The sequence below is a fragment of the Arsenophonus apicola genome, from assembly GCF_020268605.1.
Lineage (GTDB): Bacteria > Pseudomonadota > Gammaproteobacteria > Enterobacterales > Enterobacteriaceae > Arsenophonus > Arsenophonus apicola.
Genome location: NZ_CP084222.1, coordinates 1 through 461,373 on the forward strand (window position 1 = coordinate 1; position 461,373 = coordinate 461,373).

The 461,373-nt window shown below is 38.3% G+C and carries 358 protein-coding genes, 13 tRNA genes, 7 rRNA genes and 14 pseudogenes (1 of these 392 only partly in view); 229 read left to right on the top strand and 163 right to left on the bottom strand.

The genetic code is table 11. The features are described 5' to 3' along the window. The 4 genes from dnaA to gyrB are packed head-to-tail and all read left to right on the top strand — an operon-like array spanning window position 1 to window position 6,032. Entirely contained in the window at window positions 1-1,386 is a 1,386-nt protein-coding gene (gene dnaA / locus LDL57_RS00005; RefSeq protein WP_180559098.1) for a chromosomal replication initiator protein DnaA, read from the top strand. Window positions 1,387-1,390: 4 nt separating this feature from the next. Then, window positions 1,391-2,491: a DNA polymerase III subunit beta gene (gene dnaN / locus LDL57_RS00010; RefSeq protein WP_180559099.1), complete on the top strand. Its 1,101-nt coding sequence runs from the start codon at window positions 1,391-1,393 to the stop codon at window positions 2,489-2,491. A gap of 12 nt (window positions 2,492-2,503) precedes the next feature. Beyond that, entirely contained in the window at window positions 2,504-3,592 is a 1,089-nt protein-coding gene (gene recF, locus LDL57_RS00015) for a DNA replication/repair protein RecF (RefSeq protein WP_180559100.1), read from the top strand. 25 nt (window positions 3,593-3,617) lie between these two features. After that, a complete protein-coding gene (gyrB, locus tag LDL57_RS00020; protein ID WP_180559101.1) occupies window positions 3,618-6,032 on the top strand; it encodes a DNA topoisomerase (ATP-hydrolyzing) subunit B in 2,415 nt (804 codons plus the stop codon). Window positions 6,033-6,079: 47 nt separating this feature from the next. Here the strand turns inward: gyrB and asd (LDL57_RS00025) are convergent, their stop codons facing one another. The 17 genes from asd (LDL57_RS00025) to asnC all read right to left on the bottom strand — a co-directional run bounded on the left by asd (LDL57_RS00025) (window position 6,080) and on the right by asnC (window position 23,909). Next, entirely contained in the window at window positions 6,080-7,195 is a 1,116-nt protein-coding gene (gene asd, locus LDL57_RS00025; RefSeq protein ID WP_180559102.1) for an aspartate-semialdehyde dehydrogenase, read from the bottom strand. A gap of 191 nt (window positions 7,196-7,386) precedes the next feature. After that, window positions 7,387-8,682, bottom strand: coding sequence for a glycoside hydrolase family 10-like protein (locus LDL57_RS00030; RefSeq protein WP_225506678.1), 1,296 nt, complete (start codon window positions 8,680-8,682; stop codon window positions 7,387-7,389). A gap of 301 nt (window positions 8,683-8,983) precedes the next feature. Then, entirely contained in the window at window positions 8,984-10,816 is a 1,833-nt protein-coding gene (gene glmS, locus LDL57_RS00035; protein ID WP_180559104.1) for a glutamine--fructose-6-phosphate transaminase (isomerizing), read from the bottom strand. Between the two features lie 146 nt (window positions 10,817-10,962). After that, a complete protein-coding gene (gene glmU, locus LDL57_RS00040) occupies window positions 10,963-12,333 on the bottom strand; it encodes a bifunctional UDP-N-acetylglucosamine diphosphorylase/glucosamine-1-phosphate N-acetyltransferase GlmU (RefSeq protein WP_180559105.1) in 1,371 nt (456 codons plus the stop codon). A gap of 211 nt (window positions 12,334-12,544) precedes the next feature. Beyond that, complete coding sequence (locus LDL57_RS00045) at window positions 12,545-12,961, bottom strand: F0F1 ATP synthase subunit epsilon (RefSeq protein ID WP_180559106.1); 417 nt, start codon at window positions 12,959-12,961, stop codon at window positions 12,545-12,547. 21 nt (window positions 12,962-12,982) lie between these two features. Then, window positions 12,983-14,365, bottom strand: a complete 1,383-nt coding sequence (atpD, locus tag LDL57_RS00050) for a F0F1 ATP synthase subunit beta (RefSeq protein WP_180559107.1) — start codon at window positions 14,363-14,365, stop codon at window positions 12,983-12,985. Window positions 14,366-14,399: 34 nt separating this feature from the next. Further along, window positions 14,400-15,263 (bottom strand): F0F1 ATP synthase subunit gamma, encoded by an 864-nt coding sequence (gene atpG, locus LDL57_RS00055; RefSeq protein WP_180559108.1) that lies wholly within the window; start codon window positions 15,261-15,263, stop codon window positions 14,400-14,402. Window positions 15,264-15,312: 49 nt separating this feature from the next. After that, the gene (gene atpA, locus LDL57_RS00060; protein ID WP_180559109.1) at window positions 15,313-16,854 is read right to left on the bottom strand and encodes a F0F1 ATP synthase subunit alpha; all 1,542 of its coding nucleotides are present in this window, start codon (window positions 16,852-16,854) and stop codon (window positions 15,313-15,315) included. A gap of 14 nt (window positions 16,855-16,868) precedes the next feature. Further along, window positions 16,869-17,402: a F0F1 ATP synthase subunit delta gene (gene atpH / locus LDL57_RS00065; RefSeq protein WP_180559110.1), complete on the bottom strand. Its 534-nt coding sequence runs from the start codon at window positions 17,400-17,402 to the stop codon at window positions 16,869-16,871. 14 nt (window positions 17,403-17,416) lie between these two features. Then, window positions 17,417-17,887 (bottom strand): F0F1 ATP synthase subunit B, encoded by a 471-nt coding sequence (gene atpF / locus LDL57_RS00070; protein ID WP_180559111.1) that lies wholly within the window; start codon window positions 17,885-17,887, stop codon window positions 17,417-17,419. Window positions 17,888-17,946: 59 nt separating this feature from the next. After that, complete coding sequence (gene atpE / locus LDL57_RS00075) at window positions 17,947-18,186, bottom strand: F0F1 ATP synthase subunit C (protein WP_000429386.1); 240 nt, start codon at window positions 18,184-18,186, stop codon at window positions 17,947-17,949. Between the two features lie 51 nt (window positions 18,187-18,237). Further along, entirely contained in the window at window positions 18,238-19,062 is an 825-nt protein-coding gene (gene atpB, locus LDL57_RS00080; protein ID WP_180559112.1) for a F0F1 ATP synthase subunit A, read from the bottom strand. 36 nt (window positions 19,063-19,098) lie between these two features. Continuing rightward, window positions 19,099-19,473, bottom strand: coding sequence for a F0F1 ATP synthase subunit I (gene atpI / locus LDL57_RS00085; protein ID WP_180559113.1), 375 nt, complete (start codon window positions 19,471-19,473; stop codon window positions 19,099-19,101). 563 nt (window positions 19,474-20,036) lie between these two features. Further along, entirely contained in the window at window positions 20,037-20,663 is a 627-nt protein-coding gene (rsmG, locus tag LDL57_RS00090) for a 16S rRNA (guanine(527)-N(7))-methyltransferase RsmG (protein ID WP_180559114.1), read from the bottom strand. A gap of 1 nt (window position 20,664) precedes the next feature. Further along, window positions 20,665-22,554, bottom strand: coding sequence for a tRNA uridine-5-carboxymethylaminomethyl(34) synthesis enzyme MnmG (gene mnmG, locus LDL57_RS00095; protein ID WP_180559115.1), 1,890 nt, complete (start codon window positions 22,552-22,554; stop codon window positions 20,665-20,667). A 351-nt stretch (window positions 22,555-22,905) separates the two neighbouring features. Next, on the bottom strand, window positions 22,906-23,361 hold the full coding sequence (gene mioC, locus LDL57_RS00100; RefSeq protein WP_180559116.1) for an FMN-binding protein MioC: 456 nt from the start codon (window positions 23,359-23,361) through the stop codon (window positions 22,906-22,908). An 86-nt stretch (window positions 23,362-23,447) separates the two neighbouring features. Next, complete coding sequence (gene asnC, locus LDL57_RS00105; RefSeq protein ID WP_180559117.1) at window positions 23,448-23,909, bottom strand: transcriptional regulator AsnC; 462 nt, start codon at window positions 23,907-23,909, stop codon at window positions 23,448-23,450. 162 nt (window positions 23,910-24,071) lie between these two features. Between asnC and asnA the strand changes: the two genes are divergently transcribed. Continuing rightward, entirely contained in the window at window positions 24,072-25,064 is a 993-nt protein-coding gene (gene asnA, locus LDL57_RS00110; RefSeq protein WP_180559118.1) for an aspartate--ammonia ligase, read from the top strand. Here the strand turns inward: asnA and viaA are convergent, their stop codons facing one another. The 3 genes and pseudogenes from viaA to mdtD form a co-directional block, all read right to left on the bottom strand. Further along, a complete protein-coding gene (gene viaA / locus LDL57_RS00115) occupies window positions 25,065-26,513 on the bottom strand; it encodes an ATPase RavA stimulator ViaA (RefSeq protein WP_225506680.1) in 1,449 nt (482 codons plus the stop codon). 3 nt (window positions 26,514-26,516) lie between these two features. Next, window positions 26,517-28,013 carry an ATPase RavA gene (ravA, locus tag LDL57_RS00120; protein ID WP_225506682.1) on the bottom strand — a complete coding sequence of 499 codons (1,497 nt, stop codon included), beginning with the start codon at window positions 28,011-28,013 and terminating at the stop codon, window positions 26,517-26,519. Window positions 28,014-28,128: 115 nt separating this feature from the next. Then, window positions 28,129-29,526: pseudogene (mdtD, locus tag LDL57_RS00125) on the bottom strand (multidrug transporter subunit MdtD). A 634-nt stretch (window positions 29,527-30,160) separates the two neighbouring features. Between mdtD and LDL57_RS00130 the strand changes: the two are divergent. The 5 genes from LDL57_RS00130 to rrf (LDL57_RS00150) all read left to right on the top strand — a co-directional run bounded on the left by LDL57_RS00130 (window position 30,161) and on the right by rrf (LDL57_RS00150) (window position 35,867). Beyond that, a 16S ribosomal RNA gene (locus tag LDL57_RS00130) occupies window positions 30,161-31,702 on the top strand. A gap of 87 nt (window positions 31,703-31,789) precedes the next feature. After that, window positions 31,790-31,865 (top strand) — tRNA-Glu (locus LDL57_RS00135). Window positions 31,866-32,236: 371 nt separating this feature from the next. After that, window positions 32,237-35,306: ribosomal RNA gene (locus tag LDL57_RS00140) — 23S ribosomal RNA — on the top strand. Between the two features lie 180 nt (window positions 35,307-35,486). Next, window positions 35,487-35,602 (top strand): 5S ribosomal RNA (rrf, locus tag LDL57_RS00145). Between the two features lie 149 nt (window positions 35,603-35,751). Beyond that, window positions 35,752-35,867, top strand: a 5S ribosomal RNA gene (gene rrf, locus LDL57_RS00150). Together the 16S, 23S and 5S rRNA genes with 1 tRNA gene alongside form the textbook arrangement of a ribosomal RNA operon. 150 nt (window positions 35,868-36,017) lie before the next feature. Here the strand turns inward: rrf (LDL57_RS00150) and acs are convergent. Next, window positions 36,018-37,976, bottom strand: coding sequence for an acetate--CoA ligase (gene acs, locus LDL57_RS00155; protein WP_180559295.1), 1,959 nt, complete (start codon window positions 37,974-37,976; stop codon window positions 36,018-36,020). 339 nt (window positions 37,977-38,315) lie between these two features. On the opposite strand from acs, the gene sodA reads away from it, so the two are divergent. Then, window positions 38,316-38,942: a superoxide dismutase [Mn] gene (gene sodA / locus LDL57_RS00160; protein ID WP_180559296.1), complete on the top strand. Its 627-nt coding sequence runs from the start codon at window positions 38,316-38,318 to the stop codon at window positions 38,940-38,942. Between the two features lie 296 nt (window positions 38,943-39,238). On the opposite strand, the gene trpS is transcribed toward sodA, so the two are convergent. The 11 genes from trpS to pilM form a co-directional block, all read right to left on the bottom strand. After that, the gene (gene trpS / locus LDL57_RS00165) at window positions 39,239-40,282 is read right to left on the bottom strand and encodes a tryptophan--tRNA ligase (RefSeq protein ID WP_180559297.1); all 1,044 of its coding nucleotides are present in this window, start codon (window positions 40,280-40,282) and stop codon (window positions 39,239-39,241) included. Window position 40,283: 1 nt separating this feature from the next. Then, window positions 40,284-40,988 carry a phosphoglycolate phosphatase gene (locus LDL57_RS00170; RefSeq protein ID WP_180559298.1) on the bottom strand — a complete coding sequence of 235 codons (705 nt, stop codon included), beginning with the start codon at window positions 40,986-40,988 and terminating at the stop codon, window positions 40,284-40,286. Then, window positions 40,988-41,659 carry a ribulose-phosphate 3-epimerase gene (rpe, locus tag LDL57_RS00175; protein WP_180559299.1) on the bottom strand — a complete coding sequence of 224 codons (672 nt, stop codon included), beginning with the start codon at window positions 41,657-41,659 and terminating at the stop codon, window positions 40,988-40,990. The genes LDL57_RS00170 and rpe overlap by 1 nt, the downstream gene beginning before the upstream one ends. Window positions 41,660-41,686: 27 nt before the next feature. Continuing rightward, the gene (dam, locus tag LDL57_RS00180; RefSeq protein ID WP_180559300.1) at window positions 41,687-42,517 is read right to left on the bottom strand and encodes an adenine-specific DNA-methyltransferase; all 831 of its coding nucleotides are present in this window, start codon (window positions 42,515-42,517) and stop codon (window positions 41,687-41,689) included. A gap of 79 nt (window positions 42,518-42,596) precedes the next feature. After that, on the bottom strand, window positions 42,597-43,457 hold the full coding sequence (locus tag LDL57_RS00185; protein WP_180559301.1) for an SPOR domain-containing protein: 861 nt from the start codon (window positions 43,455-43,457) through the stop codon (window positions 42,597-42,599). A 125-nt stretch (window positions 43,458-43,582) separates the two neighbouring features. Beyond that, window positions 43,583-44,677, bottom strand: a complete 1,095-nt coding sequence (gene aroB / locus LDL57_RS00190; protein WP_225506684.1) for a 3-dehydroquinate synthase — start codon at window positions 44,675-44,677, stop codon at window positions 43,583-43,585. Window positions 44,678-44,731: 54 nt separating this feature from the next. Then, a complete protein-coding gene (gene aroK / locus LDL57_RS00195; RefSeq protein ID WP_026823190.1) occupies window positions 44,732-45,253 on the bottom strand; it encodes a shikimate kinase AroK in 522 nt (173 codons plus the stop codon). Window positions 45,254-45,874: 621 nt separating this feature from the next. After that, window positions 45,875-46,918, bottom strand: coding sequence for a secretin GspD/PilQ domain-containing protein (locus LDL57_RS00200; protein WP_225506694.1), 1,044 nt, complete (start codon window positions 46,916-46,918; stop codon window positions 45,875-45,877). Between the two features lie 16 nt (window positions 46,919-46,934). Then, on the bottom strand, window positions 46,935-47,459 hold the full coding sequence (locus LDL57_RS00205) for a hypothetical protein (RefSeq protein WP_180559304.1): 525 nt from the start codon (window positions 47,457-47,459) through the stop codon (window positions 46,935-46,937). Then, window positions 47,446-47,730 (bottom strand): PilN domain-containing protein, encoded by a 285-nt coding sequence (locus LDL57_RS18035; RefSeq protein ID WP_180559325.1) that lies wholly within the window; start codon window positions 47,728-47,730, stop codon window positions 47,446-47,448. The genes LDL57_RS00205 and LDL57_RS18035 overlap by 14 nt, the downstream gene beginning before the upstream one ends. A gap of 269 nt (window positions 47,731-47,999) precedes the next feature. Further along, entirely contained in the window at window positions 48,000-48,833 is an 834-nt protein-coding gene (gene pilM / locus LDL57_RS00215) for a pilus assembly protein PilM (RefSeq protein ID WP_180559305.1), read from the bottom strand. A gap of 115 nt (window positions 48,834-48,948) precedes the next feature. Here pilM and mrcA point away from each other — a divergent pair, with 115 nt between their 5' ends. Further along, the gene (mrcA, locus tag LDL57_RS00220) at window positions 48,949-51,474 is read left to right on the top strand and encodes a peptidoglycan glycosyltransferase/peptidoglycan DD-transpeptidase MrcA (RefSeq protein WP_180559306.1); all 2,526 of its coding nucleotides are present in this window, start codon (window positions 48,949-48,951) and stop codon (window positions 51,472-51,474) included. Between the two features lie 89 nt (window positions 51,475-51,563). Here mrcA and nudE read toward each other — a convergent pair whose 3' ends face one another. Continuing rightward, window positions 51,564-52,115 (bottom strand): ADP compounds hydrolase NudE, encoded by a 552-nt coding sequence (gene nudE, locus LDL57_RS00225; RefSeq protein ID WP_180559307.1) that lies wholly within the window; start codon window positions 52,113-52,115, stop codon window positions 51,564-51,566. A 349-nt stretch (window positions 52,116-52,464) separates the two neighbouring features. Between nudE and LDL57_RS00230 the strand changes: the two genes are divergently transcribed. The 4 genes from LDL57_RS00230 (at window position 52,465) to pckA (ending at window position 57,760) form a co-directional block, all read left to right on the top strand. Next, the gene (locus tag LDL57_RS00230; protein ID WP_180559308.1) at window positions 52,465-54,609 is read left to right on the top strand and encodes an IgaA/UmoB family intracellular growth attenuator; all 2,145 of its coding nucleotides are present in this window, start codon (window positions 52,465-52,467) and stop codon (window positions 54,607-54,609) included. 15 nt (window positions 54,610-54,624) lie between these two features. Continuing rightward, a complete protein-coding gene (gene hslR, locus LDL57_RS00235) occupies window positions 54,625-55,041 on the top strand; it encodes a ribosome-associated heat shock protein Hsp15 (protein ID WP_180559309.1) in 417 nt (138 codons plus the stop codon). A gap of 26 nt (window positions 55,042-55,067) precedes the next feature. Further along, window positions 55,068-55,940, top strand: coding sequence for an Hsp33 family molecular chaperone HslO (hslO, locus tag LDL57_RS00240; protein ID WP_180559326.1), 873 nt, complete (start codon window positions 55,068-55,070; stop codon window positions 55,938-55,940). A 197-nt stretch (window positions 55,941-56,137) separates the two neighbouring features. Beyond that, window positions 56,138-57,760, top strand: coding sequence for a phosphoenolpyruvate carboxykinase (ATP) (gene pckA, locus LDL57_RS00245; RefSeq protein ID WP_180559310.1), 1,623 nt, complete (start codon window positions 56,138-56,140; stop codon window positions 57,758-57,760). Window positions 57,761-58,364: 604 nt separating this feature from the next. Here the strand turns inward: pckA and LDL57_RS00250 are convergent. Then, window positions 58,365-59,558, bottom strand: a complete 1,194-nt coding sequence (locus LDL57_RS00250; RefSeq protein WP_180559311.1) for a BaiN/RdsA family NAD(P)/FAD-dependent oxidoreductase — start codon at window positions 59,556-59,558, stop codon at window positions 58,365-58,367. A gap of 290 nt (window positions 59,559-59,848) precedes the next feature. Between LDL57_RS00250 and pitA the strand changes: the two genes are divergently transcribed. Further along, window positions 59,849-61,336 (top strand): inorganic phosphate transporter PitA, encoded by a 1,488-nt coding sequence (gene pitA / locus LDL57_RS00255; protein ID WP_225506703.1) that lies wholly within the window; start codon window positions 59,849-59,851, stop codon window positions 61,334-61,336. A 101-nt stretch (window positions 61,337-61,437) separates the two neighbouring features. On the opposite strand, the gene uspB is transcribed toward pitA, so the two are convergent. After that, window positions 61,438-61,719: a universal stress protein UspB gene (uspB, locus tag LDL57_RS00260; RefSeq protein WP_233458135.1), complete on the bottom strand. Its 282-nt coding sequence runs from the start codon at window positions 61,717-61,719 to the stop codon at window positions 61,438-61,440. Between the two features lie 454 nt (window positions 61,720-62,173). Here uspB and uspA point away from each other — a divergent pair, with 454 nt between their 5' ends. Beyond that, a complete protein-coding gene (gene uspA, locus LDL57_RS00265) occupies window positions 62,174-62,605 on the top strand; it encodes a universal stress protein UspA (protein WP_180559314.1) in 432 nt (143 codons plus the stop codon). Window positions 62,606-62,860: 255 nt separating this feature from the next. Next, on the top strand, window positions 62,861-64,201 hold the full coding sequence (gdhA, locus tag LDL57_RS00270) for an NADP-specific glutamate dehydrogenase (RefSeq protein ID WP_225506715.1): 1,341 nt from the start codon (window positions 62,861-62,863) through the stop codon (window positions 64,199-64,201). A gap of 168 nt (window positions 64,202-64,369) precedes the next feature. Here the strand turns inward: gdhA and LDL57_RS00275 are convergent, their stop codons facing one another. From LDL57_RS00275 to prlC, 5 genes are all read right to left on the bottom strand, one after another. Next, window positions 64,370-65,707: an HlyD family type I secretion periplasmic adaptor subunit gene (locus LDL57_RS00275; RefSeq protein WP_180559316.1), complete on the bottom strand. Its 1,338-nt coding sequence runs from the start codon at window positions 65,705-65,707 to the stop codon at window positions 64,370-64,372. Window positions 65,708-65,757: 50 nt separating this feature from the next. Further along, window positions 65,758-67,458 (bottom strand): type I secretion system permease/ATPase, encoded by a 1,701-nt coding sequence (locus LDL57_RS00280; RefSeq protein WP_180559317.1) that lies wholly within the window; start codon window positions 67,456-67,458, stop codon window positions 65,758-65,760. A gap of 142 nt (window positions 67,459-67,600) precedes the next feature. Next, window positions 67,601-70,261, bottom strand: coding sequence for a hypothetical protein (locus LDL57_RS00285; RefSeq protein ID WP_180559318.1), 2,661 nt, complete (start codon window positions 70,259-70,261; stop codon window positions 67,601-67,603). Window positions 70,262-70,491: 230 nt separating this feature from the next. Beyond that, a complete protein-coding gene (gene rsmJ / locus LDL57_RS00290; RefSeq protein WP_259371263.1) occupies window positions 70,492-71,253 on the bottom strand; it encodes a 16S rRNA (guanine(1516)-N(2))-methyltransferase RsmJ in 762 nt (253 codons plus the stop codon). Window positions 71,254-71,259: 6 nt separating this feature from the next. Beyond that, window positions 71,260-73,302: an oligopeptidase A gene (gene prlC, locus LDL57_RS00295; RefSeq protein ID WP_180559320.1), complete on the bottom strand. Its 2,043-nt coding sequence runs from the start codon at window positions 73,300-73,302 to the stop codon at window positions 71,260-71,262. Window positions 73,303-73,498: 196 nt separating this feature from the next. On the opposite strand from prlC, the gene LDL57_RS00300 reads away from it, so the two are divergent. The 8 genes and pseudogenes from LDL57_RS00300 (at window position 73,499) to bla (ending at window position 95,631) form a co-directional block, all read left to right on the top strand. Then, window positions 73,499-73,593 (top strand) — tRNA-Sec (locus LDL57_RS00300). Between the two features lie 193 nt (window positions 73,594-73,786). Next, window positions 73,787-74,301, top strand: a pseudogene (locus LDL57_RS00305) (IS6 family transposase); the annotation flags it as partial. Window positions 74,302-74,560: 259 nt separating this feature from the next. Next, on the top strand, window positions 74,561-79,201 hold the full coding sequence (locus LDL57_RS00310; protein WP_225506717.1) for a pentapeptide repeat-containing protein: 4,641 nt from the start codon (window positions 74,561-74,563) through the stop codon (window positions 79,199-79,201). A gap of 1,152 nt (window positions 79,202-80,353) precedes the next feature. Next, complete coding sequence (locus LDL57_RS00315; RefSeq protein ID WP_225506719.1) at window positions 80,354-84,202, top strand: non-ribosomal peptide synthetase; 3,849 nt, start codon at window positions 80,354-80,356, stop codon at window positions 84,200-84,202. After that, complete coding sequence (locus LDL57_RS00320; protein ID WP_225506721.1) at window positions 84,199-88,599, top strand: amino acid adenylation domain-containing protein; 4,401 nt, start codon at window positions 84,199-84,201, stop codon at window positions 88,597-88,599. Before LDL57_RS00315 ends, LDL57_RS00320 begins: the two co-directional genes overlap by 4 nt. Window positions 88,600-88,632: 33 nt before the next feature. Continuing rightward, window positions 88,633-93,300 carry an SDR family NAD(P)-dependent oxidoreductase gene (locus LDL57_RS00325; RefSeq protein WP_225506725.1) on the top strand — a complete coding sequence of 1,556 codons (4,668 nt, stop codon included), beginning with the start codon at window positions 88,633-88,635 and terminating at the stop codon, window positions 93,298-93,300. A gap of 332 nt (window positions 93,301-93,632) precedes the next feature. Then, window positions 93,633-94,346 (top strand): 4'-phosphopantetheinyl transferase family protein, encoded by a 714-nt coding sequence (locus LDL57_RS00330; RefSeq protein WP_225506728.1) that lies wholly within the window; start codon window positions 93,633-93,635, stop codon window positions 94,344-94,346. Window positions 94,347-94,737: 391 nt separating this feature from the next. Next, complete coding sequence (bla, locus tag LDL57_RS00335) at window positions 94,738-95,631, top strand: class A beta-lactamase (protein ID WP_180559136.1); 894 nt, start codon at window positions 94,738-94,740, stop codon at window positions 95,629-95,631. A 219-nt stretch (window positions 95,632-95,850) separates the two neighbouring features. On the opposite strand, the gene LDL57_RS00340 is transcribed toward bla, so the two are convergent. Next, window positions 95,851-96,834 (bottom strand): hypothetical protein, encoded by a 984-nt coding sequence (locus tag LDL57_RS00340; protein WP_180559137.1) that lies wholly within the window; start codon window positions 96,832-96,834, stop codon window positions 95,851-95,853. Between the two features lie 975 nt (window positions 96,835-97,809). Between LDL57_RS00340 and LDL57_RS00345 the strand changes: the two genes are divergently transcribed. Both LDL57_RS00345 and LDL57_RS00350 read left to right on the top strand, forming a co-directional pair. After that, window positions 97,810-100,128 carry an MMPL family transporter gene (locus tag LDL57_RS00345; protein WP_180559138.1) on the top strand — a complete coding sequence of 773 codons (2,319 nt, stop codon included), beginning with the start codon at window positions 97,810-97,812 and terminating at the stop codon, window positions 100,126-100,128. A gap of 493 nt (window positions 100,129-100,621) precedes the next feature. Beyond that, a complete protein-coding gene (locus LDL57_RS00350; RefSeq protein ID WP_180559139.1) occupies window positions 100,622-101,731 on the top strand; it encodes an SGNH/GDSL hydrolase family protein in 1,110 nt (369 codons plus the stop codon). A gap of 592 nt (window positions 101,732-102,323) precedes the next feature. On the opposite strand, the gene LDL57_RS00355 is transcribed toward LDL57_RS00350, so the two are convergent. The 6 genes from LDL57_RS00355 to LDL57_RS00380 form a co-directional block, all read right to left on the bottom strand. Next, a complete protein-coding gene (locus tag LDL57_RS00355) occupies window positions 102,324-103,472 on the bottom strand; it encodes a BamA/TamA family outer membrane protein (protein ID WP_225506730.1) in 1,149 nt (382 codons plus the stop codon). Window positions 103,473-103,971: 499 nt separating this feature from the next. Beyond that, window positions 103,972-104,244, bottom strand: a complete 273-nt coding sequence (locus LDL57_RS00360; RefSeq protein ID WP_225506732.1) for a helix-turn-helix domain-containing protein — start codon at window positions 104,242-104,244, stop codon at window positions 103,972-103,974. 180 nt (window positions 104,245-104,424) lie between these two features. Then, on the bottom strand, window positions 104,425-105,165 hold the full coding sequence (locus LDL57_RS00365; RefSeq protein WP_180559142.1) for an outer membrane protein: 741 nt from the start codon (window positions 105,163-105,165) through the stop codon (window positions 104,425-104,427). Between the two features lie 300 nt (window positions 105,166-105,465). After that, window positions 105,466-107,778, bottom strand: coding sequence for a response regulator (locus LDL57_RS00370; protein WP_225506736.1), 2,313 nt, complete (start codon window positions 107,776-107,778; stop codon window positions 105,466-105,468). Continuing rightward, on the bottom strand, window positions 107,765-108,454 hold the full coding sequence (locus LDL57_RS00375) for a response regulator (protein WP_225506738.1): 690 nt from the start codon (window positions 108,452-108,454) through the stop codon (window positions 107,765-107,767). The genes LDL57_RS00370 and LDL57_RS00375 overlap by 14 nt, the downstream gene beginning before the upstream one ends. Window positions 108,455-109,170: 716 nt before the next feature. Further along, complete coding sequence (locus LDL57_RS00380) at window positions 109,171-109,683, bottom strand: Spy/CpxP family protein refolding chaperone (RefSeq protein ID WP_180559145.1); 513 nt, start codon at window positions 109,681-109,683, stop codon at window positions 109,171-109,173. 154 nt (window positions 109,684-109,837) lie between these two features. Between LDL57_RS00380 and cpxR the strand changes: the two genes are divergently transcribed. The 18 genes and pseudogenes from cpxR (at window position 109,838) to trmL (ending at window position 128,313) form a co-directional block, all read left to right on the top strand. Then, entirely contained in the window at window positions 109,838-110,533 is a 696-nt protein-coding gene (gene cpxR / locus LDL57_RS00385; RefSeq protein WP_180559146.1) for an envelope stress response regulator transcription factor CpxR, read from the top strand. Beyond that, the gene (cpxA, locus tag LDL57_RS00390; protein ID WP_180559147.1) at window positions 110,530-111,900 is read left to right on the top strand and encodes an envelope stress sensor histidine kinase CpxA; all 1,371 of its coding nucleotides are present in this window, start codon (window positions 110,530-110,532) and stop codon (window positions 111,898-111,900) included. Before cpxR ends, cpxA begins: the two co-directional genes overlap by 4 nt. 1,185 nt (window positions 111,901-113,085) lie before the next feature. Continuing rightward, a complete protein-coding gene (locus LDL57_RS00395) occupies window positions 113,086-113,988 on the top strand; it encodes a glycosyltransferase family 2 protein (RefSeq protein WP_180559148.1) in 903 nt (300 codons plus the stop codon). A gap of 61 nt (window positions 113,989-114,049) precedes the next feature. Further along, window positions 114,050-114,991: a KpsF/GutQ family sugar-phosphate isomerase gene (locus LDL57_RS00400; protein ID WP_180559149.1), complete on the top strand. Its 942-nt coding sequence runs from the start codon at window positions 114,050-114,052 to the stop codon at window positions 114,989-114,991. A 4-nt stretch (window positions 114,992-114,995) separates the two neighbouring features. Continuing rightward, the gene (locus LDL57_RS00405) at window positions 114,996-116,294 is read left to right on the top strand and encodes an RraA family protein (protein WP_180559150.1); all 1,299 of its coding nucleotides are present in this window, start codon (window positions 114,996-114,998) and stop codon (window positions 116,292-116,294) included. Between the two features lie 38 nt (window positions 116,295-116,332). After that, window positions 116,333-116,890 (top strand): dTDP-4-dehydrorhamnose 3,5-epimerase, encoded by a 558-nt coding sequence (gene rfbC / locus LDL57_RS00410; protein WP_180559151.1) that lies wholly within the window; start codon window positions 116,333-116,335, stop codon window positions 116,888-116,890. After that, window positions 116,887-117,705, top strand: a complete 819-nt coding sequence (locus tag LDL57_RS00415) for an NAD-dependent epimerase/dehydratase family protein (RefSeq protein WP_180559152.1) — start codon at window positions 116,887-116,889, stop codon at window positions 117,703-117,705. Before rfbC ends, LDL57_RS00415 begins: the two co-directional genes overlap by 4 nt. Window positions 117,706-117,718: 13 nt before the next feature. Next, window positions 117,719-119,149: an oligosaccharide flippase family protein gene (locus LDL57_RS00420; protein WP_180559153.1), complete on the top strand. Its 1,431-nt coding sequence runs from the start codon at window positions 117,719-117,721 to the stop codon at window positions 119,147-119,149. 252 nt (window positions 119,150-119,401) lie between these two features. Next, a complete protein-coding gene (locus tag LDL57_RS00425) occupies window positions 119,402-120,391 on the top strand; it encodes a hypothetical protein (RefSeq protein ID WP_225506743.1) in 990 nt (329 codons plus the stop codon). Between the two features lie 7 nt (window positions 120,392-120,398). Then, window positions 120,399-121,022 carry an acyltransferase gene (locus LDL57_RS00430; protein WP_180559155.1) on the top strand — a complete coding sequence of 208 codons (624 nt, stop codon included), beginning with the start codon at window positions 120,399-120,401 and terminating at the stop codon, window positions 121,020-121,022. A 19-nt stretch (window positions 121,023-121,041) separates the two neighbouring features. Next, entirely contained in the window at window positions 121,042-121,410 is a 369-nt protein-coding gene (locus LDL57_RS00435) for a hypothetical protein (protein ID WP_225506745.1), read from the top strand. Between the two features lie 15 nt (window positions 121,411-121,425). Further along, window positions 121,426-122,034, top strand: a pseudogene (locus LDL57_RS00440) (WaaS/CpsH family glycosyltransferase); the annotation flags it as partial. A 149-nt stretch (window positions 122,035-122,183) separates the two neighbouring features. Further along, complete coding sequence (locus LDL57_RS00445) at window positions 122,184-123,230, top strand: hypothetical protein (protein WP_225506749.1); 1,047 nt, start codon at window positions 122,184-122,186, stop codon at window positions 123,228-123,230. After that, on the top strand, window positions 123,208-124,257 hold the full coding sequence (locus LDL57_RS00450; protein ID WP_225506751.1) for a glycosyltransferase: 1,050 nt from the start codon (window positions 123,208-123,210) through the stop codon (window positions 124,255-124,257). The genes LDL57_RS00445 and LDL57_RS00450 overlap by 23 nt, the downstream gene beginning before the upstream one ends. Beyond that, on the top strand, window positions 124,250-124,876 hold the full coding sequence (locus LDL57_RS00455; RefSeq protein WP_180559159.1) for a haloacid dehalogenase-like hydrolase: 627 nt from the start codon (window positions 124,250-124,252) through the stop codon (window positions 124,874-124,876). The genes LDL57_RS00450 and LDL57_RS00455 overlap by 8 nt, the downstream gene beginning before the upstream one ends. Window positions 124,877-125,624: 748 nt before the next feature. Next, window positions 125,625-126,728, top strand: coding sequence for a UDP-galactopyranose mutase (gene glf, locus LDL57_RS00460; protein ID WP_180559160.1), 1,104 nt, complete (start codon window positions 125,625-125,627; stop codon window positions 126,726-126,728). A gap of 40 nt (window positions 126,729-126,768) precedes the next feature. Continuing rightward, entirely contained in the window at window positions 126,769-127,719 is a 951-nt protein-coding gene (locus LDL57_RS00465; protein WP_180559161.1) for an NAD-dependent epimerase/dehydratase family protein, read from the top strand. Between the two features lie 90 nt (window positions 127,720-127,809). Continuing rightward, window positions 127,810-128,313 (top strand): tRNA (uridine(34)/cytosine(34)/5-carboxymethylaminomethyluridine(34)-2'-O)-methyltransferase TrmL, encoded by a 504-nt coding sequence (gene trmL, locus LDL57_RS00470; protein ID WP_180559162.1) that lies wholly within the window; start codon window positions 127,810-127,812, stop codon window positions 128,311-128,313. A gap of 26 nt (window positions 128,314-128,339) precedes the next feature. Here trmL and cysE read toward each other — a convergent pair whose 3' ends face one another. The 4 genes from cysE to LDL57_RS00490 form a co-directional block, all read right to left on the bottom strand. Continuing rightward, complete coding sequence (gene cysE, locus LDL57_RS00475; protein WP_180559163.1) at window positions 128,340-129,155, bottom strand: serine O-acetyltransferase; 816 nt, start codon at window positions 129,153-129,155, stop codon at window positions 128,340-128,342. 24 nt (window positions 129,156-129,179) lie between these two features. Then, entirely contained in the window at window positions 129,180-130,202 is a 1,023-nt protein-coding gene (gpsA, locus tag LDL57_RS00480; protein ID WP_180559164.1) for an NAD(P)H-dependent glycerol-3-phosphate dehydrogenase, read from the bottom strand. Continuing rightward, a complete protein-coding gene (gene secB / locus LDL57_RS00485; protein WP_180559165.1) occupies window positions 130,202-130,678 on the bottom strand; it encodes a protein-export chaperone SecB in 477 nt (158 codons plus the stop codon). The genes gpsA and secB overlap by 1 nt, the downstream gene beginning before the upstream one ends. 72 nt (window positions 130,679-130,750) lie before the next feature. Next, window positions 130,751-131,188, bottom strand: coding sequence for a rhodanese-like domain-containing protein (locus LDL57_RS00490; protein WP_180559166.1), 438 nt, complete (start codon window positions 131,186-131,188; stop codon window positions 130,751-130,753). A 340-nt stretch (window positions 131,189-131,528) separates the two neighbouring features. Here LDL57_RS00490 and envC point away from each other — a divergent pair, with 340 nt between their 5' ends. The 5 genes from envC to rfaC all read left to right on the top strand — a co-directional run bounded on the left by envC (window position 131,529) and on the right by rfaC (window position 137,048). Beyond that, window positions 131,529-132,818 (top strand): murein hydrolase activator EnvC, encoded by a 1,290-nt coding sequence (gene envC, locus LDL57_RS00495; RefSeq protein ID WP_180559167.1) that lies wholly within the window; start codon window positions 131,529-131,531, stop codon window positions 132,816-132,818. Between the two features lie 2 nt (window positions 132,819-132,820). Then, the gene (locus LDL57_RS00500) at window positions 132,821-133,783 is read left to right on the top strand and encodes a divergent polysaccharide deacetylase family protein (RefSeq protein ID WP_225506753.1); all 963 of its coding nucleotides are present in this window, start codon (window positions 132,821-132,823) and stop codon (window positions 133,781-133,783) included. Window positions 133,784-134,071: 288 nt separating this feature from the next. After that, entirely contained in the window at window positions 134,072-135,010 is a 939-nt protein-coding gene (gene rfaD / locus LDL57_RS00505) for an ADP-glyceromanno-heptose 6-epimerase (RefSeq protein ID WP_180559168.1), read from the top strand. An 11-nt stretch (window positions 135,011-135,021) separates the two neighbouring features. Next, window positions 135,022-136,068: an ADP-heptose--LPS heptosyltransferase RfaF gene (gene rfaF / locus LDL57_RS00510; RefSeq protein ID WP_225506755.1), complete on the top strand. Its 1,047-nt coding sequence runs from the start codon at window positions 135,022-135,024 to the stop codon at window positions 136,066-136,068. Window positions 136,069-136,070: 2 nt separating this feature from the next. Further along, the gene (gene rfaC / locus LDL57_RS00515; RefSeq protein ID WP_180559170.1) at window positions 136,071-137,048 is read left to right on the top strand and encodes a lipopolysaccharide heptosyltransferase RfaC; all 978 of its coding nucleotides are present in this window, start codon (window positions 136,071-136,073) and stop codon (window positions 137,046-137,048) included. Window positions 137,049-137,202: 154 nt separating this feature from the next. On the opposite strand, the gene LDL57_RS00520 is transcribed toward rfaC, so the two are convergent. Continuing rightward, window positions 137,203-138,669 (bottom strand): ArnT family glycosyltransferase, encoded by a 1,467-nt coding sequence (locus LDL57_RS00520; protein WP_180559171.1) that lies wholly within the window; start codon window positions 138,667-138,669, stop codon window positions 137,203-137,205. Between the two features lie 191 nt (window positions 138,670-138,860). Continuing rightward, a complete protein-coding gene (waaA, locus tag LDL57_RS00525) occupies window positions 138,861-140,138 on the bottom strand; it encodes a lipid IV(A) 3-deoxy-D-manno-octulosonic acid transferase (protein ID WP_180559172.1) in 1,278 nt (425 codons plus the stop codon). A gap of 312 nt (window positions 140,139-140,450) precedes the next feature. Between waaA and coaD the strand changes: the two genes are divergently transcribed. Further along, a complete protein-coding gene (gene coaD, locus LDL57_RS00530) occupies window positions 140,451-140,933 on the top strand; it encodes a pantetheine-phosphate adenylyltransferase (protein WP_180559173.1) in 483 nt (160 codons plus the stop codon). Window positions 140,934-140,952: 19 nt separating this feature from the next. Here the strand turns inward: coaD and mutM are convergent, their stop codons facing one another. Beyond that, a complete protein-coding gene (gene mutM, locus LDL57_RS00535) occupies window positions 140,953-141,762 on the bottom strand; it encodes a bifunctional DNA-formamidopyrimidine glycosylase/DNA-(apurinic or apyrimidinic site) lyase (protein ID WP_180559174.1) in 810 nt (269 codons plus the stop codon). 87 nt (window positions 141,763-141,849) lie between these two features. On the opposite strand from mutM, the gene rfaL reads away from it, so the two are divergent. Next, a complete protein-coding gene (gene rfaL, locus LDL57_RS00540; RefSeq protein WP_225506758.1) occupies window positions 141,850-143,082 on the top strand; it encodes an O-antigen ligase RfaL in 1,233 nt (410 codons plus the stop codon). Between the two features lie 36 nt (window positions 143,083-143,118). On the opposite strand, the gene LDL57_RS00545 is transcribed toward rfaL, so the two are convergent. The 8 genes and pseudogenes from LDL57_RS00545 to radC all read right to left on the bottom strand — a co-directional run bounded on the left by LDL57_RS00545 (window position 143,119) and on the right by radC (window position 150,351). Then, complete coding sequence (locus LDL57_RS00545) at window positions 143,119-144,123, bottom strand: glycosyltransferase family 8 protein (RefSeq protein ID WP_180559176.1); 1,005 nt, start codon at window positions 144,121-144,123, stop codon at window positions 143,119-143,121. Then, window positions 144,120-145,163, bottom strand: coding sequence for a glycosyltransferase (locus LDL57_RS00550; protein ID WP_180559177.1), 1,044 nt, complete (start codon window positions 145,161-145,163; stop codon window positions 144,120-144,122). Before LDL57_RS00550 ends, LDL57_RS00545 begins: the two co-directional genes overlap by 4 nt. 50 nt (window positions 145,164-145,213) lie before the next feature. Further along, window positions 145,214-146,011 carry a lipopolysaccharide core heptose(I) kinase RfaP gene (gene rfaP, locus LDL57_RS00555; RefSeq protein WP_180559178.1) on the bottom strand — a complete coding sequence of 266 codons (798 nt, stop codon included), beginning with the start codon at window positions 146,009-146,011 and terminating at the stop codon, window positions 145,214-145,216. Next, window positions 146,004-147,128: a glycosyltransferase family 4 protein gene (locus LDL57_RS00560; protein WP_225506760.1), complete on the bottom strand. Its 1,125-nt coding sequence runs from the start codon at window positions 147,126-147,128 to the stop codon at window positions 146,004-146,006. The genes rfaP and LDL57_RS00560 overlap by 8 nt, the downstream gene beginning before the upstream one ends. 4 nt (window positions 147,129-147,132) lie before the next feature. Further along, complete coding sequence (gene rfaQ / locus LDL57_RS00565) at window positions 147,133-148,203, bottom strand: lipopolysaccharide core heptosyltransferase RfaQ (RefSeq protein WP_180559180.1); 1,071 nt, start codon at window positions 148,201-148,203, stop codon at window positions 147,133-147,135. A gap of 817 nt (window positions 148,204-149,020) precedes the next feature. Continuing rightward, a complete protein-coding gene (gene rpmG, locus LDL57_RS00570; protein ID WP_026821921.1) occupies window positions 149,021-149,188 on the bottom strand; it encodes a 50S ribosomal protein L33 in 168 nt (55 codons plus the stop codon). Window positions 149,189-149,199: 11 nt separating this feature from the next. After that, window positions 149,200-149,436 (bottom strand): 50S ribosomal protein L28, encoded by a 237-nt coding sequence (gene rpmB / locus LDL57_RS00575; protein WP_180559181.1) that lies wholly within the window; start codon window positions 149,434-149,436, stop codon window positions 149,200-149,202. A 246-nt stretch (window positions 149,437-149,682) separates the two neighbouring features. Further along, window positions 149,683-150,351 (bottom strand): annotated as a pseudogene (gene radC / locus LDL57_RS00580) (RadC family protein). 192 nt (window positions 150,352-150,543) lie between these two features. Here radC and coaBC point away from each other — a divergent pair. The 3 genes from coaBC (at window position 150,544) to slmA (ending at window position 152,905) form a co-directional block, all read left to right on the top strand. Then, the gene (coaBC, locus tag LDL57_RS00585) at window positions 150,544-151,758 is read left to right on the top strand and encodes a bifunctional phosphopantothenoylcysteine decarboxylase/phosphopantothenate--cysteine ligase CoaBC (RefSeq protein WP_180559220.1); all 1,215 of its coding nucleotides are present in this window, start codon (window positions 150,544-150,546) and stop codon (window positions 151,756-151,758) included. Continuing rightward, window positions 151,736-152,194, top strand: coding sequence for a dUTP diphosphatase (gene dut, locus LDL57_RS00590; protein ID WP_180559182.1), 459 nt, complete (start codon window positions 151,736-151,738; stop codon window positions 152,192-152,194). Before coaBC ends, dut begins: the two co-directional genes overlap by 23 nt. Window positions 152,195-152,305: 111 nt before the next feature. Continuing rightward, window positions 152,306-152,905 (top strand): nucleoid occlusion factor SlmA, encoded by a 600-nt coding sequence (gene slmA, locus LDL57_RS00595; RefSeq protein ID WP_180559183.1) that lies wholly within the window; start codon window positions 152,306-152,308, stop codon window positions 152,903-152,905. Between the two features lie 78 nt (window positions 152,906-152,983). Here slmA and pyrE read toward each other — a convergent pair whose 3' ends face one another. Next, window positions 152,984-153,640 carry an orotate phosphoribosyltransferase gene (pyrE, locus tag LDL57_RS00600; protein WP_180559184.1) on the bottom strand — a complete coding sequence of 219 codons (657 nt, stop codon included), beginning with the start codon at window positions 153,638-153,640 and terminating at the stop codon, window positions 152,984-152,986. Between the two features lie 74 nt (window positions 153,641-153,714). Further along, complete coding sequence (gene rph, locus LDL57_RS00605; protein ID WP_225506762.1) at window positions 153,715-154,428, bottom strand: ribonuclease PH; 714 nt, start codon at window positions 154,426-154,428, stop codon at window positions 153,715-153,717. Window positions 154,429-154,546: 118 nt separating this feature from the next. On the opposite strand from rph, the gene LDL57_RS00610 reads away from it, so the two are divergent. Next, entirely contained in the window at window positions 154,547-155,410 is an 864-nt protein-coding gene (locus LDL57_RS00610; RefSeq protein WP_180559186.1) for a YicC/YloC family endoribonuclease, read from the top strand. A 1,532-nt stretch (window positions 155,411-156,942) separates the two neighbouring features. Further along, the gene (locus LDL57_RS00615; RefSeq protein ID WP_225506764.1) at window positions 156,943-157,680 is read left to right on the top strand and encodes a helix-turn-helix transcriptional regulator; all 738 of its coding nucleotides are present in this window, start codon (window positions 156,943-156,945) and stop codon (window positions 157,678-157,680) included. Here the strand turns inward: LDL57_RS00615 and LDL57_RS00620 are convergent. Continuing rightward, complete coding sequence (locus tag LDL57_RS00620; RefSeq protein WP_180559188.1) at window positions 157,651-158,313, bottom strand: acyl-homoserine-lactone synthase; 663 nt, start codon at window positions 158,311-158,313, stop codon at window positions 157,651-157,653. The two genes, LDL57_RS00615 and LDL57_RS00620, sit on opposite strands and share 30 nt — an antisense overlap. Window positions 158,314-158,951: 638 nt before the next feature. Between LDL57_RS00620 and pfkA the strand changes: the two genes are divergently transcribed. After that, window positions 158,952-159,929, top strand: a complete 978-nt coding sequence (gene pfkA, locus LDL57_RS00625) for a 6-phosphofructokinase (protein ID WP_180559189.1) — start codon at window positions 158,952-158,954, stop codon at window positions 159,927-159,929. 70 nt (window positions 159,930-159,999) lie between these two features. Here the strand turns inward: pfkA and glpD are convergent, their stop codons facing one another. The 7 genes from glpD to tnpA form a co-directional block, all read right to left on the bottom strand. Beyond that, window positions 160,000-161,496 carry a glycerol-3-phosphate dehydrogenase gene (gene glpD, locus LDL57_RS00630; protein ID WP_180559190.1) on the bottom strand — a complete coding sequence of 499 codons (1,497 nt, stop codon included), beginning with the start codon at window positions 161,494-161,496 and terminating at the stop codon, window positions 160,000-160,002. Between the two features lie 258 nt (window positions 161,497-161,754). Next, window positions 161,755-162,513, bottom strand: a complete 759-nt coding sequence (locus LDL57_RS00635; RefSeq protein ID WP_180559191.1) for a DeoR/GlpR family transcriptional regulator — start codon at window positions 162,511-162,513, stop codon at window positions 161,755-161,757. Window positions 162,514-162,530: 17 nt separating this feature from the next. Next, window positions 162,531-163,385, bottom strand: a complete 855-nt coding sequence (gene glpG, locus LDL57_RS00640) for a rhomboid family intramembrane serine protease GlpG (protein WP_180559192.1) — start codon at window positions 163,383-163,385, stop codon at window positions 162,531-162,533. Between the two features lie 15 nt (window positions 163,386-163,400). After that, window positions 163,401-163,727, bottom strand: coding sequence for a thiosulfate sulfurtransferase GlpE (glpE, locus tag LDL57_RS00645; RefSeq protein ID WP_180559193.1), 327 nt, complete (start codon window positions 163,725-163,727; stop codon window positions 163,401-163,403). A gap of 94 nt (window positions 163,728-163,821) precedes the next feature. After that, window positions 163,822-164,400: a Fe-S biogenesis protein NfuA gene (gene nfuA / locus LDL57_RS00650; RefSeq protein WP_180559194.1), complete on the bottom strand. Its 579-nt coding sequence runs from the start codon at window positions 164,398-164,400 to the stop codon at window positions 163,822-163,824. A gap of 58 nt (window positions 164,401-164,458) precedes the next feature. After that, window positions 164,459-164,794: a phosphoribosyltransferase family protein gene (locus tag LDL57_RS00655; protein WP_225506771.1), complete on the bottom strand. Its 336-nt coding sequence runs from the start codon at window positions 164,792-164,794 to the stop codon at window positions 164,459-164,461. A gap of 77 nt (window positions 164,795-164,871) precedes the next feature. Continuing rightward, complete coding sequence (gene tnpA / locus LDL57_RS00660; protein WP_225505529.1) at window positions 164,872-165,276, bottom strand: IS200/IS605 family transposase; 405 nt, start codon at window positions 165,274-165,276, stop codon at window positions 164,872-164,874. A 48-nt stretch (window positions 165,277-165,324) separates the two neighbouring features. On the opposite strand from tnpA, the pseudogene LDL57_RS00665 reads away from it, so the two are divergent. Then, window positions 165,325-166,557: pseudogene (locus LDL57_RS00665) on the top strand (RNA-guided endonuclease InsQ/TnpB family protein). Here the strand turns inward: LDL57_RS00665 and LDL57_RS00670 are convergent. Continuing rightward, complete coding sequence (locus tag LDL57_RS00670) at window positions 166,510-166,956, bottom strand: hypothetical protein (RefSeq protein WP_225506773.1); 447 nt, start codon at window positions 166,954-166,956, stop codon at window positions 166,510-166,512. The pseudogene LDL57_RS00665 and the gene LDL57_RS00670 overlap by 48 nt on opposite strands. 39 nt (window positions 166,957-166,995) lie before the next feature. Here LDL57_RS00670 and bioH point away from each other — a divergent pair, with 39 nt between their 5' ends. Then, complete coding sequence (bioH, locus tag LDL57_RS00675; protein WP_180559196.1) at window positions 166,996-167,772, top strand: pimeloyl-ACP methyl ester esterase BioH; 777 nt, start codon at window positions 166,996-166,998, stop codon at window positions 167,770-167,772. Between the two features lie 69 nt (window positions 167,773-167,841). Here bioH and LDL57_RS00680 read toward each other — a convergent pair whose 3' ends face one another. From LDL57_RS00680 to LDL57_RS00695, 4 genes and pseudogenes are all read right to left on the bottom strand, one after another. Then, window positions 167,842-168,102: a FeoC-like transcriptional regulator gene (locus tag LDL57_RS00680; RefSeq protein WP_180559197.1), complete on the bottom strand. Its 261-nt coding sequence runs from the start codon at window positions 168,100-168,102 to the stop codon at window positions 167,842-167,844. A 10-nt stretch (window positions 168,103-168,112) separates the two neighbouring features. Then, window positions 168,113-170,428, bottom strand: a pseudogene (gene feoB, locus LDL57_RS00685) (Fe(2+) transporter permease subunit FeoB). 58 nt (window positions 170,429-170,486) lie between these two features. Beyond that, complete coding sequence (gene feoA, locus LDL57_RS00690) at window positions 170,487-170,723, bottom strand: ferrous iron transporter A (RefSeq protein WP_180559198.1); 237 nt, start codon at window positions 170,721-170,723, stop codon at window positions 170,487-170,489. Between the two features lie 308 nt (window positions 170,724-171,031). Next, window positions 171,032-173,353 (bottom strand): Tex family protein, encoded by a 2,322-nt coding sequence (locus tag LDL57_RS00695; RefSeq protein ID WP_180559221.1) that lies wholly within the window; start codon window positions 173,351-173,353, stop codon window positions 171,032-171,034. Between the two features lie 189 nt (window positions 173,354-173,542). On the opposite strand from LDL57_RS00695, the gene greB reads away from it, so the two are divergent. The 14 genes from greB (at window position 173,543) to hemN (ending at window position 187,395) form a co-directional block, all read left to right on the top strand. Next, window positions 173,543-174,028, top strand: a complete 486-nt coding sequence (gene greB / locus LDL57_RS00700) for a transcription elongation factor GreB (RefSeq protein WP_225507434.1) — start codon at window positions 173,543-173,545, stop codon at window positions 174,026-174,028. Between the two features lie 143 nt (window positions 174,029-174,171). Next, a complete protein-coding gene (gene ompR, locus LDL57_RS00705) occupies window positions 174,172-174,891 on the top strand; it encodes an osmolarity response regulator transcription factor OmpR (protein WP_026821896.1) in 720 nt (239 codons plus the stop codon). Further along, complete coding sequence (gene envZ, locus LDL57_RS00710; RefSeq protein WP_180559199.1) at window positions 174,888-176,213, top strand: two-component system sensor histidine kinase EnvZ; 1,326 nt, start codon at window positions 174,888-174,890, stop codon at window positions 176,211-176,213. Before ompR ends, envZ begins: the two co-directional genes overlap by 4 nt. A gap of 267 nt (window positions 176,214-176,480) precedes the next feature. After that, on the top strand, window positions 176,481-177,518 hold the full coding sequence (gene pstS / locus LDL57_RS00715) for a phosphate ABC transporter substrate-binding protein PstS (protein ID WP_180559200.1): 1,038 nt from the start codon (window positions 176,481-176,483) through the stop codon (window positions 177,516-177,518). Window positions 177,519-177,614: 96 nt separating this feature from the next. Continuing rightward, the gene (gene pstC / locus LDL57_RS00720; protein ID WP_180559201.1) at window positions 177,615-178,571 is read left to right on the top strand and encodes a phosphate ABC transporter permease PstC; all 957 of its coding nucleotides are present in this window, start codon (window positions 177,615-177,617) and stop codon (window positions 178,569-178,571) included. Between the two features lies 1 nt (window position 178,572). Then, window positions 178,573-179,457 carry a phosphate ABC transporter permease PstA gene (gene pstA, locus LDL57_RS00725; RefSeq protein ID WP_180559202.1) on the top strand — a complete coding sequence of 295 codons (885 nt, stop codon included), beginning with the start codon at window positions 178,573-178,575 and terminating at the stop codon, window positions 179,455-179,457. Window positions 179,458-179,495: 38 nt separating this feature from the next. After that, window positions 179,496-180,272, top strand: a complete 777-nt coding sequence (pstB, locus tag LDL57_RS00730) for a phosphate ABC transporter ATP-binding protein PstB (RefSeq protein ID WP_180559203.1) — start codon at window positions 179,496-179,498, stop codon at window positions 180,270-180,272. Between the two features lie 14 nt (window positions 180,273-180,286). Further along, window positions 180,287-181,006 carry a phosphate signaling complex protein PhoU gene (gene phoU, locus LDL57_RS00735; RefSeq protein ID WP_180559204.1) on the top strand — a complete coding sequence of 240 codons (720 nt, stop codon included), beginning with the start codon at window positions 180,287-180,289 and terminating at the stop codon, window positions 181,004-181,006. A gap of 159 nt (window positions 181,007-181,165) precedes the next feature. Then, on the top strand, window positions 181,166-181,990 hold the full coding sequence (locus LDL57_RS00740; RefSeq protein WP_180559205.1) for an ABC transporter substrate-binding protein: 825 nt from the start codon (window positions 181,166-181,168) through the stop codon (window positions 181,988-181,990). A 60-nt stretch (window positions 181,991-182,050) separates the two neighbouring features. Next, the gene (locus LDL57_RS00745) at window positions 182,051-182,788 is read left to right on the top strand and encodes an amino acid ABC transporter permease (protein ID WP_180559206.1); all 738 of its coding nucleotides are present in this window, start codon (window positions 182,051-182,053) and stop codon (window positions 182,786-182,788) included. Window position 182,789: 1 nt separating this feature from the next. Then, a complete protein-coding gene (locus LDL57_RS00750) occupies window positions 182,790-183,524 on the top strand; it encodes an amino acid ABC transporter permease (protein ID WP_180559207.1) in 735 nt (244 codons plus the stop codon). Between the two features lie 254 nt (window positions 183,525-183,778). Continuing rightward, the gene (locus LDL57_RS00755) at window positions 183,779-185,107 is read left to right on the top strand and encodes an NCS2 family permease (protein ID WP_180559208.1); all 1,329 of its coding nucleotides are present in this window, start codon (window positions 183,779-183,781) and stop codon (window positions 185,105-185,107) included. A gap of 213 nt (window positions 185,108-185,320) precedes the next feature. Beyond that, complete coding sequence (gene yihI / locus LDL57_RS00760; protein WP_233458130.1) at window positions 185,321-185,791, top strand: Der GTPase-activating protein YihI; 471 nt, start codon at window positions 185,321-185,323, stop codon at window positions 185,789-185,791. 230 nt (window positions 185,792-186,021) lie between these two features. Further along, entirely contained in the window at window positions 186,022-187,395 is a 1,374-nt protein-coding gene (gene hemN, locus LDL57_RS00765) for an oxygen-independent coproporphyrinogen III oxidase (protein WP_180559210.1), read from the top strand. 45 nt (window positions 187,396-187,440) lie between these two features. Here hemN and glnG read toward each other — a convergent pair whose 3' ends face one another. From glnG to argE, 4 genes are all read right to left on the bottom strand, one after another. Then, window positions 187,441-188,868, bottom strand: coding sequence for a nitrogen regulation protein NR(I) (gene glnG, locus LDL57_RS00770; protein ID WP_180559211.1), 1,428 nt, complete (start codon window positions 188,866-188,868; stop codon window positions 187,441-187,443). A 9-nt stretch (window positions 188,869-188,877) separates the two neighbouring features. Beyond that, complete coding sequence (gene glnL, locus LDL57_RS00775) at window positions 188,878-189,921, bottom strand: nitrogen regulation protein NR(II) (RefSeq protein WP_180559212.1); 1,044 nt, start codon at window positions 189,919-189,921, stop codon at window positions 188,878-188,880. 147 nt (window positions 189,922-190,068) lie between these two features. Then, complete coding sequence (glnA, locus tag LDL57_RS00780; protein ID WP_180559213.1) at window positions 190,069-191,478, bottom strand: glutamate--ammonia ligase; 1,410 nt, start codon at window positions 191,476-191,478, stop codon at window positions 190,069-190,071. A 245-nt stretch (window positions 191,479-191,723) separates the two neighbouring features. Then, entirely contained in the window at window positions 191,724-192,896 is a 1,173-nt protein-coding gene (gene argE / locus LDL57_RS00785; RefSeq protein WP_180559214.1) for an acetylornithine deacetylase, read from the bottom strand. A 623-nt stretch (window positions 192,897-193,519) separates the two neighbouring features. Between argE and oxyR the strand changes: the two genes are divergently transcribed. Further along, window positions 193,520-194,422, top strand: a complete 903-nt coding sequence (gene oxyR, locus LDL57_RS00790) for a DNA-binding transcriptional regulator OxyR (protein ID WP_180559215.1) — start codon at window positions 193,520-193,522, stop codon at window positions 194,420-194,422. Window positions 194,423-194,457: 35 nt separating this feature from the next. Here oxyR and sthA read toward each other — a convergent pair whose 3' ends face one another. Continuing rightward, window positions 194,458-195,855: a Si-specific NAD(P)(+) transhydrogenase gene (gene sthA / locus LDL57_RS00795; RefSeq protein ID WP_180559216.1), complete on the bottom strand. Its 1,398-nt coding sequence runs from the start codon at window positions 195,853-195,855 to the stop codon at window positions 194,458-194,460. 221 nt (window positions 195,856-196,076) lie between these two features. Between sthA and fabR the strand changes: the two genes are divergently transcribed. After that, window positions 196,077-196,709, top strand: a complete 633-nt coding sequence (gene fabR, locus LDL57_RS00800) for an HTH-type transcriptional repressor FabR (RefSeq protein WP_180559223.1) — start codon at window positions 196,077-196,079, stop codon at window positions 196,707-196,709. A gap of 218 nt (window positions 196,710-196,927) precedes the next feature. On the opposite strand, the gene trmA is transcribed toward fabR, so the two are convergent. Continuing rightward, window positions 196,928-198,031 (bottom strand): tRNA (uridine(54)-C5)-methyltransferase TrmA, encoded by a 1,104-nt coding sequence (trmA, locus tag LDL57_RS00805; protein ID WP_180559217.1) that lies wholly within the window; start codon window positions 198,029-198,031, stop codon window positions 196,928-196,930. Window positions 198,032-198,370: 339 nt separating this feature from the next. Between trmA and murI the strand changes: the two genes are divergently transcribed. The 7 genes from murI to LDL57_RS00840 all read left to right on the top strand — a co-directional run bounded on the left by murI (window position 198,371) and on the right by LDL57_RS00840 (window position 205,271). Then, window positions 198,371-199,210 (top strand): glutamate racemase, encoded by an 840-nt coding sequence (murI, locus tag LDL57_RS00810; RefSeq protein WP_180559218.1) that lies wholly within the window; start codon window positions 198,371-198,373, stop codon window positions 199,208-199,210. Between the two features lie 421 nt (window positions 199,211-199,631). Then, window positions 199,632-201,171 (top strand): 16S ribosomal RNA (locus LDL57_RS00815). A gap of 87 nt (window positions 201,172-201,258) precedes the next feature. Further along, a tRNA-Glu gene (locus LDL57_RS00820) sits at window positions 201,259-201,334 on the top strand. 370 nt (window positions 201,335-201,704) lie between these two features. Next, window positions 201,705-204,775 (top strand): 23S ribosomal RNA (locus tag LDL57_RS00825). A 173-nt stretch (window positions 204,776-204,948) separates the two neighbouring features. Further along, a 5S ribosomal RNA gene (gene rrf / locus LDL57_RS00830) occupies window positions 204,949-205,064 on the top strand. 47 nt (window positions 205,065-205,111) lie between these two features. Then, window positions 205,112-205,188 (top strand) — tRNA-Asp (locus LDL57_RS00835). A 7-nt stretch (window positions 205,189-205,195) separates the two neighbouring features. Then, window positions 205,196-205,271: transfer RNA gene (locus LDL57_RS00840), tRNA-Trp, on the top strand. Window positions 205,272-205,542: 271 nt separating this feature from the next. Here the strand turns inward: LDL57_RS00840 and hdfR are convergent. Beyond that, complete coding sequence (hdfR, locus tag LDL57_RS00845) at window positions 205,543-206,361, bottom strand: HTH-type transcriptional regulator HdfR (protein ID WP_180558592.1); 819 nt, start codon at window positions 206,359-206,361, stop codon at window positions 205,543-205,545. A 118-nt stretch (window positions 206,362-206,479) separates the two neighbouring features. On the opposite strand from hdfR, the gene LDL57_RS00850 reads away from it, so the two are divergent. Continuing rightward, a complete protein-coding gene (locus tag LDL57_RS00850; RefSeq protein WP_180558591.1) occupies window positions 206,480-206,818 on the top strand; it encodes a MaoP family protein in 339 nt (112 codons plus the stop codon). 42 nt (window positions 206,819-206,860) lie between these two features. Here LDL57_RS00850 and LDL57_RS00855 read toward each other — a convergent pair whose 3' ends face one another. Further along, a complete protein-coding gene (locus LDL57_RS00855; RefSeq protein ID WP_225506775.1) occupies window positions 206,861-208,387 on the bottom strand; it encodes a YifB family Mg chelatase-like AAA ATPase in 1,527 nt (508 codons plus the stop codon). A gap of 471 nt (window positions 208,388-208,858) precedes the next feature. Here LDL57_RS00855 and LDL57_RS00860 point away from each other — a divergent pair, with 471 nt between their 5' ends. The 6 genes from LDL57_RS00860 to ilvA all read left to right on the top strand — a co-directional run bounded on the left by LDL57_RS00860 (window position 208,859) and on the right by ilvA (window position 215,446). Next, window positions 208,859-208,960, top strand: coding sequence for an IlvGEDA operon leader peptide (locus LDL57_RS00860; RefSeq protein ID WP_180558589.1), 102 nt, complete (start codon window positions 208,859-208,861; stop codon window positions 208,958-208,960). A 123-nt stretch (window positions 208,961-209,083) separates the two neighbouring features. Beyond that, window positions 209,084-210,730, top strand: coding sequence for an acetolactate synthase 2 catalytic subunit (gene ilvG / locus LDL57_RS00865; protein ID WP_180558588.1), 1,647 nt, complete (start codon window positions 209,084-209,086; stop codon window positions 210,728-210,730). Then, a complete protein-coding gene (gene ilvM, locus LDL57_RS00870) occupies window positions 210,727-210,987 on the top strand; it encodes an acetolactate synthase 2 small subunit (RefSeq protein WP_180558587.1) in 261 nt (86 codons plus the stop codon). Before ilvG ends, ilvM begins: the two co-directional genes overlap by 4 nt. A gap of 9 nt (window positions 210,988-210,996) precedes the next feature. Continuing rightward, window positions 210,997-211,923 (top strand): branched-chain amino acid transaminase, encoded by a 927-nt coding sequence (locus tag LDL57_RS00875; protein WP_180558586.1) that lies wholly within the window; start codon window positions 210,997-210,999, stop codon window positions 211,921-211,923. 63 nt (window positions 211,924-211,986) lie between these two features. Further along, window positions 211,987-213,837, top strand: a complete 1,851-nt coding sequence (gene ilvD, locus LDL57_RS00880; RefSeq protein WP_180558585.1) for a dihydroxy-acid dehydratase — start codon at window positions 211,987-211,989, stop codon at window positions 213,835-213,837. A gap of 1 nt (window position 213,838) precedes the next feature. Beyond that, window positions 213,839-215,446: a threonine ammonia-lyase, biosynthetic gene (gene ilvA / locus LDL57_RS00885; protein ID WP_225506777.1), complete on the top strand. Its 1,608-nt coding sequence runs from the start codon at window positions 213,839-213,841 to the stop codon at window positions 215,444-215,446. Here ilvA and ilvY read toward each other — a convergent pair. Next, the gene (gene ilvY, locus LDL57_RS00890; protein WP_180558583.1) at window positions 215,393-216,298 is read right to left on the bottom strand and encodes an HTH-type transcriptional activator IlvY; all 906 of its coding nucleotides are present in this window, start codon (window positions 216,296-216,298) and stop codon (window positions 215,393-215,395) included. The two genes, ilvA and ilvY, sit on opposite strands and share 54 nt — an antisense overlap. A 191-nt stretch (window positions 216,299-216,489) precedes the next feature. On the opposite strand from ilvY, the gene ilvC reads away from it, so the two are divergent. Together ilvC and LDL57_RS00900 are read left to right on the top strand one after the other, a co-directional pair. Next, the gene (gene ilvC / locus LDL57_RS00895) at window positions 216,490-217,971 is read left to right on the top strand and encodes a ketol-acid reductoisomerase (protein WP_180558582.1); all 1,482 of its coding nucleotides are present in this window, start codon (window positions 216,490-216,492) and stop codon (window positions 217,969-217,971) included. A gap of 426 nt (window positions 217,972-218,397) precedes the next feature. After that, on the top strand, window positions 218,398-218,979 hold the full coding sequence (locus LDL57_RS00900) for a VOC family protein (protein WP_180558581.1): 582 nt from the start codon (window positions 218,398-218,400) through the stop codon (window positions 218,977-218,979). A gap of 461 nt (window positions 218,980-219,440) precedes the next feature. Here the strand turns inward: LDL57_RS00900 and LDL57_RS00905 are convergent, their stop codons facing one another. Beyond that, complete coding sequence (locus LDL57_RS00905; RefSeq protein WP_225506779.1) at window positions 219,441-220,589, bottom strand: hypothetical protein; 1,149 nt, start codon at window positions 220,587-220,589, stop codon at window positions 219,441-219,443. A 1,257-nt stretch (window positions 220,590-221,846) separates the two neighbouring features. On the opposite strand from LDL57_RS00905, the gene LDL57_RS00910 reads away from it, so the two are divergent. Both LDL57_RS00910 and rep read left to right on the top strand, forming a co-directional pair. Next, window positions 221,847-222,734, top strand: a complete 888-nt coding sequence (locus LDL57_RS00910; protein ID WP_225506781.1) for a metallophosphoesterase — start codon at window positions 221,847-221,849, stop codon at window positions 222,732-222,734. Window positions 222,735-223,083: 349 nt separating this feature from the next. Continuing rightward, window positions 223,084-225,102, top strand: a complete 2,019-nt coding sequence (gene rep / locus LDL57_RS00915) for a DNA helicase Rep (protein ID WP_180558578.1) — start codon at window positions 223,084-223,086, stop codon at window positions 225,100-225,102. A gap of 25 nt (window positions 225,103-225,127) precedes the next feature. Here rep and gppA read toward each other — a convergent pair whose 3' ends face one another. Then, entirely contained in the window at window positions 225,128-226,633 is a 1,506-nt protein-coding gene (gene gppA, locus LDL57_RS00920) for a guanosine-5'-triphosphate,3'-diphosphate diphosphatase (RefSeq protein ID WP_180558577.1), read from the bottom strand. Between the two features lie 8 nt (window positions 226,634-226,641). Then, on the bottom strand, window positions 226,642-227,928 hold the full coding sequence (gene rhlB, locus LDL57_RS00925; RefSeq protein WP_180558576.1) for an ATP-dependent RNA helicase RhlB: 1,287 nt from the start codon (window positions 227,926-227,928) through the stop codon (window positions 226,642-226,644). Window positions 227,929-228,049: 121 nt separating this feature from the next. On the opposite strand from rhlB, the gene trxA reads away from it, so the two are divergent. The 19 genes from trxA to LDL57_RS01020 all read left to right on the top strand — a co-directional run bounded on the left by trxA (window position 228,050) and on the right by LDL57_RS01020 (window position 245,634). After that, window positions 228,050-228,376, top strand: a complete 327-nt coding sequence (gene trxA / locus LDL57_RS00930; protein ID WP_180558575.1) for a thioredoxin TrxA — start codon at window positions 228,050-228,052, stop codon at window positions 228,374-228,376. Window positions 228,377-228,958: 582 nt separating this feature from the next. Continuing rightward, entirely contained in the window at window positions 228,959-230,218 is a 1,260-nt protein-coding gene (rho, locus tag LDL57_RS00935) for a transcription termination factor Rho (protein WP_026822640.1), read from the top strand. Between the two features lie 241 nt (window positions 230,219-230,459). Continuing rightward, the gene (wecA, locus tag LDL57_RS00940; protein ID WP_180558574.1) at window positions 230,460-231,542 is read left to right on the top strand and encodes a UDP-N-acetylglucosamine--undecaprenyl-phosphate N-acetylglucosaminephosphotransferase; all 1,083 of its coding nucleotides are present in this window, start codon (window positions 230,460-230,462) and stop codon (window positions 231,540-231,542) included. A gap of 31 nt (window positions 231,543-231,573) precedes the next feature. Further along, window positions 231,574-232,632: an ECA polysaccharide chain length modulation protein gene (wzzE, locus tag LDL57_RS00945; RefSeq protein ID WP_180558573.1), complete on the top strand. Its 1,059-nt coding sequence runs from the start codon at window positions 231,574-231,576 to the stop codon at window positions 232,630-232,632. Between the two features lie 120 nt (window positions 232,633-232,752). Continuing rightward, window positions 232,753-233,883 (top strand): non-hydrolyzing UDP-N-acetylglucosamine 2-epimerase, encoded by a 1,131-nt coding sequence (gene wecB, locus LDL57_RS00950; protein ID WP_180558572.1) that lies wholly within the window; start codon window positions 232,753-232,755, stop codon window positions 233,881-233,883. Further along, entirely contained in the window at window positions 233,880-235,148 is a 1,269-nt protein-coding gene (gene wecC / locus LDL57_RS00955) for a UDP-N-acetyl-D-mannosamine dehydrogenase (protein WP_180558571.1), read from the top strand. Before wecB ends, wecC begins: the two co-directional genes overlap by 4 nt. Next, window positions 235,139-236,212 carry a dTDP-glucose 4,6-dehydratase gene (gene rfbB, locus LDL57_RS00960; RefSeq protein WP_225506783.1) on the top strand — a complete coding sequence of 358 codons (1,074 nt, stop codon included), beginning with the start codon at window positions 235,139-235,141 and terminating at the stop codon, window positions 236,210-236,212. Before wecC ends, rfbB begins: the two co-directional genes overlap by 10 nt. A 19-nt stretch (window positions 236,213-236,231) precedes the next feature. Next, complete coding sequence (gene rfbA / locus LDL57_RS00965; protein ID WP_180558569.1) at window positions 236,232-237,107, top strand: glucose-1-phosphate thymidylyltransferase RfbA; 876 nt, start codon at window positions 236,232-236,234, stop codon at window positions 237,105-237,107. Next, the gene (gene rffC / locus LDL57_RS00970) at window positions 237,091-237,813 is read left to right on the top strand and encodes a dTDP-4-amino-4,6-dideoxy-D-galactose acyltransferase (RefSeq protein ID WP_225506785.1); all 723 of its coding nucleotides are present in this window, start codon (window positions 237,091-237,093) and stop codon (window positions 237,811-237,813) included. The genes rfbA and rffC overlap by 17 nt, the downstream gene beginning before the upstream one ends. Further along, window positions 237,800-238,930, top strand: a complete 1,131-nt coding sequence (gene rffA, locus LDL57_RS00975) for a dTDP-4-amino-4,6-dideoxygalactose transaminase (RefSeq protein WP_180558598.1) — start codon at window positions 237,800-237,802, stop codon at window positions 238,928-238,930. The genes rffC and rffA overlap by 14 nt, the downstream gene beginning before the upstream one ends. Before the next feature lies 1 nt (window position 238,931). After that, the gene (gene wzxE / locus LDL57_RS00980; protein ID WP_180558567.1) at window positions 238,932-240,182 is read left to right on the top strand and encodes a lipid III flippase WzxE; all 1,251 of its coding nucleotides are present in this window, start codon (window positions 238,932-238,934) and stop codon (window positions 240,180-240,182) included. Further along, a complete protein-coding gene (locus LDL57_RS00985; RefSeq protein WP_180558566.1) occupies window positions 240,179-241,261 on the top strand; it encodes a TDP-N-acetylfucosamine:lipid II N-acetylfucosaminyltransferase in 1,083 nt (360 codons plus the stop codon). Before wzxE ends, LDL57_RS00985 begins: the two co-directional genes overlap by 4 nt. After that, complete coding sequence (gene wzyE, locus LDL57_RS00990) at window positions 241,261-242,604, top strand: ECA oligosaccharide polymerase (RefSeq protein ID WP_180558565.1); 1,344 nt, start codon at window positions 241,261-241,263, stop codon at window positions 242,602-242,604. Before LDL57_RS00985 ends, wzyE begins: the two co-directional genes overlap by 1 nt. Window positions 242,605-242,626: 22 nt before the next feature. Further along, window positions 242,627-243,364, top strand: coding sequence for a lipopolysaccharide N-acetylmannosaminouronosyltransferase (wecG, locus tag LDL57_RS00995; protein WP_180558564.1), 738 nt, complete (start codon window positions 242,627-242,629; stop codon window positions 243,362-243,364). Window positions 243,365-243,632: 268 nt separating this feature from the next. Beyond that, window positions 243,633-245,009 carry a bifunctional threonine/serine APC transporter ThrP gene (gene thrP / locus LDL57_RS01000; RefSeq protein WP_225506794.1) on the top strand — a complete coding sequence of 459 codons (1,377 nt, stop codon included), beginning with the start codon at window positions 243,633-243,635 and terminating at the stop codon, window positions 245,007-245,009. 153 nt (window positions 245,010-245,162) lie between these two features. Continuing rightward, window positions 245,163-245,239, top strand: a tRNA-Arg gene (locus LDL57_RS01005). A 73-nt stretch (window positions 245,240-245,312) separates the two neighbouring features. After that, window positions 245,313-245,388 (top strand) — tRNA-His (locus LDL57_RS01010). 19 nt (window positions 245,389-245,407) lie between these two features. Further along, window positions 245,408-245,494 (top strand) — tRNA-Leu (locus LDL57_RS01015). Window positions 245,495-245,557: 63 nt separating this feature from the next. Beyond that, window positions 245,558-245,634, top strand: a tRNA-Pro gene (locus LDL57_RS01020). A 1,105-nt stretch (window positions 245,635-246,739) separates the two neighbouring features. Here LDL57_RS01020 and hemY read toward each other — a convergent pair. Genes hemY through hemC form a run of 4 tightly spaced genes read right to left on the bottom strand, consistent with a single transcriptional unit; the run spans window position 246,740 to window position 250,871 of the window. After that, on the bottom strand, window positions 246,740-247,933 hold the full coding sequence (gene hemY, locus LDL57_RS01025; RefSeq protein ID WP_180558562.1) for a protoheme IX biogenesis protein HemY: 1,194 nt from the start codon (window positions 247,931-247,933) through the stop codon (window positions 246,740-246,742). After that, a complete protein-coding gene (hemX, locus tag LDL57_RS01030) occupies window positions 247,930-249,174 on the bottom strand; it encodes a uroporphyrinogen-III C-methyltransferase (protein ID WP_225506795.1) in 1,245 nt (414 codons plus the stop codon). The genes hemY and hemX overlap by 4 nt, the downstream gene beginning before the upstream one ends. Before the next feature lie 21 nt (window positions 249,175-249,195). After that, window positions 249,196-249,933, bottom strand: coding sequence for a uroporphyrinogen-III synthase (gene hemD, locus LDL57_RS01035; protein WP_180558560.1), 738 nt, complete (start codon window positions 249,931-249,933; stop codon window positions 249,196-249,198). Beyond that, a complete protein-coding gene (gene hemC, locus LDL57_RS01040) occupies window positions 249,930-250,871 on the bottom strand; it encodes a hydroxymethylbilane synthase (RefSeq protein WP_180558559.1) in 942 nt (313 codons plus the stop codon). Before hemC ends, hemD begins: the two co-directional genes overlap by 4 nt. A gap of 558 nt (window positions 250,872-251,429) precedes the next feature. Between hemC and LDL57_RS01045 the strand changes: the two genes are divergently transcribed. Next, a complete protein-coding gene (locus tag LDL57_RS01045; protein WP_180558558.1) occupies window positions 251,430-253,997 on the top strand; it encodes a class I adenylate cyclase in 2,568 nt (855 codons plus the stop codon). A 32-nt stretch (window positions 253,998-254,029) separates the two neighbouring features. Here LDL57_RS01045 and cyaY read toward each other — a convergent pair whose 3' ends face one another. Next, on the bottom strand, window positions 254,030-254,353 hold the full coding sequence (gene cyaY / locus LDL57_RS01050) for an iron donor protein CyaY (RefSeq protein ID WP_180558557.1): 324 nt from the start codon (window positions 254,351-254,353) through the stop codon (window positions 254,030-254,032). An 85-nt stretch (window positions 254,354-254,438) separates the two neighbouring features. Between cyaY and lptM the strand changes: the two genes are divergently transcribed. The 7 genes from lptM (at window position 254,439) to corA (ending at window position 261,107) form a co-directional block, all read left to right on the top strand. After that, complete coding sequence (lptM, locus tag LDL57_RS01055; protein ID WP_180558556.1) at window positions 254,439-254,597, top strand: LPS translocon maturation chaperone LptM; 159 nt, start codon at window positions 254,439-254,441, stop codon at window positions 254,595-254,597. Window positions 254,598-254,663: 66 nt separating this feature from the next. Then, a complete protein-coding gene (dapF, locus tag LDL57_RS01060; protein ID WP_180558555.1) occupies window positions 254,664-255,488 on the top strand; it encodes a diaminopimelate epimerase in 825 nt (274 codons plus the stop codon). Window positions 255,489-255,516: 28 nt separating this feature from the next. Continuing rightward, a complete protein-coding gene (locus LDL57_RS01065) occupies window positions 255,517-256,221 on the top strand; it encodes a DUF484 domain-containing protein (RefSeq protein WP_180558554.1) in 705 nt (234 codons plus the stop codon). Further along, window positions 256,218-257,132, top strand: a complete 915-nt coding sequence (xerC, locus tag LDL57_RS01070; protein ID WP_225506802.1) for a tyrosine recombinase XerC — start codon at window positions 256,218-256,220, stop codon at window positions 257,130-257,132. The genes LDL57_RS01065 and xerC overlap by 4 nt, the downstream gene beginning before the upstream one ends. Further along, window positions 257,133-257,849, top strand: coding sequence for a 5-amino-6-(5-phospho-D-ribitylamino)uracil phosphatase YigB (gene yigB, locus LDL57_RS01075; protein WP_180558552.1), 717 nt, complete (start codon window positions 257,133-257,135; stop codon window positions 257,847-257,849). 64 nt (window positions 257,850-257,913) lie between these two features. After that, the gene (gene uvrD / locus LDL57_RS01080) at window positions 257,914-260,076 is read left to right on the top strand and encodes a DNA helicase II (protein WP_445661343.1); all 2,163 of its coding nucleotides are present in this window, start codon (window positions 257,914-257,916) and stop codon (window positions 260,074-260,076) included. Between the two features lie 80 nt (window positions 260,077-260,156). Further along, on the top strand, window positions 260,157-261,107 hold the full coding sequence (corA, locus tag LDL57_RS01085) for a magnesium/cobalt transporter CorA (protein ID WP_180558550.1): 951 nt from the start codon (window positions 260,157-260,159) through the stop codon (window positions 261,105-261,107). Between the two features lie 112 nt (window positions 261,108-261,219). On the opposite strand, the gene LDL57_RS01090 is transcribed toward corA, so the two are convergent. Beyond that, the gene (locus LDL57_RS01090; protein ID WP_180558549.1) at window positions 261,220-261,690 is read right to left on the bottom strand and encodes a thioesterase family protein; all 471 of its coding nucleotides are present in this window, start codon (window positions 261,688-261,690) and stop codon (window positions 261,220-261,222) included. A gap of 254 nt (window positions 261,691-261,944) precedes the next feature. Here LDL57_RS01090 and recQ point away from each other — a divergent pair, with 254 nt between their 5' ends. The 4 genes from recQ (at window position 261,945) to LDL57_RS01110 (ending at window position 266,676) form a co-directional block, all read left to right on the top strand. Continuing rightward, on the top strand, window positions 261,945-263,771 hold the full coding sequence (gene recQ / locus LDL57_RS01095; RefSeq protein WP_225506804.1) for an ATP-dependent DNA helicase RecQ: 1,827 nt from the start codon (window positions 261,945-261,947) through the stop codon (window positions 263,769-263,771). A 14-nt stretch (window positions 263,772-263,785) separates the two neighbouring features. Further along, the gene (gene pldB, locus LDL57_RS01100; RefSeq protein ID WP_180558547.1) at window positions 263,786-264,781 is read left to right on the top strand and encodes a lysophospholipase L2; all 996 of its coding nucleotides are present in this window, start codon (window positions 263,786-263,788) and stop codon (window positions 264,779-264,781) included. Between the two features lie 17 nt (window positions 264,782-264,798). Next, window positions 264,799-265,605 carry a sugar/pyridoxal phosphate phosphatase YigL gene (gene yigL / locus LDL57_RS01105; RefSeq protein ID WP_180558546.1) on the top strand — a complete coding sequence of 269 codons (807 nt, stop codon included), beginning with the start codon at window positions 264,799-264,801 and terminating at the stop codon, window positions 265,603-265,605. Between the two features lie 288 nt (window positions 265,606-265,893). Next, window positions 265,894-266,676, top strand: a complete 783-nt coding sequence (locus LDL57_RS01110) for a tetratricopeptide repeat protein (RefSeq protein ID WP_180558545.1) — start codon at window positions 265,894-265,896, stop codon at window positions 266,674-266,676. Window positions 266,677-266,816: 140 nt separating this feature from the next. Here the strand turns inward: LDL57_RS01110 and mscM are convergent, their stop codons facing one another. From mscM to rsgA, 3 genes are all read right to left on the bottom strand, one after another. After that, on the bottom strand, window positions 266,817-270,173 hold the full coding sequence (gene mscM, locus LDL57_RS01115; RefSeq protein ID WP_180558544.1) for a miniconductance mechanosensitive channel MscM: 3,357 nt from the start codon (window positions 270,171-270,173) through the stop codon (window positions 266,817-266,819). Between the two features lie 21 nt (window positions 270,174-270,194). Continuing rightward, the gene (gene asd / locus LDL57_RS01120) at window positions 270,195-271,112 is read right to left on the bottom strand and encodes an archaetidylserine decarboxylase (RefSeq protein WP_180558543.1); all 918 of its coding nucleotides are present in this window, start codon (window positions 271,110-271,112) and stop codon (window positions 270,195-270,197) included. A gap of 98 nt (window positions 271,113-271,210) precedes the next feature. Then, window positions 271,211-272,260 carry a small ribosomal subunit biogenesis GTPase RsgA gene (gene rsgA, locus LDL57_RS01125; protein ID WP_180558542.1) on the bottom strand — a complete coding sequence of 350 codons (1,050 nt, stop codon included), beginning with the start codon at window positions 272,258-272,260 and terminating at the stop codon, window positions 271,211-271,213. Window positions 272,261-272,390: 130 nt separating this feature from the next. Here rsgA and orn point away from each other — a divergent pair, with 130 nt between their 5' ends. The 14 genes from orn (at window position 272,391) to rlmB (ending at window position 288,687) form a co-directional block, all read left to right on the top strand. Further along, window positions 272,391-272,936, top strand: coding sequence for an oligoribonuclease (gene orn / locus LDL57_RS01130; protein ID WP_180558541.1), 546 nt, complete (start codon window positions 272,391-272,393; stop codon window positions 272,934-272,936). A gap of 156 nt (window positions 272,937-273,092) precedes the next feature. Then, window positions 273,093-273,168, top strand: a tRNA-Gly gene (locus tag LDL57_RS01135). 1,348 nt (window positions 273,169-274,516) lie between these two features. Beyond that, on the top strand, window positions 274,517-274,975 hold the full coding sequence (gene tsaE, locus LDL57_RS01140) for a tRNA (adenosine(37)-N6)-threonylcarbamoyltransferase complex ATPase subunit type 1 TsaE (protein WP_180558540.1): 459 nt from the start codon (window positions 274,517-274,519) through the stop codon (window positions 274,973-274,975). A 14-nt stretch (window positions 274,976-274,989) separates the two neighbouring features. Further along, complete coding sequence (gene amiB / locus LDL57_RS01145; RefSeq protein ID WP_180558539.1) at window positions 274,990-276,279, top strand: N-acetylmuramoyl-L-alanine amidase AmiB; 1,290 nt, start codon at window positions 274,990-274,992, stop codon at window positions 276,277-276,279. Window positions 276,280-276,300: 21 nt separating this feature from the next. Next, window positions 276,301-278,244 carry a DNA mismatch repair endonuclease MutL gene (gene mutL / locus LDL57_RS01150; protein ID WP_225506806.1) on the top strand — a complete coding sequence of 648 codons (1,944 nt, stop codon included), beginning with the start codon at window positions 276,301-276,303 and terminating at the stop codon, window positions 278,242-278,244. After that, window positions 278,237-279,178 (top strand): tRNA (adenosine(37)-N6)-dimethylallyltransferase MiaA, encoded by a 942-nt coding sequence (miaA, locus tag LDL57_RS01155; protein WP_180558537.1) that lies wholly within the window; start codon window positions 278,237-278,239, stop codon window positions 279,176-279,178. The genes mutL and miaA overlap by 8 nt, the downstream gene beginning before the upstream one ends. 109 nt (window positions 279,179-279,287) lie before the next feature. After that, a complete protein-coding gene (gene hfq, locus LDL57_RS01160) occupies window positions 279,288-279,584 on the top strand; it encodes an RNA chaperone Hfq (protein WP_026821863.1) in 297 nt (98 codons plus the stop codon). Window positions 279,585-279,678: 94 nt separating this feature from the next. After that, complete coding sequence (hflX, locus tag LDL57_RS01165; protein ID WP_225506815.1) at window positions 279,679-280,971, top strand: ribosome rescue GTPase HflX; 1,293 nt, start codon at window positions 279,679-279,681, stop codon at window positions 280,969-280,971. Window positions 280,972-281,056: 85 nt separating this feature from the next. Further along, complete coding sequence (gene hflK, locus LDL57_RS01170) at window positions 281,057-282,274, top strand: FtsH protease activity modulator HflK (RefSeq protein ID WP_180558536.1); 1,218 nt, start codon at window positions 281,057-281,059, stop codon at window positions 282,272-282,274. Window positions 282,275-282,276: 2 nt separating this feature from the next. Further along, window positions 282,277-283,278 carry a protease modulator HflC gene (gene hflC / locus LDL57_RS01175; protein ID WP_225506817.1) on the top strand — a complete coding sequence of 334 codons (1,002 nt, stop codon included), beginning with the start codon at window positions 282,277-282,279 and terminating at the stop codon, window positions 283,276-283,278. A gap of 172 nt (window positions 283,279-283,450) precedes the next feature. Then, a complete protein-coding gene (locus LDL57_RS01180) occupies window positions 283,451-284,749 on the top strand; it encodes an adenylosuccinate synthase (RefSeq protein WP_180558534.1) in 1,299 nt (432 codons plus the stop codon). Window positions 284,750-284,944: 195 nt separating this feature from the next. After that, complete coding sequence (gene nsrR, locus LDL57_RS01185) at window positions 284,945-285,367, top strand: nitric oxide-sensing transcriptional repressor NsrR (RefSeq protein ID WP_180558533.1); 423 nt, start codon at window positions 284,945-284,947, stop codon at window positions 285,365-285,367. Window positions 285,368-285,424: 57 nt separating this feature from the next. Further along, entirely contained in the window at window positions 285,425-287,875 is a 2,451-nt protein-coding gene (gene rnr / locus LDL57_RS01190; RefSeq protein ID WP_180558597.1) for a ribonuclease R, read from the top strand. A 74-nt stretch (window positions 287,876-287,949) separates the two neighbouring features. Then, window positions 287,950-288,687 carry a 23S rRNA (guanosine(2251)-2'-O)-methyltransferase RlmB gene (gene rlmB / locus LDL57_RS01195; protein WP_180558532.1) on the top strand — a complete coding sequence of 246 codons (738 nt, stop codon included), beginning with the start codon at window positions 287,950-287,952 and terminating at the stop codon, window positions 288,685-288,687. Window positions 288,688-288,755: 68 nt separating this feature from the next. On the opposite strand, the gene LDL57_RS01200 is transcribed toward rlmB, so the two are convergent. Next, complete coding sequence (locus tag LDL57_RS01200) at window positions 288,756-288,905, bottom strand: hypothetical protein (RefSeq protein ID WP_180558531.1); 150 nt, start codon at window positions 288,903-288,905, stop codon at window positions 288,756-288,758. On the opposite strand from LDL57_RS01200, the gene rpsF reads away from it, so the two are divergent. From rpsF to cysQ, 6 genes are all read left to right on the top strand, one after another. Continuing rightward, on the top strand, window positions 288,897-289,289 hold the full coding sequence (gene rpsF / locus LDL57_RS01205) for a 30S ribosomal protein S6 (RefSeq protein WP_180558530.1): 393 nt from the start codon (window positions 288,897-288,899) through the stop codon (window positions 289,287-289,289). The two genes, LDL57_RS01200 and rpsF, sit on opposite strands and share 9 nt — an antisense overlap. Window positions 289,290-289,297: 8 nt before the next feature. Then, a complete protein-coding gene (priB, locus tag LDL57_RS01210) occupies window positions 289,298-289,615 on the top strand; it encodes a primosomal replication protein N (protein WP_180558596.1) in 318 nt (105 codons plus the stop codon). 4 nt (window positions 289,616-289,619) lie between these two features. Then, a complete protein-coding gene (gene rpsR / locus LDL57_RS01215; protein ID WP_000135199.1) occupies window positions 289,620-289,847 on the top strand; it encodes a 30S ribosomal protein S18 in 228 nt (75 codons plus the stop codon). A 38-nt stretch (window positions 289,848-289,885) separates the two neighbouring features. Continuing rightward, a complete protein-coding gene (gene rplI / locus LDL57_RS01220) occupies window positions 289,886-290,335 on the top strand; it encodes a 50S ribosomal protein L9 (protein WP_180558528.1) in 450 nt (149 codons plus the stop codon). A gap of 398 nt (window positions 290,336-290,733) precedes the next feature. Then, window positions 290,734-291,354 carry a BamJ family beta-barrel-assembly machinery protein gene (bamJ, locus tag LDL57_RS01225; RefSeq protein WP_180558527.1) on the top strand — a complete coding sequence of 207 codons (621 nt, stop codon included), beginning with the start codon at window positions 290,734-290,736 and terminating at the stop codon, window positions 291,352-291,354. Between the two features lie 83 nt (window positions 291,355-291,437). Beyond that, window positions 291,438-292,178 carry a 3'(2'),5'-bisphosphate nucleotidase CysQ gene (cysQ, locus tag LDL57_RS01230; protein ID WP_180558526.1) on the top strand — a complete coding sequence of 247 codons (741 nt, stop codon included), beginning with the start codon at window positions 291,438-291,440 and terminating at the stop codon, window positions 292,176-292,178. Window positions 292,179-292,186: 8 nt separating this feature from the next. On the opposite strand, the gene LDL57_RS01235 is transcribed toward cysQ, so the two are convergent. Beyond that, window positions 292,187-292,750 carry a YtfJ family protein gene (locus tag LDL57_RS01235; protein ID WP_180558525.1) on the bottom strand — a complete coding sequence of 188 codons (564 nt, stop codon included), beginning with the start codon at window positions 292,748-292,750 and terminating at the stop codon, window positions 292,187-292,189. A gap of 313 nt (window positions 292,751-293,063) precedes the next feature. On the opposite strand from LDL57_RS01235, the gene LDL57_RS01240 reads away from it, so the two are divergent. The 6 genes from LDL57_RS01240 to LDL57_RS01265 all read left to right on the top strand — a co-directional run bounded on the left by LDL57_RS01240 (window position 293,064) and on the right by LDL57_RS01265 (window position 303,135). Then, the gene (locus tag LDL57_RS01240) at window positions 293,064-293,270 is read left to right on the top strand and encodes a stringent response modulator YtfK (RefSeq protein ID WP_180558524.1); all 207 of its coding nucleotides are present in this window, start codon (window positions 293,064-293,066) and stop codon (window positions 293,268-293,270) included. Window positions 293,271-293,651: 381 nt separating this feature from the next. After that, window positions 293,652-295,685 (top strand): M13 family metallopeptidase, encoded by a 2,034-nt coding sequence (locus LDL57_RS01245; RefSeq protein ID WP_225506819.1) that lies wholly within the window; start codon window positions 293,652-293,654, stop codon window positions 295,683-295,685. A 133-nt stretch (window positions 295,686-295,818) separates the two neighbouring features. Then, complete coding sequence (locus LDL57_RS01250) at window positions 295,819-296,838, top strand: carbon-nitrogen hydrolase family protein (RefSeq protein WP_180558522.1); 1,020 nt, start codon at window positions 295,819-295,821, stop codon at window positions 296,836-296,838. 431 nt (window positions 296,839-297,269) lie between these two features. Then, on the top strand, window positions 297,270-299,012 hold the full coding sequence (gene tamA / locus LDL57_RS01255; protein ID WP_304488589.1) for an autotransporter assembly complex protein TamA: 1,743 nt from the start codon (window positions 297,270-297,272) through the stop codon (window positions 299,010-299,012). Next, window positions 299,009-302,782 carry an autotransporter assembly complex protein TamB gene (tamB, locus tag LDL57_RS01260; RefSeq protein WP_225506821.1) on the top strand — a complete coding sequence of 1,258 codons (3,774 nt, stop codon included), beginning with the start codon at window positions 299,009-299,011 and terminating at the stop codon, window positions 302,780-302,782. The genes tamA and tamB overlap by 4 nt, the downstream gene beginning before the upstream one ends. A gap of 2 nt (window positions 302,783-302,784) precedes the next feature. Further along, window positions 302,785-303,135 carry a gamma-glutamylcyclotransferase family protein gene (locus LDL57_RS01265; RefSeq protein WP_180558520.1) on the top strand — a complete coding sequence of 117 codons (351 nt, stop codon included), beginning with the start codon at window positions 302,785-302,787 and terminating at the stop codon, window positions 303,133-303,135. Between the two features lie 61 nt (window positions 303,136-303,196). Here the strand turns inward: LDL57_RS01265 and ppa are convergent, their stop codons facing one another. The 3 genes from ppa to argR all read right to left on the bottom strand — a co-directional run bounded on the left by ppa (window position 303,197) and on the right by argR (window position 305,526). Next, window positions 303,197-303,727 (bottom strand): inorganic diphosphatase, encoded by a 531-nt coding sequence (gene ppa / locus LDL57_RS01270; RefSeq protein ID WP_180558519.1) that lies wholly within the window; start codon window positions 303,725-303,727, stop codon window positions 303,197-303,199. 151 nt (window positions 303,728-303,878) lie between these two features. Further along, window positions 303,879-304,886, bottom strand: a complete 1,008-nt coding sequence (gene fbp / locus LDL57_RS01275) for a class 1 fructose-bisphosphatase (protein WP_180558518.1) — start codon at window positions 304,884-304,886, stop codon at window positions 303,879-303,881. A 169-nt stretch (window positions 304,887-305,055) separates the two neighbouring features. Then, entirely contained in the window at window positions 305,056-305,526 is a 471-nt protein-coding gene (gene argR / locus LDL57_RS01280) for a transcriptional regulator ArgR (RefSeq protein WP_180558517.1), read from the bottom strand. 419 nt (window positions 305,527-305,945) lie between these two features. On the opposite strand from argR, the gene mdh reads away from it, so the two are divergent. Next, on the top strand, window positions 305,946-306,884 hold the full coding sequence (mdh, locus tag LDL57_RS01285) for a malate dehydrogenase (protein ID WP_225506823.1): 939 nt from the start codon (window positions 305,946-305,948) through the stop codon (window positions 306,882-306,884). A 58-nt stretch (window positions 306,885-306,942) separates the two neighbouring features. Here mdh and LDL57_RS01290 read toward each other — a convergent pair whose 3' ends face one another. Beyond that, entirely contained in the window at window positions 306,943-307,218 is a 276-nt protein-coding gene (locus LDL57_RS01290) for a helix-turn-helix domain-containing protein (RefSeq protein WP_026821841.1), read from the bottom strand. 568 nt (window positions 307,219-307,786) lie between these two features. Here LDL57_RS01290 and LDL57_RS01295 point away from each other — a divergent pair. Then, window positions 307,787-308,179 (top strand): DNA-binding protein, encoded by a 393-nt coding sequence (locus LDL57_RS01295; RefSeq protein ID WP_032114378.1) that lies wholly within the window; start codon window positions 307,787-307,789, stop codon window positions 308,177-308,179. 21 nt (window positions 308,180-308,200) lie between these two features. Here LDL57_RS01295 and ispB read toward each other — a convergent pair whose 3' ends face one another. Beyond that, window positions 308,201-309,172, bottom strand: coding sequence for an octaprenyl diphosphate synthase (gene ispB / locus LDL57_RS01300; RefSeq protein WP_180558514.1), 972 nt, complete (start codon window positions 309,170-309,172; stop codon window positions 308,201-308,203). A 275-nt stretch (window positions 309,173-309,447) separates the two neighbouring features. Here ispB and rplU point away from each other — a divergent pair, with 275 nt between their 5' ends. The 3 genes from rplU to cgtA all read left to right on the top strand — a co-directional run bounded on the left by rplU (window position 309,448) and on the right by cgtA (window position 311,333). Further along, window positions 309,448-309,756, top strand: a complete 309-nt coding sequence (gene rplU, locus LDL57_RS01305; RefSeq protein WP_026821838.1) for a 50S ribosomal protein L21 — start codon at window positions 309,448-309,450, stop codon at window positions 309,754-309,756. Between the two features lie 19 nt (window positions 309,757-309,775). Beyond that, window positions 309,776-310,033 (top strand): 50S ribosomal protein L27, encoded by a 258-nt coding sequence (gene rpmA, locus LDL57_RS01310; RefSeq protein ID WP_180558513.1) that lies wholly within the window; start codon window positions 309,776-309,778, stop codon window positions 310,031-310,033. 133 nt (window positions 310,034-310,166) lie between these two features. Continuing rightward, the gene (gene cgtA / locus LDL57_RS01315) at window positions 310,167-311,333 is read left to right on the top strand and encodes an Obg family GTPase CgtA (RefSeq protein ID WP_180558512.1); all 1,167 of its coding nucleotides are present in this window, start codon (window positions 310,167-310,169) and stop codon (window positions 311,331-311,333) included. Between the two features lie 50 nt (window positions 311,334-311,383). Here the strand turns inward: cgtA and dacB are convergent, their stop codons facing one another. Next, window positions 311,384-312,814 (bottom strand): serine-type D-Ala-D-Ala carboxypeptidase, encoded by a 1,431-nt coding sequence (dacB, locus tag LDL57_RS01320; RefSeq protein ID WP_310740173.1) that lies wholly within the window; start codon window positions 312,812-312,814, stop codon window positions 311,384-311,386. Between the two features lie 281 nt (window positions 312,815-313,095). Between dacB and greA the strand changes: the two genes are divergently transcribed. Continuing rightward, the gene (greA, locus tag LDL57_RS01325; RefSeq protein WP_026821834.1) at window positions 313,096-313,572 is read left to right on the top strand and encodes a transcription elongation factor GreA; all 477 of its coding nucleotides are present in this window, start codon (window positions 313,096-313,098) and stop codon (window positions 313,570-313,572) included. A 113-nt stretch (window positions 313,573-313,685) separates the two neighbouring features. On the opposite strand, the gene yhbY is transcribed toward greA, so the two are convergent. Continuing rightward, the gene (gene yhbY, locus LDL57_RS01330; protein WP_180558510.1) at window positions 313,686-313,979 is read right to left on the bottom strand and encodes a ribosome assembly RNA-binding protein YhbY; all 294 of its coding nucleotides are present in this window, start codon (window positions 313,977-313,979) and stop codon (window positions 313,686-313,688) included. Window positions 313,980-314,112: 133 nt separating this feature from the next. On the opposite strand from yhbY, the gene rlmE reads away from it, so the two are divergent. The 23 genes and pseudogenes from rlmE to LDL57_RS01440 all read left to right on the top strand — a co-directional run bounded on the left by rlmE (window position 314,113) and on the right by LDL57_RS01440 (window position 344,828). After that, window positions 314,113-314,742, top strand: a complete 630-nt coding sequence (gene rlmE, locus LDL57_RS01335; protein ID WP_180558509.1) for a 23S rRNA (uridine(2552)-2'-O)-methyltransferase RlmE — start codon at window positions 314,113-314,115, stop codon at window positions 314,740-314,742. A 59-nt stretch (window positions 314,743-314,801) separates the two neighbouring features. Then, complete coding sequence (gene ftsH / locus LDL57_RS01340) at window positions 314,802-316,748, top strand: ATP-dependent zinc metalloprotease FtsH (RefSeq protein ID WP_180558508.1); 1,947 nt, start codon at window positions 314,802-314,804, stop codon at window positions 316,746-316,748. An 84-nt stretch (window positions 316,749-316,832) separates the two neighbouring features. Then, window positions 316,833-317,681: a dihydropteroate synthase gene (gene folP / locus LDL57_RS01345; protein WP_180558507.1), complete on the top strand. Its 849-nt coding sequence runs from the start codon at window positions 316,833-316,835 to the stop codon at window positions 317,679-317,681. Next, the gene (glmM, locus tag LDL57_RS01350; protein WP_180558506.1) at window positions 317,674-319,011 is read left to right on the top strand and encodes a phosphoglucosamine mutase; all 1,338 of its coding nucleotides are present in this window, start codon (window positions 317,674-317,676) and stop codon (window positions 319,009-319,011) included. Before folP ends, glmM begins: the two co-directional genes overlap by 8 nt. A 241-nt stretch (window positions 319,012-319,252) precedes the next feature. Next, entirely contained in the window at window positions 319,253-319,591 is a 339-nt protein-coding gene (gene secG / locus LDL57_RS01355; protein WP_180558505.1) for a preprotein translocase subunit SecG, read from the top strand. A 56-nt stretch (window positions 319,592-319,647) separates the two neighbouring features. Further along, a tRNA-Leu gene (locus LDL57_RS01360) sits at window positions 319,648-319,737 on the top strand. A 59-nt stretch (window positions 319,738-319,796) separates the two neighbouring features. Further along, a tRNA-Met gene (locus LDL57_RS01365) sits at window positions 319,797-319,873 on the top strand. A 191-nt stretch (window positions 319,874-320,064) separates the two neighbouring features. Continuing rightward, window positions 320,065-320,517: a ribosome maturation factor RimP gene (gene rimP / locus LDL57_RS01370; protein ID WP_225506827.1), complete on the top strand. Its 453-nt coding sequence runs from the start codon at window positions 320,065-320,067 to the stop codon at window positions 320,515-320,517. 23 nt (window positions 320,518-320,540) lie between these two features. Further along, complete coding sequence (gene nusA / locus LDL57_RS01375) at window positions 320,541-322,055, top strand: transcription termination factor NusA (protein ID WP_180558503.1); 1,515 nt, start codon at window positions 320,541-320,543, stop codon at window positions 322,053-322,055. A gap of 21 nt (window positions 322,056-322,076) precedes the next feature. Continuing rightward, on the top strand, window positions 322,077-324,767 hold the full coding sequence (infB, locus tag LDL57_RS01380) for a translation initiation factor IF-2 (protein ID WP_225506831.1): 2,691 nt from the start codon (window positions 322,077-322,079) through the stop codon (window positions 324,765-324,767). Between the two features lie 268 nt (window positions 324,768-325,035). Continuing rightward, window positions 325,036-325,449 carry a 30S ribosome-binding factor RbfA gene (rbfA, locus tag LDL57_RS01385; RefSeq protein WP_180558501.1) on the top strand — a complete coding sequence of 138 codons (414 nt, stop codon included), beginning with the start codon at window positions 325,036-325,038 and terminating at the stop codon, window positions 325,447-325,449. Further along, window positions 325,449-326,390, top strand: a complete 942-nt coding sequence (gene truB, locus LDL57_RS01390) for a tRNA pseudouridine(55) synthase TruB (RefSeq protein ID WP_180558500.1) — start codon at window positions 325,449-325,451, stop codon at window positions 326,388-326,390. Before rbfA ends, truB begins: the two co-directional genes overlap by 1 nt. Window positions 326,391-326,510: 120 nt before the next feature. Then, window positions 326,511-326,780: a 30S ribosomal protein S15 gene (gene rpsO, locus LDL57_RS01395; protein WP_180558499.1), complete on the top strand. Its 270-nt coding sequence runs from the start codon at window positions 326,511-326,513 to the stop codon at window positions 326,778-326,780. Window positions 326,781-327,071: 291 nt separating this feature from the next. Continuing rightward, window positions 327,072-329,198 (top strand): polyribonucleotide nucleotidyltransferase, encoded by a 2,127-nt coding sequence (gene pnp, locus LDL57_RS01400; RefSeq protein ID WP_180558498.1) that lies wholly within the window; start codon window positions 327,072-327,074, stop codon window positions 329,196-329,198. Between the two features lie 122 nt (window positions 329,199-329,320). Further along, entirely contained in the window at window positions 329,321-330,199 is an 879-nt protein-coding gene (gene nlpI, locus LDL57_RS01405) for a lipoprotein NlpI (protein WP_180558497.1), read from the top strand. A 111-nt stretch (window positions 330,200-330,310) separates the two neighbouring features. Continuing rightward, entirely contained in the window at window positions 330,311-330,382 is a 72-nt protein-coding gene (gene yrbN / locus LDL57_RS18040; protein ID WP_225507436.1) for a protein YrbN, read from the top strand. Beyond that, the gene (locus tag LDL57_RS01415; protein WP_180558496.1) at window positions 330,375-332,207 is read left to right on the top strand and encodes a DEAD/DEAH family ATP-dependent RNA helicase; all 1,833 of its coding nucleotides are present in this window, start codon (window positions 330,375-330,377) and stop codon (window positions 332,205-332,207) included. Before yrbN ends, LDL57_RS01415 begins: the two co-directional genes overlap by 8 nt. Before the next feature lie 532 nt (window positions 332,208-332,739). Beyond that, window positions 332,740-334,447, top strand: a pseudogene (locus tag LDL57_RS17665) (ShlB/FhaC/HecB family hemolysin secretion/activation protein). An 11-nt stretch (window positions 334,448-334,458) separates the two neighbouring features. Continuing rightward, the gene (locus LDL57_RS01425) at window positions 334,459-342,531 is read left to right on the top strand and encodes a two-partner secretion domain-containing protein (protein WP_225506838.1); all 8,073 of its coding nucleotides are present in this window, start codon (window positions 334,459-334,461) and stop codon (window positions 342,529-342,531) included. A gap of 39 nt (window positions 342,532-342,570) precedes the next feature. Beyond that, window positions 342,571-342,702 carry a hypothetical protein gene (locus LDL57_RS17675; RefSeq protein ID WP_255653911.1) on the top strand — a complete coding sequence of 44 codons (132 nt, stop codon included), beginning with the start codon at window positions 342,571-342,573 and terminating at the stop codon, window positions 342,700-342,702. Between the two features lie 78 nt (window positions 342,703-342,780). Beyond that, on the top strand, window positions 342,781-342,978 hold the full coding sequence (locus LDL57_RS01430) for a hypothetical protein (protein ID WP_225506840.1): 198 nt from the start codon (window positions 342,781-342,783) through the stop codon (window positions 342,976-342,978). 30 nt (window positions 342,979-343,008) lie between these two features. After that, window positions 343,009-344,463, top strand: a complete 1,455-nt coding sequence (locus LDL57_RS01435; RefSeq protein ID WP_225506842.1) for a VENN motif pre-toxin domain-containing protein — start codon at window positions 343,009-343,011, stop codon at window positions 344,461-344,463. A gap of 44 nt (window positions 344,464-344,507) precedes the next feature. Then, a complete protein-coding gene (locus LDL57_RS01440) occupies window positions 344,508-344,828 on the top strand; it encodes a hypothetical protein (protein ID WP_180558495.1) in 321 nt (106 codons plus the stop codon). A 43-nt stretch (window positions 344,829-344,871) separates the two neighbouring features. Here the strand turns inward: LDL57_RS01440 and LDL57_RS01445 are convergent, their stop codons facing one another. Continuing rightward, window positions 344,872-345,027 (bottom strand): SymE family type I addiction module toxin, encoded by a 156-nt coding sequence (locus LDL57_RS01445; protein ID WP_180558494.1) that lies wholly within the window; start codon window positions 345,025-345,027, stop codon window positions 344,872-344,874. 548 nt (window positions 345,028-345,575) lie between these two features. Between LDL57_RS01445 and LDL57_RS01450 the strand changes: the two genes are divergently transcribed. The 3 genes from LDL57_RS01450 to LDL57_RS01460 are packed head-to-tail and all read left to right on the top strand — an operon-like array spanning window position 345,576 to window position 348,858. Further along, window positions 345,576-346,547: an HlyD family secretion protein gene (locus LDL57_RS01450; RefSeq protein WP_180558493.1), complete on the top strand. Its 972-nt coding sequence runs from the start codon at window positions 345,576-345,578 to the stop codon at window positions 346,545-346,547. 8 nt (window positions 346,548-346,555) lie between these two features. Further along, on the top strand, window positions 346,556-347,698 hold the full coding sequence (locus tag LDL57_RS01455; RefSeq protein ID WP_225506856.1) for an ABC transporter permease: 1,143 nt from the start codon (window positions 346,556-346,558) through the stop codon (window positions 347,696-347,698). Beyond that, on the top strand, window positions 347,695-348,858 hold the full coding sequence (locus tag LDL57_RS01460) for an ABC transporter permease (RefSeq protein ID WP_375141947.1): 1,164 nt from the start codon (window positions 347,695-347,697) through the stop codon (window positions 348,856-348,858). Before LDL57_RS01455 ends, LDL57_RS01460 begins: the two co-directional genes overlap by 4 nt. 3 nt (window positions 348,859-348,861) lie before the next feature. Here the strand turns inward: LDL57_RS01460 and LDL57_RS01465 are convergent, their stop codons facing one another. Both LDL57_RS01465 and ubiU read right to left on the bottom strand, forming a co-directional pair. Then, window positions 348,862-349,740, bottom strand: a complete 879-nt coding sequence (locus tag LDL57_RS01465) for a U32 family peptidase (RefSeq protein WP_180558492.1) — start codon at window positions 349,738-349,740, stop codon at window positions 348,862-348,864. A gap of 14 nt (window positions 349,741-349,754) precedes the next feature. Next, entirely contained in the window at window positions 349,755-350,747 is a 993-nt protein-coding gene (gene ubiU / locus LDL57_RS01470; protein ID WP_180558491.1) for a ubiquinone anaerobic biosynthesis protein UbiU, read from the bottom strand. A gap of 251 nt (window positions 350,748-350,998) precedes the next feature. On the opposite strand from ubiU, the gene ubiT reads away from it, so the two are divergent. Together ubiT and LDL57_RS01480 are read left to right on the top strand one after the other, a co-directional pair. Further along, window positions 350,999-351,517: a ubiquinone anaerobic biosynthesis accessory factor UbiT gene (ubiT, locus tag LDL57_RS01475; protein WP_180558490.1), complete on the top strand. Its 519-nt coding sequence runs from the start codon at window positions 350,999-351,001 to the stop codon at window positions 351,515-351,517. Beyond that, entirely contained in the window at window positions 351,511-352,017 is a 507-nt protein-coding gene (locus tag LDL57_RS01480) for a GNAT family N-acetyltransferase (RefSeq protein ID WP_180558489.1), read from the top strand. The genes ubiT and LDL57_RS01480 overlap by 7 nt, the downstream gene beginning before the upstream one ends. Here LDL57_RS01480 and LDL57_RS01485 read toward each other — a convergent pair. Further along, entirely contained in the window at window positions 351,982-352,299 is a 318-nt protein-coding gene (locus LDL57_RS01485) for a GIY-YIG nuclease family protein (protein ID WP_180558488.1), read from the bottom strand. The two genes, LDL57_RS01480 and LDL57_RS01485, sit on opposite strands and share 36 nt — an antisense overlap. 262 nt (window positions 352,300-352,561) lie before the next feature. Here LDL57_RS01485 and LDL57_RS01490 point away from each other — a divergent pair, with 262 nt between their 5' ends. Together LDL57_RS01490 and LDL57_RS01495 are read left to right on the top strand one after the other, a co-directional pair. After that, window positions 352,562-352,852 (top strand): YdgH/BhsA/McbA-like domain containing protein, encoded by a 291-nt coding sequence (locus LDL57_RS01490; RefSeq protein WP_225506858.1) that lies wholly within the window; start codon window positions 352,562-352,564, stop codon window positions 352,850-352,852. Between the two features lie 109 nt (window positions 352,853-352,961). Next, window positions 352,962-353,402 carry a YhbP family protein gene (locus LDL57_RS01495; RefSeq protein WP_180558486.1) on the top strand — a complete coding sequence of 147 codons (441 nt, stop codon included), beginning with the start codon at window positions 352,962-352,964 and terminating at the stop codon, window positions 353,400-353,402. On the opposite strand, the gene nrdG is transcribed toward LDL57_RS01495, so the two are convergent. The 5 genes and pseudogenes from nrdG to pyrB all read right to left on the bottom strand — a co-directional run bounded on the left by nrdG (window position 353,399) and on the right by pyrB (window position 358,244). Further along, a complete protein-coding gene (nrdG, locus tag LDL57_RS01500) occupies window positions 353,399-353,863 on the bottom strand; it encodes an anaerobic ribonucleoside-triphosphate reductase-activating protein (RefSeq protein WP_180558593.1) in 465 nt (154 codons plus the stop codon). The genes LDL57_RS01495 and nrdG overlap by 4 nt on opposite strands. A gap of 4 nt (window positions 353,864-353,867) precedes the next feature. Continuing rightward, window positions 353,868-356,005: pseudogene (gene nrdD / locus LDL57_RS01505) on the bottom strand (anaerobic ribonucleoside-triphosphate reductase). A gap of 347 nt (window positions 356,006-356,352) precedes the next feature. Continuing rightward, window positions 356,353-356,736: a RidA family protein gene (locus LDL57_RS01510; RefSeq protein ID WP_180558485.1), complete on the bottom strand. Its 384-nt coding sequence runs from the start codon at window positions 356,734-356,736 to the stop codon at window positions 356,353-356,355. Window positions 356,737-356,832: 96 nt separating this feature from the next. Continuing rightward, complete coding sequence (gene pyrI, locus LDL57_RS01515) at window positions 356,833-357,297, bottom strand: aspartate carbamoyltransferase regulatory subunit (protein WP_180558484.1); 465 nt, start codon at window positions 357,295-357,297, stop codon at window positions 356,833-356,835. A gap of 11 nt (window positions 357,298-357,308) precedes the next feature. Continuing rightward, entirely contained in the window at window positions 357,309-358,244 is a 936-nt protein-coding gene (gene pyrB / locus LDL57_RS01520) for an aspartate carbamoyltransferase (RefSeq protein ID WP_225506860.1), read from the bottom strand. 832 nt (window positions 358,245-359,076) lie between these two features. Here pyrB and rraB point away from each other — a divergent pair. Beyond that, window positions 359,077-359,484, top strand: a complete 408-nt coding sequence (rraB, locus tag LDL57_RS01525; RefSeq protein ID WP_225507440.1) for a ribonuclease E inhibitor RraB — start codon at window positions 359,077-359,079, stop codon at window positions 359,482-359,484. 129 nt (window positions 359,485-359,613) lie between these two features. On the opposite strand, the gene LDL57_RS01530 is transcribed toward rraB, so the two are convergent. The 3 genes from LDL57_RS01530 to pepA are packed head-to-tail and all read right to left on the bottom strand — an operon-like array spanning window position 359,614 to window position 364,545. Next, on the bottom strand, window positions 359,614-362,511 hold the full coding sequence (locus LDL57_RS01530; protein WP_180558481.1) for a valine--tRNA ligase: 2,898 nt from the start codon (window positions 362,509-362,511) through the stop codon (window positions 359,614-359,616). A gap of 16 nt (window positions 362,512-362,527) precedes the next feature. Then, a complete protein-coding gene (locus LDL57_RS01535; protein WP_180558480.1) occupies window positions 362,528-362,977 on the bottom strand; it encodes a DNA polymerase III subunit chi in 450 nt (149 codons plus the stop codon). Between the two features lie 59 nt (window positions 362,978-363,036). Then, window positions 363,037-364,545, bottom strand: a complete 1,509-nt coding sequence (pepA, locus tag LDL57_RS01540) for a leucyl aminopeptidase (protein WP_180558479.1) — start codon at window positions 364,543-364,545, stop codon at window positions 363,037-363,039. Between the two features lie 291 nt (window positions 364,546-364,836). On the opposite strand from pepA, the gene lptF reads away from it, so the two are divergent. Next, complete coding sequence (gene lptF, locus LDL57_RS01545) at window positions 364,837-365,934, top strand: LPS export ABC transporter permease LptF (RefSeq protein WP_180558478.1); 1,098 nt, start codon at window positions 364,837-364,839, stop codon at window positions 365,932-365,934. Beyond that, window positions 365,934-367,010 carry an LPS export ABC transporter permease LptG gene (lptG, locus tag LDL57_RS01550; RefSeq protein WP_225506862.1) on the top strand — a complete coding sequence of 359 codons (1,077 nt, stop codon included), beginning with the start codon at window positions 365,934-365,936 and terminating at the stop codon, window positions 367,008-367,010. The genes lptF and lptG overlap by 1 nt, the downstream gene beginning before the upstream one ends. Before the next feature lie 76 nt (window positions 367,011-367,086). Here lptG and ampH read toward each other — a convergent pair whose 3' ends face one another. The 20 genes and pseudogenes from ampH to LDL57_RS01650 form a co-directional block, all read right to left on the bottom strand. Then, on the bottom strand, window positions 367,087-368,379 hold the full coding sequence (gene ampH, locus LDL57_RS01555; protein WP_180558476.1) for a D-alanyl-D-alanine-carboxypeptidase/endopeptidase AmpH: 1,293 nt from the start codon (window positions 368,377-368,379) through the stop codon (window positions 367,087-367,089). Between the two features lie 283 nt (window positions 368,380-368,662). Beyond that, window positions 368,663-369,937 (bottom strand): IpaD/SipD/SspD family type III secretion system needle tip protein, encoded by a 1,275-nt coding sequence (locus LDL57_RS01560; protein WP_225506864.1) that lies wholly within the window; start codon window positions 369,935-369,937, stop codon window positions 368,663-368,665. A 42-nt stretch (window positions 369,938-369,979) separates the two neighbouring features. Continuing rightward, on the bottom strand, window positions 369,980-370,804 hold the full coding sequence (locus tag LDL57_RS01565; RefSeq protein WP_225506866.1) for a hypothetical protein: 825 nt from the start codon (window positions 370,802-370,804) through the stop codon (window positions 369,980-369,982). A gap of 13 nt (window positions 370,805-370,817) precedes the next feature. After that, the gene (locus tag LDL57_RS01570; RefSeq protein ID WP_180558473.1) at window positions 370,818-371,105 is read right to left on the bottom strand and encodes a deoxyhypusine synthase family protein; all 288 of its coding nucleotides are present in this window, start codon (window positions 371,103-371,105) and stop codon (window positions 370,818-370,820) included. Further along, a complete protein-coding gene (gene sctE, locus LDL57_RS01575) occupies window positions 371,106-371,882 on the bottom strand; it encodes a type III secretion system translocon subunit SseC family protein (RefSeq protein WP_180558472.1) in 777 nt (258 codons plus the stop codon). It lies immediately after the preceding gene. A 12-nt stretch (window positions 371,883-371,894) separates the two neighbouring features. After that, window positions 371,895-372,944 (bottom strand): hypothetical protein, encoded by a 1,050-nt coding sequence (locus tag LDL57_RS01580; RefSeq protein ID WP_180558471.1) that lies wholly within the window; start codon window positions 372,942-372,944, stop codon window positions 371,895-371,897. Between the two features lie 7 nt (window positions 372,945-372,951). Next, entirely contained in the window at window positions 372,952-373,467 is a 516-nt protein-coding gene (sicA, locus tag LDL57_RS01585) for a type III secretion system translocator chaperone SicA (protein WP_180558470.1), read from the bottom strand. Between the two features lie 82 nt (window positions 373,468-373,549). Beyond that, entirely contained in the window at window positions 373,550-374,626 is a 1,077-nt protein-coding gene (locus LDL57_RS01590) for an EscU/YscU/HrcU family type III secretion system export apparatus switch protein (protein WP_180558469.1), read from the bottom strand. Further along, entirely contained in the window at window positions 374,626-375,393 is a 768-nt protein-coding gene (gene sctT / locus LDL57_RS01595; protein WP_180558468.1) for a type III secretion system export apparatus subunit SctT, read from the bottom strand. Before sctT ends, LDL57_RS01590 begins: the two co-directional genes overlap by 1 nt. 5 nt (window positions 375,394-375,398) lie before the next feature. Beyond that, window positions 375,399-375,659 (bottom strand): type III secretion system export apparatus subunit SctS, encoded by a 261-nt coding sequence (gene sctS / locus LDL57_RS01600; protein ID WP_180558467.1) that lies wholly within the window; start codon window positions 375,657-375,659, stop codon window positions 375,399-375,401. 1 nt (window position 375,660) lies between these two features. Further along, entirely contained in the window at window positions 375,661-376,341 is a 681-nt protein-coding gene (locus LDL57_RS01605) for an EscR/YscR/HrcR family type III secretion system export apparatus protein (protein ID WP_180558466.1), read from the bottom strand. A 5-nt stretch (window positions 376,342-376,346) separates the two neighbouring features. Further along, window positions 376,347-377,243 carry a type III secretion system cytoplasmic ring protein SctQ gene (sctQ, locus tag LDL57_RS01610; RefSeq protein ID WP_180558465.1) on the bottom strand — a complete coding sequence of 299 codons (897 nt, stop codon included), beginning with the start codon at window positions 377,241-377,243 and terminating at the stop codon, window positions 376,347-376,349. Next, window positions 377,240-378,259, bottom strand: a complete 1,020-nt coding sequence (locus tag LDL57_RS01615; RefSeq protein ID WP_225506871.1) for a SpaN/EivJ family type III secretion system needle length determinant — start codon at window positions 378,257-378,259, stop codon at window positions 377,240-377,242. Before LDL57_RS01615 ends, sctQ begins: the two co-directional genes overlap by 4 nt. Next, entirely contained in the window at window positions 378,246-378,803 is a 558-nt protein-coding gene (locus LDL57_RS01620; protein WP_225506873.1) for a SpaM family type III secretion system protein, read from the bottom strand. The genes LDL57_RS01615 and LDL57_RS01620 overlap by 14 nt, the downstream gene beginning before the upstream one ends. Beyond that, window positions 378,685-379,983, bottom strand: a pseudogene (gene sctN, locus LDL57_RS01625) (type III secretion system ATPase SctN). The gene LDL57_RS01620 and the pseudogene sctN overlap by 119 nt, the downstream one beginning before the upstream one ends. A 6-nt stretch (window positions 379,984-379,989) precedes the next feature. Beyond that, entirely contained in the window at window positions 379,990-380,406 is a 417-nt protein-coding gene (locus tag LDL57_RS01630; protein WP_180558462.1) for an InvB/SpaK family type III secretion system chaperone, read from the bottom strand. A gap of 19 nt (window positions 380,407-380,425) precedes the next feature. Beyond that, a pseudogene (locus LDL57_RS01635) lies at window positions 380,426-382,474 on the bottom strand (EscV/YscV/HrcV family type III secretion system export apparatus protein). Window positions 382,475-382,496: 22 nt separating this feature from the next. Beyond that, entirely contained in the window at window positions 382,497-383,573 is a 1,077-nt protein-coding gene (gene sctW / locus LDL57_RS01640) for a type III secretion system gatekeeper subunit SctW (RefSeq protein WP_180558911.1), read from the bottom strand. 5 nt (window positions 383,574-383,578) lie between these two features. After that, a complete protein-coding gene (sctC, locus tag LDL57_RS01645) occupies window positions 383,579-385,261 on the bottom strand; it encodes a type III secretion system outer membrane ring subunit SctC (protein ID WP_180558912.1) in 1,683 nt (560 codons plus the stop codon). Further along, window positions 385,251-386,006, bottom strand: a complete 756-nt coding sequence (locus tag LDL57_RS01650; protein ID WP_180558913.1) for a helix-turn-helix domain-containing protein — start codon at window positions 386,004-386,006, stop codon at window positions 385,251-385,253. Before LDL57_RS01650 ends, sctC begins: the two co-directional genes overlap by 11 nt. A gap of 244 nt (window positions 386,007-386,250) precedes the next feature. Between LDL57_RS01650 and LDL57_RS01655 the strand changes: the two genes are divergently transcribed. The 7 genes from LDL57_RS01655 to LDL57_RS01685 all read left to right on the top strand — a co-directional run bounded on the left by LDL57_RS01655 (window position 386,251) and on the right by LDL57_RS01685 (window position 390,039). Next, a complete protein-coding gene (locus tag LDL57_RS01655) occupies window positions 386,251-387,312 on the top strand; it encodes a hypothetical protein (protein ID WP_225506875.1) in 1,062 nt (353 codons plus the stop codon). 31 nt (window positions 387,313-387,343) lie between these two features. Further along, window positions 387,344-387,583, top strand: a complete 240-nt coding sequence (locus LDL57_RS01660) for an EscF/YscF/HrpA family type III secretion system needle major subunit (RefSeq protein ID WP_180558915.1) — start codon at window positions 387,344-387,346, stop codon at window positions 387,581-387,583. Between the two features lie 6 nt (window positions 387,584-387,589). After that, window positions 387,590-387,859 carry a type III secretion system inner rod subunit SctI gene (sctI, locus tag LDL57_RS01665; protein WP_180558916.1) on the top strand — a complete coding sequence of 90 codons (270 nt, stop codon included), beginning with the start codon at window positions 387,590-387,592 and terminating at the stop codon, window positions 387,857-387,859. Window positions 387,860-387,861: 2 nt separating this feature from the next. Continuing rightward, window positions 387,862-388,599 (top strand): type III secretion system inner membrane ring lipoprotein SctJ, encoded by a 738-nt coding sequence (sctJ, locus tag LDL57_RS01670; RefSeq protein WP_180558917.1) that lies wholly within the window; start codon window positions 387,862-387,864, stop codon window positions 388,597-388,599. Window positions 388,600-388,631: 32 nt separating this feature from the next. Beyond that, window positions 388,632-389,174 carry an OrgA/MxiK family T3SS sorting platform protein gene (locus LDL57_RS01675; RefSeq protein WP_180558918.1) on the top strand — a complete coding sequence of 181 codons (543 nt, stop codon included), beginning with the start codon at window positions 388,632-388,634 and terminating at the stop codon, window positions 389,172-389,174. Beyond that, the gene (locus LDL57_RS01680) at window positions 389,155-389,856 is read left to right on the top strand and encodes a hypothetical protein (protein WP_180558919.1); all 702 of its coding nucleotides are present in this window, start codon (window positions 389,155-389,157) and stop codon (window positions 389,854-389,856) included. The genes LDL57_RS01675 and LDL57_RS01680 overlap by 20 nt, the downstream gene beginning before the upstream one ends. Window positions 389,857-389,954: 98 nt before the next feature. Beyond that, a tRNA-Leu gene (locus LDL57_RS01685) sits at window positions 389,955-390,039 on the top strand. A gap of 286 nt (window positions 390,040-390,325) precedes the next feature. On the opposite strand, the gene LDL57_RS01690 is transcribed toward LDL57_RS01685, so the two are convergent. The 3 genes and pseudogenes from LDL57_RS01690 to LDL57_RS01700 all read right to left on the bottom strand — a co-directional run bounded on the left by LDL57_RS01690 (window position 390,326) and on the right by LDL57_RS01700 (window position 396,592). Beyond that, entirely contained in the window at window positions 390,326-391,486 is a 1,161-nt protein-coding gene (locus LDL57_RS01690) for a restriction endonuclease subunit S (RefSeq protein ID WP_180558920.1), read from the bottom strand. Further along, the gene (locus LDL57_RS01695) at window positions 391,483-393,117 is read right to left on the bottom strand and encodes a class I SAM-dependent DNA methyltransferase (RefSeq protein WP_180558921.1); all 1,635 of its coding nucleotides are present in this window, start codon (window positions 393,115-393,117) and stop codon (window positions 391,483-391,485) included. Before LDL57_RS01695 ends, LDL57_RS01690 begins: the two co-directional genes overlap by 4 nt. Window positions 393,118-393,233: 116 nt before the next feature. After that, a pseudogene (locus LDL57_RS01700) lies at window positions 393,234-396,592 on the bottom strand (DEAD/DEAH box helicase family protein). Between the two features lie 97 nt (window positions 396,593-396,689). On the opposite strand from LDL57_RS01700, the gene LDL57_RS01705 reads away from it, so the two are divergent. Beyond that, window positions 396,690-396,959: a PDDEXK family nuclease gene (locus tag LDL57_RS01705; protein WP_180558922.1), complete on the top strand. Its 270-nt coding sequence runs from the start codon at window positions 396,690-396,692 to the stop codon at window positions 396,957-396,959. Between the two features lie 545 nt (window positions 396,960-397,504). On the opposite strand, the gene LDL57_RS01710 is transcribed toward LDL57_RS01705, so the two are convergent. From LDL57_RS01710 to LDL57_RS01760, 11 genes and pseudogenes are all read right to left on the bottom strand, one after another. Continuing rightward, window positions 397,505-398,308 carry a nitrilase-related carbon-nitrogen hydrolase gene (locus tag LDL57_RS01710; protein ID WP_180558923.1) on the bottom strand — a complete coding sequence of 268 codons (804 nt, stop codon included), beginning with the start codon at window positions 398,306-398,308 and terminating at the stop codon, window positions 397,505-397,507. Then, complete coding sequence (locus tag LDL57_RS01715; protein WP_180558924.1) at window positions 398,265-399,605, bottom strand: purine-cytosine permease family protein; 1,341 nt, start codon at window positions 399,603-399,605, stop codon at window positions 398,265-398,267. Before LDL57_RS01715 ends, LDL57_RS01710 begins: the two co-directional genes overlap by 44 nt. A 21-nt stretch (window positions 399,606-399,626) precedes the next feature. Further along, entirely contained in the window at window positions 399,627-400,307 is a 681-nt protein-coding gene (locus LDL57_RS01720; protein WP_180558925.1) for a helix-turn-helix transcriptional regulator, read from the bottom strand. 842 nt (window positions 400,308-401,149) lie between these two features. Continuing rightward, complete coding sequence (locus LDL57_RS01725; RefSeq protein ID WP_225506877.1) at window positions 401,150-402,073, bottom strand: restriction endonuclease; 924 nt, start codon at window positions 402,071-402,073, stop codon at window positions 401,150-401,152. A gap of 385 nt (window positions 402,074-402,458) precedes the next feature. Continuing rightward, window positions 402,459-404,378: a M10 family metallopeptidase C-terminal domain-containing protein gene (locus tag LDL57_RS01730; protein WP_180558927.1), complete on the bottom strand. Its 1,920-nt coding sequence runs from the start codon at window positions 404,376-404,378 to the stop codon at window positions 402,459-402,461. A 554-nt stretch (window positions 404,379-404,932) separates the two neighbouring features. Then, a complete protein-coding gene (locus tag LDL57_RS01735) occupies window positions 404,933-406,300 on the bottom strand; it encodes an NCS2 family permease (RefSeq protein WP_225506880.1) in 1,368 nt (455 codons plus the stop codon). A gap of 377 nt (window positions 406,301-406,677) precedes the next feature. Further along, window positions 406,678-409,548 (bottom strand): molybdopterin-dependent oxidoreductase Mo/Fe-S-binding subunit, encoded by a 2,871-nt coding sequence (locus LDL57_RS01740; protein WP_225506881.1) that lies wholly within the window; start codon window positions 409,546-409,548, stop codon window positions 406,678-406,680. Continuing rightward, on the bottom strand, window positions 409,545-410,324 hold the full coding sequence (ygfM, locus tag LDL57_RS01745; protein WP_180558930.1) for a molybdopterin-dependent oxidoreductase FAD-binding subunit: 780 nt from the start codon (window positions 410,322-410,324) through the stop codon (window positions 409,545-409,547). The genes LDL57_RS01740 and ygfM overlap by 4 nt, the downstream gene beginning before the upstream one ends. A gap of 39 nt (window positions 410,325-410,363) precedes the next feature. Continuing rightward, complete coding sequence (gene ssnA, locus LDL57_RS01750) at window positions 410,364-411,686, bottom strand: putative aminohydrolase SsnA (RefSeq protein WP_180558931.1); 1,323 nt, start codon at window positions 411,684-411,686, stop codon at window positions 410,364-410,366. Between the two features lie 2 nt (window positions 411,687-411,688). Further along, window positions 411,689-414,798 (bottom strand): annotated as a pseudogene (gene ygfK / locus LDL57_RS01755) (putative selenate reductase subunit YgfK). A 285-nt stretch (window positions 414,799-415,083) separates the two neighbouring features. Continuing rightward, window positions 415,084-415,725: an NTP transferase domain-containing protein gene (locus LDL57_RS01760; protein WP_180558932.1), complete on the bottom strand. Its 642-nt coding sequence runs from the start codon at window positions 415,723-415,725 to the stop codon at window positions 415,084-415,086. Between the two features lie 19 nt (window positions 415,726-415,744). On the opposite strand from LDL57_RS01760, the gene yqeC reads away from it, so the two are divergent. Together yqeC and yqeB are read left to right on the top strand one after the other, a co-directional pair. Continuing rightward, window positions 415,745-416,521, top strand: a complete 777-nt coding sequence (gene yqeC, locus LDL57_RS01765) for a selenium cofactor biosynthesis protein YqeC (RefSeq protein ID WP_180558933.1) — start codon at window positions 415,745-415,747, stop codon at window positions 416,519-416,521. 29 nt (window positions 416,522-416,550) lie between these two features. Further along, window positions 416,551-418,143 carry a selenium-dependent molybdenum cofactor biosynthesis protein YqeB gene (gene yqeB, locus LDL57_RS01770; RefSeq protein ID WP_180558934.1) on the top strand — a complete coding sequence of 531 codons (1,593 nt, stop codon included), beginning with the start codon at window positions 416,551-416,553 and terminating at the stop codon, window positions 418,141-418,143. A 71-nt stretch (window positions 418,144-418,214) separates the two neighbouring features. Here the strand turns inward: yqeB and arcC are convergent, their stop codons facing one another. The 5 genes and pseudogenes from arcC to ygeW form a co-directional block, all read right to left on the bottom strand. Continuing rightward, entirely contained in the window at window positions 418,215-419,147 is a 933-nt protein-coding gene (arcC, locus tag LDL57_RS01775) for a carbamate kinase (RefSeq protein WP_180558935.1), read from the bottom strand. Window positions 419,148-419,214: 67 nt separating this feature from the next. Next, complete coding sequence (hydA, locus tag LDL57_RS01780; protein ID WP_225506883.1) at window positions 419,215-420,594, bottom strand: dihydropyrimidinase; 1,380 nt, start codon at window positions 420,592-420,594, stop codon at window positions 419,215-419,217. A gap of 57 nt (window positions 420,595-420,651) precedes the next feature. Then, entirely contained in the window at window positions 420,652-421,869 is a 1,218-nt protein-coding gene (locus LDL57_RS01785) for a YgeY family selenium metabolism-linked hydrolase (protein ID WP_180558937.1), read from the bottom strand. Window positions 421,870-421,935: 66 nt separating this feature from the next. Then, window positions 421,936-423,135, bottom strand: a complete 1,200-nt coding sequence (gene dpaL, locus LDL57_RS01790) for a diaminopropionate ammonia-lyase (RefSeq protein WP_180558938.1) — start codon at window positions 423,133-423,135, stop codon at window positions 421,936-421,938. A 69-nt stretch (window positions 423,136-423,204) separates the two neighbouring features. Beyond that, window positions 423,205-424,392, bottom strand: a pseudogene (gene ygeW, locus LDL57_RS01795) (knotted carbamoyltransferase YgeW). 659 nt (window positions 424,393-425,051) lie between these two features. Between ygeW and LDL57_RS01800 the strand changes: the two are divergent. Then, window positions 425,052-426,835, top strand: a pseudogene (locus LDL57_RS01800) (sigma 54-interacting transcriptional regulator). Window positions 426,836-426,884: 49 nt separating this feature from the next. Here the strand turns inward: LDL57_RS01800 and xdhC are convergent. The 3 genes from xdhC to xdhA are packed head-to-tail and all read right to left on the bottom strand — an operon-like array spanning window position 426,885 to window position 430,520. Next, window positions 426,885-427,355 (bottom strand): xanthine dehydrogenase iron sulfur-binding subunit XdhC, encoded by a 471-nt coding sequence (gene xdhC, locus LDL57_RS01805; protein ID WP_180558939.1) that lies wholly within the window; start codon window positions 427,353-427,355, stop codon window positions 426,885-426,887. Next, window positions 427,352-428,230 carry a xanthine dehydrogenase FAD-binding subunit XdhB gene (gene xdhB / locus LDL57_RS01810; RefSeq protein WP_225506885.1) on the bottom strand — a complete coding sequence of 293 codons (879 nt, stop codon included), beginning with the start codon at window positions 428,228-428,230 and terminating at the stop codon, window positions 427,352-427,354. Before xdhB ends, xdhC begins: the two co-directional genes overlap by 4 nt. A 4-nt stretch (window positions 428,231-428,234) precedes the next feature. Continuing rightward, window positions 428,235-430,520 (bottom strand): xanthine dehydrogenase molybdenum-binding subunit XdhA, encoded by a 2,286-nt coding sequence (gene xdhA / locus LDL57_RS01815; protein ID WP_225507442.1) that lies wholly within the window; start codon window positions 430,518-430,520, stop codon window positions 428,235-428,237. A gap of 541 nt (window positions 430,521-431,061) precedes the next feature. Here xdhA and LDL57_RS01820 point away from each other — a divergent pair. The 4 genes from LDL57_RS01820 to LDL57_RS01835 are packed head-to-tail and all read left to right on the top strand — an operon-like array spanning window position 431,062 to window position 434,452. Continuing rightward, on the top strand, window positions 431,062-432,027 hold the full coding sequence (locus tag LDL57_RS01820) for a methionine ABC transporter ATP-binding protein (RefSeq protein ID WP_180558941.1): 966 nt from the start codon (window positions 431,062-431,064) through the stop codon (window positions 432,025-432,027). A 38-nt stretch (window positions 432,028-432,065) separates the two neighbouring features. Beyond that, a complete protein-coding gene (locus LDL57_RS01825) occupies window positions 432,066-432,740 on the top strand; it encodes a methionine ABC transporter permease (RefSeq protein WP_180558942.1) in 675 nt (224 codons plus the stop codon). A 36-nt stretch (window positions 432,741-432,776) separates the two neighbouring features. Continuing rightward, complete coding sequence (locus LDL57_RS01830; RefSeq protein ID WP_225506887.1) at window positions 432,777-433,619, top strand: DUF169 domain-containing protein; 843 nt, start codon at window positions 432,777-432,779, stop codon at window positions 433,617-433,619. Window positions 433,620-433,639: 20 nt separating this feature from the next. After that, window positions 433,640-434,452, top strand: coding sequence for a MetQ/NlpA family ABC transporter substrate-binding protein (locus tag LDL57_RS01835; RefSeq protein ID WP_225506889.1), 813 nt, complete (start codon window positions 433,640-433,642; stop codon window positions 434,450-434,452). A gap of 186 nt (window positions 434,453-434,638) precedes the next feature. Here LDL57_RS01835 and LDL57_RS01840 read toward each other — a convergent pair whose 3' ends face one another. Together LDL57_RS01840 and LDL57_RS01845 are read right to left on the bottom strand one after the other, a co-directional pair. Continuing rightward, entirely contained in the window at window positions 434,639-435,793 is a 1,155-nt protein-coding gene (locus LDL57_RS01840) for a hypothetical protein (protein WP_180558945.1), read from the bottom strand. Window positions 435,794-436,135: 342 nt separating this feature from the next. Continuing rightward, window positions 436,136-436,786 (bottom strand): hypothetical protein, encoded by a 651-nt coding sequence (locus LDL57_RS01845; protein WP_180558946.1) that lies wholly within the window; start codon window positions 436,784-436,786, stop codon window positions 436,136-436,138. A gap of 723 nt (window positions 436,787-437,509) precedes the next feature. Here LDL57_RS01845 and tssB point away from each other — a divergent pair. The 22 genes from tssB to LDL57_RS01945 form a co-directional block, all read left to right on the top strand. Then, the gene (gene tssB / locus LDL57_RS01850; RefSeq protein WP_180558947.1) at window positions 437,510-438,049 is read left to right on the top strand and encodes a type VI secretion system contractile sheath small subunit; all 540 of its coding nucleotides are present in this window, start codon (window positions 437,510-437,512) and stop codon (window positions 438,047-438,049) included. Between the two features lie 5 nt (window positions 438,050-438,054). Beyond that, window positions 438,055-439,536, top strand: a complete 1,482-nt coding sequence (gene tssC / locus LDL57_RS01855; protein WP_180558948.1) for a type VI secretion system contractile sheath large subunit — start codon at window positions 438,055-438,057, stop codon at window positions 439,534-439,536. 37 nt (window positions 439,537-439,573) lie between these two features. Beyond that, window positions 439,574-440,068, top strand: coding sequence for an Hcp family type VI secretion system effector (locus tag LDL57_RS01860; RefSeq protein ID WP_180558949.1), 495 nt, complete (start codon window positions 439,574-439,576; stop codon window positions 440,066-440,068). A 100-nt stretch (window positions 440,069-440,168) separates the two neighbouring features. Then, window positions 440,169-442,427, top strand: coding sequence for a type VI secretion system baseplate subunit TssF (gene tssF, locus LDL57_RS01865; RefSeq protein ID WP_180558950.1), 2,259 nt, complete (start codon window positions 440,169-440,171; stop codon window positions 442,425-442,427). Continuing rightward, window positions 442,418-443,359 carry a type VI secretion system baseplate subunit TssG gene (tssG, locus tag LDL57_RS01870; RefSeq protein WP_180558951.1) on the top strand — a complete coding sequence of 314 codons (942 nt, stop codon included), beginning with the start codon at window positions 442,418-442,420 and terminating at the stop codon, window positions 443,357-443,359. The genes tssF and tssG overlap by 10 nt, the downstream gene beginning before the upstream one ends. 11 nt (window positions 443,360-443,370) lie before the next feature. Then, complete coding sequence (locus LDL57_RS01875; RefSeq protein ID WP_225506891.1) at window positions 443,371-445,350, top strand: type VI secretion system Vgr family protein; 1,980 nt, start codon at window positions 443,371-443,373, stop codon at window positions 445,348-445,350. Window positions 445,351-445,381: 31 nt separating this feature from the next. Continuing rightward, window positions 445,382-445,966 (top strand): DUF6931 family protein, encoded by a 585-nt coding sequence (locus tag LDL57_RS01880; RefSeq protein ID WP_180558953.1) that lies wholly within the window; start codon window positions 445,382-445,384, stop codon window positions 445,964-445,966. Between the two features lie 12 nt (window positions 445,967-445,978). Further along, complete coding sequence (locus LDL57_RS01885; protein ID WP_180558954.1) at window positions 445,979-446,281, top strand: PAAR domain-containing contractile injection system baseplate protein; 303 nt, start codon at window positions 445,979-445,981, stop codon at window positions 446,279-446,281. A gap of 11 nt (window positions 446,282-446,292) precedes the next feature. After that, entirely contained in the window at window positions 446,293-447,078 is a 786-nt protein-coding gene (tssA, locus tag LDL57_RS01890) for a type VI secretion system protein TssA (protein WP_180558955.1), read from the top strand. Window positions 447,079-447,387: 309 nt separating this feature from the next. After that, complete coding sequence (locus LDL57_RS01895; RefSeq protein ID WP_180558956.1) at window positions 447,388-448,035, top strand: type VI secretion lipoprotein TssJ; 648 nt, start codon at window positions 447,388-447,390, stop codon at window positions 448,033-448,035. 32 nt (window positions 448,036-448,067) lie between these two features. Further along, entirely contained in the window at window positions 448,068-448,853 is a 786-nt protein-coding gene (gene tssK, locus LDL57_RS17680; RefSeq protein ID WP_255653912.1) for a type VI secretion system baseplate subunit TssK, read from the top strand. Window positions 448,854-448,855: 2 nt separating this feature from the next. Beyond that, window positions 448,856-449,314: a type VI secretion system baseplate subunit TssK gene (gene tssK, locus LDL57_RS17685; protein ID WP_255498977.1), complete on the top strand. Its 459-nt coding sequence runs from the start codon at window positions 448,856-448,858 to the stop codon at window positions 449,312-449,314. 26 nt (window positions 449,315-449,340) lie between these two features. Next, window positions 449,341-449,505 carry a type VI secretion system baseplate subunit TssK gene (gene tssK, locus LDL57_RS17690; RefSeq protein ID WP_255498979.1) on the top strand — a complete coding sequence of 55 codons (165 nt, stop codon included), beginning with the start codon at window positions 449,341-449,343 and terminating at the stop codon, window positions 449,503-449,505. Continuing rightward, entirely contained in the window at window positions 449,506-450,129 is a 624-nt protein-coding gene (locus LDL57_RS01905) for a DotU family type IV/VI secretion system protein (RefSeq protein WP_180558957.1), read from the top strand. It begins immediately after the preceding gene. Window positions 450,130-450,146: 17 nt separating this feature from the next. After that, the gene (locus LDL57_RS01910; RefSeq protein WP_180558958.1) at window positions 450,147-453,614 is read left to right on the top strand and encodes a type VI secretion protein IcmF/TssM N-terminal domain-containing protein; all 3,468 of its coding nucleotides are present in this window, start codon (window positions 450,147-450,149) and stop codon (window positions 453,612-453,614) included. After that, window positions 453,611-455,692 carry a type VI secretion system ATPase TssH gene (tssH, locus tag LDL57_RS01915; RefSeq protein ID WP_225506894.1) on the top strand — a complete coding sequence of 694 codons (2,082 nt, stop codon included), beginning with the start codon at window positions 453,611-453,613 and terminating at the stop codon, window positions 455,690-455,692. The genes LDL57_RS01910 and tssH overlap by 4 nt, the downstream gene beginning before the upstream one ends. Before the next feature lie 21 nt (window positions 455,693-455,713). After that, window positions 455,714-456,157: a ClpB D2-like domain containing protein gene (locus LDL57_RS01920; protein WP_225506895.1), complete on the top strand. Its 444-nt coding sequence runs from the start codon at window positions 455,714-455,716 to the stop codon at window positions 456,155-456,157. A 104-nt stretch (window positions 456,158-456,261) separates the two neighbouring features. Next, window positions 456,262-457,500: a hypothetical protein gene (locus tag LDL57_RS01925; RefSeq protein ID WP_180558959.1), complete on the top strand. Its 1,239-nt coding sequence runs from the start codon at window positions 456,262-456,264 to the stop codon at window positions 457,498-457,500. Between the two features lie 18 nt (window positions 457,501-457,518). Further along, window positions 457,519-458,145, top strand: coding sequence for a response regulator (locus LDL57_RS01930; RefSeq protein WP_180558960.1), 627 nt, complete (start codon window positions 457,519-457,521; stop codon window positions 458,143-458,145). Further along, window positions 458,142-461,021 carry a transporter substrate-binding domain-containing protein gene (locus tag LDL57_RS01935; RefSeq protein ID WP_225506898.1) on the top strand — a complete coding sequence of 960 codons (2,880 nt, stop codon included), beginning with the start codon at window positions 458,142-458,144 and terminating at the stop codon, window positions 461,019-461,021. Before LDL57_RS01930 ends, LDL57_RS01935 begins: the two co-directional genes overlap by 4 nt. A gap of 51 nt (window positions 461,022-461,072) precedes the next feature. Further along, complete coding sequence (locus LDL57_RS01940; protein ID WP_255653913.1) at window positions 461,073-461,354, top strand: response regulator; 282 nt, start codon at window positions 461,073-461,075, stop codon at window positions 461,352-461,354. After that, a protein-coding gene (locus LDL57_RS01945) for an Hpt domain-containing protein (RefSeq protein ID WP_180558962.1) crosses the window boundary here: on the top strand, window positions 461,327-461,373 show its 5' portion. It continues 418 nt past the right edge of the window; only the first 47 of its 465 coding nucleotides appear in the window; the start codon lies at window positions 461,327-461,329; its stop codon lies off the right edge, out of view. Before LDL57_RS01940 ends, LDL57_RS01945 begins: the two co-directional genes overlap by 28 nt.

Sequence of the window (461,373 nt, forward strand, 5' to 3'; positions counted from 1 at the left end):
GTGTCATTTTCACTTTGGCAGCAATGTCTTGCCCGATTGCAGGATGAGTTACCTGCCACAGAATTCAGTATGTGGATACGCCCTCTCCAGGCAGAATTGAGTGATAACACATTAGCACTCTATGCTCCTAACCGTTTCGTATTAGATTGGGTAAGAGATAAATACATCAATAATATTAATGAATTATTGAGTGATTTTTGTGGTTCTGATGTGCCTGCATTGAAATTCGAAGTGGGTAATAAACCGCAAATAACGCCAAGCGGTGCTTCAACGCATACCGCAGCAAATAAAACCATTTCGACGCCAATAAATTCAACAATACGTCCTAGTTGGGACAATACACAAGTTCAACCTGAAATCGCCTATCGTTCAAATGTGAACCCTAAGCACACATTCAATAACTTTGTCGAAGGTAAATCAAACCAACTTGCTCGTGCCGCTGCCAGCCAAGTAGCAGACAATCCTGGAGGAGCTTATAATCCACTTTTCCTTTATGGGGGTACAGGATTAGGTAAAACTCACCTGCTTCATGCAGTAGGTAATAACATCATGGCGCGCAAAGCGAATGCCAAAGTAGTTTATATGCATTCTGAGCGTTTTGTCCAAGATATGGTTAAGGCATTACAAAATAATGCTATTGAAGATTTTAAACGTTATTATCGCTCGGTAGATGCATTATTAATTGATGACATTCAATTTTTTGCTAATAAAGAGCGTTCTCAAGAAGAATTTTTTCATACCTTTAATGCTTTACTCGAAGGTAACCAGCAAATCATTCTAACTTCAGATCGCTATCCTAAAGAAATTAATGGGGTTGAAGATCGACTAAAATCTCGTTTTGGCTGGGGATTAACGGTTGCGATTGAACCACCAGAGCTGGAAACACGCGTTGCTATTTTGATGAAAAAAGCCGACGAAAATCAGATCCAATTGCCTGATGAAGTCGCTTTCTTTATTGCTAAACGTTTGCGCTCCAACGTTCGAGAGTTGGAAGGAGCATTGAATCGAGTTATTGCCAACGCTAATTTTACCGGTCGTGCAATTACCATTGATTTTGTTCGCGAAGCATTACGCGACCTACTCGCATTACAAGAAAAACTTGTCACTATCGATAATATTCAAAAAACCGTTGCTGAATATTACAAAATTAAAGTTGCCGACTTGTTATCAAAGCGCCGTTCCCGTTCTGTGGCGCGTCCGAGGCAAATGGCAATGGCATTAGCAAAAGAGCTGACAAACCATAGTTTGCCCGAAATTGGGGATGCCTTTGGTGGACGAGATCATACAACCGTGCTTCATGCTTGTCGAAAAATCGAGCAATTACGGGAAGAAAGTCACGACATCAAAGAGGATTTTTCTAACTTAATCAGAACATTATCATCCTAATGCTATGAAATTTACTATTGAACGTGAACAATTACTCAAACCACTGCAACAAGTCAGTGGTCCTCTTGGTGGGCGCCCTACATTACCTATCTTAGGTAATTTATTACTGCAAGTTAGTGAAAATATACTTTCATTAACGGGTACCGATCTAGAAGTAGAAATGGTCGCAAAGGTGACACTAACACAACCAGGTGAAAATGGTTCAATCACTGTACCTGCTCGTAAATTTTTCGATATTTGGCGTGGGTTACCCGATGGCGCAGAAATCAAGGTCTCACTTGAAGGAGATCGTCTGCTTGTACGCTCTGGCCGTAGCCGTTTTTCGCTTTCGACTCTTCCGGCCGCTGATTTTCCAAACCTGGATGATTGGCAAAGTGAAGTCGAATTTGAATTGCCTCAAACTACCTTAAAACGACTCATTGAAGCTACCCAATTTTCAATGGCACACCAAGATGTGCGCTATTATCTTAATGGCATGCTATTTGAAACTGAAGGACAAGAGTTACGCACTGTCGCTACCGATGGCCATCGTTTAGCTGTCTGTTCACTCAATATTGATAAGGATTTACCAACCCATTCAGTGATTGTTCCTCGCAAAGGGGTGGTAGAATTTATGCGATTACTGGATAGTAGCGACGAGTTACTTAAGTTACAGATTGGTAGTAACAATATTCGAGCTCGTGTGGGTGATTTTATTTTCACCTCCAAACTGGTTGATGGCCGTTTTCCTGATTATCGACGTGTTCTGCCCAAAAATCCGGATAAAACATTGACCGCAGATTGTGATAAACTAAAACAAGCATTTTCACGAGCAGCAATTTTATCTAATGAAAAATTTCGCGGTGTTCGCCTCTATATAAGTGAAAATCAACTTAGAATTACAGCAAACAATCCCGAACAGGAAGAATCCGAAGAGATTGTTGATGTTAATTATCAAAGCCCGATGATAGAAATTGGTTTTAACGTCAGTTATATCCTCGATGTATTAAATACACTAAAATGTGAGCAGGTTAATTTGTTGTTGACTGATTCAAATTCAAGCGTACAAATCGAAGATATGGCCAATAACGCAGCAGCTTATGTTGTTATGCCTATGCGTCTATAATATATAAATTCTATGATGCTTTCGCGTTTACTTATCCGCGACTTTCGTAATATTGAAAGTGCGGATCTATCATTAGCAACGGGTTTTAATTTTTTAATTGGGCCAAATGGCAGTGGAAAAACAAGTATTCTTGAAGCGATCTATACATTAGGGCACGGTAGGGCTTTCCGTAGTATTCAAGCAGCACGAGTCATTCGACATGAACAAGATAATTTTGTTTTACATGGCCGTGTTGTTCCTCTAGAACCTCAATCGCGTGAACTGACTTTGGGGCTAAGTAAAGATCGTAGCGGTGATAGTAAGGTTCGCATTGATGGTAGTGATGGGCATAAAATTGCTGAATTAGCCAAATTATTACCAATGCAATTAATAACCCCTGAAGGCTTTACCTTATTAAATGGCGGCCCTAAATATCGCCGAGCTTTTCTTGACTGGGGATGTTTCCATAATGAACCTCAGTTTTTTGCTGCCTGGTCTGATTTAAAACGGTTATTAAAGCAACGTAATGCAGCATTACGCCAAGTAACACGTTATAATGAGCTTCGTCATTGGGATTATGAACTGATCCCACTGGCACATAAAATAAGCCAATGGCGGGCCAATTATATTGCAGGTATTGCGAAAGATATTGAAAACACCTGTAAACAGTTCTTACCTGAATTTTCACTTAGCATCTCATTTCAACGAGGATGGGATAAAGAAACTGATTATTCAGATATACTAGTAAGGCAATTTGAACGTGACCGAATGCTAACCTATACCGCATTAGGGCCACACAAAGCTGACTTACGGATCCGTGCAGGAGGGATTGCTGTTGAAGATGTTCTATCCCGCGGACAGTTAAAATTACTCATGTGCGCACTAAAATTAGCACAAGGTGAATATTTCACCCAACAGAGTGGGCAACGATGCTTATATCTATTAGACGATTTTGCTTCTGAGTTAGATAAGGATCGCCGTCAATTATTAGCCGAACGGCTTAAAGCGACACAAGCTCAGGTCTTTGTTAGTGCGATTACCATCGCGCAAGTTAAAGATATGTTAGATGGAAATAGCAGGATGTTTTGCGTAAAACATGGCAAAATAGAAGTTCAACCATAGGATCAGAAATTAGCGAGAAACGTTGATGTCGAATACATATGACTCCTCAAGTATCAAGGTATTAAAAGGGCTAGACGCGGTCCGTAAGCGCCCAGGCATGTATATCGGTGATACCGATGATGGTACAGGCCTTCATCACATGGTCTTCGAGGTTGTCGACAACGCTATCGACGAAGCCTTGGCAGGATATTGTACCGATATTATTGTAACTATACATACCGATAACTCCATCTCTGTTCTCGATAATGGCCGAGGTATTCCAACCGATATTCATGAAGAAGAAGGTGTGTCTGCCGCAGAAGTCATCATGACGGTTCTCCATGCTGGAGGCAAATTTGATGATAACTCTTACAAAGTTTCGGGTGGCTTACATGGTGTCGGTGTTTCTGTCGTTAATGCCTTATCAGAAAAATTATCGTTGGTGATCCGTCGTGAAGGAAAAATCCATGAACAGACTTACCAATTAGGTGTTCCACAAGCACCTTTGACAATTTCAGGCGAAACTGATGAACGGGGAACCTATATTCGTTTTTGGCCAAGTTTGGAAACCTTTAAAACTGTTACCGAATTTGAATACGATATTTTGGCAAAACGGTTACGAGAGCTCTCTTTTCTCAATTCCGGTATATCCATTCGTTTAATCGATAAACGTGATAATAAAGAAGACCATTTTCATTATGAAGGTGGAATTAAAGCTTTTGTAGAATATTTAAGCCGGAATAAAACCCCAATTCATCCCAGCGTTTTCTATTTTTCGGCTGAAAAAGAGGGCATTAATGTAGAAATATCCATGCAATGGAATGATGGCTTCCAGGAAAATGTTTATTGCTTTACTAATAATATTCCACAACGAGATGGAGGCACCCATCTGGTTGGTTTCCGTACCGCAATGACACGTACGCTGAACAGTTATATGGATAAAGAAGGTTACCAGAAAAAAGCCAAAGTCAGTGCTACTGGTGATGATGCCCGTGAAGGTTTAATAGCTGTTGTGTCAGTTAAAGTTCCCGATCCAAAATTTTCTTCACAAACAAAAGATAAGCTAGTTTCTTCCGAAGTAAAAACCGTTGTTGAAACATTAATGAATGAGAGGCTGGTCGAATATCTATTAGAAAATCCTAATGACGCCAAAATCGTTGTTAGTAAAATTATTGACGCCGCCCGTGCCCGCGAGGCTGCCCGTAAAGCACGTGAAATGACTCGCCGTAAAGGTGCGCTTGATCTAGCGGGATTACCAGGCAAATTAGCTGACTGCCAGGAACGTGACCCGGCGTTATCGGAACTTTATTTAGTGGAGGGTGATTCTGCAGGCGGTTCTGCCAAACAGGGGCGTAATCGGAAAAATCAGGCAATTTTACCATTAAAAGGTAAAATTCTTAATGTGGAAAAAGCCCGTTTCGATAAAATGCTCTCCTCGCAGGAAGTCGCGACTTTAATAACCGCTTTAGGCTGTGGTATTGGACGCGATGAATATGATCCTGATAAATTACGTTATCATAGCATCATTATCATGACCGATGCCGATGTTGACGGCTCTCATATTCGGACATTGTTATTAACTTTCTTCTATCGTCAGATGCCAGAAATCATCGAGCGAGGCCATGTCTATATTGCACAGCCACCTTTATATAAAGTGAAAAAAGGTAAGCAAGAGCAATATATAAAAGATGATGAAGCCATGAATGAATATTTGATCTCAATCGCATTAGACAATGCCGCTCTCTATGCCAGCCCTCATGCTCCGGCATTGAAAGGCGAGCCATTGGAGAAGTTAATTATTGAATATAATGCGGCGCAGAAAATCATCAAACGATTAGAACGTGTCTATCCACTTGCTTTATTAAATAATCTTATTTATCAACCTACCTTGGTAGAAGATGATTTGAAAGATAAAGCAAAAGTAGAGGATTGGATCAACACATTAGTTAAACGTCTAACTGATAATGAAGAACATGGTAGTACTTATAGCTACCATATCAATGAAAATCATGAACACCAATTATTTGAACCGGTTTTACGTATTAGAACCCATGGCGTTGATACCGATTACAATCTAGATTCGGATTTTATTCATGGTATTGAATATACGCGCATTACTAAAATCGGTCAGCTAATAGGCGATCTGATTGAGGATGGTGCGTATGTGGAAAGAGGGGAACGTCGCCAAACTATTTCATCCTTTGAAGACGCATTGAATTGGTTATCAAAAGAATCACGCCGTGGTTTGATGGTGCAACGCTATAAGGGATTGGGTGAAATGAATCCAGAACAATTATGGGAAACAACTATGAACCCAGATACCCGCCGCATGATGCGTGTTACCGTTAAAGATGCCATCGCAACTGACCAACTATTTACCACACTAATGGGTGATGCAGTTGAGCCACGTAGAGCTTTTATTGAAGAAAACGCATTAAAAGCTGAAAATATCGACATCTAATTTTAAATAACAAAATAAAAGCCCCCTGCCTAACTTGGGGCTTTTTATTAGATAGCTTTATCTAATATTTTTAACATACGGCGTAACGGCTCTGCCGCTCCCCATAATAGCTGATCACCAACCGTAAAAGCGGATAAATATTCTGGCCCCATATTTAATTTACGCAAACGCCCGATCGGAACATTTAGGGTTCCAGTCACTGCCGCAGGAGTTAACTCTTGAATGGTTAATTCACGTTCATTAGGAACAACGTGAACCCAGTCATTATGTGCAGCCAAAATTTGCTCAACATCCACAGTAGCAACATTTTTTTTCAATTTTAAGGTTAATGCCTGGCTATGACAGCGCAATGCGCCAATACGAACACATAAACCATCGACAGGAATAACATGACTAACAGTATTTATAATTTTGTTAGTTTCAGCCTGCCCTTTCCATTCCTCACGGCTTTGACCATTCGGCAGTTGTTTATCTATCCAGGGGATCAAACTACCGGCTAATGGCGCACCAATTGCTTCTGTATTCATTTTCCCGCTACGCGTGAAATCAGTGACTTTTTTCTCGATTGATAAAATCGCCGCCGCCGGATTTTGCAATTCATTAGCAACCTGGGAATGTAACTCACCCATTTGCAGTAATAATTCACGCATATTACGCGCGCCCGCACCAGAAGCCGCCTGATAGGTTGCGACCGAAACCCATTCAATCAAGTTTTCAGCAAATAAACCAGCTAATGCCATTAACATCAAACTAACCGTACAATTACCGCCAACAAAGGTTTTTATCCCTTCATTTAAACCTCTATCAATATGTTGGCGATTCACGGGATCAAGAATAATAATGCTATCCTCTTTCATCCGTAACGAAGATGCTGCATCTATCCAATAACCTGTCCAACCGCTAGCACGTAGTTTAGAGTAAATTTGATCGGTATAGTCGCCCCCCTGACAGCTAATTATTACCTCTAATTCCTTCAGCCTATCAAGATCAAAAGCATCTTGCAGTGTTCCTTGCTGTTGACCATATTTTGGCGCCAGCTCACCATGCTGAGAGGTGGTAAAAAAAACAGGATTGATATTATCAAAATCACCTTCTTCAGCCATTCGTTGCAGCAGTACAGAACCAACCATTCCTCGCCAACCAATAAATCCAACATTTTTCATTTTTGTTATATCCAATCTGAACGTTGAAGCTCAAGTAAAGTTATCGTTATTTATAAACAATAATCGCAAATTGAAATGATTTTCGCCATTCATTAACACTAATTATTTAATAAATAAAAATCTATTTATAACTGATAAAAACAAAAACACCCCTATTAAGGGTGTTTTACTTAAAATAAAGGTAAACAACTTTACTGCGCAGATTGATGCCAACGAGTTCTAAGATATGTTACTGCCTCTTCCGTTTGCGGAGAAGACTGGAGAAGTCCCTCTCTAAATAGGATCTGGCCTTTAATTTCCGGTAATTGATCGTTAAGATCGAGCTGCCTTTTTAGTTCCGGGACACCGCCGTCAAGCGACCAATCAGGCTCCACCTGAGATGGCACGCCAACTTTATACAATGCCATTCCAATATACAATTTAGTGTTAGTCGATCTCACTACATCAGCCCACCATTTTGCGATCACATCATATCGCACAATTTCGCGGGCAAAAGGCCAGTAAATCTGTGGGGCGATATAATCTAATAAACCTTCTTTTACCCATAGTCGGGTATCAGCATAGGCTTTGTCATGAGTAGGTCCACCCGCCTTAGTATCAGAGCCTCGTGGATCATCTGAAATATTTCGCCAAACACCGCCAGGACTGATACCAAATTCAATGTTGGGTTTTAACGCACGGACTGTTGAAGAAACCTCTCGAATCAACAACAAAGTATTATTTCTTCGCCAACTGGCTTTATCTAAAAATCCCTGACCATATTGTTGAAATGTTGTATCATCATTAAGTTTGGAAGTAGGTGTTTCATAATAGAAATAATCATCAAACTGAATTCCATCAATATCATAGTTTCTAACTATTTCAGCCACAATACTGCTGATCCAATTACGAACCTCTGGTAAGCCTGGATCAAGCACAAAACGGTCGTAGGCAGTACGTATCCAATCTTTATGTAAAACATAAACACTTGCAGGTGGAGAAGAAAGCGTCTTTTGCAGTGAAGCAATAGTTTCTGGTTGCTTATCCATTGAAACGCGGTAGGGATTTAACCAAGCATGTATTTTTAAATTTCTTTTATGCGCCTCAGCAATAATAAACGCTAACGGATCATATCCTGGGTCTTTACCGACTACACCTGTAAGCATGTCAGACCAAGGGAGAATATGAGAACGATAAAGCGCTGTACCATCGGGTTTAACCTGAAAAAAAACGGTGTTAATGCCTATTTTTACTAAATTATCCAGTTTATCAGTTAGCTCTTTTTTCTGTACTTCAATTCTACGCTGATCTGAATCAAGGTTAACCGATGAAAGGGAGGGCCAATCAAGTCGAGATACGGTCGTTAACCATACACCACGTACAGGTATCTCTGCTTTAATCGTTGTTTTCTGCTCATCAGGGACTTTTTTATTGTTACAACCAACGACTAAAAACAAGCAAAATAATGAAGTAATAAACCACCCTATCCCCTTTAATCGTAATCGCATCCTTCATTCCTTATTTTGTTATCGTTCAGAGCTCGATAAATTGTGAGTATTATATAATTGATGGTATTATATTAATGACCTTATTAAATATAAAAATATTTATTTTCGGTAATCAATAATCAAAATAACGTAATAATAATATTTTAGCTTGCTATTTTTTAATCTTATAAAAAAATACGCTAGAGCAAAGCGCATTTTTCAGTATAAAATTGGTAACAAAATGTAAAAATAAAAGCTATCTCAGTCTATTATATTTAATAATTTACTGACGATAGCCTAAATACCAATATTTGAATCGAACTCACTCAACAGTCACAGATTTGGCTAAATTTCTTGGTTGATCAACATCCGTGCCTTTGATTAAGGCTACATAATAAGATAATAATTGTAGTGGAATGGTATAAAATATCGGGGCAATTAACTCTTCGACATGGGGTAATGGGATAATTTTCATATTTTCACTGTCAACAAAACCGGCATCTTTATCAGCAAAAACATAAAGAGATCCTCCTCGGGCACGAACTTCTTCTACATTAGATTTAAGCTTTTCTAGTAATTCATTATTCGGCGCAATAATAATCACGGGCATATCGGCATCAATCAAGGCTAGTGGGCCATGTTTCAACTCACCAGCTGCATAAGCTTCGGCATGAATATAAGAAATCTCTTTTAGCTTTAACGCTCCTTCAACCGCTATCGGAAATTGATCACCACGACCCAAAAAAAGAGCATGATTTTTATCAGAAAAATCTTCTGCTAAAACTTCAATTATTTTTTCTTGCGATAACATACTGTCAATACGTGCAGGTAGGGCATGTAATGCGTGCACAATATCACGCTCAAGAGCAATATTTTTATCTTTTAAGCGGCTCAGATAAGCAACCAACAATAATAAAACCGTCAATTGGGTGGTAAACGCTTTGGTGGATGCTACGCCAATTTCTGCACCAGCTTTTGTCATTAACGCAAAATCTGATTCACGAACTAAAGAAGAACCGAAAACATTACATATTGCCAACGATGCCAGATAACCAAGCTCTTTCGATAATCTTAATGCAGCTAAAGTATCGGCGGTTTCACCGGATTGAGAAAGCGTGATCAATAAACTATTTTTCCGCCGTGCCGGTTTTCGATAACGGAATTCAGAAGCAATTTCAACATCACAGGGTATACCCGCTAAAGATTCAAGCCAATAACGAGCAACCATTCCGGCATTATATGAAGTCCCACAAGCAATAATTTGAATATGTTCAACCTGAGATAATAGATTTTGGGCTTTTTTTTCTAATTCGGTAAAAATAACACTATCATGCTGATCAAAGCGACCTTCTAAGGTATTTTTTATTGCTAAAGGCTGTTCATAGATCTCTTTTTGCATATAGTGGCGATAAATTCCTTTATCACCAGCATCATACTGAACATTGGATTCTATAGATTCCCGTTCAACTTCAATGCCTTGCTGATCAAAAATTCGCACTGTTCGACGAGTCACTTCAGCAATATCACCTTCCTCCAAGTAGATAAAGCGACGTGTAACCGGCAAAAGCGCTAATTGATCAGATGCTAGAAAATTTTCACCAACACCTAAACCTATAATTAAAGGACTACCCGAACGAGCAGCCACTAGTAATCCAGGAGTACGGCTATCCATAATGACAGTACCATAAGCGCCTTTTAACTGGGGGATAACTCGCTGTACCACTTCAAGCAAAGTGCCACCTTTTTGTAATTCCCAATGGGTTAAATGTGCAATAACCTCAGTATCAGTTTCTGAAGTAAAAACATATTTTTGTTTTTTAAGTTGTTCACGCAGTTCTTGATAATTCTCAATAATTCCATTGTGAACAACCGCAATATATTCCGATGTATGCGGATGAGCATTTTTTTTGCTTGGCTGACCATGAGTGGCCCAACGAGTATGGGCAATACCTGTGCCGCCAATCACCGCATGTTTTTCCACTTCATCAGCTAGGATCTGAACTTTACCGGTTTCACGTAATCGTGTCAGATTCGCTTTATCATCAACCACGGCTAAACCGGCAGAGTCATAACCTCGATACTCCAGTCGACGAAGCCCTTCAATAAGAATTTCAGCTATATCACGTTGTGCTACTGCACCAACAATTCCACACATCGATTTTCATTCCAAAATAGAGGAGCATATTGCTCTTATGCTGTCGTAACCTGATTAATATATTCGGTTTTACCGTTCCCAAAGCCTGTGGATATTGGGTTTATTCTTTATAAAATAGATGATCAATCGTCATTATTTATTTGTGACTATTTTTTCTTTACCGGGCGTTGCCAATTGAGTATATGCCGCTGTTTAATACGACTAATAACAAGTTCATTTTCTTTAACATCGTTAGTTAAAGTCGTTCCTGCACCAATAGTTGCCCCGTTAGCAATGGTAACCGGAGCAATTAATTGCGTGTCAGAGCCAACGAAAACATTATCACCAATAGTGGTTTTAAATTTATTAGCCCCATCATAATTGCATGTTATTGTTCCTGCGCCAATATTAACATCAGCACCAATTTCAGCGTCGCCTAAATAACTTAAATGACCAGCCTTAGAGCCCTCACCTAAAGCGGCGTTTTTAACCTCAACAAAATTACCAACATGCACTTTATCTGCCAGCTTAGTTCCCGGACGTAAACGAGCAAAAGGGCCAACAGTACAGGCGGTAGATAATTCTGCCCCTTCTATAACTGAGTAAGGGCTAATAATTGAATTATCATCAATAGTACAATTTTTTAATATACAGCCGGCATGAATATGTACATTGTTACCCAGTACAACATCCCCTTCAATAATAACATTAGTATCGATAATTACATTACGCCCGTGCTTTAATGTCCCACGCAAATCAAAACGAGCAGGATCAATAATCATAACACCCGCTAATAATAATCTTTCTGCCTGTTCTTGTTGATAAATACGTTCAAGCGCTGAAAGCTGTAAACAGTTATTCACTCCTTCCATTTCACTCAATTTGATAGGATGAACAGCATTTATTTTACAACCTTCTTCATGTGCCAATGAAATGATATCGGTTACATAATATTCGTTTTGCGCATTGTTATTATTAAGCTTTTTCAGCCATCGTTTTAAATCACCACCATTAGCAACTAATATACCGGTATTAATTTCGTTAATTTTAACTTGTTCTTCTGTTGCATCTTTTTGTTCAACAATACCAATTACTTGGCCTCTTTCACGAATAATACGCCCATATCCGGTCGGTTCATTAACGATTGCCGTCAATAACCCTATTCCTCCGTCGGGCTTAGCGTCTATTAATCGTTCAAGTGTTTCTTTTGTGATCAGTGGAGAATCACCGTAAAGCATGAGGATATCTTCATTATCAGCAAAATAAGGTGCTGCTTGCTGCATTGCATGCCCGGTTCCTAATTGTTCTGCCTGTAAGATCCAATTAACAGGTTGATTAGCTAAAGCTAATTTAATTAAATCAGCACCATGACCATAAACTAAATGAATATTAACGGCCCCAAGTGATAATGACGTGTCAATAACATGCTGTATCATTGGTTTGCCAGCCAGGGGATGTAAAACTTTAGGTAAGTCAGAATACATGCGAGTACCTTTTCCCGCCGCGAGGATCACAACACTTTTTGCGTTCATAGACATAAAAACCTAATAACTCCATCAGTTAGGTAAAAGTAAAACTATTTATTGAACAAATTACTACATATTTCGTTCAAATAAAAAAGCTTACTATCTATATAAAAGAAAAGGAGCGAAACATAAATAAATTGTCTCACTCCCTGTATTTACCTAATTTTTATAAAAATAATTGTAAAGAGACAACTATTTTTTTTAATAATTACTTAGGATTATCTCATTTTTTCATCAGCTCGATGACACGTAATTTAGCAATTGCTTTCGCTAATTCAGCCGATGCTTGAGCATAATCGACATCAGCATGGGCTTTACGAATATGCTCTTCCGCTTTACGTTTAGATTCTAATGCCTTAGCTTCATCCAAATCCTTGCCACGGATTGCTGTATCAGCCAATACAATAACACCATTTGGTTGAACTTCAAGGATACCACCAGAAAGATAGATCAATTCTTCTTCATTAAACTGTTTAGTAATACGTATCATACCAGGCTTAATGGCAGTTAACAGCGGCGTATGTTGTGGATAGATCCCCAATTCCCCTTCGCTGCCTGTCACCTGAATTTTCTGGACAAGGCCGTCAAACATCTGCTTTTCAGCGCTTACCACAACCAGATGGTATGTCATTGCAGCCATATTAACCTCCCACCAGCGACATTATAAACTTTTCGCTTTTTCTACCGCTTCTTCGATAGTACCTACCATATAGAACGCTTGTTCAGGCAGATGATCATAATCACCATTCAAAATACCTTTAAAGCCATGGATAGTATCTTTTAAAGAAACAAATTTTCCCGGTGAACCGGTGAAAACTTCAGCCACAAAGAATGGCTGAGATAGGAAGCGCTGGATTTTACGAGCACGCGCAACAACCAACTTATCTTCTTCAGATAGCTCATCCATTCCCAGAATCGCAATGATATCTTTCAATTCTTGATAACGCTGTAAAATAGACTGAACACCACGTGCTACGTCATAATGCTCTTGTCCTACAACCAATGGATCAAGCTGCCGACTAGTTGAGTCCAATGGATCAACTGCAGGATAAATACCTAATGACGCAATTTGACGACTAAGAACAACCGTTGCATCCAGATGAGCAAAAGTCGTTGCTGGTGAAGGATCGGTCAAATCATCGGCAGGAACATATACTGCTTGAACAGAGGTAATAGAACCCGCTTTAGTTGATGTAATACGCTCCTGTAATACACCCATCTCTTCCGCTAAGGTAGGTTGATAACCTACTGCCGAAGGCATACGACCTAGTAAGGCCGACACTTCTGTTCCTGCTAATGTATAGCGATAGATGTTGTCGATAAATAACAATACATCCCGTCCTTCATCACGAAACTTCTCAGCAATCGTCAATCCAGTTAACGCAACACGTAGACGGTTTCCAGGTGGTTCATTCATCTGACCATAAACCAGAGAAACTTTATCCAATACATTTGAATCTGTCATTTCGTGATAGAAATCATTACCTTCACGAGTCCGCTCGCCGACACCGGCAAAAACAGAATAACCGGAATGCTCAATCGCAATATTACGAATAAGTTCCATCATATTTACTGTTTTACCAACACCTGCACCACCAAATAATCCTACTTTACCCCCTTTAGCAAATGGGCAAATAAGATCCATAACTTTGATACCGGTTTCGAGTAATTCTGTTGAATTAGATAAATCTTCATAACTGGGTGCGGCACGATGAATAGCCCAACGTTCTTCTTCACCGATATCACCTTTCATATCGATAGGATCACCTAGCACATTCATGATGCGCCCCAAGGTCGCTTTACCGACAGGCACTTCAATTGGGTGAGCTAAATCAACAACGTCTAAACCACGTCTTAAACCATCAGAAGTCCCCATCGCAATGCAACGAACAACGCCGCCACCTAATTGCTGCTGAACTTCTAAAATTAGTTTTTCTTTACCATTTATTACCTCAAGCGCGTCGTACACTTTAGGTACCGCATCTTGAGGAAATTCGACATCCACTACGGCGCCGATTACCTGGATAATCTTTCCAGTAGCCATCTTGAATCCTCTACGTAATTCGTAAATCTAACCATCAAACTGCGGCAGCTCCCGAAACTATTTCGGTAAGTTCCTGAGTAATACTGGCTTGACGAGCCTTATTGTAAACCAACTGCAACTCCTTGATCAGGTTACCACCATTATCAGTAGCAGCTTTCATTGCTACCATTCGAGCAGCCTGTTCACTAGCTAAGTTTTCAACGACGCTCTGATAAACCTGTGATTCGATATAACGACGCAGCAGGGTATCCATTAGTGTCTTAGGATCAGGTTCATATAAATAATCCCAAGATTTCTTTTTCAATGTTTCATCATCACCCGCAGGTAGAGGCAATAATTGAGTAATAGTTGGTACTTGAGTCATGGTATTAACAAATTTGTTAGTTACCACATACAACTTATCTAGACGCCCTTCATCATATGCTTCTAACATAATTTTCACGGGACCGATAAGATCGGACAGAGAAGGATCATCTCCCATTCCGGTTACCTGAGCAACGATATTACCACCAACTGAATTAAAGAATGAAACTGCTTTAGAACCAATTAATGCCAGATCAACCTGAACACCCTTATCAGTCCACATTTTCATTTCTGTCAGTAATTTTTTAAATAAATTAATATTTAAGCCACCACATAAACCACGATCAGTTGAAACAATTAAATAACCAATACGTTTAACATCACGTTCTTTAAGATAGGGATGTTTATATTCCAGATTACCTAACGCTAAGTGGCCAATTACACTGCGCATAGTTTCTGCATAAGGACGACTAGCTGCCATACGATCCTGTGTTTTGCGCATTTTGGATGCGGCAACCATCTCCATCGCTTTAGTGATCTTTTGTGTGTTCTGTACACTACCAATCTTAGAACGTATCTCTTTTGCGCCCGCCATTTCAGCTCCTCCTTATTAACCAAACGGTCTCAATAAAGGCCGAATAGAATTACCAGGATTGAGTTGCTTTAAAAGAATCGAGCAACGCATTTAACTTAGCTTTGATTTCATCGTTATATTTACCTGTCTGATCAATTTCTTTCAGCAAGATAGAATGCTCACGAGTAGCATAAGCCAGCAATGACGTCTCAAAATCACCAATTTTTGCTAGTTCAACATCTTCCAGATAACCACGTTCAGCAGCAAATAAAGATAACGCCTGCTGCGCAACTGACATTGGTGCATACTGTTTTTGTTTCAACAATTCAGTAACTTTCTGTCCGTGATTAAGTTGCTTACGGGTCGCATCATCTAAATCAGAAGCAAATTGTGAAAATGCAGCTAACTCGCGATACTGTGCCAACGCGGTACGAATGCCACCAGATAATTTTTTGATAATCTTAGTCTGAGCCGCGCCACCTACACGTGATACTGAAATTCCTGGGTTAACTGCCGGGCGAATCCCCGCATTAAACAAGTTAGACTCCAAGAAAATTTGCCCATCGGTGATTGAAATAACATTAGTGGGTACGAATGCTGAAACATCACCTGCTTGAGTTTCGATAATCGGTAATGCCGTTAATGAACCCGTTTTGCCTTTTACTTCACCATTAGTAAATTTTTCAACGTATTCAGCATTAACACGCGCAGCACGCTCGAGTAAACGAGAATGGAGATAAAAAACATCACCCGGGTAAGCTTCACGTCCAGGAGGACGCCGTAGCAATAGCGAAATTTGTCGATAAGCAACCGCTTGTTTGGAGAGATCATCATAAATAATTAATGCATCCTCGCCACGATCCCTAAAATATTCACCCATTGCACAGCCAGCGTATGGCGCAAGGTATTGTAATGCAGCAGATTCAGAAGCGGTAGCAACAGCAACTATCGTATTCTCGAGTGCACCGTGCTCTTCTAGTTTACGTACCACATTAGCAATAGTTGAGGCTTTTTGCCCAATTGCTACATAAATACATTTTATTTCTGTATCACGCTGATTAATAATGGCATCAACAGCTAATGCCGTTTTACCGGTTTGGCGATCACCAATGATTAATTCACGTTGACCACGTCCAATAGGAATCATAGCATCAACCGATTTGTATCCTGTTTGTACAGGTTGATCAACCGATTGACGATCAATAACGCCAGGTGCAATAACTTCAACGGCAGAGAACCCATCGTGCTCAACAGGCCCTTTACCATCAATAGGTTCACCCAGCGTATTAACAACTCGCCCAAGTAATCCTCTACCTACAGGTACTTCAAGAATACGACCTGTACACTTGACTTTCATACCTTCTGCTAAGTCGGCATAGGGTCCCATGACTACGGCACCAACTGAGTCACGCTCTAAATTGAGTGCAATAGCATAACGATTACCAGGTAATGCGATCATTTCACCTTGCATAACTTCAGCTAAACCGTGTATGCGGATGATCCCATCATTAACAGAAACAATTGTACCTTCATTGTGAGCTTCACTCACTACATCAAACTGAGCAATACGTTGCTTGATCAGTTCACTGATTTCGGTGGAATTCAGTTGCATATGCTCCAATCCCCTTAAGACTGCAAGACGTCAGTTAAACGCTCAATACGACCACGCACGCTACCATCAATAACCAGGTCTCCGGCGCGGATAATGACTCCTGCGATAACAGACTTATCAATTTTGCAATTCAGCTTAACTTTACGTGACAGACGTTTTTCCATCGCTGCAGAAATTTTAAATTGCTGTTTTTCATTTAGCTCAGTGGCAGAAATGACGTCAATATCAACGGTTGACACCAGAAAAGCGCGTAATTGTATGAATTGCTTCAAAACCTCTGGTAACGTACTAAGACGCCCGTTTTCAGCCATAATGCGAATTAGATTTCGAACATGTTCATCGATTTCATCACCACAAATAGTGATAAATGTTTTCGCTAATGTTTCTGGCGCTATTGAACCAGAAAGCAGCTCACCTATTTGTTGATTACGGGTTGCTTCAGCAATAAAACTGAGCATATTTTGCCATTTATCAACACACTGGTTTTCTACAGCAAAATCAAAAGCTGCTTTGGCATAGGGGCGAGCAACCGTAGTAATTTCAGACATGCCCCTTTCCTCCTTTACAGTTCGTTGACCAATTTATCAACGATGTCGCTATTAGCAGCTACATCAACGGAACGTTCAATTATTTTTTCTGCACCTGAAATAGCTAACATAGCAACTTGTTTACGTAACTCTTCACGTGCACGCTTACGCTCAGCATCAATTTCAATCTGCGCCTGAGCAACGATCTTGTTACGTTCAGTTTCAGCTTCAGCTTTAGCCTCTTCAATCATTTGAGCTCGTTGCTTATTAGCTTGATCAATAATGATTTTTGCTTCTGCTTTTGCTTTTCTCAGTCGTTCGGTCGCATCAGCTTTCGCCAAGTCCAAGTTTTTTTTCGCTCGCTCTGCAGAAGATAAACCATCAGCAATTTCTTTTTGACGTTTTTCAATCGCCGCCATGATTGGTGGCCATACATACTTCATACAAAACAAAACAAACAGGACAAATGCAATAGCCTGGCCGAGGATTGTCGCATTAAGATTCATCGCACAATACCTCTTTAAAAATTAACATATTAATGTTCTTTCCCATTTAGCTTGCATTATCAAGCAACTGCGAACATCACATATAGCCCTAGACCAACAGCAATCATCGGAATGGCATCAACTAAGCCCATAACAATAAAGAACTGCGTACGTAATAGAGGAATCAAATCTGGCTGGCGAGCAGCGCCTTCTAAGAATTTTCCTCCCAGGATGCCGATACCAATTGCAGCACCAATCGCTGCTAATCCCATCATTACAGCGGCAGCCATGTACAGCAGATCCATATTTAGGTTTTCCATGACAGTCTCCAGTTTGTTTCAGTTAAATAAATATCAATTCGTAAGTTGAAATTAATGTTCTTCTGACGCCATCGATAAATAAACGATGGTTAGAACCATAAAAATAAAGGCTTGCAACGTAATAATCAGTATATGGAAAATCGCCCAAGGTAGGTTAAGTATCCACTGTGACCACCAAGGCAACAAAGCCGCAATAAGAATGAAGATCAATTCACCTGCATACATATTACCGAATAATCGTAAACCTAAAGATACTGGTTTAGACAGCAGGCTAACACCTTCTAAAATCAAATTGACAGGAATGAAAATAGGATGATTGAATGGTTGTAAAGTTAACTCTTTCGTAAATCCACTTAATCCTTTCATTTTGATACTGTAGAAAATGATCAAGATAAATACACCAATCGCCATTGACATAGTAATGCTTACATCCGCGGTTGGAACAACACGCAATGCAGGCAATCCCAGGTAATGTTCTCCTATATAGGGAAGTAAATCGATTGGCAACAAATCCATGGTATTCATTAACAACACCCAAACAAACACCGTCAACGCTAAAGGTGCAATGACTTTGCTCTTACCATGATACATATCACGAACGGTATTATCGACAAAACCGATAACTAATTCTATTGCAGTTTGTAATTTACCAGGTACGCCACTGGTTGCATTAATGGCAATTTTTCTAAAGAGCCACAAGAAGATGATTCCAAGGACAACTGAGAAAAAAAGCGAGTCAATATTTAACGTCCAAAACGTTGGATCATTGTTGTTATGGGGATCAACTAATTTGAAGGTACGCAGGTCCAACTGAAGATTATTTAGATGGTGTCCTATGTAACTTCCCGCAGTCATCACTTCTCCTGATGCAGACATGATGTCTTTTACCCTTTTGTTGTTTAAAAATGCTCACTATCTAATTACAACTGGTGTAATGATGTGAATAATCAACATAGCTAAATAGGTCAAACCTAATGGCAAAAATTCTGCTTTAAATATACTCAAAGCAATTACCAACACAGTTATTGTTATAATAACTTTGACTCCCTCACCAATGGTAAAAAACCATGCAATGTGAATAGGAACATCTTTTTTCACTGCCTTTTGATAACGTATTAACAGCATAAACAAAGCATTAGGTAACCAACATGCGAACCCACCCGCAAAAGCAGATAAGCACCATTCTACACTATTCATGTAGAAAGCCATACTCAGGATTACAAGCGCCATTAACTGAAATAACAACAGTTTTAAAGCAATTTTACCGTTGTAGAGGGATACAGACATGACTCTTATTTTTTCTCCCAGTATTTTAAATCTTTAATTGCTGAGTGCGTATAAAACTGTCTTTGTTCAAGAGTGTCAAGAGACAAAAACCTGCAAATTATACGGCCCCTAAAAATGAATTCAATCTATAAGTAGCGAAAACGTGAACAAATATTTAAATTTTTCGATCCAACACGAAAATAAACAAATTTAAGTCAATTTAATTACTATTATTTAATTATATTAATTTTGGAAATATGATCTTTATCACATTTCAATATGGTTATTTATTTACTTAAAAAAAAATCGAATAAAAAAATTGAAAAATCAAAGATAAAAAATTATTTCTGAAATACTAATTATTTTTTTATTGAAAATAAATAGGAAAAATACATTTAGATATTTTTATGTAACTAATTAATAATGTAAGAATACAATAAATTTATCATCTCTTTCAGTTACTAATATGTAACAGAAAAGTTAACATCATTTCTTTTTAAAATTTTAATATAAAAATTACAGTAACATTTAAAAATTTATTTTTTATGACCAAAAAATGTCACTTTTTTTGATCAAAAACAATATTAATTGAACCCCAACATCACTAAATGTCGCTGTTCATCGAGGCCAGGTACATCCAATGAAATAATTTTATTTAGCTTAAAATTAGCTGGAAAAGTTGATATTTCATTTGTGGAAAGTGTTCCTTTAAGTGCATAGAATTGCCCTCCGTTTTGCTTTGGAAGATGCTGACACCAAGAAAGCATATCCTGCAATGAAGCAAATGCCCGGCTTATAATGCCATCAAATTTTTCTACCGGTTGGTATTGTTCAACTCGTTTTTGGATAGGCTCTATGTTTTTAAGCATCAATTCATGTTGTATTTGTCGTAAAAATCTGACTCGTTTTCCCAAACTATCTAACAGTGTGAAATGAGCATTCGGGCGAACAATAGCAAGTGGTATACCCGGTAATCCAGGGCCTGTTCCAACATCAATAAATCGTTTACCAACAAGATATTTATCTACAATTATGCTATCTAAAATATGACGAATAATCATTTGTTCAGGTGATCTAACTGAAGTTAAATTATATGTTTTATTCCATTTATTTAATAATTCAATATAGGCAATTAGCTGCTGTATTTGCTGATTTGTCAAAATAATATCTGTTTTATCTAATAAAGTTTTAAAATAGGTTATTAAGCTCATTTTAAGCACTCCGACGTAATAAACCTTGTTTTTTTAACCAAACTAATAATATGGATATTGCGGCTGGCGTAATACCTGATATTCGCGACGCTTGACCGATAGAACTAGGTTTATGATCATTGAGCTTGGCAATGACTTCATTAGAAAGACCAGTAATTTGCGTGTAGTCTAGATTAGTTGGTAATGCAGTATATTCATTACGGAGTTGTCTCTCTATTTCTTCTTGTTGACGAGTAATATAACCTTCATACTTTACTTGAATTTCAACTTGATTTGTGACTTGAGGATCATCAATTGCCGGTGAAAAATAGTTTAACGAAGTAAGTAGTTTGTAACTCATTTCAGGGCGCCGAAGTAAATCTTCGCCATTCGCTTCTTTTGAAAGCGGAACAGTTAACACTTCATTAAGATCACCAATTTTATCTGAATTAGGATGTAACCAAAGATTACATAGTCGTTGGCGTTCTCGTTCTATTAATTCAACTTTACGACAAAATTTTTGCCAACGGTTTTCATCGATTAAACCAAGTTCGTAGCCTTTTTCCGTTAAACGAAGATCAGCGTTGTCTTCACGCAGCATAAGACGATATTCTGCTCGTGAAGTAAACATTCTATAGGGTTCTTTAGTACCTAGTGTACAAAGATCATCAACTAAAACACCAATGTAGGCTTGATCACGACGAGGGTACCACCCTTCTTGTTCAAAAGCATAACGAGCTGCGTTAAGGCCGGCTAATAATCCTTGTGCTGCGGCTTCTTCATAGCCAGTCGTTCCATTAATCTGACCAGCAAAAAATAACCCTTTGATAAATTTACTTTCTAAAGTGGGTTTTAAATCTCGAGGATCAAAAAAATCATATTCAATAGCATATCCCGGTCGAATAATACGAGCATTTTCTAGACCTTTCATTGAATGAATAATTTGCATTTGTACATCAAAAGGTAAGCTAGTAGAAATTCCATTAGGATAAATTTCATTGCTAGATAGACCTTCTGGCTCAAGGAAGATTTGATGTGCAGAACGATCAGCAAATCGCATAACTTTATCTTCAATAGAAGGGCAGTAACGGGGACCGATTCCTTCAATAATACCTGCATACATAGGACTACGATCTAAATTATCACGGATCACCTGGTGAGTTTTTTCATTCGTATAAGTTATGTAGCAAGGTAATTGTTGTGGGTGTTGCTCCGCAGCTCCAATAAAAGAGAAAATAGGTGTAGGATCATCACCAAATTGCGGAGCTAATTGGGCAAAATCGATAGTTCTTGCATCTATTCTAGGCGGTGTACCTGTTTTAAGTCGATCTACCCGTAAAGGTAGTTCTCTTAACCTATGCGATAGATTAATAGCAGGAGGATCACCTGCTCTGCCTCCACTATAATTTTCTAATCCTATGTGGATCTTACCGTCAAGGAAGGTACCTACTGTTAGTACGACAGATTTTGCGTGAAATTTTAATCCCATTTTGGTTATCACGCCAATAATTTGATCGTTTTCTATGATCAAGTCTTCAACAGCTTGTTGAAAGATCATTAGATTATTTTGATTTTCTAGAGCACTTCTAATCGCTTGCTTATAAAGTACACGATCAGTTTGAGCTCTTGTTGCTTGCACTGCTGGTCCTTTACTTGCATTGAGCGTTCTAAATTGGATCCCCGCTTTATCAGTTGCAATAGCCATAATGCCACCTAAGGCATCAATTTCTTTAACCAGATGTCCTTTACCTATTCCGCCGATAGCTGGATTGCATGACATTTGACCCAAAGTATCAATGTTATGGGTTAGGAGTAAAGTTTGACGTCCCATACGAGCAGCAGCCATAGCTGCTTCAGTACCAGCGTGGCCTCCACCAATAATAATGACGTCAAATAGTTCTGGGTAAAACATGTATGAACCTTAGTGTTAAAAATGTCTTGGGGGATGAATTTTACTCGAGTTTTGCAAAGAGGCAAGTTATATGATCCTTGCTTAATATAAATAAGATCTTTTTATTTAAAGATCTCTTTATTAGATCTTTTATTAGGATCACGATCTTCTGTGGATAAACGTAAATAGCCTAAGAAGATCATTATGTTATTTATGATCTTTAGCTGTGAATGATAGGTGATCCTATGCCGTATAAGCTGGGATTAATATAGCTAGTTATACACAGGCATTACTGGCATTCAAGCTTATACTCTGGATAACTACGGGTTATTCCCTACTTTTTCGCAAAGTTATCCACATTTTGTTTAAGTTTTATTTATTCAAATCTGTAATATTATTTTTCCACTTTTCGATCCAAATTTCTGCGGCTTCTTCCGGCACGTCATATTCTAGAATATCAATCTCTAATAGTTCACCTACGCGTTTTGCATGATGATCCTTTAGTAGTAGATCTAATATATGGATGGCTCCACAAAAAGTATCATATTCCTTGCTGCCTATTCCAATCGCACCATAATTAATCTGGCTAAGATCTGGTTTTTCTTCGCTGATCTCTTTTGCTAGAGGTTGTATATTTTCAGGTAGTTCACCTGCTCCATGGGTAGAGCATACTATTAACCAAATACCTTTTATTGGTAGCTCTTTTAAGGATGGACCGTATGTTATTTCAGTGTCGAAACCATATTTTTCCAATATTTCAGCGACATGCTCAGCAACATATTCGGCGCTGCCCATAGTGCTACCTGTTATCAACGTTACTTTTGTCATTATGAACCTCATTTTTTAAAACAATAGCTATTGTATGCTGTGAATGAGCTGGGATCTACCTGTGGATAATATGGTTATTATATTTTTTATGGATTGATAGTACGCATTATTGGATTTTGTAAAGAGATCAAAGTTTCAGTAGATTGGATCTCATCTATTGTCTGTATCTTATTAATAAGAACGTCTTGTAACTCATCAATGGATCGACACATTACCTTAATAAATATACTATATTGTCCGGTTGTGTAGTAGACTTCGACCACTTCGTCTAATTCATCAAGTTTTTTCAGGGCCGTATGGTAATCTTTTGCGCTTTTCAAAATAATGCCAATAAAGCAACAGACATCAAAACCTAATTGCTTAACACTAATATCTACCCGCGTTCCTACAATAATCCCTGCTTGTTTCATTTTTTCGACTCGGACATGTATCGTACCAGGACTTACCGCAAATTTTTTAGCCATTTCAGCGTAAGGGATCCGTGCATTTCTCATTAGTTCATTAAGTATGTCACGATCCAGATTATCGATCTGATAATTTTCAGCCATTTTAAAACACCATTTTTAACGATTATCTATTTTTAAAGGATATATTTTAAATATTATAAATCATAATGACTTTTTTTTATTAAGTATATTGAATTTATAGCCTGATTTATTGCTTAATCTGTATAACAAAGCAAATAATGCTACAGATTATGGGGTAAGAAAATGGAAAAGTCATTCATCGAAAAACAACAACAAATTAGTTTTGTTAAATCATATTTTTCACGTTTATTAGAAAAAGAGTTAGCTTTAATTGAAGTTCAAGCACCTATCTTAAGTCGTCTCGGTGATGGGGTTCAGGATAACCTTTCTGGTCGTGAAAAAGCAGTGCAAGTTAAAGTAAAATCGATGCCAGATTCTGTTTTTGAAGTTGTACACTCATTGGCTAAATGGAAACGTAAGACGTTAGGTCGTTTTGATTTTAAACCTGGACAAGGGCTTTATACCCATATGAAAGCATTGCGTCCAGATGAAGATCGTCTGACACCGATTCATTCTGTATTTGTAGATCAGTGGGATTGGGAAAAAGTAATGCTTAAAGATGAGCGCTCTCTTGATTATTTAAAACAGACGGTAATGAAAATTTATCAAGCAATCAAGGAAACAGAAAAAGCAGTTAGCACAGAATTTGATTTAGATCCGTTCTTACCTGAGCAAATTCATTTTATTCATAGTGAAGAACTATTACAACGCTATCCTGATCTTGATGCTAAAGGAAGAGAACGTGAAATAGCTAAAGAATTAGGTGCAGTTTTTCTTATTGGTATTGGTGGCAAATTATCGCATGGCCTTGCTCACGATGTACGTGCTCCTGATTATGATGATTGGACAACACCTAACGGTGAGGGTTATGCCGGTTTAAATGGTGATATTATTGTTTGGAACCCTATTTTACAGGATGCATTTGAAATTTCTTCAATGGGGATCCGTGTTGATACAGATGCGCTTACATACCAATTAGCAATCACAGGTGATGAAGATAGAATGTCTTTTGAATGGCATCAAGCATTGATAAAAGGTCAAATGCCACAAACAATAGGTGGCGGTATTGGACAATCTCGTTTAGTAATGTTATTACTGCAGAAAAAGCATATTGGGCAAGTTCAATGTAGTGTATGGTCACCGGAAAGTCATGCAGTTATTGCGGATATGCTGTAATTATTTCCAATAGCGTGTTAATCGACTTTTTAGCCCGGTATCAAAATGCCAGATGTAATCGAAAATGTTTAGGATACCGGGTTTTCCATATTTAGATAATGTAACAGCATGAAAATGTTGTTGATTAGCTTGTTGAATTTTTATTTTTTTTACTAAATTATCAGGTAGTCGTTGAGCAATAAAATCTGAAATTACAACGACATCTGTATCTTTCCATTGCCGTTGTTGCATTTTTTCTACGCATTTGTTTAAACAAGCAGCTAAATCGGTTCCTCCACTAAATGTTTGATTAAAAAATTGTATTAATTGCTCTAATCCATCATTGTTTAATAAATCGTAATGAATAACTTCCATGGAAAATAGAATAATGTGACACTGACGGTTGTCACGCATGGCTATTTTCATTAAAGCAAGACAAAAAGCTTTAGCACAATGCTCATTAAATTTTCCCATTGAACCTGAAGTGTCAATACATACAATGAATGGCCCTTTTAGTTGTTGCTTTTCTTCATGCTTGATAGATGGATGTAATATCTTGCGTTGCTGCCAATTATCGCCTTGTAACCGGTATGTAAGTAACTGTTTTTCGACTAATTTGCGATAAAATTCAAATTCAAGTTCTTCTAATCCAAGCATAGCTAATTCACTGGGTAAAAGACGTAAAATATCATTACCGTGATTTATACCACTAATTTGCTCTGGTATTTGGTCAGGTATTTTTTCCAATAAGATTTTTGACTCTATTATTTGCTGCTTTTTTTGTTGAGATTTCAACGGATTACTTCTACCTAAAAGTTCGGCTAATTTTTCTAATTCAGCTTGTTGTTGTAAAAAATGACTATACTGAATTAACAATTGAATATTATTAGAAGATTGCGTTAAAACTCCTTTATTAATATCCCATAATTTACCAGCAGACTGATTATCTTGATTAAAAATTTCTGTCAAATTTCCGGTTAATTTCAATCGTTGCTCTAATTCAGCCAATAATTGTTCTTTTTCCTGCTCTAATAACAGTTTATTAAAAGTTGTCACTTCAATAATAAGGTTAAGACGCCAGCGTTGAATAAATAGCGATTGTCCAGCGGGATCATGAGATATTCTTTCCTGTAAATAATTGGCTTCTTGCACAAAAGTAGAGTCTATGTCCGTTAGTTTATTAATAGTTACCGGAAGATTGCCAAAAAACTTTATTGCATCAATAGCTAAATTTTGCTGATAAAGTGTAAATTCTTCGGTTAATTTAATTGGTAACAGGGTCTCTTGTAATTGACGATATAAATTTTTTTTCCATGCTAAAAGATCTTTTAATAATACAGGCTTAAGATTAGGATACTTTTCGAAAAAAAGGACTAATTGAGGTGTGGCAAGCAATGTTAAAACAATTTCTTCTATTAGCTCCATTTCATTAATGGAGAGTAACATATCAATCGTTGTGATATTTAACATAGATTATTTGCTCATCATCTGCGTTCTTAATTGAGATAATTTTTCTGTTAGAGTTAAAAAGCTTTGCTCAATAGTTGCTAGCCAATGATTTTCAATAAAAAAACAAGGTTGATGATGACTAAATAAAGATTTTTGTTGTTGAATTAAATAATTAAGTTGTTCGAGCTTTTCCAGCCATTTTTTATCTAATTTATTTTCATCTATTTTTTCGTTTAAATAAAGTGTTGATGATTTTCTACTTGCATCCAGCACTTGCAATTGATTTTTGCTATTAACTTGCGCTGAAATTAATTGAGGATAACCAATACCATTAAGTCGAGTAGAAATTTTTCCTTTATTTAATGTATCGTTGATTGAATTTTTATCTAATGTAATTGAAATAACTTTTATATTATGTAAAACAAGCGGGGTATGTAAAAATAATGTTATGTTTTTTTCATTAATTTGCTTGGATACAGAATAATGTGGAATGCGATTGAATAGACGATTTTCTTTCTTTAATTTAAAAGCGGTTTTATTATTATTAATTTGGGTTGATTGCTGCCATTCATTATGAAGATCATCTATTTTCTTAGTGATAGCTTGTTGTTGCCAACCTTCTTCTATTAATAACGTAGTAATTAATTGTGTTAATAGCTGTAAGGATTGCAAATCATGCCAAAGGCAATCTTTAAATAAAATAATATCTAAAGGTGATATTGCATCTCGCCCATTAAAAAAAGCACTAGCTTGAAGTAAATGGATAGCTTTTTTCCAACGACGATCAGAAATATAAGGTGATGGAACTAAATTATCAATTTGTTGCCTTAATTGATAAATTATTTCAAAGCAATTATCCGGTAGTTTTATTTGGCTAATTTCTACTTGCCACTCTTCGTATTCTTCATTACTTATTTGAAGTTGTTTGGGAACAATATTTACACTCTCTTCTTTTTGGCTATTTAATAATGCCCTAAAGTTCTGTTTTTTATGAACTTTATTTAGACATAAACGAATAAGCATACGATCATATAAAGCTTCAAGACTACTATCTGATTCTGGCAGTTCATTAGAAGCGGTGATAAGTAATCGCATTGGAATACTTTCTTCTTGAAAGCCATTTCTAAATTTTTTTTCGTTAATTGCCGTTAACAGCGTATTTAATATAGCAGGGCCGGCTTTCCAGATCTCGTCAAGGAAGATAATTTCGGCATTAGGTAAATAGCCTGTCGTTAAACGCTGATAACGTCCTTCTTCTTTTAATGCTTGAATAGAAAGTGGGCCGAAAATTTCTTCTGGCGTTGAAAAACGAGTCATTAGATATTCAAATGAATTAACTGTTTTAAAGGCTTGTTTTATCCGCCTGGCTATCATACTTTTAGCAATACCAGGTGGACCTAGTAGAAAAACACTTTCTCCCGATAATGCGGCTAATAAACAAAGGCGAATAGTATGCTGCCGTTCATATAAACCAGTTTCTAGGTAGTTGCTCAATTGAGCGATGCGTTCAGCTAATTGCATATACTCTTCTCCTGTCTAAAAAAATTATTGCAAATTAATTTATTGAATTTTAGTAAATTCATTAAAAAAAAATAAACCTAATTTATTTTAGGTTTGTTCTATTTACGCGAAATATTTACTGTTGAGGATCTTTTTTATTAATTAAATTTTGTCCATCTTCTTGCTGTAACAGAAGGAAAATAAATGAAGAAGATAGCGTAATTAGACCTATAGTAATAAATGTATAATGAAAATTATCAATGTGATCACCATAAGGCAGCGACTCAAAAAAGTGTAAAATTGCGGCACTACTCGCAATACCAAAACTGATAGCAAGTTGTTGGGTTACAGCTAACATACTATTACCAGAACTGGCATTGCTTTCAGTTAAATCTGCTAGAGTAAGTGTATTCATAGCTGTAAATTGTGTAGACATTACTGCACCCAGTAAAAATAAAGGAATTATCAAAACATAAATTGGCATATTAGGTTACTGCAATGAAAATTGAGTAATAATTAAACCAATAATAAATGTTATTGTAAAAAGTGTTTTTTTATAGCCATAGTTAGTTAATATTTTTGTCACAACAGATTTTGCCGATATAGAGCCTATCGCCATTGGAGCCATCATTAAACCAGCTGTAACCGCTGGGTGTCCAAATCCTACTTGTAACATTAACGGCATTAAAAACGGAATACAGCCTGTACCTAAACGGGTCATAATGTTACCAGCTATGCCGATAGAAAATGTTCTTGTACTAAATAAACTTAATGGAATAATCGAATAAGAGATTTTTTTTGCGTGCAATACATAAAGAAAAAGTAAAAAAATGCCGCCCATAATTAGAATTAATGGTGCATAATTGGTTAATTTTTTGTTATTAAAAAAATCTAAACTCACTGTTAGCATCACAATCCCTGTACCAAAAAGAATAAATCCTGTGGTATAAAAGCAGCGTTTAGGCATTTTAAAATCAGGCATATGTTTTAGTGCATATAAAATACCTAATAAACCAATAGGAATATTAATAATAAATATCCAATGCCAACTGGTATAAGTTACTAAAAAACCACCCAGTAAAGGTCCTAATATAGGCCCAACTAATCCAGGAATAGTAACAAAATTTAAAATAGGTAGTAATTCACTGCGTGGATAAGCTCGCAATAATGCTAGACGTGCAACAGGCATCATCATTGCACCGCCTATTCCTTGAATGATGCGAGAAAAAACCAAAAATTCTAATGATAATGACATTGCAGATAAGAAGGATCCTAAAGAAAATAGACTAACTGCAAAGATAAAAATTTTTCTTGTACCAAAACGATCTGCTAACCATCCACTGATAGGAATAAGGAGAGCAACAGTTAATGTATAACTTATTACAGCAGATTGCATTGCTAAAGGAGAATGATTAAGACTTTTAGCTATATCAGGCAATGCAGTATTTAAAATAGTTGCATCTAGGCTCTGCATAAAAAAGGCCATTGCGGCTATGACTGGTAGTCCAAACATATTTTGTGTTGTTTTTAACATTTAATAACCTAAAAAATAAGGTAAACAGAAATAAATCAGATTTTAAAATAGATTATCTTTTATTTATTTTAGAAAATTATAGCACTAACAGATATCTAATGAATCATTGCTTATATAGCTTTGTGCTAGGTAATTGTTTCTAAATAATTCTTATCAATAAATTTAAAATTTAAATTTAGAGCTAGCTAAAGCATAAATAAATTGTTTTTGTCGAAAAAAAGAGCAAACAGCTAAAGTTTACAAATTATTGCTTGCCTGCCGCGTAAAACTCCCTATAATGCGCCCCCACTGAGTCAGGATAGAACGAATCAATTAAAGAGGATTTTATCGACTTAGGGTAAAGAAAAGTAGAAATAACTACTTGACTTTACAGGTGAAAAGCGTAATATACGCCACCTCGCGACCTGGGTCGCACGCTCTTTAACAATTAATCAGACAATCTGTGTGGGCACTCGCAAGACATCATCAAAAACTATTTGAAGATTAAGTCTTGAAGAGTGACAAAACAGTTAATTCATATATGAACTAATAAGCAGTAACGTGATTTTGGGCCACAGCGAAGGCGTTAAAACGTCGACAAAGCGGCAAAAAGAAGCGTTACGGCCAGTAAAACATTCTTTGAGCATCAAACTTTTAATTGAAGAGTTTGATCATGGCTCAGATTGAACGCTGGCGGCAGGCCTAACACATGCAAGTCGAGCGGCAGCGGGAGAAAGCTGCTTTCTTGCCGGCGAGCGGCGGACGGGTGAAGTAAGGTATGGGGATCTGGCCGAAGGCGGGGGATAACCACTGGAAACGGTGGCTAATACCGCATAATCTCTAAGGAGCAAAGTGGGGGACCATTAGGCCTCACACCTTCGGATGAACCCATATGAGATTAGCTAGTAGGTGGGGTAAAGGCTCACCTAGGCGACGATCTCTAGCTGGTCTGAGAGGATGATCAGCCACACTGGGACTGAGACACGGCCCAGACTCCTACGGGAGGCAGCAGTGGGGAATATTGCACAATGGGCGCAAGCCTGATGCAGCCATGCCGCGTGTATGAAGAAGGCCTTCGGGTTGTAAAGTACTTTCAGTCGTGAGGAAGGTGTTAAGGTTAATATTCTTAGCAATTGACGTTAGCGACAGAAGAAGCACCGGCTAACTCCGTGCCAGCAGCCGCGGTAATACGGAGGGTGCGAGCGTTAATCGGAATTACTGGGCGTAAAGGGCACGCAGGCGGTTAATTAAGTTGGATGTGAAATCCCCGGGCTTAACCTGGGAATGGCATTCAAGACTGGTTAGCTAGAGTCTTGTAGAGGGGGGTAGAATTCCATGTGTAGCGGTGAAATGCGTAGAGATGTGGAGGAATACCGGTGGCGAAGGCGGCCCCCTGGACAGAGACTGACGCTCATGTGCGAAAGCGTGGGGAGCAAACAGGATTAGATACCCTGGTAGTCCACGCTGTAAACGATGTCGATTTGGAGGTTGTGGTCATGAACTGTGGCCTCCGGAGCTAACGCGTTAAATCGACCGCCTGGGGAGTACGGCCGCAAGGTTAAAACTCAAATGAATTGACGGGGGCCCGCACAAGCGGTGGAGCATGTGGTTTAATTCGATGCAACGCGAAGAACCTTACCTACTCTTGACATCCAGCGAAGCCTTTAGAGATAGAGGCGTGCCTTCGGGAGCGCTGAGACAGGTGCTGCATGGCTGTCGTCAGCTCGTGTTGTGAAATGTTGGGTTAAGTCCCGCAACGAGCGCAACCCTTATCCTTTGTTGCCAGCGATACGGTCGGGAACTCAAAGGAGACTGCCGGTGATAAACCGGAGGAAGGTGGGGATGACGTCAAGTCATCATGGCCCTTACGAGTAGGGCTACACACGTGCTACAATGGCGTATACAGAGAGAGGCGAGCCTGCGAGGGGAAGCGGAACTCAGAAAGTACGTCGAAGTCCGGATTGGAGTCTGCAACTCGACTCCATGAAGTCGGAATCGCTAGTAATCGCGGATCAGCATGTCGCGGTGAATACGTTCCCGGGCCTTGTACACACCGCCCGTCACACCATGGGAGTGGGTTGCAAAAGAAGTAGGTAGCTTAACCTTCGGGATGGCGCTTACCACTTTGTGATTCATGACTGGGGTGAAGTCGTAACAAGGTAACCGTAGGGGAACCTGCGGTTGGATCACCTCCTTACCGAGATAGATGGAATGTGAGTGTTCACACAGATTGTCTGATGAAGATGAGAGTAAAGCCAATCTAAGATTGACTGAAGACCTTGTAGTCCCCTTCGTCTAGAGGCCTAGGACATCGCCCTTTCACGGCGGTAACAGGGGTTCGAATCCCCTAGGGGACGCCACTTCGGTGATTAGAAAGGCCGCGCATGAACCGATGTGTGAAGCCGGTGCTTTACTTGATAATGATTAAGCCAATTCAACGAGTTGGTTTAACAATTATGCTCTTTAACAATCTGGAACAAGCTAAAAATTGAAACACACATTATTGAGAAAATAATGTGGAGAACTCTCAATACTCCAACGTGAAGTGTCATCACAGTCAGGAAGGCAGGCGTTATGAGCGAGCAGTCAGGAATTCGAGGCGGCCAGCGCGCAGCAAGCGCAGCGTACAAAAGTACGTGAGCATTGCGAGCACTACCCAACAAAGAATTACTGTACGCGCAGCCATAACCTATCAGAATGATAGTGAAATAAAGACATCTTCGGGTTGTGAGGTTAAGCGAATGAAGCGTACACGGTGGATGCCTAGGCAGTCAGAGGCGATGAAGGACGTGCTAATCTGCGAAAAGCGTCGGTAAGCTGATATGAAGCGTTATAGCCGGCGATGTCCGAATGGGGAAACCCAGTGCATTAATGCACTATCGTTTGATGAATACATAGTCAAACGAGGCGAACCGGGGGAACTGAAACATCTCAGTACCCCGAGGAAAAGAAATCAACCGAGATTCCCCCAGTAGCGGCGAGCGAACGGGGAGCAGCCCAGAGTCAGCATCGATATTAGCATCAGGAGAAGGGTCTGGAAAGGCGCGCAATAAAGGGTGATAGCCCTGCATCCGAAGATGTTAGTATGGTGAGCTCGAAGAGTAGGGCGGGACACGTGTTATCCTGTCTGAATATGGGGGGACCATCCTCCAAGGCTAAATACTCCTGACTGACCGATAGTGAACCAGTACCGTGAGGGAAAGGCGAAAAGAACCCCGGCGAGGGGAGTGAAAAAGAACCTGAAACCGTGTACGTACAAGCAGTGGGAGCCCCATCACTCAAGTGCCTCGGCAGTTGGGTGATGGCATACCATCACAATAACAGCGCAGGCTTTGCCAACAAGGTTGTTCGGTTTTTTCAAGCCGCAGCGCAGTGTACCTAAAAGTACACGAGCAGCGGAAGTTAAAAAAGCGGACAAGATTGGCCGCAAAGACAAGCGGGACATTTGAGGATGGGGTGACTGCGTACCTTTTGTATAATGGGTCAGCGACTTATATTCTGTAGCAAGGTTAACCGCATAGGGAGCCGTAGGGAAACCGAGTCTTAACTGGGCGTCAAGTTGCAGGGTATAGACCCGAAACCCGGTGATCTAGCCATGGGCAGGTTGAAGGTTGGGTAACACTAACTGGAGGACCGAACCGACTAATGTTGAAAAAATTAGCGGATGACTTGTGGCTGGGGTGAAAGGCCAATCAAACCGGGAGATAGCTGGTTCTCCCCGAAAGCTATTTAGGTAGCGCCTCGTGAACTCATCTTCGGGGTAGAGCACTGTTTCGGCTAGGGGGTCATCCCGACTTACCAACCCGATGCAAACTCCGAATACCGAAGAATGTAATCACGGGAGACACACGGCGGGTGCTAACGTCCGTCGTGAAGAGGGAAACAACCCAGACCGCCAGCTAAGGTCCCAAAGTCATGGTTAAGTGGGAAACGAAGTGGGAAGGCTTAGACAGCCAGGATGTTGGCTTAGAAGCAGCCATCATTTAAAGAAAGCGTAATAGCTCACTGGTCGAGTCGGCCTGCGCGGAAGATGTAACGGGGCTAAACCATGCACCGAAGCTGCGGCAGCGACAGCAATGTTGTTGGGTAGGGGAGCGTTCTGTAAGCCGTCGAAGGTGGACTGAGAGGTCTGCTGGAGGTATCAGAAGTGCGAATGCTGACATAAGTAACGATAAAGCGGGTGAAAACCCGCTCGCCGAAAGACCAAGGGTTCCTGTCCAACGTTAATCGGGGCAGGGTAAGTCGACCCTAAGGCGAGGCTGAAAAGCGTAGTCGATGGGAAACGGGTTAATATTCCCGTACTAAGGGTGACTGCGAAGGGGACGGAGAAGGCTAGGCTATCCGGGCGACGGTTGTCCCGGTTTAAGCGTGTAGGTGGGTTATGCCGGCAAATCCGCATGACCAAGACACTGAGGCGTGATGACGAGCCACTAAGGTGGTGAAGTAGTTGATGCCCGGCTTCCAGGAAAAGCCTCTAAGCGATAGGTAACCATTAATCGTACCCCAAACCGACACAGGTGGTTAGGTAGAGAATACTCAGGCGCTTGAGAGAACTCGGGTGAAGGAACTAGGCAAAATGGTGCCGTAACTTCGGGAGAAGGCACGCTGGCGTTAGGTGAAGTGGTTCGCCCATGGAGCTGAAGCCAGTCGCAGATACCAGCTGGCTGCAACTGTTTATTAAAAACACAGCACTGTGCAAACACGAAAGTGGACGTATACGGTGTGACGCCTGCCCGGTGCTGGAAGGTTAATTGATGGGGTAAGCCGTAAGGCGAAGCTCTTGATCGAAGCCCCAGTAAACGGCGGCCGTAACTATAACGGTCCTAAGGTAGCGAAATTCCTTGTCGGGTAAGTTCCGACCTGCACGAATGGCGTAATGATGGCCAGGCTGTCTCCACCCGAGACTCAGTGAAATTGAACTCGCTGTGAAGATGCAGTGTACCCGCGGCAAGACGGAAAGACCCCGTGAACCTTTACTATAGCTTGACACTGAACATTGAGCCTTGATGTGTAGGATAGGTGGGAGGCTTTGAAGTGTGGACGCCAGTTCGCATGGAGCCGACGTTGAAATACCACCCTTTAATGTTTGATGTTCTAACTTGGGCCCGTAATCCGGGCTGAGGACAGTGTCTGGTGGGTAGTTTGACTGGGGCGGTCTCCTCCCAAAGAGTAACGGAGGAGCACGAAGGTTGGCTAATCACGGTCGGACATCGTGAGGTTAGTGCAAAGGCATAAGCCAGCTTGACTGCGAGCGTGACGGCGCGAGCAGGTACGAAAGTAGGTCTTAGTGATCCGGTGGTTCTGAATGGAAGGGCCATCGCTCAACGGATAAAAGGTACTCCGGGGATAACAGGCTGATACCGCCCAAGAGTTCATATCGACGGCGGTGTTTGGCACCTCGATGTCGGCTCATCACATCCTGGGGCTGAAGTAGGTCCCAAGGGTATGGCTGTTCGCCATTTAAAGTGGTACGCGAGCTGGGTTTAGAACGTCGTGAGACAGTTCGGTCCCTATCTGTCGTGGGCGAAGGAAGATTGAGGGGGGCTGCTCCTAGTACGAGAGGACCGGAGTGGACGCACCACTGGTGTACAGGTTGTCATGCCAATGGCATCGCCTGGTAGCTAAGTGCGGAAGAGATAACCGCTGAAAGCATCTAAGCGGGAAACTTGCCTCAAGATGAGTCTTCCCTGACAGTAATGTCCTATAAGGGGTGTTCGAGACGAGGACGTAGATAGGCTGGGTGTGTAAGCGTAGCGATACGTTGAGCTAACCAGTACTAATGACCCGAGAGGCTTAACCTGACAACACCGAAGGTGTTTTGAGAAGAGAGAAGAGATTTTAGCTTGTTCAGAGATTGGTGCCTGTAAGCGGTTACGGCGCTAGAAGTCAACGGGCGAGATGGCCTGCGCATAGCGAGAGGCAGCCGAGATGAGCGCCCGAGGCAGTAGCGTAACGAAACAGGATAGCGAAAAAAGAATTTGTCTGGCGGTAATAGCGCGGTGGTGCCACCTGATCCCATGCCGAACTCAGAAGTGAAATGCCGTAGCGCCGATGGTAGTGTGGGGTCTCCCCATGTGAGAGTAGGGAGCTGCCAGACGTTAATTTAATGCTAATGGCTGAGGCCATTAGTGAAATAAATATGTGACAGGACAGTTTGGTTAGTCGTTGTTTATCTATAATTTTAATTATTAATTTGATGAATGCGCTATTTGAATGTTCGATAGAATATAAATAGAAAAGAATTTGCTTAGTAGCTATAGCGCGGTAGCTCCACCTGATCCCATGCCGAACTCAGAAGTGAAATGCCGTAGTGCCGATGGTAGTGTGGGGTCTCCCCATGTGAGAGTAGGGAACTGCTAAGCTTAAAATATCAAGGCCACCTATAAAGGTGGCTTTTCTATATAAATAATAAATCTATGTTAATGAATAATATATTTTATAGTTGAATTATATCTATTTTATCGACCATCTTTGTTAATATTTTTAGAGTTTATTATTGGTAATTGACTAATCTAACTAGAAATATTGATTGAATCCTTTTCTTCTAGTAATTTTTCAACAACACTAGGATCGGCTAAGGTTGATGTATCTCCTAAATTGTTTATATCACCAGTGGCAATCTTTCTTAGAATACGTCGCATAATTTTACCTGAGCGAGTTTTTGGTAAAGCATCAGTCCAATGAAGAATATCTGGTGTGGCTATTGGACCAATTTCTTTACGCACCCAATTGCGTACGTCATTATAAAGTTCTGTTGAAGGTTTTTCTCCATGATTTAATGTAATGTAGGCGTAAATTGCTTGTCCTTTAATATTATGTGGAACACCAACGACGGCAGCCTCAGCAATTTTAGGGAAGGCTACAAGTGCGGATTCGATTTCGGCTGTACCTAAACGATGGCCCGAAATATTTAAAACGTCGTCAACACGACCGGTTATCCAATAATAACCGTCTTCATCGCGGCGAGCACCGTCCCCACTGAAATACATACCTTTAAATAGTGAAAAATAGGTTTGTTCAAAGCGTTCATGGTCACCATAAATTGTTCTAGCTTGCCCTGGCCACGAATCCATGATGACAAGATTGCCTTCAGCAATACCTTCAAGTAAATTACCCAAGTTATCAATAAGCTCGGGCTTAATACCAAAAAAAGGTAATGTGGCAGATCCTGGTTTAAGTTCAGTAGCTCCCGGTAAAGGTAAAAGCATAAAACCGCCGGTTTCAGTTTGCCACCATGTATCAATAATAGGGCAATGGCTATTACCTATTTTTTTGTAGTACCATTCCCAAGCTTCTGGGTTAATAGGTTCACCGACATAGCCTAAAATTTTTAAAGAATTACGCTGGGTACCTTCAATAGCTTTATCACCTTCGGCCATCAAAGCACGTATTGCCGTTGGTGCAGTATATAAAATATTTACTTTATGTTTATCAATTACTTGGCTCATACGGTTTATACTTGGATAGTTAGGTACTCCTTCAAACATTAACGTAGTGGCGCCATTGGATAGAGGGCCATAAATTAAGTAACTATGACCTGTTATCCAACCTATATCAGCAGTACACCAATAAGTTTCTTTTGCCTGATAGTCAAAGGCGTATTTGAAAGTAAGAGAAATATAAACTAAATAGCCTCCAGTGGTGTGTAAAATGCCTTTTGGTTTACCTGTTGAACCTGAGGTATAAAGAATAAATAAAGGATCTTCTGCATTCATTTCTTCAGCAGGACAATCAGCGTTAAGCCCTTTAATAATTTCATGCCACCAGTGATCACGTTTTTGTTGCCAGTCGATTTGATTACCGGTTCGCTTAAAAACAATAACATTATTAATTGTTTTGACAGTCGGGTTTTTTAACGCTTCATCAACATTTTTTTTCAGCGGTATAGTACGATTTGCTCTTAACCCTTCATCTGCGGTAATAATAAGTTTAGCTTTACTGTCAGTAATGCGTCCTGCAATAGCTTCTGGTGAAAATCCAGCAAAGATAACAGAGTGAATAGCGCCAATGCGTGTGCATGCTAACATGGCGATAGCGGATTCAGGTATCATCGGCATATAAATGGCAACAACATCGCCTTTTTTGATGCCTAGTTTTTTTAACGCATTGGCAAATAGACAGACATCATGATGAAGTTGGCGGTAGGTTATATGATAAAATTGTGATGGGTCATCGCCTTCCCAAATGATTGCAGTTTGATCACCACGTAATTGTAAATGGCGATCTAGGCAGTTAGTACTTAAATTTAAAGTGCCGTCTTCAAACCATTGGATGTTAATGTGACCCGGGTCAAATGAAGTGTTTTTTACTTTGGTATAAGGTTTTATCCAATCAACGATTTGACCTTTTTCTCGCCAAAATGCGTCAGGATCTTCAAGTGATAATTGATAATCTTGTAAATACTGTTTTTTATTAATTAAGGTACGTGCGGCAATTTCAGTAGGAATGGGGTACTTGAATGTTGATATCATATTTTTCTTCTCCTCATTTGGGTTAATCATATGCTAAATAGCGATTAACTAACCCTATGTGTAAGAATTTGTTTTTTTTTTGTGTTAGTGATCACGTAAATGTTGCTGCTTCATTTTATTTTAATTGTTTGTTAATTAATTATTATGTTTAAATTCATTTAATTGATGTTTTTTATTGTAATTTTTATTTTGATGTAATTAATGAGTTGTTTTTTATAGATAATAAAAAACCTTAAAAAATGTATTGTTTATAATTGTTTTCAATATGATGGTAATCCTTGTAAAATAAGTATTGATTAAAACATTTATTTTATATTTCAGTAACAGGAGTTAATGAAAATGAGCTATACATTACCTTCCCTACCTTATGAATATGGGGCACTAGAGCCACATTTTGATGAAAGGACAATGAGGATCCATCATACCAAACATCACCAAACATATGTCAACAATACCAATGATGCTTTAAAAGATTTTCCTGAGCTTGCCAAACTTGATATATATGATTTAATTCAAAATTTAGATAAAGTGCCATCTGATAAGCGTACCTTTTTACGCAATAATGCAGGCGGGCATGCCAATCATAGTATGTTTTGGATTGGATTAAAAATTGGTACTGAACTAAAAGGTGAGCTGAAATCGGCAATTGAACGTGATTTTGATAGTGTAGAAAATTTTAAAGAAATCTTTGAAAAAGCGGCTGCAACTCGTTTCGGTTCTGGTTGGGCGTGGTTAGTCTTGAAATCGGATGGAAAACTGGCGGTTGTTTCGACAGCTAATCAAGATAATCCGTTAATGGGTGAGTCTATTTCCGGTGTTTCTGGTTATCCTATTTTAGGGCTTGATGTTTGGGAACATGCTTATTACCTTAAATATGAAAATCGTCGTCCTGAATATATTAAAGCTTTTTGGTCGGTTGTTAACTGGGATGAAGCTGCGAAACGTTTTGCGCAAAAAGTAAAATAACATTGACGATACCTGTTTGTTTCTTTTCAATGTTAGTGGTGCCAGATTACTTACTGGCCTACTAATATTTTTGGGATAACAATTAAAAATATAACAATAAAAATTACAAAACACTGTTAATTGTTTATATAATCAGTTGAAAAAAATAATTTCTTTTACTAAATATTGTTTCCTTGTTTGATAAATATATTAATAAAATAAAGATTTGCTCTTATTTTACTTTTCATTGTTATTAATTTTTATAAATAATTTATTCTTAGTGTCAATCTCCCACGTATTTTACGGGGAGAAGAGAGTTAATTTTTTATAGGATTAATAAAACCAATAGCATCATAAACTTTACTAAGCGTTATTTGAGCGCGAGCCTCTGCTTTGCTAGCACCTTCAGACATAATATCATTTAATAATTTTTCGTTATTACGAAATTCATCAAAACGACTTTGGATATTTATTAACATATCAGAAACAGCTTCAGCAACAGTGTTTTTAAGATCGCCATACATTTTTCCAGCAAATTGTTTTTCTATCTCCGAGGTAGATATAGCTGTTATGCCAGAAAGGATATCTATTAGATTAGAAATACCCGGTTTATTTTCTAAATCATAGTAAATTTGTGGTGGCTCGTCAGAGTCAGTGACAGCACGTTTTATCTTTTTAGCTGCTGATTTAGGATTTTCTAATAAGGTTATAACATTATTGCGATTATCGTCTGATTTTGACATCTTTTTTTGCGGTTCTTGTAGAGACATAACCCGCGCGCCTTTTTCCGGAATAAAGGGATCGGGTATAGTAAATATTTCACCATAGAGCGAATTAAAACGTTGAGCGATATCACGGCTTAATTCTAAATGTTGTTTTTGATCAATACCAACCGGGACTTGGTTTGTCTGGTAAAGTAAAATATCTGCAGCCATTAATACTGGATAATCAAATAATCCAGCATTAATATTTTCAGCATGACGGGTTGATTTGTCTTTAAATTGTGTCATGCGGCTTAATTCACCAAAATAGGTGTAACAGTTAAGGGCCCAGCTAAGTTGAGCATGTTGAGGAACATGGGATTGAACAAAAATAATACTTTTTTTAACATCGATACCGCAAGCTAGATATAAGGCTAATGTATCAAGCGTACGCTTTCTTAACTCTTTGGGATCTTGACGGACTGTAATGGCATGTTGATCAACAATACAATAAATACAGTCATATTTATCTTGCATGTGAACCCATTGACGTAATGCGCCAATATAGTTGCCGATGGTTAATTCCCCAGACGGTTGAGCCCCACTGAATACAATAGGTTTTTTGAGAGTATTAGTTGATTTTATTGGGGGTGTATTCATATTACGATTCCAGAATTTTCAAAGGTGGTAGTCCTAACGCAGGAAGTAGATCGGCAAAATTATCTAATACATAATCTGGTTTACTTAATGCGATAGATTCACCATAGTTATATCCATAAGTTAAACCCGCACAAGGACAGCCAGCCGCTTTAGCAGCTAAGATATCGTTATGAGAATCGCCGACAAATAATAATTGATTTTTATGTAGGCCAAATTTTCCCATTGTAAGATATAGTGGAGCCGGATGGGGTTTTTTCTCTTTTACGTCATTTCCCCCTAATATTAAAGAAAAATAAGAATTAATTGCTAATTTTTTTAATAAAGGGGCAATAAATGGTGTTGGTTTATTGGTGACGATTGCCATTGGAAAAGGTTGTTTGGCTAATTCTGCTAATGTTTCTTTTACTCCAGGAAAAAGCTGACTACCTGTTATGACTGTTGTTGCATAAATTTTATCAAATAGTTGATGAATATTATTTTTTATTTTTGGTGTAATTTTAATATTTGCCCAAGTTAATGCGCGTTCTATCATAATATCGACACCATTACCAACCCAAGTGGAAACAAGTTCTTTACCGGCAGCAGGTAATTGCTGATTAATTAAAGCATGATCTAAGGCATCAGCTAATCCGCCAACACTGTCGACTAATGTACCATCCAAATCAAATGCGATAGCTTGAATATCGGTTAATTTTTTTAATGTCATTAAATCGCCTCAGCTAATTTTTTACGCATAGCATCAATGACAGTTTTGTAATCTGGTTGATTAAAGATTGCAGAACCTGCGACAAAAGTGTCAGCGCCTGCATTTGCAACATTAATAATATTATTAACATTGATGCCACCATCAACTTCTAGGCGAATATTATAACCATTACTATCAATCATTTTACGAACTTGACGCAATTTATTTAGGGTTTGTGGAATAAAAGATTGCCCACCAAAACCAGGATTTACCGACATAATTAGGATCATATCTAATTTATCTATTACGTAATCTAAATAGTTCAATGGTGTTGCAGGATTAAACGCTAACCCGGCTTTACATCCGTTATCTTTAATTAATTGTAATGTGCGATCAATATGCTCGCTTGCTTCAGCGTGAAAGGTAATATAGGTTGCACCAGCTTTAGCAAAATCTGGGATCAGTCTATCTACTGGTTTTACCATCAAATGTACATCAATGGGAGCTTTAATACCATAATCGCGCAATGCTTTACATATCATTGGGCCGAAAGTTAAATTGGGGACATAATGGTTATCCATCACGTCAAAATGGACAATATCTGCTCCAGCTTTAATTACATTCTCAGTATCTTCACCTAAACATGCAAAATTTGCGGATAAAATAGAGGGGGCAATCAGAAAATCTTTCATTATTATCTCCGATTTGTTTTTTACCTTTTACTTTTTTTTATAAGTTGGATTATAGAATGCCAAAAGTTCGTCGACTTTTCTACGAGCAAGGCTATTGCGACTAATTGTTCTACGTACTTTAACAACATTTAGCTTGGCGTGATGATACCATTCTCTAGTCGCTGGTGTATCATGATTTGATATTAATACTGGTATTCCGCGTGTTGATGATAAGTGATAAGCGATTTGAGCCAGATTGTATTGTTCTTTGTTGCCAAAACTATTTGTATGATAGGCGGTAAAATTAGCTGTATCTGAAAGCGGTGTATAGGGTGGATCACAGTAAACAACAGCACTTTTATTTACTGATAGCAATGTTTCTTGATAGGTTTGGCAGATAAAAATAGCTTTTTGTGCTTTTTCAGCAAACCAATAGAGTTCATCTTCGGGAAAATAAGGTTTTTTATAACGACCAAATGGAACGTTAAATTCACCTTTTGAATTATAGCGACAAAGACCATTGTAGCAATGACGATTAAGATATAAAAATAGTTCACTACGGCGTTGAGAATTATTACATAGGTTAAATTCAGTTCGTAAACGGTAGTATTGCTCAGGCGTATTAAACTCAGAGTTAAAAAGCTTACGTGAATGCTGTACAAATGTATCAGCATGGTATTTTACGGTATTATATAAATTGATAAGATCATTATTAATGTCAGCTAGGATGTAAGCATTATAGTTGGTATTCAAAAATACTGAACCTGCCCCGACAAATGGCTCTACCAGACAATCACCTTCTGGTAGATATTTTTTAATTTCTTCTACCAGAAGATATTTACCGCCAGCCCATTTTAAAAAAGCGCGTTTTTTCTTCATGCCGCCAAATTTTATCTAAATGTTCCAGAGTTTTTGGTATATCTCTGTTTAGGACAGCATATTTGCGCCTAATAATTCTTTATTTTTGATCTTGCTTAACTTGCTGAAATTTTCTAACCCAGGGTTTTTTTTCCTGCACAGAAGTGGGCAAAGTTGAAATTGCGTTTTTTGCTTCACTGACTGAGTGGTAATTACCATGGATAAGAACATACCACGGTTGTCCATTACGTACGGTCTTATAGATTTTATAATTAGTTAAGCGATTTTTTTTAGCAAATGCTTCTAGGGAGTCTGAACGGCTAGCACTACTTAATTGTAGGGTGTAATTACTTGCTGGGGCTGATAATAAATCACCACTATGGTTTGTATGTGTTCGAACTATAGGTTTTGTTTTTGTTTCAGGATTAGTTTTAACTGGTTCAACGATTTTAGGTGGTGTAGTCGAAGGAAGTATTGTTGATGTTGAATTTTCAACCAATTGTTGCTTTGTAGTCGGCAATGTTTGGCCCTGCCGTAAAGCATCAACAACGTCACCAGGAATTTCAATACGTTTACCTTGCCCTTGGTTAGCTGGAGGCAACGTTCCTTCAGTTGGGGTATCACTAATTGAAGGCATAGTTACGTTTTGTGGTTGGTTTTGTTCTTGAGATATAGAAGACTCATTTGACAGAGTTGTTGATTTAGAAATATCAATGTTACGTTCATTATTTGTTACAGAGTTATGTTCTTTCTCATGATTAGTTGGTGCTTTAAGTGCTGAGCTAATCGCGATAATGAGTAATAATAGAACCAAAACAGCGATACCTATCATGACATGTTGCCGAGAAGCTAGATGATGTTTAGATCCTTGTTGACGTGAACGTAATACAGGCCTATCTGAAGTATCTGGCCGGAAGTTACTTTGATCTTGAGGATCTCTTTCTGGTTTAAACTCGTCCATTTCCCCTCCCTTTAAGGTGAATGACCTCATATCATGGATAAAGATGATTTTTTGTGCAGTTTGATTCTAAAATATGGATATTTATTATAGTGTCACTATAGCTATCTTGCTATCTCAATCACGGTTTAATCTGCATATAGGCATTGCTTAATTGCTTTTAAAACAATCTCATGGCTTATATTAGAGTATAATTCTGCATTACCAATAGATTTAGGTAGCACCAGATTAAGTTGATTATTAACTACTTTTTTATCTCTCATCATGTGAGGTAAATAAGCTTCAGCAGCCATTTTTGCTGGTCCTTTAGTGGGAAGATTTGCTTGCCTCAGTAAGTTTAAAATGCGTTGAGTATCATTATTATCAAATTGGCCGATTAACTCTGCAGTTTTTGCAGCCATCACGATACCTGCAGCAACTGCCTCGCCATGTAGCCAGCAACCATAGCCTAATTCAGTTTCAATAGCATGACCAAAGGTATGTCCTAAGTTCAATAATGCACGTTTTCCATTAATTTCTTTTTCATCTATGGCGATGATTTCTGCTTTTAGTTCACAGCAACGCCGGATGCAATAACTTATTGTTTTTTCGTCAAACTCAAATAGTTTACTAATGTTTTTTTCTAACCAACAAAAAAAATCATAATCTAGAATAATTCCATATTTAATAATTTCTGCTAAGCCTGAAGAGAACTGACGTGCTGGTAATGTTTTTAGACTATCTAAATCAATAATAACCGATATAGGTTGATAGAAAGCACCAATCATATTTTTACCTAACGGATGATTGACAGCTGTTTTTCCTCCAACAGATGAGTCAATTTGAGATAGAAGTGAGGTTGGTGCTTGGATAAAACGAACGCCTCTTTGGTAGCAGGCGGCAGCAAATCCTGTCAAGTCACCAATAACTCCGCCCCCAAGGGCAATAAGAGTGGTGCTTCGAGGATGATTTTTTTCCAATAAAGCAGTGAAGACGGTATCAAGAATAGCTAATGTTTTGTACTGTTCTCCATCAGGTAGAATGATCTCATCAACTTTGACGCCCATTTTTGTAAGAGTAGTTTTTACTCTTGTAGAATAAAGGGAATGTAGCGTTTTGTTCGTTACAATCATCGCGTAATCGCCACTTTTAAGCGGCAAAAATGCGTCAGGTGAGTTAAGTAAACCAAAGGCGATGCTAATAGGGTAACTCCGTTCACCAAGTGTAACTGTCAATTTTTCCATATTGATTTTACCTTTATGGCATGTCAATCAGTCATTCATGTTGATTTATTGAAATCAAGTATTTTCTAATAATCCAATGATTTGGTTAGCAACCACTTTTGCACTTTGATCGTCGGTATGAATAGTAATGTCTGCGATTTCTTCATAAAGTGGATTACGTTCATGAGCGAGTTTTTCTAAAACTTCACGAGCAGGCTGATCTACTTGCAATAAAGGTCTTTTTTTATCGCGTTGTGTTCGTGCCATTTGTTTTTCAATCGTTGTTTCAAGATAAACGACCACCCCGCGAGCAGACAAACGGTTACGTGTTTCTTTTGATTTTACCGATCCTCCCCCTGTTGCTAGGACAATTCCTTGTTTTTCTGTAAGCTCATTGATGATTTTTTCTTCACGTTCCCGAAAACCTTCTTCGCCTTCCAAATCAAATACCCAACTCACATCAGCACCAGTACGTCGTTCAATTTCTTGATCGGAATCAAAAAACTCCATACTAAGTTGCTGCGCTAGCTGGCGACCAATAGTACTTTTTCCGGCGCCCATAGGCCCAACCAGAAAGATATTACGTTTCTCTGCCATGTTTTTGGTATTACTAAGATTATTCGTTAATGATAACCCGCCCCGCCAATCAAATTAGCAACGGGACCTATAATTGAAACCTCATGAGTATTGACACCTTTTCTTGCATATAAAAGCAAAAAAATCCCAAATACATTCAGTTTTTTCTGAATTATATCGGAGGGCCTGTTTTTGGAACATAACTGATAGCAGTATTTCTTCACAGGTTTAAAATCCCAAATGTCTCGTAATACGTAATATACAGTATTACAAAGCTCAAGTATTCGTCTTTAAGTTTGTTTGCGCACTAAGTTTAACATCAATCAATTTGAAAACCACGTCGATATCTAAACGGAAAGCGTATTATTTGCTGCCGATTATGAATGATATTAAATTGGATATAAAAATTATCGCAATAGATTAGCTAAAAATGCAACTTTAATCGTACATATAAAGGTTTTATCATCGAGTGTACGCACTTACATTGTTTATTTCGCCAAATATTTAACTTTGTAAGCTAAATCTTTCTTATCGTCAAATTTATAATCCATTATTCACAATAATCGGATGATTTTTGCTCTTTTTAGCGCCTTTTAGTATGAAGTTATATTATAAAAAATAATTATTGGTTACTATATTTTATTAAATATTAATTAATTGAGGTGTTATAAATATGACTAATTCTCTGTGATAAGTTTGTTTTCCATCTTTGGTGAATAACTGGCCAAAGAAAGGAATTTCTGCTAGGTAAGGAATTTTTTGTTGTTGATTGTTTTTTTTCTGTTGGAAAATTCCACCTAAAATAAGTGTTTCTCCATGATTAATCGTAACTTGCGTTGATATTTCTTGTTTATTAATTGCAATATGTTGGTAAGTATTTGCTAGTAGAGTAGTATTGGGGCTATTTTGACTAATTTTTAGCGATAGACGAACTTTACCTCCTCGTAAAATGGTAGGCGTAACTTCCATTCCTAGTATTGCTTCTTTAAATTTTATCTGACTTTTTTTATTACTTTGAATGATATAAGGAATTTCTGTGCCTTGCTTAATGCTGGCCGATTGGTTATGAGAGGCCATCAATCTGGGGCTGGCAATGATAGATAGTTGATTTTCTTGTTCTAAAGCACTCAATTCCAGTGACAATAAGTGACTTTTAATTTTGGCAATATTGAAAGCGATATGTGGAATTGAAGATGGTGTTGGTTGATGAATATTCAGCCTGCTAATTCCGACTTGGTTCATTTTATCGGCACTGAGTTCCCAAAAGATACCTAGTTCATATAAAGCCTCTCGACTTGTATTGATAATATAGGCTGTGATTTGTACTTGTTGTTGTGGAATATCAATTTTTTTTAGCCAGGATTGAAGCCGTTCAATGTGTCTCTGAGTATCTTCAAAAATTAAGTTATTGGTCTGTTTATCGGCGAAAACTTTTCCTTTTTTGGTGAGTAAGGGGGGATTTTTTTGTGAAAGTTGAGATGCTAATAATTCTGCTTCAGCATATTGCAGGGGGTAAGTTAGATAATGTATATCACTCTTTTCTTCAGGTATTGGTAATGTATGAGTAACATTGTTTTCAATAATTTCTTCTATTTTTGGCGGGGTAAAGGGTTCTCTGGCGGCTATAGCATTAACGCTAAATAATGTTATTAAAACTACAATTAATATTAAATTAAGTAAATTCATTATGTTAGACTTTTTGTTATGGATGAGAGAATGAATTCGCAATATAAGTTATTTTTTTGGGTGTTATTTTTAGCTGATGAATAAGGAGGAGTGGATGGGTTTTTTGTAAGTTTTCGACAAAGGCAATTAATTGATAATAGCTTGTTAAAATTGTGAAATAGTAATCTACACGATTATTTTGATTTTGTTGTTGCCAATAGATGAGTTTTTCACCTGAAGTAGGTAGCGGAAAATTAAATTGAGCAGAAACCAGAGAAGATGTCGGTATTGAAGTAAGTAAGTCTGTTATTTGTTGTTTCTTTTTGTTTAGCAGAGTTTTTAATTTGTTTTTTGTTATGTTTTGTATAAGTTGTATTTTTAATATATTGATATGTTGTCTGTTGTTTTTCCGTTGTTGATTCATTTCATTAATGATTAAAGAATGTTTTGACCAATAAAAAATAAAGAAAAAGAGAAAAATTAAAAAAAGCGTTAACCATTGTGGGATAAGCTGTTTCCATAATGGCCTGTAAAACCATTCATATATTTTATTTTTTATCATATTGTTCCTCCGAACGTAGCCAGTTTGCATTTAATGTGGTTTTTTGAATATTCTGTGAGGTTAGTTGTATTGTTTCTAATTGGATTTGAGTTACTAACTTTTGCTCGGTTAATTGGCGCATGGACGATAAAATTTCATGATAATCATGGCTATTTGCTTCAATTATTAATTTATCTCCTTGGCTTGAAAGCCCTTCTAACCAACTACCTGTTGGCAGAATATTTGGAATTTGTTTTAGTAAATAAAGTTGTCGTTTGTTGTGGTTAGCGATTTAAATTAACGTATTGAGTTGTTGAGTTAATTGATCAAGTTGCTGTCGCTGTTGCTTAATGTTAGCAAGTTGTTGTTCAATGGCAGCAATTTCTATTTTTTCATTATCAAGTAAATATTGTTAATGAAGGTATTGCTGTTTATGTCTATCAAATATAAAAAACAGAATTATTAGTAAACTTGAAATTTGTATAAAAAAGAGAGATAACCAATCATAATGGCGTTGTTTAAGGCGTTTTTTCTGCCATGGCAGAAAATTGACTTGATAAATCATTTATCTACCTCACGAAGGGCTAAACCTGCGGCGATCGCAAAATTATGGAAATCTTTTGGTAACTTGATAGAGTAATATTGAAAAGAATCTAACAGAGACCAAGTGGAAAAATGATGATGCTTTATATCGTTACCGAGGTAAAAAATAGTATTAGGTTGTTGTTGGGTTTCTTTAGGTAGTAATAATACTAGTTTTTCTATAGAGTCTACCTCAGTTATCTCAAGTGGCTGGTAGTGTATTGATTGATATAAAGGGCCAGCACATATCCACTCTTGTTGTCGCCGATAAATAAGCCAAGTGTTATCAGTAATAGAGGCTTTGTGTGCTAAGTAACGAAGGGCATTAGGAGATATATCGATGACAGAAAGTGAAAAACCTACTTCATGCAATAATTCAGACCAAAAAACAATATCACTACGTCTAGTCGCACAAAGGTAAATTTGCTTTTGATAAATACGATAATCCAGAACAAGCTCACTGATATCCATAGGAAATAGGGTTTCAGCTTTACTATGGACCAGCCAGCCAATTTCTGGTTCAGTTAGTGTTATTTTTTCGGGTAAAAGGAAGTGAGATTTTAGGATTTGTAATGTCGATAAAGAGAATCTTGCATCACAATTGTTAGGTAGTTTTTTGCACCATTGTTGCAGGATATTTTTTAGCGTGGTTATACGAATATTTTGGGTTTCAGTATCTTGGGTTTTAATGATTGGTAAAGAATGTTGCCAACATTCGCGAAGTTGCCAGCCATGTCTGTGTCGAGTAGCAGCCACAAGTTGAATTTTATTATGATGTATATCAAGGCCAATCTGCCATTTGTGTAAAAGCATAGACGATTTCCCTATTGTTAATGTATAAAATTCCATATTCAAAGTATTTTCGAACATTTATACTAAGTATTCATTGTTTATAAACCACCCAATAAATCGTAAATGGGAATTTCAGGTGAAGATCGTAAAGTTTTTTCTTTTTTTTATAGTTTGTTGTCTAGTTTTGGGGGCTGGATCTATTTTTGGTTTGTACAAATATGTCGAATCAGAACTGCCTGATGTAGCAACATTAAAAGATGTTCGATTGCAAGTACCTATGCAGGTGTTAAGTGCAGAGGGTGAGTTGATCGCGCAATTTGGAGAGAAACGTCGTCTTCCATTGTCCTTAAAAGAAATTCCCCCACTAATGATAAAAGCTTTTGTTGCGACGGAAGATAGCCGATATTATGAGCATCATGGTATTGATCCTATAGGCGTTTTTCGCGCTATATCGGTCATAGCTGCTTCCGGTCATGCTTCGCAAGGGGCTAGTACAATAACGCAACAGTTAGCCAGAAATTTTTTCCTAAGCCGAGAAAAAACATTGATGCGTAAAGCTAAAGAGGTGTTTTTAGCTGTCCGGATTGAGCAATTATTGTCAAAAGATGAAATTCTGGAACTTTATTTAAATAAGATTTATTTAGGAAATCGCGCTTATGGTGTAGGTGCAGCTGCTTATGTTTATTTTGGTAAGTCTGTAAATGAATTAAGTTTAAGTGAAATTGCGATGATTGCAGGTTTACCAAAAGCACCTTCTACTTTTAATCCTCTTTATTCCTATGAACGAGCGATAAATCGTCGCAATATCGTATTATTACGGATGTTAGAAGAGGGGTATATTACTCAACAGCAATATAATGAAGCAAAGCGTGAAAAAATTATAGCCACTTATCACGCACCAAAAATTTTATTTTCAGCGCCCTATCTGGCAGGAATGGTTAGGCAAGAGCTCTATAAACGCTATGGTGAGAATGCCTATACCGATGGTTATAAAGTCTATACCACCATCTTCAGTAAAGATCAGATAGCAGCAGAGAATGCTTTGCGTAATAACTTAATTAATTATGATATTCGTCATGGTTATCGAGGAGCAGAAAAAACTCTTTGGACGCAGCGACAAACACCTTGGGCACATGAACAAATTATTGAAAAACTAAAAAAAATACCTACTTATGGGCCATTAATTCCCGCTGTAGTTATTGCGACTGATAGAAATAAAGCTGAAGTTATAATGTCAAATGGTGTTTCTGTTGAGTTGGCAATCAATGGTGTTTCTTGGGCACGTAAATATATTTCTGATGAGCGACAAGGAGTAACACCTAAAACGGTTAACGAAGTTGTTAAAGTGGGAGAATTAATTCGTATACGACAGGTTAAAGATAGTTGGTGGTTAGCGCAAATACCAGAAGCAAATTCAGCTTTTATTGCTCTCAATCCAATCGATGGCGCTATTGTTGCGTTGGTTGGCGGGTTTGATTTTGAGTTAAGTAAATTTAATCGAGTAACCCAGTCATTACGTCAAGTTGGTTCCAATATTAAACCTTTTCTTTATACCGCAGCATTAGATAAAGGATTAACGTTAGCTTCGTTATTAAATGATATGCCTATTACTCGTTGGGATGCTGGAGCTGATTCAGATTGGCGACCTAAAAATTCTCCCGACAAATATGCAGGTCCAATTAGTTTGCGGCAAGGATTAGGACAGTCGAAAAATGTTGTGATGGTACGAGCTATGCGTGCAATGGGAGTTGATTATGCGGCGGATTATCTAAAACGCTTTGGCTTTCCTGAAGAAAATATTAATCGAACAGAGTCATTGGCATTAGGTGCTCCGTCATTTACGCCTATGCAAATAGTTCGAGGTTATGCTGTTATGTCTAATGGTGGTTACCTTATCGATCCTTATTTCATTAGTCGAGTTGAAGGGCTAGAAGGTCAGATTGTGTTTGAAGCTAAGCCCAAAATCGCATGTCCTCAATGTAACGATATACCTGTTATTTATGATGATGTACCAAAAATTAAAGAAATAAATGCAGAATCTATTGAGAATATAGTTAAATCTACAACACCGACGATGAGGCTTGAACCTAGAGTAGATATTAATAGTGAAACGCCAATAACGGTTCAACAAGAAAAATATGCTCCACATGTAATTAGTACACCTTTGGCTTTTTTAATTAGTAATGCAATGATGACGAATATTTATGGAGAGCCTGGTTGGATGGGGACAGGCTGGCGTGCGAGAGATTTTAAACGTAAAGATATTGGCGGAAAGACAGGAACGACTAATAGTTCTAAAGATGCTTGGTTTTCTGGTTATGGCCCCGAGCTAGTTGCTACAGCCTGGATAGGCTTTGATGATAACAGACGCAGTTTAGGGCGTACTATTACCGGTGGCGAAGCGGGAGCAAAAAGTGCTCAACCTATCTGGAATGATTATATGAAAGTTGTTCTTGATGGAGTGATGGAAAATAAAATACAGCCCCCAGAAGGAATTATTTCTATTACTATTGATAACAAAACCGGTAAATTAGCAACGGATAATTCAGTAAGTAAAAGTTTGGAATATTTTATTGAAGGAACTGAACCTAAAACAGCAGCTATTCGAGAGGTAGGTACAATGGTTATTTCTGAAGATGGCAATAGTCAGGAACTTTTTTGAACACTTATAACTTTGTTTAATTTTTGTCGTTGAAATTAGGGTTATTAAATAGACCCTATTTCATTTAACAATATTAGGACTTAATTGAGTTAGCGAATATTTTTGAGATAACGTTGAGCATATAATAGAGCGCTAATATTTCTCGCTTCGTTAAAATCTTTAACATCAAGGAGTTCCATCATATTGTCAATTGGCCAACGAATTTGTTCTAGCGGTTCGGGTTCATCGCCCTCTAGTTTTTCCTCATAAAGATTTTGTGCAATGAATATATTCATTTTACTAGAAAAATAGGCAGGGGATATTGTTAGTTTTCCTAGCAATTCAACATGTTTTGCGCCATAACCAATTTCCTCTTTTAATTCTCTTATAGCAGCTTGAATGGCACTTTCTCCTTTATCAATAGCTCCCTTAGGAAAACCTAATTCATACTCTTCAATACCAACAGCATATTCACGAATTAAAATTAGTTCGTTATTGATAATAGGAACAATCAGTACGGCTTCATTTATTGTTGGCTGCATTCGTTCATAAAGACGCTTAACGCCATTACTAAATTCAAGATCAACAGATTGGATACGAAAAAGTCTAGATTCAGCAATATTTTTTATATCCAGAATTTTGGGTTTTTTCATTTGTTTCATATACTGTGTCCCGGACAAAATTTGTTGAATAGATTATAACTTTTTATATTAAAGACAAGGATGGACTTTTAGTTTTTTGCTGAAATCAATTGTCATTCAATCTATCTATTTAGTGATAATATATCAATAAATTTAACCAGAATTGATTATTAGGATAAGGATGTTTTAGTAATATTTTTATTAAATTACTTATTAATTGAACTACTATCTTGTTAAAATAAATAATGATAAATCGTAACTCATTGTTATTGATATTAAAAATAGAAAACTAGAATAGGAATTACCTTATTTAGAGCTACGGAAATGGTTGTTATTCTGCACAGGCATTATTCGTTACATCGGGGAAGAAATGAGCTTACCTTTTGTTATATTGGTTATTTTAATTATTTGCTTGTTTATATTAATTTTCTTTTTGTTTATGAAGGGAAAAAAAGGTAATGATGTAGATAGATTACCTTTCTTAATACATGCTAATTATCGCAAAATTACATCTGATGAATATCAGATAATTTGTGATTATCTTAAATATACCAATTCTGAACAAATCTTAATAAAGACAAAAGAGGCTACAATAAGAAAGTTATTTGATTTCCCTAAAAGAAATGCTTGGGTTTCTTCGGGCTGTAATGCAATAACACGTTTTTCTTTAATCAACGAGCAAGATAATTTATGGCGCTATTTTATTGATACTAAAGAAGTTCATTTACCCCGACAATTAGAACCTTATTTAACAACGCAAAATGTTATGGATGTTGTTGAAACTGATACCTTACCTCTTGTTATATCAGTAAATAATCATTTTTTGGCTGATTTCAAGCAAGATTTTAAAGAATTTCATTTAGCTAGAGAAATAACATTTCCACCAGTTAATGCTTTGATTCAAGAGAGTGGTCAGCAACTGGTAAAATTTATTAAGGTTAGAAAAGAGACATTGGAAGAGTATAAGCTTAATCGATCGTTTAGTTTATGGGGTGGTGGCGTTATTTGTGTTGGGCTAATTGTTTGTGCACTTTCGTTATTTGTTATTGCTATTTTTTTTCCTTGGTTAATGCTATTGGGCGGACTTACTTTTATTGTTGGAGTGTATCTCCTTTATCGACCCTATATTTTTCGTAAAAGATATCAACAAGATATTCGTTGTGTAGAGGGTAAACCTAAACGATTGGGTTTATTCGGCGAGTTTGACAAAGGTAAAAAACATAATATTTCATTGGCTGGAATTGATCTTATTTATCCATCTCATTGGGAGCCATTCCTGGAATATGAGATTGATCAAGCTATTAATATTGATATGTATGCAAACGGTTACGTTGTTCGTCAAGGACGTTACTTATCTTTACATGAAGAGGCACGTCGTTATCCATATAAAAGATATGGCAAAAATTTAATGTTGGTGATAACAAGTTTTTTTCTCATGTTACTACTTCATTTCTATGAACCGGTTCATTTACCAGCGAGGTTAATTTTTCATTGGCTTAATGGAGAAAATTATCGACATACAACAAATTATTCTGAATTGGAAGTAATGCCATTACAGATTGGAGATTATATTGCAGTTAAAGGTGTGGGTATGTGCTATGTACCTATTGATTTTATAGAGAAAGGTAATCGATTTGATTTTCTTCCTTTTGATTGTTCCGGTATCTATTGGAATAATATAAGCCCCTCTCCTATACCTGAATCTGATATAGTTGAAAAAGTATTTTCTCTTTCGACAACAGTTAAACAGCAGCTTTATTTTAATAACCTAGATCATAAAGTTAATCAGCAACTTCGACGCGAGATTATGAAATCCGGCATGAATTTGCTTGATAATTTTGCTGATATCATTTTAAAAACAAATTCATTATGCCCACTTAATAATGAATGTTTTCGTTTAAAGAGCGCTTTAGTTAATTTAAGTGATACCTACGAATGGTCGGTACTTGTTGCTCGAGCAAAAAATGGAAAATTAGCCGGTACAAATGTGATATTACGGCCAGGTGGAGCAGAAACCCTGGAAAAATTGGTTAATGAAACAACATCTTTTTATATTAATAGAGAAATAGAAAAAGCAGCAGCATTATTGAATTCACCACCAGCCAGAGGTGTATTACTTATTAGTGAAGAAGGAAAACCGTTTGTCGATCTAGTTTCGTTCCACTCTCCTGTTGTTGATTCTTATACTCCATTACAAAAATGGCAGGAGCTGCAAAAATTGTCAGATATTTTGATGCATACGCCTTTTGAAGCAGAAGGTATTATTACTAAATTATTTGTCGATGCAAAAGGTACGCGTCATATTATTTTACATAGTAAACCTAGCTCTATCTTACTTTTACGCTATATTAGTGCTTTTCTATTAAACTTGCTGTTAATGGCAACTTTTATATTGAATCTTATTCTGGTTATTACACGTAAGCGTATAAATAAATGGCGATTAAAAAGTATTCGACAATATTATGAGCATTGTTTCAATATTGTTCCTTCTTCTGACCAGCAAAAAAATATTTAACGTAATGAATCGAATATGAAAACACAATCAGAAATGGATTTGATTATCCGTTTAGATAAATGGTTATGGGCGGCACGTTTTTATAAAACTCGCGCAATTGCCCGTAAAATGATCGAGGGTGGCAAAGTTCACTATAATGGGCAGCGCAGTAAGCCAAGTAAAGTTGTTGAAAAGCATGCGATTATAAAATTAAGACAAGGAAATGATGAGCTAACTATAAAAGTATTGGCCATTAGCGATCAGCGACGGGGCGCATCGGAAGCAAGAGCGTTATATCGTGAAACACAAGACAGTATTGTTAATAGAGAAAAATTAGCATTAGCGCGGAAAACCAACTCATTAACAATGCCAAATCCAGAACGTCGTCCTGATAAGAAAGAACGACGTAACCTGATTAAATTTAAGCATACAAATTTAAATGAGTCATTTTGATGACGACTTTAGTAATGAGAGAAAATATGTCTAAATATGACCAGTTACACCGTTTTTTGTTTGAAGATGATGCTGTTCGTGGTGAGCTAGTTTCAGTTAATGAGACTTATAGAAAAATACTTTATCAACACAATTATCCGCCAGCAGTTAATTTATTATTGGGTGAATTGTTAGTTGCCACTAGTTTATTAACGGCAACTTTAAAATTTGATGGTGATATTACCCTACAAATTCAAGGAGATGGCCCTGTAAAAATGCTGGTAATAAACGGAAATAATCATCAACAAATGAGAGGTGTTGCTCGTGTTGAGGGACCCGTTACTAATCAATCATCATTAAAACAGATGATTGGTCAAGGCTATATGGTGATCACGATTACACCAACAAATGGTGAGCGTTATCAAGGTGTTGTTGCATTGGAAAGTAATACAATAGCGGAATGTTTGGATGATTATTTTAAACAATCAGAACAGTTGCAGACACGTTTATTTATTCATTCCGCTGAGATAAATGGTCAGCCTGCTGCCGGTGGAATATTATTGCAAGTACTGCCCTCTGCAGCTAGTGAAAGTCAGCATAAATTTGATCATCTGGTAAAATTAACCGCAACGATTAAGGGCGAGGAGCTATATAACTTAGAGGCAAAGGAAATTCTTCATCGTCTTTATCATGAAGAAGATGTGACTTTATTTGATCCGCAGCCAGTCACCTTTCATTGCAACTGCTCAAAAGAGCGTTGTGTAAACATTTTGCTATCTCTTCCTGATGAAGACATTGAGCATATATTACATGAACGGGGTGAAATTGATATTGAATGTGAATTTTGTGGGGCTAATTATCTGTTTAATAAGCAAGATATTGAGGACTTGAGGCGAATTAAAAAACAGCAGATCCATTGAGTCATCCGTGCTTATTTTATGCCGTAATAAAAGCTATAAACACATATTTTACTGTAACGTTGATTGTGCTCTAGATCGCATTTCTAGTTGAGAAAATAGTTTAGATGAAATTTATTGATTTTTATCGCTGTTAATTTCGAGTAAAAATTTATGATAGGTCCTAATTAAGGTTAAAATTCATTTAGGAGCATAAATTAATGAGTGCAAAAGAAAAGATTACTCCAGAAGAGATGGCTAGATATGGTATTCATCAAGTTACTGAAATCGTTTATAACCCAGGATATGAACAATTATTTGCAGAAGAAACAAAACCTTCTTTAAAAGGCTATGAACGCGGTATTGAAACTAACTTAGGCGCAGTGGCGGTTGATACCGGTATTTTTACTGGTAGATCACCCAAAGATAAATATATCGTTCGTGATAACGTTTCTATGAATACCGTTTGGTGGGCGGATCAAGGTAAAGGAAAAAATGATAACAAACCGATGACCGAGGCAGTCTGGAAATCATTAAAAGATTTGGTGACTAACCAATTGTCGGGTAAGCGTTTATTTATTATTGATGCTTTTTGCGGGGCGAATGCAGATACCCGTTTGAAGGTGCGCTTTATTACCGAAGTGGCTTGGCAGGCACATTTTGTCAAAAATATGTTTATTCGACCTACTGAACAAGAATTGATTGATTTTCAACCAGATTTTGTTGTCATGAATGGTGCAAAATGTACTAATCCCAACTGGCAGGCTCAAGGCTTAAACTCAGAAAATTTTGTGGCGTTTAATTTGACTGAGCGTATGCAACTTATTGGCGGTACTTGGTATGGCGGTGAAATGAAGAAAGGATTGTTTTCTGTCATGAATTATTTGCTGCCGTTAAAAGGAATTGCTTCGATGCATTGTTCAGCCAATGTTGGAGAAAAAGGGGATGTGGCGATTTTCTTTGGTTTGTCTGGTACAGGAAAAACAACCCTTTCTACCGATCCTAAGCGTAAATTAATTGGTGATGATGAGCACGGATGGGATGATGATGGTGTATTTAATTTTGAAGGTGGTTGTTATGCTAAGACAATAAATTTGTCTGAAGCAGCAGAACCTGATATTTATCATGCGATCAAACGTGATGCATTATTAGAAAATGTCACTGTTTTAACTGATGGTTCGGTCGATTTTAATGATGGAACAAAAACAGAAAACACCCGAGTTTCTTATCCTATTTACCATATTAATAATATTGTTAAACCAATATCTAAAGCAGGCCATGCGACGAAAGTGATTTTTCTGACAGCCGATGCTTTTGGCGTTTTGCCACCGGTATCTTGTTTGACACAGGAACAGACAGAATACCACTTTTTGTCAGGTTTTACCGCTAAATTAGCGGGTACCGAACGCGGCATCACTGAACCTACGCCTACTTTTTCAGCCTGTTTTGGGGCTGCTTTTCTGACATTACATCCTACTCAATATGCTGAAGTATTAGGTAAACGTATGAAAGCCGCTGGCGCAAAAGCATATCTGGTTAATACAGGTTGGAATGGAACCGGCAAACGTATTTCGATCAAAGATACTCGTGCAATTATTGATGCAATTTTAAATGGGGATATAGATAAAGCAGACACCATAAATTTACCTGTTTTTAATTTAGCTATACCAACCCATTTGCCGGTAGTCGATAATAATATTTTAGATCCGCGTCATACTTATGCAGATAACAGCCAATGGGAAGTTAAAGCTAAAGATTTGGCTAAGCGATTTATTAATAATTTTGAGAAATATACTGATACCCCAGTGGGTGCGGCACTTGTGAAAGCAGGTCCAAAGCTATAATTTTTTGATTAAAAGGTTACTGATAATAAAGTAAAAAGTGCATAGGATAGAATAAAATCTATGCATTTTTTATTTTATTGTGAATATGTCTTGCGGTATTAATGAATTGAAATGGGACAGCAAAAATTTTTTAAAGTTGTCTCTATGGCCTTGCTGTTACGTTATATCCGATAGTATATAAGTCAAAAAGCGGAATCTATTAAAACATCCACCTTATAATGAAATCTTTATTAATTACTCGTGATGATAAAATTAATCGGATAAAAGTTAAAATTGATAAGTGCTAAAAAAAGTGCCAGCGCTAGGCTGGCATAAGTAAACACTGGAAGCAATGTGAGCAATGTCGTCCTTTCATATGATCCCAGAAAGGTTCATCTGAAAGTGTTTTAATGATAATGGTTATCACTATCATTTGTAAAGTGATTTTTTTAATATAAATGTAAAAAATTCATTTTTAATTATTATTATCTGATAAATATAGTATATTTTTATAATAATGTGTTTTACAATCTTAAAACAATAATTTTATGGTTGAAGACAATTAATAAAAATTAAAGAGATCATTTTAGCTGATAATATTAATAAGTTAACGATAACGAAGGCGTTATGACCTTGTCAGATGCTGAGCACATGCCCAAGCTGAACTCCATGCCCATTGAAAGTTATATCCCCCTAACCAACCAGTAACATCAACAACTTCACCAATAAAGTAGAGTCCGGCTACTTTTTCTGACTCCATTGTTTTTGATGAAATACTACTCGTATCAACCCCACCGAGCGTGACTTCTGCGGTACGGTAACCTTCTGTACTATTTGGTTGTATCTGCCAGTTATGTAATCTTTCCGCAATGATGTTTATCTGCCTTTTATTAAGCTGTTTTAACGAGTTATCTGGAATTCTTTTTAATATTTGTAGTGTCTCGATAAAACGTTTAGGTAGATATCTTGCTAATAGATTTTTTAGCGATAGATTAGGATTAATGGTTAGTTCATGGGTTAAGTAGTCGATAAGATTAATATTGGGAAATAAATTAATACTTATATGCTCTCCTGGCTGCCAGTAACTTGAGATTTGCAAAATGGCTGGGCCTGATAATCCTCTATGTGTAAATAAAAGATTTTCTTGGAATGTCATTGCATTTTGTGAACTAACTTTTACTGAAATAGCAATACCGGAGAGTGTTTGTAAAACGTCAAGCAGTGCCTTATGCAATGTGAAAGGCACTAAAGCTGCTCGTGTGGGCTGGATGTTATGCCCAAATTGTTCGGCTATACGATAACCAAAAGGAGTTGCCCCTAGTTTTGGCATTGAAAGACCACCGCTAGCGACAATTAGTGCACTTGAACTAATAACTTTTTCATTAACAGAGACTACATACTTATTGTCTATTTTTTTTATCTCAGTTATTTCGCTTTGAAAGCGTAAACTAACGCCAGCGACTTTACATTCAGTTAATAGTAAATTGACGATATCTTGTGCGCTATTGTCACAAAAAAGTTGACCTAATGTTTTTTCATGATAAGGAATATGATGTTTTTGTACTAATGCAATAAAATCCCATTGAGTAAAGCGAGCTAGTGCTGACTTACAAAAATGAGGATTAGTAGAGATATAAGCAGTAGGATCAATATAAAGGTTGGTGAAATTGCATCGCCCGCCACCCGACATTAAAATCTTTCTACCCGCTTTTTTACCATTATCCAGTACTAGTACTTTTAAACCTTTTTGGCCTATATTAACTGCACAAAATAGACCAGCCGCTCCTGCACCTATAATGATTACGTCAAATTTTTCCACAAAATTTCTCTTTTATCTGAAAAGATATTTATTAATAATACAAATAACGCGTTTTTTATTAAATAGGGTAAAATATTTATTACGATCTAAATTTGAGTAGACAAATGTCAGTAAGTGCTAAAAATCTACTTATTCTTAACTTTAGTAACTTAATGAAAGTAAAGAATATTTTTGTTTTATTCGTTTTTTTTGTCAATTAAAGTCAAAAAAGATGTAGATTTTGCTTCCACCGCTAACGTTTGTCACTGATAATGCATTGAGTTCATATTCAACAAATTGGCTTAAGGTTTATGCTACATTTATTTACTGGTTTGGATTTCTACACCGGTCTGTTATTAATACTAGCGCTATTATTTGTGCTATTTTACGAAGCAATTAATGGTTTCCATGATACCGCAAATGCAGTAGCAACGGTTATTTATACTCGAGCAATGCGAGCTCAATTTGCGGTTGTTATGGCGGGTGTTTTTAATTTTTTTGGCGTTATTTTAGGTGGCTTGAGTGTTGCTTATGCCATTGTGCATCTGTTGCCAACAGATCTTCTCTTAAATGTAAGTTCTGCTCATGGTCTAGCAATGGTTTTTTCTATGCTATTGGCGGCCATTATTTGGAATTTGGGTACCTGGTATTTGGGATTACCTGCTTCCAGTTCACATACATTAATAGGCGCTATTATTGGTGTTGGTTTAACCAATGCCTTAGTGACCGATTCCTCTATAGTGGATGCATTAAATATATCAAAAGTCATTGAAATTTTTCTTTCTCTTATTCTTTCTCCAGCTATTGGTTTTGTTATAGCAGGATTGCTTATTTTCTTTTTACGCCGTTATTGGAGTGGTACGAAAAAACGTCGTCGCATTCATTTAACACCGGCTGAGCGAGAGAAGAAAGATGGTAAAAGAAAACCGCCTTTCTGGACACGTACTGCATTGATTCTATCTGCGGTTGGTGTCAGTTTTTCCCATGGTGCGAATGATGGTCAGAAGGGTATTGGTCTTATTATGCTCGTGTTAATCGGCGTGGCTCCAGCCGGGTTTGTGCTTAATATGAATGCCAGTGGTTATAATATAACTCGTACCCATGACGCAATAGTCCATTTACAACATTATTATGAAGAGCATCAGTCAGCGGTAAAACATATTGTTAATAAGTCACAACACGAGTCGGAATTGGAAATTTTAGATGAGAAATTCCATTGTGATAATTCACGTCCTATTAATGTGTTAAAACAGACATCACTGATGTTGGCCGACATTCAAAGTTATTCAGCGCTAAAGCCCGAGCAACGTAATCAAATGCGTCGATTATTAATGTGTTTATCTGATACGGCATTAGATGTAGCTAAACTACCTAAAACGTCTTCTTCCGATGCACGTTTTCTACGTAACTTGAGTAATGATTTACTTAATACTGTAGAGTATGCACCACTGTGGATTATTATTGCCGTTGCTTTAGCTCTTTCTGTGGGTACTATGATTGGTTGGCAACGTGTTGCTATAACGATCGGTGAAAAAATTGGTAAAAAAGGTATGACTTATGCACAAGGTGTTTCTGCTCAAGTTACTGCTGCAGTTTCCATTGGCGTTGCAAGTTATACTGGTATGCCTGTATCAACAACACAAGTACTATCTTCTGCGGTAGCAGGCACAATGGTTGTTGATGGGGGTGGTGTACAAGCTAAAACAATTAAAAATATATTATTGGCTTGGTTCTTTACATTGCCTATTTCTATTATACTTTCTGGTTTGTTTTATTGGATATCATTAAAACTAATATAGACATGTGAACAAAGTAAATAACAAAAAATAGTGATGATTAATTTGAGCATCACTATTTTTGTTGGTTAAATAATATATCATCTAAATGTTATTTAAGCTGATTAATATTGCCAAATGGTCCATATTAAACTTATTAAAACAATCATACTTAATCCACTAATTAACATAAATTGCTTACGAATGCGTTCACAACGTAAAATAACTTCAGGATCGTGGTGATTAATATATTGCTTAGTATTAATGTAACGAATTAGTTTTATATGCTTAGTCCATTGGCCATGGGCTGTAAAGAACCCGTTGCCATCAACAGATTGATAGAGCAAGGGATCAGATTCCCGCAGAATAAAAAGTAATACTCGAATTGAAGAAAAATACCGCATCATATTTATGATGCAGAGTATACATAATGCCCAAAACCATGCATGCATATTAAGATAATAACCTCAACAAATACAGATTTAGCCGCTGATATTGTTTATAGCAAGCATAAAAGAAAATATTTGCTTATCAGTTGCCGGTCTATTTTAATTGTAGAATAATCTAACAACTTCACAAAATGACCCTTTGTGATTATTTTTATCTGCTTAATTTTAATGACATGTATTTTTAACAAATAATTAATATCCTCAACACTATGATTTTTATGCTAAATTATGGAAAATCTAGCTGATTTGGTCTATGCTAATTATTAGTAAGGAATCTATTTTTTATAATTTAATGGGTAAAATTTTTATTAAACTAAGTTCAAGATGATATTTAAGTATCAGGTTTGACCGCTAAATATTTATCATAAAAACAGTATTCTTTTTTAAGAGCGACGTTTGAAAGGAGCTAAATATGGCTTACAAACATATTCTTGTTACCGTTGATTTATCCCCGGAAAGTAAAATTTTAGTTGATAAAGCTGTTTCCATGGCAAAACCTTATGATGCAAAAGTTTCTTTAATTCATGTTGATGTAAATTATTCTGATCTTTATACCGGATTGATTGATGTAAATCTTGGTGATATGGAGCAACGTATTACCAAGGAAACTCACCAAGCATTGACTAAACTAGCAAAAGAGGCAGATTATAAGATTGAAAAAGAATTGAGTGGTCGAGGTGATCTCGGGCAGGTTTTGGTTGATGCAATAAAAGAATATAAAGTCGATTTAGTGGTTTGTGGTCATCATCAAGATTTCTGGAGTAAGTTGATGTCCTCGGCTCGCCAACTAATAAATACTGTTCATGTTGATATGTTAATTGTGCCGTTAAAAGATAGTGATTGATAATATTTGTTAATAAATTAGTTTTTTTCAATAAAAATACTTGATTATTCAAGTGTTTTTTTGTCAATTCCGCTTTAATTTAAATTATTTATATTTTGCCGAAAAATGTGATTAAGACATAAAAAATCTCATTAAAAATAGAGATAAATTAGTGATATATTCAATAAGTAAATTCACATATAGCAGGTCATTCTGCAAAAAAACGTTAATAAGTATGAAAATATAATAATTTATTTTTAATCTAAGGAATTTTGTATGAAAGGTTGCTTATCTTTAGAAACATTCCTAACACCAATCCAGTCACGTTATGCTGATCAACCTGAGTTCTTACAAGCCGTGCGTGAAGTTTTTACTTCTTTGGCGCCATTTTTACACAATAATCCTCAATATTGTGAGCAGGGATTACTGCAAAGAATAGTCGAGCCAGAGAGGGTGATTCAGTTTCGTGTTTGTTGGGTTGATGATCAGGGAAATGTTCAAGTTAATCGAGCCTGGCGGGTACAATTTAATTCGGCAATCGGTCCTTTTAAAGGTGGAATGCGTTTTCATCCTTCAGTTAATTTATCAATTTTAAAATTTCTCGGCTTTGAACAAACTTTTAAAAACGCGTTAACCACTTTACCTATGGGCGGAGGTAAAGGGGGCTCAGATTTTGATCCTAAAGGAAAAAGCCATGCAGAAGTTATGCGTTTTTGTCAGGCATTGATAACAGAGCTTTATCGACATTTAGGTCCTTATACCGATGTTCCTGCTGGAGATATTGGCGTGGGCGGGCGAGAAGTCGGTTTTATGACAGGTATGATGAAAAAGCTGTCAAACAACACTTCCTGTGTTTTTACAGGTAAAGGCATGTCTTTTGGTGGCAGCTTAATTCGACCTGAAGCTACCGGTTATGGTTTGGTTTATTTTACTGATGCGATGTTAAAACATCATGGTTTATCGTTTGAGGGGAAACGCGTATCTGTTTCTGGAGCGGGCAATGTTGCTCAGTATGCTATTGAAAAATGTATGTCATTAGGTGCTAAGGTGGTTACTGCTTCTGATTCAAATGGCACCGTTGTTGATGAAGCGGGCTTTACACCAGAAAAACTTAAACGATTGGAAGAGATTAAAAATCAGTATGGTCGTGTTGAAGCATATGCAAAAGAGTTTGGTTTGACTTATCTTAAAGGAAAGAACCCCTGGTCGGTGCCAGTAGATATTGCTTTACCTTGCGCCACTCAGAATGAACTTGATATAGATGATGCAAAAATTTTAATTAAAAATGGTGTCAACGCGGTCGCTGAAGGTGCAAATATGCCGACGACAATTGAAGCTACGGATGCATTTCTTGAGGCGGGTGTGCTGTTTGGGCCGGGAAAAGCCGCCAATGCAGGGGGGGTAGCAACATCCGGTTTAGAAATGGCACAAAATGCGGCTCATTTGAGTTGGACCGCAGAAAAAGTGAATACGCGTTTGAAACATATTATGTTAGATATTCATCAGCATTGTGTGAAGTATGGTGGAGAAGATAAGCAGACTAATTATGTTAAAGGCGCAAATATTGCTGGTTTTGTAAAAGTCGCCGATGCGATGTTAGCACAGGGAATCCTGTAACAAATTAATAGTTATTGAGCAAATTAAAATTAATTATATAGTTCAATACCGTAAGATTTTGAATTTTATTTTGTTTATTGGACATCGCCTGCAACTATCCTTTTCAGGCGATGTTTTTAGCAAAAATTTGTCGATTATTATTTATCTATCACCTGACATTTAGCGCTATTAATCTTCATTTAAACTCATATGTAGGCGATCAAATAAAGGTTTAAATAAGTAATTTAGTAGCGATCGTTCACCGGTACGAATAAAGACCTCTACTGGCATTCCTGGTTTGATGGTTAACTGATTTAGGCGTTGACGATTTTTATCATTTACTTGAACCTGTAATAAATAATAGGGCTCGCCAGTTTGTTCATTAAGCAGCCTATCAGCAGAAATCATCGTTACATTGCCTTCCACTTTCGGCGTCGTGCTTTGATTAAATGCAGTAAATTGTAACTCTACCGGTAAACCCAATTTTACTTGATCAATTAATTGTACTGGAACCCGTGCATCAACTAACAGTGGTTGATCATCGGGAACAATCTCCATCATTTTTTGTCCGGCAACGATCACGCCGCCCTCAGTAAAAACTGACATACCAATTATAGTGCCAGCAACGGGGGCACGTATTTGAGCATTAGCCAGTATGAACTTAGCTTTAACCAGTTCGCTGTTAGTATGATTAATCTTAGTTTGTGTGTCAGCTAGTTGAGCATGAACGTCTTTTTGATATTCTTGTTGCAGTTTTTCGCTAAGCAGTTTTTGCTCTAATATTTGATGTTGTATACGGCTAATATCACCAAGTGTTTGCGCTAAATTACCATCAACTTCAGTATATTTATTTTCAGTTTCAAGTAATGTATTGCGAGCAATATAACCATTTTTTTCTAATTCCCTTAATCCTTCTAATTGTTGCAATAACATTGTAAGCTGCGTTTTTTGGCTTTTTGCTTTTTGTTGTTGGGCATATAGAATAGCGTCTAATCCGGTTATTTTTTCTTTAATACTGGCCAATTCTAATTGTAAAACTTGATATTGGTTTTCCAGCAATTGTTGATTTAATTGAAGAAGCTCGCTTACATCATGCTCTTTCATTTCATGTTGCAAAGCGGGTGAGATAATCAACCGTTTTTTGCCCTGCTGTTCTGCCAATAAACGGGCTTCTCTAACTAGTAATTCGTGGTATTGTTTTAGTTTTATACTATATTCCGAATGCACTTCAACGGTATTGAGTGTTAAAAGAATTTGTCCTGCTTGTACTTTTTCACCATTATTGACAGATAGCTGTTCGATGATCCCGCCATATTGATGTTGAATAGTTTTATGATTGCCTGCCACAATCACATTACCTGATACAGGAACTCCTTTATCTAAAGGAGCGAGTGCTGACCATAATAAAAAGCCACCAAACCCAATAGTCACTAATAACCAACCTAAGTATACAGCTCGTTTTTCATTACTGATTAAGTTGTCTGTTAAGATAGGAGATGATTTGTGATATTTACCTTGTGCTGACATATTTTTTTCCATTAATTGCTATTATTTTTTATCGGCTTAAATATTGAAAATCACGTTGTTAGTTGTGACGTTTTATGTTCATTTAATAATGTTTGTGGTGTTCCAAAACGTGGTGACATTCCGGCCTGTAAAATTAGCACATGCTCTACATATCTGATCAGAAAAGGGCGATGGGTAATTATAATAAGGGTGCAATGTTGTTTTTTAAGTTCTTCAATCGCAAGGCACAGGGCTTTATCTCCTTCGCTATCAAGATTAGAGTTAGGTTCATCAAGAATAATTAAACGAGGAAGGCCATAGATAGCACGAGCCAAAGCTAATCGCTGTTTTTGTCCGCCAGATAAGCCACGGCCATACTCACCTAATCGTGTATCGTATCCATTGGGTAAAGCTAGAATTAAGTCATGCACTCGGGCAATTTTGGCGGCAGTAATCACTTTATCTACGTCAATTTCACCAAAACGAGCAATGTTTTCTGCTATTGTTCCATCAAATAATTGTATATCTTGCGGTAAGTAACCAATGTGAGGCCCTAAAATTTCTCTATCCATTTGGTGAATATTTGCTCCATCTAGCCGAATGTACCCTAAGGTAGGTGGAAGCGCTCCAACAAGTATCCGCGCTAATGTTGATTTTCCTGCACCAGATGCACCAATAATAGCTAATGTTTGACCAGCAGAGAGTGAAAATTGGATATCAAATAACAACGGTGGATATTCAGGATCAGGGCGATAAAGAACATTTTCAACGCTTAATTTGCCAGTTGGAGTTGGTAAGGTCATCACTTGTTTACGGGGGGGGTGCTGTTTGAATAACTGATCTAAGCGTTGATAAGCCTGTTTGGCATTATTATATTGTTTGCTAACTGCAATAAGTTGATCGATGGGACTGAGTACACGTCCCACCAGAATAGAACTAGCGATCATCATACCAGCGGTCAATTCATTGTTAGTGACTAACCAGGCGGCCATGCCTAATACCAGGGATTGGAGCATTAAACGTGCCGTTTTTGACCAGGCGCTGCTGGCTGAAGTCCTTTCGCTGGCTAAATTTTGATGGGATAAAAAAGCGTGATGGTAGGTTAACCAGCAACGCCGAATATTACCTAACATGCCCATTGCCTCGATCACATCTGTGTTACGCAAGTGGTTAGAGGCTTGATTAATGGCTTTGCGTGCCATCAGATTGGCTTGCGCCAGTGGTTTATGAGTATAACGTTGATTCAGCCAAGCGAGCAGAGAAATAAAGGTTGCACCACCTAAGGCTAGATATCCTAACCAGGGATGAAGTAAAAATACCACACAGAGAAAAAAGAGAAACCAGGGAGCATCAAATAAAGCAAATAAAGCATTACCTGTTACGAATTGGCGTAATGTTGTTAGATCACTTAACGCTTGGCTGGCCTGTGAATCACTATATTTTAAGCTTTGCTCGTAAGCTGCATTGAATACCGATTGATTAACTGATAAGTCTAGACCAGTGCTAATACGTATAACAATTAGATTACGCACCCATTCGAGTATGCCAATAAATGAATAAATACAAATAACAAGAAGTGTCAACATTAATAACGTCATTTTATTATTTGACGCTAAGACACGATCATAAACTTGTAACATATAAATAGAGGGGGCGAGCATCATTATATTGATGATAGCGGTAAATATACCAATACTATAAAACGCTTTTTTATATGTTTTTATTTCATTAATTAATATGTTGGTATTTTTAGTTTTTGAATTGTCTATCATATTATTCCCATTTTTATTTTTATAAGATCCAATCCTAATACCTATTATTTAAATAATTAAAATATTGGAAAATGCTTTGCATTTTCCAATGGATTTAAAATTATTAATCGACGTTATTTTTATTAGGTTATATTATCTATTCCTATATATACATAATCTCTTCAGAATTAATCATTCCATTATCATTGTCCGTACACTCATTAATCTCATCCTGATAACCAGCATAGCCTATATTCGAATGTTGTCTATGATAAGACACATTTTCATTAGATTGATTGTTGGCTAATAGTTGATAGGAAGGGTAATAACTGGAAGGTTGTTCATTATAAAGAATTTCAGTGGTGCTTTCATAGTCTAGATTTTTATTTTTCCCAAAATTAATTTTTTTATAGTCAGTGTATCCCCGATTTGTATCGCCAATATCACCACTACCTTGTTCGAAAAGTATTGTTTCTTCAATAGTATCAACTTGCGGAGAATAAGAAGCGAGAAAATCATTGTAACTATAGTTATAATCAATAGAAAAGAAAATATCCCCTTGAAAATTATGATGATCATTCGATAACATGCCAATTTCAGTGTCATTATGGAATATTTTTACTTTAGTGAAATATTTATCATTATCAGAAATTCTTACTATTTCATTATTTTTATCTCTTGGAATTTGATAATCATTTGGATCATATTTAAGTTTAAACAGAGTACCTTCTGTATATTGTTTAAAATCTATTAATCCAATATTAAGATGCTTATTTGAATGATCTTTTTTTTCGTATTGGTGGGCAAAAATGGGATCGATAAGTCTATATTCATCGGGTATGTCAGTATATTCAGTACCCTCTTGGTCACATACAGCTAATTTATAAGCGTTATCTTTTTTTATTAGCTTAAGATAAGTTATTTCCTTTGGTAATTGATAGCGAATGTTTTTACCATGATCATGAATAAATAAATCACTTCCATCAATAAGGTTATTGTTTTGGTCTCTTAATTCTTCATTAATATAAAATCCGATAGTTTTGAAATCATAAAATGCCTTATTTTCTTTATGGAGTTCTGCTTTATGTACATCATCTTCTGTACTCGCACTGCCTTTATTATCTAATAATTCACCTTTCTTGATGGTGTGACCATGTTCTTTTTGAAAGGCTGAATATTGAGCAAATGTAGAATCCTTATGATTGTATATTTTAGTATTTTTAAGTTGTAAAACTGGAAGCTTTTCTTGATTAATATGAGTAATATTTGGACTTAGTAATTCGTTTTTGTGTAAATGCGAAAAATCAAAATAGGGATCGTTATTAACTGCTCTACCATCGATAAATGCGGCTTTATATTGTCCATCTTCATTTTCAATCGCTAGGTAAGCTTTGTTATCATAATTAACATGAAATCGTTGTAGGCCATTATGAAAAATAAACATTTCATTATTTTCTTGGCCTTCAATTTGTTTAAATACACCGCTTTCACAAAGTAATTCGCTAACTTTTTCCTCTTCATTATATAAAGATAATGCACTAGCCATACCATTACCTAGTTTTTTAACGCTGAAAATGGTATCTAAAGGTCGATTGGTTAAGTCCGTATTGGTGAGTGTATTGGCATTAATTTGTATTAATTCAGCGATTATTTCATCTATTTTTTCATCAGTAATTGGTTCATTAGAGTTTTGTTTAGCGTATTTTGATTTTACAATTTGGCGTTGATATTGATATTCACTACTTTCAGTAAAATTTTTAGTACCGTCTTTATTGGTAAATATTAATTTAAATTCATTGTTATTTTTTTTAATTAATTTTAAATGGCGATAATCACTGTCTAAATTGATATCGATATGGATATTCTTTGCGGCTGAAGAGCAACGAATGTAATTACCAAAACCCATATATTCTACAGTAGCAAATTCTCCAACCAATTCTTTAGTTGTTAAATTTTTTATATTAGCGGTGTAATAATTTACATCTTTAATTTCGCCATCTATTATTTCTTTTTTGCTAGCAATAAATTTACCTTTAGTTACTTCTAAGGCATTTATTTTTTGCATGGCATTATCAGTATTATTTTCAGTAAGCCAATCTTTAAATTTATTATTTTCTTTTTTAATCAGTTTTAAATATTGTTCTGGATTTTCATTGTGTAAAATTTTATTTAATAATTCAGGGTTCTTATCATTTAAATACATGATAATAGCATGCCCTGCTTTATAAACCATGTCATTATCATGAAAGTTATCTGAATATTTTAATTCTAAAAGCTGATTTATATTTTTTGTTTTTATTTCATATTCAGTCAGATCAATGCTATTTGATTGAGAATTAAATTTTTTATCAGATAAATGCTCAATATAATCAGCGATACCTTCTGTTAATACATTAGGCAAACTACCAGCATTAGGTATATTAATATTAGTTAAATAGTGGGTGAATTCATGTTTGAGATTAAGAATGTTGCCTTGTTGATATATATAGATAGTTGGAGGATTATTTAGGTTTTCTTTATAGAACATTCCGCCTTCAGTGCCTAAACCTTTTTCTTTACCATAATATTGGTAATCTTCTTTATTATCGAAAATATATATTTCAAGAGGCTGTTCGCTTGGATTAATATTTTCTAAATTAGCTAATATTTTAAAATTATCTACAGTTTGTTCAAGTTCTTTGATTATTTTATTTTGTTTTTTGAGGGTGAGATTTTTATAATAAAGAATAACCTTTATATTTTCTGCTATAGTTATTTCTTGTTTTGAATTGTTGGTGTCGAAATAATAATCAAATTTGTTCGGTTGTTTTATTTTATAATCCACAAATTATCTCCAATTATATTAACAAATATCCATTTAAACAATAACATTTGTTAAGCTACATTTATTTTTGTGTTATTGCAAGTTTATTTTAATGTTTATAATATTGATGTTATTTTTAAAAAAATGTGTTTTTAAAGCTGTGTGTGGTGAATATTTTTATGAAATAGTTAATAAATAGTAAGTTTCACTATTTATTAACATGCCAGGTTGTTAATTATTTTTGTTAATATTTAACAGGATGAATCAGTTGAACATGCATAAATATCAAAACGATGATTTTTAGTTTTGATCGTCGTTTGTGGCGAGATTGCTGCGAGGGGGGATGCATAATTGGGTCGTTTAACAACCACACGGCGTTTAGCTATCGTCATTGCCGGCATTAAAAGGCTATCGGCATCTTCATCATTACCAACAAGAGATTGAAAAACGCGCATTTCTTTTTTTACTAAGGCACTTTTGGGTCGATGGGGATACATAGGATCGAGATAAACCACATCTGGGGCGGGTGATAGCGTTGCTAATGCATTAATACTTGAAGCATGTAGCAATGTCATTCTTTGTCTTAACCAGCTTCCTATTTCAGCATCAGCATAACCCCGCTCTAATCCGTCATCAAGCAGTGCCGCAACAACCGCATGACGTTCATACAGCCGTACTTGACAGCCTAGGCCAGCAAGGACAAAAGCATCTCTACCAAGTCCGGCAGTCGCATCAACAATAGTGGGTAAGTAGGATTTTTTAATGCCAACCGCTTTTGCGATAGCTTCATTTCGTCCACCACCAAATTTACGCCGGTGTCTCATTGCACCTGAAACAAAATCTACATAAATGCCGCCTAATTTAGGTTCGTCTAATTTTTTTAGCTGTAAATGCGCTGGTGTGAGTACTAATGCCATTAATGCAGTCGGTGAGTGTTTAAGTTGCCATTTATCTGCAATAGACGATAAGGCGCTTTGAGAAGCGCCGGGTTCACAAATTAATTGGATATCAATTGCCATTTATTCATTAATACCATAACTCTGTAACATTGCATCTAGCTTTGGTTTTCGTCCACGGAAACGTTCAAAAAGTACCATGGGTTCCTCTGAACCACCACGACTTAAAATATTATCAAGAAATGCTAATCCAGTACTGCGATTAAAAATACCTTCTTCGCTGAATCGTGAGAATGCATCGGCGGCTAAAACGTCGGCCCATAAATAACTATAGTAACCGGCCGCATAACCACCAGCAAAAATATGGCTAAATGCATGCGGGAAACGACTCCATTCTGGAGACGGTACTACTGCAACTTGTTGTTTAACCGATTGTAAGGTTGATAAAATTTGTCCGCTTTTTTGCGGCGAATATTCTGTATGTAAACGAAAATCAAATAAGCCAAATTCTAATTGACGAAGAATAAACATTGCAGCCTGATAATTTTTGGCTGCTAACATATTATCTAACATTGATTTTGGTAATGGTTCACCAGTTTCATAATGACCTGAAATAAAAGCAAGTGCTTCCGGTTCCCAACACCAATTTTCCATAAATTGACTTGGCAGTTCGATAGCATCCCAGGGTACACCATTAATGCCAGCAACATCCGCTACTTCAATTTGGGTTAACATATGGTGTAAACCATGGCCAAATTCATGGAATAGGGTAATAACTTCATCATGGGTAAACAGCGCCGGTTTATCACCAATGGGTTTGTTAAAATTACAGGTTAGGTAAGCCACCGGTTTTTGTTCGCTACCATCGGCATGTTTTAATTTGCCTGCACAATCATTCATCCAGGCACCGCCACGTTTATGTTCTCGGGCATAGAGATCTAAATAGAAGCTACCGCATAAATCACCGCGTTCATCATATAATTCGAAGAAACGCACATCGGGATGCCATATCTCCACATCATGACGTTCTTTAGCTGTCAAACCATAAATTCTGTTAATCACCTCGAACAGACCGTTTATAACCCGTTGTTCTGGAAAATAGGCACGTAGTTGTTCATTATCAATTGAAAATTTATGCTGTTTTTGCTTTTCACTGTAATAACCCAGATCCCAGGGCTCAAGTTTTTCAATCCCGTAGTGATCCTTAGCAAATTGGGACAATTCAGCAAGCTCTTTTTCACCTTGGTGGTAAGCTCGCTGGGCAAGATCGGTAAGAAAATCTAGCACCTGTTTGGGTGATTCGGCCATTTTAGTGGCTAGCGATTTTTCAGCAAAGTTATTAAAACCAAGTAATTGAGCTAATTCGTAACGTAAGGCTAAAATTTCGTCCATAACCTCGCTATTATCCCATTTGCCAGCATTTGGCCCCTGATCAGAAGCACGGGTGTTATAGGCATGATGCATTTCTTGGCGTAGCTCACGATTATCAGCATAAGTCATAATCGGCAGATAGCTTGGCATATCCAACGTGAATAACCAGCCTTCTTCTCCTTTAGAGTTAGCTAATGCTTTTGCTGCTAACAGCGCACTTTCTGGTATACCAGCAAGCTTGTCGCTATTTTTAATCAGTTTTGTCCAACCCATTGTTGCATCTAGGACATTATTGCTAAATTTAGTTTTTAATTCGGCAATTCGAATAGCAATTTCGCCATAACGCTTCTTTTTTTCTACAGGTAAACCAATTCCGGATAACTCAAAATCACGTAACGTATTTTCAATCGATTTACGTTGTGCTTGATTGAGTTTATCAAATTCAGCACTATTTTTTAGTGACTTATAAGCTTGATAAAGGCCGGTGTGTTGCCCCATCCAGGTACTAAATTCTGATAGCATAGGTAAACAGTTATCATAAACTTGTCGTAACTCATCACTATTTTTTACTGCATGGAGGTGACTAACGGGTGACCAAGCGCGGGATAGTCGGTTGTTAGCTTCTTCTAATGGTTGGCATAAATTGTTCCAGCTAAAGGTGCTATTTTCTTTAAGTATGGTCTCAATTGTCTGTCGATAGCCATCTAATACAGTGTTTACCGCTGGGATCACATCTTGCGGTGTGATGGTGGAAAAATGGGGTAACACCGATTTTGTTAGTAAAGGATTTGTCATAATAAAAACATCCTGTGATTAATTATCCTATTTGCTAGGTACAATTAAATATATAAGAGATGTGATTAAGATATGGCCACATACGGCTGAGTTCAATATTAGGCTAGATATTTTATCTAATTTTTTGCGAGATTGTTTAAATACATAGGTTTAGAATTTCTGCAAATAGGATTATAATGGTTACCAATTTTTCCATGGAAGATCATCGTCCCCGGTGGGGTGGCTGGACTTCAAATCCAGATGGGGCCGCCAGCGGTCCTTGGCAGGTTCGACTCCTGTGGTCTTCCACCAAATGAGTCAATCTAATTCTACTAATCTCTTATTAATATATCTATTTTTAATTCAACGGATATCAACGGTTCTGTTGCGTTGAGTGTTATCAAGTAAAATGCTGTTTTTTTTTTTACCTATGTCTCTGATCTGAAATACTTTTAAATGCCTGAATTAGTCCATCAATATTATTGCTAAGTAGTATGGTCGCTGATATCTCACCTATTCACTGAACCTACATAATCGCGAAGAAATAATGGCTGAGTGCGGTATTATCGTTGACTATTCGCCTATATTGCTGGTTATCAGATTAACACCGATAGTAAATAAAGCATTTCGTCAGTATAAAGCTCCCTTAGACCGATGGTGGTGCGTCAATGAAGCTTATATCAACATCAAAGGCCAGTGGAGATATTTGGATCGGGCTGTTGCTACGTCACGGATGACTATCGATTTTCTGCTGACGGTTAAGTGGGATAGTGCTGCTGCGGTGTTTTTTTTCACAAGGTCATTCGTCATCACGGCCAATCCGAGGTAGTGACCATTGATAAAAGTGGTGCTAATACCGCAGCATTAGCTACTCTCAACACAGATAAATCTAAAGACCAAAATATTACTGTTAGGCAAAGTAAGTATTTATACAAGCGGGCAGAACAGAACCATCGAAATAACAAGCGACGTATACACTCTATGCTGTTTTTTAAGTCACTGGGGCGGGCGCAAACCTTGTTTGCAGTATCAAACTGATACTTATATTAAAAATGGGTTAGTTTCAACATTCGAAAGGGATGACTTGCCACAGGTTATCCTATTTTATTTGTTAGTTGCCTAAAAAAACAGCTCGACTTTAATTGATCGGCTGACGTTAATGCAACAAAAGCAAAATTGTTTATTCATTTATGTAATAATTGCACGCAGACAAAAACTAAACATTTAATTATAATTTTTAACATTTTGTTTTAATTAAATTCAAAAAATGGAATATAGCATGACATTTTTAATAAACTCAAACGTCCCATCATCTGCCTGGTTAGCATCTACTGCAGATTTTTCACAACGTAACAAAAGAGCGGCTGAAAATGTAGCTAATGAAGAAAAGGCAACAGATAATTTAATAAATTCAGACAGCATAATACCGCAAGATGGAGAAATGTCATCAACTTCATTGGCACATAACGCTGTCACCAAATACAAACATGCAAGTGTTGCGCTTATCAATCAATTGCATCATAAATTACCAACTGTCATAGCATTATCGCCAGACGATTTTTATCATGATGTTAACGATGAACAGGTTAGACTCTTATGTGGCCTGTTAACCGAAGAAGGCTATATCACTAGTCAACCTTGCGACATTATTTTAGTCCGTGAGTTGGTAAATCATGTCACTGATTATTTGACCCGCTTTAAAGATGATGAAGAGAAGATAGCCAAGCTCGTTAGGTTACTATTAAAACCATTAGGTGAATATGGTGCTAATCCAGGGGAAAAAATTTCTTCTGCCCGCCAGCAAGCGGTTATTGCTAATTGGTTACAATATGCAGTATTAGGTATGTCATGTGAGGCATGGATACTAGAACAAGTCAGTGACATAAAATCACAGGGGGATTCACTATTCCACCATTCCAGTTTGCAAGGTCGGTTATTCAATCAACTCAATAGTCAGAGTGAGTCTGGCAAATTGTCGCCTGAAACCTGCGCTTATTTTCAACAGCACGTCGTTAACCGTATCATGCCAACTTTTATGCCACAGGTTGAGAAGCATAAGGATGGGGAAAAACTATCCGGGGTGATGATAAATCAACCAGAATGGGGCTATTTGCATGCTGGGCTGACACTATTACAGGAGAGTGGTGCTGACATTAAGGGCATGAGTCTGGAAGAGATTAACAATAACGGTATGCTGCTGGCCGCACTTTTGCAGGAGAAGATTTTGCCAGCTGAATATAATCGATACTTTAAAATACCGGCTCTAATCCATGAGCGATTAAATAGCGAACAGACCACCACCCCAACGTTGGAAATGACCGACGTTTATGCCAATTATTTTGATTATTTAATCCAATCTGAACAAAACAATCCCTTCATTAAATTGATTAACTTATCACAAAATTGGAAGTCCCGGCCCGAACTAGCTAGTCAAAAATTAACAGCGCATAATATCCCTAGCAGTTGGTTAAATGTCTATTTGGATCAAAATAGAGAGGTTACTATTGAAAATGAACAGGGAGAAACGTTTTTATTACCTAACATAGATGAAGTTTTTGCCGAGCAGAACCAACAAATTGCTAAATTTACCGAACAGACAGACAGGATTATGCTACCCCTGGCTTTTAATTCAATCAAACAAGATGAGCAAGTCTTTATTGAACGGGCTGACATTAAACTGGTGAAGGCCGAATTTAATGCTATTGGTAGTTATCGAAGCATCCCTATGCGAGGAGCAAGGCGAGGAATGGCTGCGGGTGGATTAATAACCCGGGTGCCTGAATCAATTGATTTGCTACAGTGTAAGTTTAATGGCGAACAACGTATGTACGCATTAACCCTGGAGCAGGATGGAGGGCGTTATAGATTATATCGTGTGGATGAAGATAAACAGTCAATTCTTGGCCTATTTGGTCATGATGGTCGAGCCTATAATGATGATTATAAATTAAAAACCCATCCTATCATGCCTTTAAAAACAGCAAATGATAAAGCCGATATTCTGTTTGAAAAGTTGGCTAAGCGGCATGGTGAAAAATTAGCTGCACAACTGCAAGAGGAAGGTTATCAGGAAACCACCCGGCAAAAAGTCGAGGCTTTTTTCTTAAGTCTTATTCCCTTCTATACCATGATCACTGAGGCACAAAAGGGGAACAAAGGGAAGGCGGTTCTGGCGGGCTCACTTGATCTCTTAAGTTTTTTACCATTTATCGGCAAAGGTGCTCAAGTTGGTAGCCGGTTTAGCATCGCAATGGGAGAAGCGGCAATAAAAGGGCTACGAACCGGATTAGCACAGGCTACAATCAGACAAGCATTACGTGAAGGTGGAAAACAGTTTGTTAAGTTTGGTATTCCTCATATAGCTAATCGTTTGCCGGCTAAAACTTATATTAACTTAGGGATCACTTTTTTACGTAGTGCGGATCCGGGTTTTGAATTACTCACCTCGGGCGGCATAAGAGGAGTTAATGCGTTAAAAAATGCGGCGCGGCAACTACAACATGAAATTAAAGGATTAAACCCATTAATCAAGGCGTTGGAAAAAAAGACACAAGATTTGGCTGCTGAGTCAGTTAAATCGTTTAAGATGGAGACCGCTTATCATCCTGAATTGGGAAAAGAAGTTCAGATCGTAAATATCGGCCAGCAGCAAGGTAAAGACATTTGGGTACAAGTCAATTTGGAAAACAATACCCTTTTTGGTCGAAAATATCGGCTTAATTCAACGGGGGAGCTGGAATTAGCACCGGTATCAATCCGTGAGCGGTTGTATCAACTAAAAACCCAAGGAATGGGGGGGAAAGGAGCGAACAAAGCGGCTCAAAGATGGACTGCCGAAACGAAGCGGGTAACCGGATCGGCAACAAATGCTGAGCGACTCTATAAGCTAAAAGAATTAATTGGTAATCGGGAAGCTAACACTGTTATCAATTTAACCAATGCGGATTTGAGTAATATAAACTTTAGCAATTATTTTAATATGTTTAATGTAAAAATAGACCTCTCATCCGCTGACCTAACTGGCATTAATTTACGTAATAGTAAGCTATATCAAATTAAGCTGAAAAAAGCTAAATTGGATGTTGCTAATTTGTCACAAAGCAGTCTCATGCATTCAAATTTAACCAAAGCGTCAATGATGAGCGCTAACCTACGTGACGCTAAATTGAATGAGGCTATTCTGAGGAAGGTTGATTTAGGGTCTGCTGATCTGACAAAAGCGATCCTAGACGGTGTTGATTTGACAGAAGCTAAACTCATGAATAGCAAGCTGGCAGATGCGCGGATGATTTTCACTAAATTAAATAACGCTGATTTATATAGCGCTAATTTAAATAATGCATTACTGATTTATGCTGATCTGACGCAAGCGAATCTAACTGGCGCTAATTTGACTGCTGCGGATATGACAGCAGCGATACTCACTAAAAACAACTTAACTGGCTCTGAATTAAGAAATGCTAATTTAACTAAAGCTAAACTGAAAAAAGCTAACTTGACTAATGCGAATATGTCAGGGGCTTCGATGTTGGAGGCTGATTTAACGGAAGCTACACTGATAAATACGAACTTGTCAGGGGCTGATTTAAGTGACGCGACACTGAAAGAATTATGGATTTTGGGTGCTAATTTTACCGGTGCTAAACTAAACAATACCTCCTTTACGCTTGCCCTGCCTAAATGGACTGAAAATAACCTAAACACGGCACTTAATCATTTTGATAATAAAATTAGTCTGTTAACCACTATTGACAGCATTGATAATCAATATAGCGAATTAAAAAACAAACTGGCGCTACAATTAATCCGTTCTCTTGACAAACCTAGCCTCAATCTTACCAATGTCACATTTCCATTATTAGACATTCTTAGCAAAGAACCATTTATAATCAATCAGGATATTTCTCTATTTGTTAATAAGCTAGTAGCGAATTTAGAAAATCATGCATCACAATTTTTTTCAGCAGCTGAAACGGCTTTCCATCCTGTTTTTAAAACCAATATAAAAATAACTAAAATTGGCCAACAACAGGGTAATGACATCTGGATGCAGATAGATCCGAAAAGAGGTGCCCTTTTTGGTGAAAAATATTATCGCGATACTGAAAATAATCTGCAATTGGCGCCGGTTGAAGTACAAAAGCAATTTTTAGTTGCTCAACCACTCTCTGAAAGTCAGGGAAAAAAAGTTTTTATAGAACAAAAAGCGCTATCTAGTACTATATCTACGACAGGATCCGCTTTTTATGCGAATAAACCGTCACCTCTTGAGCAATCTTTATCTCGTGACGATCTTGATTGGATTCTAACCTCAATCCTGAGACCAGCTAAGGAATTAAATGCAAAAGGACCCTGTGGGCTTACATCAGCAGGGATTTTCACCTATTTAAATGGCGGAGGGAGAGAGTTAGCAAATACCTTTTTCCATGAGGTTATAAATAATGCCAAGCATGGAAGAGAGAGTGGCATGCTAGCATCAGACTTAATAAATAGATTAGTAAACAATGGTACAGAGGTTAACGTAGATATTTATTTGAAAAGCATTCCTGATAAACCTAGGGTTACGCATGGATATTTAGCTGCTGAATTAGGGGATATAGCGCGAGAACATCTTTTCGATATTAACGCTATTCGCGCTAAAATAGATAGTATGCCGCCTGGGGAAAGTCAAATGTTTTTTATTGATAATTCCCACGTGATTACGCTAGCACGAGACAATGATAATAAACTATGGCTATTTGATACAGCACTTAACCCCAAAATGAGCAACTTCCCAGGATTTGAAGATTTCACAGAATTTCAAGACGTCACAAAATCAGGAGAAAACTATGCTACTGATTTAGAAGCACAAGCTATTTTAGATAAGTATTTGCAACGTATACAAACCCAACCTGTAATTGTTAGCATAAAACATAAATAATTGATAATAAGTTGACATCCTCCACGTCCTTTAGGGCGTGGAGGATGTCAACTGTTTCTAGACTAGCAAAACTTAAATATTCACTAAACAAACCACTATTTTCAATCAAATTATTGCTGAGATTAACCACGATTTTATTTTTAGGAAAATCAATAAAACTAAGCGAATAACAATTCATTATCTAAATGCAATAACGCAATAACCATGCATTAACTAATAACAATTCAAAATAGTTATTCCATTAACAATTTAACCTGGTGACCAGTTTTGGATGTTTATAAAACGCCAAATACATTGGGAAATGTGAAACTATGCACAAAAATAAACAAATAAAGAAGATAACGTATTAAAACCGTTATTTGCGCTAGGTTAATGATATGTATATGAATTTTTAAAAATACTAACGATAACTGCCATTTTGTTCTGGGTTACTAATCGTGTTTCAAATTGGTAGTGAAAGTGAAAATTCTCAATTCTCAGAGGTTGTAACGCTACAACCTAAAAAAGCCGTCCACATTTAATACTTCCCCGCATAAGTGAGGTTTGAAGGTGCTTGATATCGCCGGTTGACTGAGCAAATACAAATAAATATTGAAATACCAAATCGTCTCGAGAGGTAGTTCGTGGTCACCAAACGATGGCTTAGTTTGGTGTTGTAGCGTCACTTTTCTAGATTAATTAGCCGTGTGCTGGGTGATGCCGCGCTCATTCAGCATGATGTTGACAGTGAACATGCTATGGATTGTTTAGATCTTACGCGGTCGATCAGTAGGTGAGAGCGCCACTATATCAGCAGTAAGTATAAAAAAATGTTCTGGTGTAAGCGGATAACACAAAATGTAAGTTGATGTGGTAATTGCTGAAATAACAGTCTAATGGAACATTTGTTAGCCAAAATAGAGTGTGAACTCTAAAGCGACCGTTTAAACAAACTGGATAATTTGGGCTAACCATTACAGAACCTATGACGCAATGCACTTTATTTGATTGAGCATGCATTAGATTGATAAGTGTTTTTGCGGTTAAGCAAATGTAATAACCACCGGCTGTCTACTATCAACAAAAATCTAGCAATGCAGCGGAGTTACCCTTTCTCACAAAATATAAGGAAAATAAAGACCATGACACAATGGGTTGCGACTAAGTGGGAAAATGCGTTTTATTTGTCCGATAAATCATCTGATAACGCTGAAATTTCCAATACCCTTTTTTTCAATAAAATTAACCGGTAAACTTAATCGTGAAATGTTTATGTTGGCTGTGTCCCACGCACTAAAGCAACCAAGCTTTCAGTGCACGTTTTTATGGCAAAACGAATTAATCAAACGCCAGGTAGAGGTGTCGACACAAGGTGAGTATTATGATTTTTCACAGCATCATTCACCGCAGCAGTCTGGACAAGATAATCTTAATACGCTTTACCAGCAGCGATTGGTGCCTGGCGTGACGCCACTATTTAAATGGTGCTTATGCTATCTGGGTGAAAACGATCAGCAGATGGAACATGTGTTAAATCTTGTTATTCATCATCTAATCATTGATGGCACTTCATTTCGTCAGCTTATGAGTAATGTCCAGCGTTTTTATCAATTATTAGTAGAATCTCAACCATTACCTAAATGGCCATCTCCAGCAGGTTATTTCACCAGTCAGCAGCCAGAAAATAGTTTAACTCAATCAGAGTTGGTGTTGGCGGAACAGCGTGCACGAGATTTAATCGGTCAACAGTGTCAATTAATGCTACCCCGCAATGCGAAACAAAATGAAAAGGTAAAAAGTAAAACGTTATCTTTATCTGAGTATATTGGGAAGGGTATTCAGGTTTTAGCCGACCAGCACAATGTAACTCGGCATATTATTTTGCAGGCAATATTTGTTGGTTTACTTCATCGTTTATCGAGCCAAAATGATATTGTCATGCTCTCGCCAGTGAGTATGCGCCCACTCTCTCACCGGGAAGAAGGCGGATGTTGGGTCAACACGGTCATTTTAAATCACCATTTTACCGCAGATTTGAGCTGGTCTAATCTTTTTGAACAAATTAGTTTGCAACGTAAACGCTGGAAAGAGGTAAAGCACATCCCTTTGGCAAATATTATTGGGGCGTTGCGTAAACAGAAAAAAGATTATTCACTAGAGCGGTTAAATCTGATGTTTGCTGAAACGATAGCATTAAACCATAGCTATCGTTTCAGTGATGGCGTCACTGTTTGTGAAAATTATGAATTTATCGAAAGCAGTAATGACCTACAACTAATGTATTGTCAGGCAGAAAATGGTGAAATTCATTTACGTTTAAATATTGCGCCAAGTATTAATCGGGATGGGCTATTTAATGCTTTTATGGCGCAATATCAATCAGCGTTAAATACGGTGTTGGTAAATTCTGACCAGCGTATCAGCGATTTGCAACTGCTTACGCCGAGCATGATAGCCAATATACATCAACGTAATGTTACTGCCGTAGCCTGGCCTGCCCATACGTTGGCACAACAATTTTATACTCATGTGTTAGAACAGCCGGATCATACTGCGCTTATCGATGATGTAACCGGTCAAGAGTGGAGTTATGGCCAGCTCCATCATCTTGCTACCCATATCGCGACCCATTTAAACACCATGTTTAATGATCCGCGTCAAATGATTGTGATGTTGCATATTGAACCTCTGGCGCAGTTGGTGATTGCTATTCTGGCGGTGCAGTATGCAGGCATGATTTATTACTGTATTGATCATAGTGCGCCGGAGGAGCGTAAAGCGGTGATGAAGGGCGTAGTACAGCCCGATTTATTGTTAGTTGATCAACCACAAATGTTTGCTCTGGCATTACCACAATTGGAAATTTCCCTCTTGCTAGAAGAAGCGCAGGCGTCGCTGCTTGACGCCATATCTCCCTTGAACCAGAGACCCAAAGGTTCGGTCGAAGATCTAAGTCACTTAATTTTTACCTCAGGTACCACAGGCACGCCCAAAGGCGTGGCATTATCCCACCGGTCAGTAATGAGTACCTTATATCAGCCGCTACATCTGCCAGTTTCGCAGCGTGTTCTCTATTCCGCTAATGAAACTTTTGATTGTGCAACGCTGCAGTTATGGTCAGCTTGGATCCATGGTGCGACGGTTATCACTCCAGAACGAAAAGCCATTACTGATCCACAAAGAATGCAGCAGCTGATTGTTAATTATCAACCAGACAATATTTTCTTAACGACGGGACTATTTGATAGCTACATGCAATCTGGTAAGGCCGCGCTTTTATCAACCGTTGATACGTTGATTTTCGGTGGTGATGTTGTTAACCCTACAGCGGTGCGTGCTGCCCAGCAGGCCGGGGTCAAAAATTTGTTTAATATCTATGGTCCAGCGGAAACTTGTGTTTACAGTTTTGCTTATGCTGCATATGGCGAAATCAACGGCCCTGTTCCGCTTGGCTGGGTTTCCAATAATATGCAGGTCTATATTCTTGACTCGCAACAGCAACATGTTCCTTATGGTGCGATTGGTGAACTCTATTTTGTTGGGCAAGGATTAGCGCTTGGTTACCATCAGCGGCCAGATTTAGATAAAAATGCATTTGTTGAAATAACCCTACCGGGCACTAAGGAAGAAAAAGTTAGCGCTTATCGCAGCGGCGATTACGGTTACTGGAGCGAAGAGGGATTGATTTTTGTTGGACGACGCGATGATCAGGTCAAAATCAGGGGCTACCGTGTTGAATTAAAAGAGGTGCGTCTGGTACTGGAAGACGTACCTGGTGTTATTCTCGGTGTGGTGATTGCGCCGGGAGAAGCTGGCCATCGGCAACTACATGGCTTTTATATCAGTAATGCTCCGTTGGATAGCAACCAAGTGCGTAAAGAGCTAGCTAACAAATTGCCGGAATATATGGTTCCGCGTTATCTGCAGCAAATTGAAAAAATGCCACTGACGGTGAACGGTAAATTTGATTTGCGTGCCTTAGAGGCGATGCGGGTAATTGAAAGGCCGCGCAACGACAAATTTATTGCACCTCGCAATGATATTGAGATGAAACTGTATACGCTTTTTTCGCAGCTTTTTCTGAATGTGACAATTGATATCCATAGCCATTTTTTTGAACTTGGTGGTGCATCGCTGGATGCATTAAGGCTGGTAAATCTGGTTGAAAAAGAGATTGGCCAACTGCTTTCTCTAACTGAATTAATTCGTTATCCAACTATTGAGCAACTAGCGGTTTTACTACGGACACGCGCTAGAGGTAGTCAGCCACAAAATATGCGCGCAGAAAATTTAATGACCTTTCGTGACGGCAAGCGCCACCTTATCTGTATCCATCCAGGTGGCGGTACTGCTTATTGTTATCTTAAGCTGGCTAATGCACTTAATCGTGATCTGGGTATACATGGTATTCAGGCGCAAGGTTTAAAAGAGGGAGAGTCATTTTTACCCAGTTTTGATGCGATGGCAGACCATTACCTCAGTCAAATTGAACATCTAATCAGTCAACCGCATATACTATGCGGTTGGTCATTAGGGGGGCTGATGGCGCTATTAATGGCGCGTAAGCTTCAGCAACGAGGCTTTCACCATAGCAAAATTATTATGTTCGATACCGGCTACCCTTATCCCGAGATGGTGCGCTGCATCCCCCAAATGCGATTGGATGAGTTTAAACAGAAACTATGTCGTTTTGATGGCATATTTCCAGATATTCGTGAAGAGGATATTGATCGTTATCACCGCTTATACAATCACCACCGTCTGTTACTTACCGGTATAACTGAGGTTCCTCATTTTTCTGGCCGTGCCTGGTTGATTCAGGTACGTGACAAAGAGTACACCTTTGATATTGAACGTGCTGCCGCATCCTGGCGTCAGGTTATTCCTCAGTTAGTTGCATTGCCCACTTCAGGTAATCACTGGTCGTTAATGGATCCACCCCACGTACAAAAAGTGGCGGCGATGGTGGAAGATATAATGGCCGAACATTGTCAAGAGATGGTTGAGGATGTCTGCCTATGAACATCGAAAAACCGCAGAATTTACTGGCTGCTTTTCACCATTGGCGGCAAGCAACACCTGAAGCCAATGCTTGGGTCGATGCACAGCAGTGTTTGAGCTATCGTGAACTGGATGAGAAAAGCGCTACGTTGGCCGCCAAACTGGCTGTTTTGGTTGAAAAACCTGGCGATATTATTGTCCTGCATTTGGAAAAAGGTGCCGATATGGCGATAGCCATAATGGCTGTAATAAAGCTGGGGGCAAGTTATCTCTGCGTTGAACCCAATGCACCTCAAGCTCGCTTAGAACAACTATTAGAGGATGTAGCGCCGGCGCTGGTTCTGACGGCATCTGTTGTAAATTGTGCTGTACCGCAAACCACCCGCTGTGTTCATTATAGTCAGTTGCCTGAAGCTAGTCCTATAAGTAAATTTCAAGGGTACCATTCAACACCACAGGCTTGTGCCTGCCTGTTTTATACCTCTGGTACCACTGGAAAGCCGAAAGCAGTGGCTGTTAGTCACCAAGGGATCATTCATATGGCCTGGCAGCCAGATTATGTCACTATCCTACCGGGTCAGGGGGTAGGCTCAGTTTCGACGCCCGCTTTTGATGCTTTCAGTTTTGATTTTTGGGCAGCGTTAACCAATGGGGCATATACAGTCATGCTCACGCCAGATATGCTTTGTTATCGGGGAAACGATAATGACCTCAAGCCTGCTGCTACGGTGAATGTGCTATTTATCACCACGGCATTATTCCACTCATTGATATCGGGCTCAGCCCCTTTGCTCGCTTCGATAAGTTACTTATTAGTGGGAGGAGAGGCGCTGAGACCGAAAGCTGTTCGCCAGTTTTATCGTCGGTTTATGCCAAATCCACCCCAACTGATCCAGGTTTATGGACCTACAGAATGCAGTACTTTTGCTACTGCTTGGCCAGTTCCGCAGAATTTCATTGGTGACCGACTGCCGATCGGGCAAGGGATCGGACAAACGCAGTGTTGGGTTTTGACACCGGAAGGGGAACTGGTTAGCGAGGACGAAAGTGGTGAGCTTTATCTTTCTGGGCCAGGCTTGGCTTTGGGCTATTACGCAGATGAGCAAACCACTTGTCAGAAGTTTGTCGACTGCCATTTTACTTCCACACCCGTTTGTTGTTATCGCACCGGTGACAAGGTACGCTGGAACAATCAGGGTCAACTGGAGTGGTTGGCACGCATTGATAGTCAGGTCAAAGTTCGCGGCTTTCGCGTTGATCTTAATGAGCTGGAACAGCATATTCTCTCGGCACCGGACGTTGAGGCGGCAGTCGTGTTGACGCGTGAAAATGAGGTTTCCATTGAGTTAGTGGCGTTTGTCAGTGGAAGTGCTGATCAACTGATAGATTTTCTTAAATCACGCGTTCCCGGTTGGATGCTTCCCCATGAAGTACATAGATTACCTGCTCTGCCCTTGACACAAAATGGCAAGATTGATCGCCAGGCCTTATTTCAATCCTTAACTGTGCAAAATCTGTCAAAAAAGATACAACCGGTTAGTGAGCATGACGCTGAGGCGGCACTGCGTAGTCTATTGCGCCACGATAATTTCAACTTGCAACTTTCTTTAATGGATAACGGTGGTGATTCGCTGACAGCTATAAGAATGTTATCGGCCTGGCAAGTTCCAACAGGTCAGGCGCTAGTCACTGCCGCTGAATTACTCTATACCACGCCGGTCAGTGCGGTATTAACCAGGCTGCAGCCTGTAGTTAAACAAGCAACTATTATGCTTGATAACGATATTAGTCATGAGGCCTCTAGCGAACAATTGCGTATGTGGTTTTTACAGCAGCGTGATCCCAGTCTATATGCTTATGCAACGCCTTTTCAGTTTGAATTTCAGGGCCAGATGGACGAGAAATGCCTTGAGCAGGCGCTACAAATACTGGTAGAACGCCATGGCGCTTTCCGTACCCTGCTTGAATTTGACATAAATACGCAACAGCTAATGCAACGGATTGTTCCGTACAGTGATTTCACCCTTGTGCATCAACAAGTGAGCGATGAATGCTGGTCTAACTGGGCTAAAGCGTGGTTCAGACAACCTTTTCAGTTAGGTCAAGAGGTTGCTCTGCGTGCTTGTTTACTCACCACAGATAACGATCGGCAAGTGCTGTTGCTGAATATGCATCATGCATTGATTGATGGTGAGTCGATGAATATTTTACTCCGTGAACTGAGCCAGTGTTATACGGCCTTACAGCACGACCAACAACCTGGCTTGCTTCCATTAAACTACTCACTATTACATCATTCTGCCGCATTAAAGCTTTATTATCAGCAAGATAGTTATAAGCAGAGTCTAAATTTTTGGCGGGAAAGACTGCCAGAAATACTGGCGATACGGCGGCGCTATGGTTTAATTTCCGCTGCAGATATGGCGGGTGAGCGTCAGCAACTAATGATCGATCAGCAGACAACTCAGGCCATTAAAGTGCTGGCAAAAAAACAAGGGATGACGGTAGCTGGCTTGCTGCTCAGTGTGTTGGGATGGAGTTGGGGACAGTGGCGAAAACAGAGTGCTGTCACTATTGGTTTCCCTGATGCTGGTCGTTTTTTGCCAAATAGTGAAAACATTATTGGTATGTTAGTCAATACGCTGGTATGGCATGAACAGATATTACCGGATGACACATTGGCTAGTTTCTTGGATCGTTCCGGACAAGAGTTGAAAAATATTTTTTCTCATCACACGGTTAATTATGCAGACATAACTAAACTGGCTTCCACTATGCAGGCGGAGGGACAAACCCTATTCGACCTGGTATTTGTTATGGAGAACACTGATTTTTCTTGCCTCGAATTGCCAGGCCTGAAGATAAAAGGCAGTGTACCTGACATCGGCAGTGCCAAATTTCCATTTTTGGTCTGTGTGACACCGCAGGGGATGGCAACAGAAGTGATTCTGGAGTATCAGACAGCATTATTCAATCGTGAGGAAGCCCATTTTTTTGCCAGCAAGTGGATCCGTCTGTTACAAAATTTAACCTGCGAGTCAGCTGTTATGAGCACACTTTCAACACAATTCGGCTTTCCCCCTTCATCCGCTGCCTCTGTTATTGTTAATCAGGGACAGCAACAGGCGCTCTCCTTTGATACGCTTCGAGCCTGGCTTGATCACCAGCGAAATTTAACTCCCGATACCGTAGCACTGGTTGATAATAATGGTGTGACGTTGACCTATTCCGATTTAATGGAACAGGTAGCGCGCATGGAAATATTTCTCAGTCAACAGTGGAAATTGCCCTATGGCAGCGTAGTGGCGATCCATGCTCATGCAGACCGGCACGCGATTATTGCCATTTTAGCTATGGCCAGTCGCGGTATCTGTTTTGTTGGGCTGGATGTTAACTACCCAGATAAACTGATTACCCATATTTTAACTACGGCAGGAATCGATGCAGTAATGGTGGATCAAGCCCATGCCGCTTCGCCGTTATTAACAACTAAAGCTGAATTGCCGTTAATTCCGATTGATGGTTATCTGCAAGTTAACAATCAGTCACCGTTATCGCCTGATAGAGCGGTTAATGCAGATACCTTAATGTATAAGGTATATACTTCTGGCTCCACTGGTTTGCCCAAAGAACTGGCAGCACGCCATAGTCTGATGCTGAATATTGTTCAGTGGCAAAATCGTATCGGGCTAGACAAACCAGCACGTACCTTACAATTTACTTCTCTCTCCTTTGATATTTCTCATCAGGAGATCTGCACCACTTTGTGTACTGGCGGGACACTATTGTTAGTCCCACCCGCTTTTCGGCGTGATCATCAGGCTTTACTGCGATTTATACAAACTGAGCGCGTTGAGCGCTTGTATATTCCCTATATCGTATTGCAATCATTAGCCGAGACTGCCCAGGCATTGAAAATTGAGCCAGATTGCCTTTGCGAAATAATCAGTGCGGGAGAGATGCTTTTTTGTACTGAGGCGATTAAAAATCTGTTTCGCCAATCCCCCGGTTCCCGACTTATTAATATGTATGGTACTTCAGAAACTCACGTCGTCACCAGTTATACCTTGCAGGGTGAGCCAGATAACTGGCCAACAGCAGTTCCGGTCGGCTATCCGGCAGATAATTGCGGGGTGTATATCGTTGATGAAAGCAATCAATTGTTGGATGATCAACAACAAATCGGTCAGATTGCGATTACCGGGATGCACGTATGGCCCTGTTATCAAAATAATCCCAGCGCTAATCAGCAGAAATTCTGCCTACTCTCGTGCAACGGACAGCATCAGTTAGCTTATTTGACCGGAGATATAGGCCATTATGATAGCCAGGGGCGACTCAATTATCTGGAGCGGCGCGATCATCAAGTCAAAATTAATGGTTACCGGGTGGAATGTGGTCAGTTAGAAACACTGTAGCTAGAAAGCGGCTATTTCCATTCAGTGGCAGTGATGGCGCAGCAAGGGCAGTTGCTGGCCTATTTGCGCCTTAAATCGCCACAGATTCAAGTATCAACGACCGAGTTATATCAACGATTACAGCAGTGGTTGCCAGCCGGCGCTTTAAAAATGGAATTTCGCGTGGTAGATGCACTTAGTACGACACCGAGTGGCAAAATCGACCGGGCGGGTCTAGCCAGGTTGTTATGGCACCCGCTACCAGATGATAATCTCAGTGTACAGACCACTATCAGACGGCAAGCAACAAATCAGCGATCGGTGGCAGACTGGCGCTATTTATTAAGCCAGCTAATTGAGAAAGAGTTGGGTAGAAAACCTAGTTGTGAGCAGACTAAGTTTTTTGCCCTGGGATTAACATCGTTACGACTGATAAAAATCCATGTAGCGTTGATTCAGGCTGGCGCAACTACTCTCAAACTTAACGATCTGTTTGAGCATGCGAGTATTGACCAATTGAGCTATTTTTTAGCGGGTGAAACGATGACGCCGCCTTCTATCACATCGATAGCAACTAAACCAACTAGGTTGACTGAAACTTCGGCAGACGAAAACGCCATTGCGGTGATTGGAATGGCAATCAATGTCAGTCAATGTGCTGATCTGGCAACATTTTGGCGTGCTGTCATGGATTCTCGCGAGTTGGTAGAGCGAGATAGATCATTGCTTACTATTCGCAGCGATAATGAAGAGCGTAAAGTGGCAGTACGTTCATCGCTATCAGGCATTTTCGACTTTGATCAAAATTGGTTCGGTATTTCGCCCCAAGAAGCAAAACGTATGGATCCACAACAGCGCCATTTGTTGATGAGCGTAGTACAGGCGTTAGAAAATGCCGGCTATAGTAGCAGGCAAGATCTGGCGTCGGTTGGTATAATGGCTAGTATAGGCGATGCATTTTACCAGCGCTGGTTAGAGCGGAGAGATTGCACTGAAAGTCGTAATAGCGATCCTTTTTTCTTAGGTTTATCTTATCAGAAGGATTTTGTGGCAACGAAAGTGGCTTATTACCTTGGCTTAGGTGGCCCGGCGCTAACGGTGCAAACTGGTTGTTCAAGCTCTCTGGTGGCAGTGCATCAGGCATGCAATGCATTAAACATGGGTGATGCTGAAATGATGGTAGTGGCTGGGGTAAATATTGATCCAGATGCTGTACAGGGGTATAAATGGGCGCCGGGCCATATCTTCTCTAGACAAGGTAGTACTAATCCGTTCAGCGACAATGCGGATGGCACGCTGGCGACCAATGGGTGTGGCGTTGTGATCCTTAAACCATTAGCGGCAGCTCGGCGCGACTATGATCGCATTTATGCCGTTATCACTGCTAGTGCAATTAATAATGATGGTCGCGATAAGGCGGGATATACCGCGCCTTCTGTTGCCGGGCAGGCGAAAGTGATTAGTTCGGCATTAACACGTGCCGGAATAACCGCCGATCGAATTGGTTATGTTGAAGCTCACGGTACAGCAACACCGCTAGGTGATCCGATCGAAATGGCCGCGCTTAGCCGAGCATTCTCATCAACAACCGGCAAAACAAATTTCTGCCATATTGCGTCAGTAAAAAGTCAGCTCGGTCATGCCGGTCCAGCGGCTGGTATCTTAGGGTTGATCCGGGCTGCTTTGGCACTCTATCATCAAGTATTGCCTGCTAATGTAGGCTATCAGCGTGCTAATCCATTGCTAGAAATGGATAAAACACCGTTCACAACCAGTGCCACCAGTCGCCAGTGGAAAAGTGATGCGCTACGCTACGCTGGTGTCAGTAGTTTTGGCATGGGGGGAACCAATGCGCATCTTATCTTGCGTGAACCGCGGCAAGAAGAGCGCTGTTCGCCTTCAATCAAGCAACAAGGGATCTGTTTGGCACCCTTATCAGCCGCTACGCCGCAGGCGTTACAACGACTTATCGTTCAAGTGTTGAATATCATACGTACCTCTTCGCTGGATTTATCTACCCTTTGCGCACGCTTATCACTGCATAAACCACAGACAATACGTCATCTCGGCATATGGAGCGATCTGGCTCAAGCGCAAGCAGAAATGGAAAGCTGGTTAACACAAGGACAAAACAACCCGCAGATATTAAGGCGAATTGATAGACTGCACAATAGCCAGCAACTGTCCCAGGTTCAGGCTCAGCAGTGCCGTGATTGGTTGCTGGACGAAGAAAGTAGATGGCCAGTCAGCCGGGTAAATAATCATCCTGCAAGCTGGCAGTTTTCTACCACCAATTTTAACTTTGCTCCTTTTATGTTACTTCCTGCTAGGGTTCCGGCAAAACTAGCCACTAAACAGTGGCGTTACACGCCTTGCTGGCAACGGGTAGCTCAACCTCAGATGGCGGTCGCTGATCTCTGCCTGGTGATTGGCATATTGCCCGATAATGTACAGCTGACGGCACGTCAGGTGCTGGTGTTATCTCCAGAAGAAAAACCCGACCATCTATTAAAACAGGCAGCAAACACCGCAGGAAAAGTACAAATTCTGTGGGTTTCTTCTGTTGGCGAGAGCGCTGTTGAGCTGTTGTTAAGTCTAACTCATGTCATACAGGCAGCTAGCCAGTGCCTGCCGAATCGCACGCTAGAATTGAATCGACTCACTGTCAATGCATTAAGTACGGCAGTAGGGGAAGTTGTTCTACCGGAACAGGCGATGTTAACCAGTGCACTGAATGTTATTATTCAGGAACACCCACAGATACATTGTGCACTTTTTGATTGCTCAGTTGATAGCCTTACTGTCGCTATCGGATATGGTTTGAGTCAGCATGGCATAGTACATGCGTGGCGCAGGAAGCAATGGTTAAAGCTCAGCTATCAACCGCTGGCAGAGCAACCACTACATCAGTTACCCATGCTGCTGCCATCAGGCACTTATGTTGTACTCGGTGGCAGCGGTGGCATCGGTCAGGCTTTAGTGCAGGCTATTGCCGCCATTGCACCACATAGCCAATTTGTTCTTGTTTCACGCCGAGTAAATAAAGATCCGGTCGCTTTGCAGTTAGCCGGTCAGTGTGAATACGAATCGCTCAGTTGCGATCTCACCAACATAACCGAGGTGCAATCACTAACCAACTTATTGCAAGCGCATTATAACCCTATACAGGGGATTTTACACTGTGCTGGCGTGCCAGCAGGTGCGCTTATTGCCCGTCACCAGTGTGTTGAAGATTTCTCTGTGGTTGAGGAAAAAATTCGTAGCTGCGCAGCGCTGGAGATCCTCCAGACACTAGAGCCCCGTTGGATTATCTGCTCCTCCTCTATGTCAGCTATTCATGGTGGTGTTGGGCAACTCAGTTATGCTTGTGCTAACGGCTATTTGGATGCGTGGGTCGCCGCTAAAGCCGCAAACCAACAAAATTGCCAATACCGAACGATCAACTGGGATATCTGGCAGGATGGAGGTATGTCAGTTCAGGAGCTTCCGGCTGGGCTGCGTCGCCATGATAATCTGCTACATTTGAGTAGCGGTATCACTCGTCGTGAGGGGGCTGAAATGCTCTATCAAGCCGTGAGTTCACCGCAGATCCAGCAGTTAGTATGCACAACGGGTTTTACCGAATCGCGCTGGTTTTATCAACAACATCTACCATCCCGTCCATCGGTGGTCATCAGCTCTAATTCCGCTGATAAATTTTCACTACCATTGATTAAAAAATTGTATGCGGGTCATCTTGGCCTTACAGAGAGTAACAATGATACCTCCTGGGAGAGTATGGGTGGTGACAGCATTCAGGCGCTGGAACTACTGGATGAGTTGAATAATAAATCGCCTCGTCCATTTACGCTTGCTGAATTTATGCAACTTGATACCCCTGAGGCACTTTATCGTTTTATTACTGAGGATACGGCCAAACCAACACAGCAGATCAGTAAGAAGGAAATGGCTCAGATCATTTTACTTCACCCAATTGGCGGTGATCTGTTAGCTTATCGGGAAATGTTGAAGATGCTGGATAATCGGGTCGGCGTTATTCAGATCCAAGATCCTATGCTAGCTGGGCAGATACTAGCAGAAGACACCCTGGTTGAACGAGCTGCAGTTTATTGCCGCCAAGTATTGTCACAGCTGAAAGACAACTGTCCTCTAATTATTGTGGGATGGTCATTTGGTGCGCTATTAGCTTATCAGATGATAGCTATGTCGGAACTCCAGAGCAAAAAACCGGTTTTAGTCATGATAGATCCGCTTGCTGCCAACGCGTGGCAAACGCCACCAACAGATGACTCCCAACTGCATGGGTTTGCTAAGGAACTGAATTACAAATTGCATGACATTACTCTGCCACAGGTAAAACTTTTGATGGTGGGGGAAAAGAGTGATGGATTAGACCTGTCACCCTTTACGCGAAATTATGTTGGCAATCTGCTACGAGCTTTCCGACGTAACCTCACTTGCCTGCGTAGTTTCATTCCGAGTTATTCGCCAAGAGTAATGACCTATTTGATTTATGCAAGTCAGAGCCAACAGGCGATGCAATTCTGGCGTCAACAACTTAAAACCGCCGAGTGTATTTGCATTGAAGGTAACCACTACTCAATTTTGAACAGCAACAACGGGAAACAACTATTCAGTCAACTAAATCGAATTATCGCCAATGTCATCAGTGATAGCGTTGTGACTAAGTATTCGCCTACGATCGAGCAGGCGGTAACCTAACTTCCGAGAGCTAGCCTTGCTTGCAAAACCAATCAATGTTGAAGGAAAAAGTGTAAAACAAATCTGACAACATTGATTGGTTATATAAAAGGTTCTGACCTGCGCGGCAAATAGTGCGCACTGGGTGCAGCCTTACAAATCGTATAGACAAAGGCTATAGGTTAAAAAAGTGTATTGGAAACAATATGACGCAAGCTGACCCGAAGAAAACTGTGGAGCCACATTAAACCTTTACTGGAGATGAAAAATGGCTCACTTTTAAGCGGGTATTCATAATGGCGTAATTAATTGTTTTATAGATTTTTATTTTGTTTGTTATTAGCGATAGTTAAATGCTCACTTCAATCACGACTGGCTCTGCTCCACCTTTTATTCGCTATTTTGAGGTGGGGATGGTTATCCATTTACCTTGCTTGCGTTACTATTTGGTCAATTTTGATATTCGTTGTTATCAGGACGAATTATTTGCCTATTTTGCTATTCCTTTTCCTCAATCACTAAATTCAGCGGTGGTTAAACGTCGAGCAGAATATGTAGCAGTACGATATGCAGCTAAAATACTGCTACAAACTGAAGGATGTAATAACACACCCGGTATTGGGCGGGATCGCGCACCAGCCTGGCCATCAGGATGGTGTGGTAGCCTTTCCCATACCGACGGATATGCTATCGCGCTTGTAACGTCGCAGGAAGCAGGTCTAATACCCGGCGTCGATATCGAGACATTCTCTTCGTTAACTATCAGAGAGACAGCAAATCTTTTTTCTTCTTTGGATGAACAAGTACTGCTGGTGGATAGTGGTATTGATTATGAACTTGCATTATTAATTACATTTTCTGCTAAAGAAAGTTTATTCAAAGCGCTTTACCCTGAAGTCAGACATTTCTTTGGTTTTGAAGCAGCCAGAGTTTGTAAAATAGAGGTTTTATATCAACGAATTACACTGGAATTGACCCAATCGCTCACTCAGTATCGTGCAAAAGGTAGCCAGATAGTGGGCTATTATATCTTGCGCGACAATAAGGTTATTACTTTCTTTGCCTGAAATATCTTAGGTTATCTCTCAAGATAACCACGCTTATAGCTAGGGGTAAGTAAAAGAAATTTTTTAGGCAGTACTAATGGAGAGAAGAACCCAATTAAGCGAGAACAGCAGTCGATCAAAATAATATCACCAAAATTTATTTGGTGAGGCTTTATTATTTTTAAATTGAATAACAGTAAAGTAATTGTAGATTGAAAGTGACTATAGCAAATTTATCATCCTAAATGTAACAATGCCTGTAAATATAATCATAAATGTGGAATGTAAAACTGCGTTAATAATTTTATTCAATATAAATATATCAACTAATTAATCTTTGTAATATGTTATCAATAACAATGGTGAGTTTTTGTTTGGGTTTTTACATAATTTGCGAGGATAGGATAATACTATGTTTTTCAAACATCGAATAAAATTTGTTGGGTTGGTCTTGTTTATTACGGCTGTCTGTAGTAACGCAAATGCTTATATAATTAATGACACTCAGTTGACTAACATTGTTAAGCAAGAAGAAAAAAAACTAAATTCTCGTATTGGTGTTGCTGTTATTGATACAGCGGATAATATCACTGTAAGTTATCGAGGTAATGAAAGATTCCCTCTAAACAGCACTTTTAAAGCGTTGCTATGTGGTATGTTGTTAAATCAGGTGGATGATAGAAAAATAGTATTGACGGAAAGTATTCAATTTCAGAAAGGGCAATTGGTTGCTTACTCTCCTGTAACTGAAAAATTTATCGCTCCTTTATCGATGAATTGGCAACAATTATGCAATGCTGCAATTAGTTACAGTGATAATACGGCAGCTAATCTCATTGAGAAAAAAATAGGAGGCCCAGCTAGTTTTACCCGTTTTTTACGTAGCATAGGTGATTCTATTACCCGGCTCGATCGTTTTGAACCAGAATTGAATAGTGCTATACCGGGTGATCTGCGTGATACTACAACTCCAGTGGCTATTAGCCAAACATTACAAAAATTGGTTCTTGGTGATGTGTTGCAGCCTTCATCGCGTCAGCAATTAAGACAGTGGATGGAAGATGACAAAGTCGCGAATGCGTTATTACGTTCCGTTCTGCCAGCAAAGTGGAAAATTGCTGATAAAACAGGTGCCGGAGATTATGGCTCCAGATCGATTATCAGTCTGGTTTGGCCAGAAAACCGTCAGCCGTTAATCGTTTCTATCTATATTACACAAACAAAAGCAACTCTAACCCAAAGTAATGAAGCTATTGCTCGTATTGGTAAAGCCATATTTTCCTTAACGGATATGAAAGATCAGTAACATTTTTTAAAATGCCTTGCGGGTACAAGAATTTTAGTTGTCACATATTAAATTGTTTTCCGTTGTTCATATCCTTTTTTTCAGACTAAATTTGGTTTGGTGCTTTTTCCTTTTAAAGTCATTTTTCAACTTACTAATTTGTGAACGGTATACAGCTCAAACCTATTTTTTCTGAACTATTTGTTGATTAAAAAAATTATACTCTACAGTTAATTTTACTTATTTTTCAGCCAGCCAAGGTGATTTTGTACTCCAAAAAATAATATTGGCTCCGAGATAATCTTCAGCAAATTGTACAAACTCGGCCTTGCTAAATGGCTTACCCGTCTTTTTATTTATATAGGTTAAGGTTGGTTCCTGCACTGCCATGGCAACAAGTGTTAATTTATTTTTGTATTGATTGAAGAAGGGGTATGAGTTTTTAATTTGTGCCTTACGGTTGGGGACAATATCTGGACCTCCGAGGCCAATGTTATGAGCACTGGCGAACTTGAATAATCGGCTCATATAATTTTTGTCATTGTTCCATTCGCACGGCCAGAAATTAACATATTGCACTACATGTGACTTGGTAAACACCTTTCGTGCAAAGGCGAGATTTTCTATTTCACTGGCGAAGTAATTATCACAGGAAAATCCTTTAGGTAGAGCTTTCTCATCTAAATCAATGGCAGTTTCAGGTAAGTTCACTCCATATATCTGGCCATCAAAACGCTTAGCAAGTGCAGCCAATAGCGCTTGATAACGATGACGTACGGCAGGAACCCATTGCTGTGCCACCCAACCAGAACCTACCATATTTCCCTCACCTGGATTATCAAACTGTGGTGATAGTCCACCGTTATAGGTTGGATCATTCAACAGATAATCAGGGACGTATCGGGCGTTTGGCTCGAAAAATCGATCTTGGATCTGGATAAATAATTTTTTTCTTGCTTTCTTAAGGCGTGACAGATCCTTTTCAATTTTTGAGAAGTCATATTTGTCCTTCTCGGGTTCAAGCAAACGCCAATTGTAAACAATCTGTACGCCATGAATGTCGCTACGTTCTAAAATGGCTGATACCGATTCGAAATCATCGGAACTGGTATAAATGAAGTTTTTTGGTTCTTTAGCAAAGGTTGATAGTGGCGTTGCAATAATGAGGCTAACCGCTACGATAATGATTTTTTGTCTGATTATTTTTTTGATGATAGTAAACATGATATCCACACATTCATTACTTATAAGTCAAAATCTAGCACAAACAACACGTGATGCGCTATGTTTTTAATGGGTGGCAACTGCCCTAGTTTAATGGACAGGAAGGATGATATTTTTATGAGTATTACAGCAAAGACAATGATGATTATTACTGAACAAATAGTAATTAAAACATTACTATGAAAATTTATTATGTGGTATTTAGCATGATTATAATTATATTAAATAATTAATGTCTATGATTGATTCTTGTGATCCTTATAAAACATAATCGTCATCTTTTTAATTAGGTAAAATAGCTGCAATGTAATTGTTGTAATGGACACTCTAATAGCTATTAAATGATTAATATAATTAATAAATATAAACGACAATTTTTTCCAATCACAAAAGATATACGAGTTTTTTTACTATTAGTCAGTTAACAGTAATCCTTTTTTTAGCTAATTTATTATAAAAAATATTTTTTTATAAAAATAGAGAATAATATTTTTTATTTTATATGTTAAAAATACAATTATTTTCAGCATAAATAACCAACTGTTCATTTATGGGATGGATATTTCTTTACACTGTTAATAGATTTTTGATAGGGTAATTTTACTTATTTCTATAGGATGGTGTTGTTATATGGTTACTCATTTTTTATTCAAGTGATGCAACTAAATTTACAATGTAAATTAAAATAACGTTAAAGAAATCATAGCAAGAACATTTTTATTTTAATGTCAGGGAGTGATTTTGTGAAAGTTTTTTACTATTTTTTCATCGTAATGAATACTGGTTTAGCCATATTTAAACTTAAATTTCTATTATATTTTTTCTTGATAAATAAATTATTAAATAATGTTATTCAGATTAATTATTTTAAAAATTTATTTTATCTCGATACTTTTCTTTTAGATAATAAGCAAAATTATCAGATTAATTCTGCTGTAGGGCAATATCAATAGATGCTTTTTACACTGATTAACGATGAAGCCCCCCGTTCTGCTGATTAAATTTTTGCACTGGGGTGCCGTTATCTGGCTCTTTATTTGTTTGCTATTAATAGCATTATTAGCATTGTTACCGAATGTACGATTTAGTGACGATATCTTAACCTGGTTACCGCAAAAAAATTTACACCATCCATCTCCCTCGCTTGATAATGATTTTGAGCCGCCGTTCGAACGGCAATTACTGTGGTTGATAAGTCCGGGAAAGCAACTAGATTCATCGGTTGCAGAACATTGGATAGCATTATTGCGTTTAGAACCCAGTATTGATTATGTTAAAGGCCCGATTGATACGCAACGACAGAAACAACTAGAAGCAAGGATTCTTACTCATTGCAGTGAAGATGATCAACTGCCAGCGAAGCCAGTATTACAAAATCATAATAATGCTCATGCTCAGTGGATATTTTCTCAAATTTATGACGTTTTAGTTGATCATTACAAAAATTCTACTATTGATCCTCTAATACAAATGCCTGATACGTGGCAAAAGTTAGCACAAAATACCAGTCAGTTATGTATACAAAATGGTTGGATTATAATACAAGATTATCAAGGGCAATATTGGTATCTGATTTATGGAGAGCTGGTAAATTCTTCTTTTAATATGCATAGCATCGATCAGCTAGTTACGAATTTAGAAACCAGAGCGAAGCAATTTACGATTGATTATCCGCAGGCACAAATTTTATCACGTGGTACTTTTCTATATAGTGATTATAAAAGCCAGCAGATAAAACAAGATATTTTGATCTTTGGCATTATTGCCATATTGGGAATGGGCTCACTGATATTGATTGTTTTTCGTTCACTTCTTGCATTATTACTCTGTTTTTTATCGATTGGTATTGGTGCGTTAGTTGCTACTGTTACTACGTTATACGTTTTTGGTGAATTATATTTAATTACGTTAGTAATGAATATAAGCATCATAGGACTATCGGTAGACTATTCTCTTTACTATCTTACAGAACGTATGGTTTATGGCCATGAAGCAAATCCTTGGCAAAGTCTTAGAAAAATACAAGCGACGTTATTATTAGTACTTATTACTACTGTAACTGCTTATATTATTATGATGTTTACGCCTTTTCCTGAAATCTGCCAAATGATATTTTTCGCTGCGATAAGCTTTATTGGCTCATATTTAACGGTTGTTTTGTGGTTTCCATGGTTATGTCGTGGCATACCTGTACGGGCAGTACCTGCTAAAACTTTCATTTTGCTTTGGTTTAGAGTTTGGCAACGATACAAAATGCTACGTATTGGATTACCACTTTTTGTTGGTGTAGTGTCATTAGGTGGATTGGTAATGTTTAAAAATAATAATGATGTCTCTTCGCTTCAGGTGTTGCCTTCAGTGATTTTATCTCAGGAAACAATCATAAGTTTAACCAGTAACAAGAGTGATCAAAAATGGTTTATGATTTATGGTGATAATTCTAAAGAAACATTCAAGCGGCTTAAAGCTTCTATTATGAAACTCAATATAGCGAAAAAACGTGGTTGGTTGACGAATTATCATCTTATTCCTTTTGACTCAGAACAAAATCAATATCGCGATACAGCCTTTATTGGCAATCTAATGTTGAAAGAAGACCAAGCCAATCATTATACAGGTAATGTTTTAGATAAATTAAAGATGACTTTAATGTTAAGTCAAATTGAGCAATATACTGAAAATTCCGTTAATGAAAGTTGGCGTTTGATATGGACAACTTTGCCGGATGGTAGAAATGGTATTTTAATTCCGGTAGATGGGGTCAACAATAGTGCAGCGCTTTCAGCCTTGGCTGAAGCGCTTCCAGGGGTCGAATGGATAGATAGCAAAGCGGTATTTAATGAAATATTTATCCTATATCGAATGATTATTGCGGGATTGCTATTTGCGGCACTTGGCGTGATAGCTGCCTGTATGATAGCTAAATTGGGTCTATGTCATGGGGTAATTAGTTTATTACCCTCAGTATTATCATTAGTCAGTAGCCTTGCTATGCTTGCATTTACTGGACATTGCCTAAATATTTTTTCACTATTAGCATTAGTTTTAGTACTGGGCATTGGTGTTAACTATACATTTTTTCTGACTAATGCTAATAATGAACCACTTTGCGCTTTATTTTCGATTACTCTAGCTATGATGACAACACTTTTGACTTTAAGTGTACTAATTTTTAGTAATAGCTTAACAATTAGTAGTTTTGGTATTGTTTTATGTAGTGGGATTTTTGTTGCTTATTTGTTATCACCAATGGTGATGTTTAAATGTAAAGAAAAAAATTACTATAAAATTTAGTATCTGATTTATTTGAATATTAAATTGTTTTTTATCATATGGTTACATTTAATAATTAGTAGTATTAAAAGACTGTTGACGCCAAAAGCTTTATAACCTTAACCTAATTCATCATTAGCTAAAACTGTAATAATGTTAAATTTTTGTTGACATAAATCTTTTTGCTAAGTAGATTCGAATGCCGCATTGATAATTTCATCGTTTCAGGAATTAAATTCATTTTATCCCGCTGGAAAATGTTTTTATAGTATTGATACTTCGCGGTGTAAATAAGAGATAAAGATTACGTGTTACTTAGAACGTATAAGTTTTTATTATATTTATTTTTATTAGCAGCCATGAAGTAGGCATTAATATATTTATTTCAAGAATGAAATTAAATATTGCATTTGTAGGTTATAGGGTGAAAGTTCTAAAAATTATTTAGTGTGAGATAATTGATTGTTAGAAAATATTAAATTACATATTTTCATAAAATTTTAGGGGGTAAATAATGAAATATAAACAAATGACCCATCAGGAAGCTGTGAAAAGATGTTATGAACTTACACCGCAACTGCGTGAATATGATGAATTTATGTATTTAAGTATTCGCTGGCTTCCTTACACTATGTTTTTTCACCATAAGAATTATCGATCAGCCGTGATTAATACCTATGAAATGGGCTTCCGAATGAGTAAATCATTTTCGGGCTGGGTTTCGCCAACTAATTTTCCAACCGATGAATCAGTTAACATTGTTATTGGTGGTTCGACTGCAATGGGAACCGGAGCTACTTCGGATGCATATACAATTTCTTCTATACTTTCTAAGTTAACTGGAGAAATATGGCTTAATTTTGGTGGTAGTGGATACAATTGTGTGCAGGAAGCAATTCTTTTTATGCTGAATCAGCATCGGTTTAAAAAGATAAAAAATATTATTATCTTAAGTGGTGTTAGCACACTAACCTTTGAGGGGCTTTCCGACGATTTTACCTCAGAATATGGTAAATATTATTATTCTTACGAACTGGTTCATTATATGAATAAATATAATGAAGATTTAACCTATAGAATAAATTCTAATGCATCATGCAGTAATAGTGCTGTAAAAAAGTTTATTCCAAAGCTTGCTGAAAGATTAAATAATTGGCTTGATGATCTTGCTCAAAACCCAATGGAAAAGGTATATACTGATACCTACGTAGATATTAAGGAACGTATCAATCGAGCAGTTAAAATGACTGTTCAATCAGCCGTTCAGATAAAACAGTTAGCCAAAAAGCATGATGCTAAAGTGTATTATATCCTGCAGCCACTATCTCGATGGAGTAAAGATCAGTTTCATAAAGATGAAGAGGAGATGTTTTACGCAATAAATGCTTGTGCAAACAAATTTTGGCAATTATTTGATCATTTATGTTCCTTGGACTTACATAAAAAGTATTCTTCACAGCTGGAAGCGGGTTGTCAAAAAGAAAACATACCTTATTATGATATGAATATTTTAATGAGTTTGTCGCCTAAACTTCACGATAATATTTATGTTGATCACCTTCATTTTAATAATTTAGGATATGAAGAGGTGGGAAAATTAATTTATGAAAAAATTCTTAATTAGATGATAGAAGTTTTCAGCCTTGTTTATGCCATTAAATTTTTAATAATAGAAAATAATAAATTTAGTCTATTTTATGTTAACAATTAATATATTTATATGATTTTCAATCTAGTATTAATTATAAACATCTATTTTATTAAAAGATAGAATAGATACTCCTTATATAGTGAGTTATACAACATTTTTCTTTTGGTGAAATTTTATTTTTTTGTCGATCGAATTTATTGCTCCATCTATTGTGTTGCCTTACTATGGATTTTAATAATGCTTACAGCAAATGTAAGATAGTATTAAAAAATAATTGGTAAAAAATATTGTCGGCAGAAAAGAAAATAAAGATCTTTGCTGTCGGCATAGAGAATAAAATTTGTATCATAAAATAGGGTTCAGATCATAGTGGGAAAAAATATTTTCTTAAATTTTAAACAATTCTATTGAGGGATCCAATGATTAACTTAAAAATTGGTTATTATGTTAGTTCAGATTGATCTGGCAATCGCTAGATTTGGAAATTAATTCGATTAATATTATTGGTTTCATTTTCACTTACAGGTTATCTTATCGCTACTATAAATAACAAATTTTTTGCTAATCAGAATGCCTCACCCACTTGGAAATAAAAGCCAGTGCTATTGCGACCGATACCAAAATCTATTCGAATATTCATTCTAGGTTTAAATTCAAATCGATAGCCTATACCAATAGTGGGTAACCAATGATTAGAGCCTAATTTTGATGGTGAATCACTAAGTGTTCCTGCCCCAATCCAACCAACGATACCATGGCGCCAATCTAACTTTCGACGATACTCTAATTGGGTAGTAAAAACATTATTATCACGATAACGTCCTTCATAATAACCTCTCATCTGATTTGCATTTCCTAATAAAGAGAGATGATCCCAAGGCACTGAACCTGAAGTAAAACGGGCATAATTATCAACGGCTAAAACGCTATTTTCTGATAGTGTGTAATAGGCAGAATATTGTAACTGTGTGCTTTGAAAACGATTGTCGCTAGCCAGTTCTGGAGAAAAATAGCTGTAAATAACTTCAAAAGCTTGACCATGTCGGGCGTTAGGTAAGAAATCACGGGAATCATAATTGAAGTGGGCACTAATTGCAGAACTACGTATAGAACGACCACCGACTGAATTGGCAAAATAATTTTTGCTACTCTCATCTAAATCATTAGCATTAAGTAATGAAAAATCCCAACCTAATCCTATATAAGTATTATCAATTATGCGATATAGTACTCTTGGTCTGATAGCAAATTCTTGAGATTTATATTCCACTTTGTTGTGGTCATTTTTACCGGCAGAATAACCTTTTCCCCAATAGTAAGTGGGGATGTTATTTACAGTACCGGAAATAAATAAACGCCATTGTTCGGCAGATAAAAAATTATAATTATTAAAATTTAGTCCGAAAGCGCCAGTCGCTGAGGCAAATCCACTTACACCCAATGATGAGGGTTGACTAATTTTATCATTTCTATCAATACGATATAACCCCACTAATGCCACACCAACGCCGGCACTCATTTCTGGTGTATAAAACGGGCCAGGCAATAATCCCCAATCGATAGTTTTAGTGTCATCAAAACGGTTTGCTCCACCCAACTTTTCGAGCTGATTATCTATATTTTGTCGTTCGGGAAAAATGTTGGCGTTGGCAGTCGTCGACACAATAAGTACATTGATTAAAATTAATCTTATGATGTTACGATAAAAATTCATTAAAAAAACACAGCTCCCCTGGAAAATAAAGTCATTACGGCTATTATTGCAGCCGATTTTATAAATATTATTACAATTAAATGTTGGTTTGAGTCTTACACTAGTAGTTGTAATTTGATTTATTTTACTAAATTATCTTTGATTTTATTTTTGCTTTTTGAGCTTTTTATGTAGTGTTTTTATATTGTGCCACTAAAGTTCAAAAACATAATGATGATGATATAGAGATTTTATCAGATTATCAAATATTCAAATTTAACAATGGCATGTTATTTTATATATTTAATTAAAAATAACTGATAACATTATTGATTAATAAATTTATTGTTGTAGGGAAAAATTAATTTTCAATTAATAGTGAGGCTTTATTATTGTGTTATAAATAATTTTTTTTAATTTTATTTGTCAGTATTTAATTAGCATAAATGTTACAAAATTAAAAAAGACTTTTCGATTTATTTATCATTATAACTAAATGAATGTTTATAATTTTTTATTGTTAATTAATGAAAGGGCTTAAAAAGTGATGGTGACTTATACTTTTTTGTTCGTTACAGGAATCTAAGAATTGACTAATGGTTATATCAAATATATCGCAAAAAATATAGATTTTATCAATAGTAATCAGGCTAATACCATTTTCGTAGCGTGATAATTGTTGTTGTGATATACCAAGATTAACTGATAATTCCTTTCCGGTCATTCCATTATATTTTCTGATTTTTTTAATCTTTCTACCTAATGAATAAGCTATCTCTTGGCGTCTTTTCATGAAGTGCTCCAATTAATATAGAGTTTGTTTTAATGATAATTAATCACATAAGAAAAAAACAATTATAAAAAAATATTTGGAAATCAGAAAATAAATTATCTGATTTCCAGATAAAAATTGGCAAAAAATATTATATATTAATTCAGATTAAAAAATCACTAATTAAAAAATTAAATCCAATTAGAATAGATATGTCATTCCTAACATAATGTCATGGCTATGTAATCTGGACTCCAAATTGCCTTTTATATTTATTGGACCTAGATTTGTTACGCCATTGGTTTTGGTTTTTCCGGCATTGATATAACGGTAGCTAAGATCTAAAGCCAGATTACTATTAATATCATATTTTACACCCGCACCAATACTCCAGGCAAAATTATAATTGACTTTTTTACCCGACAATAATTTAGTGTTATTGTTTCGATAATCAGCGCTAATATTCGCAGTTCGATTATTTTGCGCAACACCCACCCCAGCTAAGACATAAGGTGTAAATTGGCTACTATTCTCTAAATCATAAATTGCATTTACCATTAAAGTATTGATTTGAATTTTATCTTTCATTTCTATATCTAAGGGCTGATTTGCAATTTCTTCACCAGTTGAACCATTTTTTTTCAGATTACTTCTGGCAGTAAAATCTAATTCCACTCTGACCGGCAATTGAAACATAGGCTTAAAGTTATAACCTAAAGCAATTCCGCCTCCTAAGGCACCAGAAGGAATATCATCTAATTTTCCACTTTCATCAAAGATGTTATTACTATTTATTGCAGCAGAAATTGAACCCGCAGATTTTGTCGATTGTACAACAGAGCCACCGATTTTACCGGTAATATACAATCCTGTTTGGTCTGCTGCATTTGCCATGGTGGCAGGCAATCCCGCTATTAAAAATAAGACAAGACACTTTTTCATACAATAATTTCTCCGGTTTAATTGATATCAAAATATATTAATAATCAACTGACTAACCTTTCTAAATTAATCAGAATAAAGCCTATAAGTAGTAATCAGCAATTCAGCAATAATGGAGTGTGCTCTAATTAACTATTATTATATGGCTTATATTTCTTTATTATGTTGAGTAATTTTTTGTCACATAAAAATTACTTAACGGTAATATAAAGTTAACTTGATGGGATTTAAACAAGAGTACTCTCAAAAATAAGAGAGTAGAAAAATGAAATATGTCGTTTTAGCCAGAGCTAATCATGATTAATTAAAATCATTTTTTTTATGAGTTAAAGCTTCTAATTGAAACAGTAAGACTTTTATAAGCGCATTGTTTTTTATATCAATGCTATCTTTTTTAATTAAATTTTCAATTGAAGTTATTAAATTCGCTATGGCATGACTATTATTTTGTAGAGCTGCTCCTTTCATTCTATGTAAATAGTAGTTGATATTATTCGTATCATTCATAGTGCTAGCTAAACTTAAGTTTTTAAAATCTAGGGTTAATATTTTATAAAATAGTTCATCAATATTATTAGTATTAATATTTTCAGATAGATCTTCTATATTAGAATTTAAATAACTCCATTTAGTTAAACATGTGGCTAAGTCTTTTAAAGTTATCGGTTTTGATAAAATATCATTGCCACCATGATTAATGAATTGTTCAATATGTTGATTGCTGGTATTCGCAGAGATGGAAATTATTGGTGTAGTAACCCGATTTTGTATTTTTTCTAGATTTCTTATTGTATTACATACTTCATATCCGGTCATGTCAGGCAGAAAACTATCTAATAGTACTAAATCATAATAATTTTCTTGTTTGAATTTTTCTATTGCATCATTACCATTTAATACATACTCCCAATCACATTTTAAAATATCTAATTGCTTCGTAATAACATCAATATTATATATGTTATCATCAACAATAAGAATCGATAATCTATTTAATGGACTGATTTTTTTTATATTTATTTCTTCGTCTTTATTGATGTTTATTATTTCATTAGATTTATCAGCTGGAATAGCAATTTTTATTTCTGTACCGATATTTTTTATACTTTTAATTGAAAAATCAGCCTTCATAATCTTAGAAAATTGTTTACAGATGAATAATCCAAGACCACTACACGTTTGATTATAATTTAATTCTTTATTTGTAACTTGAAACCATGGTTGAAAGAGCTTTTTTTGTTTTTTGTCATCAATTCCTATGCCAGAGTCTTTTATTAATAAAAATAATTTATTTTTTTTATATTTAGCGGTATATAAAATGTAGCCTTGTTCTGTAAATTTTATTGCATTGGATATGATGTTTCGTAATATTTGACGTAATTTATCACAATCAATATTAATATATGTTTTTTCCGGAATAAATGATTTGTAAATTAAAGCTATTTTTTTAGACTCAGATAAAGGAGTGAATTCATTTTTTATTTCTATAAGTAATTGATTGATATCAATCGCTTTGTTTCTTAATTTTAGTTCTTTTGCTTCCAATTTAGAAGCATCTAATACATTATTAAGAAATGAGAGCAAAGCTAAGGATGAATTTATCGAAATAGTTGTAAATCTCTCCAGATCCTTATTTTTTAATTTGATTTTTAATATTTCTAGTGATGCTATAATTGCATTTAATGGTGTACGAATTTCATGACTCATCATAGAAATAAAGAGTGATTTTGATAATTCATTATTTTGAGCAGATATTTGCGCTTTTCTAATATAAAAAAGTAGTGTTAATAGGAATAAAAATATTAAAATAGCGGTAATTATTTCAAGATAATAATATTTTAATATCATATTAAATGGTGGTGCTGTGATATCTAATTCATCAATCCATTTTTTATATATTTCATCACTTCGTTTTGCAGAGATACTATTTAGCGATTTATCAATAATAGATTTTAATATGGGCATATCAGATGAAATAGCCATAGTGATATTGGTGTTTAATTCAGGAATTACACCAGAAAAATTTAAATGATTGGCATAATATTTATGAACCAAAGGCCAAAATATAAGATTTGGACCTATAACGGCATATGCATCACAGGTATCACACAGCTGATTTAAGCTTGAAATTGCATCTTCTTCTGGAATTAATATTATTTGGGGATAGTGTTCCTTTAAAAAAGCCTCATAAGGACTATTTCTTTTTACCACAACTTTCTTCCCATCTAGTTGGTGAGGTGTAAACATAGATGGTGCATCTGGTCTTGTGACGATTACTGCTGAGGTGAAGATATAGGGATAGCTTTGTAACCATTTTTTATCATGAGACGTTTTACTAATAAAATTAGCAATAATTTTTATATTTTTTTCTTTTTGATCACGATAGATAAATTTTAATCCGGTTTTTTTTTCTATTTCATTTAAATATTCGCGAGATATGCCATGATGAACATTATTATGAATATACTCTATTCGATTATTAGGAATGATAGTATAATAAATGACAGGGTTATGCTTTAACCAATCCCGTTCAATTTGATTAAATTCTGTCGCTAAAGTAGTAGTCGGTAAAATTAAATTAAAAATTAGGCTAATTAATTTAAATTTTTTCATTTTTCAATATTTCGTCTTTTATAATAAATAATTGATGATCGGCAGTTAAACCTAATTTTCTAAGTGCGGTTTGTTTTTGTCCACTTATTGTTTTTATACTGCGATTATATTTTTGGGCAATCATTGAAACAGTTAAACCATCGAGAAAACAGCGAATTACTTCTAACTCTTTTTTAGATAAATCAGCAACGGAGACATTTGATAATATAGAGTTTGATGAATTATCAGTGATACTTTCATAGTGAAACTCAAGTTTTTTTAAACTGTCAAATACCTGATTAAAATAATATTTTCCTTTATATATCGCATCTATCGCATCTATTGCATTTATTAGCTGTTGCTTTTTAGCATTTTTTTTACTTATAAAACCTTTTGCTCCACATCTGAAAATTTGTCCTGTTATGGCAAGATCTGAATAGGCAGATATAACTAATATTTTTAATTTGTTATATCTTTTATGAAGATCCTTTATCAGGGTAAGTCCATCTAAATCTTCAGGTGATAATGCATAATCCATGATTATTATATCAGGTGTATTGGCAGCTAAATATTTTTTTAAGTCATGAGAGTTTGTGTAACTATTTGATACTGAGACATGAGTTGATTCTAGTTCTTTTTCTATTCCAGATAAAATTATAGAATGATCATCTAGTACAACTACCTCTATTTTTTTCATACACATCCTTTACAATAGCTGAAGTTGGCAATAATTTTGAGATTACCATTTTTTATTGCTAAATATTTGGCAATTTATTTTTTAATTATAATAGAAAAATAACGATTATAAACAATTTAATAAAATTTTTTTAAAATATTTCAAGGAATTTGTTAAATAGATAATTCTTGACGTCAGAAAATGAATCCCACGTTAATAAGAAATTTCATTATGTTGAGACTTAAAAAATAATCAAGATGTTTCTAATTTAGTCTGTGATTTATCTTTATAGCAATATAAATTTAAATATTTTCTTTGTTGTCAAATTTTTAGCTGGATATTGATTAAACATATTGCTATAGAAGTAGAATTTATTTAGGAACTTGAAGAAATTAAGAATCGTTAAATCTATTTTATACGAAGTAAATGATTTAGTGTTATAGAACATATTTTTAAGTTATATAACAATAAAAAACTATTATGTCAAAATACAATACCTGGTTGTGTATTAATTATTTTAGGTAAGAAATAGAAAGTTATTTTGTTAGATTATTATAACTTCACTTTATTTTTTAGATAGTTATAGTGTTTTAACTATTTTATTTAATAATTAATCCTCATTTAACATAGAAAAAAGCCCTCTATAATAGAGGGCAACAAAGACAGGGATGGTGTCTATGGCAAGGAAAAACTTCAATGATTACTTGCTACTTATTGCTAAGTTTGTTACGAAATATTCAATACTTTGATCGCGATAGCTGTTTTTGATGTTGTTTCTCCAGTATCATTTTTTGATCGTGAGTTAATAATTTATAAAATTGGTGATAAATGCGTGCCATCTCAATTTGTTGTTCAACAATTTCTTGTGACAGTTTTTCTGCTGTTGCACGAAAAGCGACTTCATCAAAAATATCTGCTGTCATCAAATCATGTAAAGTTTCTCGTTCTTGTCGTGAAACTTTCTTTTTAAAGCTTTGTTGCCGCTGTGAAGCCATCAGGTCACGCATTTGCTGGCGTTGTCTTTCGCTTAAAGTAATACCTTTTATTAAAGGGACAAATATATCATAGGGATTACATAGCCTATCTCTTGTTATGTTCCGCTTAGAAATAGGATTATCATGTTTTACAGCCTGTATTTGTTCGGCAGATTTTGTTGTTGCTAAACTAACATCTGCTGCTTCGGCTAAAGCCGATGTTGAGCCAACAATAAATAGCGATGATGTAAAAGTTATCATTGCCCAGTGACGCATTAATAATTTACTCCCGCCCTCTTTGGATAAAAATGTTAATATTATACTAACTATATCCGTGTGGTTGAAAACTAGCGTCAGAGCGTGTAAAAGAACGTAAAGTCATGGCATCGCGGCGATTCTTGTCGTATTTTGCTCTTGGAGGATATGACTAATGCATAAAATCTTACTTGTTGATGATGACCGCGAACTGACTTCGCTGTTAAAAGAATTACTTGAAATGGAGGGCTTTAGTGTGATTATCGCCTATGATGGCGAACAAGCATTAACGCTTCTCGATTCAACAATTGATCTACTGTTACTTGATATCATGATGCCCCAGAAAAATGGTATCGATACATTAAAAGAGATACGTCGACAATATCAAATTCCAGTGATTATGTTAACCGCTCGCGGCAGTGATTTGGATCGTGTTCTTGGTTTAGAATTAGGAGCAGATGACTATTTACCTAAACCATTTAATGATCGTGAATTAGTTGCACGTATACGAGCCTTATTAAGGCGTTCAAATTGGAGTGAGCAAAGTCAGGATAATCTTAATTCGTCAATCTGTCAGGTAGATGGTTTACAGTTAAATCCAGGACGGCAAGAAGCGAGTTTTAATGGAAAGGTCCTTGATCTTACTGGAACAGAGTTCACTTTACTTTACTTATTAGCACAACATCTTGGTCAGGTTGTTTCCCGTGAACATCTTAGCCAAGAGGTTTTAGGTAAACGTTTAACACCATTCGATCGTGCTATTGATATGCATATTTCAAATTTGCGGCGTAAATTACCCGAAAGAACCGATGGTTTGCCTTGGTTTAAAACTTTACGTGGACGAGGATATTTGATGGTTTCAGCGACATGATAAATAGTTTGACAGCCAGAATATTTGCCATTTTTTGGTTTACGCTGGCTTTAGTATTGATGTTGGTGTTGATGGTACCCAAGCTTGATTCAAGGCAAATCACACCGCTGCTGGAGAGCGAATATCGTCAAGGTATTATGTTAGAACAGCACATAGAAGCTGAGTTAGCTGGCGACCCGATTAATGATCTTATGTGGTGGCGCCGGCTCTCTAATGCCATTCAAAAGTGGGCTCCTCCAGGTCAGCATCTTATTATGGTGACCAGTGAAGGACGGGTTATTGGCGCTATGCCCAATGAAATGCAGGTAATTCGTAATTTTATTGGGCAATCAGATAATGCAGATCATCCGAAAAAGAAAAAATATGGTCGAATCGAGATGTTAGGGCCATTTTCAATTCGCGATGGGGAAGATCATTATCAACTTTATTTGGTTCGACCTGCTAGTAGTCCACAGTCTGATTTTATAAGTTTACTTTTTGATAGACCTTTTTTGTTACTGGTTGCCACGATGTTAATTAGTGCTCCCTTGTTGTTATGGTTAGCGTGGAGTTTGGCAAAACCGGCCAGAAAATTAAAAATGGCAGCAGATGATGTTGCTAATGGTAATTTGCGTCAACATCCTGAATTGGAATCTGGGCCCCAGGAATTTTTGGCGGTAGGAAACAGTTTTAATCAGATGATTAGTGCGTTAGAGGGAATGGTCAGCGCGCAACAGCGTATGATTTCTGATATTTCCCATGAGTTACGCACCCCATTAACACGTCTACAATTAGCGACGGCATTACTACGTCGCCGGCATGGTGAGAGTAAAGAATTAGAACGGATTGAAACTGAAACCTTGCGTCTTGATGGTATGATTAATGATTTGTTGGTACTGTCACATAGTCAACATAAGAATGAAATATTGAGGCAAAATATAAAAGTTACCGATCTTTGGAATGATATTTTGGATAATGCCACTTTTGAAGCCGAACAAATGAACAAAACACTGAATGTTACGGCTCCGCCTGGTGCTTGGACGATTTATTGTAATCCTCCTGCCTTGGGCAGCGCATTAGAAAATATTGTCCGTAATGCCTTACGTTATTCCCATAACCGTATTGAAGTTGCATTTAAAGAAGAAAATCAAGGTATTTTGATCACGGTAGATGATGATGGTCCCGGAGTGTCAAAAGAAGATGGAGAAAAAATCTTTCGTCCATTCTATCGAACTGATGAAGCGCGAGATAGGCAATCTGGCGGGACTGGTTTAGGGCTAGCTATTGTTGAAACAGCGGTTTTTCACCATAAAGGCTGGGTAAAAGCCTCCGATAGCCCATTAGGTGGGTTGCGATTAAGGCTTTGGTTACCATTGCATGGGCGTTAACTGTTTTAAGTGAAAAATTGTAATAGTTAATAATGTTTTCAATAGTATTGAGCTTGTAATTAATTGAAAAATATATTAGTATAATTAATGAGTTAAGAGAAGTTCTTTACTGAAAGGCAGGCTTGTTATCGTGACTGTTAGCCATATTTTAGCTTATAAAAGTGTATATTAAATTAATTTAATGAAGAAAAACGTTAGAAAATAGCTTGAAATATAATCACTATTTCATTTTTTTGTTGGATAGATAAAAGCAACTATCTTATTCTCTTTATGTTTTATTACTTTTTATAATAAATTGATTTTATTGTTAATTTGTTATTTGATTTGCGTTAAATCATGGTTGCTTAAAAAAATGATATTATTTTTAATAATTTAAAATATTATTCTGTTAAAGCGATTTTTTCATGTTTTTTATCTTGTTTGTTTCAATATATTTCATAATGTAAGCTATTTTATCATATTAGCATTAATGGCATTTGATCATGTTATGAATTAAAATCCTGCCCTTAGTCAGTTAGCTACGCAGAGTAGATGCCGTGGCTTTTAATTATATGGTTACCTAGTTGATTATATTGAATAATTTAATTACCTATAACTTTGTGCTAGTGCTTATAATTTAGGTAATAAAAATAGCTCATTGTTAAACAGCAGAAAATTCATAGAGTGATAATTAGATTGGTTAAAAAAACCGTGATAGCTCTGGTTTGAGGTAGTGCTTGTAAATTCAATGTGGTAAACATTTAACACATATCTAACATGCCCCATTAAATCTCTTAGCATTAAATTTATGTTAGGGTGCAAAGATAGTTTAAGACAGTTAACTTGTTATCAAAAATGGTTTTGCTAAAGATAAGTAATGATAAAAATAATTTTTTAATGATGAGTAAATCAAAGTTTATCATGTCAGTAAGTGATAAAGTAAACGGTAAGAATGTAGATTGAGGCCTAAGACCACTTAGCATACTCTGTAAGACTTAGGAAATAGCAAAATCAGATAATTTTTTGATGAAAAAAGGATTGACATTCAAAAGGATATATAATCGATAAGGTTAAAGATGGTGCTCTGGGAACCAACAACTCAGTGCGGTAGCTATAATTATTTATTAAATAAATGTCAAAATGTTAAATTAAATTCTTTTTTGTTCATTAGTAAATGAATTTTATATTTTTAAAGAGAGATAAGCGGTGGATAAAAAAGTAATTGCAATTGTTGTAACTTATAATAGAAAATCTTTGTTAAATAAAGTTATCAATAGATTATTAGAACAAAGTTATGAACTACATAAAATAATTATAATAGATAATAATAGTTCAGATGGTACTAACGAAATGTTAAGTGAATTATTACTTCCTGAAAAAATTGTATACTACAATACGGGTTGTAATTTAGGTGGAGCCGGTGGTTTTTATGAGGGATTCAAAATATCCTCTAAGTATAATTATGATTATCTTTGGTTGATGGATGATGATTTTTTGCCAGATATAAATTGCTTAGAGAATATGTTAATTGATAAACCTACAGGGATTGTACAACCAATACGTTATAATTTAGACGGAACATGTGCAGAATTATCTCCATTAACTTATGATTTACGTTCCTTTTTTAAGATTAACCCCAAAGGGATTAGTGTAAAAGAATATATAAAGAAAAATGGAATATTAAGACATCCTATAAAAATTGAGGCTATTTCTTTTGAAGGACCTCTTATTTCTAAAGCTGCTATTGAAAAAGTTGGTTTACCAGAACCTCGTTTCTTTATTTTTTGCGATGATATTGAATATGCTATTAGAGCTAGAAAGAACAATATTTTTATAATTTGCAACCCTAATGCAAGAGCAATAAGATTATTAATTAATAACCAAAAAAATGATTTAACTTCTTGGAAAGGTTATTTTATGCTTCGTAATTTATTTTATTTACATACAAAGTATGGTGAAAATTTTTTTGTGAGAAAAAAAATTATTTTATTGTCTCTTGGTTATGTTTTTTATTGTTTATTAAAAGGAAACTTTAAGCAATTAAAAGTTATTTATAATGCATATAAAGATTCATTTAATTTAAGTAACAATGAAAAATTTAAGCCCTAATATAATAGTTTAATTTTTAAATGGAATCTTAGATAATTTAAAGATTCGCTAAGAGGAATATATGGATTACTTATCTCATGCAAAATTAGCTATTCATAATGAAATAGAAGGGATTAAATATGTAGAATCTAAGTTAGACGATAATTTTAATAAAATTATCGATACTATACATTTTTCGTCTGGGCGCGTAGTCATGTGTGGAATGGGAAAATCAGGACATATAGCAAAAAAAATTTTTGCTACATTGGTTAGTACAGGCACTCCAAGTTTGTTTATGCATCCTGCTGAAGCATATCATGGAGATTTAGGTATGATCAAAAAAGAAGATATATTTTTTGTAATATCTAATTCAGGTGAGACATCAGAAGTAACTCAATTATTACCCTTCATAAATAGAAATGGCAATATATTAATTTCTATGACAGGAAATTCTCAATCAACTATTGCTAAAAGTTCTACTTTTCATATTGACATAAGAATAGAACGAGAAGCTTGTCCGCTAAATTTAGCTCCAACTACATCAACAACTGCTTCTTTAGTGATTGGAGACGCAATTGCAATTGCGTTAATGCATGCGAATAATTTTAGAGTAGAAAATTTTGCACAGTATCATCCGGGGGGAGCTCTTGGTAAAAAATTGTTATCCACAGTACGTGAATATACAAATCCTGCAATTTTTGTATCTTCAAATACAACATTAATAGATATCTTAACCGAGTTATCTAGATCTTACAGTGGAACTATTCTAGTCGGAAATGAAGATAAATTATATGGAGTCATTACTGATGGTGATACTAGAAAAAAATTATTACAAGTAGATAAAAAAGAAATTTTTGATATAACAGCAAAAGAAATAATGACAATAGACCCGAAAACTACATCAGCTAATACTAAATGTAATGATGCAAATATGAAAATGGAAAGGCATGGTATAAATTCATTAGTTGTGATAGAAAATGGAAAAGTATTTGGTATATATGATAATTTGAATAGAAAAAGGTAAGTTTATGAAGATAGTTGCTTTTTTGCCAGCAAAAGGTTCAAGTTCTAGAATAGAAAGTAAAAATCTGAAACTTTTAGATGGAAAGCCACTTTTTCTACATATGTTAGAAAAGTTAGTTAATTCAAATCTTTTTCATGAAATATATTTAGATACCGAATCAGAAGATATAATTAAAGCTGCCTCTGAATTAAATTGTAAAGTTTTACATAGAGAATCAAAGCTTGCCTCTAATAAAACTGATGGTAATCGCTTATTTTTAAATGAAGTGAAACATGTAGATGCAGATATTTATGTACAAGTTCTATGTACAAGTCCTTTTATTGAAATGAGCACGATAGAAGAAGGTATAAATGTACTAAAGAAAAATAAAAAATTTGACTCGGCAGTTTTGGTTAGAGAAGAAAAATTGTATATTTGGGATAATGAAAGTCCAGTATATGATATAAATAATATACCTAATAGCAATGATTTAAAAAGTACAATTATTGAAACTATGGGGTTGTACATAATTACTAAGGAAGCAGCTTTATTAACAAAAAGAAGAATAGGAAATACTCCATATTTATTAAAAGCCTCTCCACTTGAAGCAGTAGATGTTAATTGGCCAGAAGATTTTAATTTAGCAGAGCTTATTGCAGCGGGCCGAAGGGAAAAGGATCGAAAATTATTAGGTAATATTAAGAATTGTTTGTCTAGCAGTTTGTTATCTGATTTATTGGATGATTTAGGATATCCAAATCAAGTGATTAAAGGATTATTGCCAAATATAAAACAAGCGAAATTACTTGGAAGGGCAAAACCGCTGAAATTAAGAAAATTAAAGGAAAAAGAAAATTTTGATGGAATTTATAATGCGTTAAATAGTTATAGTACTATCATACCAAATGATATTATTATTGTTGAAAATGAAGTTGATGATTATGCATATTTTGGAGAATTAAATGCTAATTTAGCCATTCGTGCAGGCGCGGCTGGAGTAATAGTTAATGGGATGACTAGAGATCACATTGAAGTTATTGCAACAGGGTTTCCTGTTTTTTCTAAAGGCTATACATGTCAAGATGTTAGAAAAAGAGCAACTACAGAATATTTTAATAAAACAATACAGCTGAATGGAATAAAAATTGAACCAGAATGTCTTGTATTTGCTGATTCTGAAGGCGTTATTATTATTCCTAAAGATATTGAAAAACAAGTAATTGAAGAAGTATATAAGAGAGCTACAAATGAAAAGAAGATTCTATCGGATATTGCTAGTGGTGTAGATATCAATAAAATAATTAATGACTACGGTTTTTTCTAAAAAATGATTTGAGTATTTATTCAAGGTATTTAGTGATAATGATTATAAAAAAATCTATTTTAGAGGGTTGTATTATTATTGAGCCTAAAGTATTTATTGATGAGCGCGGTTTTTTTTTAGAAACATTTCACAGCAAACGCTATATTGAAGCTGGTATAGAAATACCTTTTGTGCAAGATAATCGCTCTAGCTCTTCAAGGGGGGTTTTACGTGGTTTACATTTTCAAAAAAGTAAGCCCCAAGGAAAATTGGTTACGGTTACTTATGGTGAAGTGTTTGATGTAGCAGTTGATATTCGACCTGATTCAGCTACGTTTGGTCAATATGAATCTGTTATTCTAACAGAAAAGAATAAACTACAATTATATATACCTCCAGGTTTTGCACATGGATTTTGTGTTCTAACTGAGAAAGCTGATTTTCAGTATAAGTGTACAGACTATTATGATCCAACGGATGAAAGTGGAATACGTTGGGATGATCCACAATTAAATATTCCATGGCCTAAATTGAATTTAATTTTATCTGAAAAAGATAGTAACCTGCCATTTTTAAATGAAATAAAAATTGATTTAATAAATGGATGGAGAAAATGAGTTTATATACAATATTGGGTGGTTCTGGTTTTATTGGTTCTGAAGTAACAAGGCAATTACAAAAAAACGGATATAATGTATTTATACCTGAAAGAAATGATAAAGATATTTTAAAACGAGAATTAGGTATAATAATTTATTGTGTAGGTAGTGGTGATTGTGAAAATTTACCCTTTTCTGTGTTTGATGCTAATGTCAAATTATTGTCTGATATAATAATAAATGGTAAGTTTAAAAAGATAATATATTTATCTTCAACTAGATTATATATGAATAATATTACCTCTGTTGAAGAATCAGATTTTATTATTGGTCACCAAGATAATAGACGATTATTTAATTTAACAAAGCTCGTTGCAGAAGAATTATGTTTAAAAAGCTCTTATAATATTTTAATTGTTAGACCGTCAAATGTATATGGTGCAGCATTCAGTAGTCCTCTATTTTTGCCATCTATCACGAGAGATGCAATTAATAAAGGTATTGTTAATATGTATGTAAGCCCTAATTATAGTAAAGATTATGTTTCTGTCTCAGATGTAGCCAATGCTATAGTAAAATTATCCTTATTAGAAAAAACTAAATATAAAATATATAATTTGGCATATGGAAAAAATGTTTCTGCAAATGAAATAGCATCTGTTCTTATTAAGAAAACAAAATGTGAAGTTAATTGGATTTATAATCATTTTGATGAAAAATTCCCGGTAACATCCATTGATAGAATTAAATCTGAGATTAGTTATAAACCAAGATTTATATTAAAGGATTTAGAAAAAATGGTTGATGATTTTAGAGCATTTTTGAAAAAATAAGAGAGAAATATTTTTGAATACTTTTTTTTTAATGATACAGGATGGTATAAAAAAAATATTTTCTATATTTTTTCTTATATTGCTAGCCAGGATTTTAAATCAAGATGATTTTGGATATTATCAACAAATAATTTTAGTTGTAAATGTTTTTGCTATGATATTTATAGCGGGAATGCCAACAGCATTAAATTATTTTTATGCTGAATTATTAGATAAGACTAAAGGGAAACAACTTTTTCAAAGATTTTTTTTATTACAAATAATCATAATTTTATTTGGTGTTTTTATTTTATTATGTTTATCTTACTTAATATCTACTGGTTTTAAAAATACTTATATTTATGATTATTCAATATTTATATCATTGATTTTTGTTGGTTTGGTTTTACCAGAATTTTTTAGAAATTCAAGTGTAACTTTGAATAAGATGAAAGATTATACAATAATTACTTCATCCATTCAAATAATAACAATATTAATTATTTCTTTTGTTGCTATAAAAACACAAAATATCATTGATCTAATTATTATTTCTTCGATTTCATCTATTCTCTTGGTTACTATTTTACTTTTGAATAACCGAAAAAATTTTACCCCTTGGCTAATAAATTATAAAAATTTCAAATTTAATAAAAATGAGATTAGTTATATCATTGCTATGAGTTCTACTGCTTTTGTTGGTATGATTAACAGTTATACTGATCAAATTATGACATCGTTATTATTATCACCAGTTGAATACTCATTATTGAAAGTTGCTGCATTTCAGATCCCATTCATTAGTATTGTTACAGGCTCATTATTAACGGCTATGATCCCGTTAATAACAGCATACTATAAAAAGGGAAAATTTGAAAAAATACAACAAATATGGAGTAATTCAATTGAGAAGGCAACTGTTTTATTAGTTCCTATAATCATCTTTTGTTTAGTTTTTGGTAAAGAGGTCATTATTAATTTTTTTGGAATTAAGTATCAAGATTCAGTAATCGTTTTTCAAATTTATATGCTTCAATGGTTGCGTGCGGTTGTTATCTTTGGTGGTGTAATGGGCGCTATTGGCTTAGAGAAAGCGCTTTTTAAAAATACAATCACTATGATGCTGGTTAATATCGTAGTGAATTATTTCATGATCATTAAATTTGGGATAATAGGAGCTGCTATAACAACAACTTTGTTAAATTATATTGGATGTTATCCATTAATAAAGAAAATAAACGAGGTTTTACCAGATAAATTTTCTTCCTATTTCCCATTTAAGACTTATATTTTTATTTTTGTTGTTTCAATAGGCTGTTGCTTAATTTTAAGATTTAATATTAATTCTATAGATATTTTTGAACTAATTTATATTTCAATATTATATTATATGTTTATTATTATATTATGGTTAAAATATAAAAAACAAAATGTTACCATTGATAATATTAAAGGATTGTTATGAATAATAATTTTTCAAAATATAAAAAAAATAAAAAATAGTTTAAGTTATAATTATAAAAATTATCCATTATCCAGTATTATAGCAATCGATATAGCATCGATAGTTTATAAAAAAATAAAGTTTTCTTTTAAAGATTTTATAAAGATAATTAGTTATAGAAAAATAAAAGTTGAAAATCCTTCTAATCCGACAATATTTTATTCAATAGGTAATTATAAAAGAAGAGACTATTATGAAATATTAGATTATGTTATGAAAGAAAGTAATGGTAAATTAATTGATTTATCTAATTATGAATATAAATATTATATTAATTTGCACTCTATTTTTCTTTCTTTTTATATTCTTTTTATAAAAAATCGAGTTATTGATCTGAAATGGATAAATAAGCTTCATTTATTTTGTCATATGGTTTTTTGCCTTAATAATATTAAGGCGTTAGAAAAAAACCAAAAAAAATTAAATAATATAAAGAGCTTTTGTGCTTTTTGTAGTAATTTATCAGGTGAAGCAGAACTTGATTTTTTCTTTAAATCTCGCGGTATTCCAACTTTTACATTACAACATGGTTCCTATTTTTTATACTCCGCTCCGCAACCGATAGATGCTATTGCATATGAAAATTTAGTTGCAGATAAATTATTATGTTGGGGTGAATATACGAAAGAACAATTTGAAAAATACGGTATTGATAAAAGTCGTTTACTAATTGCAGGATATTCAAAGATTCATTCTCCATTAAAGATTAAAGGCTCTAATGAAAAATTAAGAATACTTGTTCTTTTTTCAAGAAAAGAATTTCATTTAAATAATAAAAAATTATTTAAATTACTCAAATTAATTGATCAAGAATATGATATTCATTATAAGTTGCATCCTTCATTAGATCGCAATGAATATAAGCGTTTAAGTGAAGGAAGTAAGATTATTGCAATGGAGAATAAAACGATATTTGAATTGCTCACGACATCTAATTATGATTGTACAATTACCTATAATAGTACTGCCTATTACGATAGTTATATTAATAATTGCATTTCACTACGTTATAAAGATCAAGATTCTGATGCTGCAATTTCTGTAATAGATGATAATAGTTTTACAAATCTGAAAGAGTTAAAAGAAAAATTACAAATGATAACTGAATTAAATAATGATGTTGAATTTTGGAATTTAGTTTCTCAGCGTCTTACTTATATACTTGGCTTTAATATTAATAATTATCATGAATTGTTGAAGTAAGGATAATATGATTAAGAAAATCGTTGTATTTTTCTGCTACCCTTTGTCTGTAAAGATGAAAATAGTTAATAACTTTTACCTTCGCTATAAATGTGCTTTATTTGGTAAATTTTTTTCTCTTAGTTGGGGAAAATGTTCGACTATTGATAAAGCTATTTTTTGTAGTTATGAGCATCTTCATATTGGCAATAATGTTACTATTGGAAAACATGCACGTATTGAAGCAATTAATAAGTGGCAACAGACTATTTTTTATCCAGAAATTATAATTGGAAATGATGTTTCAATTGGACCAAGACTAACTCTCGTTACAGGTTCTAAATTAGTTATAGGTAATGCTTGTGTAATATCATACGATGTTACAATTACTGATATTGATCATGAGTATAGGCAAATCAATGTATGTATTGCCGATCAACCCTTAATAATTAATGAAACAAAAATTGGTGATTATTGCTTTATTGGTAGTGGTAGCAAAATACTAGCAGGTACAAAACTGGGTAATCATTGTATTGTAGGTGCGAATTCGATTGTGCGTGGGCAATTCCCCGATTATTGTGTTTTGGTTGGTTCTCCGGCCAAAATAATTAAAAAATTTAATAACATTAATAAAATATGGGAAAAAGTTTAATATATTTTAAGGTATATCAATGAAATCGATATTGCTTATTATGCCTTTTTTTAATGGATATGAAAAAGAAATAAAAAGGGTAATTGAAAGTTTTGGTTTTAAAGTTAAAATAGTTAGAGATAGTTCTTTTTTAGTTAATTTATTACATATTAAATTCTTTTCAAAAAGACTATATAATTTTTATATGGATAAGATTTGGCCTTTTATATTTATTCAATGTGCAAAAGGAAAATATGATTATTTGTTTGTCATTAAAGGTGAAGAACTGACACCAAATATATGTCAAAAGTTATATCATTATTCAAATTTTCATGCAAGTATTCTTTATTTGTGGGATTCTATTGCAAATATACCTAAAGCAATAAAAATTTTGCCTTTTTTTGATTAAAAATTTACATTTGACTATTTGGATTATAATAGTGATTTATATGATATAGACTTTTTGCCTCTTTTTTATTCAACTAAGTTTGAATATAAAAAAGAGTATATTTTAACTAATAATATAGACTATGACTTTTCATTTATTGGTTCTTTTAAGCAAGAGAGAGCTGATATTTTATTAGCTCTAACGGAATTATGTAATAAAAAGGGTTATAGTTACTATTTTAAATTATATTTACCGTGGAATGAGTATTTAAGGAAAATTTTTACCAGCCCTGGATTTTATAAAAAATATAATAATTTAATTATTATAAAAAAATTTAGTTTATTAAAAGTTGCTGATATAGTTAAGAAAAGCCGAGTTATCGTTGATGTTCCAGATAAAATGCAAAGTGGTTTAACGATGAGAACTTTTGAAGCACTTGGGGCTAGAAAAAAATTATTTACGACTAATCATCAAATTTTAAAATACCATTTTTATAATGAAAATAATATTACTATTGACATAAATAAAATTAATGAAAATTTTGTTTTTACGGATTTTGAAGAAATTAAAGAAGCTGGAACTATTAGAGATATATATTCTTGGATAGGGTATTTATTATCTAAATTAACCGATAAAAAAAAATAATGTTATTATCTTTATGTATATAAAAAATAATTTTTTTGCTGATGAAAATATGTAAACAAAAACTAATAGTTAGAATTACAAACCTTTTTATTATAAGTATTTTTTTTTGTGCTTATTTATTCTGGAATATTCCTTATACTGGTAAGTGGTTGAATGAAAATGTGTTCAGAATATATAATATAAGCTATAAAATATTTCTTTATGTTATTATATTTTCATTTGTTTGTGTTAATATAATTATTAGATTAAGAAAATTTCCTGTTTCACTACTTATTTTTTCTTTTTTTACTATAATTTTATCTCTAATATTAAAACCTACTTTTATAAGTTATGTTTTGGTATTTTTGGCCGCATATTTTGTTGTTGATAATATAAAAAATAAAAAATATTCTAAATCGACTGTTAAGAAAATAGTATTTTTTAGTCTACTTTTTTGTTGTTTGCAAATGCTTTATTTTAGAAGTAGTGATGGACGTCCGGTTTTGAGTTTTATTGATCCAAATTTTTCTGCATTTTATCTGTTTCTTCTTTTTGTAATAACTAATTGTTTACAATTAAGATTATTAAATTTTATATGTATCATCCTTGGATTATTAACACTTAGCCGAGCTTTCTTGTTTGCAGTTGTTATTTTCTTAGTCCTTAAGTATCTAAAAATATTTTATAACTTGGCTAAGTCAATAAGAATACACATTCCCATAATTATCGTTTTGTTAAGTCTAATATTTGTATTTTTGGCTGGTGAAGCTTTGCGAAAATATGGAGGAAATAATGTTACTGAGTATGATGTTAATATTTCTCGATTTGTAACACTTAATGATGGCTCAAATAGGCTAAGATTTTCACTCAATGAACAATTTGTTAAAGCATTGATTAATTCAGATAAACTTAAACTAACAGGTGTTTCAAGAGAATATTATGTATCTAATTATAGCATATTATTACCTCATAATGGTTTTTTTGAGTTTGTACGTATTAATGGTTTAATTTTAGCTATAATATTTGTTTCTTCTGTATTTTTACTTATATTAAATTCTAGTTCACGATTTAGTTTTCCTTTTATAGCAAGTTATATTTTTTATATGTGTTTTCTGCCGGTCATCCCTGCAGGAATTAGCTTGTTGTTAGTTTCTATAATATATGCTGTTATTTTAAGTTTACAGAGAGAAAAATATGTTGGCTATAATTGTTCATAGCTTAGGTCGTATTGGTGGTACAGAATCAGTAGTAAAACTGTTAGCGAATTATTTTGTAAATCATAAAATTGCCGATGTTGTTGTATTGGAGACAGAAAAATCCTCATATAAAAATAGTGGTAATGATCAATTTCAGGTTATTAATCTAGCGACTGAGTTTAAAAATGAGAAAATTAATATGTTTTTCTCTATGGTTAAAGTTAAAAATTATATAAAAAAAAATAATATAAAAAATGTATATAGTACTTTTGGCAATCTAAATATTTTATCTATTTTATTATTGAAAAATGTTAATTTGATTGTCTGTGATCATACGTGTTATAAGCAATCAATGATAGGTTTTTTTGGCTATCTGCGTAAATGTTTATATCGTTATGCAGATTATGTTATTTCTCTTACAAATCGTGATTTTGAAAATTATCGTAAAGATAAGTGTAATTGTATTGTGATACCAAATCCGGTTGATAAAGGCAAAATCTCTTCTGGTAACTATATGAGAAAAGGCTTTATTGCTGTAGGACGTATTTGTTATTCAAAAAATTATGAGCGCATGGTAAATATTTGTGCTTATTTGAAGAAATTGGATAATTATTTTTTATTACGAATATTTGGTGATGGCGATAAAGAATATGTTGAAAAAATTAAAAATATTATCCAGCAATATGATCTAGAAAATAATGTTTTATTACAAAACTCAACATCTTCTATTTCTGAATGGTATGCTAAAAGTCGACTTTTACTAATGACATCCTATTATGAAGGTTTACCTATGGTGTTGATTGAAGCGCAAGCAAATGGATTGCCTTGTGTTGCTATTGATATTGAAACAGGGCCATCAGACATCATTATAAATAATGAAACAGGTTTGTTATTGAACGAGAATTTAGCTGATGATGAAATGGCGAAAAGAATATTTTCTTTTTATACAGATGTATCGGATGAAAATTTTATAAAATCAAAAAAGAATGCTGAGCAGTTTAATATAGAACATATTATTGATAAATGGATGAGTATTTTAAATGTGTAATATTATATTTATTGATTTATGTGGTACTTTAGTTAATGAAAATACAACGTTTCACTTTTTTGAGAAAAAAATTTTACCTAAAAAGAACTTATGTATAAAATTAATTTGGAAATTGAAGATAGTGCAAATTATCACCAAATTATCATTTTTATTAGGTATAAAATGGGATTTAAGTAAAAAAGCATGTCTTTTTTTTATGAAAGGGCTAAATAGAAATGATTTAGCTGTTTTATCTGATGAATTTGTTAATGAACTTAGTTGGCGTAAGGACATTTTAACAAAAATAGATTTATTGAAAAGACATGGATATTTCCCTGTTATAATTTCTGCTTCTTTGGATTTTTTGGTTAAATCTGTTAGTAAAAAAATGCATATAGATAAATATGAATCTTCATTATTACTCTATAATAATGATCGATTTTCTGGTGTATTATATCGAGATCTTCAGGGTAATAAAAAGAGTGTTATTATGTCTTATTCTTTTAGTAAATCCATTTTTTTTACCGATAATTTAGATGATAGTGATTGTATTGATTCTGTTAATTATTTTATTGCTGTAACCTCCAGAAAAAATTTAAATTTTTGGAAGAGAAATAGAGTTTTTACCCATGTTGTTTAAATTTATTTTTCCGTTAGCTCCTTTTTTTCATCTCTATGCCAAGAGTATTTACGAGAAATTAAGTTGGGTTTTATATTATTTAATACCCTATTTAGCAATTTCTTATTTATTCGATGTTAATTTATTAGCCGCTATAATATCCATATTAGCAATATACTCTGTTTATGATATAGGATATATATATAATAATGCAGAAACTATAAAAAATGAGACTAAACCAACATTAAGATACTCTTCTAATGAGCTTGTTTTTTATGAAAAAAATAAATTATTAATTTATTTCGTTAAATTTTTTTTTGCAGTTATTTTCTGCTTTTTATTATCATACTATTTTTCTTATAATTTTACATTATGGCTTTTTTGCTTAACATTAATATTAATAATATTTTTTATATATAATTCAATTAGAAGTAAAATTAATTTTTATCTGCAAATTTTTCTGACTATAAGTAGATTTTCTTTTCCTTTATTTTTATTATGTAATTTCACTTTAAATGATTTTATTTTTACTATTATGTTATTTCCATTACCTAATTTTTTTGGAAAGAACTAAAATTAAAGTAAATAATTTTCCTTATAAAATAGAAGATATTAGCAAATTTAGAACTATTTATTATTTATTTTTATTAGTTATCAGTGTTTTTATTTATAATATGCAAAAAACAGATTTATGGTTCTTAATATTATCTTCTTATTATTTTTTTTATAGATCAGTTTATTATTTTATAAGTTTTTTTAAGAGGTAAGTATGGATTATCTAATTGTTGGCAGTGGTTTATTTGGTTCTGTATTTGCCCATGAAGCAAAATTACATAATAAAAAAGTTAAAATTATTGAAAAGAGAGATCATATTTGTGGTAATGTTTATTGTGAAAATATTGAAAATATAAATGTGCATAAATATGGTGCTCATATTTTTCATACGAATAGTAAAGAAATTTGGGATTACGTTAATCAATTTGTTGAATTTAATCGGTTTACTAATTCCCCTTTAGCATTATCAAAGAATAAATTATATAATCTTCCTTTCAATATGAATACGTTTAATCAGCTATGGGGTGTGAAAACACCCCAGGAAGCCAAAAATATTATTTTATCCCAAAGTAAGGAATTTCAAGGTAAAGAGCCTCAAAACTTAGAGGAGCAAGCAATATCTTTAGTAGGTAGAGATGTCTTTGAAGCATTAATAAAGGAATATACAGAAAAACAATGGGGTAGAGATTGTAAGGAATTAGCACCATTTATTATTAAACGATTACCAGTTCGTTTTACTTTTGATAATAATTACTTTAATGATAAATACCAAGGAATACCTATTGGTGGATATAATAAGTTGATTGAAGGTTTATTAGAAGGTATCGAAATTGAAATTGGAATCGATTATTTTGAACATAAAGAAGATTTAGATAAATTAGCAAAAAAAATTGTTTACACTGGACCTATTGATAAATTTTTTGATTATAAATTTGGTAAGTTAGATTATCGTTCATTAAAATTTGAAAATGAAATTATCAATACTACTAATTTTCAAGGTAATGCAGTAATTAACTATATCGATCATAAATATCTTTTTACTAGAATTATTGAGCATAAACATTTTGAATTTGGTGATCAGGAAAAAACAGTTATTACAAAAGAGTATCCTAAAGAATTTGAAGATGGTGATGAATATTATTATCCAGTTAATGATAAAAAAAATAATAAAATTTATGCCGAGTATAAACAGTTAACTTCTAATTATAAAAATATTATTTTTGGCGGCAGGTTAGCTGAATATAAATATTATGACATGCATCAGGTTGTAGCCTCTGCACTTAAAGCAGCAAAGAAAGAGTTTCTTTTATCACAATAAATGTTATTTATATTAATATTTCTTAAGAATTGAGTATATCATGCTAACAATCTTCGGTGGTTCCGGGTTTATCGGTACCCGTCTTGCCAATCAATTATCATCACAGCACATTGATTTCAAAATTATTGATATTAATAAAAGCCAAGCGCATCCAGATAAATGGGTATTTGGTGATGTGACTAAAGCAGAAACCCTATTGGAGCCATTAAAAGACGCTTCCATTATTATTAATCTAGCGGCGCAGCATCAAGATAATGTTCATCCTATTAGCCTCTATTATGACGTGAATGTGGAAGGGGCGAAAAATGTTTGTCAGGTTGCTGAACAATTAAATATTAAACAGATTATTTTTACTTCTTCGGTGGCTGTGTATGGTTTTGTTGAACAAGAAACCGGCGAAGATGGTAAATTTCAGCCATTTAATGATTATGGTAAATCGAAGTTGGCGGCGGAGCGTGTCTATGATAGCTGGCAAGCGAAAGATAGCCAACGGACATTAGTGACTATTCGGCCGACAGTGGTTTTCGGTGAGGGTAATCGTGGTAATGTTTATAATCTATTTAGACAAATTGCTGCCGGGCGTTTTTTGATGATTGGTTCAGGTAATAATCGGAAATCGATGGCGTATGTGGAAAATGTGGCTGCCTTTTTATATTTTGTTACTAAATTAACAGCGGGTCGTCATATTTTTAATTATGTTGATAAACCTGATTTCACCATGAATCAGTTAACAGAAATTATTTGTCTGGCATTACACAAACAGAAATCTAATCTTTGTATTCCATATGCGCTGGGTCTTTTGGCAGGTTATTGTTTTGATCTGCTCGCTAAAATAACGGGTAAAAATTTTCCGGTTAGTAGTATTCGGGTGAAGAAATTCTGTGCGCGCACTCAATTCAAATCTAATACTATCGCTGAAACGGGATTTGAAGCGCCGATAACCTTGGCAAAAGGGATAGAAAATACGGTTCAGTTTGAGTTTAAAGATTAATAAAAAACTTTTTGCTTAGTTAAACGCAATTGAAAAACTTAACAGTGGCGATGACTATGTTAGAATACAGCGCTTATTGTTGAGGGCTGTATGTTAAACATCGTTTTATTTGAACCTGAAATTCCACCAAATACTGGCAATATTATTCGTCTGTGTGCTAATACCGGGTGTCAGTTACATTTAATTGAACCGTTAGGTTTTACCTGGGACGACAAACGTCTGCGTCGTGCTGGATTAGATTATCATGAGTTTGCTAATATTCAGCACCATCATGATTATTTTGCTTTTCTAACCTGTGTAGGCTTGTCTCAAGAGCATTGTCAGACACTATCTGGTAACCGCTTATTTGCTTTAACAACCAAAGGAACGCCGAGCCATAGTAGTGTGACATACCAGTCGGGGGATTATCTAATGTTCGGACCGGAGACGCGAGGTTTACCTACTTATGTTCTTGATGCACTGCCAACTAGTCAAAAGATCCGTATCCCAATGTTAGCGGATAGTCGCAGTATGAATTTGTCCAATTCCGTTGCGGTGGTGGTATTTGAAGCATGGCGCCAGTTGGATTACTCAGGTGCGTTGTTGCGTGAGTAGCTTTATTGTTCACCGGTTGGAGATGGTTAGATACCCTCACCAAAACCATGGATTGAATTGCTAAAGTTTTGATCCATATCCAGCGAAGGTTTTTTGCTGTTCGGGGTTCCAACTTTACGCGCCGGTACTCCCGCTACGGTAGTGTGCGGCGGCACAGCATGAAGCACTACCGAACTCGCGCCGATTTTGGCGCCCTTGCCAATTTCTATATTGCCTAAAATTTTTGCTCCTGCCCCGATCATCACCCCTTCACGAACTTTAGGATGCCGATCCCCTTCTGTTTTGCCAGTTCCACCGAGAGTGACCGATTGTAATATTGATACGTCATTTTCCACTACCGCTGTTTCACCGATAACGATACCGGTTGCGTGATCAAGCATAATACCGTAACCAATACGAGCAGCAGGATGAATATCAACAGCAAAAGAGACTGATATTTGGCTTTGCAGATATATTGCTAATGTCTTACGGTCTACTTTCCATAACCAATGGCCAATGCGATAAGCCTGTAAAGCATGAAAACCTTTTAAATATAATAAAGGGATTGAATATTTGTCGACGGCCGGATCACGTTGTACGATGGCTTTGAGATCACGCGCTGCATAAGCGATCATTTGTTTATCGTTTTTATAGGCATCTTGTATGATCTCTCGAACGGCAATCGCTGGCATAATCGGAGTAGCTAATTTATTGGCCAAAATATAGCTAAGTGAATCACCAAGATTGTCATGTTTAAGCAGTGTTGCATGAAAAAAACTGGCTAATATTGGCTCACAATTGGCAAAAGTTTTACCTTCTTGTTTAATTGCTATCCAAATTTCTTCAAGTTCCTGTCGTGACATATTCACACTCTGATATTTTAATAATTAAAAAGCATCTGTATCATTAATCTCATCTTTAGTTGCGCGGCTAAGTAATGTATTTGCCGCTTCAAGTACATTTTTATTGCCGTATAGAACTTGATAGATCTGCTCGGTAATTGGCATTTCTACGCCAACACGTTGCGCTAATGCATAGACTTCTTTGGTATTTAAGTAACCTTCAACTACCTGACCAATCTGTTTTTCTGCCTCTTCAGTCTGTATACCTTGGCCGAGTAGCATGCCAAAGCGGCGATTACGCGATTGATTGTCGGTACATGTCAAAACCAGGTCTCCTAAACCAGCCATTCCCATAAATGTTGAGGGTTGGGCACCCATAGCGACGCCTAAACGGCTAATTTCGGCTAATCCTCGGGTGATCAAAGCTGTGCGAGCATTGGCACCAAATCCCATACCATCGGACATACCTGCACCAATCGCGATGACGTTTTTGACCGCCCCACCTAACTGAACACCGATCATATCTGGATTTTTATAGACGCGAAAACTTTTACCACAATGGAAAAGTTGCTGTAGCTCTTCACTAAATCGCGCATTAGAGGCGGCTACCGCAATGGCTGTCGGTAAGCCGGCAGCTAATTCTTTGGCGAAGGTTGGGCCGGAAAGGACAGCGAGTGGAATTTTGTCACCTAGTATTTCGCGGGCAACGTCTTGTAACAGGCGTCCAGTACCATGTTCTAACCCTTTTGTTGCCCAAATAATGCGTGATTGTGGCGTCAAGTAAGGTTGGATATTTTGCAAAACTTGATTAAAAACATGGCTTGGGATGACGATCAATATATTGCTACTTGAGGTTATTGCTGTCTTCAAGCAAGCTTCAGGTAACAAATTGTCTGGGAATGGAACGTCAGGTAAAAATGCGTGGTTGCAGCGGTCTTGTTGTAATTTTTTAATATGCTGAGGATCATGTCCCCAAAGTAAAACGCGGTGGCCATTACGGGCAAGTGTAATGGCTAATGCGGTGCCATAAGAGCCGGCACCGATAACTGTCATCGAAACAGTGTTCATTAAGCTTCCTGATGTTTTGCCGAATTTTCAGTTTGGGCGGTATGCTGTTGTTGTAGATAGTTCATAAACAAGGCATCAAAATTAACAGGTGCTAAGTTTAGTTGAGGAAAAGTTCCACGGCTAACTAAATTGGTAATACATTCGCGCGCATAGGGAAATAAAATATTTGGACAGTAAGCGCCTAAACAATGAGCCATCTGGCTTTGTTCGATACCATCAATAGAAAATATGCCAGCTTGTTGCACTTCGCAAAGGAAAGCGGTTTCATCAGCGACGGTGGCAGTAACGGTGACGCGTAAGATAACTTCATAAACTTGCTCGGCCAATTCACTAGACGAGGTGTCTAAATCTAATTTGACTTCCGGTTGCCACTCTTGCTGAAAAATACTAGGGGCACTTGGTGTTTCAAATGAGATATCTTTGGTGTAAATTCGCTGGATTTGAAATACCATCTCTTCATGACTTTTTTCTGACATAATGTTAATTACCTTTTAAATGTCCATATGATATTGAATTGTATAAACATAATTTCTGATGTGTCCGTTGAATTACTTTTTACCGCGAGCCAGAGGTAAATTTTCGCTAGACCAGCCTGTAATTCCCTCTTTTAGAATAAAGACACGTTCAAAACCATATTGCACCAGTTGTTCAGCAGGTTTAAATGCTTCCATGCCATTTGCTGAGACAACAATAATGGGTTTTTGCTTATGTTTTTCCAATTCTCCGATATTATTGTCTTTAATTTCTGATGGAGTCAGGTTAATTGAATCAATAATGTGTCCTTTACGAAAATCGTCACGGGATCGTAAATCAATAGTGATCGCTTCTTCTTTATTAATGAGTTGTATCGCTTGGGCACGGGTGATGTTTTTTGTTTTGGCGAACAAACCCTTAAAGGTTAAAATAATCACAGCGATCAACAAAGCGATCCAGGCCAGACTGAGTATTGGATGTCGGCTAATAAATTGCATGATTTCTTGCATCATGTGGGGTAATTACTCCCGTAGTTAATAATAGATAGCTCTAGTTTGCAAAGTATACCTTTGTCGCTGCGCAATTACAGCCAATTTGCATAAATGACCAGAGTTTTTTTGCAAATAAAGTTTATATCGGTGGTATTTGCTCGCGATATCAGTTAATTGATATCACTTAAAAAGTAGCTGAATGAAAGCAATATTAATAATAACCTATAGTTATTTTGTGATTTGTTGTATAAATGAAGAAATTAAGTTTTTTCAGTATTATCCTAAAAGAAGCAGAAATGTTTACTAATTATGGTAATTGTCAATAATTTTAAGTGATATTGTTTCAGGATGCTGAACTAAGATGAACAATACCAGCCGATATGGTTTAATCCTAATCCTTTTGGCTCTACTAAAGAGAGTAGTGGTTAAGCCATTACTTTTTGTCTCGCTATTTTTTATCTGGCCATCAATTACCCTTGCCAATCCCATCAGTGACAATAAAGTAAAACTGAAAGATCTGTTATCAAATATTGCAGAAAAAGAGAGAAGTGTTAAACAGCAGCAAGCTGAGAGAAACCATTTACTCGATCAATTGAAAAGTCAGGAAAAAAGTATCGCTGCCGCTGGACGTGCATTACATGAAACACGTAAAAAACTTTCGCAGTTAGCAAAAGAACTGACGCAATTAAATGAAAATATTAGCCGTTTACAACAGCAAAAACAGATGCATGAATTATTGTTAGCTAAGCAGCTCGATGCTGCGTTTCGATTAGGCCAGCAAAAAGGGATTGAATTGTTGTTTAAAGGTGAACAAGGGCAACGAGAAGAGCGTATTTTAGCCTATTATAGCTACTTAAATGAAGCCAGAGAGCAAACGATTATTAAATTGCAGCAAACAACGACCTTACTCGCTGAGCAGAAACAACAGAAACAGCAAAAGCAATTGGCACAGAAAAAAAACTTAGCCAAACAAGATCAAGAAAAGAAAACGCTCGATTCGGCACAGGATGCTAGAAAGAAAACCCTGTTATCGTTGGAATCGACGCTAAAAGCGGATCAAAAAAGTTTGGCGGTGATGAAACGTAATGAAACACTATTGCGTAGTAAAATTGCCAAGGCTGAGCGAGACGCAAAAGTTAGGGCGGAAAGGGAAGCGAAAGAGGCTGCGCGTATTCTAGCAAAACAACGGCAGGCGCAGCAAAAAGGAACCACTTATCGTCCAACCGAAGATGAACGGGCTTTGATGGCACGTACTGGAGGTTTAGGCCGTCCTGTTGGTCAGGCTCTATGGCCAGTTCACGGCCAGATCCTGCATCACTATGGTGACAGTATCTCCGATGAATTACGCTGGAAAGGGATGGTGATCAATGCCGCTGAAGGAACAGAGGTTAAAGCCATTTCTGCCGGCCGTGTTTTACTTGCTGACTGGCTACAAGGCTATGGTTTGGTAGTGGTTATTGATCATGGTCAGGGAGATATGAGTTTATATGGTTATAACCAGAGTGCATTGGTGAATGTGGGTCAACAGGTTCGGTCAGGTCAGCCTGTTGCGTTAGTGGGTAGCAGTGGTGGACAGCAGCGCTCCTCGCTTTATTTTGAGATCCGCCGTCAAGGTAAAACCGTTAATCCACAGCCTTGGTTAGGGAGATAACCGTGCTAAAACGGATTGTTTTGATCATCATGGCGCTAATGTTACTTGTCAGTGGACAAGTCAATGCTGGAAAATTGGCCATTGTGATTGATGATATTGGTTATCGTAAAAAGGAAGATAATCAGATATTAGCTTTGCCGGTGGCAATTTCTATAGCCATTTTACCAGACTCTCCTTATGGCAGAGAAATGGCCGAAAAAGCCAATCAACAAGGGCGAGAGATTTTAATCCATATGCCCATGAAACCGATTAGCCAGCAACCTCTTGAAAAAAATACCTTAACGCCGCAAATGAGTGCCAATGAAATAGAGCAGAAGATTGTCGCTGCCATTAAGCAAGTACCATATGCTAAAGGTATGAATAATCATATGGGTAGTGCGATGATGGCTAATTTAGTGGCTATGAAAAATGTTATGCAAGTGCTCTCGCATTACGATCTCTATTTTCTCGATAGTGTGACGACAGCAAACACTAAGGTCAATGAAGCAGCTAAAATTTTTGCGCTGCCAACCATGCGTCGCAATGTTTTTTTAGATCATCTAAAAACAGAAACACAAATTCGTAAACAGTTTGCCCATGCTATTTCATTAGCCCGTAAACAGGGTAGTAGTATTGTTATTGGCCATCCTTATCCTGCTACCATTCAAGTATTACAACAAACATTATTTGAGTTACCTAGCGATATTGAGCTCGTGGCGGTTGGTAAACTACTTAACAATACGATAAAAGATAAATTAACTATTCAAACGGTTGGACAAGATCAGGAGAAAGTTCCAGCGCAACCTGTGGAATTACAGAAAGCCGTCATCGGTTACTGCAAAATATCACCAGTAACAAAAGCATTATCAGGTATTGATTTAATGATATATATTGTGGATGCTATTTATCATGATCCTGACTTAAAAAAATTATTTACTGAACAGAGGAAACCGCTGTTTAGTAAAAATATTTCATTATCTCAATAAAATAATAGCTGACAACAATGATATATGACTTTGTTAGTGTGAAAAGACGCGTCATAATACTTTTCTCTATATCTTTGATAAATAAAACTTCTATGACTCGTTCTGCGGTGATTTATTTTAATATAATAGCTAATTGAGAAACTTATTGAGGATTTTAACCGTTTTGTTAGCTCTGGTTATTTATCCTATTTGGATAAATCCTATGAGTTACTGTGGTTAACGCCGGATAAATGTTATTATCAGATCAATATAAGCAACAATGATCTCGATTGAATAGAGGTAAATCCAATGATCATAGTCACGGGTGGTGCTGGTTTTATTGGCAGCAATATTGTTAAAGCACTGAATGATATAGGACGTAGTGACATTCTGGTGGTCGATAATCTTAAAAATGGGGCTAAATTTGTCAATTTAGTCGATTTAGATATTGCAGATTATCTCGACAAAGAAGATTTTATTGCCAGTATTATGGCTGGTGATAATCTGGGTAATGTTGATGCGATTTTTCATGAAGGTGCTTGTTCATCAACCACTGAGTGGAATGGTCAGTATATGATGAATAATAACTATGAATATTCGAAAGAGTTACTTCATTACTGTATTGAACGGGATATTGCGTTTTTGTATGCTTCTTCAGCGGCGACTTATGGTGGGCGTAGTGATCATTTTATTGAAGAGCGGCAATATGAAAAGCCTTTGAATGTATATGGCTATTCCAAGTTTTTATTTGATCAATATGTCCGCAAAGTTTTACCGCAAATCACCTCACAGGTATGTGGATTCCGCTATTTTAATGTTTATGGTCCACGTGAAGGTCATAAGGGGAGTATGGCAAGCGTCGCTTTCCATTTAAATAGCCAGATTAATCAAGGGCAAAAGCCAAAACTTTTTGCGGGTAGTGAGAAATTCAAACGCGATTTTATTCATGTAAGTGATGTAGCGGCGGTTAATTTATGGTGTTGGCAAAATAAAATCTCCGGCATATTTAACTGTGGTACCGGTAAGGCTGATTCTTTTCAGGCGGTAGCCGATGCGGTAATTGCTTTTCATCAAGAAAAAAATCTTTTAGTGGAATATATTGCCTTTCCAGATAAATTAAAAGGTTGCTATCAAGCATTTACCGAAGCAGATCTCAGCAAATTACGTGCTGCAGGTTACGATAAACCGTTCAAAACCGTAGCGGAAGGGGTTGCTAATTACATGCAATGGTTAAATTGCGATGATTAAATGGAAATAGCATGAAGATATTGGTCGTTGGCCCTTCATGGGTGGGTGATATGATGATGTCGCAGAGTCTTTATCGTACTTTGAAGACCCTACACCCAGAGGCAGAAATTGATGTTATGGCACCTGATTTGTGCCGGCCACTATTAAATAAAATGCCTGAAGTCAACCAGGCCATATCGATGCCTTTGGGCCATGGTCGTTTAGCTCTTAGTGTACGTCGTCAGCTTGGTATTCATTTACGTACTCAACGTTATGATCAAGCCTATATTTTACCTAACTCTTTTAAATCTGCGCTGGTGCCCTTTTTTGCTCAAATACCAATACGGACAGGATGGCGCGGTGAGATGCGCTATTGGTTGCTGAATGATATTCGCGTATTGGATAAAGCCGCTTTTCCACAAATGGTTCAGCGTTATGTTGCTTTGGCTTATAAAAAAGATTCAGTTAACAACGCCGATGAGCTCCCTAAACCAATTTTATGGCCGCAACTTTCCGTGACAGAAACGGAAATTAGCCAGAGTAAACGCATTTTTCATATTCCAGAGCAATTACCTATTATTGGCTTTTGTCCAGGTGCAGAATTTGGGCCAGCTAAACGCTGGCCAGCTTACCATTATGCTGAGTTAGCGCAATTATTGTTTGTTGCTCACGGTTATCAAATTTTAATCTTTGGCTCACAAAAAGATCGTCGTATCGGTGAAGATATTCGACAATCGCTTTCTGTCGATTGTCGGCAACATTGTTTTAATCTGGCCGGTAAAACAACCCTTGAGCAGGCGGTTAATCTATTGGCATCTTGCCGAGCGGTAGTTAGTAATGATTCAGGTTTAATGCATATTGCAGCAGCATTAAATCGACCGCTGGTGGCGCTTTATGGGCCAAGTAGCCCTGATTTTACGCCTCCTTTATCAAATCGGGTAGAAATTATCCGTTTAATAACTGGCTATCATAAAGTTAGGAAAGGGAGCGCAGAGAGTGGTTATCATCAAAGTTTGATTGATATAAAACCTGAACGCGTGTTTACCGCATTAACTAAGTTATTGGCGGAGAGTCAGTAACAATGAAAGTGTTGATCGTTAAAACCTCGTCGATGGGTGATGTATTACATACTTTACCCGCACTGACTGATGCAGTCAGACACTATCCTGATGTCCAGTTTGATTGGGTTGTTGAAGAAAATTTTACCGAAATTCCACACTGGCATTCTGCCGTTAAGCGAGTCATTCCGGTAGCTATTCGTCGCTGGCGAAAAAACTGGTTGGCAAAATCTGTCAGGCAGCAAAGAGCAGTTTTCCGTGCTGAATTACAACAGCAAAAGTACGATGCCATAATCGATGCACAAGGATTGTTGAAAAGTGCCTTTTTGATCACACGCATAGCTCGTGGTGTAAGTCATGGTTATGATTGGAAAAGTGCTCGCGAGCCGTTAGCAAGTCTATTTTATGATTGTTGCTATCGTGTCAATAAACAACTGCACGCGGTTGAACGTATCAGACAATTATTTGCCGAGAGTTTACATTATAGTAAACCAACTATTGCTGGTGATTATGGTATTGCACCCTATTTTTCGTCACCGGTTTTGGCAAAGGAAAACGCTGCTTACATTATTTTCTTCCATGCTACCACACGTGACGAAAAGCATTGGCCGGAATCTCATTGGCGACAATTGATCACCGCTGTACAAGCGAAAGGATTAACGGTTAAATTACCGTGGGCAACGGCTCTGGAGCATCAACGTGCTCTAAGGCTTGCTGCCGGTTTTAAGCATGTAGAAGTTTTGCCCAAACTTTCATTAAACCAATTAGCTGAACAAATTGTCGCAGCCAAAGCGGTAGTCTCCGTTGATACAGGTTTAAGCCATTTAACTGCCGCACTAAGCAAAGCGAATATTACCCTCTATGGCCCGACCGATCCGGGATTAATTGGCGGTTATGGTGAAGCACAACAAGCTATTATTTCAGTTGATGGCAATATGGCAACAATTGAACCTAATGAAGTCTATCAACAATTAATATTAAAAATCGATAGTAAATGGTGAAAACGATTATTTTTTGAAAGATGAGATTTAATTAAACAAAGGTAGCTTAATCGATTAAATTGAAGCTAGCTTAAACAAAATTGTTTGGTTGAGACTAGTATTGATAAAAATGATGTGACAATGAAAATTTTTCTATTTCATTGCCACACGGTTTTTAATGATTATTTTGTTCTGGTGCAATAAATCCTAGGCACATTGATTGCGGATCAGCGCTTGGTTCTGATTGGTAAATAATGGCTTCTTTTTCAATAGTAAATTGAGGCCAATGTTTTGACATCCGAGTAAAATTTTCTTGGCTGCAATCTTTACCTTTTCGCCCTAATAGTAAAGCACCATGTTTTTTGATTGTTTCTGCCGTAATATCGCGATAATAAACATTTGGTGGCTGTGCTTCACTGGTATCCCAAGGCTGGATAGTGTGCGGCCGATCAGAAGCATAGATAATAAACCATTGATAAAGATTATCTTCGCCGCCAACATATTTTAATGGTTGGCCATATTTTTGCCGCCAGCGCTGTTGTCCTTCTGCTGTGAGTGCTTTAATGCCGATCATTTTCTGGCCAGCGCCACGAATATTATAATTTAATACCAGACAGTAACCTAAAAAGATCAGGCCGCCAATAATAATCAAGCCAAAAAATGTTTTTCGTAATGATTTCTTCGGTTGAACGGAGATAGAACCAATTAACAATGGGGCCGCAATCATCATAAATGGTTGTAGCCATTCCGTCATTCTCCCACCATCATGAAACAAAAACCAACCGAAAATTACGCCTAAAGGAAGTAACAAAATAAAGTTAACTAATTGATTAGGTTGCTCTTTGGGCCAGCTTATTTTACCGCCTAATAGATAGACAATAATGGACGCAATAATTAACGGATAGAAAACTGATAATGTGGAACTAACAACATGAAGGTTAAAGCCTTGTTCGATCTGTGAATCAACCCATTTAAAAGCAGAAAAATCATTTTCTATTAACCAAAACAAATTAGGTAAGATCAAAGCAAACCAAAGTGCAATTGCAAGATAAAAAAGTGGCTGTTGGTAACTTTTTCGCACCTTAGGCACGAAAAGGGTTAATAAAAAAGCAGTGCCAATCAGAGCCAAGGTTGAATATTTACCCATTGTCGCTAAGCCAGACACGAGTGCAAAGGCAAGCCACCATTTTGGATGATCATAGACAGCCCGTAGGAAGAAGAGCAGCACCCAGGGCCATAGCGTGACCAGAATATAGTTATCATTATAAGGGATGATATCAAAATTAATGATGCCTGATAAATTGAGTATCAATAATGCAAACCAAGCTAATTCAATTTTGTGGCTTAGGCGGTAAGCCAACTGCCATACGCCTATCATACCAATAGCGATACCAAAAAAATGAATAAAATACCAATAAAAACTGTAGGAGAGGTTTAAATAGATGGCAGGCCACATAATGACACCAACAAACCAAGGGTTTTTTGGCGAACCCCATTCGCCATTCATTCCCCAGTTAACCGCTTCAACAGCATCGTAAGGTACAGTTGGATCTAAACAATAACTTCCAAAAACCCATAAAATTGCATAAATCGACACCCACAAGTAAAGCAATATTTTTGATTTTGGGCTAAATAAAGGCATATTATTTTTTATCGTCAGTCATATAATTGGTGGGGTAAATATCCCATTTATTTGAATTAAACCAGTAACACTATAATGAAGAAAAAATAAAATACTTAGTATTTGTTAGTTATTACTGTTTAGTTAATGATCATAAGCGCTATTTCGCTATGGAATTTAGCGATATTCAATATATTAAATAATACTCGTATTTAATGGGTTACTGGTGGCAGGTAAGGTTCCAGTAGTTTTAGTAATTTTTGCAATGCCCCTTGATTGTCATGTAATACTTCTGCTGCTTGACGGCCATGGTATAGACGATAATCTTCATCCTTAAGCAAATGGGAAACAGTAAGAATTAAGGATTTACTATCATTAACCGTAATAAGTCCATCAGCTTGTTTTAGTTTGGTACAAATATCTTTGAAATTATAAGTATAAGGCCCCATTAAAACCGGCAAGGCATGTGCGGCTGCTTCTAAGGGATTATGCCCGCCCTTTTCGACTAAACTACCGCCGACGAAGGCGAGATCAGCAATACCATAGAGTAACATAAGTTCACCCATCGTATCGCCAATAATAACTTGAGTATTGCTATTGGGAACGAGATTTTCACTACGGCAAATATAGCGTAATTTAGCTTTTTGGGTTAACTCTTGAGCCTTTGCAAAGCGTTCTGGGTGGCGAGGAACAAGAATCAGTAATAAATCAGGAAATTGTTTTAATAGTTTAGTATGAGCCTGTAAAATAATTGACTCTTCTCCTTCATGAGTACTGGTAGCAATCCAAACTGGACGATGTGGAGCCCATTGTCGACGTAATGTTATGGCTTTTACAGCCAATTCAGGGGTGACAGAAATATCAAACTTTAGACTACCTGTAACATATAATTTCTTTCTTGCTAAACCCAGTTTAATAAAACGTTCGCCATCTTCTTGGTTTTGTGCTGCGATTAAAGTAATTTTTTGCAATAGCTCTTGGATAAAATAACCCAATTTTTGATAACGTGCTGCTGAACGTTCAGACAGACGGGCGTTAGCAATAATTAATGGAATTTTACGTTGTTTTAATTGCAGAATAAGATTTGGCCAAAGTTCTGTTTCCATAATAATGGTTAATTTAGGATCGGCGTGATTAAGAAAACGGCGTACAGAGCCTGCTAAATCATAAGGTAAATATACATGTTGAACATCATCACCAAATGCTGATAAAACACGTTCTGAGCCTGTTGGGGTCATAGTAGTAACGGTAATAGGTAGTGTTGGATAATGATGGCGTAATGCTCTAACTAACGGAACAGCCGCTAATGTTTCTCCTACAGAAACAGAATGTAACAATATTCCGCCGGGAATTACCTTACCATTACAAAAACCATATCGTTCACTCCAACGTTTACGATAAGCGGGGGACTTGCGACTACGCCATAATAAACGTAACCAAATAATGGGTTGAATAAGGTAAATAAGTATTTGATATAGACGTAATAACATTCTATCACATTGACCGATTGAGATTAGCACTATAGTAGCATATTGCACATAAGAAAGTGCAATGAATATCTATTTAAATAGCGTTTTTATTCATCATTAAAGATAAAAAAAATTTAAAATTTTGTTAATTAATTTAAATTAAACTAGTAATTAACTAAAAATATGATAGTAATTATCATTTATTTTCAAAAGATAATAATTTATAGCTATTCTTATCAATGGTAAAGATTTTATTTTGTCAGCATAATTGTTCAATATACTTAAATAATACGATAATATGTGTTCAGTTGCTCGTTATTAGTGAAAAACTTTATGAAAAACAAAGCAATTTACCCTGGTACTTTTGATCCTATCACTTACGGTCACTTGGATATAATAGAGCGTGCCGCCTTAATATTTGAACAGGTAATATTGGCTATCGCGGATAGTTCACGTAAAAATCCGATGTTTACCCTCGATGAGCGTATTTTGTTTGCTAAAGAACAGACAAAACATTTAGCTAATGTTGAAGTAACAGGGTTTTGTGAGCTGACGGTAAATTTTGCGCAAAAACACCAAGCTAATATTTTGATTAGAGGTGTGAGATCTATAACAGATTTTGAATATGAATGTCAGTTGGCAAATATGAATAGTCATCTTATGGCTGATCTGGAAACCATCTTTTTATTACCTTCTCCGAAGTTATCGTTTGTTTCTTCTTCTTTAATTAAAGATGTTGTCCGACATGGCGGTGATGTTTCATCTTTTTTACCAGCGCCAATAGCGAAAGCGATGTTGCAAAAAATTGAACAATAAAAAATGATTAAGCTTAAGCCTATTTTTGGCAGTTATGACAGAAAAAAGTACTACGTTGCCCTAGTTTTATTGATTCAATCAGTTGACCGCAATGTGAACAAGCTTCACCTTTTTTACCATAAACAAACAGTTGTTGAGCAAAATAACCTGGTTTTCCGTCTGACTGTAAAAAATCTTTTAATGTTGTTCCTCCCTGTTCTATTGAACGTTGAAGAATTTGCTTAATCTGGTTAACTAAATGATCTATCTCTTTTCTTGTTAGTGAATGGGCGGCTCTGGTTGGCAGAATTTTGGCAGCGAATAGCGCTTCATTGGCATAAATATTGCCAACACCAACGACGATTTTATTGTCCATTAACCAGGGTTTGATGGCGGTTTTTTTATTTTTTGCTCGTTGGTAGAGATAGTCTGCATTAAAGCTATTAGAGAGAGGTTCTGGCCCTAAATGGAAAAGTACCGGGCAATTATCCAAGTCATTCGTCCATAACCAGGCGCCAAAACGTCTGGGATCGGTATAACGCAATATTTTGCCATCGGCTAGGACCAAGTCGATATGATCGTGTTTTTCGGCTAATTGTTGTTTTGTTAAGATGCGTATACTACCTGACATACCTAGGTGAATGACTATCCAGCCATGTTGGAGTTGAATGAGTAAGTATTTAGCGCGCCGTTTAACACTTAAGACTGATTCGTTGGCGATATGTAAAATTTCTGTCGCTACCGGCCAGCGTAATTGACTATTGCGTACTATACTAAATTGTATTTTATTACCAACCAGGTAGGGCTCGATTCCACGTCGGCTGGTTTCAACTTCAGGTAGTTCTGGCATAGTTTCCTTAATATGTAACAAGTCGTTAATCTTAATACATACTACTGTATCTTGTGTTGGTTAGTCGATAGAATAGAAGGCATTAATATGTTATCTGGAGTAGAAATGAAGGTTATCCCTATAATTAATAAACGAATTAATTGCCGCTGTTATTGGAATTTAGGGATAGTATTTTTTTTTATTGCTATATATTTTCTTGATGGTGTTACACGTTATAAGCATGTCTTAGCAGGATTAATTTATCTCACCGCTATTGTCTATTTAATTAAAGATAGAAAGCGTGTTTTCAGTATATTTAAGAATAATTTATTTTTGTCTTTAGTGCTTTTTGTTATAGCAATGCTTTATTCATTAATTATCTCTAAAGATGTTAATATTTCATTAAAAGCTATTAATAAAGGTGTTATTGAAAAATTATTTATTACCGCAGTGGCTATTGCCATAGTGCTCTATCAAGAAAAACAAGAGCATATAACTAAGCTTTTGATTTTCTCTTTAATTATTTCTATTTTACCGTTAACAATAAAGGAAATTCTGCAATATATTGACGAATATCATCAGGGTATCCTGCCGTTATCAAAATTTGAACATCGATATATTTCTGATTGGTTAATCTTTATTGTACCCGCTTTACTTTCCTTTTGGTTTTATAAAGGAGTGAAAAATAAAATTTTATTTTTCTCGCTTTCGATTACTTTTGTTGCTATCACAATCGGGACATTACAGCGAGGTACTTGGTTATCTATTACGGTAATATTTATTATCTGGTGTGGAGTAAAAAAAGAGATTAAGTTACTCAGTCTTGCTGTTATTGGCCTAAGTATCTTGTTATCCTACTTGGCAATGATTAATCAAGGTCAGTTTGATAAATTATTTTACAAATTAGAGCAGACGAGTAGTAGTAGTCGTTATAGTCAAGGTACTCAGGATTCAGCCTTAGATCTTATTAAAGAGAATCCAATAAAAGGTTATGGCTATGGCGAGCAGTTATTTTATAAAATTTACAATGAAAGAGTAATTGATTATCCTGACTGGATTTTTAAACAATCGATCGGGCCTCATAATACAGTTTTATCAATTTGGTTTGCTGCTGGAATTATTGGTCTAATTGCTCTCCTCTATCTTTTTGTTTCAATTTTTATGTACTTATTTAAAGGATATCGTAATAATACGGCAAAAGATGGTTTTTTGATCCTGATGTTGATATTTATCGGTGATATGATTGTTAGAGGATTATTTGAAACGGTAAATGTTTCAAATATGGCTATTATAATAGGAATAGCATTAGCATTGAATCGTAATGAAAAATTGATAAATTAGTTAAACTAAAGCACCTATCCGTGAGGCGCTTTAAGATTATTTTTTTAGTAGTTTATATTTAATTAAGCATAAGAAACCTTGCATATATTTATGTTGTAAAAATAGATGTTTGTATTTTTCTTGCAGTTCCGTTCTCTTTTCTGCAATTTTTAGTGGTTGATCTTTCCACGGTGAGTGAATATATGAATTGTAAAAAAATTGACTGGCAGGATAATTAACACCCCAAGTATGCCAGGGTTTTGTAACACCAGTATAGTGGATAAGAGAGGTGCTATCTGTTATGGTATTTTTGTATTTGGAAAAATCGTGATAAAACAATTCATTTTTCAACGTATATATACAATTATAATCACGAGATAAATAGATATTTTGTGTCTGAAATAATATATTTAGTGCATCTTGATCAAGATATTTTAATTTACCGAAATCTGTTTTTCCTCGTACCAGTTCGAATGATTTTTTGGAAAAATCATTTTCAATCCATTTCTGTAAATTCACATAAATTACGCCGGCATTAAAATATTTGCCATTTAAATCGGCTAAATTGAGTCGAGTCGCACTTGATTGCTGCATGTTGTCAACATCGAGTACAACGGCGGCAAAAAAATCAGCTAAATTTAGCTGAAATAGTTCTTTTAGGCTGCCTTTACAGATAACATCAGCATCCAAATATAAAATAGAGTTTATATTAGTACTCAAATATTCAAAAGCGATTAACCTAAAATAGGTGGCATAAGACCAAAAGTCTGAGGTTGATAGTTGTTTTAATTCTTCAGCATCGAGCAGATAGATAATTATATTAGAATTATACTTCGCTATCATTTCTTGAAAACGTGCTAAATATTCGTTATCAATATAATCAGTAAATAGGTAAAAATTGAAATCAGTATCAGTATTATTCATTAATACGGAATTTATGGATATTGCTGCACCAAATAGAAAATTTTTATCAACGCCATAAGCAATATTAAAATTTTTATTATTTTTAGTAAGATTTTCTTTTCCTGCAATATTAAATTTTTGTTTTATAAAATGCCTCATGATAAACATAGCCCTTTAACTCTTTTAAAGAGAATTTTAAATTTTGCTAAATAATAGTGAGTATAATTCTTTAAACCTTCGTGGTATTTTCTTTGTTTGAATTTATGTTTAGCGCAATACCTTAAAAGGTGTACGCTTTCTGCTTTTAATAGCGGTTTATTTTGCCAGGGAGAGGCATTTTTTGCTTTAATAAATGGTTGTGAAAAGGGAGATATTGCCCATTCATGCCATGGTTTGGTCGGGCCAATATAGTGAATAAAAATAGTATCAATAGCAAATGCATCATGTTTAACACTTTGCAGACCATAATTTATACTGTACTGAGTATTATATTTTTTTGCCAAATAGATTACTTTATTTGTTAGCAGAATATTTAAAACATCTTGGTCAAGAAAAGAGAATTTATTTTTTAACGAATTATTTTTAAGTAACTGCATTGCTTGAGTTGAAATATCTTCTTCTGCCCAGCGATTAAGATTAATGAGTATAAATCCAGCGTTAAAATAGCCTTGTGAGATATTTGCTACCTCTAATTCGGATGCTCTTTTTTGCCACCATTTTTTATCTTTTTCTGTTACCACTGCAGCAATTTCATTATTATTGAATTGAATTTTTTGTAATTTATCTAAATTATTATTACATATAATATCTGCATCTAAGTATAAAATTTTATCTATTTTATTGGTGAAATAGTCAGCAATGATGAATCTAAAGTAGGTGGCATATGACCAGTTTCTAGTGCAGGGCAATGATTTTAAGCTCTGGTCGTCGACTAAATAAATATTTATTTCAATTTTATATTGACGCGCAAGGGTATTGAATAGCGTTGCCTGTTCATGATCAAAATAATCGGTAAATATATGGAAACAATAATTAATATTAGAATTGTACAGCGCAATTGATGCTATTGATATTCCGCAACCATATAAAAAATTTTTATCGACTCCATATGCAATATGGAATTTAGGGTGACAATCAGCATTCATATTTTGCGTTAAGCAGAGTTTTTGTTTAATAACTTTGTGCTTGTCAAAATACATGTACTATACCCATTTTTATAGAATCTTTTATAAAAACAAAACGTTTAGAGTTATAATCCTCTCCTAACGGTTCTTTCTTTTATTTTTTCTGCTTTAATATTAGCGCTGAAAATCAATTTTTGTTCATTATTTAGAATATTTCTTAAACTATCGGAAAAATAAATTTGCATAAAACGAAAAATATCTCGTTGGGTTAAGCCAATGTTAAGTGAAGAAAAATATAACCCAATCAAATCTTTATCTTCCCAACGTTTGGGTACATGCTGCCGTATTTGGGCGCGATGCAAGTCAATAATTGAAATCTTTAATTTTTTTTCATCGCCGTCAAAAGGCAAATGTAATAAAAAATGGCAAATATAGCAATCGCGATGATTGACACCACATGCATGCATTTTACGCACTATTTCAGCCATTCGAAAAATTAATGCTTTTTTAGTACTAAATTTGGGAGCTGAATTTTTCCAATTTACGCAGTACTCTTCTAAGCTAATGGTCGGAATAAGTGCTTCAGTAATAATGAATGACTTACGGTATAAAGGATTAATTCCTTTTTGGCCGAAAGCTTTACCATGCATCGTATCAATGCCTGCCTCGGTTAAACGATGGATCGCTTTCCATTCTCTATCCGCACCTAATACTGGTATTCGTAAAGAAAATAGGTTTTTTAATATTTCTTTTAACGTAGTGCCATAATGAATTTTGAGAAAATAACTCTTTGCATTAAGCGTAAAGCATAATGTCTTGCGTGTCTCTAATTGACGAAAAATTTTGCCATCTAATTTTTCTATTTCAATAAAAGGATCTTTATCTTGCCATAAGTTTTTAAAGGGTTGTTTAAGTTCAAGCATGCTGGCATTCCAAAATAATATCTGCAGCTTTTTCAGGTAAACTGTATAAGTCTTGAGTGTCAGCAAAGTGGCGTGCAGATTTTGCCCATTGATGTAATAGAGACTTATTAGCTAAGCTTGTAGCCAAAGCATTATTAAGATTTTTTTGGCTATAAGGTTCATCTATTACTATGCCACAATTTGCGTGTTTGATATAAGGCGCATAACCACAAATATCTGTTGTAATGACGGGTAAACCCGCTGCAATAGCTTCGATTAATACTATGCCGGCAGCTTCTTGGTAGGCTGGATGGATTAACATATCAGCAGCAGCCATCAATTCAGCTATATCATTACGCCCATCAAAAAATAAAACATGCTTATCTATAGCCAGTTTTTTTGCTAATCGTTGATAGCGGGTAGGTGAGTCTTGGCCTACTACCATTAACATAGTTTTATTTTTTATATTCTCAGGCAAGGAAGCTATTGATTTCAGTGTTCTGTCTACACCTTTGCGTTTAAAATCTGAACCGACTTGTAATAAAAAGAATTGATCTATAGAAATGGCATTTTTTTTACGATATATCTGTTTTGCGTCAGTAATTTGCTGGTCATATTTTCTACTAAGGTCAATGCCTGGTGGTAACAGATAAAAACGTGCGTCAGGTGTTTTGTAATGTTTTTTAAAGTCATCAACTTGATGTTGGGTCAACATTAATAATTTAGTATGACTGTTTACATCAAAGACCGCTTTTTCATAAGCGATATAATGTTGGTATCGTTTGGTCAATTTATAAAAAAAACCTTTTTCTTTTTCAACTTTTTCTGCATAACAAACATCTGCTGCATAATAAATATCTAATCCTGGCATCTTATTAAAACCAACAATAACATCAGCAGGATATTGGGTTAAATGCGTTTTAACCTGATGATAAAATGCTTCATTACGCCCATGATTTGTATGCCTTTTAACTGGGATGATGATAACGTTAATATCAGCAGGAATTTCATCATCCCATACCATTGTGTAAACACGTATTTGATGTCCGCGTTTTTGGCAAGCAGAGAGGATTTTGATGAAATCTCTTTGTAACCCACCAAAGGGGAAATATTTATATAAACAAAATGCAATTTCCATGGAATTATATCTCTATCTCAGATTTAATGGTTTGTATATCCATTGGTAACATTTTTTTTGTGGCGGCGATAATATCTTTAGCAGGAATTATTGATAGATACTTTTTATTACGATCACGCTCATGTCGCTCTGGCATTTTTTCATAATTGCCAGCCCAAATTTGAATAACATTTTTACTCCATGGTTTCCAATATTGATGATCTGTAGCACCGAATAAGCAGATAATAGGGGTTTCTAATGCTGCTGCAATATGCATTGGTGCTGAATCTACACCGATAAATAAAGCGGCATGACTAATTAGAGCGCCTAATTGTGGAAATGTAGTTTTTCCTGCAAATTCTGTAACGGGTGATTGACGACATTGTTGTGCAATATTAGCCACGCAGGTCAGATCATCTTTACTGGGGCCTGATGTTAATATGACTCGATATCCTCTAGATTGAAGATTATCAATCACCTCAGCAAATTTTTCATCATCCCAACACTTAAATTTTTGTCTAGCTGTTGGTTGGATAACAACATAGCTACTATGTACACCTAGAGAAATTAATTGGTGATTAATTTTTTCCCAATCAGTTGCTTGGTAAGCCATTGTTGTATTGGAATATAAAGTATTAAGTTGAAGAGGCTTTAGTATAGAGAGATTTTGTTCAACAACATGTTTTCCCCTTGGTTTAACAATATGTGTAAAACTTCCAGACCAATAGTTTGTGTCTCTATGCTTGAATTGATGAGAAATTTTTATCTTGGCAGGAATACATCTTACCAAAAAAGGTACAATCCATTGATCGGCTAAATTTATAATTAAATCATAATGATTTTTTCGTATTTTATTGATTAATATGATAAAATCAACTAGTTTAGCCATATTGTTATTTTTTTTGTTTTTTATGCCATAAAGTGCATGAATTTCTCTATTTTCAGACAAGATTGGTATTGTATCTTGATAGAGAAGAATATCAATTTTAGCGGTTGGATAATTTTTTTTGAGCGTGCTAATGACAGGTGTTGTCAGTAACATATCTCCATGAAATCGCATTTTAATGATCAGAATTTTTTTAAATTGTTTATCCACTTGCTGCAGTCACTCTTGAATTGTTTGTTTATAAGTTTATCTGATTTTTGACCAATGTTATCACTATAAATTCAACAAATTTGAGATAGTTAATTTCATTAGAATAATCTAAAGGGTTACTTTTTTTGTACTAGAAATAACTTTTATTTTTGAAAATTTTTAGTAGATTTGAAAAAATAATAAAAATTTGAATCTTTATAAAGTAAATAATTTTAAATATTATCAATAAGTTTAACAATAATATTACTAATTTGTAATTTGCTATCTGTTATTTTTTACTATACATAATGGTATGAGACTATTTTTTTAATAGTAATATCAGAAAATATTTTTAGTATGTTTGCATTGATAATGGTGAGAGATTATTTATAGGTAGTATAAAAGTAAGATAACCCGATGGTATAGTTTTACTATACCATAACAAAAAATTGAATGACTTTTTGTTATTCTTCAGCCATTTGTTAAAGATTTGAATAATTATGGTAATAATTTTTCAAGTTACTGATTATCTCATTTTAGAGAAAAATTTTGCATATATTCTATTATCCTGAAAAATTGTGATTTTCAGCCATCTAATAAATGTTTTTATTCAAAGAAAAATTATATGAATATATGAGCTGAAATTTAATGAATAAAATAAGAAATTTTTTTGATAATTATTTATATTCATTAATTTTTTCAATAGGTTATTTATTATATTAACGAAATTGCAGTGAAAAGAATGAAATGAAAAAATGTTAATAATATAAAATTCTCTTTTATACATTAAAGATATTATATAAAAAACCCAGCTTGCGCTGGGTTTTTTATTAAGAAGTTATTTAATTTTAGCTTCTTTATAAATCACATGCTTACGAACAACTGGATCGAATTTTTTCATTTCCAATTTTTCAGGCATAGTGCGTTTGTTCTTCGTTGTAGTATAGAAGTGGCCTGTACCTTCAGAAGAAACTAGTTTAATTTTATCGCGAATACCTTTAGCCATTTTTAAGTTCCTTAGTATTTCTCACCACGGGAGCGAAGCTCAGCAAGAACTGCGTCGATCCCTTTTTTATCGATTATACGCATGCCTTTTGCCGACACACGAAGTTTTACGAAACGTTTCTCAGACTCAACCCAGAAACGGTGAGAGTGCAGGTTTGGCAAAAAGCGGCGTTTAGTTGCATTCATTGCGTGTGAGCGGTTATTACCGCTCATCGGGCGCTTACCAGTAACTTGACAGACTCGTGACATGTCTATTTCTCCAAAAATCTAATCAGCTCGAGCTTTATATCGGGAATGACTGCCTCGTCAGACTTAGGAGCCTATCTCAGCAAATTTTCTTAATATAAAAAACAACTTAACTTCAGTAAAAACTCACTGAGATAGGCCCTTTGTGTCAAACCCGAGATCCTAAAAGGTGGCGTAGTATACGCCCTATAGCGCTTTCACTCAAGCCCAGAACTAATAAAGTTGCTATTTCTTAGTCAAAATATGGCATTAGAGTAGGCCAAGTTCGACAAATGAAAGGCATTTTTTATGGGCGATGACAAAATGGTCAAGTAATTTTATGTCTATCAAACGGCAAGCATTGGCGATTCTTTCGGTGACAATTTTATCCGCTAAACTGGGCTCCGGGTTACCCTATGGATGATTATGCGCTAGAATAATGGATACTGCATTTACTTTAACAGCTTGCCTTAAAATTTCTCTCGGATGTACCTCTACTCGATTTATGGTACCTTTAAACATTTCTTCATAGCAAATAATTTGATTTTGGTTGTTTAAGAATAATACGATAAAAATTTCTCTATCTTGTCCAAGATAAAAATCGAGTAGATATTTTTTTAAGTGCTTAGGGCTTCTCATAATACTTTGATTAATAAGTTGTTGTGTAAAAAATCGTTTAGCCACTTCACCAATCGCTTGTAATTGTGAATACTTACAAACCCCTAATCCCTTGTGCGCTGAAAATTGTTGATAATCAGCTGTTAATAGTTTATGAAGCGAACCAAATTCTTTTAGTAAGTTTTCTGCCAATATTAAAACCGGAAATCCAGGCAACCCTGTGCGAAGAAAAATGGCCAAAAGCTCTATGTCACTTAATGATGATGCCCCATAAGCTAAAAGCTTTTCTCTAGGTTGAAGTGCATAATTTATTTCTTCCATATGTTTTCCTGTCTATTTCCCAGTCGCTTTGACAGGTTACAGCATGCCAAAGTATGTGCCAAAATTTCCTAGCGTAGTTGCGTAGCGTTTTGCAAAAAAGTTTTTTGATGGATAAAAATTGATGGTATTCTCACCTAAACTTCAGCTTATGGTAATATCAGTAAACTCATCATTTGAATTTGGATAGATATGATGGCAGAACTTACAGGTAAAAATATCGTGCTTGGTGTTAGCGGTGGTATTGCCGCTTATAAAACACCGGAATTAGTTCGTCGTTTGCGTGATCATGGTGCAATTGTACGTGTGGTCATGACAAATGCCGCCAAATCTTTTATTACACCGTTAACACTACAGGCTGTTTCGGGCTATCCAGTTGCTGATGATTTATTGGATCCTGCCGCAGAGGCAGCAATGGGTCATATTGAATTAGCTAAATGGGCAGATTTAATTATTTTAGCACCTGCAACTGCAGATTTGCTTGCTCGTTTATCTGTTGGTATGGCTAATGATTTATTAACAACGGTCTGTTTAGCCTCAGAGGCAAAAATAGCTGTTGTGCCGGCAATGAATCAGCAGATGTATCTCGCTAATATTACTCAGCAAAATATTACATTACTTAAAGAGCGCCATGTTTTAGTTTGGGGCCCTGCTGAAGGCAGTCAAGCTTGTGGTGATGTTGGCCCCGGTCGAATGCTAGAGCCGTTAGCTATTGTTGAGTTAGCTGAGAATAGTTTTCAGCATAAGCAAGATATGGTAAACCTGCATTTAGCAATTACGGCGGGGCCAACCCAAGAGGAAATCGATCCCGTTCGTTTTGTTACTAATCATAGTTCGGGAAAAATGGGTTTCGCGATAGCACAAGCGGCTGCAGAACGAGGTGCTAATGTAACACTTATTAGCGGTCCAGTTAATTTATCAACGCCTGCAGGCGTTAAACGTATTAATGTTGTCAGCGCGTTGGAGATGTATAACCAAGTACATAATATAATTGATAAACAACAAATTTTTATTGGATGTGCTGCAGTGGCTGATTATCGGCCAAAAGCGTTTACAAAAGAAAAAATTAAAAAGCAGGCAGACGAAATTACTCTGACATTGGTAAAAAATCCTGATATTGTGGCAAGTGTTGGTAAATTGACTAAAAATCGTCCTTATGTTGTTGGATTTGCAGCAGAGACACAAAATGTGGAAGAATATGCTCGTAATAAGCTTATCCAAAAAAATCTGGATCTTATTTGTGCAAATGATGTTTCATTAGCCGATCATGGATTCAATTCAGAAAGCAATGCCCTGAATTTATTTTGGGAAGATAAAGAGATACATTTACCTCATAGTCATAAATTAGAGCTTGGCCACCGTTTACTCGATGAGATACTTCAACGTTATGAAGAAAAAAATAGACATTAAAATTCTTGATCCTCGTGTAGGAAATGAATTTCCTTTACCCACTTATGCGACAGAAGGATCTGCTGGATTAGATCTACGAGCTTGTTTAGATCAGGCGATACAATTAGAACCAGGTCAAACTAAGCTATTACCCACAGGATTAGCAGTACATATTGCAGATCAACAATTGGCTGCAGTAATTCTTCCTCGTTCAGGTTTAGGCCATAAGCATGGTGTTGTATTAGGAAATTTAGTCGGTTTAATCGATTCTGATTATCAAGGTGAATTGATGGTTTCGGTCTGGAATCGTGGTAATACAAGTTTTACTATTGAACCGGGTGAGCGTATAGCACAAATGGTTTTTGTGCCAGTTGTTCAAGCTGAATTTAAGCTTGTACAAGATTTTGAAACGACAAAACGTGGTAGTGGTGGTTTTGGTCATTCAGGCCGCCAATAATCTTATTATTTATAAAATATTATCAATTTTTTGATTTTTAAGCTTTATAAATGATGAAAAGCAAGGATTGCGTGGTCTGTTTTGTTGTTTTATCAGGGGTCTTGTTTAGCCATGGCAGGAAAAGAGATAGCAAAGAAGAAAAACAGGCGTGAGGAAATCTTGCAGGCGCTTGCGCAAATGTTGGAAACAAGTGATGGCAGCCAGCGCATTACCACAGCTAAGTTGGCAAGTCATGTTGGTGTATCTGAAGCAGCACTATACCGGCATTTCCCTAGTAAAGGGAAAATGTTTGATAGTCTTATTGAATTTATTGAAAATTCTTTAATTTCACGTATTAATCTGATTCTGCAAGATGAGAAAGACACCATTAGGCGTATTCGCTTGATTTTAATGTTGATACTGGGTTTTGCGGAGAAAAATCCTGGATTAACACGAATAATGACAGCACATGCGTTGATGTTTGAGCAAGTTCAATTACAAGATAGGATTAGCCAATTGTTTGAACGTATCGAAGCGCAATTTAGACAGGTTTTAAAGGAAAGAAAAATACGAGATAAGCAAAGTTTTAGTTATGATGAGAGTTTATTAGCATCTCAACTATTAGTGTTTTGTGAGGGTATGTTATCACGATTTGTACGTTCAGAGTTTCGGTATTGCCCAACTAAAGAATTTGATGCACGCTGGCCTATGATCTTGGCGCAGTTACAATAATTAATTGTACTACTCACTCCGCCTGATATTTGGGCGGAGTTTTTTTTACGCTAGTGGGTTAATAAAATTGCTAATTTTTTATTTGTTAAGAGGAGTGGTACCATAGTTTTCTCGATAAGCTTTCATCGTAGCCAAATGGGTTGACATATTCGGATTTTCACTTAAATAATCAATTAAATCATTCAAAGTAATAATAGAAAATACCTGGCATTTGAATTTCTTTTCAATTTCTTGGACGGCTGATAGATTCTTTTCACCTTTCTCCTGACGATCTAGACTTAATATAACCGCACTAAGTTTAGCTTTATGTCGCTTAATTATTTCTGCAGATTCTTTAATTGCCGTTCCTGCTGTAATAACATCGTCAACGATCACAACATTTCCTTTTAATGGACTACCGACTAATTCTCCACCTTCACCATGTTTTTTAACCTCTTTCCGATTGAAACAGTATGGCTTATCAAAGTGATAATGCTCAGATAGTGCAACCACCATTGTTGTTACGATCGGAATACCTTTATAGGCCGGACCAAAAATAATGTCACAAGCAGGATTATGATCCATAAACGCTTGGGCATAAAAATGACCTAGTGCAGCTAAATCTTTTCCTGTATTAAAGAGGCCAGCATTAAAAAAATAGGGGCTCTTGCGACCAGATTTCAACGTAAATTCACCAAATTCCAATGCTTTTTTTTTCATGGCGAGTTTAATAAATTCGCGCTGATAGCCTTTCATTAAATTTTCCTCTTTAATTTATCTTCTTTCAATTTAACAGCTATAAAAGACCGCTAGTAAGATATAATAGTTTATTATTCTAATGCTTCTTTCTGGGCGGTAAAAATGGTTTGTAAGCCATTTTTTGCTAAAGAAAGCAGCGATAACAGCTCCTCATGACTAAATGGTTCACCTTCTGCAGTACCTTGAATTTCGATCATTTTACCATTATCCATCATGACAATATTCATATCTGTTTCAGCGACAGAGTCTTCACTATATTCTAGATCACAAATAGGTTTGCCATCCACTATGCCGACAGAAACCGCTGCAACCATTGATTTAAGCGGACTTTTTTTCAATTTTCCTTCTGCGACCATTTTGTTTAATGCATCAGTTAAAGCGACACAGGCACCCGAAATTGCAGCGGTACGAGTGCCTCCATCAGCCTGAATGACATCACAATCTAGTGTAATGGTATATTCACCTAATTGCTTTAAATCAACAGCAGCTCGTAGAGAACGTGCGATAAGGCGTTGTATCTCCATGGTGCGACCGGTTTGTTTGCCTTTTGCTGCTTCGCGTATATTACGAGAATTTGTTGCTCGTGGTAACATACCGTATTCTGCTGTTATCCAACCTTGTGATTGGCCTTTTAAAAAGCGGGGAACGCCTTCTTCGATTGTGGCGTTACATAATACTTTGGTATCACCAAACTCAATCAGAACAGAACCTTCTGCATGTTTAGTATATTGACGGGTGATTTTTATAGGGCGCACCTGATCAGCCTGCCTATTCTCTGGACGCATGGTGTTATCTCCGTAGTTAAATAATGTTGGTGGCGCATTATACGTTCTTCGACATTGAATGCCTATCCTATGCTTTCACTCAAGGTTATAATCTAATTTTTATTTATAGGAACGATATATGATCCATAGTATGACCGCTTTCGCACGACGAGATATAAAAAGTGAATGGGGAAATGCGGCTTGGGAGCTGCGTTCCGTTAACCAACGTTATCTTGAAACTTATATTCGCTTGCCGGAACAATTTAGAAGCCTGGAACCTGTGATTCGCGAGCGTCTACGTGCCAGATTAACACGAGGGAAAGTAGAGTGTAGTTTACGTTTTGAACTTAGTTCACATCAGCAGAGTGAATTAGTCCTAAATGAAGAGTTAGCTAACCAATTGATTAGAACTGCGAACTGGGTAAAAAAGAGTAGTGGTGAAGGCGAAATTAATCCGTTAGAAATTCTTCGCTGGCCTGGGGTTATGTTAGCTCAGGAGCAGAATTTGGATGTTATTTGTAAACATTTACTTAAAGAATTAGAATTTGCTTTAGATGATTTTATTCTCAATCGGGAAAGCGAAGGCGAGATGCTAAAGGTAATGATTGAGCAACGGCTAGATGCTGTTAGTCAGCAAATTCAAGATGTTCGTCATCAAATGCCGGAGATTTTAAAATGGCAGCGTGAGCGCTTACAAACAAAATTAGCAGAGGCAGAAATTCAGATAGATAATAATCGATTAGAACAAGAGCTAATCATGTTAGCCCAACGTATCGATGTTGCAGAAGAACTTGATAGGATAGATGCTCATGTTAAAGAAACGCGTAATATTCTTAAAAAGCAAGAAGCTGTCGGTCGTCGGTTGGATTTTATGATGCAGGAATTTAATCGTGAAGCAAATACCTTGGCCTCTAAATCTATTAATAGCCAAGTGACTAATTCTGCTGTCGAATTAAAAGTCTTAATAGAACAAATGCGTGAGCAGATCCAAAATATTGAGTAAGTTTTCATAGTAATTAACAACAAATCACAAAGCCAGAAGATACCTTGTATTTACTGGCTTTTTTACTATCAGAATATTGAAGAAGAAATCACAATTATAGTTGACCACTACAGTTTGATTGTTAGGGAGAGTTTACAAGTAGGTTATTTTAGGAAGTCTTAACAGTATTTGAATTACACTACAGGTAAGCCATCTGCATTATCAATCGATAGCGCTAATAAATATGAGAGATTAGATGCATAATTCAACAAAATCAAATATTTGAATAAATAAAAAATTGATGAATCTGGCCTTGCATTTTGGTCGGCTAGAGAGCTTGCTAAGCAGCTAGAATATGCGGAATACGGACATTTCACGCCTGTTTTAGAATGAGTGAAAGATGCTTGTTCCCATAGTGTACACAATATTGAAGGTTATTTCGAAGATATCCTCGATATGGTCAATATTGGCTCAGCTGCACAAAGAAAATTAAATGAGGTAATACTGACTCGCTATTGCTTGAAGTCATATCTCTAATGACGTAAATAAGTGCTAAATATTTTTTGTTCCCATCACTTTTCACGACCACAATGGTCTCTAGGATCCATAATAATATGTTGAAAAACTTAGCTGATAGAAGCTGTTATGGGAGCAAAAACTGTTGATTAGTTGACACGGTAGTTACATGAGTTAGTAAGTCTTCTTGATTTCATTGGTTGAAGGGGTATTGCTTTTTATTTCTTTAATTAACTCATCTAGTTAATTAAAAAATTAGCTTAGTAAAAATATAATCAAATAATAATGCTAACCTCTTATCTAGTATTCATAATCACACTAGTTTAGTAAGTTAAGGATATTTTTTAAATTTGTTAGTGTGATGATAGAACGCACTTGTTTGCTATGATGTTGTTCTTACAAAAATATTGTTTATTAAAGACAATGTATTGAAAATTTTATCATAAGAATCGTGTATCAGAAAAATGTTACTTATTTAACGCATTTATTTTCATAAAGATTAACCCATTCATAATGTTTTAATATCGTAAAATTCTTAGATAATTTGAATATGTAGGATGTCCAACAGATAACTAAATGAAGTTTACCGCGCAATTGAGATACAAATTAAATAGATTTCTAGAATGAAATATGGCTAATTAGTCGATATGTTGATTTAATTATAAATAAATTTGTAAGCAAAAGTTTATTTCTTTGTTAAGGTTAATATATTGATATATATGAAAAAATTAAAGTTTAATGAAGGAGAGTTGAATTATTAATAGCAAATTATGATGAAAAAAAGCTATAAAGCCAGTAGAGACATTTTGCTTCTACTGACGATATGGCTTTATGATATTGAGAAATAAATTTCCCTGGTGTTGGCCAACTTGGCAGCCTGACCTTACATGAGGTCAGGTTTTTTTATTATTTTTATTTAAATCTAGTTGTGACTTTACCTTTTTTTATGCTTCGATTGTAGTTAGACTTAAGTCTAGTTTTGCACTATACTTTTATCCTTACATGGAAGTTATTATGTATTTTGGGGGAGTAAGTGGATGTCAAAGACGTTTTTTGATAATGATACGATAAATGATGTAATAAAAAACTACTTAGATAGAGAATTAGCTGTTTTTGGGAAATTTAGGTATGCGTATATTATCCTGAATAAAAGAAATCCAGCGGAAATGTTTGCGATAACAAATTATCCAGATGAGTGGGTTGAAATATATAAGGAAAGGAATTATCAACAAATCGATCCCGTCATTATCTTTGCTCTTAATCGAGTTTCTCCTTTTGAGTGGGACGAAAGTTTGCCTATTAATTCTAATATTAATTTCTCCAAAATTTTCGATATTTCGAAAGATTATAATGTTGTAAATGGCTATACTTTTGTATTACATGATTATAATAATCGCCTTGCTATGTTATCAATCGTGATGTTTAGTTCAGAAGTTGTCGAAATAAAAAAGAAGATAAAAGAGCATAAAAATGATTTGCATATGCTTCTTCTTGATGTTCATGAAAAAATCACCTCTCTGTATCGAGAGATGATTAGACAAAACTATCAGAACCCAGCAAGTGGAAAAGAGTGTTTTTCACCACGTGAAAATGAAATTTTGTATTGGGCTAGTATGGGAAAAACCTACTCTGAAATTGCAACCATACTAGGTATAAAATTGGGTACAGTAAAATTTCATATTGGCAGTGTTGTGAAAAAATTGGGCGTTATGAACGCTAAGCATGCAATAAGACTTGGTGTCGAATTACAGCTCATTAAACCTGTCTCCAAATGATGGATATATTAATGGCCATTTTTTTAAATTATTATTCACAAGGCTGTCATAATGGCTCCTTATCCTTCCAATTAACTTATTTTGATTTTTAGAATCTATGGGCAAAAGCAGCAGATACACTTTTTCGTTTTTTTCTGATAAACCTTGTTCAATGATTGAAACTTCCCAACCTGAACGTTCTACTACTTTTAACATACCATGGCTGATAATAGTAAGAATTCCATCATAATCGCCTTTTTGAGCATAATTAATCATTGCTAGACATAGTATAAAAAAGACAGGATATTTGTCGCAATTTAGTTCTTTTGTTCGGTCTTTGGCCACAAAAAAGCGGCTTGATTCAATATAATTTCCCTTAGGAAGATTAAGATGTTTGAAAAAATGTGCAAATGTGCCTGTAATCATATTAGGAAATTGCATTTCAATAAATCTGACACTACAGATAATGTTGTTATTTCTTACACCAAATAGATAGTTAGCCTTGTCATTATCATATTCATCAAACTCCATGCCATTAATACAACTGACTGCCCAGTTAAGCCGATCTTTAAATGTTTCTTTTCTTAACGTAAATAATTCTTTTGATTTTTTTTCAGTCAAAAGGTTATAGTTCACATCGAATATTTCTAACATTTTTTCTCCATTATTTCATTTACTCGCAGATCCTATATTTAAAATTACTAAAATATTTCTATCTAGCGATACTATTTTTCGATTTCCACTATGAGTAACAATGCCTATTATATTTTGCCTTCTCTGTAGTTTTTTGTACACTAGTGGTGTTATGTTTATATATGATTTTTGCGATGGAACTAACTGACTTATAAGGAATATTTTAGATGAAGTGCAAATCGGAGGTGTAAATTAATCAGACAGTTTTTAATTAAAAGTTAAAAATTTTTATAGATGAAGTTAGCTATACTAAAAAGATATAAAAAACGTTTTATTGTAAACGTTAGTTTTAAAAAAAAGATCTATATATCTGTAGTATAAAAAATTAAAGTATCTATTAAGATAACTTAATTATCAGCCACATATATATTTCATTAACATAATAATTAGAAATTTTTTTATTTAATTATTTTAATGGGAGTATTTGTAATATTTATAATAAATTTCACCTTTATCAAAGAAAGTTAATAATTAAAGCACACGGTAAAAGTTTTATCGTATAATGTAGCATGCAGAATCAATTCAGCTCGTCGCAGTCATAAGTAAAATAAATGATATGGTTTTTATACTTGTAGCAATATATTAAATCAGAGGTCACCATGAATAAAAAAGGAATAAAAAGAGTTGGCGTTTTAACCAGTGGTGGTGATGCGCCAGGGATGAATGCTGCTATTCGTAGTGTCGTAAGAATGGGACTCTCTGAAGGATTAGAAGTTTATGGTGTTTATGACGGCTATATGGGTCTTTATGAAAATCGAATAAAAGAACTCAACCGTTTTAGTGTTTCTGATATTATTAACCGCGGTGGTACTTTCTTAGGCTCTGCTCGTTTTCCTGAATTTCGTGATAGTGAGAAGGTAAGAGCTCAAGCTATTGATAATATGAGAAAACATAATATTGATGCCTTGGTGGTCATTGGTGGAGATGGTTCTTATCGCGGAGCAAAGAGGATCACTGAAGCGGGCTTCCCTTGTATTGGCGTACCTGGAACAATTGATAATGATGTTGCTGGTACTGATTATACTATTGGTTATTTTACCGCTTTGGATACCATTGTTGAGGCAATTGATCGTTTACGTGATACTTCAACTTCCCATAAACGTATTTCGATAGTTGAAATAATGGGGCGCCACTGCGGTGATTTGACTTTATCCGCGGCTATTGCTGGAGGCTGTGAGTTTGTAGTATTGCCTGAAATACCTTTTGATAAGGAAGAGTTACTGACAGAAATTAAATCTGGCTTAGCAAGAGGTAAACGTCATGCGATTGTTGCTATTACTGAACATATTTACGATGTTAATGAATTGGCAAAATATATTGAAAAAGCAACGGGGCATGAAACACGTGCAACTGTTTTAGGTCATATTCAGCGAGGCGGTAGCCCAGTAGCGAGTGATCGTGTTTTGGCATCCCGTATGGGCGCTTACTCTATTCAGCTACTTTTGCAAGGCTATGGTGGCCGCTGTGTTGGTATTCAAAATGATAAACTGGTTCATCATGATATCATAGATGCAGTCGAAAATATGCAACGTAAGTTTAAGCAGGATTGGTTAGATACGGCGAAGAAACTTTATTAACTGTTTTGCTCAGGTTGTAATCGATAAAGTTGCGATATAAGCCTCATAAATTTATGAGGCTTATATGGTATTATTGTGTAATAGTTGTATTTTTAATTAACCATTGCTTTATTCGTTGTTTTTCATCATCATTAAGCCACATACCTAATTTAGTTCTACGCAAGATGGCATCATCTAACTCTGTAACCCATTCATTTTCGACTAAATAACGTAATTCAGCTTCATATAAATTGTGCCCAAAAGCTTCACCTAGATCAGATAACGATTGTGCTTGGTTTAAAATCAAACTGCTGTTACTACCGTAAGTGCGGGCATATCGCAAGGCAATTCCTTCTGGTAACCAGGGGTAGCGTTTACGTAATAACTGAGCATAACCGTCACGATCACAACCTTCGATATCACCACCAGGTAGTGTTGCGTCTTTAGTCCATGCTTTACCGGTATTAGGGTAGTAATGAGCTAATTTATCTATAGCATGTTCGGCAAGTTTACGATATGTGGTTAATTTACCACCAAAAACAGATAATAAAGGTGCTTTTCCTTGTTCATCATGGATATCGAGTGTGTAATCACGTGTAATGGCTTGAGGCGAATCAGATTCATCATCACATAATGGACGTACCCCAGAATAAGTCCAGACAATATCTTGCTGGGTTAACTGTTTTTTGAAATGATCGTTGTAAACTTTTAGTAAGTATTTAATTTCATTATTATCAATGTGAACATCTTTTGGATCACCTTGGTATTCGACATCGGTAGTACCTATAATAGAAAACTCGTCCATCCAAGGAATAACAAAGACAATACGGTGATCTTCATTTTGTAAAATATAAGCTTGTGATCCATCGTGTACACGAGGTACAACAATATGGCTACCTTTAATTAGTCGGATACCGTAAGGTGATTTTAATTGTAACCCTTCATCAAAGAAAGATTTAACCCAAGGTCCAGTTGCGTTTACTAATCCTTTTGCTTGCCAAGTTTCTTTTTTACCCGTACGTAGGTCTTCTGCTTCCACGACCCAGAGCCCGTTCTCACGCCAGGCTCTCGTCGCTTTAGTACGAGTTCGAACTTCACCTTTATGTCTAAGAACTTCTTGTGCATTGAGGACGACTAAGCGTGCATCATCTACCCAACAATCTGAATATTCAAAACCTTTTGTTAATTCTGATTTTAAGACAGAGTTTTTACCAAATTTTAGTCCTTTACTGCCAGGTAGACTGGTACGTTTACCTAGGTGATCATAAAGGAAAAGGCCAGCACGGATCATCCAGGCAGGGCGAAGGTGAGGTTGATGAGGGAGGCGAAAACGCATAGGGAAAGCGATATGGGGAGCAAGCTTAAGCAAAACTTCACGCTCGGCAAGCGCTTCACTAACTAAACGAAATTCATAATGTTCTAAATAGCGCAATCCGCCGTGGATCAGTTTGGAACTAGCTGAAGAAGTTGCGCTAGCAAGATCTTGAGCTTCTAGTAGTAATACTGATAATCCACGACCAGCAGCATCAGCGGCAATACCAGCACCATTTATACCACCACCTAGCACTATTAAATCTTTTATTTCCATGCGTCCCCCAATGTTCGAGATTGCTCAAGTATGTTCGTTTTCGCTCACGATTTTAATCAAATTAGATTCGAAAGCCAACTATTATTAAGCGGAAAAAACCATAAAATTGATGCCACTTATTGTTTGATGGAAAAATAGACCAAAATAGCAAACTAATTTAGAGAATGAGTATTAATTTGGAGAGAATATGGGCTTATAAAGAAGTATAGCTACAGAAATAGAGCAGGAAATAAGAAAATTTCCTGCGATAAGCGAATATTAGCATATCTCAAGGGTTACATTATGATACTCAATCATTTTTTCGATGTTTGCAGGAGGAGCTTGGTCAGTAAAAAGATAATCAATCATCTCCATACTGCCTAGGTTAACCATTGCATTGCGCCCAAATTTTGAGTGATCAGTGACCAGCATAACGCAACGAGAATTTTCAATAATTGCTTTTTTTGTTCGTACTTCATGGTAGTCGAACTCAAGTAATGAACCATCCTCATCGATACCACTGATACCTAAAATACCATAGTCCAGACGGAATTGAGATATAAAATCTAGGGTTGCTTCACCAACAATCCCGCCATCACGGCTACGAACTTCTCCTCCTGCTAAAATCAAACGAAAATCCTCTTTTGGCATAAGTAGGATTGCAACATTAAGATTATTCGTAACGATCCTTAAATTTTTATGATTCAGCAACGCATAGGCGACAGCTTCTGGTGTGGTACCGATATCGATAAATAGTGTCGCCCCATTAGGGATTTGGCGCGCAACATGTTGGGCAATTCGTTCTTTTTCATTCGACCACATCATTTTGCGATCATGGTAAGCCGTATTTACAGAACTTGAAGGAAGTGCGGCACCTCCGTGATGGCGTTGAATTTTATTTTTTTCTGCCAGTTCATTGAGATCACGACGAATAGTTTGTGGGCTGACATTGAAATATTCAACTAACTTTTCAGTACTTACATAGCCTTGAATACGGGCAAGTTCGATAATAGCATCATGGCGTTGAGTTTGTTTCACAAAAACCTCAAGTATCACTAAATATATTGGTCAAGTTTTGTATTATTTGGTTTATGTCTATTATCCCATAATCCCATTAATAAACCGATAATTAACCCGGCAGTGTGTGCTGTGTTAGCTATCTTCATGCCAAAAATATCAAAGTAACCAAGAAATAACCATAAAACAGCAAATATCATTAATCCTCGTGGAATAGAAATACCTTTTGCTGGGTGACGTTCACCGGTTAACCAAACGTAACCAATTAACGAAAAAACCACGCCAGAAAGACCACCAAAAGCTGAGCCACTAAATAGCGATTGCCCCCAATTACTAAAAAGAGCTGATACAATAGTAATGACAAATAGCTTACCTGTACCTAATTGGCGTTCTACCTGACTACCTAAATACCACCACCACATTAAATTAAACAAAATATGCATCAATGAAAAGTGCAGTAAAGCAGGGGTGAATATTCGCCAGATTTCAGTGTATTGAGTATTTGATGGCCAAGCAAGATAAGCCATTACGGTGTCATTACCAGAAATTAGCATCCAAATATAAATAAAAATAGTTAAAAAGAAAACGATAATGGTAAGTGGTCCAGATTGTTTTTTTAAATAATCGAAAGTGAGATAATTACGGTAGCCAAATTTTTTATCGACATGTCCAGTTTGCCAGCTTGCCGCCTGATAACGGGAGTTAAGAGGATCTTGCATAAATAGTTTTAGTTCTTGTTGTGCTTGTTCGAACTTATTTTCGTCCTGTAACCAGAGATCAAAGAATTTCCCCTGTGGCTCAGCGCGCATTTCAATAACAATGTTTTGCATTGCCATATAATCAATAAATGCTTGTGCTAACCTAGGATTTGCTATAGAAATTAGATGGATCATAGCCTGTTATATCGCTTAAGAGAGTGAATTGATGGTGTGTGGATATTCTCTCGACCATACTTCAAAACCACCGTTTATGCTATAAACAGTTTCGAAGCCCGTATTAACCAAATATTGTGCTGCTCCTTGGCTACTATGGCCATGGTAACACATTACCATTACTGGCGTATCAAAGTCAGTTTGGCTAATAAAGTTATTTAAGGACTCATTTGTAAGATGGTAAGCGCTGGTAATATGCGCTGAATGAAAACTTTGTGGGTCGCGAATGTCGACCATGATGCTGTTACCTGTTTGCCAAAGTTTATAGGCTTGTTCAACTGTAATTAATTGAAAATTATCCATAGTAATTCTGCGCTATATTATTTTATGTTTGGAAAAAAAGATACTCTCTATACTCTTAAAGAGTATCTATCTTTAGCAAAAATGGGTAATAATTTTAATAATAAGAGTGATCACCACGTTGATGTTCGGTTAAATCTTTTACGCCTTTCAATTCGTCTGGGAACATATTTAGCAATTGCTTTTCAATACCTTCTTTTAAGGTAATATCGACCATTGAACAGCCATTACAACCTCCACCAAATTGTAGAATGGCATATCCATCATCAGTGATTTCCATTAATGATACCTTTCCTCCATGGCCGGCTAACTGTGGATTAATTTGTGATTGAATAACATATTCAACTCGTTCCATCAGCGGGGCATCGTCAGCAACTTTTCGCATTTTAGCATTAGGTGCTTTTAGAGTAAGTTGAGAGCCTAATTGATCCGTTACGAAATCAATTTCAGCCTCTTCCAGAAAAGGTGCGCTAATCTCATCAACATAGGCTGAAAGTTTATCAAATTTAAGTTCAATATCAGTTGCTTCGATAGCATCAGGTGGACAATAAGAGACCCCACATTCCGCAGAAGGTGTGCCAGGATTGATAACAAATACGCGAATTTGTGTACCAGATTCTTGATTTGCCAATAGTTTGGCAAAATGAGCTTGTGCTGCTTCAGTAATATTAATCATAGTCAATGCTCAACTTTATCATTTTAGTATGTTTATCATACGCTCTTTTCATTACTTTCTACAAGGTTCTGCATATTGCCCAGGCTTGGACTGAATTTGCGCCAGCTTTAATGAGCAATTTAGCCACTTCATTCATTGTTGTACCTGTTGTAATTACATCGTCCAGTACAGCAATATGACGATCTTGAAACGATTTTTTTATCCTAAAAGCGTTACTAAGATTTTGTGTACGTTTTTTAGCAGAAAGTTGAGTTTGTGGTAGTGTAGCACGAGTGCGAGTAATTGAATTAGTCTGATATTGGCATCCTAGCCAATAAGCTAATTGTATGGCCATTAAACTGGCTTGATTAAATCCACGTTGCCAATGTTTACCATGATGAAGTGGTATTGCCATCTTAACCTCCAAAGGGTACTCCCACCGACATAAGGTGGGAGGGGAATTTGGTCGGGCTTGAAAAGCCCGAAGAATGATCAGCCACGCTGATTTTGAATGTATTGCTTAACAACTTCCAGCGGTGCTCCCCCGCACGAACCTGCAAAGTATGATCGAGACCACAACACTGGCTTGCCGTAAGCCCCACGCAAGTCTAGAAACTCATTACGCAGACGACGAGACGTTACCGCTTTCAGCGAGTTTACTAGTACTGACAACTGCACTGTGGGCGGGTACTCGATCAGCATATGAACGTGATCGGACTCTCCGTTACTTTCCTTTAAATCAGCCCCAAAGTCGCGACACACTTCACCTGCATACTGATGAAATGCTTTGTAGTGCAAGCCACTGAGTACTTTCTTTCGGTACTTAGTCACAAAGACAAGGTGAACATGTAAAAGAAACGCTGCATGTCTTGAACGGTTGATTTTATATTTTTGCATTGAAATTAACCGGATATACGGTAAGATAGTGAGATAATTTACTACACACTGAGTAATAATGCTAATTCTAAAAGCCTACAAATTCAGACTCGAACCAACCGAAAACAGTCGCAACGTTTGCGGCAGTTGTGCGGATGCGCTCGTTTTATCTGGAATTACGGGCTAGCAGAGACGCAACGCATTATTGAATCCGGCGGTAAACTACCGTCAGCGTTTGAACTAAATCGGATGCTCACAGAATGGAAAAAAAGCCGGAACATTCCTTTTGCAAGAAGCCTACACGGATAATCTTCAGCAGAAACTCAAAGATCTGCACGGGGCATGGAAACGCTGCTTTGATAAAAAACTGGCAGCAAAAGCTCCTGTATTTAAAAGGAAAAATGACGGGCGTGATTCAGTTCGTTTTGTTAATTTTGATAAATATTGTCAGCTCGATAATGGCAGAGTGAGATTACCGTCAGGTTTGGTATGGGTAAAGTTCCGGCAGTCGCAAAAGCTGTACGGTAAGATTAAAAACGCAACCGTTAGCCAACATGCGGGACACTGGTATATATCGTTTCAGGTCGAACTGGAAATGGACATTCAGCCTCATTCGTCAGCAACAATGATTGGTTTGGATGCAGGTGTAACCAGACTCGCCACGCTGTCAGACGGCACAGTGTTTGAACCTGTAAACAGTTTTAAAACCAACCAAAAAAAGCTGGCGAAATTCCAGCGTCAGTTAAGCTGTAAAGTTAAATTCAGCAATAACTGGAAAAAACAGAAGCGAAAAATCCAACGTCTCCACTCGCATATAACCAATATCCGCAAAGACTACCTTCACAAAGTCACCAGTGAAATCAGCAAAACCACGCGATGATCGTCATTGAGGACTTAAAGGTCAGTAACATGTCGAAATCGGCAAAAGGTACACAAGAGCAGCACGGACGGAATGTCAGGGCAAAATCAGGACTTAACCGTTCGATACTGGATCAGGGTTGGTATGAAATGCGCCGTCAGCTTGAGTACAAGCAGCTATGGCGCGGTGGTCAGGTATTAGCTGTGCCTCCGGCATATACAAGTCAACGGTGTGCATGTTGTGGTCATACAGCGAAAGAAAATCGTCAATCACAAAGTAGATTCGAGTGCCTTGAGTGCGGGTATACAGAGAACGCAGATATCAACGGAGCTCGTAACATTTTAGCGGCAGGACATGCCGTGTTAGCCTGTGAAGTGAACGGTGCAGTAATGCCGTCAGCAGCAGGAACCAGGCTTCTGAGCGATCAGATAGTCTCCGACTAACGGGAATCCCCCTCCTGAGTCACGAAGTGTGAAGGTGGGGGAGGATGTCAATATGATATCTGGTTTGCGCCAGCGTTGCTGACGATATCCTTGTTGCCAATAAAGTAGGAATAAGCGCGCAAGGATAAAAGCGATTTGAGGGATTTTTCCAAATTTGTACTGCTGTATTAGCTTACTTAATGGTGGTATATAGGCAGTAATGGCAACAAGATTGTGCCAATAGGGTGGAGTTTGTAAGCAGCGACCGCAAGTAAAGGTAAATTTTTCGACGGGTAAAGCACAGCGATAACAAACTTGTTTTAGATAAGGCAAATGTTTTAAACAGTAGTGACAAATGCCATGAAAGCGATATTTTAGTGTTTGGTGGCATAGCCAACAGTATCCAGCCATTGTTAACATAATGATATCCTTTTTTATACCTATAAAGAGAGAATAACTATGTCCACACTGTTTTGGCAGCAGTCCGGTAAAGGAAAACAAGATATTGTGCTATTGCACGGATGGGGATTAAATGCAGAAATTTGGCGTACAATTGAAGTGGAATGTGGCTCCCATTTTCGTATGCATCTTGTTGACTTACCTGGCTATGGTCGTAGTAATTTTTTCCCACCGATGTCATTACAACAAATGGCAGAAGTTATTTGGCAAAAGGCGCCTAAGCAAGCTATTTGGTTAGGTTGGTCGTTAGGCGGATTAATTGCCAACATCATTGCTCTTAACCATCAAGCTGAAATCGCGGGTTTAATAACAGTGGCTTCAACACCATGTTTTAGTCAGCAAGAAAACTGGCCAGGCATTAAACCGATGGTGCTTACAGGCTTTGAACAACAATTACAGGCTAATTTTCATCGTACAGTAGAACGTTTTCTGGCATTGCAAACATTGGGCACTAAAACAGCACATGAAGATATACGTTTATTAAAAACAGTGTTACTGAAACAACCATTACCTTCCGTTGCTGTATTAAACGCAGGTTTAGAGATTTTGCGAACAACGGATCTACGGCAATCTTTATTAACGCTAAATAAGCCTTTTTTACGCATCTATGGTGATCTTGATGGTTTAGTGCCCAGAAAAGTCGTACCAATAATAGATGCATGGTTACCAAATTCGCCTTCGGTGGTAATAAAACATGCTGCCCATGCCCCGTTTATTTCTCATCCTAAGCAATTTATTCAATTGTTAGTGGATTTTTCTTGCCAATTGGAGCAGTGAATAAGAGGAGTTAAATAGAATTAAAAAAGTTATATAAGCTAAATAAAGTAAGCGATAATTTATTAAAAATTAGCGCTTACTTGCGTAAATCAGACAGAAGTTACTTGATAAATTTTTTAGGTTACACTTTTTTATTTCAGGGCATAGTTTACAACTATGACCCGTTAAACAAGATGATTGATCAATTTGTTCTAATTTTCCCATGGCGGTTAATTTATCTAACATAGCTTCAATCATAGGTAATGACGCAGAGAATTTCTGACTAATTTGGTAAGCATCCGTTCTACCATACAGTGCAACCATATCTCTAACTTGCAATAAACTGATCATCTAGCTCCTCCTAATGACATGAGCCACGTTCACGGTGGTTACATTTGTGAACATTATGATTAAGTTTAAGTGTTATGCGTTTACGTGAATGGCGTAATAATGTGATTATCAGTAGATTAAAGGCGACGAGCAAGCCAATAACCACGGCGCTATACTGTGGATGTTGTGAGAAAGTTGTTATTTGGTAGAACAAGGCAGAGACCGAATAAGCAACATTTAAGCCCCAAAGAATTGAAAACGTCATCCAGCTTCGATTTGTTTCGCGGGCAATGGCGCCTAATACAGAAATGCAAGGAACATAAAGTAGAACAAAGATTAGATAGCTATAGGCTGATAAAGTTGATCCGAATCGTGCTGCCATAGCGCCCATTGTACTGCTATCCATCTCACCATCCCCTTTACTTGCTTCAATAGGATTGGATAAGACACTTAAGCTGAATGTTTCTTTCAGGCTATCCCAAGTTTCATTAACGGCATCCTCTAATTCATCTAATAAATTAAATTGCTCGGCATCAAAAGGTGTTTGAGTAATATTTTCGGCGGTATACAGTGTATTCAATGTACCAATAACAACTTCTTTAGCTAACGCGCCTGTAATAAGCCCAACGGTTGCTTGCCAATTATCATCGTTGATACCGATAGGTTTCAGTAGCGGGGTAAGGGTTTTACTTACTGACGCTAATGCGGATTGGTTAATGTTATCAACAACTTTACCGGATAAAGAAAAACTATTAAGTGCCCCGATAATCATACTGGCAATAATAATTACTTTTCCTGCTCTTAACACAAAACCTTTCAGTCTTTGCCAGGTTTGTAACAGTAATGTTTTTAAGTGTGGTACATGGTAGACCGGTAATTCCATGATAAAAGGCGAAGATGCGCCCCGTGCAATAGTATATTTCAATAACAACCCGGTTAGGATCGCAATGACAATACCTAATAAATAAAGAGAAAAAACAATACTTGCTCCATTTTTGCCAAAAAAAGCAGCTGCAAAAACAGCAAAGATAGCTAATCTTGCGCCACAAGACATAAAAGGTGCCATCAAAATGGTGATTAATCGTTCGCGTGGAGTATCTAATGTCCGTGCTCCCATAATGGCAGGCACATTACAACCAAAACCGACTATCTAAGGAACAAAAGATTTACCAGGCAAACCTAGTGCTTGCATCAGTCTATCCATGACAAATGCCGTGCGTGCCATATAACCTGAGTCTTCCAATATAGAAAGGAATAAATACATTAAACCAATTTGGGGAACTAATGGTAATACCGTGTTAATACCGCCCCCAACCCCTTGGGCAAGGAAAACAGTCAGCCATTGTGGTAAATTAAAAGTATGACCAACCCATTGAATTCCATGAATGAAAATGGCTTCTGATCCACCTTCAAAGAGGGGTTGTAATGCACCACCGATATTGATAGCAAGTATAAACATTAAATACATGATAAAAAGAAATGTAGGCAACCCAAGCCAGCGATTAAGGACGAAATTATCAATAAATTGCGTTAAGCTATTAGGTTTTGCCGTTTCAGTATTAATGACCGCTTCGCAAAGGGTTGCAATAGTTTGATAGCGTGCATCAGCAATGATAAGTTCAGGTTCTTCAGCTTGTTGGGATTGCAAATGTGCTTTTATTTTACCTAATCTATCAGTGGAAATAGCGCTACGTTCGCGGCTATAGATATCACCTTCTAATATTTGTAGTGCTAACCAACGGCGCTGTTGATGACTGAATGTATTATGGTCGATAATTTGAGTTAATTTTTCCACTTCAGTGAGCAAAATATCGGGATAGTGGATGAGGGTTGAAATAAGATTATTGCTATGCTGATCGATCGCTTGTTTTAATTTGCTAATACCTTTTGCGCGAGTCGATACTAAGGGAATAACAGGGCAACCTAGGCGTGCCTGAAGTTCATCAATATTAATGTGAATATTTTGGTTTTCAGCAATATCCAACATGTTAAGCGCGACGAGACAAGGTACACCTAATTCAATAAGTTGTATTGTTAGATAAAGATTACGTTCGAGGTTAGCGGCATCGATAACATTGATCAGCATATCCGCTTCGCCACTCAGGATGAAATGACAAGCAATTTGTTCATCGAGTGAGGTTTGTTCTGAAATAGTTGTTAATGAATAGGTGCCAGGTAGGTCAACTAATTCAATATCATATTCCGAGGTTGCAAAGCGGCCAACCTTTCGCTCAACGGTGACACCAGCCCAATTTCCCACACGTTGGCGAGCGCCTGTTAATTGATTAAAGAGTGTCGTTTTACCGGCGTTAGGGTTGCCAATAAGGCCAATAGTTAATGATTTCATAGTTCTGGGGTCAGATGAGTAATAAGTAATAGGCTATTTAGTTAACATAAAAATATTTTTATACTACTTGGTTGCCGGCATCGTCTAAATTTAATAGTGCAAGATCTTTTTTTCTTACGATCAAGTTCATACGGCGAGTTTGGATTTGAATAGGATCACCAAGCGGCGCTATACGAATAACGTTAAAAAAAGATCCAGGTAACATGCCTAAAGAAAGTAACTTCTGGCGGTAAGCTGGATTTATTTCTGATGAAAATCCGACAATTTTGTATCGATGATTAGGAAGAATTGACATAGACACTTCCACTATAAAGCCAAAAAATAAAGATACCGTAAATAGGTACCAGACGAATAGCAAAATTAATAAGAAATATTATCATTATCACATTAATAATGATAATCATAATTATGTGCTACTCGTATTAATTTAGCGCTTTTTTTAAATGACAGCAATTGATATTGATCAATCGTTACTTTGAGAGTGAACTATTGGCAGCAAAATTAGCGTTAATTCATTATTTTTATTAAAAAAACGATTTTTTATAACAGAATAGGTAATAGCCTGATACTAGATCAAACTATTAGCTATATAAATATTGACTATTAGCGCTTTTTATTAAGTGCCGCCGCCAGCGCATCACCCATAACACTATTACCGAATAGTGTATTGCTTTGTTGGGATGTTTTGGTTGAACTGGCTGAGGGGACATTTCTGCCTGTTTGCTGCTTATTACGATGTTGTGGTGTATCTACTGTTTTCTCATCTAGGCGCATGGTCAGCGCAATTCGTTTACGGTTTAAATCAATATCAATGATTTTAACGGTGATAATATCACCTGCCTTGACTATGGAATGCGGATCTTTAATAAATTTATCAGACAAGGAGGAAATGTGTACCAGACCATCCTGGTGAACGCCAATATCGACAAACGCGCCAAAATTGGTCACATTGGTCACCGAACCTTCTAATATCATACCTACTTTGAGATCTTCCATTGTTTCAATGCCATCGACAAAGGTGGCTGTTTTAAATTCTGGTCGCGGGTCTCGTCCAGGCTTTTCTAATTGCTTTAAAATATCATTTACCGTCGGAATACCAAATTTATCAGTAGTAAACTGTTCTGGTTTGAGGTTATTGAGCACGCTAGTGTTACCCATGATCATTTTTAAGGGTTGCTTAGTGGTTAATAAAATTTTTTCTACGATTGGATAAGCTTCAGGATGAACTGTTGAGGCATCGAGAGGATTATTCCCTGCCATAATGCGTAAAAACCCCGCGCACTGCTCAAAAGCTTTTGTACCAAGACGCGTAACTTGTAATAGTTGTTTGCGGTCATTAAAGCGCCCGTGTTCGTTACGCCAATTAACAACATTTTGGGCAATTGTTTTACTTAGCCCTGCAACATGAGAAAGGAGAGCAACAGAGGCGGTATTTAGATCGACTCCGACTGCGTTTACACAATCTTCGACTACCGCTGCTAATTTTTTAGCGAGTAAAGTTTGGTTAACATCATGTTGGTATTGGCCAACACCAATTGATTTGGGATCAATTTTTACTAATTCAGCTAACGGGTCTTGTAAACGACGAGCAATAGAGACTGCACCACGTAAAGAGACATCGAGAGTGGGAAATTCTTGTGCCGCTAACTCAGAGGCTGAGTAAACTGAAGCGCCAGATTCACTAACGATCACTTTCTGTGCAGTAATATTTGGGTACTGTTTTTTAACTGCGGCGAAAAAGCGTTCCGTTTCACGCGAAGCAGTACCATTACCAATGGCCACCAAGGCAACTTTATATTTCTCACATAAGGATGCAATAGTTGCTGCAGATTTTGTTGCTTGACCGGTATGAGGATAAATCGTGTCGGTAGTAATGAGTTTGCCTGTCCCATCAACAATAGCAACTTTAACGCCCGTGCGTAAGCCAGGATCTAATCCCATGGTGGTATGCATACCGGCAGGCGCTGCCATTAAAAGGTCATGTAGATTACGTGCGAAAACATGGATCGCTTCTTCTTCTGCTTTTTCCCGTAAGGTAGCCATCAATTCTGTTTCAAGATGTAACAGAATTTTGACTCGCCATGTCCAACTGATAACAGCTCTTCGCCATTTATCTGCTGGTGCATTATTTAAATGTAAGCCAAAGTGTTGAGTAATAATTTCTTCACAATAACTTTCTTTTGGCGATGGTTCAAATTGTGGATCGGCATTAAGTGATAATTGTAAAATGCCACCGTTACGGCCACGAAACATGGCAAGCGCTCGGTGGGAAGGGATATGCGCAATAAGCTCATGGTGATCAAAATAATCGCTAAATTTTGTTCCTACTGTTTCTTTGCCTTCGATTACTTTGGCTGTTAAGTGGGCATTTTTCCACAAATAATTACGAATTTTGCTAAGTAAATTTGCATCTTCAGCGAAGCGTTCCATTAGAATATAGCGGGCACCATCAAGTGCAGCTTTAGTGTCATTAATATTTTTTTGTGGATCAATAAAGGTTTCGGCTATCTGTTCCGGTATATGTTGGGGCTCATTCCATAATCGCTCCGCCAGAGGCGCTAAGCCAGCTTCAATTGCTATTTGGCCTCGGGTACGACGTTTGGGCTTATAAGGTAAATAGAGATCTTCAAGCTCAGTTTTATTAAATGTGTTATTAATCGCTTCAGCAAGTTCAGCGGTAAGCTTTCCTTGTTCATTAATCGATTTTAGAATAGTTTGGCGGCGTTCGTTTAATTCACGTAAGTAACTTAAACGCGTTTCAAGTTTACGCAGTTGATTATCATCGAGCCCGCCTGTGACTTCTTTACGATAGCGGGCAATAAAGGGAACGGTATTTCCTTCATCGAGTAATGTAATAGCTGAAAGTACTTGCGCTGGTGTGGTGTCTAATTCATGTGCAATAATTTTGCTTAAGGATTTATTCATCATTTTAGTTTCTTCAATACTTAAATAGGACGCAATTATCTGCTTATGTGCACATTTATACGTGTTGAAAACAATAATTTCCAGTTAACATTATATTTGGATATTAGAACCTGATGTAGTCAACGAAAACTTTTTTTTGAATTATATATAGTAATTAGTTTAAATTAAGGTTAATCATACTGAGTTTTTATTGTGAAAAATAATTATATTACTCGTGAAGGCTGGAACAATCTTGAAAAAGAGTTGAAGTTTCTTTGGCGAAAGGAGCGACCAAAAGTCACCCAAGCTGTATCAGAGGCAGCGGCACTTGGTGATCGCTCAGAGAATGCGGAGTATATTTATGGTAAAAAGCGATTACGAGAAATTGATCGACGTATTCGATTTTTATCTAAACGTCTTGAAGTATTAAAGATAGTTGATCCCGATCCTCGTCAGGAAGGTAGAGTTTATTTTGGTGCTTGGGTAAAACTACAAGATGAAAATGGTGTTATTAAAGTTTTTCGCTTAGTTGGACCTGATGAATTTAATCCGATTAAAAAATGGATTTCTATTAATTCACCTGTGGCAAGGGAATTATTAGGTAAACAAATTGATGATGAAGTTACGGTGAATACGCCAAATGGTATTATTACTTACTGGATACTGGAAATTAATTATCAAGGGATTGAGTTGTAAATGATATAAAATTAAAAAGATCAATTAAATGTAAATATTAATCTGAAAAAGACTAATAGAAATTAGTTATATTATTATATGGCCTTATTTGTTATTAAGGCACTATGTATAGGGATCTTAAAAATATTTATGGAGTCAAAAAAATGCAAGAAAATTATAAAATTCTTGTTGTGGATGATGATATGCGTTTGCGCTCTTTACTGGAGCGTTATTTAACTGAACAAGGTTTTCAGGTACGTAGTACTGCTAATGCGGAGCAAATGGATCGTATTTTGACTCGTGAATCTATTCATTTGATTGTACTAGATTTGATGTTACCTGGAGAAGATGGCTTATCCATTTGCCGTCGTTTAAGAAGTCAAAATAATCCTATTCCTATTATTATGGTAACAGCAAAAGGTGAAGAGGTAGATAGGATTGTTGGATTAGAAATTGGGGCGGATGATTATATACCAAAGCCATTTAATCCTAGAGAATTATTGGCTCGTATTCGTGCCGTTTTACGACGTCAGGCAAATGAGCTGCCGGGTGCACCGGCCCAGGATGAGGCGGTAATTCGGTTTGGTAAATTCAAATTAAATCTAGGAACAAGGGAAATGTTTCAAGATGATGAGTCTATGCCATTAACTAGTGGTGAGTTTGCTGTTTTAAAAGTATTGGTCTCTTATCCACGTGAGCCTCTGTCTCGTGACAAACTGATGAGTCTTGCTCGTGGGCGTGAATATAGTGCCATGGAGCGTTCGATAGATGTGCAGATTTCACGTCTACGTCGAATGATTGAGGATGATCCTACTCACCCACGTTATATTCAAACGGTTTGGGGATTGGGTTATGTATTTGTGCCGGATGGTAGTAAAGCATGAAACGATTGCGTTTTTCCAGACGTAACACGTTTTCTCGTTCATTATTTGTTATTGTTACTTTACTGTTTGCTAGTTTAGTCACCAGCTATTTGGTTGTGCTTAATTTTGTTGTGATGCCAAGTCTTCAGCAGCTCAATAAAGTCTTAGCCTATGAAGTGCATACGTTATTAACAGAGAAAATCGAATTACAAGATGGAAATGCAATTTTGATGCCTCCATCATTTAAGAAGAAAATCTATAAGGAGTTGGGTATTAATTTTTATACCAAGTCACTTGCTATGGAGAAAGGCTTACGTTGGGCGAGACATTACGAGGAATTAAGCCAACAGATGGCGGAATATATGGGTGGCAAGGCGGATGTTCGTCTTGAAATCGCCAAAGAGCATCCTTTTTTATGGTTAAATTCTTATCTTGCCCCAAATGTATGGATACGATTGCCTTTAACTGAAATAGGACAGAATCAGTTCGCCGTTGTATTTCGTTATACCCTGGCTATTTTTTTAACCATTTTTGCTATTACATGGCTTTATATACGCTATCAAAGTAGGCCATTATTTGTGTTAGAAAATTATGCTAAGCAAATGGGAAAAGGTGTCATGGTTCCTGCAATCAAGGAAGAAGGTTCATTAGAAATACGTTATGTCATCCGCGCTTTTAATCGTATGTCATCTGGGATAAAAATGCTGGAAAATGATAGAACGATATTAATGGCAGGGGTGAGCCATGACTTGAGAACGCCGTTAACACGGATTCGGTTAGCGACAGAAATGATGAATGAAAAGGATCAATATCTCGCAGAATCAATTAACAAAGATATTGAAGAGTGTGATGCTATTATTGAGCAATTCATGGACTATATACGTACAGGTCGGGAAATGAATATGGAGTTTTGTGACTTGAACAAAGTCCTACTTGAAGCTGTTAATGCTGAGAGTAGTTTTCTGCCTAATATTGAGACACAAATTAGTTCAACACCAATTATTATTAATGCTAATGTAATTGCTATTAAACGAGCAGTAACCAATATGCTGGTTAACGCTTTTCGCTATGGCAATGGTTGGGTAAAAGTCAGTAGTGGTGTAATAAAAGATCATGCCTGGTTTCAGGTTGAGGATGATGGTGCAGGAATTAAAAAAGAGAGTATTCAACATCTTTTTCAACCTTTTGTGCAAGGCGAAAGAGCAAGAAGTAATGGCGGTACAGGATTAGGATTAGCAATTATTCGCCGAATTATTGATGCTCATGATGGTGAAATTATTATAGATAAAAGTAAACGAGGAGGATTATCTATACGGGCAACTTTACCATTAATGGAAAAATAAAAATTTAAATTTTTATTTAGCCGTAATTTAACTGAAAATTTTATCATATTTTATGAAATCATATAATTCTTTGATTTTAAAAATTTATTATATCTATTTATAAGGCTATATTTTTAAATAAATTGGTTATTAATTTAACAGTCATAAAACTATCATAAATAATACATCTTTCTGTCATCTAACTAATCTATTTTCTCCTCGTATTTTTTTAACTCGCTACAATTAACAGAGTAACTTGTTTCTCTTTCATCCCAAATAGGAGGGATTATGAAATTGATACGTTCTATCATCGTTAATGTCATAACCATAATTTCTTTGACAACAATGTCAGCTTATGCGGCAACTAGCCTAACTGGAGCTGGCGCCACATTTCCTGCACCGGTTTATGCAAAATGGGCGGATAGCTACCAAAAACAAACGGGTGATCAGATTAACTACCAGGGGATTGGTTCATCCGGTGGGATAAAACAGATTATAGCTAAAACAGTTGATTTTGGTGCCTCTGATGCGCCTTTAAATGATGAAAAACTTCATCAAGCCGATCTTATTCAATTTCCAACTGTGATTGGCGGCGTTGTTCCAACGGTCAATATTGCCGGTATTGAATCTGGACAATTGATATTAGATGGCAAAACATTGGCTAACATTTATCTAGGTGTCATTAAAAAATGGAATGACCCGAAAATTATTGAATTAAATCAGGGCTTAAAATTACCAGCACAAAATATTACCGTGGTTAGACGTGCTGATGGCTCAGGAACGACTTTTGTTTTTACTAGTTATCTTGCCAAAGTGAATGCTGATTGGAAAAATAAGATAGGTACAGGTTCTACCGTAAGGTGGCCAACTGGCATTGCTGGAAAAGGTAATGAAGGGGTTGCTGCCTTTGTTCAACGTCTACCTGGCGCAATCGGTTATGTAGAATATGCCTATGCTAAACAGAATAAATTAGCGTATACCAAATTAATTTCTGCCGATGGAGAAGCGGTTGCACCAACTGCAAATAGTTTTAGCGCCGCTGCTAAAAAGGCTGATTGGACTAAAACGTTTGCGCAAGATCTTACCAATCAAGCGGGAAAAAATGTATGGCCAATTACTTCCGCAACTTTTATCTTATTACATAAAAAACAGAAAAATATTAAGAAGGGAAAAGCCATATTAGCATTCTTTGATTGGGCATATGACAAAGGAGCTGATCAGGCTAAGGCTTTGGATTATGCGACATTGCCGAATGAAGTTGTGGCACATATTCGGGCAGCATGGAAAAGTAATATAAAGGATGCTAATGGTAATCCTATATACTGAATTGAGTGTGACATCAGCAGAAAGTAAAAATCGCGCTCTAATATAAATGAATGATTATCCCCTTATTATATAAGGGGATTAAAATGAGAAAAAATAATGGCTGAGAAATTAACGACATATAAAGCGCCGGGGAAAAAAGGTGATCTTATTTTTGGTGCTCTCGTTAAGTTAGCTGCATTAATTACACTATTAATGCTAAGTGGAATTATTATTTCTTTGATTATTGCATCGTGGCCGAGTATTGAAAAATTTGGTTTTTCTTTTCTTTGGTCAAAGGTTTGGGATGTCCCTGCTCAGGAATTTGGGGCATTAGTGACCATTTATGGCACGGTAGTAACGTCATTAATTGCCTTGATCATTGCGGTACCGGTCAGTTTTGGCATTGCGCTATTCTTAACAGAATTATCACCAAATTGGTTAAAGCGACCGCTAGGAATTGCGATTGAACTATTGGCGGCCATCCCAAGTATTGTTTATGGCATGTGGGGATTGTTTGTTTTTGCGCCGCTATTTGCCACTTATTTTCAAGAGCCTGTTGCTAACGTTTTGGCCGGAATACCAATTATAGGTGAATTATTTTCAGGCCCGGCTTTAGGTATCGGTATCTTAGCTGCCGGCGTGATCCTGGCAATTATGATTATTCCTTATATTGCTTCAGTAATGCGAGATGTTTTCGAGCAGACGCCAGTTATGATGAAAGAATCCGCTTATGGTATTGGCTGTACGACTTGGGAAGTTATCTGGCATATCGTATTGCCTTATACGCGTAATGGCGTAATAGGTGGTGTAATGTTAGGGTTAGGACGAGCTTTAGGGGAAACGATGGCAGTCACTTTCATTATTGGTAATACTTATCAGTTAGATAGTTTTTCACTTTTTATGCCAGGAAATAGCATTACTTCCACGTTGGCAAATGAGTTTGCTGAAGCTGAAAGTGGATTACATACTGCTGCATTAATGGAGTTAGGCTTAATTTTATTTGTTATCACCTTTATCGTGCTTGCATTTTCTAAATTGATGATTATGCGTTTGGCCAAAAATGAAGGGCGCTAACATGTTGACGACAGATACAACAAAAACTATCGATATTAAACAACGTCAACGCCGTCAGGCATGGCGAAGACAAAAAAATCGGATTGCACTATTGCTCTCGATGATCACAATGGCATTTGGTCTGTTTTGGTTAATTTGGATCTTATTTACAACTTTAACCAAAGGAGTAGAAGGCATGTCCTGGAATTTATTTACTGAAATGACGCCGCCGCCAAATTCTACCGGTGGGGGATTAGCCAATGCTATTGTAGGTAGTGGTTTGTTGATTTTATGGGCAACGGTGCTAGGCACACCACTTGGCATTATGGCTGGTATTTATTTAGCCGAATATGGGCGTCGTTCTTGGCTGGCGGAAATTATTCGTTTCATTAATGATATTTTGCTTTCTGCGCCATCAATTGTGGTTGGATTATTCGTTTATATGATTGTTGTTACCAGAATGCAGCATTTTTCTGGTTGGGCTGGTGTTATTGCTCTGGCATTGTTACAGATCCCAATTGTTATTCGAACCACGGAAAATATGCTAAAACTTGTGCCAGATAATTTGCGTGAGGCGGCTTATGCTTTAGGCGCACCAAAATGGAAAATGATTTTATCCATTACCTTAAAAGCGTCTGTCTCAGGAATTATTACCGGAGTATTACTTGCCATTGCGAGAATTGCCGGTGAAACAGCGCCTTTATTGTTTACTTCACTTTCTAATCAATTCTGGAGTACCGACCTCAGCGAACCGATTGCTAATCTTCCAGTAACCATATTTAAATTTGCAATGAGTCCATTTTCAGAATGGCAGCAATTAGCTTGGGCAGGTGTTTTATTGATCACTTTATGTGTATTGTTAATCAATATTTTAGCGCGTGTATTATTTGCCAAGAAAAAATATTAGTTCTTTAGTAATAGATGACAAATTTAAGAGATTAATTGATGATTAAAGTAAACGATAGGGTAGGAAGTAAAATTCAAGTTCGTGACTTGAACTTCTACTATGGTAAATTTCATGCGCTAAAAAACATTTCGTTAAATATTGCAGAGAATAAAGTCACGGCTTTTATTGGCCCTTCAGGCTGTGGTAAATCTACCCTTTTACGTACATTTAATAAGATGTATGAACTCTACACTGAACAGCATGCAGAAGGTGAAATTTTGCTGGATGGCACCAATATTTTGACCGATGAACAAGATATTGCCTTATTGCGCGCCAGAGTAGGTATGGTTTTTCAAAAACCTACGCCATTTCCGATGTCAATCTATGACAATATTGCTTTTGGAGTGCGTTTATTTGAGAAACTTTCTCGCGTTGAAATGGATGAACGTGTTCAATGGGCGTTAACTAAAGCCGCCCTTTGGGATGAAACGAAAGATAAACTTTCGCATAGTGGCTATAGTTTATCAGGCGGCCAGCAGCAGCGGTTGTGTATTGCTCGTGGTATTGCGATCCGGCCAGAAATCTTGTTATTAGATGAGCCTTGTTCAGCACTTGATCCTATCTCAACAGGACGCATTGAAGAGTTAATAAGTGAACTGAAATCTGAGTATACCGTGGTAATGGTTACTCATAATATGCAGCAGGCAGCACGTTGCTCCGACTACACAGCATTTATGTATTTAGGTGAATTGATGGAATTTAATGATACAGATACTTTGTTTACTACACCTACAGTAAAACAGACTGAAGATTATATTACTGGCCGCTACGGTTGATATAGGGTACTACCATGGATAATTTAAATTACAACAGACATATTTCCGGCCAGTTTAATGCTGAGTTGGAGCATATTCGTACTGAATTAATGAAAATGGGTGGATTGGTAGAAGAACAACTAAAAAATGCCATTGAAGCTTTACATAACCAAGATCAGGATTTGGCAAAAAAAGTGATAGAGGACGATCAAAAAGTCAATATGATGGAGGTGGCGATTGATGAGGCATGTGTGCGCATTATTGCTAAGCGGCAGCCTACTGCCAGTGATTTACGTTTAATTATGGCAATTTCGAAAACCATTGCAGAACTTGAACGGATTGGTGATGTGGCTGATAAGATTTGTGAGGTTGCATTGGAGAAGTTTTCTGAGCAACATCAATCGCTTCTTGTCAGTCTGGAAGCGCTAGGTGGACATACTATTCAAATGTTACATAATGTGTTGGATGCGTTTGCTCGGATGGATTTGGATGCAGCAATTGGGGTTTATCTGGAAGATAAAAAAGTTGATGAAGAGTATGAAGGTATTGTTCGCCAACTCATGACTTATATGATGGAAGATCCTCGCACCATACCTAGTGTATTAACAGCGCTGTTTTGCGCGCGTTCTATTGAGCGAATAGGTGATCGGTGCCAAAATATTTGTGAATTTATTTTCTATTATTCAAAAGGGCAAGATTTTCGTCACTTAGGTGGGGATTTTGTGGAAAAAATGTTGACTAAGGGTAGTCATTAACAGACCGTTTGCAGTAAATCATTCAATGATTATTTTCAGCTTATGGTTATTCTGTTTTGGAATAAATATAGACTTTTATATTATTTCCTGTTCTAACAGTGAATTGATAATTTGATTTGAATAAATATACAAAAATTGACAGTAAAGGGTAATAGTGAAATGAAATCCAATCTTATTGCAACTTTATTATCTGTCTCATTAGCCTTGGTCTCAGGGCTGGCGATAGCAGATAAATTGGAAAGTATCAAAAAATCTGGTGTGATCAGTATTGCTGTTTTTGATAGTAATCCACCTTTTGGTTTTATTGATGCTAAAACTAAAAAATTGGTGGGTTATGACATTGATATTGCTGAAGCGATTGCTAATGATTTTGGTGTTAAATTAGTATTACGTCCTACTAATCCAGCCAATCGAATACCTCTATTAACAGGAGGTAAGGTGGATCTGATTGGTGCTAACTTTACTATTACCAATGAACGCGCTAAACAAGTTGATTTTTCAATTCCTGATTTTGCCACTGGACAGAAGTTTATCGCACGTATTAAGGTATTAAAAACGGCTGATGACATTATTCCTTTACGTATCGGCGCGGATAAAGGAACAGTGCAGGAAATCACCCTACGTGAACGCTATCCTAATACTAAAGTAATATCTTACGATGATACGCCGCTTGCTTTTGCTGCATTACGAAATGGCAATGTACAAGCTATAACTCAAGATGACGCCAAACTTGTTGGTTTATTGGGGAATTTACCGGCCAAAGTGAAAGCAGATTATGAGATCTCACCTTTTAGTCTTACGCGTGAATATCAGGCATTAGCAGCCGCTAAAGGTGAAACGAATTTAATCAATGCAGTAAATAATACTTTATTAAAATTAGAAAAAAGTGGTCAGGCAGAAATAATTTATAATCGTTGGTTTGGCCCAGATACTAAAGCAGCACTACCACGTGGTGATTTTAAATTTGCACCATTAGAAAAATAAATAATATTATTTTTATAAAAATACCTAAATGAGTCCCTTTATCATAAATAGGTTATATCAATGTTTGAATACTTTTTCTCTACCCAGCTATTAGCACCCGAGTATCTTTATTGGATTTGGCAGGGCTTAGTCATTACTATTTGGATCTCGTTTTGTGCCATAGTTTTCTCATCCCTGTTAGGATTTGTTGTCGTTGCTGCTAGAGATAGCCAGGTCATTTTTTTGCGTTGGTTGGCAATGATTTATATCTCACTATTTCGTAATACCCCATTATTAATACAGCTTTTTTTTTGGTACTTCGCTGTTGGAGGAATATTACCGGAATCAGTTATGCAATGGCTAAATACACCACATCAGCTCACTATTCTCGGTATTCAGCTAGCATGGCCATCATTTGAGTTTTTGGCCGGTGTGATTGGGTTAATCCTCTACTCTACTCCTTTTATTGCTGAAGAAATAAGAGCTGGTATTTATGGTGTAAGACAAGGGCAAAAATTTGCTGCCTTAGCATTAGGTTTATCAGGCTGGCAAGCCATGCGTTATGTTGTTTTGCCCCAAGCGTTAAAAATCGCAATGCCGCCTTTGTTGGGACAGTATATGAATATCGTGAAAAATTCTTCCCTGACCATGGCAATTGGTGTTGCTGAACTTTCTTATGTTTCTCGTCAGATTGAAAGTCAAAGTTTACAAACCTTTGCAGCATTTGGCGTGGCGACAATCCTTTATATCGCCATTATTGCTGTGATGGAAGCCTGGGGACAATGGCGTCAGCAACGTCTATTAATTAAGGGACATTAGTATGAATTTTGCAGTCATTGCCGACAATTGGCGCTATCTGTTATTTGGTACATTTCCTGATGGCCCTTTAGAAGGCGCAGCATTGACACTGTTAATAAGTTTATTAGCAGGAGGTATCTCTATTTTTCTTGGTATTGCTGGTGGAATTGCATTAGCGATGTTAAAAGGTTGGTGGTCAAATTTGCTGGCAGCTGTATTAGGTTTTTTCCGTGCTATACCTGTCATCATGTTAATTTTCTGGAGTTACTTTCTATTACCTATTTTATTAGGCACGGATATTCCTGAACTGGCGACTGTAGTTTGTGCATTAGCTTTGATCGCGTCAGCTTATTTGGCACATGGAGTGAAAGCAGGTATTTTGGCTATTGGCCAAGGACAGTGGCAAGCCGGAATGTCGTTAGGTTTTACTCGTTGGGCGGTATTATGGCATATTATACTGCCGCAAGCGTTACGGATGATGATCCCCTCATTTATTAATCAATGGATTGCATTAATTAAAGATACTTCATTGGCTTATATTGTCGGAGTGGCAGAACTATCATTTTTAGCAACTCAAGTGAATAATCGAGAAATGATTTATCCAATGGAGGTTTTTCTATTTGTTGCTCTAATCTATTTTATTATGTGTTTTTCACTTGAGATGATCGCAAACCAATTCTTACTTCGTTTAGAAAAAAATCGGTCGTCACTGGCTCTATTGTCTGGCAAGCAACTAAAACAGTTGGCTTGCCTCTAATATCCACTATTTTATGTTGTGGCTCATTCAGAATAGATGAAAGCTTGGCCACCAGGGGTGATTTATTTGTTGGAGTTTCTGCTACCCTCTTTTGATTCGGCTAAGCTTTATTTTCAGAGTGATTATTGAGTTGAATACTCATTCGCATCATTATGTCAGATAATTGTTTTTCTTTTTTCTATTTTATAATTAACTAATTGAATTAGTTTTATTGTAGGATAGAGCAAAAACCCTTTTTTTATTAGGCTATGTATATGAACAAAACAGATCCGATCAGACAACAGAGTCTGCTTCAGCGCATGTTTAAATTACAAGAACATGGCACCACAGTTCGAACAGAAATCATCGCCGGATTGACGACGTTTTTGACAATGGTTTATATCGTTTTTGTTAATCCGCAAATTCTATCAATGGCAGGAATGGATATTAAAGCTGTTTTTGTCACTACCTGTCTAGTTGCGGCATTAGGTAGTATTATGATGGGGATCGTGGCCAATTTACCGGTAGCTGTGGCTCCTGCGATGGGATTAAATGCCTTTTTTGCTTTTGTCGTTGTTGGTGCTATGGGGTATTCCTGGCAAGTGGCAATGGGTGCAATCTTCTGGGGAGCTGTTGGTTTATTTCTCTTAACGCTTTTTCATATTCGTTACTGGATTATTGCGCATATCCCCTTAAGCTTACGGGTTGGTATCACTAGCGGTATTGGTTTATTTATTGCCCTGATGGGATTGAAAAATGCGGGCATTATTGTTGCTAATCCGGATACCCTAGTAGCAATTGGTAATTTTTCCCAATCTAATGTGTTATTGGGGATCTTAGGATTTTTTATCATTGCCGTGTTAGCCGCTCGTCATATTCATGCTGCAGTCCTTGTATCTATTGTGATCACCACGATTATTGGCATGATTATTGGGGATGTCCAATATAATGGTTTTTTTGCGTTACCACCTAGCATCATGACGGTTGTAGGACATGTCGATATGATTGGCTCATTAGATATTGCTTTGTCTGGTGTTATTTTCTCTTTCATGCTAATTAATCTTTTTGATTCTTCCGGAACTTTAATCGGTGTTACCGATAAAGCGGGTTTAGCTGATAAGACGGGTAAATTCCCACAGATGAAACAAGCGCTTTATGTTGATAGTTTAAGCTCAGTCGCGGGTAGCGCAATGGGAACATCTTCAGTCACCGCCTATATTGAAAGTAGTTCTGGGGTAGCGATAGGTGGACGTACAGGATTAACCGCGATTGTGGTTGGCTTGCTATTTTTATTAACCATTTTTATTTCACCGTTAGCTAGTATGGTGCCCGCATATGCGACAGCTGGCGCACTAATTTATGTTGGTGTTTTGATGACATCAAGTCTAACGCGTGTTAAGTGGCATGATTTAACCGAGTCAGTGCCCGCTTTTATCACAGCTGTTATGATGCCTTTTAGTTTTTCAATCACTGAAGGTATCGCATTAGGTTTTATTGCTTATTGTGTAATGAAAATAGGGACAGGACGCTGGCGTGAGATTGGTTCGGCAGTCGTTATTGTGGCGCTATTATTCATTGCAAAAATTATTTTGGTTGATGCTTAATAGCATTAATACATTAACTAAATAATGAATTTATTTAAATCACTTCGATAACAATTTTATCAAATTTTTTATTTATTCTAATTTTACTGTAGCTAGTATAAGTCATCTATATATCATATTATTGTGTTAAATAGAGTATTGAAAATCCGCAATGAGAGAAAATTAGTTATGTCTGGGCACAAGAAAAAACCTGCTGTAAAAGCAGCAAATAAAATGAAAAAAAATCGTGAATCGCTAAATTTAGCCAGTCGTGAACGAAAAAAACAGAAAAAAAAGCGTGGCCACGTAGCAGGTAGCCGTTATCAAAATAGAACTGACGCCCAAAATAACAATTGTTTGTTGATGGAGAAAGATCCTCGTATAGGCAGTAAGAAACCGATAGCACTAGTGATTGATGCTAAAGAAGAAAAAGATTTAAATATCACCAAGCCAAAAACAAACAAGATAGAAAAATCAATATTATCACCAGAAGAAGAGTTGGCATTATTGGAAAATGATGAACGTTTAGCCACGTTATTAACTCATCTTGAAGAAGGTAAAACATTAGCTAAAGAGGAAATGGCTTATGTGGATAAACAACTGGAGCGAATTGATTGCTTGTTGAAAATAGTTGGTATTGAGCTTGATGACGAAGAAGAAGATGATAAATCGGATGACATTATGCGGCTTTTGAAAGGGAAGTAAGCATTGTTTATTCCATAATTATTTAATCGTAAAAATGTGTGTTATTACCTTATAAAATAGTAATATTGGCTGCTGTTAAATCATAAATAACTTATCAGTCACTATTTTTGCTGAATGTATTATTTACAGCAAATTAAGATAATTTTTTTATCGCTTAAGATGGTAGTAATAAATAGAGTAATGTGAGTTTGGCTATAAGACAGGAGATAGCCATATTGAAGGATAAAAAAATGTCAGAGCAGAGTATTATTTGGGATCTTTCCCTCATTCAAAAATATAACTATGCTGGGCCTAGGTATACCTCTTATCCTACTGCGTTAGAATTTAACCACAATTATAGTGATAGTGATTTTGCTATTGCCGCTAGTCGCTATCCTGACAGACCACTGTCTCTTTATGTACATATTCCGTTTTGTCATAAGCTGTGTTATTTCTGTGGTTGTAATAAGCTGGTGACTCGCCATAAACATAAAGCAGATAACTATCTGCTGGTTTTAGAAAAAGAGATCATAAAACAAGCGAGATTATTTACCAACCGAACTGTGATCCAAATGCATTGGGGCGGGGGAACACCAACTTATTTGGATAAATCCCAGCTCAGTCAACTAATGGCAATGTTAAAATCACACTTTGATTTTGCCGCTGATGCCGAAATATCAATTGAAATTGATCCGCGAGAAATAGAATTGCATGTTATTGATCATTTGCGGTGTGAGGGTTTTAACCGCCTGAGTATGGGCGTGCAGGATTTTAATAAACAGGTACAACATTTAGTTAACCGTCAGCAGGATGAAGCGTTTATTTTTGCTTTGATGCAACGTGCACGTGAGGTGGGGTTTAACTCTACCAGTATTGATTTAATTTATGGTTTACCTAAACAGACAGCGGAAACTTTTGCTTTTACTCTAGAGCGAGTATTGGCACTTTCGCCTGATCGTTTAAGTGTCTTTAATTATGCCCATATGCCTCATCTCTTTGCTGCACAACGCAAAATTAAAACCCAGGATCTACCGACAGCAGAACAAAAACTGACTATTTTACAGCAAACGATTTTCACCTTGACACAAAATGGTTACCAATTTATTGGTATGGATCATTTTGCTAAACCTAACGACGAATTGGCTATTGCACAACGTAATGGCGTCTTGCATCGTAATTTTCAGGGCTATACTACCCAGCAAAACTGTGATCTACTGGGATTGGGCGTATCAGCAATTAGCATGTTAGGTGACCATTATGCGCAAAATCAAAAAGATTTAAGCGCTTACTATCAGGCCATTGAAAATCATCAGCATGCATTATGCAAAGGTTTATCCTTAACACAGGATGATTGTATTCGGCGTGATGTGATCAAAACTTTAATCTGTAATTTCCAGCTGGTTTATAGTGATATTGAAGATCGCTATCAAATTGATTTCAAGGATTATTTTTTTGCAGATTTACAGTTATTACAACCGATGATAGCAGATGGCTTAGTGATTGTTGGTCAAAGAGAACTACAAATTACTGCTAAAGGCCGATTACTGATCCGAAATATATGTATGTGTTTTGATATTTATTTGCGCAACCAAATGCGTCAACGTCAATTTTCACGAGTGATTTAGCAGGTTAAAGGGGATAGCATAGTTGTATATTGCAGCTCTTTTTTACTAAGACATACCAAATTCTTTCAACTTACGAGTAAGAGTATTTCTCCCCCAGCCGAGTAAACGAGCAGCCTCTTGTTTATGACCTTTGGTATAGGTTAAAGCACATTCAAGCATGGTACGTTCAATCTGCGGCAAAACTTCCTGTAGTAAATGGTGTTTATTATTTTCGAGCGCGGTTTTTGTCCAATTAGCCAACGGATCAAGCCATTTTTTGTTATTTGTCGCTAGTGTCTTTTTAGGTGAATAAAGAAATTGTTGATTTTGTTGCAAATCACTTGGCAGATCTTGCGGCAATATCTCTTGGCTGGAAGACATCACGGTAAGCCAGCGACAGACATTTTCTAACTGGCGCACATTACCTGACCAAGGTAAAGACATTAAGATGGTTTCGGTCTGTGGCGCCAAAATCTTGCTTTCCACACCAAGTTGTTGCGCTGTCTGGTGGAGGAAATGGCGGGCTAAAAGCGGAATATCTTCAGACCGTTCACGCAATGGTGGGAGAGGAATGCGGATGACATTGAGGCGATGAAAAAGATCTTCTCTAAATTTGCCTTCTTGTACTAATTGTTCGAGACATTGATGGGTTGCCGCAATAATACGGACATCAACTTTAATGGGTGTATAACCACCAACCCGATAAAATTGTCCTTCAGCCAATACGCGTAACAGGCGCGTTTGAATATCAAGTGGCATATCACCAATTTCATCGAGAAAAAGTGAACCGCCATGCGCTTGTTCGAAGCGTCCCTGTCTGACCTGACTGGCACCCGTAAAAGCGCCTTTTTCATGACCAAATAACTCAGACTCAATCAGTTCTTTAGGAATAGCCGCCATATTTAGTGCAATAAATGGCCCAGCTGCTTTAGGGCTATGACGATGAAGCGCATCCGCAATTAACTCTTTACCAGTGCCAGACTCACCATTAATAAGTACACTAATCGAGGAGCGAGATAAACGACCAATAATTCGATAAACTTCCTGCATGGCCGGTGCTTCACCAATAATTTTGCTGACACTCGCCATCGGAGAAGTATTTGATCCAGTATTCGGTTGTTGATTGCGATAATAATTAAGTGCGCGTTTAACCAACGATATCGTTTCGTCAATATCGAAAGGTTTTGGCAAGTAATCAAAAGCACCTTGTTGATAGGCATTAACTGCCGTATTGAGATCTGAATGGGCGGTCATAATAATAATCGGTAATTTAGGATGGCTTTGTTTTAGGCGTGTCAGTAGTGTTAACCCATCGTTATCTGGCATATGAATATCGGAAATTAAAACATCCGGACAGGTTTTTTCTAATGCAGCTAATACACTTTGCATATCTTCAAAGCTAGTACATTCCATGCTGGCATTGTTTAATGCTCGTTCTAGAACCCAACGAATAGCCCTATCATCATCAACGATCCACACCTTACCTTTTTGCATATCAGTTACCTAATTCTTAATAGGAAGATAAATCGAAAATTGCGTATGGCCAGGCCAACTGGAAAATTCGATCCGACCTGCGTGCTGGTCAATAATAATATTTTGCACAATTGAAAGTCCTAAACCATTGCCACCCTGACGATGGCTTACTGTGAGATAGAATAGCGTATCTTGTATCTGTGATGGAATGCCAGGACCATTATCTTCAATATCAATACGAGCGGCAAGTCGATACGTTTTTCCCTGTAATGTCGTTTGAAATGCAGTGCGAGTCCGTATAGTCAAGGTTCCGCCATTTTCTTCCATTGCTTGTATCGCGTTTTGACTTAAATTAAGTAACACTTGTTCAATTTGTTCGGGATAGTGTGGAAATTCAGGTAAACTAGGATCATAGTCTTTTATTAATTTAATATTTTTCGGTAGCGTCAGTGATATTAAGTGGTAAGTACGCTCAATTACCTGATGGATACTCTGTGTTGTTTTTGCGCCTTGGTGTTGAGGGCCAAGTAGACGATCAACTAGATTGCGTAGGCGATCGGCTTGCTCAATAATAACTTCGGTATATTCCAACTGTTCAGAATTAGAAAGGGTTTTGGCTAACAGCTGAGCTGCGCCACGTAAACCGCCTAACGGGTTTTTTATTTCATGGGCTAAAGTTCGGATTAAGTCACGTGATAGTATTTGTAATGATTGTTCTTGCTCGATACGGCGATAGTAATTGACCGGCGAAAATTCTAATAAAATAAAACAGGGTGAAATAGGCTGTGCACTGATAGTTACGATATAAGAGTGATTATTGATAACCAGAGTGGCTTCATTATCGGTAAAACTTAGATTTTTTTTTATTTTTTTCTGCATTAAATCCATATTAAGCGAACAATAATCAAAAAGTACCGGGAGCGGTGTTCCCAGCAATTTTCTTGGGCTAGCTAAAAAAAATTGGCGGCTAGCATGATTAGCGTAATGGACGATGAGTTTATGATCCAGTAATAGAATATTATGTAATAAGCAATCTAAAATATGATCGGCAATTGGTAAATTATCAATTTTCACTAAGTTCTACTCCTGCACCTTTTTAGTGCATATTAACATATTTGAGTATAAACCAGGCGTTTTTGTTCAATAATTATGCAGAAAAAACCTCATCAAAAGATGAGGTAAATGTGACACAACAAAAAATACTCAGCGGAGAATGGCTTATCAAACGCTGTAGTACATTTCGAACTCTAATGGATGAGGTGCCATCTGAATACGTTGAACATCATTTTTTAATAAGTTGATATACGAGTCTATCGTTTCATCAGTAAATACTTCACCACGTTTCAAAAATTGACGATCAACAGCCAACGCCTGTAGGGCTTCTTCCAGTGAACTGGCAACTGTTGGGATCTCTTGTGCTTCTTCCGCAGGTAAATCATATAAATTTTTATCCATCGCTTCGCCAGGATGAATTTTATTCATTATTCCATCGAGACCTGCCATTAATTGTGCTGCAAAGGCTAGATAAGGATTGGCTGCCGGATCAGGAAAACGAACTTCAATACGTGATGCTCTGGGATTGGCGACGATTGGAATGCGAATAGAAGCTGAACGGTTACGGGCAGAATAAGCCAACATTACCGGCGCTTCGAAACCAGGTACCAAACGTTTATAAGAATTGGTGGTTGGATTAGTAAATGCATTCAAAGCACGTGCATGTTTGATAATACCGCCAATATAATAAAGTGCTATTTCAGACAACCCGCCATACTTATCACCGGCAAACAAGTTGGTGCCGTTTTTTTCCAGCGACATATGACAATGCATGCCAGAGCCGTTATCACCGACGAGTGGTTTTGGCATAAATGTCGCTGTTTTGCCAAAAGAATGGGCAATATTATGTACTACATATTTGTATATTTGTGTTTCATCGGCTTTTTTAGTCATGGTATTAAAACGGGTAGCGACCTCGTTTTGACCTGCGGTGGCAACTTCATGATGGTGTGCTTCGACAATTAATCCCATTTTCTCCATGGTGGAACACATGGCGGAGCGCATATTTTGTGAAGAATCAACGGGTGGAACAGGAAAATACCCCCCTTTAACGCTTGGCCGATGTCCTTTATTACCCTCTTCATATTGTGCGCCGGAATTCCAGGCTGCTTCGATATCATCGATATGGTAATAAGCACCAGAAATATGGTTGCCAAAGCGAATATCATCAAATACAAAGAATTCAGGTTCAGGGCCAAATAAAACTTTATCAGCAATACCGCTGCTACATAAGAAATTTTCGGCGCGTTTAGAAATTGAACGTGGATCGCGTTGATAACCCTGATGGGTATTCGGTTCTAAGATATCACAGCGAATAATTAGGGTTGAATCACTAAAAAAAGGATCTAGTACTGCCGTCTCGGGATCAGGCATAAGCATCATATCTGATTCATTGATTCCTTTCCAACCGGCAATAGACGAGCCGTCAAACATTTTTCCCTCTTCGAAGAAATCTTCGTTGATTTGGTGAGCAGGAATAGTGATATGTTGCTCTTTACCTCTGGTATCGGTAAAGCGTAGATCAATATATTTAACATGCTGCTCTTTTATCATGGATAAAACATGCTCAACAGACATAAAGCTTCTCCTGATTGGATCCTGTTTTGAACGATAGCGCCAAAAAGTTTTATTAAAATTGGTTAATTATTTATTAAGCGAAAATCATGCCAAATTATTTATAACCTAGAATAAATGCTTTTTGAATGATTTATTAATAAATAATCATAAATTCAATAGTAATTTGCACTATTTAAGTGCATTTAAGGTACTTTAAAAGCACAATAATGGTGCAATCAACAAGAGGAACACTGAGATTATTTTCTTTAATTTCCTATTTGTCGGTTATTTTTTAAACAAAAATGGGATATCATTTGTGATAGTAATGCAATTGTCGGTTTAATATATTTAATTTCAATAAATTCATCAGGTTGATGCGCTTGCTCTATCGAACCAGGCCCTAATATTAATGTTGGACAGCGTGTTTGAATAAAAGGCGCTTCGGTGCAGTAATTAACGTTTTGCGCTTTCTGATTTAATAAATTTTCAATTATTTTCACCATCTTATGATTGATTGGGCATTCAAAACCTGGAATTGGAGGATGTAGTTCCTTGATAATTAAGCGATCTGGCCAACGATGCTTAATTGGTTTAAGTGCGGCCTGCAACAATTCATCCAAATTTTGTAGTGACAGACCAGGTAGTGGGCGTATATCGATGTGTAATTCACAACAGCCACAAATTCGATTCACTGCATCCCCGCCATGAATATGTCCAAAATTCATTGTTGGATAGGGAATAACAAATGCCTCGTGGTGATAATCAGTTTTTAATCTATTTCTCAGTAAGATTAACTGACTAATGGTTTCATGCATCAATTCAATTGCATTAACACCCTGCGCAGGATCACTAGAATGGCCTGATTGGCCAATAATACGAATGGCATTGGCAATATGCCCCTTATGAGCGCGAATGGGTCGCAGTGAAGTTGGCTCGCCAATAATCGCCAATTCAGGTTGAATTTCAGCAGTTGTGGCAAAATAACGCGCGCCGGCCATGGTGGTTTCTTCATCAGCAGTTGCCAAAATATAGATAGGATGCTGTAACTGATGAATATCAATATTGCGTAAGGCATCAATAATAAAAGCGAAAAATCCTTTCATATCCGCGCTGCCTAAACCATATAACTTATTGCTATATTCCGTTAATTGGAAAGGATCTTTTGTCCAGCGGCCATCATCATAAGGAACCGTATCAGTATGCCCACAGAGTAGTAATCCCCCCTCTCCTTGGCCAAAAGTAGCCAGTAAATTGAATTTATGCCGGGTTTCTGGCACAGGTTGAATGGTTATTTTTCCACCTAGCGTTGTTAGCCATTCTGCTAGTAGATTAATTAATGCTTTATTACTTTGATCGCGTCTTGCATCGACAGAACTAATTGATGGTATAGCAATTAATTGACGGTATAACTCGATAAATGTTGGGAGTTTCGCTTTCACGGCAGCCAGCCTTAATGACTAAAATTTCAATACTCATACATTTCTTTGAATAAAAATACAGTAATCAATGTTAGTTCAGTGTACAAGAATTATTAAGCAGAATATTAATGATACTAATTTTTTCTTTAATCAATAACCACCATATGGAACAGGATAAAGGAAAATTGATACTGTAAAGGAGCGTTGATTAATATTTTTTGCTCTAAAGATTTTATTTAAGGATAGAAAATATTTGCTATAACATATTAATATTTATGATAAAATAGTTATCGTAATAAGTCGATTTAAATTAAGCTATGACCACTAATTTGAGCATAAAAGTTCAGAAAAGTCTTTATCGGTGATGTCTACAATTGATGCTTAGTGAGCCTGACTATTTTGTAACTTTGAAGTTGAAGCTGTGGTTTATGGTCGTAAGTTAGTTATGCCATTTTAGCTACTTAGTAAAATCAGTCATTGGCGATAAACAACTCGCCGTGCAAGCGTTTAATTTCATCATTTTTGTCTATGAATTATAAAAATAAATTTTATTGCTGAATTTTTTCGTTGATAGGAAAATTGGATCCATTATGATGAATGGATAGGTTGATTCTATCAAATTTCTATTTAGGGAAGGAGTAGGCATGAATATTCGTGATTTGGAGTACCTTGTTGCATTAGCTGAGCATAAACATTTTCGGCGTGCTGCAGATGCCTGCCATGTTAGTCAACCAACCCTAAGCGGTCAAATTCGTAAATTAGAAGACGATTTAGGGGTTATGTTGTTAGAACGAACAAGCCGAAAGGTTCTGTTTACTCAGCAGGGATTATTGTTAGTTGAACAAGCTAGAACAGTATTGCGAGAAGTTAAGATATTGCAGGAAATGGCTTCCTTGCAAGGTGAAAGCATGTCAGGCCCTTTACACATAGGATTAATTCCTACCATCGGCCCTTATCTTTTGCCTCACATTATTCCAGAGTTACACCGTTTATTTCCTAAATTGGAAATGTATTTACATGAAGCACAAACACACCATCTGTTAGCGCAATTAAATAATGGCAAACTGGATTGTGCTATATTAGCGCAAGTGAAAGAAACCGAAGCTTTTATTGAAATTCCTCTCTATGAGGAACCTATGCGATTAGCCATTTATGAAGGGCATCCATGGTTCAATCGTAAAGAAATTGAAATGCACGAGCTTGTCGGGCAGAAATTACTTATGTTGGAAGATGGTCACTGTTTGCGTGATCAAGCGATGGGATATTGTTTTCAGGTTGGAGCCAAAGATGATACCCACTTTCGTGCCACCAGTTTGGAGACATTACGTAACATGGTGGCAGCCGGCAGTGGTATCACACTCTTGCCAGATTTATCTGTACCGAAAGAGATAAAACGTGATGGCGTCTACTATCTTGATTGTATTAACCCTGTTCCTTCACGTTCGGTTGTTTTAGTTTATCGTCCTGGTTCACCACTTAGAAGTTGTCATGAACAATTTGCTGAGGCAATACGTAAACAAATGCAGCGATACTATAGTAAAAATTAATTGTTTACTTACTACTAATATTGGGAGCTATTTGTTTAAAACAGACGGTTTAAGCCATTTAGCGCGGCAACCCGAAATGCTTCAGCCATAGTTGGATAATTGAAGGTAGTATTAACGAAATATTCAATAGTATTACCTTCACCTTTTTGCTCCATAATAGCCTGTCCAATATGAATAATTTCTGCTGCACGCTCACCAAAGCAGTGAATACCTAGAATTTTTAATGTTTCGCCATGAAATAGAATTTTTAAACTGCCTACATTCATCCCTGCTATCTGTGCTCTGGCTAAGTGTTTAAATTGAGCGCGCCCGACTTCATATGGGATTTTCATGGCAGTCAATTGTTGTTCTGTTTTACCGACAGAACTAATTTCTGGAATGGTGTAGATGCCAGTTGGAATATCCTCAATTAAATGGGTATCGCCGTGACCCGTTGTTATTGCACGGGCAGCGAGACGACCTTGATCATAAGCTGCTGAAGCTAGGCTGGGATAACCAATAACATCGCCGACCGCATAGATATTTTCATTGTGAGTACGATAGGTAGCGTCAACTTTAATCAGACCTCGATTATCAATAGGAATAGCGATATTTTCTAAATTTAGATTATCGGTATTTCCGGTACGGCCATTGGCATATAATAGACAATCGGCTTTGACCTTTTTACCTGATTTCAGATGGATAATTACGCCATCATCGGTTCCCTCGATTTTTTCATATTCTTCATTATGGCGAATAACAACCCCATTATTCCAAAAATGGTATGATAAAGCATCTGACATTTCTTGATCTAGAAACGATAGAAGGTGATCACGGGTATTAATAAGATCAACTTTTACCCCTAACCCTCTAAAAATTGAAGCATATTCACAACCAATTACCCCTGCTCCATAAATGATAACATGACGGGGTTCATGATTGAGTGTTAAAATTGAATCGCTATTGTAAATGCGTGAATGCTGAAAATCGACATCGGGGGGACAGTAAGGACGAGAGCCAGTTGCGATAATAATTTTTTCAGCATATAGCGTATCGTCGGTACCATCATTATAAAGAACTTTTACGGTATGTTCGTCAATGAAAGAGGCTTCACCAGCAAACATATTACAACCGTTTCGTTCGTAAAATCCTTGTCGCATATGTGTTTGTTGATTGATTACAGTTTCGGCTTGTTTAAGAATGTCGGAGAAAGAAGAGCGTAAAAGTCGGGACTTATCGCTATATAATGGATTTTGATTAAATTCGATAATTCTGCTGACTGCATGCCGAAGCGCTTTAGAGGGAATGGTTCCCCAGTGGGTACAACCACCGCCAATCTTATTATAACGTTCAATGACTGCAACTTTTTTCCCTTGTTTTACCAACCCCATTGCTGCACCTTCTCCCCCGGGGCCGGAACCAATAACGATAGTATCAAATTGAATCTGTGGCATTCGGTATAACCTATTATTATGTAAATACAAATAAACAACTCACTTTAACATTATCTTCTTTAATCAAGCTTAAATATAAGATTTAGGCTCTACATTTTAATAAACAAACAGAAATTCCTTATATACTAGTTAAACTTAAGGACACTGCAAATCCGTTAAATTTTGGTATAGTGGTCTAGTTGCATTATTATCGAAGAGGTATATTAATTACTGTGAGTAATATTACAGGCATTAGAGCAAAGCAGAAAGAAAAAACGCGTCGTTCTCTGGTAGAAGCGGCTTTTAGTCAATTGAGTGCTGAGCGTAGCTTTACTAGTCTCAGCTTACGTGAAGTTGCTCGAGAAGCGGGTATTGCACCGACTTCTTTTTATCGACATTTTCGTGATGTTGATGAATTAGGATTGACTATGGTTGATGAAAGCGGGCTTATGCTCCGTCAATTAATGCGTCAAGCTCGACAGCGTATTGCAAAAGGTGGCAGTGTCATTCGAACATCTGTTGCTACTTTTATGGAATTTATTGGTAATAATCCGAATGCCTTTCGGTTATTGCTGCGTGAACGTTCCGGCACATCGGCTGAGTTTCGTGCTGCCGTTGCCAGAGAAATTCAGCATTTTATTGCTGAATTGGCCGATTACCTGCAACAGGAAAGTAATATGCCTCGGTATTTTACTGAAATACAAGCAGAAGCCATGGTGACTATTGTATTTAGTGCGGGGGCAGAAGCATTAGATATTGATCAGGAAAAAAGGCAACTTTTGGAAGAGCGATTAGTATTACAACTTAGAATGATCGCTAGGGGAGCCTATTATTGGTATCGTCGTGAACAGGAAAAACATAATATCAAATTATAAATAATTTTTTGCAGTAAACTCCAAATTGCAACTATTTATTATTAATATCTCCTATATTAGCTTTTTAAATGACTTTTAATAATATTAGTGTTAGAGAAATATTATCAATATTATTTAATATTTATTCTTACAGTAAAATAATATTATCCATCGTTAATGAGTCACTTTACCGTTATGACTTATAAAACGCCATATTTTTAATGGCGTTTTTATTTCATTTAATTGTCTGTATTCTCAAGTAAAACACCACACTCAATATGGTGGGTATAAGGGAATTGATCGAATAATGCTACTCGATGAATTTTATGGGTTTTATTAAGTATATTTAGATTGTGACAAAGTGTATTAGGATTACAGGATATATAAAGAATACGTGGATATTTTTGTACTAATTCAAGCGTTTTTTCATCTAAACCACAGCGAGGTGGATCAATTAAAATAGTTTCACATTTATAACTCGTTAAATCAATATCTCCAAGGCGTTTAAACTGACGTTCACCTTGTATTGCTTGGGTGAAATCTTCTGCCGACATTCGGATAATTTTTACATTATTAATTTTATTAGCTTCAATATTATATTGAGCGGCAGCTACTGATGGTTTTGCGATCTCGGTTGCCAGTACACGATTAAAATTTTGCGCTAGTGCGATAGAAAAATTACCGTTTCCACAATAAAGCTCAAGTAAATCTCCTCTTGCGTTTTTAGTACAATCAATTGCCCATTCTAACATTTTGATATTTATTCCGGCATTGGGTTGGGTAAAACTATTTTCAATTTGCCGATAGATAATTGATTTACCTGCAATAGGTAATACCTCATCAATATGATCCTGTTCTAATATAATTTTTGTTTTTGCTGCACGTCCAATAAGCTGTATATCAAAACCTTGACTAATTAAAGCAATACGTAACTGTTTAGCTTGCTCAATCCATTCCTCATTCAATTTTTTGTGGTAAATTAATGAAACAATGATCTTATTACTTAATGTTGATAAATAATCTACTTGGAAGAGTTTATAACGTAAAAGTGGTTTAGCTTTAATTAATGGAATTAAAGCAACCATCATTTGATTAATTAATTTACAAGCGACAGGTAATTGATCAATTCTTATACGTTGTTTAGTCGTTTGATCAAACATTATATGAAATAAATCTTGTCCTTCATGCCAAAGACGAAATTCAGCGCGCATTCTATAGTGGGAAAAATCAGAACGAAAAATTTCTGGTTTAGGTGCATTAAAAGGCAGCATAATACTGTTTAAATATTTGATTTTTTCAGTTAACTGCGAGTTGTATTGGGTAATTGACAAATTATTTAGCATGTATTCAGATTCATATTGATAAAAAATTTTCTATCGTAAGATTGTAGGGAAAGAGAAATAGATGTCTAGCTTTGCTGCACGATTTATGGTTTGTAATTAAAATAGTTTTTCTAAAGCTTACTTTTCAATATTGCTACTAAGAGCCGTAAAATTTTAGGCCATCGATATTGGACAGTAATGCAAAAATAAAAATAAGTTATAATATTGTCTTAAAACAAGGGGACAGTTATTACAGCTGTACATGGATTTATTCAATCTAGTATTACTGTATAATTATTCACGACTATTTTTACTAACAATTCTCTTATCGGTATATTGTTCATTATTGTGATGAAATGAATGAAAAATGAAATAAAAAAAGTAACCTCTGCTCAATTGAAAACAGCTCGACCAACTATTCTAATTTTTGATTCTGGGGTTGGTGGGTTATCTGTTTACCGTGAAGTTAGACAGTTATTGCCAGATCTACACTATATTTATGCTTTTGATAATGATGCTTTTCCCTATGGAGAAAAGAGCGCCGAATTTATTATTGAACGTATTATCCGCTTCATCGATCAAATTCAACAAAAACACGCATTGGCAATAGCAATTATTGCTTGTAATACGGCAAGTACGGTCAGTCTGCCTGCTTTAAGAGCGCATTTTCAATTTCCAATTATAGGTGTTGTTCCCGCCATAAAACCCGCAACTAAATTAACACGTAATGGTATTATTGGATTATTAGCAACCAAGGCAACTGTTAGTGGAAACTATACTAGAGAGCTAATCGACCGATTTGCTATTGATTGTAAAGTTGAGATGATTGCTTCATCAGAATTAGTCGAATTAGCAGAAAAAAAACTTCATGGTCATATAATCTCAAAAGAAACGCTAGTACGTATTGTAAAACCGTGGTTAAAAATGAAAGAACCCCCTGACACTATTGTACTCGGTTGTACACATTTCCCTTTATTAACAGAAGAACTTAAAGAAGTGTTGTTTGATGGAACCCGACTTATTGATTCTGGCGCAGCAATTGCTAGACGAGCAGTTTGGTTAATCAATAATCATCAAAATTTGATTTTGACTAAAAATAAAAATATCGCTTATTGCACTAAAAAGGATGTTGAAGCTGAAAAACTTATCCCTGTACTGATGAATGAAGGTTTCAATCAATTAGAAAAAATTTCTATTTAAGTCGATTTGTCGAAATATAAATCAATTAGACAATTTTTTTTAAATAACGGTTGCCAGCGGCGTAAAACCGCCTATAATGCGCTCCCACTGGCCAAGAATAAATAATTAAATTCTTAGTCAGTAATTAAAAAGAAAGTAGAATAACTACTTGACTTTACAGGTGAAAAGCGTAATATACGCCACCTCGCGACCTGGGTCGCACGCTCTTTAACAATTAATCAGACAATCTGTGTGGGCACTCGCAAGACATCATCAAAAACTATTTGAAGATTAAGTCTTGAAGAGTGACAAAACAGTTAATTCATATATGAACTAATAAGCAGTAACGTGATTTTGGGCCACAGCGAAGGCGTTAAAACGTCGACAAAGTGGCAAAAAGAAGCGTTACGGCCAGTAAAACATTCTTTGAGCATCAAACTTTTAATTGAAGAGTTTGATCATGGCTCAGATTGAACGCTGGCGGCAGGCCTAACACATGCAAGTCGAGCGGCAGCGGGAGAAAGCTTGCTTTCTTGCCGGCGAGCGGCGGACGGGTGAGTAAGGTATGGGGATCTGGCCGAAGGCGGGGGATAACCACTGGAAACGGTGGCTAATACCGCATAATCTCTAAGGAGCAAAGTGGGGGACCATTAGGCCTCACACCTTCGGATGAACCCATATGAGATTAGCTAGTAGGTGGGGTAAAGGCTCACCTAGGCGACGATCTCTAGCTGGTCTGAGAGGATGATCAGCCACACTGGGACTGAGACACGGCCCAGACTCCTACGGGAGGCAGCAGTGGGGAATATTGCACAATGGGCGCAAGCCTGATGCAGCCATGCCGCGTGTATGAAGAAGGCCTTCGGGTTGTAAAGTACTTTCAGTCGTGAGGAAGGTGTTAAGGTTAATATTCTTAGCAATTGACGTTAGCGACAGAAGAAGCACCGGCTAACTCCGTGCCAGCAGCCGCGGTAATACGGAGGGTGCGAGCGTTAATCGGAATTACTGGGCGTAAAGGGCACGCAGGCGGTTAATTAAGTTGGATGTGAAATCCCCGGGCTTAACCTGGGAATGGCATTCAAGACTGGTTAGCTAGAGTCTTGTAGAGGGGTAGAATTCCATGTGTAGCGGTGAAATGCGTAGAGATGTGGAGGAATACCGGTGGCGAAGGCGGCCCCCTGGACAGAGACTGACGCTCATGTGCGAAAGCGTGGGGAGCAAACAGGATTAGATACCCTGGTAGTCCACGCTGTAAACGATGTCGATTTGGAGGTTGTGGTCATGAACTGTGGCCTCCGGAGCTAACGCGTTAAATCGACCGCCTGGGGAGTACGGCCGCAAGGTTAAAACTCAAATGAATTGACGGGGGCCCGCACAAGCGGTGGAGCATGTGGTTTAATTCGATGCAACGCGAAGAACCTTACCTACTCTTGACATCCAGCGAAGCCTTTAGAGATAGAGGCGTGCCTTCGGGAGCGCTGAGACAGGTGCTGCATGGCTGTCGTCAGCTCGTGTTGTGAAATGTTGGGTTAAGTCCCGCAACGAGGCGCAACCCTTATCCTTTGTTGCCAGCGATACGGTCGGGAACTCAAAGGAGACTGCCGGTGATAAACCGGAGGAAGGTGGGGATGACGTCAAGTCATCATGGCCCTTACGAGTAGGGCTACACACGTGCTACAATGGCGTATACAGAGAGAGGCGAGCCTGCGAGGGGAAGCGGAACTCAGAAAGTACGTCGAAGTCCGGATTGGAGTCTGCAACTCGACTCCATGAAGTCGGAATCGCTAGTAATCGCGGATCAGCATGTCGCGGTGAATACGTTCCCGGGCCTTGTACACACCGCCCGTCACACCATGGGAGTGGGTTGCAAAGAAGTAGGTAGCTTAACCTTCGGGATGGCGCTTACCACTTTGTGATTCATGACTGGGGTGAAGTCGTAACAAGGTAACCGTAGGGGAACCTGCGGTTGGATCACCTCCTTACCGAGATAGATGGAATGTGAGTGTTCACACAGATTGTCTGATGAAGATGAGAGTAAAGCCAATCTAAGATTGACTGAAGACCTTGTAGTCCCCTTCGTCTAGAGGCCTAGGACATCGCCCTTTCACGGCGGTAACAGGGGTTCGAATCCCCTAGGGGACGCCACTTCGGTGATTAGAAAGGCCGCGCATGAACCGATGTGTGAAGCCGGTGCTTTACTTGATAATGATTAAGCCAATTCAACGAGTTGGTTTAACAATTATGCTCTTTAACAATCTGGAACAAGCTAAAAATTGAAACACACATTATTGAGAAAATAATGTGGAGAACTCTCAATACTCCAACGTGAAGTGTCATCACAGTCAGGAAGGCAGGCGTTATGAGCGAGCAGTCAGGAATTCGAGGCGGCCAGCGCGCAGCAAGCGCAGCGTACAAAAGTACGTGAGCATTGCGAGCACTACCAACAAAGAATTACTGTACGCGCAGCCATAACCTATCAGAATGATAGTGAAATAAAGACATCTTCGGGTTGTGAGGTTAAGCGAATGAAGCGTACACGGTGGATGCCTAGGCAGTCAGAGGCGATGAAGGACGTGCTAATCTGCGAAAAGCGTCGGTAAGCTGATATGAAGCGTTATAGCCGGCGATGTCCGAATGGGGAAACCCAGTGCATTAATGCACTATCGTTTGATGAATACATAGTCAAACGAGGGCGAACCGGGGAACTGGAAACATCTCAGTACCCCGAGGAAAAGAAATCAACCGAGATTCCCCCAGTAGCGGCGAGCGAACGGGGAGCAGCCCAGAGTCAGCATCGATATTAGCATCAGGAGAAGGGTCTGGAAAGGCGCGCAATAAAGGGTGATAGCCCCGTATCCGAAGATGTTAGTATGGTGAGCTCGAAGAGTAGGGCGGGACACGTGTTATCCTGTCTGAATATGGGGGGACCATCCTCCAAGGCTAAATACTCCTGACTGACCGATAGTGAACCAGTACCGTGAGGGAAAGGCGAAAAGAACCCCGGCGAGGGAGTGAAAAGAACCTGAAACCGTGTACGTACAAGCAGTGGGAGCCCCATCACTCAAGTGCCTCGGCAGTTGGGTGATGGCATACCATCACAATAACAGCGCAGGCTTTGCCAACAAGGTTGTTCGGTTTTTTCAAGCCGCAGCGCAGTGTACCTAAAAGTACACGAGCAGCGGAAGTTAAAAAAGCGGACAAGATTGGCCGCAAAGACAAGCGGGACATTTGAGGATGGGGTGACTGCGTACCTTTTGTATAATGGGTCAGCGACTTATATTCTGTAGCAAGGTTAACCGCATAGGGGAGCCGTAGGGAAACCGAGTCTTAACTGGGCGTCAAGTTGCAGGGTATAGACCCGAAACCCGGTGATCTAGCCATGGGCAGGTTGAAGGTTGGGTAACACTAACTGGAGGACCGAACCGACTAATGTTGAAAAAATTAGCGGATGACTTGTGGCTGGGGTGAAAGGCCAATCAAACCGGGAGATAGCTGGTTCTCCCCGAAAGCTATTTAGGTAGCGCCTCGTGAACTCATCTTCGGGGTAGAGCACTGTTTCGGCTAGGGGTCATCCCGACTTACCAACCCGATGCAAACTCCGAATACCGAAGAATGTAATCACGGGAGACACACGGCGGGTGCTAACGTCCGTCGTGAAGAGGGAAACAACCCAGACCGCCAGCTAAGGTCCCAAAGTCATGGTTAAGTGGGAAACGAAGTGGGAAGGCTTAGACAGCCAGGATGTTGGCTTAGAAGCAGCCATCATTTAAAGAAAGCGTAATAGCTCACTGGTCGAGTCGGCCTGCGCGGAAGATGTAACGGGGCTAAACCATGCACCGAAGCTGCGGCAGCGACAGCAATGTTGTTGGGTAGGGGAGCGTTCTGTAAGCCGTCGAAGGTGGACTGAGAGGTCTGCTGGAGGTATCAGAAGTGCGAATGCTGACATAAGTAACGATAAAGCGGGTGAAAACCCGCTCGCCGAAAGACCAAGGGTTCCTGTCCAACGTTAATCGGGGCAGGGTAAGTCGACCCTAAGGCGAGGCTGAAAAGCGTAGTCGATGGGAAACGGGTTAATATTCCCGTACTAAGGGTGACTGCGAAGGGGGGACGGAGAAGGCTAGGCTATCCGGGCGACGGTTGTCCCGGTTTAAGCGTGTAGGTGGGTTATGCCGGCAAATCCGCATGACCAAGACACTGAGGCGTGATGACGAGCCACTAAGGTGGTGAAGTAGTTGATGCCCGGCTTCCAGGAAAAGCCTCTAAGCGATAGGTAACCATTAATCGTACCCCAAACCGACACAGGTGGTTAGGTAGAGAATACTCAGGCGCTTGAGAGAACTCGGGTGAAGGAACTAGGCAAAATGGTGCCGTAACTTCGGGAGAAGGCACGCTGGCGTTAGGTGAAGTGGTTCGCCCATGGAGCTGAAGCCAGTCGCAGATACCAGCTGGCTGCAACTGTTTATTAAAAACACAGCACTGTGCAAACACGAAAGTGGACGTATACGGTGTGACGCCTGCCCGGTGCTGGAAGGTTAATTGATGGGGTAAGCCGTAAGGCGAAGCTCTTGATCGAAGCCCCAGTAAACGGCGGCCGTAACTATAACGGTCCTAAGGTAGCGAAATTCCTTGTCGGGTAAGTTCCGACCTGCACGAATGGCGTAATGATGGCCAGGCTGTCTCCACCCGAGACTCAGTGAAATTGAACTCGCTGTGAAGATGCAGTGTACCCGCGGCAAGACGGAAAGACCCCGTGAACCTTTACTATAGCTTGACACTGAACATTGAGCCTTGATGTGTAGGATAGGTGGGAGGCTTTGAAGTGTGGACGCCAGTTCGCATGGAGCCGACGTTGAAATACCACCCTTTAATGTTTGATGTTCTAACTTGGGCCCGTAATCCGGGCTGAGGACAGTGTCTGGTGGGTAGTTTGACTGGGGCGGTCTCCTCCCAAAGAGTAACGGAGGAGCACGAAGGTTGGCTAATCACGGTCGGACATCGTGAGGTTAGTGCAAAGGCATAAGCCAGCTTGACTGCGAGCGTGACGGCGCGAGCAGGTACGAAAGTAGGTCTTAGTGATCCGGTGGTTCTGAATGGAAGGGCCATCGCTCAACGGATAAAAGGTACTCCGGGGATAACAGGCTGATACCGCCCAAGAGTTCATATCGACGGCGGTGTTTGGCACCTCGATGTCGGCTCATCACATCCTGGGGCTGAAGTAGGTCCCAAGGGTATGGCTGTTCGCCATTTAAAGTGGTACGCGAGCTGGGTTTAGAACGTCGTGAGACAGTTCGGTCCCTATCTGTCGTGGGCGAAGGAAGATTGAGGGGGGCTGCTCCTAGTACGAGAGGACCGGAGTGGACGCACCACTGGTGTACAGGTTGTCATGCCAATGGCATCGCCTGGTAGCTAAGTGCGGAAGAGATAACCGCTGAAAGCATCTAAGCGGGAAACTTGCCTCAAGATGAGTCTTCCCTGACAGTAATGTCCTATAAGGGGTGTTCGAGACGAGGACGTAGATAGGCTGGGTGTGTAAGCGTAGCGATACGTTGAGCTAACCAGTACTAATGACCCGAGAGGCTTAACCTGACAACACCGAAGGTGTTTTGAGAAGAGATTTTAGCTTGTTCAGAGATTGGTGCCTGTAAGCGGTTACGGCGCTAGAAGTCAACGGGCGAGATGGCCTGCGCATAGCGAGAGGCAGCCGAGATGAGCGCCCGAGGCAGTAGCGTAACGAAACAGGATAGCGAAAAAAGAATTTGTCTGGCGGTAATAGCGCGGTGGTGCCACCTGATCCCATGCCGAACTCAGAAGTGAAATGCCGTAGCGCCGATGGTAGTGTGGGGTCTCCCCATGTGAGAGTAGGGAGCTGCCAGACGTTAATTTAATGCTAATGGCTGAGGCCATTAGTGAAATAAATCGGGTGGTGCGGTAGTTCAGTTGGTTAGAATACCGGCCTGTCACGCCGGGGGTCGCGGGTTCGAGCCCCGTCCGCACCGCCACCTATTTAGGGGCGTAGTTCAATTGGTAGAGCACCGGTCTCCAAAACCGGGTGTTGGGAGTTCGAGTCTCTCCGCCCCTGCCATTTATAGCTTTATAAATAATGTTATTAAATATCAAAAAACCCAGTTTTATTGACTGGGTATTTTTCTATGGATCCCTCAAAACTATGTTTCTATTTTTAATATTCTAATTTTTATTTATTAAATTGATGGATCTTTAGTCTATCATCTTATTTTTCATAGATATTAGAGACAAAAACATTACGATCGTTTTTTGTACTTTTTGGCCATAATAAATATTTTTTATTAATAATTGGTTATATGGCTAAAAGTTTATATTTTACTTATTCATAATTAATTATTCTTAATAGGTATTTTTACTAATTTATCAATCAATGTTTCGTGTCCATTATTTTGTAACCAAATAGCATAAATTGGTTTGCTATAGACAACGGGCAATAGGGTTTCTAATTCAAGGTATTGATTAAGCCAATGAATGGGTAAAACAGCGGCGGATTTTGTTGGATATAATAGCTCCCGGGCAAGATTAGCCGATGTTGTTAGTAGTGTAGGCGAATTTTCAAGTAAAGATGAATTTTCAGTAATATTGAAATCAGCATTCCAGTCAAGTTTGATAAGATTGAATTTCGATAGCGTTAAATTTTTTTTATTTGTTATCAGTTGTAATTTTATTTCACCAATGATAGCGCTTTCAAACTCATCCATTTTTGGTGGTTCGGTTGCAATAAGTAAATCAAGTTCACGTGAATGAAGCTGTTTTACTAAAGATTGTCGCGTTGATATTCTGCATTCAAGATGAAGCTCTTTATGTTTTTGATAGATAAGTTGTATCCAATTTGTTAAGCATCCTTCCCATAGTAATATTGTTGAGCCTATTGAAAATTCTGTGTGTAATGATTGTTGAGAAATTTCTTTTTTAGCTTGTAGCCAGGTATTTATTAACGATTTTGCGTAGGGAATCAAGCGTTCGCCTGCCGCAGTTAAACGAATGTTATTGCGATGCCGGGCAAATAAAATAGTCCCTAATTGAGTTTCTAATTGACGTATTCGAAAACTGACAGCTGATTGTGTTAGGTATAACGATTCGGCTGCTCGACCAAAATGTCGAGTTTTACTAACTTCTAAAAAAGTTTTTAATAATTCAGTATCCACAACAATCTCCAAAATTTTTAATCTTAACGATTTAAATGTTTTGTTTTACAGAATGCAATAGCTAACTAATACTCCGCGCCATAATGAGTGTGACATTAGAGAGGTAGGAGTGTGTTAGATGGCAGAAAGCTTTATCACGACTAATCGTTTTTTTGATAATAAAAATTATCCTCGAGGTTTTTCTCGTCATGGTGATTTCACCATTAAAGAAGCTCAGTTGTTAGAACGTTGCGGTCAAGCTTTCAATGAACTTGATTTAGGTAAGCGTCAACCACAGACAGAAGAAGAAAAACTTTTTGTAGCTATGTGTCGCGGTGAACGCGAACCTGTGACACTAGAAGAAAAAGTATGGTCTAAGTATATGACTCGTATTAGCCGACCTAAGCGTTTTCATACCTTATCTGGAGGTAAACCACAACTAGATCCCTCAGAAGACTATACCGATACTGAAGATTAATATCATCATAGATCTAAAAAAAGGGGTTTTAGCACCCCTTTATTATGCAATTTGTTTTTGTAACTGAATAAGTAGCTTATCCATACTGCGGTAACTAATTGCTTCAATAATATCAATTTTTTCAATTTGTTGTTGCTGTTTTAAATCGGCAATAGTTCGTGAAACTTTTAATATACGATTCCAAGCTCTGATTGAGAGGCCAAGTTTATTTAATGTTGTTTCTAAAAAAAGGGCATCATTCGGCTTTAGTATACAAAAAAGTGAGGCTTCTTTGCTACTTAGTTTTGCATTAATTTTACCCGAACGTTCAATTTGTTGTTTTCTTGCTTGTATCACTCGTTGTTTTATATTGAAACTGGTTTCATTTGTTGGTGTAGAGTGACTTAATGTCCCTAGTGGTAAAAGAGGTACCTCTATAGAGAGATCAAAACGATCTAAGAATGGCCCAGATATCTTTGCTAGATAACGGAGGATCTGTTTTGGGCTAGCTCGGTTATATATACCTTTATAGTGGCCCATCGCGCTGGGATTTAAAGCGGCAATAAGCTGAATATTGGCTGGAAAATTAACTTTAGCTTTTGCACGCGAAATTATTATTTCACCAGATTCTAAGGGTTCCCTAAGGGCATCGAGTACTTTTCGTTCAAATTCAGCTAGTTCATCAAGAAATAGAATACCATTATGGGCTAAAGATATTTCCCCAGGTTTGGGTAAGCTGCCGCCACCTATTAATGCTGCCATAGAAGCACTGTGATGAGGAGCTCTAAATGGCCGTGTAGGCCATTTTTCGTTATTAAATGAAATATCACATAAACTTTTTATTGAAGCTACCTCTAGCGCTTCTTGATTGGTTAGATCAGGTAAGATAGTAATTAGGCGATTGGCAAGCATGGTCTTACCTGTGCCAGGTGGGCCAAGCAATAAAAGGTTATGTCCTCCGGCGGCTGTAATCTCTAATGCGCGCTTGGCGTGTTGTTGACCAATTATATCATTGATATCAGTTACGTTAGTCTGCTTGTGGTTGGTAATAGGTGTTTCTCGATTGTGAGGTAAAGTATTTTGATCATGTAAGAAATGACAAATAGCTAGTAGATGTTCGCAAAAATAAACACTCTCAGTTGGTAATAAATTTAATTCATTTGCGTTTTCTATAGAAGTAATCAATTTACGCTGATTTTTTAATGCTGCTTGTGCCGCGGTTATTACTCCTGTTATTCGACGAATTTGGCCAGAAAGTGCTAATTCGCCAAGGAATTCAAATTGATTTAATTTTATTGATGTAATTTGTTCCGATGCCGCTAAAATGGCGAGTGCAATAGCGAGATCATAGCGTCCGCCTTCTTTTGGCAGATCGGCAGGTGCTAAATTGATGGTTATTCTTTTAGATGGATACTGAAAACCACTATTTATTAAAGCACTTCTAACACGATCACGCGCTTCTTTTACAGCTGTTTCTGGCAATCCTACTAAGGTAAGACCAGGTAGTCCATTACTAATATGTGCCTCAACAGTTACCCGTGGGGCATGCATACCAATTGAAGCTCTGGTGTAAATAACAGCTAATGCCATATTTCCTCCCTAACATGTCCATATTTCAATTTTCTTCGTCGGTAAATTAAGGACAACTAGATTTTGATGAATATGGGAAGGTTGTTAGAGAAGTATCAGAAATTTTTACTTTTGTTGTAATTTTTTAGGACAGTGTTGTCATTATTTATAATAAAAAATCGGCTATTAATTATTTAAAGCGATCTACATTATAATCTAAGTTTAGCTGATTAAACTTAAGCTAATAATTTTACACAAAGCTAAATAATATTTATATATTGGTGTTATTTTCTATAATTTTTGAATTTTGTAATTTTTTATTTTAATTATTTTCCATAAAATGTTTAATAATCTTATTATAAAGTAAATTTATTGATTCTAATCGTTATTTTTTATTTTTTAATAAAAAAATAAAATAACTATTGTCAAATAAATGGCAACGTGTTAACACTAAATAAGTAAATAAATTATCGAGATCAAAGAACGAATATTATGTCTAACGTGTTTGTCCTAATAATTAACCTAATTATTGTGAGCGTGGTGGTGATTATCCCACCGTGCGGGGCAGCACTTGGAAGAAGAAAGGCAGAATAACTAGCCAGATTTCACAAGAACCCCGCACCGAAAGGCGCGGGGTTTTTTTTAGCTTTAAATTTGTGTTAGTTAGCGGTGAGAATTTAAAAAATAACCACATAAATTAGGGTGCGGGAGCAGATAATGAATGGAGCGCAATGGTTAGTTCAGGCATTAATTAGCCAAGGGGTTGAACAGATTTTTGGTTATCCGGGTGGGGCCATTATGCCTGTTTATGATGCTTTATATGATAGTGATTTGCAGCATCTATTATGTCGTCATGAGCAAGGTGCTGTTATGGCTGCAATTGGTTATGCCAGAGCAACGAATAAACCAGGGATCTGTATCGCAACATCTGGGCCTGGGGCAACGAATTTGATCACTGGTTTAGCTGATGCATTATTAGATTCAGTGCCTATTGTTGCCATAACAGGACAGGTTGCTTTGGAGCTTATTGGCACAGATGCCTTTCAGGAAGTTGACGTTTTAAGTCTTTCTTTAGCTTGTACAAAACACAGTTTCTTAGTGGATTCTGTTGAGATGTTGCCACAGGTGATTACTGAGGCTTTCAGTATTGCGACAACGGGGCGTCCAGGACCCGTCTTAATTGATATTCCTAAAGATATACAGTTACAAACGACCCATTTGCCGCCCTATTTTATGCCAGTTGCACAAAAATCATTTTATTCTGCCAATCAATTAGCAACTGCATGTGAAATTATGCAACAAGCGAAACAGCCTATTTTGTATGTGGGTGGTGGTGTTGGTATGTCAGGAGCGGTCGCTGAGTTGAGAGATTTTATTGCTATCACTGGATTACCCACTGTTTCTACATTAAAGGGACTAGGTGCCGTCACAGCAAATGATCCATATTATTTGGGGATGTTGGGTATGCATGGTAACAAAGCGGCAAATTTTGCAGTACAGGAATGTGATCTATTGCTGGCGGTAGGTGCAAGGTTTGATGATCGTGTGACCGGCAAATTGAATACATTTGCGCCTAATGCCAAAGTCATCCATTTAGATATAGATTGTGCTGAATTGAATAAATTGCGTCAGGCTTATGTTTGTTTACTCGGTGATGCAAAACTATTGTTACCGCAATTAGCACGTCCATTAAATATTGCATCATGGCAAGCCAAAATAAGCGCATTGAAAAGCGAGTATGAATGGAATTATAACTATATTGGGGATGTTATCAATGCCCCTACTTTGTTAAAACAAATCTCAGAACGTATGCATGCTGATACGATTGTTACAACCGATGTTGGACAACATCAGATGTGGACGGCACAGCATATGGCATTTCGAGCACCGGAAAATTTTATTACCTCTAGTGGATTAGGTTCAATGGGATTTGGCATTCCAGCCGCAATTGGCGCTCAGTTAGCTCGCCCTAATGCAGCGGTAATCTGTATTTCAGGTGATGGTTCTTTTATGATGAATATTCAGGAATTAGCTACCATAAAGCGCAAACAATTACCGATCAAAATTGTGCTTATCGATAACCAGCGTTTGGGTATGGTACGTCAGTGGCAAGAACTATTTTTTCAACAACGCTATAGTGAAACCCAGTTAACGGATAATCCAGATTTTATTGCGCTAGCTGCATCATTCAATATTGCCGGTCAGTGTATTACACACACATCAGAAATTAACGACGCACTAGATAGATTATTTAGTCATGCTGGCCCCTTTTTGCTACAGGTGTCTATTAATGAATTAGAAAATGTTTGGCCGTTGGTTCCTCCAGGTGCCAGCAATGAAAAAATGATGGAGCAACCCTTATGAGACACTATCGATTAAATATTGAAGCGCGCTTTCGGCCAGAGATTTTAGAGCGCATTTTGCGGGTAACTCGTCATCGGGGATTTCAGGTTAATGCAATAATTATGAATCAACGATCGGATGGAAATAACGTTAGCATTGAGATAACGGTTAATAGTCAACGTCCACTGAATATACTGTGTTCACAGTTAATTAAATTGGTAGATGTGTTTGATATTGAAATCAAGCAACAAGCTGTCAAACAATCAATCGTAATGTAAGGTAAAAAAATGACAAAAAAGGCAGATTATATTTGGTTCAACGGAGAAATGGTGCCCTGGGCGGAAGCAAAGATACATGTTATGTCTCACTCTTTGCATTATGGTACTTCGGTTTTTGAAGGTATTCGCTGTTATCACTCTCATCAAGGTCCAGTAATTTTTCGCCATCGTGAGCATATGCAGCGTTTACACGATTCAGCAAAAATTTATCGCATGCCTTTAAACCAAAGCGTTGATGAATTAATGGTAGCCTGTCGCGAAACCATCCGTAAAAATAAGTTAGTGAGCGGCTATATTAGACCACTCGTTTTTATTGGTGATGTTGGTATGGGCGTTAATCCACCACCAGGTTATAAAACGGATGTCATTATTGCGGCTTTTCCATGGGGAACGTATTTAGGTGAAAAAGCACTAGAACAAGGTATTGATGCAATGGTTTCGTCTTGGCATCGTGCCGCTCCCAATACCATTCCGACAGCCGCTAAAGCCGGTGGTAATTATTTATCGTCTTTACTGGTAGGTAGTGAAGCGCGTCGTCATGGCTATCAGGAAGGAATTGCGTTAGATGTTAGTGGTTATATTTCCGAAGGTGCGGGTGAGAACCTATTTGAAGTTAAAGATAAGGTACTTTTTACACCACCATTTACCTCGTCAGCACTACCCGGCATTACACGTGATGCAATTATCAAGTTAGCTACTGAATTGGGATTTGAAGTTCGTGAACAAATGTTATCACGTGAATCGTTGTATCTGGCGGATGAAATTTTTATGACCGGTACTGCTGCTGAGATTACGCCAGTTCGTAGTGTTGATGGTATTCAAGTCGGGATTGGTCACTGTGGCCCAGTAACCAAACGTATCCAGCAGGCTTTTTTTGGTTTGTTTGATGGTACGACAAAAGATAAATGGAACTGGTTAGATCCTGTCAATAGTTAGTTCAAATTGCGAGATGTTTATTGGCGTCTTATTATCGTCAATTTTTATACTAAGGGAGCAAAAATGCCAGAATATCGTTCTGCTACAACGGTCAATGGCCGTAATATGGCTGGTGCCAGGGCACTTTGGCGGGCAACTGGAATGACCGACGCTGATTTTGGCAAGCCAATTATTGCGGTTGTCAATTCATTTACGCAATTTGTCCCTGGTCATGTGCATCTACGTGATCTTGGTCAGCTAGTGGCTAAACAAATAGAAGCCGTTGGCGGTGTGGCAAAAGAGTTTAATACCATTGCGGTTGATGATGGTATTGCAATGGGGCATGGCGGTATGTTGTATTCGTTGCCGTCCCGCGAGCTTATTGCTGATTCTGTTGAATATATGGTTAATGCTCATTGTGCCGATGCGATGGTTTGTATTTCTAATTGTGACAAAATCACACCAGGTATGCTGATGGCTGCGTTGCGCTTAAATATTCCGGCTGTTTTTGTATCGGGTGGCCCGATGGAGGCAGGAAAAAGCAAACTTTCTGATCAGATTATTAAACTTGATTTGGTCGATGCCATGATCAAAAGTGCGGATCCGGCTGTAAGTGATCAAGAAAGTGAACAAATCGAACGTTCAGCTTGCCCGACTTGCGGCTCATGCTCAGGCATGTTTACTGCTAATTCAATGAACTGTTTGACCGAGGTATTAGGATTATCTTTGCCTGGCAACGGTTCTTTACTTGCGACGCATACCGATCGTAAACAGCTGTTTTTGGATGCGGGCAAACGTATTGTTAAGATCACGAAAAAATACTATGAGCAAGATGATGATAGTGTTTTACCACGCAATATTGCCACTAAAGCGGCATTTGAAAATGCGATGACACTGGATATTGCAATGGGAGGATCGACTAATACGGTATTACATTTATTAGCGGCAGCACAGGAAGCTGAGGTTGATTTTACTTTGGCGGATATTGATCGTTTATCACGCAAAGTACCACATTTGTGTAAAGTAGCACCCAGTACGGCCAAATATCATATGGAAGATGTCCATCGGGCCGGTGGGGTGATCGCTATTTTAGGTGAGTTAGATCGCGCGCAATTACTTAATCGTCAGGTAAAAAATATTTTGGGTTTGAATGTCAACCAAATGTTAGCCCAGTATGATGTCATATTGACGCAGGATGATGCAGTAAAACAGATGTATGCTGCAGGGCCGGCCGGTATTCGTACTACTCAAGCATTTTCACAAACATGTCGTTGGCCATCCTTAGATCTCGATCGTCAAACAGGATGTATTCGCAATTTAGCGCATGCCTATAGCCAGGATGGCGGATTGGCTGTTTTATTTGGTAACCTGGCAGTCGATGGCTGTATTGTCAAAACCGCAGGAGTTAATGAAAATTGCCTGACATTTCGTGGTTCAGCCAAGGTGTTTGATAGTCAAGAGGAGGCGGTAGCTGCAATATTGAACGGCAAAATTGTTGCTGGAGATGTCGTGGTAATTCGCTATGAAGGGCCAAGAGGAGGGCCAGGTATGCAGGAAATGCTTTATCCTACGTCTTATCTCAAATCAATGGGATTAGCCAGTAGTTGTGCATTAATTACTGATGGCCGTTTTTCTGGTGGTAGTTCAGGATTATCCATTGGTCATATTTCGCCAGAAGCGGCAAGTGGTGGTTTGATTGCCTTAATTGAAGATGGCGATATTATTGATATTGATATTCCCGCTCGCAGGATTGCCTTAAATATTGATAACACATTATTAGATCAACGTAGACAATCTGAATTGCAGCGTGGCGACAAAGCATGGATGCCACGCAAGCGTAAACGTAAAGTTTCATTTGCCCTACGCGCTTATGCTGCATTGGCAACAAGCGCAGATAAGGGAGCGGTGCGTGATAGAGCTAAGCTAGGAGGATAAAATGGTGATGTCTTGTTTGCAGAGTTCACCTTCAGCTGCGGATTATTTAAGCGCAGCACTAAAGGCACCCGTTTATCAAGTTGCACAAGTCACCCCATTACAGGAGATGAAAAAAATCTCTGAGCGATTTGATAATACAATTTTTGTTAAGCGTGAAGATCTGCAATTAATGCATAGTTTTAAGCTACGTGGCGCTTATAACATGATTGCTAGTTTGTCAGCCGAGCAGCGAGCGAGTGGTGTTATTACCGCTTCGGCTGGTAATCATGCACAAGGTGTTGCGTTATCTGCCAGTCGGATGGGGATCCCGGCACTAATTGTGATGCCATTAGCCACATCAGATATCAAAGTTGATGCTGTTCGATGTTTACAGGCTGAGGTGCTTTTATATGGGGCGAATTTTGATGAGGCAAAAGCAAAAGCTATCGAAATTGCGCATCAGAAGGGATACACCTATGTGCCACCTTTTGATCATCCGGCAGTCATTGCAGGTCAAGCAACGGTAGCGATGGAATTGTTACAACAAGCTCCTCACCTTGATCGTATTTTTGTGCCCGTTGGCGGCGGAGGATTGATTGCTGGTATTGCGATCCTACTCAAACAACTAATGCCTGATATTAAAATTATTGCTGTTGAGACCGAAGATGCAGCTTGCCTCAAAGCCGCTTTAGCAGCGGGTCATCCGGTAGATTTACCTACTGTGGGTTTATTTGCTGAAGGGGTAGCCGTTAAGCGTATTGGCGATGAAACTTTTCGTCTATGTCAAAAATATGTCGATGATATTATTACGGTTAATAGTGATAATATCTGTGCTGCCATTAAAGATTTATTTGAAGAGGTACGCGCTGTAGCAGAGCCAGCAGGTGCATTGGCGTTGGCAGGTTTGAAAAAATATGTTCAGCAGCATGGTATAAAAGCTGAACGTTTAGCCCATATTTTATCGGGCGCCAATATCAATTTTCATGGCTTGCGTTATGTTTCAGAACGTTGTGAATTAGGCGAACAACGAGAAGCATTGTTAGCTGTTACCATTCCTGAGCAAAAAGGCAGTTTTTTGCGCTTCTGCCAAATATTGGGTGAGCGTAGTGTGACAGAATTTAATTATCGTTATAACGACATAAATTCAAAGCAAGCGTCTATTTTTGTTGGAGTTCGATTGAGCTATGGGGTTGATGAATGTGCTGATATTGTTGCAGATTTACGACGAGCCGGTTATGGCGTAGCTGATCTTTCCCTTGATGAAATGGCCAGGCTCCATGTACGTTACATGGTGGGCGGACGTCCGTCAAAGCCACTCAATGAGCGGCTATTAAGCTTTGTCTTTCCTGAGTCTCCTGGCGCACTGCTGAAGTTTTTACTAACGTTAGGCACTTATTGGAATATTACACTTTTTCATTATCGTAGTCATGGCACTGATTATGGGCGTGTTTTGGCGGCCTTTGAACTATCTGGTTCAGAAGCCCTTTTTGAGCGTCATCTTGCTGCATTGGATTATGAGCATCGTGATGAAAGCAATAATGCCTCATTCCAATTCTTTTTAGCGCCGCCAAGTCAATTATTGACTGCGCAAAGTGGTATCAGGCAGCAATTGCCAGAATGCCCGAACTAATGGTTCATTAAGGCGTTTGTTTAAAACACAAATGCCAATATCAAAAGGTTCAACCAGTGAAATAGGATCAAGTTGCCAAATACGATCGCGTACAGATTCTGGGCTATTATCAACGACCACTTTGGGTATTAATGCAATACCGCAACCGAGTGCTACCATCGATACAATGGCCTCATGGCCGGACACGGTAGCATAAATTACTGGATTATTAATAGCATGGCGCTGAAACCAAAGCTCTATTTTTTTGCGGGTAGGTCCGTGCTCTGGCAGGATAAAAGGGATTTGTTGCCAGTTCGGTTGCGGTTGTGAAACTTGTTGCCGAATTGTGCCAGCAAGTGATGGAGCTATCAAGACGAGCGGAATTTCGCCTAATTTGTTAAATAACATATTATCAGGTAATTTTTCAGGTCTACCGGCAATCGCCAAATCGGCAACTTGTCTAGCAACGTTATTGACGGCATCCGCTGCGTCGCCAGTGGTTAATTTAATTTCGATTAAAGGATTTTCTAACCTAAAGTTATCCAGGATCTTAGGTAAATGACTATAGGCGGCAGTGACTGAGCAAAAAAGGCGTAATTCGCCGGTCAATAACGCGCTCTGTTGGTTAAGTGAGTGGCGAAGTTGCTGATATTGAAGCAGTGTTTGTTGGGCAAATTGTTTAAATTGTTTTCCTGCCTCGGTGAGGCTTACGCTTCTATTATCACGCATAAATAAAATATGACCAAAACTTTCTTCCAGGCGTTGTATTTGGCGAGATAATGTTGATGGACTGATATGCATTGCATTAGCCGTGCGTCCGAAGTGACAGCTATCAGCTAGATGTAAAAATAGCTTTAGATCGCGAATATCCATCACGCCTCCTGTGATAAAAAGTGATAAATCAATATTGCAATTTTTGCAATATGATATTTTAAATATATCAATTTACGCAATATATTTGATCACATATAGTAATCATAGCGATACTTTTTTGTTAAGTAATCTGACAATAAAATAATAGAAAATATACCATAACATACTGAAGTTATAAGGGAAATTAATCAATGGCTAATTATTTTAATACCTTAAATCTGCGCCAAAAATTATTACAATTAAGTCAATGCCGTTTTATGGCTCGTGATGAATTTGTTGATGGATCCCTTTATTTAAAAGATAAAAAAATTGTGATTGTTGGCTGTGGTGCGCAAGGTCTTAATCAGGGATTAAATATGCGCGATTCCGGACTGGATATTGCTTATGCATTGCGCAAAGAAGCTATTGATGAAAAGCGCCCTTCATGGTGTCAGGCGATAGAAAATGGTTTTACCGTGGGTAGTTATGAAACATTAATTCCACAAGCGGATTTAGTTATCAATTTAACACCGGATAAACAACACTCTGCTGTCGTGCAGGCCATTCAACCATTAATGAAGCAGGGTGCTGCATTAGGTTATTCTCATGGTTTCAATATTGTTGAAGTGGGTGAGCAGATCCGCCATGACATTACCGTTGTTATGGTTGCGCCAAAATGCCCGGGTACTGAAGTGCGTGAAGAGTATCTGCGCGGTTTTGGCGTGCCAACGCTGATTGCTGTTCATCCGGAAAATGATCCGCAAAGTGAAGGGATTAGTATTGCCAAAGCCTGGGCAGTTGCCACAGGCGGTCATCGCGCTGGTGTACTGGAGTCCTCTTTTGTGGCCGAAGTAAAATCAGATCTGATGGGTGAACAGACTATTTTATGTGGCATGCTACAAGCCGGCTCATTGTTGTGTTACGACAAAATGGTTGCAGCGGGTGTCGAACCGGGTTATGCGGGAAAATTAATACAATATGGCTGGGAAACAATCACCGAAGCATTAAAACAAGGTGGCATTACGCTCATGATGGATCGTTTATCTAATCCAGCTAAATTGCGGGCATTTGCATTATCTGAACAACTAAAAACAATTATGGCGCCATTATTTCAGCAACATATGGATGACATTATGTCCGGCAAATTTTCAGCGACCATGATGGCAGATTGGCAAAATAATGATAAAGATTTACTCACTTGGCGGGCAGAAACAAGGCAAACGGCGTTTGAAAATTATCCTGCCTATGAGGAAGAAATTTTAGAACAGGATTATTTTGACCATGGTCTTTTATTAGTCGCGATGACCAAAGCTGGCGTTGAATTAGCCTATGAGACTATGTTGCAAGCAGGTATTGTCGCAGAGTCTGCTTATTATGAATCGTTACATGAATTACCATTGATCGCGAATACTATTGCGCGTAAGCGTTTATATGAGATGAATGTCGTTATTTCCGATACTGCCGAATATGGTAATTATCTATTCGCTTTTGCAGCAATACCTTTACTGAAAGATTTTATGGCGGCTTTACAGCCAGGCGACTTAGCAAAAAGTATGCCTGTTAGTCATATTGACAATAAGCAATTGCAGGCTGTCAATGAAGCGATCCGTAATCATCCTATTGAGATCATAGGTAAAAAGCTGCGTAATTATATGATTGGCATGAAACGCATTGAAGCTGTTAGATTAAAATAGGCTATAGAGTTGGTTATATCAACTAAATAATTATGTAGTTAAGCCATTATTATTTATGAAAAGTACTTATAGTACTAGATTTAGCTATTAATAGTACTCTATATAGGTACTATTAATATAAAATTTTTTTTAATCAATAAATTAAAATAATATCACTTGATTATATTTTTATAGAAATGCTCTGAGTAAGAGCTGTATTATTTTATGTCGTATTAATTTTGTAACCAGAAGAACACATAGATGTTTTTTAGGAGTTAGTATCGTGACTTGGTGCTTTCCGCTAATTATACTGACTCTAAAGTTTTGGCTGGCTTTTCGCCACCTTAATCTGAATATTGCTAATTTTTTTGCAACCAATATCATAATTAATCTAATAGTCATTGCTATGTATACCATGGTATTTAGATATTTTGCTAAGGAGAAAGTATGATCTTTAAAGTTATTGGTTTAGGTCATATTAATGTTGTTGTGGATAATTTGCCGTCAGCGGTTGAATACTATAAAAAGCTTTTTTCAGCTAAACAGGTACAAATATTTCCCCATTTTAAAAATATTGGTTTTGCTAAATCAGCTGGATTTATGCAATCTCCTGAGGAAGTTGATGTCACAATTTCATTTTTACAAATTCCTAATACAGCAATTTATATTGAGTTAATGCAATATCATTCACCATTAGGAAAAGAAAGTAATACCGCAGAAAAATTCAGTAATGATATAGGAGGCATAGGACATATTTGTCTGAAAGTAGATAATATTGATGATGCTTATTTCCATATTAAAAATATGCCGGATACAAAATTAATTACTGATCATGAAGACTATAAGCCATATAAAATCGATAATATTACACCCGCTGAATTTCAATTTATTGACAATGAAGCGGAAAATAATCAAACAGCAAAACAGAATGTATGTGATATAGTTGGTAAAATAAGATATTTTTATTTTATAGATAAATATAGAATTCAGTGGGAGTTTGAGCTGGGTCATTCTGATATTGGTGAATAGAGATTTTTGTTTGCGTTATGTAAAAACCGCAATAAGAAATCTGTTTATTGTTTTATAAGAAAAGTAATTGACCTATGTTTTTATCCAATAGTAAAGAATATCGATAGTAGTATGGCAATTAGGACAGCAATCAAGTTATTAAATAAGTCCGATTAAAGATAAAAAAATTGGCAATGCCGTTATAAAAATAACTTTGTAGAGTAAGAGCATCGATTTATTAAAAACACTAGCGCGAGATGCACACATTTAAAACTTATGGTACTGCATAGATTTTATTGTAAAGGATAGAGACACTACACATGCGCCATAAATAACAAATTTTATCAATGGACAAACTCTCTATTCAATAAGCATATTTTACGCTTTAATTGTCTAATAATTCATACAGCGTAATAAAAATTAAAATCTTAATATTAATGCAATAAAACCGAGAATATCTATTTATTTACTGATAAACAGAGTTATTGTCCGTTAATATAAAAACCCGGCCAACGTTCATTACCATCTTTAATCGCTGAAATCGTAATGACACCACTATTACCATAATTATCAGTCACATCGACTTCAATTATTTTACCCGCGTCACTCCATTTAAGTTTACTCATGCCACTCCATGGAATGCGATGATTACAAATATCAACAGTAATATAGCCATATTTCAATGTTTGTGTCCAATGATGACGACCATCGTTTTTGCCAATGATATATTCATATTGACCATTAGCTCCTGTGACAGCAGCAAATTTACTATCATTTAGTACACCATATGCTCCTCGATTAACAAATACAAATTGCGCATCAAAATTATTCCCTCCTGTGCCGCGGATCATATCAGGTGCTGCGGGGAATCGGCATGTGGATAAATTTACATTATTTCGGCGAGGATCGCCTCTATGAAATACATAATCATTTTTATTCAGTTTAGGGTGAATAGTAAACTGTGCTTTTGAACTCTGTCCTACATGCCATGTGCCCGTTGCTGGCCAAGCAAAATTGGTTTGCTGAACTAATCCATCGGACATAATTTCTTTAAAATTATTGATGGCTGTGGGTATTTCTTTTACTTCTATATTTTCAGGTTTGCTATAATCAATAGCAGGAATAGATTTAACCTGTTTATATTTAGGGGAAACAAATACCGAGCCTGATTCTCCTCGCGGTCCATTTTTGGTGTTTGTGCCATTTTGACTAGTATCAAACTGGCCGACGCCTGGAATATAAATTCCTGCACTAATATCAAGATTACGATTAGACTCTGATGCGGAAAGATAGTATTTTACCATCTTTTCACCTGCATAAGTTTCAATTTTTGGCTCACTTAATTGGGCATTCCAGGCGACAACTTTAGCATAATCATTTTTGTTACTTGTTGCTTTCCATGGGTGGAGATTCGTATTGCCATCGGCATAATGGACTAAATAGATATTGTTGATTAACTCTTTATCAGGGATATCGAGCGGATTGTTGTTTTTATCAACAATTTTAACTTTAATATAAAATTCAACCTGATTTTTTTCATTCGCATAAATAGTCGCCCTTTGAGCGGAAGTATTGTCATAAAAACCAATATCAAGTGTATCTAAGCGCCAAAAATTATCCCATACACTCATAATTATCTCACAATAATAGAAATAGGAAATGGTGTTATTAACTACTATTGATAATGAATTAATAACTAAAGTAACTGTATCAAAAAAATAAAAAATGTTTATTTATTAAGAAGTAAAATAGATGAAAATATAAATAATAACTAAGAAATATTATTTAATTAGATGAAAAATATTATATATTAATAATAGGTAATATTATCTTAATAATTCATTTGTTATTGATTTTTTAAAATGAAAATTTATTCATTTATAATGAAATGTTTTTTAATTAACTTTAAAGTTAATGACGTTGTTTTTAAATAGCAAAGTTAAAAACAAAAAAATAATAAGGCATTAGTGAAATTAATTTATGATGTTTTTTGGAAAAATAGTAAGTGCTAGAATAGCATATTATTAATAAGAGTAGTTTCTATTAATTATAATTAAAGCGTAAATTAAGATAATTTAGTATTTATTTAATTTTTTATTCATATATGTTTAGATAAATAATAATATCACTCGTGGTGATTTTTACTAATGAAAAATTGAATGCTTATATACTAATGTGTTATAGATAATTATTATTTATAATAGTGAAATTAATAAAAAACTTATATAAATTAAAAAAATTATTTAATTTGTATATCTAAAATATAAATATGTTTATTTATATTATTTTTTATTATAGTTTTATCTAACTATATTTATATCATATTTTAAAAATATTGTTAAGTTATACTCATGGTTTAGAGTCATTATCGTGCTATAAGAATTTTTAAATTTATCTATGAATTCAATATTCATTGTTTTTTCTTTGAAAATAACCAGCTAGAGTTGTCGGGTTTTATTTTCAGAATCTGCACTATTCTAGTTTTGGTATTAATAGATTTTGCAATAGTGCCCATTTTTATTTTTTTGGCTACTTTTTAGTTACATCCGATGCGTAAAACGTATGGTATTTATAATAATGACTAAAAGTGCAACGAAAGTGATACATAAAGCGAACCGGTGTGGCTCGGTTTTAGAATTTTTGAAAAAATAAAAATTACTTAAAATAAGAAGATAAATTTTTATATAGTAAATAAAACAATTATTCATTCATGACAAAAATTATCCTGTAGTTTTGTAGTTAATTTATATTAATTTTATTGATTTTTAGAGTGATATATTTTTAATCCTCTGTAACATTATACTTTTCATAATACTATAAGGGAGATTTAAAATATGGAAAATAAAATTGAATCAATTAATTCTAGTTCTAGATACAGTATTTTTGTTATGTCAGATCCTCAAGCATGGCGTCTAGCATTAGCGGATAATGAGCCTAATAATGATAGCAATAGATGGCATGATAAATTAAGTTTGGTGCGATTGAGTATTACTATGTTGAATGTAGATCTTCTTGTTCCATTTGGCATTATTAATGGAGATCTAACAGAATATGGGCGTAGATCTCAAAGGGAAAGCTATCGTACCTTTTTTTCGCCTCAGGCGTTAACTTTTAATGTTTACGTTGGATTAGGTAATCATGATTATCAAAACAATGTTGGTGATTGTACAGAACAGGATAATGCTGATTTTAGCTACAATGCCTGTGCTAGAGGAATGGTATTTGATATGCATTCTCGAATAGAAGAGTACCGAGATTATCCTTCTTCAATTAATTTTTCATACGATAGTGGTATCTATTGGGGAAGTAAGGCTTATTCATGGGATTATGGTGATATTCATTATGTACAGTTACAGAATTATCCAACTTATCACGTAGAACTAGATCATTGGATAGAAAAAACAATTAGTGTAACCAGCTCGATGGATTGGTTAGAATCTGATCTAAAAAGCGCCAAGCAAAGAGGCAAGTCCATCGTAATAAATTTACATGATGGTACTGAGCATTTTATTCACAATAGTAGTACTGAAGAAAAAAATAGATTTAGACGTTTTATGAGTGATTATGATGTTAGAGCTGTTTTTATTGGTCATACACACCAAGTTGCCCAAGAGAACCCTTATGGGAGGCATGAATTTTTTGGCAATGTTAAAGTTTATAATAGCGGCGCATTATTTAAAGGTGATTTTCTTGTCGTTGATGTAAATGGGCGCGATTTAAAGGTCCATGTTTATAATGGTTCATCTGGTAAGGCTAATTATATAAAAACATTCTAATTGGATTAACAACCGAATCTGAATAGTAACTAGTAACTTACGCTTTAGGCTATAAACGTATCTTTGAAACTATAGTTTTTTCTATAAAAATCGCTTAGGGTATAACTTTTAGTTTTGGCTATTTCGATATTCTAATAGAATATGACACTGTTACAAAGATTGGGTTGCGGATAATCTTCACTAACGAGTTAATCGATGGTGCCCCCATAGATTTTTTAAAGATCGATATTTTACCCGTTGTATTTTTCATCATTAAATAGCGGGTTTTTTATGCCATTTTTTACTGGTTTGCTTTCTGATACAATTTTACCTTACGACAAATAATGGAAAAGTGGTCAACTAACACGCTATGCGATTAAATTACAATCAACAACAAGCAGTTGAATATGTTGACGGCCCCTGTTTAGTCTTGGCTGGAGCAGGGTCAGGTAAAACCCGGGTTATTACTAATAAAATTGCCTACTTAATTCGTCATTGTGGCTATTTACCGCGTCAGGTGGTGGCGGTCACTTTCACCAATAAAGCAGCTAGAGAAATGAAGGAGCGTGTCGGGCAAACCTTAGGGAAAAAAGAAACCAGAGGATTAATGGTTTCTACTTTTCATACCTTAGGATTGGAAATTATTAAACGGGAACATAATGCATTAGGCATAAAGGCCAATTTTTCATTATTTGATGAACACGATCAAATGGTGCTACTGAAAGAGCTAACCTTTGATTTACTGGAAGAAGATAAAGATCTATTACGACAGTTGGCGTCAATAATCTCTAACTGGAAGAGTGAGCTATTAACCGCCAGACAAGTGATGGCACAAGTAAAATCGGAACAGGAACAGCGGTTCGCTGAATGTTATCGACGTTATGAATTACATTTATCAAGTTGTAATGTGGTTGATTTTGATGACTTAATTGCTAAACCGACCCGTTTGCTGGATGAGAATGAAGAAGTACGTTCGCGTTGGCAGCAAAAGATCCGTTATCTACTAGTAGATGAATATCAAGATACCAATACCAGCCAGTATCAACTGGTTAAATTGTTGGTAGGTAAACGTGGACGTTTTACGGTTGTTGGTGATGATGATCAATCGATTTATTCCTGGCGTGGTGCCCAACCGCAAAATTTAACCTTACTAAAAACCGATTTTCCTCAGCTTAAAGTGATTAAATTAGAGCAAAATTATCGCTCTTCTGGTCGTATTCTGAAAGCAGCTAATATATTGATTGCTAATAATCCGCATGTTTTTGATAAAAAATTATTTTCTGAATTGGGTTATGGTGAAGCATTAAAAGTTATCACTGCTAACAATGAAGATCATGAGGCCGAGCGTGTGATCGGCGAATTGGTTGCTCACCATTTTATCAATAAGACTCAGTATAAAAATTATGCTATTTTATATCGCGGTAACCATCAATCACGTCTATTTGAAAAATTATTGTTACAAAATCGTATTCCTTACCGTATTTCCGGTGGAACTTCGTTTTTTTCACGTGCAGAAATTAAAGATATTTTAGCTTATTTGCGAATACTGACTAATTCTGATGATGATAGCGCTTTTCTCCGTATAGTTAATACACCTAAACGTGAAATTGGGCCGAAAACAATTCAGAAATTAGGTGAATGGGCGATTTTGCGCCAAAAAAGCCTGTTTGCAGCCAGTTTTGATGTCGGCCTTGAACAAACATTAACTGGACGCGGCTTGACGGCATTACAACATTTTACCCATTGGTTAGCTGAAATTGCTAAGCGAGCTGAACGCGAGCCACTGCTGGCGGTGAGAGATCTTCTGCATGACATTGATTACCAAAGTTGGTTATATGAAACATCAAATAGTAGCAAAGCGGCTGAAATGCGGATGAAGAATGTTAATCAATTATTTGGCTGGATGGATGAAATGATCAATGGCAATGATATTGATGAACCGATGACGTTATCGCAGGTTGTATCACGCTTTACCTTGCGGGATATGATGGAGCGTGGTGAAACAGCCGAAGATGTAGATCAAGTGCAATTAATGACTCTGCATGCCTCTAAAGGACTGGAGTTTCCTTACGTTTTTTTAGTTGGTATGGAAGAAGGTTTATTACCTCATCAAACTAGTATTGATGAAAATAATATCGATGAGGAGCGCCGGCTTGCTTATGTTGGCATAACCCGTGCTCAACGGGAGATATTTTTTACCCATTGTCGAGAGCGACGGCAATATGGTGAGCTTATTCGACCCGAAATCAGTCGCTTTTTACAAGAATTACCGCAAGATGATTTGATCTGGGAGAAAAATAAAAAAATAGTGACAGCCGAACAGCGAATGGAAAAAGGGCAGTCTGCTATTGCTGATATCAGAGCCAGATTGGGGTTAAATAAAAAATAAATTCTGCTTATTAAAAAGATTGAGATTATTGAGTTAATTCAGTTTGTTCTTCTAGTAGCAAAGGCCAATTGATATTACTTTGCCATTGGATTTCTTGTTGTAAATTTTCATAACAAAGTGGATGCTCCAATAACCATTGATGGGGTAACGTAAGGATTAAGGTTTCTTTATTTGCTCTAAGACGTAATAACGGCATGGTATTGTCACGACGTGGAAGAGTAAAAATAATCGCCAGTCTTAAAAGCCGACAAAGAAGAATAGCATGTTGGACTGGGATCGCATTTTGTTGGGTTAATTCTGTTAACTCAATCGGGCCAGTTTGGTTTTTTAGCAAAGTCGCTAACAGGCGTTTTTGTGTATGTGTATAACCTGGCATATCCAGATGGCTGATGAGATAATGGGCATGATTATTAACATGACGAGCATCAATACTTAAGCCAATTTCATGCAACGCGCTAGCGCCTTTTAATAGCTCATCAACTTGGTGATTATCACGATAAAAGCTTTTCTTTAATTGTGAATAGAAATATTCTGTTAACCTCTTTACCCGGTTAGCCTGCTCGATATCAATTTGAAAACGATGTTGAATATTAGCCAGTGTAACAGCGCGTATATTCTGTTTTGCAGGGAGATCAAGCATGTTATAGATTAACCCTTCACGCAATGCTCCGCCTGCTAATATCATATAATCGATTTTTAATTCTGCAAATATGGCAATTAAAATAGCTAAACCACTGGGAAAAACCAGCGCACGTTCTAACGTTAACCCTTTGATTTCCAATTCTTCTAATTTTCCGGAGGTGATCGCCGCTTTTTTTAATGATTGTAATTTATCTAGCGTAATACGTTCATCCATACCAGCTGCCAGCATAATTTCTTGAATAGCCTGTATTGTACCTGAAGCACCGACACAAATTTGCCAACCTTGCTTAATAAGACGGCTCGCGATAGGTTTAATAATCTTATGGGCGGCAATTTCAGCGTGGGCAAAATTTTCTTCGGTCAAATTACGATCTTTAAAATAACGTTCAAGCCAAGTAACGCAACCCATATTAAGGCTAACAAGTTGACTATGTTTAACATGGGTACCGGTAATAATTTCAGTACTGCCACCGCCGATATCTATCACTAATCGTTTATCTGAACCGCCAGAAGTATATGCTACCCCCTGATAAATCAGTTGAGCTTCTTCTTCTCCAGTAATAATCCTGATAGGATGCCCGAGAATATTTTCTCCTTGCTTAATAAAAAGGTCGGCATTTTTAGCGAGACGAAGTGTTGCCGTAGCAACAATTTGCACTTGTTCAGTAGGAATGTCTTGTAAATACTCAGAAAAAAGATGCAAACATTGCCAGCCACGATCCATTGCTTGTTGAGATAAATAATTACTTTCATCAAGGCCAGCGGCCAGTCTGACTTTACGCTTTATGCGGGCAAGAGTCTGTACATAACCAGAAATTTCTCTCACTACTAACATATGAAAGCTGTTAGAACCGAGATCAATTGCTGCGTAAAGCGATGATTTTAACATAATGTTTATTAGCTCGGACGTTTACGATTGTTGCGTGAATTATTCTGTCTGCTTTGGCTACTATTGTTTCGACGTGTGCCGTTAGTAAGCGGACGACGACGTGGTTTTGGCATCGGTAAATCTTGTAATAATGCCTCACTGTTATATTTACTGACAGGAATTTGATGCTGAATATACTCTTCAATAGCAGGTAGATTTAAAGAATACTCTTCACAAGCCAAACTAATCGAATGACCGCTTTCACCCGCTCGTCCGGTACGGCCAATACGATGAACATAATCTTCGCAATCATCAGGTAGATCGTAATTAAATACATGCGTGACAGATGGGATATGTAAACCTCTGGCGGCAACATCTGTTGCAACTAAGATATCTAAATGGCCTTGAGTAAACTGTTCAAGAATACGTAGCCGTTTTTTTTGTGCCACATCGCCAGTCAGTAAGCCAACACGGTGACCATCAGCAGCAAGATGGGCCCAGATATCTTCACAGCGATGTTTAGTATTAGCAAAAATTATACATCTTTCGGGCCACTCTTCCTCGATTAACGTTTGTAACAGACGCATTTTTTCTTCATTAGAAGGATAGAAAAGTTCTTCTTTAATGCGATGACCTGTTTTTTGTTGAGGTTCTACCTCAATATATTCCGGTTGATTCATTTGTTCAAATGCCAGTTCTTGAACACGATAAGAAAGTGTTGCGGAAAAAAGTAAATTTAAGCGTTGGGTGGCGGGTGGCATTCGACGAAATAGCCAACGAATATCTTTAATAAAACCAAGATCATACATGCGGTCAGCCTCATCAAGTACAACCACCTGAATGAGTCCTAAATGAATATGGCCTTGTTTAGCATAATCGATTAAGCGCCCGGTTGTACCGATGAGAATATCTACTCCCGATTGGAGCACATGCAGTTGTTCGTCGTAGCCATCACCACCATAAGCTAAGCCCATTTTTAAGCCTGTTATAGCGGCTAATTCTTTTGCATCAGAATATATCTGAACGGCTAATTCCCGTGTAGGAGCCATAATTAGCGCTCTCGGTTGATTAACTTGACGTTCTGTATTTGTTGGATGTGTAAGTAAATAATGAAATGTTGAGGTAAGAAAAGCCAATGTCTTACCTGTTCCTGTTTGTGCTTGCCCCGCAACATCACGGCCTTCGACAGTAAAAGGCAATGTTGACGCTTGTATCGGCGTACAATTATGAAAGCCATTTTTATTAAGGGCTTCAATAACTTTAGGGTGTAGGGCGAAGTCTATAAACTTCTTTTCTGTCAAATGTGTTTTACTCATAGTGTGTTAGAATATCAGTTAACGGTTGCTTTATGAAAGAAGATTGTTTGAAATAAAGCAAACATGGTTAAATTAATGTTAGACTGAAACGACATAAAAACTTGATCCTTGGAGTATCGCAATGAGCGGCAAAGTTATTCATCTATCTGCTGTTGATTTTGAAAAAACAATCAAAGATGCAAAAAAACCAATATTAGTTGATTTTTGGGCTGAATGGTGTGGCCCTTGTAAAATGATCGCCCCTATTTTAGACGAAATTGCTGATGAATATACAGCTAAATTGATTATTGCCAAATTGAATGTTGATGAAAGTAGTGATATAGCGGCTAAATATGCTATTCGTAGCATTCCTACTTTAATGCTTTTTAAAAATGGCGAGAAGATTGGCCAGCAAGTTGGTCTTCTGTCTAAAACTCAATTAAAAGAATTTTTAGACAAATACTTATAATTTTCCATAAAATATTAACAACAGACGTTTAGTAGGCCAATATTTTTTCTCAATTTCCTGTTTGACGTCTGCTTTTTATGCGATTCATAGCTAGACGTCTGCTTTGAAGCATGGTAACTTAGCGCCATTACTTAATATGATACGCGTTTTTATCTTAATGTGTACATATTGAATATGCTATTATGTATAGACATATTTGTTATCTCTGGATAATCTATATCCTACAATGGTTTGAATTCCATTGACTCCCATAGAGATAATTCTTTTAGACAGACATGTTCCATTTGTTATTTGCTTGGTGCTGTTGTGTAGGGCCTAAGAAGTATAAAGTGAGATTTTCTCATCAACTTTGAGATGAATTCTTATAGTCTTATTCTGTCTTTGCTGTATAAAGAGTATTATCGAAGGTAGTAAATTAACAAATTACTGCTACAACATGAATTTATATCCTAATGAAATTGATATATTCATCAAGAATCGTTAAGGTTTTTGTATTTTTATTTAAACAGGCATTTAGAGATTGCTATACTATTTATTGTTCATAGTTCAAAAAATATACCCCGAGTTTAAGAACCCACCATTATGAATCTTACCGAATTGAAAAATACGCCGGTATCTGAATTGATTACTCTTGGCGAAAGTATGGGGCTAGAGAACCTAGCCCGCATGAGGAAACAGGATATTATTTTCTCGATTTTGAAGCAACATGCTAAAAGTGGAGAAGATATTTTTGGTGATGGCGTGCTAGAAATTTTGCAGGATGGATTTGGATTCCTTCGTTCTGCTGACAGCTCTTATCTAGCCGGTCCTGACGATATTTATGTTTCTCCTAGTCAAATTCGTCGTTTTAATCTACGAACGGGAGATACCATATCAGGAAAAATTCGTCCTCCTAAGGAAGGCGAACGCTATTTTGCCCTACTAAAAGTTAATGAAGTCAATTTTGATAAACCTGAAAACGCTCGTAGTAAAATCCTGTTTGAAAACCTGACACCGCTACATGCTAATAACCGTTTACGTATGGAGCGTGGCAATGGGTCAACAGAAGATTTGACAGCTCGTGTTTTGGATTTGGCCGCCCCGATTGGGCGTGGGCAGCGTGGTTTAATTGTTGCTCCACCAAAAGCAGGTAAAACCATGTTATTGCAGAATATTGCAGCTAATATTGCCAATAACTATCCAGACTGTGTTTTGATGGTGTTGTTAATTGATGAGCGACCCGAAGAAGTGACCGAAATGCAACGCCTGGTTAAAGGTGAGGTCATTGCATCAACCTTTGATGAACCTGCATCTCGCCACGTTCAGGTTGCTGAAATGGTAATAGAGAAAGCTAAGCGTTTAGTTGAACACAAAAAAGATGTCATTATTCTTTTAGATTCGATTACGCGTCTTGCTCGTGCTTACAACACAGTGGTTCCTTCCTCTGGAAAAGTATTAACTGGTGGGGTGGATGCAAATGCACTGCATCGCCCAAAACGTTTTTTTGGTGCGGCACGTAATGTAGAAGAAGGTGGAAGCCTAACGATAATTGCTACAGCACTAGTTGATACTGGCTCTAAAATGGATGAAGTGATCTACGAAGAGTTTAAAGGCACCGGAAATATGGAGTTACATTTGTCGCGGAAAATAGCGGAAAAACGTGTTTTCCCGGCGATTGATTATAATCGTTCCGGTACGCGTAAGGAAGAATTATTAACCTTACCTGATGAGTTACAGAAAATGTGGATATTGCGCAAAATTATTCATCCTATGGGTGAAATTGATGCAATGGAATTTTTAATTAATAAATTAGCAATGACGAAGACCAATGATGAATTTTTCGATTTCATGAAACGTTCTTAAATTGCTATTTATTTAATGATTTATTGTAAAACGCCACTTTTATGTGGCGTTTTATTTTGTTCGTTTTTATTATCCAGTAGTCTCTATTCTGGTATAGATTTTGCTTATTAATAGCTGGTACAAGATGATAGAAATGTTTTGTTATTGTTACATATACGCTAACTTAAAGTACACTTATAGTCTATACATGGAAATGGATTCAGTGGATGATGTCTAAAAAAATTATAAGCGAGTAAATATTGTGCACACACTAGATTTACTAATCGATGTTTTTTGGGTTTTTTTGTTTTCGTTGATCTTTATATTTATTGCGAGAAAAATAGCAAAAAGATTTGGTCTGGTAGATGAACCTAATCATCGAAAAACACATCAGGGAGAAATTCCTTTGGTTGGTGGTATTGCGGTTTTTTTTGGTATTAGTTTAGCATTCATGATTACAAACGAATATATTCCACATAAATGGTTGTATTTGATTTGTGCTGGGATTTTAGTATTTGTTGGTGTATTAGATGATCGCTTTGATATTAGTGTTAAAATTCGAGCAACTATTCAAGCGATTGTTGCGCTTGTCATGATTTATTTTGCAGGTCTAACGTTAGATAACTTAGGCTATGTCCTTGGTCCATGGCAAATAAAATTAGGGCCTTTAAGCTATTTGACGACGTTACTTGCTGTTTGGGCAGCTGTTAATGCTTTTAACATGGTTGATGGTATTGATGGTCTGCTTGGTGGGCTTTCTTGTATTTCCTTTGCTGCGTTAGGTATTTTGCTTTATCAAAATGGCAATATGGCATTAGCTTTTTGGTGTTTTGCTGTTATTGCTGCCATTCTTCCTTATATATTCCTGAATTTAGGTTTATTGGGAAAGCGCTATAAAGTGTTTATGGGAGATGCGGGTAGTACATTAATTGGTTTCACCATTATTTGGTTGCTTTTGATGTCGACACAAGGTCAGCAACGTTCAATTAAACCAGTGACTGCCCTTTGGATTATTGCGATTCCTTTGATGGATATGATTGCCATTATGTATCGGCGCCTTCGTAAAGGAATGAGTCCTTTTTCACCCGACAGACAACATATTCATCATTTGATTATGCGTTCAGGTTTTACTTCAAGCCAAGCTTTTATCTTAATTACTTTAGCGGCCGCTATTTTAGCAGCTATAGGCATGATCGGTGAACGTTCAAATTTTATTCCTGAATGGGTGATGTTGGCATTATTTTTGCTTATATTTGCTATCTATGGCTACTGTATTAAACGTGCTTGGAAAGTGGCCCGTTTTGTGAAACGGGTTAAACGTCGGATGCAACGTATAGCGAAATGAATAAACAAATGTTTAAAGGAGTTTCATACCAGTGACAAAATCAGAAACACAACCCAAACCTAATTCTTACTCACAGTCTGTTGAATATGAATTAGATATCAGAAGGTTATTTTGTTCGCTATGGCAGGGAAAAATATGGATTATCTCTTTAGCATTTATTTTTGCGACTGTTGCATTGATCGTTTCTTACATGATGCAACAAAAATGGAGTGCTAATGCTGTCACTGATTTACCTACAGTTAATAATTTAGGAGTATATTATTCCCAACAGCAATTTTTGCGAAATTTGGATTCGCATATTAATGAAGCGCAAGATAATCAGTTACCAACCATTGCGAATCAGGTTTATCAGGAATTTACTGCTCAAGTTGGTTCTTATGATACCCGACGAGAATTTTGGTTAAATAGTGATTACTATAAAACACGCATGGAAGGAAATACTAAGGCTGATGCTGCATTACTTGATGAATTTATTGATAATATTCAATTTACTCCTCGAGATGATAACAAGATGCTCCATGATAATATAAAATTAGTGGCTGAAACGGCTGCTGAAGCGAACCAATTACTACGCGAATATATTTCTTTTGCCAATAAGCGAGCTACTTTTAATCTTAATGAGCAAATTAAAGGCGCGTGGGTAGCAAAGGAGCAATCTTTTAAAACATTAGTTAAACGTCAGGAAATGGTCGCAAAGGCCAGTTATGAACGGCGTTTAAATAACTTACAGCAATCGTTAAAAGTTGCTCAAAAGCAAGGCATTTCACGTAATAAAGTTGATGTCCCCATCGATCAACTAACTGATTCAGAAATGTTTCTATTAGGTACTTCCTTATTACAAGCACAAATTGAAACATTACAGGCTACTGGGCCTAATTATGATGAAAGCTATGATCAAAATATAGCGATGTTAGCGACATTAAATGTAGAACCGGTTCTCGAGAATAATTTTCAAACTTACCGCTATTTAAGAACGCCAGAAGATCCTGTTAAACGTGATAGTCCCCGTCGAGTGTTAATGATGGTCATTTGGGGAATGATTGGTAGCTTGAGTGGGGTAGGTATTGCATTGTTAAGACGCAAAAACTAATTATTAGCTAAACATATAACAATAGGGGACTTCAACAAACTATTAATATGTTGAAGGTAAAATCATTATTGAAGATACATCTCATTAGTAGATGAAGTTAAAATAAAAAAGAGAGCCACTGTGAAAGTGTTGACTGTGTTTGGTACTCGTCCTGAAGCCATAAAAATGGCTCCACTTGTACATGCTTTGACAAACGATAAGGCTTTTGAGTCGAAAGTTTGCGTAACTGCTCAACATAGAGAAATGTTGGATCAGGTATTGCACCTTTTTGAGATCATACCTGATTATGATTTAGATATTATGACTCCAGGCCAAGATTTAACTGATATTACTTGTCGTATTCTTGAAGGGATGAAACCCATATTGCTATCTTTTAAACCTGATGTGGTATTGGTTCATGGTGATACGGCAACCACGATGGCGACCAGTCTAGCTGCCTTTTATCAGCGTATTCTGGTTGGTCATGTTGAAGCAGGATTACGTACTGGTAACTTATATTCTCCTTGGCCAGAAGAGGCCAATCGTAAAATTGCCAGTCATTTGGCAATGTATCACTTCGCACCTACCCAGTACTCACGAAGAAATTTACGAGGCGAATCGATCCCTGATCATCGCATTTTTGTTACTGGTAACACGGTAATAGATGCATTGTTCTGGGTACGTAATAAAGTGATGAATGATGCCACAATACAGGCAAGCCTTGCTGCGCAATATCCTTTTCTTGACCAAAATAAAAAGATGCTGTTAGTTACAGGACATCGGCGGGAAAGCTTTGGTAACGGATTTGAGCGTATTTGCTATGCATTAGCTGAAATTGCCAGAAGTCATACGGATATTCAAGTTGTCTATCCGGTTCATCTCAATCCAAATGTTAGTGAACCAGTACAACGAATTTTGCAGGGTATTAATAATATAATCTTAATTGATCCACAGGATTATTTACCTTTTATTTATTTAATGAATAACGCTTATTTGATCCTGACGGATTCAGGGGGTATTCAAGAAGAAGCGCCAGCTTTAGGTAAACCTGTATTAGTAATGCGTGATACTACTGAGCGTCCCGAAGCGGTTGAAGCTGGTACGGTACGTTTAGTCGGTACACAAACAGAAAAAATTGTTCAAGCCGTAACGCAATTATTAACGGATGACGATGCTTACCAGAAAATGAGCCGTGCACATAATCCTTATGGTGATGGTAAAGCTTGCCTGCGAATTCTTGAAGCGTTGAAAACAAATCAGGTGGCATTATGAGTTTTGAAACTATTTCTGTTATTGGGTTAGGTTATATCGGTTTACCTACCGCCGCCGCATTCGCTGCTCGGCAGAAAAAAGTGATTGGGGTTGATGTTAATCAACATGCGGTTGATACAATAAATCAAGGCAAAATTCATATTGTTGAACCAGATTTAGATAAGACGGTAAAAACAGCTGTAGAAGCTGGTTATTTGAAAGCGTTTACCACACCTCAAAAAGCGGATGCGTTCTTAATTGCGGTTCCTACACCCTTTAAAGATGATCATAAGCCTGATCTCTCTTATGTTATGGCAGCGGCAGAATCAATTGCTCCGTTTTTAAAAAAAGGTGATTTAATTATTCTAGAGTCTACCTCGCCAACTGGTGCGACAGAGCAAATGGCACAGCTGCTAGCGGCTATACGTACCGATCTGACATTTCCACAGCAACAAGGTGAAGATTCTGATATTGATATTGATATTGCATATTGCCCTGAGCGTGTTTTGCCAGGTAAGGTCATGATTGAGCTGATCGAAAATGATCGTGTTATTGGTGGTATGACAATGAAGTCATCTCAACGAGCCAGTGAATTATATAAAATTTTCCTGGCAGGTGAATGCGTGCTCACTAATGCGAAAACGGCTGAAATGTGTAAATTAGTAGAAAATAGTTTTCGCGATGTGAATATTGCTTTTGCCAATGAATTGTCTTTTATTTGTGCTGAGCAAGGGATCAATGTTTGGGAACTGATTAGTTTGGCCAATCTTCACCCACGGGTCAATATTTTACAACCAGGCCCTGGTGTTGGAGGTCATTGTATTGCTGTTGATCCCTGGTTCATTGTTGCTCAGAATCCAAAGCAAGCCCGTTTGATACATAATGCTCGTTTGGTTAATGATAGTAAGCCCGTTTGGGTTGTTGAGCAGGTCAAGACAGCATTAGCGGATTGTGTAACTGAGACAGGTAAACTGGCAAATGAAATTAAAATTGCCTGTTTTGGTCTTGCTTTTAAAGCGGATATTGATGATTTACGAGAAAGTCCCGCTATGCAAATTACTAAAATAATTGCTGATTGGCATAGGGGCTGCACTTATGTAGTAGAACCCAATATTGATGAGTTACCAAAAGTACTGAATGGCCCTTGTCAATTGGTTTCTACTGAAGTTGCTATTGCTAATGCAGACATTATTTTGTTGCTGGTTGACCATCAACAATTTAAGGCGATTAATGGTGAACAAATCCCGCAAAAATGGGTGGTTGATACAAAAGGAGTTTGGCGTTGAAACGTATTTTAGTGACGGGAGGAGCTGGATTTATTGGTTCGGCAGTCGTGCGTCATATCATTGAGCATACTGACGATAGTGTGCTAGTCGTTGATAGCATGACTTATGCCGGTAATCTGGAATCCTTAGCGTCAGTGATAGAAAGCCCACGTTATTCTTTTGCCCAGATAAATATTTGTGATCGGCCGGCAATGGATAAAATTTTTCAGCAATATCAACCTGATGCTATTATGCATTTAGCAGCGGAAAGTCATGTTGATCGCTCGATTGATGGGCCAGCCGCCTTTATCGAGACTAATATTGTTGGCACTTATCTTTTATTAGAGGCTGCTCGCAATTATTGGAATCATTTAGACCAGCAGAAAAAACCGTTATTTCGTTTCCATCATATTTCTACCGACGAAGTTTATGGCGATCTGCATACAACTGCAGGGCTATTTACCGAAACAACCCCTTATGCACCGAGTAGCCCTTATTCAGCTTCAAAGGCTTCCAGTGACCATTTAGTCAGAGCCTGGCAGCGTACTTATGGCTTACCAACATTAGTGACTAATTGCTCAAATAATTATGGCCCCTATCACTTTCCTGAAAAATTAATTCCTCTGATGATATTGAATGCGATAGCCGGTAAATCATTGCCTGTTTATGGTCAAGGAGAACAGATCCGTGATTGGCTATATGTTGAAGATCATGCTCGTGCATTGCACTTAGTCATCAGTCAGGCGGATGCGGGTAAGACTTATAATATTGGCGGTTATAATGAGCGAAAAAATATCGATGTGGTAAATACTATTTGCGATCTACTGGAAGAATTACGTCCGATTAAGCCGAATGGTGTGACTCATTATCGTGATTTAATTACTTATGTCACTGATCGTCCAGGTCATGATATGCGTTATGCAATTGATGCTAGCAAGATAGAGCAAGAGTTGGGATGGAAGCCACAAGAGACCTTTGAATCGGGTATGCATAAAACCGTTGAATGGTATTTAAGTAATGAAATTTGGTGGCGTCATGTACAAGATGGTTCATATGCCGGTCAACGCTTAGGCATTGCGACATAATTGAAAACGAGGAAACGTGATGAAAGGCATTGTTTTGGCTGGTGGCTCTGGAACCCGTTTGTATCCCATTACACGCGGTGTCTCAAAACAACTATTACCTATTTATGATAAGCCGATGATTTACTATCCGCTTTCGGTCCTTATGTTGGCTGGCATCCGAGAAATATTGATTATTTCGACACCTGAAGATCTGCCTGATTATCAGCGTTTACTTGGCGATGGTGATGCTTTCGGTGTTCATTTCAATTATGCCATACAAGCTTCGCCTGACGGCTTAGCGCAGGCATTTTTGATTGGTGAAAGATTTATTGGTGATGATGCTTGTTGTTTGATATTAGGTGACAATATCTATTTTGGACAGGCTTTTAGCGGTAAATTAAAAGCTATAACGGCTCGCCTGTCAGGGGCAACCATATTTGCTTATCAAGTGATGGATCCTGAACGTTTTGGAGTGGTTGAATTTGATGAGCAATTTAAAGTGCTCTCTATTGAAGAGAAACCACAGCGACCTAAATCCAATTGGGCGGTTACTGGGCTCTACTTTTATGATAATCAACTCGTTGATTTTGCAAAACAAATTAAACCTTCGCCACGTGGTGAGCTTGAGATCACCTGTTTGAATCAAATGTATCTTGAGCGTGGTGAATTAAATGTTGAGCTACTAGGCCGCGGATTTGCCTGGTTAGATACCGGCACTCATGACAGCTTGATTGAAGCGAGTATGTTTGTCCAAACCGTTGAGAAAAGGCAGGGATTTAAGATCGCTTGCCTAGAAGAAATCGCATGGCGTAACGGCTGGTTGACTGATGAGCAGGTTAGAAAATCAGCGGAAAAACTGGCAAAAACTGGTTATGGTCAATATTTACAGGATTTGCTGCATGTCTATCCACGCTAATATTGAAATACTCAGTTGGGAAAGTGATTTTTTTAAGCGTAAAACGGCAAAGTTACATTTTGCGCCGGATGCACCGGTTGTTTCATTAGCACAATTAGCCGACTACGATATTGTGCAAGCCAAAATTGCGACCGCTAATACTGAACGGATTGACACAATGCTAGCGATGGGTTTTTGGTTGGTAGAAGGTGAAGTTGATTTTTGTCTGGATATTGCTAGTCGGATAAAAGATCACCGTTCAGAATTAGCGGTGGCGGCTGAAAAAGATATAAAATTCTTGAAAAGTATTGCAGCTACGGCTTTTTCGCATAGCCGTTTTCGCACGCCCTGGTATCGATTGGCAGATAATGCCCGTTTTTATTCTATTTGGCTTGAAAAAGCCGTTAAAGGCACTTTTGATGACGTCTGCTTGTTAGTCAAAAATGTGCAAGGAGATATTCAGGGTTTAGTCACGGTAAGAAAACTAGCCGTTGAAAAAGGGGCGAGGGTTGGTTTATTAGCCACTGCTCCAGCTCATCAGGGTAAAGGGGTTGGTAAACAATTACTAACAGCAGCATGCCAATGGTGTGAGCAGCAAGGGTTAGAGCGATTAAGGATAGCGACGCAAATCAGTAATATTGTCGCTATGCGTCTTTATACGCAAATGGGTGCACAAATTGAAAGCACCGCTTATTGGTTATATCGAGGACGACATGATCCCATTTAATAAACCACCGATTATTGGTACTGAATTAGGTTACATGCAAGAAGCCATGCACAGTGGCAAGTTATGTGGTGATGGGCACTTTACTCAGTGTTGCGAAAAGTGGCTAGAAACCCATTTTCAATGTCCGAAGGCGTTGCTAACCCCTTCTTGTACAGCAGCTTTGGAAATGGCGGCGATTTTGCTGGATATTAAACCGGGTGATGAAGTTATTATGCCAAGTTTTACCTTTGTTTCTACCGCTAATGCATTTGTACTAAGGGGAGCGACGATTGTATTTATCGATATCCGGCCTGATACCATGAATATGGATGAAAATAAAATTGAAGCGGCGATCACGGCCAAAACTCGCGCCATTGTCCCTGTTCACTATGCTGGTGTTGCATGTGAGATGGACACTATTATGGCATTGGCAGAAAAACACCATCTTTATTTGGTTGAAGATGCTGCTCAAGGTGTTATGTCGACTTATAAAGGGAAAGCACTTGGCACGCTAGGTCATATTGGTTGTTATAGTTTTCATGAAACGAAAAATTACTCTTCTGGTGGTGAGGGTGGTGCTGTATTGATTAATGATCCTTCGCTTATTGAGCGAGCAGAGATTGTACGGGAAAAAGGCACGGATCGCAGTCAGTTTTTCCGTGGCCAAGTTGATAAATATACTTGGCGAGATATTGGTTCCAGTTATTTAATGTCAGATCTACAGGCGGCTTATTTATGGGCACAATTGGAGCAGGCGGAAAAAGTTAATCGGCGCAGGTTAGATTTATGGAAAAACTATTATCAAGCACTTAAACCTTTAGCTGAAGAAGGTAAACTAGATTTACCTGTAATACCTACTGATTTGCAACAAAATGGCCATATGTTCTATATCAAACTGAAAGATATTGCACAAAGAACAGCATTTAATAAGCATATGCAAACAGTAAATATTTTGACGGTATTTCACTATGTCGCTTTACACTCCAGCCCTGCGGGTCACAAATTTGGCCGGTTTCATGGTGATGATTGTTATACAACGAAAGAAAGTGATCGTTTAGTACGTTTACCTATGTTCTATAATCTTAGCGATGAAGAACAGCGCCAGGTGATCAAGCAAATCCAATGTTTTTTTGCGTGATATGTCATTAGCTAAAGCGTCTGTATGGACAGCGATTTCAACCTTGATAAAAATTGGGACAGGGTTAGTCGTTATCAAATTATTGGCTGTTTCTTTTGGTCCTAGTGGGGTTGGTCAGGCAGGAAATTTCCGTCAATTGATTACTGTACTTGGCGTTTTATCTGGTGCAGGGATCTTCAATGGCGTGACCAAATATGTTGCTGAATATCATCAGACACCCCCAAAATTAAGTGCTGTATTAGGCACTTCATCATCCATTATTTTGGGTTTTTCAACCCTATTAGCGCTTATTTTTTTACTCTTTGGCTCATTTATCAGTCTGGCACTATTTGGTCATACTCATTATCAAATGGTTATTTGTGCCTTAGCATTGATACAAATGGGGATTGCTTATGCGAATTATTTTCTGGCTATATTAAAAGGTTATCGTGATGCGAAAGGTAATGCACTATCGATTATCGTCGGAAGCTTAGCAGGAGTGATTGCTTACTATTTTTGTTTTAGATTAAATGGTTATCAAGGGGCGCTAATAGGATTAGCTTTAGTTCCTGCATTGATTGTTGTGCCAGCAGCGATCATGATTTTACGCCATAAACAACTGAATTGGTCGTTTTTAAAACCAAATTGGAATAGGGCTATTGCTCATCACTTAACTAAATTTACCTTAATGGCGTTAATTACTTCAGTAACGTTACCGGTTGCCTATATTATGATGAGAAATTTATTGTCTGAGCGATATAGTTGGGATGAGGTGGGTATTTGGCAGGCAGTGACTAGTATTTCAGATGCTTATTTACAGTTTATTACCGCATCTTTTACCGTTTATTTATTGCCCACTTTAGCTAAATTGCAGCATAGAGATGAGATTAGCGCAGAAATTTTTAAAGCTTTGAAGTTTGTTTTACCAGCGGTAGCGATAACTAGTTTTACCGTATGGCTATTGCGAGATCTGGCAATTTGGCTGCTTTTTTCCGATAAGTTTCTCGCCATGCGCGATCTTTTTGCTTGGCAGTTGATTGGTGATGTATTGAAAGTTGGCGCTTATGTGTTCGGTTATTTAGTTATTGCTAAGGCAGCATTACGATTCTACATTTTAACGGAAGTGACGCAATTTGCGTTGTTAACGGGGTTTGCTTATTGGTTAATACCCGCTTATGGCGCTTTAGGTGCTGCTCAGGCCTATATGGCAACTTATATCGTTTATTTTATGCTTTTTAGTGGCATATTTTATCTTTACTGCAGGCGGACATGAAAACCTTAATCCATGTATTAGGCTCTGACATCCCACATCATAATCAGACTGTGTTAGCATATTTTAATGATGTTTTATCTTCGTCAATGCCTTCACGAGAAAAAAGACAGTTTATGGTCGTTAGCCTTGATCCCACGCTAGCATCACGTTATCCATGTCTTAACATTCAGCAATTTGATAATAAAAAAGCGATCGCTAAAGTTATCGCAAGGCAAGCAAAAGTTGAAAGAAATTGCCAATTCTTTTTTCATGGTCAGTTTAATGTGTCAATTTGGTTGGCATTATTATTTGGCAAGATCCGTCGACAACAATTTTTATGGCATATTTGGGGCGCTGATCTCTATGAGGACTCAACTGCATTGAAATTTAGATTATTTTATTATTTACGGCGTCTAGCATTTAAACGGGTAGGGCATGTTTTTGCTACCCGAGGTGATTTAAATTATTTTTCTCATGCAAATCCAGCAATACCAACAACTTTGCTCTATTTTCCAACCAAAATGGATCCGGCTTCAACCGTCTATGAAAAATCGATTAGCCAAACCGATAAAGTAACAATTTTGGTTGGTAACTCAGGTGATAAATCCAATCGACATATTGAAGCATTGCAGGCGATCAAAAAGCAGTTTGCTGATCAGCCAGTTGAAGTTTTTGTTCCTATGGGATATCCCGATAATAATCAAATGTATATTGGCGAAGTCGCTCAGGCAGCGGAAAAGTATTTCCCTGATGGGGAGGTGATAATTATTAAGGAAAAAATAGCTTTTAATGACTATCTGACTTTACTGCGTTGCTGTGATGTAGGTTACTTTATTTTCAAACGACAGCAGGGTATCGGCACATTGTGCTTACTCATTCAGTTCGGAATTCCTTTTATTATTAGCCGTCAAAATTACTTTTGGCAGGATCTTATCGAACAAAGTGTCCCTTTTCTATTTTATGATGATCAATTGGATGAACGACAACTGGCTGCTATTCGAGAAAAAATGACGTTAATTGTTAGAAGCCAAATAGCTTTTTTTAATCCTAATTTTATTAAAGGGTGGCAAGCTGCATTGACATCGATAGGAGAGCAGTAATGACTTTAGCGGAATTTGGTGGCCTATCGATAGTCTATTTTATCTCTCTGATATTAATTTTAGCGCTAACCTATCGAGAATTTCGGCGCGAACGTTTCAATTTCAATATCTTTTTTTCTTTACTTTATTTATTAACATTCTACTTTGGTTTCCCATTAACGGGATTACTTGTTTTTCAATTTGATGTTAGTGTGGTACCAGCTAATGCATTATTAAATGCACTGCTCTCATCTATCAGTTTTTACATTGTTTATTATATTGCGTACAAAACCCGATTGCGAAGTAGTGTCCAACAATCTCAAAAGCCATTATTCACTATGAATGGGGTAGAAACCCGGTTAACTTGTTTTTTGTTGATGTTTATTGCCATAGTAACCGTGGCGATATTTTTCTTACAAAATGGCTTTTTACTATTTCGTTTACAGTCCTATAGCCAGATTTTTTCTAGAGAAGTTTCTAGCATAGCTTTAAAGCGTTTTTTTTATTTCTTCATCCCAGCTATGTTGATTGTCTATTTTTTAAAGCCGACCCAGTATCGCTGGTTGTTTTTTCTATTCAGCACAGTTTTTTTTGGGGTACTTACTTATCTGGTTGTGGGTGGAACACGGGCTAATATTATTATTGCCTTTGCACTTTTCCTATTTATCGGCATCATCCGTGGCTGGATCAATTTATGGATGCTAACCATTGCCGGTGTTATCGGCATTATTGGCATGTTTTGGTTAGCATTGGAGCGTTATGGGTTGAATGTTCGTGGCGCGGAGGCTTTTTATACTTTTCTTTATTTAACCCGTGATACTTTTTCCCCTTGGGAAAATTTGGCACTGTTGCTAGATAACTATGACAAAATTGAATTCCAAGGATTAGCCCCGATTGTACGTGATTTTTATGTTTTTATTCCCAGTTGGCTATGGCCTGAACGACCTAATATGGTATTGAATTCAGCCAATTATTTTACCTGGCAAGTACTTAATAATCACTCTGGTTTAGCCATTTCGCCAACATTAATTGGTTCTTTAGTCGTGATGGGGGGGGTTGTTTTTATTCCTATAGGCGCGATTAGCGTTGGCTTGATTATCAAATGGTTTGATTGGCTTTATGAAAAAAGTAAGCTTGAAACCAATCGTTATAAAGCTGTTATTCTGCAAGCTTTCTGTTTTGGCGCTATTTTTAATATTATTGTTCTTGTGCGTGAGGGTGTGGACTCTTTCGTTTCACGAGTGGTGTTTTTTGGTCTGGTATTTGTGCTTTGTCTGTTTGTTGCCAAATTGGTTTATTGGTTATTTGCTAAAGCCGGTTTAATTCGCATATATATCACCAATGATTGTAAAAAAATAAGCTAAATAATAGCTACTGGAGTAATGTATGAAGCAAAAAGTGATCCCGAAATATGATATTCGAGGTCATCTTATTTGGGGTTTCCATGATATAAGCCATTTCCTCGATTATCTGTTTTCCAATCAACAGATTAAGCCTGGAACATTAGTGGCTATTAATGCAGAAAAAGTCTTAACCGCAGAGCAAGACTCAGACTTAAATGCACTACTCGCTGAAGCAGAATATCTGTATGCCGATGGGATCAGTATTGTCAGAGCGATTCGTCGTAAATACCCACAAGCAAAGGTTTCACGTATTGCGGGTGCGGATTTGTGGGAAGCCTTGATGGAAATCGCAGGTCAAAAGGCGGTACCCGTATTTCTGGTTGGTGGAAAAGCGGAAATTCTTAAACAGACCGAAAATAAACTTCGGACTCAGTGGCAGGTGAATATTGTTGGTAGCCAAGATGGTTATTTTAAACCTGAACAGCGTGAAATATTATTTAATCGCATTCAGGCGAGTGGCGCGAAAATTGTTACCGTAGCGATGGGTTCACCAAAGCAAGAAATTGTTATCCGTGATTGTCGGCAAGTTTATCCCGACGCACTTTATATGGGAATAGGTGGTACTTATGATGTTTTTACTGGACATATAAAACGCGCTCCTAAATTATGGCAACGATTAGGGTTGGAATGGTTATATCGATTGCTTGCTCAGCCGAGTCGTATTAAAAGACAAGTAAAATTATTGCGCTTTTTGGCTTATTATTATGGTGGCAAACTTTAGTCATTTATTTGTATATTATTTCTTTTGCAATGGCTCGCTTTGACAGGTAATAAATCGTAATTCGATCTGCTAGGCCTTCTTTAGAATAGGGTTTTTTAGCTTACAACAGTTTTTTCATTGTTGAGCAATTACCACTATTTTGATTACATTTATAAATTTTTATTTCGTTATTATTAAAAACATGTTTTCATTACGGCACTATTATCTGTCATTTTGACCATGAAGGTCATATGGTATTAAGTGATTATTGAAAGGGCAGGAAATTGCTATGGGGAAACCGGAACAAGGCCTCAGTCGCAGCCTTGAAGCGAGGCATATTGAACTTATTGCATTAGGTGGAACAATTGGTGTTGGTTTATTTATGGGTTCTGCCAGTACGTTAAAATGGGCAGGACCTTCTGTATTACTGGCATACATTGTTGCTGGATTATTTGTTTTTTTTATTATGCGCTCAATGGGAGAAATGTTGTTTCTTGAACCCGTTACTGGCGCCTTTGCCTCGTTTGGTTATAAATATTTGAGCCCATATTGGGGATGTTTAACGGCATGGGGTTATTGGTTCATGTGGGTCGCTGTTGGGATATCAGAGATCACAGCGATTGGTGTCTATGCGGAATTTTGGTTTCCTGAGGTGCCACAATGGGTTTTTGCGTTGATTGCGGTTGTACTTGTTGCTCTAGCTAATCTAGCCGCAGTACGTTTGTATGGTGAATTGGAATTCTGGTTTGCCATGATCAAAGTTACCACGATTGTTGTGATGATCTTAATTGGACTAGGACTGATTTTTGTTGGTATTGGCAATAATTTTGAACCTATTGGTTTAGCCAATTTGACTGAGCATGGTGGCTTTTTTGCTGGTGGTTGGCAAGGCTTTTTGTTTGCGCTTTGTATTGTAGTGGCCTCTTATCAAGGTGTTGAATTAGTTGGCATTACTGCTGGGGAAGCGAAAAATCCGCAAGTGACATTAAAAAAAGCGATTAATAATATTTTATGGCGAATCTTAATTTTTTATGTTTGTGCTATTTTTATTGTTGTAACGTTATTTCCCTGGACAGAGATTGGTCAAAACGGTAGTCCATTTGTACTAATGTTTGCCAAAGTAGGCATTGTATCGGCAGCTGCGGTGATTAATTTTGTGGTACTAACAGCGGCATTATCAGGTTGTAATAGTGGCATGTATAGTGGCGGGCGTATGATTTATGCTTTAGCGCAAAATGGACAACTACCAAAATCTTTATTGAAAGTGACAGCAAATGGTGTGCCTGCCCGGTGCATAATGCTAACAATTTTGTGTCTTATTGTTGGCTCAGGTCTCAACTATATTATCCCTGATCCACAAGCAGTTTTTGTTTATGTTTATAGTGCCAGCGTATTGCCTGGAATGATACCATGGTTTGTTATTTTGTTGAGTCAATTGCGTTTTCGGCAAGTGCATCAACAGCAATTAACCCAGCATACTTTTAAGTCGGTATTGTTTCCTTACGTGAATTATTTGACCTTGCTTTTTTTGGTGTGTGTACTTGTTGGCATGGCAATTAATCCCGATACGCGTTTATCATTAATTGTTGGCGGCGTATTTTTATTGATTGTTTCTGTGATCTATTTTTTAAATCATTTTTTCTGCCGTAAAGCGATGAAAAAATGATTAGTAATAGCCGGTTTGACTGGCTAAAAAATGATAGTAAGGTTAATTTTGTGATTGAAATGGATAAAGCATAAGCAAATAACCTTTTTATTAAAAAAATCACTGGACAGCATGCTATTAAATCCGTACTATCCTCACCCGCAACGGCGTTAAGCGCCCGTAGCTCAGCTGGATAGAGCGCTGCCCTCCGGAGGCAGAGGTCTCAGGTTCGAATCCTGTCGGGCGCGCCATTTAATGCGTGCTCTGCTACGGTGTAGTAGATTAGTGTTGTATCCAATTTATTGGATTTTTAAAGATTTTATGGTGGCTATAGCTCAGTTGGTAGAGCCCCGGATTGTGATTCCGGTTGTCGTGGGTTCGAATCCCATTAGTCACCCCATATTTGTTTTATGCAGCTTGCGAGGGTGGCGGAATTGGTAGACGCGCTAGCTTCAGGTGTTAGTATCCTTACGGATGTGGGGGTTCAAGTCCCCCCTTTCGCACCATAATATAAATAAGTTTTAAAAATTACATAAAAAACATCATTAAAATAGAGATTGTTTTATTTTCGGCGAGTAGCGCAGCCTGGTAGCGCAACTGGTTTGGGACCAGTGGGTCGGAGGTTCGAATCCTCTCTCGCCGACCAAATTTTCAAGAAACCCTGCAATTTTTGCAGGGTTTTTTCTTTGTAGCTCCTGCGTGCGACAATGGCAATCTCACAATATTTAATCCGGGTTTGTTTTTTCTCTTTTGTGCCTAGCATGGCTCATTCATGCGCGTGAAAGTCTCGTCATAAGCCGCTCACCACAAATTAAGTAAAGTGCAACTGCATGCGGGCCAAAATGTCCAGTTGTCGCTTCTCACATAACCTCAATTTTTCGAACCATCCGGTGTGAAGCTACATGCTGGGTGGTCTGGCAGGTATCGGTTAGATATCTATCTGTTCTTATGCCGACTATATCTTTATATTTAGCTAAATAAATGAGTATGGATAAATCCGTTTATACTGGTTATCTGAGAATGCCTATTTTTCCAATTTTTATAGCGAAATAATGGCATAATTGTATTTAAAATGTTGTTTTTTGTATTTATAAAAGTTTGTCGTATTTTAACAACAAACTTAACTTTTAATGTCTCAATATAGAGACATCTTATTGCATGAAAAATAAAGAAAAAATATAAATATTTCTATAGCGTCTCTAAAGAGAGACAATCTAGCACTGGTTATTGTGGGTTATGGCAATCAAAATAAGTAAAATTATTTTGTCAAAAGGCAATCAATCGTTATTTGGTGAATATTTATTCAATAATAGCAATAAAAAGAGTGTCTTTGAGTAAAAAAATGATTTTGGCATGAATTATGCCTTAGATAGAGTGTAGATGCTCATCCAGCTTCTTGTGATAGCGTTTCGCATCATAAACTATAGGATGACGCAGAGCCAATTTAATGTGCCTATTGTCCACGTTATCGATGCAATAATATCCATCACCAACCGGACGCAACGTTGAGTGAGGCACAATCCGTCTGTAGACCTGATTGTATTTTGACACCTATCTTTTGATAGGTGTTTTTTTATCTTATTAATTTTTTAACAAAGTTAAAATTTCATCCAATAGGAATTATTGAATGTGATAATTGATGCTATTTAATTTAAATAGTTTTACGTTATTAATGTCAATTTAATCGGTGAAAGTAAAAAGCCTCTGAAAGTTAGAGGCCGAGGTTAAAACAATAGAGATAGAGTTAGCCATCAACTTTCATGCTTTAATGAAAAAAGTAAGCCATGTTGGCGAATTTGTGCAGCTTCTTCAGCTTTATGTTGTTTATCTAAAGCATCAGCAAGCCAGGCAAAGTCGTGAGCATCAGGACGTTGTGCTAAAGCAGATTTAAAGTATTTTTCCGCTTCTTGCCACTCAGCATGCTGTAATGCAAGTTGACCTAAAGTACTATTTAGTAGGGGAGTGGCACCACCAGACTGTTTTATTAGATTGTGCAGGATTTTATTCATAGCTTTGCTATCGCTGATTTGTAAACGAGGAACCAGCAATAGAAGATGTTCATCATATTGCTGTTTTAATCCATCAATAATAATTTTTTCCGCTGCTTCGCTATCGTCACATTCAATAAGACGAGCAGCAACGATCGATTGTAGTACCGGATCATGACGTATTTTACGTCCTTGAGACCGCCACCAATCTTTTAGATTTTCGCTGCCACCTTCAGCCGTATATTGATTAATCAAACCTTTATAAGCGTCTTTGCGTAATTTATCGATTTCTTCTGCACTATATAACTTTTCTTTTTGCATAATGGGCAAAAGTTCAATAAGCGCTTGATAAGCCCCGCAACGCCGATAAGCTTGTTCTGCCATTCTTAAAACTTCAGGGTGGCGCGGAGCCTGATCCAGTAACTTGTCAACACCGTGACGTGCGGCATAAATTTTATTTTCGGCCAGTTGTATACGCACACGCGTAATATCAACAGGAAGTTGATGGTTACCGGCGACTTCTGCTGCGCGCTCAAGATATTGATTGGTACGATATTCATCTCCGCGCTGTTGAGCGGCTTCAGCTGCCAGTAGATAGTTAACAACCGGTTGTTCGGCATAGTCAGCATGGCGTGTCAGTAATTTTTCAACTTGTGAAAAATCACCTTCTGCTAATTTTAGTAATGCTTTTTGCGTTTGACTATGCGCTTTATGATATTTACGGCCTTTTAACCAATTATGGGTAAATGATGTCGTGCCGCGAATACGACGATAGCACCAGCCAAGAAAACAGAAGATAAATTGTAAAATAATAAAACAGATGACTAAACCGGTTACACTGGTTTCAATATCGTAGTTGTTGGTTTGGATAAGGACATAGCCTTGATGGCCTGCGACATTGGGACCAATAATGATGCCAGCAATCAGTACAATAAAAAGGATCAGTACTTTTATCATGCAGCTCTCTCCTGCGCGGTTTTATTGCTTGGCTTCACCGCCTCTTCTGTTGGTGTAGGTGGCGCTATTTTTATGTCATTATTTGTTTTCTTTTCATTAGTTGGTTGATTTTTTTGCGGTATGGGTGTTGCAGAAGAAGGGATTTGTCCTTGAATACGTTTTTGTAACGCTTTATCGAGCAATAATAAACTTTTTAATTCACTGGGAATATCCATTGTAATGGATTGTTCAATTAGCTTATCGACTTCGGTAAGGAAGGCTTTTGTTGCCGCATCGTTGGTATTGAAGTAGATCCGGATCCAAGTTGAAACTTGCTCTAAAGATTGTTTATAAATTTGCTCTTGATAGCGAGGTACCGCTTGGGCGGCAATCAGTAGCTGAGCTCGAATATTGGCGCGTAGGTAAATATCCTGATTAGGTGCAAGTAAAGGGGTCTCATGAGAATCTCTACGACGAATGGTAATAAAATTTTTACTAAAATTTTTCCAACTTTGACTAAGATTTTGTTTCCAATCAGCAATATTATTGGAAAGTTCTGTACTATCTTCATCCATGGGTTTGCCATCTGGGGCACTATCATTTATACGTAAATTATCAATATCACTGCTAAGTTGATTAAGTTTTAAAATAATTCCCTCATAATCAATTTGGCTAATGGCTGATAGCACACTAATATCACTATTAATTGTTTTTCGGATCTCAATTAAATTAGGATCATTCATTTCAGCCAGGCTTGCATCAGCACTTTTCAATAAAGCAATTGCCGTAACGGGATCATTATCATTCCAAAGTTTACGGCCGGCCATTTTGGCTAAGAAATCAGCTTGGGCCAGTAGCCAGCGTTTTACATCTGTACTTGAAAGTGTGGTGATTTGTGCTTGTAATTCTTCGATCCGCTGTTCAAGTTGCTGCTCATATTCTTTTTTATCTAACTGGGTAATACGCTGAGATTCAACCAATTGGTTAATTTGCTGTTTTTCTGTTTCTTGTTGACGTAGTAGTTCACTTATTTGTTGTTGCAGTTCACTACTTTCATTGACGACTTGTTGATGTTTAAGATTAAGATAATAATAGAAACCACCACCCAGTATGATAATAAGTACGAGAGTAATTATACTACCAAACAGACCAGAACGCTTTTGTTTATCAGAGACACCATTTTTGGCTGTAGATTGCGTTGCTGTTTTTGAGGCATTTGATGTGTTTTCATTTGCCTCATTCGGTTTATTCTGTTCCGTCATAATTAATATCTCAATATCGGTTTACATTAATGCCTGAATTAAAGCATCATTATTAGCACTTTTGGCTACTTTTACTGATTGCCATCCAAATTGGTAAGCAGTACTAGCCAAACGTTCACTGACAACAATTAAATGGCGAGAAAGCAACCAAGGTTTAACATCATCCATAATTAAGTTAAATAATAAATGCAACATTTCGCCACTGGTAACAATTATTGTACTAATATTTGCCTGTTGCCATTGTAACTGGAAAGTTTGTCGATCATATTTTATTGGTTGACGTTGATAACACTCACAATAATCAATATGGCTTCCGCGCGATTTTAATGTTGCGGCGAGTAGTTCACGTCCACCATTACCTCGCAATAACAAAGATTTTTTGCCTAGAAGTGATTGTAAACCAGGTAATTCAAGTAATGTTTCACTAGTTTCACCTTTATGAGATGAATGAATAGGCAAATTAGTTAATTGGTGAAAAGCTAATGCTGTTGAGTCCCCTATACCATAATAGGATAGCGTATCAGGCCATTTTCGTCCTGTTAAATGAAGCGCTGAATTAGCATGCCATACCGCGTTTGGTGATAGAAAAAAAACCCGATCACCGTTAGTTAGGCTGGCTAATTTACTCGGCAGAAGATTCAGTTCATTACCTGGCATAATTTCAATTAGTGGGGCATGAAAGGCCATTTTTCCTACTGACTTAATAAGCCGAACAAGTGTTTCACCGCTGGGGTTTGGTCTGGTGACCAATATACTCATCGAGAAAATGCTCCTGGGAAAATTTTGTTAAGAATTTGTTTGGCGCCATTATTGAGTAACTCTTCTGCCAGTTCAATGCTCGCTTGTTGAGCATCTTCTGGTTTAAAATATCTTTCTGCACGAATAATTTGACTTCCATCGGGCGTACCAACCAGTGCTCTAAGCCAAATTTGTTTATTTTGCCAAATAGCATAGCTACCTATTGGGAGTTGGCAGCCACCTTGCAATCGATTATTGACGGTTCGTTCTGCTTGAATACAGATAGCAGTATCATGATGATGTAACGGCGCTAGAAATTGTTGTGTGTGGTAGTCATCAAGGCGGCATTCTATACCAATAGCGCCTTGCCCAACGGCAGGTAAAGAGTGCTCAGGTGGCAGAGGCATACGTATACGTGTTTCTAAATTAAGACGTTTTAGACCAGCCACAGCGAGAATAATACCATCGTATTCACCATTGTCTAATTTACTTAGCCGTGTTCCAACATTACCACGCAGATCTTGAATAACTAAATGGGGATAAATATGACGTAGTTGGCATTGGCGTCGCAGGCTTGATGTTCCTATAATACTGCCAACTGGCAACGCATCAAGGGAATCATACTGATTGGATACAAAAGCATCACGAGGATCTCCTCGCTGGCAAATAGCTATTAATCCTAAGTTATTAGGGAAAGTAGCGGGGATATCTTTTATGGAATGAACAGCAATATCAGCCCGATTTTCTAGTAGTGCGTTTTCTAATTCTTTGACAAAAAGCCCTTTGCCACCAATTTTAGCCAGAGGGGTATCAAGTAGAATATCACCTTGAGTACTCATGGGAATAAGTTCGATCGTTAGTGTTGGATGATGTTTTTCTAGTTGTGTTTTTACGTAAATCGCTTGCCACATTGCTAATGGACTTTTCCTTGTTGCGATACGCAGTGTTTGTATTGACATGTTTTTATTTTTCTTAGGTAGTTAGATTATGAGTGAATTATAAAGGAAAGGTAGCCAGTTTTAACATTTTGGTAAGTTTTTTTCCAGTTAAAGCTGTTTGCTTAATAAATATAGCTAATGTATAGCACAGCTTGTAGACAGAAAGAAGGAGGGTTACAATAGCGGCAAAATGATTTTTTGTTATTGAATGGAAGCAAATAAATATATGTTTAATTAAAATTTTTATATTTATTTGAATATTTATTATTGAAAACAATTATAAAAAATTTAATAAGAAAATTTAACTAATTGTCTTCTTTTTTTATACAGATCATCTATTTGAAATTCTTAGAAACGAAAAAGATTTTTTATGTAAAAGAATGGAAAGCATTTAGTGTGAAAAATAAACAGTTAATGTAGAGGTAATGTACTTTACGCTTTTGGTACAAAATGTTAAATTGATCACGTTTTTAGCAACCTATTCAAAAAGCTTATCGCTGTTATTGTTCCCTAATAATAAAGGAACCAATGGCTGAGTTAAGGTTATTCATTTTTTAAAGTTTAATTCAGGCAAAACTTTTGTATCTTTATATTGAGACACTGAAGCAAAGATTGGATGCGATCAATCAATTACGACTGGAACGAGCATCATCTTCTATGAATGAAGCGTTCAAGCATGTATATGGATTGCTGCCAGTTTTATTAAATTATCATCATCCCATCTTACCTGGTTATATTGAAGGTAATGTACCTGCTGGTGTCTGTTTTTTTGCGCCTGATGCTCAACAAATTAATTGGTTAAAGCAGTTTGAGGCATATCTCTTTTGTGAACTATCCTCACAGCAAACCAATGGGGAATTACCTATTACAGGTATCTATTCCATGGGAAGTACATCATCAATCGGGCAAAGTGATATTTCTGATTTGGATATTTGGGTATGTCATCAATCATGGTTAGATCAAGAAGAAAGACAGCTTTTACAAAAGAAATGTACATTAATTGAACAATGGGCATCCTCACTTGGTATAGATGTTACTTTCTTTTTAATTGATGAAAATCGTTTTCGCCACCCTACAAGTGGTAGTCTAAGTGGCGAAGATTGCGGAACGACCCAACATATATTGCTATTGGATGAATTTTATCGTACAGCGGTTCGTATGGCTGGGAAACGTTTACTATGGATGATGGTTCCCGCAGAAGAAGAAACTAATTACGATGAATATGTTTTATTGTTGTATGCTCGAGGAGTCCTAACCCCAAATGAATGGTTAGATTTAGGTGGCTTAGGTGAATTATCGGCTGAAGAATATTTTGGTGCTAGTTTATGGCAACTGTATAAAAGTGTTGACTCACCTTATAAAGCTGTGTTGAAAAGTATTTTACTTGAAGCTTATTCCTGGGATTATCCGCGTGGTATGTTGCTAGCAATGGAATTTAAGAAACATTTACATGCAGGAGAAATTGTTTCTTATGGCTTAGATGCCTATTGTTTAATGTTACAACGAGTTACGCGTTACTTGATGGAAATCGGTGATTTTAAGCGTCTTGATTTAATTCGTCGCTGTTTTTACCTCAAAGTTTGTGAAAAATTGTCGGGTGAAAACAATAATTCTGCGAGTCGTAGTTGGCGAAGGCATGTGTTATCACAGCTTGTTACTTCATGGGAATGGAGTAAGGAGCGATTAGATATCCTCGACAAGCGTAATTATTGGAAAATAGAGCAGGTTCGAGATGCGCATAATGAGTTACTTGATACCATGATGCAAAGTTATCGTAATCTTATTCGCTTTGCTCGTCGTAATAATTTACGAGTTAGTGCAAGTCCACAAGATATTGGAGTGTTGACGCGCAAGTTGTATGCAGCCTTTGAAGTATTACCAGGCAAAGTCACTTTGGTTAATCCGCAAATTTCGCCAGATCTATCTGAAAGTCATCTCACTTTTATTTATGTTCCTGCCGGACGCGCGAATCGCAGTGGTTGGTACTTATATAATAAGGCGCCAACGATAGATTCTATCATTGGACATCAACCGTTAGAATATAACCGTTATCTTAGTAAATTAGTGGCATGGACTTACTTTAATGGTTTATTGACAGAGCAATCTCATATTTATATTCATAACGGTGGATCACAATGTGATGAAAATAAATTACATCAATTTGTTAATGATATAACCACCAATTTTCCTCTTCGTTTACTGGCACCCACACCAAAAGCTTTATATAGTCCTTGTGAAATTCGCCATTTAGCCATTATTGTTAATTTAGAGAAAGATCCGACAGCAGTTTTTTCTGATCAAATAATTCATTTTGATTTACGTAAATTAGACATATTGAGTTTTGGTGATCCTCCGCAATGCTTAGTCAGCAGTATTGATCTACTGTATCGCAACTCTTGGAATGAGGTGAGAACACTGCATTTCTCCGGTGAGCAATCTATGTTAGAAGCATTAAAAACGATTTTGGGTAAAATGCATCAAGACGCTGAGCTACCAGATGTGGTTGAAGTTTTTTGTTATAGCCAACATATGAGAGGGTTGATTGGTACACGTGTTCAACAGCTGGTTTCAGAATGTATTGAACTCCGCCTATCAAGTAGTTGTAGTGATTCAGGGCGTTTCAAGGCATTACGTATTGCAGGTCAAACCTGGGGATTATTTTTCGAGAGATTGAATGTCTCAGTGCAGAAATTGGAAAATGCCGTCGAATTTTATGGTGCAATTTCTAATAATAAATTACATGGCTTACCGATAAAATTGGATGTCAAAGAAACTTATCATTTACCGTTAGTTGTTGATGGTTATGCTAGTGAAGGGATTGTACAATTCTTTTTTGAAGATACAGAAGAAAATCATGGTTTTAATATCTATATTTTAGATGAAAAAAATCGGGTGGAAATTTATTCACATTGTGAAGGAAACAAAGAAGAACTTGTTAGGGATGTAAGCCGTTTTTACTCATCTTCCCATTATCGTTCTACCTACCGCGCTAATTTGGTCAATTTTAATTTACCGCAATTTTATCAGATAATAAAAGTAGAAGATAAAAATCAAGTCATTCCTTATTTGACTGGCTCATTTTCTAATTCACAATTCAATGAGAATGTCTGTCGTGAAGAGTCGGGCGTTAGTTTTTATATCCATTAATGATAAAGAATGATATTTGTTTATTTTAGTAGTTAGAGATCAAATAAAAATGGTTCTACGCTTTGCTCACTAATCGCATAGGCTAATATTTGGATAAAATTTTTATTGCTGCGAGCACAATACCAATTGTCTGTTTTATAGTTAAAGTGGTAACCACCAGAGCGAGTAGCTAGCCATATTTGATGGAGTGGTTCTTGGCGGTTGATAATAATTTTACTATCATTTTCGAAGGTTAGCGTCATAATACCGCTATGTATTTCGCAATCAATATCATTATTACCATCATATTGATCAATTTGTTCTTCTATTCTATCCATCAATTTATCAACCAGTTGATGAAATTCAGTGTCTGTCATCGTCAATTTCCTATTTGCTTTTCTGCGCCTAACTGCGATTATAGATTATAAAAGATAATGATTTAAGAATGCAGGCTTTAACATAATGAAAAAATTAATTTGGCTATTTGTGACATCGATATTATTAACCCTACTTTCTGCCTGTGGTTTGAAAGGACCACTCTATTTTCCAGCAAAAGCAACAGCGGAGCAAAAGACTGAAAGCACGATATCGTCTAAAGAAACAGAACATCAATCGACATAGACAGAAACACCTCGCAAATAGATGAATAAATAAAAAGATAGCCAATTGATTATGATGGAGTAGAAAATGCAATTCTCCAAAATGCATGGTTTGGGTAACGATTTTATGGTGGTAGATGCCGTCACCCAAAATGTTTATTTTTCTCCTGAGCTTATTTGTCGTTTATCAGATCGACATACAGGGATTGGATTTGATCAGCTTTTAGTGGTTGAAGCACCTTATGATCCTGATCTTGACTTTCATTATCGTATTTTTAATGCCGATGGTAGTGAAGTAGCTCAATGTGGTAATGGTGCTCGCTGTTTTGCCCGTTTTGTTCGTCTTAAAAAACTGACAAATAAACGCGATATCAAGGTAAGTACTCAATCTGGTAGATTGACATTATCGGTAGCAGAAAATGAAGATGTTTGTGTCAATATGGGAGTTCCAGAGTTTGAGCCAAATAAAGTACCTTTTAAAGCGCAAAAAGCTGAGAAAACTTATATAATTAGAACTCAACAACAAACAATATTGTGTGGAGTCGTTTCTATCGGCAACCCTCATTGTGTATTACAGGTCGAGGATATTGACACGGCTGACGTGGCTTTATTGGGACAGATACTTGAAAAACATGAACGTTTCCCTGAGCGGGCTAATATAGGATTTATGCAGGTTATTGATCATGAACACATTCGATTACGTGTATATGAGCGTGGTGTTGGAGAGACACAGGCTTGTGGAAGTGGTGCCTGTGCTGCTGTTGCTATCGGTATTCAGCAAGGTTTATTAAGAAAAAATGTCCGTGTGGATTTACCTGGTGGCATGCTAAAAATTCGTTGGAATGGATTGGGTCATCCTCTATTTATGACTGGCCCAGCGACACATGTTTATGATGGTGTTATTCATTTCTAGGTTTTGTCTGGTTAAAAGGTCTTTTATTATGGATAAAAAAGAAGCAGCATTTGATCCTCAACCGGTGCTAGATGATCAGACTGTCGTGGAATATCTGAAAAGCAATCCTCATTTTTTTATTCGCAATGCCGCTGCTGTTGAACAGATACGGGTTCCTCATCCTGTTCATCATGCGGTTTCATTAGTTGAATGGTCTATGAAGCGTCAACGAGTTTATATCCAAAATCTAGAACAAGATATGCAACTATTAGTTGAGCAGGCTCGCAATAATGAAATACTCTTTAATCGACTGTTAAAATTAGTTATTCAGCTATCAACGGCAGATGATTTTGCCGATTTTCAACAACGTTTATATGCCTGGTCAAGAAGTTTTGGTTTGAGTGGTGCTTATATTCGCTTGTTTAGTGATTGTTGGCAACTAGGTGTACCGATGGATGCACAAAAGGTTATGATTTCACGTCAAGCTTTTGAGCCTGTCCGTATTCAGCGATTTGGTGAAAAAAATCACTATCTTGGTACGTTAAATAATCCGGAAATAATGTTATTAATGCCAGATGCAGAACATGTAGGCTCGGTGGCTGTTTCTTTATTAGGACTTTATGGTAATTTAGGGATGGTGATCTTTACTAGTCGTGATATTCAACATTATCAAAAAGGTATGGGAACGACCATGCTAGACCATTTAGCCAAATTATTACCCGATTTGCTTTTGCGTTGGGTAACACGGGCATGAATGCAACACGGCAAAGCTTGCAGCAACGAATTGACGGTTTTTTACGTTACTTACATGTGGAACGGCAGCTAATCCCAGTGACGATTATTAATTATCAACGTCAGTTAGCCGTATTAGTGGATATGGCTCTAGATATGAATATCAACGATTGGACACAATTAGAGATATCACATGTTCGTATGATGGTTGCAAAGAGTCGTCGACAAGGATTGCAGGCAGCGAGTCTTGCTTTACGTCTTTCGTCATTAAGAAGTTTTTTAGATTGGTTAGTTGGGCAGGGCATAATAACCGCTAATCCAGCTAAGACAGTCAAAACGCCAAAAAATAAACGGCATTTACCTAAAAATATCGATGTAGATGAAGTTAATCAATTGCTAAATATAGATTTAGCGGATCCTCTATCCGTACGTGATAGAACCATGTTGGAAGTGATGTATGGTGCAGGATTACGTTTATCTGAGCTAGTTAATTTGAATTGCCAACATCTGGATTTACAAAGTGGTGAAGTTCGGGTTATGGGAAAAGGCAGTAAAGAGCGCAAAGTACCATTAGGACGTATAGCTGTAGAATGGTTAGTTCGTTGGCTTGAGATGCGTCAGCAATATGTTAAGCAAGACGATGCGGTTTTTATCTCAATACAAAGAGGCAAACGGATTTCCGCTCGTAATGTACAAAAGCGTTTTGCGTTATGGGGAATTCGTCAGGGGGTTAGAAGTCATATTCATCCTCACAAACTTCGTCACTCTTTTGCCACTCATATCTTGGAATCAAGCGGAGATTTGAGGGCAGTTCAAGAGTTACTAGGACATGCTAATCTATCCACTACTCAAGTTTATACTCATTTAGATTTTCAGCATTTAGCCAAGGTTTATGATGTTGCTCATCCAAGGGCAAAAAGGGAGAAACCTTGAATGCGCTTTTATCGGCAATTAGCCCCTATTGCGGCAATTACTTTTGATTTGGATGATACACTATATGATAATCGCCCCGTTATAGATAAAACTGAACAGGAGCTGTTAAATTTTATTCGTTGTTATGACCATCGCTTTAGTAAGCTTCAATGTGCCGATTTAAAAAACTATCAAACGTTAATTGTTAATCAGTATCCTGAAATTTATCATGATGTCACACAGTGGCGCTGGTTAGCAGTGAAAGCATTACTCTGTGATTATGGTTACGATCGAGCAAGATCTGCTGGTGGTGCTGACGATATAATGGCACACTTTTCTTATTGGCGTAGTCAAATCGTCATCCCCGAATTAACCCACCAAACCTTATCTACCCTAGCCGAAAAAGTCCCATTAGCGGTCATTACTAATGGCAATGCAGATCCTTATGCTTGCGGATTAGGCGATTATTTTCAATTTGTATTAAAAGCGGGGCCAGATGGACGCGCTAAGCCGTATAGTGATATGTATTATCTTGCTGCGCAGAAATTTAATATTGTATTGGATAAAATTTTGCATGTAGGAGATGATTTAACTACAGATATTCAAGGTGCTTTACAAAGTGGCATGCAAGCTTGTTGGATCAATATTAACAATAGCAACTTACAAACTGCCCATGAGTATGACATATTGCCTCATGTTGAGATAACCGGTTTGGCTTCACTCATTACGCTGATATAATCTTCTTATCTGGTTAAAAACACAGTAGTGATTTATTGACTGCTCTCTTAATTTAATGGTAACCATGAACGCCTCATATTTACTTGAAAACTTAAATGATAAGCAACGCGAAGCCGTTGCCGCACCTAGAACCAATATGCTAATACTTGCCGGCGCTGGTAGTGGTAAAACACGGGTACTAGTTCATCGAATAGCTTGGTTACTGGCGGTTGATAAGGTTTCACCTTTCTCTATTATGGCGGTGACGTTTACTAATAAAGCGGCGGCTGAGATGCGTCATCGTATTAATGCATTATTAGGTAGTGATCAAGGCGGTATGTGGGTAGGAACTTTTCATGGCCTAGCGCATCGTCTGCTGCGAGCGCACTATTTGGATGCCAATTTACCGCAAGATTTCCAAATTTTAGATAGTGATGATCAATATCGCTTATTACGTAGAATTATCAAAGCCCTCAATCTAGATGAAAGTAAGTGGCCACCACGTCAGGCTATGTGGTATATCAATGCAAAAAAAGATGAAGGCTTGCGGCCACAGCATATCGAAAGTTATGGCAATCCAACAGAAGCGACTTGGCTGCGAGTTTATCAGGCTTATCAAGAAGCCTGTGATCGGGCAGGATTAGTAGATTTTGCTGAACTTTTATTGCGTGCCCATGAGTTGTGGCTGAATAAACCGCATATACTACAACATTATCGTGATCGTTTTACCAATATTCTGGTTGATGAATTTCAAGATACTAATAGTATCCAGTATGCCTGGATACATATTTTAGCGGGTAATACCGGTAAGGTGATGATTGTGGGTGATGATGATCAGTCAATTTATGGTTGGCGTGGTGCACAAGTAGAAAATATTCAACGTTTCTTACAAGATTTTCCAGCTGCGGAAACTATCCGGCTTGAACAAAATTATCGTTCGACTAACAATATCTTGAAGTCGGCTAATGCACTGATTGCTAACAATAATAACCGGTTAGGAAAAAATCTATGGACAGAAGGGGCTGATGGTGAACCTATCTCGCTTTATTGTGGCTTTAATGAGTTAGATGAAGCGCGTTATGTTGTTAGTCGCATTAAGCAATGGCATGAGAAAGGTGGCGCTTTGAAACAGTGCGCAATTCTTTATCGTAGCAATGCCCAATCACGTGTAATTGAAGAAGCCTTGTTGCAGTCTTCAATGCCTTATCGAATTTATGGCGGCCAACGCTTTTTTGAGCGGCAAGAAATTAAAGACGCACTCTCTTATTTACGTTTGGTTGCCAATCGCAATGATGATGCATCATTTGAACGAGTGGTTAATACACCCACTCGTGGCATAGGAGAACGAACATTAGACACTGTTCGTCAGGTAGCACGCGAAAAACAACTCACGCTTTGGGAAAGTTGTGAATATTTATTAAGAGAAAAAGTTCTTGGCGGCCGGGCGGCCGGGGCGATTGAACGGTTTCTTGAGTTAATTGATGCATTGGCTAAAGAAACGATGGATATGCCATTACATGTTCAAACAGATCGTGTGATCCGCGATTCAGGCTTGCGCGCAATGTACGAACAGGAAAAAGGCGAAAAAGCGCAAGCGCGTATTGAAAACCTTGAGGAGTTAGTCACTGCTACTCGCCAATTTAGTTATCAAGAAGAAGATCAAGATCTCATGCCACTGCAAGCATTTTTGTCTCATGCTGCATTGGAATCGGGTGAAGGACAGGCGTCACTACATCAGAATGCCGTTCAGTTAATGACACTACATTCGGCAAAAGGCCTAGAGTTTCCACTAGTCTTTATTGTTGGTATGGAAGAAGGTATGTTTCCAAGCCAGATGAGTGTGGAAGAGAGTGGACGGCTGGCAGAAGAACGGCGCTTAGCTTATGTTGGATTGACACGAGCGATGGAAAAATTGACGCTGACTTATGCGGAAAGCCGTCGATTATATGGTAAAGAAGTTTACCATCGTCCTTCACGTTTTATTGCTGAATTACCCACAGAATGTATTGAAGAAGTTCGTTTACGTGCAACAGTTTCACGCCCTATTAGTCATCAACGACTTGGTACTCCTATTAATCGAAATGATAGTGGATATGCATTAGGCCAACGGGTTCGTCATCCTAAGTTTGGTGAAGGAACTATTATTAATTTGGAAGGGGATGGTGAGCGTTGCCGCTTGCAGATAGCTTTTCAGGGCGAAGGGATCAAATGGCTGGTTGCCGCTTACGCCAAATTAGAGTTGCAATAACGGAACAGATTATTGTTTGAAAGAGGAAGCATTTTGTTATTAATTAATTCTCTTTGGGGTTCTAAAGGAGGCACCATAATATGCTGCTGGCATTTAAATTAGACAACCATCGTTTGTCTCGTCTTGAACTTGATGAAGGTGAAAAACTGACAGATGCTGTATGGGTGGATTTAATGGAGCCTGATGAGAAAGAGCGGCAAACTGTGCAAACTGAATTGAAACAATTATTAGTAACCCCATCTGAACTAACCGATATTGAAGCATCGGCGCGCTTTTTTGAGGATGAAGATGGTTTACATATTCATTCATTTTTTTATTATCAAGATAGCGATGAACATGTTAGTAATTCGACGGTTGCTTTCACATTTCGTGATGGTCGCTTATATACATTACGGGAGCGTGATCTGCCGGCTTTTCGTTTGTATCGTATGCGTTCAAGAAGTCAAAAGCTGATCGATGCTAATGCTTATGAGTTATTTTTAGATTTATTTGAAACCAAAATTGAACAACTTGCTGATGTAATAGAAAATATTTATAGCGTATTAGAATCGTTAAGCCGAATTATTCTGGAAGGTAAACAAGGAGATGAACTTGATAGCGCGCTTTCTAATTTAGCAGAACAAGAAGATATTGGCTGGAAAGTGCGGTTATGTTTGATGGATAGTCAACGAGCATTAAATTTTTTGATCCGCCGTGCAAGATTGCCGGCAGGTCAGTTAGAGCAGGCAAGAGATATTTTACGTGATATTGAATCACTGTTACCCCATAATGAATCGCTATTTCAAAAAGTAAACTTCCTTATGCAAGCGGCGATGGGTTTTATTAATATTGAACAGAGTCGTATTATTAAAATTTTCTCTGTTGTTTCTGTGGTTTTTTTACCGCCAACACTGGTGGCGTCCAGTTACGGTATGAATTTTGAATTTATGCCAGAATTAGGATGGCGTTTTGGCTATCCGGCAGCAATAATATTAATGATTATCGCCGGGTTGGCACCCTATCTTTATTTTAAACGTAAGAATTGGCTCTGAATTTATCAGATGATTAAAGAAAACTTGAGTACAATGTAAGGCCAACTTGATAACTTAAACTTCATAAGGTGTTTATTTAAAATAGATTTTATGGTTTGTTAGCCTGGTTATTTTAACCCACTAAGTAAGTGGCTATGCCAGTTGCAATATGTTGATTCTCTTCATTATGTAATTCGGCTCGGGCAACGGAGATCTTATTACCGGTGCGAATGATTTTTCCACTTGCAATAAATTTTTTACCACGGCCTGGATGCAAGTAATTAATATTTAAATCGATGGTGCCAATGGTTGATAAGCGTTTTTTGAGCACTTCTTTTGAAAATGAAGTCATTCGATTTAATACATTACCAATGCAAACTAAGCCGCTAGCGACATCTAACACTGAAGCGATGACACCACCATGTAAGATCTGCTGTTCAAAGTTTCCTATCAATCCTGGTTTGTGGTTAAAAACCAATTTGATCTGGGTTTTATCAAAGGATAGCACCTCAAGACCTAATAATTGGTTGAATGGCATCTCATGAATAAATTTTGCAATGATAAGTTTCTGTGCTTCGTCTAATGTAAAGGCAGGCGTATTCATAAATATTCTCTTATTATTAGCTATTATGTTAATTACTGGTTGATACTATGCAAAGATTGACGGTTTTTCTATGATTTGTTTCATAAACTGGCAAAAATAAATGGTTAGTTAGCACGGAGTGAGCTTTTTTTTCTAACGTTTTATTTTTTTAGCGGAAACTAATGAGATGCTGTAATTCTTATCAGAGTCAGGTAGCATATATTTATTTACCGCTTTTTATCAAAATTGATTAGTCACGTTTATTAAGGATACCAGTGTCTACTGCGGAAATTATCAATATTACATCCCTGGCTCGGCAAGTATTGCAGCAGATTTTTGGTTATCAGCAATTTAGGCCAGGCCAAGAACAAATTATTAATACTATACTTACAAAGCAGGATTGTTTGGTCGTCATGCCAACCGGAGGAGGAAAATCTCTCTGTTATCAAATACCCGCTTTAATTTTACCCGGCTTAACAATAGTGGTCTCCCCCCTAATTTCATTAATGAAAGATCAAGTTGATCAGCTTTCTCAGTATGGTATTGAAGCCAGTTATCTTAATTCAAGCCAAACTGGGCAACAGCAAAAGCAGGTAATCGAGCATTGTCGTCAAGGTGAAATAAAATTACTTTATATTGCCCCAGAACGGTTGGTTATGGATAATTTTCTTGATCAATTGGCGAAATTAAATCCGGTTTTATTGGCTGTGGATGAAGCCCATTGTATTTCTCAGTGGGGACATGATTTTCGTCCTGAATATCGAGCATTAGGGCAATTGCGGCGTCGTTTTCCGCAGTTACCAGTTATTGCCTTAACAGCCACGGCGGATCAAACAACGCGTAATGATATTATTCATGGGCTTGAACTGTGTAAACCACTAGTCCATATTAGCAGCTTCGATCGACCTAATATTCGTTATACTTTAGTAGAAAAATATAGGCCTTTTGATCAGCTTTGGTTTTTTATCAAAGGACAAAAGGGTAACAGTGGTATTGTTTATTGCAATAGTCGCAGTAAAGCTGAAGAGACCGCTGAGCGATTGCATAAACGCGGCTTAAGTGCGGCGGCTTATCATGCTGGTCTTGATAATACACAACGGGTCAAAGTACAGGATGCTTTTCAAAAAGATGACTTGCAAGTGGTGGTGGCAACGGTAGCATTTGGTATGGGAATTAATAAATCTAATGTCCGTTTTGTCGTCCATTTTGATATTGCCCGTAATATAGAATCTTATTATCAAGAAACGGGCAGAGCTGGGCGTGATGGCTTAGCTGCAGAGGCAATATTATTTTATGATCCTGCTGATTTATCTTGGTTGCGTCGTTGTTTAGCGGAAAAGCCTGCCGAACAATTGCAAGAGATTGAACGTCATAAATTGAATGCTATGAGCGCTTTTGCCGAGGCGCAAACCTGTCGCCGGCTAGTATTGTTAAATTATTTTGGTGAAAATCGGCAGCAACCTTGTGGTAACTGCGATATTTGTTTAGATCCACCGAAACGGTATGATGGCCTAATTGATGCTCAGAAAGTACTTTCTTGTATTTATCGAACAGGGCAGCGTTTTGGTATCGGCTATATTGTTGACATTTTGCGCGGAGCCAATCATCAACGTATCCGTGAATTTGGCCATGATAAGTTGCCAGTTTATGGCTTAGGCAAAGAACAGAGCCATGAGCATTGGGTGAGTGTCTGTCGACAACTTATTCATATGGGGTTAGTGAGCCAAAATATTGCCCATTTTTCAGCATTACAATTAACAGAAGCAGCTCGACCGATATTGCGTGGCGAGGTGCCATTGCAACTGGCTGTTGCTAGAGTTTTATCGAAAAAAAGCCGTAATCAGCAAAATAAAAACTACCAAAGCCATTATGATAAAAAATTATTTGCTAAATTACGTCAATTGCGAAAAGTGATTGCGAATGAAGAAAATATTTTACCTTTTGTAGTTTTTAACGATGCCACTTTAATAGAGATGGCGGAGCGATTTCCTGTTCAACCGAATGAATTACTGTTGATTAATGGCGTTGGCCAAAGAAAATTAGCGCGATTTGGAGACGCATTCATGACATTAATTCGCGATCATTTGGCTGGTTTTGAATGAATTGAGGAGTAATTATGACGCCTAACATGCTAAAAGCGAGTTGGCTGACACGTGAATCTCAGTTTTTAGCTTTTACTAATGGTCCGCTTTTAGATTTTTGGAAGATGCGTGATGAAGCGGAATTTATTGGCGTCGATAATATTCCTATTCGTTATGTAAAACTTTGTTCGGCTCAGCATGATAAAGCGATTGTTATTTTGCCCGGACGTAGTGAAAGTTATGTAAAATATCCTGAAGTTGCTTATGATTTTTTTCATCTTGGTTATGATATTTTTATCATAGATCATCGTGGACAAGGCCGATCGGGCAGAATGTTGGCTGATCCTCAAAAGGGACATGTCGAAAAATTTACTGATTATATTGATGATTTTGAATCTTTTATCACTCTTGAAATCAAACCGCGCTACTATTCACGTCGTTATGCACTTTCCCATTCAATGGGAGGGGCTATTCTTGGTGGCTATCTGCTAAGAGATAGTCTAACTTTTAATGCCGCGGTTTTATGTGCTCCGATGATGGGCATTAATTTACCGGTCTCACGTTGGTTGGCAAATTTTATCATTCAATGTGCTGAAGCGAGCGCTAATACCCGTGATGATTATGCAGTATCAACAGGTAAATGGCAGCCATTACCCTATATTATTAACATATTGACCCATAGTTATGAACGTTATCGGCGTTATTTACGTTATTATGCCGATTATCCTGAATTACGTATTGGTGGTCCAACTTATCATTGGATTGGAGAAAGCCTGCAGTTTTGTACCAGCTTAATTGAAAAAGCAGGAGAAATTGAGGTTCCGCTTATGCTATTACAAGCGAGTGAAGATAAGGTTGTTAGCAATCGGGATATTCAGAAATTTTGTGTCGCTCGACAAAAAATGCAGATGGCAAGAGAGGAAAAGCTACCTTTAATTATCGAAGGGGCAGACCACGAAATATTATTTGAAAACGACGCGTTACGTGCTATGGCACTTAATGCAATTTGTGATTTTTTTGATCAACATTGATTAACCAAGGAAAAACAATGACGTATTCTGTTGTAGCTTCAGATTTAGATGGTACTTTACTATCTCCTGACCACACTTTACCGCTTTATACAAAAGAAACGTTAAAATTATTAGCAGAAAAAAATATTCATTTCATTTTTGCTACGGGTCGCCACTATATTGATGTTGATCAGATCCGTAATGGGTTAGGTATTAATGCTTATATGATCACATCTAATGGTGCTAGGGTACATAATACTAATGGCGAGCTTATTTTAAAGCATAATGTTGATCCTGATATTGTTCATGAGCTCTGTCTAATGGAGTTTGATAATCCAAATATTCTGACAAACTACTATTCTAGCAATACTTGGTTAATTAATCGGGAGAGCCCAGAACAAAAAGCATTTTTTCAAGAGTCTGTTTTTCACTATCAACTTTTTGAGCGTAATAATTTTTCGACGACTGATGTGAGCAAAGTCTATTTTACTTGTGAAGATCATCAGCAATTACTGTTATTGCAGGAACAAATAAGAAATCGTTGGGGCGATCGTGTCAACGTTAGTTTTTCATTACCCTGTTGTCTAGAGGTTATGAATGGTAGTGTTTCCAAAGGAAATGCACTAAAGCAGGTAGCTGAGTTATTAGGCTATAATTTGCGGGATTGTATCGCTTTTGGTGATGGAATGAATGATTATGAAATGTTAACGATGGCGGGGAAAGGCTGCATTATGAAAAACTCACATCAATTATTGCGAGATAATTTACCTGATATGGAAATAATTGGTTCTAATGAAGAAGAAGCCGTTTCCTATTATTTGCGTCGACTTTATAGTGGTATCTAAATATTTGCTGCACATACAAACCATGGAAATTGAGGTTACGAAAATTCACTTTAGAAAATAACAAAATAATTTATTATTAATTTGCTAAAGTGATTTCGTTTTTTAATTAAAGCAATAAGTTTATTAATAATGAATTTTTAAAATTTATTATGACTTATATTTATAGTATGGGAAATAAATTGCTTAAATCTATTTTTGATTTTTACAGTGCGAAATAAAGGGATACTAAGATTAACTATTATCTTAGTATAATTTTTGAAGCGTTAGTTATAAAAAGGAGCTGGCGATATGAGAAAATTAATTCTGGTATTTACGTTAGGAATATTGAGTTATGGTTCTTTAGTCTCTGCTGATATAACAAATACAAAATCTGATGTAATAACGCAATTACAGCAATTAGCTGAACAAGGTAGCGATAAAGCTCAGTATGAATTGGGGGAAAAATATTTTCGTGGACAAGGAATTTCTCAAGACTTCAAACAGTCTGTTATTTGGTATTTAAAATCTGCTGAATTAGGTAATGCAGATGCGCAGTTCAGGCTTGCTACCATGTATGTTAATGGTTTTGGTGTTAGGCGTGATTATGATCAAGCAATCGAATGGTACCAAAGGGCAGCAATCCAACAGCATGTTCGCGCACAAAGCAATATGGCTACTATGTATGCTCATGGATTAGGGGTAAAACGAAATTTACCGGAAGCGGCATATTGGTTTGAACAAGCATCAAAAGGTGGGTATGCATTAGCACAATTTAATTTGGGTTTAATGTATAGTATTGGCAACGGTGTGATAAAAGATTACAAAAAAGCTGTCTATTGGTTCAAGCACGCAGCTAAACAGGGGTATGCTAAAGCTCAGGATCGTTTAGGTGTCATGTATGCAGAGGGACATGGTGTTAATAAAGATAATAAAAAGGCCTATGCATGGTTAGCTACCGCAGCTTGTAATGGTAATAAAGAAAGTCAAAAATTTCATGATAAGATCGGTAAATTGTTTTCTGATAAAGAAATGAAGGCAGCAGAGGCATTAGCTGAACGTTATATTAAAAAATACCCCACCCGAATTGATTAAAAATAAATTAACAAATCACTATATCAGATCCGTTATATTCTAAAATAATATTATATTTATATTAAAAATAAATATGATATATTTTATTCAAATTTTATGCGATTTATTCCTATTATTTAACGGCAAAAGTTCATTACAGTTTACAATTCTCCGGCTTTTCTTGCCGGGTTACGCCTGGATGTATTTTTTGTTGTACTTCGTAATAGATTATTACTGGCAATATCAATTCGGGCTTGAAAGGGAGGAAATGGTAGTGTAATGCCATGCTGAGCAAAACCAATTAATATATTTTGATGAACTTCATTGCGGGCTGGCATCCTATGCCCCATTTCTGCCGCAAAGATACGTAATTCAAAGATTTGAATACCTTGTTGTAAATCAACCAGATATACCTCAGGTGCTGGGTTAGTTAAAATCATAGGTGTTTTTTCAGCGGCATCTAGTAAGATTTGACTGATCTTGGCGCTATCTACATCTGTGGGTGCAGGAATGGTTAAAACGATACGAGTGATGGTATCGGATAACGACCAGTTAATAAATTGCTCGGTAATAAATGCCTTATTAGGAACAATAATTTCTTTGCGATCCCAATCTGTCAAGGTTGTTGCCCTAGTGTTGATTTTGGTGATGCTACCCGTTAAGTCACGAATAGTGACGGTATCGCCAATACGAATTGGTTTCTCAAATAAGATCATTAAACCTGAAATGATATTAGTAAAAATTTCTTGTAGACCAAAACCTAGCCCAACGCCCATAGCAGCAATTAACCATTGCAGTTTTGACCACTCAATTCCGAGCATCGAAAATGCGACTAAGCTACCTATAAGCGCAATAGTATATTTAGTCAAAGTAGTGATTGCATAACCTGTTCCCGGAGTTAAATCAAGGTGTTGTAACAGGGCAAGCTCCAATAATGCCGGCAAATTTCTAATTAGCTGGGTAGTAATTATAATAATAAGAATAGTAATAAAGAGAGAACTGAGGGTAATAGGTTGAATAGTATCTACACCATTAACCGTAGTAGTTACATTCCAAAGCCGGACATTTTCCAGAAAAGAGAATGCTGAATGTAGTTCAGACCAAATTAAAATCAGTGAAACTAACGCTATCATGGTGAGAATAGAGCGCACTAGACCCAAAGATTGGGCACTGATTGTATCTAAGTCAATTGTACTTTCTTCAATATCGACTAAGGCTTCGCCACTACTATTAATATTACTATTATTGTCACCTTCATCCTTTGCCCGTTGAGCGAGAATATCAGCGCGCCGCTGTTTTGCTCTTTCAAACGCAATTTTACGCCGTTGGATAGACATCCAGCGGCGGATAATGTGATAAATAATTAGTAAAAAAAACCAGATTGCAACAGAGGTTTCTAGCCTGGCTAAAAGTTCTTCCGATGTTGACAGGTAACCCAATAGTGCCGCAACCGCAGAAAAAATTGGTGCGATGATCAGTAATAACCACAATATATTACTAATCGCATTCTCGCCCGAGCCGTGGCGATCTAAATAAAGAGGCACGCCAACTCGTTTGAGATTATGGGTAATCAAACTTAGCGCAATACAGAGTAATAAGAAGCATAATCTACCTAAGCTTGGGGCAAATTCACGGTCATTATAATATTCAAACGTAATCAAGGCCATCATTAACGGCACTATGACAAAAACTGATAGTTGATAATAACGCATCGCTCTTTTTACGTTTTCTTCTGACCAACCAAAATGAGAAATAAATAATCCATTTGGCAGTGCAAAAGTGGCACTAATCATAAAAACCCATAAAACCGGTGTTGTCGCTCTCACTCCAGAGCCAATAGCTGTCGCCATTGGAAATTGCCAGGCGCTTTGCAGGCCGTAACCAATCGCTGACCATAAGATAGGTAAAGGAAGTGCGATGAGAATAGACCAAAATACGGTTCGTAAGGTTAGAGCAAAGCGATCCTGGGTTACTTTACCGATACGTGTGCTCGCGCGAAGCAGAAAATTATTATAATGCTGATGAGTACTAATGCTGAAAATGACGATAGCAACAGCAGCCAGCAGGTACAGCAAACTATCCTGGCTGGCGAAGATAACTCTAATTGCTCCGCTGAGTTGAGATAGTGTATCTAACGATAGTAAGCGCGTCAGATCTTTTACTATCGTTATCGGATAGTTAAGATTTATAGGATCGGTATCCGCGATCCAGAACATATAACGATGGGTTGCATCTTTGATATCTGTTAATGCATCGGTTAATTGGGTTGCTGCAACGTTGAGCTTGGTTAATTCCAATATTTCACTGTCATAACCAGAAATTATTGAGCTTAATAATTCTTTCCGGGTTTGGATGAGTGAATCATAAATTTGCTTTTGTTCTACGGTGAAATTTTTTGTTTCGGCTTGCTTCTCTTCGTTCTCTTTATTGTTGGGGTTGAGATTTTCCAACATATCTTGGTACTTCAGGCGATCAATGCGCTTGTTGACAATTTCTCTGTCAATTTGCTGATTTTTTGGGATTTCAGGCAAATGGTACAACTGAGCGCGTAGTGCTTCACCCAAAGTAGTTGAACCGCTTAACCATTGGGCTTGCTCGCGAATGGTGCCAAGTGCTTGGCGAACGGTTAGTATATCACTGGAAGTTTGGCGTTGCCTTTGTTCAATATCATTTATTCTGTATGCTTGTTCATTAAGCCGTTGTGATAATTTACGATTTAGTTGCAATTGTTCTGTTAAAAATTGGGGAAGTTCTCCTCCTTGAGCAGCAAGCATTTCAGTGTGTTTAAGTGCCAGTTGCGCTTTCTGTTGGCGTTGAAAGTTTAGATGATTTCGCAGTTGTTGAAGCTCTTGATCGATTTGCTGATAACGTTTTTTAAAAAGCTCGATGCGTAAGCGTGCAATTTCTTGGCGATTATTGGCTGAAAGCTGTGCTATTTCTAGTTCATTGGTTTTTGACTTTCTTGCCGTAACTTCTGTTTGCGCTAAGTTATATTGTGCTTCAGCTAAAGGAGAAACCGGAACAGGCAGGGATTCTAGTCTTACAATAGAGTCAGAAAGCAGGCGGCGAGCCTCTAATAATTGTTGAGGCAAGGTTAAAAGTGAGTCGCTGATTTCACGATTTCTATCCTGTTCTTGCTGAATTTGTCTGCCTTGCTCAAGTAATTGACTACTCGCTTGCACAATACGTTGCTCAAGTTCCAGAATAGTTATATTGGTTGGTATAGTAACTGTTTTATTGCTTTCAATAAGAAACTGTTGTTGTAATTCTTTTATGATTTTGGGGAAATTATCAATGGTTTCTTGATAAGCGCGGGTTTTTTTCTCTGATTCTTGTGCCTCTGATAACCAATTGAGCGCAACTTGTAATGCCTGAATAATCTCTGCATTTTTGGCATTTTTATTTGCTTCAAGTTGTTTAATCTCTTTTTTAATCTGTATTTCATCAAGATTAATCGCTGCAAATGCAGGTATCGTGATAAATAAGAGACTAAATAGTATGCAGACTATCAGGCGCACAATAGGGTTCCTCAGATAAAATTATTCAGATCCATCTATTAAATTTTGTGGATTAGTATGTTGCCCAGTATTTGGATCAATTGATTCAGCTAATAATTCGCCAACTCGAGTTATGCTTTCTGGCTCTAGTACAGAATTAAGTTTGATATGGTTAGATTCAAACAAATTGATAACGGTTGAGCCGAGTTTGAATTTTCCCATTTCTTCGCCTTTTTTCAGATAGACTGCACCTGTCTTATCTTTTCCTGGGTAAGTCCAGCGTTTGATAATCCCTTCCCGTTCATTATTGACGCAGCCACACCAACTAGTATCTATACTTCCGACAATGGTTGCTCCTATTAAAATTTGTGCCATTTTCCCAACGCGCGTGTCAAAAATACAGATTAGACGCTCATTGCGGGCAAAAAGATTGGGCACGTTTGTTGCAGTTAGTTGGTTAACGGAAAAGAGATCACCAGGAACATAAATCATTTCAGTTAGTAAACCGTCGCAAGGCATATGGACACGATGGTAATCACGTGGAGATAAGTAAGTAGTTACAAACGTCCCATTACGAAATTTATCGGCCAATAGATGATTACCGGCTAATAATGCCTCTAAACTGTAAGAATGACCTTTAGCTTGTAAGATCTGATCATCTACAATTAAGCCTAATTGGCTTATTACACCATCAGCAGGTAGAGCAAGTTGATTGTTGCCTACAACAAGAGGGCGAATATTTTCTTTTAATGGGCGAGTAAAAAATTCATTAAAGGTAGAATAAGCTGAAAATTCGCTTTCTTTTGCTTCTGTCATATCAACTTTATAAAATTTAGCAAAAAGCTTAATCATTAACTGAGTAAATCCAGCCGCTTTTTGCTCTGCCAGCCAACCAGCTAATTGTGTTAGCCCTTGTTTTGGTAATAGATATTGTAGTTTAATCTTTATTTTTTCCAGCACATTAACCTCTAGTCTGATTCTAATGTTATTGGGTTGTAATCAAAAAAAGATAGCCATTGTACCTATGCTTTTTATGAATTCCATGGTTATATTTATAACTATTTATTATCTATAAAAGGTCTACGTGGTTTTATTTGTTCCATGCCTGCTAAAATACGATGATAGTTTTCAAAACGTGATTTTGTTATTTTTCCAGCAGTTACTGCCTCTAGCAAAGCGCATCCAGGATCATCTAAATGCTTACAATCACGAAATTTACAGTATCCCAAGTATTGCCTAAATTCGACAAACCCTTTAGTTATTTGTTCCTTTGTCAGATGCCATAAGCCAAATTCACGAATACCTGGTGAATCGATAAGATCGCCTCCTTTAGCAAAATGGTAAAGACGCGCAGTTGTTGTTGTATGCTGACCTAATCCTGAATTATCAGATACTTGGTTGATTAAAATTTTTTCTTCATTATTAGGTAGTAAGTTATTTATCAAACTAGACTTACCAACACCAGATTGCCCGACAAAAATAGATATTTTTCCTATAAGGAGCTCAATAAGTTTATCTATTCCTTCATTAGTATGGCTAGAAACCTCTAAAACTTCATAGCCAATATTATGATAAAGTTTTATTACTTTACTAATCTCTTTCCTGTTCTCTTTATCGAGCAGGTCAATTTTATTTAAAATAATAATTGGTGCAATATTAAGTGTTTCGCAGGCAACCAAATAACGATCAATAATATTTAACGATAATTGAGGTAAGATGGCTGAGACAATGATCGCTTGGTCGATATTAGCCGCGATTGGCTTGAGTCCGTCATAGTAATCGGGGCGAGTCAAGATGGATGATCGTTCATAGACTGCTTCAATGACACCGTTAACTTTTATATCAGATTGCTGATATAGCGCAGGACGCCAAATAACACGATCACCTGTGACTAATGAATGGATTGTTCGACGAATATTGCAGCGTTGAATGTCACCTTCATTTGTTTCGATATCTGCATGCTGACCAAAACGGCTAATAACTAACCCGTCTTGAGGAATGCCAAGTTGATTATCATCAATATCTTGCTGGGATTGTTTTTTTAGCTTAGTTTGATGGTTTGCATGTATTCGGCGTTGTTGGCCTTTGGTAAATTTCTTTTTAGCCACCTGACCTCACTAGTTTTATTGGTTTGTTGATTGCATTCATTATCAAAAGTTATCATAGTTGTGCTTTTAAGAAGCTATCATACACTAAGTATTGCATGCTTTCAGTTTAGAATGGAACCCAGGATATAACATGGTCAATCGAGAGAACAATTTGATTTGGATAGATTTGGAAATGACAGGATTAGATCCAGAACAGGATCGTATCATTGAGATCGCAACAATCGTCACTGATTCCAATCTAACTATTTTATCCGAAGGGCCAGTGATTGCCATTCATCAATCGGCGCAACAGTTATCTCTTATGGATGAGTGGAATGTTAAAACGCATACTGAAAGTGGGCTGATTGATAGAGTTAAATCTAGTCAATATGATGAAAAAAAAGCAGAGTTAGCCACAATAGCTTTTTTAGAAAAATGGTTACCTAGGGGCGTTTCACCTATTTGTGGTAATAGTGTTGCTCAAGACCGACGTTTTTTATTCAAATATATGCCTGAGTTGGAAAAATATTTCCACTATCGTTATTTAGATGTCAGTACCCTAAAAGAGCTGGCTCGCCGTTGGAAGCCTGATATATTGCCCGGTTTTACAAAAAGGAATACCCATCAGGCTTTAGAAGATATACGGGAATCTATTGCAGAACTAGTTTATTATCGCCAACACTTTATCAATCTTTAAGTCGAGTTATTATTATGCTGATTATGAGCGATTTGCTGTTTTAATCAGCATTTAGATTAAAAATAGATTTTTTATGGCTAAAAGTACTTGTCTGTTCGGCAATTTTTCGTATAATTCGCAACCCATGGTGATTGGTAATATTGTTGTTATAAATATGCGGGAATAGCTCAGTTGGTAGAGCACGACCTTGCCAAGGTCGGGGTCGCGAGTTCGAGTCTCGTTTCCCGCTCCAAATTCTCCTTTATCGTAATCAACTTAAAAGTCTGTGATATAATTTATTGTTTTTTTTCATATTTTTCATTCTGTCAGCTTCTTCTTCACTCAAAGTTTAGTGGCCATTTATACCTATTTTGTTGGTGAATTTTATTTTTCTGTTTTGAATTTTATTTAATTATAAGAATAAAATTTTTTGTTGCACTCTGATAAAAAGCGTCTATTTTTAAATAGGAGATTAGCTACCAAAAGAAGTCATATTCTTGTTCCATAGTCAACAATTATATAGCTAGTCGAGATAAAATTTATTTGAAAAATCGGGCACATAGGACTTGCAAATCGTATCTGCTAGGCATAGAATTCCACTCCCCCAATTTTGAAGTAGGTGTTACGGCATATACTTTATCAGTGAAGTGAACCATGTGGTGTCATTCTTGGCAGGGAAATTGTTTTAGTATTTAAAATGTATTTTAGGTGAATAGATGTTGTTATCTACATTAATCTTAGAAATTTTATGGCTAAAGCTGCTACATTTTCTTAGTTAAAATGTTTTAATAACTTATTCATTTACAATTGAATTTTGGTTATGGCACGCAGTGTCTCCTTTGCTTTGTTGCACAGAGTTATCCACAGGCAAATACATTTTTTATCGCTATCACTATTGTTGCTTTTCTTCATAAATATCATTTAACCTATTGAAAATACTGTAAAAAATATTTATATTTTTTGATGGTTGATTATATAATTATTTTTCATGGTCAATGCATTTTTATTTTATACACAAGTAAAATTGAAGTATCTAACTCTTGAAAATATTAATGTTAAAAACCAGATATTGCAGACAAGACGCTATTATTATTTTGATAATGTTTTTACTGATAACGAAAATGTTATTTTATTGATATATTTCAAGGTGTAACTATCTAAAACAATATAATATTTTTTTACTAGCGGGTATTTATTTATGTTTCGATATATAGCACCTGTTTAGTCATGTAAAAAAGCTACTCTCAATTAAATAACTTTAATTGTTTAACACAAGAAAATTTCATAATGTTATTTAATGAAGTTTTATCTACTAATTATTTAGCAACAATATTACATAAAAAACATTAACTTTTTGAAATTAATCAAAAATTTCATATGTTTGTTTTTTATATAAATTTGTTCACTTCAAATGATAGAATATTGGTAAAAGTAAGTAACTGAAAAAGATTAACTAGTTAAATCATAAACATATGATGTAAGTAATATTGCTAAAAATAACATTAAATATCGCTATAATAGTCGGTAAGTAATAGTATTTTATGATATATTTTATGAGTTAAACTATTAAATAAAAAATTACAAAAAATGGCAATATTTTTATGAAAGAACTTATATTATTGCTTGCTAATGAAAAAGCAACAATAGCTTTAGGGCATCGTTTAGCTCATCTTTGTCAGCAATCTTTTATTCTTTATTTGTATGGCGATTTGGGCGCCGGGAAAACGACTTTTAGTCGTGGTTTTTTGCAAGGTTTAGGTTACCAAGGACATGTAAAAAGTCCAACTTATACGTTAGTTGAATCGTATTTATTGGCTCCTAATCCCGTTTACCATTTTGATTTATATCGTTTAACTGATCCTGAAGAGCTTGAATTTATGGGTATTCGTGATTATTTTGATTGGCAGGCCATATGTTTAGTGGAGTGGCCAAAAAAAGGTGAAGGGATATTACCATGCGCTGATCTTGAACTCTATCTATCATATGACAATAATGCAAGACAAGCACGCTTTGTCGCGTTATCAACATATGGGGAAACGTTATTAGAAAAATTGTCGTAATAGGAATACTAATCATGATGACGACTTCGATGATTAATATAATAAAAAGATGGCAAACTCATGTATTTTTTTTATTAATGACAATGATACTACATAACAACTTATTGTTGTCTAGTGCACAGGCTGCAACTTTATCCAATATTCACGTCAATGATAATTTATCAGAAGCAAAAGTCACTTTACACTTTGCTGCAGGTAATCCAGAGTACCGTTTTTTTCCACTCCATGAACCTGAGCGTTTAGTTATCGATTTCCGTCAATCTGATCAGGTAACTGGATTGCCAATGAAGTTTATAAATAATAATTTGGTTAAAGGGGTTCGTACTAGTCAGCCTCCGAATAGTCAGTATCAACGTATTGTTATCGAACTGGCAAATGCAGTGACAGCAAGTGCGGTAGTTGAACAAATAAATCATCATTATCAAATAGTTTTTACCTTAAAGAATAGTCATGCTGGCGCATCACAGCCTCAGATATCTCAGCCAACAACTGAAGTAATCAATAAATCGTTAGCAATTAATTCACAAACTGAGAAAAAGTTAGCCAATTACTCTCCAGCCCCCTCAATATATAAAAATTTACCTAAAGGAACCCGGCAAGTTGTCGTGGCAATTGATGCTGGGCATGGTGGTAAAGATCCCGGCGCAATTGGGCAAAATGGTCATCGAGAAAAAAATATAACAATGAGTATCGCGCGTAAATTAGAGAACTATTTAAAAGCGGATCCGATGTTTAAGCCGGTGATGACTCGCAATGGCGATTATTTTATTTCTGTAGCGGGCCGTTCAGAAGTGGCACGACAAAAAGCAGCTGATATGCTCGTTTCAATTCATGCTGATGCAGCACCTAATAATCGTGCTCGAGGTGCTTCTGTTTGGGTTCTTTCCAATCGAAGAGCGAATAGTGAATTGGGTAATTGGCTTGAACAACATGAGAAGCAATCTGAATTATTAGGTGGTGCAGGTGATGCATTAGCTAATGGTGCAGATCCATATCTTAGCCAAGCTGTTTTAGATTTGCAATTTGGCAATTCCCAGCGTGTAGGTTATGCTGTCGCGGTAAAAGTACTAACAGAATTAAATAAAATTGGTAATATCCATAAATATGATCCGGAGCATGCCAGTCTTGGGGTACTTCGTTCTCCTGACATTCCATCTATTCTTGTGGAAACAGGTTTTATTAGTAATATTTCTGAAGAACGTCTTTTAGTTTCTGATGATTATCAGGAACGTTTGGCAATAGCTATTCATCAAGGATTACGTAATTATTTTATCCTGCACCCCTTACAAGCAGCGCCAAAATGATGGAATACCGCAGAGGTCATTATGTCAGCAATACAAATTCTTTCTCCTCAGTTAGCTAATCAAATTGCTGCGGGTGAAGTTGTTGAACGTCCATCATCGGTTGTGAAAGAGTTAGTCGAAAATAGTCTTGATGCTGGCGCCAGTCGTATTGATATTGAAATTGAGCGTGGTGGTGCAAAACTCATTCGTATTCATGACAATGGTAGTGGTATAGCCAAACAAGATTTAACACTAGCGTTGGAGCGACACGCTACTAGCAAAATAGCTACGTTAGAAGATCTTGCCGCTATTATGAGTATGGGGTTTAGAGGAGAAGCGCTGGCTAGTATTAGTTCTGTTTCTCGTTTAATACTAACTTCACGCGTCGAAACACAAACAGAAGCCTGGCAAGCTTATGCTGAAGGGCGTGAGATGAATGTTACGTTAAAACCGGCTGCTCACCCAATAGGAACAACAGTTGAAGTTCTTGATCTGTTTTATAATACGCCAGCTCGCCGTAAATTTTTACGTACTGAGAAAACCGAATTTAGCCATATTGATGAGGTGGTACGTAGAATCGCCTTAGCGCGTTTCGATGTTGCAATTAACTTGCACCATAATGGTAAATTAGTGCGCCAGTATCGTGCGACAAAGGGTGAAGAACAATATGAACGACGTCTGGCTGCTATTTGCGGTAGTACTTTTATGCAAAATGCGCTGCAATTATATTGGCAACATGGTGATTTAGCAATTAAAGGCTGGATCACTAATCCCTATTTAGGTAAGACTGCTGAAATTAAATATTGTTATGTTAATGGTCGCATGATGCGTGATCGATTAATTAATCATGCCATTCGCCAGGCCTATGCTGATCGTCTGCCAGAAGAGCAGCAAGCTGCTTATGTTCTTTATTTAACAATTGATCCTCATCAGGTTGATGTGAATGTTCATCCAGCCAAACAGGAAGTTCGTTTTCACCAAGCAAGATTAGTTCATGATTTTATCTATCAGGGTGTGAATACGGTATTAAGCCAACAACAAAACCAAAAACAATTTAATCAAGTCGCTGTTAGTTCAAAACAGGAAACTCATCCTGTTTTAGGATTGCAAAATCGGTTAGCTGCCGGTGAAAATTTTTTCGCCTCAAATGATTCAAAACCGCATTTAGTTGTAGAAGAGCAAAAAGCGCAAGCAATAACAGAATTAAATGCAACTAGCCAAATTTCGCCATCGGAAACGACGGCATTTTCTTGTTACAACAATGGAAAAATCGCTAAAAAAATCTATAACAAAAAACAGGGCGAGCTTTATCAGCAATTGATGCAAAATGAGCCATGTAAACAAGAAAAAATCCCACTTTTTCCAGAACGAAACCCCATAGAAACTGAAAAATTAGCAGTAAAATCGATTGTTGTTGAAAAAAATGATAGAAATTATACATTTGGTAAAATATTAACGATTTATTCTAAAAATTTCGCATTTATTGAATCATCATTTGGCATAGGTTTGTTATCATTAGCGGAAGCTGAGCGATATTTGAAACGAAGTCAATTAATTCCTACTGACCAAGGATTAAAATCTCAACCTTTACTTATACCAATAAAACTTGCATTAACAGAAAAGGAAATTGAAACTTTTTATCGAGTAAAGGTATTATTAACTACATTAGGTTTTGACATTAATATTTCTCATAACAAAGCAACAATTAGGGCTGTATCTTGTCCCTTGAGATCGCAAAATTTGGCTGAATTATTTCCAAAGCTGTTGGAATATCTTGCTCAAAATTCTTCTTGTCAGGTTAAGGAATTAGTTGTTTGGTTAGCAGATCATTTAGTAAATGAAAAGCAAGTGTGGACGGTTGCACAAGGGGTACAGTTACTAGCGGATCTTGAGCGAGTTCACCCTGAATTAGTTAAAGAACCACCGAAAACATTACTACAACTAATTGATTTTGAATCGTTGATAACGGCTTTAACCCATGAGTAAACAGATTTTTCAACCTAAACCGCAAGCGATTTTTATAATGGGACCAACGGCGTCGGGAAAGACAGCATTGGCAATGGCATTGCGTCAAAAATTACCTGTTGAAATAATTAGTGTAGATTCTGCGTTAATATATCGCGGCATGGATATAGGAACAGCGAAACCAACACTGGAAGAGCAACAAATTGCTCCACACCGATTAATTGACATTTTGGATCCTTCACAATCTTATTCTGCGGCAGATTTTCGCCGTGATGCTTTAACAGAAATGGAAAAAATTGTTGCTTCAGGTCGTATTCCCTTACTCGTTGGAGGGACTATGCTATATTTTAAAGCGTTGCTAGAGGGGTTGTCACCCTTACCCGCAGCCGATGTTACAATTCGGGCAGAAATTGAAATGCAAGCGAAGCAATCTGGTTGGAAGGCAATTCATAAACGTTTGCAAGAGGTTGATCCTATATCGGCAGCTAGAATCCATCCTAATGATCCGCAGCGCTTGTCTCGAGCCTTGGAGGTTTTCTTAGTTTCTGGAAAGAACCTGACAGAATTGACTAAAATTGTAGAGGCAGAATTACCTTATAATGTGTTACAGTTTGCGATTTCACCACAAGAACGTAAAATTCTTCATCAACGTATCGAGATGCGTTTTCTACAAATGTTGAATGCAGGTTTTGAGGATGAAGTTAGTGCTCTTTATGCTAGGGGGGATCTCCATCAGGATCTACCTGCGATTCGTTCCGTTGGTTATCGTCAGATGTGGTCATATTTGTCTGGTGAAATCAACTATGATGAAATGGTTTATCGTGGTATATGTGCAACACGTCAATTGGCTAAACGTCAAATTACATGGTTAAAAGGATGGAAAAACGTGCATAGACTTGATAGCGATGATATTAAGGGAGCTCTTAACACAATATTGCATCTTATTAGTGCATAGGTTTGCTATTTATGTACAATTGATGGTAAAGGCACAATTTTTTGAGTAGTTAATTTTTTCGAACCATAAAGGTTCTTAGTTAAAAACAACAAAATAAGGAAAATAGAGAATGGCTAAGGGGCAATCTTTGCAAGATCCGTTCCTAAACGCGTTACGTCGTGAAAGGGTTCCGGTTTCCATTTATTTGGTCAATGGCATCAAATTACAAGGTCAAATCGAATCATTTGATCAATTTGTTATTTTACTGAAAAACACAGTAAGCCAAATGGTATATAAGCATGCTATTTCTACTGTAGTACCTTCTCGTCCTGTATCTCACCATAGTAACCAAGGGGGTAATACAGGCCTAGGTAATTACAATACAGGTAATGTGGCAGTTCCACAGGATAGTGATGCGACTGAATAATTCAGTTAATTGTCTGAACAAAAAAATACAGATAAAGGGAACTTTATCTGTATTTTGCCTGTTTGGTATTTTTTAAGTCTAAGGAGTTGTGCTTTTGTTTGACAGACATGAAGGTGGGGAATTAGCTGTTCTTGTGCATGTTTTTTTCTCTAATGAAAAAGATACTGAAAACCTCATTGAATTTGAATCATTAGTCATCTCTGCGGGCATCAAGCCAGTACAGATAATCACAGGTAATCGCAAATCACCACAGGCTAAATATTTTGTTGGCGAAGGTAAAGCGGAAGAAATTGCGGCAGCGGTTAAAGTTAGTAATGCCGATGTGGTTCTTTTTGATCATACTTTAAGCCCTGCCCAGGAAAGAAATCTTGAGCGATTATGTCAGTGTCGAGTTATTGATCGTACGGGTTTAATTTTAGATATATTTGCACAGCGCGCTCGAACCCATGAAGGTAAACTACAAGTTGAATTAGCTCAGTTAAGGCATATTTCTACCCGTTTGGTCCGTGGCTGGACTCATCTTGAACGACAAAAAGGCGGGATCGGCCTGCGTGGACCTGGTGAAACTCAACTTGAAACGGATCGTCGATTGATCCGAGGTAAAATTCGGCAAATCCTTTCTCGGTTGGCTAAGGTTGAAAAACAGAGAGAGCAGGGTAGACAAGCTAGAAGTAAAGCGGGTATTCCCACCATATCATTGGTAGGTTACACTAATGCAGGTAAGTCTAGTCTGTTTAATCAAATGACAAAGTCTGAAGTGTATGCGGCAGATCAATTATTTGCGACGTTAGATCCTACATTACGGCGTATTGATATAGATGATGTTGGAGCGGTAGTGTTGGCTGATACTGTCGGTTTTATTCGTCATCTTCCTCACGATCTTGTTGCGGCATTTAAAGCAACATTGCAGGAAACACGTGAAGCCAGTTTATTATTACATGTTGTCGATGCTGCGGATAACCGTATGGAAGAAAATATCCAAGCAGTTGAAAGTGTATTAGAGGAAATTGAGGCTAATGAAATTCCAGCACTGTTAGTCATGAATAAAATTGATATGTTGAATGGATTTACCCCCCGTATTGATCGCAATGAGAATAATGTCCCTATTCGGGTCTGGCTCTCAGCCCAAACAGGTGAAGGAATTCCATTATTATTACAGGCGCTGACAGAACGTCTTTCTGGTGAAATTGCACACTATGAATTGCGTTTACCGCCAGAAGCGGGTCGTTTGCGCAGTCGGTTTTATCAACTTCAGGCAATCGAATATGAAGAAATGGATAAAGATGGCAGTATCATGCTTGAAGTGAAGCTGCCGATTGTTGACTGGCAAAGGCTTTGTAAGCAAGAACAACCTTTACTTGAGTACATTGTTAAGTCAACACATTAAATGTGGTCAATAGATTGAACAAATTAAGAGTAAATATATTTGCTCTTAGCCCTGAAAAACCAATCATAACGAATGGAGCTATAACATGGCGTGGAATCAGCCCGGTAATAACGGACAGGACCGCGACCCGTGGGGAAGCGGCAATAGCGGCAACTCCAGTGGTAATAAAGGTAATCGGAAAAAAGGAACAGTTGATCTTGATGATCTGTTCCGCAAGTTAAGTCGCAAACTTGGTGGTTTAGGTGGGAATAATAAAGGTAGAAATGGTTCGAGTAATCAAAATGGCGTCAATATAAACGGCCGTTTTATCGCTATTATTATTGCAGCAATGGTTATTATTTGGGCTGCAAGTGGTTTTTATACGATAAAAGAGAGTGATCGTGGCGTTGTTTTCCGTTTTGGTAAATATAGTCATACTGTTGAACCGGGTTTAAATTGGAAGCCGAATTTTATTGAAAAAGTCATTCCGGTTAATGTTGAAACCATACGTGAACAAGCGACTAGCGGTATGATGTTAACTTCGGATGAAAATGTTATCCAAGTTGAAATGAACGTCCAGTATCGAGTCACAGATCCGGCTCAATATTTATTTAATGTTACTAACCCGGATAACAGTTTACGTCAGGCAATAGATAGCGCAGTACGTGGAATTATCGGTCAATCAGCAATGGAACAGGTGTTGACAACGAAACGCGCCTTTATCCGTGATGAAACACAAAAAGAGTTAGAAAATACGATAAGACCTTATAATATGGGTATAACAATATTAGATGTTAACTTCCAGGCTGCTCGTCCACCGGAAGCGGTTAAAGCGGCATTTGATGATGTTATTGCAGCACGAGAAGAAGAACAGAAGACCATTCGTGAAGCGCAAGCTTATCGTAATGAAGTCCTGCCATTAGCAAAAGGTAATGCGCAGAAATTGATTGAAGAGGCAACAGCTTATAAGTCCAGTGTGGTTTTCAAGGCTGAAGGTGAAGTGGCCAGTTTTGCTAAAATGTTGCCGGAATATCGAGCAGCTCCTCAAATTACTCGTGAGCGTTTATATATTGAGACAATGGAGCGAGTGCTAGGTAATACGCGTAAGGTTATTGTTAACGACAAGAGTAATAGTATGTTAGTGTTACCGTTAGAACAAATTCTACGCAATAGCAACCAAAATAAAGTAGCAGATGTACAAAAAATAACGCCACCAAAAGTTATTCAGCAATCGGATATTTCTACTGAATCGCCTTATTCGTATAGCTATGGTACGCGGGATAATGCTCGGGGCAGTAATTCAGCTCGTGTAGGGAGACAATAATCATGCGTAAATCAGTGATTGTTATTATTGTTGCTGCATTAGTTGTGTTGTATATGTCAATTTTCACAGTTCAACAGACCGAAAGAGGCATCATTTTACGCTTTGGTAAGGTTGTACGTGATGGTGATAATAAACCTATTATTTATGAGCCAGGCTTGCATCTCAAAATACCATTTATTGAAACGGTAAAAATGTTGGATGCTCGTATTCAGACATTGGATGTTCAGGCAGATCGCTATCTGACTAGAGAAAATAAAGATTTAATGGTTGATTCTTATTTAAAATGGCGAATTACTGATTTTAGTCGTTACTATGTTGCGACCGGTGGCGGTAATCCTTATCAAGCTGAAACCTTACTGAAACGTAAATTTAGTGATCGCCTGCGTTCAGAATTTGGCCGTTTAAATGTGAAAGATATTATTACTGATTCTCGCGGGCGCTTGACTGTCGATGTACGTGATGCACTTAATAAAGGTTCAGATACTGAAGCGACAAAAGAGGCTGATCAGGCTATTGCCTCGGCAGCAGCCCGTTTTGATAAAGAGATCAAAGGTAATTCGCCAGTTGTGAATCCAAACAGTATGGCGGCATTAGGGATTGAAGTGGTTGATGTTCGTATCAAACGTATTGAATTGCCAAGTGAAGTTTCGGAAGCGATATATCAGCGTATGCGTGCTGAACGAGAGGCGGTAGCGCGTCAGCATCGTTCACAAGGTCAAGAAGAGGCAGTGAAGATCCGTGCAGCAGCAGATAAAACTGTGACTGAAACATTGGCAGAAGCGGAGCGCACTGCGTTGAGATTACGCGGTGAAGGTGATGCGATGGCGACCAAGCTATTTGCTGATGCATTTAATCAAGATCCTGATTTCTATGCTTTCATTCGTAGCTTGCGGGCATACGAGAAGAGTTTTAGTAAAAATGGTGATGATGTGATGGTATTAAGTCCAGATACAGATTTTTTCCGCTACATGCGAGCACCAACTAAACAAAGAGCGGTACAGTGATCATTTAAAAGATAAGCAAAATGATTGCCAAATGACTCTGGATAAGCCCGCATTAGGCGGGCTTTAATGTGTTAAGATTGTGATGAAAAGAGGTATTGGTATTATAAAAATTGCTGGCAGCTAATGTTTGAAATGGTAGAATTCTTTTTTAAGCAATCGAGTGAATTTTGAAATGGGTAAAAACGTTGTCGTATTAGGTACTCAGTGGGGTGACGAAGGTAAAGGCAAAATAGTCGATTTACTAACTGAACGCGCTAAGTATGTTGTTCGTTATCAAGGTGGCCATAATGCTGGTCATACGCTTGTGGTAAATGGTGAAAAAACTGTACTCCATCTTATCCCATCAGGTATTCTGCGTGAAAATGTTATAAGTGTCATTGGCAATGGTGTAGTGTTAGCACCTGATGCATTAATGGATGAAATGAAAAAGTTGGAAGCGCGTGGCGTGCCAGTGCGTGAACGTCTCAAAATTTCAGCGGCTTGTCCATTAATCTTGCCCTATCATGTTGCTTTAGATAATGCGCGTGAGAAAGCGCGCGGCGCAAAAGCGATAGGCACGACAGGCCGGGGCATTGGACCTGCATATGAAGATAAAGTTGCCCGCCGTGGAATACGTGTCGGTGATTTGTTTAATAAAAAAACATTTCCAGCCAAACTTAAAGAAATTGTTGATTACCATAATTTTCAATTAGTGAATTATTATAAAGCGCCTGCAATCGATTACCAAAAAACATTAGATGATATTATGGTTATTGCCGATATTTTGACGGCGATGACCGTTGATGTTGCTGATTTGTTATATAAAGCACATCGAAAAGGTGAATTAGTGATGTATGAAGGGGCACAGGGGACATTACTGGATATTGATCATGGTACTTATCCCTATGTGACTTCATCAAACACAACGGCGGGGGGCGTAGCTACTGGCTCTGGCTTAGGTCCGCGCTATATTGATTATGTTTTAGGCATATTGAAAGCTTATTCTACCCGTGTTGGTGGTGGTCCTTTCCCAACCGAATTATCCGATGAAACGGGCGAATACCTGCGTGAAAAAGGGCAGGAATTTGGTGCAACAACCGGTCGTTGCCGCCGTACCGGCTGGTTAGATATTGTTGCTATTAATCGAGCTGTTCAAATCAATTCGCTTTCTGGTTTCTGTTTAACTAAATTAGATGTATTAGATGGTTTAGATGAAGTGAAACTTTGTATTGCATATCGCAAACCAGATGGAACTGAATTGACAATAACACCATTAGCGGCAGAGGAATGGGAAGGTTTAGAGCCAATATATGAGACATTACCAGGCTGGAGTGAAAGTACTTTTAGGGTAAAAGAATATAATCAATTACCTAAAGCAGCAATTGATTATATTAAACGGATTGAGGAATTAACCGGCATCCCGATAGATATTATTTCCACCGGGCCTGATCGTGCTGAAACAATGATATTACAAGATCCTTTTGATGCATAATTTTACCCCTAAATACTATCGCTCAATGAGTGACGCCTGAACATTCAGGCGTTATTTTTATATCTACTAATTCATGTTACCAAAATTACTGATCAATTTTGCTTAATAGGATAAAAATTTACATAATAGATATAACTTAATAAATTAATGTAAAAAAAGTGTCCTTTCATTTTTGTTTTATAACTAGAGGTTGATGTGCAGTTAACAAGTTTTACAGATTATGGCTTAAGAGCATTGATTTATATGGGGTCATTACCTAAGGATAAAATGACTAATATTACTGAAGTCACTAATGTTTACGGTGTCTCACGTAACCATATGGTAAAAATTATTAATCAATTAAGCCGAGTTGGACTTGTTGCTGCGGTGAGAGGGAAAAATGGGGGTATTTATTTGGGCAAGCCAGCTGAACAGATCCGAATTGGAGAGGTTGTTCGTCTGTTAGAGCCCCTAGCATTAGTCAATTGCTGTAGTGATTATTGCCATATTACTTCTGCTTGTCGATTAAAACAGATATTAAATCAAGCGATTGATCATTTTTTAAGTGAATTAGATAAATATACACTGGCTGATCTAATAAAAAATAACGAGCCACTGTATAAGTTACTGTTAAAATAAACAATAGACCTAATGTATTTGTAGCTATATTAATCGATATGGTAGCGGAGGTGGATGATGGCAAAAGATCCATATAAAGACCGAGAGGCAGAGAAATATCATTCACCAATTGCAAGTCGTGAATATATCTTAGAGGTATTAGCAAAATTTACCACGCCTGTGAGTCGACAGGAAATTGCCCGAATATTAAAGTTAACCAAAGAAGAAGAGTTAGAGGCCTTGCGGCGCCGTTTACGTGCTATGGAACGTGATGGACAATTGGTATTTACTCGCCGCCAATGTTATGCCTTACCTGAACGTCTTGATTTACTCAAAGGTACTGTTATTGGCCATCGTGATGGTTTTGGTTTTTTACGTGTAGAAGGTCAAAAAGAGGATTTTTACCTTTCTTTGGAAGAAATGAAAAAAGCGCTGCATGGGGATGTTGTGCTTGTCCAACCATTGGGCAAAGATCGGCGAGGACGTACAGAGGTTCGCATTGTTCGAGTACTCGTTCCACGCAATAATCATATTGTAGGACGTTATTTTTTAGAATCTGGCATGGGATATGTAGTCCCTGATGATAGTCGTCTATCTTTTGATATTTTGATCCCTAAAGAACAGGTTAACGGTGCTAGGATGGGAAATGTGGTTGTCGTTGAGATGACAACCCGGCCAGCACGGCATACTCAGGCAGTAGGCAATATTGTCGAAGTATTAGGCGAAAGCATGGGTACTAACATGGCGGTAGAGATTGCATTAAGAACCTATGAAATTCCTTATCGTTGGCCGCCACAAGTTGAGAAACAAGTTGCTGATTTGTCGGAACAGATCCCTGCGTCGGCAAAAAAAGGGCGAGTAGATTTATGCCATCTACCTTTAGTCACGATTGATGGTGAAGATGCCCGGGATTTTGATGATGCAGTTTATTGTATGCCGAAAGAAGACGGTGGTTGGTGCTTATGGGTCGCAATTGCAGATGTTAGTTATTATGTAAGGCCACAAACGGCGTTGGATAATGAAGCGGTTAGTCGAGGAAACTCAGTCTATTTTCCATCACGGGTGATCCCCATGTTGCCTGAAATTCTTTCTAATGGATTATGTTCATTAAACCCTGAAGTCGAAAGGCTTTGCATGGTATGTGAAATACAGTTATCGCCGCAAGGACAAATTACCTCATCTAAATTCTATGAAGCGGTGATGCGTTCCCATGCCAGGTTGACTTATACCAAAGTCTGGAAAATTTTACAAGGTGATGAACAATTACGTCAACATTATCAAGATCTAGTGCCACATTTAGAACAACTTCATCAACTATATAAAGCGTTAGATAACGCGCGTGTGAAACGAGGGGCTATCTCCTTTGAATCTGAAGAAGCAAAATTTATTTTTAATGCAGAAAAACGCATTGAGCGGATAGAGCCGGTTGAACGGAATGATGCGCATAAATTAATTGAAGAATGTATGATTTTAGCAAATATCGCTGCTGCACGTTTTGTTGAGCGGAATAAAGAACCTAGCTTGTACCGTGTCCATGATAGGCCCAAACAAGAGAGCATTGTAAACTTACGAACGGTATTTAGTGAATTGGGCTTAACATTACCAGGGGGTATGAAACCACAGCCGGCTGATTATGCTAAAATCATGGACGAAGTAGCTGAACGTCCGGATCATGAATTGCTGCAAACGATGATTTTGCGTTCAATGAAACAGGCTATTTATGATCCTGAAAATAGAGGACATTTTGGCTTAGCATTGAAATCTTATGCCCATTTCACTTCACCGATTCGTCGTTATCCTGATTTAGCCCTACATCGTTCGATTAAATATCTTTTATCTTCACAACATGGAAACAATCAACATCGTTCGACGCCAACCGGTGGTTGGCATGCTGATACCCATGAAATGTTGCAATTAGGTGAGCATTGTTCAATGACAGAACGGCGGGCTGATGAAGCAACGAGAGATGTTGCTGATTGGTTGAAATGTGATTTTATGCAAGATCAAGTTGGCAATGTATTTACTGGCATTATCACCAGTGTTACAGGTTTTGGCTTTTTTGTCCGTTTAAAAGATCTTTTTATTGATGGTCTAGTGCATGTCTCTTCACTGAATAATGATTACTATCGTTACGATAATGTAGGACAACGACTTATTGGTGACTCTTCGGGCATGGTTTATCGTCTTGGTGATGAGGTTGAAATTAGTGTTGAAGCGGTACATATGGATGAACGCAAGATCGATTTCGCGTTGATATCAACTTTACGTAAGGCGAAAAATCCAGGTAAGACAGCAAAAGAAAAAGCCAAAAAGCAATTTAAAAAAGCAATTTCAACTAATAGCCAACTAAATCACAGCCAAGACAAAAATTTTGACCCCAATAGTGTATTGGTTAAACCTAATAAGAACGGCAGCAAGAACGCTAAAAAAGCAGATAAGAAAGGGAAAAAAATTTCTGATAAAAGCAAAAAAATTGCTGCAAAATTGAAAGTAAAAAAGGCACTCAAAAAAGCACAAAAAAAATCTTAGCTATTTTTATTAATGATCCTTTTCATCGGCAATGGTTGACTATCTTTAACCGTTATTAACTAATCGATAAATTTATGAGTGAAATTATTTATGGTATTCATGCAGTGCAAGCACTGCTGGAACGCGATCCTTCGCGTTTAAAACAAGTTTATGTACTCAAAGGGCGTGCAGATAAACGTTTATTGCCAATTATCCATCAACTTGAAAAGTTGGGCGTTATTATCCAGTTAGCTAATCGTCAATGGATGGATCGGCAGACAGAAAACGCTGTTCATCAGGGTATTATTGCTCAGGTAAAACCTGGACGGCAATATCAAGAAAGTGATTTAGATATTATTATTTCTCAGGTGCAATCACCCTTTTTGCTTATATTGGATGGTATTACCGATCCACATAACCTAGGTGCTTGTTTACGTAGTGCAGAAGCCGCCAGTATTGATGCGGTTATTGTGCCAAAGGATAAATCTGCTCAGCTTAATGCTACCGCTAAAAAAGTTGCCTGTGGCGCAGCAGAGAGTATGCCATTAATTCGGGTTACCAATCTTGCGCGGACATTACGTCAACTGCAGCAGCAGCATATCTGGATTGTTGGTACCGCAGGTGAAGCCGATCATACGCTATATGACAGTAAATTAACCGGCGCTATTGCATTAGTGATGGGGGCAGAAGGTGAAGGTATGCGTCGATTAACAAGGGAACATTGTGATGAGCTGATTAGTATTCCAATGGCAGGAGTGGTTTCGTCTTTAAATGTTTCTGTTGCGACGGGGGTTTGTTTATTTGAAGCAGTGCGTCAACGGCGTCGTCAGTGAAAAAAATGAGATCATTGATAATATTGCTCAGATTACAGTCCTCAATTCAATGTAGGATAGATGATGATTTAATCTAATGCTTGAGTTTTAACTAAAGGATAGGTATAGTTACGCGTCAATTTTTCAGCCGCAATTAAATAAGTTCCTTGCCTCCATGGGATGCGGTTGACCCTGACAGGAGGCTGATTAATCCGTAAGGAGCAAAACTCATGCGTCATTACGAAATCGTTTTTATGGTTCACCCGGACCAAAGCGAGCAAGTTGCAGGTATGATTGAGCGTTATAGTAGTTCTATTACCGAAGCGCAAGGTCAAATCCATCGCTTGGAAGACTGGGGTCGCCGTCAATTGGCTTATCCAATCAATAAATTGCACAAAGCACACTATGTTCTGATGAATGTTGAAGCGCCGCAAGAAGTGATTGATGAGTTAGAAACAAACTTCCGCTTCAATGATGCCGTTGTCCGCAGCATGATTATGCGTGTTAAGCATGCGGTTACTGAAGCTTCTCCAATGGTTAAAGCCAAAGACGATCGTCGCAGTCGTGATTTGGTTGATGAAGACCTGGAAGGAATTGAGGGAGCTGAGGATTCTGAAGAGTAATTTTGGTTGTGAATACTAACCGCTTGGTGCTGTCAGGCAAAATCTGTAATGCACCGATAAGAAAAGTCAGTCCAGCTGGAATTCCTCACTGTCAGTTTGTGCTCGAACATCGTTCACAGCAGCAGGAGGCCGATTTTGATCGGCAAGTATGGTGTAGAATAACTATCATCGCCAGCGGACAAAAATTACAACAGTTTACTCACAGTATAACGGTCGGTAGTCGGATCACTGTTATAGGTTTCATTAGTAGCCATCAGGGCGCTAATGGCTTGAATAAATTAGTGCTTCACGCCGAGCAGATTGAATTGATAGATTCTGGAGACTAGCCAAATGGCACGTTATTTCCGTCGTCGTAAGTTCTGCCGTTTCACAGCGGAAGGCGTTCAAGAGATTGATTATAAAGATATCGCAACGCTAAAAAACTATATCACTGAAAGTGGTAAAATTGTACCGAGTCGTATCACTGGTACTCGAGCAAAATACCAGCGTCAGCTCGCTCGTGCGATCAAGCGCGCGCGTTACCTGTCTCTGTTGCCATATACTGATCGTCATCAGTAATTGGTATGGTCCATTAACGACTTAGAGAGGATAAGGTAATGGAAATTATTCTACTGGATAAAGTAGCAAACCTGGGTAGCCTGGGTGATAAAGTTGATGTTAAAGCGGGCTATGCTCGTAACTATTTAGTTCCTCAGCAAAAAGCTGTTCCTGCAACTAAAAAGAATGTTGAATTTTTTGAAGCACGTCGTGCCGAATTAGAGGCTAAATTAGCCGACGTTTTGGACACTGCAAAAGCGCGCGCCGAGAAAATTAATTCATTAGCAACAGTAACCATCGCTTCTAAAGCTGGTGATGAAGGTAAACTGTTTGGTTCGATCGGGACTCGTGATATTGCTCAGGCAGTCACTGCTGCCGGTGCCGAGGTTGCGAAAAGCGAAGTTCGCTTACCAAATGGTGTATTACGTACTGTTGGTGAACACGAAGTTCATTTCCAAGTGCATAGTGATGTATTTGCAAAACTGAATGTGAATATTATTGCTGAATAATTGCTTTCCGATTATTAAGCACAAATAAAAACCCCAGCATTGGCTGGTGTTTTTATTTCTATTTTTGCTGTTTAAATCAGCGCTGCGATCAATTAATCGTATAAAATTAACAACTTTACTTTAGTATATCTATTTCAGTTAAAGAAATTTTAGCTGGTTGTAGATAATTTTAATTCATGCAACTGTCACTGTTAATCTATTATCATTTATAAATATTATTTTAGGAATAAAGCCTTTTTTTCAAATTAAAGGCCAATCTGTCGGTTTTTAGTATTATAAAATTAATGAATTGATATAAAATTATAATATTATTTTTAACTAAATTTATTTTATACGGTTATTTACCCGTTTATTTGTGACTGATATTCTTTATTATTATTTAATAAATAGGTGCTGTTATGACAGATCAGGCATTTGATTCAATTGAAACTCAGGCAAGTTATGGTATTGGCCTTCAAGTTGGTCAACAGCTTTTAGAATCAGGCCTGGAAGGCATTCAGCCAGAAGCTTTACTTGCGGGCTTATGTGATGCATTACATAGTAAAACGCCGGTTGTTCCCATTCAAGCTCTGCATAGAGCATTACGTGAGATCCATGAGTGCGCGGAAGCGCAACGGCGTAAATTTCAGCAAGCGGCGGCAGTAGAGGGACAACAGTTTTTGGATAACAACCAGCAACGTGAAGAAGTCAAGACGACAGAATCAGGATTACAATTTATTATATTAAAACAAGGTGAAGGACCGATCCCGGCTAAAGCAGATCGGGTTCGTGTTCATTATACTGGTCGGTTAATTGATGGTACGATTTTTGATTGCTCAAGAGAACGAGAACAACCAGCAGAATTCCCTGTTAACGGTGTTATTCCTGGCTGGATTGAAGCGTTGACATTGATGCCTATCGGATCAAAATGGGAACTTTTTATTCCGCATAATTTGGCTTATGGTGAACGTGGTGCTGGCGCCGCTATTCCGCCTTTTAGCACGTTGATTTTCGAAGTTGAATTACTCGAGATTATATAATTAAGTTTTACTTTTCATCGAATTAGTTGGTTGATAAACAAGCTAATTCGATAAATAATCTATGCCGTTTTCCGAGATATATTATGCTTGAGCAACTATGTGATTTGGCAAAAGAAGCGGGTAGAGCAATTATGACTATCTATGAAAGTGGACAACAGCTTTCTGTTAAGCATAAAAAAGATAGTTCACCGGTGACTGAAGCCGACCTCATTGCCCACCAAATTATTAAAACTGGATTGGCAAGAATAACACCGCACATTCCGTTACTCTCTGAAGAAGCTCCTCCGGCTTGGCACGAGCGTTGTCATTGGGAGTGCTATTGGTTAGTGGATCCACTTGACGGAACAAAAGAGTTTATTCAAAGGAATGGTGAATTTACCGTCAATATTGCTTTGATCAAATCTGGTTCTCCTGTTATGGGGATTATTTATGCGCCAGCAAAAAATATACTTTATGCTAGTGAGCAAGGTACAGCGTGGAAAATAGAAGAGGGTGTAAAACAATCACTTCATGTTGCTAATGGCTATCCCCCGCTGATTGTGATTAGCCGCTCTTATCAGGATAAAGAATTAATCGATTATTTAGCGCAAATGGGGCAGCATGAAGTTATGGAGATGGGTTCTTCATTAAAATTCTGCCTCATCGCTGAAGGTAAAGCACAGCTTTATCCGCGATTTGGACCCACTCATATCTGGGATACTGCTGCCGGACATGCGATCGCCCAGGCGGCAGGCGCTAAAGTGACAGATTGGTATGGTAGAACACTAAACTATTCTCTCAGAGAATCATTTATTAATCCGGGATTTAGAGTATCAATATTCTGATGGTTTAATTAATTATTTTTTAATTGTTCCTCAATCACTTTGATAACTTTGTTTGTCTCTTCAGATGTTAGTGCGCCATCTTTAGCAAATAATACGTTACCATTTTTATTTAATACGATGATAGTAGAACTCTTGGGTTTTAGCTGCCAGGTTTTTTTAACTACACCATTATTATCAACAATGATTTGAGAAAACGGGAATTCACGCTTGCTGTCTTCAATACTACTGCGGACAAAAAAACCGGTTCCAAGAATTGTATCATCAGTATTTATTATTGTCGTTGTCTGATATTTTTTCTGATCAAATTTCTTTTGTTTAATTGCCTCTATTAATGACTCATTGAGTTCTTTAGCGGAAAGACGCCCGGCAATATGTAGAATCGTTCTTACTTTGCCAACAAGTTCTTTGCTACTCCAATCTTGATAAATCAATTTACCATTTTCGTTCAACAGAAGTTCACCTCGATCGGTAACAGTTACGGTAGGCACTGGCTTATTGACTTCTAATGTAGCAGTTAATGCAGAGATAGGGAGAATTAACAAAATTACTATTGCTATGATCTTTTTTAACATAGTGCTCCTCATTAATTTTTTCTAAACTGATTATTGATGATTGTCATCGTTTATTAGCATAGTCAATCTTAAATATAATGTCTTTGCTACAGAAAGCTGCTAAAGCACATACAACAAAAGTTGTTAAGACATCAAATGAAAAATATTGTAATGATTATTCAAAGCTATTTTATCAGTTATCATGTTATGTAAAATCGTTAAATCTTATTGGAAAAGGAGAACTAAAGCTTGTCACGAGAGTCTATGACTATAAAATGTGTCATGAATCACATTTTTGTGACTTCAAGATCAACAAAGTGGAGGAAAAAGTTGAATGAAGATTTTTCACCGTTACAACCCACTGAAGATTGCGCGTTACGTCAAAATATTATTTCGTGGTCGATTGTATATCAAAGATATGGGAGTATTTGAATTTGACAAAGGAAAGATATTACCCCCTAGAATTAAAGATAAGCGGCATTTCCACATAATGAATGAAATCAATAAAGAAGTCCTTATCCTCCAGACAGAAATAGGTTAACCCGTCTGATAAATTGTGCGCCACATCCTCAGTGGCGCAAATAAAAATATCAACTCATCATGACCTAACTGGTTTTAATAAATAAGTTTTGCTATAGCTCGGATTAGCAAAAAATATTTTAACATACCTCCTCACTTTACTCGCTGCATGTTAGATTTGATGTTTACGTATGGCATTTCATTTTGTGACCGGTATTTGATAATTTGGTGTTGGCTATGCGAGCAGCGATGTTTTAATTACGATAAAGATTACAATTTTGTATAAAATTAAATTTAAGTGTACATTTTTGTTAAAAAATTGAAGTAGTATATACAACTTATCAGCTTATCAACACTAGTTGATGGAACATATCAATCTCAAAGAAGAGAAAGGTTTTCTCCTATGCAAAAAACTGTGTTAGCACTACTTATTAGTCTGTCTGCTCTGACAGGCTCTTCCTTTGTTGTTGCCAAAGGCGTTACTTACGGCGAACAAAAAATCACATTGTCTGATTACATTTCTCCGGGTAATGATTTTTATCAGTATGTTAATCAGGATTGGATAACCCATGCAGAAATCCCAGCTGGAATGTCACGAATTAATTCCTTTGTTGAGTTATATCTCAAAACAGAAAAACAGTTGCAAGCACTGATAAATAAACTTGAAGTTCAACCGCAAAGTGAGCTTAATCATAATCAACGCAATATTCGTAATCTTTATCGTAGCTATTTAAATGAAACAGCCGTTGAAAAAGCAGGTTTAACGCCGGTACAAAATGCACTTAATGCTATCAAGCAGGCAAAAACTCATGCTGACATTACTAATCTAATGGCAAAACCAGGTTATATGCCATTTATTTCCTATTGGGTAGGATTGGATGCAAAAGTACCTGATACTTACGTTCTTTATCTGGGGCAAGGCGGCTTAGGCTTACCTAATAGAAATTACTATCTGGATAACACTAAACAGATGGAGACTATCCGTCAGGATTATGTCGCTTATATTGCCACTATTTTACAATTAGCGGGAGAAAAAGAAACGCAGTTAAAGGCTAAGCAAATTTTTGCATTAGAAAAATCGTTGGCAAAAGTACATTGGACACCAGAGGCTGAACGTGACACGTTGAAAAATTATCATCCAATGTCGCTTAGTCAACTAAAAAAGTTTACGCCAGATTATCAATGGCAGGGTTTTATTCAACAATGGAAACTGTCAGATGAACAGCTAGCGAAAGTTATCGTAGAAAATGACAGTGCAGTTGAGCAATTGGCAAAAATATTGGCGCATACACCGATATCTACCCTGCAAGACTACTTATTTTTCCACTATCTGAGTAGTACAGCCAATTACTTGAATCAAGCTTTTTCTGATGCTCGATTTAATTTTTATTCAAGCCGATTAAATGGTATTAAACAGCAGCGGTCACGTAAAGAACGGGCATTAGAAGTCGTTAATAAACTACAAGGGGAGCCATTGGGGCAACTTTATGTTGCAACTTATTTTGATCCTGATGCTAAAAATAAGATCCAAAATTTGGTGAGCTATGTTAAAGGGACTTTTAAAACCCGTTTGCAAAATAATGACTGGATGGATAAACAAACCCGTCAGGAAGCACTAAAAAAACTTAACCAATTTACAGTCAAAATTGGCTACCCAGAAAAATGGCATGATTTTAGTACGTTACACTTGCAACCAGATACATTATTCGACAATTATTTGCAAGTACAAAACTGGCTCTATCAAGATAATATGAGTCGGATCGGAGAAAAAGTCAGGAAGTGGGAATGGGGGATGACGCCACAAACAATTAATGCTTACTATAATCCCGTTCAGAATGAAATTGTTTTCCCGGCTGCTATTTTGCAAGCGCCATTTTTTGATCAAAATGTTGATCCTGCTTATAACTATGGTGCCATTGGTGCGGTGATTGGGCATGAAATGGGACATGGCTTTGACGATCAAGGTCGTCTTTATGACGGAAGCGGGCAATTAAGAAACTGGTGGTCAGCAGCTTCACAACTGCATTTTGAAGAAAAAACTGCCAACCTTATTAAACAGTATAATGGGTTTAAAATTGATGGTTTAACGGTTAACGGTAAACTGACCCTAGGTGAGAATATTGGTGATCTCGGTGGGTTAAATATTGCCCTCAATGCTTATAAGCAATTTTCTAAAGAACATTATCCCAATGGTGAACCACCGATTATCGATGGAATGACGGGTTTACAACGCTTCTTTATTGCCTGGGCAAGAACTTGGCGGGAGTTAGCCAATAAAGAGTCCGAGCGTAATAAGATTATGACTGATCCCCATAGTCCGAATCCTTATCGTGCCAACGGCGTGGTACGTAATATGGATGATTGGTATACAGCCTTTAAGGTAGAAAAGGAGCATAAGCTTTATCTGGCGCCTAAAGAGAGGATCCATATCTGGTAGACTTCAATATCAGGCTCTATAGTATAGAGCCTGATAAACTTGCTGCTTTTGGGTAATAACATTAGTAAGCACTTCATTTGTATAATCGCGAACATAAATTATATGCGACATTCAACAATGAGGTGAATTAATAATGGATAAATCAATCACCGTTGCCTGTGTACAGGCAGCTCCGGTATTTATGGATTTGGCAGGAACTATCGATAAAACTATCGATTTAATAAAAGAAGCGGCAAGTAAGGGGGCGGAATTAATTGCTTTTCCGGAAAATTGGCTACCTGGCTATCCCTGGTTTCTTTGGTTGGACTCACCCGCAGCATTAACCCCACTGGTTTATCAATATTATCAAAATTCTTTAGTATTAGACAGTGATCAGGCAAAGCGTATCGCTTCGGTGGCTAGAGAGAATAATATTTGGCTGCTATTGGGTCTGAGTGAAAAAGATCATGGTACCCTTTATATGGCTCAATGGCTTATCAGTAATACGGGTGAAACGATCGGTGTGCGGCGAAAACTTAAACCGACCCATGTTGAGCGCACTCTATTTGGTGAAAGTGATGGTTCATCGCTAAAAACATTTACTACTCCGTTAGGCATAATAGGTGCGTTGTGTTGTTGGGAACACATTCAACCGTTAACGCGTTATGTTATGTATGCTCAGCATGAGCAAATTCATATTGGGTCTTGGCCTAGTTTTAGTATTTATCGCGATGCAACAGCTGCTTTGAGCCCTGAAGTTAATATCGCGCTTTCACGCGCCTATGCAGTAGAAGGGCAGTGTTTTGTTATTGCGCCATGTGCCACTGTGTCAGAGCAGATGATTGAACAGTTATGTACAGATGAGACTAAGCGGAACTTGTTAAAAGCAGGTGGTGGTTATGCGCGTATATTTGGCCCAGATGGCAGTGAGCTAACAGCACCGTTGGCAGAAAATGAGGAAGGATTACTGTTGGCTACGCTTGAACCTGCCGCAATTACCTACGCCAAAGCAATTGCTGATCCGGTCGGCCATTATTCACGTCCAGACGTGACTTGTTTACTGTTTAACCCTGCGGCTAATCGTCCGTTAACAACTAAAATGGCTTCTTATACTGTCCTAAATGATACAAAACAGATTGCATTACCAGGGAGTGAGGAAATTCAGGCTAATTAGCATATTCAGACTATTATCTGAACAGATGTAATGATGAATTCTAATATATCCACTTGATCGCATGTAGCTGTTTAAACAGTGATATAATTACCAAAATTTGTGGTTATTTGGTAATTATTTTTTCAGCCTACCCTCTATTTATATCCCTATCTAAACTTTTTATGGTAAGAAAATTTTTCCATTTCGTTTTTTCGAAAGAAAGTTGCTATTTTTAATAAGGTATTTGGTACATAAATTTTGGCTTAACGGTATAAAAATAAATAACCAATAGTGCTATTAGTTAAAAATGTTTTAGCATGCTATTCAACTACTGTTATTGAGCCAAAATCGAGAGTGAAAGATTGCATTATTTATTATTAATATCTTGTATATCTTGTTTAATTTAACCAAAATGAGTGAGTTTTTATCGTTATTTTCCATTAGGAGTTGGCGTGCCAAGATATTCTTTGCTTTGTTTTCTTTGTATGTCGATGGTAGTGCCTATTGCCAATGGTGCCAATCTTCGTTTAAAAGTTGAGGGTTTGACAGGAGAACTTGAAAAAAACGTTCGTATTCAGCTCTCAAGTATCACTCAGGATGAAATTGCCACAGATGGTCGTTTTCGCGTGAGAGTTGATAAGGCAATTCGTTTAGGGTTAAGGCCGTTAGGTTATTATGAACCCACTATTGAATTTTCTTATCAGGAATTTCAACCACCTTCTCGACCCGTTTTAACCGCGAAAGTTGATCCTGGAAAACCGGTTCATGTGGCAGATGTAAAGATAACACTAAAGGGAGCGGCCAAATATGATAAAGACTATGCGGAAATGATAGCCCGCAATACGCCCCCAAAAGGAATTATTCTTAATCATGGCGATTATGAAGATTTGAAACAGGGATTTAGTCGGCTGGCGGTTCGTAAAGGTTATTTTGATGCAGAAATGGAAAAAAGTCAGTTAGGCGTTTCATTAGCTCATCTAGCTTCTTATTGGGTATTTGATTTCAATAGTGGTGAGCGTTATCGTTTCGGCGCTATCAAATATGAAGGCGCTCAAATTCGCGAAGATTATTTAAATAATATTGTTCCCTTTAAACAGGGAGACTATTACGCTTCTGAGCAATTGGCTGAATTCAATCAACGGTTAGTCAGTACGGGTTGGTTCAATTCCGCCATTGTGACACCTGATATCAATAAAGCGCGTCAGAAAGGCACCCATATTCTGCCAATGGACGCGGTATTAACGCCACGTGCGCGAAATCATGTTGAATTAGGTGGTGGTTATTCCACTGATGTCGGCCCTCGAGTCAAGGCTACTTGGAATAAGCCCTGGATTAATTCGAGAGGACAGAGTTTTACTTCCAGCCTCAGTCTTTCGCAACCTGAACAAATTATTGATGCAAGCTATAAAATTCCACTAAAAAAGAGCCCCTTAGAACAATACTATGCCGTTCAGGCCGGTTTCAAACGTACTGACTTAAATGATACCCAGTCTGATACGACAACCCACAATTTATTAAGGAATTGGGATTATTATAAAGGTTGGCAATATGGCGTTAATTTGCGTTGGAGTCTTAGCCATTTTACCCAGGCAAATGTAACCAATACAACTATGCTTCTGTATCCTGGCGTCAGTCTCAGCCGCATGCGACAACGAGGTGGCGCCATGCCCTATTGGGGGGATAGCCAACGATATACTATTGATATTTCTAATACTACCTGGGGTTCAGATATCGATTTTATTGTATTACAAGCGCAAAATGTTTGGATAAGAACCCCCTGGAAAGGGCATCGTTTTGTTGTAAGAGGTCATCTGGGTTGGATAGAAGCTAATCGATTTGACAAAGTCCCTCCCGATCTGCGTTTTTTTGCTGGTGGTGATCGCAGTATCAGAGGTTATGGTTATCAAAAAATTTCCCCTACCAATGACCAAGGAAAATTAACCGGTGCTTCCAAATTAGCCGTCGGCTCACTGGAATATCAATATAATGTGACGGGCAACTGGTGGGGTGCCATATTTGTTGATGGTGGTGAGGCGGTCAATGATTTTAATAAGGATGATTTTAAAGTTGGCGCTGGCGTTGGTATTCGCTGGGTTTCACCAGTTGGGCCAATTAAACTGGATATTGCTGCACCGGTTGGTGATCCTGATCATAGCAAAGTACAATTTTATATTGGGTTAGGTGCTGAGCTATGAAATGGATAAAACGAATTAGTCTGGCTTTATTGTTTTTGTTATTAATATTATTAACGATAATTGGTTGGATAGTTACCACGCAATCAGGCTTACATTTTGCCCTTAATACAGCCGTGCGTTGGTTGCCAGGATTAGAAATTGCGACCATGTCCGGCGGCTGGAGTGATTTGAATTTGCAAGGAGTTCGTTATCGAACCAAGGGTATTAATGTTGATGTTGATAAATTTAATCTTTCACTCCAAGTTAACTGTTTAAAACGTTTTCAATTGTGCGTTAATAATATTTCAACTGAAGGCGTCGATGTTAAGATTGATAGCAAAGCCTTTCAATCTGCCGAAGAGCAAGCTAGCTCAAAACCCTTAACTAAATTGTCGACCCCTTATCCTATTTTGTTAAATCAGTTAACCCTCAAAAATATCAGTATCCAGCTTGATAACACCCAGGTTTTGCTGGCTGAATTAACAATGGCGGCTGATTGGCAAGCTAATCTATTAACAATTAAACCGACGACAATTAATGGATTAGCAGTTAATTTGCCAAAAACAACAATAGAAGCAAATAAAGAGACAGAAAAAACAGTAATAAAAACTACTAATGGGATAGCAGATAAATCACCTGCTGAAACATTAAAAGCCCTGTTTGCTGAGCCCTTATTGGCTAAATTACCTGAAGTCGTGTTGCCTATCGATATTAATATTGAGCAGATCCGAGGGATAAACTGGCATTTAGCTGGAGATACTAAGCTATTCGTTGCTAATTTGACATTAATAGCTAGCGTACAAAATCAGCAGATAGCTATCAAGCAATTTGATGTTGTGGCGCCTGAAGGCAAGATCACTCTCACTGGTGATGCTAATTTGGCTCAGCAGTGGCCGGTCAATATTGCTGTTCAAGCCGTATCCTATCTTAATGATCTTAAAGGGCAACAAGTTGATTTGAAATTAGAAGGGGCTTTATTACAACAGCTTAAATTAATGTTAAGTTTTACGGGGCCCATCAAGGCTAATTTGGTTGCTGAAGCAGCCCTATCACAAGCAGGATTGCCAATTCAATTAACCCTAGAAAGTCAGCAGCTTAATTGGCCACTGCAAGGTGAACCCGAATATCGTTTAAAGGATCTGCGTTTACGTTTGAATGGTAAGGTGATGAATTATGACCTCTCATTAAGAACCCAAATGGATGGACGGGATGTGCCACCGGCCTTATTAACGCTTGATGCTAAAGGGAATGAAGAACAGTTTCGTTTAACTCGTCTGCGATTGAATGCGTTGCAAGGACACACTGAATTAAGCGGAATTATTGATTGGAGTAAAGCGATAAGTTGGAATGGGTTATTAACTTTATCCAATATTAATACTGCAAAACAGTGGCCACAATGGCCAGCTAAATTACAGGGTAAAATCGTCACGACAGGCAGTTTACATGGTGGTAGCTGGCAATTAAAAATCCCTGAAATTACCTTGGATGGTAAGGTAAAAGGTAATTTATTACAAACCCGCGGACAGATAAACGGAAATGCCGCAGGTCAATGGAACATTTCCGATTTCAATATCTTACTCGGGCGCAATAAATTAGCTATTAATGGACATGTGAGTGACAAATGGCAACTAGATGGGATAATAGATGCCCCCGGTCTCGATGGTGTATTACCTGGTTTAGCGAGTGTCATTAAGGGACAATTAAAATTACGAGGTGATTTAAAGTCACCACAATTAATGGTTGATCTGGCAGCTCGTAAAGTTAAATGGCAAAAAAACTTAGCTATTGATAAAGCTATTATTCAAGGTGATATCCGTTCTGATAAACAGATCCATGGTCAGTTAACCGTTGCTATTCATCAGTTGAAACAGTCCGATTTAGTTGTGCACAATTTCAACTTAGATGCTAAAGGTAATGAACAACAGCATAGTGTTAAAATGAATATCGATGGAAAACCCATTTTTGGTCATTTAACACTGAAAGGCCGTTTTGATCGACAGAAAGCGTTATGGCAAGGCGTGTTAGATAATACTTTATTTAATTCACCGATCGGTGAATGGCAATTAAGTCGGCCAGTTGCGATTGAGTATGCTAATCAACAACAGGAAGTCACTTTGTCCCCTCATTGCTGGATAAATGCTAAAGGGCGTTTTTGTCTGTCTAAAACGGCTAAAATTGGTAAGTCCGGTAATGCAGATATTCTATTACAACAGTTTGATTTAGCACTGCTCAAACCTTTTTTGCCTGCTGAAACTCAGCTCACAGGCAGTTTTGATGGTGATGCAAAAGTGAGCTGGTATGCGGATGGCCGTTCACCACAGGCAAAAGTAAATTTGCTTGGTAATAGTGTGAAAATTAAGCAATTAATTGAAGGATCGGTGTTACCAGTTGAATTTCAAACGCTAACATTAAATGCAGATATGAGTAATGGTAAGGCGGTCTTACAGTGGTTAATACAAATTAACAATAATGGCAAATTTTCAGGCAATATACGGATTGACGATCTGCAACAAAACCGTAAATTATCAGGTAGTGTTAACATTGAAAATATTTCATTAGCATTAATTCGTCCAGTTCTAAGTAAAGGTGAAAAGTTAGATGGCGATTTGAATGCCGATTTAAGGTTAGCTGGCAATATGAAGCAGCCACTATTAAATGGTAATTTGGCACTTTCTAATGTGGCAGCAAAAGGACACTGGTTTCCATTTGATATCAATCAGGGTTTCCTCAAACTGAATTTTATGGGAACACATTCTCAATTAACCGGACGTATAAATACACCAGAAGGTTATTTAAAATTAACCGGAGAGGCGGATTGGCGTAACATTAAAGCCTGGCAAGCGAGAATTTCGGCCACCGGTAACAAACTGCGGATAACATTACCGCCAATGGTTCGTATTGATGTGGAGCCGGATATTGTTTTTGAAGCTACACCTAATTTATTAAGTCTTAATGGTAATGTAAATATTCCCTGGGCGCGTATAACAGTACAAGAATTACCGGAATCAGCAGTAGGCGTTTCATCAGATGAAGTGATGTTAGATGCAAATTTGCAGCCAATTGAGAAAAAAGGTATATCAATACCAATCTTAACCAATCTACAAATTAAAATTGGCAATGATGTTCGTCTGGACGCATTTGGTTTAAAAGCTCGATTAACAGGAATATTAAAAGTTATCCAAGATAAACAAGGATTGGGTTTAAATGGCCAGATTAATATTCCTGAAGGACGATTTCATGCATATGGACAAGATCTTATTGTCCGGAAAGGACAAATTTTATTTTCAGGCCCCGTTGATCAGCCATTCTTAAATGTAGAAGCGATCCGTAATCCGGAGAGTACCAATGATAATGTGATTGCGGGTGTCAGGGTTACCGGCTTGGCGGATAAACCAAAAGCAACGATTTTATCCGAGCCAGTTAAATCGCAGCAGGAAGCGCTGTCTTATTTACTTAGAGGTGAAGGGTTAGATAGTAGTGGCGCAGATAGTACCCATATGGCTGCTTTGCTGATTAGTATGGGAGTTTCCAAAAGTGGAAAATTATTGGGAAGTATTGGTGAAACATTTGGTGTTTCCGACTTAGCATTAGATACTCAGGGAGTTGGTGACAAATCTCAGGTTGTAGTGAGTGGAAAGATTACTAATGATTTGCAAGTTAAATATGGTGTCGGGATATTTAATTCTCTTGCTACATTAACGCTACGCTATCGTTTGATGCCAAAATTGTATCTAGAAGCTGTGTCTGGTGTTGATCAGGCACTAGATCTGCTTTATCAGTTTGAGTTTTAATTATGCGTATAATTGTTTATGGTAGTTTAAGACGTAAACAGGGAAATCATCATTGGATGACCTATGCTCAGCTATTAGGAGAGTATCGGTTGGAAGGTTATGAAATTTATGACTTAGGTCATTACCCTGCAGTAATACGTGGTAAAGGGACGATAGAATGTGAAGTTTATCGTATTACACCTTCAATTTTAACTGAGCTTGATGAATTAAAAAGGAATTCCCAGGATTATGAAAGAGAGTTGATATCGACACCTTATGGTAATGCATGGATTTATCTTTATAAACTTCCGGTAGATGGTTTACGGCGAATTGAAAGTGGTGATTGGCTAAAACGTAATGGGAAAAGCAAATAAATTTTTCTAACTAGATCCCATTTATTAATAATAAAGGGGATCTGTTAAATCTATATGATGATTATTTTTTAGCTGCGCGTTCAAAAGAAGAAAGAATTTCAGCTTTTGCCGCATCAACATTTTCCCAACCTTCCACCTTTACCCATTTGCCTTGTTCTAAATCTTTATAGTGTTCAAAGAAATGTTTAATTTGAGCACGTAATAATTCAGGTAGATCGTGAATATCCTTAATATGATCGTATTCTTTAGTCAATTTAGAATGAGGCACAGCAACTAATTTTGCATCTTCACCGGATTCATCGGTCATTTTTAAGACACCGATTGGGCGACAACGGATCACTGCTCCTGGTTGTAGCGGATAAGGTGTTGGAACTAAAACATCAACAGGATCGCCATCTAGGGAGAGAGTATGGTTGATATAACCATAATTACAGGGATAAAACATAGCAGTAGACATAAAACGATCGACAAAGATGGCGCCGGATTTTTTATCTACTTCATATTTTATCGGATCAGCATTGGCTGGAATTTCTATAATGACATAGATATCTTCAGGCAGTTCTTTCCCTGCCGGTACGTTATTTAGGCTCATAAAAAATGTCCTTTATTTAAAGCTATAAATTGAGTAGCGGTTATTATAGCCGTAAACGAAAGAAAAACTCACTATCAGATAGGATCTTATTATAAAAATAAGCTTAACAATAAAGGCCAGATTGGTTGCCTTTATTGTGTACGATAGGACGTTATTCATTAACTGAAAATTCAAGCATAAAGCTTTCGGCTTTCTCTACCATAGATTTTGTTCCAACGAAGAATGGTACACGTTGATGTAGTTGTTCTGGAACAATATCTAAAATGCGATGACTACCATCACTTGCTTTACCTCCCGCCTGTTCGGCTAAAAAGGCAATCGGATTGCATTCATATAGTAAGCGTAATTTACCTTTAGGATGGCTTGCTGTACTTGGATAAATATAAATACCACCTTTTAGTAAATTTCGATGAAAATCTGCCACCAGAGAGCCAATATAACGGGTAGTATAAGGGCGAAGTGTAGCGGGATCTTGCTCCTGGCAATATTTTATATATTTTTTTACCCCTAATGGAAATTTACTATAATTTCCTTCATTGATTGAATACATGTTGCCTTGGGTCGGGAACATCACTTTTTCGTGAGATAAACAGAAAACTCCCAGAGAAGGATCATAGGTAAAGGCATGCACACCATAACCGGTTGTATAGACCAGCATGGTTGAAGAGCCATATACAACGTAGCCGGCTGCGACTTGTTGATGGCCCGGTTGTAAAAAATCTGCTTTGGTAACAGGTTGTCCAATCGGTGTAATGCGGCGATAAATAGAGAAAATAGTTCCTACCGAAACATTTACATCAATATTTGATGAACCATCTAATGGATCCATTAATACGACATATTTGGCATTTTCTGCCCGATCACCATCAAAAATAACGATTTCGTCTTCTTCTTCAGAGGCAATGCCAGCAACCTCTCCTCGCGCTTTCAAAGCGGCTTTTAATTTTTCATTCGCGTAGAGGTCAAGTTTCATTTGAACTTCACCTTGAACATTAGAAGCACCACTTGCGCCTAAAATATCCACCAAACCGGCTTTATTAATATCGCGGTGAATGATTTTTGCACCTAATTTAATGGCTGACAATAATGCAGTAAGTTCACCAGTAGCATGAGGAAAATCATGTTGTTTTTCAACGATAAATTCGTCTAATGTTTTCATGACCAAGGTCCTGAGTCAAATTTTATAGAGGTTTTTTAAGGAACTGTAGTTCCTTATGTGCGTGCAGTTTAGCCAAATTAGGGCAAGATTAATAGTTGGATTATTTTTGTTAATCAAGATAACGATTCATTTCATATTATCGCGCTGATCAGCGCGATAACTGTGATTTTTACAACTCTTGTTCAAATAAATTCAAAATGGCTTCATAAAGTCGTTTGGTGGAAAATCCCAGAGTTGGAGTAGAAAAAATGGTATCATCGCCGGCGATACTACCTAAAATTCCTTCTGAAGTTCCTAAAGAATCTAATAAACGAGCAATCAGCTGTGCAGCCCCAGGGCTAGTACGAATAACCACAATTGATTCATTGTAATTAACATCTAATACCAAATTTTTTAGTGGGCTAGTTGTTGTAGGAACAACCAGTTCAGCGGGTAGGCAATAAACCATTTCCATTTTCGCATTACGGTTACGCACTGCGCCAAACTTAGTCAGCATTCTAGAAATTTTTGATTGGTTTATATTTTCAAAGCCTTGCTCTTGAAGTGCTATAACGATCTCACTTTGTGAACTAAATTTTTCTTCTTTGAGCAGCGCTTTAAAAGCTTTCACGAGATCTTCTTGTTTAGAAGAAGCATACATAAATCACCTTTTTCAAGACGTTAAGTAGAGCGATATTATGTATAAAGGTGAATTTTTATGCAACAAGGAGTCTAGCCATAGTGCTATGAAAATAATAAAAAAAGCAATAATAGAAATTATTTGTTAGTTATTTGTCTGTTTTGTGGAAATTGAAGATAAATTTTTGTTTAAAAAATAATGTTAATTGTAAAAATAACCTTTGTGACTCTACCTTATGCTGCTACCTAATCAATATTAAAAAAGTGCCCCTTATCGCATTAGTCGATAAGGATTTTATTTAAAATGAAAGCAAAAAATTTATCGGACTTATCTATTAACAACAATTAATCGTAATTAATAGACTGTCATATGAATAATGTATGTAATAGATTGAAAGTTTTAAGCTATTTCGAAGTGTCATCATTTAAAGGAGTATCAGCATGAAATTAGCTATTCTTGGGGCAGCAGGTGGTATTGGTCAAGCGCTTGCACTTCTTCTTAAAAACCAGCTTCCATCAGGCTCAGAGCTTTCTCTTTATGATATTGCTCCTGTGACCCCTGGTGTTGCCAAAGATTTAAGCCATATTCCAACGGATGTAAAAGTAATTGGTTTTGCTGGTGAAGATCCAACACCTGCACTTGACGGTGCTGATGTAGTATTAATTTCGGCAGGTGTTGCCAGGAAACCGGGAATGGATCGTTCAGATTTGTTTAATATAAATGCCGGTATCGTACGTAGTCTGATTGAAAAAGTTGCTCAGAGCTGTCCAAAGGCGTTAATTGGTATTATTACTAATCCGGTCAATACCACGGTTCCGATAGCAGCAGAGGTATTAAAAAAGACCGGTGTGTATGATAGAAATCGACTATTTGGTGTAACAACCTTAGATATTATCCGTTCTAACACTTTTGTTGCTGAATTAAAAGGTAAAAAACCGCAAGAAATTGAAGTGACGGTTATTGGAGGTCATTCTGGCGTAACGATTCTACCGCTACTCTCTCAAATTCCAGCAGTTAGCTTTACCGAACAGGAAGCTGAGGAGCTAACTAAACGTATCCAAAATGCGGGAACTGAAGTTGTAGAAGCAAAAGCCGGTGGTGGATCCGCAACACTTTCTATGGGACAAGCCGCTGCACGATTTGGTTTATCATTAATACACGCTTTAAATGGTAAAGAAAATATAATCGAATGTGCATATGTGGAAGGTGATGGTGAATATGCGCGTTTTTTTGCTCAGCCAATACGTTTAGGTAAAAATGGTATTGAAGAAAGATTACCTATAAATATTATGAATACCTTTGAAAAAAATAAATTGGAAAATATGTTAGAGACACTCAATAAAGATATTAAATTAGGCGAAGATTTTATTAATAAATAATATTATTAACTTAATTAAATAATAAACCGCAGATATGAGTCTGCGGTTTTTTTATAATTTATTCGTTATTTTTATTAGTAGGCTGACGAATATTTCGTTCTAATAATTCTCCTGTATTGAAATCGTAATAACGGCTAGGCCATATTTCAGAGGGATGAAGGTTTAAAAAGTTTGCAATTATCCATTCTCCTTTTGGCCAGGGCCGAGATAAAGCATTGGCTAGGGTAGAAGAGCTTAAACCTGCTTGTCTTGATATAGCTGCTAATGTTGTTCCGCGTTTTCTTAGCGCTGCAATAATATCCGCAGGATGCCAATCAGATTTCTGTGAAATCATTTTTAATCCTTTTTCTATTAAATATATTGCTGTATTAGTGGTATAAATAACAGATAGTTCTCACATGTATTTCGAACTAGAACTTGTTATTAGAAATAAAATAACATTTTTTTCTTTAATAGTTTCTTATTTTTTTCTTAAAAATCTCTTTTTTGAACTTGATTGCAAAAAATAGAGAAATTTTACAGATATTTTAAGAAATATAGTGAGGTTCTCTTCAATTTATTAGGAGTGTATATAATTAATTCTAGTTATATTAATTCAGTATAATAGAGTGAAAAAAATAAAAATCTTTAATTCATATTAATTCCTTAAAATTAATAGTTATAAAATAATTTGTCCGATATTAATAGAAAAAAAATTAGTTAATAATGATAGTAAAAAGGAGAACAATATTTGCAAGAGATAAAAAAAGAAATAACCCTGCAATTTTATTCAATGATTTTTCTATGTTTAAGAAATTTGGAGGGTTTTAAAAGAAAAAAATAATCAAGAAGGCCACCATTTTTAACAATTAGATTTGCAGAATTAGGTTATGTATTAATACCAAAAGTGATGCGAGAAAATTATGAAAAAAGAATGGTATACCGCGAAAGAACTCGCTGGATTGGTTGGTTTGCCTTCATCACCACAAGGTATCAACCTAATGGCTCGCAGGGAAGGTTGGGAGCAACGTCGAAAACGTGGAGTCCAAGGCAAAGCTGTTGAATATCATGTCAGTAGTCTGCCTGAAGATGTATTTAATGTATTATCGCTAAATGATAACTCTATTGATTATCGCGGCAAAGGAAAACGACAAGATGCTTTTTTAATTTGGGTCGAAGCTTATAAACAATTAACAAAAAAAGAGCGTGAAAAAATTATTAAATTTATTTTACGGGAAGGATTGGAAAAGTTAATTGGTTATATCAATTGTTGTGAAGCGATATTAGTGGAAGAAGATAACTCTGGAACAGGATGAGCTGTTCCAAAGAAGTTTTTGTCACGAGGGGCGTTGCACGGAAATGCAAGCCAAGCTGATCAGAGCATCCTTATAAGATGTGTCAGGTAAGATATCTAGCGTTTTAATTGCTTTATCGGCTTCCTCTCTAGCTCGGTCACGGGTATATTCAAGAGAGCCACAGCGTTTCATGGTAATTAATATAGTACTAAGTAAATGGCGCCCATTACCTTTTTCTATTGCGTTACGAATAAGTGCGGATTCTTCTGCGGTGCCTTTTTTCATTGCATGAAGTAGCGGTAATGTTAACTTTCCCTCATTTAAATCATCGCCGATATTTTTGCCAATAGTGGTACTATCCGCGTCATAATCTAGAAGATCATCAATCAGTTGGAAGGCCGTACCAAGAAAACGACCATAATCTCGTAAGGCTTGTTGCTGGGTCTCATTGGCACCAGATACAATCGCTGATGCATGTGTCGCAGCTTCAAATAGGCGTGCAGTTTTACTATATATTACTTGCATATAGATGCTTTCGGTGATGTCTGGATTATTACAATTGATTAGTTGTGAAACTTCACCTTCTGCAATGACATTTGTTGCATCAGACATCAGTTTTAAAACAGGCATTGAATCAAGTGCTGTCATCATTTGAAATGAGCGGGTATAAATAAAGTCTCCTACTAATACACTGGCGGCATTACCGAAAACAGAATTTGCTGTTTTTTTCCCGCGCCGCAAGGTTGACTCATCAACAACATCATCATGTAGTAATGTTGCGGTATGAATAAATTCAACCAATGCTGCTACATTAATGTGCTTTTCGCCTTGATAACCTAGCGCTCTTCCAACCAGAATAGCAATCATAGGCCGAATTTTTTTTCCGCCACCACTGATAATATAGTGACCTAGTTGATTAATGAGGTAGACATCTGAATTTAATTGATTCAAGATTGCTTTATTAACCGCTTCCATGTCTTTTGCGGTTAGATTGATAATTGATTCTAAATTCATTTTATAAATTCTTACATCAATTTGGTTTTACCTAAACATAATATTTAGTCATGTGATCTTGTACTGTTAATCTGTCACCGATTGTACTGTAAAATTAATTGCAAATGAACGGCTACAGAATAAATACACTTTATAAAGTAGATTTTTTATTATTAGATTGAATTCTAGGCTTGTCTTCTGATGCTTTTTTGCGTAGAATTCGCGCCCTATTGTGAATATTTATAAAACGCACTCTGAATCAAATATGCTAAGGGAGTGTGTTAAGCGGAGTTTATATGTACGCGGTTTTCCAAAGTGGTGGTAAACAACACCGAGTCAGCGAAGGCCAAACAGTTCGCCTGGAAAAGCTAGACATTGCGACAGGTGAAACTGTTGAGTTCGATCAAGTATTGATGATCGCCGACGGTGATGATATTAAAATCGGTGCGCCTGTCGTTGAAGGCATCAAAGTTAAAGCTGAAGTTATTGCGCATGGTCGCGGTGAGAAAATTAAAATTGTTAAATTTCGTCGCCGTAAACATAGCCGTAAACAACAGGGCCACCGTCAGTGGTTTACTGATGTTAAGATCACTGGTATTGCTTAAGAATTAGGAGAGCAGATTAATGGCACATAAAAAGGCTGGCGGCTCAACGCGTAATGGTCGCGATTCCGAAGCAAAACGCCTAGGTGTAAAACGTTTTGGTGGTGAATCTGTATTGGCAGGTAGCATTATTGTTCGTCAGCGTGGTACTAAATTCCATGCTGGTATTAATGTTGGTTGTGGTCGCGATCATACCCTATTTGCATTGGCTGACGGAAAAGTTAAATTTGAAATTAAAGGACCAAAAAATCGTAAATATGTCAGTATTGAAGCTGAATAAGTTTTTTTGATCTTTAAATAGAGTTTAAAAAAGCCCTGCAAATATGCGGGGCTTTTTATATTACCTTATGTAATACCATCTCTGAGTAAAACTACCATCTAGCATATAATGTCTAGTATGCGGAGAAAAGATAATGAAATTTGTTGATGAAGCCAAAATATTAGTTATAGCTGGCGATGGTGGCAATGGTTGCGTTAGCTTCCGCCGTGAAAAATATATTCCTAAGGGTGGGCCTGATGGTGGAGATGGTGGAGATGGTGGAGATGTCTATCTGTTGGCTGATGAAAATCTTAATACGTTAATTGATTATCGATTTGAAACCATCTTTCGAGCTGAACGAGGACAGAATGGTCAAAGTCGTGATTGTACAGGTAAACGTGGTCAAGATAACACCATTAAAGTGCCAGTTGGTACACGGATACGCGATTTTTCAACCAGTGAAATCGTCGGTGATATGACGCGTCACGGGCAGCGCTTAATGGTTGCAAAAGGTGGATTTCATGGTTTAGGTAATACTCGATTTAAATCATCAGTCAACCGTGCGCCTCGTCAAAAAACGATGGGAACGAAAGGAGAAACAAGAGAGTTGCTACTTGAATTGATGTTACTTGCTGATGTAGGCATGTTAGGTATGCCAAATGCAGGTAAATCGACTTTCATTCGTTCAGTTTCTGCAGCAAAACCCAAAGTTGCTGATTATCCCTTTACTACATTGGTACCGAGTTTGGGGGTAGTACGTGTGGATAGTGAGCAAAGCTTTGTTATTGCAGATATTCCTGGTTTAATTGAGGGAGCAGCAGAAGGTGCAGGTCTTGGCATTCGTTTCTTAAAGCATTTGGAACGCTGCACGATACTTCTACACCTTATTGATATTTGCCCTATTGATGGTTCTGATCCGGTTGAGAATGTCAAAATAATTGATGCCGAACTGGAAAAATATAGTGAAAAGTTAGCCCAAAAACCGCGGTGGTTAGTGTTTAACAAAGTTGATCTTTTGACTACTGAAGAGGCAAATGATCGTGCAAAAGCTATTATTGAAACTTTAAAATGGCAAGATAAGTATTATCAGATTTCTGCGGTAAATCAGCTAGGCGTTAAAGCACTTTGTTGGGATATTATGACATTTATGCAAGCCCATCCGCAAAATATATCACTAGATAATAGTAACGGATCAGATAAAGCTGAATTTATGTGGGATGATTATCATAAAGAGCAACTATTTGATAATAAAACGGATCTAGATGATGACGATTGGGATGAAGACGATGAAGAGGGAATCGACTTCATTTATAAGCGTTAATTAATACGAATTATTTTTAGCGGGTATCGAGTAGATACCCTTTTGTTTTTTTAGTTATTACGATAAAGATCTTTGTAGAGATGGCCCTCAAAACGGACAAGTGGAATACGGCGACTATTATATTGTGCTGGCGGTAAGCTATAAGCTGAAATAAACTGTACGAAAGCGATACGCTGACCACTTTGTGCAGTAATGAAGCCGACGAGATTATATACTCCTTGCAAAGCACCGGTTTTAGCTGAGACCTTACCATTAACTCCGGCATTGTCTAAGCCGCCACGATAACGTAGAGTGCCGTCATGGCCTGCTAAGGGTAACATAGCAATAAAGTTTAGTTGACCATCATGTTTAGCAATATATTGCAAAATAGACATCATAGCCGCTGGTGTAATTAAATTGTGACGAGATAGCCCTGAACCATCTACCATAATTGTATTAGCTAAGTTAATATTGGCTTTTTGTTTTAAAATCTGGCGGATAGCATCGGAGCCAGAAGACCAGGTGCCAGGGACACCATAATATTCACGGCCTATGGTTCTAAAGATCGCATCAGCTATCATATTATCAGATTTTTTTAACATTATTGTTAGCAAATGATGTAATGGCTTAGATTTTGTTGTAGCTAGGATATTTCCTGCTATGGTAGGCATATGGCGCCGTTTAATGTGCCCAGTAATCGCAATCTGGGCATTTGTCAGGCTAGTTTTTATTATGGCTCCTGCATAGCTTGCGCCATTTTGAATGGCAAATGCTAATGGTAACGGTTCAGTGCGTTGAATTAAGCAACCAGTTAGTATATAACGGTTTAGTTCTCCTGGTATAACATCTAATGCACAATAACGTGCATCAGTAGAACCTTTTGCTAGCGTAATAACTTGGCTGAACATATTAACAGGGTAAAAAGGGGCAGTATGGATATAAGCAATATCGCCAGGTTTTTGACCACTATGTAAAGTGACTGAGAAACAGTTTTTATCGATAATCGCAGCGCTTTGTGGAGCACTAAAACATTGTGTCATATCATTCCATACCCACCCAGGAGCCTTATCTTGGCCAGCGAAGGCTGATATATCAATAATTAAGTCGCCATCAATTTGCTCAATGCCTAGCTGCTTTAATTCAGCTACCATATTGCGAATTTGTTGGCGTGTTAAGGTTGGATCACCAGTGAAGCGTACAACCAAATCACCTTTTAAACGATGACCGATAATTTTTCCTTCGGTTTCGAAATAGGTGACAAATTGATAATCGCTACCTAATTGAAGTAAGGCGGCTAATGCGGTAATAATTTTTTGAGTACTTGCAGGCAGCGCCATTTGTTGGCTATGGTAATCGATCAACGGCGTATCACTCCCCACTTTTTGCGCGATAAAAGCGAGATTTGTGCCTGTGGGCAGATAATTGATATAGGTTTCAATGGGTGCTGATAGCGCCTGATTGAATATGAAAAGTAGGTTAAATAACCAATATGATCTTCCCATTTTTTTTAAAAAAGCCATAAGTGCAGTATATAAAAGTAGACATAATAGACATACTAAAGTGTAATGCAGAAAAAAGTAAACGGTGACCTAGCATTAAGTGTGCGTTAGAATGGTTAATTAAATGATAGAATAATAAAGTCGCAAATTAATAGTTAACAAGGTTTACCCCTTTTTTGTTTGCCTAGAATGTTGTTTTGTCAGAAGTGCTAATTTGCTTTAATGACAGAAAAATCAGGAAGATATTTAATTTTTATTTAGGAAAGAATCAGAGGCATTTATTAATGAAACAGATTCCAATGACGGTACGTGGCGCAGAAAAGTTGCGTAAAGAGTTAGAATTTTTAAAGAATATCCGCCGTCCTGAAATTATTGCTGCTATTGCAGAAGCACGTGAACATGGTGATTTGAAAGAAAATGCAGAATATCATGCAGCGCGTGAGCAGCAAGGGTTTTGCGAAGGGCGTATCCAAGAAATTGAGGCTAAATTGTCTCATGCGCAAGTTATTGATGTAACAAAAATGAAAAATGAGGGTCGTGTAATATTTGGTGCAACAGTCACGGTATTTAATGTAACCACAAATGAAGATCAGATTTATCGTATTGTGGGTGATGATGAAGCTGATATCAAAGAAAATCTCATTTCTGTTAATTCACCAATAGCACGAGGTTTGATCGGTAAGACTATGGATGATGTGGCAGTTATCACCACCCCTGGCGGTGAAGTTGAATATGAAATTTTGAAAGTGGAATATATTTGATTTTCATTTTATCTTAAAGCGTTATATTCTTGAGTTAATTTTAAAGTAAAAGAGGCCAATATGGCCTTTTTTACCCTGCAGTGAGATGGCATTTTTGTATAAATGTAGAAGACTTATTTAGGTAAAATAATCTTGTGTGTTTCAGAAGGACGATAGAGTATCAAGATTTTACCAATAATTTGCACATTGATAGCATCGGTTTCTCTAACAATAGCGTTTGCTATCAAATTTTTGGTCTCACGGTCTTCACTCGCTATTTTGATTTTGATAAGTTCATGATATGAAAAAGATTGTTCTATTTCAGCTAAAACACCTTCAGTTAAACCATTGTTACCTATCATTACAACAGGGTTTAGATGATGAGCAAGGCTTTTTAGATATTGTATTTGCTTTTTATTAAGAGTCATTGTTTTTTGCTTTAGTGGGATTGAAAACGGTACATTCTACCGCCATCTTTTAATTATCACCATAAATTCTATAATTTTGGTATATCGAAATGGCAAAGATAGATGTTATTTTATAAGTATAGTTGGAAAAACAATGGCTAATAAAAAGCGTTCAGCAAGCTCTAGTCGTTGGTTGCAGGAACATTTTAGTGATAAATACGTTCTTCAAGCACAAAAAAAAGGGTTTCGCTCACGCGCATGGTTTAAATTGGATGAGATCCAGCAGAGTGATAAAATATTTAAACCTGGTATGACCGTTGTTGATTTAGGTGCAGCGCCTGGCGGTTGGTCTCAATATGCAGCAAGTAAAGTTGGCCAGACGGGGCGGGTTATTGCATGTGATTTATTGCTAATGGATCCCATCGTTGGTGTTGATTTCTTGCAAGGAGATTTTCGAGATGAGCAGATATTAAAGGCATTGCTTGAACGCGTTGGAGATAAAAAAGTCCAGGTCGTTATGTCGGATATGGCTCCCAATATGAGTGGGACCCCTGCAGTCGATATTCCTCGCTCCATGTATCTGGTTGAGCTAGCGTTGGATATGTGTCGTGATGTACTGGCTTCCGGCGGAAGTTTTATTGTTAAAGTATTTCAGGGAGAAGGCTTTGATGAATATCTGAGGGAAATTCGCTCTCTATTTTTAAAAGTTAAAATTCGTAAACCAGATGCTTCGCGGTCACGTTCACGTGAAGTGTACATTGTAGCGACAGGACGCAAAATATAGTACCCTGTACGTTATTTATTTAACATAGTTGTAATGAAGAGGTTCATCCCTTGAGTGACATGGCGAAAAACCTGATTCTCTGGGTAGTCATTGCGGTAGTCCTGATGTCTCTATTCCAGAGTTTTGGTCCTAGCGATTCGAATAGTCGCAGGGTGGATTATTCTACCTTTATGAATGAGTTAACTCAGGATCAGATACGTGAAGTGCGTATTTCTGATCGTGAAATTAGTGTTAAGAAAACGGATAACAGTCGTTATACGACTTATATTCCAGTGAGAGAGGATCCAAGATTGTTGGATACCTTGCTTGAAAGACATGTCACCGTCATTGGTGAACCACCTCAAGAGCAAAGTTTCTTAGCAACTATTTTCATTTCCTGGTTCCCAATGTTATTACTGATTGGGGTTTGGATCTTTTTTATGCGTCAGATGCAAGGAGGAGGTGGCAAAGGTGCTATGTCCTTTGGTAAGAGTAAGGCTCGCATGCTGACAGAAGATCAAATTAAAACAACTTTTGCTGATGTTGCCGGTTGTGATGAAGCGAAAGAAGAAGTGGGTGAGTTAGTTGAATATTTGCGTGAACCTGGACGTTTTCAAAAATTAGGTGGTAAAATTCCTAAGGGAATTTTGATGGTAGGACCACCGGGAACAGGTAAAACCTTGTTGGCAAAAGCCATTGCTGGTGAAGCAAAGGTTCCCTTTTTTACTATCTCCGGTTCAGATTTTGTAGAAATGTTCGTTGGTGTTGGTGCTTCTCGCGTACGTGATATGTTTGAGCAAGCCAAGAAAGCAGCGCCTTGTATCATTTTTATTGACGAAATAGATGCTGTTGGCCGCCAACGTGGTGCCGGTTTGGGAGGAGGGCACGATGAACGTGAACAGACTCTTAACCAGATGCTGGTAGAGATGGATGGATTTGAAGGTAATGAAGGTATTATTGTTATTGCTGCTACCAACCGTCCCGATGTGTTAGATCCGGCATTATTGCGTCCTGGACGTTTTGATCGGCAGGTTGTTGTGGGTCTACCTGATGTACGTGGTCGTGAACAGATTTTGAAAGTTCATATGCGCCGTGTACCTTTAGATCCTAGTGTTGATGCTTCGGTATTGGCACGAGGCACCCCTGGTTTTTCTGGTGCTGATTTAGCTAATTTAGTTAATGAAGCTGCCCTTTTTGCGGCGCGCGGCAATAAGCGTGTTGTCACTATGGTGGAATTTGAAAAGGCAAAAGACAAGATCATGATGGGTGCTGAACGTCGCTCTATGGTCATGACAGAAGAACAAAAAGAATCTACTGCTTATCATGAGGCTGGTCATGCAATTATAGGCCGGATTGTTCCAGAGCATGATCCTGTTCACAAAGTGACAATTATCCCGCGTGGTCGTGCGTTAGGTGTTACATTCTTCTTGCCAGAAGGCGATCAAATTAGTGCGAGCCGGCAAAAGCTAGAAAGTCAAATTTCCACCCTTTATGGTGGTAGGTTAGCGGAAGAAATTATTTACGGTTCAGAAAAGGTATCTACTGGTGCCTCAAACGATATTAAAGTAGCAACTAATCTTGCTCGTAATATGGTGACGCAATGGGGTTTTTCTGAGAAATTAGGGCCATTGCTCTATGCAGAGGAAGAGGGTGAGGTTTTCCTAGGCCGTTCGGTTGCTAAGGCGAATCATATGTCAGACGAAACTGCGCGAGCAATTGATGAAGAGATTAAGGCAATTATTGATCGTAATTATAAACGAGCTCGTCAGATTTTGAATGATCACATGGATATCCTGCATGCGATGAAGGATGCATTAATGAAATATGAAACCATTGATGCACCTCAAATAGATGATTTAATGAATCGCCGTCCAGTTAGAGCGCCAGCTGGCTGGGATGATAATGATAGTAGTAATCCTACTGCAACATCCTCATCACAAGGCGAGCCAGAAAAGAATATTTCTGCCGCTCAGGGTGAAGATAGTGTGAATGGAAATGATAATGGTAGTAACACAGAGAATCGTTAATGCTCATCGGTTTTCTATGTGAAATGAATTAATAATTAAAACCCCAGGATAGCCTGGGGTTTTGTTTGGTTGAGTAAGGTGATTATGAAAATTACTGCCCGAAAAATAGAGCTTGATCTTAATCGTCCTATTGTTATGGGAATATTAAATGTTACTCCAGACTCTTTTTCTGATGGTGGTATATACAATCGTTACGACTATGCGCTCAAGCATGCAGCTAGTATGGTTGACCATGGTGCGGCAATTATCGATATTGGTGGTGAATCAACCCGCCCGGGTGCTAGTGAAGTGACTTTACAGCAAGAACTTGACCGGGTTATCCCAATAATTGAAGCCGTAACTGATCGTTTTGAGGTTTGGGTTTCTGTTGATACATCGAAAGCTGTTGTCATGACAGAGGCAGCCAGAGCCGGTGCGCATATTATTAATGATGTTCGGTCGTTACATGAGCCGGGTGCATTAGAAGCCGCAGCTGAAACAGGGTTACCTATCTGTATTATGCATATGTTAGGTCAACCTAAGACAATGCAACAAACACCCGTTTATAAAAATGTGGTTGCAGAAGTAAAACAGTATTTATCAGATAAAATTGACCGCTGTGAAGCGGCAGGCATTGCGAAAAATCGTTTGATTATTGATCCAGGTTTCGGTTTTGGTAAAAATTTGGCGCATAATTATCAATTATTAGCGAAATTGAATGAATTTCATGCTCTAGAAGTGCCGCTGCTAGTTGGTATGTCACGTAAATCTATGATTGGTGAATTATTAGATGTGCCACTAGAGGAACGGCTTATTGGCAGTATTGCATGCGCTGTTATCGCAGCTATGCAGGGAGCACAGATTATTCGTGCGCATGATGTAAAAGAAACTGTACAGGCTATGAATATTGTTCAAGCAACCCTTTCAGTAAAGGAAACAGATGATTATGAGTAAGCGCAAATATTTTGGCACCGATGGTATTCGTGGCAAAGTAGGAGAAAACCCAATTACCCCTGATTTTGTTTTGAAATTGGGTTGGGCAGCGGGTAAGGTTTTAGCGCGGCATGGTTCTCGTAAAATAATCATAGGTAAAGATACACGCATTTCAGGTTATATGTTGGAGTCATCTTTAGAAGCGGGTCTTGCAGCAGCTGGACTATCTGCTGCATTTACAGGTCCTATGCCGACACCAGCAATTGCTTATTTAACACGCACATACCGTGCTGAGGCGGGTATTGTCATTTCTGCTTCTCATAATCCCTATTATGATAATGGTATTAAATTCTTTTCGATTGATGGCACTAAGTTACCTGATGACGTAGAAGAAGCAATAGAAGCTGAGATGGAGAAGCCTCTTACTTGTGTAGAGTCTGCCGAATTAGGACGAGCAAGTCGTATTGTTGATGCTGCTGGGCGTTATATAGAATTTTGCAAAGGGACGTTTCCGAGTGACCAAAGTCTAAGTGGTTTAAAAATAGTTTTAGATTGTGCTAATGGTGCAACATATCATATTGCGCCGAATGTATTAACTGAGCTTGGCGCGGAAGTCATCGCAATTGGCTGTGAACCAAATGGACTGAATATTAATCAAGGCTGTGGGGCGACTGACGTCGTGCTATTGCAAAAACGTGTGGTAGCTGAAAAAGCGGATATTGGCCTTGCGTTTGATGGTGATGGTGATCGGCTAATAATGGTTGATCATCGGGGCAATAGAATTGATGGCGATCAAATTCTTTATATTATTGCTCGTGATGCACTTCGACAAGGTCAATTGCATGGTGGTGTTGTTGGCACTTTAATGAGTAATATGGGATTGGAATTAGCCTTGCAACAGTTGGATATACCTTTTATCCGGGCAAAAGTCGGCGATCGTTATGTTCTCGAAAAATTACAAGAACAAGGATGGCGGCTTGGTGCTGAAAATTCAGGTCACATTATATTGTTAGATAAAACAACAACAGGTGATGGTATTATCGCTGGTTTACAAGTTCTAAGTGCCATGATCCGTAATAATACCAGTCTTTATGATCTTTGCCGAGAGGTGAAATTGATGCCTCAAGTATTGGTAAATGTGCGTTTTTCTGGTAGCCATAATCCATTGGTTACAGAAGATGTTTTAAATGTGGTAAAACAAGTGGAAAATGACCTAGCAGGTAGAGGACGGGTTTTATTACGTAAATCAGGAACCGAGCCTTTAATTCGTATTATGGTAGAAGGTGAGAATGAAAAACAGGTTACTGCAATGGCTAATCGTATTGCCGAAGTGGTTAAGCAAGTAAAATAGATCATAATATTTTTAGAAAAAATCATATGGTTGTATAAGTATTGTGTTATTTTTTACCCGCTGACTTCAGGTAACGACTTTTGTTGTTTTTTTCTACAAATAGTACAATGAAATAAAAATAATCTTGCTTGTCAGCTAAGCTTTGGTTAGTATTCAAAACCGCTCCTTAGAGTAACGACGTAAGGAGCGAGCTGCAATAGATAGGTTTTCCCAAACTTTATTGTTAAATAGGTAGTTAGCTATGTACATAACCCTTTTGGTTATCTTTTTGTTAGTCTCAATTGTGCTGATTGCTATGGTCATGCGGCAACAAGGGAAAGGTGCTGATATGGGAGCTTCATTCGGTGCTGGCGCTTCTGCAACATTATTTGGTTCATCAGGGTCAGGTAATTTTATGACGCGGATGACGGCTATCTTTGCAACATTATTCTTTGTTATCAGTTTAATTTTAGGGAATTTAACTTCCAATAAAAGTGTGACTGGAAGCAAATGGGAAAACATTGGTGAACCGGTTAAAGTTGAGAAACCAGTTGGAGTACCTACCGCGCCTGTTGCACCAACAAGTGATATTCCTCATTAATTAAACAACAGTTTGTGTAGTGAGGCGGTTTTGGCAAAAAATTGTCTTACTGGTGTGCCGAGGTGGTGAAATTGGTATACACGCTACCTTGAGGTGGTAGTGCCTATAAAACAGGCGTACGGGTTCAAGTCCCGTCCTCGGCACCATTTTAAAAGATAACTTGCGTTTCGTATATTATCAGCGTAAAATTTGCGAAGTTTTCGAACGCGGGATGGAGCAGCTTGGTAGCTCGTCGGGCTCATAACCCGAAGGTCGTCGGTTCAAATCCGGCTCCCGCAACCACTTCTTAGCATATGATCTATTTCAGGCGTCTCGTTGAATTATTTTTCGTTTGGAAGAGTGCTGAGTCAGGGGTTAAACCTACTGGCAGTGTATAGGGTCCAGTTGCATAAAGCCCCGGGTTTCGGGGTTTTTTGTTATTTAAAACAGAATTACTGGGCTTTTAGCCCTTTTTTTATGTCTGGGGGTGGGGTTTGTCCACATTAGAGCAAAAATTAACATCGATGATTTCAGTGCCGGTAGAAGCGTTAGGTTTTGAATTTGTTGGGCTGGAGTTTATTCGAGCACGTGTTTCGACATTACGCGTTTATATTGATAATGAACATGGTGTTACTGTTGATGATTGTGCCGATGTTAGCCACCAGGTCAGTGCAGTACTGGATGTTGAAGATCCGATCTCAGTGCTCTATAACCTGGAGATATCTTCACCAGGACTTGAGCGTCCACTCTTTACTGTTGCACACTATCAGCGTTTTATTGGTAAAGAAGTGAATTTAATATTAAGAATAGCAATGCAGAACCGTCGTAAATGGCAAGGTATAATTAAAGCTGTTAATGACGAAATGATTACGGTTACTGTGGATGGCAAGGACGAAGTGTTTGCACTAAAAAACATCCAGAAAGCTAACCTGGTACCCCACTTTTAATAAAGTTCAATGAGGCAACTAGGATGAATAAAGAAATTCTGGCTGTTGTGGAAGCGGTTTCTAATGAAAAATCTCTTCCTCGCGAAAAAATCTTTGAAGCGCTTGAAACCGCATTAGCAACAGCTACTAAGAAAAAATATGAACAAGAGATTGATGTTCGCGTTAATATTGATCGTAAAACGGGAGATTTTGATACATTTCGGCGTTGGTTAGTAGTTGAAGAAGTAACGCAGCCAACACGTGAAATTACCTTAGATGCGGCAAAATTTGAAGACTCAGAGATTAAATTAGGCGATTATGTAGAGGATCAAATAGAGTCTGTTACGTTTGACCGCATTACTACTCAAACTGCAAAACAGGTTATTGTTCAAAAGGTACGTGAAGCTGAGAGAGCGATGGTTGTCGAACAATTTCGTGAGCAGCAAGGTGAAATCATTACCGGGGTAGTAAAAAAAGTAAATCGTGAAAATATTACATTAGATTTAGGAAATAATGCCGAAGCGGTAATTTTGCGGGAAGATATGTTACCACGTGAAAACTTTCGTCCAGGTGACCGTGTGCGTGGTGTATTATATGATGTACGTCCAGAAGCGCGTGGGGCTCAGCTATTTGTTAGTCGTTCTCGTCCTGAAATGTTAGTGGAATTATTTCGCATAGAAGTACCTGAAATAGGTGAAGAAATTATTGAAATTAAAGCTGCTGCCCGTGACCCAGGCTCGCGGGCAAAAATTGCCGTAAAAACGAATGATAAACGTATTGATCCAGTAGGCGCCTGTGTTGGCATGCGTGGTGCAAGGGTGCAAGCAATATCAAGTGAACTTGGTGGTGAGCGTATTGATATTGTTCTGTGGGATGATAATCCTGCACAATTTGTGATTAATGCGATGGCGCCAGCTGATGTGGCTTCTATTGTCGTTGATGAAGATAAATGTACGATGGATGTTGCCGTTGAGAGTAGTAATTTGGCTCAGGCAATTGGTCGTAATGGACAAAATGTTCGCTTAGCTTCTCAATTACTAAAAAAACATCGTGGAGATGACAGATGGGAATTAAATGTCATGACTGCAGAAGAACTTGAAGCTAAACATCAAGCAGAGGCACATGCATCTATTAATTCTTTTGTTAAGCATCTTGATATTGATGAAGAATTCGCTACTGCTCTCGTTGAAGAGGGTTTTTCTACATTAGAAGAATTAGCTTATGTACCAATCAACGAACTATTAGAAATTGAAGGTCTTGATGAGACAACGATTGAAGTTTTGCGTGAAAGAGCGAAAGCGGCGCTGACGACATTAGAATTGGCTCAAAAAGAGAGTATGGGGGATAATCAGCCAACTGAGGATCTGTTAAATCTACCAGGTATGAATCATGCTTTAGCAATGAACCTAGCTGCTCATGGTATTTGTACATTGGAAGATCTTGCCGAACAGGGGATCGACGATCTGAGAGATATTGAAGAAGGGCTGAATGATGAACAGGCTGGTGAAATTATTATGGCTGCGCGCAATATTTGCTGGTTTGGCAACGATCCAAAATAATTTGTAGCAGGAAGGAACAGAATGGCAGATGAAACTGTAAAATCATTGGCAGCAGAGATTCAAACTTCAGTTGAACGCCTGGTACAGCAGTTTGCTGATGCCGGGATAAAGAAAACTGAAAATGACGCTGTTACTCAAAATGAAAAAGAAACTTTACTTGCATACTTAAATCGTGAAGATGGGACTACAGGTAACCAGACTGGCAAATTAACACTACAGCGAAAAACTCGCAGCACTCTAAGTGTTCCGAGTACGGGCGGAAAAAGTAAATCAGTCAATATTGAAGTCCGTAAAAAGCGCACATATGTTGACCGCGATGCATTGGAAAAAACGAAAGCTGAAGAGCAAGTGAAGCATGAAGCTGAAGAGCAAGCAAAGCGCGAAGCAGAAAAAAAAGCAAAACGTGAAGCCGAAGAGAAAAAAGCGAAACGTGAAGCAGCTGAAAAAGCCAAGCGCGAAGCAGCGGAAAAAGAGAAAGTGAAACAAAGTAAAAATAATCAAAAAACGGCTAAATCGAATCAAGATTCGGCTACTTATACGGAAAAACAGCGTCGCGAAGCTGAAGCAGCAGAGCTCAAGCGGAAAGCTGAAGAAGAGATGCGACGTAAGGTAGAAGCTGAAGCTAAACGAGTTGCTGAAGAAGCTCGACGTATGGCAGAGGAAAACTCCAATAGTTGGAGTAGTGCTGATGAAGTAGAAGATAATGTAGATTATCATACCACGACTTCTCGTCATGCTCGTGAAGCAGAAGACGAAAATGATGCCCAAGAAGAAGGCCGTCGCGCCCGAAATCGAGGCGGAAAGGCTACTCGGCAGAAAAAAAATAATAAACATTCTGAGAAAGCTGATCGCGAAGAAGAGCGAGCGGTTGGTCGTACGAATAAAACTAAAGGTAAACAGAAGAAAACCAGTTCATTACAGCAAAGTTTCACAAAACCAGTTGCGGTTATTAACCGTGATGTTGTTATTGGCGAAACCATCTCGGTTGCTGAATTAGCAAATAAGATGGCAGTCAAAGGCTCCCAAGTTGTCAAGACTATGATGAAAATGGGCGCCATGGTGACCATCAATCAGGTGGTTGATCAAGAAACAGCGCAACTTGTGGCAGAAGAGATGGGGCATAAAGTCATCTTGCGTCGTGAAAATGAGTTGGAAGAAGCAATTTTAAGTGATCGTGATACTGGTGAAGCAATCGCAGAACCACGAGCACCAGTTGTAACGATCATGGGGCATGTTGACCATGGTAAAACGTCATTACTTGACTATATTCGTTCGACTAAAGTGGCATCGGGTGAAGCTGGCGGGATCACACAGCACATAGGTGCTTATCATGTTGAAACAGATAAAGGCATGATTACCTTTTTAGATACACCAGGGCATGCTGCATTTACTTCGATGCGTGCTCGTGGTGCTAAAGCAACTGATATTGTTGTTTTGGTCGTTGCAGCGGATGATGGTGTGATGCCCCAGACGATAGAAGCTATTCAGCATGCTAAGGCCGCTAATGTTCCCGTTGTTGTTGCAGTTAATAAAATTGATAAACACGAAGCTGATCCTGATCGCGTTAAAAATGAGCTATCTCAATATGGTATAGTGGCTGAAGAGTGGGGTGGTGAAAACCAATTTATCAATGTATCTGCCAAAAAAGGGACAGGTATTGATGAATTATTAGAAGCTATCTTATTGCAAGCTGAAGTATTAGAACTCAAAGCGGTTCGTACCGGCATGGCAAGTGGTGTTGTTATCGAGTCTTATTTGGATAAGGGGCGTGGTTCGGTTGCGACTATTTTAGTTCAGGAAGGCACTCTTAATAAAGGTGATATTGTCCTATGTGGTTTTGAGTATGGCCGTATTCGTGCAATGCGTAATGAATTAGGTGAAGATATTCAGTCTGCAGGGCCATCAATTCCGGTTGAAATTCTGGGCTTATCAAATGTACCTTCAGCAGGTGATGAAGCAACGGTTGTCCGTGATGAAAAGAAAGCGCGTGAGGTTGCACTTTATCGTCAAGGTAAATTCCGGGAAGTGAAATTGGCACGCCAGCAGAAGTCAAAACTAGAAAACATGTTTGCTGACATGGAAGATGGTAAGATTTCTGAGTTAAATATTGTATTAAAAACCGATGTACAAGGTAGTTGTGAAGCTATAATTGATTCGTTGCAAAAACTGTCAACTGATGAAGTGAAAGTAAAAATTATTGGTTCAGGTGTTGGTGGTATTACAGAAACGGATGTTACATTGGCTGCTGCTTCTAATGCGATTATCATTGGCTTTAATGTCCGCGCCGATGCTGCAGCAAGACGTATCGTTGAAAGTGAAAATTTAGATCTGCGCTATTACTCTGTTATTTATAGTCTTATTGATGAGATAAAACAGGCGATGAGTGGTATGTTGGCGCCTGAATATAAACAGCAAATTATCGGCTTAGCGGAAGTGCGTGATGTCTTTAAATCACCTAAATTTGGTGCAATTGCTGGTTGTATGGTTGTTGAAGGTATAATTAAGCGTAATAACCCTATCCGTGTATTACGGGATAATGTGGTTATTTATGAAGGTGAATTAGAATCATTACGTCGCTTTAAAGATGATGTTAACGAAGTTCGCAATGGTATGGAATGTGGTATTGGTGTGAATAATTACAATGATGTCCGTGTTGGTGATATGATAGAGGTATTTGAAGTCATTGAAGTGAAACGTTCTATTGATAATTAATACCTCCTTTACTGTTGCTTATTAAAAGGCCATAACATCAGTTATGGCCTTTTAACTAAAGAGTTATAGATAAGCATTCAAATAGTGCATATTGGTTATCGAAAGTTGCGGTGGCATTAATTCTTATGATGATAAATAATGTTTAACAGTTATTATTTATTTTATATAAAAATCAAATAGATATAACTATTGAATTTTATTTTTCTGATATATATATAATAATGAATGGTTATTATATTTTAGTTTTACCCTGTGAGGAGATGTCATAATGGCAAGAGAGTTTGGTCGTGCTCAGCGTGTTGCCCAGGAAATACAAAAAGAGATCGCCATTATTTTGCATCGAGAAATTAAAGATCCACGCGTTAAAATGGCTACTGTTTCAGGAGTGGAGGTTTCTCGTGATCTGGCTTATGCCAAAGTGTTCGTGACTTTTTTAAACATATCAGATCAAGAACATGAAATAGATATGGTTAAAAATGGTATCAAAGTATTGAATGGCGATATGGCGAAACATATTCGTTCTTTGCTCGGTAAAGCAATGCGTTTACGTATTGTTCCTGAATTAACTTTTTTTTATGATAACTCTTTGGTTGAAGGTATGCGTATGTCTAATTTAGTTAGCAACGTGATCCGTGATGATGAAAAGCGCCGTCATACCGCTAAAGATAAAGAGAGGAAGTAATGAGGCGTCGTCGAGGTCGCGAAGTTCACGGGGTATTGTTATTAGATAAACCGGCAGAACTTTCATCTAATGATGCTTTGCAAAAAGTACGTCGGTTATTTAATGCTAAAAAAGCAGGTCATACCGGAGCACTTGATCCTTTAGCAACCGGCATGTTACCGATTTGTCTGGGTGAGGCAACAAAATTTTCACAATTTTTACTTGATTCGGATAAACGCTATCGTGTTGTTGCTCGTTTAGGGCAGCGTACTGATACTTCAGATGCGCATGGCAAAATAATTTGTCAACGTCCGATCGAAATAACCCAGCGGCAACTTGATAAGGCATTAGATAAATTTCGTGGTAATTTAATCCAAGTACCGTCTATGTATTCTGCGCTTAAATATCAGGGTAAACCGCTTTACGAATATGCCCGTCAAGGTATTACTATTGAACGTCAAGGCCGCCCGATTACTGTTTATGATTTACAATTTGAGCGCTGGCAAGAGAATGAACTGGAATTAACCATTCATTGTTCAAAAGGGACTTATATACGGACTATTATTGATGATTTAGGTGAATTGTTGGGTTGTGGTGCTCATGTGATTTATCTAAGGCGCTTACAGGTAGCTACTTATCCTAGTGAACGTATGGTAACGTTAGAGCAATTATATACGCTTAAGCAGCAAGTGGAATTAGGAACAACTTCTCTGGAGGAACAATTAGATCCTTTATTACTACCTATCGATACAGCGGTTAGTCATTTTCCGGTAGTCAATATTTCATCGCTTGTTGCAACCTATTTTAAACAAGGGCAAGCGGTTGTTGCTAATCATCAGCTTCCCGAAGGTAATAAAGTTCGAGTAACAGAAGGTAATATCCATAAATTTATTGGTATTGCTGAGATCGATGAACAAAATAGGATCGCGCCTCGTCGTTTAGTCGTGGAAAGTGTCTGCTAGGATTTAGATGTTATCTTGCGTTATGATTGATTGAAGCGTAAAATAGGTGAGCATTTGTTCGGGAAGGCTGAATTAGAGATCGGCTTTCCTTATGTTTAATGAAAAATCTGGAGTTATTTTATGTCTCTAAGTACTGAAGCAAAAGCGCAAATTATTGCGGACTATGGTCGTGATAAAAATGATACGGGTTCTAGTGAAGTTCAAGTTGCTCTATTGACTGCACAAATCAATCATTTGCAAGATCACTTTGCAGAGCATAAGAAAGATCACCATAGCCGTCGAGGCCTGTTGCGAATGGTTGCTCAGCGTCGTAAGCAATTGAACTATCTGAAGCGTAAAGATGTTGCTCGTTATACCGGACTTATTGAGCGCTTAGGATTACGTCGCTGATTAGTTGGTTTCAAAAGAAAAGGGGCCAGAGGCCCCTTTTCTGCTAGAAAGCGTAAAAAATTTTAGAATTGGTTTACACTTACAAAATAATTTTAGGAAATAGATTTTTGCCAATTTATTTCTAAATAAAGTGAGCTTCTTTAGCTACAACCGGTTCGCGCGGCTAATGAGAATGCTGATATTCACAAGATGATTAAAAATATTCAGTATTGTCATTAGTCGTGAGGATGTAGCAAGAAGGGAAATATTGGTGTTGTTATATAAATAAACAGCTATTAAAAGGGTATTATTTTGCTTAATCCTATTGTTCGTAAATTTCAATATGGCCAGCATACCGTCACAATTGAAACGGGTATGATGGCGCGTCAAGCGACTGCTGCGGTTATGGTTAATATGGATGATACAGCCGTATTTGTCACTGTTGTTGGACAGAAAAAAGTGAAAGAAGGGCAGGATTTCTTTCCACTGACCGTTAACTATCAGGAACGATCTTATGCTGCCGGTCGAATTCCCGGTAGTTTTTTTCGTCGCGAAGGTCGTCCTGGTGAAGGTGAAACACTGATTGCCCGACTGATTGATCGTCCACTTCGTCCCTTGTTTCCAGAGGGATTTGTCAATGAGATACAAATTATTGCTACGGTTGTCTCCATTAATCCACAAGTGAATCCAGATATTGTTGCTATGATTGGCGCATCTGCTGCTTTATCTATTTCAGGTATTCCATTTAATGGTCCAATTGGTGCAGCGCGCGTTGGTTATATTGATGACCAATATGTTTTAAATCCCACCGTTGATGAATTGAAAAGCAGTCGCTTAGATTTAGTGGTAGCCGGCACGTCGAGTGCGGTACTAATGGTAGAGTCTGAAGCTGATTTATTGACGGAAGAGCAGATGCTAGGTGCGGTGGTTTTTGGTCACGAACAGCAACAAATCGTGATTGAGAATATCAATGCCTTGGCGGCCGAAACGGGTAAAGAAAAATGGGATTGGCAGCCAGAAGCGATTAATGAAGAATTACATCGCCGTATTGCTGAATTAGCTGAACAGCGGTTGGGTGATGCTTATCGTATTACTGAAAAACTAGAACGTTACACTAACGTTGATGCGATCAAAGAAGATGTTGCTAATACACTTTTGGCAGAAAATGAATCTATAGATGTTGCTGAAATAAACGACATTCTCTCCGGTTTAGAGAAAAAAGTTGTCCGTACTCGGGTGTTAAAAGGCGAACCGCGGATTGATGGTCGAGAAAAAGACATGGTACGTGCTCTTGATGTACGTACTGGCGTATTACCTCGTACCCATGGTTCAGCGTTATTTACGCGCGGAGAAACTCAGGCATTGGTCACGGCTACGCTCGGTACTGAGCGTGATGCGCAAGTTATTGATGAACTTATGGGTGAATATACCGATCGTTTCTTATTCCATTATAATTTTCCTCCTTATTCAGTGGGAGAAACGGGCATGGTCGGTTCGCCAAAACGTCGTGAAATTGGCCATGGGCGTTTGGCTAAGCGTGGTGTATTGGCGGTTATGCCGAACCAATCAGAGTTTCCCTATACTGTACGTGTGGTGTCTGAAATTACCGAATCTAATGGCTCTTCTTCTATGGCTTCCGTTTGTGGGGCATCACTAGCATTGATGGATGCCGGTGTTCCAATTAAAGCTGCAGTGGCTGGTATTGCCATGGGATTGGTGAAAGAAAACGATGATTATGTTGTGCTTTCCGATATCTTAGGTGATGAAGATCATTTAGGCGATATGGATTTTAAAGTCGCAGGTAGCCGTGAAGGTATTAGTGCTCTGCAAATGGACATCAAAATTGAGGGCATTACGCGTGAGATTATGCAAGTTGCATTAAATCAGGCAAAAGGGGCTCGTTTACACATTTTAACGGTTATGGAAGAAGCGATTAATCGTCCCCGTGAGGAAATTTCTGAGTTTGCTCCACGAATTCATACCATCCACATTAATCCTGATAAGATTAAAGATGTGATAGGAAAAGGTGGTTCTGTCATTAGAGCATTAACTGAAGAGACCGGTACTACGATTGAAATTGATGATGATGGTACGGTAAAAATTGCGGCAACTGATAGTTCTAAAGCAGAAGCGGCTATTCGCCGTATTGAAGATATTACCGCAGAAGTTGAAGTTGGTCGTGTCTATCAGGGCAAAGTCACACGTATTGTTGACTTTGGTGCTTTTGTTGCCATTGGTGGTGGCAAAGAAGGATTGGTGCATATCTCTCAGATAGCAGAAAAACGTGTTGAAAAAGTTACTGATTACTTACAGTTAGGTCAGGAAGTACCGGTTAAAGTACTGGAAATTGATCGGCAGGGTCGTATTCGCCTTAGTATTAAAGAGGCGGTTTCTACTGAAAAGCCGACTGAAACAGAAACACAAATTTCTGCAGAATAATTTGACGTAAGGCTCGGTGTCCTGTAAAAAGAGCACCTACTCAGTTTTTTGCTAACTGAGTCTCCGGTAATTGTGGGGATTGACGGGATATATTGATTAGTTTCTGTCTTTGGGAGAAGGTAATGAATTCTTTTCTGCGCTGGCTCTATACTGCTGCTATTGTTTTTATTGTCGGTTGTAGCAGCGGAAACTGGCGTAAAAATGAAGTCTTTGCTATCCCGTTGCAACCCACATTGCAACAAGAAGTAATATTGGCTCGTATGGAGCAGATCCTTGCAAGCCGGTCATTATCCGATGATGAATACGCACAGCTTTTATATGAACGCGGTGTATTGTATGATAGTCTCGGATTAAGGGCGTTAGCGCGCAATGATTTTACTATGGCGCTAGCTATACGTCCTGATATTCCGGAAGTTTTTAATTTCCTTGGAATATATTTTACACAGGCAGGCAATTTTGATGCTGCCTATGAAGCGTTTGATTCTGTTTTAGAGCTTGATCCAACTTACAATTTCGCGCGCATGAATCGAGGTATTGCACTCTATTATGGTGGAAGATATCGATTGGCGCAGGGTGATCTGCTGGCGTATTATCGACAAGATCCAAATGATCCTTTCCGCAGCTTATGGCTTTATTTAGTGGAGAAAGAGATAGAACCAAAAATGGCATTAGCCAATTTGTTATCTCGTTATAACCAAGCGGAAAAAGGGCAATGGGGCTGGAATGTAGTTGAATTCTATTTAGGCAAAATCAGTGAAAAAACATTGATGGTTCGTCTAAAAGAGAATTCAACAGATAACACTTCGCTCGCTGAGCATCTTAGTGAAACTAACTTCTATTTAGGTAAACATTACCTAAGTCTGGGGGATAATGATAGCGCTATAGCGTTATTCAAGCTTACGGTAGCTAGCAATGCACATAGCTTTGTTGAGCACCGCTATGCTCTGTTGGAACTGGCTTTGTTAGGTCAGGCACAAGACGACCTTTCAGAATCAGGCTAACAGTAGCGACGAACATATCATCACTGCTTTTTTTAAGTCTTCATCGATTGTGATGAGGGCTTGTTGTTCGTTTAATAACATAATTTGAGCCAGTTCACATTTTAAATGAAAATGACCGAAATTTTTTTCGCAGAGTTATGTAAACTGGCCGCCATAATGAATGAGGCACTTTTACATGACTAATGAGACTGAAATCTCTTTTGCTGATTTAGGTTTATCAACACCAATTCTTTCTGCACTAAATGACCTTGGTTATGAAAAACCATCGCCAATCCAGCAGCAATGTATCCCCTATTTATTAGATGGGTGTGACGTATTAGGTATGGCACAAACCGGTAGTGGTAAAACAGCAGCTTTTAGTTTACCGCTCTTACATAATATAGATATCACATTGAAAGCCCCACAAATCTTAGTGTTGGCACCAACGCGGGAGTTAGCCGTACAAGTTGCGGAAGCCATGGGTGAATTTTCCAAACACATGCGTTCAGTCAATGTGGTCGCACTCTATGGTGGGCAGCGTTACGATTCGCAGTTACGCGCACTAAGACAAGGCCCACAAATTGTAGTGGGAACACCAGGTCGCTTATTAGATCACTTGAAAAGAGGGACATTAAATTTATCCCATTTACGTGGTTTGGTTCTTGATGAAGCGGATGAAATGTTACGTATGGGGTTCATTGAAGACGTTGAAAATATCATGAGCCAGATCCCAAGCGAGCATCAAACGGCGCTGTTTTCTGCCACCATGCCGGAAGCGATCCGTCGTATTACCCGTCGCTTTATGAAATCTCCAAAAGAGATCAGCATTCAATCCAGTGTGACGACGCGCCCAGACATTACCCAAAGTTACTGGTCTGTCTATGGTATGCGTAAAAATGAAGCATTGGTTCGTTTTTTGGAAGCAGAAGATTTTGATGCGGCAATTATTTTTGTGCGCACTAAAAATGCCACATTAGAGGTTGCTGAAGCGCTTGAACGTAGTGGCTATAACAGTTCAGCGCTAAATGGCGATATGAATCAAGCGCTACGTGAGCAAACATTAGAGCGTTTAAAAGATGGTCGCCTTGATATATTAATTGCCACTGATGTTGCAGCACGTGGTCTAGATGTTGAACGTATTAGTTTAGTTGTCAATTATGACATACCAATGGATGCTGAGTCTTATGTGCATCGAATTGGTCGTACTGGTCGGGCAGGTCGAGCTGGGCGCGCTATTTTGTTTGTGGATAATCGTGAACGTCGACTATTACGTAATATAGAACGTACCATGAAGCAGCCAATTACCGAAGTTGAGTTACCCAGTGCGGCGGTTTTAAGTGAACGTCGCCAAGCTAAATTTGCTGAAAATATTCAAAAGCAACTAGAAAGTGGTGATTTAGAGAAATATCGAGCGTTACTGACTAAATTAGTTGCTAATGATGAACTGGATATGGAAACTTTAGCTTCTGCGCTATTAAAAATGGCGCAAGGGGATCGGCCGTTAATATTGCCACCTGATCCTGTGCGTCGCGCAAAACGTGAATTTAATTCGCGTGATGAGCGTCGTCGCAGTAATAGTAATGGTACTTCGGAGCGTAGTCCGCGTCGGGAGCGTCGTGATGTTGGTGATATGGAATTGTACCGTATTGAAGTTGGTCGTGATGATGGCGTAGAAGTTCGCCACATTGTCGGTGCAATTGCTAACGAAGCGGATATTAGTAGTCGTTATATTGGTAATATTAAGTTGTTTGCCTCGCACTCAACGATTGAGTTACCAAAAGGAATGCCAAATGAACTACTTAATCATTTGACACGTACACGTATTTTGAATAAGCCAATGCAAATGCAATTGTTAGGTGAAGCACAACCATTTGAACGTCGTGGTAATGGACAACGCAATGGTGGTGAATTACGTGAGCGAGGACGTCGCTTTGGTAACGAACGTCGTAGTGAGCGTGAACAGTTCCGTGGACGTAATGAAGGACATAATAACGCTGGATTACGTCGTCGTAGTAATCACAATATCTAATGTAATAAGATTAATATCTTATGTGACGCCAAAAGCTGAATTCAATTGAATTCAGCTTTTTTGTTTATTAAAACGACATCAACCAAATCAACATAATTCTAATCCCTCTTTAAAGGCTTTTTAGATAGCAACGACTGATCGGAATAGGTTGACCATTACATAATACTAATTTTGCCTGACCATTTTCAGCAAAAGTGTCGTGGTCAAAAAACAGCAGCAGCGATAGCCCGACTTTTCATGTATATCCCCCGACGATTGCAAGGTAATTGACAAAGCAGCCACTTACCAGGCAAAGGCGTTAGCATGTTTTAAATTCCGTTTTCTGAACAAATGCTTATCAGGGCGTCGTTAACGCAAAGCGTTACAATGGTAAAGGGTATTAAGAGACTTATGCTAAAAGATGTCAATTTTATCTTTATAGATGAAATTAAATATCATCTATTGATAAATATTATTTCGTTATATTATTCTTATCAACTTAACAGGATGTTAAAAATAACGTTACAATTGAATAAAGCGAATATAGGAAGCTATGAAACGGAATTTATTGAAATATCGCCTTTTTTCTCTCGTTGTTTTACCCCCTTTCGCCGCGTCAGCTTCACACCTAAAGCCTGAGAATGCAGATAGGTTGTTGCAACAGCAGGCGCAGCAGCAACAAGCTCAACAACAGCAATTGGCAGCCAGGGCACCGGATCTACATTTGTCTGTGCCGATGGTTAAAACCACATTACTGTTTCCAGATGAAAAACCGTGCTTCAGGCTTGAACAAGTCAGCGTGACAGGGCAAGCGGCGTTACCGCATTGGGTTCCCGTGCAACGTTTAGCGGATCAAGCTATCGGCCATTGTCTCGGCGTGAAGGGTATTAATTTACTTGTCACTAATATCCAAAATCGCTTAATCAGCCATGGTTGGATAACCACTCGGGTACTGGTGACAGAACAAGATTTATCCTCTGGTGTATTGAAACTGGTGGTGATGCCAGGGAAAGTACAAAAGATTCTATTGACAGAAGACTCATCAAAATACACCAACTTATATACGGCGATGCCTGCCCGTCGAGGTAATTTATTGGATTTACGTGACATGGAGCAAGGTTTAGAAAACTTGCAACGTCTATCGACCGTACAAGCTACACTGGAAATGGTGCCGGGCGATGGGCCTGGAGAAACTCAAATTGTCATCAGGCGTCAGCAATCACGTTTCTGGCATGCCAGTGCATGGATGGATAACACGGGGGCAAAAAGCACGGGCAAACACCAGGCTGGTGTGATGTTGGCGCTCAATAATCCAACATCGCTAAGTGATCTTTTCTATATTGCGGCAACGCGTGATTTAAGCTTTTCGAGCAGTAAAGACAGCACTAACTACAGCGCTCATTACTCGCTACCATTTGGTTATTGGCAGTTTGCCACCACCGTGAGTGACTATAAATATACCCAAACAATTGCCGGATCCAGTGATGATATTCAATATCGGGGTAAAAGCAAAAGCCTCAGCCTGCAATTAAGCAATGTGCTCTATCGCGATGCCACTGCCAAAACGACAGTGACGTATGATGTGAATTTACGCGAAACGCGTAACTTGATTTATGATACCGAAATTGAAAAACAAAAAACGCCGGACGACTTGGTGGAAATTGGCATTTAATCATCAGCAATATGTTGGGCAAGCGACATTAACGGCGAGTGTGAACTATCAACATGGCATACGCTGGTTTGGCGCCATGCCGGCGTTTGAAGAGTCTCGTGAGCGTGATTCAAAGGATTATGCAACGGCACTCGCTAAAGTCATGCAATTTTCAGCGTCAGCCAGTGTCCCCTTTAAGCTTGCCCGCCACTCCTTGCGCTTTGACAGCCAATATTTACGCCAAATTAGTTACACCCCACTCACCCCACAAGACCAGTTTAACATCGGTAACCGCTGGACAGTTCGCGGTTTTGATGGTGAGCGCACGTTGAGTGCGGATAGGGGTTGGACAATACGTAACAGCCTGTCTTGGGTAAGACCAATACCGGATCAGGAGCTCTATCTAGGAGCTGATTATGGTGAAATTGGAGGAAAAGGGGTTGATCTCAACCTCGGTACACACCTTGCAGGAGGCGTTATCGGTTTGCGTGGCGCGATAAGCCCTGCCAATTTGAGCTATGACTTCTCTGTTGGTATACCATTTTCTAAACCGGATGGATTTAAAACCGATCCGGCGACATTGGCTTTCTCTGTAAACTGGAATTACTAAGGCTAATTAGGATGAATAAATTATTTTATCGTTTAATTTTTAATGTCGCGCGCCAAATGGTGATGGTCGTTGCTGACATTATCACTGGTCACCGTACCGATCCGGTAAACCAAACAGAAAATTCCATCGAAAAAGCCACAAGTAGCCGTCTGCGTTGGGTCATTAAATCCATCACCACCTCATTATGGTTAACTTTCGGCATGGTGAGTTTTAATGTGCAATCCTCTACTATTCAAGCAGATGGTAATGCACCGGATAACCAGCAGCCAACGATTGTCAACAGCCAAAATGGCTTACCGCAAATCAACATCCAGACACCCAACCGTGATGGCGTTTCACGCAACCAATACCGTCAATTTGATGTTGACCATAAAGGTGCGATCCTCAATAACAGCAGTACCAATGTGAATACTCAGCTTGCTGGCATCATTCAAGGTAATGATTGGTTGGCAAAAGGGCAAGCTAAAATCATCTTGAATGAAGTCAATAGCCGTGATCCAAGCCAGCTCAATGGTTTTATTGAAGTTGCGGGTAAAAAAGCGGATGTCATTATTGCTAACCCGGCAGGGATTACCTGTAATGGCTGTGGTTTTATCAACGCCGACCAATCCTTACTATCAGCGGGTAAGACTCTGATAGAAAATGGCAAAGTTAAAGGTTTCGCAGTTGATAAAGGCAATATAAATATTGCTGGAAAAGGTTATAACGGCAATGATATTAACTACACCGCCTTAATTGCTCGCTCAGTAAAAATTAATGCCAAATTACACGCTAAAGATCTGGTGATCACCACAGGTAAAAATCAGCTCGCTGCTGATGGCAAAACGATCCTTAAAACCGATCATTCAGCGCAGGATGAACGACCTAAATTTGCTCTCGATGTCTCCGCACTCGGGGGTATGTATGCTAACCAGATAACCATGCGCGGCACAGAGCATGGCGTTGGAGTGCGTAATGCCGGCCATATTGCTGCTCAGGCGGGCGATATTTCCTTATCTGCTGATGGTAAAATTACTAATGTGGGGGCTATCATCGGCAACCAACATTTAGCGATCAAAAGCCAGCAAATTGTTGCTAACGGCGGCACACTAATGGCTGAGCAACATATTAATTTAACCGCTAAAAATGCGATTAACAACATAGAGAAAGGCCAAATCGTCGCGGGTGAAAATATTGTTGCCCATGCTGAGTGGATCAACAGCGATTATGGCACATTCGTTGCTGCCGGTGTGGATAGCAAAGGGAAATTAACCACCGCGGGCTCACTGATGGTTAAAGGCCCAAAAACAGTTGCACTACAAGGTACTATCGTTGCTAAACAAAATATTGTGCTGACTGGCAGCTCAGTTGATTTATCTGGCTCCGCTATCAAAGCGAAAGCAATGATATTGACTGCAACCGAAGCAAATATTGACACAAAACAAGCCAATATTTTGGTTGATAATAAAGCGCTATTGACGGCGAAAAAAGGGCTTGATAATCAAAAAGGTCAGCTTGTTGCCAAGCAAATAGTGTTAATTAGCCCTGAGTTTATCAACAACCGACAAGGTAAATTAATTCAACAACGCAGATTTGATAATCGGTGGCACACCCGTACCTTGCACAACCAGCAGGGGGAAATCAGTCTGGCAGGCGACACCAATATAGTAGTTAATGAACTGAATAATCAATCGGGTCGTCTGTTGATCCGTGCTAGTAAGTTGGATATTGATAGCCAAATACTGAATAACCAGCATGGCCACCTAATTGCTACTGGCAAGGATGCTACTCACATTAAAGCCAACCTGCTTACCGGCCAACAGGGTGAGCTCCAAACGAATGGCGCACTAAAATTAAACGGCCAATCAATTAACCTCGATCAAGCAATAACGCAAGCTAAAAATATTGCTATTCAAGGGCAAAACCTGTCACATCAAGCTGGGAAGATGCGGCAAACAGGTGCAGAAACAGGACAGATCACACTGAGCCAAACCTTAAATAATCAATCAGGCAATATCAGCAGCCAAGGTGATCTAACGCTTAATATTAATAAACTTGAAAACCAGCAAGGGACAATCATTGCTGCAAAAACGGCTGCATTAAGCGTGGTTGCTCGACAAAGTATTGATAATCGCCAAGGCAGCTTGATTGGTGAAAAAAATGTTTTTTTAAATACCCTGGCGCTGACTCACGATGATGGAAAATTAATTAGCAAACAAGCAGACATGCTAATTCAGACTCAGGTACTGCAAGGACGGCGTAGTAAAATTTCATCCAGCGGGCAGCTGCGGTTAACTGCTACAGAGGTTGATCTGACCGAAGCGAATACTCAGGCTGATAATATCCAATTTATAGTCAATAGCCTGAACCATAACCGAGCGAGCTTAACCCAACTGGGCGAACAGCAAGGTTTAATTCAGGTTGCTCAGCAGTTGACCAATCGTGCTGGGGATATCAGTGCTAATGGTTCATTTGTGATTAAAGCCAAACAGCTGGATAACCTGCAAGGTAAATTGATCACTAAGCGTGAGGACTTGCAGCTTATCATTAATGAGGATATCAATAACCAGGCTGGTTTGATTACTGCTGAACAGTTATTGATGATGAGTAATCAAGCACTGTTCAACCACCAGGGGCATCTACAAGCAACCAACATTGATATTAATACTCATCAACAACAGCTTGATAATAGTGAAGGCACGTTGCATGCTCTGCAAAAACTCACCTTACACTCGGGTAAGCTTGCAAATCAGCGAGGTGTTATTCAGTCAGGCAGTAACATGCTGATTGATACCCACGGTCAGCAACTGAGCAATAGCCAAACGGGTGATCAGCAAGGTATTGATGCCCAAGGCAGCTTATCTATTTATAGTGGCGTGTTGAAAAACCAACAAGGCCGCATTTTTGCCCGGCAACGGCTGAATATAGACAGTCAAGGGTTAGATAACCGCCAAGGTCTGGTGACTAGTCAGTCAGACATCAAGCTGAACACGACCCAGTTTGACAACAGTCAAGGTACTATTAAAGGGCAATTAATCACTCTTGATACCCATGGGCATTCCTTAACCAATCTGGCTAAAACAAATGAGCAAGGTATCTTTGCCAGCCAACGACTAGCCTTAAAGATCGGCGAATTAATCAATTATCAAGGACATATTCAGGCTCATGACATCGCGTTAGATACGCAGCAAAAGCGGGTTGATAATCGCCAGGGAGAAATTATCGCCGACAATACCTTGGATGCCAAAATCGGTGAGCTCCAAAATGTACAAGGGCGAATACAAGCGGCTAAAAAATTGCGGCTTAATAGTCACGGACAACTAATTAATAATAACCATAGCCAGGCAACCGGCGGGATCTTAAGTGGTGGTAGTTTATCGCTCGAAAGTGGCAAATTGAGCAATCAGCATGGACAGATCCAAGGCGCACAGACCACGAAGTTAATTACCTTACTGCTTGATAACCAACAGGGGCAAATCTTTTCTGCCAATGCATTTTCAATCGATACGCAACAACAACCGCTATTGAACCAAAAAGGCATTCTGGAGGGGAAAGGACAGGTTGAATTGCAATTGGGTGATTTTATCAATTCACAGGCAATTACTCAGGGCAAGGAGGGACTGAAAATTGATGCACTGCGTATTGATAACCAAAACGGCACCCTGTTGAGCCAATCAATAATGAATATAAACGGGTTAGCGCTAAATAATAGCCAAGGGCTGCTCAAGTCACAGCAAAATACAGCGCTATCCATCAAGCAGAATATCGACAACCAGCAAGGCCAAATCTTATCTGCTGCAGATTTAACTATTCATGGGCAAGCGATAAACAACATTCAAGGGGTGATCCAGGGGCTTAATCATGTGGCGTTATGGGCACAAACGCAGATTGATAATAGCCAGGGTTGGCTCAAAGCGAATAAAAAATTGCTTATCAGCAGTCAAAAAATAACTAACCTAGCCACAGCCCAGGCGGGCAAAGGGATCGAAGGCCAGCAAATATCACTCGATAGCGATAGTTTGCATAACCAAGATGGTGTAGTGCGTGCTGCTCAAACGCTAGATGCTATTATCCGCCAACAGCTGGACAATAGCCAAGGCATGCTATCGGTCGGTAGCCAACTGAATATCAGTGATGATGGCAAGGGTCAAAAATTGCGCTTAGCCAATCAGCGAGGCGTCATGGTGAGTGATGGCTCGGCAACCATCATCGCTAACCAATTAGCCGGCGCGGGTAAGCTTAGCGCGCAAAAAGAGTTATCCCTTTCCCTAAGTCAATGGTTTGAAAATCAAGGCTATATTCAAGCCGGTGAGCGCCTGGTGGCCAACTTTAAACAAGGTTTTAGCAACCATGGCTTATTATCCAGCTTAGGTGATTTACTGCTTACCAGCCCAATGGTGATTAATAACCTGTCAGGCGAAATCAATGGGCAAAAGAGCCATATTAGCGTGAGTGGCAATATGCGTAATAGCGGCTTAATTAATGGTGGATTAATCCATATCAGCGCCCAATCCCTCGATAACATCGGCAGCGGTAGAATTTACGGTGATTTGCTCGCGCTTGCTGTTTCGCGCCTGATTAATGATAAACAGGCAGACAAATCTGCTGTCATTGCCGGACGCAATGCAGTCAATATTGCGGTTGTTGACTTATTAAACCGCGACCATGCGCTGATTTATAGCGATGGTGATCTGGTGATTGGCCAGGCATTAGATGACCAACTGCAGGCTACCGGCCGCGCGCAGAGTGTCAAAAACCACAGTGCTAATATTGAAGCCGCCGGTGATCTGATATTAGCCACTGAGCGGCTGGAAAATAAAGATATCCATTTACAATTTTCTGATCAACCGCTTGAAGTGAGTCGTGAACATTTTAATTGGTTTGATTTTGGTAATGGCCGACGTTACAAAATTGCGCCACGTAATGGTAATCAAACTCGTCATGCTATTAATGATGATGGCACATTAAACCCAGATGTGGGGATTGATTATGAAAGTTCTAACCGCTGGCGCATGTTTGAAAATGGTAACTGGACCAAGTATTTCTATGAATATGACTATCAGCGTATCACTGATAAAACGCAGCTTATTAACCGTGATCCTGCGTTGATCACAAGTGGCAAGCATCTCACCGTGGATGGCCAGCAACTTAACAATGAAAATTCACGAGTAGTGGCTGGGCAAAATTTGATTTTAACCGGTGAAGAACTCAATAACCAAGAAACACAGGGTGTGCTTCGCATCGCTGAAAAGGGTGATACTATCTATCGTTATAAAGGTGGCGGTAAATGGAAAACGCGCAGTAATCGCTCTCAATATCAAGGTGTCAATAGCGAACAAAGTTTATCATTCAATCTAATTGAAGTGACGGAACAGGCCGGAGAGATTAACAAGCCCCAGCTAGATGCCGTTAAGGTAAATAAACTGACTGAACAAACAGATGCGACTGCTGATGCCGATCTGCCGCCGCATTTTGTTGCTAATATTGCTCAGCAAGCCTTAAAAGATCAGCCAAACAGACCGTTGGATCTGCCGGCTCAGCAGACAGCCGTCATTCAGTTGCCAGCAATCAGCAGCAAAGTTGATTTTACTACTGATAAATCCGTTGACTCATCACCAACGATTTTGGCTAGTGTGATCAAAACCATAGAGCCAAATATAAAACTGCCAGATAACAGCCTGTTTAAGCTGACACCCGATAGCGACAGCCAATATCTGATTGAAACTGATCCCCGTTTTACCCACCATAAAAAATGGTTATCGAGTATCGAGGTTGTTACTCACTCGCAGCTGCATAAGCGGTTAGCCGATGGTTATTATGAGCAGCGTTTAGTGCGCGAGCAACTGATGGAACTTACCGGTCAACGGCGACTGGCTAACTACCAAAGTGATGAACAGCAATACCGAGCGCTCCTGACCAGCGGGGTGACTTATGGTAAGCAGTATAATTTGACACCGGGTATTGTCTTATCGTCAGCGCAAATGGCTAATCTCACCAGTGACATGGTGTGGATGGTTAATAAAGAGGTGCTGTTGCCAGATGGACGTATTGAGAAGGTCAGTGTTCCACAGCTGTATGTGCGCGCTCGCCAGGGGGATTTAAATGGCAATGGAGCACTGCTGTCAGGAGGCAATGTTTCTGCCGATATCACCGCTAAGCTGCTAAATAGTGGTGAAATTGCTAGTCGTCAATTGACTGATCTGCAAAGTGAAACTATCCATCACAGTGGGCGTATGCAGGCTAAAACAGTTCAGCTTAAGGCATTGAAAGATATTCACAACCTGGGCGGCCAAATTGGCGCCGCAGACCGCGTTTCATTAGCTGCCGGCGGTGATATTCGTAGTGAAACAGCGCAGCTTGGCGATGGCCAATCGTCATGGTTAGATCGCCCAGCCAGTATTTATGTAACGGGTGATAATGGTCAGCTGACGTTAAAAGCCCGCCAGGACATCAAGCTGACTGCCAGCCAAATTGCTAATTTGGGCGCGGATGGCAAAACGGATATTCAGGCCGGGCAAAATATTCAGTTAGCTACCCGTAATGTGCGTTCAGCTTTCGATTATACGCGCAATTCCAACAACTATTACCGGGGTGAAAACGCCACGGAAATTGGCACCCATATCCAAACGCAAGGCGATTTAGCCTTATCGGCCGGGCAGGATTTATCAGCACGTGCTGCCAATCTATCGAGCGGTGGAGCGCTCTCTTTCAATATCGGGCGCGATATCCATATCACCTCAGGTATTGCAAGCAGCGACTATGCCAAGCACAGTAAACATACCGATAAAGGATTTTTATCGAGCACCACCACCGAAAAGCACCATCAACTGACTGAACGCCGCGCCATTAGTAGCCGTTTTAGTGGTCATTCTATCAATGCGACGGCGGGCAATGAGATAAATATTCATGCTAGCAATCTATTTGGCACCAACAGCGTCACGCTAAAGGCGGGTGCTCAACTCAATGTGAGCACGTCAGATGAAACGTTGCATGAAACCGATATATCGAAAACCCACAACTCAGGTTTAATGAGCACTGGGGGGATGGGTTTTACTTTAGGCGCAAACCGGCAAAAAATCACTCACGATACGGATAGCACGCAGAAAAAAGGCAGCGTGATAGGCAGTATGGCCGGTAATGTAAGCTTAACTGCGGGCGCGCAAGGGACGATTGCAGGCAGTGAACTGATGGCAGCAAAAGATATCACTGTCACCGGCAGCGATGTAACTATCACTGCGGCAGAAAATAGCCGCACCGATATCAGCCGGCTAACTACTCAAGCCAGTGGTTTAACACTTTCATTGGGGGGGACAACTGGCAGTGCCCTTGATAGCATGGTGCGCACGGCAAAATCGGCTAAACAGGAAGAGGATAGCCAACTGGCTGCCCTTAAAGCGATGAAAGCAGGGTTACAAGGCATTCAGGCCGGACAAGCGGCTCGCCTGGCGGCAGCACAAGGTAAAATGCCTGCTGTGGCTATCAATCTGTCTTATGGTCGCCACTCGTCACAATCCACCACCATAACAGAGCAAAACACGGCGTCGGGTAGCCGTTTAAGTGCGGGTGACAATCTTACACTGACGGCAACGGGTAGGAAAGAAAACAGCCAAGGGCACTTAATGGTTGAAGGCAGTCAGTTGGCTGCGGATAAAAACATTAGCCTGATGGCCAAAAATGATATCGACCTGAAAAGTGCCAGCAATCGGCAAAAAGTAAATAGTAAAAACGCCAGTCAAGGGCTGTCGATGGGTATTGGCTATGGCACAGACGGTTGGAGTGCTAACGTTGGGGCTAATAAAAGCCAAGGGTTTGAAAAAGGAAATAGCCAGTTTTTCACTGATAGTCAACTCAATGCCGGCCAGCAGCTGACGATTGAAAGTGGTCAGGACACTAAATTAACCGGTGCGCAAGTGAGCGGTGAAACGGTTAAAGTGGATGTTGGTGGTAACCTGAGGTTAACTAGCCAACAACTTATCGATAAATATGCTGCCCAACAGACCCGTTCAAGCCTGGGCGCGAGTATTCGCCAGGGCGGCGGCGGCTCACTGAATGTGTATGCCAACAAAAGCGAGCTGCACAGTGATTACCAATCGGTTGATAAATAAACCGCTATCAATGCCGGTCAAGGCGGCTTTGTTATTAGGGTGGGCAAGCACACGCAATTGGATGGTGCGGTGATTGGCAGCACGGCCGAGGTGGCTAAAAATAAACTCGACACCGGCACATTGGGCTTTGGCGCTAGCAAAAACCGCGCTGAATATAAGGTGGATAGCTAAAGTGGCGGCTTTAGTTCAGGTGGTGCCACGCTGGGTGAGCAGTTTGTCACCAATGCAGCGGGTTCGTTGCTGACCAATATGAATAACCAAGGCAAAGCGAGCAATACCACCCACTCAGCGGTGTCGGAAGGCCAACTCATTATTCGTGACCAGGACAAGCAGCAACAGGAAGTGGCGGATTTAAGCCGTGATGTGGACAAGGCGCATGTAAAACTGAAACCGATTTTTGACAAACAGCAAGCGCAAAAACGGATCGAACGAAATCAGCTGCTATGAGAGTTAGGTCAGCAGATCACCGATATCGCGGTGACGGAAGCCACTATTCGGGCGACGCAAGCGGTGAATGAAAATACCAGCCCGCCGACAAAAGAGCAGCGTAATGAGGCTAAACAGGCGCTCGAACAGCAAGGCAAAACGGTCAGTGATAGTGCAATTGATAACTACCTTCATGAGCAGGCGATCAAGGCAACAATCAATAGTTCAGGCTGGGGTGTCGGCGGCACTAACCGCCGCATCGTGGAGGCGGGCACCGCCTTAATTCAAGGCCTGGCCAATGGTGATGTGAGCCAAGCGGTGGCGAATGCCAGTGCCCCTTATATTGCCAATCAAATCGGCCAGCATATTGGAGAAGATAACAAAGCCGGTCGTTTGGCCGCCCATGGAATTGCTAACGTTGCATTAGCGTTGGCAAAAAATGAAAATGCAGGCGCCCAGTCCCTGGGCGCAATGACAGCGGAAGCGGTTGGTATGTTGTCGGTCGCCCTGTATAAGAAACAGGTTAGCCAACTGACAGAAGACGAAAAATCGACCGTCAGCGCATTTGCCAGCCTATCGGCAGCTATTGCCGGCGGTTCGATTGGAGGAGATAGCCAAAGTGCAGTAAACTCAGCTCAGGCGGGGAAGGCGTCGGTTGAGAATAACTTTTTAAGCACCAATCAATTAGAAAACTTTGCTCATAAAGCAAGGACTTGTGTTGGTGATGAATGTCAGAAAGTTATTCGAGACATGGTGGATACCAATGTTCGTCAACAGGAAGAAATCAAGGCTGTTTGTTCGACATCACCTGAACAGTGCCAGCAAAAATATGGTTACCTGGTTGAGCAATGGGAAGCCTTTGATACAACGATTAAGAACCTTGCAAAAGATAAATCGTTGGCTGATGAGTTTCGTAATTATATACCTGCAGCCTATATGTTGGGCATGGAAGCGGAAGGTATCACTGTTGAATATGGCTGGACAAAGCGTTTTGAAGCAATGGGGTTCGATGCTGAAACGGCACAAATGATAGCAACAACACTTCCGGCTATGATAAATGGAGGAAGTGGAAAAGGTGGTAAGGGAACAACCGGTAAACAAACCAATACTTCTAAAGTGGAAGCAGAGAAAAAAGCTTTAGAAAAAATAGGTGGAAACTCTAAAAACGCAAAAGATCTCAGTCAAAAGGAAGCTAACTCTGTTTATAATAAACAGTTGATTAAGAATGCAGACAAAATCTCAACGGCTAAACCCGGTCAGCAAACAGCAGTACCGAGAGATCTAAATGAACAAACATTTTGGAAATCAGTTCAATCCAAGCCATTGCAAGGTAAAGAGTTACCTGGATTAAATAATGATCCTCGTTTTCCAACATCAGCAGGTTTCCAAAAAATGGAGGCAAAACATAGACTTCCTGATGGTCAAACAATAACTATACACTATCAGTACAATTCAACTACTGGTAAAGCATATGATATGAAAATCATTACATCTCAAAGGATTTAACAAGATCCGAAACAAGTTGCAGATACAATAAGGGATAAAGTTAAATGAAAATACAAGAACCAAGTGGTGAATTTATTGATGTGTTTGCTATTTATTGGATAAATAATAAATCACTATGTCTTGGCTTACCCAAAGGGTATGGAGGATTATCTGTTTATGACTTGTCAGAAGTTAATTTAATTGAACCAACACTGAATGGTGAGTTGGTTTACTTCCAAAATGAAGGGGCTGGTTCTGGTGTGTATCATTGGGCTTTAATCCAAGAGTCATTATTAGATGATTTACTTGAGCTAGATGAAACTGCCTATAAAAGATTTTTAGATATATTAAAATCTGAAGGGCAATTAGATGATAACTTTTATTAATGGTAGGAGACCCAACGCACACTGGGCTCTCCCTTAACCGCCCTCACTCCCCCTCAGCCAGCTGGATAATAAGTTGTCCGGCCTGGCGGGTGAGGGTGTAGTGGTTACCGACAGTAAACCCTAATTTATTCAGCCAGTTACCGCTAATTACCATCTGTGGACTGGGGTTGGGTTTACCGCGGTTAGGTGAATAACCCACTGTATAGTGTCTGGATTTTGCCGCTTTATCTTTAGCTGTTTGGGTTTTTACTCCACAATTGCCTCTAGGCCATCGTGACTATACACCTCATAGTTTCTGTGGTGAGCGGTGGTTCCGTACTCCAACACAGGTCGCCGCATCTGTTTTACATCTTACTTCTTGGTGCTCGCTCTGTTGTTACGGGCAAAACAGTTAGCATCGTGTTTTAAAATCAATGATTCCGGTATCCAGGCAATAATTAAATAAAACACATATTTGTTGGAGTAATAATAGTAATAAATCAAAAACATACCTAGTTAATCCTGTAAAAAACACATTTCATGGTATCGCATAACTGCATGAGCGGGACTAAAATTGAATGGTTACCAGCCAAAATATGCCTAGGGTAAAGATTAGATTGTGCTGTGGTAAAGGTATATCGTCTGTTTTAATGCTATTTAGCGCACGAATTTATTAACAACTTACATTTTAAAAGCGCATACTAAATTGTTTGTTAATTGCAAACAGTATAGTTGCACGTAAAATAGTTAAGGTATATTAAAGTTAATATGAAAAGAAGAATATCATTTTTAGTGCTAATCATGCTGATCGTTGTTGCGATTGCAGTGTTACTTTATACACAAAATAAGCACCTGTTATTACAAGGGGAAGTGGATGCGCCTGAAGTCATCGTGACCTATAAAGCAAGGGGACGCGTAATTGAGCATCATATTGAACGCGGTGACATGGTAAAAAAAGGCCAATTATTGATCACCTTAGAAAGCCCGGAATTGCAAGCGCAACTAGCGGCATTGAGCGCAGTACGTGATCAAGCTAAAGCGCAACTTGATTTATCCTTAAATGGTACTCGCGAAGAGACCATTCGCAATGTTCAAGCGGCATTAAAACAGGCTCAATCTCAGTATACCAATGCAAATAACGAATATATAAGATTGAATAATTTATCGGGTAAAGGCTATGTTTCGGCTAATGAATTAGATAAAGCACGTCGGGCTAAAGATGTTGCTTTTCATCAGGTAAATAGCGCTCAGGCGCAATTAGATGAAGCGAAAAATGGTGATCGTATTGAATTGCGGAATAAATATGCCGCTGCATTACGACAAACCGAGCAACAAATGATCGAGTTACAGGTGCAAGTAGATGATTTACATGTTAAAGCGCCGGTTGATGGTGAAGTTGGCCCCATACCGGCTGAAGTTGGTGAATTATTTAATGCCAATAGCCCATTGCTAACACTTGTTCGTTTACCGCAGGCCTACTTTATCTATAATTTACGCGAAGATATTATGGCTTATGTTCGTAAAGGCGATAAGGTATCGATACGTGTTCCTGCTTTGCAAGACAAAATTATTACAGCGGAGGTACGCTATATTGCCCCGATGGGAGACTATGCAACTAAACGTGCAACACGAGCAACAGGAGATTTTGATTTAAGAACATTTGAAGTACGCCTTTATCCACTAGAGGCTGTTGAAGGGTTGCGTCCTGGAATGAGCGCTCTATGGGCTTGGGATAAATAGGTGTTTTTATGACCATAAAAGCGATATGGCCTAATTTTAGGTTTGCTTTTAATCAAGAAATCCAGATTGCTATTCGTAGCCCGATCCTACATTGGCTAAGTTGGATATTCCCATTACTGCTATTTATATTAGTAAGCGCTAACTTTTCTGAAGGAACCTTGTTAAATCTTCCAGTTTCAGTCGTTGATCATGACCATAGTCTATTGTCAAAAAAGTTAATTCGTCATTTAAATGCAGCGCCACATGCTGATATTAAAGCGATTGATGGCACACTTAATACTTCGTTATTACGTTTAGGCAGCGCTAAAGATTATGCTTTACTCTACATTCCTTATCATTTTGAAAAGGATGTTCTTACAGGTCGGCAACCGACAGTCAGAATGTATTATAATGCCTTATTTTATGCTTCTGGTAGTTATGCCATTCAAGATTTTAGAGGGGTAATCGCTGAACTGAATGCAAAATATCGTCCGATATTAGCCTCTTCAATGGGGCGTAATATACCTCCCCTAGCCAGAGTGACGCTATCTTATGATAGTTTGTTTAATCCTAGTGGAAACTATATCTATTATCAGCAATTTGCCGCTACCATCCATATGTTACAACTGTTTGTTATCACTTGTACTATCTATGTTATGTCGCGGGGAACGGCATTATTAACCCACAAAACATTTATCAGTGCGTTATTAGGCAAATTGGCGCCTTACACCCTTTTTTTTACCACCTTATTATTAATTGAAATTGCTGCACTCTCTTTTTTCTTCGACGCCAGGGTTGCCGGTAACCCATTTTACCTTTTTTTGGTAGGCTTTTTTTATGTAACGGCTGCTCAAAGTATCGGTATGCTGCTGTTTGTTTTTACCAAAAGTATTTTTACTGCTTATAGTTTGATCGGCATGTTAGTCAGTATTGCATTGGCTTTTTCCGGTTTTGCCATGCCAATAATGGCAACGGCTTGGCCCGCGCAGATCGTTGCAAATATTCAACCGCTTACCCATGCATTAAATGTGATGTTTGATATTCTTCTACGAGAAGTTTCTTTGCTACGTGTCATACAAGTCTGTTTAACATTGCTCCTTTATCCAGTTATTTGCGCTTTTTTGATTCGTAATCGCCTGTTAACAAGGCTAAGAGTGCAGGAGGCATTTTGATAAAGCAATATTTGATAACCTTTTATCGGGTATTACTTGGCATGTTGGCAAAGCCTATGTGGTTATTGTTGTTGGTTTCGTTATCAATTATGAGTTTGGTTTACATTCGGCCAGTATTGTGGGGTTTGCCGGTAGCGATTATTAATCAAGATCATAGCGCTGCTAGTCGCTTACTAATGGACCGATTAAATACAATACCGAAAATAAAATTACACAGTTATGATAATTTGGCCAGCGCCAGAGCTGATATGCGAGAACGAAAATTGTTTGCCATTATTCTTATTCCTATCGATTTTGAGAAAAGTTTACTAAATGGTAAAAATATTACCGTACCGGTTTATGGTGATGGTACTAATCGACTTGCTAGTGGACAAATACAGCAAGAAATTTCCTCCGCTTATCTTCAACTGTTAAACGAGTATAATATCCAACGGCTAAGAAATGCAGGGTTCACTGATCAACAGGCTAGTACATTATTAACACCCATTAAAGGAATAACAGAACCTCTATTCAATCCAGGCCCGAGCTTCGCTGCAATTGTTTTTCCAGGTTTATTGGTCATGTTATTACAACACTCACTGTTAGTCGCTTGTGTGAAAGCCTATATTGACGTTCACAAAGTGGCAAACGGCAAAGTCTCTGCTGCTGTTTATCTAGGTGCATGGTCAGCATTGTTGCCCATTTGGTTATTTCTGTCGGCCATCTTTTTTGCGCTCTGGCCCTGGGTATTAGGTTACCGACAAGAAGCGCCACTTTATCAGCTTTTGATCGTCACCTTACCGTTTTTATTGGCGGTTTTGGGGTTAGGTAAGTTTGTTACCGAATTTTTACGTAGTGTCGAAATGATTCATCTGACACTGGCTTTTCTAACTACGCCGGTATTTTATATTTCAGGCGCTATTTGGCCATTACAAGCAATGCCGGATTGGGTAAGAATGGTGGCTTATTCTTTACCTTCAACATGGGCAATAAAAGCGATAGCAGGTATTAACCAACTTGATTTAAGTTTATCTGACGTGGGTATTGATATTGTGATGATGCTAATATTAGGCACAATTTATGCATTACTGGGCATATTGATCAATATGCTACGTAGTGGTGAACTGCGCCAGTTCAGCCACCATGTCCGTTGTTTATTGAGAAGAAAAAAACGTTCTTAATTTTTATGCTATAAGAGATAAACCGGCTGCACGTCGCCAATAACCGTTGCAATCTAAATCATTAGTTAATGTTAGTGGATACTCACCCTGTTGATTAGCTCTGAATTGTTCCAAAATGGTGAGTGAATCTAGATTTTCGGCAGAGATGCGGACAATATCGACTAATCCGCTCATTGAAGTTTGTTCATTGCCTAGATTATAACAGTAGCCACTTTGCGCCTGAATACCATTAAGGGTAAAGAGCAATTGATTTTCCTGGGAAAAAACTTTTCTGCCCTGGGGATATTTTTCACAACAAGTCTCACAATTATCTTTATGGCGATTTTCTGAGCGGGCAGTAAAACAGCGAGCTGATAGTGCCAGTGGTAAATGCCCATAGCCAAATACTTCGACTTCAAACTTGTGGCGAAATCCTAGCTGTTCACATTGATAAAGCAGATCTTGTAACCAATCACGAGAAAGTTCAATTGGTAAGCACCAGCGTATCATGCCTTGGCGATAGAGTAGTCGTAATGCATAAGCATTGTAGCAATTGAGCCCATAACCTGCCATAAAGGGTATTTTTTGCTCAATAAGCTGATTAACCACACCGAAATCGTGCGCTTCCACTAAAAATTCACCATTATCGACCAATTTAGCGATTTGTCTAAGTTCGGCCGCGTTTTGTAATAAAGACAAGCTAGAAATTACCACTTGTTTGCCATGCAAAGTGATTTCTTTTGCCAGTTCAAGCCAGTCAGCTACTTGCATTTGCCGACGCTTATTACAAACCGTTTCACCGAGATAAATAATATCGGCGCTACTATTAATCGCTTGTTGATAAAACTGAATTAATGTCTCTTTTGACCAATAATAAAGTACTGAACCTAAGGAATATTTCATTTTTTCGCCTTATCCTACTGCCATTTACGATGATAAGCACCTAAGGTGGTTTGTTGACCTTCGGAAAGATTTTCCAATACATTTATCCATTTTTGATTGGTGATGAATTTTTTAGGATCATTTTTGCAATGATCAATAGCTTGTCGCCAGATATGGGTCACATCGCCAACATAAGTTGGGCTGCGTTGGCGGCCTTCAATTTTGACAGCGGCAATATTTGCCAGCATCAGTTCTGGTAACAATTCCAGTGTATTTAGGCTGGTAGGCTCCTCTAATACATGATATTTTTTTCCATTGAGACAGTATCTTCCTTTACAAAGAGTTGGGTAACTCGCATTTTCATTATTCGAATAGCAATCGATTAAAATATCATTTAAACGTGACTCCATACCTTTATCGGTTTGTTGCCAACGTACAAATCGGGCAGGTGAACAAGCACCTACGGTATTTGGTGATTCTCCTGTCAGGTAAGACGAAAGATAACAGCGTCCTTCTGCCATGATACAAAGGCTGCCGAAAGCAAAAACTTCCAATGCGACAGGACTAGTTTGGGCTAACTGTCTGACTTGATGTAATGATAGAACACGAGGAAGAACAATTCGTTGGACGGCAAAATTACGCTGATAAAATTGAATCGCCGCAATATTTGTCACTGAAGCTTGAACAGAAACATGACGTTCAATATGGGGATATTTATTAGCAGCATATTCTAAGATAGCCAGATCAGCTAGGATCAAGGCATCAACACCGATTTCCGCAGCCATATCAACGGCGGATAGCCAGCGACTAAAACCGTTAGGGTGAGCAAAAGTATTGATAGCAACATGTAATTTGCAAGCATGATCATGAGCATATTTGACTGCTTCAACTAATTTTTTTTCGCTAAAATTTAAACCAGCAAAATGACGTGCATTAGTATCGTCTTTAAATCCAATATAGACTGCATCAGCGCCATTATCGACAGCTATTTTTAAAGCAGGTAGATTGCCTGCCGGACATAATTCCATAGGTGATCCTAGCGTATAGTTAGATGTCTATCGATTGTAGTCAAGGTGTAATATTGTTGTTTTGACTTAAACCAGATTACTTTCTTTTGTGAATTGATTTTGCTAGATGGAGCATAAAACTGAATGGTATTAATCGATTGTTGGTTAAATTTTGATGTGGGTTCAAAGATATTAATTAATAATTTGGCAGAATGGATAATTGTCATTAATGCTTAAAGATATATCATAAAAGTGTAAGAGGAATTTGGATCGTGTTAAAGAAAATTCGCCAGCAGCTTATCCAGCAAGGACCTAAATTGATGTGTTTACCTTTAAAAGTTACGCCTTTTATCTTAGAACGTCAAATTCTGGAGCAATTATTAAGCTGGCAATTTCAGCAGGCACTAAACGATGGTGAACTGGATTTTTTGCACAATAAATGGCTTAAAGTTGAGGTTATTGATGTGCAGCTTGTTTGGTATATTAGCCAGCAGGCAGGTAAGATCATCGTCAGTAAAGATCAACATGCAGATGTCAGTTTTTGCAGTGGAGCGAATGATTTAGTTTTAATTGCTGCGCGGAAAGAAGATCCTGATACCTTATTTTTCCAACGTCGCTTACGCATAGAAGGAGATACAGAGCTTGGTCTGTATGTAAAAAACCTGTTGGATGCCTTTGAATTAGAGACAATGCCAGCAATTTTACGCTTTGGTTTATTGCAATTAGCTGATTTGATTAAACTAGTACAAAATGAAAATATTGATTATAAAGAGCGTGCATTATCATGCTAATTCGTGTTGAAATTCCGGTTGATGCGCCAGGCATTGATCAATTATTACGTCAAACATTTCCCACCGGTGCTGAAGCTGATTTGGTACAAAAATTGCGTGAGGACGGTTTATTCGTATTGGGAATGGTGGCTACTGATGATAAAGGAAAAATTATTGGTTATATCGGCTTTACTTTAGTCGATGTCAACGGTGATAAGCAGTGTCAATGGGTCGGATTAGCGCCATTAGCCGTTGATAGCGCTTATCAGCAACAAGGTATTGGGGCAAAATTGGTTTATGACGGATTAGATAGTCTAAATGAATTTGGCTATAAAGCGGTAGTGGTGGTTGGCGATCCTAATTATTACCGTCGTTTTGGTTTTACGCTTGCTAAGCCGCATGGGCTTGTATGTAAATGGCCTGGAATGGAGGCCTATTTTCAAGTTTATGCGTTAGATAATGGTAAGTTAGCCGATTATGCAGGGCTAGTTAATTTTTCGTCTTATTTTGATGAGTGCTAATGGGGCAAGGTAACTAGCCAAATCTAAAGGCTGGTCTGCGACAAGTTGTTCTTTTTGTACTTTGGTTAATTGTTTTATTTGGTATTCTAGGGACAAGGCGTCTGAATGGCAGGCTAGCTGGCATTGGTATACTAACAAAAGAGGCGATTTTCCTCTTAACGCTTTAGCGCCTTTGCCTAAGTGATGTTGTTGCAGGCGGCGCGTAATATCTGTGGTGATGCCAGTATAAAGTGCATTTTGTCTATTTCTGATCAGGTAAATTGACCAAGGCTTTTTCGTCATATTGGATTGATTAAATTAGATTTTTAATTAAGTTAATAAAAAATTCTCTACTGATTTTGTCGTGATGATTTACCCTAATAAGGCGTATAAACGCTATTTTAACCAAGTTAAAACAATTATTTTTGTATGTTATTCATTTTTTTTGAAAGATAGCAACAAAAAAAACTAATCCAAAATTTTAAGTAGTGCCTATACTATGATCTATATCACAGGAATAACCAATAATATTTCTGAATGATAATAATCAATTAAGGAGTTTATGATGAAAAAATTACCCGCTGCTTTAATTTTGGTTTTAGGTACGTTGTCATTTGGTGCAATGGCAGATCAGGCAAAAGAAGTAATAGAAACCCCTGCTCAGCAGTCAATAGGAATTGTCTCAGTAGCTGCGGGAGAAACGCCTACTAGTGCCGTTCAGCAGTTAGCTGAAGAAGCCACCAAAAAAGGAGCAACTATTTATCGTGTTACCTTTTTAGCTTATACACAAAATAAAGTACAAGCTAATGCTAGAATCTATGGTAATAGCCAAACTACTGCGCCTGTCTATAGATAATTGGCAGTATAAATTATCGGATGATGATAGCAGCTTTAATTTTTGATAAAAACACGCTGAATAATTATTTTTTCAGCGTGTTTTTACTTAAGGAGAGATATTATCCACTATGTTTGCTGATCAATCATCAATGGCTATTATGCAACAATACCTTTCTCGTCAGCATGTTTTTTCACTATTCACCTCTTTTCAATCAGATAGTTGGCCGGCCATCTGTTTTTATACCTTCAAAGCTCAAACGATGTCATTATATTTTCTGACCGAAACGACTACTCGTCATGGTGAGTTAATGCTTAAAAACCCAATTTTAGCCGGAACTATTTGTTGTCAAAGCAAAACCATAGCCAACATTCAAGGGATACAATTTATTGGTAAAGTCCATTCGCTGACTGGCAAACAAGAACAGCACGCCAGGCAAAATTATAATCGGCGATTTCCGGTTGCTATGGCGGCCAGTATTCCTATCTGGCAATTATCTTTACAACAGATCAAAATGGTCAATAATAAGTTAGGTTTTGGCACTAAACTGATTTGGCATCGTGACACTTAACCTAATTTATGGATCACTTGATTATGACTACCTCGCCATAATAGATTGGGTTCATGAAGCGCTTGAATGAATTTACCATCGACTAATACATCAAGATAGTTAACGACGGCGCGTTGATTAGCGGTTAATTGGTCAAGGGTATAACCGGTCCAGAGCCAAATATCTTTATCTGGGCATTCAAATTTGATGCGTTTAACCAGTTGTAAAACTGCTGCTACATTTTGTGGATGCAGTGGGTCGCCGCCAGAGAGAGAAAGTCCTTGGCGAACGATCCTTTGATCTTGCAGATCAGTGATAATTTGATTTTCTATTGCTTGGGTAAACGGTTTACCTGAGTCAATTTTCCAGGTGCTTTTATTGTAACAACCTCTACATTGATGAAGGCAACCTGCGACAAATAACGTACAACGTGTTCCTGGGCCATTAACCACATCAACCGGGTAATATCGATGATAATTTATAATGTTATCCAAGTTGACCATTTTTTAAGTGTTTAACGCGTCGTTTAACTTCTTCTTGTTTACCGCTATTGAATGGTCTGGCATCGGGGCTACCAAGATAACCACAAACACGGCGAATAACCGAAACGCGGGTTGGATCATGATTATCGCAAGATGGGCAGACAAACCCTTTACTAGTACAGGCAAATTCACCGGTAAATCCACATTCATAGCACTCGTCAATCGGGGTATTGGTACCATAATAGGGAATATGATGATAGCTGTAATCCCAGACATCTTCTAATGCTTTTAAGTTATGTTGTAAGTTTGGATATTCACCGTAGCAGATAAAACCACCATTAGCTAACGCTGGGTAAGGTGCTTCAAAGTCAATTTTATCGTAAGGATTGACCTGTTTTTCGACATCCAGATGGAAACTATTAGTATAATATCCTTTATCAGTAACACCGTCGATTAAACCGAATTCAGCCATATCTTAGCGACAAAATCGGTCACATAAATTCTCACTGGGAGTACTATATAAGCTAAATCCATAGCCAGTTGCTGCTTTCCAGCGATCGGTTGCTGCCCGCAGATGTTTAATGATCTGATAGGCTTTTTGCCGCAGAGTTTCATCATCAAAAACATGTTTTTGCGTGCCATAAAGTGCATTGATTGTTTCATGCAGACCGATATAACCTAAAGAAATCGATGCACGACCACGTTTGAAGATTTCAGCAATATTGTCTTCCGCTTGTAAACGAACGCCACAGGCACCCTCCATATAGAGTATGGGTGCGACACGCGCTTTGACATTTTCCAGTCTGGCGATACGCGTCATCAGCGCTTTTTTGGTAATTGCCAATCTGCTATCTAGGATTTGATAAAATTGTTGTTCGTTACCTTTAGCCTCAATGGCTATCCGAGGCAAGTTAATACTGATCCCTCCGAGATTATTACGTCCTTCATGGATACTTGGCCTTGCTCTTCATAAACGCCTAAAAAACTGCGGCAACCCATCGGAGTTTTGAAGGAGCCAGTAACATTTACTACTTGATCATAGTTAAGAATATCTGGGTACATCCGTTTGCTGGCACATTCTAATGCTAGTTGCTTAATATCGTAGTTTGGATCACCATATTGGTGATTGATCCCCTTACGGATAGCAAAAACTAATTTTGGGAATACCGCGGTTTTACGATTTTTACCCAGTCCAGCTAAACGATTTTGTAAGATCGATTTTTGGATTAATCGCGACTCTTTTGAGGTTCCTAAGCCAAATCCAAAGGTAACAAAAGGTGTTTGACCATTTGCGGTGTGCAGTGTGTTGACTTCATATTCTAGTGATTGAAAAGCGTCATAACACTCTTTTTCTGTTCTGCTGTCAGCGTAGCCCAATTGGTCGGCAATTTGCCATTCTTTGGCAATTTTTAAGTGTTTTTTATAGCTCGCCTGGACAAAAGGAGCCAAGACTTCATCGATACGATTAATGGTTGTACCACCATAAATATGGCTGGCCACTTGAGCAATAATTTGTGCCGTGACGGCGGTGGCGGTTGAAATCGATTTTGGTGGCTCGATTTCAGCATTACCCATTTTAAAACCTTTGGTTAACATCCCTTGCAAATCGATAAGCATACAGTTAAACATTGGAAAAAAGGGTGAGTAATCAAGATCATGATAGTGAATTTCACCACGTTCGTGTGCCATAACGACATCACGCGGCAAAATATGTTGTTTAGCATAATGTTTGGCAACAATGCCGGCTAATAAATCGCGTTGAATTGGAATTACCTTGCTATCTTTATTTGCATTCTCATTGAGTAACGAAACATTGCTTTGCTCAATCAAGCCACGAATTTCGTGAGTGAGGCGACTACGTTGTTCTCTGGCAATATCCCGATCATGGCGATAGGCAATATAATTTCTGGCCAGATCTTAATAACGACCTGCCATCAGTTGATTTTCAACCGCATCTTGGATTTCATGAATATCAACGGTTTGACGGTTGCCTAATTGTTGTTCGACGACTGAGGCGACAACTGCACAATAATGATCATCGCATATCCCATTGGCAGTGGCTGCACGCATGACGGCTTGTTTGATCCGATTTTTATCAAAAACGACCTGACAGCCATCGCGTTTAATAACTACTGTTTTCACAATAGGCTCCTCTAATAGTTATCCACAATTAAATCACAATTAAATATGCAGCATTAATTTGTGGATAAATCTGTCTATAAATTCTATATATAGTGCTTTACTATATATTAAAGCACAATATATAGTGCCTGGTGTTTATTTAGCAGGACTTTTATTGATCTAAAACAAAGAAATTGGATGTTGTTTGTTTTTTGGCTAAATGTTAATAACAACGGAGAGGTTTAAGTGGTTAATTGTGGCAAAATCTTTATAGAAAAGGTTTCTATAAAGATTTAGTTAAGTAAATGGTTAAATCATTGGCGCTGACTAAGTTTTATTAACCATAATACCAAAGTGAGTGAAATTTATTAACGAATAGCTATCGCTTCAATTTCAATGCGAACATCTTTTGGTAAGCGAGCAACTTCGACGCAAGAACGAGCAGGATAAGGCGCATTATGTTTATTAAAAAAAGCTTCATAAGTGGCATTTACGCTCGCAAAATCATTCAGATCTTTAACAAAAACGGTAGTTTTAACAATATTAGCCACACTGAGACCCGCTTTTTCCACAATAGCTTGAATGTTTTCCAGTGACTGTGTTGTTTGAGCAGTAATGTCGTCAGCTATTTCACCGGTTTTCGGATCAAGCGGAATTTGGCCGGATGTAATAATCATGCTGCTAAGATCAACACCTTGCACATAAGGGCCGATAGCTGCTGGCGCGTTTTCAGTTTTGATTTCGTATGACATAAGTTATTCATTACCTTGTAGTCTAAAAGTTAATCATCAATTTACTAGCACCACTATCTTAGTGGTCTACATATATAGGGGTTATATAATAGCGCATTACATATTATTAATTACCGCATGTCGATCAAAGGTTTTTTCACAATATTTGCATGTCAGAATGACTTCATTATGCCGCTGTTTCACGTTAAAACTGCTCTTGACTGGCTCATTGTTACTAATGCAATTACTGTTAGGGCAGATCAAAACAGCATCAATTTGTTCAGGTAAGCTAATTGATAGCTTTTTTTCCACTTTATAGTCTTTAATACAGTTAACGGTGGCATAGGGAGCATACATTGCCAGTTCGTTGGCTTGTTCGGGTGTGAGAAAGGTATTTTCAATTTTGATCAGATCTTTTTTACCTAAGTGATTAGAAGGTAGATTTAAACCTATGGTAATACGCTGATCAGTTTGCGTTAATTTAAACAGCGAAAGTAATTTAAAACCCATTTGGGCAGGGATATGGTCGATAACAGTACCACAGCTAATTGCTTCCACTTGTAATTTGTGGTTATTTGCCATAATTGTATGCCTCAGAAATTAATGGTTTTGTTAAGTATCAACGCTAAAAGTGCTTGTCGTGCATAAATACCATTACCGGCTTGCTGAAAATAGTAAGCATGGGATGTTTTATCAACATCAGTAGTAATTTCATCAATACGTGGTAGAGGATGTAAAACTTTCATGCCAGATTTAGCAGCGGCTAATTCATGGCTGGTTAAAATAAATTGGGCTTTAACATTGGCATATTCGGAAGTATCTAAACGCTCTTTTTGTACTCGTGTTATATATAGAATGTCCAGTTTTGGCAACACCGCTTCTATGTTGTCATGTAAGCTATAAGTTATCCCTTTTTCTTCTAACAGATGTAGTATATGGGCCGGCATGGCTAAAGCTTCAGGTGCAATAAAATAGAAATGATTATTGTCAAATTTTGATAACGCTTGGGTTAATGAATGAACGGTTCGGCCATATTTCAGATCACCAACCATCGCAATATGTAAATTATTTAAGCTGCCTTGGCTCTCTTGAATGGTGAATAGATCAAGTAGTGTCTGTGTAGGATGTTGATTGGCACCATCACCCGCATTTATGACCGGGATTTTTCCTGCAAACTGAGCTGCTAAACGTGATGCACCTTCTTGTGGATGGCGGATAACAATGGCATCAACATATTGGCTAATAACCGATATGGTATCTGCCAGGGTTTCCCCTTTTTTACCTAACGAAGTATTATTGCTATCGGAAAAACCCACCACAGAAGCCCCTAAGCGGTGAATAGCGGTTTCAAAAGAGAGGCGGGTACGGGTGGAAGCTTCAAAGAAACAACTAGCGATCACTTTATGTTTTAGCAAATCCGGTTGGGGATGTTGTTTTAGTGACGTAGCAACCTCAAGTACAGCGAGTAGATCTTCACGTTTTAAATCATTAATCGAGATTATGTCTCGAAGATACAACGGATTAACCATCGTGTTGTTCCTCCTTTCTTTGTGCCATATCTAATTGTTATGCCAAAAAAAAGCCCCTCATTGAGGGGCTTGAATAAATAGGGTTAGTCGAGGATGAAATGCAATAACTAAATAGCCCATTGGCAGCAATGCGTATATTGATTCTTTTAAGCATTGGTTATGCATTTTTTCTCCCACAAAAATTTGGGCGCATTATACGCCGCTCTGTCAGTATAGCAAGTGATTGTGGAAAGAAAATTGATAAAATTTTTTTAAAATATAATGTATTGAATATAAATAAAATTTTTCGCAACCTAACAAAAAAATTTTTGCTAATCGTATTGAGGCCGATTTTGGCAAAATTAACTCTATAATGCTTAGCCATTAATAATTTGGTTGATGATCTGTTTTTGATTATTTACTAATCAATAAACAATTTTATTAATCAACCTTTTTTTGTTCATATTCATTCAAATAATTATAAATGCATAGTCATTCATTAAACATAACTTGGTAATTTTACTCATTTTTTTATATTTAATTTAGATTCAAAGCATGATCATAAAAAATCCAAATCAATCTGTGTATAAATTTCTTTGTTGTAATAGTAGCTCTCCTTCGTTGGCTATGGGAGAATGCAAAAGTTACTGTCATATTAATACAGAGGGAGCGCGACATGGTTAATAAAAAAGTACTAGGAGAACAGCAGGAAGATACCCGTTTGGATGTTGAAAATGTAGCGACGGATAGCAGTGATCCTAATGTGTTTTATGAAATAGAGCATTACCTTTCAGTTGAAGAGTTGGCGTCGTTTAAAAAAGCCTTATCAGAACAGCAAATTTCCACAGAAAATTTGTTACTAGATAAAAAAGCCGTCGCAGAGCAGCGAGCAGAAACGCATTCAATCATTGAAGAATTGTTGGAAGATGGTAGTGATCCGAACGCTCTGTATGAAATTGAACATCACTTTTCGTCCAAAGATTTTAAATTATTGGAAAAAGCGGCAATAGTGGCATTTAAATTAGGTTATGAAGTGCACGATGCTGAAGAGCTAGAAATTGAAGATGGTACGGTATTGATGTGTTGTGATGTCTATCGAGATAGTGCACTTGATGCAGAATTAATTAATAAACAAGTTGTGCAATTGATGATGTTAACGGAAAAAATTGGTATTAACTACGATGGTTGGGGTACCTTCTTTGAAGATCCTAATTATGATGATGCAGAAGAAAAGCCCGTTGAACCGAAAGCATTACATTAGAATCAAATTGTTAGAGTGGACAAGAATTATTAATCAGCTGATAATGCGGATTAAGCTGAGTAAGTAATGGTTAGAGTAAGTTTGTGAGTAAACAACACTGCTACATTAGGTAGTAGTGTTGTTACTTCTTCATAGTGAGCTAATAGTTGCTTTTTGATTAGTCAGTTTCTGTTTTGCTGCTAATTGAATTGCTAAGCGTTCACGCTCTTTTTCAACAACCGCAGCAGGTGCTCGGCCGACAAAACTATCATTAGCTAATTTGTTTTCAATCGCTGCTATCTCTTTGGCCAGTTTATCCAGCTCTTTATCTAGCCGTGCTAATTCGGCATCTTTATCGACTAAATCTGCCATTGGGATCAACACTTCCGCGCCATCTATCAGTTTAGTCACAGCAAGGGGGGTTGGTTGCAGTTCAGCCAAAATAGTAATTGAGCTAAGACGAGCCATCGCTTGAATAAAATTCAGATTTTCTGTCACACGTCGTTTTGTTGCAGGGTTAGCGCCGCGTAATAACAGATCTAATGACTTGGCGGGTGAAATATTCATTTCTGCCCGAATGTTTCGTATAGCGTTAATGAGCTCTTTGATCCATTCCAAATCATGGCGTGCGGCTTCATCAACCTTGTTGGCCTCAAAGATTGGAAAAGGTTGTAACATGATAGTGTCTTGTGAGATGCCCTTAACCACTTTCACCCGCTGCCAAATAGTCTCGGTAATAAATGGAATAATAGGATGCGCCAGCCGTAATAAGTTTTCCAGTATTTCAATCAAGGTATAACGTGTCGCACGAATTTCTGCCTCATTTCCCTTATGAATCGCGGGCTTAGACAGTTCTAAATACCAATCGCAAAATTGGTTCCAGGTAAATTCATACAAAATATTGGCAGCCATATCAAAGCGATAAGAATCTAGTGCTTCACGATACAGTTTTACCGTTTGGTTAAATTCTGCCATGATCCAGCGATCAGCCAGCGAAAAAATCATTTTTCCACCATGCTGACCACAATCTTGTCCTTCAGTATTCATCAAGACATAACGACTCGCATTCCACAGTTTATTACAGAAATTGCGATAACCAGTAAGGCGTTTCATATCCCAATTGATGTCTCGCCCGGTCGATGCTAATGCTGCCAGTGTAAAGCGTAAAGCGTCGGTACCATGTGCTTCAATACCATTCGGATATTCTTTACGCGTACGTTTAGCAATTTTTTTAGCTAATTGGGGCTGCATCATATTGCCAGTACGTTTCGTCACTAGATCTTCCAAGGAGATACCATCGATCATATCGAGCGGATCGATGACATTGCCTTTGGATTTTGACATTTTTTGCCCTTCTTCATCCCGGATCAGGCCTGTCATGTAGACGGTTTTAAAAGGAATTTGCCCTTGGCCATTTTCATCTTTGATGAAATACATCGTCAGCATGATCATGCGGGCTATCCAGAAAAAGATAATATCAAAGCCACTAACTAACACATCGGTGGGATGAAAAGTTTTTAACGCTTCACTATTTTCTGGCCAACCTAATGTTGAGAAGGTCCACAGACCGGAAGAGAACCAAGTATCTAATACATCTTCATCCTGATGTAGACTAATGTCAGCACTGAGATTGTTCGTTTGACGAACTTCATCTTCGTCATGACCGACATAGACATTACCGACTTCATCATACCAAGCGGGAATTCGATGCCCCCACCATAATTGGCGTGAAATACACCAATCTTGGATATCCTGCATCCAGGAAAAATACATATTCTCATACTGTTTAGGAACAAACTGAATACGGCCATCTTTTACCGCCGCAATGGCTTGTTCTGCTAATGGTAGAGTACGAACGTACCATTGATCAGTCAGCATAGGTTCAATAACAACGCCGCCACGATCGCCATAAGGAATAGTAAGTTGATGTGGCTTTATGGCAACTAATAATCCTAGTTTTTCTAATTCGCTTACCATTGCCTTACGAGCAGCAAAGCGCTCTATTCCTTGGTAGGATGCAGGGATTGTCGTTGTATAAATCGTGCTAGGGTTGCCAGCGCTGTCAAATACTTCAGCTTGTTGGCGGATATGTCCATTGAAATCGAAAATATTGATCATTGGCAACTGATGACGTTTACCCACTTCATAGTCGTTAAAATCGTGCGCTGGGGTGATCTTCACACAGCCGGTGCCTTTTTCCATATCGGCGTGTTCATCACCGACAATAGGAATACGACGATTAACCAAAGGTAGTAAAATTTGTTTGCCAATTAAATTCTTGTAGCGTGGATCGGCGGGATTAACTGCCACGCCCGTATCACCAAGCATGGTTTCTGGTCGAGTAGTAGCAACAACCAGGTAATCTTGGCCTTCCGCCGTTTTTACACCATCAGCCAGGGGATAACGTAAATGCCACATAAAACCGTTAACTTCTCGATTTTCAACTTCTAAATCAGAAATAGCGGTATGCAGTTTAGGATCCCAGTTGACTAATCGTTTGCCGCGATAAATAAGATCATCTTGATAGAGCCGAATAAATGCTTCTTTTACTGCTTTGGAGAGGCCTTCATCCATGGTAAAGCGTTCACGTTGCCAATCAACAGAATCACCCAGTCGTCGCATTTGCTGAGAAATATTACCGCCTGATTCTGCTTTCCATTGCCATATTTTTTCAATAAACGCTTCTCTGCCATAGTCATGACGAGTTTTATTCTCTTCCGCGGCAATTTTACGCTCAACAACCATCTGCGTGGCTATCCCCGCGTGATCTGTTCCACTTTGCCAAAGCGTGTTTTTTCCTTGCATGCGCTGGTAGCGAATTAAGGTATCCATGATTGTTTGTTGAAAAGCGTGCCCCATATGCAGGTTACCCGTGACATTTGGCGGTGGGATCACGATACAAAAACTCTGTTTGCTGTTATCACCATGCGGTGCAAAATAACCATTTTTTTCCCAGTGTGCATATAAAGGTTGTTCAATTGCCGCTGGCTGATAAGTTTTGTCGAGCGATGGCTCAGACTGAGTTTGATTTGCGGGTTTCTTTTCCATCTTGCGTCGTTATTTATTAAGTTGTTGGTGGTGCTGCCATGATCAAATTAAAACCCATACTGCGATAAGTTTTGTATCGTTCGCGCGCCAACTGTTTCAAATGTTCATCAATTGGTACAAAGTCTATCACTTCATGGAATGCTGTGGCAAAGTCTGCGAATGTTAATTGTAGATTTATCAATATATCTCTGGCTGAGCTACTGCGTTTTGTTGGCCAACAAAGCTCAACAGGCGCGCCATAGCGAGGGCCCTCACCTGCTAAATTATGCGGGACAAATTGATGAGGTTCTCTTTGCCAAAGTATTTCATCCAATTTTTCGGCTTGAATTTGATCTTCACAAGCAATTAAAACCCGTTTACCCATCCGCCAGTTTTCTGCTGCTAGCTGACAGGCTAACCATTCATGACTTTCAAGTTCTGCTTGTGAAGATAGCTGCTCTATCAAATAGAAAGTTGCTTTTTTCATCGCATTACGCTTATGAAAGGGTATTGTTTACAATACCCTATTATAAATTCACTGGTCAATTATTCGTCACAGTTTATATAAGCACGATTTAACAAAAATTGAGCAAGTAATGCCACAGGACGGCCTGTTGCTCCTTTTGTTTTTCCTGATTGCCAAGCTGTTCCTGCAATATCTAAATGTGCCCAGTGATATTTAGTGGCAAAACGTTCTAGGAAGCAACCAGCGGTAATTGCACCACCCGCGCGTCCTCCTATATTGGCAAGATCAGCAAAGTTTGAATCTAACTGCTCATAAAACTCTTCAGCCAGAGGTAGACGCCATGCTTTATCGCCCGCTTGCTTAGCAGCATTAAGTAATTCATGGGCTAAAGGATTATGATTTGACATTAATCCACTATAGTGATTACCAAGGGCAATGATACAGGCTCCGGTTAAAGTTGCAACATCAATTACCACATCAGGATCAAAACGTTCTATATAAGTTAGTGTGTCACAAAGCACTAGTCTTCCTTCTGCATCCGTATTGAGGACTTCCACTGTCTGGCCCGACATGGTAGTTAAAATATCACCAGGCCGATACGCTTTACCGCTCGGCATATTTTCACAGCCAGCCAATACTGCAATGACGTTAATCGGTAATTTTAGTTCAGCAACAAAGCGCATAACGCCATAAACAGTAGCGGCTCCACACATATCATATTTCATTTCATCCATGCCATCGGATGGCTTAATAGAAATCCCGCCAGAGTCAAAAGTTAATCCTTTACCGACCAACACAATCGGTTTAGCCGTTGGATCGTTACTTCCTTTATATTCCATAACTGACATTAGCGATTCATTTTGTGAGCCTTGCCCGACAGCTAAATAGGCATTCATCGCCAGCTCTTTCATCTGTTCTTCGCCGATCACTTTGGTGGTAAGATTTTGATAATTGTCGGCCAACTGACGTGCTTGTGAAGCTAGATAGGCCGCGTTGCAAATATTGGGCGGCATATTAGCTAGATCTTTTGCTGACTTAATACCTATAGAGACAGCAAGGCCGTGCGAAATAGCGCGCTCGCCATTGGCTAAATCACGGCGTGTTGGGACATTAAAGACGATTTTACGTAAGGGACGGCGTGGCTCGCACTTATTACTTTTGAGTTGGTTAAATACATATAACGTTTCTTTAGCAGTTTCGACTGCTTGGCGAACTTTCCAATAATTATTGCGGCTTTTTACATGCAACTCAGTTAGAAAGCAGACGGCTTCCATTGAGCCGGTTTCATTTAAGGTATTAATTGTTTTTTGGATAATCTGTTTATATTGACGCTCATCGAGTTCACGTTCTTTACCGCATCCAACTAACAGAATACGTTCAGATAATATATTAGGAACATGGTGAAGTAATAGCGTTTGGCCGACTTTACCTTCCAGTTCTCCGCGGCGTAGTAAGGCACTGATATAGCCGTCACTGATAGTATCCAGTTGTTCGGCTATAGGGGATAAGCGGCGAGGTTCAAATACGCCAACAATAATACAGGCGCTACGTTGTTTCTCTGGGCTACCGCTTTTTACACTAAACTCCATGCATTCTCCTGAATTTTAAAGACAAAGATTGATACTATCGCTAAAATTAACGAACAGTATAAATTTACCTTATGAAATAGCTGCTTTATGTTAAACTAACCCAATGGTTTACCGATAGTAATAGATTACGACTAAGCATATTCTGTTGGTTGATCCAATAGTTAATGCTACATTTATCATCATGATACATTGTCACCATTAAGAAAACCAAAATATTGTACTTAACTGTAACTATACGATGAAGTTAGCTATTTTGCTGCAAAAAACAAGTTTTCCACAGGTGTAATTAGTGTGATTATAATTCGATATTTAGTTAAGGAAACGCTGAAAAGTCAAGTTGCAATACTTTTTATCCTGATTTTAATTTTTTTTAGTCAAAAAACAATCAATATATTAAGTTCAGCGGTTCAGGGAAATATTCCTTCCGATTTAGTTTTTCCTCTGCTGGGGCTTGGTATCCCTGAAATGGCACAATTGATTTTGCCATTAAGTCTGTTTCTTGGACTGTTAATGACTTACAGTAAACTCTATATCGATAGTGAAATTACTGTTATGCATGCCTGTGGCTTAGGTAAAAAGGTATTAGTGATAGCGGCTTTAATTCTGGCATTATTTACCGCTTTCATTGCGGCAGTCAATGTAGCATGGATGTTACCCTGGTCGGCAAAATATCAAGAACAAGCATTAGCCGATGCGCAAGCCAATCCTAGTTTAGCTCATATGGTTGAGGGACGATTTAAAACCACCAAGGATCAAAATATTGTTCTGTATATTAGTAATGTAAAAGGTAAGAATTTTACTGATGTCTTTATGGCACAATTACGCCCGGCTAATAACCAGCGCCCTTCGGTGGTCATTGCAGAAACTGGACGTATCCGAGAGGATCAAAACGGTAATCAAATTGTGGTATTAGATAAAGGAACTCGCTATGAAGGTACTGCGTTATTACGCGATTTCCGCATAACAGATTTTAAAGATTATGAAGCGGTGATCGATCATAAAGAAACGGCAGTGACAGGCGATAAAATCGAGCAAAAGGATATGTTGCAATTGTGGCATGCCACAGATGCTGAATCAAAAGCGGAATTTCATTGGCGTTTAACATTGGTGGTAGCGGTACTAATTATGGCTTTGATGGTTGTGCCATTAAGTGAAGTTAACCCCAGACAGGGACGAGTGTTAAGTATGTTACCGGCTATGTTGCTTTATTTAATTTTCTTTTTATTACAAAGTACGTTGCACTCTAATGCAGAAAAAGGTGAAATTGATCCCAAGATAACCATGTGGTTAGTGAATGCGGCTTTTCTGCTATTAGCGCTCATATTAAATATTTGGGATACCGTTATGATGCGTCGACTACGTGCTAAGTTCTCCAAAGGAGGCGCCTGATGTTTGGTGTATTAGATAAATATATTGGGCGTACTATTCTCTCCTCGATCCTAATGACTCTTTTTATGTTGGTGTCATTATCGGGCATTATTAAATTTGTTGAGCAATTGAGAAAAGTCGGTGATGGCGACTTTACCACTTGGAGTGCTGGGATTTTTACTTTATTAACCGTTCCCAGAGATATTGAAGTTTTTTTTCCGATGGCGGCGCTGTTAGGCGCATTACTTGGTTTAGGAACTCTGGCAACCCGTAGTGAATTGGTGGTGATGCAGGCGGCTGGTTTTTCTCGCCTACAGGTTGCGATGTCAGTGATGAAGACCGCGATCCCTTTAGTGATCCTAACGATGGTGATTGGTGAATGGGTTGCACCTGCGGCAGAGCAGTGGGCGCGTAACTATCGGGCGGAAAAAATTGTCGGTCGCTCGTTAATGGTGACAGATAGTGGTTTATGGGCTAAAGATGGTAATAATTTTATTCATATTCAGCGTGTTATCGATAAAAATGAAATAAAAGAAATCTTCATCTACCAATTTGATGCACAGAAGAAACTGCAAGCGGTTATTTTTGCTGCTTCAGGTCGCTATAATTCTGATACTCACCAGTGGCATTTGTCACAAGTAGATAAATCTTTGATTAATAATGAAAAAGAAATTACTGGCTCACAAAGTTTATTGATGGATTGGAAAACCAATCTAAGCCCAGAAAAATTAGGTGTGGTTTCTCTGGAGCCAGATTCGTTAGCAATAAGAGGACTATATAAATACGTTAAATATCTTAAGGAGAGCGGGCAAGAAGCGTCAGTCTATCAATTAAGTATGTGGAAGAAAATTCTGTCACCGCTTTCGGTAGCGGTCATGATGTTAATGGCACTATCATTTATTTTTGGACCGTTACGAAGAGTTGCAATGGGGGGAAGGGTATTGATCGGTATCTCAGGGGGATTTGTTTTTTATCTGCTCAATGAGGGTTTTGGTAGCCTAAGTTTAGTTTATGGTGTTCCGCCACTGATAGCAGCAATGTTACCCAGTGTACTATTCCTTGGATTTAGCATTTTATTATTAATGCGGCGGCAATGATGAGCTTTAGCATTATGGTTAGGTATATTATCAATCCGTTACCATGTTGATAAAAATTTATTTCCTCTTGTTCGGCTTAGCCCTGATCAGGACTTTCTAGCAATTTTTTAACCAGATTTACTGCAAAATCTTGTTTAGTTGGCTGGAAAGGGTCGTTATTGTGATTGATAGTGAGTGCGGCGGTTAAATCATTGACACCTTGGGTTAACCGACTAAATTTACTGCCTTTTTTGCGTGAAATCACAGCAAAGATACCAATACGTTGTTGTGGGATCATGGTCATATAGGTATTAAAACCGCCACCGCCACCGGTTTTTTGATAAATGCCAGGAATGCCATCTCGTGGATTCATATAAACCCATCCAAGGCCAATACCATCGGCATGGCCAGCAACGTCCATCCCTTTAATGTCGGTAAGCATATCGCGAGCAAAATAGATCGCTTGTTCACGTTGAGCGGTTTGTTTACTAACCTGGCTATGGGTTGACAGAAATTGTTGCATCCATCTTTGCATATCAGCTGGTGTTGAATAAACACCACCACTGCCAGCGGCAGCTAACGTACTAATACATGGACTGGATTTATAACCAACCATTAGGCGAGAACATTGATGGCTAGTTGGTGTAAAAGTTGTATCGTACATTGCGGTTGGTAAGGTGATTTTTTCGGCAAAAAGTTGTTTATAAGATTTTCCTGCCGCTTTTGCCAAGGCATCTGCTAGTAGATCATAAGCCAGATTAGAATAGGCGGCTTTGGTTCCTGGCAAACACTTAATTTTTGCCTTCTTCAACCATGCCCAACGATTTGTTTGGGTTGGCCAAACAAATACTGGCCGGCCGATTTTACCGCCAGGTTGTTCCCTTGGTAAACCGCTGGTATGACTAGCCAGATGATATAAGCGAATTGGCTGTTTGCCATTATAAGTAGGAATATACGTACCGTGATAGCTATAGTCTTGTAGTGGATCAGTAATTCGTAATTTTTTATCCGCTTCTAGTTTGATCATTACTTCACTGGTCATCAATTTTGTTAATGAAGCAATGCGGATCAGTGACTCAGGACCAGGGGTTTTTCGGCTGCCTGGTGCAGTTTCACCATAGTAACGGGTTATGATCTGATCATTATCGATAACAACGATTGCCATCCCTTGGGGATTTGTTTCAGTAAAAATCTGGCTAGCAAAACGATCTACCAAATCAGTCGTTTTTTCTGTAGCGGGTTGATGACGATTAAGAATTTCCAGCGTTGTGGGTGAAGATGATGCAGTTTTGGTTGAGGTAAGTTTTGTTTCTGCTGTTGATGACGAGCAGCCAGTAAGTGATAAAAATAGAGTAAAGGCTGAAAAGAATTTTAGGCAAAATAGTTGCATTCTTAATAAACCAATATGAATAAATTTTTATAAACAATCGCCTGATAAATGTTCAATTTTTCATGAAAGCCTTCATCAGACACCTGAATAAAAATCAATTATGTTATCGATGCTATACGTTTTAAATAATATAACACTCTAATTATAGAGAAATTATGAATATAAGCTACAAAACTATTCTCTGATGTTCTATTGCTAGCATAATAGTCTGGAAAAATTGGTTGGATAAAAGAGTAGTCATAAAAAACTACTCTTTATTATTGAAATGAGGGTAGAGCAGAGATTAACGTAAAAAGCTTTTGGCGCTATCTTGCATAGCATTGATGGTACTGCTTATAATTTTAACGAAGTTATCATAGTTCGCATTGGCCGTATTGTAACGTTGTGACATCTCATCTAACATGGCTTGATAATCTTTTTTAGTAGTATCAATTGCAGTGTTGATCAGATTGAAACGTGCCTGGGAGATCTCAAGATTATCTGTGGCTGGTAGTTGCAAATTTTCCACTACTTGAATAACACGCGCTAATGGTTTGGGATCAATTTTGATTTTAATTATAATACCTTGCGTTAAACTTTCCGCATTGATTTGAGCTAAATCTGGCGCTTTCATTAAGGTGCCGGTAACTTTTTGTTCAAAAGATTGGCGATAGCTTTTCATCAGTGCCAATGCTTGTGTTTCGGTGTAATGCACACCGCTATTATCGCCAACTTTTTGATAATCACCTTCCGCCAGTTTGATAAATTTAATTTCTTGTTGATAAATGATCCCATCCGGTTCTTGCGATAATTTAGCGTGTAATTGTCGTAAATCCTTCAGCATTTTCTGTTGTTTAAGAGTAATAAAGTTATCTTTTGAGCTTTCACTGACGTAATTACTAACATCAGAAAGTAAGCCACTAATCTCCTGAAATTTTTCCATACTATTTTTAAATATATCGCGATAACAGTGCAGATAACTCTTATTGGCATCTCTAATAGTTTGTTGAATATCATTAAACACCACTATTAATGAGTTATAATTATTTTCTGCTAAAGTTTGCTGTTGTTGTGTGAATTGTTGTGCTGTAGGTAATGATGCGTTACGTGACTGATAATAACTTTTGGCAACCGGGGGAGGATTTTTATCCGATAATAGTCGAGCAAGGTTCGTTTGGCCATTATCTCTTAGAGCCTTACCTTTTTCTACTAATGCTTCACCTTTTTTTATTAGTGCTGGATCTTTATTTATTTTTCCATTTATTATATTTTGCGTTCCATTTTCTATCTCTCTATTGCCATTTTTTATATCGTTTAGCACATCATCTACGGCAGAAAGATATGCATTTTTTTTATTTTGCAATGTATTAGATGGATTGTTAGCAGTAAAATCAAGATCATATTCTATTGTCTCAGACAATAAAGTAGTTAATGCTGGTGGTAACATAGATGGAATATTATTTAATGCATTATTATTTAATGAAGTATTAGCATTGATAACTGTATGCGTAGCATTATTGTGCTTTATCTCTGTAGAAAATGCGGCAGTTTGTGGTGTTGAATTTGTTGAAATTATCATAAAAATTTCGTCTAGTTATTGATCATTGAATAAGTGCTAACCCTAAGCTCTAATATTACCTGAGATAGTGGATACAGTTTGTTGGCTATATTCGATCATTTTATTGAGAATTTGGATCATTTTATTCTTTACCTCTTCATTGATATTTTCTTCCCGTTGATGAGTTTCGCCTGTAGCATTATTAATTTGTTGCTCAGTTTCTAAAATACGCTGGTTACCCTGTTCTTTAATTTGCCCAGAAGCTAACGGTTGTTGAGTCATTTGGCTGATTGGATTTGATAAGTTGCTAACGGCATTTCCGGCTATCAATGAGCTATTTTGTAGACTGCCAATACTGTTGCTGGTGGTTTGCGCTAGCCCTTTAAGACTGATCCCTGCGCCGGCAACTGTCATTCCTAGACTTAAAGAACTTCCGGCGATAGCACTTGTCAACAATGAACCCGCTTCGGTGTATTTACTGTCTTTGACTTTTTCGCTGGATTGTAATGTGGCAATTTTAAGTTTATCGCCATTTTCACGGCTTTTGGCATTAAGTTCTCTTAATGTCGCTGATATCTTATTCAGTAACGCTAGTAATTGCACATCACTAGTACCTAATAAATTCATTACCACAGGCGGTGATTTTTCTAAACGATCGATTAACGCCTCGGCATCTTTTTCCACTGTTGGTAGAGAGAGTAGCGGTAAATTGGTTTGATTGATTTGCTCTTTGGTTGTTTGTTCAATCTGCTGTTGCGCTGTTTTACTAGCCAAGATCTGAGATGCCTTTTTGTCAGATATTTGGTTAGGTTCTGTGATGTTTTTAACATCCGGTGTAATTATTGGTGAAACAGAATGTTTAGTTATTGAAGGAGTAATAGTTGACATGATTAAGTCCTTTTTATGCCCTGGTGTTTAAGTTATGAGTAATATATTTTCCGGTATGTAGGCTTTGGCTGCCCATTTCGCCTATTTTACGCATTAACTCAGTGACGGTTTCCATCTCCTTGGCAAAATTATCCATCACTTGGTTAAGCAGTTTATCCAGTTGAGCCATTATTTGGTTAATGACCGTTAAATCGCCTAATCGTTTAATAACGTCAGCTTCCAAATTTGTAGCGTGGAGATTTAAGCCGGCACTAGAATTAGCATTAATCACAGAAAGACCAATTAAGCTTTTTTGTACCATTTAGGCATTAATATATTGAGTCAGTTTATTTTTCAGATTTTTAATTAATACATTATTGATGGTTTTATCCAGCAAGTTGTTAAATACTTGCTTGATAGTGAAAGCAATCATTTTGCTGGTGTCGTTGCCGACGATGCGTACTAAGTTACTCAATAGATTATTGATCATTTTGTCCAGTAAGTGCTTTAGAGCCCGTTTAAGCTTGTCCGCAATAATTTTGCCGATCATTTTACCCGCCACACTGGCCAATTTAGCTGTGCCAATGGCGGCTGCAACCATTGTGACTGCAACGATAATCGTGGCGACAATGTCGGTTATTTCCTTGGCCTGTTTTTTCAGTTCGGCAATTTCACTTTCTGATGCTCCATGTAATTTAGCTTCACTAACCGCGATTTGGCATAGAAAGTCAGAGATCCACTCTGCCACTTTCATCATGGCTTCACCGACTGGCTTTAATGCCTGATTCATAAAGGAGCCACCACCGGCTGCCTGACAGATGGTATCCGCAGCCAGTAAGGCGATGCCAATAGCGGCTAAAGCCAGACTGGCACCACCGGTAAAAGCAGCGGCCACTACACCGACCGCCGCAATTAACCAGGAAAAAATTTGACTGCCAATCGCCATCCATTCACGGGCTTCTTCTGCTTTACGAATTTTTTCATCAATATCTTGTGCACGTTTTTCTGCCTGGATTTCAATCATGCGTTGCATTTCTTGCAAAATTTCTCGTTGGCTACTCATGCTTTCCAATGTGAGTGAGCCAAGCAGTTCACGCATTTTTGCCATCAGTTAAGTGAGTTTGGCGCTGCCTTGCAGATGCTGCGATTCCAGTTCGATTAATGTTTTAAAGGTGGCTAGCTTTAAACTGAAAATACTTTTTTCAGCTTCATTCAGTTGCTCGGCGATGTCAGTGTCATTTTTAAGATTAGCCAATCGATCACGCTGATCTTCTGTATCACGCACTAGGCTTTTATAAGCGCCTTGAGCGCAAGAGATAGAGTATAATGTTCGCTTGCTATCCTGCATCGAATAACGCACAGCGTTATACCATTGTGTATGTATAATACCATTATCACGCCATTTCTTATCGGTTTGACCAGTACTATCACTAAAGATAGGTTTTGGGCGATTATGTTCAATGCCTTGGCAAAATTGTTTAATGGCAAGTTTTTTTTGGTTAAGTTCATCAACAGACAATTTGGCATTAGTTAAATCTAACTTCAGCCATGGAAACTCTTCCTCTAATAGTTTGCTCATCTGTTGCCGATCAGTGAGGCGATTTTTTCCTGCGATAGCTTGCCTAAATCGCTCACTGAGTCCCTGATTTGCAAATAGGTTGGCCAGCGCATTAGTATCAGCTTCGGTTTGTTCATGTAGCCCGCTGGCGACCCGTAGCCAACTGTTGATAAAATCATCTCGATGCTGATTGAGCTTTTTTTCAACTTGCCGGTAGATTTGTTCAACTTTTTTGGCTTGTTGAATCTGATGATTCAACTGGGCTTGAATTTTCCATTGGGTAAGATTTTCGCGTAGATTTTTAATCTCATTTTTACCGATCAATTGTTGATATTGTTTCATTAATAACAGTAATTGGGCATTATTATCTACGCTAGATAAAGAATTATCTGTGGGTGGAGTAAGGATCGGTATATTTTTATCAGATTGATTATGACTGGCCGTTTTTTTTTGTTCGTTTTCAATCACACTATTAACTTGTTGAATAATATTTTTTTGTAGCGCGGTTAATTGGTTGACCAGATTATTATCCGCGATTACGTCTTGCTTTACAGCAGCAAACGGGTGTGCTTTGTTAGCTGTTAATCGGTTAATTTCTACCATCTTTAGGTCATCCTTGATTATCGTCATTTGATGGAGAGGTTGTTAAGAGTTCAAGATAGGCTTGCGCTCTATTCTTTAATTCTTGATCGCTACTATGTTGATAAACTTTCTGAAAACAGTATTTAGCTTTCTCTTTTTCAGCGATAATAAGATTACATTGTCCACCGTAGAACATTGGGCGGTAGTCATTATCACCATGTATATAAGCCAGCGCGTAGAGATCAAGCGCTGTTTCATACTGTTTTTGTAGCTGTTTAACCGCCCCTAACCCCATAATGTAATCACTATTATTGAAATCATATAAGCAGAGAAAACGAAAAAAGGTTTCAGCCTCTTCCAATTTACCTTGTTGATAAAAATCATATGCAAAGCGGTAAACACCATCCATCAGTTCATCGGGTATGCCTTCTAAATCCTTTAAGCTGGCACCTTGCTGGAGGGCTTCTGTCACCAGTTCAGTGTACTCATCCAGGTGAGCATCGGTGTTATTATCATTTTGGTTAATCGTATTTTGCTGTTCCATAGCATCTTCTCGCTTTATTTATGACAGAGTAAAGGAATTTAAGCGGTTTAACTTGCAAAAATCCGCCAAGTTAACAAAAATATTAAGACTTTTGCTCACTGTTTATTGCTTCTGTTGGTGTATTTTCTAGTATGGCGGCCATTTCTACCTGCTTTAACCAGATAAAAATATCAATCACATCGAGTAAATCTTGTTTTACTACGGTTTCGTATAATCTGTAGCGCTGATAAATTTGGCGTGCCAGTTTGATGTTACGCACAATTGGAATACCTATCTCTTTGGCATAGGCTTGTACAGCCAGTGCATATTGGTTCGCCATGCGAACCGCTACCAGCGGTAATATGCTGTTATCAGGATCAAAATAGATACCAATGGCAATATGAGTCGGATTGGCTAATATCATTGATGATTGTGCTATTGCTTGTTTAGTTTCAGCGTTGAGTAGTTCTTGATGAGCACCGCGACGGGCCGATTTTTTTTCTGGATTACCTTCGTTTTCTTTGTATTCTCGTTTTACTTCATGCTTTTCCATTTTCATCTCGTTGTGATGAAGAAAATATTCATATAGGGCATCAAGAAGCAAAATAGGCAGTGAGAATAGCAGAAAAAACAAGATAAATTTCAGCGTTAAAATACGCCAATCATAGATAATATGCCAAATCGTTTTTCGTTGGGTGAATAACAGTGTCGATTGGTATGATTGAATAAAAAAATAACAGCAACTGAGAAAAATAGTTAAAAATAGTAATGCCTTAAGCAGATTCTTCAGCGCCCGTTTATCCACGAGACGTTTTATTCCTTGCACGATATCCAGTTTTTTAAAATCCAGCTTGATAGCTTCGGTTGCCAGGATAAATTTTGACTGGAGTAGTGATGGAATAATGGCTGCTAATGCACTAATAAATACCACTGGTAACACAATAGATAAAAATAACGATATTAATGCATTGATAAAACTTTGCGGATTAATATTGTGAGGATGTAATAAAATATGCTGATAAAAATAAATGAATTGCTCAAAATCGAGATAAAACCCTAATACACAGGTACCAGCAAAATAGGCACAACCGGAGACTAAATCTTTGCTTTTAAAAGATTGACCTTTTTTAGCTGAATCACGTAATTTTTTGGCCGTTGGTTTTTCTGTTTTTTCTGCCATCAATTGCCCACTATAATTATTGATGAAATTGAAGGTGGAAGCACCGAAATAAGTGTTTGAGGTAGCGTCGTATTAAACAGAATAAATAGCAGGCTAAAAGCCACGATACTTTTAAGGGTCAACGATAAAGAGAATGCATTTAATTGCGGGCAGAATAATGAATAGAGACCCAAGCCGATTTCTAACATAAACAGTCCAATTAATATCGGTGCTGATAGCGTTATTGCTAACATAATGAAATGGGTTAACCATTTCCCTAAGCCGTATAAATCAACATGAACAATTGGGCGGCCGATAGGTAGTTGTTGATAACTTTCGACTATTGTTGCGACGAATTCAATCATGCCGCCATGATTGAGAAACCATGCAACACAGAACATATTGATTAATGACGCGAGTGAGGAAGATTCAGAGCCAGTCGTTGGATCAAGCATATCACCAATACTGGCTCCCCTTTGGTTATCAATAAATTCACCTATCGCTGAGGCTAGCCAAAAAGGTGTAGCCATTAAGATGCCCATAGTTAAACCAATAAATAGTTCAACAACGGATAACGCAATAAATTGGCTGGTTGATTGCCATGTTGGGATGACTATCAATGGTGATAAACAAAGGGTAAGTAATAAAATGATAATCCCTTTTAAGGATAAATTGGTTAGTATGCGATCACTTAAAAAAGGCAACATAAAAAACAGTGGCGCCAGACGGGCAAAAATTAGTAAATAATTGAGTAATGAATTTTGTAGCGCTAAATAAAGTTTCATCATTGCGGTCAGATCCCTGCGCTGAAACCAAGATTAAACATTTCAGTTGCATAAGCGATAATTTTTTCCGTTAACCAACTAGCTTGCATTAATAAACAGATAAAAACGGCCACTAGTTTTAAACCGAAAGGTAATGTTTGCTCCTGGATTTGGGTGACGGTTTGTAATAGCCCAATGATCAAGCCAATAGCGGTAGCGACCAGCACAGGTAATAATGACAGGATCAGGATCAGATAAAGTCCTTTACTCATTGCATAACTCATGTCCATATTATTTGACTGCCATAAAATCTAAGTATTGCGAAATAAGCCCCTTTGATAATAAAGACCAACCATCCATAGCGACAAATAATACCAGTTTAATGGGTACCGATAGGGTAATAGGGCTCATCATCATCATGCCTAAAGCGAGTAGAATGCTTGATACAACTAAGTCAATGACCACAAAAGGTAAGTAAAGATAAAAGCCGATAATAAATGCGCTTTTAATTTCACTCAGGGCATAAGCGGCTAATAGAGGAATAAGAGAGCTATTTTCTAGCGAGTTATCGATTTGGTTTTCTGGTTGAGGAACACGTTCTTGCGCGGCGACAAAAAATTTAATCAGTTCTGGATCGGCATATTTATGTAGATATTGACGATAATCCTGTAAACTTTCATCTAAAAACTGATCAAGTAACACTGGATCAGTAAAAGCATGGGGATTTTCTGTTTGATAATTGACAGTATAGTGATAAAAATTTTTGGCCAATGGTGCCATGATAAACAGTGACAAAATTAAAGCAATTGCATTTAACACCATATTGGATGGTACTTGCTGTACCCCTATGGCATTCCTGACCATGACAAACACAATAGAAAACTTTAAATAACAGGTTCCTGCTGCAATCAAAAAGGGAAGTAGCGTGGCAATTGACAGTAGGATGATGATAGAAACCGGATTATCTGTCATGGTGGCTAACCTTCTTGCTCGCTAGATAACAGTGTGTGTAATTCAACAGCAAGTTGTTCACCGACTTGGATCAATTCCCCTTTAGCAAAAGTTTGGCCATTAATTTCTAAAGTTATGGCACAATGTGCATCACTATTAAGAATGAGTTGTGTACCACTTTGCCAGGATTTTATTGTATTCAAACTAAAGGTTTGGCGCTGTAAAATAAAATTCACTTTCAGCGGTAACTGGTTTAAATCAAAAAGAGCTGGAGAGGATTCGGAGCTGGCATTATGATCATCCTGATCAGTGACAATGGGTTGAGCTAACATAATATTTCCTTGAGGTTGCCAGGTGTAGTGAAATAACGGTATTGTTTCCACGCTAAGATAGGTTTGGGATTGTTGCAGTAATAAAATATCTCCCGTTTGTAAAGTGCGAAAAAGTTGCTGTTTTAATCGACTATAACCAATAGAAAATCTGACCTGTAAGGGTAAGTTAGCATAGCCGTTCTCCTTTAACGGCATACTACCTTTGGCATCAACAATCAATATCTGGCCTAACGAGCTCGTTATTCTAATAGCCTCAATCGGTTGTTGCAGGCAGTCAAACTGAGTGACTTGAATTTGAAATTCACCTAATTGCGGAATTGAAATAGTGGTAAGTTGTTCTTGTAACAATTCAATTAGATAACTGGCAGGAATCGAAAGCCAGGGCAGTGGCGCTAGCATAGTTAAGTATTGGCGGAGTGCAACCTCAATCGGTAGATAAACGGTTAATTGCAATTTCGATTGTTGTAACAATAATACGAAGCAGTAGCTATCAGTAATAATTTTTTCACTGGGATAATGCGTTGCAAATGCCTGAAATAACGGAGTTTTATCTGTATACCTGCTGGCTCTAAGTGATAATTTGCCCTTCATGATGATTCATCACCTGATTCGTCACTGTTATTGAGTGTGATATTAAGCGTGTCAGTTAAGGATACTGTTGATGGCGATGCCCTTTCGTTTAAGTGGCGCTGTAGTATTGACATAACATGGCTATTTGATGCCATAAGTTGCAGATGATGATTAGCAATCCGATAAATATCAACATGATGAGTACCACCTTGCCATTGAGTGAATGTATAACGTAATTCTGCTTCAGGCGATGAATGGTTAGATGGCATAGTAGTTGTTGCTGTTTTGGCCGGAAGTTCTGCCGTTATGTCGCTTTGGTAGTTGGTTGCTACTTGGAGGGATGGCCAGTTAGTAAAATGAGATGCACTGTCGCTATTAGCTAAGTTATTACTATCGGTAAGGGATTGGCAATTTTCTTGCTCTACCAGCTCTGTGTTATTTAACTCATTTGTAATCGTTGGCCATAAGTCATCTTCTTTTATCACTTTATGGCTAAGGTTTTGCAAATGAGTATCCCCAGCGTTTAACAATGATTTAGTAACGGTTTCTGTCTCAATTGATACAAGTTTATCGTCAGCAAGATGTTTGGCTAACATGGTGGAATTAATTTTTACGCAAATTTGTTGGTTTTCGACCAATTCACTGATTTGAATCTGTTTTTCTATCGCTTGCTGGTTAATGGCATCGCTTTTTTGATCGCTACTGACGGTCACTGAATGTTGTTGATAGCCTGTCGAAAAAAAATTTGTAGGTATTTCAGTGTTATTGAAAGGTAGGTTAGTAGGGATAATTAACTCCGTCACGAGCGAGTCGTGTTGCTTTTGCTCTTGATTATAAAGCGTTATTTCAGTGGGTAGCGCGGTGACAATAATGGATTGTAATAAAGTTAATCTTTCATCAATTTCTTTTGATAAATAGGTATTATTTATTTGTTCATCATAGCGTTCTGATGAAGAAAAACTAGTGCACAGATTATCTGGTAAATAAGATGAATTACTAATAATCTGTTGACGTTGATGAGTATCAATATTTACCATAAATTGCTAATTCCTGTAATTGTATCTCTTCTTGCGAAGCGGTTTTTAAACGATGGCATTTTTTTGCCTGCTGGTAGCAATGTCGTAATTTTTTCTCTTTTTTTACCAAGTTGCATTGCAGTTGCTGAAGTAAGTTTTTTTGTTGATCCAGTTGGGCTATCTTCTGTTCAATTAATGCTATTTCTGTCTGCACTTGATTAATTTGTGCTTTTACTATCGCTTGCTTCCTTTTACTGTCAAACAAGGCGTTATAGGCTAATTGTCCGACAGGCTCTAATGTTTTGGCTTGTTCGATTAGTTGAGTAAATAAAAAACAAGATTGGTGATGTCGCTGCTGTTCATTGGTTATTTCTCTTTTAATTTGGCCGATGGCTGACGCTAATCTAGTTTGTTTTTGTTGTAGTAATTTGATCGGAGTTTCAAATTTACGCCACGATGTCATAAAACTCCTTAACCGATTGAGAAAAGGAATAAGATTGTTGCCACGATTGTTGCAAAAACTGCTCAATAGCACTTTTTTTATTGATAAGTTGGTCATGATCATGATTTTCTCCAGCGCGATACTCCCCCAATTCTTGTAAGAGTTTTAATGATGCTAATTGGGTAAGATAATGACGAAAATCTCGTGCAGCTGTTTGCTGCTGTTGCTCAGTGATTTGTTGAAAAAGACGGCTGGTACTGAGTAAAATGTCGATGGCCGGGTAATGTCCTTGTGCTGCTAATTATTGAGAAAGGTAAATATGGCCATCCAGTATAGAACGTATTTCATCACCGATCGCATCAGGTTCTTCTTCATTTTCCAGTAAAATAGTATAAAAAGCGGTTAACGCGCCTTTTTGTGTATTGCCAGGCCGTTCAAGTAGTGAGGGAAGTTGTTCAAAAACCGAAGCGGGAAAACCTTTGCGAGCGGGTAGTTCCCCCGAAGCCAACGCAACATCACGTAAGGCACGGCAATAACGGGTTATTGAATCGATAAAGAGAACGACATGTTTATTTTGATCACGAAAATATTCTGCCACGGTGGTAGCCACTAAAGCGGCATTACAGCGATTAACGGCTGGCTGATCTGAGGTTGAACTAATAAGAATCGTTTGACTGCCACGTGGTGATCGCTTTAATTCATCAACAAATTCGGTAACTTCGCGGCCTCTTTCACCAATCAACGCGACAACAAAGATATCGGCTTGTGCATAATTGATCAGCATATTCATTAATATAGTTTTGCCACAACCCGCGGCAGCAAAGATGCCTAATCTTTGTCCTACACCGCACGTTAATAGCCCATCAATCGCCCGAATACCAGTGGCAAAGTAGTTAGTGATAGGTTTTCTACTTAAGAAATCTGGCGCGTTGGTATTAACTGAGCGTCGACAGCTAGTAGCATTCAATGCTATCGATGGTGCAAAGCGTAAGATGGGGTGACCTGCAACATCTAACATGGTGCCTAATAACGTTTCACTTAATTGAATAGAAAGGGTATGGCCTGTGGGTTCAATGGCTGTCGTTAAAGAGAGTCCATGGGATGAACCCATTAAGCTAAGTAATGCTTGTTGGTGGTGAAAAGCGATCACTTGAGCTTGCCCAATCGTTTGTGAACTACCAGGATAGGGTTTTAATAAGCAAACCTCGCCGATAAACACTTTTCTTAATGGTGCCTCTATAATGTTTCCCTGAATGCGTACCGGATAGGCAACTGGATAAAAGGGCATAAAGTTGTTGTTCATTGCTAGTTAACCAATCAATAATTTATTGATATTGAGCATATATTGAAAAAAACTGTCGATTGCTTCGGCAAATTGGGTCGCATTTTCTAGCGCTGTGATAGAGAAGGTTGCCCGTAACTCAAGTATATTTTCATCATTAAGAAAATAAGTGGGTTGCCCGGGATAAAAAAAAGGCAAATGGTTACTAATAATGGTTGCTAATAAGGGTTCACTTAGCTGTCGAATAACATTTGGCTCTATATATCCCAGGTTAGCCCAAATGGTGGGTAAATCATTTACCATAGCGATATGAATATCAGGTAACTCTTCTAATTCGAGCGTGATAGTAGAATGATTATTAAGTTGATGCCCTTGGGGAAATAAATCCGGTTTCCCCATTGTTTTGATTGCATCTGTGACAAGTGAAGCAAGATCCATTTGCATAATTCAGTCCTTGAATTAATTAAATTGTTTTTATGATATTGACCTCAGTTCCTTCGGTGATCTCAGCAAAAGAGAGCACATTAAAACCAGGATAATGGGTGGCTAAAATTTTTGTTATAAAACGACGTACATCAACTGAACAGAGCAAAACTATCTTAGGAATAGTATAATTCTCTCTAATTGCGACTAATAACCTATCTTGTACCAGATCCAATTGAGCAGGTTCGAGATTTAAAAAAGAGCCGGCCGAAGTTTGTCGTATTCCTTGCCGAATAATTTCTTCCAGCTCTGCTGAAACGATTAGCACATGCAATTTTTGTTGAAAAATAAAACTAGCTGTAATGTAACGTGCTAAAAGTGTTCGAATTTGTTCAACTAACATAATCGGATCTTTTTCTTTCGGGCCCCATTGCACCAGCCCGCCTAAAATTATCTTAATATTACGAATTGATATCTGTTCTTGTAATAGACGTTGTAATACTTCGGTAATTCGTTGGATCGACACATGGCGATAGCACTCTTTCAATAATTCAGGATATTTCCTTTCTAATTGATCCAATAAATCTTTGGTTTCTTGAATACCAAAAAACTCACTGATATTACGGGTTATTACCTGACTGAAGTGACAGTAAAATTCGCTGATATCACTTGCAAACAGATAGCTTAGCGGTTCTAATCTATTTTTCTCTTCTTGCTGTACCCAGTAGTAGGTTTCACCTTGTTTCTGAGTTGTTTGGCTCTTAAGTCCCAACTGACCAAATTCATTGGTTTTATTAAGCACCCGATAACTTTCAAAGATAATATGAAATTCTGCGCTTCTAACTTCATTGACTAAAATAATGACTTTATAGGGTTCTAATTTGGCAGAATAATTAATAATAAAGTCAGGCAATAACAATCCATATTGGATTAAGATCTGATTTTTTAACCACTGGGTTAATTGATTATTTTCAATATAATCTTTATGTTGCTCTGAGATTGAAATAATTAATGGCACCGCTTCATGATAAGAGATATCCACGTTAGATTGAGACTGAACATTATTTTCTCGGTTATTAATACTACTATGATGGCCACTAATTTTTTTCTGATTTTTAGCTATTTTTTTATTAGCTAAGGTTTTTCTTAAATAGGAGCCGCTAATTAATATTGATAGCAAAATAAATATCAGTGTTGGAAAGCCAGGTAAAAAACCCATAATAAACGTTAAAACTGCGGTAATAATTAGAGAAAAATCATGGGAAAACAGCTCTTTGATAATATTTTGACCCAGATTTTTCTGTGTACCTCCCACTCTGGTGACAATAAAACCAGCACTAATTGAGATCAGTAAAGCAGGGATTTGGGCGACTAATCCATCACTGATGGTAAGCATGGTATAAGTTGTCAATGCCTCGCTGAAACTAAAGCCCATCTGTACCATGCCAACAGAAATGCCGCCTAAAAAGTTGACAAAAATAATCACAATGCCAGCAATAGCATCTCCCTTAATAAATTTCATAGCACCATCAAAAGCGCCGTATAATTGACTCTACTGTTCAAGCTCAATACGACGATGCTTAACACCATCATTATCAATAATGCCAGATTTTAAATCAGCATCGATGCTCATCTGTTTACCCGGCATGGCATCAAGCGAAAAACGGGCAGCAACTTCAGCCACTCGTTCAGAGCCTTTGGTGATCACGATAAACTGAACAACGGTTACGATAGCGAAGATCACCAATCCCACCACTAAGTTGTCACCAATCACAAATTGACCAAAGGAGGTAATAATGTCGCCGGCATCGGCATCAAGTAAGATCAGACGGCTAGTGCTAATAGATAATGCCAGTCGAAATAAGGTAGTAATTAACAATAGAGCAGGGAAACTGGTGAAATGAATGATCTTGGTGATATAGAAAGAACTCATTAATACCAATAGTGAAATGACAATGTTTAAGCCGATCAGCAGATCAACAATATAAGTCGGTAATGGTAGTATGAGCATGGCTATCACTAAGATCATGATGCCAAGTACGATAAGTTCAGGCTTGTTTCTAATTTGCAACAAAACTGATTGCAACATATTGCGTTCCCTGCTTTGAAAATTAAAGACGACTTAAGCTTTTTTCTTTTTGATAAAGTAAATCAAGTAATGCAAGTAAGTATGATTGTGTTTTTTCCCTGATCTCAGGGCTTAAGTAGATTTCTATAGTTAACGATTTAAATGCTGCCATCAGTTGTTGAAGCAATAAAATATGTTGTGTGATAACAATAGTTAGCTGTTTATTAGCAATAATATCTTGGATAATCATCATCATCGCTTCGGGATCACTTAATCCCTTAATAAAAATAGGTAACCAACTCACTTGAGCATCAGGCTGGATTAAAAAGGGTAGATTAGAGCAGTAAGCGAAAAAGATTTTGTCAGCAGAAGAGAGTTGTTTGATTCGGCCTAAAGAGGATAAATAGACAGCAAACTCGGGCATAAATGAGCAACTTGGCGACAATGCTTGCATATCACAAAGTAGCGACTGCAAAACAAAATCGATAATTAAAAAACGTTTATCATAGCCATATTGATTAACCCACTCCTCATAAAACCATAGTGGCTCAATATCTTGGCTAATAAAATCGCGGTATAACTGGCGGAGTTGCATGGTGCTTAATGCTGTTTGATAACTAAATTGTTTAGCTTTTAGCGCAATATTGATACCAGCTCGGGTTGCTTTTGCTCGTTGATGACTACCCTGGCAAAGTGAATTGATCTCAGCTTCAATCTCAAGCGCCAATGCGGCAGAAAAATAGCGCCGACGTAAAAGCTCTTTTAGCACTGAGACAAAGTCACTATCATCAGGAAAAAACTGTCTCAGTAAGGTTAAAATATCAGCTAACTTATTCTTTTGATTGTTTAATAATTTGATCGCTGTAGCCAGTTTTTTATCTACATTATCTTCCAAAATCCGGCTAGCTATATCACTACTATCCTGTTGTTTCTTTTGTAGATCTTGGCGGCGATTAAATTGACTCATTGCCATCGACATATCATCCATAATATCTAACAACTGGTGGTGGTGATTTACTACCATTGCTGTAGGTTTAGTGGTTTCAATGTCTGATGGTTGTTGGGTTTTTGGTAGCTGGCGTAACAAAACTGATGAGTTAATTTTATTGATATCTACCATTTTTATTACCTATTCTCTTTATTGATATAAGTATAAAGCAGGTCAATAGCGGCCTGTGTTTGAGGATCACTCGGTTTAAATGGATTTTTTCCCAGCGAATCATTTAACAGATTTTTTCCCTGAACCAGTCTGGGTTGCAGCATAAAAATACGCACCATTTTTTTATTGGTTGTACTGCTATAGCGAAATAATCCACCTAACCATGGAATATCGCCAAGTAATGGGATTTTACTCTCACTGGAATCAATATCTTCTCTGGTATAACCACCAATCAATAGACTATCGCCTTGGGCAACACGAGCCACTGTACTGATATTGGTACGATTAATAACTGGCAACGCATCGATTTTTTCTGTTTCACCGCTATTGGTTTTTTTTTCAGCGCCATCTTCCAAATTAATAACCATCTCAATTTCATCGCCGGTAGGCGAAAGGCGAGGGACGACACTGATCATTGTGCCAAATGTGGCTGACTCTAACGTGGCAATACGTTCTCCACGTACTTGAGCATAGAAGGTAGTGCTATTATCAAAGATGGCCGGCGTATTTTCTTGTGTTAGGATAATAGGGCGGGAAACCATTTGCGCGCTTCCTTCCAGACTCATTGCCCGTATTTTGGCTAAAAAGTGGATCCCGGCAGCAGCGCTAATATCGCTGGTATTAAGTAAAAAGTTACCATCTTTAGAGTGATAACTGCTTTGCCAATCAATACCTAGCCGATCCGCTTCATGTTTGGCGATATCAATGATCCATAATGACAGCTCAACTTGCCGTTTCGGTTGATCTAGCCGTTGGATCATTTTATTGATCAATTGAATACCTTGAATACTGCCCTTGGCTAACAGACTGTTCGAACCAGGCAAAGGCACTAACTCGATTGATTCTTTGCCGATACGGGTAACAAAGGAGGGATCTGGTTCATATTGTTCGTCAATACTAGCAATTTTTTTATCAGTTTGATTTGCGGTTTGCCTATTGGATTGAAAAAGTTGTTGTAGAACTGTACTAATGCCAGGTAAAACTAATTTTTCCCCCCGAATCGAGTAGCTTCTATCGGTGACAAAGGTATTTTTTAAAGCAAAAATGTGAACATAATCATTACCAAAGCGTTTTTCTTCAATAATATCCTGTTTTAATTGGAGTGCTTCTTGATCCAGATATTCTGCCGCAGCTTGAACCAATTTCACATAAATTGGCGGCCCAGAGACATAAAAGGTTTTATTATTGCTGCCACCGCGTAAAGGATAACGTGGATCGTAAAGACCAATGGCATATAAATACTCTTTTACGCGCTTAAAATCGATCTTTTTCAGGTTAAGCATCTGTTGTTTCATTTCACTACCATCGTAAATATAGATGACGTTACCATCATTAAAATAGATAAATGCCATTCTACGTACGAAGGTATCAAAAGCGGTTTTGGGGGATGAAACATCAAATCGACCTGAAATTCGCTTCTTTTTTACTGCTGAACTAAGAATAAAAGGTTTATTCAATTTATCGGATAATACGTCAAAAAATTGCTCAACCCGACTATCAACGGCAATAAATAGTTCATTGTCCTGTTCAATCTGCTCTTTAAGTAAAACATCGTCTTTTAAATTCGAAAATGTCGTTGCTTGATTAGGAAAAACCATCAATAGAAAACAACAGGAAACGATGGCCTGCAATAACGGGCTAATCTTCATAGAATGACTTCCTTATCAATCTAAATGACTTAGGTGTGGCACCAAAAATAACTTTTATCTCTTTTGAAAGATGTGAAGCGGAACTAAAACCGTAATCCAAAGCTATATTGGTTAGGGGTTTATTTTTTAGAATTATTGATAAGATTGCTGAAGTAGCGCGCCATGAACGTAACTGTTTTTTACCACATAGACCTAAATATTGATGACAAAGGCGCCGAAAATGGGTCTCTGAAACGCCATACTTCAGACGAATTTCCGTTATATTATTAATATTTTGTTTCATTTGATTAAGTAAGTGACGGGTAATCCAATAGCATTCATGATTTCTCATCGCTTCAATTAATGGCTGCAATGGCGTCCGATAAGGAGTTAGTAAAGTATTGATGAGTAAAGTTTGAATATCTTTTCCCGCGCAAGCATCGAGAATATACATGTGATTTTTAGTAACTACTGATTGATTAGAATAATTGGGAAGATTGTGATTAGCTAAAGCATAATCGATGTAAGCAACCAGTTTTATACAAGAAAAGATATCTGCTTTTTCTATTGTCCACTGGTTATGGCTAGGTTTTATTGTTGTAACCTGTTCAAGGGATAAAAATATTTGTTTATCAGTTAAATGATAATATTGATTCTGTTTGTCTTTTACAATTCCAAATGAATTATTAGGGATATATAAAAATAAAAAATATTTAATGTTTATATTATTAATATCTATTTTATTTTTAGGTATAAAATAGTTCATATATTCCTTCCCTGATAAATCTTATTTATAATATAAGTAAGTTTTATAATATGATGTTTAACTTGTTAGCTTTAAATTTTTTGTTAAAATGATACACTACTCTTCATAAGAAAAAAAACATAAATATATAAATAAAAAAAATCAAATTTAATCTTTGATGTATTTTTTTCTTTTATAATTTTTCAATATAAATAATGATAAAGGTATATTAAATATTTTAATAATTTCAATATAGATAAATTTTATGAATATAAATAATAATTATGTAATTCGTTTTTTTACTGGGAAACTCAGTGGTACGCTTTTTTCGTTAATACCTGGTCACTATCAACTTATAGTTGGTGATGAACAAAGTATTTGTCAATGGTCAGAGCAACATAATAATAAAAATGATAAGGATTTTATACAACTCTATGTACCCACCCATCAGCAAAATAAGCTGATTATTATTGACGTTATTTTGCCTAATATTGATAATCAACAGGATAGTTTTTGCTATAGTATAAATGAAAAAAATAAACCAGCTAAGTCATTGGAAGCTAAATTCAATTACCCAACTTTCTGGCAAAAAATACCGCTATTTGCGATAAAAAAAATTGATGAAAAATGGTGTGATGAGTGTGAGAATTTATCTTGTTTAATTGAGAAATCCTATAAATCAAATAAAAATTACTTGATAAAAATAGCAACCACTTTTTTATTGCTTGTCTTATTTTTATTCTGTTATTATGTGTTCTCTTATGAAGTTAATATTAATAAAAAATTTTTATTTACTAAAGGAGTTATTAATCATTCACAAGCATTTGATTGTGAACAATTTTTGAATAAAAAAAATAATATAAAAAAAATTGTTGATGAAATTAATAGTTCTATTTCTAATACGGAACGTTTTTATTTCCATATAGTAAATTATAATAGTATTTCCTTTATTTATCAGAATAAAACAACTAAAGAAATGATTAAGGAATTATTAAATAAATATCAACCATGTCAATTTAATGTGAATGCTATTTTATTATCTGATTTAATTAATTATGTCGATAATAAAATTTCAAATATAGTAAAAAGTTATAAATTATGGTTGTCTGAGAAAGGATTAATTATTCAATTGCGTGAAGTTCTTACGGAAGACGAAATTTATCAGTTGAAATCGCAATTAAAACCTTATCAGACTCAACTAGGAAAAAATTTTTTTCAATTTCTATTACCTGAAGAGCAGGAAACTGAATTAGAAAAAACGCAACTTAAAAGTACCAAGGGATATATTTTCGTTCAGCCGGAACACCGATACTTTCCCGCTGGTTAGTTATTAACATTATTGGAAAGGAGATCCTTGTATGTCAATTAATAATAGTACTATTGGAGATATACTTAAAAAGACTAAAGCGACATCTGATGACTATCAAAAATGTATTAAAGATGCGGTTGAAAGATTGAAGAAAGATCCATCCAATTCAGCGGATTTGGCTGAATTTCAGGCTGCGATGGCGGGATACAGTGTTTTACTGAACTATATGTCAACGACTATTAAGACACACAAAGAGAATGCACAGACTATATTGGGTAATATGCGTTAAGGATAAATGATGAATATTAATAATAAAAGTAATATTTCTGCCATGACTGAACCTGCTGAAGGGGAATCGATGACGTTACAACAGGTTATTAGTCAGGCATATCGCCAACACTATCAAGTTGAACAGCAAGTTACTGATACATTGCAAACAGACGATCTCTCTTCACTTCTTGCTATACAGCAAACTACACATGATTATCAGGTTGAAATGTCATTATTAAGTACCTTAGCTCGTAAGGCATTAACAACCGTTGAAACGGTTATAAAGGCGCAATAACTGTGACAAGACTCTTTCGCCATATGCGCTTTTTTATCACGCTATCTCTTCTCATTTTGCTTTTATCTGGTTGTCATGATGAAGCGTTACTTAATTCGCTGAATCAACGACAGGCAAATGAAGTACTGGCAGTTTTGCAAAAACATCACATCACGGTCAGTAAAAGTGCACAAGGAAAAGGGCTCTATAAAATTAATGTGGCGAAAGAGGACTTGCCTGCTGCGGTACAACTATTACAAGAATATCAATTACCTTCGCCAGAACGGCTTGAGATTTCCCAATTATTCCCTGCTGATGCCTTAGTTAACTCGCCACAAATTGAAAGAGCCAGGTTAATTTCAGGTATTGAACAGCGACTTGAACAATCCTTAATGGCACTGGACAAAATAGCTGATGCGCGTGTCCATCTTAGTTATCCTATTGCTGCTAATAGCCGTAGCCAGGCACCGATGAAAGCCTCCGTCATCATATTTTATCATGATGAAAACCAAGATGTTGATGAATTAAAATTGGGTATAAAAGCATTTATTAAAAATGCAATTAGTGAATTGGAGTCGCAATATATTACGGTGTTCTTAATTCATAAAATATCACCAACAATTCCTTCTTATACTGAAAAAAATGTATCTGGCGGAGCATATTATTTATATGTTCTATTATTTTTTATCATAATAATAGTGGGTGGCGTGATCTATTGGGGCATTAAACGTAGATCAGCAACCACAGCTAAACAACATTGAAACAACAAACTTTTAATTTGATACAAACAATAATGTACCAACCAGCCAGTTATATTCATCATTCATTTGGTTACCCACCCTATGATAAGTTAACGATGGCGGAAAAACGGATCTATGATCAACAGGTAATGGTGCGCTTCCAATTGCCAACAGCGCTTGATTTTGATCTTGATGATAACTTACCCGCACAGTTATATATTAATTATTGGTCTAGGCTACCAATAGCGGCTTTATATTTAGGTGGTTTATATCAGTTACCGCAACTGATGATTGCCAATCAACTCAAACAATTGCCAGAGCCATTCAGACAATTTTTATCCTGGGCCAGGCTGCTGTTGCCGCCGCAAAAACAACAAATTGTCCCGCTAATTGCCACATCCTATTCACCAGAAGAACTAACAAAGTATGGTATGTGGGCAATGTTACCATTAATTGAAAAATGCTCTTTGGCATTAACAGCCCGCTTTAGTTTACTGTTTAATAAAAATTATCCACAGTGCCAAGCCAATACTGTTTTACCGGTTAATTACTCATTATTAAAAGCAACGCTTAATTATGTTACCTACACGACCTGAAAAATTATTGACTCAAGCGATTGATAATGTATTGATCCGCGCTAAGTTCAAACAGAGCCATGATTATCATGAACGACTGATCAGCCAGGCTAAGAAACAGGCCAAGAAAATAATTATTGCCGCGCAGACAGAAAAAGAAAAAATATTTAACCAAGCTAAAATTAATGGCTATTGCCAAGGCATCAGCCAGACATCTACCGCGTTAGCTATATTTATTCAGGCATACCAAACCCTAAATCACACCCTTTATAACGATATAATTAAACAGATAGAGCAAACATTAATTCAATTTTTATTAACCGAACCGGTAATTGAACAACTGTTACTTAATTTAATGGCCAAAATTGACCTACAACAGCAAAGCAAAATTTATCTGCCGGAAAAGCTGGCAGCTACATTATCTGATCGCTGGTCAGACAAATTTAGCAACATAAAACTCACTCACCACAAAGAAAACGGCATAAAGCTAGAAATGGCTAATGAAATTCTCTACTTCTCGCCGGAAAAAAGTGTAAGCGAAATGATGAAAAACATCATCGCCGATAAACAGATCACCGCCAGTAACCAGCAGCAAATAGATTGCATCACTGAATTGAAAGAAAACTTAGCCAAAACGCTACAACAACAGTTTGAACACTATCTGACACTCAGTGAGCAAAACTTGCCAAAATCAGATAGATGATTGCTTTTTAAGCACTTAACGCCATCGCCTAACAATAACAGTTGCGCCTGACGAGATGACAAGTATAATAGCGCCGTTTTCCACAATTCTCCCTCACTGCCGAAGTGGCGAAATTGGTAGACGCAGTTGATTCAAAATCAACCGCCTTCGGGTGTGCCGGTTCGAGTCCGGCCTTCGGCACCATAAAACAGCTATTTTGATGTTTTTTTGAAGTCTCTAATTTCATAATCAACTTAAAAACAAGTCAGTTACACTATTTCGTGTTCGTTCTTGGTCTCTTGTAGTCTACACTTCATTTGGGACATAATCGGGAGCCTGTCAATTCGATCAGGATTTATACCCCAAAATGAAACTCAATGCTTGCCAGATAATTTTGCACGAAACGGGTAACAAACTGCTGGCTGAGCAGCCTTCGCGGGCAAATAAGTTTAATTGTCAACGGGTCAAACAAGTTCATTTGGACTTACTCCTATAGCTGATCTAAAAAAGCTCGTTGGCTTAGTGCGCTAAACATCCCGGTTATGCCTATAGCACTTTCGCCAAGTTTTTGCTTATATTTTTCTAACATATGCACAATGCCTAAGAACTTTTTTTGTTGTTCCATTGGAGGAACTATTACTCTAACCTGCTCAAGATTTTTCTGACTAATTCCTTTGATAGTCGCACCAGTAACGAATTTTCGAATGAAGTGATCTTTAACTAACGGATCTGACAAATAATGGAATAAAAACCGCTTATCAATTTGGTTTTTATCTGGAGTTATACGAATCATCGAAGATTCAAAAATCAATGGTTCGTCCGACTGAGGGATCAAACTGGGTTTGGCAGCTCCTTCGTAATTTAGAGAGCGCCTAGATATCATTAGATCTTCATGAGTTAAAATATATTTCACTATATCAGCATCGCTAGCCTGAACTCTTTTTAGACTACCCCGTTGAATAATATCGTAAAATGCATCAGTCATGTGAACCATTTCAATACCGTATTTAGAGTATTTATCCCTAGGAAAGTAAGCTCCATTTTGAAATTTCCCTACCACTAAAGAGACAAGAGGCTTCACATCCCATCCTTTCGGATTCGTAACCGGATCACCAAACATCGCCAAAAACGTAGCCCGCAAAAAATCATCAGCTAATTTTATGGCTTGCTTGCGTTTTTGGCGGATATTATCAGCTTTATCGAGAATATTGCTTATTTTTTTCTGTATATTTTTTTCGGGCAGAGGGATGGATAAGTTTAACAAAAAATTTTTACTAACATGAGGAATTGTTGCCCCTGTACAATGCTTTCTAATTTCTCGAAACTTAGATTTTAAAAAATATCCGACATAACGTGTTTCGATATCATATTTAGGATTTATTCTCAGTCTTGCCAAAGTGCTTCCAATTTTACCTATCAACCCATAGCCAACAGTCCCAGCATTAGCTCCATCCCATGCGATAATGAGATCATTAGCTGTAACTGTAATCCCATTTAGGTCATCGGTAAAAACTAAATTATTATTATTTCTCAAATCATCTATCTGGATATATCTATGGCTTGTAGATGAAGGAGACTGAGAAATAGTATATTTTTTCCCTTTTGAAACTGTAAGAAAACTTCCCAAGGGCATTATTTTTATTGAACTCACAGCATCCCCTCCAGCTCATCCAAATCAGCCAGGATCTCTTTTTCCAACTCTTTTAACCGCTGTAGTATCACTTTTGGATCTTCATATTCCTCTGCTTGATACACGATTTCTTTATAACGGTTAATTGATAGGTCATATTTCTGCGCGGCTAAGTCCTCTTTTGGCACCACAAACGCTGCTTGTGTGCGATCTTTAAAATCAATATCAGTATCAATTCCTTCTGGGTACTGCTGTTTCAGTAACGAGGCAAATTTTTCGCCCATAAAGTTATCAACTGGCAGTCCGCGCAAAGTACGATAGTGTTTCCAACTGGCTAGCAGATGCGGCAGGTCGTTATCTTTTATCGGATTACGTTTGTCATCTAGGCTGTAGCCGTCATTTTGCAGGTCGTAGAACCAGACTTCATCCGTTTGCCCACCTTTGGTGAAGATGAGGATTGCTGTCGCTACGCCAGCGTAAGGTTTAAAGACGCCAGAGGGTAGGTTGATGACGGCTTCTAGCTGGTTATCCTCTACCAGCGTTTTACGCAGTGACTGATGCGCCTTGCTGGAGCCAAACAGTACGCACTGCGGTACAATAGTCGCGCTGCGTCCGCCCACTTTCAGCATTTGTAGGATCCGCGCCAGAAACAGTAGCTCGGTTTTTTTGGTTTTCACCATTGCCGATAGGGTAGGATCAATATCCTCTTCATCCAGTGAACCAGTAAATGGTGGGTTCGCTAGGATCAGGTTAAAGGCGTTTTTACTGGATTGTGGGAAGTTGCTGCTGAAGCTCTGGCTCATGGTGTCCTGATAGTGGATGTCCGGCTCTTCCACACCATGCATAATCAGGTTCATGGCGGCGATGCGCAGCATGGTGGTATCAAAATCGTAGCCGTGGAACATGTTGTTATCCACATGCTTACGCCACTGCGTTAGTAAATCGCCGGTAAATATTTTTTGCTCTTCCAGTTCGCCACGTTCATTGATGCCTTTTTCGGTATGGATCGATTCTAGTGAGCTGTATTTTTCCAGCAAATATTCATAGCTGGTTGCCAGAAAACCACCGGTACCACAGGCTGGATCACAAATTGTCTCACCACGCGCCGGGTTAGGCTCCATCATTTCGACTATGGTGCGGATAATATGGCGCGGCGTGCGGAACTGGCCATTGATCCCGGCAGTCGTAAGTTTGCTTAATAGGTATTCATAGAGATCGCCTTTGGTGTCGCCTCGATCCAACGGTAGGTTTTTGATCACTTCAACAGCTTTCGTTAATAGCGATGATTTAATGATCTCCAGACGGGCATCTTTCATAAAGTTACCCAGCAGCGTTACCTTCATACCGTCAGCTTGGCCAAGTTGGCGGAAATGCTGGAATACGCCGTCGCGTACCACTTCCATCATCTCATCTGAGCCAAGGTTACTGTAGTGGCTAAAACGAAATTCCTGTTGCAGTGGGGAAAAGCGTGGTTTGAAGTCTACCTCAGCAATTTTTTTGCGTTTTTCGTCTCTTTGCTCTTGCGTATCTGGCATGCGGGAATACATTAAATAGGTGATCTGTTCGATAACGGTCAGCGGGTTGGTTATACCACCTACCCAAAAATCTTCCCATAGCCCGTCAATTTTACTTTTTAAGTCACCAGTAATCATTTATTAATATCAATCCTGTTATAAATACAAAAACCCCGTTGCCGGGGCTTGCCATGAACGCATTATAGCGTCGTTGCGTCGGTCACAACAGACAGTTCTTCGATTATCTTTTGTAGTCAAGTGATCTGTGACGAGTCCGGAAATACGCCTGTAACGCCTTCGTTGTGAATATGGGTAAAGGGTTGCTCAAAAAGCTGTCTCATCTCGATTGTACCGTAATCACGAATATGATTTTTTAGCAGAGACAAGAAGCGTAGCTGTTGGCTGGTCAAATTGCTATCAGCAGCAAATTGCGCAAAACGGCCCTCTACCGCCTCATTTTCCATGCCGATAATGGTTCGTAGTAGTTTATCCAGACTGGCGGTTGTCTGTGGGTAGAACGCTTTCAGTGCCCGGATATCGATATTGGGGTTCTGAATTAGCACCAGTTTTGCCAGTTCATCCAGCTCGATTGGCGTTACTGGTTCGCCGTTGCGAATTTTTTTCAACACTGAATTTTGCTCGAACAATGGCTCGAGCGCGCCCTGAACCTGCTGGCGATAAAGCTTAAAATCAATCGAACGAATATTGGTTTTGCGGGTTTCGGTCTGGATCAGGTTGGCATTTTCCGTAATATCTACCTGTATTGCAGGGAATTTTGCTATCTCATCTCTCTCCATCAAATGCATAATGCCGCGCAGATGAATGCGGATATCTTCTAGCTCTTCTAGGCTGGCTTTCTTCCACCAGTCCAAATCACGGAGTTGATTAATGCGTTGTCCCTGCTGCTGTACTTGAGCCAGGTGTGGCGGTAACCGTTCCACTTTTTCTACGATTGCAGGCCAAAGCATATCTAACTCTTCCGCATTGGTATAACGGGCGGTTTGTGCCGTCAGAATGTCTATATCAAAATGCATAGCTTCGCTTTGGCCGCGGACATCCACCCATTGCATCAAAGGTGCTAGAACAGAAAGCAGATCCTGCTGCGTTTTTGGCGAAAGCTGACGCAGGACTTTTTCATCGCTGTACTGCGCTTTCTGTTGCCATTTTTCATGGACTGCTATCGACTTTTCATCTAGGGCATTGATCTGTTGACGAAGTTAATGGGCAACCAAATCTACCGCTTGTTTGTCGAACTTACGCTGGGCTGCAGCGCCCAAGGTTACCCATGCTTCGAAGCGTTTTTGTGCTAAGGATTTTGTCGGTTTGACTTCGGCCTCTTCGCTGTGCAGTTCGTGATAGTCGAAGTTGCCCCAGTGATCGAAGATGCGAAATTTTTGTTTATCCAGTGACTTGCCGTTGCCGTCATTGCCGTACAGTCCTGGACAAAGGCGCGTACCGCGACCAATCATCTGCCAGAACTTCACTTTTGATTTAACCGGTTTGGCAAAGACTAGATTTACAATTTCCGGGACATCAATACCGGTATCGAGCATATCAACAGAAATGGCGATGGTAAGCTCTTTATTGGTACTTTCATCGAGCCCTTTAAAATCATCGATCAGTTGCTCGGCACGGGATCGTAGTTATCAATCACCTGGCAGAAACGTCCGGCGAACTGTGGGTACATTTCATCAAATAATTCATTGAGTAGTAGCGCATGCTTATGGTTGCGCGCAAAAATAATGGTTTTACCAGGTAATTGGTTGTCCAGATCTTTGAGTCCATTTTCCATCAGGTTGCGCAGAATATAGCGGTTGGTATCTTTGTTGTAGATTGCCTCATCTAGCGATTTTCCTTCAAACTCCAGCGTGTTGGGATCAATTCCTTGTTCTTCCAGTTCGCGGATCTGCTGGTCGCTCAATTTTTCCCGTTTGATGCCTTCGCGCAGAAATTCTGTCGTGTGCGTGACAACTTCATAAGGCGCCAAGTTGTTATCAGCGATGGCATCTTCTAGGCTGTAGTTCGCAGTAGGAATACGCCCTTCACAGCCGAACAGACCGAAAGTCGTTTTACTTACCATATCGATCGGCGTTGCCGTCAGCCCAATTTGGAGCGCATCGAAGTATTTAAACAGATCACCATAGACATTATAGATAGAACGGTGGGATTCATCGGCAATGATGAGATCGAAATAGCCCACATCGAAATGGTCCATAATTTTCATCATGCCGGGATAGGTAGCGATGTAGATCCTGGCATTCTGCCGGTCAGATTTCTTCGATTTACCAACTACATACAACGGCTCATTAGTAAACTGATTGAAGGCATTTGCCGCCTGTTTACGTAACTCTTTACGGTCGCAAAGAAATAGAACACGTTTTACCCAGCGAGCATCAATCATTAGCTTGCTGAGCGCAATTGCTACACGAGTTTTACCTGTGCCGGTGGCCTGAACGATCAACGACTGGTGATATTTATTGGTGAAACGTTCGCTGACGCGAGCGATGGTTTCCAACTGATACAAACGTCCTGCTACCGCTTTACCTTCGTTATCTTTAACGTGTGACAGACTGTTTAACGGTAATCGTGTTTCGCGCTGCTGGATAAGATATTGCAGACTCTCCTTACTATAGAAGCCAAATACTCGGCGCGGTGGATAACCCTGAGTTTTATGGTCGTCCCATAGCCAGATATCGTAACCATTGGTGTAGAAGATAACTGGGCGCTGGCCATATTCTTTCTCCAGCCAGTCGGCGTATAGTTTAGCCTGAATTCGCCCCTGTGCGGCATTTACATTAGTTTTTTTAGCTTCGACTACCGCCAATGGTTTATGTGCCTCATCCCACAATACATAATCTGCATAGCCATCACCGGTTGATGTCGGTTGCTCTTTGACAGGATGTTCTTGGGTTACCTGATCAGTATTCTTGAGTTCTTCCCCTACATCCCAATTGGCTGCCAGCAGGCGAGAATCGATCAGTCGGCGGCGTGTTTCGGCCTCATCTATAGAGAGAATATCGGCAACATGCTGGTTGCGATTTTTGGCTTCATTCAGACGTTGGGTGAGAAGCTCAGCCTTTTCCTGCTCTTGCTGTAGGGCGCGTTGCAATGCCAACTCACGCTCACGACTTTCATTCTGCGCTTTGATAGCTTGTTCCAGTCGTTTTTCATCAGCACGCGTAGGTGATTGAGTTAACGGAGGAAGAGTAAATTTAGGGCTGTCATCAACATTGCCGTTGGCATAGCGGACATAGAGCCAAATGCCTAACAGATATGCTTCTTTGAGTAGCCAGTAAGTATCTTTGGCTTTAATGCGTCCGCCGTGTGCAGCACGGTTACCATGGATACGCAGAGCATCCATTTTCATGATGATGGCTTCTGGCATCATGCTGGTAAATATATTGGCGTTCATTAGGTCGTACAAATTTGCCTTAAAACCTTCAGGCAAACGCTCCTGGCGATACAACCAACGCACCATCAATTCTGTGTAATTACGTAGCTTCACAAGACAGCTTTCAGGATCGGAGTGAACATATTGTTCGGCGGTAAATCCGAGCTCGGCCAGTTCTGGCCACTGGCTACGCAACATTTCAAAATTGCGAGACTGCTCCACTAATTATTGCCTTATGTCGAGGATATAACAGGATTTCTGGAAAGAATATCACATTCAATCGGCTAGTTAAGGAAGTATATAACACATCTTCCTAATCATGGAAGAAGGTAGGGTACTTTTTATTATCACTGGTGGTTTCACTAAGGCTGAAATGAAAGAGGTTGGTCCTGACAGAGTCTCTCCGATTGATTTGATTAATGGTGACCAGCTAGTTGATCAACATACAGAGCTATCTCTAGAGGGTAACACCGGTGCAGGTAGAGCGGTTACAATATCAGCAGATTGGTTTATATATATCGATATAATTGCATCATGCCGCCTTAGCAACCAAAAATTAAAACCTAACCCACTAAACCCTCCGCCCTGATCAAAAAGAGATCAAATCATTAAATTGGATTGAGTATTGCAATTTTTTAGCCATCAAAAAGCTAATTTTTATTTAATTATGCGAGATAAAAAATCAATATATTAAAGCAGGTATTTTGTATCAAGTTATGTAGTAGTGTTAATTAACCAGCAAATTGTTAGATAGTTAGTGTTATATATACCGTAAAGATGAATATCCAGAAATTTGCTTTTACTATGGTTATTAAAAATATAGAGTTATTAATAAGTTTTTTTAAATTAAAATAAATAAATTATATTTAATTTGATTAGAGAAAATAAATAATAGATATAAGTTATAATAAAGATTAATTATTAATATTTATTATTTTTATTTTTATGCAAACCAATTTAATAGGTGGGATATTTTTTATAATATAAATAGATAATTTAAATAGCCAAAAGCAATAATATGCATTTTAGCTATTAATTTATAGAAAATTATATTAATTTTATTATGTTTTTATGCTCTACATATACTACAGTGTAAAAATATGAAAGCGATAAAAAGAGAACTCTTTTAGATGATTATAAATAAGGTGTATAGTTTGATTTTTTATCCGTTAAATATTTTAATGTTTTTCTTATCTGTTTTTGCATAGTTAAATCTATTTCATAACAGAGAGTATCTTCTGCTTTTTCCGAAACGTTAGCAATAACTCTTCCTCTTGGATCAATAATTCGACTACCACCAAACAGATTTATATTACCTTCATTTCCCCAGCGATTGACTGCTACTAAATGGGTTGTGTTTTCTAACGCGCGAGAAGCGGTGTTTATATACCAAATATCTTTGTCTTTTTCTGACCAAGCGGATGGCATGAATAAAATATCAGCCTTTTTAGTTGCCAGAGTTCTGGCAACTTCAGGAAATCCAGCATCGTAACAAATCATGATTCCAATACGACAGATACCAATATCAAAAACCGGCAAGTTATCACCGGGCGTAAACCATAGTTTTTCATAATGGAATAGATGCATTTTTCGATATACAGCCAACCAGTTTTCTCTATTGGGTATCCAAATACCGGCAGAATTATAAATTTCACCGGTTGTATCATCGCGTTCTATAAAACCACAAATTATGACTAAATTAAGTTTGCTGGATAATTGGCTAAATAGCTTATCTGTCTGTTCATTTTTGGTTTCACTAAGTGAATAATATTGTTCTCCTAGTAATGATGGTGAATATCCAGTAGTCGCTAATTCAGGAAAACAAATAATTTGCGCATTGTTTTCCTTAGCCTTATAGCAATAATACTCTAATCTTTGTAAATTTTTATCCTTGTCACCTAAAATTGCGTCCGTCTGAGCTATTGTAACTTTGATCATTTTTTATCTCTTTGGGTATTTTATTGAAAAAATTCTTTAAAATAGATAAGCAGAAATATATCACAGCAGAGATAAATATCGAGTTAACTGATGGAATACCCATAGTTATGGTCATCCCAGCGATAGAGCCTAGAGCCCAGGCAATAATGGAAGCATAATTTATCAATGGTGTAGCAGCAGTATTTGGTAGCTTGCCTTCTTTACGGGTTGAATCAAGCAAATCTCTATTAGTGCGCAGGATATAGTAGTCAGTTAGCATTATCCCCGCTATCGGTGGGAAAATAACGCCAGCTATTATCAAAAATTCAACAAAATTGTCTAAAATACCGATAACGGTAAAGAAAGTTCCAATAGCACCAGCGATTAGCGTCAATAAAACATAATTGGTTTTCTTGCCAGTTAGACACTCAATAACATTGCTCATGCTAAGAGAGACACTATAAAGATTAATATCATTTATTTTAACCACTGCCAAAATGGTACAAATTACACCGATCCAGCCTGCATTTTGAATAAGGATGTTCACTACATCACTTGTACCCATCGCTTTAGCGATCAATATAGAAACACCATTGACAATAAATTCCCCAACAATGATGGAAATTGTTAACATCCAAAAAACATCTTTTGAATTCTGACAATATCGGCTGATGTCAGGGGTTACTAGTATTGCGACAATACATCCACCGGCGACCATGGTTGCCCCAGCGCTTAAGGTCATCGTGTCCTTTTCTGCTGGAATAATATTGATTAATTCTTTAATGTCGATTGTCGTTAATGTATTAAATGTCACCCAAATCATAACAACAAAAAATAAAGGTACCGCTATTTTGGCGGTTAGACTTAATCCTTTGAATCCGCAAGCAACTAGTACGGTAATAAATATGCCTGAAATTGTGGCACACCAGCCGAAATCAAGCTTGCCGTTTAATACATATTCTAAGGCTTTGGCACAAACACCATTTTGTACACCGAACCAGCCGAGCGAACTTATTGCGATAGCAAAGCCAATCATAGTTGAGCCTATTCGGCCAAAGCCGCACCATCTTGACAGCACACTGGTAGGTAATCCTTCCCGGCATCCTATAAGACCCAATCCTAGACCTATAAATTCAAGAATTAAGCTACCCAGTAGCGTTGCTAACATTGCCTGCCAAAATGTCATTGCGTGGCCTAATGTTGCACCCAGGATAAACTGCGATAATGAGGTATTGGCACCGATACGAATTAAAACAACAGAAAATAAATCAGAGCGTGCTGAAGGTGGAATCCTTTCAAGGGAGTGTTCTTTATCCATGTCTATATTTCTCTATATTATTTAGTCAAATAAATAGCTGCGCGGTCTGAGGAATCGCATCGGTACTTTATTATGAATATTTTTATTAATACAATATTCTATAAGTTGCTCCCGAAAGCTAATCCCCAATTTTTGGTAGATAGATTGTAATTTATTGCTAATGGTATGATGACTAACACAAAGCATTTTAGAAATTTCTTTTGGGTTAAACGAATGGGCAACCAGAAACATAACTTCTAATTCTTTTTTGGTAAATTTAGTTTCAATAAGACTATCTGTTGTGCCATGAATTTTACCAAAATTTTTAAATTTCCTAAAAGGTAATAATTCCATCTTTCTTGAATGAAACATAACGCCAACACATTTTCCGTCGATAATAAACGGAAATTTTTCACAAACGTAAGGTTGTAATAATGAATCTTCGCCATAAGGATAAATATCAATCGAAATGATATTTCTTTTCTGTTTTAGTGTCTCAAAATCATGGGTTTGAAAGTATTCTGAGAATTCAGCAATGGGATGGGGTATTTCGCCATCACTTTTGCCGTATAATTTAAAATTAGTAGGTAAATTAAATAACCTGTAGTTTTGAGGATTACTATAAAAATGAATAGATTTGTCGCCGTCAAAAATTTTTATTCCCCACGGATCGCTATTGTTTTCAAACATAGCAATCAGCTGAGGTGATATTTTCACATCCATTATTTCCTCCCGCCGATAGGACTCAATAATACTCATGAATTACCTATAAATAATCAATTTATTCCTTGTAGGATAGCGTCTTAATATAAATAAATTCTGGACATAATGGAAATTTTTCTAATAAATTATTTGTGCATTATTGCAGCAAATTGATGTAAATATTTGATTTTATTTGTTTATTTTTTTATTAAACCAGATAAACTAGCATTAATTAGATTAATAAGTTTATCTAAATAATTAAACTAATGTATTGCACAAATTTTAGCCATACAAATACCTATCTAATAAACAAAATGAATAAAAAAATAATGCGTTCGCCGATGGAAAAAATAGCAATAAAAAATCACTATCTATTGCCTATAGCAAGAGCAGATTGCGGCAAAATTTAGTTATTTATTATCTGCAATATCAAAAAAAATAAAATATTAACTAGAGTCTGATAAAAAATATTAAAAAAGCACTCATGATAAGTGTGCAGTGAAATAGTATCTTTCGAAACCTGCTTAATCAAATAATGGCTAATTGCCTAAATTAGAAATAACGTTATTTGTGAAGAATGGAGCAGTTGGTTATTTTCGTTTGTTACCAAAACTGAATAAAAACCAGACAAAATCAATATGAGGGAACTAATTTAGCGGTTGATACCAATAGGCAACAAAAAAATAGCCTAATGAAAAATAATTATATGATTGTTAAGTAATCTCTGTTTTAGGTTGGTTTTTTTTGCTTATTCTGAGTTAAATTTGTTTCATGGCACAGTTGAATGTCAGAGGTGCAAAGGGATATTGCTTGTTTTTAGTCTTAATATTTTAGTTAAGAAAGAATGATATTAAATAATTGACTTATTCAAAATAATCCGTATCTATTTTCGGTAATTTTATTATTCTCGAACTTACGCCAATTTCATTATCTATCATCAGATTTACTAAACGGTTACCATCAACCAACACCATTCCTTCAACCGATTTTGCAAAGTTTAAAGCGTGTGTCGTGAATGAGGATGTTGTAATAAATATTCCTCTTTTGGCTTTTTGCCCCGCAAGGGCAGCATAGAAGGTTTTTAAATCAGGTCTACCAACAGTAGATTGCCAGCGTTTAGCTTGTACATAGATTTTTTCTAATCCAAGTTTATCTAATGAAATTATTCCATCAATGCCACCATCCCCGCTACTACCAACGCCAACGCGCTGTAAATCCTCACGATTAGCGCCATAACCGAGTTGGTGGAGAATGTCGAGAACAATAATTTCAAAGCGGTTTGGAGAGACTTGTAGTAGGTTACTAAGTAGTTCTTCAGCAACTGCATGACGAATTTCTTGATAGGCATCATCAAGTCGATCATCAGGGCTGCTGGTTTCATAAGCAGCAATCTTTGCTGATGAAGGAATATCATTATTCAATGGAGCAATATCTGCATTTTTTTTAAGTAAAATATCGACAAAATCGAAAGTAATATGATCGACCAGTTTTTTATCTAAGGGAGTGGGGTGTTGCTCAGCCCATTGAAAACCTTTGTCGGTTAAACACCATTTTCCACGGGATAGGCTTTGAGAAAGTCCGGCTCTTTTCAGTCGATCGTGTGCCCATCCAGCCCGGTTTTTATAAATAAGTTGACCACTGGTGATAACTTCAGAACGTTGTTCATCGTTTAGCCCTAGAAAATCAGCAGCGTATTCGTGTACCTCTTTTGCCGGTAGCCCGTGTGGATACTTTTGTAGAACTCTTAATACAGGCTCAATGAATTTGTCATAAGTAGGTAATGACATAGGATCCTCTTAACTAACATGGCCAATAGGAAGACCTAATAATTGATAGTATGTTGTCTAATTTTACGATTTAAACACTAAAGTAAACTATCATTGGCCGGTGGTTGCTTTCAATAACCAAATGAACATTCCATAGCTAGCAAAGTCAGCTAAAGAATAGAGCTACTTTTTCATCTAATTTATAAGTTGCTGAGCCCGTTATTTTACGCTGGTAGAGTTAAGCTAACCAGTAAAATAGATCAATTTCTCTCATTATATTGCAGTAAAAATAGCTGTAATGGCTGTTATTAATACGGCCAGCAAGGAAGGCATTATTTTTGCGAAGAGAGGAATCAACCACAACCAGCACCCAAAAAAACGGTGAGCTTGGCTCACCGTTTTACGATTATGCCAGCATAAAATCGCTTTCTTTGACAACGCCATAGATATCCAGCGCAAAGTCGGGAGTGTCATCATTGTCAGCATTTAACAACAATTGACTTAAGTTAAATTCTTTATCATAAGTCAATTGCATTTCTCCTGTTTTTTGCGGAAGGTGGTCGACGAGATGGGGGGCAATACGGTAATGGTCAGAATTAAGTAATATAATGGCAGTCAGATCAATTTTATCGATGCCGGTTTCAAAATCCATGATTACATCTGGATTGTTAAAAGGCGAATCTTCGATGCTGGCAAAAACAAAGATATCTTTGTCGCTGCCATTGCTAATTTTTGGCGCTTTTTGATCATTGTAATAATAGGAACTATTATTACCCCCGGTATATTTATCAATAATTAGGTTAGCTCTTGCAGGTTGCTTACAGTAACCGTAGTTGTTGTTATTGCAATAGCCTTGTTGATTTAGGTAGCCGGCATTATAAGCCATATTGTTGCCGTAATATTGCCAAGGCCAGTTATAGCTATAAGTAAAGCCATTGAATGTCGGAGCCGAATAATATGATGTAGGATAACTGTTATAGCCGCAGGATGGTTTTGTCCAAGGACAGTAAGAATTTCCGTTGTATCCTCCCCATGGTGAGGTTGTCCAGCAAGGATTAGTGACCTCATTATCACAATAATCCTCTAGCGGCTCTTCTTCATCAATGAAATCGTCTACTTCATTAGTTAGTTCATCATCAGTTAGTTGGTCATCTGTTTTTTTCTTGGGCGCAATTGCGTTACGATTACCACCCCATAACATATCTCTACCTTTGCCGCCATAGATGATGTCGTCACCTTTACCCCCTTCAATGGTATTGTTAGCATCGTTGCCGACAATCACGTCATTACCCAAACCACCTATCGCATTTTCAATCGTGGTGTGCTGCGTGATGGAAACATTGGCTTTTAAGCCACCGACATCGGAAAAAGAACCTTCATTTAAGTTAATGCGTTGATTTTGGGAATATTTGGAAAAATCTAAGGTGTCGATACCGCCGCCATCCCAGACACAAAAAATCGCTTTCTGGTTACTGTCGGTGAGGGTATAAAAATCTCTATCGGTGTTGGAGTTAAATCCGTAAATGTCATGACCAGTTCGGATGGAGGTGTTGGCGCCATGAATTTTTTGTATGGCGGCAATATCATGCATCAAAGGCGCAGCAGAGTGATGAAAGTGGTTGTCGCCGCCGGTTTCGGCTTCCGACCAATAACTCATTACACTGAATTGACGGGAGTCTTCCTTATATTGAGCATTTTGTTGATAACCGCCATTTGTAGAATTATAGTCACCGGGATGGGGTAATCCTAATGCGTGTCCTATTTCATGAATATAAGTATAACGGCCATAATCTCCTAATGTGGGATGTTTTAGGTTGGAAGTACTATTACTATTGCACCAAACGGTATTTTTGATGTCGGTATCGAAACTATTAGTAGAGTAATTCCAGTGGGGATTTGATTTTATCTGGGTATGGGCTTGCTCAGACGGGTAACCATCATAATAACCAAAGTCGATCATGGCTTTTTCCGCCGAATTGACTTTAACCAGTTTTATATTAGCCACATCTTCCCAGGCCTGTAGGGCAAGTTTGGCCTGTTTTTGCTGATATGGGGTTAGGCCTTTCGGGTTATAGACACCTTGATATGATCCTGGGGAATATGTTTGCCAATTGGTAAAAGTGTAAGTAATAGTTAACGATTCACTGTTTGTATGTTTTTTTGCCCATTCTTGATTATAAGCGTCTCTTGAGAGATGTTCTGCCGCTTTATCGATATCGTAAGATGGTTTGTTGTTGTTAATTAATTTAGCATTATTTTTTTGATAATTAAGTAAATTTTTAACGCTGTTCCACCCTTTATTTTTTCCATATAAGAAATTATCCATAATTCTAACTGTCTCCAATTTATAAATTAAAAACTATTAATTTTGATTGCTCCCATTCGTGCTTATGAGGTTTCTTATTTTATGATTATTGCTATTGATAAGCAGTCATTTGGAACCTTTTTGCTTTCAGTCTATAGAATTTGAATGTTTAAAAATTGTTATTAAAATGCGATATTAATAGCTTGATTACGATCTACCTATGCGCCGGTTGTTATCGCATAAGCTACCGTTAGCGAATAAAACTTATCATCAAACTCTTTCTGTTTTTAGATTAAAACAATATCTTTTTTACCTTATTGAGTAACAAAATTACTACACTGGTCTGACCTTATTTTATACTATTAATCAATGGGTTATAACTAAAAAATTCACCTATTTAGTGTGTGGTTATTGTTGTCAGGCTTGGGGATTGGTTAAATTGAATAAAAATTGACATATAAAATGACTGCGGATTTAATTTTATTATGGATAATAATCTGTAACATTGTTGCAATAAAAAATCGTTCAGCCGACGAGAAAATTTTTCCGAATCCTCTGGCAGATTCGGAAAAAAATTAAATCGCTAAGCCACCATAGTAAAAAATGACCAATAGTAGGGTTAGGGTCAGGGTACTGGTATTGAGCCGATGCCATTCTTTGGCAAAAATACGGCCGATAACCAGGGTCACAAAGCCAAACATAAGCCCCGTTGCGATATTGCAAGTGAAAACAATAAAAACCGCACACACTAGGCCAGACATGGTGTCAACAAAATCGTTGAAGTTGAGTTTTGATACATTCTGTAGCATCAGCAAGCCAATATACATTAGCGCTGGCGCGGTGGCGTAATGAGGAATTAACAGTGATAGCGGCGCTAAAAATATCATCAATAAAAAAAGCATACCAACCATCACGGCGGTTAAGCCAGTTTTGCCGCCAGCGGCTGTGCCTGCGGTTGATTCTAGATATACCGCAGCGGGGGATGTGGCTATTAAGCCAGCAAAAATCGCACTTAGCGAATCAACAGTAAATGCTTTTCCGCCATTGATAACTTTATCATTCTTATCGAGTAAGTTGGCTTGACTGGCTACTGCGCGTAGGGTGCCGGTCGCATCAAATATAGCAGTGATAATAAGTGCTAATGCATAGGGTAACATTTGCGGCTGTAAGGCAGCACCAATGTTCAGGCTAAAAGTTAGTGATTGTCCACTATTATCTGTCAGTTTGGGTAGGGCAAATAAGCCTTGAAATTGGATGTTGGGATCAAATATTAGTCCGACAATAGAGATGCCAACAATTACCAATAAAATGCTGCCTGGGATGCGGTGTTTTTCTAGACCAAAAATAATAGCCAGACCCACTAGTGACATAATGGCAGGGAATGAAGTAAAAGCGCCAAGGGCAACCGGTAATCCTGCTTGCGGATTTTTGCTAATTAATCCAACGCCATTAGCGGCAATAAGTAGAATAAACAACCCAATGCCGATACCGGTGCCATGAGCAATACCTTGCGGTAAATTGCGTAATATCCAGGTACGGATGCCGGCAATTGAGATAATGGCAAGAAAAACCCCCATGACGAAAACAATGCCAAGTACAATTGGAATGCTAATTTGTTGTCCTAGTACCAGACTAAAAGCGGTAAAGGCGCACATTGAAGTGGTGCAGCCGATAGCCATCGGTAAGTTTGCCCATAGCCCCATCAATAATGAACCGAGACCGGCAACTAAACAGACGACAGTGAAGGTGGTGTCAGGCGGAAAACCAGCCTGGCTCAACATGTTTGGAATAACGATCACCGAATAAACCACGGCTAGAAAAGTGGTGATGCCTGCTAAAATTTCCTGGCGAACATTGCTGTTACGTTCAGTAATTTGGAAAAATGTTGCCAGCGCTGTTGCCGTCTGTGTTTCGCTTGGTGCCTCCGGTAAATTGGCAGACATAGTGATGACCTCTTATAGTGATTAGCTGAAAGGCAATAAGTTTGCGAGTGAATGATTTAACGTGACGATTAGCTGTTTTAGGCCGGCTTTGATAATCCCGTTGGCTTGTTTGAGCCAATAGGCTTAGGATGGTAATTGTGATTAATCTGAGCGCATGAGTGATGATGGAGATTGAGTCATCTAGGTTATTTTTATCCATCGTAGCAGACCTATTTTTTATCGTAACAATAAGCTTTAGCTGATTTTGTGGTGCCTTGGTGAGCAAACAATGACAATATTCGCCTGTTACTGCTATTTGTCAGCTAAGTAAAGCAAATTAAAATAGTTAATTTATTGTTGTATGATGAGTGAGAGGCTGTTTGAGCAGCCTCAATCAATTACAATTTCCCTAAAGCAGTTAATATTTTCTCTGGTGTAAAAGGCCAATCCCGCAACCAAATATTACAGGCATCATGGATCGCAGTGGCAATAGCCGGTGCGGCGCCATTAACACCAATTTCCGAGATAGATTTGGCGCCAAACGGCCCGACCGGGTCGTCACTGGGAACCAAAAAAGCACCAAAGTCAGCCGGTAAATCACCGATTTTGGGTGCACCATAGCTACGGAGATCCCGTGTTAAGGGAATACCTTGACTATCATATTGGATCTCTTCGGTTAGGCTGTGGCCGATGGCGCGTAATGTTGCACCATAGATTTGACCCAGTGCTAAATCTGGGTTAATCGGGGTGCCACAATCGAGTAGGGCGTAGAATTTGTTAAGCCGAATTTGGCCAGTGCGTAGATTAACCGCGACTTCGGCAAAATTGGCACCAAATGGAAAGGCAAAATCATTGGTGACATAACTGGCAGTTGCTACCAGTACACCAAATCCGGTGCCGGTTTCCGCTTGATGGGCGATTTGGCCATAACTGATTTGACCTTGTTTACCACGGATGATACCTGGATGTACCAAAGTAACATCTTCTTTGGGCTCGTTAAGGATTTGAGCGCCGTAAAAAAGTATTTTTTCGCGTAAGTTTTCCGCCGCTTTTTTGGCCGCATTACCTGAGAAACAGGTACCGGATGAGGCGTAAGCTCCTTTATCAAATAGAGCGTGATCAGTCTCGCCAGAAATGACATGGATTTCGCTCAGCGGGCAGCATAATACTTCGGCACACAGTTTTGCCAGCACGGTATCTAAACCGGTACCAATATCGGCACCGCCAGAATGAACAATAAAGGTGCCGTCAGATTCTAGCTTGATCATGCAGTTTGCCTGATCAATTTCGGGAATACCCGATTTTTGCATAATGATGGCAACACCTTTACCGACCCGCCAATCGCCGGCAACGGGTTTTCGCCCGTGCCAGTCAATTAATTGGCGTCCTTTAGCCAAGATCGGAGCTAAGGCACAACTGGCGGCGGTAGGTGCGCTGGTGGGCGTTTTTCCTTCACCGATGGCACCGAGGATCTTCAATTCTTGACCTTCTTGCACCCGATTAAGTTCAATCACATCCAACTGATCAATGCCTAGTTTCTCCGCCAATTCAGCCATCGCCATCGTGAGCGCATAATTACCTTTTGGCGCACCATAGCCTTGATAAGCACCTGCCGGGCAAATATTACTGTAGTAAGTGGTGACTTGAAAGTTAACATTATCGCAGGGGTAAAGAGGCAGTGATAACGCCGGGCCATTACTGGGTACGGTTAGCGCATGATTGCCATAGGGGCCAGTATTGGCGCGGAAATTCATGTCAATTGCAGTAAGTTTTCCATCCTTGGTGGCACCCAGTTTAACGGTTACCTTCGCCACATGGCGTGAGGTATTAGCAATAAATTCTTCTTCACGGCTATAGCGGAAGTAGACCGGCCTACCGGTGACATAGGTAGCCCAGGCACAAACTTCTTCTAACAGTATATCTTGTTTGGAGCCAAAGCCGCCGCCGACTCGTTCTTTAATGACATGGACTTTATGCTGTTTTAGCCCAACGATACGCGCAACTTGGCGACGTAGGTGCCAGGGGACTTGAGTGGAGGCATGGATCACTAAGCGATCACCGTCCATATAGCTATAGCAAATGTGCGGCTCGGCAGGACATTGCTGTACCTGTTTAGATTGGTAGGTACGTTCAATAATCACATCAGCTTTAGCAAATCCGTCAGCAATATCACCGATGCTACCATGAATACTGGCCGCAATATTGTTGACCGGGCGGGCACCGATCGGGAAGTTGATAAACATCTGCTCGCCACGTTTTATGGCGTGTTGATTTTGTTGTGCCAGATCAGCGGGAGCGCCGTTGATATAGACAACCGGTTCATCGTGGACAATTGGGGCATCTTCCGCCATTGCTTCGTCAATTGACATGACCGGTTTTAATACTTCATATTCCACGTCAATAAGTTTTAGCGCTGCTAGGGCAATCTCCTCATTTTCTGCGACGACGGCAGCTACCCGATCGCCAACATGGCGTAGTTTTTTGCCAAACATTCGGCGGTCAAGGGGCGAGGGTTCCGGCGCGCTTTGTCCGCCAGGAGTGTAGTAGATATCTGGACAGTTAAGGTGGGTAATAACATGGATCACGCCAGGTAATGCTTCGGCTTTGCTGACATTAAGTTGACTGATGACAGCATGGGCATGAGGACTGCGTAGCATTTTTATTACACAGGCGTTGTGGGCAATGCGATCTTCGACATAACAGGGTTTAGCTTGCACCATTTTCGCTGCGTCTGTTTTAGGATGGATTTTACCGATTAGGGCCAAATCGTGGCGGAAAATAGGCGCAACGGTTATCTGATGAGCAGGATCGAGCAGCCGTTTTTTGGCTAAATCAACAACCGTATAAAACTGTTGGTAACCGGCATCGCGACTGAATAAGCCAGACAGTGCGTCATCGATAGCTTCACGATCAGGATCAGCAATGCGATTTAGTAAATCAGTGATGATTAAGGCCGCCGCAGGATCATTGTAACCAGATTGCACAATGCCGACATCGATCATGGCTTGCTGCACAATACTCAGTTGATCCCAACTAGCGAGTGATTCCGCCGTCATAATGGTGGCGTTATCCAGTTGAGCGGCGATCAGTAGGGAAGCATTATGAATGGTATGATTAAATAAGATAGCATCAGAGCCAGCGAAGCCAAATCCATCATCACTATTACGCACTGAATGCATACCAATATTGAACAGCAGTTGCTGAACATTATCACCTGCTCTACATTCCAATTCTTTGAGGCAGCCATTTAGCGTGAAACGAACCATCATTTGCTTCTCTCCTCTTTTTGCCGGCAATCAGTCAACAGATCAGCTATTAAAATACCGGCCATGTAGCGCTGGTATGCTGCACTTCCTAGCAGGTTATCTACTGGCCGAATGGCATTACTGATCGCTTTTTCCAGCTCTGCTCCTTGTAATGCTAATGATTCGATAGCAGGTAAGCGGCGCGCTTTTTCACCGACACCATCTAGGGCAATGCGGTATTGTTGCTTATCGGTGATAGCCACTGCTGCCGTAATCACTGACCAGCCGGCGGCTGAGTGACTAATTTTGCGGGTAGCGCAATGGCGAAAAGGTTTTTTAATAATAATTTCACTTAATAGTCGATCATCGGGCATGGCCAAATAATCTTCCAGGCTTAAAATTTGCCCATCAGCACACATTACTTCTGTCTCTAACACTAGTAAAACCGGTAGTAGTACCGACTCTGCTTGCTGAGCGGCGATCTCGCCGCCGACAGTAGATTGGTTACGTAGATGGCGAGAGTAGATAAAGCCTAACGCATCATATAGCGCTTGGGGAATAGCAGGCATATCGCGTAATTGCTGTAGCTTAATTAATGCGCCAATACGTAATGTGCCATTATCCCAATCAACATTATTCATCGGCAAGTTTTGCAGCGAAATGGCTATTTTGCGTTCAGTTTTTGTCGGTGTGGCGTTTAATTTGCTGCCACCAGCAAACCAGACCGCTTGATGTTGAAAACGGCGTTTAAGATCCATTGCCTGTTCAATGGTGGTTGGTCGGAAAAATTGCTCAATCATAATCCACCTGTTAATCGCTTTTTTTGTTGTGTTAGGTTTTTATTTCAGTGTGTCCATGCGCTGCCACAATTTAGCGGCAACTTTTCTGGCTTCAGCGTAAATAGGTTGATGATCGAAAGTAAATTGTCGATTTTCATAAACCATAACACCGTCTATCATTACGCTATCAACACTGGCTGAACTTAAGCCAAAGACCAGATGTCCTGGAATATTTTCTGCTTGCAGTGGTGTTGGTGCTGCATAATCGCAAATGGTTAAGTCAGCTTTATAACCACTTTCAAGCCGGCCAAATTGGGCATTAAAGTTGCGCGCCAGTAAGGTATTACCACTCCATAGATAGCGAGTAAAACTATCGGGCCATAGCTTTCCGCCGGCATCGCGATGTTTAAAAAAGGCAAATTTTAACTCTTCAAACATATCTGAACCGATGCCATCCGTGCCTAAAGCGACATTATGATAATGAGCTAGTTGCGCGTTATAGCCGACATGATTATTCATATTAGAGCGTGCGTTATGCACCAGAAAAGCATCATTTTGGTTGAGGATCTGAATATCGTTGGGTGACAAATAGAGCCCGTGAGCAATTAAGGTTTTGTGATCGATCAGATCATATTCAGCTAAACGGAGTAAAGGATCTTTAGCGTACTTATCATGGCTATGGGAGACATCATAGTGATCTTCAGCCACATGAATGTGCAAACCGCGTTGGGTTTCTTTGATGGCGCTTTGTAATAGACCAAGCCCGTCATTAGATACGGTAAATGGAGCATGAGCACCAATGTGGGCTTCTACCAGATAACGTTCTTTGCTTTTCGTACTATCAATATATTTGGCGAAGTTAATATTTTCTTCGATTCCAGCCTCAAGTTCGGCTAGCCCACCATTACGATCAGTAGTTTCAAAGCAGGTCATGCCGCGTAATCCGGCTTTTAAAAAAGCGTTGCGTAAAGTGTGTAGCGATCCATGAATAAAATTAGGTGAGGCGTGATGGTCGATAACGGCAGTACAGCCACTTTTAATCGCTTCCAGTGCGGAAATCAGGCCACTATAGTAAAGTGCTTCTTCATCTAACGCTCTATCCAGTCGCCACCATAGATTTTTTAAAGTAGAAATAAAATCCGGGCAGGGGGGGATTTGCGCAAGGATGCCACGGGATAATCCAGAATAGAAATGATTATGAGCGCAGACAATACCCGGCATAACAATGCGGCCATTCATCGGTTTAGTTTTTGCTGCTGGAAAACGGGCAGTCAAATTGGGGCCGATAGCCAAAATTTCGCTATCCTTGATGGCGATATCAATATTTTCTCTTATCTGGGCAGGCTCAAATTCGATTGCGGTGGCATTTTTTAAAATTAACATGATCAGGCCTCCACATGAGTTAATAGATATTGATGGTGTTTGTGTACGTGGCTAATGATTTGACACATGTCGTGCAGTTCGGGCGGTATCTTTTGAAATTGGCTGTCATTATTGATGCGTAATAGCCAGGTTTGGCTGTTGAGTCGAACAGAGATGCGATCGCCTTCGGCCCAAAAACCAGGGTTAGTGCTATTAATAAAGTCCTCTTCCAGGCTAAAAATAGTCAGCTTATCTCGGTATGGTTTACCTTGCCAAGGACAGAATTGCGCACAATTACCACACTCATTGCACATGGCATCTAAATGCAACGTTTGGTAGCGATTTTGAAAGCCAGGTATGGCAATCGAAACATTGGCGCGATTTGGGCAGACATCAACACACTTACTGCAAATATAATTACATTCCAGACAGCGATTGGCTTCCTGTTCAACGAAAGCTTCACTGTGTTGTTGGTCAATTAGGGTGACGGCAATTTGACCTTTACGCTGATAAAGATGTTGCGGATCAACATTACTCCAGTACTTATTACCATGATGGCTATAAATATTTTCCCGTCGCAAAATGGTATCGACAGCACGACGGGCGGTACTGATCGCCGCGACAATGGAAGAAGGCCCTTGTTGCACATCGCCGATTAAAAATACGCCGGATTGCGTGGTTTCTCCGCTCACCAGATCAATAGCCGGCTTGCCATCTTGAGCGAGTGGAACGCCCATTGCGGTTAGCATTTGGCTATCTTGTTGCTCACCTATTGCGGTAATTATGCTATCAATTTTAAGCTGGTGGTTTGTTCGGTTGCCACTGCCTGACGACGCCCGGAGCTATCAACTTTACCTAAAGTCATCAATCTGACCGTCAATTTACCATCAATAGCGAAATGTTCAGGATTGGCAAGGAACATAAATTTTACGCCATCAGCTAAAGCTTCTTCATATTCCTCTGGCCAGGCGGGCATTTCGGCTTTTGAACGGCGATAGATGATAGTGACTTGTTCTACATCCGGTATGCGCAGTGCTGCCCGGGCACAGTCCATGGCGGTATTACCGGCACCAATTACCGCCACATGTTTGCCCATCTTCGGGGTAAAACCACGATTATAGTCACGCAGGAAGGGTAGAGATGGGTAGATGTGATGATTTTCACCAGTCAGTTTGATACCACTGTTTTTGTCGGTGCCAACGCCAATCAACACATAATGAAAGCCAGCCGCTTTCAATTTCTCCACGGTTAGATCAGGCTGACAGCCAAATTCAAATTTGACACCGTGTTCAGCAATAAAGTTGATATCATGCTCGATAAGTTCTGCCGGGATGCGAAATTGCGGGATAATATTTTTTACTACGCCACCGGCATTGGACTCTCGTTCATAAATGGTTACTGGATAGCCTGCTCGGGCTAAAAAATAGCCGGCACTGAGGCCAGCAGGGCCGGCACCGATTATGGCAACCGGATGGCGAGTACCTGTACCGGCCGGTTTATGCCAACGCTGTTTATACTCCTGCCAGCCTTTTTCTAAGGCAATTTTTTTCAGTTGACGAATATTTAGCGCACTATCATAGTCCAAGCGAGTACAATTGTATTGGCATTGATGATCGCAAATATGACCGGTAATGGCCGGTAGCGCGTTGCGTTGGTAGATAAGTTCTAACGCATCGGTATAACGCTTTTCACCTAATAAACGGATATATTCAGGGATATCCTGTTTAATTGCACAGGCATTAACACAAGGCGCCACATAGCAATCTGTTAATGGCAAAGAGTTATCAATATTGATCTGTTGGTTGGCTTTCAACTCTTTTTGGCTATAAGCCATATTGATGGCTTGTTTTGCCAATTTGTCTAATCGTTCAACATCAATTTTTTCTGCCTGCCAGGCAGCGCTATCGGTTAATTGTCGTAGGCATTCCGTCATACGCAGATAGCCACCCGGTTTCAATAGATCGGTTGCCATGGTGATGGGGCGAATGCCGGTAGCAAAAATATCACGGATATTGATTTGGCTAGCACCACCTGAATAGGAGATAGGCAGCATGCCATCAAAGGCGCGGGAAAGAACTGCAGCGACATTGATTGATAGTGGAAACAGTGCGCGGCCGGACATATACATCTCTTCGCCAGCGAGTTTGCCCTTATGATTGATAACGCCTAAGGTATTAGTCAGTTTGACGCCAAATCCTAACTGTTTTTCACTGGCCAATGCCATTAACCGCTGTAACATGGCCAAGGCTTGTTCCAGTTGTAGATCGTGCTGGAATGAAACCTCTTTTAGGCCGATATAATTAAACCCGCAGCTATCGAGGATGTCTCTTACCTGTTGATAACCCAGTAGAGTGGGATTGAGTTTGACAAAAGTATTGAGCTTTTTATCTTGCAACATATAACGGCAGATAGCTTCGATTTCATCAGGCGGGCAGCCGTGCATGGTAGAGAGGGTGACACCACTTACCATTTGAGCGGGAATGGTGTTAGCTAATTTTGTCAGTGCAGTTTGGCGATTTTCGGTAGCCAATTGATGAATAAAATCGGCCTCTTCGATCCATGACTGTAATAACTGCCGGTAGCGGTTAAAGGTGGGATGATGAGATGCATCCATCATGCTATCGATAAATTGCTGCATAGCCGGTTGCTGAATACCGGCTAAATCGTAACCGACACTCATATTAAATATAAAGGATTTTGCTTCGCCGGTTTTACGGGGCTCAAAAATGGCTTCGGGTAGATGCAGAATAAACCAGGCTTTGAGATATTCATCCCAGGCTTTAATGAGCGTAAATTCAGTTGACCACTCAGTATTGAAACATTCATCTTCCGCATCGATACAGGGTTTATCTATTTCTAATTGATCGAGGATTTGCACGGTTTTCAGTTCGATAAAGCGGCCGCCAGTTAACCAAGAGACAATAATATTTTGGGCAAGTTGGGTATGTGGTCCGGCAGCCGGTCCAATTGGCGTGGTACAAGTTTCACCAAACACCTTAATTAATGGATATTGATTTTGCTGACGATAAAATTGTTGTTTGGGAATACCAAATATTGATTGGTTTTGTTGGTATTCATCAAAGATGCGCTTCAAAAGTTTATCGAATGGAATTGGGCGCATGATATCTCCCATGAGACTCTCCTTGCTGCGATTTAATTGGGAAAATAGACAGATAGTTGTCATAAACTTTGCAACAATCACGCCAGAAACCAATAACCGAGGAATGGTTAATAAGAAATGTGATTAATATCTAATCTTGTTTTTTATTTGTGAAATAACTCACGCTCAAACAAATAAGAATGATAATCAATAGAAAATAGCCAAGTTCGGCAGATAGTTATCTATTTCATAATTCTCAAAAAAAGAATTTCACTATCACTTTGATAAACCTAACGGGCTACAGATGTATTATTGCCCTTAAACAGAGCCAGCCAGATTTTCTATTGTGCGTAACTCCAAATAAATCTCCGGAGTATCAATATCTGCGATTATTGCCGGTTGATTCAGATCTATATATTGCCACTGACCCTTGCGTACAGCTTGCTGCATAGAGCGACAATCGGTTTGTCTTACCGCCCTATTAAGACAATGACGGGATAATAAAACCGGATGACCCGGTGTTTTTTGATAGCGAGGGATCAGCGCATAAGCACCGCGTTGGCACCAAATTTGCTGAAATATAGTGTTAGTTAGACAAGGCATATCACCGTGGGTAATAAAGCAGTAGTCACTATTAACAGCCTGAGCGCCGGCTCTAATCGAGCTGAATAGCCCCTGCTGATAATCGGCATGATAAATTAAACTGATTGCTGGGTGTTGTTGATAGCGCGCCATCAATTCTTCAGCCCGATAGCCAAACACCAGAATAATGTGAGAACACAATGCTAATGCATTTTTGATACTGGCATCAAGTATTGTTCCATGTTGCCAGGGTAACATCATTTTCCATTGTCCCATACGAGAAGAAAGACCGGCAGCCGGAATAATGCAATCAATAGTTTTGCTGATTTGTGCCGGTTTTTTGGTTAGTTGCGTAAGCGGGATAGCAGATCTATTCATTTTAATGGACTCCTAAGCAATGCCACAGGCCAATATACCCGAACCGCTCACGATGTTTTGTGATAGAACATTGAACTCATCCTCTGTGGTTATTAGTTTGATTGGTGCAGGGGGTAAAACCAGTACGCTATTTTGGCTGGCGCGGCAATTTTCTGTTTTAGGTAAAAAAGTGATTATCAGTACTACCACAAGGATGTATTTGCCTGATGAAAATATTCCCCTATTAATATGTCGCGATCCGGCTCAGTTGCCTGCGGCGGCTTTTGCCTCACCCATTTGTGCGTGTTATGCCGCTTGGCAAGCCAGTAGTGGCAAAGTGCGTGGTTTTTCCCCACAACAAATCGATGCTCTGGGTGAGCGATATTACGCGGATATCTTACTGATCGAAGCCGATGGTTCGCGCGGTCTGCCATTAAAAGCGCCTGCTTTGCACGAACCTTGCATACCGGTTAGTAGTCGCTGCGTAATTGCCGTAACAGGAGGACAGGTTTTAGCCAAACCATTAGGCCCTGACAATGTACAGCGCTGGCCTCTATTTGCTTCCATAACGCAAATTGAACCAGGAGATAAAGCAGATATTGCGGTACTTGAACATTTTATTCGGCATCCGGCAGGAATGTTTAAAAATGTTCCACTGCATGCCCAGCGTATTTGGTTAATTAACCGTTTTTCTCAATCTGAGAATTTTATCACTAACCAATTATCTGCATTGTTACTAACAACAGGACTAGATGCGATTTGGTTGGGAGCAGTCAGGGAGTCTCCTCCTATCAGGAATGTATTGCAGCGTCAGTGAAATTGAATGGATAACTCATTGAGGTAGGTATGAAAATTTTTGTCGAAGCAGCAAAACTGGAGCAGCAGAATCGCCCTTTTGCTATGGCACAAATTATTGAAAGTCGAGGTTCTACGCCGCGCCATTCTGGGCAAATGTTAGTACTCGATGATGGCAGTGTGATTGGAACGATTGGTGGTGGGATGGTAGAGCGAAAAGTGATTACTGAAGCCCTGTTAGCGTTGGCAGAGCGTAAGCCGCGTATTTTTCATGGTCGAATGACCCGTAATGGTCAGCATGCGGTTGGCAGTGATTGTGGTGGCTCAATTTCAGTTTATATTGATGTTCATGGTTTAGCTAGCCGTTTAATCTTGATTGGTGCTGGCCATGTTAATCGTGCTATCGCCCAAACGGCTGCTGCTTTAGATTTTGAAATCGTGGTGCTGGAGGTTTATGCCGATAGCCTTAATGCTGCTTATTTTCCAACCGATAGCAAGTTATTGCAGGTAGCGTCTTTTAACCAAGGGATCGAGCAATTAGCTATTAAAGCGGATGATTATGTGGTGATTGCGACTAATAGCCAAGATTGGGAAGCGCTATCATTGTTGATCCACTTACCCGTCAAATATCTTGGGCTTTTAGCCAGCCGTAGAAAAATACATACCTTTACTCGACAATTATATGAACAAGGGCTGAAGGCAAGTCAATTGGCTCACCTTCATGCGCCTGTTGGTCTCAATATTGGCGCAGAAACGCCGGCAGAAATTGCTATTAGTATTGTCGCTGAAATGTTGCAAATTAAACATCAAGCCGCCGGTGGCTCAATGAAGTGCAGTACTTTTCCTTATCGTCAGCGGGTAGTTATTCGGGGTGCTGGCGATATTGCAACAGGCGTTGCGTTGCGTCTTTATCATGCTGGTTTTCACGTCATTATGTTAGAGGTTGCATACCCTACAGTTATCCGCTGTACGGTGGCTTTTGCTCAGGCTATCTATGCCGGAGAAATGACGATTGAAGGTGTGAAGGCTAAACATGTTACTAGACCGGAGGATGTCGATCCGCTTTTGCAGCAGGGAATTATTCCCATCTTGATTGATGCAGATGCTAGCCTATTACCCGCTTTGCAGCCCGATGGTGTAGTCGATGCCATTTTAGCTAAACAAAATCGAGGAACCCATCGAGCAATGGCGCCGGTGACGATTGCTTTGGGGCCCGGTTTTGAGGCGGGTAAAGATTGTGATGCGATTATAGAAACCAATCGCGGACACAATCTAGGGCGAGTGATTTACCAGGGATCAGCGCAGGCTAATACCGGTGTGCCAGGTAATATTAATGGCCATACCACACAACGTGTTGTGAGAGCGCCGGTCGCCGGTGTTATGCATCGTAATGTCAATATCGGTGATATTGTTAGTGTCGGCGAAGATATTGCTTACATTGACGATACGCCAATTAAAGCGCCATTAAGTGGCCTGGTTCGTGGTTTATTAAATGATAATTTAGCGGTGACGGCAGGGTTCAAAATTGGCGATATTGATCCGCGTGGGGCCGCAGTCGATTTTACTGCCGTGTCGGATAAAGCGCGGGCTATAGCCGGCGGGGTGTTAGAAGCATTGATGGCCTTGATGGCAAAACCGGTTTAGTTGCTAACGGATAAAAATAGCCTAAAGGGAGTAAGGGCGCATCGCGCCCTGTAAGAGGATAACCGGTTCGGCTATAGACAAACAATCGTACCTGTTTTTCCTTCGATCCCTTGTTTGGCTTTATTTAAAACGGTAATTAATGTTTCACGCCCAGGCCGACTACAGGCGAAAGAGAGGGCGGCTTCAACTTTGGGTAACATTGATCCTTTGGCAAAATGTCCCTCATTAATATAGCGTTGGGCTTGGTCTAGATTGAGTCGTTCCAGCCATTTTTCATTATCTTTACCAAAGTTAATCGCTACTTTTTCTACCGCCGTCAAAATAATTAACATATCCGCATCGATCATTTCGGCTAATTTAGCACTTGCCCAATCTTTATCAATGACGGCACTTACACCGCGTAAATGATTGCCTTCACGCACCACTGGTATCCCACCACCACCAACGGTAATAACGACCTGTCCAGCATTAAGTAAGGCTTTGACTGTTTCTTTTTCAATGATAGCGATCGGTTTAGGCGAAGCAACCACCCGACGATAGCCCCGTCCGGCGTCTTCTTTTAGTTGATAGCCATTGGCGATCAATTTTTCAGCTTCTTGCTGAGTGAAAAAAGAGCCAATGGGTTTAGTGGGCTCAAGGAAAGCCGGATCGTCGGCGGCAACTTCCACTTGGGTAATAATGGAAGCAACGGGAATGGCTAAACCACGATTGAGTAACTCTTCACTTAATGCATTTTGTAGATCGTAGCCAATATAACCTTGGCTCAATGCCACACATACCGACATAGGTAACATCGGCGTGTGAGCGGCTGTTTTAGCCGCAGCTTCAAATGCGCGGTTGATCATGCCGACCTGTGGCCCATTACCGTGAGTAATGACCACTTTATGTCCCTGCTCAATCAAATCAGCAATAGCCTGTGCTGTGGTTTTTACGGCGACCATTTGCTCGTCTAAACCATCACCTAACGCATTACCGCCCAGGGCAATGACGATTGTTTTTTTCATAATATTCATTATTCCTGTTATTTATTGTTATTTACTATCAGGGAGGTGTCGGTTATACAGCAAAGCGTTAGCTTGTCTGGAAGGGTTGGCGATGTAAGAATTGTCCCCAACCTGCATTGCCTGTAAATTGTCCTCGACTGAAAACCGGTTTTCCTCGTGATAGGGTATGGATGATTGCTCCTTGGCAAACCATTTCTTCATAAGGGCTGTAATCTGCGTTATCATGTAACTCTTCGTGACGAATAGTGGTGCGTTTATCGGCTGCAATGATAACTACATCAGCATCTGAACCGGGGGCAAGGCAGCCTTTGCGTGGCCAGAGGCCGAATAACTGAGCGGGTTTGCTGCTGGTTAATGCGACAAAGCGTTCTGGGCTAATGCGTCCACTCATTACGCCGGCAGAAAAGAGTAATAACAGCCGATTTTCTACCCCAGGCAGCCCATTTGGGCAGCGGCTAAAGTCGCCTTTAGCGAGCTCAAGTCGTTGCCGATAAGGAAAACTACAGTGATCGGTTGCCACCACATCAATGGTGCCATCGCTAATACCACACCATAATGCATCTTGTTCACGAACATTGCGTAGCGGTGGCGTGAGAATAAATTTCATCGCATCTTCACGCAGATATTGGCGTTCATCTAGCAGCAGATATTGAGGGCAGGTTTCTATCCATACTGCCTGCTGGTGGGCTTTGGCTAGACGTAAGTAGTCGAGTCCGAGACCATTAGACAGATGCACAATATACAAGGGGGCATTGTCAGCCAGTCGTGCTAGATTGATCATGCGGGCGATAGCCTCCGCTTCGCATTCAGATGGCCGACTTAGGGCGTGATAACGCGCGTCAGTCTGACCGGCAGCAAGAAATTGGTTGCGTAAATAGTGAATAATGGCATCATTTTCTGGATGAACGGTGGTTAATGCGCCAGCCGTTTTCAATTGTTTTAATGCTTGTAATGTATCGCTATCATTTAACTTATATTGATAAGTCAGATAAAGTTTAAAACTACTAATTCCATCCGCAACCATAGTAGGAATTTCATCGATAATCGCTTGATCAATATGTTGAATAACACCATGAAAGCTATAATCAATAACCGCTTGTTCAGCCGCATATTGATGGTAGGTTGCCAGTTGATGATGTAAGCTACACCCTTTGGGGCCAAAACCCATATGATCGATGATGGTGGTGGTGCCACCGCAGGCCGCTGCACGGGTGCCGGTAAAAAAATCGTCACAACTACGTGCGAGCCCGGTATCAATATTGAAATGAGTATGGACATCAACGCCACCAGGCATCACATAACACGCTTTGGCTTGAATAACCTGGCAAGGTTCTGATGGGATAATATTGGGGCTAATTTGCTTGATAAGACCGTTTTCGATTAAAACATCACTGTGCTGTTGGCCATCAGCATTGACCACAATACCATCTTTGATCAGTAGATTCATGCGTAAGCTCCCTAATCAGCCCTAATGCAGCATCATTAGGGCTAACGAGTAAAAGGATTATTTTTTCAATTCAGATAGATAGGTTAACGGAATTGAAGCATACATTGCGGCGCAAGTAACCAGATGTTCTTTCCAGGTTTTTTCGTTGGGGGCATGGGCTTGCTCCTCTTTACCAGGACCAAATCCGATCACTGGAATACCATGACGCCCCATAATCGAGACCCCATTGGTTGAGAAAGTCCATTTATCTACCACCGGTTGGCTATGGAATAAGCCTTGCCAGGCTTTACTGAGGGTTTTTACCGTAATATGATCTTCTTCTACTTTCCAGGTAGGGAAATAGCATTCAGTTGGATAAACTAAACCAGTCCAGGAAGGGCGTTCATAGCGATACATGGAAACCGTGGCTTTGGCCTCCTTAACCGATGATAAGGCGCGGATCTCTTCTAATGCCCCTTGCCAGGTTTCACCCCAAGTTAATCGTCGATCAATTGAGATAGCACAGCTATCGGCGACCGCACAGCGGCTCGGCGAGGTATAAAAAATTTCCGACACAGTAAGTGTCCCTTTACCCAAGAACTCATCATTGCCTAACTGTTGGGCCAGTTGTTGGAGTTCCATCAATATCGGCCCCATTTTGAAGATGGCATTATCGCCACGTTCCGGCGCAGAGCCGTGGCAACTGATGCCTTGCACATCAACGCGAATTTCCATACGTCCACGTTGTCCACGATAAATTTGGCAATCTGTTGGTTCAGTGCTAACGACAAACTCGGGTTTTATACCTGATCCCTCGATGATATATTGCCAGCAGAGACCGTCACAATCCTCCTCTTGCACCGTACCGGTTACTAGCAGCGTGTATTGGTCATCCAGTCCGAGATCTTTGATAATTTTACCGGCATAAACCATTGCTGCCATACCGCCTTCTTGATCCGATGCGCCACGGCCACCGATAATATTTTCTGTCTCCATACCTTGATAGGGATCGAAAGACCAATTTTTAATATTGCCTATCCCGACCGTATCAATATGCGCATCCATCGCAATCAAATGAGGCCCATGACCAATATAACCAAGAATATTGCCCATTGGATCGATATCAATTTTATCAAAACCCACTTTTTCCATTTCTTGTTTAATGCGGTGGATAACCTTTTTTTCGTCACAACTTTCACTAGGAATGGCGATTATGTCCCGTAGAAAACGGCTCATGTCATCTTTATATTTTTTGGCGCTATCCAGAACTTTATCGAATGGAACTTGCTTAACCATGTTGTTTACTCCCGTTATAAATTCCTATTTTGCAGCAATCATAAGATGCGTTTTAAGGGTCGCGCCTTATGCTGATGTTGGGTGCTTGCCTTGCCAGACAACTTCGCGGTAGTGTTTGACGTCAGTATCCCCTTCGGTATTGATTAGCAATACAACAGCATCTTTGGTTAGAGCTAATTTTTTTCTTAACGCATCGCGTTGCGGGTGGTAATGCACTGCTGCCAATACCCCTAAACCGACCGCACCCGATTCACCGGAGATAATGCGCGGATCTTTTTGGTAAGGGTTACCCAGTACACGCATGCCTAGGGCAGCGACGGCATCTTGGCATGAGAGAAATTGTCGGGCGCAGTTACGTAGGACCGTCCAGCCGAGCGGATTGGGCTCACCACAGGCTAACCCTGCCATAATCGTAGGCATATCGCCATCAACATTGACGATCTCCCCTTTTATACCGGAACGATATAGACAGTTAGCTAACTCAGGTTCAGTGACGACTGAATGCAATTGGTTAGCACCATAGACATCAGCCAAATAACCAAGTACGCCACCGGCCATGGCACCCACGCCAGCTTGCAGAAAAACATGGCTTGGTCGGCTGATCCCCATTTGGTTCATTTGCTCCACCGCTTCATCGGCTAAAGTGGTATAGCCTTGCATGATCCAGGTAGGAATTTGGCTGTAACCGGGCCAGGCTGTGTCTTGAATAACTTGCCAACCATGCTTTTTGGCGGTTTCCATTGTCATGCGGACGGTATCGTCATAATTCATATCGGTGACGATACACTCGGCACCAAGCGCCAAAATATGCTCTACTCTCTCCTGGGCTGAGCCTTTTGGCATATAAATAACACTGTGCTGACCAAGTTGTTTGGCGGCCCAGGCAACACCACGCCCATGATTACCGTCCGTTGTAGTAGTAAAGGTTATTTTTTCTGTCAGACTGTGTTTTAACTTTTCAAAAGAGAAATTATCGATATTGATATGGTATTTTTCACACAATAATTGGGCGATAGCAGAGGTACTACCTAACATTTTAAACGCATTTAGACCAAAGCGTTGGGATTCATCTTTGACCAATATTTTGCCAACTTGAAACAGATCAGCCAATCCATCTAGCGAGTAGAGTGGTGTTGGTTGATAGTTGTCTATCTTTTGATGAAAAGTCCGCGCCTTACCTGCTTCTTTACGCGAAAACAAGTCAGATTTTTCACCAGTAAAGAAGCGATTTTGCGCGATATCTAACTTTAATGAGGAAATTGACATAGCCAACCTTATTTGTTCATAAAAATACTTTTATGCTATTAACAGCCAATAGATGGCCGGGCAGCAGCATTATTTAACGCGTTTGTCAGCGTCTTTTATTAATTGCTCGAGGATCAAATCAGGTTGAGCGAATTTTCGCGCCAGGATCATGGCGGAGATGATATAGGGTTTCCAGCTAGCTTCTTTATAAGTTGCAATGCGATATTTTTCGAATACACCTTCGGTGACTTCACCTTCACGGCAGGAAACGCCAGAGATATCTGCCGGTAAGCAGTGCATATAGAGTGCTTTGCCGTTGTGGGTAAGCGCCATCATCTCTTCAGTGCAGTGCCAGTTTTTATAATTTGCATTGTGCGCCAAGCAATGTTTTTCTAATGATTTTAAGCCATCATGATCATTGTTACGTAATAATGTGGTGCGTTGCTCCATCACTTTATATGGTGCCCAAGATTTAGGGTAAACAATGTCCGCATCTTGGAAAGCTTGTTCCATACTATTAACCTGACGGAAAGTTCCGCCTGATGCTTGGGCATTATTTTACGCGACGGCGACGACGTCTGGGATAAGTTCATAACCTTCAGGATGGGCTAATGTTACATCCATACCAAAACGCGTCATTAATCCAATAATACCTTGGGGGACGGATAGTGGTTTGCCGTAACTGGGTGAATAAGCCCAGGTCATGGCAATTTTTTTGCCTTTCAGATTTTCTAGCGAGCCAAAGTGTTCACGTAACCAGGCTAGATCAGCCATTGATTGGGTTGGATGGTCGATATCACATTGTAAATTAACTAATGCTGGCCGTTGTGGCAGTACACCTTGTTGATAGCCTTCATCCAATGCGTCACCGACTTCACGCATATAGGCATTACCTGCACCAAGATACATGTCATCTCGGATCCCAATCGCATCGGCACAAAACGAGATCATATTGGCAGTTTCACGTACTGTTTCACCATGGGCAATTTGCGATTTACCTTCGTCTAAATCTTGTTGGGTTAACCCTAACATATTTAATGCGGAAGCGTAGGAGAAACGGGTACGAGTGGAATTGTCGCGAAAGATAGAAATACCTAAGCCATTACGAAATACATTAGTTGCAATATTATCTGACCGCAGAGTTTTGAGTACGGCGGCAATATTTAGCACCTGAATTAACTCATCCTGACTTTGTTCCCAAGTCAACAAAAAATCTTTTTTGTGAAGGTTGGAGTGCAGTGCTTTGATATCCTTGAGCAATTTATTAATTGTTTTCATCATAAAATCCTAATTTAAAATAGCTAGTCAGATAGCGAATATGCTGAGCAGAACTAAGCCAAGGATCTGCATAAGCTATTGAAGAGATATCAATAAGCATGCCAATTTTTTTGCGTAAAAAAAGAAAGGATGGTGGGTAGACAATAGCGTGATAATAATCACAGAAAAGGATTATTAAGGTAAGGGAATGAAAGCAAACAATAAATTTTTGCGTTATTGCTAGTATTTCCAGATTGATATTTCATGTACTGTATAGATGATAACTCTATCATTAAGAAATGATTCTATCCTTAATCAGGATCGGAGGCTAAAAATGGCATCGTTTGGCAATATAATAAATAAAAAAATTAATTAAAAAATAACAGAGTTATCTTTATTAATATGCTTATTGGAATAATAAAAATACAATTAAATTACAATTTATAAATATAAATTTAATTTTTAATTATCGATATTTATTAATTCATAATGATAATTTTGATACAGAATTATCATTTTAATAATGAGCCTTGATATTTTACGATGGACTGTAATCGGGAAGAATCATTTTTCTATCATTTAGGCTATAGGAAGCGATGTGCGGTTATTTGCACATGCCCTATAGTTCATTAGTTACGATATTTGTTGTGTAATAAATTTAGAACATAAGGAAAATGATCATGTTGGGTGTAAGTTCTCAATCTGCTTTAATGCGGATCCAACCAACTATCCTGCGATTTACGAAAGTTCTTTCCCGTGTATTACAACTTGAAGTTGAAATTGTAGACGGTGCATTAAGACGAGTGGCTGGATCAGGGCCTTATGGAAAGTATTTAGGGCAGAAGCTGGAACGAAATTCGCGTTTGTTGCGTTACGTCATTCAAACTGGAAAAGAGAAGGTTGTCATTCAATCCCGCTTGGATCCAGTGTGTCACGATTGTGAAAATAAGGTAAATTGTAAGGAAAAAGCGTTTTTAGGCACACCGATATTTTTCCAGGATGTTTGTGTTGGGGTAATCAGTTTGGTGGCTTTTACTCATGAACAGCAGGAAAGAATTAAACATAATTTACATGAATTTTCTGAATATGTGCAGCATATTTCGACGATTTTTATTTCAAAATTATTAGACGAACAAAATGGTGTAAATCATACCAGCAAAGCATTAATGACCTTAATTGATAATATCGATCAAGGGGTTTTGATATTAAGTAGTCGGAATAAATTAAAATTTGCCAATGCTATTGCACTTAATATACTCAATCTAAATTATGAAAAAATGATCGGCAAGACATTTACCATTCGGCCGCTAATTTATCAGGAAAGTTTTACCGGTGGTCATATGCAATATGTGATCACTTGCGGAGATATATCAGAAATACTGACCGGACAACTGCATAATATACAGGATTATCAAATATTTTTGATAGCTTTTCATCAATTACCGCTTTATGCCAATTCTACATTTGAATCTGATGAACCCCAAATTGAGCATCTGGTTGGTGAGTCACCACTCATGCGTAAGTTGAAAAAATTGATTAGCCGTATTGCGCCTAGCCCTTCTAGTGTAATGATCACCGGTGAAAGTGGTACCGGTAAAGAGGTAGTAGCCAGAGCGATTCATAAATTAAGTCATCGTGGTAACAAAGCTTTTATTGCCATTAATTGTGCCGCTATCCCAGAACAACTACTGGAAAGTGAGTTATTTGGCTATGTGAAAGGGGCTTTTACCGGCGCTTCAACCAATGGGAAGCAAGGATTAATTCAGGCGGCTAACCAGGGAACACTGTTTTTAGATGAAGTCGGTGATATGCCACTGGTTATTCAGGCAAAATTATTGCGTGCAATTGAGGCGCGTGAAATTCAGCCGATTGGCGCCAGTAAAGCTATTCCGGTAGATATTCGGATTATTTCGGCCACCAATCAAAATCTGGAAAAATTTGTTCGGGAGGGCAAATTTCGCGAAGATCTCTATTACCGTTTGAATGTTATTCCTTTAGCTTTGCCGCCATTACGAGAGCGGCAGGGAGACTTGCTATTACTTATTCACTATTTTCTTAATCTCCATACTAAGCGCTTTGGCTGGTGTATCCAGGGATCTCACAAGAGGTGTTGGAGCGTCTCAAGGCTTATCACTGGCCAGGTAATTTACGTGAACTGAGTAATTTGATGGAATATTTGATTAATGTCACTTCTTCCGGCGATGTTATTGATGTGGCATTACTCCCTCCCAATTTGGTGAGTCATCGTAAAAATGATTTTAAGGTTGAGACAGTGGTTGTTCCTAATATCGAAATAAAGGAACAAGCTATTGATGGTGCGGTTGTGCTTGAAGATATGGAAAAACAGTTGATCCGTGAAGCCTTAAGCCGTTATGGCAGTAAAAAACAAGCAGCAAAAATGCTTGGCATTGGTATTGCTACTTTATACCATAAGATCAAACGCTATGAATTGACCTCTGGCTAGCGAAGAAGGGCGATGGTATGGATTTAAAAATACCATGCCCAGAGATAACTTATTCGCAATATTGAATAGCATCAACGATCATTTGGTAACCGGTACAGCGACATAGATTACCGGCTAATCCATGTCGTATTTGCTTAATCGTTAATGGCTTGGTGCGCGGTTTGGCTAAAAAAGCAGTGGTTGCCATAATTAGGCCAGGCGTACAGAAACCACATTGAACGGCACCGGTATTAGCATAGGCTTGTTGTATTTTTGATGCGATACCGTTAATTAATTCGCCTTCTACGGTGCGAATGGTTTTACCTTGTGCCCAGATAGCTAAGTAGAGGCAGCTATCGATGGCGATGTCATCGACGAGCACAGTACAGGCACCACATTCACCGACCTGGCAGCCTAATTTAACGCTAAGTAAGCCTTCTGCCCGTAACACCTCTGCCAGTGACATTGCTGGTGATAGAGTCAGTTGACGATGAACGCCATTAATATGACAATCGATCGTGGTTAACGTTTTGGCATTCATATAATTTTCCCTCCTGCGCGCATGACAGCTACATTTATGACTCGCTCGGTTAAAGTGTGGATCAGATGTAAGCGAAATTCTTTTTCCGCCCGCCATGATGTTCTTGGCGAAACATCGTGGCTCACCGCTTTACCAATCTTAACCAGCGTTTGCCGGGTGAGTGGTTGGCCGCGAGCAGCTTCTTCCGCATGCTTACAGCGTATCGGCGTTGGTGCAGCGACAGCAAAAGCTAGTTTGAGTTGTTGAAATTTCCCCTGTTTAATGTCACAAAGGGCAGAACAACCAATGGTGGCGATATCCATCGCATCGCGCATAGCATATTTGAAGCTGGCGGCACCTTTGTCGCGATAATTTTCAGCTTTAAAATGAAAAGCGGTTAAAATCTCATTGGTAGCTAATGCGACTTTTCCAGGCCCAGTATGAAAGCCATTAATTGAGGTATAACGGCTCCCTTCTGGTGAAGCAATTTCCAGTGTTGCATCGTAGATAAGGGATGGACAAGCGGAATCGGCGCTGGGTGCGCCATTACAAATATTACCAAGGAAGGTAGCGACATTGCGTATTTGCGGGCCAGCGATCATGCTAGCGGCTTCAACCAGCGCTGGAAGATGTTGCTGAGCAATTGGATGATTGATTAATTCATTGAAAGTCGTACCCGATGCAATACGAATATTACCCGCCTGATCACACTGTATACCGCGTAATTCTGGCAAATCATGAATATCAATAATATGCTCAAAGTGTGAATTAAGGTGATGTAATTGGATCAAAACATCTTTTCCACCGGCCAATAATCGAGCGGTAGGTTTTTTTTCTAACAAAGCTACCGCGTGAGAGATATTGTCAGCACGGTGATAATTTTTAATGTCATACATAAATCTAACCTCTTATCAGCCCGGCTTGAACAAATTCGCGAAACAATCTTTTCGGTGTCAGAGGGAGGGAGTTAATCGCAATACCTGTAGCCATTCGTAATGCATTACGGATGGCCGGCGCAGGCGAAATGATGGGCGGCTCGCCTAGTGATTTATGCCCGTATGCTGATTGTGGTTCATAGTTGTCGATAAAAACACATTCCAGTTCCGGTAGATCCAGCATGGTGGGCATTTTATAATCAAGTAAATTAGCATTGCGGACAATACCGCTTTTTTCATCAACGATCAGTTCTTCATATAGAGCCCAACCAATTCCCATTCCCATGCCACCATGGACTTGTCCTTCAGCCAGCTTAGGATTAAGAATGCGGCCAGAATCATGTAGGTTGAGAATACGATTGATAGTCACCTTACATAGTGGAATATCTACCGTTAAATCGACAAAAGTACAGCCAAATGCTGGCGGGTTATTGGTCGTTTTACAGGAAGATTCAGCAGAAAGTTGTCCCCCTAATTCTGGATTGTAAAAAGTATCCATCGCAACATCGGCAACCGTCATGAGAATTTTTTCTGTCTGGCTGAGAGATACAAGCTTGCCATTGATAATGGTGAGATCGCTCTCTGATTGACTGAGCATAATGGCAGCATGTTGAACAATTTTTTGCCGTAACGTCTGGGCGGCTTCTTGTAGTGCCGGTGCGGTGACATAACTTTGCCGCGAACTAAATGCACCAGGATCAAAGGGGGTTATATCGGTATCCTGAGTTGAAATAACATTGATCATATTAACAGGCATGCCCAATGTTTCTGCTACCATCTGGGCAAAAACCGTGTCTGAGCCTTGGCCTATTTCGGTGGCGCCTATTTGTACATTCACAATACCATCTTGATTTAATAGTAGGCGTGAACTGGCAATTTCAACCCCGGCAGGCCAGGTATTAGAGGTATAACTAAAACAGGCAACGCCAACACCACTACGAATATCACCGCTCATTTGTTGACAGGCCGCTTTACGCGTTTGCCAATTAAATAGTTCGCGTCCTTTGGTCAAACACTCAATTATGCCTGCACTTTGGATAATGGAGTGATTAATTGGGTGGCTGTCGCCGGTGCGAGCCGCGTTGATAAGTCGGATCTCTACCGGATCGATGCCTAACTTAGCTGCGGCATCATCAAGTAGTGATTCTAATGCAAAAGTAACTTGAGGAGCGCCATAACCACGCATAGCGCCAGCCGAGGGTAGATTGGTGTAACAGGTGGTCGCCTGGTAGCCAAATGCACTGCGCGGATATAAATAAGCAACTTTATTCGCGGCGGCACCAGCAATTGAGTGGCCATGTGAAGCATAAGCGCCAGTATTGGATAAGACATCCAATTGATATCCTTTTAATACTCCGTCGCTAGTGATGCCTAATTCAGCATCGATCCGAAAGGCGTGTCGGGTGCGTGAAGCATAAAAGCACTCTTCGCGCGAAAGCATCACTTTTACTGGCACACCACCCAGTTTTAGGGTTAAAAACGCGGCCATCGGTTCTTCTAATACGTCTTGTTTGTTACCAAAACCACCACCAACATGCGGCTTGATAACACGTATTTTAGACCATGACATATCCAGTGCTTGCGCAACGATACGACGTACAATATGTGGGATCTGAGTACTGGAGACGATAATAATACGAACGGATTGTTCCATCCAGGCAAAACTGGTAACACTCTCCATGTGACAATGTTGCACAATCGGGGTGGTAAAACGTCCGCTAAATTGATGTTGGCATTTTTCTATCGCTGATGCAGGTTCATTAGCGGTGATTTGAGTTTGTTTAAGTAGGTTGCCATTACTATGAATATTTATTGCATCAGCGGCTTTAGCTGCTTCCGGGCAGGTAATAACCGGCAATTCTTCATAGGTTATTTTTACCGCAGCAGCGGCTTTTTCTGCGGTGAGCTCATCCCGAGCGACAACAATAGCAATGCCATTACCAAAATGGCGTACATGGCGAGTTAACAATAAACGATCGGCTATATCGCGTTTTTTCGCATCAAGTGTCCAGGCATGTCCGGCAGTAGCGAAAGGGATCTGGGGAACATCCTGCCAGGTAAATATATTGACTACGCCAGGTAACGCTAATGCCTGACTATAGTCGATTTCAGCAACAAAGCCATGAGCGATGGTGCTGCGAACATATTTAGCGTAGAGCATGCCTACCATCGATATATCATCGGCATATTTTGCCCGCCCTGTTACTTTTGTCAGCGCATCGATACGCAAATAAGATAAGCCGAGTTGCATCTCCTCGAACTTTTCCTTTTTTTTTAACATTGCTATTTCTCCTGTTGAGAAAAATCAAACTGATCAATGTTAATACGCAATATGTATGCCATTGTGTAAATTGAGCTTATTACAGAGATAAGATTGAGAGGCAGATAAAACTCTAGGCTAAATTTTGTTAGATTAATAAGATAAAGCGCTGATAAGATAATGACAGCATTTTCATATTGAGAAAGAAAGTATTATTTTGATAATTTTTTCATCGTCTATTATTTTATTTGTCAATTAATAAATATTAAATCACTTGGTTATATTTTAATGAATTTATTCTAGATTAATGCATTGTAATTAATTTGTTATTATTACTGCAAGGTTGCTTGAATTATTTTATTTATTATTTGCTATTGTGTTCGCTGAAAATATTTTTTATTAAAATTGATTAAATGATAATTTATAGTGAAATATTATTAGAGAAACGACATTTTATTAGAAATAGATCAAAGAATATAACAATAACAATTTTATTATATTAATTAAAATTAAAACGATAAGGATGAAGGTTTTGATTAAAATCAATCAATTTAATAAGAAGATAGCAAATAAAATATTATTGAATGATATTAATCTAAATATCCACCAGGGTGAGATCCATGCCTTATTAGGTGCCAGTGGTGCAGGTAAATCGACTTTATTACATTGTATAAATGGTTTAGAACTTAACGGATGTAATGGTAAACTTGAATGTAATAATATTAATGTTATGAACTTATCCGGTTTATCTTTACGTCGTTATAGAAAAAATATTGGCATGATTTTTCAAGATTTTGCCTTAATGCAAAGAAAAACGGTTATTGAAAATATTATGCTACCAATGCAATGTTGGAATATTGCCCCCGCTATAAGAGATAGACGCGCAAAAGAGCTGCTGGAATTAGTTGGCTTAGAAGATAGGTCGCAATATCGACCAGCAGCATTATCTGGTGGTCAACAGCAACGAGTGGCAATCGCTCGGGCTCTCGCCTTACAGCCAAAGGTGGTATTATGCGATGAGGCAACTTCAGCTTTAGATCCTGTTACTAGCCATGCTTTACTTGAGCTTATTAAACGTATTAATCGTGTTTTGAATGTGACTATTGTTATGGTTACTCACCAATTAGACATAGCGAAACGTATTTGTAACAGTATGTCGATTATTGAAAATGGAAAAATTACGCTATCGGGAATAACAAAAAATATTTTTGTCACTGAACCGCCTGCATTAAGACGACTTGTTGGGCTTGAAAATATTGACATAAAACCTGGTGAAACCGGCTTTAAATTAATGATAGCGGATCATAGTAATGACGGATCCATTATTATTGATTTGTTCAATATTATTGGTAAAAATTTTAAAATGCTGTATTTGCGCTCAGAATATTTATTAAACGAATTGATTCATTTTTATTATCTGTCAATAAAAAATGAATTTTGTCATAAAGCTAAAGATTTTTTTACCATCAATGATATCTGTTTTAATACCATAAATTAACAATTTTATATTATTTGACTATTATGCAGGTCGAAAATATGTTTCTTAATATTAAAACCACCCAAGTTTTCGATTATCTACCGTTAATTATTATTCCTGCCATATTAGCAACATTAAAAATGTTATTTTTGTCGTTGATATTAGGTTTAATTATCGGTTTTTTTATTGGTGTTTTTCTGGTTTTATTTTCACCTGATGGGTTAATGCCAAAAAAAATTATCTATCATTCTCTTAATGGTTTGGTCAATTTTGTCCGCTCCTTTCCGGTTATTATTTTAATTGTTGCACTTATTCCATTCACCCGTTTCATTATTGGTACATCTGTCGGTTGGCAAGCGGCAGTTGTACCTTTAACCATATCGGCATTTTGTGCGATTGCCAGATTAATTGAGAATTCATTACTTGAAGTTGATAAAAAAGTTATTCTGGCAGCAAAATCTTTTGGCGCCAGCAATCGGCAAATTATCTTTAATGTCATGTTGATTGAGGCTTTACCTGCCATTTTTTCCAATCTGGTTTTTTCATCAATTCAAGTATTGGCAAACACCACTCTAGCCGGCGCGGTTGGTGCGGGTGGATTAGGGGCGATGGCCCTCACTTTTGGTTATCAACGTTTTGATGAGATGATGATGTATTCGATAGTGTTAGTTTTAACGATTTTGGTCTTTATTATACAAAGTGTCGGTAGTCATCTTTATAAAAAATTAAAATAATGTTTTATATTGAAAATTATAGTTAAGGAAGGTTTTGTGAATACACAAAATATGTGGCTGGAAGCGATGCTTGATCTTGCACGTCAGCCTGTTGGTATTCGTTTTTTATATAATGATGAGCTGTATAACCGCTGTGAAACAGCAGAAGCTTCAGCGCCTTTACCCTACTGTTTGGCAGTAAGAAATGCGTCGCTTGGTACAGCTTGTAAACTTAATATCAAAAAAATGGCGTGCCTGTCAGGCGCGCGAGCGCTGGGTGTTTTAAAATCGGAAGAAGATATTGTTAGCCTTAATGATATTAGTTCCGGCCATCGAAGTTACCAAATGGGACTCTATGCTAATTATGCCATTAGCCATCAAGTTGCTAAGGATATGGTATATTGTCAGCATCAGGTCCAAGGCATTGAAATTAAACCTTTCTCTTTATATACGGCATCCCAACCCGACGTGGTGATTATTGTCACTAATTCTTTAAATATGATGCGGATCGTGCAAGGATATGCTTATCATTTTGGTCAATTAAAGGATACTAAAGTTACTGGTAATCAAGCTATATGCCAAGAGTGTACCTCTTATCCCTTTGAGCGGGATCAGGTTAATTTCTCCTTTCTATGCTCTGGCACGCGTCATGTGGCAAAGTGGCATGATGATGAGATCAGTATCGGTATTCCTTTTCATTATCTCGATAAGATTATTGATGGCATTTGTCAAACGGCCAATCCAATGGATAGCAATAAAGCAAAAAAATTGATATTGCAGAAAGCCGCTAAGTATGGATTGTCTAATCAAATAGATATAAAGCTAGGTAATAACTATTACACGGGTGGCTATGGTACCTTGGAATACCATAGACGCAAAAATAATCAAATTATAAAATAGTCTTGCTAAGAGAATTTACAATGAAGAAATTCATTTATACGTTGATTTCAATAGTTATTGTTTTGTTTATATTAGGTCGTTATCTTGCATCAATAGTGAAAGATTCTGATACCCATAACCTATTAAAAAAACGAATCGGCTGTAGCGGAATTTTGTGTGATATTGTCGATTTTAGCGCCGGCGTGATGGCCGAACACGGTATTCAAACTGAACGTGTTTTTATGGATAATGCCGTTAATATTTTACATGCCGTGAATGATGGTAGTGTGGATGCCGGGTTAGGGGTACATGAAAAGTTTTTAGCCTACTTTAACGAAAAAAATAATGCCAATTTGGTAATGGTTAAACCCTATCCATTCACAACTGGGATTGGGTTATATTCAGAAAAATACCACTCGCTGGCGGATTTTCCTGTCGGCGCTAAAATTGCCATTATGAATGATGCCATGAATATGGATCGCGCGCTAACCATGCTGCAACAGGCCGGTTTAATTATATTGGATGCCAATAAAAAAAGTAATTACAGTCTGTTGGATATTATAGAGAATCCGCGCAAAATTACTTTTATCGACGTAGATCAAACACAAACCGTAAGCGCGTTACCGGATTTGGATGGGGCAGTGGCTTTTTTCACTCATATCTATAATGCCGGCAAACAGGTGAATTCCTATATCATTCGTGATAAAGATGCTCAGCAATTTCCAATAGGATTTGTGGTTAAAAGTGAGAATGCTAAGCTACAGTGGGCAAAACTTCTCGCTGACAGTGTACGTACCCAGTCAGTGCGAGTAAGCGTACAAAATAATTTTAATGGTGTATTCGATTATTACTAATATTCAAATCGTGGGTTTGGTGTAGTGATATCTGTTATTGGTTTTTAACTAACAGTATAAATAATATCAACGCAATGACTGATTTATAGTTTCAATCATCGCCGATGGCCAATTTAAATTGGCCATGATTTCTTTCTTTTGCGCATTGCTCTACTAGTAAAACCAATCTGGTAAATCAGCTAGCGCTTAAAAGTAGGTGGGTAATTCGGTTATCAACTGGTAGGTTGTTGGAAATTTTTTAGCCATATCTGCCTCATTTAAACGCATTCTACTTTGGTAGTTAATAAATAAATTCATATGGTGTTGGTTAATAAAAATATCCTTACCACTAAAATTAGGCGCTGCTAACATGGTTAATTCCGACCATTTCTTATTTTGACTTTCATTGCCTACTTTCCGCTCAGCAGAAAAATAGTCTCTTATGGTGTAGACATTTTTTCTCATCAGCTGATATTTGGGCAGATCAGCTAACATGATATCGTAATATTGTAACATTGCTTCATCAGTCAGAGAGAGGGTATTATTAAGTTTTACTCCCCAAGATATTAATTGTTTTTCCACTAAACAACGCACGATTCTGCCTGGCTCGGTAAAATCTGTTGGCAGTTTTTTTACCCCATCACCGGTTTCTGACGCATTACCCACCACCGTAGCATGGCGTCCGGGCATAGCATAAATCGCAATTTTACCGCGCACGTCTAAATTATTGGGCATGACGGGGGTGAAACCCAGCGAGGCTTCATGGCGTGCATAGACAACATAATAGTCGTGGACATTGGATTTAATCTTAGTGCGATGTTCAGCAAACTGAAGTAAACCTGGTACGGGATCGATGGCAAATATATTAACCTTGATATGACACAATTTAGGATCTTTAGCCATTGCATTTGCCATCATATGGCAGGTTACCCCGCCGCGACTCCAGCCGACCAAATTGACGACTTCGATGGGTTGGCTATTGGTGGTTCGGATTTGGAACTGTTTTTTTTGCGCGATATAGCCTGGTTGTTGGGCAAAGAATGAAGGATCAGCTTTCAGCACAGCTAGCGCATGTGCTACGTTATTTTCCCATCCTTTGCCAAGCAACTGTCCCATAATATTATGGTGATTACCAGGTTTTACCCATTTTTCCTTTTCTTGTAAATTTCCACTACCCGGGCCATCGACAATGGTCCAACTATAAAATTCTTGTGCAGCCATATTTTTTGCTAAAGTGGAAATTAATTCACCTTCATGAAAGAACCAGGCACTATTTTTATCTTTATCCTCGAGGACAGTATTGGGTGTACTGTCGTTGCGATTTGAACCAGTACCGCAAAAAAATAGGGTAAATATAGACATTTTTTATCCTGTATCAGTCAATATGAGATCATCATGATGGTCATCCACGGCAGATAAAGATGCCCATCAGCGCAATATAAACAAATCATTAATTCTAATGAGCAAGGTCTGGTCGCTAGCCATATTTCGCAAAATACATTTTGTCATTCTTAAGAATGGCTTTTACTGCGAGATTGCTTGTTCTATTTAATAACTATTCGAATACATGACAAATATATTGGCTCTAGGACGCCATGGTTTAACAACCTTATTCTGCTATAAGTTTTAAACTAGAATGAAAATTTTTTGTTAATGATTATTTAGCTGAAATACATTTAACCCCATGTTGGAAATAGCTGTGTATTAAGTCACCTGTTGGCAAATAATGGTTGAATTAGGTCGAAATGTAACGTTAAGGGTTAACATATCAATTTGTTGCGGTTGACTAATGACATACCAACGTGAGTGGCTGTAAAACATAAAATTAAAGGCATTCGGGTGGATAGGTGTGCCATATTCGGCAAAACTGAATGTATGAATGAGTTGATTGTCACTGGTAATTGCCAGAATAAAAGCGTTTATTTTTTTATTATTAGGATGTTGATTATGAAAAACACGAATAAAGTCTTTACTGATTGGCGAATTTCCTACATCTAATGAACAACCGTTCATTGCTGGCGTAAAAATAAAGTTGTGTTTAGGATTAATACGCGGAACATCTACGAAGCCAGAATATTCTGTTCCTTGATTAAATGGGCACCAATAAGCATTAATGGCACTGCCGTTAGTTGAGTGCTGATTGGATAATGCTAATTCAAATGCATTTTGCTGTTTATTATGAATTTGTAAATCGAACGATGCTTCTTTAATTGCATCACACATTTGGATCCGTTGTTGTTGTTCGAATGTACCGGCAGAAGATACGGCTCTTTGAAACCAAATAATGTTGTTTATTGTGTTATTAGCGATAAACTCTCGGGGGTTAGCTTTAAATTGGTCGTTATAGTTAGGCATTGCCAGTTCCTATTTATCTTTTTGGGTTTTTGTACTTAAATAAAAAGATATTTCTGCTGTCCTAATAATTGCAAAACTCTACAACAGATAATGTGCATATAGTAAAGTTATTAGTCTTAAATAGTTATAACCAACATCCTTTTTACGGTTATTTAGTTATATAATTCTATTATTAATTTGCTAATATTTTATTATGTGTCTCCATTATATTTATTTAGCTATTATTGGTGGTAAACAATATTATTTCTCCCAGCTGGAGAAAATATATCGTTATTGGTTTTTTTATTATGATTTATTAACAACAATAATTTATAAAATTATTATTGGCATTTAACTATAAGGTGTAATTTAAAAATTGTACTGTCTTTTTAATGCCTAAGATAATTATATTTAATTATTTTTGACTAGTCAGAAATGACTTTTTTTTGTTCATGTGACTAGTACGAAAATAGAAGTGCTATTATTTTAATTTTTATTTAAAAAACAATTTGTTATTTGTTTTTTGCTTTTTTTGTGGTGATCAAAATTATTGTTTGTAATTACAGAATATGCGATCTTCTGAACTAAAGAGTTAATTGATAAATAAAATTAAATGAGAAAGTTTTTGCTAAGAATTATATCTATGAAATAAGAAATAATTAATTTATCACTTTTTTGCTTTTATCTGGTGGTGTATCCATATCCTATCCACCTCCCAATATTTATATTTATGGTAATAGCACAATGAATACACAACATAAACTTAATAGAGTCAGGCCACCTCGCGTTCAGATTACTTATGATGTTGAACTGGGTGGTGATGTGGAAGAAAAAGAATTGCCTTTGGTCATTGGTGTGATTGGTCAATTTTCCGAACAAGCATTACCAATGCGTGAACGAAGTTTTATGCATATTGATAAAGATAATTTTAATGCCGTTATGGAAGGTTTGACACCATCACTTTCCCTGCAAGTAGAAAGTGTTTTACCGGAAACTGAAGGTTATCTGAATGTCGATTTGCAATTTAAATCGATAGCAGACTTTTCGCCAGAAAGTCTAGCGCAGCAAATAGAGCCCTTACGCCAATTATTAGAAATTCGCAGTAAATTAAGTGATTTAAAAGGGCGGGCGCTGAGTAATGAAAAACTGCGCGATCGCTTAGCCGAAATTATGACTGAGCATCAACAAAAGGCTTCTTCAACCGGTCAACCTGAAGTCGAGCAGAAGGCAGATGGTGCAGCGCCAAAGACAGATGCACCGCAAACTGATCAAGGGGAGAAATAAACGCAATGGAACAGCAACCACAAGAACAAGGTACACAACCGCAAACGGCAGTTAGTGGCGATTTACTGGAACAAATTATTGATGCGACGCAAGCAGTAAGGCGAGATGCAGATCGTTCACGAGTAAAGGAGCAGTTAGGCCACTTTCTGTCTGAAGTCACTGCCGGTTCTTTAGTTGTTTCCGGTGATTTGATTGACAGTATCGAAGTTCGTATTGCCGCGATTGATGAAATTTTATCTGCTCAATTGAGTAAGGTTTTACACCATGCTGAATTTCAACGATTAGAGTCTTCTTGGACTGGGCTAAAAGGACTATTGGATAAGAGTGAAACGGATAATACGCGTATTCTGATGCTTAATGCCACCAAGGCTGAGCTAGTCAAAGATTTTAAATCGGCCGCGGATTTTGATCAATCGATGCTGTTTAAGAGTGTGTATGAAAATGTATATGGTACTTTTGGTGGTGAACCTTTCTCAGCCTTTGTCGGTGATTTCGAATTTGATAACACGCCGGAAGATTTGTATCTATTAGAACAGATATCTCATGTTGCCGCTGCCGCGCATGCGCCATTTCTCAGTGCGGCCAATGCTGGCATGATTGGTTTGAATGATTTCAGTGAATTACCCCGTCCCCGTGATCTGTCAAAACTGCTGGAGACATCGGACTATTTGCGATGGAAACGTTTTCGCGATTCTGATGATTCCCGCTATGTGGGATTAACTATACCTCATGTAATTGGTCGATTGCCTTATGGGGCAAAGACCGTTCCAGTTGAGCAATTCTGTTTTGAAGAACAAATTGAAGAAGATAATAACAATAGTTATTTATGGGTCAATGCTGCCTATTCACTAGCTGGATGTATGGTAAAAGCATTTGAGCAATATGGTTGGTGTGCAGCTATTCGGGGCATTGAAGGTGGTGGATTAGTTGAGGCATTACCAACTCATCATTACGTTTCGGTGACCGGTGAGAAAAAATTACAGTGTCCGACCGAAGTTGCTATCTCCGATCGACGTGAAAAAGAGTTAGCCGAAATGGGTTTTATTCCTTTGGTCTATTACAAAGGAACGGATTATGCCGCTTTTTTCTCAGTTCAATCACCGAATAAACCAAGAAAGTATAAAACCGAATTAGCCAATGCCAATTCTAAGTTATCCACGCAATTGCAGTACATCATGACGACGTCGCGTTTTGCGCATTATTTGAAAGTCATTGTGCGCGATAAAGTGGGCAGTTTTATGTCACGTACTGAGTGTCAGACTTATCTACAAAACTGGATCAACCAATATATTGTCGGCTCCGATACTGTTGGTGCTGAAATTAAAGCGAGTCATCCATTGCGTGAAGCCAGGATTGAAGTACTTGAAGTACCTGGTTCACCAGGAACTTACCGCGCAGTGGCTTATTTACGTCCGCATTTCCAATTGGAAGGTTTAAGCATGTCATTGCGTTTAGTCGCTGATTTGCCGCCATCATCTGCTGCATAAGTATTTTTTAATAATAAAGTGAAGGGAGTTATTTGTTATGAGTACAGGTATTTTCTTAAATCTAGGTGATATTAAAGGCGAGAGTACAGATAAGAATCATAAAGATTGGCTTGAATTGCGCAGTGTTAATTTTGGTATTTCTAACAATGCCCAGATCGCTTCGAGTGGGGTAAGAAAACTGAATAAAGGAACGGCAAATTTTAGCTATATACATTGTACTAAAGTCATGGATGTTAGCTCAATAAAATTATTGTCTGCCGTTGCACAGGGTAATTTCCTAAAAAATGTCAAGCTCAGTATTTGTACCATGTTTGAGAACGAACTTCATCCGTATGCGGAATTGGAAATGGATGAATGCATGATCTCAAGTATTTCTGAGAATGCAGAAAAAGAAGGCGGCTATCCCTATGAGAGTTTTACGATTGTATTCTCTAAAATCAAATGGACATTCACACCACTGAATGCTGATGGTAAGAAAGGTAATAAGGTAGGGCCAGAAGGTTGGGATCTACTGCAAAATACTAAACAGTAATTTTCACTGCCACTTGAATTAAACAAGTTGCGGGCTCACAACAGCGGCAACTTGTTATCTAACTAAGAAGCTTTTTTTTCTCATCGGGAGGGGGACATAAATGCAAGCACAAGCCATACCATCGTTCTTATATCGTTTACATTATGATTTCCCGCATGAGGAAGAATTTGAGACAAAATATAATCAGCGACAAGCTGCGATTGATTCGTTGGTCTCTGATTTAAATATGTTATTTTCATCTCGCCCCTTGTCAGGCAGCTTAGATGTTTATGATGAACTTGAACGTTCAATATTAAATTATGGCGTGATTGACGTGGTTGACGTCGATATTCTAAATGATGATCGCATTGAATTACTGAGAAAAAATATTTATCAATCGCTAGTGCTATTTGAACCGCGCTTACAAGACATAACCATAAAATTACAAAACAATTCACCGGAAAATATTGTTTTTTGGGTGCAAGGACTATTTTGGGGCCAGCGCATCGTTTTTTCTGTCACCTGGAGTAGTGTGGCTTATAGCTACTCTGTTTTTGGGAGGAATAACAATTTCATGTTACTACCACAAAAAACCTTAGACTATTATAACCGCGAGTTAAGTTATCTAAGAAAATATGGGGTGGCTTTTGCGCGTCGTTTTCCTAAAATTGCGCGTCGATTAGGGCTAGCTGAAGGCATTTCTGAAGATCCACATGTTGAACGTCTGGTGGAATCTTTTGCTTTTTTAACAGCGCGTATTCATCAGAAGATTGATGAAGATATGCCTGAATTGAATAATGCCATGATGGAGATATTAGCGCCCCAATTTATGCGCCAAGTGCCGTCCGTCTCTTTAGTACAATTTCAGCCTGAGCCTGCCACTTCTGGTATAACGGGCGTTTTATCGGTTCCTCGCCACAGTTTTTTAACTTCTAAGCCAGTCGGTGATGTGCTCTGCCGTTTCCGTACGGTTTATCCAGTAGAAATCTTACCTATCGATTTATGTGAAGCATCACTTAAACAAGATCCCTATGATCGCAATTTTATATTAACGTTACGTTTTATCACCTGGCCAGGTGCCCAGTTTCAAGCGCAATCTATCCGTTTATATTTACATGGCACGCCAGTAATTACGCATAGTTTATATGAGCTTTTATTATCCCAGGTTGATGAATGGCAATGTTATGTTGATCAACAAGCGGTTGTAACAACCGCCGATAGCATTCAAGCAATAGGTTTTGAAGAAGCAGACTGCCTCTGTGCGGATGATATGGCTATCAGCCCTGTTCATCATTTATTACGTGACTATTTTAGCTTAATAGAAAGATTTTTATTTATCGAATTACCGCTACCGAAATGGGAGTTATTGTCTGGTGAGTTTCACTATCGTTTTCGGTTAAAAGATTGTCACACTTTACGTCGCCTTGAGCGCAATTGTGACAAAGTTAATGTAGAAACATTTCGTATGAATTGTAGTCCGATAGTAAATTTATTTCCTCATCAGGCTGAGCCACTGACCTTATCGGATAGCGAAAGTGAATATCTTATTCAGCCTGATGCGCGCCGTCCTTTAAGTATGGAAGTTTACACTATTCGGTCGGTAGAAGTTTTTCAGCGCAGCAAAGAAAAAGAACATAACAGCAGCATAAAAGTAAAGGCGCTATTTGGTATTGAGCATCATGAAGAGCGGGGAGTCCCATCTTTATATTGGCAGACCACTCAAAGAGCCTCAATGCTGCCAAATGATCAAGGTATTAATACCTTCATTGGTTTTGCCGATTTGCGTGGTAAGCGTCATATTCCGGCGGTAGATGTGGTGATGTTAAAAATTATGTGCACTAATCGCGATTTAGCACAGAAATTAAGTAACGGTAATTCAGAGGGTGATTTTGATGCTGAGTTTGCGTTACCCGGCGTAAAAGTTAGCGGATTAATTCGCCCCCGACCGCCATTACGCCCACAATTAGATGCTGCGCAAAATTGGCGGATGGTGGCGCAACTCAACCTTAATCATATGTTGCTTGAACAGGATGATAGTGGGCAACGACTACGAGAAACACTCGAGTTATATAATGTACAGAATGATATGGCAGTATCGCGTTTGATCGCGTTACTGAGTCGTATCACGATTAATCCCCTATCTGTCAGGTTAGATCCGGCTGATCCCTACTCGTTTGCTAAAGGTCTAGAGGTAACGCTGACATTCCAACCGCAAGCCGAAGAGTTTGTTGATTTTTATCTCTTTTGCTGTGTGTTAGAAAGATTTATTGCGCTGTATGCACCAATCAATGGTTTTACCCAAGTTGTTACTTGCTTATCTGGTGTTGCTCATAGTGTCAAGCGTTGGCCCAGGCGTTGCGGAAGAGTGGTATGGCTATGACTTTTTCCCTGCTTGGTGGCAGTTTTTACCAAAATGTACGTCGTCTATTGAGTAAGTGTCTGAGAAAAGGACGTCAGGTGAGTGTACCTGATGATGTGGTACGTTTTGAATCGGTATTGACCTTAGATGCACCAGAGCGAGAAGTGGAAAGTGTTACAGTTGATGAGTCGATGGCAGAAGAGACAACTTATTGTATGGCCGTCAACCATTTTGGTTTATTGGGCACCCATGGCGCTTTGCCGTTACGTTATACCGAATGGTTGATTGATCGGCGTTATCGTTATGGTGATGATTCGGCTAAAGCCTTTCTTGATGTTTTCAATCATCGCCTGTTGAGTTTACGTTTTCAAGTCTGGCAGAAATATCGCTTATATGTCAATGCTGAGTTAAATACTAAGCGGCAGCTACCCGCCGTTATTACTGCGGTAACCGGCCTATCTGCTGAACAAATGGCCTCTTTACCGGCGGCAGACATGAGCGGCTTATTGTCAACATCCGTACGTTCACTAGTCAATTTAGAACGGTTGCTGCAACGTGAATTTCAACTTGCGGTTAAAATTCAGCCATTTTATGGCCGTTGGCGGAAGGTGGCGAGTGAATATCAGGCTATTTTAGGGGGTTGCCGTTTAGGCGAAGCCCCAGTGATAGGACAGTATTTTTACGATATTCAATCCCATTTTTTGATCCAATTTACCTGCTCAAAACCTCAGCAATGGGAAAAGTTACTGTCAAATAGCGATGTTTATAGTCAGTTGAATCAGCGGGTGGGTTTATTCACCGGCGGTATATTAAGCTTTTCTTTAGAACTGTTAGTGGCTTTTAAGGGGTCGAGAATAACATTAGATGGTCAATTTTATTTAGGGAGACATGGTTATCTGGGAAATGAGGCTCGATCAGCAGCGACCAGACTTTATATAACACCGATAAATTAAAACAGAATATTATGTTATTAGCTCAAAATAATCGATATTTACGGTTGCTTGGCGCCATGGGTGATAGTGCCGCTTTAAGTAAAGTTGAAGGCGCAGAGTATTTATCTCGCCCCTATTTATTCACGCTAGAGCTTTATTCAGACAAAAAATTTGCTGATTTGCAAAGTTATGTTGGTCAACCGCAGGGATTAAGGATTGGTGATAAGCGAGATGCCCGTTTTATCCATGGTGTGATAACCAAACTACAGCAAAGTGGTCACAATGAAGCACTTTATCGTTATAAAGTGCAGCTAGAGCCGTGGTTAGTTTTGTTAATGAGTACGCTCAATTCACGTGTGTATCAGGACATTAATGTGCCGGATATGGTATGCGATATATTAAAAAAACGCGGTTTTAGCGATGTACGTTTAAATTTGAGTTATTCATATCCAAAACGTGAATTTTGTATGCAATACCGCGAGTCGGATTTTGATTTTATTACGCGCCAATTAGCCTCGGTGGGTATTTTTTATTACTTCAGTCATGAAAAAGATAAGCATCTATTAGTGTTGGCTGATCATCCTAGCGCCTTTGCGCGCGCGCCTTTAGCAACATTGCCCTATCAAACATTAAGTGGTCAGCCCCAATTTATGGGATTGCGCGCCTGGCGTGCTAGTCGCAAGGTGATCCCGGCTAGTGTAGAAATGAGCGGTTACAATATTAAAAATGCTGTACCGGTGTTTGCTAGCGCTAAAGCTCGTGGTGACTACGCCGCCAATGCTAGGCTCTCAATCTATGATTTTGCTGGGCTTGAACAACAGCAACAATTAAATGCCTGCGCCGCTTTATATATGGAGCAGTGGGAATCGCAAGCGGGTTATCTAGAAGCAATGAATAGCTATCCGGCCTTGCAAGTTGGTCAGAGATTTACCCTACAAGGGGATCCGGCTGTTAATGGTAACTATGCCGTTAGCGGACAACAGTTAGTAGCAGAAAGTAATCTGGATAGTCATGAACGACAATTTTCATCGCGAGTCACTCTTTTGCCGGCAGATAAAGCCTGGCGCCCTTCATTAACCAAAAAACGACCCAGTATTGCGGGAGTATTATCTGCTCAGGTGGTTGGCCCTGCCCAGGAGGAGATCCATGTTGATGAAATGGGCCGAATAAAGCTTCAGTTCCATTGGGACAAAGAACATAAGAAAGATGATAACAGTTCGTGCTGGATCCGCGTTAGTCAATTGGGTAATGGTGTTCGCTTTGGTACGCAATTCCTACCTCGTGTTGGTAGTGAAGTATTAGTCAGTTTTGTGGATGGTGATCCTGATTATCCGATTGTGGTAGGCACGGTGATGAATGGCGCCAAAATGCCTCCTTTTTCCTTACCTAAGCAAAAAAACCAAAGTGGTCTAACCACAAGAAGCAGTCGAAAAGGCAATGTTGAGCAGGGACATCAATTATGTTTTGAGGATAAAAAAGGCGAAGAATTTATTTTAATTCATTCACAAAAAGATTTGCAATGGCAAGCGAATAACGATTTATCCGCAGTTATTGAGCGAGTTGTGCGATGGGAGATCAAAGGAAAACAGGATGTTTTAATTGATAAAGGCAACGATAGCTTAACGTTAAGCAAAGGTATTAAAAATCACACGCTCAATAAAGGAAACTTTGTCACATTACTTAATAGTGGCAATTACAGTTTGAATGCCAAAAGTGGCAAAGTCGCCATCTCGGCAGGCCAAACTTGCACGATTACTGCCAAACAGAAGATTGAGTTGCGTGTGGGAAACAGTTCATTATCAATTACCCCTGCCGGTATCACCGTGAAGGGGCCGGTAATCAATATAAAAAGTGACGGGATGCTAAAAATGACGGCCGCTAGCACCACAGTGGAAGGGACCGGAATGTTAACGCTGAAAAGTAATGGTATGACAAAACTCAGCGGTCTGGTGGTACAGATTAGTGCTTCAACCATGGCGATGTTAAAAGGGTTATTGACCAAAATTGGTTAATAGCACGGTGGGTTAATATTAGGGAGCCATCATGGTAAAGCTAAAACACTGTCAATTATCGCCTTTAGCGGAGCAAATATTGCAGCCATTTGCTCCGCATAATCAAAATTTACAGGCTTTACGTGAAGATGCCGCATGGACCGATATGGTGTTTTATACCGTGTTTATGCTGCCATATCGTCAGGCGCTCGATTTGGCTCTGGCATTTATTGGCCATGTTTATGAACGTGAGTTGGTACAAGAACAGAGAATATTATTACAACATGCCAGAGATTGGCGCTCACGGGGTGGCGATCAACTCCGTCATCAATTATTTGAACAAGCAGAGGCGATAGGGTTTGATAATCCGATTGCCGGGCTGGTACTGTCCATTTTCCTTAGTGAAGGGAGTGTCACTGCGCCTGACTTGGAAGTTGTCACTGCTTCCCCATGGCAGGCAACGCAAGCGTTAGCCAGTGTTCTGTGTCTGATCATCCATTTTTACAGCCATGATAACGTGTTGCAGGATAAATATGTCGAGCAATTTTTTACCCTAGCTCAACGATATTTGATCCAATTGACGCCTGATACTGATCTCGGTCGGAAAAACTATTTGTATCAGGAAACGACTATATAAGGAGAATAATTGATGCCAATGATGCCTGCTGCAAGAACGGGTGATTTGCATGTTTGCCCCATGGTTTCACCCGCAGTACCGCCGATCCCGCATGTTGGTGGCCCTATTATCCCCCCGGGAGTACCGACCGTCTTGATCGGTGGTTTACCGGCCGCCACCATGGGGTCAATGTTAGTCTGTGTTGGACCGCCAGATACTATTGTGATGGGCAGTTTAACGGTATTGATTGGTGGTCGCCCGGCGGCTCGATTAGGTGATCTGTGTGCCCATGGTGGCGTTATTACCACCGGTTACCCCTTGGTCATTATTGCTTAATGGAGAGAAACATGGAGCTGACAGTATTTGACTTTGATCGCTTGATGTTGAGGCTCTCTGATGAATTACCGGCAGGAGAAAATATTGAATACCAGCCGATATTTGAGCAGATAAATCAGGCGCGAGAAAGTGATGATGATCTACAGCTAGAAGATATGTGGTCTTGTGAAGTGCGGCAAACTGATTGGCGTCAAGTGTCGCTGCTTTGTACTGAAGTATTGGAAAAGCATAGTAAAGATTTACAAATAGCCTGCTGGTTAACCCAAGCACAAGCTAAATTGCATGGTTTGGCGGGGATGGCGACGGGTATTGCATTAATTAGCCGTTTATGTGAAACATTTTGGCCGACACTTTGGCCTAAATTGGATGAAGAAGAAGGTGGCTACCGGGCGGATATCCGACTAGCGCGCTTAAATTGGTTAGACAATCGTTTAAGTCACCTATTGCAAGATTGGCCACTGACTGATGACGGTAGGCTGAATGTTAGGCAGTGGACTCGAGTACAACATTATGAACATACTATTGCCGTTAATGCTGAACTTAGAAAACCCCTCCAGGATGATGGCTATTTTGGTATTGCAGATTGTGAAGAGAGTATTCGCCATACGTCGTCATCCCATGTCAATCATCTGCAAGAGCAAATTCAGACGTTACAAACTTCGCTGCTGACGTTACAGACCATATTGAAAAATTTTTGTGGTGAAAATGTCATTGTTATGAGTGATAGCTTACACCAGGTAGAGGAAATGCAGGGTTTATATTTGCTCTATAGCCTGTTTTCTATTTTCCCGGTGTGAAGTGGCGTGATTGAGCGATGGGCTAGCCAATTGCGCATCACTGTCTGTTTTGACTGGCTGATGTGGTTCTTCAACTATCACCTGTGGCAGCCGCTCTTGGTAGAAACGCGACAATAAACCATTGCACAATATTTCCGTAGTAATGAACCGACTAGCCCCGTCCCGTATTTATTAGAACGCGCGGCCAGTTGGGCAAATATGGAAATTGCACAATGGTTAGCCGAAATGTTAGTCGATAACGATTCAACACTAAGGGAAATGATGAGAGTGATTAAAGGAACAGAAAATTAATCTAAGTGGGATGATAACATGAATCGAACCAAAATTTGCCTTCGTTTGCTAGTCATGTTGGTTCTAGTGGGAAATGTTACTGGTTGCAATTCACCTTATTCTAGTGAACAACAACGTCAAATAGCGATCGAGCAAGCGTCAGCCACCTTTGCTAGCGATGCGATTAATATTGATATGATAGCCGATCCGCAATTGAATGCGTTTAATCGAGTACCCAATAGTTGTAGGGTCCTGATTATTCAAGCGGAAAGGCGTGATCAGTTAGAAGGTTTATTAAATAATCCTTCGCTGTTACGCAATCTTTTTGCTCGCGCGGGCGGTAGTGAAAATATCCTTAAATTGGATAGCTATGTCATGATGCCAGGTCAACGGGTAACATTACATCTTGATCGCGTAGAGCAAGCGCGTTATGTGGCATTGATAGCGGGTTATTATCCACTGCCGAATGAAAGGCATGCGCGGATTTTTTCTATTCCTGTCGAATTAAGCTCGCAAGGCTGGTGGAATAAGCGTTGGCAAGCCAATTTTATTCCCATCAATATCGGAATTACGCTAGGTGAGGCGACTATTATTCGCAGTAATAAATCGATTAGACGACCGAGTGACGATGTTGTTTTTCCTTCCCAATCGGCAACGGCAAAAGCGAGTAAATCTATCACGAGATAACCAGTGAACATTGCACAACATAGAGTGCAACGATGAGATATCCAGATGTTGTCAGGGATCATTTAGGGAAAATTATGCTTGATTATAAACCCATATATTGGTTTAGCGGATTGTATTTACAACCGCAGCATTTACAAACACAGCAACTACATGATGAATATTGGCGTGCTCGCTATCAATTATTAACCCAGCCTTGGGCTTGGGGGGTAATAAATATCAGTTTTCATCAAGCGGCATTACGTGATGAAGAGTTACGTATTTATGAAGGGCAGTTTATCTTGCCAAATGGTGTTTATGCTGATTGTAATGTCAATGCCATTGTTGCTCCCCGGTCATTAAGAGATTGCTGGCAAGTAAGAGAAAAACCCATACTGGTTTATATTGGCTTAAGACAGATCAGTCATAATCAAAATAATGTTACTTGTATAGCAAAAGCAAACGAGAGCACTGAACAGACAACGCGCTGGCTCAGTTGGCCGACGGAGCAGCCTATCAGAGATCTGTATGGTAATGGAGCTGAAGTTCAGATACAGCAGATGTCATATAACTTACGCTTTTTCTTACAAGACGAAATAGCGCAATTAACCGGTTATACGTTATTGCCGATAGGTCGATTACGTCAGGGAGCAAATGGGATTGAATGGGATAGTGATTACTTTCCACCAAGCATGACATTGAAAGCGGTGCCATGGTTATGGCTGCGAATTGATAATTTATGTTTAGAACTAACCGGACGTCTTCATCAATTTGAGGAATTTAAACGGCCACCGATGGTGGAAACCGGTGAGTTAAACCAGAGAAAAGATTTTTACTGTTAGCAATGCGTACTTTGGCGCGTTATGTCGTTCGTTTGCAGCATTATAAAGAAGCGCAAGATATCCATCCATGGAAAATAGTCGGCTTATTAAAAGAGTTGATAGCGGAACTTACTTGTTTTACTGATCTTTGCTCATTTAATGGCATATGCCAATGGGATAACACCGTTGCGCCTAGCTATGATCATCATGATATTGCGGCAAGCCTGAAGTTATGCGAACGTAAAATTATGAGATTACTCGATAATTTAATGATCAAGCAAGATAACGTTATCTCATTTGCTAAACAGAGTGAAGGCTATTTCTCAGCCAATTGGTTATTGGCGTCGCAACAAAAATATGTCGCTATTTATTTAGTGATGCGCTCAGAACAATTTATCCAGCAGGAATATGAAGTGCCTGATGATAGGTTGATAAAAATGGCAGCTAAAGTCAGATTGACACCATCATTACTCGCTCTTTAGCTGGAGTAAGGCTTCATTATCAAATTATCCCACCGCATGGGTTACCACAAAAAATGAATAGCCGTTATTTCAAGGTAGCAGAGCATAGCCCTGCTTGGGAAGAAATTAAAAACAGCGGCAATATCATACTGCATTGGCTAGAAGCACCGGAAGATTTACAGATAGATTTGATTTTGGCCAGGAGTTATTAGATGTACTTAGTTGATTTTTATATGCCAGTTTTTCACCGAGTACTTTTGATTGTGCAACAAGCCGAACAATATAGCGATGCATTACGAGAAACGGTAAAAATGATGTTAGTGAAGGCACAAAACAATGCATTGATGCAGGGTTATGACAAACAAGATATAGACGATGCACATTTTGCCGTGTTGGTTTGGGTCGATGAAATGATATTGAATGCTGGGGCTGAATGGCTTGAACAATGGCGCCTTTCATCGCTGCAGCAGCTAAGTTATGACTCTACCTTAGGTGGATTAACCTTTTTTGAACGTTTAAAGTCGATGTCAGTCGATCGCTTTCAAGCCAGGCTGGTTTATCTTTGCTGTTTGCTGTGTGGTTTTCGCGGCCGTTATGCAACCGATGGTGAAAAGGCGTTACAACATCTGATTGATCAGGAGATTGATAATTTACCCAATCAACTGCGCCAATTTATGATCAATAAAAATTTGCGTTTGATGCCGGCAATGCTCAGTCATTCAGATAGTCATGCTCAACCTCTGATGAGCCAAGCATGGGAACGCTGTCTTGCTATCAGCATAATATTAGCTTTGTACTTGCTTGCTTCGGTTTGCCTTTTTAATCTTGCTACTTGAGAAATAAGAGAGTAGGAATGAAAAAGTTTTTTTGCATCGTCGGTATATTATTACTGCTGATAGGTCTCTTATGTTTGTGTTTTGCGCTGGTTGCCTGGTGGTCATGGCCAACATTAATGGCACTATGGTTATTTTTAGGCTGTTTATGTGCTCTGCTAATAATCTATGTCAGTGTATTAGTCATCCCCAGAACACAAAGATGGCTAAAACAGCAACTGGTAAAAAAACGCTATGGCAGAAACCGGCTGGAACGTCAGTTATGGCATCACTGGAAGCATGGTGCAGGCATACAAAAACGCTGGCGGTTAATATGGCGAGAATATGCTCCACCCTGGTTTGTGGTATTAGGCACGCAAGAGGCTGGCCAACAAGGATTATTAGCCAATAGTCAAATTCCTTCACTGGCAGGCTTGGATAGTCATTCGGTAAATGAACGGCAATTTAGTTGTCGCTGGTGGTTTTTTCGACGTGCTATGTATCTGGTCATGTCTAGTTATTTTTCAACGGATAAACCATTGTATCGCCAGGCTTGGCAACGCTTAACTTATTGGTTTTCCAAGGTTCGACCGCCAACCGGTATCGTCCTTTGTGTACCCATGAATTTATTGTTGCAGGCTAATAGTAAAGTGCGTTTTCAGACAGCGCGCTTGATGCGTGAACAATTAGCAATTTTACAACAACGCTTGGGTTATCGTTTATCGGTATGGCTGCTAGTAACTCATAGTGAGTGCTTACCTGGATTTGACATATGGAGCCGTCAATTGTCCGAACAGCAGCGGCAGCAGGTGTTGGGCGGCATGATTGACCAAGGGGTAACAGGTAATTATATTGGCGCGGTAGATCGCACGTTGGATTCAGTTATTCAGGCGTTAAAGATCACCTGTCTGTGCCAATTAAATGATTATCGGATTACCCCACCGGCCGAGTTACTGATATTGCCCGCACAGATAAGGCAGTTACAGCCGGCGCTGGAAGAATATTTGCAGGCTCTATTTGAACCTGATCATTATCAGCAACATAGTTTATTATGCGGTTTATTTTTTGCCGCAACAGAAAATAATGATAATGAACCTGGGGCGAAAAGTTTATTTAGTCAGCAACTGCTAGAAAAAATATTGCCTGATCAAAAAAGCAAGAAACAGCCCTTGCTTAACGCTCGTTTTTGGCAGCGTCGCGCTTTGTATTGTTTATTAATTTTTAGCTTACTCTTTGGTGGTGCGCGATCATTATGGGTCGCTTATAAAGATATGCTTCAGTTAGCTTGCGACCCTTCAAACAGTACTTTGGTTTGTCGTTATGAGCGTTATCAGCAGGCAGAGGCATGGCAGGAGCGCGGGATAGATCTATTTTCACCGCTGCGTTATCTGTTGCGGCAATATCTTGCGCAACAATATTTATATCCGTTAACAGATATAAATTATTATCCTAACCCAATCATTAATAATCTGGCTTCCCGTTTCGCTAACAGTAGTTATCAACAAAAGCGCCATCTTATTCTCAATTTGGCTCGTTTTATTAATAGTGAGCAGGCTATGAGTCAAGGTGCCAGCTTAACGCAATTGCGGCAACTTCCGACCTGGTCGGCCAGCGAACTTCTGGGGAGGACGGTTGCTGTATCACAGAACGAGTATATTGCCATACGTTTAGCGCAGTATCGTACCGGCCAAGCGCAGCAAGCATTATCTCAGTGGCGGTCTGTGTTACAGCAACTACTAGAAAAAGATAACCATTGGTCATGGTTGCTGGATGATAATATTGTTAATAATGCTGACAAAGTTACCCTGGCTGATTTTTGGCCGATTGACGGCAGCGATCAACAAAAATTGTCAGTCCAAGTTAAGGCAATTTATACCCAAAATGGCGAAAAAGCATTACAGGCATTACTGGATGAAATAGCCTTAGCCGTTAATGATGCCACCCTTTTTTCCCAGCGGCGAAGTCAGTTTATCAGCAACTATCATCAACAATATCAGTCCGCTTGGTTAACTTTGGCACAGGCGATGCCACAAGCAGAAAGTTACATCCGCGGTAAAAGTAATTGGCAACAATTAATGCTTGATACGGCGCAAAACACGAGTCCTTATCTGCGCTTTTTTAATCGCCTGGCAATAGAAAGTGAACCCATCCCACAGCCAGAGCAACAATCTTGGCTAAGGGATCAATTGTCTTTGTGGCAATTACATAACTACTTACCAGAAAGCAATTTTTTGCAGCAGTTGTCAATGCAAGAGAGTGTTTGGCGTCGATTTATCCAAACTAAGTTTGGTCGGTTACCGCCAATCTCTATTCGTGTTGATCAACACGCGCTATTTCGTTATCAAGCCTGGCGTCAAATGTTACAAAAAACTGTTCAATATGCCTTGTTGGGAGATAATGAAGCAGAACAGCTAGTGAAAATTTCTCTTGGCGTAGAGCATGATCAGCAAAACGGCAATTCACGCTTACTCGCTAATCAATTTGATTTATGGTGGCAGCCACTGCAGGTTAAAAACATGGCGCAACTTGAACCACTATTACGGCATTTATGGCAGGGGGATAAGCGTTTGTTAGTGCGCTTTGCGTTTTTTAGTGCGGCTGAGAAATTACAACAGCAGTGGTACAGCCAGGTCATTTGGCCAATGAGTAATGCCAATGATCATCAGCTATTAACGATAACAGAACAAATGGCGCGCTTGTCTGATTATAGTAAGCGTTTTATCCAGCAACATGCTAATTATGCATTGAATATCAATGGCCAAGGAATATCACGTCGTTCTCTAGCTGGTATTAATTTTCCGCTTAATGAGGCATTTTTGCATTTTATTCATCAGATTGTGCGACCTAATGATTTAGCGCCAGCCAGTGCAGATATTCGTAGACGGTTACAGGAGAAACGTGAATTATTACAAACTCGACAGGATGGGGAAATAGATCCTGAGCACAGTCAATGGGCAATGTTAACCTTTACGAGTCAGCCAGCAAGTGCCAATCGGCAGGCACAAGTTTTACCCATCGGTAGTCGCATTAGTTTAGATTGTCAGCCACAAATTCAGCGAATCAATAGTATCAATTTTAATGATAGCGCTACCATGCGTTGGCATCCGCAATGGTGGCAACGCATAAAAATTGATATCGATTTTCCAGGCTTTCAGTTGACGCAAATTTATAGTGGAGCCGAGAATATGGTGCGATTTATTCGAACCCTATCTCAAGGAGAATTGATCTTTAATGCGAAAGATTTTACCCACCAATATACCGCATTAACATCATTAGGCATTAAACGTATCACGGTACGTTATTTGTTAGAGGGTGCGCCAGAGGCGTTGTCACTATACCAACACTGGTCACAGCAGCAGAAACAACAAAGGGATAAGCAACAACAACTGCAACACTTAGATCAGCAATTACTGAATTTAAATGCGCCAGCGATACCCGTAAAGGGTTCGTTGTCATCGTTACCATTAGAAATTACTACTTTGTGGTATGAAATAAGGAATAATTCGTGAGCAGTAATTTAAAACAGATTATTAATAACCTTTCGCTGCCGGCACGTGAGTGTCTGGATAGTGCAGCCAGTTTAGCGGTTAGTCACACCCACCATGAGATAGAAAGTGAGCATTTACTACTAATGTTATTAGAAAAACAGACCCAATTAGTGGAGCAGCTCTGTTATCACGCTAATGGTGATGCATTGAAGTTATTAGAAGCCTGTCAATCGTCTTTAGCTCAATTGCGTAGTGGATGTCATCGAGCGCCAGTCTTTTCTGTTTTGTTGACGGATTGGTTAGAAAGTGCCTGGATGTATGCAACCATACTCTGGCAGGTGGATAAACTATCACCCTTATTATTATTGGCGAGTTTGTTGGCAGAACGTGAATTGCATCAGGGATTACCACTATATCTCCAGCAGGCACTGCAAATTAATGGTGAGCTATTGGATAAAGCCGTTGAAATGATGATGCAGCAATCTGTTACCTCCTCTAGGTCTCAAGGGCAAGCATCAGCCTTGATGAAATATGCTCACCATTTGACGCAGGCAGCGCGTGACAATAAATTAGATCCGGTACTCGGACGAGAAAAAGAGATCCGTCAACTGATTGATATCTTGTTGCGTCGTCGGCAAAACAATCCCTTACTCACAGGGGAAGCCGGGGTTGGTAAAACTGCATTAGTTGAGGGATTGGCGCAACGTATTGTGGCCGGGAATATTCCGGCCGCGCTAGCAAATGTAGAACTATTTACGCTAGATTTCGGTTTATTACAGGCTGGTGCCAGTATCAAAGGTGAATTCGAAAGTCGCTTGCAACAATTATTAGAGGAAGTAAAAAATTATCCATTACCGATTATTTTATTCATTGATGAAGCACACACCTTGATTGGCGCGGGTGGTCAAGCAGGACAAAATGATGCGGCAAATTTATTAAAGCCGGCATTAGCCAGAGGAGAACTGCGTACCATCGCCGCGACGACACAAGCGGAGTACAAAAAATATTTTGAAAAAGATGCGGCCCTGGCGCGTCGTTTCCAACTAATCAAAGTAGATGAGCCTACGCAGGAAGTCGCTATCGCCATGCTGCGTGCTATGGTGCCGATGATGGAACAACATCATGGTGTAAGAATTTTAGATAGCGCAGTTACGGAAGCAGTCCAGTTAGCAGCGCGTTATATTACCGGTCGCCAATTACCGGATAAGTCAGTTACCTTGCTCGATAGTGCTTGCGCTCGAGTCGCTATTTCTCAATGTGGTGAGCCCGGGCCTATAGAAGATCTACGAGCAATGTTGGCGCAGCGAAATATTGAACGTCAATCGCTGCTACGCGAAGGCTCCCCTGAGCATGAAAATATCAGCCGTCATATTGAGCAGTTACAAAATTCGCTAAATGCACTATTACCCGAATATTATCAGCAACAACAGCTGGTGCAGGCAATCAAAGCCGCAGGTGAAAATGAGAAAGAAATTGCCCCGTTACGGCGTGAATTACATGTACGCCATCAACAACATGCCTATGTATTTGATTGTGTCGATGCAGCTTGTGTGGCGGACATAGTTTCTGGTTGGACAGGCATCCCATTAGGCCGAATGGTGGAAAATGAGCGCGATGTATTGCTCAATCTTGAGCAACGCTTAGCTAGCCGAATTATGGGGCAAGATCATGCTTTAGCGCAAATTGCCCGTCAAATACGCATTGCTAAAGCGCAACTGGCAGATCCACGGAAACCTTGCGGTGTTTTTATGTTAGTCGGCCCTTCAGGGGTAGGAAAGACAGAAACTGCAATCGCATTAGCCCATGAGATGTATGGTGGTGAACGAAGTATGATCACCGTTAATATGTCAGAATATCAAGAAGCCCATTCGGTTGCTGGTTTAAAATGGGCTCCGCCAGGTTATGTAGGCTATGGGCAGGGTGGCGTATTTACTGAATCGGTGCGAAGACGCCCTTATAGTGTGATTTTATTAGATGAAGTAGAGAAAGCACACCCGGATGTACTGGAGCTATTTTTTCAAGTTTTTGATAAAGGTATAATAGAGGACGCGGAAGGACAACGAATCGATTTTTGCAATAGCTTAATTATTTTAACTTAAAATGTGGGTTCTGAATTAATCATGCGGGCGATGCGGCAAGGAGTGAAAGAAGGGGATACGGTTCGATCAGCACAACTGGATGATATTCAGCAGTTTTTACACCCTGAGTTGAAACGTTTTTTTCCTGCTGCGTTTCTGGGGCGTTTACAAGTAATCCCTTACTTACCAGTAGAAGGTGAAATTTTACAAAAAATTATCCAATATAAATTGGCCAAAATTGTTACAAGATTTGAGAAGGCTACTCAGGTGCTACTGAGTTACTCTGATAGCTTGGTAGAATATCTTGCAGATCAGTGCTTGATAGCAGAAAGTGGTGCTCGAGAAATTGATAATTTATTATTGCAGCAGGTATTGCCTTTATTATCTGATAGTCTTCTGTCTGGGGATATGCTTAATAAATCCCAAATTTATTTGGATGTGCACAATAATAGGGTATGCTTCAAGGCTATATCATCAGACAAATAAGCGGTAATAAATATAAATAACCAAAGATAAATAATTTATTGGTATCATCTGTTGGTTGGTGTAATTTCTATCAAAATAATAGGCAATATAATTAGAATAATATAATGAAGACGTTGGAAATATCACTGTATTGGTTAATTTTTATTTTTATTGATCTGGGATTAGCCTTATTAAGTTTACAGACTCATAATATTGGGAGTCTTTATCCATTAATTTGGTTTCCCGCGGGTATTTTAGTTGGTTTTTTATCTATTTCACCGCCGCGTTATTGGCCATTATGGTTAGTAAAAGAATTTCTGGTAGATCTTTGTGCTAGTCAGTTATCAGGTCGTTCGGTAATCATTTCTTTAATATTTGCCACGACCGATAGCCTTTATTTGGCAGCAGCAGCATTTATTTGGCAGTATTTTTATGGTGTTGCTTATATGCCACGTAATGCCTGGCAAATACTTAATTTTACTCTGATAAATGTGGTTGTTGGTAGCATAGGATGTTTTATTACCAACTTAATATTTTATTTATCTGATCTGTCCTTTGATTTATATGATCCATTGGAAAGAATAGTTGTCTATATATTGAATTATTTGCCGCTAAGTTTTCTGGTTATTTATAGTTTTTGCCGTAGTCCTCAATTACCTTGCCGGACAAAACATTGGTTAATGATATTTTTTTGGATGGCCATAATAACGAGTTTGATATTTTATCCGGTGATTTTTATTATATCGCCACCCTATATTGCCTGGTTAATGTTAGCCAGTGTCAGTATGACTATTCTGCTTTCACTGAGTTGTAATTTATTACTACTTAGTGCTTTTTTATCACTATGTTCAGTCGGTTTTGTTTTATTACCGTTACTTAATATGCCAAGTTTTAATGAAGGTGATGAAATAAGACGTCAATCGATAATAGATTTAATGCAGTGGTGTAGCGTATTGTTAGCCTTTCCTGCCCTATTTTTAGCTGGTTTTTTACGCAGTTTATATCATGTGTTATTTCGTTATAAAGCGCGTTTCTTATTAGCTTATAGCATCTTAGAACTAGATGTTATGCATCGTTTTTTATTAAGCCGAGAAGATGAGCATATTACCTGGTATAACCTCAAAACATGGCGTCAATATTATCCTATGCCAGCCTCATGGGCGCTATTCGTTGCCTGGATCCATTTTGATGACAGAAAAGCCGTTGAACAGCTTAAGATGTCAGCGTGCAGCAAACCTAAAGTGTTAAAAATTAGGTTGTCGGATGGTAAAGGTGGTTTTAATGAAGCCCACCTGGCATTGATTTTGCGTCAAGGAGATAGGGGCAAAGAAATGGAAGGTTTATTATATGAAATTTCACGTTAAAAAAGATCTGAGGGACCTATGAGTAAAAAAGTTATTATTGCTGATGATCACCCGGTATTTTTACTGGGATTACGTATGATCCTTGCTAGTATGCCAGAAAATTATCAGATTGTGGGTGAGGCACATCATGTCAGTGGGCTGCTATCTTTGCTGCAAACTAAACCGGTAGATATGTTGATAACGGATTTTATTATGCCGGGAGACAAAAATATGGATGGTTTACGCATGATAAGTCATATTCGCAAAAATTGGCCAACTTTACCTATCGTGGTGATCACGATGGTTAATGAACCAAATATCATCAGCATGCTTTCGCGTTATCATGTCAAAGCAATTCTGAATAAAAGCAGTTTAGCGAGTGAACTTGAGAAAGGACTTTATAATACTGCGGGTCAGGAACAGCCTTATATTAGTTCTGACTTTCTCAGTTCTCCTATTGATCAACTCGCTCGGATATTAACGCCTAAAGAGTTAGAAGTGATACGTTTACTGGCAAAAGGATTAACCGTTAATGATATTGCGACCAAAGTTTTTCGCACTAAGCAAACTATTAGTTCGCAAAAACAGAGTGTAATGAAAAAGCTTAATATTCCAAACGATGCAGCTTTATATAATTATTTGCAACAGGTGGGGCTCAGTGGGTGAGCAGAAGAAAAAAAATAGCCCTCTTATTTGGGGGATGGTATTGGTTTTTTGCTTTACCTGTGTTTGGTCATTCACTGAGTAATGATTCATTTGGAGAGACAATTCCCGCTGAAGGTAAAGAGATTGGTTTTTATTCTAACATAGCGCAACGATTATTTTTGCCTAAGGTAAATTTTGTCGATAATTTTAAAGATAAACCAACAGCGCTTATCGTGGGTTTTGTCCGTTGTACAAGTCAACCTTTAGTCATTTATCGTTGGGATGGTAGGATCGAGGGAATTTATGCAGATTATCTTAGTGTATTAGCAAGATTATTAAAAATACTAATCCAACTGCGTGTCTTTGACAATTACCAGCAGGCAAAAAAAGCATTAGATAAAGGATATATTCAGTTATTAGCCCAGACCTCCGCTTCATTATCAGCAACAGTCCGCAAAGGGAATGAAAGTAAGCCTATATTAATCCAACCGCTGGTGATGCTGATAAAGAAAGAAAAAATCTATTATAAAGCGGATGAATTACGGGTATTAGTTGCCCATGAAGAACCGCGGGAAGTCGTGGATAAAATTCGCCAATCCTATCGTGAAGTTGCAATTGTCAAATCAACCCAAGAAGCATTACAGGAAATATTAGCTGACAAGGCTGATGGTTTTATTGGTGGACAAGCACAAATGGCTTATCAGTTTACCTTTCGTTCGCTACCTAGCTCTTTAGTTTGGCATCCTGTCGATTATGCCAGTACATTGGAAAACAATTTTATTGTCCGTGCAAATGATCCCTGGATGGATGATGTTAATCGCGCATTAAACGAACTGTCTAAAACCATTAAAAATGTTGTCTATGAACGCTGGATCGCCGGTATTGTTCCGGTACTAAATAGTGAAAATATTAATTTTTCCCGTGAGGAGAAGAACTTGCTGTTACGACATCCTGTGATTAATGTGGTGGTAAAACACAATTCTCCACCTTATTCCTATAAGAATGCGAATGGTCAAATTATCGGCATGAATATCGATATTTTACGTCTGGTCGGGGAAAAAACAGGTATACATTTTAATTTGGTCACCGTCGATAATTCAGCCGATATTATCGATAATTTACAGCAGGGTAATGCAGACATGGCGTTGTCATTAGTGAGTAATGAACAACGCAAAAAGTGGTTACTTTTTTCTCATCCATATAGTTCTTTTGAATGGGTGATGATCACGCGCAATTACCGCAATGCACCTAAGAGTCTGCAGCAATTACGTCATCGAAAAATTGTAGTGGTATGTGGTCACATATTATTGACAGAATTTGATCATGAGCCGGATATTGAGTTGATTGAAGTTGAAAGTATGGAGAAGGCCATTGAAATGGTACTAGCTGGCGCGGCAGATGCGGCGTTAGATAATTTTGTCAGTGCCAACTATCTTCAGTCAAGTCGTTATGGTGATTCTATTTTAATCAACTCACTTAACAGAGATTTATTACATGCCAGGTATGCTGTGGTTGCTGATTATGCGCCCTTAGTTAATATTTTAAATAAAGCAATAGATGCGTTATCGCCAAAAGATCTGCGTTATTTACATCAGAAATGGTTATCACCGGTCACTTTTTTCACCTCTTACAGTGTATTACGTCTTTCCTCTTGGATAATTCTTTGGGGTAGTTTGTTATCAATGATCTCAATTACTTCAATTTTTTGGGGTAGTTGGTTAACGCGCCAGATAAGAAAGCGTAAAGCGGCAAAAATCGCATTACAGAACTCATTAGCTTATTGGGAAACCTTATTCAATACGATCCCAGCTCCAATGTTTGTCTGTGATCCTATCATGAATATTACTGCTGCCAATCCATGGTTTTTACATGAGATGGGGGATTTGCCACACCAGAGGATCATTGGTCATTCGCTATTTTCACAAGGTTTTTTTCGACCCGATGATGAAGTAGAAATATTTACTCAATTTCTTAGTTGTTTATCTGGTGCACCCGCCTATTTCTCTGATTGTTCGATTTCTATTCAAGGTCAAACGCGAGAAGTCTATTTATGGTTAGAGCATTACCGTGATGCAGAAGGAATTGTACAGGGTATAATTGGTGGCTGGTTTGATATTACCGAGCGAAAATTATTGGCGCGAGAATTACGCACAGAACGTGATAAAGCGAAACGAGCAAGTAATGAAAAATCGGCTTTTTTAGCGTATATTAGCCATGAGATCCGCACGGCATTATATATCATCATTGGTATATTGGAATTAGAAGTCAGACAATTACCGGAAAATGTTCCTTTGCATACCGCCAGTCGGGCTGCTAACTCTTTACTGGGTGTGATAGGTGATGTTTTGGATTTCACCCGTATTGAATCTGGCACCGTGACATTGAATTTACAGCCGGTTGCTTTGTATGCCTTGTTGGAACAGTGTGCAGAACCTTTTTGTGCCATTGCACAGGATAAAGGATTAGGTTTTACGCTTGAATTAACTATCCCCAAGCAAAATTATTATCTACTTGATGCGACCCGGATTACTCAAGTGATCAATAATTTGCTCAGTAATGCAGTTAAATTCACTGATGAAGGTTTTATCACGTTAAGGGCATGGATACAACGCACAACTGATAGTGCAACGGAAATGCTCTCCTTATATGTGCAAGATACCGGTTGTGGTATTCCAGAACATATGTATAGTGAAATTTTACAGCCTTATGTCCAAGTAGAAGCGGATTCAAGGGGGACAGGGTTAGGATTACCCATATCAATCCAATTAATGGCGCTAATGGATGGCACGCTCACGTTAGAAGCAGCTCCTGGTGGTGGCACATTGGCACATATGAATTTACCGTTAAAACAGAGTGAGCTGCAAGAAGAGGAAGCTTCTCCTACCAGTATTATCTAGCAGGAATCACTCAATATTTTATTAGTAGATGATCTACCAGCCAATCTGCAAGTGCTATCTCTACAATTGGCTTCTTCCCAACATCGGGTAACCCTTGCTGAAGGTGCTGAGCAAGCATTAACGCTGGTGGAAGAAAATTATTTTGATATGGTATTAACGGATTGTCAGATGCCAGTGATGAATGGTTATGAATTAACCAAAGTATTAAGAGCATCATCAGCGCAACGAACTTGCCGGCCCAAGTTATTCTGGGGTGTACTGCAAATGCATTTAGTTCAGAGCTATCACTGTGCCTGGCTGCGGGTATGGATGGTGTACTGGTTAAACCTTTAACACAAGATCATTTATTATC

What these genes read in the sequence shown, in the direction of transcription:
- LDL57_RS01835 (WP_225506889.1), top strand. Translation starts at nt 433,640, where the DNA reads ATGAAGAAATTCATTTATACGTTGATTTCAATAGTTATTGTTTTGTTT.
- LDL57_RS01590 (WP_180558469.1), bottom strand. Translation starts at nt 374,626, where the DNA reads ATGGCAGAAAAAACAGAAAAACCAACGGCCAAAAAATTACGTGATTCA.
- xdhB (WP_225506885.1), bottom strand. Translation starts at nt 428,230, where the DNA reads ATGTATGACATTAAAAATTATCACCGTGCTGACAATATCTCTCACGCG.
- rbfA (WP_180558501.1), top strand. Translation starts at nt 325,036, where the DNA reads ATGGCAAGAGAGTTTGGTCGTGCTCAGCGTGTTGCCCAGGAAATACAA.
- LDL57_RS00855 (WP_225506775.1), bottom strand. Translation starts at nt 208,387, where the DNA reads ATGGCATTAGCTGTTATTTACACCAGAGCTTCAATTGGTATGCATGCC.
- ilvY (WP_180558583.1), bottom strand. Translation starts at nt 216,298, where the DNA reads ATGGATATTCGCGATCTAAAGCTATTTTTACATCTAGCTGATAGCTGT.
- LDL57_RS01110 (WP_180558545.1), top strand. Translation starts at nt 265,894, where the DNA reads ATGAGAAAATTAATTCTGGTATTTACGTTAGGAATATTGAGTTATGGT.
- tnpA (WP_225505529.1), bottom strand. Translation starts at nt 165,276, where the DNA reads ATGCAAAAATATAAAATCAACCGTTCAAGACATGCAGCGTTTCTTTTA.
- LDL57_RS01760 (WP_180558932.1), bottom strand. Translation starts at nt 415,725, where the DNA reads ATGAATAGATCTGCTATCCCGCTTACGCAACTAACCAAAAAACCGGCA.
- LDL57_RS01650 (WP_180558913.1), bottom strand. Translation starts at nt 386,006, where the DNA reads ATGAACTATTTTATACCTAAAAATAAAATAGATATTAATAATATAAAC.
- LDL57_RS01675 (WP_180558918.1), top strand. Translation starts at nt 388,632, where the DNA reads ATGTACCAACCAGCCAGTTATATTCATCATTCATTTGGTTACCCACCC.
- envC (WP_180559167.1), top strand. Translation starts at nt 131,529, where the DNA reads ATGAACAATACCAGCCGATATGGTTTAATCCTAATCCTTTTGGCTCTA.
- atpE (WP_000429386.1), bottom strand. Translation starts at nt 18,186, where the DNA reads ATGGAAAACCTAAATATGGATCTGCTGTACATGGCTGCCGCTGTAATG.
- pilM (WP_180559305.1), bottom strand. Translation starts at nt 48,833, where the DNA reads ATGCTTTTACACAAATGGCAGATTGGCCTTGATATACATCATAATAAA.
- pepA (WP_180558479.1), bottom strand. Translation starts at nt 364,545, where the DNA reads ATGGAGTTTAGTGTAAAAAGCGGTAGCCCAGAGAAACAACGTAGCGCC.
- LDL57_RS01245 (WP_225506819.1), top strand. Translation starts at nt 293,652, where the DNA reads ATGCAAAAAACTGTGTTAGCACTACTTATTAGTCTGTCTGCTCTGACA.
- pstS (WP_180559200.1), top strand. Translation starts at nt 176,481, where the DNA reads ATGAAATTGATACGTTCTATCATCGTTAATGTCATAACCATAATTTCT.
- LDL57_RS00455 (WP_180559159.1), top strand. Translation starts at nt 124,250, where the DNA reads ATGTGTAATATTATATTTATTGATTTATGTGGTACTTTAGTTAATGAA.
- LDL57_RS01570 (WP_180558473.1), bottom strand. Translation starts at nt 371,105, where the DNA reads ATGGTACAAAAAAGCTTAATTGGTCTTTCTGTGATTAATGCTAATTCT.
- LDL57_RS01510 (WP_180558485.1), bottom strand. Translation starts at nt 356,736, where the DNA reads ATGTCATACGAAATCAAAACTGAAAACGCGCCAGCAGCTATCGGCCCT.
- LDL57_RS01200 (WP_180558531.1), bottom strand. Translation starts at nt 288,905, where the DNA reads ATGACGCATGAGTTTTGCTCCTTACGGATTAATCAGCCTCCTGTCAGG.
- LDL57_RS01840 (WP_180558945.1), bottom strand. Translation starts at nt 435,793, where the DNA reads ATGTCTATATTTACCCTATTTTTTTGCGGTACTGGTTCAAATCGCAAC.
- LDL57_RS01485 (WP_180558488.1), bottom strand. Translation starts at nt 352,299, where the DNA reads ATGACGAAAAAGCCTTGGTCAATTTACCTGATCAGAAATAGACAAAAT.
- rfbA (WP_180558569.1), top strand. Translation starts at nt 236,232, where the DNA reads ATGAAAGGCATTGTTTTGGCTGGTGGCTCTGGAACCCGTTTGTATCCC.
- hslR (WP_180559309.1), top strand. Translation starts at nt 54,625, where the DNA reads ATGAAAACACAATCAGAAATGGATTTGATTATCCGTTTAGATAAATGG.
- LDL57_RS01620 (WP_225506873.1), bottom strand. Translation starts at nt 378,803, where the DNA reads ATGATCATGACCAACTTATCAATAAAAAAAGTGCTATTGAGCAGTTTT.
- LDL57_RS01895 (WP_180558956.1), top strand. Translation starts at nt 447,388, where the DNA reads ATGAATCGAACCAAAATTTGCCTTCGTTTGCTAGTCATGTTGGTTCTA.
- ilvC (WP_180558582.1), top strand. Translation starts at nt 216,490, where the DNA reads ATGGCTAATTATTTTAATACCTTAAATCTGCGCCAAAAATTATTACAA.
- infB (WP_225506831.1), top strand. Translation starts at nt 322,077, where the DNA reads ATGGCAGATGAAACTGTAAAATCATTGGCAGCAGAGATTCAAACTTCA.
- LDL57_RS01430 (WP_225506840.1), top strand. Translation starts at nt 342,781, where the DNA reads ATGAATAACCAAGGCAAAGCGAGCAATACCACCCACTCAGCGGTGTCG.
- LDL57_RS01090 (WP_180558549.1), bottom strand. Translation starts at nt 261,690, where the DNA reads ATGAATACGCCTGCCTTTACATTAGACGAAGCACAGAAACTTATCATT.
- ilvA (WP_225506777.1), top strand. Translation starts at nt 213,839, where the DNA reads ATGGTGATGTCTTGTTTGCAGAGTTCACCTTCAGCTGCGGATTATTTA.
- argR (WP_180558517.1), bottom strand. Translation starts at nt 305,526, where the DNA reads ATGTATGCTTCTTCTAAACAAGAAGATCTCGTGAAAGCTTTTAAAGCG.
- LDL57_RS00200 (WP_225506694.1), bottom strand. Translation starts at nt 46,918, where the DNA reads ATGAATTTACTTAATTTAATATTAATTGTAGTTTTAATAACATTATTT.
- coaBC (WP_180559220.1), top strand. Translation starts at nt 150,544, where the DNA reads ATGGCAGAACTTACAGGTAAAAATATCGTGCTTGGTGTTAGCGGTGGT.
- nfuA (WP_180559194.1), bottom strand. Translation starts at nt 164,400, where the DNA reads ATGATTAATATTACTGAAGCAGCACAAGCTCATTTTGCCAAACTATTG.
- trxA (WP_180558575.1), top strand. Translation starts at nt 228,050, where the DNA reads ATGAGCGGCAAAGTTATTCATCTATCTGCTGTTGATTTTGAAAAAACA.
- LDL57_RS01425 (WP_225506838.1), top strand. Translation starts at nt 334,459, where the DNA reads ATGAATAAATTATTTTATCGTTTAATTTTTAATGTCGCGCGCCAAATG.
- LDL57_RS01615 (WP_225506871.1), bottom strand. Translation starts at nt 378,259, where the DNA reads ATGGTAAATATTGATACTCATCAACGTCAACAGATTATTAGTAATTCA.
- LDL57_RS01885 (WP_180558954.1), top strand. Translation starts at nt 445,979, where the DNA reads ATGCCAATGATGCCTGCTGCAAGAACGGGTGATTTGCATGTTTGCCCC.
- glmM (WP_180558506.1), top strand. Translation starts at nt 317,674, where the DNA reads ATGAGTAAGCGCAAATATTTTGGCACCGATGGTATTCGTGGCAAAGTA.
- tssG (WP_180558951.1), top strand. Translation starts at nt 442,418, where the DNA reads ATGGCTATGACTTTTTCCCTGCTTGGTGGCAGTTTTTACCAAAATGTA.
- wzxE (WP_180558567.1), top strand. Translation starts at nt 238,932, where the DNA reads ATGTCATTAGCTAAAGCGTCTGTATGGACAGCGATTTCAACCTTGATA.
- LDL57_RS00425 (WP_225506743.1), top strand. Translation starts at nt 119,402, where the DNA reads ATGAAAGAAAGTAATGGTAAATTAATTGATTTATCTAATTATGAATAT.
- pyrI (WP_180558484.1), bottom strand. Translation starts at nt 357,297, where the DNA reads ATGGCAAATAACCACAAATTACAAGTGGAAGCAATTAGCTGTGGTACT.
- LDL57_RS01580 (WP_180558471.1), bottom strand. Translation starts at nt 372,944, where the DNA reads ATGGTAGAAATTAACCGATTAACAGCTAACAAAGCACACCCGTTTGCT.
- ravA (WP_225506682.1), bottom strand. Translation starts at nt 28,013, where the DNA reads ATGCAATTAGCTGAACGCATCGCTCAATTGAGCAACTACCTAGAAACT.
- rep (WP_180558578.1), top strand. Translation starts at nt 223,084, where the DNA reads ATGCGATTAAATTACAATCAACAACAAGCAGTTGAATATGTTGACGGC.
- LDL57_RS01265 (WP_180558520.1), top strand. Translation starts at nt 302,785, where the DNA reads ATGCGTATAATTGTTTATGGTAGTTTAAGACGTAAACAGGGAAATCAT.
- acs (WP_180559295.1), bottom strand. Translation starts at nt 37,976, where the DNA reads ATGATATCAACATTCAAGTACCCCATTCCTACTGAAATTGCCGCACGT.
- rsmG (WP_180559114.1), bottom strand. Translation starts at nt 20,663, where the DNA reads ATGAGCTTAATAACCTATTTTAAAACTTTATTAGATAAAACAGATATT.
- secB (WP_180559165.1), bottom strand. Translation starts at nt 130,678, where the DNA reads ATGTCAGAAAAAAGTCATGAAGAGATGGTATTTCAAATCCAGCGAATT.
- LDL57_RS00670 (WP_225506773.1), bottom strand. Translation starts at nt 166,956, where the DNA reads ATGTTAACAATGGCTGGATACTGTTGGCTATGCCACCAAACACTAAAA.
- LDL57_RS00430 (WP_180559155.1), top strand. Translation starts at nt 120,399, where the DNA reads ATGATTAAGAAAATCGTTGTATTTTTCTGCTACCCTTTGTCTGTAAAG.
- tssK (WP_255498977.1), top strand. Translation starts at nt 448,856, where the DNA reads ATGCGTACTTTGGCGCGTTATGTCGTTCGTTTGCAGCATTATAAAGAA.
- cgtA (WP_180558512.1), top strand. Translation starts at nt 310,167, where the DNA reads ATGAAATTTGTTGATGAAGCCAAAATATTAGTTATAGCTGGCGATGGT.
- nudE (WP_180559307.1), bottom strand. Translation starts at nt 52,115, where the DNA reads ATGAAACAAATGAAAAAACCCAAAATTCTGGATATAAAAAATATTGCT.
- LDL57_RS00655 (WP_225506771.1), bottom strand. Translation starts at nt 164,794, where the DNA reads ATGGCAATACCACTTCATCATGGTAAACATTGGCAACGTGGATTTAAT.
- atpD (WP_180559107.1), bottom strand. Translation starts at nt 14,365, where the DNA reads ATGGCTACTGGAAAGATTATCCAGGTAATCGGCGCCGTAGTGGATGTC.
- LDL57_RS00610 (WP_180559186.1), top strand. Translation starts at nt 154,547, where the DNA reads ATGATCCATAGTATGACCGCTTTCGCACGACGAGATATAAAAAGTGAA.
- dnaN (WP_180559099.1), top strand. Translation starts at nt 1,391, where the DNA reads ATGAAATTTACTATTGAACGTGAACAATTACTCAAACCACTGCAACAA.
- mdh (WP_225506823.1), top strand. Translation starts at nt 305,946, where the DNA reads ATGAAATTAGCTATTCTTGGGGCAGCAGGTGGTATTGGTCAAGCGCTT.
- LDL57_RS01695 (WP_180558921.1), bottom strand. Translation starts at nt 393,117, where the DNA reads ATGATTACTGGTGACTTAAAAAGTAAAATTGACGGGCTATGGGAAGAT.
- LDL57_RS00400 (WP_180559149.1), top strand. Translation starts at nt 114,050, where the DNA reads ATGGATTACTTATCTCATGCAAAATTAGCTATTCATAATGAAATAGAA.
- glmU (WP_180559105.1), bottom strand. Translation starts at nt 12,333, where the DNA reads ATGTCTATGAACGCAAAAAGTGTTGTGATCCTCGCGGCGGGAAAAGGT.
- LDL57_RS01705 (WP_180558922.1), top strand. Translation starts at nt 396,690, where the DNA reads ATGGAAGAAGGTAGGGTACTTTTTATTATCACTGGTGGTTTCACTAAG.
- wecG (WP_180558564.1), top strand. Translation starts at nt 242,627, where the DNA reads ATGAAGCAAAAAGTGATCCCGAAATATGATATTCGAGGTCATCTTATT.
- fbp (WP_180558518.1), bottom strand. Translation starts at nt 304,886, where the DNA reads ATGAAAACATTAGACGAATTTATCGTTGAAAAACAACATGATTTTCCT.
- yhbY (WP_180558510.1), bottom strand. Translation starts at nt 313,979, where the DNA reads ATGACTCTTAATAAAAAGCAAATACAATATCTAAAAAGCCTTGCTCAT.
- tssF (WP_180558950.1), top strand. Translation starts at nt 440,169, where the DNA reads ATGCAAGCACAAGCCATACCATCGTTCTTATATCGTTTACATTATGAT.
- trmA (WP_180559217.1), bottom strand. Translation starts at nt 198,031, where the DNA reads ATGCTAAATAATTTGTCAATTACCCAATACAACTCGCAGTTAACTGAA.
- mioC (WP_180559116.1), bottom strand. Translation starts at nt 23,361, where the DNA reads ATGACAAAAGTAACGTTGATAACAGGTAGCACTATGGGCAGCGCCGAA.
- pfkA (WP_180559189.1), top strand. Translation starts at nt 158,952, where the DNA reads ATGAATAAAAAAGGAATAAAAAGAGTTGGCGTTTTAACCAGTGGTGGT.
- LDL57_RS00550 (WP_180559177.1), bottom strand. Translation starts at nt 145,163, where the DNA reads ATGTATTTTGACAAGCACAAAGTTATTAAACAAAAACTCTGCTTAACG.
- LDL57_RS01730 (WP_180558927.1), bottom strand. Translation starts at nt 404,378, where the DNA reads ATGGATAATTTCTTATATGGAAAAAATAAAGGGTGGAACAGCGTTAAA.
- rho (WP_026822640.1), top strand. Translation starts at nt 228,959, where the DNA reads ATGAATCTTACCGAATTGAAAAATACGCCGGTATCTGAATTGATTACT.
- LDL57_RS01825 (WP_180558942.1), top strand. Translation starts at nt 432,066, where the DNA reads ATGTTTCTTAATATTAAAACCACCCAAGTTTTCGATTATCTACCGTTA.
- yihI (WP_233458130.1), top strand. Translation starts at nt 185,321, where the DNA reads ATGAAAAAAAATCGTGAATCGCTAAATTTAGCCAGTCGTGAACGAAAA.
- sicA (WP_180558470.1), bottom strand. Translation starts at nt 373,467, where the DNA reads ATGGAACAGCAAAATACGATTAACCAAAATGATAATAACACCGATGCT.
- atpA (WP_180559109.1), bottom strand. Translation starts at nt 16,854, where the DNA reads ATGCAACTGAATTCCACCGAAATCAGTGAACTGATCAAGCAACGTATT.
- LDL57_RS00490 (WP_180559166.1), bottom strand. Translation starts at nt 131,188, where the DNA reads ATGATGCAAGAAATCATGCAATTTATTAGCCGACATCCAATACTCAGT.
- LDL57_RS00345 (WP_180559138.1), top strand. Translation starts at nt 97,810, where the DNA reads ATGAAGCCCCCCGTTCTGCTGATTAAATTTTTGCACTGGGGTGCCGTT.
- LDL57_RS01725 (WP_225506877.1), bottom strand. Translation starts at nt 402,073, where the DNA reads ATGTCATTACCTACTTATGACAAATTCATTGAGCCTGTATTAAGAGTT.
- rlmB (WP_180558532.1), top strand. Translation starts at nt 287,950, where the DNA reads ATGAGTGAAATTATTTATGGTATTCATGCAGTGCAAGCACTGCTGGAA.
- LDL57_RS01480 (WP_180558489.1), top strand. Translation starts at nt 351,511, where the DNA reads ATGCTAATTCGTGTTGAAATTCCGGTTGATGCGCCAGGCATTGATCAA.
- LDL57_RS01740 (WP_225506881.1), bottom strand. Translation starts at nt 409,548, where the DNA reads ATGATGGTTCGTTTCACGCTAAATGGCTGCCTCAAAGAATTGGAATGT.
- uspB (WP_233458135.1), bottom strand. Translation starts at nt 61,719, where the DNA reads ATGATGCGGTATTTTTCTTCAATTCGAGTATTACTTTTTATTCTGCGG.
- LDL57_RS00545 (WP_180559176.1), bottom strand. Translation starts at nt 144,123, where the DNA reads ATGAGGCATTTTATAAAACAAAAATTTAATATTGCAGGAAAAGAAAAT.
- rffC (WP_225506785.1), top strand. Translation starts at nt 237,091, where the DNA reads ATGTCTATCCACGCTAATATTGAAATACTCAGTTGGGAAAGTGATTTT.
- atpH (WP_180559110.1), bottom strand. Translation starts at nt 17,402, where the DNA reads ATGTCTGAAATTACTACGGTTGCTCGCCCCTATGCCAAAGCAGCTTTT.
- rfaF (WP_225506755.1), top strand. Translation starts at nt 135,022, where the DNA reads ATGAAGATATTGGTCGTTGGCCCTTCATGGGTGGGTGATATGATGATG.
- rfaC (WP_180559170.1), top strand. Translation starts at nt 136,071, where the DNA reads ATGAAAGTGTTGATCGTTAAAACCTCGTCGATGGGTGATGTATTACAT.
- atpG (WP_180559108.1), bottom strand. Translation starts at nt 15,263, where the DNA reads ATGGCGGGCGCAAAAGAGATACGTTCTAAGATTGGTAGTGTACAGAAC.
- tssB (WP_180558947.1), top strand. Translation starts at nt 437,510, where the DNA reads ATGAATACACAACATAAACTTAATAGAGTCAGGCCACCTCGCGTTCAG.
- lptG (WP_225506862.1), top strand. Translation starts at nt 365,934, where the DNA reads ATGTTTGGTGTATTAGATAAATATATTGGGCGTACTATTCTCTCCTCG.
- nlpI (WP_180558497.1), top strand. Translation starts at nt 329,321, where the DNA reads ATGAATTCTTTTCTGCGCTGGCTCTATACTGCTGCTATTGTTTTTATT.
- sthA (WP_180559216.1), bottom strand. Translation starts at nt 195,855, where the DNA reads ATGCCACAGATTCAATTTGATACTATCGTTATTGGTTCCGGCCCCGGG.
- LDL57_RS01495 (WP_180558486.1), top strand. Translation starts at nt 352,962, where the DNA reads ATGTTTGCTGATCAATCATCAATGGCTATTATGCAACAATACCTTTCT.
- mnmG (WP_180559115.1), bottom strand. Translation starts at nt 22,554, where the DNA reads ATGTTTTACCCAGAACTATTTGACGTCATTATTATTGGTGGAGGCCAC.
- LDL57_RS01240 (WP_180558524.1), top strand. Translation starts at nt 293,064, where the DNA reads ATGAAGATTTTTCACCGTTACAACCCACTGAAGATTGCGCGTTACGTC.
- truB (WP_180558500.1), top strand. Translation starts at nt 325,449, where the DNA reads ATGAGGCGTCGTCGAGGTCGCGAAGTTCACGGGGTATTGTTATTAGAT.
- LDL57_RS01530 (WP_180558481.1), bottom strand. Translation starts at nt 362,511, where the DNA reads ATGGAAAAGAAACCCGCAAATCAAACTCAGTCTGAGCCATCGCTCGAC.
- LDL57_RS00520 (WP_180559171.1), bottom strand. Translation starts at nt 138,669, where the DNA reads ATGCCTTTATTTAGCCCAAAATCAAAAATATTGCTTTACTTGTGGGTG.
- LDL57_RS00170 (WP_180559298.1), bottom strand. Translation starts at nt 40,988, where the DNA reads ATGACATTAAAAAAATTAACCGATATTCAAGCTATCGCATTTGATTTG.
- LDL57_RS01715 (WP_180558924.1), bottom strand. Translation starts at nt 399,605, where the DNA reads ATGGATAAAGAACACTCCCTTGAAAGGATTCCACCTTCAGCACGCTCT.
- feoA (WP_180559198.1), bottom strand. Translation starts at nt 170,723, where the DNA reads ATGTCAATTCTTCCTAATCATCGATACAAAATTGTCGGATTTTCATCA.
- ilvD (WP_180558585.1), top strand. Translation starts at nt 211,987, where the DNA reads ATGCCAGAATATCGTTCTGCTACAACGGTCAATGGCCGTAATATGGCT.
- uvrD (WP_445661343.1), top strand. Translation starts at nt 257,914, where the DNA reads ATGAACGCCTCATATTTACTTGAAAACTTAAATGATAAGCAACGCGAA.
- LDL57_RS01735 (WP_225506880.1), bottom strand. Translation starts at nt 406,300, where the DNA reads ATGTCTGCCAATTTACCGGAGGCACCAAGCGAAACACAGACGGCAACA.
- pstB (WP_180559203.1), top strand. Translation starts at nt 179,496, where the DNA reads ATGATTAAAGTAAACGATAGGGTAGGAAGTAAAATTCAAGTTCGTGAC.
- atpI (WP_180559113.1), bottom strand. Translation starts at nt 19,473, where the DNA reads ATGTCTGTATCCCTCTACAACGGTAAAATTGCTTTAAAACTGTTGTTA.
- amiB (WP_180558539.1), top strand. Translation starts at nt 274,990, where the DNA reads ATGATGACGACTTCGATGATTAATATAATAAAAAGATGGCAAACTCAT.
- LDL57_RS01720 (WP_180558925.1), bottom strand. Translation starts at nt 400,307, where the DNA reads ATGGATGTGAAAATATCACCTCAGCTGATTGCTATGTTTGAAAACAAT.
- glnG (WP_180559211.1), bottom strand. Translation starts at nt 188,868, where the DNA reads ATGCAAAAAGGTAAGGTGTGGATCGTTGATGATGATAGGGCTATTCGT.
- LDL57_RS01910 (WP_180558958.1), top strand. Translation starts at nt 450,147, where the DNA reads ATGAAAAAGTTTTTTTGCATCGTCGGTATATTATTACTGCTGATAGGT.
- LDL57_RS00310 (WP_225506717.1), top strand. Translation starts at nt 74,561, where the DNA reads ATGACATTTTTAATAAACTCAAACGTCCCATCATCTGCCTGGTTAGCA.
- corA (WP_180558550.1), top strand. Translation starts at nt 260,157, where the DNA reads ATGCTGCTGGCATTTAAATTAGACAACCATCGTTTGTCTCGTCTTGAA.
- LDL57_RS01535 (WP_180558480.1), bottom strand. Translation starts at nt 362,977, where the DNA reads ATGAAAAAAGCAACTTTCTATTTGATAGAGCAGCTATCTTCACAAGCA.
- LDL57_RS00360 (WP_225506732.1), bottom strand. Translation starts at nt 104,244, where the DNA reads ATGAAAAGACGCCAAGAGATAGCTTATTCATTAGGTAGAAAGATTAAA.
- LDL57_RS00560 (WP_225506760.1), bottom strand. Translation starts at nt 147,128, where the DNA reads ATGGAAATTGCATTTTGTTTATATAAATATTTCCCCTTTGGTGGGTTA.
- gppA (WP_180558577.1), bottom strand. Translation starts at nt 226,633, where the DNA reads ATGTTAAAATCATCGCTTTACGCAGCAATTGATCTCGGTTCTAACAGC.
- cyaY (WP_180558557.1), bottom strand. Translation starts at nt 254,353, where the DNA reads ATGACAGACACTGAATTTCATCAACTGGTTGATAAATTGATGGATAGA.
- atpF (WP_180559111.1), bottom strand. Translation starts at nt 17,887, where the DNA reads ATGAATCTTAATGCGACAATCCTCGGCCAGGCTATTGCATTTGTCCTG.
- LDL57_RS01290 (WP_026821841.1), bottom strand. Translation starts at nt 307,218, where the DNA reads ATGATTTCACAGAAATCTGATTGGCATCCTGCGGATATTATTGCAGCG.
- LDL57_RS01465 (WP_180558492.1), bottom strand. Translation starts at nt 349,740, where the DNA reads ATGAAATATTCCTTAGGTTCAGTACTTTATTATTGGTCAAAAGAGACA.
- LDL57_RS01180 (WP_180558534.1), top strand. Translation starts at nt 283,451, where the DNA reads ATGGGTAAAAACGTTGTCGTATTAGGTACTCAGTGGGGTGACGAAGGT.
- gdhA (WP_225506715.1), top strand. Translation starts at nt 62,861, where the DNA reads ATGAAAGGTTGCTTATCTTTAGAAACATTCCTAACACCAATCCAGTCA.
- sctI (WP_180558916.1), top strand. Translation starts at nt 387,590, where the DNA reads ATGATGAATATTAATAATAAAAGTAATATTTCTGCCATGACTGAACCT.
- asnA (WP_180559118.1), top strand. Translation starts at nt 24,072, where the DNA reads ATGGAAAAGTCATTCATCGAAAAACAACAACAAATTAGTTTTGTTAAA.
- glmS (WP_180559104.1), bottom strand. Translation starts at nt 10,816, where the DNA reads ATGTGTGGAATTGTTGGTGCAGTAGCACAACGTGATATAGCTGAAATT.
- LDL57_RS00375 (WP_225506738.1), bottom strand. Translation starts at nt 108,454, where the DNA reads ATGAAAAAAATAGAGGTAGTTGTACTAGATGATCATTCTATAATTTTA.
- LDL57_RS01930 (WP_180558960.1), top strand. Translation starts at nt 457,519, where the DNA reads ATGAGTAAAAAAGTTATTATTGCTGATGATCACCCGGTATTTTTACTG.
- LDL57_RS01565 (WP_225506866.1), bottom strand. Translation starts at nt 370,804, where the DNA reads ATGTCAACTATTACTCCTTCAATAACTAAACATTCTGTTTCACCAATA.
- trpS (WP_180559297.1), bottom strand. Translation starts at nt 40,282, where the DNA reads ATGAATACACCCCCAATAAAATCAACTAATACTCTCAAAAAACCTATT.
- LDL57_RS01450 (WP_180558493.1), top strand. Translation starts at nt 345,576, where the DNA reads ATGAAAAGAAGAATATCATTTTTAGTGCTAATCATGCTGATCGTTGTT.
- hemN (WP_180559210.1), top strand. Translation starts at nt 186,022, where the DNA reads ATGTCAGAGCAGAGTATTATTTGGGATCTTTCCCTCATTCAAAAATAT.
- hemD (WP_180558560.1), bottom strand. Translation starts at nt 249,933, where the DNA reads ATGAGTATATTGGTCACCAGACCAAACCCCAGCGGTGAAACACTTGTT.
- LDL57_RS01710 (WP_180558923.1), bottom strand. Translation starts at nt 398,308, where the DNA reads ATGATCAAAGTTACAATAGCTCAGACGGACGCAATTTTAGGTGACAAG.
- yqeB (WP_180558934.1), top strand. Translation starts at nt 416,551, where the DNA reads ATGAAAATTTTTGTCGAAGCAGCAAAACTGGAGCAGCAGAATCGCCCT.
- yigB (WP_180558552.1), top strand. Translation starts at nt 257,133, where the DNA reads ATGCGCTTTTATCGGCAATTAGCCCCTATTGCGGCAATTACTTTTGAT.
- LDL57_RS00750 (WP_180559207.1), top strand. Translation starts at nt 182,790, where the DNA reads ATGAATTTTGCAGTCATTGCCGACAATTGGCGCTATCTGTTATTTGGT.
- tssA (WP_180558955.1), top strand. Translation starts at nt 446,293, where the DNA reads ATGGAGCTGACAGTATTTGACTTTGATCGCTTGATGTTGAGGCTCTCT.
- LDL57_RS00350 (WP_180559139.1), top strand. Translation starts at nt 100,622, where the DNA reads ATGAAATATAAACAAATGACCCATCAGGAAGCTGTGAAAAGATGTTAT.
- rffA (WP_180558598.1), top strand. Translation starts at nt 237,800, where the DNA reads ATGATCCCATTTAATAAACCACCGATTATTGGTACTGAATTAGGTTAC.
- wzyE (WP_180558565.1), top strand. Translation starts at nt 241,261, where the DNA reads ATGACTTTAGCGGAATTTGGTGGCCTATCGATAGTCTATTTTATCTCT.
- LDL57_RS01660 (WP_180558915.1), top strand. Translation starts at nt 387,344, where the DNA reads ATGTCAATTAATAATAGTACTATTGGAGATATACTTAAAAAGACTAAA.
- hslO (WP_180559326.1), top strand. Translation starts at nt 55,068, where the DNA reads ATGTCTAAATATGACCAGTTACACCGTTTTTTGTTTGAAGATGATGCT.
- LDL57_RS00230 (WP_180559308.1), top strand. Translation starts at nt 52,465, where the DNA reads ATGAGCTTACCTTTTGTTATATTGGTTATTTTAATTATTTGCTTGTTT.
- rhlB (WP_180558576.1), bottom strand. Translation starts at nt 227,928, where the DNA reads ATGAGTAAAACACATTTGACAGAAAAGAAGTTTATAGACTTCGCCCTA.
- dpaL (WP_180558938.1), bottom strand. Translation starts at nt 423,135, where the DNA reads ATGTCAATTTCCTCATTAAAGTTAGATATCGCGCAAAATCGCTTCTTT.
- tssC (WP_180558948.1), top strand. Translation starts at nt 438,055, where the DNA reads ATGGAACAGCAACCACAAGAACAAGGTACACAACCGCAAACGGCAGTT.
- LDL57_RS00745 (WP_180559206.1), top strand. Translation starts at nt 182,051, where the DNA reads ATGTTTGAATACTTTTTCTCTACCCAGCTATTAGCACCCGAGTATCTT.
- LDL57_RS00900 (WP_180558581.1), top strand. Translation starts at nt 218,398, where the DNA reads ATGATCTTTAAAGTTATTGGTTTAGGTCATATTAATGTTGTTGTGGAT.
- hydA (WP_225506883.1), bottom strand. Translation starts at nt 420,594, where the DNA reads ATGAATCTACTGATCAAAGATGGTATTGTGGTCAATGCTGATGGCCAA.
- prlC (WP_180559320.1), bottom strand. Translation starts at nt 73,302, where the DNA reads ATGACAAATCCTTTACTAACAAAATCGGTGTTACCCCATTTTTCCACC.
- rpmB (WP_180559181.1), bottom strand. Translation starts at nt 149,436, where the DNA reads ATGTCACGAGTCTGTCAAGTTACTGGTAAGCGCCCGATGAGCGGTAAT.
- phoU (WP_180559204.1), top strand. Translation starts at nt 180,287, where the DNA reads ATGGATAATTTAAATTACAACAGACATATTTCCGGCCAGTTTAATGCT.
- viaA (WP_225506680.1), bottom strand. Translation starts at nt 26,513, where the DNA reads ATGTTAAATATCACAACGATTGATATGTTACTCTCCATTAATGAAATG.
- pitA (WP_225506703.1), top strand. Translation starts at nt 59,849, where the DNA reads ATGCTACATTTATTTACTGGTTTGGATTTCTACACCGGTCTGTTATTA.
- gyrB (WP_180559101.1), top strand. Translation starts at nt 3,618, where the DNA reads ATGTCGAATACATATGACTCCTCAAGTATCAAGGTATTAAAAGGGCTA.
- arcC (WP_180558935.1), bottom strand. Translation starts at nt 419,147, where the DNA reads ATGAAAAAAACAATCGTCATTGCCCTGGGCGGTAATGCGTTAGGTGAT.
- LDL57_RS00755 (WP_180559208.1), top strand. Translation starts at nt 183,779, where the DNA reads ATGAACAAAACAGATCCGATCAGACAACAGAGTCTGCTTCAGCGCATG.
- cpxR (WP_180559146.1), top strand. Translation starts at nt 109,838, where the DNA reads ATGCATAAAATCTTACTTGTTGATGATGACCGCGAACTGACTTCGCTG.
- tamB (WP_225506821.1), top strand. Translation starts at nt 299,009, where the DNA reads ATGAAATGGATAAAACGAATTAGTCTGGCTTTATTGTTTTTGTTATTA.
- pyrE (WP_180559184.1), bottom strand. Translation starts at nt 153,640, where the DNA reads ATGAAAGGCTATCAGCGCGAATTTATTAAACTCGCCATGAAAAAAAAA.
- LDL57_RS00325 (WP_225506725.1), top strand. Translation starts at nt 88,633, where the DNA reads ATGGCGCAGCAAGGGCAGTTGCTGGCCTATTTGCGCCTTAAATCGCCA.
- LDL57_RS00045 (WP_180559106.1), bottom strand. Translation starts at nt 12,961, where the DNA reads ATGGCTGCAATGACATACCATCTGGTTGTGGTAAGCGCTGAAAAGCAG.
- LDL57_RS00875 (WP_180558586.1), top strand. Translation starts at nt 210,997, where the DNA reads ATGACAAAAAAGGCAGATTATATTTGGTTCAACGGAGAAATGGTGCCC.
- LDL57_RS01415 (WP_180558496.1), top strand. Translation starts at nt 330,375, where the DNA reads ATGACTAATGAGACTGAAATCTCTTTTGCTGATTTAGGTTTATCAACA.
- dacB (WP_310740173.1), bottom strand. Translation starts at nt 312,814, where the DNA reads ATGGGAAGATCATATTGGTTATTTAACCTACTTTTCATATTCAATCAG.
- hemX (WP_225506795.1), bottom strand. Translation starts at nt 249,174, where the DNA reads ATGACGGAACAGAATAAACCGAATGAGGCAAATGAAAACACATCAAAT.
- LDL57_RS00910 (WP_225506781.1), top strand. Translation starts at nt 221,847, where the DNA reads ATGTCAGATCCTCAAGCATGGCGTCTAGCATTAGCGGATAATGAGCCT.
- LDL57_RS00370 (WP_225506736.1), bottom strand. Translation starts at nt 107,778, where the DNA reads ATGAAAAAATTTAAATTAATTAGCCTAATTTTTAATTTAATTTTACCG.
- LDL57_RS01560 (WP_225506864.1), bottom strand. Translation starts at nt 369,937, where the DNA reads ATGATAATTTCAACAAATTCAACACCACAAACTGCCGCATTTTCTACA.
- nusA (WP_180558503.1), top strand. Translation starts at nt 320,541, where the DNA reads ATGAATAAAGAAATTCTGGCTGTTGTGGAAGCGGTTTCTAATGAAAAA.
- LDL57_RS01455 (WP_225506856.1), top strand. Translation starts at nt 346,556, where the DNA reads ATGACCATAAAAGCGATATGGCCTAATTTTAGGTTTGCTTTTAATCAA.
- greA (WP_026821834.1), top strand. Translation starts at nt 313,096, where the DNA reads ATGAAACAGATTCCAATGACGGTACGTGGCGCAGAAAAGTTGCGTAAA.
- uspA (WP_180559314.1), top strand. Translation starts at nt 62,174, where the DNA reads ATGGCTTACAAACATATTCTTGTTACCGTTGATTTATCCCCGGAAAGT.
- rpsF (WP_180558530.1), top strand. Translation starts at nt 288,897, where the DNA reads ATGCGTCATTACGAAATCGTTTTTATGGTTCACCCGGACCAAAGCGAG.
- LDL57_RS00450 (WP_225506751.1), top strand. Translation starts at nt 123,208, where the DNA reads ATGTTGGCTATAATTGTTCATAGCTTAGGTCGTATTGGTGGTACAGAA.
- rpe (WP_180559299.1), bottom strand. Translation starts at nt 41,659, where the DNA reads ATGAAAGATTTTCTGATTGCCCCCTCTATTTTATCCGCAAATTTTGCA.
- aroK (WP_026823190.1), bottom strand. Translation starts at nt 45,253, where the DNA reads ATGGCAGAGAAACGTAATATCTTTCTGGTTGGGCCTATGGGCGCCGGA.
- LDL57_RS00465 (WP_180559161.1), top strand. Translation starts at nt 126,769, where the DNA reads ATGCTAACAATCTTCGGTGGTTCCGGGTTTATCGGTACCCGTCTTGCC.
- LDL57_RS00365 (WP_180559142.1), bottom strand. Translation starts at nt 105,165, where the DNA reads ATGAAAAAGTGTCTTGTCTTATTTTTAATAGCGGGATTGCCTGCCACC.
- sodA (WP_180559296.1), top strand. Translation starts at nt 38,316, where the DNA reads ATGAGCTATACATTACCTTCCCTACCTTATGAATATGGGGCACTAGAG.
- ilvG (WP_180558588.1), top strand. Translation starts at nt 209,084, where the DNA reads ATGAATGGAGCGCAATGGTTAGTTCAGGCATTAATTAGCCAAGGGGTT.
- lptM (WP_180558556.1), top strand. Translation starts at nt 254,439, where the DNA reads ATGAAAAAATTAATTTGGCTATTTGTGACATCGATATTATTAACCCTA.
- xdhA (WP_225507442.1), bottom strand. Translation starts at nt 430,520, where the DNA reads ATGCAACTCGGCTTATCTTATTTGCGTATCGATGCGCTGACAAAAGTA.
- rplU (WP_026821838.1), top strand. Translation starts at nt 309,448, where the DNA reads ATGTACGCGGTTTTCCAAAGTGGTGGTAAACAACACCGAGTCAGCGAA.
- glpG (WP_180559192.1), bottom strand. Translation starts at nt 163,385, where the DNA reads ATGATCCATCTAATTTCTATAGCAAATCCTAGGTTAGCACAAGCATTT.
- ubiU (WP_180558491.1), bottom strand. Translation starts at nt 350,747, where the DNA reads ATGGAATTATGTCCGGCAGGCAATCTACCTGCTTTAAAAATAGCTGTC.
- LDL57_RS00205 (WP_180559304.1), bottom strand. Translation starts at nt 47,459, where the DNA reads ATGATAAAAAATAAAATATATGAATGGTTTTACAGGCCATTATGGAAA.
- LDL57_RS00415 (WP_180559152.1), top strand. Translation starts at nt 116,887, where the DNA reads ATGAGTTTATATACAATATTGGGTGGTTCTGGTTTTATTGGTTCTGAA.
- LDL57_RS01655 (WP_225506875.1), top strand. Translation starts at nt 386,251, where the DNA reads ATGAATATAAATAATAATTATGTAATTCGTTTTTTTACTGGGAAACTC.
- LDL57_RS00860 (WP_180558589.1), top strand. Translation starts at nt 208,859, where the DNA reads ATGTCTAACGTGTTTGTCCTAATAATTAACCTAATTATTGTGAGCGTG.
- pyrB (WP_225506860.1), bottom strand. Translation starts at nt 358,244, where the DNA reads ATGGTTAATCCGTTGTATCTTCGAGACATAATCTCGATTAATGATTTA.
- tsaE (WP_180558540.1), top strand. Translation starts at nt 274,517, where the DNA reads ATGAAAGAACTTATATTATTGCTTGCTAATGAAAAAGCAACAATAGCT.
- sctT (WP_180558468.1), bottom strand. Translation starts at nt 375,393, where the DNA reads ATGATGAAACTTTATTTAGCGCTACAAAATTCATTACTCAATTATTTA.
- xdhC (WP_180558939.1), bottom strand. Translation starts at nt 427,355, where the DNA reads ATGAATGCCAAAACGTTAACCACGATCGATTGTCATATTAATGGCGTT.
- LDL57_RS01295 (WP_032114378.1), top strand. Translation starts at nt 307,787, where the DNA reads ATGAAAAAAGAATGGTATACCGCGAAAGAACTCGCTGGATTGGTTGGT.
- LDL57_RS01785 (WP_180558937.1), bottom strand. Translation starts at nt 421,869, where the DNA reads ATGGTTAAGCAAGTTCCATTCGATAAAGTTCTGGATAGCGCCAAAAAA.
- LDL57_RS00615 (WP_225506764.1), top strand. Translation starts at nt 156,943, where the DNA reads ATGTCAAAGACGTTTTTTGATAATGATACGATAAATGATGTAATAAAA.
- LDL57_RS00380 (WP_180559145.1), bottom strand. Translation starts at nt 109,683, where the DNA reads ATGCGTCACTGGGCAATGATAACTTTTACATCATCGCTATTTATTGTT.
- sctS (WP_180558467.1), bottom strand. Translation starts at nt 375,659, where the DNA reads ATGGACATGAGTTATGCAATGAGTAAAGGACTTTATCTGATCCTGATC.
- oxyR (WP_180559215.1), top strand. Translation starts at nt 193,520, where the DNA reads ATGAATATTCGTGATTTGGAGTACCTTGTTGCATTAGCTGAGCATAAA.
- hflC (WP_225506817.1), top strand. Translation starts at nt 282,277, where the DNA reads ATGCGTAAATCAGTGATTGTTATTATTGTTGCTGCATTAGTTGTGTTG.
- rpsO (WP_180558499.1), top strand. Translation starts at nt 326,511, where the DNA reads ATGTCTCTAAGTACTGAAGCAAAAGCGCAAATTATTGCGGACTATGGT.
- LDL57_RS01920 (WP_225506895.1), top strand. Translation starts at nt 455,714, where the DNA reads ATGCGGGCGATGCGGCAAGGAGTGAAAGAAGGGGATACGGTTCGATCA.
- pckA (WP_180559310.1), top strand. Translation starts at nt 56,138, where the DNA reads ATGAGTGCAAAAGAAAAGATTACTCCAGAAGAGATGGCTAGATATGGT.
- LDL57_RS01860 (WP_180558949.1), top strand. Translation starts at nt 439,574, where the DNA reads ATGAGTACAGGTATTTTCTTAAATCTAGGTGATATTAAAGGCGAGAGT.
- LDL57_RS00315 (WP_225506719.1), top strand. Translation starts at nt 80,354, where the DNA reads ATGCGTTTTATTTGTCCGATAAATCATCTGATAACGCTGAAATTTCCA.
- aroB (WP_225506684.1), bottom strand. Translation starts at nt 44,677, where the DNA reads ATGGAAAAATTGACAGTTACACTTGGTGAACGGAGTTACCCTATTAGC.
- ampH (WP_180558476.1), bottom strand. Translation starts at nt 368,379, where the DNA reads ATGCAACTATTTTGCCTAAAATTCTTTTCAGCCTTTACTCTATTTTTA.
- LDL57_RS01880 (WP_180558953.1), top strand. Translation starts at nt 445,382, where the DNA reads ATGGTAAAGCTAAAACACTGTCAATTATCGCCTTTAGCGGAGCAAATA.
- xerC (WP_225506802.1), top strand. Translation starts at nt 256,218, where the DNA reads ATGAATGCAACACGGCAAAGCTTGCAGCAACGAATTGACGGTTTTTTA.
- mutL (WP_225506806.1), top strand. Translation starts at nt 276,301, where the DNA reads ATGTCAGCAATACAAATTCTTTCTCCTCAGTTAGCTAATCAAATTGCT.
- orn (WP_180558541.1), top strand. Translation starts at nt 272,391, where the DNA reads ATGGTCAATCGAGAGAACAATTTGATTTGGATAGATTTGGAAATGACA.
- bamJ (WP_180558527.1), top strand. Translation starts at nt 290,734, where the DNA reads ATGACAGATCAGGCATTTGATTCAATTGAAACTCAGGCAAGTTATGGT.
- rpmA (WP_180558513.1), top strand. Translation starts at nt 309,776, where the DNA reads ATGGCACATAAAAAGGCTGGCGGCTCAACGCGTAATGGTCGCGATTCC.
- trmL (WP_180559162.1), top strand. Translation starts at nt 127,810, where the DNA reads ATGTTAAACATCGTTTTATTTGAACCTGAAATTCCACCAAATACTGGC.
- rfaD (WP_180559168.1), top strand. Translation starts at nt 134,072, where the DNA reads ATGATCATAGTCACGGGTGGTGCTGGTTTTATTGGCAGCAATATTGTT.
- LDL57_RS00680 (WP_180559197.1), bottom strand. Translation starts at nt 168,102, where the DNA reads ATGATCAGTTTATTGCAAGTTAGAGATATGGTTGCACTGTATGGTAGA.
- LDL57_RS01250 (WP_180558522.1), top strand. Translation starts at nt 295,819, where the DNA reads ATGGATAAATCAATCACCGTTGCCTGTGTACAGGCAGCTCCGGTATTT.
- ssnA (WP_180558931.1), bottom strand. Translation starts at nt 411,686, where the DNA reads ATGTTAATTTTAAAAAATGCCACCGCAATCGAATTTGAGCCTGCCCAG.
- LDL57_RS00330 (WP_225506728.1), top strand. Translation starts at nt 93,633, where the DNA reads ATGCTCACTTCAATCACGACTGGCTCTGCTCCACCTTTTATTCGCTAT.
- waaA (WP_180559172.1), bottom strand. Translation starts at nt 140,138, where the DNA reads ATGTTATTACGTCTATATCAAATACTTATTTACCTTATTCAACCCATT.
- recF (WP_180559100.1), top strand. Translation starts at nt 2,504, where the DNA reads ATGATGCTTTCGCGTTTACTTATCCGCGACTTTCGTAATATTGAAAGT.
- glpE (WP_180559193.1), bottom strand. Translation starts at nt 163,727, where the DNA reads ATGGATAATTTTCAATTAATTACAGTTGAACAAGCCTATAAACTTTGG.
- glpD (WP_180559190.1), bottom strand. Translation starts at nt 161,496, where the DNA reads ATGGAAATAAAAGATTTAATAGTGCTAGGTGGTGGTATAAATGGTGCT.
- dut (WP_180559182.1), top strand. Translation starts at nt 151,736, where the DNA reads ATGAAGAAAAAAATAGACATTAAAATTCTTGATCCTCGTGTAGGAAAT.
- LDL57_RS01605 (WP_180558466.1), bottom strand. Translation starts at nt 376,341, where the DNA reads ATGACAGATAATCCGGTTTCTATCATCATCCTACTGTCAATTGCCACG.
- ilvM (WP_180558587.1), top strand. Translation starts at nt 210,727, where the DNA reads ATGAGACACTATCGATTAAATATTGAAGCGCGCTTTCGGCCAGAGATT.
- yqeC (WP_180558933.1), top strand. Translation starts at nt 415,745, where the DNA reads ATGCCACAGGCCAATATACCCGAACCGCTCACGATGTTTTGTGATAGA.
- sctQ (WP_180558465.1), bottom strand. Translation starts at nt 377,243, where the DNA reads ATGAAGGGCAAATTATCACTTAGAGCCAGCAGGTATACAGATAAAACT.
- ygfM (WP_180558930.1), bottom strand. Translation starts at nt 410,324, where the DNA reads ATGATTGAGCAATTTTTCCGACCAACCACCATTGAACAGGCAATGGAT.
- rfaP (WP_180559178.1), bottom strand. Translation starts at nt 146,011, where the DNA reads ATGCTTGAACTTAAACAACCCTTTAAAAACTTATGGCAAGATAAAGAT.
- LDL57_RS01845 (WP_180558946.1), bottom strand. Translation starts at nt 436,786, where the DNA reads ATGCCTAACTATAACGACCAATTTAAAGCTAACCCCCGAGAGTTTATC.
- LDL57_RS00850 (WP_180558591.1), top strand. Translation starts at nt 206,480, where the DNA reads ATGGCAGAAAGCTTTATCACGACTAATCGTTTTTTTGATAATAAAAAT.
- LDL57_RS00340 (WP_180559137.1), bottom strand. Translation starts at nt 96,834, where the DNA reads ATGTTTACTATCATCAAAAAAATAATCAGACAAAAAATCATTATCGTA.
- LDL57_RS00985 (WP_180558566.1), top strand. Translation starts at nt 240,179, where the DNA reads ATGAAAACCTTAATCCATGTATTAGGCTCTGACATCCCACATCATAAT.
- hemC (WP_180558559.1), bottom strand. Translation starts at nt 250,871, where the DNA reads ATGTCAATACAAACACTGCGTATCGCAACAAGGAAAAGTCCATTAGCA.
- envZ (WP_180559199.1), top strand. Translation starts at nt 174,888, where the DNA reads ATGAAACGATTGCGTTTTTCCAGACGTAACACGTTTTCTCGTTCATTA.
- coaD (WP_180559173.1), top strand. Translation starts at nt 140,451, where the DNA reads ATGAAAAACAAAGCAATTTACCCTGGTACTTTTGATCCTATCACTTAC.
- LDL57_RS00275 (WP_180559316.1), bottom strand. Translation starts at nt 65,707, where the DNA reads ATGTCAGCACAAGGTAAATATCACAAATCATCTCCTATCTTAACAGAC.
- dapF (WP_180558555.1), top strand. Translation starts at nt 254,664, where the DNA reads ATGCAATTCTCCAAAATGCATGGTTTGGGTAACGATTTTATGGTGGTA.
- dam (WP_180559300.1), bottom strand. Translation starts at nt 42,517, where the DNA reads ATGAAGAAAAAACGCGCTTTTTTAAAATGGGCTGGCGGTAAATATCTT.
- LDL57_RS00320 (WP_225506721.1), top strand. Translation starts at nt 84,199, where the DNA reads ATGAACATCGAAAAACCGCAGAATTTACTGGCTGCTTTTCACCATTGG.
- ispB (WP_180558514.1), bottom strand. Translation starts at nt 309,172, where the DNA reads ATGAATTTAGAATCAATTATCAATCTAACCGCAAAAGACATGGAAGCG.
- asd (WP_180559102.1), bottom strand. Translation starts at nt 7,195, where the DNA reads ATGAAAAATGTTGGATTTATTGGTTGGCGAGGAATGGTTGGTTCTGTA.
- ppa (WP_180558519.1), bottom strand. Translation starts at nt 303,727, where the DNA reads ATGAGCCTAAATAACGTACCGGCAGGGAAAGAACTGCCTGAAGATATC.
- asnC (WP_180559117.1), bottom strand. Translation starts at nt 23,909, where the DNA reads ATGGCTGAAAATTATCAGATCGATAATCTGGATCGTGACATACTTAAT.
- pstC (WP_180559201.1), top strand. Translation starts at nt 177,615, where the DNA reads ATGGCTGAGAAATTAACGACATATAAAGCGCCGGGGAAAAAAGGTGAT.
- ompR (WP_026821896.1), top strand. Translation starts at nt 174,172, where the DNA reads ATGCAAGAAAATTATAAAATTCTTGTTGTGGATGATGATATGCGTTTG.
- bla (WP_180559136.1), top strand. Translation starts at nt 94,738, where the DNA reads ATGTTTTTCAAACATCGAATAAAATTTGTTGGGTTGGTCTTGTTTATT.
- LDL57_RS00740 (WP_180559205.1), top strand. Translation starts at nt 181,166, where the DNA reads ATGAAATCCAATCTTATTGCAACTTTATTATCTGTCTCATTAGCCTTG.
- LDL57_RS01875 (WP_225506891.1), top strand. Translation starts at nt 443,371, where the DNA reads ATGTTATTAGCTCAAAATAATCGATATTTACGGTTGCTTGGCGCCATG.
- cpxA (WP_180559147.1), top strand. Translation starts at nt 110,530, where the DNA reads ATGATAAATAGTTTGACAGCCAGAATATTTGCCATTTTTTGGTTTACG.
- LDL57_RS00905 (WP_225506779.1), bottom strand. Translation starts at nt 220,589, where the DNA reads ATGAGTGTATGGGATAATTTTTGGCGCTTAGATACACTTGATATTGGT.
- rfaL (WP_225506758.1), top strand. Translation starts at nt 141,850, where the DNA reads ATGTTATCTGGAGTAGAAATGAAGGTTATCCCTATAATTAATAAACGA.
- rplI (WP_180558528.1), top strand. Translation starts at nt 289,886, where the DNA reads ATGGAAATTATTCTACTGGATAAAGTAGCAAACCTGGGTAGCCTGGGT.
- LDL57_RS00695 (WP_180559221.1), bottom strand. Translation starts at nt 173,353, where the DNA reads ATGAATAAATCCTTAAGCAAAATTATTGCACATGAATTAGACACCACA.
- secG (WP_180558505.1), top strand. Translation starts at nt 319,253, where the DNA reads ATGTACATAACCCTTTTGGTTATCTTTTTGTTAGTCTCAATTGTGCTG.
- thrP (WP_225506794.1), top strand. Translation starts at nt 243,633, where the DNA reads ATGGGGAAACCGGAACAAGGCCTCAGTCGCAGCCTTGAAGCGAGGCAT.
- slmA (WP_180559183.1), top strand. Translation starts at nt 152,306, where the DNA reads ATGGCAGGAAAAGAGATAGCAAAGAAGAAAAACAGGCGTGAGGAAATC.
- rnr (WP_180558597.1), top strand. Translation starts at nt 285,425, where the DNA reads ATGGCAAAAGATCCATATAAAGACCGAGAGGCAGAGAAATATCATTCA.
- LDL57_RS01065 (WP_180558554.1), top strand. Translation starts at nt 255,517, where the DNA reads ATGGATAAAAAAGAAGCAGCATTTGATCCTCAACCGGTGCTAGATGAT.
- yigL (WP_180558546.1), top strand. Translation starts at nt 264,799, where the DNA reads ATGACGTATTCTGTTGTAGCTTCAGATTTAGATGGTACTTTACTATCT.
- bioH (WP_180559196.1), top strand. Translation starts at nt 166,996, where the DNA reads ATGTCCACACTGTTTTGGCAGCAGTCCGGTAAAGGAAAACAAGATATT.
- LDL57_RS01490 (WP_225506858.1), top strand. Translation starts at nt 352,562, where the DNA reads ATGAAAAAATTACCCGCTGCTTTAATTTTGGTTTTAGGTACGTTGTCA.
- rpsR (WP_000135199.1), top strand. Translation starts at nt 289,620, where the DNA reads ATGGCACGTTATTTCCGTCGTCGTAAGTTCTGCCGTTTCACAGCGGAA.
- glnA (WP_180559213.1), bottom strand. Translation starts at nt 191,478, where the DNA reads ATGTCTGTTGAGCATGTTTTATCCATGATAAAAGAGCAGCATGTTAAA.
- LDL57_RS00280 (WP_180559317.1), bottom strand. Translation starts at nt 67,458, where the DNA reads ATGATAGACAATTCAAAAACTAAAAATACCAACATATTAATTAATGAA.
- LDL57_RS00185 (WP_180559301.1), bottom strand. Translation starts at nt 43,457, where the DNA reads ATGGACGAGTTTAAACCAGAAAGAGATCCTCAAGATCAAAGTAACTTC.
- ftsH (WP_180558508.1), top strand. Translation starts at nt 314,802, where the DNA reads ATGGCGAAAAACCTGATTCTCTGGGTAGTCATTGCGGTAGTCCTGATG.
- LDL57_RS01680 (WP_180558919.1), top strand. Translation starts at nt 389,155, where the DNA reads ATGTTACCTACACGACCTGAAAAATTATTGACTCAAGCGATTGATAAT.
- gpsA (WP_180559164.1), bottom strand. Translation starts at nt 130,202, where the DNA reads ATGAACACTGTTTCGATGACAGTTATCGGTGCCGGCTCTTATGGCACC.
- LDL57_RS01630 (WP_180558462.1), bottom strand. Translation starts at nt 380,406, where the DNA reads ATGCAAATGGATCTTGCTTCACTTGTCACAGATGCAATCAAAACAATG.
- tssK (WP_255653912.1), top strand. Translation starts at nt 448,068, where the DNA reads ATGAGATATCCAGATGTTGTCAGGGATCATTTAGGGAAAATTATGCTT.
- LDL57_RS01925 (WP_180558959.1), top strand. Translation starts at nt 456,262, where the DNA reads ATGAAGACGTTGGAAATATCACTGTATTGGTTAATTTTTATTTTTATT.
- LDL57_RS00620 (WP_180559188.1), bottom strand. Translation starts at nt 158,313, where the DNA reads ATGTTAGAAATATTCGATGTGAACTATAACCTTTTGACTGAAAAAAAA.
- LDL57_RS00405 (WP_180559150.1), top strand. Translation starts at nt 114,996, where the DNA reads ATGAAGATAGTTGCTTTTTTGCCAGCAAAAGGTTCAAGTTCTAGAATA.
- folP (WP_180558507.1), top strand. Translation starts at nt 316,833, where the DNA reads ATGAAAATTACTGCCCGAAAAATAGAGCTTGATCTTAATCGTCCTATT.
- rpmG (WP_026821921.1), bottom strand. Translation starts at nt 149,188, where the DNA reads ATGGCTAAAGGTATTCGCGATAAAATTAAACTAGTTTCTTCTGAAGGT.
- LDL57_RS01905 (WP_180558957.1), top strand. Translation starts at nt 449,506, where the DNA reads ATGTACTTAGTTGATTTTTATATGCCAGTTTTTCACCGAGTACTTTTG.
- glf (WP_180559160.1), top strand. Translation starts at nt 125,625, where the DNA reads ATGGATTATCTAATTGTTGGCAGTGGTTTATTTGGTTCTGTATTTGCC.
- LDL57_RS00030 (WP_225506678.1), bottom strand. Translation starts at nt 8,682, where the DNA reads ATGCGATTACGATTAAAGGGGATAGGGTGGTTTATTACTTCATTATTT.
- hflK (WP_180558536.1), top strand. Translation starts at nt 281,057, where the DNA reads ATGGCGTGGAATCAGCCCGGTAATAACGGACAGGACCGCGACCCGTGG.
- pldB (WP_180558547.1), top strand. Translation starts at nt 263,786, where the DNA reads ATGACGCCTAACATGCTAAAAGCGAGTTGGCTGACACGTGAATCTCAG.
- LDL57_RS00355 (WP_225506730.1), bottom strand. Translation starts at nt 103,472, where the DNA reads ATGAATTTTTATCGTAACATCATAAGATTAATTTTAATCAATGTACTT.
- murI (WP_180559218.1), top strand. Translation starts at nt 198,371, where the DNA reads ATGAAAAATGAAATAAAAAAAGTAACCTCTGCTCAATTGAAAACAGCT.
- LDL57_RS00435 (WP_225506745.1), top strand. Translation starts at nt 121,042, where the DNA reads ATGAAATCGATATTGCTTATTATGCCTTTTTTTAATGGATATGAAAAA.
- LDL57_RS01235 (WP_180558525.1), bottom strand. Translation starts at nt 292,750, where the DNA reads ATGTTAAAAAAGATCATAGCAATAGTAATTTTGTTAATTCTCCCTATC.
- mutM (WP_180559174.1), bottom strand. Translation starts at nt 141,762, where the DNA reads ATGCCAGAACTACCTGAAGTTGAAACCAGCCGACGTGGAATCGAGCCC.
- rfbC (WP_180559151.1), top strand. Translation starts at nt 116,333, where the DNA reads ATGATTATAAAAAAATCTATTTTAGAGGGTTGTATTATTATTGAGCCT.
- cysE (WP_180559163.1), bottom strand. Translation starts at nt 129,155, where the DNA reads ATGTCACGACAGGAACTTGAAGAAATTTGGATAGCAATTAAACAAGAA.
- sctC (WP_180558912.1), bottom strand. Translation starts at nt 385,261, where the DNA reads ATGAAGATTAGCCCGTTATTGCAGGCCATCGTTTCCTGTTGTTTTCTA.
- LDL57_RS01440 (WP_180558495.1), top strand. Translation starts at nt 344,508, where the DNA reads ATGAAAATACAAGAACCAAGTGGTGAATTTATTGATGTGTTTGCTATT.
- wecC (WP_180558571.1), top strand. Translation starts at nt 233,880, where the DNA reads ATGAGTTTTGAAACTATTTCTGTTATTGGGTTAGGTTATATCGGTTTA.
- cysQ (WP_180558526.1), top strand. Translation starts at nt 291,438, where the DNA reads ATGCTTGAGCAACTATGTGATTTGGCAAAAGAAGCGGGTAGAGCAATT.
- rlmE (WP_180558509.1), top strand. Translation starts at nt 314,113, where the DNA reads ATGGCTAATAAAAAGCGTTCAGCAAGCTCTAGTCGTTGGTTGCAGGAA.
- sctW (WP_180558911.1), bottom strand. Translation starts at nt 383,573, where the DNA reads ATGGTAGATATCAATAAAATTAACTCATCAGTTTTGTTACGCCAGCTA.
- atpB (WP_180559112.1), bottom strand. Translation starts at nt 19,062, where the DNA reads ATGTCTGCATCAGGAGAAGTGATGACTGCGGGAAGTTACATAGGACAC.
- rph (WP_225506762.1), bottom strand. Translation starts at nt 154,428, where the DNA reads ATGCGTCCAGAGAATAGGCAGGCTGATCAGGTGCGCCCTATAAAAATC.
- pstA (WP_180559202.1), top strand. Translation starts at nt 178,573, where the DNA reads ATGTTGACGACAGATACAACAAAAACTATCGATATTAAACAACGTCAA.
- miaA (WP_180558537.1), top strand. Translation starts at nt 278,237, where the DNA reads ATGAGTAAACAGATTTTTCAACCTAAACCGCAAGCGATTTTTATAATG.
- sctE (WP_180558472.1), bottom strand. Translation starts at nt 371,882, where the DNA reads ATGCGTGAACTGCTTGGCTCACTCACATTGGAAAGCATGAGTAGCCAA.
- hemY (WP_180558562.1), bottom strand. Translation starts at nt 247,933, where the DNA reads ATGATAAAAGTACTGATCCTTTTTATTGTACTGATTGCTGGCATCATT.
- hfq (WP_026821863.1), top strand. Translation starts at nt 279,288, where the DNA reads ATGGCTAAGGGGCAATCTTTGCAAGATCCGTTCCTAAACGCGTTACGT.